The following is a 372,413-nucleotide window of genomic DNA, read 5'->3' as shown; positions in this document are numbered from 1 at the left end:
TGGCCGTTCGTCAGATCCCCACGTCCCACGGGACGTGATCATCAACGAACAAGATCCACTTTCGCAACAGGCCCTAGCCGCACCGCGCCGGGACACCACTCGTTCGGAGTACAGGTCAGCCGCCCGGACGAACCCTCCGCTACGCCACACTTACGGCCGAACGCCGTGAACCGGGCAAGGCGGCGTGGCGGAGGAGGTTGACGATGGCCATTTCCATCTCTGTGGTGCTGTTGCTGTTCATCCTTGCGGTGATCTTCGTGCGCAACGGCGGGCTGAAGATCACCCATGCGCTGGTGTGCCTGCTGCTCGGCTTCTACCTGGCCAGCACGAGCATGGCACCCACCATCAACAGCGGTCTGACGGCCACGGCGGACATCGTCAGCAGCCTCAGACCGTGACCGTGAGAGGACCGGTCAGGAAGTCGAGAACACTCCGATGCCGTTGGGGACGGGGCGCTCCTTGCCGCCGGAGGGGTGGTTGCGCACGGACACCGCCGCCGCTCCCGGTTCGCGCGCGACCAGTGTCGAGGAGCCGCCGCCGTCCAGGCTGAAGGCGTCGTCCGAGCCCAGGTCCCGCATGACGGAGGCGACCTCCGCGATGGTCAGGCCGGTGCGGTACTCGGGCGCCCCGTCCAGCGCGAGCAGCACCAGTCGGCGGCCGCCGGCCGTGATGCCGACGGCGGTGCGCACGGCCGACGTCCGGTCGTCCAGGCCCGGCAGCGGCCGGCCGTCGTCGAGCACCGGGTAGCCGCCCAGGGCGAAGCGGTACGGGATCCGGGACGCCGACGCCACCAGCCGGTGCCGTACCGCCACCCTCCCCCAGCCTCCGGCCGGGGGGACCCCCATCTCGCTTCGCTCGCCCGCGAAGAGCTTCCGCAGCCGCTGCGCGCCCTCCTCCCGGCCCACCAGGACGGTGGTGCCCGGCGCGATCGGACCGCTGCCGGGCGTGTCGGCCATCGACACGACCCGGCCGTGACGGATCGTCACCTCGTGGGTGTCGGCGCTGCACGGCGCCCCCCGGTCCACGTCCGTGCCGCATGTCGCGCGCACCCGGGACACGCCGCCCCACTTGCTGGTGAACGCCCCGATGGAGCCCTCCGGCAGCGCGTACTGGTTGAGCCCGCCCAGCGGCAGCCGCCCCTCGGGCGTGCGGATCGAGCCTTCCAGGCTCAGGCCGTCGAGCCGGGCCCGGCGGTCCACGCCCACTCCGAACACATCCTCGGTGCTGGTGCCGGGCGGCAGCGCCGGCCCGAAGCGCTGGCCGTTCGGCACCGCCCCCTTCAGCGCCCAGCCGTGCGCGACGGCCGGTCCCACGCTCGCGCCGGTCACCTCGACCCCGGGGTGCTGGGACTCGCTGATGTTGAAGAAGTCGCCGTTCACGCCCGCCACGGCACCCTGCGCGGTGGCCTGCTGCGAGATCGTGGCCCGCGCCGCCACCGCTCCCGGGTACAGCAGATCGAGCCGTACACGCGGATCGCGCAGGTCGACGGTGAGCACATGGGCGTGCGCCGTGCCCTTCGCCGCCGGGATGTCGAACTCGTCGTAGCCGACACCCGGCGCGATCGGAGTGCCCCGCTGCGCGGCGCCGGCCGGTGCCGCCCCCACCAGGGCCGCACCGGCCAGCGCGCCGAGTGCCGTGAACAGCGTGAGTGCCGCTCTTGCCGATGCGAGCCGTTTCTGACGAAGCGTCACGCTTGCCCCCTGAGGTCTCGTCAAATGTCCCAGGACTCAGGGGAAGTGCACCAGACGGCGATGACCGGCCGGGTTTCTAGGCGCCGACTACACGAGAACGGGTGAGGAAACGCACCCCCTCGGGTGCCTCCAGGGAGAACCCGCTGCCCCGGCCCTCGACCACGTCGACGATCAGCCGGGTGTGGCTCCACACCTCGTACTGACTGCGCGACATCCAGAACGTCACCGGCTCGACCACCCCCTCGACCTGAAGCTCCGCGAGCAGCACGTCCGAGTCGCCGGTACGGAACTCGCCCTCCGGGTAGCACATCGGCGCGCTGCCGTCGCAGCAGCCGCCGGACTGGTGGAACATCAGCGGGCCGTGCGTCGCGCGCAGACGGCGCAGCAGATCGGCGGCCGCGGGGGTGAGTTCGACGCGGGGGGTCTCCTCGTACAGCGGGGTCTCCTCATCCATGGGAGCAAGGGCAGCACGGGGAACGTTGCGAGAGGGTTGCACCGCCATGCGCACCCATCTGCGCGCCGTCTTCAGCGACATCGAACGCATCCGCGCCCACTCGCCCGAACTCTTCGCCGGCGGCACCTCGTCCGTGCCGGTGCGGCGCAACGCGGTGGTCCGGGAGTAGCGCGGCCCGCCCCCCCCGGGGACACGGCAAGGCCCTGAGCCGGGCCGAGGTCTCGGCGTCGGCTCAGGGCACAGAAGGCGCTGCTAGCGGCGGCCGACGGTGACGAAGCCCGCGGGCCGTGCGCCGGTGGCGTTGTCGTACACGACGTCGCCGGTGGACTTCTTCCAGATCCTGATACGGAAGGTGTCCGGGGCGTCGGTGGCGGTGACACGGAAGCCGTAGCCGCCGCTGCCGTTGACCTCGCCGACGCCCTGGTAGACCGCCCGGGAGCCGCTCACCACCAGCCAGTCGGAGCCCGTGGAGCGGAACTTCAGGCGGGCCCGCCCGAAGTCGAAGGTGGCCTTGCCGAGGGGAGCGGTGGCTGCCTTCGTGTACGAGGCGGCGAAGGAGAAGACCGCTTTGCCGCTCAGGGTGGGCTTGGCCGGGTACGCCCCGGCCGCCGAGGTGATCAGGCCCGTGCCCAGCGCGGGACCGGCGGCGCGGTCGTAGACGATCAGCTCCGGCAGGGTGGTGCGGTCCGAGGCGTCGTCGTTGTCGGTGACGGTGACGACCGGACGCCGGATGCCGGCCTTGGCGTAGCTGTGCTCGGCCCGGCATTCGCCGCCCTCGACCTTGCCCTCCGTCGGCTCGGTGCCGTCCTTCCAGTCGACCCGGCAGGTGTGGGTGTCGCCGACGTCGGCGTCCCGGAACTCGGCCGTGACGGTGGCGCGGTGGCCGGCCGGCACGGGGGCCGTCGGGCCCGTGGCGGAGGTGATCGCCGGGGTCCGGTTGACGATCGGGTCGATGCCCGTCAGGGTCGGGACGACCTTCTTGATCAGCCCGTCGGCGTCGAACTCCAGCTTGTCGACGGTCGTTTCACGGTGGGTGCCGTCACCGCCGGGGATGGCGAACCGGTGGTAGGCGATGTACCACTCGTCGGTCTTCGGGACGTGGACGACTGAGTGGTGGCCGGGTCCCTTGATACCGAGGGAGAGGTCTTTCTCCAGGATCACGCCGTGCTTGGTCCACGGGCCGGTGGGGGAGGGGCCGGTCGCGTAGGCGACGCGGTAGTTCTCGTCGCGGGTGTCGTTCTCCGACCACATGAAGTAGTAGGTGCCCTTGCGCTTGACGACGAAGGTGCCCTCGTTGTAGCCGCTCGGGGTGATGTCCTTGACCTTCGATGTGTCGATGGAGGTCATGTCGTCGTTCAGCGGGGCGACGTAGGCACGGCCGTTGCCCCAGTACAGATACGACTGGCCGTCGTCGTCGGTGAAGACCGCCGGGTCGATCATCTGGCCCGTGTGCGCGCCGCGGGCGACCAGCGGCTTGCCCAGGGGGTCCTTGAACGGGCCGGTGGGTGAGTCGGAGACCGCGACTCCGATGTTCGTGTCGGCGGAGTAGTAGAAGTAGTACTTGCCGTTCTTCTCCGTGGCCGTCGGCGCCCAGGCCCGGGCGTCGGCCCAGCTGACGTCCGGCCCGAGGTCGAGGATGACGCCGTGGTCCTTCCAGTGGACCAGGTCGGTGGAGGAGTACGCCTTGAACTGCGTGCCGCTCCAGCCCGGGAAGCCGTCCGTGGTCGGGTAGATGTAGTAGGTGTCGCCGAAGCGGACGATGTTCGGGTCGGCGTTGAGACCGGGCAGGACCGGGCTCTTCATGATGAGCGCCGCGACCGTCCAGGTGCGCTTCTCGCCGTCGGAGCCCGTGACCTCGTACGTCACCGGCTCGCTGAAGTCCTGCACGCTGCCGGAGGCGGGGCTGATCGCCGCGCCGTTGGCCAGGGTGAACTCCGGGGCGAGCGCGGTGAGATCGGTGCCCTCCTTCATCGGCAGCGTGATCCTGCCGCCGGCGTCGTCGATGAGCGCGTCGACCTTCAGCGCCGGATGCGTCGCCCCGGCGATGCCGGCGGTGTTGCCGCTCAGCTCCATGACCTCGGCGGCCGTCAGGGCCCGGTCGTAGACGCGGAAGTCGTCGACCTCGCCGCCGAAGTACGGGTCGGCCGCGTACAGGGACCTGCCGATGTAGCCGCTGTAGTCCTTGTTCGCGTCGTACAGCTCGGACGGCTTGATGGTGGTCGTCGTACGCGCCGCCGCGACGCCGTCCACGTAGAGGACCATCGCGCCGGTCGAGCCGTCGAGGGTGACGGTGACGTGCCGCCACTCGCCGGGCGTGAGCCGCGAGCCCGCCGTCAGCTTCGACTCCGCCGACCAACTGGCCTTCGTGATCGCCGAGTAGAGGCTGGAGCCGCCGTTGGACGGGGTCGCGAACAGGTACTTGTCGCTGTCCGGACCGAGCCCGAACAGCCACTGGAAGTTGGCGCCGCCCTTCCACTTGGCGTACGTCGAGACGGTGACGCTGTCGGCGTTCTTCAGCACGCCGTTCGGGATCTTCACATACGGCGAGGTCGAGTCGCCGGACATCCGGAACGAGCCGCCGTCGACCCCGGTGCCGAAGTCGGGCGTACGGACGTAGGTGCCGTGGTGGCCGTGGCCGCTGGCGTCACGGGCGATGTTGCCGCCCGTCTCGTCGAAGTCGTACCGCAGCAGCAGGTCGGCGGGGACGTCGGCGCCCTCCTGCGAGACGGTGACCTCGGCGCGGACGGGCAGCGCGGCGCCGTCGGGCAGGCTGCCGGTCACGGTGAAGGTGCCGGCCTGCGCGTACTTTGACTCCGGGACGTCCGCCCAGGAGACGGCGACGGGCCGCTTCACCCCGTCGGCGTACTCGGCGATCACGGTGGCCGGCAGGACCGGCGCCTGACCGATCCGCGTCTTCACGCTCACGTCCTCGACACTCGCCACCAACTGGTCCGGCTGGTAGGCGCGCAGCAGACGGTCGTACTCGGCCTGCGTCACCGGGAGCACCGTGCCGTGGCGGGGCTTGGCCGGCAGGTCGTAGTCGGTGGACGGGGTCCAGGTGCCGGAGGCGAGGTCGGTCGTCTCGAAGGGGATGTAGCCGCGGCCGCCGAACTCGTCGAGGAAGGTGTACCACTTGTCCTCGGTGTTCGACTTGAACACCAGCGGTCCCTCGGCCGCGTTCATCGCGCCCTTGCCGATGCCCTCGGCGACCGCGGTCCAGGACAGGTCGAGGAGGGAGTCGCTCTTCTCCTCGAAGATGAACTTGCTGTTGGGGGTGGAGGAGGTGTTGTTCCGCTCGTCCTTGGACAGGCGGAAGTACGTGCCGTCGTGCTCGATCACCGTGGAGTCGATGACGGAGTAGCCGCGGTCGATCCACACCTTGGGCTCGCTGAAGGTGTGGAAGTCGCGGGTGGTCGCGTACATCATGCGGTTGTACGTGCTGCCGGAGTGCGCCTCGTCGTCGTACAGCTTCGACGCCCAGAAGACCACGTACTCGCCGCGCTCGGCGTCGTAGAACGCCTCCGGCGCCCAGGTGTTGCCCGCGCTGTCCGGGGAGACCTTGACCAGCCGCTGGTCCGTCCAGTGGACCAGGTCGGTGGACTCCCAGACCATGATGGACTTGCTGCCGGTGCGCTGGGCGGCGTCCCAGTCGCCGTTGCCGTAGATCCTGAGGTCGGTGGCGATCTGGTAGAACTTGTCGCCCTCGGGGGAGCGGATGATGAACGGGTCGCGCAGGCCCTTCTCGCCGAGCGTGGAGGTCAGGACGGGCTTGCCGTCGTTCAACTCCCGCCACTTCAGCGGGTCGTTGCCCTTGCTGAGGGCGGCGTAGAGCTGCTCGCCGTCGGCCGTGCCCTCGCCGGTGAAGTAGCTGAACATATAGCCCTTGAGGGCCTCTTGCCTCGGCAGCTCGGGCACCTTCGCCATGAAGGCGCGGGTCGTGCTCGCCTCGCCCTTGGTGACGGTGGCGGTGAGTTCGACGGTGGTGGCGCCGGCGCCGTGCGCGGGGCGGTGGACCAGGCCGTCGGAGGTGATGACGTCCGGCTTCGCGGAGGACCAGGTGACGTCGGTGCCGTAGGAGCCGGTCGCCGGGAGGGTGAGGTTGCCGCGTACGTCGTCGAGGTTGTGGACCGTCAGCTCCTCGGCCGCCCGCTCGGTGGCCGTCTCGTCGTCGAAGGCGGGGACCACGGTGACCTCGAAGGTCCTGGTGTCGGTCACGGTGCCCTTCCTCAGGGTCGCCGTGAGCGTGGCGTGGCCGTCGGGTTCGCCGGCGGCGGGGCGGGTCACCTTGCCGGAGTCGGACACGACGGCAGGGTCGTCGCTGGCCCAACTGATCGAGGAGCCGCCTGCGGTGCCGGTCTTCGGCAGGTCGAGGTCGGCCGTGACGGCGCTGGTGTCGCCGAGGCTCAGCGCGGCCTTGTCGTCGGCGACGCCCTGTGTCGCGACAGGGAGGGCGAGTCGCTCGACCTCGGAGCCGGCGAGGGCGCGGTCGTAGACCCGGAAGTCGCGGATCCGGCCCTTGAAGAGCTTGTCGCCGGAGTAGACCGACCTGCCGATGTGGTTGGCGGTGGTGGTGCCGGAGCCGATGGCGCCCGGGGTGATGCTGACGGCGGTGTTGCGGCCGACCTCGACGCCGTCCTCGTACAGCACACCGGTGCCGCCGGTCTGGGTGTAGGTGAGGTGCTTCCAGACCGAGCGGGTCAGGTTGTGGGAGTCGGCGGGCCTGGTGGTCTGCTCGGTCGACCAGTTGCCGGTCGCGATGGACGTCCGCAGCGAGTTGCCGGTCGTGAACAGATACCCGTTGCCGTTGCCGCCGCTGGAGTTGCCGAAGCCGTAGATGAAGTACGGCGTGCTCTGGGCCGAGTCGACCATCACGTCCAACGAGACGGAGATCGAGTCCATGCCCTTCAGCACGTCGTCGGGCACCTTGACGTAGGTGTCGGAGCCGTTGAAGGCGAGCCCCTGGCCGGTGCCCGACCAGTCGGCGGTGCCGTTCACCGTCGCGTCCCGGCCGTTGCCGGAGGCGTCGGTGACGGTGCTGCCGGAGGCGGCGTCGAACTTGTACCAGAGGGCGAGGCCGTCGGTGATCTCCGCCGCTTCGGCCGGGTCGGCGGCCTGTGCGGGTAGGGCGGGTGCGGCGAGTCCCAGCACCAGCGACGCGGCGGTGAGCCCGGCGAGTCGGCCCGCCAGGCGTCTCGCGCGGGCACGGACGCGTGCGATGTACGGCATGTGGATCCCCTGCTGAGGCATGGCGGGGCCTCGGCCGCGGGCACCCTGCCGTTTCGGCTGTGTGACGTCGTGTTGCGAGAGTGTCAATCGAGGTGTGGCACAGCGTCAAGGGTTTTCGAACAATGTCCGACAGGTCGAACGCTCGGCTTCCCGGAAATCGTCATCCATGGACCAAGTAGGAGGCGTCAGCGCTCGCGCCGGTCCCGGCGGGCCTCCGTCAGTACGGGGATCAGAGGCAGCAGGGAGACCACGACGACGAGGGCGATCAGCGGCAGCAGGAACGTGTCGGCGTCGGGGACGGTGGCGCCGAGGGCGTATCCGGCCATGACCAGGCTCTGCGACCAGACCAGGCCGCCGACGATCTGCCAGACGGTGAAGGTCCGGGTGGGCACGCCCAGTGCTCCGGCCGCCGGGTGCAGGACGGTTCGCACCATCGGGATGAACCGACCGATCACCAGGGCCTTCCCATAGCCGTAGCGGGCCAGGAGCTTCTCCGCGCGCGCCGCTGCCTCGCGCACGCGCCGTCTCGACGTGCGGGCCAGCAGGGCCCGGCCGCCGTGCCGGCCGAGCAGGAAGCCGACCTGGCCCCCGGCCACGGCACCGACGGCCGCGCACAGCAGCACCTGCCACAGCACAAGCTGGGGCGCCTGGCCGGCACTGGCCGCGCACAGCACGCCCGCCGGGAAGAGCAGGGTGTCGCCGGGCAGGAAGAAGCCGAAGACGAGCAGGCCCGACTCCGCGAAGATCACCACGAGGACCCCGAGGGCGCCGAAGGCCGCCAGCACCGAGTCGCTGTCCATCGGGTTGACGGCGATCACTGCCCTCACCTCCGACCGTCCTCGCCGGTCGCGCTCACCTCCAGCATCCCGTGACCGCGGCCCCGCGCGGCACGCTCAAGCCCGCCCATGCGCCTCCTGGGAGCGCCGTGACAGCGCGTCGATGACCACGGCGGCGAACAGCACCCCGCCGGTGATCATGAACTGGACGGCGGCGGGTGTGTCCGTGATCGCCATGCCCGAGGAGATCGACTGGATGACCAGCATGCCGAGCACCGCCGACCAGGTGGAACCGCGCCCGCCGAACAGGCTGGTGCCGCCGATGACGGCCGCCGCGATGGCGTTGAGCAGCAGCACGCCCGAGCCCGAGCTCTGGCTCACGGAGGTGATCCGCGAGGCCAGGAACAGGCCGCCGATCGCGGCCATGGTGCCCGAGACGGCCAGCACCGCGGTCTGCACCCGGGTGACGTGCAGACTGGCGCGGCGGGCCGCCTCGACCGAGCCGCCGAGGGCGTAGACCTGCCGCCCGTAGTGGGTGCGGCGCAGCAGGATGTCGAGGCCGGCCACCACCACGAGGAAGATCAGCAGGGCGAGGGGCAGGCCCTGGAACCGGTTGAGCAGATAGGCGCCGGTGAACGCGATCACCGCGAGCGCTCCCGCGCGCAGCCCGATGACCTGGAGCGAGCGGTGCGGCATCCCGGCGGCCTGGCGGCGCCGCCGGTCCAGGTAGGACACGAGGAAGACGAGACCGGCGGCGAGCGCGGCAAGGCCGTAGGCGACGGCGTCGTCGGTGAAGTAGTAGCTGGTCAGCTTGGCGACGAGGCCGTTCTCGTCGAGGTTGATGGTGCCGCTGGTGCCCAGGATGTAGAGCATCAGGCCGTTCCAGGTGAGCAGCCCGGCGAGCGTGACGACGAACGCCGGCACCCGGGTTCTGGCGAAGGAATAGCCCTGCACGGTGCCCGCCGCCGTGCCGGCGAGTACGGCGATGATGAGGGCGAGCCACTCCGGTACGCCGTTGCTGACGTTCAGCACGGCGAAGATGGCCGCCGCCAGTCCGCTGATCGAGCCGACCGACAGGTCCAGCTCGCCGAGCAGCAGCACGAAGACGATGCCGACGGCGATCAGGCCGGTGCCCACGATGTCCACGCTGAGGTTGGACAGGTTGCGAGGCGAGAGGAAGTTCTCGTTGAGGGACTGGAAGGTGATCCAGACGATGGCGAGGACGAGGATCACGGGCAGCGACCCCACCTCACCGGCCCGGAGCTTGCGCCGCGCGTAGGCGACCCCGTTCTCCACGGCCCGGCCGACGCTCTGCCCGCGGGGGCCGTCGGGCTGGGCCTGCGGGGTGCTGTCCGCCATGTCGCGCGTCCCTTTCACCACGCTGCCTCCGGCTGGGCGGGTCGGCGGGGCGCGTTCTCCGTCGCCCCGGTGATGGAGTTGATGATCTGTTCCTGCGAGGCGGTGTTCACGTCGAAGAAGCCGTTGTTGCGGCCGAGCCGCAGTACGACGGCGCGGTCCGCGAGGGCCTTGACGTCGCCCATGTTGTGGCTGATCAGCAGCACGCCGAGGCCGCGGTCGCGCAGCTCGTCGACCAGGTCCAGGACCTCGGTGGTCTGCTGCAGCCCCAGTGCCGCGGTCGGTTCGTCGAGCAGCAGCACCCGTGGGTCGCCCAGCAGCGAGCGGGCGATGGCGACCGTCTGCCGCTGACCGCTGGACAGCGACACCACGGGGGCGCGCAGCTCGGGGACGCCCCGGGTCAGGCGCTCCAGCAGCTCGCGGGTGCGGCGCTCCATCTCCATCTCGTCGAGGAAGCCGAACCTGCGGATCTCGCGTCCGAGGAACAGATTGCCGACGACGTCGAGGTTTCCGCACAGCGCGAGGTCCTGGTAGACGGTGGCGATACCGAGGTCCCGGGCGTCGTTGGGGCGCCTGATGTGGACGGGCCGGCCCTCCCACCTGATGTCGCCCTTTTCCGCGGGGGCGACGCCGGAGATCACCTTGACCAGGGTGGACTTGCCGGCGCCGTTGTCGCCGAGCAGCGCCACCACCTGGCCGGCCCGGATCTCCAGCTCGATGTCGATGAGCACCTCGACGGCGCCGTAGCGCTTGCACACGCCGTTCAGGGCCAGCAAGGGGGCGGCGGACACGCGGAACCATCTCCTTCCCGTGGCCCGGCAGGGGCCGAGCCGGAGGTCAGGTCAGACCGGCCTTGGCACAGGCGGCCCCGAGGCCGGGAGTGCAGATCTGCCGGATCGTGTACACGCCGTCCTTCACCAAGGTGTCCTTGATGTTGTCGACGGTCACGGACACCGGGGTGAGCATGACGGCCGGAACCGTCTCCCCGTCGCTGGTGCGCACCTGTTGTCTCGCCACCCGGTCGAGGCTCTCGCCGCGGGCCGCGGTCACGGCCATGGCGGCGCCGGCGGACGCCTCCGGTACGAAGGGCTTGTAGACGGTCATGTACTGCTCACCGCCGACGACGCGCCGCACGGCGGCGAGCTCGGCGTCCTGTCCGGTGACCGGGGGCAGCGGCGTCACCTTGTTCGCCTTGAGAGCGGTGATGCTGCCGGCGGCGAGGCCGTCGTTGGCGGCGTAGACCCCGTCGATGTTGCCGGCGCCGAGCGCGGAGAGGGCACCGGACATGTTCAGGTTGGCGGTCTCGGCCCGCCACTGGAGCGTGTCGTACTCCTTGCCGATCTTCACCCTCCCCGTCAGCACCGACAGCGCGCCCTCCTTGAAGGACACCGCGTTGGGGTCGCTGGGATCGCCGTTCATCATGACGATCTGGGCGCCGGGCACCTTGTCGCCCATGGCCCGCAGCAGGGCCCGGCCCTGGAGCCGGCCGACCTCCTGGCCGTCGAAGGAGACGTAACCCGAGATCGGGCCCTCGGCCAGCCGGTCGTAGGCGATGACCGGCACACCGGCCGCCTCCGCCTTGCGGACCGAGGCGGCGAGCGACCGGGAGTCCACCGCCACGAGGATCAGTGCGTCGACCCCCCTGGCGATCATCGAGCTCACCTGCCGCTGTTGCATCGCCACATCGCCCTCGGCATTGCCGTACTTGATGGAGCACGCGGGGCACAGTCGCCGGATCTCCCGCTCCAGCAGCGGCCTGTCCTGGGTCTCCCAGCGGGCGGTGGTGGCGTCCGGCAGCAGCACACCGATCTGCGGCCCGCTCTCCGTGCCGGTGGCGTTCCCGCCGTCCGTCCCGCAGGCCGCGAGGCCGACGGCCGTGGAGGCCGCGATCACGGGGAGGGCCGCGTGCCGTATGGAGGCCTTCATACGAGAGATCCCTCTGGCGAGCATCGCGACACCTGGCTTCTCACATGCCGACCACGTGATCAGTGTGACACCGGGGGCGGGGTTCTGCGAGTGCAGCCGATGCGCTGCACAGGCCCGGCAAGCGGGCAGATATGTCCGTCTCATCCTTATATGCGATTCTGGTGTTCGGGCACCCGGAAGTGAGGGGAGCGGGGTGCCCGAAACTGTTTCGGCACCTCCGGCATGGACGGGAGGAAGGTTGCGGACATGCCTCATGACGGCCCTGCCCGGACCGGAGTCTCGGCGCCGGGGGCTTGCGAGGCCGGCACCGCAGACACCGGTTCACCGCCTACGGGGCCGCATGCCGCCGCGAGCGGGCGTGCCCTGACGTTCGCCGGCGCCGCGCTGACGGCGCTCTACGCGCGCGCCGTCGGGGACGACGGCTTCCAGCTCCTGGAGACGGTCGGCGACAGCCCCGAGTACCGGCTGCCGCAGCGGCTGTCCCCGTCCGGCGGCTCGGCCGCGGCACACGCCGCCCGCACCGGCCGGCCGCTGTGGCTGAACGCCGCTGCCCTCGCCTCCTATCCCGAGGGCGCGCCCACCCCGCCGCGCGCGAGGAGCGCCTCGCTCGGCGCGCTGCCCCTGGGGGCCGAGGGAACCCGGCCGGCCTGCCTCGTCGTCGTGGGAATCTCCGCGGACGGCTTCGACGCCGGGCAGCAGCGGTTCCTGGAGCGGTACGCCGACGCCGTCACCAACGTGCTGTGCGCGCAGGCGGGCCCGCCGGAGCCCGGGGCGTCCGTGCTGAGCCGGGCGCTGCGCCGGATCGGCGTCGGCTCGTTCGTCCTGGTGCCCGACACCGGCCTGATCGAGGCGGACGAGGCGCTCCTCGAACTCGTCGGGATCACACCGGACGACTTCGACGGCAAGGTGGACACCCTGCTCGCGCACGCCCTGCCCGAGGACCTGCCCGCGCTGATGTCGGTCATGGAGCCGTCCCTGCACGCGCTCGGCCGGCGGGAGCTGGAGTTCCGGGTCCGCCGCCCCACCGGCGAGGTCCGCTGGCTGAGCCTGAGCTGCCGGGTGCCCGTGAGCGCCGACGGCGAGCCGGAGCGGGTGCTGGGCGTGGTGACGGCGACCCAGGTCAGGAGCCGCAGCGCCGACGACGTCTCCAGGATCCAGTGGCTGACCGCCGCGCTCGACGACGCCGCGACCGTCGGTGACGTGGGACGGGTCGCGGTCACCGCCCTGCGCGAGCCCCTGGGCGCCGACCGGGTCGCACTCGCCGACATCCGCGACGAACGGCTCATGGTCACCCTGCTCGACCCGCCGGACCCGGACGCCTGGCCGCAGCTCTGGCGCGCCCAGTGGCGCTCGGAGTGGCCCGACGCCCCGGTCAGCGCCCTGCCCACCCTTCAGCTCGCGCTGCGGGACGGCCGGATGGATCTGTGGCCCGCGGGCACACCGCTCGAACCGGGACTCGCCGGCGTCGGACCCGGCGGGCTGGCCGTCCTGCCGCTGCCGGCCAAGGGCAGCGTCGCCGGTGTGTGCCTGGTCGGCTGGGACCAGCCGCACGAGTTCATCCCCGAGGAGCGGTCCCTGCTGACCGCCACCGCGGCCCTCGTCGGACAGGCCCTCAAACGGGCGCACGCGCATGACGCCGAGCAGGAACTGGCGACCATGCTCCAGCGCAGCCTGCTGCCCCGGCGGCTGCCCGAACTGCCCGGCGGCACGGCCGTCGCCCGCTATCTGCCCGCCCGCCGCGGGCTCCAGGTGGGCGGCGACTGGTACGACGTCATCGCCCTGTCCGAGGACCGGGTCGCGCTGGTCATCGGCGATGTGCAGGGGCACAGCGCGGCGGCCGCGACGATCATGGGCCAGATGCGTACGGCGGTCCGGGCGTACGCGGTGGAGGGCCACCCGCCCGACGTGGTCGTCTCACACGCCAACCGCCTCCTCGTCGGCATGGAGACCGACCTCTTCGCCACCTGCTGCTATGTCGAACTGGACATGGAGGAGGGCAACACCCTCCTCGTCCGGGCGGGACACCTGGCGCCGCTGCTGCGCCACCCCGACGGCCGCACCGAGGAGGTGGAGGTCGAGGGCGGGCCCCCGCTGGGCATCGTCGAGGAGGCGGACTTCCCCCTGACCGCGGTCGCGCTGACCCCCGGCACGGTGCTCGCCCTGGTCACCGACGGCCTGGTCGAGGCCGCCGACCTGCCCCTGGACGCGGGCATGGAGCGCACCCGCACCGCGCTCGCCGCGGCCGATCCGGAGGACCCGGCGCGCATGGCCGACGCGCTGCTCGGCGACATCGGCCGGCGCGAGGACGACGTGGCGCTGTTGCTGCTGCGCTACGACGGCATGAAGACCAAGCCGATCCGCGCGGGCTGGGTGGTGTGGCGGCTGCCCGACGCGGTCATGCACGCCCGCCGCTTCACCGCGCGCACCCTGCGCCGGTGGAACGTCCAGGAGGCCGCCGACGCGGTGCTCCTGGTCGTGTCCGAACTGGTCACCAACGCCCTGGTGCACACCCAGGGCTCGGTCCGCCTCGACCTGGTGCTGCGCGGCGACCGGGTCCGGGTCAGCGTCGGCGACTCTTCGCCGCGTGCGCCGGCCAAGCCGGTGATCGTGGACTGGGAGTCGACCGGCGGCCGGGGCCTGCTGCTGGTCGAGGCCGTGTCCGACGCCTTCGGCACGGTGCCGGTGGCCGGTGGCAAGCAGGTGTGGAGCGAGATCGCGGTGCCGCGCGGCGAGCCCGCCATGGCGGACGCCGGTCTCTGAAGGGAAGCGAGGGGAGCTGTGCCGAGGACCCGTACCCCGCCGGTCGTCGCGGCGCTCGTCGCGGGGCTCATGGCGTTGTCGTCGGCCGCCTGCGGCGGGGACGGCGGCGCGGACGAGGGCGGCTTCAGCGTCGGCCTGCTGCTGCCGAGCCGAGCGCTTCCCCGCTGGGAGCACTCCGACAAGCCGCTGATCGAGAAGGGCCTGAAGCGCCTGTGCTCCGACTGCACCATGGAGTACGCCAACGCGGAGAACGACGCGGCACGGCAGCGGCACCAGATCAGCACCATGATCACCAAAGGTGTCGGCGTGCTGATCCTCGACGCCGCCGACACCCGGGCGCTGCGCTCCTCGATCCAGGAGGCGCGCCGGGCGGGCGTCCCGGTGGTCGCCTACGACCGGCTCGCCGAAGGCCCGATCTCCGGGTTCGTCAGCTTCGACGGCGGGGAGGTCGGCAGGCTCCAGGGCGAGGCCCTGCTGAAGGCGATGGGCACGGGGTCGAGCGGCCGGACCGTCGTCATGATGAACGGCGATCCGACCAGCCCCAACGCGGCCTGGTTCCGCAGGGGAGCGCTGTCGGTCCTCGAGGGCAAGGTGAAGATCGCCAGGTCGTACGAGACCCTGGGCTGGACCGCGCACAACGCGCACGCCAACATGTCCGCGGCCATCGCCGCCCTCGGCCCGGACCGCATCGACGGCGTCCTGGCGGCCAACGACGCCATCGCCGCCGGCGTCATCTCCGCCTTCAAGAAGGCCGGCGTCGAGGACCCGCCCCCGGTCACCGGCCAGGACGCCGACCTGGAGGCCCTGCGGCGCATCGTCGAGGGCGAGCAGGTCATGACGGTGTACAAGCCGTTCGACAAGCAAGCCGCGGCGGCCGCCGCGATGGCCGTCGCCCTGGGCCGCGGCGAGGACGCCGAGGACGTCGCGACGACGACGATCGACAGCCCCACCACCAAGGACATCCCGTCCGTCCTGCTCACGCCGAACGCGGTGACGGCCGCCGACATCGGCAAGACCGTCGTCCGCGACGGCGTCTACACCGTCGAGCAGATCTGCACACCGAAACTCCGGCGGGCCTGCGACCGGATAGGGCTCACCGGATGAGGAAGGAACCAGGGAGGTCAGCCATGAAGACCGGAGCCTCGGAGTACGACCGCTGGCTGTACTCGCACACCCCCTCCCAGGCGGAGGGCGAACGCGACGAGCCCGCCGAGCGCACGGCCGCGGAGCAGCACCCGGACGTCCCCAGGACCGAGCCGTCCCAGGCCGAGGGAGAGCGGGTGGACGACCTCAGGAACCGGTGATCGACGGCACACGATCGACCAGGGGATCCGGCTGGACCTCCCGCGAGCGGGCACGCATAATTTGAACACGTTCAGAAATGAGGGAACCGGATATGCGTGAACCGCTCGTCGCGGCCCAGCAGGACTCACCTGCCGTCGCCTTGGGACCCACCGCTCTCGTCTTCGGCGTCATCGCCACCCTGACCTCGTTCTTCATCTCCCCGTTCGCCCTGATCGCCGGCGGCCTGGCCGTCACCTTCGGCGCGGCGGGCATGCACTACGCCCGTCAGGGCATCGGCCGTATGTGGCCCGCCGCGCTCGGCATGACACTCGGCATCGCCGGCCTGCTCGGCATCGCCGCCCTCCTCGGGGCGTTCGGCGCCTAGCCCGCCCGTCCGCCCGACGGCGCGGCCAGCGGGCCCGTTCCACGTCGCGGACGACACCCGCTACCACGCCTACTTCAGACGTGCCGAACCCGTCGTCGTGTTCGGCATCAGCGGCTCCGGCGTACCGAACCGCGCTCGCGGCGACGGTCGGACCTTCCTCGACGTCCTCTGGGAGCAGGCGTCCTTCGTGTCGTCGGGCATCTTCACGGGGGCGGTCCGCGCGCTTGCCGGGACCTGGCTGTCCGAGGGCCTGTTCACCTCCGCCGAACGGGACCGTGTCGTCGCGGCGGTCAACGCGGACCTGAGGCGCCGTTCGTAGGGCGACGGGCCCACGACGGTGTCCAGGTCTCGCCGTCGGGCGGGTCGTGGTGGACGGAGTTGGTGAGGTATTCGCGGAGGGTGGTGAGCGCCGGGTGCGGGTTGTCGGCGCGCCAGAGGATCGAGTGCGGGTAGACCGGCGCCGGGTCGCGCAGCGGGACGAGCCGCATGTCGTAGCCGGCCGGCCAGACGATGGGCGTCTGCGGGCCGAGGAAGGTCGTCAGCGTCGAGGAGGCGGCGATCGTGTCGATGAGGGCCTCGACCCCGAAGTTGGGGCCCGTCGTCTCGATGGTCAGCCCGAAGTCGGCGGCCAGCGCCTCGTAGTACGCGGTCCACTCGGTCCCCGGCACATTGCCCGGCATCCAGATCCGATGGCCGGCCAGCTCGGCGAGGGTGATTGCGGCGGCACCGGCGAACGGGTGGGCGGGGCCGGTGAACAGGTGGAGCGGCTCGTCGTGGACCGGGGTGATCTCGACGCCCTCGGGGATCACCAGTCCGGGCATGGTGACGGCGCGGAACGTGGCGTCGATGGTGCCGTCCCGGACGGCGGCGACGGCCTCCTCCGCGCCGAGCAGCGTCACGACGTCCAGGGCGATCTCCGGATGGGCGCGGTGGAAGTCGCGCAGCACACCGGCCAGTGACACCCGCCGGCCCACCACGTCGACGCGCAGCGCACGGCTGCCCGGACGCACCGAGGCGCGCGCCCGCTCCTCGGCCTGGAGCAGGGACCGGGCGTGGCCCAGGAACGCCTGCCCGTCGATGGTCAGCTCGGCGCCCCGCGGCGTGCGCGTCAGCAGCCGCACCCCGAGCTCCCGCTCCAGCGCGGCGACCCGCTTGGAGACGGCCTGCTGGGTGAGTGACAGGTCGACGGCGGCCTTCTGGAACTGCCCGGCGCCGGCGACGGCGACGAAGGTCCGTACGGCGTTGAGATCCACGCCGGTCACCCTATCCACACAACGGTTTGTTGTGAGTCGGTTTGGTGTGCCGGTTGTTTGATTCGGCGGTTCACCTGGTCTTTTGATGGGGGTATCGGCGCGGGGTGTCCCACTCTGGTCAACATCCCGTTGTATCCCCGGAGGTGACGCTCCCGTGCCGGACTCCTCCGTCCACCTGCACAACCACACCGAGTACTCGATGCTGGACGGCGCGCAGAAGCTCAGGCCGATGTTCGCCGAGGTGGCCCGGCAGGACATGCCTGCCCGCCAGTCGACCAGCTCGACCAACTCCCGCCCCTCGTACAGACGACATACGGCCATCGTGTCACCCGCCACCGACAATCCGACCGGACCCGCGGCCCCCTCACCTCAGTGGATGCAGCGCCGCCAACTCCGGTGCCCCGCGGCCCGTGACGATCGAATCCGCCAGCAGCTTGCCGCTGAGCGGCCCCAGTGCGATGCCCCACATGCCGTGCCCGCCGCACACATGGACACGGGGCGAGCGGGTCGGGCCGATCAGGGGCAGACCGTCGGCGGTGCAGGGGCGCGGGCCGGCCCATTCGTCGGCGCGGTGGGTGAGGTCGGCCGAAGGGAGCAGGTCCCGGGCGGCGTTGACGATCGCCTGGACGCGGCGGGGGTCCCTGGGCCGGTCGGGCGCGGTGAACTCCATCATCCCCGACACCCGCACCCGGTCCCCGAGCGGCGTGCAGACCACCCGCTGCTCGGCGAGGTACGTCGGCCGCGTAGGCAGGCCTTCCGCGGACACCGTGAAGCTGTAGCCACGGCCGGACTGCACCGGCGTACGCACCCCGAACGGCAGGGCCAGGCGGCCGAGCCAGGCTCCGGAGGCGAGAACGGCCGCGTCGGCCCGCACGGACGCGCCGTCCGAGGTGAGCGCGGCGACCCCGGTGCCCAAGTCCCTTACTCCGACGACCTCCAGACCGCTGACGATCTTCCCGCCCCGGTCGCGCACCGCGTCGGCCAGCGCCGCGACGAACGCCCCGGGGTTCAGATACCGCTGACCGTGCAGCCGTACGGCCGCCTCGATCCGCGCCGACAGCGCCGGCTCCAGCTCGAGCGCCTCGGCTCCGGTGAGCAGGTCGTACTCGACGTCCTGTCCCGCCGCCCGCACCGCGTCCAGCTCCGCCACGAGGGGGCCGCGCCCGGCCTCGGAGGTGAAGGCGATCAGACACGCCTCGCCCGTGCGGGTCGGCTCGGTGACCCCGCCCCGCGCCAGCTCGTCGTACGCCGACAGCGCCCGGCGGTTCAGCGCGGACAGCGCGGCCATGCCGACCTGCCACCGCCGGTGGGTGCAGTTCCGGGTGAACGCCAGCAGGAAGCGGGCCAGCCGAGGATCCGGGCGCGGTGGGACGTAGAGCGGGGAGGCGGGGGAGAGGAGCCCCCGCAACCCCACTTTCAGGGTGGCCGGTTCGGGCAGCGGCACCGTGAGGGCGGGGGACAGCCAGCCCGCGTTGCCCCACGACGCGCCGGCCGCCACGCCCCGCCGGTCGACCACGGTGACCTCGACACCCGCCTCCTGCAGGAACCAGGCCGTCGCCAGCCCCGCCATGCCGGCACCCACGATCACGACACTGCGTGGGCTCATGACCGGCCCCCCGCACCCTCGACGACGGCGACGGGCGGTCGCCGTTCCCCCACCCGCGTCGCCCGCTCGAAGGCGTGCCCCGCCCTCAGCACGGCCGCGTCCGCCCGGTGCGGCCCCACCACCTGGAGCCCGACCGGCAGCCCGCCCGGGGTGAATCCGGCCGGGACCGACAGGGCCGGGCAGCCGGTCATCGTGATCAGGTAGGCCGAGCGCATCCAGTCAAGGTAGGTCTCCGTGGCGGTGCCGTCCACAATGGCGGGGTAGGGGAGCCGGATGTCGAAGGGCGCGACCTGGCTGACCGGCAGAAGCAGGACGTCGTACGTGCCGAAGAACTCCCGGACCCGGTGGAAGAGCGCGGCCTGGAGAAGCTGGGCGCGGCCCAGGTCCGGGCCGGTGAGCTTCCGTCCCTCCTCGATGTTCCACACCACGTCCGGCGCCATGCGGTGGCGGTGCCCGTCCAGCAGCGGCCCGTAGGCCAGCTCCATCTGCCAGGCCCGCTGGACGAGGAACGCCTCGTCGGCGCCGGTGAGATCCGGGCACGCCTCCTCGACCTCACAGCCGAGCCCGGCAAACACCTCCACAGCGCCGCGCACCACATCCCTGACCTCCGCGTCGACGGGCACGCTCCCGCCGAGGTCGGGCGACCAGGCGACCCGCAGGCCTCGGATGTCGCCGTCGAGCGGCCCCGCGAACACGGAACCCTCAGTGTCGAGGGCGAGCGGGCTGCGCGGATCCGGCCCGGCGAGCACGGAGAGCGTCAGGGCGACGTCCCGCACGGTCCGCGCCATGGGGCCCTTGACCGACAGTTGTCCCCAGGGCGCTTTGTCGGGCCACGACGGCACCCGGCCGGGGGACGGCCGCAGCCCGACCACGTTGTTGAAGGACGCCGGGTTGCGCAGTGAGCCGCCGGTGTCGCTGCCGTCGGCGATCGGCTGCATCCCGCAGGCCAGCGCGGCCCCCGCGCCACCGCTGCTGCCGCCCGCGCTGCGCGAGAGGTCGTAGGGATTGCGGGTCGGGCCGAAGACGGGATTGACGGTGTGCGAACCCATGCCGAGTTCGGGCACGTTGGTCTTGCCGAGCGTGATGGCCCCGGCCCGCCTGAGGCGTTCGACGACCAGGTGGTCCCGGCCGGGGACGTGGTCGGCGAAGACGGGGGAGCCGTACGTCGTGCGGATGCCCGCGGTGTCGTGGAGGTCCTTGTGTGCCACGGGCAGCCCGTGCAGGGGCCCGACCTCGGCCCCCGAGGCGAGCCGCTCGTCCGCGTCGGCGGCCTGTGCCAGGGCCTGTTCGGCGACGAGGGTGACGATGGCGTTCACCGACGGATTGACCTGGTCGATCCGGTCGAGGTGGGCGCTGACGACCTCACGCGCGGACACCTCACGGCGCCGCAGGGCCGCGGCGAGGTCGGTCGCCGTGTTGAAGCACAGGTCGGCGGGGTTCACAGTCCTCCCAGGGTTTCCTTGAGCTGGACGACGGCGAGCACCCCGAACAGGACGAAGGAACTCGACAGCAGCACGTTCGAAACGGTCTTGTTGCGGTACGGCGCCCGCAGGCCACGCCGGTTCAGGAGCACCAGCAGCGCCCCGGACAGCAGCGGCAGGACGAGGGAGCCGACGGCCGCGTAGGTGAGGACCAGACGGACCGGCCGGCCCATGAAGGTCACCGCCACCGACGTGAGAGCGCAGTACAGCACGAACAGTCGGTACGGGCGGCTGCGCTGGCCCATGTGCCGCTCGGCGTCGGAATCCGGGACGCCTCGCAGGGTGCGCAGGGAGTCGGACAGGAGGTAGCACAGGGCGTTGAAGCCGCCGACGAGGGCACTCAGGGTCACCAGGAAGAAGGTGCCCAGGAACAGCACCCGGGCCACCGAGCCCAGGTCCGCGCCGAGCGGATCCGCCAGCGCGGCCAGCCCGTCGTTGCCGGTGATCGTCCGCCCGGTGCCGTACAGCAGACCGGTGCCGACGATCGAGGTGCACACCACGAACAGGAACGTGACGGCGTAGCTCACCGCCGAGTCGGCCCGCATGACGGGCAGCCAGCTCCGGTGCCGCCAGCGTTTCTCCCGCACCCAGTAGCTGTACGACGCCACCCCGGCGGTACCGCCCACCCCGCCGATCAGCGCCAGCACGGTGATCAGGTCGCCCTCCGGCAGCCGCGGCCGCAGCGAGGACACCAGGGTGGACGGGTCGTCGATCGTGACGACGGTGACCACCGCCAGCACCACCATGCCGACGAACTTGGCCAGCATGAAGACGCTCATCACCCGCTCGAACAGCGCGTACCGGCCCACGTACACCATCCCGGCCGACGCCAGCGCGATCACCACCGCCACCGGCCGCAGCGGCAGCACGGGGAACAGCGTCGACAGCGCCAGCGCCGCCACCGAGCTGAGCGCCGCCCCGTACAGCAACCCGATGACCAGGACGAACACCAGGAAGGCAGACGGCAGCCAGCGGGCCGCCGCACGCAGGCTCGCGATCACCGTCATGCCCGACGCCAGATACAGCCGCCCCACCGCCTCGGTGAGCGCGTACTTGAGGACGACCCCGACGAGGATCGCCCACAGCAGGGCCATGCCGTACCCGGCGGCGCCCGCCAGCGACGTCACCATGTCGCCCGCGCCCACGCTCGTGGCCGCCAGGACCAGCCCCGGGCCGAGGACGGCGAGCCGCCCGCGCCGGGTGGTGGGGGCGTGGGCGTGGACCTGGGGAGGGCTTTGGGATGTCGCGGTCACGTCGGCCACCTCCGGAGGTAGGGGAAGCGCGGTCCGGCTTCCCGGCAGCGTCGGGCAGGTTGACGGAAGGGAACAACATTCCCTGTGAAATCGACGGAATCGGCCATACGCTCAGGCCGATGGACGCACCGCACCCCGGCCCCGTGGCCGATTCGCTGGACCGGCGCATCATCAGCGCGCTGCAGATCGACGGCCGCGCCTCATGGCACCGCGTCGCCACGGCCCTCGGCGAACCGGAACGCACCGTCGTGCGCCGGGGCACCCGGCTGCTGGACTCCGGACTCGTGCGGATCGGCGCCATGGCGGTGCGGGGCCGCAGCACCGTGCTCGCCGTGCGCTGCGCACCGGGCCGGGCCCGCGTCGTCGCCACCGCACTGGCGCGCCGCCCCGACTGCGTCTTCGCCCATGTCCTGACCGGGACGTGGGACTGCGTCGCGGAGATGCAGTGCCCCCGCGACCGGCTCCCGGGCCTCGTCATGGACGAACTCCCCGGCCTGCCCGGCATCGTGCGGACGCTGACGCTCCCGGTGCTGCGGCACGTACGGACGATCCGCGAGTGGCACGCGGGCCTGCTCACCGAGGCCGAGATCACGGCGCTCGCCGACGGCACACCCGCGACCGCCGCCCCCGGATCGGCGGATCTGCTGCCCCCGGTCGACGGAGCCGGTGAACTCTCCCGCGCCGACCGCCTGTTGGTGAACGCCCTCGCCGAGGACGGGCGGTGCACCTACGACGAACTGGCCCGTGTCTGCGGCGTCTCCGAGGCCACCGCCCGTCGTCGGCTCGGCGCCCTGCGCCGCGGCGGCCGCGTCCGTATCCGTGCCGTCATCGAACCGGCGCTGCTCGGGCTGCCGGTGGAGGCGGTGCTGTGGGTGCGTGCCGTGCCCGCGGCCGTCGGCACGGTGACGGCGGCGCTCGCCGAGTCCCCGCACGTGCGATACGCCAGCTTCGTCACCGGTGAACGCCAGTTGCTGGCCCTGACCGCGTTCCCGGACGAGGCGGCGCTGCACGACTTCCTCACGCGCTCGGCGTGGCTGCGCGAGGCCGTCTCGGTGGACGTGTCCATGGTCCTCGGCTCACTGAAGCGCGGCGGGATGCTCGCGCCGAGGTTGCGGAGCTGACCCCTCCTCAGCCCCTCAATAGATCCGATGAGTTGGTGCCTCTGATGCGATTGAGGCCATTGACAGGTCCATGGAGCCTGCTAGGTTCCGCGATACACCCGATGTATCGATGATCCGTCAGGTCTGGAGGACAAGGATGACCTCACAGCCGGAGCAACGTTCGAAGGTGGCCCGCAGAGCCTTACTCGGCACCGCGCTCGGCACCGCGGCAGCCGCGGCCCTGCCCACGACCGCCCACGCGGAGGAGCCCTCGCAGGGGATGCCGCCCGCCGCGGCCGACGGCACCGGGCGCCCCTGGCGACTGCGCGACACCATGACCACCGACGGCGCCTGGGCGACGTTCCTGCGCGGACAGGACCTGCGGTGGAGCCGGCTGCCCACCCGCTGGTACGAGGGCCCCTTCCTCGGCGACGGGCTGCTCGGCAGCATGATCTACCAGGAGCCCGACGCGGGCCGGATCCGCTTCACCGTCCAGCACGGCCGAGTCCAGGACCACCGGCCCGAGTTCGGCAGCGGCTGGGGCACCTGCCGCCTCCCGGTCGGACACCTCACCCTCGACCCGGTAGGCACCATCACCGCCGTCGACTGGCGGCTGAGTCTGTGGAACGCCGAGCTCACCGGCACCGTCACCACCACCGCCGGCACACTCACCCTCGCCGCGCTCATCCACGACGAGGTCCTCGCCGTCCGCGCCCGAGCCGACGGCGACGAGCGGGTCGTGTGGACCTTCCACCCCGAGGAGGCCATCAGCCCCCGCAGGATCAGCGAGGCCCCGCCCGCCGGCTACACCGCCAACCCGCCCTGGACCACCCGGACCGCCCCTGACGGCACCGAGCAGGTCCTCCAACCCCTCACCGGCGGCGGCCGGACCGCCACCGCTTACCGCAGCACCGGCGACGACCTGCTCGTCTCCGTCGGGCACAGCTTCCCGTCCGACACCGCCGCCGAGGCCGACTCACTGCGCAACCTGCGGCGCGCGAAGTCGTACGGCAGCCTGCGGCGACGGCACACCCGCTGGTGGCACGCCTTCTACCGGAAGAGCTTCGTCTCGTTCCCCGACCAGCGGCTCCAGAGCTTCCACTGGATCCAGCTCTACAAGGTCGCCTCCGCCAGCCGCGCGGGCGGCCCCGTCATGGCCACCTCCGGGCCGTGGCTGGAGCCCACCCCGTGGCCCGCGGTCTGGTGGAACCTCAACGTGCAACTGGAGTACTGGCTCATCCACGGCTCCAACCACCTGGAACTCGACGCGCTCGCCACCACCCTGCGCCAGAACCAGGAACAGCTCATCGCCAACGTGCCCGCCGCCTACCGCGCCGACAGCTCCGGAGTCGGCCGCAGCTCCGACATGTTCGCCAACCGCGGTGTGGGGCGGCCGGGCACCGGTGCCGAGGTCGGGGACCTCACCTGGGCCCTGCACAATGCGTGGCTGTCCTACCGCCACTCCATGGACGAGTCCCTGCTGCGCGACACGATCCACCCCGTACTGCGCCGCGCGATCAACTACTACCTGCACTTCCTCACCCCGGGCAGCGACGGCAGGCTCCACCTGCCGAGCACGCTGTCGCCCGAGTACCCCGTCGTACCGCCGCAGGACACCAACTACGACCTCGCCCTGATCCGCTGGGGCTGTCGGACCCTCATCGAGTCGGCCGAACTGCTCGGCATCGACGACGAGTTGATCCCCCGCTGGCAGCAAGTACTGGCCAGGCTCACGCCGTACCCGGTCGACGGCAACGGCTTCATGATCGGCGCCGACACCCCGTACGCCCAGTCCCACCGCCACTACTCGCATCTGCTGATGGTGTACCCGCTCTACCTCGTCAACTGGGACCAGCCCGAGAGCCGGGAGCTGATCAGGAAGTCGGTCGAGCACTGGCACGCGCTCACCGGCGCCCACCGCGGTTACAGCTACACCGGGGCCGCCTCGATGTACGCGATGACCGGCGACGGCGACACCGCGATCGGCTACCTGCGGAAGTTCTTCGACCCCACCACCCGCTACCCCTGCCAGGCCAACACCCACTACACCGAGGCCGGGCCGGTCATCGAGACGCCGCTGTCCGCCTCGCAGTCCCTGCACGACATGTTCTGCCAGAGCTGGGGCGGCGTCATCCGCGTCTTCCCGGCCGTTCCCACCGCATGGGCGGACGTCACCCTGCACGACTTCCGCACCCAGGGCGCCTTCCTGGTCAGCGCCGTCCGCAAGGCGGGCACCACCCGGTTCATCCGCGTCAAGAGCCTGGCCGGCGAACCGCTCACGCTCCGCCACGGCCTCACCGGCACCCTCACCGCGCTCCTCGACGACGGCACCCCGGCCCGCACCCGCGACCTGGGCGACGGCACCCTCGCCATCGACCTGCCCAAGGGCCGCGAGGTCCTCGTCCACTCCGGCCCGCGCCCCGACCTCGTCATCGCGCCCGTCGCCGTCAGCGAACCGGGCCCGGCCTGGGGACTGCCGTAACCACCGTCCGACCGGACGCACCACAGGGAGGCTTCACATGGCGGTTCCCCTCAGGACCGCGGTCGCCGCGCTCTGCGCCGGGCTGGTGGCCACACTGCTCACGACCGGGCCCGCTCGGGCCGACCGCGGCGACGACGCCTGGACGGTGTCCGGCCCCGCGGCGCACGGACCGGCAGCGCACCTACGCCTGGACGACACGACCGGCGCCGTCAGTCTCTCGGTGACCCGAGGCGGCCGTACGGTCATCGAGCCGTCGCCCGTCGGCATCGTCACCGAACAGACCGACCTCTCCAAGGACCTGCGGTTCCTGCACCGCAAGGACCGGCAGGTCGACGAGCGTTACCGGGCGAGGTCCGGCAAGCGGCTCGACCGCCGGGTCCGCATGAACGAGACCCGGCTCTCCTTCGCCACCCCCGCGGGCGCCCGGCTCGACCTCGTCGTCCGCGCCTCCGCCGACGGCGTCGCCTACCGGTACGTCCTGCCCGGAGCGTACGGCGACGTCCTCGGCGAGACCTCCGCCTTCAACCTGCCGCCGGACGCGAGCGCCTGGCTCGGCGGCTACCGGGTCGACAACGAGGGCCAGTTCGCGCAGTACACCGCCGCCACGGCCCCCACCGGCGAGTACTCGGCGCAGGCGCTGTTCGAGACCGACGGCGGCTACACCCTGCTCGCCGAGTCCGACCTCACCGGCGACTACTCCGGCGCCCGGCTCGCCCACGACCAGGGCACCGGCACCTACCGCGTCAAGCTCGCCGACGACCGCGTCCGAGCCGGAGGACCCCTGGCCACCCCCTGGCGCGCGATGGTCACCGGCGACCTCGCCACCGTCACCCGCTCCACCTTCACCGACGACCTCGCCCCCGCCTCCAAGGTCCCCGACACCTCCTGGATCAAGCCCGGCACCGTGCTGTGGACCTGGCTCGCGGGCGGCAGAGAGGCCGGCCAGAGCCTCGCCGCACAAAAGGCCTACGTCGACTACGCCGCCGAACGGCACTGGCCGTACGAGGCGGTCGACGCGGGCTGGTACTTCAAGGCCGACGAGTGGGACACCACCGACCCCGACTGGCAGACCAATAGCTGGGTGCCCGAACTCGTCGACTACGCACGCTCCAAGGGCGTCGGCATCATCGTCTGGATCCACCAGCGCGACCTCGACACGCCCGAGGAGCGGGCCCAGTGGCTGCCCACTCTGGAGCGCTGGGGCGTCAAGGGAGTCAAGATCGACTTCATGGACTCCGAGGCGCAGCCCATGCTCCAGTGGTACGACGCCGTCCTCGCGGAGACCGCCGCCCACCACCTCCTGGTCGACTTCCACGGCTCGACCGTCCCCAAGGGCATCCAGCGCACCTGGCCCCACGTCATGACCCTGGAGGGCGTCGCGGGAGAGGAGAAGCGCACCAACACCGCCGCCCACCTGACCACCCTGCCCTTCACCCGCAACGTCATCGGCTCCATGGACTTCACCCCCGGCGCCTTCCAGCGCGTCGGCCTGCGCCCCAACTCCGACGCGGCCGAGGTCGGCCTCACCGTCGCCTACGAGTCGGGCCTGCAGATGTTCGCGGGCACCCCCGAGTCGTACGACCGACGGCCGCTCGCCCGCGCCTACTTCGACCAGGTACCGGCGGCCTGGGACGACACCGAGCTGCTCACCGGCCGACCCTGCCGGGAAGCCGTGCTCGCGCGGCGCGACGGGGACCGCTGGTTCCTGGGCGGCGTGTAAGCCGGGTCGGCACGCACGGCCGAAGTACCGCTGACCGTCGGCCCCGGGAGGTGGCTGGTCGAGACGGTCGAGGACGGCACCGACGGGCTCGTGCGGAACCGTCAGGTGCTGCGCGGCGGCGACACGTTCACCGTGGATGTCGTCACCAACGGCGGCTTCGCCGGCATCGCGTGCCGCTGGCGCCCGGGGGTCACCACGTGCCACCGCTGAACACGATCACGTTCATATACATGATCCATGCTCGCATGGGTGTGGGTGTGCGCTTGGAGGAACCGGCATGAGTGTTTCCCGGCGAACCGTGATGGCTACGGCGGCCGGTGCCGCGGCGATGGGCGCCTCCTCGGCACCGCCAAGGCCGCGGACGTGACCGCCGCCCAGCCACCGGTACCGACCCTGCGCACCTTCCGCGCGGTGGCCGACTACGCCGTCGACAGGCTCCGCGCGGTCGCACCGACCGTGACCGCCTTCCCTGTCGGCACGAAGTTCGAGAAGTGGGTCTACTCGCAGAACGGCGACTGGGTCGGCGGCTTCTGGCCGGGCACGCTGTGGATGGCGTGGCTCCACAGCGAGGACGACGCCTTCCGCACCTGGGCCCTGGCGTCCGCGGAGAAGCTGGCCCCCCGCCGGTACGACACCGGCACGCACGACCTCGGCTTCCTCTTCTACCCGTCCTGGGTCACCGCCTGGCGCCTGACGGGCGACGCCAAGTGGCGGGACGGTGCCCTTCGGGCCGCCGACTCGCTGATCCAGCGCTACAACCCGCGCGGGCGCTTCATCAGAGCCTGGGGCGCGCTGAACGAGGAGCGCAACGCCGGCCGGGTCATCATCGACACGATGATGAACCTCGACCTGCTGGCCTTCGCGAGCGGCGCGACCGGCGACGGGAAGTACCTGGACATCGCCGTGGAACACGCGAGGACCACCCAGCGGGTCTTCCCGCGCCCCGACGGCTCGACCCCGCACGTGTACGACTTCGATCCGGCCGACGGCGCCGCGATCGGCCCCAACACCGTGCAGGGGTACAGCCCCACGTCCTGCTGGTCGCGCGGACAGGCGTGGGGCCTGTACGGGTTCACCACGATGTACCGGCGCACCGGCAACCGGGAGTTCCTGGCCACCGCCCGCAGGCTCGCCGACTTCGCGGTGGGGGCGCTGACCCCGGATCACGTCCCCGTGTGGGACTACGGCGCCCCGCAGCAGCCGTACGACATCAAGGACGCGTCGGCCGGCGCGATCACGGCGTGCGGCCTGCTCGACCTGGCCGCGGCGACCGGCAGGCCGGCCTATCGCGAGGTGGCGTTGCGGCTGCTCACCGCGCTGGCCGAGACCTGCCTGACACGGAACTCCGCCCGCGCGGAGGCGATCGTGGCCCGCTGCACACGCAACCGGCCGAGCGAGGACGGGGTCGAGATCTCCCTGCCCTACGCCGACTACTACCTGCTGGAGGGCATCCTGCGGGTGCTCCGGCCGAAGGAAGTCGACCGGGCGATCGACTTGTCCACGGTCTGATCGCCAGGGGGCAGGTCGGCCCGCGATCGATCGGATCGAGCTGTTCCGCCGCCGGGCGAGCACGGGCGATCGAGGCCATCAGCGGTTCGCGGTCACGGATCTCTGCCCCCGAGGCCGCATCAACAGCAGGTCCGGGCCCCGGGCATCGAGCGTGGACCCGAGCCCGGCCTCGCGTGCCACGGCCTCGACCCGGGCGAAGAGCGTTCGCTGAAGTTCCACGTCACCAGAGCCTGCGATCCCCTCGATCGCCTCCAGCAGCAGGCCCGTGTCCCACCCCGGCAGGGGAAACCGCTCCAGCTCCCACTCCAGGTACTTGTTGTAGGGACGCGGCTGGCGGTCCAGGGCGAACAGCACCTCCAGCAGGAAACCCACGCTGTCGGCCGCGTCGAGGCGGGCGGCCAGAAGGTGGCCGTCCCGGGCGTTCTTGACGGACCGATACACAGAGTTGGCGTAGGCGTCCAGCCACCCGGCCGCCGCCCGAAACGCCTCGTCGCGGTCAAGCCGTGGCACTGGGCGGTCGCCGACATCCCCGCCACGGTCACCGAGTTGCCCGAGGGCGCCGGCGACGACACCGGCGCGGGTCTGCCCGAAGGCGCCTTCCAACTGCCCAACGACGCCCGCCTGGCCCGCTACATCGGCGCCGCCCCGCCGGCCGGGCATGGCCCGCACCGCTACTTCGTCGTGGTGCACGCCCTCGACGTCGCCTCCATAGGCGTCCCCGCCGACGCCACCCCCGCTGTCCTCGGCTTCACCATGGCCGGGCACACCCTCGGCCGTGCGGTGCTGACCGTCACGGCCGAGACACCCGCCTGACGATCGGCACGTCCCGGCTCCTCGACACCACCGAGACGTACCTGAGCGACGAGGACCGGTCGTACCCGATCGGGAAACCGGTGCAGACCGAACTCCCTGCGCCGACCGCCGAGCACGTTGTCGTGACCAAGCACTGAGTCGGTGGGGCGCCTGCCTGTTGCCGCGCCCGATACGAGCCCGGGGGGGTGGCCCTCGATCACGATCTGGTCGAGGGCCGTCCCCGGATCTTGGTGGGACGACGCAGGCGTAGGTGGAACGGCGCTCATCGGTGGGTCGGAACGGGCTGATTCGCATCGGCGACCACGACCTCGTTCTGTGCAGACGTACGACTGCTTCGAACCGCATGGTCCACGCGTAGAGCTGAACCAGCGTGGCGCCGAACCACTCTCGCGACGGCGAGGTCCACTCGACCTTGTCGTTGTTCCAAACCCGGCCGCATATACGCATTGAGCAGACGTCGCAGAACGTACGCAGCCGCACGCCGCCCCCGGTGTCGACCACCGTCGAGCTGGTGGTGACGGTGCTCAGCCGGAGCCCACCGTGAACTTGTGCCAGTGGATTCCGTCGGTGGATATCCGGTAGTGCCCGTTGCCGTAGCTGTCGGCCCACAGCCAGCCGATCGGAGTGCTGGTGACGGTCCCCGCCGCGCCGCGCGAGTCGCCGGCCGACTGGAACGTCCTGGCGTGGTCGGTGCTGCGCCATACTCCACGCTCTCCGTACACCGTGAGGCTGCCGTCGTCGGCCGCGACGACGGCGCCGAGCGAGGAGAGTGGCTCGACGCCCCTGCGGTAGGTCCACAGGCGGGTCCAGGTGTGTCCGCCGTCGGTGCTGGTGTGGAGCGCGCGAAGGCCGTTCTTCACCCCTTCGTGGTCGGGGAGCTGGCCCGTCTGCTGCGCGTACAGACCGTCCCTTCCGGCAACGACCTGGAAACCCCATCCCTCCTTCGCGGCGCCCGGCATATCGGTCAACTGCCATGTGCGGCCGCGGTCCTCGCTCCTTGCCTGTGCCGGCAGGCCGGATTCGGGGTCCGCGCCGGACACGAAAAGCGCGTTACGCGCAACGTCGCCGCTCGGGGCGAGGACGCCCTTCAGCGGCGGCTGCCGCTTCAGCACACGGTGTTCGCCGGTGTCCGGCATCACGACGAGCAGTCGGTTGCGCGCGCAGGTGTTGGCGGGGTCGGACGCGTCCAGCTCCACGCACTCGCCGACCAGGAGGGCACCCTCGGGGACGGTCGCCGTCGTGCCCTGCGGCTTTTGGGTGCCGGGCGTCCAGGTACGGCCGCCGTCACGGGTGAACCAGGTGGGGCCCGGCCGGGTCCAGTCCTCGTGCTGGTCGATGATGACGGCGCGGCCCGCCCCCAGGACATGGAGACCCGCGGTGATGCCCAAGTCGCCGATGACATCCGGCAACGGGGACTCGGTCAGGCGCCATTTCCCCGCGCCCTTGTCCAGTACGGCGACATGCTGACGGCAGCGCTTGTCGGTGCACTCGGCGAGGAGGACGAAGCCTGAGCCGTCCGGAGCGAAGCCGAGACTGTGCGACCAGCCCGGCAGGCCAGGGGCCGACGGGATGCGCAGTGGGTGGACGGCGGTTCGGCCGGGGTCCACGGAGTTGCCCGCGGACCCGCCCGCCGCTTCGGCGACGCACGCGGTCAGGAGCAGGACTGCGGCGACAGCCCCGAGCAGCGCCCTCAGTAGCTGAACTCTCATGGATCCCCCGATCTGCGGTGGCCGGCGGCCACTTGCTACATCTGGTACACCGCAGACCGGCTCCGGGTTCCACTCCTCGCCGAACTATTTGCTCAGGTGCCCGAACCGCCGTACCACCAGCGGGAAGAAGGCCGTGAGCGGCGCCGGTGGCCGAACGACCGCTGTCCTGGTGGTCCAGTGCGACGGCGCTTCGGCGCCGGGGTCCTCGCCGAGGCCGATCGTGTCGGCAGACAGCGGAATCCGGCGGTTCAGGCGCCTTCTTTCGGGCGTCTAGAAGAAGCCCAGCTTCTTCGGCGAGTAGCTCACCAGCAGATTCTTCGTCTGCTGGTAGTGCTCCAGCATCATCTTGTGCGTCTCGCGCCCGATGCCCGACCCCTTGTAGCCACCGAACGCCGCATGCGCGGGATACGCGTGGTAGCAATTCGTCCACACGCGCCCCGCCTGGATGGCGCGACCCGCGCGGTACGCGGTGTTGATGTCCCGCGTCCACACACCCGCGCCGAGGCCGTACAGCGTGTCGTTGGCGACCTTCATGGCGTCGTCGAAGTCGTCGAAGGACGTCACCGAGACGACCGGCCCGAAGATCTCCTCCTGGAAGATCCGCATGCGGTTGTCGCCCTCGAAGACGGTCGGCTGGACGTAGTACCCGCCCTTCAGCTCACCGTCGTGCTCGATACGTTCGCCACCCGTCAGGACCCGGGCGCCCTCCTGCCGGCCGATGTCGAAGTAGGAGAGGATCTTCTCCAACTGGTCGTTGGACGCCTGCGCGCCGATCATCGTGTCCGTGTCGAGCGGGTGGCCGGTGCTGATCTGCTCGGTGCGGGCGACCGCCGCATCGATGAACTCCGCGTAGTGACCCCGCTGCACCAGCGCCCGGGACGGGCATGTGCACACCTCGCCCTGGTTGAGCGCGAACATCGTGAATCCCTCGAGCGCCTTGTCCCGGAAGTCGTCGTCGGCCGACCAGACGTCGTCGAAGAAGATGTTCGGGGACTTGCCGCCCAGTTCGAGGGTGACCGGGGTGATGTTCTCCGAGGCGTACTGCATGATCAGCCGACCTGTCGTGGTCTCCCCGGTGAACGCCACTTTGGCCACCCTGGGGCTGGACGCCAGCGGCTTGCCCGCCTCCACGCCGAAGCCGTTGACGATGTTGACCACGCCGGGCGGGAGCAGATCGGCGACCAGGCTCAGCCAGTAATGGATGGACGCCGGGGTCTGCTCGGCCGGCTTGAGCACCACGGCGTTGCCCGCGGCCAGCGCCGGCGCGAGCTTCCACGTCGCCATGAGGATCGGGAAGTTCCACGGGATGATCTGCGCGACCACGCCCAGCGGCTCGTGGAAGTGGTACGCCACGGTGTCGTCGTCGACCTCGCCGAGCGAGCCCTCCTGGGACCTGATCGCCCCCGCGAAGTAGCGGAAGTGGTCGATCGCCAGCGGAATGTCCGCCGCCAGCGTCTCCCGCACCGGCTTGCCGTTCTCCCAGCTCTCGGCGACGGCCAGCTTCTCCAGGTTCGCCTCCATACGGTCGGCGATCTTCCGCAGGATGTCGGAGCGCTCGGTCACCGACATCCGCCCCCACGCCGGGGCGGCCGCGTGCGCCGCGTCCAGCGCCCGCTCCACATCCTGAGCCGTGCCCCGCGCGATCTCGGTAAACGGCTGCCCGTTCACCGGCGTCGGATTCTCGAAGTACTGCCCCTGGACCGGCGGCACGTACTCGCCGCCGATGAAGTGGTCGTAGCGCGCCTGGTAGGAGACGATCGCACCCTCGGTGCCGGGCGCCGCGTAACGGGTCATACTGCTCTGCCTCCCGAAGAAGCGCTGCCCGCCGTTGGGCAGCTCTCGACGCGAGGTTAGGGACGGCGAGGTTGCAAGTACGTTGCGCGGGGCCTGGACTGCCCTGTGCGACCGGTCGTTCGATCAGCGGGCCGGGCGGCGCTCCCGGGCGGGTGGCGCGGTGAGTTCGGACTCCAGCGCCGCCAGCCGCGACCGTACCGTCGCCGTCGGACGCACCGCGGCGAGCGCCCGCCATATGTCGAGGTCGTCCTCGCCCCACGGCGCGTGCGCCCAGTCGGCCAGCAGGTCGGGATCACGACGGGCGATCAACGCCGTACGGAGCCCGTCGGCCAGCAGACGCCTGAGCCGTACGACCGCCGGGGCCTGGGAGCCTGGCAGCAGCGGGCCCGCGTACGCCGTGGCCGCCGCCGTGACCGCACCCGTCTCCAGACGGCGCTCGACGACCGCCACGTCCGACTCGACCGGCACCGTGAGCCGGTAGGGCCGCGAGCCGAGCAGGCCGGGGCCGAGTATCCGGCGCAGACGCGCCACTTCGGCTCGCAGTGTCACGGGCGTCACCGACTCGTCCTCGTACAGCGCGCACAGCAGCTCGTCGCCGGTCAGCCCCTCCGGGTGACGGGCCAGCAGCACCAGGATCTCGCTGTGCCGGCGACTGAGCCTGACCCGGCTGCCGCCGATGAGCAACCGTGCCTCGTCGCGGCCCAGAGCGGACAGCTCGGGCGTGTCGGCGGTGAGAGTCCGAGGCTTCAGCAGCGCCAGATGGGACTCCGCGGCACGCGCGACCGCCTGCACGAACCCCAGGCTGTGCGGATGCGCGAGGCCATCACCGCCGGTGATGTCCACCGCCCCGAGCACCCGCCCGGTCCGCGGATCGTGCACCGGCGCCGCCGCACAGGTCCAGGGCTGCACCCGGCGGATGAAGTGCTCGGCCGCGAACACCTGCACCGGCCGGTCCACGGTGACCGCCGTACCCGGCGCGTTCGTCCCGACCGCGGTCTCCGCCCACCGCGCACCCGGCACGAAGTTCATCAGCCCGGCCCTGCGCCGGGTCGTCGGATGCCCCTCGACCCACAGCAGCCTGCCGTGCGCGTCGCACACCGCGAGCAGATGCTCGCCGTCCGAGGCGAACGTGCCCAGCAACTCCCGGAACAGCGGCATCACCGGCGCCAGCGGATGCTCCGCGCGATAGGCGCCGAGGTCACCGTCCGCCAGTTCCACGCTCGCCGTCCCGTCCGGACCGACACCGGCCCGCGCGGAACGCCGCCACGAGTCGGCCACCACGGAACGCACCGGCGTCGGCACCGTGCCCACCTCGGTGAACTTCTCATGCGCACGACGCAGCACCCGTACGCGCTCGGCGGGGTCGGCCCCCGGTTCCAGAGCCACCCACGGATCGGTCAACTCGGCCTCCCCGGTAGCGATGCGGCTGGGGACATAGTCACTCCGGGTACGCGCGCGGACAACCTTTTCGACGGGGCGGACCCGAGCGGTGGACACATCGGCACAGATGTACGAACCCTCAGGCGGCGTTGACCAGGCGTATGTAGCGCGTCCAGTCCCAGTGCGGGCCGGGATCGGTGTGGTCGGTGCCCGGTACCTCGTGGTGCCCGATGATGTGCGCCCGGTCCTTCGGTATGCCGTGCCTGGCGCAGATCGCCGCCGTGAGGCGGGCCGACGTCTCGTACATGACGTCGGTGAAGTAGCCGGGCCGGTCCACCCAGCCCTCGTGCTCGATGCCGATACTGCGCAGGTTGTGGTCCCAGTCCCCGGCGTGCCAGGCGATGTCTCGCTCGGGAACACACTGTGAGGTGTGTCCGTCCGCCGACCGGACGACGTAGTGCGCGGACACCTTCTTCCTGGGGTTCTCGAAGACGAACAGGGTGTTGGGGTAGGTGGTCTGTGTGACGTGGATGATCACTCGGTCGACGGGGTGGGACGCGGGGCGGTTCGCCACCGTGTAGTTGGCGGAACTCGCCGGCCGCCACTCGGCGAGTGGGTGGTCCGGGCCCGGAACGTGTGCTCCGGCCCGCCGCTCGGGCAGCAGGGCGTACGGGACGGCGGCGAGAGCCGTGCCCTGGAGGATCCGCCGTCGGCTGAGATGAGGTCTTGCGCGTTCCAAAGGGAGGATCGCCTTTCGGAGTTGAGGCCAGTTGGGGTGGGTTGAGGTCAGCGCAACGTCGCCGCCGTCTCTCGCAGCCGTGCATGCGCTCCGCGGTGCGTCTCGCGCGCCGGCAGCCACTGTTTGCGGATCTTGGCCACGCACGTGTAGTTGGTGTCGCACACATTGGCCAGCGGCGATTCGACGGCCTGGGTCGCGAACTGGTACGCGTCCAGCTCACCGAACCCGTAGTCGCGCACCAGCCACTGCACCAGGTCGAGCTGGGATATCCGGAACGCGTCCTCCAGCGGCCGCGCCGAGCCCGTCGAGATGATGTGCGTGTCCGACTCGATGCGCGGCCAGGGAGTGGCAAGGCCCTTGAGCAGCTCGACGATCACCACGGTGTTCATCGCACACTCGACGGCGACCCCGCACGTCTCTCCCTCACCTTGCCGGGCGTGCCCGTCGCCGAGGCTGAGCACTGCGCCCTCGACGTTCACCCCGAGATAGCAGGTGACGCCGGCCCGCATCTCCGGCGTGTCCATGTTCCCGCCGTGCGCGTCGGGCATCAGGGCCGAGCGCACCTCCAGATTGGCGGGAGCCACCCCGACGGTGCCGTGCATCGGGTCCATGGGCAGCTCGGCCTCGATGTCACTGTCGTGGGCCCGTAACAGCGCGGTCCGCCGGGTCCGGTCGAGCTGCCAGATCCATACGGTCTCCGGCAGCGGCGGCTGCAGTGTGGCCGTGGTGTGTGTCGAGGTGAGCGCGCCGAACAGCGGGACCGTGGTCGACGCGGCCCAGTCCCGGGCCGGTTCGATCGACACGAAGTGCACGGTGACCGTGTCACCCGGCTCGGCGCCCTCGATGTGGAAGGGCCCTGTCTGAGGGTTGAGGTAGGGGAACTCGCACACCTCGGACACCAGGTCCTTCTCCGAGCGCACCCGCCCCGCGAAGCAGTCCTCCGTGTACAGGTCGAGCACCGTACCGGGCGCGATGCGCGCCACGGGCGGCGCGCCGCCGAACGTCCAGGCGTACTCGCCGGGTTCGGGTCGCACGGTCAAGATCCGGGGGTCGCTCATAGCTGTACAGCTCCGTTCTGCGGAGGGTCGGTGGGGGAGGGCTCGTCGATGTGGACGCGGGCGGTCTCGGCTATTCGCCCGGCATGGCGCCGCATCAGCACGAGCAGCACGCAGACCCCGGCCGCCATCCACACCTCGACCAGCGATCCCGCGTACGACACGGGCGCGAGCGGCTCGGAGACGAAGTCGAAGACGGGCAGCCCCGCCAAGTACCCGAAGAGAGCGATGACGGCGGCAACCGCGGGCATCGCTTCGCGCCGCAGCGACGGGGCCGTCTGCCCCGCCGATTTCCTCGCAGTTTCCCCCGACATGTGAATCCCCCTCATGCACGCCGACGCGCCCCGCGTCGCCACGACACGACCGCTGACGCCTCGCGTGAATCACGGTACGGCGTCGGCCGGCTGGGCAGAAGGGCGCTCAGGGATTCCGTGGACAGCCGCGGGATTGTGGATAACTCGCTCACCCACACGACTGAACTCGGCCTGGAATCAGGCCCGTTCCGCCGCCACCGCCGCCGGATCGTCCAGCACCGCCCGCACCACGGAGTGCGCGGCCCCCAGCAGCGGCCCCTCGGGGCCCAGCCGGGACACTGACACCGGACAGGCGGGCCCGGCGGTGCGCTGGTCCAGCTCGGCCTCCAGCGACGGCAGCAGCCACGGCGCGAGCCCGGCCAGCGCACCCCCCAGGACCACACTCTCGGGGTCCAGCAGATTCACCGCGCCCGTCAGCGCGATCCCGAGTGCCGTTCCCGCGTCGCGCAGGGCACGCCGTACGTCCTCGTCGCCCTCGGCGGCGCGCCCGGCGAGCAGCCCGACGCGGTCCTCGCCGGGCTCCAGCCCGGCCGCGCGCAGCACCGCCTCCTCCCCGGCGTACTGCTCCAGGCACCCGCGCCCGCCGCACGGGCACTCGGGCCCGTCCGGCCGGACGGGAACGTGCCCCAACTCGCCCGCGAAACCGCGCGTTCCACGCAGCAGCCCGCCGTCCACCACGACCGCCGCACCGATGCCGATCTCCGCCGACACATGCAGGAAGTCCCGCGGAGTGCCGTCGCCGAGCCAGAGTTCGGCGAGCGCGCCGAAATCGGCCTCGTTGCCGACGGTCAGTGGGACGTCCGCGGGGAGCAGCTCGGCCAGGTCCGCGTCGCGCCAGTCGAGGTTCGGGGCGCGTACGACCGTACGGGCGTCACGCGCCACCAGGCCCGGCACCGCGATCGCGAGGCCTGCGGGCCACAGTCCCTCGCGCTCGGCCTCGGCGACGACCTGCCGCACCAGCTCGTGGAGTTCCTCGATCACCGGTCCGGGCGCCCGGCCCCGGTTCGCGCCGTGCCGCACGGCCCTGGACCGCACCTCGCCGCGCAGATCGACCGCGCAGACGGCGAGATGGTCGACCCCGACCTCCGCGCCTATCCCGGCCGGACCGTGCCCGCTGACGGCGAGCGCCGACCCGGGACGGCCCACCCGGCTGGGCCGCTGCGGACCCAGCTCCTCCAGCAGCCCCGAGCGGATCAGCTCGTCGACGAGGGTGGACACCGCAGCACGCGTCAGCCCGATACGGGAGGCGACGGCGGCACGGGAGAGCGGACCCTCGGCGCTCACGGTGTGCATCACCCGGGCGAGATTGCGGCGCCGCATGCCCTGCTGGGTGTTGGGCAGTGCGCCCCCGGCGCCGGTCGGGCGGGCCTCGTGCAGCGGTGCGGTCATGCCTGAAGTCAGTCCTCAGTGCGCCTCGGGTCCCCGCTCCAGCAGCGGGGCCGCGTCGGAGAGTACCCCGCTGATCCTGGCCAGCGTCTCCTCGTCCCGCTCCACCGCGTCGAGCACCGGTCCGCGCGTGGTGTTCCAGCGCCGGGCCACCGCGGCCGGATCCTCGCCGGTCAGCAGGCCCGCCGCCTGGGCCGCGGCGCCGAGCGCGACCAGTTCCCTGGCCTCGGGGACCTGCACCGGACGCCCCGACAGCCGTCGTACGGTCTGCTGCCAGGCCGTGCCCCGGGCGCCGCCGCCGATCAGCAGCAGCGGGGCCGAGCGGTCCGCGTCGTCGTCCAGCACGAGGTCCAGGGCGCCGAGCAGGGCGTGGACGGCGCCGTCGTAGGCGGCCTGAAGGAGCTGGCCGGCGGTCGTGTCGTGGCGCAGGCCGTGCAGGAGGCCGGAGGCGTTGGGCAGGTTCGGCGTGCGTTCGCCGTCGAGGTAGGGCAGGAGCGTGAGGCCCGTGGTGGGTTCCACGGCCTCGCGGTCGAGGCCCAGCAGGCTCGCGAGGCGGTCGACGGCGAGCGTGCAGTTCAGGGTGCAGGCCAGCGGCAGCCAGTCGCCGTGCGCGTCGGCGAACCCGGCGACCGTGCCGGTCGGGTCGGTGGGGCGCCGCCTCGACACGGCGTACACCGTGCCCGACGTGCCGAGGCTCAGCACGGGCGCGCCGGGGCGCAGGCCGAGGCCCAGCGCGGCGGCGGCGTTGTCGCCGGTGCCGGGCGCGACGAGGGTGCCCTTGGAGAACGGCAGGTCGTGGCTGTCGCGCACGGTGCCCGCGACCTCACCGGGCCGGACCACACGGGGCAGCATCGCCGGGTCGAGCCCCACGTGGGCGAGGATCTCCTCGTCGTACGACTCCGTCCCCGACGCCCACCAGCCCGTGCCGGAGGCGTCGCCGCGGTCGGTGGTGCCCTGCCCCGTGAGGCGCTCGGTCAGGTAGTCGTGGGGGAGGCGCACAGCCCTGGTGGCCCGGACGGACTCCGGTTCGTTCTCGGAGAGCCAGACCCACTTCGTGACCGTGAAGGAGGCGGCCGGAACCGAGCCCGTGCGCTCGGCCCAGAACTTCGCGCCACCCAGCTCCTCGGTCAGCCGCCGGGCCTGCGGCGCCGAGCGCACGTCGTTCCACAGCAGCGCCGGACGCACCGGCTCACCCCGGTCGTCCAGCGTGACCAGGCCGTGCTGCTGCCCGCCGATCGACACCGCGGCGGCCTCGCGCGCGGCATCGCCGCACTGGCTCAGCGCCTCGCACAACGCGTCCCACCACTGCCGGGGGTCGCTCTCACGGCCGGCCCCGGAGGACACGGTGTGCGCTGCCTGGCCGCTCGCGACGACCTGGCCGGTCGACGCGTCGACGACCAACGCCTTCGTGGACTGGGTGGACGTGTCCACGCCCACGACGAGCGGACCCTCGGCTGCTGACATCGGGCTCTCCCTTATTTGCGGCTCTGCGCGACGAGGTCATCAGGGTGACAAAGACATCGGGAACTCGGGACTTCGGGTGACAAAGACATCTTGTCTCTTCCCAGAGGTGCGAGCGCATACTAATTTGTAAATCGCCATGACGAAATAGTCGTACGCAGCAAGGAGCCGCGGCATGAGCTACCAGCCCACCCCCGATGACAGGTTCACCTTCGGCCTGTGGACCGTCGGCTGGCAGGGACGGGACCCGTTCGGAGATGCCACCCGCCGAGCCCTCGACCCGGTCGAGACGGTGCAGCGCCTGGCCGAGCTCGGCGCCCACGGCGTCACCTTCCACGACGACGACCTGATCCCCTTCGGGTCCTCCGACACCGAGCGCGAGGCGCACATCAAGCGCTTCCGCGAGGCTCTCGACGCGACCGGCATGACGGTGCCGATGGCCACCACCAACCTCTTCACGCACCCCGTCTTCAAGGACGGCGCCTTCACCGCCAACGACCGCGACGTGCGCCGCTACGCCCTGCGCAAGACCATCCGCAACATCGATCTCGCGGTCGAGCTGGGCGCCAGGACGTACGTCGCCTGGGGCGGCCGTGAGGGCGCCGAGTCCGGCGCCGCCAAGGACGTGCGTGCCGCCCTGGACCGTATGAAGGAGGCCTTCGACCTCCTCGGCGAGTACGTCACCTCCCAGGGCTACGACCTGCGCTTCGCGATCGAGCCGAAGCCGAACGAGCCGCGCGGCGACATCCTGCTGCCCACCGTCGGCCACGCGCTGGCGTTCATCGAGCGCCTGGAGCGCCCCGAGCTGTACGGCGTCAACCCCGAGGTCGGCCACGAGCAGATGGCCGGGCTCAACTTCCCGCACGGCATCGCGCAGGCGCTGTGGGCGGGCAAGCTCTTCCACATCGACCTCAACGGCCAGTCCGGCATCAAGTACGACCAGGACCTGCGCTTCGGCGCCGGCGACCTGCGCGCCGCCTTCTGGCTGGTCGACCTCCTGGAGAGCGCCGGCTACACCGGACCCCGCCACTTCGACTTCAAGCCGCCGCGGACCGAGGACCTCGACGGCGTGTGGGCGTCGGCCGCGGGCTGCATGCGCAACTACCTCATCCTCAAGGAGCGTTCGGCCGCCTTCCGCGCGGACCCGGAGGTCCAGGAGGCACTGCGCGCCTCGCGCCTGGACGAGCTGGCCCAGCCGACGGCGGCGGACGGCCTCAAGGCGCTGCTCGCGGACCGCACCGCCTTCGAGGAGTTCGACGTCGAGGCGGCCGCCGCGCGCGGGATGGCCTTCGAGCGCCTCGACCAGCTCGCGATGGACCACCTGCTGGGCGCCCGCGGCTGAGGTCACGCGCGTGAGCCGGACCGTGTGTGACCGCTGGTCGAGAGGCCGGGTCGCACACCGTCCGGCGTCTCATGATCGATTTTCGCGCGGAATGTTCCGGAATCGTGCGATCCCTGGCATGGGCCGGTATTAACTCCCCAGTTGGGGTCGCGCCCCGGCTCGTCCATGGCGAGTCTTGAGGGTATGGCCATGCCGCCCGTACCGCCTCAGCCGCCAGGATCGCCGGGACCGCCGGGTGACGCGCCGCCTCCGGGCGGTGGCTTCGGACCGCCTCCCGAGGGCTATGGTCCCCCACCCGGAAGCAGCGGCCCGCCCACGTACGGCGGCGGGCCGCCGCAAGAACCGTTCGGTGGGGGAGGCGGACCGGGGCGGCGACGGAATCCGCTGGTCATCCTGCTCGCCGTGATCGTGGCCGCCGGGGCCGTCGTGGCTGTGGTGCTCATGGCCTCGGGGAGCGATGACACACCGGAGCCGGCGCAGAGCACGAGCAGCTCGCCCAAGCCGTCCCTCAGCATCCCCACCGAGCTCCCGAGCAGGCTGCCGAGCGAACTGCCCACATCGCTGCCGTCCGGGTTCCCGACCGAGCTGCCCAGTGAGCTGCCCGGCGACCTGGAGTCGCTGCTGCCGTCACTGGCGGACCAGTTGCCGTAGAGCAGGCGTCAGATGCCGTGCGGCAGCCGCACATGGATCACCGACGTCTCGACACCGCTGTCGACCAGCCGGCCCTGGGCGTCGAACGCGTTCGCGCCGTCCGTCATCCCGAAGTCGTTGTCGTTGATCAGGGCCAGCGTGGCGTGGTCCACGCGCGCGATGCCCTCGATCTTCTCCGGAACACCGGCGACCGTGCCCAGATCGACGACGAGCCGCTTGGACAGCACCGGCACGCCCGAGGCCGCCGGATCGCCGAGCTGCTCGAGCGACGGAGACGTCGTGTCGTCGTCCCAGCGGCTGCCCAGGATGTTCGCCGACCGCTCCAGTCGCACCAGGTGGAGCCGCGCGGCCTTGTCGGTGCGCTCCTCGACCAGCAGCCGGTTCCCGCCCACGGCCACGACCGACGAGATCTTCAGCTCGGAGGTGTCGTCCTCGCCCGGGTCCACCACGTTCACCGGGTCGAAGCGATACGCGTACTCGGCGGTGACCGCCTTCCGCTTCGGCGAGAAACGCAGCAGCCGCGTGGTGCGCGACGCCTCCCCGGCATCCGCGTCGGGCAGCGACAGCGGGCTCTGCACGGCCATCACCAGGTCGCCGCCGGGCAACTGAGCCAGCCCTTCGAAACCGCGGTTGATCTTCCGGTGCAACAGGACCGAAGGCAGCGTCTCCACCACGCGGTAGTCCGTACCGGTCAGGCCGAGCCCCTCGGGCACGTAGCGCGTGAGGACCGTCCCGCGCGCGGAGACGTGCACCAGGGAGGGCCCGTACTCGTCGGCGAGCCAGAAACTCCCGTCGGCGGCCCGCACGATGCCCTCGGTGTCCAGCCCGTTCGGGTTGTACGTCAGAGGACTCCGCGCGTCATAGGTGTACGGCGCCTCGTCGCGTCCCTCCTGGTTCGACAGCCCGGTGACGGCCTTCCCGGAAGCGGTCGTGATCGGGATCGCCTCCAGCACCTTCACGGCACCGGCCGCCACCCGGACCTTGACGATCGCCGGATCGAAGCCCGGCACGGGGAACGTACGGCGCTTCTTGCCGTCCACCTTGATCTGGCCGTTGGGGCCGCGGTCGGTGACCGTCCAGAACTCTCCCTTGCGGTCCGCCGGGTAGAGGTCGCTGCCTATGCCGCCCAGGTCCACGCCCCGGTCGTCGGCGACGCTGCCGGGCAGCAGCGCGTTGCTGAAGGCGGCAAGGGGGATGTCGCCGAGGGTGGCGGTACGCACGACGTGCGCCTCGCCGGCGTGCTTGCCCCCGGAGCCGGCGGCGGGCCCGGCGGCCACGAGCGCCGCGATCACGGCGAGGGGTGCGCCCCCGGCGACGAGACGGTGGACACGGCGTCGGCCTGTGGCGTGCGGGGACATCCGGGCCTCCTGAGGACCAAGTTCGCTGACAGCGGCCAGATTTGAAGCCCGCACGGAACGTCGAACGACGCAGGGGTGAATGCCGGACGGCGGGAGCTCGGCGAGCCGATGTCGCCATCAGCCGACCCGGTTTCTCCCGCGCGCCACGTTGAGGAGCGCTGCCAGGTCCGGTTACGGCTTCTACTCCTCGGTCGCCGACCGCGCCGCGGCCAGCGCCGTCGCCGGATCCCGCGCGGGACCTCCCGCCGGCACCCAGCGGCCCCGCTTCTCGCGATACGGCCACCAGCGCCCGTCCCGCCCCAGGCGCAGTTGGCCCGGCCCGCCGACGACCGTCCACCGATTGCCCCGCGCCCGCAGCGCCGGCCGTTCCTCCTCGTCCCAGGCCGACTCCAGGGCGGCACGCGCGCGTGCGAGCGTTTCGCCCTCGACGGCCCACTCCTCGTCGTGCACGGCCAGCGCGGCGACCCCTCCGAGGCGCCAAGCGCGTACGGCCGTCTCCAGCCCTTCGCGGTCACGGCCCGAGCCGTCGGCCAGCCGCTCGGCCACGTCGGCAGGCGGGGAGCCGGCCGCGAGGCGCACCGCGTCCTGGCTCGGCGTCAACCCGGCTTCGGCGATCCGCTGTTCCGGGCGCGCCCGCAGCGCGTCCGAGAGCAGGCGGTGTGCTTCCGCGGCGGTCCGGGCAGCCAGGAACTCCAGTGCGGCGGGCTCCACGCCGGGCGCGGGTGGCGTCTCGGTGTCCAGGGACGGCGGCGCTCCCGGCTCGGCGGGCGACTCGGGCAGTGCGGGCAGCGGCGGCAGGATGTCGCCGGTCGCATAGGCCTCAGCGGCGTCCACGCCCTCGGGCTCGGCCGGTTCGGACAGTTCGGGCCGGGCGATGGCGGGTGCGGCGCTGCGGGCCTGGAGGTCGTTCAGGAGATCGCGTTCACCGCGCCCGCGCATCAGCAGCAGGACGAACGGGTCCTGGTCCAGCAGCCGGGCCATCTGGTAACAGAGCGCCGTCGTGTGCCCGCAATGGTCCCAGGCATCGCAGCCGCACTCAGGTTCCAGATCGCCCATGCCCGGCAGCAGTTCGATGCCCCTGGCGGCCGCGTCCTCCACCAGGTGCGGCGGCATCTCGCGGTCCAGCAACGCGGCGACGTGCCCGGCGCGCTCCACGGCCATGTCCAGGAAGCGGTCCCACTGGCCCTCGGTCAGCTCCTCCAGCAGCACATCGGCCCGGTGCGCCGTACGGTCGCGGCCCTGCACCACGGCGGTGATGCGCCCCGGACGCACCGACACGGCACCGACCGCTCCCGCGCGCGCGAGCCTGCGGCCGGCCTTGAGCTGCTGCGAGTCCAGCGCCGTCTCCTCCAGTGCCTTCAGCCAGGCCTGGCCCCACCACGTCTGTGCGAAGCCCCGCCCGTGCGCGGGCGGCAGCGCGGCGAACGTGCGCTCCAGGTCACCGTCAAAGCGCGTCATCGCGTTCCCCCTCGCAGTTCCACCAGATCGGCCAGCTCCGCGTCCGTCAGCTCCGTGAGTGCCGCCTCGCCCGCGCCGAGCACCGCGTCGGCGAGCTCCCGCTTGCGGCTGAGCATGTCGGCGATGCGGTCCTCGATCGTTCCCTCGGCGATCAGCCGGTGCACCTGCACGGGCCGGGTCTGGCCGATGCGGTACGCGCGGTCGGTGGCCTGCGCCTCGACGGCGGGGTTCCACCAGCGGTCGTAGTGCACGACGTGCTCCGCGCGGGTGAGGTTCAGGCCGGTGCCGGCGGCCTTCAACGACAACAGGAAGACGGGCGCCTCACCGTCCTGGAAGCGCCCCACCAGGGATTCGCGCTCGGTGACGGGTGTTGCGCCGTGCAGGAACTGCGAGGGCACGCCCCGAGCCGCCAGGTGCTCCTCGATGAGGCGCCCCATCCGCACGTACTGCGTGAAGACCAGAACGCTCGCCCCCTCGGAGAGGATGGTGTCGAGCAGTTCGTCCAGCAGTTCCAGCTTCCCCGAGCGTCCGGCGATCCTCGGCCGCTCCTCCTTGAGGAACTGCGCGGGGTGGTTGCAGATCTGCTTCAGGCCCGTCAGGAGCTTCACGATCAGACCGCGCCGCGCCATGCTGTCGGCTTCGGAGATCTCCGCCAGCGTCTCGCGGACCACGGCCTCGTACAGGCCCGTCTGTTCCGCGGTGAGGGACACGGCACGGTCGGTCTCCGTCTTCGGCGGGAGCTCCGGCGCGATCCCCGGATCGGACTTGCGCCGGCGCAGCAGGAAGGGGCGTACGAGCCGGGCGAGCCGCTCAGCGGCGGCCGGGTCCTGGCCGCCCTCGACGGCCTGGGCATAGCACGCGCGGAAGGTGCCCAGGCGGCCCAGCAGGCCGGGGGTCGTCCAGTCGAGAATGGCCCACAGTTCCGACAGGTTGTTCTCGACCGGGGTGCCGGTCAGCGCCACACGCGCGCGTGCGCCGATGGACCGCAGCTCCCGCGCGGTCGCGGAGTACGGGTTCTTCACATGCTGCGCCTCGTCCGCCACCACCATGCCCCACGGCACGTCGGCGAGCCGGCGCGCGTCCAGGCGCATCGTGCCGTACGTGGTGAGCACGAACTCGCCCTCCGCCACGGAGTCGAGGTCGCGCCGCGATCCGTGGAAGCGGCGCACGCGCGTGCCGGGCGCGAACTTCTCGATCTCGCGCTGCCAGTTGCCCATCAGGGACGTCGGACACACCACCAGCGTCGGACCTGCGGAGGAGGCGTCGGACTGCCGGTGAAGGTGCAGCGCGATCAACGTGATCGTCTTGCCGAGGCCCATGTCGTCGGCCAGACAGCAGCCCAGTCCCAGGGACGTCGTGCGAGCCAGCCAACTCAGTCCCCGCCGCTGATAGTCCCGCAATGTGGCCGCGAGGGCTGCCGGTTGACCCACCGGCTCCTGACCCTCGGGGTCCGCCAGGCGCTCACGCAGCGCCGCCAGCCAGCCCGTGGGCCGGACCTCGACCCGACGGCCGTCCACCTCGGTGGAGCCCGTCAGCGCGGCGCCGAGCGCGTCGATGGGAGTGACCTTGTGGTCCTGCTGCGCACGGGCGCGGCGCACCTCCTGAGGGTCGACGAGGACCCACTGGTCGCGCAGCCGCACCACGGGGCGGTTCGCCTCCGCCAGACGGTCCAGCTCCTCGCGCGTGAGCCGCTGGTCGCCCAGCGCGTACCACCAGTTGAAGGCGAGCAGCGCGTCCGCGGACAGGAACGACGGCGTATCCGATGCGGCCTTGCCGCGCGCGGACTCGTCGTCCGGCGGGCCGATGACCGCGCGCGCCGTCAGTTCGCGGGCCAGCTCCTTGGGCCAGTGCACGTCGACGCCGGCTCCGGCGAGGTGCCGGGCGCCCTCTCCCAGGAGGTCGGTCACCTCATCGTCGGCGAGGTCCACCGAGTCCGGTACGGCCGCCGACAGCAGCGGCGTGAGCGGAGCCCAGGCGCGCGCCGCGCGGCGCAGTGCCAGCAAGGCGTCCATCCGCGCGCGGGGGCCGAAGGCATCGGATCCCGCCCACACGTCGGCGGCATCCGCGACCAGCGTCGGATCACTCACGCTGTGCACCTGGAGCACCGCGCGGAACGTAGGCGCGGCATCGTCGTCCTGCGTCGCCTCGGCGAGGCCGCCGACCTCGAGGCGCAGGGAGAGCCGGACACCCGCGTCGTGGCCGGCGGCGACATCGGCGGCCCACGGGCGCAGGGCGGGTACGTGCTGCGGCTCCCGTGCCGCGTAGACCGGCCCGCCCGTTACGAGCGCCGCCGCGGGGGAGCGGGGAAGGGTATCGGCGACGGCGTCCAGGAAGGCCCGCAGGAGTCGCTCCGGGTCCGGCAGCCTCGGCGGTGCCATGCCGCTCAGTGGCGCGGCGTGTGCTTCGTGCGGCATCGCGGCTGCCAGGGCGCGGATGCGCTCGACGTCCTCAGGCCGCAGGGGACCGACGCGCCAGGCGTCGTGGTCGTCCGCTGAGAGGCCGGGCAACAGTAGTCCCCGGGCCACGAATTGCAGGGCCAGTACCGCGGCCGTGCCCCAGAAGACGCCCGCCCGGGGTGCCTGCGCGGAGGTACGCGCGCGCGTGAGCACGGGCAGGGCGGCCCGAACCGGCAGCAGTACGGCCGGCACGCTCACCGACTCCAGAGCGTCGTCGCCGGGCAGGACGAGGTCCAGTTCCTCGACGGACCCGGCCGCGACGGGTGGAACGGCGGCGCCGTCGGTTCGCCAGAAGGCGACCCGGCCGGTGCGCGCCGGATCACCGGGTATGAAGACGGCGCTGCAGTCGGCCAGTTCGGAGATCTCGGACGGTGTTGCCTCGGGAAGCCTCGGCACGGCGCTGCAGCACTCCTCAAATTTGACTACTCGGTTTCGAGTGGTCGAGGTTACAGCACCCGGCGCACCATCCGGCATGCTGGAGCTGTGACCTGGGTCACTCTTGGTTGGTGTGGGTATCTCCCCTGTGCGGAGCCCAGTGCGTCGGCCGATCGCCGTTCGGGCCTCGGGCGGTCCACGGGGCTCCGCGACCAGTAGGGGCCGTACCTCAGGGTCGTCTCAGGGTCGCGGTTCGGAACTGCCGGGAGCGCGGACCCGTTTTCAGGACAGAGAGCGGCAGTGGCCGCGAAGGAGGCGACGGACATGTCGAAGAACGCGAAGATCGCCGCGGGAGGTGTGGCGGCCGGTCTCATTCTGCTGATCTGGCTGCCGTGGTGGGCCGCGCTCCTGATAGTCCTGGGAGTCCCGGCCGCCGCGTACCTCACGCTCGACCCGTCACAGCGGCGCAGGCTGCGTCGTGTCACGCGCAAGGAGCTCGGCCGCTGATCATCACCCCGCCGCGGGTGCGGCAGGGGCGGACAGCGAGCAGGAGTTGAGCACATCACCGCTCGCGGGCCGGCCGACGGTGTGGTCCGCGGGCGGTCGCGTGCCCTGCTCCACCCATGAGACCAGCGCGTCGAACGCCGACCGGTAGCAGGGCAGGATCGGCCGGAGCCGGTCCGGATAGGTGTCGTACAGCCCGTCGACATGCGTGCCGCCGGCGATCGTGAAGTAGCGGTGCAGTGGACCCCGCCCCCTCGCGTCGATCATGCGCGCGTACACATCCGAGTCGGCCGCCTTCGGCAGCAGCGCGTCCAGATCACCGTGCAGCGTGATCAGCGGTTTGCCGATGCGGCCGGTCAGGGCGACGCGGGCCACGGCGTGACGGACGGACGCGGGGCGCGACGCGTAGGCGTACGTGGCATCGGACGCGCACGGCGCCAGGATCTGCTGCGGGGTGGTTCCGGCGGAGGGGCCGGGACAGCCGGGGTCGTACGCCGGGTCGAACTCGGCGCGGTAGATCTTCTGGGTCACTCCCCAGTAGGCCTGCTCGTGATACGGCCACAGAAACTCGGAGCCGCGCGCGAACCCGGCCGCGTACAGGTCCTCGTCCCGGGCGGAGCCGATCGTGCGTGCCACTGCCGTCGGCAAGGAGGTGAGGAGGTTCGGGCCGTCCGTGGTCCACAGGGCGCCTTCCCAGTCGACGCCGCCGTCGTACAGCTCGGGATGGTTCTCGAGCTGCCAGCGCGTCAGATACCCGCCGTTGGAGATGCCGGTCATGTAGGTGCGACGGGGAGCGTGGCCGTAGCGCAGGGTCGCCGCCTTGCGGGCGGCCCGCGTGAGCTGAGTGGTCCGCGCGTTCCATTCGGCGACCGCGTCACCGGGGCGCTTGCCGTCGCGGTAGAAGTCGGCGCCGCTGTTGCCCTTGTCGGTCGCCGCGTAGGCGTAGCCCAGCGCGAGCACCTGGTCGGAGATCGCCCTGTCCGTCGCGTACTGCTTGCGTGTGCCCGGGGCTCCGGTGACGACCAGTCCGCCGTTCCAGCGGTCCGGCAGCCGGATCACGAACTGCGCGTCGTGATGCCAGCCGTGTGTGGCGTTGAACCGGGAGGAGTCAGGGAAGTAGCCGTCGATCTGAATGCCGGGGACCGGGGCCGGTGACCGGGTGCCTCGTGCGGTCAGCCCGGCCTGGTCGGCCATGTCGGTGTAGGGCGTTCCGGCGAGCCCTGTCGTGGTCAGGTCCGCCAGGCAGGCGCTCCGCTGGAGGGCCGCGCCCGGTACAGGTACGTGGTCCTGGCGCGCGCAGTGCCGCTCGTCGACTGCCGTGGCCGTTGCGGGAGCAGGCCCGCCGAGGGCGGCGGCCAGCAGGGTCGCGGCGAGGAACGGAACAGCCCGGGACAGGCGCATGAGGGCCTCCTGGCAGAGGGGAGACGGGGCGTGAGCAAGTGCAACGTGAAGCTGCCTCATGGTGCTGGCCCGGATTCGCGTCAGCCATGGGCTGGGCCCACATGGAGTCGCGCCGTGAGATGGGGTCTCGGGACAGGACTGCCGGAGCCAGCCAGGAGTGTCTTCACGGTGAGCGGGGTCCCAGGGCCTTGCGGGAGGCGTGCGCCTGTGCACACCCGGCGCTGCGGCCACGCCGGGTGCCGCCCCGTCTCCTACGGGCGCGCCACGCCCACGTCTCGCCCCGCGCGCGGGCTCAGATCGGGCGTACGGCCATCTTGTCGAGCGCTTCCAGCAGGCCGGGCAGCTCCGGTCCGCGGCCCACCGGCAGGACCTCGCCGGGTTCGTCGTCCAGGAGCACGAACGCGATGTCGTCGGTCCTGGCGACGAGCGACCAGCCGGGGCCGTCCGCGCGAAGGGTCCGCGCGTCACCCGGGGCGAAGGAGGACCGGACGCGGCCGAGCGGCGGCGGGGAGTCCACGTACGCGCGTGCCTCGGCGAGGACTCGCCGGATGCCGCTGTGGCCGCCTCGGGGCTCGGCCTCCTCACCCGTCTCGGCGATCCCGGCCTTCTGGCCCTCGGTCTTGCCGCCGCCGGCGGCCCCGCTCCCGGCACCCTCCGCATCCGCGGCGGCGTCCGACGCGCCGCCCGGCCTGATGAACTTGGCGTCGTCGATCTGCTCGCGCCAGATCGCCCATTGCAGTGCGATCTCGTCGGCCCCCAGGCGCCGTTGAGCCGGGCCCCACACGCTCGTGTCCGGCGGGGCCAGCGGCGGGCCGTCCGCGGTCTCGGGGGCGGGGTCGTGCGGCGCGGGCACGTTGGGAGCGGAGACGGCGACTGCCAGGGGCCAGCCGGGCAGCGCGGCCACGACCGTACGTTCGTCGGGTGACAGGTCGTACTCCATGCCGCAGTCCCAGGACGCGATGGCGACGGCGACCAGGGAGACGTCGTCGACGACGACCGTCCATCGTGCCCCACCACCATCCTGGCCGAGCACCAGGCCGTACCCGTCCGCCAGCGGCGCGAGACCCAGCGCCGCGCAGGCCTCCGGATAGTCGTCGCCCAGCACGCTCGGGAACTGCGCCGGCGTCAGCAGCACCGCCGTGAGCACGTAGAGCGCATCGTCCGCGGCGGCGACGGCCTCCTCATCCGTCCCGGCCATCCCAGCCTCCCCATCGGTTCGTCCATCGGCGCGCACCCTAGTGCGACCGGAAGCCGCTTGTCACGACTCCCAGGCACACCCGGAGCTGCAGTTTTCCGGCCGGACGGGGCGAATCGACCGTGATTTTGCCAACCCTGTCAGGACGCCGGCAGTCCGAGGAGGGACCGGGCCACGGTCTGCGGTGATTCGTCGCGCTCCCGGGCGAGCGCGATGACGGCGCGGCACGCCAGCTCATTCACCCCGAACGACAGGGCTTCCGGGGAGACCCAGCCGGCGGCCTCGTCGATCTGCTCCTGGTCGTCCTCCGCGCAGGCTGACACATACACGGCGGCGGCCTCGAACAGATTGTGCGTGCGCCTCTTCCTTCCGGTGTCCGGCTCCCTTCCGGCGTCCGGCCGCGCGCGAAAGGCCTGCAGGAATCTCGCACACGACTTGCGCACCCTGCCCCACATGCTGATCACCATCCCCCTCTGTGGTGCTACCGGTTGATCGTTCATCTCCTGCTAATCAACGTAGAGTTGGAGCCCCGGCGGCAGAAGGGGGACGACGCGGTGAAGGGCTCTCGACGGCTTGAACGGCTCCACGCGGGCGGCCGCTCCGACGCCCCTGGGCGCCCCTGCGCCCCCCGGCAGCTCGGGGTCAGCCGCGATCATGCGGGACATCCTCGAGGGGCTGTCGGTGAGCCGTCAGGACTCCCGTACGGCGAGTGCCAGGAAGCGGTCGTCCTCGTCGACGTACGACGTCATGCGCCAGCCCGAACCGGACAGGAGTGGCCGGAGGTTGGGCTCGGCACGTAGGTCGTCGGGTGTGATCCGGCGGCCCTGGCGTGCCGCGAGTGCCGCCCTGCCGATCGGGTGGAACAGCGCCAGCGTGCCGCCGGGGCGCACCACACGGGCCAATTCCCGCAGGTTCTCGGCCGGATGGGGCAGGTGCGCGACGAGGCCGGCCGCGAACACGGCGTCCAGCGACTCCGACCGCAGCGGCAGCGCGGCCACGTCGGTGAGCAGCAACTGCCCGTCCGCGTCCCGCCCGGCCCGTACGGCGGCCTCCAGCATGGCCGGGGTCAGATCCGCCCCCAGGACCACTCCCGCGGGCCCCACGGCGGCACGCAGCGGCGGCAGGGCGCGCCCGGTGCCGCAGCCCGCGTCCAGCACCCGAGCCCCCTCCCGCAGCCCGAGCTCGGCGACCGCGGCCGCGTAGGCCGGCCCGTCGTCGGGGAACCTGCTGTCCCAGTCGGCGGCGCGGGCGGTGAAGAACTCCTGCACATGTGTGTGGTCGTCGCTCATGCTCCGCATGATCCCTCACCGGCACGGATGACACCGCTGTGCACACGTTCGAGCGTGACGTGGTCGTTCCGGTGCATCACTACGTCATATTGCTACAGCTTTCGAAATGCGCCCCCTTCGCGCGCCCCAGCCCCGGCTAGCGTCCCGGGGCCATGGGACACTTGGACCACGCCGCCCTCGGCTGGCTGACCCCCGTGCTGTCGTACGCGATGGCCTGCACCGGCGCCGCGCTCGGCCTGCGCTGCACCGTGCGCGCGCTCGCCGCCACCGGCCGCTCGCGCCGCAACTGGCTCATCACCGCCGCCTCGGCGATCGGCACCGGCATCTGGACCATGCACTTCGTGGCCATGCTGGGCTTCAGCGTCGGCGGCACCGACATCCGCTACGACGTGCCGCTCACCATCCTGAGCCTCCTCGTCGCCATGACCGTCGTGTGCGCCGGCGTCTTCGCGGTCGGATACGGCCGCGACCGGACGCGCGCGCTCCTCCTCGGCGGGCTCACCACCGGGCTCGGAGTCGCGAGCATGCACTACTTGGGCATGGCCGCCGTACGGCTCCACGGCGACATCACCTACGACCCCGCGCTCGTCGGGCTCTCCGTAGTGATCGCCGTCGTCGCGGCGACGGCGGCCCTGTGGGCTGCGCTCAACATCAAGTCGCCGGTAGCCGTCACCATCGCCTCGCTGATCATGGGCGTGGCGGTCAGCAGCATGCACTACACCGGCATGTTCGCGGTCGGCGTGCGCGTCACGCCCTCCGGCGAGGTCCTGCCCGGGGCCACGGCGATGCAGTTCATCTTCCCCCTCGCCGTCGGCCTCGGGTCCTACCTCTTCCTGACCTCCGCCTTCGTCGCGCTGTCGCCCACGACGGGGGAGCGCGAGGCGTCCGCGTCGGCTCAGCGGTCGGTCGAGAGCGTCGCCGGCTAGCCGCAGGCCGCGGGTCCGGACCGGAGAGGCCCGGCAGCACGCCCCGAACCACTTCCGAGCGAGGAGGCCATGCGCACACCCCGTAGGACCACCACAGCCGGCGCCCCGACGCCGTCATCGCCTCCGGTGCGCGGCCGCCGCGCCCACGCCGGACCACCGGCCGACGAAGGGCCGGACGAGCCCCTGGGCAGGGTGCCGGACGCTCCACCCGCGCGCGTGGAGCGCTGGCGCATACGTCCGCGCACCGTCCGCGCCAAGATCATCTGCCTGCTGATGGTGCCCGTCGTCTCACTGCTGGCCCTGTGGGGCTACGCCACGGTCACCACCGCACAGGACGTCTCCAGGCTGCGCCAGTTGCAGCACGTCGACTCGGAGATCAGGGCACCCGTCGCCGACGCCGTGACCGCCCTCCAGGCCGAACGCACGGCCGCCGTGCGCTACGCGACCGGACCTTCGGCCGGACGGAGCGACGATCTGCGCAAGCGCGCGGAGGACACGGACAAGGCCGTGGCACGGCTGCGCCTCGGTGACCGCAACACCGTCGCCGACGGCGGGGAACTCCCTGCCGGAGTGGCCGGGCGGCTCGAGGCCTTCGTCGGCGGTGCGGAGCGGCTGGGCACCGTACGGAGCGCCGTCCTCGACCGGCGCTCGGGCTGGGACGAGGCGTACGGGCAGTACACGAGGACCATCGCCACCGCCTTCTCGGTGGGCGGCGCGCTCACCGGCATCCAGGACGCCGAGCTGGGTTCCGACGCGCGCGTACTGCTCGAATTCGCCCGCGCCGGCGAGGCGTTGGCCCAGGAGGACGTGGTGCTCGACAGCGCACGCCTGACCGGACACCTCGACGGGGAGCGGCTGCGGCTGTTCACCGGCGCCGTCGACACCCGCCGTACGCTCACCGAGTCCGCCGTGGCCGACCTGCGCGGCCCGGAACGCGCGGCCTGGCGGCGCCTCGCCGACGGCGGCGACTACGCGTCCGTCACGGCCGTCGAGGACAAGGTCCTCGCCACCACACCGGGCCCAGGCGCGATCGACGCGGCACCGGAAGACGCCTGGAGCAGGGCACACGCACGCGTGCAGGGCGCGATGCGGGCCATCGAGCAGGACGCCGGGCGCGATGTCGCGGATCGCGCCGACCCGTTCGCCCGCGGTCTGCTCACCCCGGCCGGTGCCGCCGTCCTGCTCGGTCTGGTCGCCGTAGCCGCCTCGCTCGTGATCTCCGTGCGCATCGGCCGCGGACTCGTCGTCGAGCTGGTGAGCCTGCGCAACAGCGCCCTCGAGATCGCCCGGCGCAAACTGCCCGAGGCCATGCGCAAGCTGCGCGCCGGTGAGGAGATCGACATCCGGGCCGAGGCTCCGCCGGGACCGCCCGCCGAGGACGAGACCGGTCAGGTCGGCGAGGCGCTGGGCACCGTGCACCGCGCCGCCCTCCGGGCCGCGGTGGAGCGCGCCGAGCTGGCCAGCGGCATCTCCGGCGTCTTCGTCAACCTCGCCCGCCGCAGCCAGGTGCTCGTGCACCGCCAACTGAGCCTGCTGGACAGCATGGAACGGCGCTCCGACGACCCGAACGAACTGAGCGACCTCTTCCGGCTCGACCACCTCACCACCCGCATGCGACGCCACGCCGAGAGCCTGATCATCCTCTCCGGGGCGGCACCCGGGCGGGGCTGGCGGATGCCGGTCTCCCTGACCGACGTGGTCCGCGCCGCCGTCTCCGAAGTGGAGGACTACGCGCGCGTGGAGGTACGCCAGCTCCCCGAGGCCTCCGTCGTCGGCGCGGCCGTCGCCGACCTCACCCACCTTCTCGCCGAGATCGTCGAGAACGCAGCCCAGTTCTCGCCTCCCCACACGCGCGTGCGCATCACCGGAGAGCCCGTCGGCAACGGCTACGCCGTCGAGGTCGAGGACCGCGGCCTCGGCATGGGCAAGGATGTGCTGGAGCAGGCCAACCGGCGCATCGAACAGTCCGAGGCGCTCGACCTGTTCGACAGCGACCGTCTGGGCCTCTTCGTGGTCAGCAGGCTCGCGTCCCGGCACGGCATCAAGGTCCACCTGCGCACCTCGCCCTACGGCGGTACCACCGCGGTCGTCCTGCTGCCCACCGCCCTGCTGCACAGCGCCTCGGCGGAACGTTCCCCCGGCACTCAGGCGGACGCCCGGCGGCCCGCGGAACGCGACCACGCGCGCGTGCCCGCCATCGACCGGCACCAGGAGCCCGTCCAGGCGGTCGCCGACCGGCCCGCACTGGTGGCTCCGGCACCGGCCGAGACCCCGACCACGCACCAGACCCCACCCTCCGGAGTCACCACCTTGCGACTGCACCGCCCACCGGACGACTCCGCGGCCTCCGACGACCTCCCGCGCCGCGTACGGCAGGCGAGCCTCGCCCCCCAACTGCGCGAAGGGCGCCTCAAGGAAGAAGCGGGCACGACCGCCTCCCACGCCGACGGCCGGCGCACCCCCGAACTCGTCAGGGACCGCATGGCGGCCTACCGCGACGGCTGGGCGCGGGGCGGCGGCAGGCAGCCCGGCCGCGGCGCCGGCCCCGAACCCACACCGCGCGGCGACAGCAGCGAAGGAGACCCCGCATGATCCAGGATCCGAGCAGGAGAGCCGACGCGGGGGCCTCCCCGCTCGAGCGCGGCCGAGAGTGGGGGAGGTCCGGCCAACTGGACTGGCTGCTGGACGACTTGGTGCTGCGCGTGCGAGAGGTGCGGCACGCCGTGGTGCTGTCCAACGACGGACTCGCCGTGGGCGCGTCCACCGACCTGCGCCGCGAGGACGCCGAGCACCTCGCCGCGGTCGCCTCCGGCTTCCACAGCCTGGCCAAGGGCGCGGGCCGGCACTTCGGCGCCGGCGGGGTCCGCCAGACCATGGTCGAGATGGACGACGCCTTCCTGTTCGTCGCGGCCGCCGGCGACGGCTCCTGCCTCGCCGTCCTCACTGCCGTGACCGCCGACATCGGGCTGGTGGCGTACGAGATGGCACGGCTGGTCAAACGCGTCGGCGAACACCTCTACACGCCCCCGCGCGCCGCCGCGCGGCCACCCGCCGCGCGATGAGCCGGAAGGGCGGTCCGCGCACATGACCGACGACACGACCGGCGCCCCGCACGAGCCGGGCAGCCAGTGGTACGACAGCGAAGCCGGGCCCCTGGTCCGCCCGTACGCCATGACAGGAGGACGTACCAAACCCGGACCCAGCGGCGTGCACTTCGACCTGATCGCCCTCGTCACGCTGGCCACCACGGCGCGCGGCACCGACGACGACACCGCGCTCGGGCCGGAACACCGGACCCTGATCGAACTGTGCCTACCGGAGACACAGTCGGTCGCCGAACTCGCCGCGGGCGCCGACCTGCCCGTGGGAGTCGTCAGGGTGCTCCTGGGCGACCTCCTGGAACTGGGGTGTGTCACCGTCAGCCGCCCGGTACCGCCCGCGCAGCTTCCCGACGAGCGGATCCTGCGCGAGGTGATCGAGGGATTGCGAGCGCTGTAGATGAGACACCGAACAGGAACGAGGCGGTCGCATCGAGCCAAAAGCGGTCCAACCCCGCGATGGGCGGCCGCAGTTGTCATGATGCTGACCTCGCACAGCGACCTCGAACGATGCCGGTACTCCCGAGAGAAGTGATCGATGGTCTCCGAGCACTCCGACGCCCCCGACGGCGAGACGGCCGCCCTGGCGTTGAAAATTCTGGTCGCCGGCGGATTCGGCGTGGGCAAGACCACCCTGGTGGGCGCGGTCAGCGAGATCAGGCCGCTGCGCACCGAGGAAATGCTCAGCGAGGCCGGTCAGTTGGTGGACGACACCGACGGTGTGGACCAGAAGGTCACCACGACCGTCGCCATGGACTTCGGGCGCATCACCATCCGGTCCGGCCTGTCCCTGTACCTCTTCGGCACCCCCGGCCAGGACCGCTTCTGGTTCCTGTGGGACGAACTGTCACAGGGCGCCCTGGGCGCCGTCGTCCTCGCGGACACCCGGCGCCTGGAGGACTGCTTCCCCGCCGTGGACTACTTCGAGCACCGGCACATCCCGTTCGTCGTGGCCGTCAACTGCTTCGCGGGCGCCCGGGCCTACGGCGCCCACGACGTCTCACGCGCCCTCGATCTGGACCAGGGGACACCGGTCGTGCTCTGCGACGCCAGGGACCGCGACTCGGGCAAGGAGGTGCTGATCCGACTCGTCGAGTACGCCGGGCGGATGCACACCGCCCGGCTGCTCAACTCGGTCGGCTGACCCGTGCCGACCGTGCCGACCGGCTGTGCGGGCCCTTGTCAGTCGGCCACGTCCTGCTCCGCCAGCACCTTGTCGATCGTGACGCGGACGAGGAGTTCGCCCGGGACACCGTTGCGGGCCCCGAACTCCTCCGCGCGCTCCTCACCCATGTACCGCGCCCCGATACGACCGGCCCAGTGCCTCAGCTCCTGGAGATCGTCCGAGACCCGGGCGCGGCCCTGGACGACCACGAAGGCGTACGGCGGCCGGTCGTCGTCCACGCACAGCGCAACACGGCCGTCACGGACCAGGTTGCGGCCCTTCACACTCGAACTGCCGGTGTTGAACACCACCTCGTCCCCATCGAGCACGAACCAGATCGGGGTCACATGCGGACGTCCGTCGGCTCGCACGGTCGACAGCTTCGCGGTGCGCGTGCCGTGCGAGACGAACGCGCGCCATTCCTCATCGGTCATCTTCTTCGCCATGCCACCCATCCTCCTTGCCCGAGGACCGGATCGTCGGGAAGGGTTGGCGAAGAGATCCTCCGCTGCAGGGGGAGACATCTACACGGGGAGACCGGAACATGGCGCAGAACCAGGGGCTTGACTGGCTACTGGACGATCTGACGGAGCGCGTCGATCATGTGCGACACGCGCTGGTGCTGTCCAACGACGGTCTGGTGACCGGCGCGAGTACGGGGCTGCGGCGCGAGGACGCCGAGCACCTCGCCGCCGTCTCGTCCGGACTGCACAGCCTGGCCAAGGGCTCGGGACGACACTTCGGCGCGGGCAGAGTACGCCAGACGATGGTCGAGTTCGACGATGCGGTGCTGTTCGTCACCGCGGCGGGCACCGGAAGCTGTCTGTGCGTGCTCAGTGGCGCGGACGCCGACATCGGTCAGATCGCCTACGAGATGACCCTGCTCGTCAACCGGGTCGGCGAGCACCTCGACGTGGACGCCCGAAAGCCTGAACAGACACCACTCACAGACGTCTGACCTGCTGGTTCGTCGTCCCTCGCGGAGTTATCCACAGGCCTGCCACAAGATCCGGCAGACCGGCTACGGTTTTGTCACGGCGAACGCACAGAGCGTGAGCCACTGACTCCACGGGGGAGACCGACCATGTCCGGCGACATCATCACGACCACGCACCGACTCGCCTGCACACCGAGCCGCGCGGCCCGGGAACTGGGATTGAAGCGAGGGGAGTTGGACCTCGCCGTCCACCTCGGGCTCATTCGGACCGTGCCCGACGAGGGCGGTGGAGGCCGACGCGTCCCACGGTCCGAGATCGACCGGGTGAGTTCGGGCGACGGCTTCCCCGAATCGCTGCGGGAGCGGGTGAAGGTCGTGGGCACGACCGAGGGCGCGGACGTCATGGCCGTGCCCGCCGGAAGGTTCACACGGCTCGCCCGGCTGGGCCTGGTGGTGCCGGTGACCTTTTATCTGAACCGCTATCGAGCCGTGGTCTGGCTGTATCTGGCCGAGGAGTTGACGCGGTTCGCCGCCGATGAGAAGAACGCCCCACTGCTGAACGACCGCCGTATGCCCGAAGGACTGCGCGGCATGCTCGACACGGGCATGGACCTGCGGCCACGCAACTGGCGCGGACGCCACCGGGGATTCCTGCTGCGCCTGGCCGACGACCCGTGGGAGAGCGCCGGCGCGCTGGCCGCGTTTCTCGATCCCGTCCAGATCGCGGAGCTCGTCCCCGACCCGTATGAACGCTCCCACCTGAACCGCTTCCGGCCGGGCCCACCCACGTCCGGCGCACCGGGCTCGCCCTTCGCGCTCATCGCCGAGCGGATCATGACGGCGGACGACCCGGACGAGATCAGCCTGCTGCGGGCCGATCTGACGGCCGTTCTCGAGGACGCCCGCAGGATGCGGCCCGCGCCGCGACCCATGGCCCAACGGGTCCCGGCGCCGGCACATCCGGGGCTCCCCGGCTCGCCCCGGCCCGAGGAGCCGGAACGGCCGCGCGGCTGGCTGCGGCGGCTCCGGCGCGGGACTGCGCGGGCTACAGCGCCCTGAACAGTCCTTCCTGGACGACGGACACCAGCAGGCGTCCCTCCAGGTCGTAGATCCGCCCACGGGCGAGTCCCCGCCCGCCGGTCGCGATCGGCGACTCCTGGTCGTACAGGAACCACTCGTCCGCGCGGAAGGGCCGGTGGAACCACATGGCGTGGTCCAGCGACGCGATGTCGAAACTCCGTGGGCCCCACAGCGGCTCGACGGGGATGCGGACCGCGTCCAGAAGGGTCATGTCGCTGGCGTAGGTCAGCGCGCAGGTGTGCACGACCGGATCGTCGCCCAGCGGCCCGACCGCGCGCATCCACACCGCGCTGCGCGGCTCGGCGCCCTTGACGTCCTCCTCGGTCCAGCGCAGCCGGTCGACATAGCGGATGTCGAACGGCTGCCGCCGGGCCATCCGCTCCAACTGCTCCGGCAGCGTGCCCAGATGCTCCCGGATCTCGTCGGTGACCGTCGGCAGCGACTCCGGGTCCGGGACCTTGCGGGCCGGCGGCAACTGGTGCTCGAAGCTCCCCTGTTCAGGCTTGTGAAAGGAGGCGGTGAGATTGAAGATCGTGCGGCCCTGCTGCACGGCGGTGACCCGGCGGGTCGTGAACGACCTGCCGTCCCGCACCCGTTCGACCTGGTACACGATCGGCACCCCCGGCCGCCCCGGGCGCAGGAAGTACGCGTGCAGCGAGTGCACGGGCCGGTCGCCGTCCGTGGTGCGCGCGGCGGCGACCAGTGCCTGGCCCGCCACCTGGCCGCCGAAGACCCGTTGCAGCGACTCCTGCGGGCTGCGGCCACGGAATATGTTGACCTCGATCTGCTCCAGGTCGAGCAGGTCGACGAGGCTCTCGGCCGGATTGGTCGTCATGGGTGGGATTCTCCTGTGCTCACAGCTGGCCTACGTCGGTGACGCGGACCACGGCGCGGCCTTCCGCGTCGGAGGCGTCGAGGTCGATCTCCGCGCTGATGCCCCAGTCATGGTCGCCGCCCGGGTCGTCGAAGATCTGGCGGACCCGCCACAGGCGGTTCGCCGGCTCCTCCTTGATCACGAGGAGCTTCGGGCCACGGGCGTCGGGTCCGGTGCCGAGGTCGTCGTACTCGTCCCAGTACTGGTCCATCGCCTCGCCCCAGGCGTCGGCGTCCCAGCCGGCGTCGGCGTCCATCTCGCCCAGCTCCTCGACCTGGTCGAGCGCGGCGAGCTCGACGCGGCGGAACATGGCGTTGCGGACGAGGACGCGGAAGGCGCGCGCGTTGGAGGTGACCGGCTTGACCTCGTCGGCCTTCTCCTGGGCCTCCTCGGCGGTCATCTCCTCCGGGTTGGCGAGCTGCTCCCACTCGTCGAGCAGGCTGGAGTCGACCTGACGCACCATCTCGCCGAGCCATTCGATCAGGTCCTGGAGGTCCTCGGACTTGAGGTCGTCCGGGATGTTGTGGTCGAGGGCCTTGAAGGCGCTGGCGAGGTAGCGCAGCACGATGCCCTCGGTGCGGGCCAGCTCGTAGAAGGAGACCAACTCCGTGAAGGACAGCGCCCGTTCGTACATGTCGCGGATGACGGACTTCGGCGACAGCGGATGGTCACCGACCCACGGGTGGCTCTTGCGGTACGTGTTGTACGCGTGGAAGAGCAGCTCCTCCAGGGGCTTGGGGTAGGTGATGTCCTGGAGACGCTCCATGCGCTCCTCGTACTCGACACCGTCCGCCTTCATCGCGGCGACGGCCTCGCCCTTCGCCTTGTTCAACTGGGCGACGAGGATCTGCCGGGGGTCGTCCAGGGTGGACTCGACGACGGAGACCATGTCCAGGGCGTAGGAAGGGGACTCCGGGTCCAGCAGCTCGAACGCGGCCAGCGCGAAGGTGGACAGCGGCTGATTGAGCGCGAAGTCCTGCTGGAGGTCGACCGTGAGGCGAACGATCCGGCCGGTGGCGTCCGGCTCGTCGAGCTTTTCCACGATGCCGCCGTCCAGCAGCGACCGGTAGATCGCGATCGCGCGCCGGATGTGCCGCAGCTGCTGCTTGCGCGGCTCGTGGTTGTCCTCCAGCAGATGCCGCATCGCCTCGAAGGCGTTGCCGGGCCGGGCGATCACCGACAGCAGCATGGTGTGCGTCACCCGGAAACGGGACGTCAGCGGCTCCGGTTCGGAGGCGATGAGCTTCTCGAAGGTGTTCTCCGTCCAGGCGACGAAACCCTCGGGCGCCTTCTTGCGCACGACCTTGCGGCGCTTCTTCGGGTCGTCACCGGCCTTGGCGAGCGCCTTCTCGTTCTCGATGACATGCTCGGGCGCCTGGGCCACGACAAAACCCGCCGTGTCGAAGCCCGCGCGTCCGGCGCGCCCGGCGATCTGGTGGAACTCGCGGGCGCGCAGCGTGCGGACGCGGTTGCCGTCGTACTTGGTCAGGGCCGTGAACAGCACCGTGCGGATGGGGACGTTGACCCCCACGCCGAGCGTGTCCGTGCCGCAGATGACCTTCAGCAGACCCGCCTGCGCCAGCTTCTCCACAAGCCGCCGGTACTTCGGCAGCATGCCGGCGTGATGCACACCGATGCCGTGCCGCACGTAACGGGACAGGTTGCGGCCGAACTTGGTGGTGAAGCGGAAGTTGCCGATCAGCTCGGCGATCTGGTCCTTCTCCTCGCGCGAGCACATGTTGATGCTCATCAGCGCCTGCGCCCGCTCCACGGCCTGCGCCTGCGTGAAGTGCACGATGTAGACCGGCGCCTGCTTGGTCTCCAGCAGCTCGGTCAGGGTCTCGGTGAGCGGAGTGAGCTTGTACTCGTAGGACAGCGGCACGGGACGGGTGGCCGAGCGCACCACCGACGTCGGGCGGCCGGTGCGGCGGGTGAGGTCCTTCTCGAACATCGAGACGTCGCCGAGGGTGGCCGACATCAGGATGAACTGCGCCTGCGGCAGCTCCAGGATCGGGATCTGCCAGGCCCAGCCCCGGTCCGCCTCCGCGTAGAAGTGGAACTCGTCCATGACGACCTGGCCCACATCCGCGTCCTTGCCGTCGCGCAGTGCGATCGACGCCAGCACCTCCGCGGTGCAGCAGATCACCGGGGCGTCGGCGTTGACGGACGCGTCGCCGGTGAGCATGCCGACGTTCTCGGTGCCGAAGATCTTGCACAGCTCGAAGAACTTCTCCGAGACGAGTGCCTTGATCGGAGCGGTGTAGAAGGTGACCTCGTCACGGGCCAGCGCGGCGAAGTGGGCGCCGGCGGCGATCATGCTCTTGCCGGAGCCGGTGGGCGTCGACACGATCACGTTCGCGCCGGAGACCACCTCGATCAGCGCCTCCTCCTGGTGGGGGTAGAGGGTGAGCCCGCGCTCCTCGGCCCACGACTCGAAGGCTTCGTAGAGGGCGTCGGGGTCGGCGGTCGGCGGCAACTGATCGATGAGGGTCACCCACCCATCTTGCCTGTCCTCCTCCCGCATCGGGGAATCGGCTGCGGGTGCGAAGATCGCGAACGCTACGCTGTGTCGCCGACGACAAGTCAGCGATCCCGGTCAACTGGACAGCGGCACACGAGGAATGGGGCGGGCAACGGCGATGATGGGACCAGCACACTCTCTGTCGGGCGCGGCAGCCTGGCTCGGCGTCGGAGCGGCGGCCGCCGCTGCCGGGCACGGGATGCCCTGGCCGGTCCTCCTCGTCGGCGCGCTGATATGCGCCGGGGCGGCCCTCGCCCCGGACCTCGACCACAAGGCGGCCACGATCTCCCGGGCCTTCGGACCGCTGTCGCGCTGGCTGTGCGAGATCGTCGACAAGCTGTCGTACGCCGTCTACAAGGCGACGAAGAAGCAGGGCGATCCGCGTCGCTCCGGTGGGCACCGCACGCTCACGCACACCTGGCTGTGGGCGGTGCTGATCGGCGGGGGCACCTCGGTGCTGGCGATCACCGGTGGCCGTTGGGCGGTGCTGGCGATCCTCTTCGCGCACATGGTGCTGGCCATCGAGGGCCTGCTGTGGCGGGCGACCCGGGGCTCCAGCAGCGACGTCCTGGTCTGGCTGCTGGCGGCGACCAGCGCGTGGATCCTCGCGGGTGTGCTGGACAAGCCGGGCAACGGCGCGGACTGGCTGTTCACGGCGCCGGGCCAGGAGTACTTGTGGCTGGGGCTGCCGATCGTGCTGGGTGCGCTGGTGCACGACATCGGGGACGCCCTGACCGTCTCCGGGTGCCCGATCCTGTGGCCGATCCCGGTGGGCCGCAAGCGCTGGTACCCGGTGGGCCCGCCCAAGGCCATGCGGTTCCGGGCGGGGAGCTGGGTCGAGCTCAAGGTGCTGATGCCGGCGTTCATGGTGCTCGGTGGGGTGGGCTGCGCGGCGGCGCTCAACGTGATCTGAGCGGGGGCGGGACTGCAGGGCACGGCATCGGCGGCCCGCCTGCGCGACCGGAACCTGCAGCACCGCGCAGCCGCATCCCATGGATCTCCGGCGTGCTCACCCGAGTCCCCGCCGGATCAGCTTCCTTCTCCCGCTCCGCCGCCGTACCGCCGCTCGAAGGCGGCGACGCGGCCCTCCGAGTCCAGCGTTCGGGCCTTGCCGGTGTAGAAGGGATGGCTCTCCGAGGAGATCTCGACGTCCACGACCGGGTAGGTCTCGCCGTCGTCCCACTCGATGGTCTGGTCGCTGGCCGCCGTGGAGCGGGTCAGGAAGGCGTAGCCTGCGGCGCGGTCGCGGAAGACGACCGGGTGGTAGTCGGGGTGGTGCTTGTCCTGCTGCATGCGAACTCCTCGGGTGGCGGTATCGGCGTGGCCGACGGCCCGGGGCCGAATGGTGCCGCCGACAGAGTGGGGCCTGCCCTCGCGGCGGTCGTGTGGGCAGCGGCAGCGGTACGGAGACTGCTGCCGGCGTCGGTCGCACGGGGGCCACGGGTGTCAGCCGTACAGGGCGTCCTCGTCCACGATGTGCATCGCGGCCTCCTCGGCGGACGCCGCCGCGCCGTCGATGCCCACGTCCGTCGCGACGAGCGCGCTCTCCTCGTCCTCGTGGGCGCCTTCGTCGGGGGCCACGAGGCGACCGGAGCGCATGGCGCCGACCTCGTTGTCGAGGAGTTCGCCGTCGGTGCCGTCGGTGTCTCCGAGGCCGTCGCTGTCGGGCGCGGCGAGGTCCGGAAGCTCCTCGGCGAGTCGCTGGTCGAGAGTCTCGCCCTGGTGGCGCTCGGCCGCCGTGACACCGGTGTGCTCGACCGCCCAGGGGCGCTCCGGAGGGGACCAGCCCCGGTCGAGGGGGTCGTCGACGCCGTCGTTCTCCAGGGTGTCCTCCGCGTCCAGCAGCCCCGTGTCCTCACGTTGGTCGGATGCGTCGGGCTGGTAGACGTCGTCACCCCATCCGTCGGCGCTGTTCACGGGTACCTCCAGGTGGTGCGGACGGGCCCGAACCCACCGCGCTCGGCGGCGGGCCGTCGCGGCGCGGGGCACAGGCCGCACCCGGCGCGAACCGCGAGGTTCCCGGGTGCTCCCCGAACCGGTGCCGTTATCCAGCCTTCCACCCCTTTTCGTCCCGGCGCAACGCCACGGGACAAAGGCGGGCTGTCCGGGCCTCCCGAGCGGGGATCCGCGCGGTCGCATCGGCCGGGTCAACCGCGTCTACCGAGGGGATCCACGCCGTCGCATCGCCCGAGTCGACCGAGCCCACCCCGGCCTGCCGACCGCACCCGGCAGCCCGCCCCAGGCCCCTGCCATGCAGCGAGCCGCGTTCCCGGCCGCCGCGCCCCTGGTCGCCGAGCTCCACAGACCCACACTCCGGGCCTCGGCCGACCGGGCCACCCGGCCGAGGCCACCCGCGCCACCAGCACGGGTCGGCAAGGCGCCCATCCCTGGCCGAGCGCCCACACTCACCCGATGCCGACCTCCGACCCGGCACGCCGCGCCCCTCGTCCAATAGGCCGTCCACCAAGGCTCCGGTCACCCAAGGCACGCCCCCTCCCGACCAAGGCCAAGACCGCCGATTCACCGAGCCCACGCGGGCGGCCCGGCGCCAGGCTCGCCGATCCACTGATCCCGCCCGGGCGGCCCGGCGCCAGGCCGGCCGATCCGCCGAGCCCGACCAGGCCCGGGGCCGAGCCCTGCCACTCATCGAGCCGAGCCGACCCCGGATTCAATCCCTGTCACTCGCCGCGCCCAACCACCCCCACCCCCCGCATCAACAATCCCTACTCACCCATGCCAAGACCGCCACAACGCCGCGTAAGCCCCATCCGCCCTGACCAGCTCCTCATGGCTGCCCAGTTCGCTGATCCGGCCGTTCTCCACGACCGCGATGACGTCCGCGTCGTGGGCGGTGTGGAGGCGGTGGGCGATGGCCACGACGGTGCGGCCGTCGAGGACGCGGGCCAGGGAGCGTTCCAGGTGGCGCGCGGCGCGTGGGTCGAGCAGGGACGTCGCCTCGTCCAGGACCAGCGTGTGCGGATCGGCCAGCACCAGGCGGGCCAGGGCGATCTGCTGGGCCTGGGCCGGGGTGAGCGCGAAGCCGCCCGAGCCGACCTCGGTGTCGAGGCCTTCGTCGAGCGCACGGGCCCAGTCGGCCGCGTCGACCGCGCCCAGCGCCGCCCACAGCTCGGCGTCGGTCGCGTCGGTCCGGGCCAGCAGCAGGTTGTCGCGCAGGGAGCCCACGAAGACGTGGTGCTCCTGGTTGACCAGCGCCACATGGGAGCGGACCCGTTCGGCGGTCATCCGGGACAGTTCGGCGCCGCCGAGGGTGATCCGGCCGTCCCGGGGCGCGTAGATACCGGCCAGCAGCCTGCCCAGGGTCGACTTGCCGGCGCCCGAGGGGCCGACCAGGGCCAGTCGGGTGCCGGGCGCGACCTCCAGGGAGATCTTGCGCAGCACGTCCACGCCCTCCAGGTAGCCGAAGTGCACCTTGTCGGCGTGCACGTCGCGGCCGTCGGGCGCGAGCCCGGCGTCGCCGGCGTCCGGCTCGATGTCCCGGACGCCGACGAGCCGGGCCAGCGACACCTGGGCCACTTGGAGCTCGTCGTACCAGCGCAGGATCAGCCCGACCGGGTCGACCAGCATCTGCGCGATCAGCGCACCCGTCGTGAGCTGACCGACGCCGATCCAGCCCTGCAGTACGAACACACCGCCGACCATGAGGACCGAGGCGAGGATCAACACGTGGGTGACGTTGATGAACGGGAAGAGCACCGACCGCAGCCAGAGCGTGTAGCGCTCCCAGGCCGTCCACTCCTTGATCCGCCGGTCCGACAGCTCGACGCGGCGCTCGCCGAGGCGGTGCGCCTCGACGGTGTGCCCGGCGTCCACGGTCTCGGCGAGGGCGGCGGCCACGGCGGCGTACCCGGCGGCCTCCGAGCGGTAGGCGGACGGCGCCCGCTTGAAGTACCAGCGGCAGCCGATCACCAGCAGCGGCACCGCGATCAGCACGGCGGCGGCCAGTGGCGGCGCGGTGACGACGAGCCCGCCGAGCAGCAGGACCACCCACACCGCGCCGATCGCGAGCTGGGGCACCGCCTCGCGCATGGCGTTGGCCAAGCGGTCGATGTCCGTCGTGATCCGGGACAGCAGATCGCCGGTCCCGGCCCGCTCCAGCACACCGGGCGGCAGGCCGACCGAGCGGACGAGGAAGTCCTCGCGCAGATCGGCCAGCATCCGTTCGCCGAGCATCGCCCCGCGCAGCCGCACCTGCCGTACGAACACCGCCTGGACGGCGAGCGCGACGGCGAACAGTCCGACCGTGAGTTCCAGATGGAGGTCGCGTTCGGCGACGCCGTCGGACACCCGTTCCACCAGTCCGCCCAGCAGCCACGGGCCTGCCATCGAGGCCACCACCGCGACCGTGTTGACGGTGATGAGGAGCAGGAAGGCGCGGCGGTGCCGGCGGAACAGCTCGACCACGTAGGCACGCACGGTCGCGGGGGCGCCGACCGGCAGGGTGTTCGCCGTCGTCGGGGCCGCCGGGTCGTACTCCGGTGGCGCAAGGCCGATCATGCCGACTCCTCGATCTCTTCCAGTTCCTTCAGCACGTCCTCGAGGGCGGACCCCGCGCCGCGTCCGTCCTTGAGAGCGGACCCGGCGCCATGTCCGTCCTTGAGAGCAGGCCCCACGCCATGTCCGTCGGTGGGCGCAGACCCCGCGCCACGTCCGCCCTCGCCGTCGGCCCCCGCATCCGGAGCGTCGTTCCGGGCCGCCGCCGACTCCTCGTCGGTCTCGCGGGTCACCACGGCCCGGTACCGAGGCTCGGCGTGCACCAGCTCGCGGTGTACGCCCACCGCCGCGACCTCGCCCTCGTGGACGAGGACCACCCGGTCGGCGCGGTCCAGGAGCAGGGGAGACGACGTGAACACCACGGTCGTGCGTCCCGACCGCAGGTTTCGCACGCCCTCCGCGACGCGCGCCTCCGTGTGCGAGTCGACGGCCGAGGTCGGCTCGTCCAGGACGAGCACCTCGGGGTCCGTGATCAGCGACCGGGCGAGCGCGAGGCGCTGGCGCTGGCCGCCGGACAGGGACCGGCCGCGCTCGGTGATCCGGGCGTCCATCGGGTCCTCGACGCCGAGCGACCCCTGGACCAGCGCCGCCAGGACGTCCTCGCACTGCGCGGCCGCCAGCGCCTCCTCCGCGCCGACGTCGCCCGACCTGGGCACGTCGAAGAGCTCGCGCAGCGTGCCGGAGAGCAGCACCGGGTCCTTGTCCTGCACCAGCACGGCCGTGCGGGCGCGGTCGAGGGGCAGTTCGTCGAGGGGGACGCCGCCGAGGAGCACCGAGGTGCCCTCCTCCCAGGGGTGTCCGCCGAGCCGTTCGGCCAGGCGGCCCGCCGTGTCCGGGTCGCCGCACACCACCGCGGTGAGCCGGCCGGTGGGGGCGAGCAGGCCGGTGGCCGGGTCGTACAGATCCCCGGACAGACCCCCGGAAGGCAGCTCGGTCACGTCGAGCGACCCGCCCGTGTCGGTGGCCCGCTCCAGGGACAGCACGTGCGCGGCGCGCCGGGCCGAGGGCCGGGAGAAGGAGTAGGCCATGGCGATCTCTTCGAAGTGCCGCAGCGGGTAGGTGAGAATCATGATCGAGCTGTAGACGGCGACCAGTTCGCCGACGCCGACCCGGCCCTCGCGGGCCAGGTGGACGCCGTACCAGACCACCGCGATCAGCAGCAGCCCCGGCATCAGCACCTGGATCGCGGAGATCAGGGCCCACATCCGGGCGCTGCGCACGGCCGCGTGGCGGACTTCCTGGGAGGCGCCGCGGTAGCGGTCGAGGAAGAGTTCCTCGCCGCCGATGCCGCGCAGGACGCGCAGGCCGGCGACGGTGTCGGAGGCCAGCTCGGTGGCGCGGCCCGCCTTCTCGCGCTGGAAGTCGGCCCGCCGGGTCGCGCGCGGCAGCAGCGGCAGCACGGCGACCGCCAGTACCGGAAGGCCCACGGCGACGACCACACCGAGTGCCGGCTGGTAGACGACCAGCCCGACGCAGACCGCCACGACGGTGAGGGCCGCCGCGGTGAAGCGCGACCAGGCCTCGACGAACCAGCCGATCTTCTCGACGTCACCGGTGGAGACGGCCACGACCTCGCCGGCCGCGACGCGGCGGGTGAGCGCCGAGCCCAGTTGGGCGGTCTTGCGGGCCAGTACCTGCTGGACGCGGGCGGCGGCCGTGATCCAGTTGGTGACGGCGGCGCGGTGCAGGAAGGTGTCGCCGATGGCGTTTCCGGCAGAGCACAGCAGAAGCAGTCCGCCCGCGAGGGCGAGTCGGGTGCCGGAGCGGTCGACGACGGCCTGTACGGCGAAGCCGACACAGAACGGCAGCGCGGAGACGGACAGGAAGTGCACCAGGCCCCAGGCCAGGGCTTTGGCCTGGCCGCCCAGTTGGTTCCTGAAGAGCCACCACAGGAATCGGGGACCTGAGTGTGCGTCCGGCACACCCGGGTCGGGATACGGAAGATCTCGAATCTGCATGACGTCCCAGTGGCTCGTGTCAGTGGGGGGGAGGGATCGGGGGTCGGTCTACGGTCGATGCGCGCAGAGCGGGCAGCGCCCGGCGGCAGCAAACCGTGACAGGTTCGCGTCGCAGCGTGGCCGGGCGCAAACGGTTTTCCGGGGCGTCGCGCACTTCCGGCCCGCCCGGACAGCCTGCTGACCACCGGTCAGGCCCCGCCGGCGAGCACGGTGCGACCATGGAACGATGCGGAACGGTGGAGCATGGCGTGCGTTGGCCGTGACGGCGGCCGTTGGTTCCCTGCTGACGACCCTGAGCGCGTGCGGCGGCGCGCAGCGCGGAGCGGGCGACGCGGGCGTGGGTGTGGGCAAGCCCGCCCCCACCCGCTCGGCCGCCGCCCCCGTCGATCGGACCCGCATCCCGGACTTCGGCGACCGATGGCAGCGGCGCATCCCCGCCGACTCCCGCCAGGTCGTGGCGGTCTACGGCGCCGGAAAGGACTCCCCGGACTCCACCGTCGTGCTCTACACCAGGCATGGCTCCACCTGGGACCGCGTGCGCAGTTGGCCCGCGCACAACGGCAGGAAGGGCTGGACCACCGACCACCACGAGGGCGACAACCGCAGCCCCGTAGGCGTGTTCACGCTCGGCGACGCGGGCGGCGTACTGAAGAACCCCGGATCCAGGCTGCCGTACACGAGGTCGGCCGCCTTCGCCGCGCCGCGCTGGTGGGCGAAGTCGTACTGGCACGACTTCGACTACGTCATCGCCATCGACTACAACCGGATCAAGGGCACTCCGCCCAACGACCCCACCCGCCCCCAGGGCGAGCACAAGGGCGGCGGCATCTGGCTGCACATGGACCACGGCAGCGGCACGTCGGCCTGTGCGAGCGTGTCCGAATCGGCCATGGAGTACCTGCTGCGCACGCTCGATCCGGCCCGGCATCCCGTGGTGGTGATGGGTGACAGGGCCGACCTGAAAGGCTCGCACTGACGGGGGCCTCATTGCGGCGGACGCCCGACTCCCCGTAGAACACCGCCCATGAAGAGACGGATCGTCATGTCCATGTTCGCCGGGGCGACCCTCCTGGCGACCTCACTCCTCGGGGCGTCCCCCGCCCAATCAGCCGGTGCACCCGCCCAATCTGCCCGTGTGCCCGCGCAGCTGTCCGATGAGCGAGCCCGATCGGTCGATGTCCCGGCAGAGTTCGGCACCGACTGGCACGACCCCATCACCGCCGCCCCACCCGTCACCAAGCCCTCCGGCAAGTCCTGCCAGGTCACCGTCGCCAAGGCCCAGTTCCGCGACTTCACCCCGTACCGGGGCACCTACGCACCGCCCGACGGCTGCGGCGATCGCTGGAGCAAGGTCGTGCTGCGCATGGACGGCAAGGTCAAGGGCCGCCAGTACGACCGGCTCGGCTATCTGCACATCGGCGGGGTCGAGGTCTTCCGTACGTCGACTCCGGAGCCGTCCCCCGACGGCATCGAGTGGTCCGTGGAGAAGGACGTCACGCGCTACGGCGACACCCTCCGCCGCGGCCAGGACGTCGAGATGCTCATCGGCAACGTCGTCAACGACACCTACACCGGCATCATCGACGTCAAGGTCACCCTGACGTTCTACACGGGCCGCCCCGCCGCCGCCCCCGACCGCGTCCTCACCCTCCAGGACGGCACCCTCACCACCCCGCGCAACAGCGAACGCATCGTCGCCGAGGTGTACGCCACCGGCTCCGGCGGCGGCTGCGAGGAGTTCTGGTACCTGTCCGCACCCGACCCGGCGCCCTACTCCTGCAAGGCCGCCGACGGCCCCTATCGAGAGGTGCAGATCAAGGTGGACGGCCAACTGGCCGGCATCGCCGCGCCGTTCCCGCACGTGTGGACCGGCGGCTGGTCCAACCCCTTCCTCTGGTACGTCACCCCGGGGCCGCGCGCCTTCGACGTCAAGCCGATCGAATACGACCTGACGCCGTTCGCCGGCCTCCTCAACGACGGCCGCCCGCACCGCGTCGAGGTCCTGGTCGTCGGCGTTCCCGAGGGGCAGAGCGGCTGGAGCGCGCCCGTGAACGTCCTCGTCTGGCAGGACGCGAAGAGCGCGCACGTCACCGGCGAGCTCACCGAGCACCGCGTCGGCGACCTTGCCAACTCCTCGACCTACACGCCGGGTTCGCAGCACCGTGTGGACACGCAGGGCGGTCACCGGCTGACCGTCGCCGGATACGTCGACACCTCGCACGGCCGGGTGACGACCACCGTGCGCCGGTCGCTGGCGAACGACTCCGCGCACCGCTGGACCGACGGCGAGAACCTGGACGCCCTCGACGCGCGATGGACGGACGACCAGTCGGTCACCGTCGACGGACGCGGACCGGCCCGAACGACGCGCACCCAGCGGACGTACACGATGGACGGCTCCATCACGATCGGCGCGGGCGACCGGCTGCGCACGGTGCTGACCCTCGGTGACCGGGCCTCGGTCGCCACGACCGAGGGCGGGCGGCGGACCGCGTGGTCGTGGCTCGACGACACTGTCGAGGGCGATGCCGCCTGGACGTTGAACGTCCCGCGCGACCAGCGGCACGCGGTCGGCACGACGAGCGAGCGCTACCGGTGGTACGGCTCGGGCGGTTGCTACGACCGCTCTCTGACCAGCGTCCAAGGGGTGCTCACCGAGGACCGCCACCGCTGCTGAGGTGCCGTGTGTGCGATGCGTCACGCGGGGGGTGATTTACACGGATGCAACACGGAGGCCTTGTACAAGACCAACATCACCCGCAGAGTGATCGGCACGGAATGCGCTTTCCGTATCGCAGAAGTCCCCCGTCGCCCCATGGGCTTCTGTGTGCCGCCGTCCCCAAGGAGTGCCCGTGCCGCCGTCCGTACCGTCGCCGTCCCTGCCGCGACGCGTCGCACGCATGCTGCGTACCTCTCTGTTCGCGCAGGTCGCCTGCGCGATCGTGCTCGGAGTCGTCGTCGGGAAGCTGTGGCCCGACTTCGCCGCGGATCTGAAGCCGCTCGGCGACGGTTTCATCCGGCTCATCAAGACGATCATCTCGCCGCTCGTGTTCTGCGTGGTCGTCGTCGGCATCGCCAAGGCCGGTGACCTGAAGGCGTTCGGCCGGATCGGGCTGAAGGCCCTGATCTGGTTCGAGGTCGCGAGCACGCTCGCGCTGGTCATCGGGCTCCTCGCCGCCAATGTGGTGCAGCCGGGGTCCGGGATGAACGTCGACCCGTCCTCCCTCGACGCCTCCGCGGTCGACGAGAAGACGGGGGGCGGTCATCTGCCCTCGACGACCCAGTTCGTGCTGGACACCATTCCCACCTCCTTCATCGGAGCCTTCGCCGAGAACTCCCTGTTGCAGGTGCTGGTGCTGGCCTGTCTGGTGGGTGCCGCGCTGCTGCATCTCGGTCACACGAAGGTGCCGCAGGTGCTGCGCGCCATCGAGCAGGCGCAGGAGGTCATCTTCGCGATCGTCGGCTTCGTCATGCGGCTGGCGCCGCTCGCGGTGTTCGGCGCGATGGCCGTCCTGATCGGCAACTACGGCCTCGGCGTGATCGAGACGTACGGCAAGCTGATCGTCCTGTGCTACGCGGCCGCCGCGCTGTTCATCGTGCTCCTGGCGATCGCCCTGAGGGTCGTCACCGGGCTCAGCCTGTGGAAGTTCCTGCGGTACATCCGCGAGGAGATGCTGCTCGCGCTCGGCACCGCCTCCACCGAGTCGGTGCTGCCCCGGGTGATGCAGAAGCTGCGCAAGGCCGGCGCCCGTGACGACGCCGTGGGCCTGGTGCTGCCGACGGGCTACTCCTTCAACCTCGACGGCGCCTCGCTCTACCTGTCCATCGGCACGCTGTTCATCGCCCAGGCCGTGGGCGTGGATCTCAGCGTCGGTCAGCAGATCACCGTGATCCTGGTGCTGATGCTGACCAGCAAGGGCATGGCGGGCATCCCCGGCTCGGCGTTCCTCGCCCTGTCCGCGACCGCGTCCTCGCTGGGCGCCATCCCGGCCGGGGCCGTCGCCCTGCTGCTCGGCGTGGACCGCATCATGGACTCGATGCGCGTCGTCACCAACCTGCTCGGCAACTGCGTCGCCGTCTTCGCGGTCTCCCGCTGGGAGGGCGCGCTGGACAGGGACCGGGCCAAGAAGGTCCTGGACGGCGAGATCGTGGTCGACCTGGAGGAGGACGAGGAGAGCAAGGAGGGCGAGGAGCCGGGGACGCCGGAACTGGAGAAGAAGCCCGGGACGCCCGACGCCGCGGAGCCTGTCACCGCATCGGCCCGCACGGCCAAGGAGGCGGCCACCGAGGCCGGTTGACCTTCATTCGGCAACACGGGCCGCGGCCACCGCTCCAGCAACCCGGAGCGGTGGCCGCGGCCTTTCCTGTTCAGCGCCGCTCGGCGCTGTTCAGCAGCGTTCAGCACCCCCGCGCAGCGGTCCCGTCGATCAGCGTGTCCAGCAACTCGCCCAGCACCGCACGCTGATCGTCCGTCAGCGGCGCCAGGATCTCCTCGGCGGCCGAGCGCCGCGCGCCGTGCAGCTCCCGCAGGGCCTTGCGGCCGTCGTCGGTGATCTCGATCCGGATCACCCGCCGGTTCGTCGGATCGGGCACCCGCCGGACCTTCCCGCTCGCCTCCAGCCCGTCGACCAGCGTCGTCACCGCGCGCGGGACCACCTCCAGGCGCTCGGCGAGATCGGCCATCCGGGGCGGTGAGTCATAGTGCGCCAGTGTGCGCAGCAGGCGGGACTGGGCCGGGGTGATGCCCAGGCCGCACTCCTGGAGGTGACGTTTCTGGATCCGGTGCACCCGTCGGGTCAAGCGCAGCAACTGCTCGGCGAGCGGGCCGTCGGGATCGGGGGTGGTCATGCGGGAACAATATCAGGATCAGCCTCATTGTGAGTATAGGTAACAATGAGCTAAGCTCCGTCAGTCCGCATCGCCACACCTCCGTAGGAGCCCATGCATCCCGACCACGAACCCGCCTGGACGCCATCGGCCGCGCAGCAGGGACAGCCGCGGCAGGTGCGCCGCATCCTCAGACTCTTCCGTCCCTACCGCGGACGCCTGGCCGTCGTCGGACTCCTCGTCGGCGCCTCGTCGCTGGTCGGCGTCGCCACGCCGTTCCTGCTCAAGGCGATCCTCGACGTCGCGATCCCCGAGGGCCGCACCGGCCTGCTCAGCCTGCTCGCGCTCGGCATGATCCTCAGCGCCGTCCTGACCAGCGTCTTCGGCGTGCTCCAGACGCTGATCTCCACGACGGTCGGCCAGCGCGTCATGCACGACCTGCGCACTTCGGTCTACGGCCGTCTGCAGCGCATGTCGCTCGCCTTCTTCACCCGCACCCGCACCGGCGAGGTCCAGTCCCGCATCGCCAACGACATCGGCGGCATGCAGGCCACCGTCACCTCCACCGCGACCTCCCTGGTCTCCAACGCCACCAGCGTGATCGCCACTATCGTCGCGATGATCGCCCTCGACTGGCGCCTGACCGTCGTCTCCCTGGTCCTGCTGCCGGTCTTCGTCTGGATCAGTCGCCGCGTCGGCAGCGAGCGCAAGAAGATCACCACCCAGCGCCAGAAGCAGATGGCCGCGATGGCCGCCACCGTCACCGAGTCGCTCTCGGTCAGCGGCATTCTGCTCGGCCGGACGATGGGCCGTTCGGGCTCGCTCACCGACGCCTTCTCTCAGGAGTCCGAGCGGCTGGTCGACCTCGAGGTGCGGTCGAACATGGCCGGCCGCTGGCGCATGGCCGTCATCACCATCGTCATGGCCGCCATGCCCGCCTTCATCTACTGGACCGCGGGAATGGCCCTCCAACTCGGCGGCCCGCAGGTCTCCATCGGCACGATCGTCGCCTTCGTCTCGCTCCAGCAGGGCCTGTTCCGGCCGGCCGTCAGTCTGCTGTCCACCGGCGTCCAGATCCAGACCTCGCTCGCGCTGTTCCAGCGCATCTTCGAGTACCTCGACCTGCCCATCGACATCACCGAGCGCAAGGACCCCGTCCACCTCGACCGCGTCAAGGGCGAGGTCCGCTTCGAGAACGTCGAGTTCGACTACGACGGCAAGGGCGGCCCCATCCTCGACGGCATCGACCTCACCGTCCCGGCCGGCGGCAGCCTCGCGGTGGTCGGCCCGACCGGCGCCGGAAAGTCGACGCTCGGCCATCTCGTGCCGCGCCTGTACGACGTGACCGGCGGCCGGGTCACCCTCGACGGGGTCGACGTGCGCGACCTCGACTTCGACACCCTCGCCCGCGCGGTCGGCGTCGTCTCGCAGGAGACGTACCTTTTCCACGCCTCGGTCGCCGACAACCTGCGCTTCGCCAAGCCGGACGCCACCGACGAGGAACTGCACGCGGCGGCGCGGGCGGCCCAGATCCACGACCACATCGCGGCGCTGCCCGACGGCTACGACACGGTCGTCGGCGAGCGCGGACACCGCTTCTCCGGCGGTGAGAAGCAGCGCCTGGCCATCGCCCGCACCATTCTGCGCGACCCCCCGGTCCTCATCCTCGACGAGGCGACCAGCGCCCTGGACACCCGCACCGAGCACGCCGTCCAGGAGGCCATCGACGCCCTGTCGGCCAACCGCACCACCGTCACCATCGCGCACCGGCTGTCCACCATCAGGGGCGCCGACCAGATCGTGGTGCTCGACGCGGGGCGGGTCGCCGAACGGGGCACGCACGGGGAGTTGCTGGAGCGGGAGGGGCGCTATGCGGCGCTGGTGCGCCGGGATGCGCAACTGGAGCCGACGGGGTGACGATATGCCAGCTTTGTAAGCATGTGCGGGTTACCGTGCCCGCATGTACTTCAACACTCCGCCACGGAGCACGATTCGACTGACGCGCCGGGGGCGTATGGCTCTCATCGCCGCCGGCGCCGTCGTGGCCGGCACCGCCGTGGCGGTGCCGCTGCTGGTCATGGGCGAGGAGGAGGCGGCGCGGCCCACCTCGCTGGTGATCCCGGAGGGCTGGCGGGCGAGCCAGGTCTACACCGCCGTCGACAAGGCCCTCGCCCTGCCGTCCGGCACGACGAAGAAGTCCCTCGCCAAGCTCGACCTCAAGCTGCCGAACGCAGCCGACGGCAACCCGGAGGGCTACCTCTTCCCGGCGACGTACCCCCTGGAGGAGAACGGGAAGAGGGCGACGCCGGACTCCCTGCTGTCGGCCATGGTCGACACCGCCAACAAGAAGTTCAGCGGCGCCCCGATTGCCGCCGGCGCGCAACGCAACGCCATGAACGTCTATCAGGCGGTCACCATCGCCAGCATCGTCCAGGCCGAGGCCGCCACCAAGACCGACATGGGCAAGGTGGCCCGGGTGATCTTCAACCGGCTCGAACGCGGCATGCCGCTCCAGATGGACTCCACCATCAACTACGCGCTGAACCGCTCCACGCTCCGCACGACGGAGGCCGACACCCGGATCGAGAGCCCCTACAACTCGTACCAGCGCATGGGCCTGCCGCCCACGCCGATCGACAACCCCGGTGACGACGCCATGCGCGCGGCGACCAGTCCGGCCGCGGGCGACTGGCTGTACTTCGTCACGGTCAAGCCGGGCGACACCCGCTTCACCGCCGACTACGCCGAACACCAGCGCAACGTCGCCGAGTTCAACTCCCGGCAGAAGCAGAAGGCGAGCCCGAAGCAGACCAACTGAGCCGACGGGACGTCATACGGGATCCCGGCCCGCCCGTCGGCGCCTCACGCCGCCACCGGCTCCTCGGCCAGCAGCCGCCTGATGTCCCGTACGGCCGCGCGGCCGGCCCGGTTGGCGCCGATCGTGCTGGCGGAGGGGCCGTAGCCGACCAGGTGGACCCGGGGATCGGCGACCGCGCGCGTGCCGTCCACCCGGATGCCGCCGCCCGGCTCACGTAGGCGCAGCGGGGCCAGATGGTCGATCGCGGCCCGGAACCCGGTCGCCCACAGGATGACGTCCGCGGTCACCCGCCGACCGTCCTGCCACTCCACGCCGTCCGGCGTGATCCGGTCGAACATGGGCAGGCGGTCCAGGACGCCGTCCGCGAGCCCCTGCCGTACGGCGTCGTTCAGCGGCAGCCCCGTGACCGACACGACGCTCTTCGGCGGCAGCCCCTGCCGGACCCTGTCCTCGACGAGCGCGACCGCCGCGCGGCCCACGTCCTCGGTGAAGGGGCCCTCGCGGAAGACGGGCGGGCGCCGAGTGACCCAGGTCGTGGCCGCCGCGTACGGGGCGATCTCCAGCAGATGCTGCGTGCCGGAGGCTCCGCCGCCCACCACCACGACCCGCTGACCTGCGAACTCCTGTGGCCCGGGGTACTGTGCGGTGTGCAACTGCCGTCCCCGGAACGTCTCCTGGCCGCGGTAGCGCGGCCAGAACGGCCGGTCCCAGGTGCCGGTCGCGTTGATCAGCGCCCGTGTCGCCCACGTCCCCGCCGAGGTCTCGACGAGCAGCCGGCCGCCCGGGCCCTCGCGCACGGCACGCACGTCGACGGGCCGCCGGACCCGCAGGCCGAAGGTGCGTTCGTAGGTGTCGAAGTACTCGGCGATGACCTCGGACGACGGCCGCCCGGGGTCGGCGTCGGTCAGCTCCATGCCCGGCAGCGAGTGCATCCCGTGCACCTTGCCGTACGTAAGCGACGGCCACCGGAACTGCCAGGCGCCGCCCGGACCGGGGGAGTGGTCGAGGACGACGAAGTCACGGCCGGGCTCGAAACCGGTGCGCCGCAGGTGGTAGGCGCTGGAGAGACCTGCCTGGCCGGCGCCTGTGACGACTACGTCGACTTCTTCGACCGCCCCAATGTTGTTCACGCTTCTACTAACCGCGGCGAAGGCGCGGATCTTCCCGCCGCGTGAACCCCTGTGCATGGGTCAGGATGGAGGACATGTCAGACGCCTTCACCACCCGAGTTCTGAACGTCGCCTCCGGCTCCACGGAGCGGGTCGTGGACATCACCCGCGACTGCGAGGCATTCCTGCGGGAAGCGGCGGCCGGCCGCGACGGCCTGCTCAACATCTTCGTGCCGCATGCGACCGCCGGTGTCGCGATCATCGAGACGGGCGCCGGCAGCGACGACGACCTCCTGGCCGCCCTGCACACCCTGCTCCCCGCCGACGACCGCTGGCAGCACCGCCACGGCAGCCCCGGCCACGGCCGCGACCACGTCCTGCCGGCCATCGTCGCGCCCCACGCGACGCTGCCGGTGCTCGGCGGGCACCTGGAACTCGGGACGTGGCAGTCGGTGTGCCTGGTGGACACCAATAAAGACAATCCCAACCGTCAGGTGCGACTGAGCTTCCTGGGCTGAGCAGGATCATCCTGGGCGCGGACGCCATATTGCCTCACCACGCCGACGGCGAACATTTTCAGCGGCCTGCAGCCGACCACTACCGCACTCTTGCCCAGTGCTCCACCCTTCAGGCACCCCGGTTCAGGGGAGGATCGAGTCAACATAACCGCCGTCGACGCGCAGGGCCCCGCCGGTGGTCGCCGAGGCCTGGTCGGAGCTGAGGTAGACAACCATGTTGGCGATCTCCTCCGGCTCGATCAGCCGCTGGAGCAGGGACTGTGGTCGGTGCTCCCGCATGAAGACGCGCTGGGCCTTCTCCCAGGGCAGGTTGCGGTCGACGAGTTGGTAGACGAAGTCCTCCACGCCTCGCGTGTGGGTGGGGCCCGCGATGACGGAGTTCACCGTGACACCGGTGCCGGCGGCCTGTTTGGCGAAGCCCCGGCTCACGGCGAGCAGGGCGGTCTTCGACATGCCGTAGTGGATCATTTCGGCGGGGGTGACGATCGCCGAGTCGCTGGCGATGTACTGGACGCGTCCCCAGCCGCGTCCGGTCATGCCCGGCAGGAGGAGACGTGTGAGGCGCACGGCGGCCAGGACGTTCACCTCGAAGTAGCGCCGCCACTCCTCGTCGCTGATCTCCAGGGGGTCGGCGGACTCGAAGATGCCGAGGCTGTTGACGAGGATGTCCACCTGGGACAGGGCATCCACCGCCTGCCGCGCCCCCTCTTCCGTGGTCACGTCGGCGGCCACCGGCACCAGCTCGGCGCCGGGCGCTTCGCTGGTCAACCGGTCCACGGCCCGCCGCACCCGTTCGGCCGAGCGACCGTTGACGCCGACCCGGGCGCCGGCGCGGGCCAGACCCGAGGCGATCGCGGCGCCGATGCCCTGGGTGGAGCCGGTCACCAGAGCGGTGCGGCCCTTCAGATCGATCTGCATGCCGTTCCCCCAAGCCTTTCGTGCGGGGAGGGATGGAGTACCCGCGGGTGGTTCCGGGGCACCACCAGTCATACAGAAGAGGGCGCGGCGGGACACCGGTACGCGCCGGGGGACCAGGGGCGCGACCCAAGGTGCCGGAGTGCGTTGAGGGCGCACGGGAGCGGCGGCCGCTACGCATGGTTGTCGTCATATCGCTCTGGGTAATGCGAAGTTGACGACGGGACACACCCTGGGGAGGGCAGCAGGGATGACGGTGAAGGGTCTGGACACCGCATGCCGGCCCGTCGTCCGTCTCTCGGGAGCGCCGTACATACGCGTCCGCTGACGCTGTCGCCGTCCCGGCCTGCCCCTCTGGCGCCTCGGCACGTGTGCCTGCCCGCGCGGCTCGGCCGAGCCCCCGTTTCAGACGTCCCGTCCACCCATCCTGTGGAGATCCCTCATGCTGCATGCGCGAAGGCGACCCGCGTCGCCCTTACGGCCGTCACGCCGCGCCCGGCTGACGATCCCTCTCGTCATCGGCACGCTCCTGTCCACCGCCGCTCTCGCCGACGCCGCACCCTCGGCTAGAGCGGCGGCCCAACTCTGCCCCGACAAGGGGCACTCGGCGCCTTCCGACTGGGCGCTCACGTCCACCGATCCGTCGAACGACCACCACGCCTACGCCGCCAACGGCTATCTCGGGCAGAGCCTGCCGCCTGCGGGCACCGGCTACTCCGTCTCGGAGAGGGACACCGGCTGGCCGCTCAAGACGCCCCGCTACGACGGGGCGTTCGTGGCCGGCCTCTACGCGCACAACAAGCAGACCGCCGACGACCGCCACGTCATCGCGGCACTTCCCACCTGGTCCGGGCTGACCGTCACCGTCGGGCGGGAGACCTTCGGCCCGTCGACCCCCACCAACCGGATCTCGGACTACCGGCAGACCGTCTTCCTGCGCTGTGGCCTGGTACGCACGTCACTGACGTGGACCACCACCGACGGCCGGGCCACCGCCCTGGTCTACGACGTCGTCGCCGACCGCAAGTACCGTCACGTCGGCGCCGTACGGCTGTCCGTCACCCCGCGCTGGAGCGGCACCGCGAGCGTCACCGACCTCATCGACGGCCGGGGAGCGCGGCGCATCTCGGCCACCGGGGACGAGCCCGGCGGGTCCGTCGACGACCGGATCGCCGTGGCGTTCCGGACCGACGGCACCGGCGTGGACGGGGCGGTGGTGTCGACGCTGCGCCCGGACGCGGGCGTTCCGGTGCGTGGCCGGTCCCGTGGCGGCGAAGGGCTGACGGCGCACCAATCAGCGATGTTGCCGGTGCGCGACGGGCGCTCGTACGCGTTCACCAAGTTCGTCGGCGTCGATACCGGGCTGACCTCCCGCCGGCCCGCGCAGAGCGCCGCGGAGGAGTCGCGGCGGGCCGCAGATCGTGGCTGGGAGCGGCTGCTCGGACGACACGTCGCCGAGTGGGAGCAGCTGTGGAGTGGCGACATCGAGGTGAACGGCCATCCCGAGCTGCAGAGATGGCTGCGCTCCAGCCTCTACGGACTGCTGGCGAACTCCCGGGCCGGATCGCCGGACAGCATCGCCCCGGCCGGTCTGACCAGTGACGACTACGCGGGCCTGAAGTTCTGGGACGCCGAGACCTGGATGTTCCCGGGCCTGCTGGCCTTCCGGCCCGAACTCGCCCGGCCGGTCCTGGAGTACCGCTACCGCACGATGCCGGCCGCCCGGCAGAACGCCATAGCGCTGGGGCGACGCGGCCTGTTCTTCCCGTGGACGAGCGCCGACAAGGGGGACCTTGAGTCGGAGTGCCACAGCGTGGAGCCGGATCACTGCCGCACCCAGATCCACCTCCAGGCCGACATCGCCCTCGCCGCCTGGCAGTTCTACCAGCAGACCGCCGACAGTCAGTGGCTGCGCGAGCGGGGCTGGCCGCTGCTCAAGGGCATCGCCGAGTTCTGGGAGAGCCGCGTGACCCGCAACGGCGATGGCAGCTACTCCATCAAGAACGTCTCCGGGCCCGACGAGTACAGCAACTACAAGAACGACGCCGTCTACACCAACGCGGCCGCCGCCACCGCGCTGCGCCATGCCACCCGTGCCGCCGGCGTCCTCGGCGAGCGCGCACCGGACAGCTGGACGGCCATCGCCGACCGGCTGCGGATCCTGTACGACAAGGAGGCGAAGGTCTTCCGGCAGTACGACGGCTACAAGGGCGACCCGATCAAACAGGCCGACGCCGTCCTGTTGATCTACCCCCTCGAATGGCCCATGTCCGACGAGGCGGCCGCCAACACCCTCGACTACTACGCCGCCCGCTCCGACCCGGACGGCCCCGCCATGACGGACTCGGTGCACGCGGTGGACGCGGCGGCCATCGGCAAGCCCGGCTGTGTCACCGACACGTATCTGATGCGGTCCATCCGACCCTTCGTACGGGGGCCGTTCGCGCTGTTCTCCGAGGCGCGCGGGGAGCGGGCGGCCGGCGCCGGTGATCCGCACGCGGGGTTCCCCGCCGAGGACTTCCTGACCGGGAAGGGCGGCTTCGTACAGGTCTTCACCCACGGGCTCACCGGACTGCGCACCCGCTCGGGCAAGGTGCACCTGGACCCGATGCTCCCTCCGCAGCTGTCGAAGGGCGTCACGCTCAAGGGCCTGCGCGCGCACGGCAGGACGTACGAGGTGGCCATCGGCGCCGAGGAGACGCGGGTGCGGCTGATCCAGGGGGAGCCGTTCGAGCTGGAGACCCCACAGGGCACGCAGGTCGTCAGCGCCGCGGCGCCCGCGGTCCTCAAGACCCGCCGCCCCGACCTGGAGCCGACGGACAACGTGGCCCGCTGCCGGCCGGCCGAGGCAACCTCGGAGCAGCCCGGCCTGTACGCGGGCGCCGCCGTGGACGGGGACGGGATCACGTTCTGGTCGCCCAAGGCGGCCGAGGCCCACCTGACCGTCGACCTCGGGCGCACGGTGCGCGTCTCCAAGGTCTCGGTGGCGTGGTCCGACATCCGGCCGGCCTCGCACCGGCTGCTCGCCTCCGCCGACGGCGAGAACTGGCGCGAGGTGACGCCCGGCGGCACCGCCCGCTTCGTGAGGGTGGAAGTGCGGGCGGCTGATCCCGGAAACGACGGGAAGCGACCGGGAATCAAGGAATTGAGGGTCATTCAGGAGCCTTAATTCCACGGATCAATCACAAAAGGATCAGCCAGGAAGGGCTCTGCCCCCCGGTTTTCGAACCGGGGGGCACGGCCCTTTTTTATTTCCCCTCCTTCACTGACCGCGCAGGAGCATGCGACAGCGCACGGAACGCATCCCCCGGCGCACGAAATTCACGCCTCGGGGCACGCAAAACGTTGTCATCTCATCGCACGATTAACCCTTTCGAGGGAATCTCTGACTCCGCCATTTACGAAATACCCGGCCGCCCTCTCAATGGAATAGACCCCCCTTTCCCGGCAGTTGCCGATTCCTGTTCTGCAAGCGAAGCGGAAGGAAGTCCCCATGAACCGTCGGCGGATTTCAGCCATCGCCCTGGCGGCTCTCCTGCCCCTCCTCGGCAGCGCCACCCACGCGCCGGCCGTGTCGGCCGCTCCGGCGGACTGCCACCTGAACGACCAGCTCTGCCGCCTCGGCCCCAAGGAGTTCCCCACGTCGGTGAAGAAGCTGCTGGTCGGCTACGAGCGGCTGGGCGGCCTCAGCCCGAAGACGTTCCTGAAGATCTACTGGGACGGCACGGAGTACCCGGCGGAAGGCACCTGGCGCTACCCGGACCAGTCCGGCTTCCACGTCAGCGACGACCAATCCGTGGACAAGAAAAAGGTCACCCTCAAAGTGAATCGCGAACTCGACCGTTTCGGATCACTCAAGGGCACCTACCTCGCCAATCGAGGCACGCCATTCAAGGAACGCGCCCTGCCACCCACGGCACTCAACAAGGACCGGTTCCTGTACACCACCTTCCGCGTCAAAAAGGAGTTCCAGGTCTACGAAGGCAAGACCACTCCGCACTTCAACCAAATCGGCGGCGGAACACAGCAGGAACTGGACCCGAATCTCGTTCCTGGAGCTCCCAAGGACAAGAAAGATCTCCTCGGGTGGCTCATCAAGAACGACTTCCTGGTCAAGACCGGCAACACGGCCTGAGAAAAGAGGGGAAGCATCATGAGCAAGTACGACGTCGATGTTCTCATCGTCGGAAGCGGTCCGGTCGGGGCCACTTTCGCGCGGAAGCTGGTGGACGCGGGACACCATGTCCTGATGATCGACGCCGGTGCGCAACTCTCCGGGAGCTACGGAGAGCACCTCAAGAACAGCTTCCTGTACCAGAAGAACGTGGACCTGTTCGCGTCGGTCATCCGCGGCCATCTGCATCCGCTGTCCATCGCGAAGGACGACTCCCCCGTGGTCACCCTCGACCCGTCCTCCTTCTCGTACGACTCCGAGGACTGGCCGGGATTCGTCCTCAACAACCAGAACCCCGAGCAGAAGAAGCGCGACAACCTCGGCGCGTCCGCGGCCACTTACGCCGTCGGCGGCATGGCCACGCACTGGACCTGCGCCGTACCGGAGTTCCACGCCACCCTGGAGCGCACGTACAACGGCGAGGCCTACCCCATCGACGCGACCACGATGGACAAGCTCTACAAGGAGGCGGCCGGTCTCCTGCACAGGTCCGAGGCGGTCTTCGCCTCCTCGGCACGCCACCTGCTGGTCCGTGAGGTGCTGCACCGCGCGAAGTTCACCGACGTGCGGGAACTGCCGCTCGCCGTCAGCGCGCGCCCCGACCAGGCGAAGTCCGACGCCGTGCACTGGAGCGCCGCGGACACCGTGCTCGGCACGCTCGCCGACCCCCGCCACACGCCCACCCAGGGCTCCTTCCGGCTGCTGCCCGAGCACCAGTGCACCAGGCTGGAACTCACCGACGACGGCAACGGCCAGCAGCGCGTGACCGGGGTGAAGGTCCGCAACCTCCGCGACCTCAACGAGAAGGTGACGATCAACGCCGAGGTGTACGTCGTCGCCTGCAACCCGGTGCTCACCCCGCAGCTGCTGTTCGCCTCGGAGCTGCGGAGCGAGTCGCTCGGCCGCTATCTGACCGAGCAGCCGATGGCGTTCTGCCAGACCGTGCTCAAGCAGTCGATCCTCGACGACGTCGTCACCCTGCTGGAGAAGTACCCCGACGCCAAGACGCGGGTGAAGGAGTACATCGACAAGCAGAGGCAGAAGCAGCAGGAGAAGACCCCGGGCGCGGACCCCGTGCCATTCCCGAAGGGCGAGCTGGAGCCGAACCTGTGGATCCCGGCCGTGCCGGGGCAGCCCTGGCACTGCCAGATCCACCGCGACGCCTTCAGCTACGGCGAGGTGCCGCCCAACATCGACAGCCGGCTCATCGTCGACCTGCGGTGGTTCGGGATGTCCCGGCCCCGGCTCAGCAACCGCGTGACGTTCAGCCGCGACATCAAGGACACCTTCGGCATGCCCCAGCCGACGTTCCACTTCGAGCTCACCAAGGAGGAGCGGGCCGACTGCGGCAGGATGATGGACCACATGATGCGGGTCGCCGCCCAGCTCGGCGGCTTCATGCCCGGATCGGAGCCGCAGTTCCTCACCCCGGGCCTGCCGCTGCACATCGCGGGCACCACGCGGATGGGCAAGAACGAGAAGACAAGCGTCGTCGACCCCAACTCGCAGGTGTGGAAGGTCAAGAACCTCTTCCTCGGCGGCAACGGCCTGCACCCGTTCGGCAACGCCGCCAACCCCACGCTGACCAGCGTCGCCATGGCGCTGCAGGCGGTCGAGAAGATCAAGACCATCCTGCCGAGCTCTTGAAGGCGTAGGGGAGAGCCGACCATGACACCGATCAGGCTGGCCGAGACGCACCTCGGCATCACCCCGACCTGCTGGACCAACGACGACTTCCCGCTGCTGGGCGACGACATCCCCTTCGAGCAGTGCGTCAGCGAGATCAGGCTGGCGGGCTTCGAAGGGTGCAGCATCGGCCACAAGTTCCCCACCGACGCGGACGCGCTGAACGCGGCCCTCGCGCTGCGCGAACTCAGCGTCACCGAGCCGTGGGTGAGTACGTTCTTCACCGTGCCCGGTATGCGCAGGCGGACCATCGCGGCCTTCGAGGAGCGGATGGACTTCCTCGACGCGATCAAGGGCCCGGTGAAGACCCGGAGCATCGGAGTGGCCGAGTTCGGCAACTCCATCCACCTCATGCCCATCAGCCTCAGCGACTCCAAGCCCGTGTTCACCGAGGACCACTGGAAGGCGCTGACACAAGGGCTCGACGAGATCGGCAGGCTCGCCAAGGAGCGGGACTTCCAGCTGGTCTACCACCCCCACATGGGCACCGGGGTGCAGACCCAGGCCGAGGTGGACACGCTCATGCGGCGCACCAACGCCCAGTACGTCCATCTGCTGCTGGACACCGGCCACCTGTACTGGGCCGGCGGCGACCCGGTGGCGGTGATCAACGCGCATGCCGACCGCATCCGGCACGTGCACCTGAAGAACATCCGCACCGCGGTGCGCGACAGGCCCGGGTTGGCCTCGGCCAGCTTCGAGGAGTTCGTCAGGGCGGGCATCTTCACAGTCCCCGGCGACCGGACCGGAGCGGTCCCCTTCCCGGCCGTCCTGACCGCTCTGGATTCCAAGCAGTACAAGGGCTGGCTGGTCGTCGAGGCCGAGCAGGACCCGCACGGCCGGCGACCACCGCTCCACTACGCCAAGCTGGCCCGCGAGTACCTGAGGAAGGAGCTGGGGCGGTGACCGCACACGCCACGCCGAAGTTCACCGAGTCGGTCATCGACGCCGACCCCCGCGACGGCTACTTCCTCCAGGCCGTCGACATCGACGGCGACGGCCGCCCCGACCTGGTCGCCTCCGGTCTCAGCCGCGGCGAGGTCGTCTGGTACCAGAACCCGTCCTGGACGAAGCGGACCATCGTGTCCCTGACCGACCACAAGCCCGTCGCCCTGGACACCGCGGACCTCACCGGTGACGGTTTGCCGGACCTGGTCCTCAGCCACGACTACGGCAAGTGCATGTTCAACTGCGGCCCGCAGGACGGCAGGATCTCCTGGCTGCAGAACCCCGGCACGGGCAAATGGGACGCCGCGTGGACCCGCCGGCACGTGGCCGACCTGGTCGCCACCCACCGGTTACGGCTGGGCCACTTCACCACCGACCGGCGACTGCAACTGGCCGCCTTCCCGGTGGTCGGGCCGCAGGGAGGCGAAGCCGGCGTCCACTCGCCCGTGCACGTCATGCTGTACGACCTCCCCGACGACGTGCTGACCGCCGAGGCCTGGCCGGGCCAGGCCGTGGACACCTCGCACTTCACCGTGGTGCACGGTGTGGTGTCGGCCCGCTTCCCCGGCACCCCGCGACCGGACCGGGAGTCGTTCCTGCTGGCCGGCGGTGAGGGGATCAGCTGGCTGGGCCCCGGTCCCGGCGCCGCGCCGGGCAGCCCCTGGCAACACGTCACGCTCGGCACAGGCGTGCCGCCGCAGAAGTCGCCGGAACTGGGCCGCTACTTCCAGGGCAGCGGCAACCTCGCGGTCGGGCGGATCGGCGGACGGTCCTGCGCGGTGATCGTCACGCTGGAGCCGTTCCACGGGAACACCGTCGCGGCATACGTGCGGCCCAACGGCACCGCCTCACCGTTCGCCAAGCCGTGGCGGCGAAAGGTGCTGAAGACCTTTGCCCATCCCAGCGCCCAGTACGACGCCGTAGGACATCACGTGGTCGTGGCGGACTTCGACAACGACGGCGACGACGAGTTCCTGATCGGCATGCGGGGACCCGCTCCGGCGCAGGGCGTCTGGTACTACAAGCTCGACGCGCAGGGGAACACGCTCATCGAGCAGCAGGTGAGCACCGAGTCCACCGCCCGCATCGCCGTCGCGGACTTCAACGGCGACGGCAGGCTGGACTTCGCCATCACCGCCTACGACACGGTGGGCTACTACCGGACCAAGGACCCGAAGGTACGCCTCTACACCAACGCCTTCGCCTGGCCCGGCCCGGTCACACCCCCACCCGGCGGCGACGGCTGAGCGGCCCATCCGCGGCGGGGCGATCCCCCGCCGCGGATCTCGCTGGGTACATCCCGCGATACGGGTTCTGCACCCGATCTGGTCAAGTCACCGTCCGGGTAGCGCCGTTGGCGGTGGCGGTGCACACGGTGGGCATCGCTCGACGCGACTCTCTGCTTCGACGTGCTGATCAAGGTTGGCGACGCGCTTCGGTACGTCTCCCAGGATCCCGCGGAACCCGACGCCACCGTCAGGTGGCTGGTCGACACCGCCAAGGAGGCGGCCCCGGCAGGTAGGACGGGCCGCAGGGCATTGCCGTGCGCGGGCGAGCAGATGGGACTTCAACATGGCCAAGCCAGGTGGCACGCGGAGTGTTTGCGCTGGGGAGTAGGGTCGGGGTCGTCCTGACGGAGGTTGGCGGACTCCAACCGGGACAACCCCGATCGGCAGGTGCGGTTGTCGTTCCTTGCGTGACGAGGGTGCGACTGTAGGTCTGAAGTCCGGCCGAACCAAACGTGTCACCTTTCTTGCGGGCTCCTGGCCTTGTCTCTGATCGGCCGTGGGTGCGAGTCCCACCCGCCCCACCGGTGGTCATCTATGCAGGAAGGTTCTGACCTGCGGAAACGCGGTTGGACGGGTGCTTTGCGTGAGGTGGAGTCGACCAGCGCACGGTGATCGGCACGCATTCACCAAGCGGCAGATCGCGCCCCAGCTCTCCCGCAACGCGATCGCCGGGCAGGACGATCCGGCGATCCTCAAGGAGTTGTACGACGAGTTGGAGTCGGTGGAGTGGCGCCAGTACACGATTGGCAACAGTGCGACGGCGCTCGGTGTGATCCTCGCCGTGTTCGAGCGACAGGGCGAGCTCTCGGAGTCCTGGCCAACAACTCAAGGGAGGTCTAGGTTCTGTCCGGCGGATCATGGTCGGAGCCAGGGTCTGATTGCTGCGGCGGTGACGGTGCCGTGGAAGACGTAGGCCCTCTTGTCGTAACGGGTGGCGACGGCCCGGGAGTTCTTGAGCCTGTTGATGGTTCGTTCGACCTCGTTGCGGCGTTTGTAGGTCTCGTTGTCGAAGCCGGCGGGTCGGCCGCCTTTGCCGCCGCGTCTTTTGCGGTGGGCCCGCTGGTCCTTCGGTTCCGGAATGGTGTGCTTGATCTGGCGTCTTCGCAGGTAGCGGCGGTTGCGGCGGGAACTGTATGCCTTGTCTGCGCTGAGGTGATCGGGCCGGGTGCGCGGGTGTCCGCCCTGGAGGCGGGGAACACGGATGCGGCCAAGGACCTCGATCATCTGTGGAGCATCACCGAACTGGCCCGGTGTGAGCAGGACGGCCAGGGGGCGGCATCCGCCGTCACCCGCGAGGTGGATCTTGCAGGTCAGGCCGCCCCGGGACCGCCCAAGTCCCTCGGCGGGGCGGTGGTTTCGGGGCGTCGTCCTTTTTTCGGGACGCGCGGCTTGGTCTTGCGGGCACCGGCCGCGTGCTGATGAGCCCGGCAGGACGTCGAGTCCACGCCGACCATGCTCCAGTCGATCCGGCCGGCCAGATCGGCATCCGCCTGGACCGCACGCAGGATCCGGTCCCACGTGCCGTCTGCCGACCAGCGCCGGTGGCGTTCATAGACGGTCTTCCAGCTGCCGGGTGAAGATCGCGGCGTTCGCCATCAGCTCCTTCATCGCCAGCGCCGCGGGGACCCTGTACGGCTACAACTTCGGCTCCGTCAGCGCGGTCCGGTTCACCGCGCTGGCCGCACTCGGCCTCATCGGCTTCGCCTACATCGGCGGCATCACGATGGTCTCCGGAGCCGTCATCGCCGGCCTGATGTCCACCGAGGCACTCGTCCCGCACGCCCTGGACAAGTGGTTCGGCATCAAGGGGACCTGGGCCCTGCTCTTCGCCGGCGTCTCCCTGATCGTGACGCTGATCGCGAACCCGGACGGCATCGCGGGCGCCAACCACCGCCGTAAGAAGGCCAAGAGAGCCGCCCGCGCGGCGAAAGCCGCCCCGGCCATCGCCGTGAACGCCGCACCGGACACCCCCGGGCCGGAAACGGCGCCCACCCCCGAGGAGGTCGCACGATGAGTATGTTCAAGGTCCGTTCGCTGGGCGTCAGTTACTGCGGCGTCCACGCACTCAGCGACGTCACCCTGGATGTCGCCGAAGGCCAACTGGTGGGACTGATCGGCCCAACGGCGCGGGCAAGACCACCTTCGTGGACGCGGTCAGCGGACTGGTCGGCGCCCGGGGCCGGGTGGAACTGGACGGCGAGGACCTGACCGGCGTGCCACCGCATGCCCGGGCCCGCCGAGGTCTCGCCCGCACCCTCCAGAGCAGCGAACTCTTCGAGGACCTCACGGTGGCGGAGAACCTGCGCGTGACGGCGGAACACCCGAGCTGGGTCAGGGTTTTCGGCGAGACCTTCGGCCGCCGCACGCCGCCGCCCTCCGCCGTCGCCGATGCCCTCACCACCCTGGGTCTGCAGGATTTCGCCGACGCATCCCCGGCCGAGCTGTCCCAGGGACAGCGCAAACTCGTCGGCGTGGCTCGGGCCCTGGCCGCCCGCCCCCGCATCATCTGCCTCGACGAGCCCGCCGCCGGCCTGGACACCGCGGAGAGCGCCGAACTCGGCCGCCGCCTGCGTGCCGTCGCCGACGCCGGTACCGCACTGCTCCTCATCGACCACGACATGGGCCTGGTGATGGGCATCTGCGACCACCTGGTCGTCCTGGAGTTCGGCAAGGTGATCGCGGCGGCGCCCCCGAGCCGGGTCCGCGACGACCCCGCCGTCATCACCGCCTATCTCGGCGCGTCCGCCGTCCAGCCCACCGACGCACCCGTACCGGACGGCGGCACTCCTTCCTCCCTCACCACCGGCCGGCCCGTGGTGCCCAGCAGCGCACCGGAGACAACATGAGCACACCCGTCCTGGAAGTGGCCGGACTCACCGCCGGCTACGACGGAGCCCCCGTCGTCCGCGACCTCGGCATCACCGTCGGCGCAGGCGAGGTCGTCGCCCTGCTGGGAGCCAACGGCGCGGGCAAGACAACGACGCTCAAGGCCGTCTCGGGACTGCTGCGTCCCTCCGCAGGCACCATCACCTTCACCGGAAGACCCCTCGACCAGGTGCCGGCGGCGGCCCGCGCGCGACGGGGCATCGCTCACGTCCCGGAAGGCAGGGGCATCTTCTCCTCACTGACCGTGGCCGAACACCTGCGGCTGCGACACCGGGGAGAACGGCTCGACGAGGAGGCGGCGTACGCCTACTTCCCGGTCCTGACCCGCCTGCGGGACCGCAAGGCGGGTCTCCTGTCCGGCGGAGAACAGCAGATGCTCGCTCTGGGACGGGCCCTGGCCCGTCGTCCCCAGCTGCTGCTGCTCGACGAACTCAGTCTCGGCCTCGCCCCGGTCATCGTCGAGGAACTGCTGCCCGTCGTCCGGCGCTTCGCCGACGATTCCGGCTGCGGGGTGCTGCTCGTCGAGCAGCACGTCGGCCTCGCCCTGGAGGTCGCCGACCGGGGCTGCGTCCTCTCCCACGGCGAACTCACCGTGCAGGCAACGGCCCGGGAACTGAGAGCGGACCGGTCTCGGATCGCGGCCGGTTACCTGGGCGAAGGTTCCTGACCGCCTCACCGGCACGGACCAAGTCTGTCCACTCACCCTTTCCCAGGAGAATCATGTTCACTTTCGACAGTGGCCAGGACGGCGTACGCATCCACGTGCACGAGTGGCAGCCCGCCGGCCCGCCGCGCGGTGTGGTGCAGATCGCGCACGGCATGGGCGAACACGCCGGCCGATACGTCGCGCTCGCCCAGGCGCTGACGGCCCGGGGCTTCGCCGTGTACGCAGGCGACCACCGGGGACACGGGCTCAGCAGGCATGCCGCACCCGGCCATCTCGGCGAGGACGGGTGGAACCGACTCGTCGGCGATCTGGTGACACTCTCCGAGACCATCCGGGAGCGGCACCCCGGCCTGCCTCTGGTGCTGCTCGGCCACAGCCTCGGCTCCTTCGCCGCGCAGCAGTACGTACTGCACCACTCCCACCTGATCGACGCCCTGGCTCTGGCCGGCACCACCGCGGTCGACGTGATGATGGCCAACCAGGCGGCCGACAGCGGGGACCCGCTCGTCGCCCTCAACAAGGGCTTCGAACCCGCTCGGACGCTGTTCGACTGGCTCAGCCGCGACCCCGAAGCCGTCGACGCCTACCTCGCGGACCCGCTCTGCGGCTCCAGCCTCGACGCCGAGGGAATGCGACAGGTCGCCGTCGCCTCCGCAGCACTCGCGCAGCCCCAGGGCGTCCCGGCACACCTGCCTGTCTACGTCCTGGTCGGCGACCGGGACCCGCTCAACGCCGGGCTCACGCTGAGTCACCTGCTCGTCGACCGCTACCGGCAGGCCGGCCTCACCGACATCACCTACCGCATATACCCCGAAGCGCGGCACGAGCTGTTCAACGAGACCAACCGCACCGAAGTCGAGGGCGACCTGCTGGCCTGGCTGGAGCGGGTACTCGCGCGCCTCGAAAACGAGCGGGTGCTGCCGTGAGACCGGCTGACGGCGGTCAGGTGATCGGCACCAGCCGCCACTGCTGGCAGTCGTTGTTCAGCCAGGACCACTGACGGACGTCGGTGCCGTCGGCGGTGCCACAGTTGGCGACGTCGGCGACCTTGCCGCTGTTCTCGTTCACGATCCGTACGTAGTCACCTGTGGCCGTGTACACCAGGCGGAACTTCTGGCAGTTGTTGTTCAGCCAGGACCACTGCCGGAGGTCCGTGCCGTCGGCCGTGCCGCAGTTGGCGGTGTCCATGACCTTGCCGGTCGCGATGCTCACCAGCCGGTTGGTGTCGTTGCCCAGGTCCTCGATCCGCCACTTCTGGTTGGCGCCGCCGTTGCAGGTCCACTGGAGGATGTTGGTGCCGTCGGCGGTGTTGCCGCCCGCGACGTCCAGGCACTTGCCGCTGTTGCGGTTCACGAGCGTGTACGCGGTCGGGGTGGCCGCCGTCTCCCCGGAGGGGCCGGCCAGGGTGGTGCCGAGGGCCACGGGGGTACCGAGGTTGGGTGTGCCGTCGGCGTTCCAGGTGAACTTCTGGGCGCGGGTGGTGCGCTCGTTGCCGCAGCGGTCGGTGGTGGAGTCGTTGGCGTGGTAGACGATCCAGTTCTCGGTGCCGTCGGGCGAGGTGAAGAAGCCGTTGTGACCGGGGCCGTAGACGCCGGCCGCGTCATCGCGGCGGAAGACCGGTGACGGCTTCTTCGTCCAGGCGGCGGGGTTCAGTGGGTGGCCGCCGGTCAGTTCCAGTTGGCCGAGCTGGTAGTCGGGGGTGTCGCAGGCGCTCGCGGAGTAGATGAGGAAGGTGCGGCCGTCACGCTGAAGCGCCTCCGGGCCTTCGTTGATGGCTGCCTTCTGGGTCTCCCAGCTGAGGGTCGGCGTGGAGATGACACTCCAGTTCCCGCTGACGGTGTACGGGTTGGTCATCGGGGCGATGACCAGGCTGGGCGGCGTGCCGCTGTTCGTCCTTCCGCTGCCGACCATGTACGTCTGACCGTTCACCCGCAGGACGCTCGCGTCGATCAGCCAGTTGGCCGGGTAGAGGTCGGGGCCGGTGATCATGGACTTGTAGCTGTAAGGGCCCATCGGGTCCGTGCCGGCGCTCTCCAGGACGTGGGTGCGTTGGGTGCCGTTCGCCCCGCAGCACGGGGTGCCGCTCTGCCCGGCGCTGTAGTAGAGGTACCAGTGGCCGTCGGAGAAGTGGATCTCCGGGGCCCAGATGTTGGAGTTGCGGGTGGGAGTGGTGTCCGACCAGATCTGCACGCTGGGAGCGGTGGCGAGGCCGGCGAGGGTGGGCGACTTGCGCATGCCCAGGACGCCGGTGAACGTGGTGGTGACGAGGTAGTAGTTGCCGTCGTAGTACTCGAGCCAGGGGTCGGCACCCTTCACCGACTTGAGCGGGTTCGTGTACGGTCGGCCGTCCGCCGCGGACGCGGGTCCCTGTGCACAGACCAGCGCCGTGAACAGAGCCAAGACGCTGGCCAACCACGACCTGAGATGGCGAATGTGCACGGTACTTCCTTTCAGCAAGGGGATGCCGGCGCTCTCCCAGGGAGGCACCGGCATCCCGGCTTCAGGTCAGTTCGTCACGCGGAAGGTGGCGTCGCTGCGCCCTGTCGCGGTGGTGATCGGGTCGAGGCGGAGCTGGTACGCGTAGTGCCGGATATAGCGGTCCGGGTGGTTGTACGACTGGAACGACGACCAGCTCGCGTCGGCGAGCCCGGCGACCTGCCGGAACGTGGCGTCCGCGGCGAACTGGGCGGTGCCGTCGTTGCGGACCAGCTGGAAGTCGTAGTTGGAGTGGCGCAGGAAGTAGCCGGGGTAGTTCACCGACTCGAAGGAGACGGTGCCGGAGCCGGCCAGGCCGGGCCGCAGCCGGAACTGGGCGTCCGGGCCGGTGATGTTCTGGTCGATGCGCACGTCGAAGTTGGCGTGCCGCACGTACCGGTCCTGGAAGTTGAACGACTGGAGGCGCTTGGCCGGGATGTCGCTCCAGCGTGCGAGGACGCGGGACTCCTCGGCGGCCGTGAGGTTCAGGATCGAGCCGTGGCGCTTCTTGTTGACGCCCATGTTGTAGCTTCCCGACGCCGGGAGCTTGTAGCTGCCGGGGGCGGAGGGGTCGGTCGTCGTGACTGGCAGGTACCCGCGTCCGGAGGCGTACTGGTCGAGGTACAGGGTCCACTCGTTGCGGTCGCGGAACTTCATCCACATCGGACCCTCGACCTGGGCACCGGTCAGGCCGATGCCGGAGAGGTTGCCGAGGTTGGTCCACGTCCCCAGGATCGAGTTGCTGCCTTCGAGGGTGATCTGTCCGTCGCCGGAGGCCCGCACATAACGGTAGGCGCCGACGCCGGCCGGAAGCTCGACGATCTGGGTGTCGATGATTTCCTGGGTGCCGGGGCGCTCGATGTAGATCTGCGGGGTGGAGATGGTGCGGAAGTCGCCGGTGCGGGCGTAGTAGATGCGGTGCTTCGTCTTGCCGTCGACCGGCTTGTTCGTCGCCCAGTACAGGACGTAGTCGTTGGTCTCGGGGTTCCAGATCGCTTCCGGCGCCCAGGCGTTGCGCCCGTCGGGGATCGCGCCGGCGACGTTGAGCAGCCACGGCTGGGACCAGTTGACCAGGTCCGTCGACTCCCACACCACGAGGTTGCGGCTGCCGTTGTTGATGGAGCCCTCCCAGTTCTGCCCGCAGCCGATGCACAGGTCGGTCGCGATGATCCAGTACTTGTCACCGCCCGGGGAGCGGACCAGTGCGGGATCACGTACCCCCTTCGTGCCGACGGTGGAGAGCAGGACCGGCGCCCCGCCGTTGAGGTCGTTCCAGTGGAGGCCGTCCGCGCTGTGCGCGAGGTACATCTGCTGACCGGTCGACCCCTCACCGATGAAGTGCGCCATCAGATAGCCCGGGTCGGCGGCGGCCGCCCGCTGAGGTGTGGCCAGGGATTGGGAGGTGAAGAAGAGACCGACGGCGACCAATATCGCCGCGAGCCGGGTGAGCAGCCTTGACATGTGCGTGTCCTGTCTTTCTGCGGGTTTGCTGCGGCGGACGATCTGTTCCGCACCGGTAGACGCGTGAGTCGTGTTCATGACAGAGTCGCCGCGCTGCGTTCGACATGTCGGACATTGTTCGTGAATTCGGGCGAAAAATTAGAGGGGGTAAGCGCAGGTGTCAAGAGGGGTGAGACAGCAGGTCCAGCGATGCCTCCCTCTGTCCTCGGGATGGGCGTACGTACAGGAGACGCACCGGCGCATCGCGCATAACGGAAAACACGGAATGGACGAAAAACTGGGGCGGCACCCGAGAAGCGGCCCACACGCATCCTCCGGATCCGCTCCTGGCACACTGTCGCCCTCGGCACATCGGCACGGCGACGGGACGGGTGGGGCGGGGTGCGCTCGCAGGACAGGCAGGAACAGCCGGACGTCGCCGTCGTCATGGCGGCGCGGGCCGGGGACCGGCAGGCCTCGGAACAGCTGATACGGGACTGTCTGCCGTTGGTCTACAACATCGTCGGGCGGGCGCTGGACGGGCACAACGACGTCGACGACGTGGTCCAGGAGACGATGATGCGGGTCCTGGACGGGCTGCCCGGACTGGCGCAACCGGATCGGTTCCGGTCCTGGCTCGTCGCCATCACCGTGCGACAGATCCGTGACCGGTGGCGCAGAGGGCGCACCCGGCTCGACGCGGAACCCCTGGAGGAGAACGCCCAGGAAGCAGATCCGCAGGCTGACTTCGCCGACCTGGCAATCCTTCGGCTTGCGCTGTCGGGCCAGCGGCGTGAAGCGGTGGAGGCGACCCGCTGGATGGAGGACGAGGAACGCGAGGTACTCGCGCTGTGGTGGATGGAGAGCGCCGGTGAACTGACCCGCGGCGAGCTCTCGGCGGCCTGCGGCCTCACACCCCAGCATGCCGCGGTCCGAGTCCAGCGGGTCAAGGAACGGCTGGAGACGGCGCGCACCGTGGTACGAGCCGTGACGGCCTCGCCGCGCTGCCCGGACCTGGCCGCCGTGCTCACCTCGTGGAACGGACGGCCGTCCGCGCTGTGGCGCAAGCGGCTGGCACGCCATGTCCGCGACTGTCCGCAGTGCCTGTTGAACTCGTCCGACCTGATACCGGCGGAGGGGCTGCTGGCCGGCCTCGCGCTGGTGCCGGTGCCGGCCGGCTTGGTCGGCCTGGTGCTGGCCAGGGCTCTGGGGGCGGACTCGGCCGGGGCGACCATCGACGCGGGGACGCGTACGGCGAGCGGTGCGAATCGTACGGCGCGGACGATCGGCAGGCTGGCCGCCAAGCCCGCGGCGACAGCGGTCGCTGGTGCCGTCACGCTCGCGGCTGCCGGAGTGGCCTGGTACACCGCCACGGGATCGCACGAGCCGGCCCCGCGGCCCGCCGTCGCGGCCCCGCAGTCGCCCGCCGCCTCGTCCGCGCCGCCGTCCCCGAGAACATCCGCCTCACCGACACCGACACCGACACCGACATCGACGCCGACAGCAGCCCCGGCGACGACGGCTGAGGCGCGGGTTTCGGGGCGGCATGCCCTACGGTCGGTCGACAACCCCGGCGACTACGTGAGCCAGTCCGGCGGACTCGGCATCCTGGGTCCGGTCGGCGCCACCAGCTCCGCGGCCATCCGGCAGGCGGCCACCTTCACGTTCGTTCCCGGCCTGGCCGACCCCCGCTGCTACTCACTGAGGGACGCCAGGGGCAGGTATCTGCGGCACTACGCCTTCCGCATCCGGCTGGACGCCGACGACGGATCCGTCATCTTCCAGAAGGACGCCACCTTCTGCCTCCGTTCCGGTTCCACGGCCGGTTCGGCCTCCCTGGAGTCGTACAACTACCCCGGCCGCTACCTCCGCCACCGGGACAACCTCCAGCTGTGGCTCGACCCTTTCGAGAACACGGCCGCGTACCGGGCCGGCCGCTCCTTCGTCCTCGTGGCGCCCTGGACCTGACACTGAACGGCCCTGAAACTCGCGTGACGCCGGCCCGCCCCGACGAGGACGCGCCGGGTGTCCTCTCGGTCAGGTCGTAGCCCTGCTGCAGTGCGCGCAATGGGGCCGAGTGGCCGAGCCGGACGGCGTCCGCGCCACGGGCCCGTCACGTGCGCGGGCCGATGAAGTTGTCGAGGTGTCCGTTGCCCGTCCGTCTTCGTTCCGGACGAGGACTGCGCCGGCCGGTACCCGCGTGACGGCCGTCCCGGTCTCTTGCCCGCCCGGCCGGCCACCGTCTGCTTGGTGACCGGACGGCCGCAGCGGCGTCCCCGCCTTCGCCCCGGTGACCGGGCCCAGGACGATCCGCTCACCACCAGTCGCTTAGGCTGGTTTCCTTGTCGCCGGTAAGGAGGCGCAGGCTGCGGCGGCGTGTGCTCGCCGTCCGTGAGAGGGAGGCGTTCGCGTGGCAGTGGCCGGAGGCCGGTCGACGAAGCGGCTCCAGCGGGGAACCCTTTCCCAGGGGCTCATCGTGGAGACCGCGCTGCGGATCCTCGACGAGGACGGACCGGACGCGCTGACCTTCCAGCGCCTCGGCAAGGAACTGTCCTCCTCCGCGACCGCGGTCTACCGGCACTTCGCGAGCCGCGACCACATCATGGTCGCCGTCGCGGAAGAGCTCGACAGGATCTCCCTCGAGGGGTACGAGCCGCACGAGTCGTGGACCGAGTCGCTGCGGGACCTGGCGATCCGTGCCTGGAACACCGCGCTGGACCACCCGGCGGCCGCCGCGCTCTGCATGGGGAGGGTCACCCGGGGCGTTCACGAGTTGCGCGCCGTGGACGCCGTCCTGGAAGCGTTCCACCGCGGCGGCTGGCGCGTCCGGGAGGCCGTCCTGCACTACCAGGCGTTCTCGAACTTCATCCTCGCCATGGCGAGCAACAACGCCTGGCGGCTCGTCAACCAGCGGTTCGGCGCCGAGGTGAACTGGGTGCAGGAATACCAGCCGGCGGATCCTGACGCGTACCCCTACGCCGAGGCGGCGAAGGAGCACCTGCGCAGCGTCGACATGACCGAAGTCTTCCGCCGGCAGACGGACATCCTCCTCGCGGCCCTCGAGGCGGAGGCGGCGACGCTCCCGCGCGACTGACGCGCGTCAACTTCGCGGTCGCCGCCCAGCAATGCCTTCGCGGCCGAAATCGGCGGCACCGGTGGCTCGCGCGCAAAGATAGTTAACGCTATTGACTACGCCGTTCACTTGGCGGCATCCTCTCCACACCCAGTGCTCCACGGCTCGCTGCCAAGCGGCGTCCACCGAGCGCCGCGCGCACCGCCTCCACCCGAACTGCTCGCGCTCGTCCCGCCCGATCCCGTGCCCGACCTGCGCAGAGCACGATATCCCTCTCCAGGAGCACCCATGCGCCAGACCCGTACCCGCTCGGTCCCTGTGACCGCAGCCGTCGCCATGACGGCCGTACTCGCCGGCTGCACCACCACGGGATCGACGTCCGCAGACCCGAGCGGCGGCGATGCCGCCACGGCGACGAAGATCCGGACGACGATCGACGTCCCGGCCGGCTTCGATCCGGCCAAGGCGCTGTCCCTGCCGGACTACCAGCTCGCCCGGAACAGTTACGACACCCTCGTGCGCAAGGACGACGGCGGGCTCGTCGGCGGGCTCGCCACCCAGTGGAAGAGCACGCCGACCTCGGCCACGTTCACCCTGCGCAACGACGCGACCTGCGCCGACGGGACGCCGATCACGCCGACGGTCGTCAAGGGCTCCCTCGACCGCTACATCGACCCGAAGACGGCGGCGCCCGATCTCCCCACGGTCTTCGGCCCCGGCAACACGGTGAAAGTGAGCGCCGACGACGCGGCGCGGACGGTGAAGATCACGCTCGCCAGGCCGTGGGGCGACATGGTCACCGGCCTGTCGGTCGCGAGCACGGGCATCGTCTGCCCGGCGGGACTCAAGGACCTCAAGGCCCTCGCCGCCGGTAAGGCCAAGGGCTCCCAGTCCGGCCCGTACCTTCTTCAGAAGTCCCAGTCCGGCGTCTCGTACTCCTACAGGCTGCGCCCGGAGTACAAGGCATGGCCGGCCTGGCGCACGAAGATCCCCGGCAAGGTCGCCACGACGCTGGAGTACCTGGTCTCGCCCGACCCGACGGCGACCGGCAACCTCGTGACGAGCGGCCAGCTCGACATCGGCAAGATCGACGCCTCCGGCATCCCGCGTTTCGACGGCGTGGCCGGCCACAGCGTGAGCATCAGCCGGTTCTCCGACTTCTACCTGCTCTTCAACGAACGACCCGGCACGGTCTTCGCGGACGTCGCCACCCGCAAGGCGGTCGCCCAGGCCGTCGACCGCGCCGCCTTCACCAAGGTCGTCTCGAAGGACACCGGTGAGCCGTCGACGATGTTCGTGCAGAAGGGCATCCCCTGCAACGACCCCGGCACCTCCTTCCTCGTACCGACGGACAAAGCCGCGGCGGCGGACGTGCTCAAGGGCAAGAAGATCCGCCTCGTCGGCCCCCAGGTCGTCGGGCCCGCAGGCGCCGGAAACCAGTACATCCAGGAGGCGCTGCGGGCCGCGGGCGCGGAGGTCACGCTCGCCAACGTCGACGTCGGGGCCTGGGTCGGGACCGTGTTCGGCAAGCCCGACGCCTGGGACCTCACGGTCTTCGCCGACCTCAACTTCCTCGGCAGCCTTGCCAACCCGCTCTCCCACTTCGTGGGCCCGACCGTCCCCGAAGGCGGCGGCAACCTCGGCGCGGTGAAGAACCCCGTGGTGAACAAGGCCTTCGCCGAGGGCGCCGAGGCGACGACCGAAGAGGCCCGCTGCGCCGCCTACCAGAAGGCCGCCAAGGCCCTGATCTCGCAGGTTGACGCGGTGCCGCTGGTCAACGACCCGTTCATCTACGCACTGCGCAAGGGATTCAGCGCACAGATGCTCGGCGGCTCGCTCGACGACCCGATCCTGCGCATCACCGGCTGACGGACCGGCCGCCCGCACGCGGCGGAGACCCACGCGGCCGGACCCGGCCGTCCGGCACGGACAATCCCCGCGCTGTTCCGGCGCCCCGCACCGAGACCCTCGCACCTTTCCCACTGGAGTCCCCTGGTGATCGACCCATTCAGCACCGCCCAGCAGATCGCCGACCTCGTGCGCACGAAAGAGGTCAGCCCGGTGGAGGTGGCCGAGACCTACCTCGACCGCATCGAGCGGATCAACCCCGCCGTCAACGCCGTGGTCTGGCTCGACGCCGACGCCGTGCGCGCGGCGGCCGTCCGGGCCGAGCGGGCGGTGCTGCGCGGCGATCCGCTCGGCCCGCTGCACGGCGTCCCCGTGCCCATCAAGGACCTCAACTCCGTCGCGGGACAACCCAACACGATGTCCTCACTGGCGATCCGGGAGACCCCGCGGACCATCACGGACCCCGACGTCCAGCTCCTCCTCGACGCCGGCGCGATCCCCCTCGGCCGGACGAACTCGCCGGAATTCGGCGCTCTGACCGTCTCCGAGAACGCCCGGCACGGCAAGACACGCAACCCGTGGAACCCGGCGCACACCTCCGGCGGGTCGAGCGGCGGCGCGTCGGCGGCCGTCGCGGCCGGGCTCGCCCCGGTGGCACACGCCTCCGACGGCGGCGGATCGATCCGGGTCCCGGCGTCCGTCACCGGCCTCGTGGGCCTCAAACCGAGCCGGGGACGCGTGCCCGCGTTCGTCCGGGGCTGGGAACACTCGACGACCGAAGGCGCGATCACCCGCACCGTGCGCGACGCGGCCCTCATGCTCGACGTCATGGGCCGTCCCGACCGGCTCGCCTGGTACAGCGCGCCCGAACCGGCTCGCCCGTACATCGAGGAGGCCGGTGCCGATCCCGGACGGCTGCGGGTCGGCCTGCTCCTCGACGCGCCGACCGGGCTGCCGGTCGACGAGGAGTGCCGCACGGCGGCGCTGACGGCCGCGCAGGCACTGCGCGACCTGGGACACGACGTCGTCGAGGCCCGCCCGAAGATGTTCTCGTACGAGGCGATCATGGGCTTCACCTGGACGATCATCAGTGCCTCCACCTACGCCATCGAGGTCGACGATCCGGACGCGGTGGACCCCTACATCCGGCGCCGCCGGGAAACCGCCCTCGAGGTCACCGCGGGCGACTACGCCCGGACGGCGGCGCGCCTGCAGGCCGAGTCACGCGAGGTGGTCGCCCAGTGGGGCCGGGACTTCGACGTCCTCCTCACCCCGACCACGGCGGTCGTGGCGCCACCGGTCGGCCCCGTGTACGACGAGGCGAACGCCGCCCCGGACGGCCCGCGGCGCACCGAGACCCGGATGGTCTCGTTCACCGCGTTCGTCAACATCGCCGGGCTGCCCGCCATCTCGCTGCCCGTCCATACGACCGCGGACGGGCTGCCGGTCGGTGCGCAACTCGTCGGTGCCCCCTTCGACGAGGCGACGCTGCTGCGCCTGTCCGCTCAGCTCGAACCGCGGTTCCGCTGGCACGAGCGGCACCCCGACGACGCGGCGCTCACAGGGGTGGCGCTGTGAGCGCCGGGTCCGCGGTCCCGACCGGGCCGCTACCGGCCGCACCCGTCAGGCGCGCTCCCCGGCTGCGGCTGCGCGGGGGCTGGGCCGGGTTCGCCGTCCGCCGGGCGGGCGGCCTGCTGATGTCCATGCTGCTGCTCGTCCTCGTGACGTTCCTCATCGTGCCCCTGCTGCCGGGCGACCCGGCCCGCGCGATCGCCGGCACCAACTCGTCCCCGGCCACGCTCGCGGCGATACGCGAACGACTGGGCCTCGACGAGCCGCTGGCGACGCGGTTCGTCCACTACCTCGGCGACATCGCGTCCGGACGGCTCGGCACCTCGTTCCGGTTCGACACCCCGGTCGCGGACATCGTCGCGACCCGGTTGCCGTACACCGTCCAGCTCGTCATCCCGGCCGTCCTGCTCTCCCTGGTCATCGCCGTCCCGCTGGGCATGACCGTCGGCGTCCTCACCCGCGACGGACGCCGCCGCCGGCTCGGCGTCGCATTCGGCACGGTCGCCGGGCTCCTGGCGTCGGCGCCGGTCTACGTCGTCGCGACCCTCCTCATCGTCCTGTTCTCGATCAGCCTCGGGCTGCTGCCGTCCGGCGGCGCCACGACACCGAGCGCGCTCGTCCTGCCGATCGCCGCGCTCTGCATCGGCCCGGCCTTCGCCATCGCCCGGGTCGTCCGGCAGGAGACGGCGTCCGTGCTCGCCCAGGACTACATGAGGACCGCCCGCGGCCACCGCCTGGGATCCGTGCGTCTCCACCTCCGCCACGCACTGCCCAACCTCGTGACGAGCGTCCTCACCCTGACCGGTCTCGTCCTCACGTCCCTGCTCGGCGGGACGATCATCCTGGAGAACGTCTTCACCTACCCGGGGCTGGGCACCGAGGTCGTCCAGGCGATCATCTACAAGGACTACCCGGTGATCCAGGGCATCATCCTCGTCGTCGGCATGCTCGCCCTGCTCGTCAACCTCCTCGTCGACATCGTCCTCGGGATCGTCGACCCCCGCACTCTCGAGGGAGGTCGTCGTGGCCACTGACGCGACCGTGCGCCGATGGCGCCGCAACCCGTCGCTGCTGTCCGGCGCCGTGATCCTCGGACTGCTCCTCGTCGTGGCCCTCGTGGCCCCGCCGCTGCTGAGCGGCTCCGCCGAGACCCTCACCGACGACGCCCGGCTGGGGCCCGGTGCCGAGCATCTCCTCGGCACCGACGCCTTCGGCCGTGACGTCCTCGCCCGGGCCCTCGTCGCGACCCGGCTCACCCTGCTCATGGCCGCCGCCGCCACCGCCGCCTCGTTCGTCGTCGGCGTCGCGATCGGCGCGCTGGTCCACCTGGCACCCGGGTGGCTGCGCGAGACCTGTCTGCGGCTCATCGACTCGGCGGTGGCCTTCCCCTCCCTCGTCCTCGCCCTCGTCGTCGCGGCGGTGCTCGGACCGGGCACGGTGTCCGCGATCGTCGCCATCGCCGTCGCCGGCGTCCCCGGGTTCGCACGGCTGACGGCGAATCTCGCCGCGACCGTCGCGGACAAGGACTACGTGCTCACCGCGCGCCTGCTCGGCGTCCCCGGCCCGCGCATCCTGGGCCGGCACGTCCTGCCGAACATCAGCGGGCCGCTGCTGGTGCTCCTCAGTTCGAGCTTCACCCTGTCCCTGCTCGACATCAGCAGCCTGTCGTTCGTCGGCCTCGGTGTGCAGAACCCGCAGTACGACTGGGGCCGGCTGCTCAACGAGGCGCTGCCGCAGATCTTCGCCCAGCCGTCGGTCGTCCTCGCCCCGTCGATCATGCTCATCGTCACCGGTGTGGGCGCCATGCTCCTCGGAGACGGCGTGGCCTCACTCGTCGACCCGCGAACCCGCGGCACAGCGCCCGCACCGGCCGGGACGGCGGACGCGACGGGACCGGCCGCACAGGCGCCTGAGGCGCTTCAGCCGTCGGACGGTGCGGGGGCAACGGCCGGCACGGAGCAGGACGGCCTGCTGACCGTCGCCGGGCTGACCGTGCGGGCCGGTGACCGGACACTCGTCGACGGCGTGTCGTTCACCATCGGGGCCGGCCAGATCGTCGGCCTCGTCGGGGAGTCGGGCTCGGGCAAGTCCACCATCGCCATGGCGATCGCGGGCCTGCTCCCCGAGGGCGTGCGGGCGAACGCGTCGCGTCTCGCCCTCGGCGACCTCGATCTGCTCGGAACACCGCCGGAGCGACGCCTCGCGACCGAGATCGGCATCGTCTACCAGGACCCGATCGGCACGTTCAACCCGGCGCTGAGGCTCGGCACCCAGCTCACCGAGGTGGCTCGGGTGCATCTGGGGACGCCCCGGCGTCAGGCCGCGCAGGACATGGTCCGCGCCCTGGCCGACATCCACGTCACCGAGCCGGACCGGCGGCTGCGCCAGCACCCGCACGAGCTGAGCGGCGGCATGCTCCAGCGCGCCTCCATCGCCTCCGCGATGACGACCAACCCGCGGCTGCTCATCGCCGACGAACCGACGACGGCGCTCGATGTCACCGTCCAGGCGGAGGTGCTGCGGCAGTTCCGGCGCATCAACCGCGAGCACGGCACGGCCATGCTGTTCATCTCGCACGACATCGGCGTGGTCGGCGTGCTCTGTGACACCGTCCTGGTGCTCCACGGCGGCCGCGTCGTCGACCGGACGACGGGCGGCGACCTGCGTCGGGGGACGGTCACCCACCCGTACACCCGCGCGTTGCTCGCCGCGACGCCCGCCGCGGTCGAGGCCGGAGGAGACCTCAACGCCGTCCGGTGGACCGCCGACGCGCATGCGGCGCAGCCGAGCGGGGCGCCGTCGGACGACCTTTCCGACAAAGCCGCGGACCGCCCCCCGGCCGCGGAAGGGAGCCGATGATGTCCGCCACAGCCCCCGCACCGGACCCGCAGACGGCCGGGCCGCTGCTACGCGTCGAGAACCTCACCGTCGAACTCGGCCACGGTGCCGCGGCCCGCAGGGTGCTCGAGGCAGTCTCGTTCGACATCCCCCGGGGCAGCACCCTCGCACTCGTCGGAGAGTCCGGGTCGGGCAAGACGACGCTCGCGCGGACACTCGTCGGCGTCCACAGGCCGTCGAGCGGTCGGATCCTCGTGGACGGCGCCCCGCTGCGCACCTCGCGCGGACGGGCGGGAGCCGCGACGGTCCAGATGATCCCGCAGGACCCGTACTCCTCGTTCGACCCGCGGCGCACCGTCGCGCAGTCGCTCGCCGAGGCACTCGATCCGGTCCGGGCCAGGGTCAAACCGGTCCGGGCCCGGATCGCCGAACTGCTCGGCCAGGTGAGCCTCGACCCGGACGCCATGGACCGCTACCCGCACGAGTTCTCCGGCGGCCAGCGGCAGCGGCTGGCGATCGCACGGGCCCTCGCACCGCGTCCCCGGTTCGTCATCGCCGACGAGATCACCTCGGCCCTGGACCTGACGACCCAGGCCGAGATCCTCAACCTGCTCGCCGGTCTGCGCCGCCGGCTCTCGCTGACGATGCTGTTCATCTCGCACGACCTGGCCGTCGTCCGGCACGTCAGCGACACGGTCGCGGTCCTGCTGCACGGGGACCTCGTCGAACTCGGCCCGACCGGAGCCACCTTCGCCGAGCCGAACCACCCGTACACCGCTCAACTCCTCGCGTCCGTCCCGGGCGACCCGAGGTTCCGCCTCGACGACGAGCCCGTCACGACGTGAATCGACCGGATGCGGTGCGGCTCCCGGCCCGCCGACCGGCCCATGCCGGCCGTCGGGTGGTGCGGCGCTGTGGGCCTGGACCTCGCCGCCCGGGCGCCAACGCCGCCAACGCGGTGGAAGGTACGGCCACGGCCCCTGCGGCGCGGAGCGGCGCGAGCGGGCCCGGCGCAGGCGTGGGGCGGTGTTGCTGGTGTCGGTCGCAGAGAACATCACCCTGAGCACAAGGTATCCGCGGCGCGTCGGACTGATCTCCTGGCGGCGCCGCTTCGTCAACCTCTTCAGCCAAGCCCGCCTGGGGCACCTCTGCCGGCGGCCCGGCCGTCTGGCCTTCGGCGGCGCTGTCCCCGCAGGGCCGGCAGACCGTCGACGAGTTCAACCGAGCCTTCTCCGGCCGTCGGCCGGCGGATATGTGGCCCCCCTTCCACATCACTACGGCCGCCGACAGGGACGGTGCCAGGGCCTGGGACCCGTCGGGTCACCAGGGGGCGTACCGGAAGATCCGGGGCAGCGGACAGCGGCGTCGGAGAGCCCGCTGCCTCACGGCGGCGGGCCGGAGCCGGCGTGTGCGGACGCCGGCATTGTCGCCGTCCGCGGTGGCGGGGCGTACTCGGTGAGCAGGAGGGCGATGTCGTCCGCCCTGTCGGCGGACCGGCGGGCGTCCCGCAGCAGCGCGTCGGCCAGATCCTCCAGGCGGCCCCCGCCCATGCGGGCCAGTGACGCCCGGAGCCGGTCGACGTCGGAATCGATGTCCGAGTCACGCTTCTCGATCAGTCCGTCCGTGTACAGGCCCAGGATCGACCCGGGGACGAGGCGCACCTCGGACTCCGGGAAGTATGCCGCTGTGTCGATGCCGAGCAGAGGGCCGCCGGGCACATCCAGGACTTCGGCCTGCCCGTCGGGCAGGCGCAGCAAGGGCGGGGGGTGGCCGGCACGGACGATGCGCACGACCCCCGAGCGAGGATGGAGGCGGGCGTAGCAGCAGCTTGCGAGGAGCGCCGGGTCGAGGTCCATGTGGAGCCGGTTGGTGTTGGCGACGACGTCGCTCGGCCGGTGGCCGGCGGTGGCGAAGGCCCGCACCGCGCTGCGCAGCTGGCCCATGGCGGCCGCGGCGGCGACGTTGTGCCCCTCGACGTCCCCCACGATCAGCGCGACCTCGTCGCCGGTGGGGATGACGTCGTACCAGTCGCCGCCGATGTCCATCCCTCGGGTGCCCGGAAGATAGCGCCCGGTGACATCAAGGCCCGGCAGTGTGGGCAGCCGGTGCGGCAGCAGCGCGTTCTGCAGGCCGCGGGCGAGGGCGAATTCGGCGTCGTAGAGCCTGGCGCGTTCCAGGGCCTGGGCGATCAGGCCGCCCAGTGCGGTGAGGACTCCGCGCTCCTCGTCGGGAAATCGGTGGACGTCGTCGAAGCCGAGCAGGCAGACGCCGACCGGGCGGTTCGAGGCGATCAAGGGCAGGAACGCCCAGGAGTTGGACTGACTGACCATGATCCCGGGGTAGGTCTCGAGCAGCTCCTCACGGGACTCGACGAACAGCGGGGCCCCGGAGGTCAGCGCGTCCGTCACGGGCAGCCGGGCATGCAGCGGAGTGCCCTCGAACCGGGCGAGAAAGCGCTTCGAATAGCCGCGCTGATCGAGCAGGCGCAGGCGCCGCTCCTCCACCACGGCGATCGCCAGCTTCTGGCCGCCGAAAGCGGGCAGCAGCTGTTCGGCGACGGCCTCGAACACCTCGTGCGCGGTGACCGCCTCGGTGAGCGCGCTGCCCAGCGTGAGCACCCGGTAGAGGGAACCCACGCGCGGCGCCGCGGGCGGGGGCGACCAGGAGGCGGGCGGCCCCCCTTCCGAGAGGGGCGCCCCGGGCCCGGTGTCGGCCGGTACGGGCTGGCGCACGGGTGCCGCCCACCCCGTCATGCCCTGAGCGCCCGGGTGGAGGGAGAAGACCAGCCAAGTGGCCGGTGGGCGGCGGACCAGGAAGGAGACCGGTTGCTGGGAGACCAGGGCGGCCCGGTAGCGGTCCTCGTACACGGGATCGGCCAGCCAGGGCAGGACGTCCCAGGGGCGTCGGCCGAGCAGTTCGTCCTGGCGGACCCGCAGCAGATTCTCCAGGCTGCGGTTGGCGTAGGCGACGCGTCCGTCGGGCGAGAGCGCGAAGAAGCCGTCCGCGAGCCGCTCGATCGCCGCCACGGCAGCCATGCGGCTCCCGGAGTCGAGTACGGCGCCGACCAGATGGGCCGAGGCCTCCAGGTCGTCAGGGCTCTCGGGCACCCGGCCCCACAGCTCGACGGTGTTGCGGCCTCCGCGACCGTCCCGGATGCGCAGGCAGTGTGCCAGCACGTGGCGTTCCTGGACCGCGGCGCGCGCGGCGGACCGGAAGCCGGGCAGATCCGCGGGCTCGATCATGGCCGCCAGAGTGGCCGCCCGTCCGTCGAACTCGCCGGGCGGCATTCCGAGGATCGCGCACAGCTCGTCGTCGGCCGAGAGGGCTCCGGTGTCGAGATTCCAGTCGAACAGGCCCACCCGGATCACCGGAGCGGATGGCAGCGAAACCACCACCGGAGCCATCCGTTCGTCGTACTCACCGAGTGCGCCGCGGGCCCGCAGTCCGGCGAGGGTGGCGCCCAGCCGGTCGGCGGCGGAGCGCAGCTTCCGGCGCTGCGCCCTCGACAGCCCTGTCCCGTCCGGCCTGGCCGTCCACACCACGGCCATGGCGCCGAAGGTCCGATCGCCCGCCCGGACGGGCACCGATGCGGAGCCGAACGGGTAGGGCAGGGCGACCGAGAGCTGCGGGAAGCGCCGCATCGTCTCCTCCGCGCCGGCCAGATGGACCATGCGCCCGGAGCGGTACGCCTCAGCCACTGGCAGACCGCTGTTCACCGGGATCCGACGCCACCCGCTGAGCAGGGAGGGCGGCGAACCGCACGACGCGGCCACTACGAGCGAGCGGTGGTCGCCAGAGAGCAGAAACACGCTTCCGGTATGCGCTCCGGTCAGCTCCACGGCACCGACGACGGCACTGACCAGCGCGTCGTCGCGCTCGGACGCTTCGCCGACACTTGCGGCGCCGAACGGGTACAAGTCCGATGCCACACCGTTGGCCGACACGTTGCCCTCGATCGTCGGTGGGTAATTCGTTCCATTTTAGGACGGTCCATGGCTCCACGTGGAGGGGCGCCGGGCCGGGAAGGCCGTCCAGCGCCCACGGACCGAGCGGCACCGGGACAACCCCAATCGGCAGGTCCGGCTGAGCTTTCTGGGCTGAGTGGAGGGCGCGCGGCCGGGCGGGGAAACGGGCCGTCACTGCCGTACGCGCCCCCCAGCGGCCTACTGGCGCACCAACTGCGGGCGGCCCAGCGACGGCTGCGCCGGTGCGATCTGGCCGTGCACGGCGGGTGCACAGTGCCCCTGGAGGCGGGACAGTTCGCCCGCGCTGCGCTGGAGGGCCACCTCCAGGACCTCCGGCATGTTCAGGGCGCCGGTGCCGTCCGGCGGGACGAGCCAGCGCAGTGCGCCCCAGCGGCAGTGCGGGGCGGGCGCGGCGATCCACGTCCCCGCGCCGAGCAGCCGCACACCGGTGCCGATCCACACGGTCTGCGGCTCCGGGGGCAGCAGGAAGCCCACATGGCGGCGCCGGGCGTCCAGGAGACAGGGGCCCGATTCGAGCAGCGCCAGCTCCTCCAGGAGGTCGGCGACCCGCAGGCCCAGCTCCTCCGGCACGATCAGCACGTCCCAGAACCGGCCCGCCTCCAGAAGCGCGATCCCGGTGCTGCCGTTCTGCCACTCCTGCTTGCAGGCGCCGGGGTCCTCCGACGCCGCGGCCAGCCACTCCATCGACCTCGTCCACTCCGTGAGTGCCATGAAAAGCCTCCCTGTGGTGCGCTGACGCCCGGTTGATGCCTTAGTGCACCGGGTGGCAGGTGCCGCGGCCATACGGCGGGAGCCAATTCCCCGTATGGGGCGAGCGCCCGCGCTTCAAACAGGCAGGTGGCAGGGCGTGCGCCCCCGTACTGACGGAGCGCGCCGGAGCCGGTCGAGGGCGGCCGGAACGCCGGGCGCCGCCCTGCCTGTCGTGTCACCGCCCGTACGCTGTCCGTGCTCGCGCGACGCCTCGCGATCCGTCGGGGCCGTGTGGGGCGCCGGGTGGTCCGTGCGCCGTCTGTGAAGGTTTGTCGCCGTCTTAGGGTGTTTGGTGTGGTGCGCTGGTTCCAGTCGTTTCATCGACCGCCGATGGCGCGGCCCGTCACCTCCGGCGACGTACCCACGCAGGACCTCGCCGCGCTGCGAGCCGCCCTGGCCAGGATCGGCACCACGCTGACCGAGAGCGCCACCTGCGCGGAGCTGACCCGGGAGGCGGTCCGGCAGATGGGCGGCACGGCGGCGGTGCTGTGGGCCACCGGTGAGGCCGGTGCGGAGTACGAGTCCGTCAAGGGGGATCAGGCACTGCTGCCCGACGTCCGGTGGGCCATGGCCGCGGCGCGCCAGGAGAGCGCCCTGGGCGAGGCCGCCGTGCCCATCCCGTACACCTCCCCCGAGGGCGACCGAACCGCGCTCTGCGTTCCGCTGAGCACCGACGGACATCCCTACGGCGGGCTGGTCTGCGCCCGCGAACGCGCACCGTTCACCCCGGCGGAGGCCGAACTGCTCGCCCTCCTCGCCGAACGCGCCGCGTCCCACATCCGGCACGCCCGGGAGCATGAGCGCATCAGCGGGATCGTCGGCAATCTCCAGCGCGCCCTGCTCGCCGAGCCCGGCCGCCCGCACCCGAACCTGGACGTCGCCATCCGCTATCTGCCCGTCGGACAGAGCGCCCTCGTCGGCGGCGACTGGTGCGAGACCGTCCGGCTGCACTTCGGCCGGTCGCTGCTCGTCGTCGGCGACGTCATGGGGCACGGCCTCGAAGCCGCCGTGGACATGACCGCGTACCGCTCCTCGCTGCGCTACATCGCCTCCGCCGACCTGCCCCCGCACCGCGTGCTGCGCCAGCTCGACGACAGCGCCTCAGCGGAGCCGGACCGCCGCCCGGCCACCTGTCTGATCGCCCGCGTCGACCCCAACCGCGGCCAGGTGACCCTGGCCAGCGCCGGCCATCTGCCCCCGGCCGTGATCGACGGCAACGGCCGCACCTCCCTGCTGCCGGTGCCGGTCGGCCCGCCCCTGGGCACGGGCCTCGGCGGCTACGAGCCGGCCACCTACCGGCTGGACCCGACCCAGACGCTGGTGCTGTTCACCGACGGGCTCGTCGAGCACCGCGGCGAGGACATCGACCACTCCCTGGACCGGCTGGCCGCCGTCGACTTCGCGGCCTCCGCCGGCGTCGAGCAGGTCATCGACACCGTGCTGGCGCGCCTCGACGCCCGGCACGCCGAGGACGACGTCGCCGTACTCGCCGCCCGACTGCGACGGCGCGACCTGCGCGACGACGAGCACCGCTGAGCTCAGTCGTCGCTGTCGTACTGGGCTCCCGAGACATACGGGTCGTGCCGACGCGCCGTCGACTTGGACGGCTGCTCCGCCGGTGGCAGGCTCGCCTCCCGCAGCGCGTCGCACCACGGGCAGTCGACGGTCTCGTCGGCGCTGTCGCTCGGGTCCATGCAATCGGCTCCTGTCTCTGTTCGAGGCGAGCGGTCTGCGCTGCCGCCATCCGAGGGACGTGCTCACTCGACTGGGTGGTGGTGGGGGCGGCCGGCGTACCACCGGCGCACGCCATGGCGTTGCCCCGGCATGGACAGCACTGATCCGGCGCGGCGCGCCCTGGGAGGCGATGCCGCACCCGTGTCGTACGTCGTACCGGTCACCGGCATCCGGGGCCGGCCGTCGATCTACGCGGAACTGGTCGCGGAGTGGCGCGCCCAAGGGCGTGCCGTTCCGGGCCGCCGCGACACGGCCTGGGACCACGTCACGGCCGCCGACAGCCGCCCGCCCGCCATCACCTCCTGGGCGGTCGGCCCGTGCGCGGGCCTGGCCCGCACTGCCGACGCCGACGCCGACCCGGCGGGTGAGCGGCACGCCGACGAGCCCGGGCACGTACCGGCGATCCTCGTCCCCCGGGGCCTGCCCGGTCCGGTGTTCGTGTGGGAGGGGAGCGCCTGCGGCGGACGCGTCGGCGTCGCCGGCCCTCTCAAGGCCGACTGACGCGTACCGGCGCGGAACGAGCGCCACCCGCCTTGCGCAGCGCCAGCCGGACGGCGTCGGGGTCGTACAGGGCACCGGTCCCGTCGGGCGGCAGCAGCCACTCCAGGCGCCAGCCGCCCAACTGGTAGGGCGGCGGCACCGCGACCCACGACCCCCTGCCGACATGGCGGACCCCGGGCCCGGGCCACTCGGTGGCCTCAGCGGGCGCGATGAAGAAGCCGACGCGGCGTGCCCCGCAGTTCATCAGGACGGGTCCGCACGCCCGCCGTCGCGCGCGTCTGAGCAGATCCAGGGCGCCCAGGCCGAGGTACTCCGGGACGCTGAGCACATCCCACAGCCGCCCCGCCTCCAGCAGCACCGCGTCCTCGCCCCGGTCCCACCGCCGCTTGCACGACCGAGGATCAGTCGCCGCCGCCGCGAGCCACTCGACGGCCTGCTTCCCCATGGCGCGCTGCATGTCCCACCCCCAGCACTCTCAGCTCTCCCCGCCGTTCAGGGCCCCTCATGCTGGTGGATATTTCTATGCTCCGGAAGGGGTGGCGTGGCCTGGCGTTTGCACTCGATCCGTACGACCGTCGCAGTCCTGTTCGACTCCGGCGCGCCGCGTCTGCGGGTAGCTGACGAGTGAGTCGATTGGTGCACTTTACGGTTGTTCGATGCCACTCGTTCCTAGATGGGCTCTGCTCTCGTCGGGATGCGCGCCGGTCGTGCTGATCTGCGGCTGGACGATCGCGGCGCGGCTGGAGGGTCCCGCCTACGACCCCGCCACGCAGACGATCAGCGTCCTGGCAGCGTACGGCGCCGCCGGATTCTGGGTGATGAGCTCGGCGCTGGCCGCCCTGGGCATCTGCCATCTGCTCACCGCCCTGGGGCTGCGCGCGGCCGCGCTGCCTGGACGGGTGGCGCTGGGCGCCGGGGGAGTGGCGGCGTTCGTGGTGGCCCTGCTCCCGCCGCCGAGCAGCGGAGGGTCTCTGCGGCACGGTGCGGTCGCCGCCGTCGGCTTCGCGTTCCTCGCCCTGTGGCCGGTCCTGGCCGCCGATCGCCGCGGCGCCGCACCCTGGGGGCTGCGGCTCGTGCCCTCCGCCGCGGCGACCGTGCTGATGGTGGTCAGCGCCGCCTGGTTCGTGATCGAGATGCACAACGACGGTGCCGCCGGCGCCGCCGAACGCCTGGTGACCTCCATCCAGTCCCTGTGGCCGTTCGTGGTCGTCGCCTCCTGCCTGCGCCACCGGTACGACACCGGGCCCGCGCGCTGACCGGGGCGGCCCGCGAGGTCCGGGAACTCCCCGCCCCGCCGACCCGACTCCTGTAGCGGTACGCACGTCAGGAGGCCGGTGATGAAAGAACCCCAGCAGTCCGCTCGCGGGGCGGGCACGGTGCTGCGCGCGCTCGCGCCCCCGCCCGCCCTGTGCGGGTTTCTGCTGCTGCTCGCCCTGATCTTCGCGGTGTCGTACGCCGTTGGAGCCGCCGCCGGGCCCGTCGCGCCCGGCATGCACCGCTCCGGGACGAGCGGCGGCACCGACATCGAAGACATGGGAGACACGGGGGGCATGGACATGCGGCACGGGAGCGGCCACTGATGGCCACGGAACCGGCACCCGCGCTCACCACCACGACCGACCTGACCGTCGGCGGAATGACCTGCGCGGCCTGCGTACGGCGGGTGGAGAAGAAGCTCGCCAAGCTGGCGGGCGTGACCGCCACGGTCAACCTGGCCACCGGACGCGCCCGGGTCAGCCATCCGCCGGACGTGAGCCCCGAGGAACTCGTGGCGACCGTGGAACAGGCCGGATACACGGCCGCCTTGCCCGAACCGCCGAAGGCGGCCGAACCCCGGGACGAAGGGGGCGACAGGGGCGGGGAGAAGTCCGAGGCCACCCGGCGGGAGCGGGACCGGCTGCTGGTCACCGCCCTGCTCGCGGCACCGGTGCTCGTGCTGTCCATGGTGCCCGCCTGGCAGTTCCGCAACTGGCAGTGGCTGTGCTTCGCGCTGGCCGCGCCGGTCGCCGTGTGGAGCGCCTGGCCGTTCCACGTACGGGCGCTGCGCGGGCTGCGGCACTCGACGGCGACCATGGACACGCTGGTCTCGCTCGGGGTCGCGGCGTCCTTCTCCTGGTCGGCGTACGCCCTGTTCCTCGGCGGCGCGGGCGCGCCCGGGATGCGGATGCCGTTCAGCCTGCTGCCCTCCGCCTCGGACGCCGTCGCGCACGTCTACCTCGAAGCGGCCGTCGGCGTGCCGCTCTTCGTGCTGGCCGGCCGGTTCCTGGAGGCGCGGGCGCGGTCCGGCACCGGGGCGGCGCTGCGCTCCCTCGCCCGGCTGGCCGCGAAGGAAGTGTCGGTGCGACAGGGCGACGGCACCGAACTCCTCGTGCCCATCGAGGAGTTGACCGTCGGGCGGATCTTCCTTGTCCGGCCCGGCGAGCGGGTCGCCACCGACGGTGAGGTGGTGGAGGGCAACTCCGCCGTGGACCTGTCGCTGGTGACCGGGGAGAGCGAGCCGGTCGAGGTCGGGCCCGGCTCGGCGGTGGTGGGCGGCGCCGTCAACGCCGGCGGGCTGCTGCTCGTGCGGGCCACCGCCGTCGGCGCGGACACCCAACTGGCGCGGATCACCCGGCTGGTGACGGAGGCCCAGGCCGGGAAGGCGCGGGCGCAGCGGCTGGCCGACGCCGTGGCCGGGGTGTTCGTGCCCGTGGTGCTGGCGCTGGCCGTCACCGTGCTCGGGTTCTGGCTCGGGGCGGGGGCCGATCCGCAGGCGGCGATCACCGCGTGCGTGGCCGTCCTGGTCGTGGCCTGCCCCTGCGCGCTGGGCCTGGCCACCCCGACCGCGCTGATGGCCGCCACCGGACGCGGCGCCCAACTCGGCGTCCTCATCCGGGGCCCGCAGGCCCTGGAGGGGCTCCAGCACATCGACACCGTCGTCCTCGACAAGACCGGCACCCTCACCTCGGGGCACATGAGCGTCGCCCGCGTCACGGCCGTGCCCGACGGGCTCGGCACGGAGGCCGTGCTGCGGCTGGCCGGAGCCGTGGAACAGGGCTCGGAACACCCGCTGGGCCGCGCGATCGTCGCGTACGCCCGCAGGGCCCTGCCCTCGCAGGGGCCGTTGCCCGAGGTGCGCGACTTCCGGGCCGAGGCGGGCCGGGGTGTCCGCGGCCGGGTCGAGGGCCGGATGGTCGAAGTCCTCGCGCCGGACGACGAACTGCCCACGGCCCTCGCGGACGCGCTCCCGGCGGCCGAGGCGGCCGCGCACACGCCCGTCCTCGTCCGCGTCGACGGGGTGACCGAGGCGCTGATCGAACTCGGGGACGTCGTACGCCCCGGCAGCTTCCGGGCCGTGCACCGGCTGCGCCGACTCGGTGTGCACCCGGTGCTCGCCACCGGCGACCGGGAGGCACCGGCCCGGGCGGTCGCGTCCGCGCTCGGCATCGACGAGGTGCGCGCCCGCCACACCCCCGAGGACAAGGCCGGCCTCGTACGGGAGCTGAGGGGACAGGGCCTCCGGGTTGCCGTCGTCGGGGACGGCGTCAACGACGCGGCGGCGCTGGCCGGCGCCGACCTCGGCATCGCCATGGGCACAGGCACGGACGTGGCGATCGGCGCCGCCGACGTGACCCTGGTGCGCGGCGACATCGAGGCGCTCGGGGACGCCGTACGGCTCGCCCGGCGCACCCTGGGCACGATCCGCGCCAACCTGCTGTGGGCCTTCGGCTACAACGCGGTCACCGTGCCCCTCGCCATGGTCGGCCTGCTCAACCCCATGGTGGCCGCGGTGGCCATGTCGCTCAGCTCACTGCTCGTGGTGGGCAACAGCCTGCGGCTGCGGGCCTGGCAGCCGGCGCCGGCGCACAGCCGTCACCATGCCGCCCGCCCGGGCCGGGAGACCGTCGCCGCCGGAGGTGGTACCCGATGAGCCTCCGTACGGCCGAACCAGCGACCGACTCCGCGGGCGAGCGAACGGCCGGTCCCGGGGACTGGCGCCCGACCCGCCGCCGGATCACCGAGGGTCTGCTCGCGGCGCTCGCCCCGATCGCCGCGTGCGCCGTCGCCCTGGGCGGCCTGACCACCTGGGTGGGCTCGGGCAGCGCGGGCAGCCCGGCGCGGGTCGCCGTCACCGACGGGCGGGTCTTCCTGCCGTACGGCGACGTCCGGGACACCGCCGCGTTCTTCCGGATCACCAACACCGGGGGCGCCGACGACCGGCTGCTGAAGGTGACGTCGTCCGCAGTCGGTGGCGCCATGACGCTCAGCCGTCACCGCATGACGAGCGGCAGGGCGGCGTACGCGCAGACCGTGGACTCGGCCCGCGTCCCGGCCGGAGGCGGTCTCATCATGTCCCCGTTCGGGCTCGACGTGACGCTGCGGGCCGAACCGGAGTGGCAGACGGGCACGTATGTGCCGTTCACCCTGCACTTCGAGCGGGCTGGGCGGATCGAGGTGCAGGCGAAGGTGATCCGCCCCTCCCGCTGATGTGTCTTGTATCACTCTGCTGGGCTTGAGTGCGGGACGGGGGTGTGCTGCGTACCCACCCGTGACGAGTGGGCCCAGGATGCGAGGATGAGGGCCGTCATGACTGCTGGGTGGTGTGTGCGCACAATACGGGCCGCGGTGTTCGCGTCCGTCTGTGTGCTGCTCGCTGCCCTCGGCCACGTCCTGATGTCGGGTGTGACCGTCCCGTGGTGGACGCTGGCCGCCGGTGCCCTCGTCACGGGCGCCGTGGGCTGGTGCCTGGCGGGCCGGGAGCGCGGCCTCCCCCTGGTCATGTCCGTCGTGGTCGTCGCCCAGGGCGGGCTGCACGCGGCCTTCGAGTTCGCGCAGTCCTCCGCCGCGACCGGGCACGCCATGGGCTCCATGTTCATGGGCGGAGGTTCCATGGATCCGACCTCCATGGCTTCGATGGGCGCCATGGGCGGCGGGCACACGGGCATGAGCCACATGGGCGGCGGGCACACGGGCATGAGCCACATGGGCGGCGGGCACACGGGCATGAGCCACATGGGTGTGGACCACATGGGTGTGGGCCACATGGATGTGAGTCACATGGGCACGGGCCACGACATGGGCGGCACGTCATCGCTCGCCATGTTCGCCGCCCACACCCTCGCCGCGCTGCTGTGTGGCCTGTGGCTGGGCCACGGTGAGCGCGCCGCGTTCCGTATCCTGCGGGCCGTCGCCGGATGGCTGGCCGCCCCGCTGCGGCTGTCGCTCGCTCTGCCGACGCCGCCGCACCGGCCGCGACTGCGTCCGCGGCGCACCCGCTCCGACCGGGCGCCGCGGCTGCTGCCGCTCGTCCACACGATCACCTCTCGGGGGCCGCCGGCGGGGATCGCTGTCGTCTGAGACAGCCGGTTCCCCGAGGCCGCACGGACCCGGACGTCGCATCGTCGGCGCCGCCGGCGCCTCGGGCCCCGGCCGTACCTGTCGTACGGCCGCATCCCTTGCTTCTCCGGACTCGCCGGTGCGGCGTGCTCGCACATGTCACGCAGCCGGGCCCCGCGCCCGGCGGTGACGTCGTCGTGCCCGCCTTCGTGCCGGAGTCCGGACTACCGAGAAGGAACCAGGTGATCACTCCTGCCCTGCCCGCCCGCGACGAGTCGACGACCGCGTGGGCGCTGGCCGCCGGCGGCGGCGACCCGGACGCGACGGACCGTTTCGTCCGCTCGCTGCACCGTGACGTCGTCCGCTATGTGGCACATCTGTCCGCCGATCCGCAGGCCGCCGACGATCTGGCGCAGGACACGTTCCTGCGTGCGCTCGGCAGCCTGCACCGGTTCGAGGGCCGCTCCTCGGCGCGTGCGTGGCTGCTGTCCATCGCGCGCCGCGCGGTGATCGACAGTCACCGGTACGCGGCCGCCCGGCCGAAGCTGTGCGACTCCGACGACTGGGCGCTGCTCGCGGAACGCGCCCAGCCGACCGGCCTGCCCGGCTTCGACGACGGCGTCGCCCTGCTGGACCTGCTGGACACGTTGCCGGACGAGCGCCGTGAGGCGTTCGTCCTGACCCAACTGGTGGGCCTGCCCTACGCGGAGGCGGCCGAGATGAGCGACTGCCCGGTCGGCACGGTCCGCTCCCGCGTGGCCCGCGCCCGGGCGACCCTCGTCGAACTGTTGCTGGAGGCCGAGCCCGGGACGGAGGTCGCGGCCGACGCTGTGGCCGCCTGACCGGGAACCCGGTGTCGGTTCCCCCGCCGGGAACCGACACCGGGTTCGCCCCGACTACTGGACCGGGCGGCGGAGATCCGCCCGCGCGTTTCAGTGGATCAAGGGGAGTTTCGATGCGTTCTCGTGTGGGGCGGGCCACGACGGCCGCGGTGCTCGGTGGCCTTCTGGCGGCAGGATGCGGCAGCGGGAACGGCGACACGCCGAGCCCCGCCGCCGGCCAGGGGGACTCCGCGGGCTACCCGGTCACCGTCACCGACTGCTCGGGCGCCGGGACCACCTTCACCGAGGCCCCCGAGCACATCGTCACCAGCAACGCCTCCAGCCTGGAACTGCTGCTGCGGCTGGGTGCCGGGGACAAGGTGATCGGCACCGGCTTCCCGCCCGGCGAGGGCACGCTGCCAAAGGGCCTCGACGCCCAGGCGCGGCAGGTGAAGGTGCTCAGCGAGACCGTCATCCCCAAGGAGAAACTTCTCGGCTCCGGCGCCGACCTCTACATCGACACCTTCGCCGCGATGAACATGGGCGGCGGCATGGGGGACACACCGACCGAGGACGAGTTCAGCGCGGCCGGCATCAAGCACATCTTCCTGAAGTCCACGGCCTGCGCCGCCATGAGCAAGAGCCCGGTCACCGACCTGTCGGCCGTCGAGGACGACATCACCTCCCTCGGCGCGGTCACCGGCACGAGCGCGAAGGCGAAGGAACTCGTCGACGGGATGAGGAAGAAGGTGGCCGCCGTCCGCGAGGCGGTCGGCGACACACCCGAGAGCAAACGGCCGACCTACTTCTTCTTCGACTACGACGCCGGCACCAAGCAGCCGATGGCCGTCTGCAACCGGCAGATCGCCAACGCGGTGATCACTCAGGCCGGGGCGCGCAATGTCTTCGCCGACTGCGACGGCGACTTCAAGCAGGTCGGCTGGGAGGACGTGATCGCCAAGGATCCGGACTGGATCCAGCTCGGGGTGCGCGACCGGGGCAGCGAGGCCGCGAACGACAAGGCGTTCGACGAGGCGCAGAAGTGGCTGGAGTCGAACCCCGCCACCAAGGGCCTGAAGGCCGTCGAGGAGGGCCACCTCCTGCGCATCGGCTCCGAGCGGACCACCATCGCCGGCGTCACCAACGCCGACACGGTCCAGGCGATCGCGAAGCGGCTCCACCCCGGCAAGGTCGGCTGACCGTGCTCGACACCCTGGCGAGCCGTCAGGACACGGCGGATCGGCGCCGGCGCTCCCTGCCCGCCGCGCCCGTCGCCCTCGTCCTGGTGCCGGCACTGCTCGCCGCCCTCACCGCGGCCGTCTCCTGGGGCTCGACGTCCATCCCGGCCGGCGAGGTGTGGGGAGTGGTCGGGCGACGCCTGTCCGGCGAGCCGCCCCGCCCCGGCACCGACGACCTGATCGTCTGGCAACTCCGCGTCCCCCGCGCCCTGTTGGCGGCCCTCGTCGGCGCCGGGCTCGGTCTCGTCGGTACGGCGATGCAGGCACTGGTGCGCAACCCGCTGGCCGACCCCTACTTCCTGGGCATCTCCAACGGCGCCTCCCTCGGGGCGGTCGCCGCGATCGTGCTCGGCCTCGGCACCGGCGGCGCGCTGGGCCTCGGCCTGTCCGGCGCGGCCTTCGCGGGCGCCCTGGCCACCTTCGCGCTGGTATGGGCGGTGGCCCGGCGCCGCGGCGGATTCGCGCCGCTTCGGCTGGTGCTCGCCGGGGTGGCGATCGGGCAGTTCCTGTCCGGCTTCACCAGCTACCTCGTCCTCCAGGCCGGCGACGAGCAGCAGACCCACGGTGTGCTGTTCTGGCTCATGGGCAGTCTGAGCGGCGCGAGTTGGCCGCTGCTCGCCGCACCCGCGGTCGCCGTGCCCGTCACCCTGCTGTGGCTCCAGGCGCGCGCCCGCCAGCTCAACGCGCTGATCATGGGCGACGAGACGGCCGCCGGGCTCGGCGTCGACGCCACCCGTCTGCGCCGGGAACTGTTCACCCTCACCAGCCTGCTGACCGGCGTGCTCGTCGCCGTCTCCGGCGCCATCGCCTTCGTCGCGCTGATGGTGCCGCACGCCTGCCGCCTGGTCGTCGGCGGCGACCACCGCCGGCTGCTGCCCGTCTCGGCGCTGTCCGGGGCGCTGCTCCTGGTCGTGGTCGACATCGTGTGCCGTACGGCGATGGACACACAGGAGCTGCCGGTCGGCGTGGTCACCTCGCTCATCGGTGCTCCGGCCCTGCTGTATCTGCTGGACCGGCGCCTGGGGAGCGGACGTTGAGAATCGACATCGAGGACCTGCGCGTCGCCTACGACGGCCGTACGGTCGTCTCCGGCGCCCGTCTGGTCGCCGCCGAGGGCGAGATCACCGGCCTCGTCGGTCCGAACGGCAGCGGAAAGTCCACCCTCCTGCGCACCGTCTACCGGCACCTGAAGCCGACCGCCGGCCGGGTCCTGCTCTGCGGCGCCGACCTGCGCCGGCTGAGCCCCGTCCAGGCGGCCCGCCACATCGCCGCTCTCCCGCAGGAGCGGGGCGGCGACTTCGAGCTGACCGTCCGCGAGGTCGTCGCCATGGGCCGGACCCCGTACAAGCGGGCGTTCGCCGGGGAGGACGCCGCCGACCGGGACGTCGTCGCCCGCGCCCTCGCGGACGTCGGCATGGCGCACCACAGCGGGCGCCGCTTCACCGAACTGTCCGGCGGCGAACGCCAACGCGTCCTGCTCGCCCGCGCCTTCGCCCAGCAGCCGGACGTCCTGGTCCTGGACGAGCCCACCAACCACCTCGACATCCGCCACCAGGTGGAACTGCTCGCCCTGCTGCGCGAGCAGCGCCGCACGACCCTGGTGTCGCTGCACGACCTCAACGCCGCCGCCTCCGTCTGCGACCGGCTGCACGTCCTGCACGGCGGCCACGTGGTCGCCTCCGGGCCGCCCCGGGAGGTGCTGCGACCGGCCCTGCTGGCCGAGGTGTTCGGCGTACGGGCGACCGTGGTCGACCATCCGCTCACCGGCGACCCGCTGATCGCCTTCGACCACCGGACCCCGGCCAGCCTCTGACGCCCTCGCATTCCTCATATTTCCGTCGATAACCGGGGAACTCGGCGCCGGGCGCTCCCGACCTCTGAGACGAGGCCGCTGTCGGCGGCCCGCACGACGAGAGGGCGCGAGAGTGACCAACCAGGGTCCGGGCGCGGATACGGGGCGCCCCGGTCACATAGCGGCGGTCGAGGACCGTTGGATGCTCGTGGCCGTGGCGGGCGCGCTGTCGTTCGTGGCCATGCTCGACATGAACATCGTCAATGTGGCGCTGGCCGAGATCGCCGACGGCCTGCACGTCCCGCCCGCCACGGCGCAGTGGGCGGCGCTGGGCTATCAACTCCCGGTCGTCGCCCTGCTGTTGCCCGTCGGGCGGTGGCTGGACGGCGGGGGCGCGAGGCGCGCGCTGTGCGCGGCGACCGGTGGCTTCGCGCTGTGCGGGGCGCTGGCCGGGCTCGCTCCCTGGGCGGCCTGGCTGATCGCGGCCCGGATCGGGCAGGGCGCCTGCGCTGCGGTGCTGTTCGTGCTGATGCCGGTGCTGGTGATCCGCGCCGTGCGGCCCGAAGTACGCGGCCGGGCCATGAGCGTGCCCGCCACGCTCGGCCCACTGGGCGCGGTGACCGGCCCGGCGGTGGGCGGGCCGCTGCTGGACCACCTGGGCTGGCGCTGGGTCTTCCTGGTCAAGATCCCGTTCTGTCTGGCGGCCCTCGCCCTGGCCTGGAGGGCGATGCCCGGGGACGGTGCGCCGCGCGTGCCCGACCGGCGCTCCCTGGCCGACGCGCTGCTGGTGGGCGGCGGCCTGGCCATGCTGCTGCTCGCGCTGACCCTGGGCTCCGGGCGACCGCCGTGGGTTCTGCTCGCGGTCGCCGCCGTACCGCCGCTGTGGTGGTGGCTGCGCGGGCCGGGCGGTCGTGCGGTGGCCGGCGTCCTGAGGTCGGCGGGACTGGTGCGGCCGCATGGCGCGGTCCTCGCGTCGGCGGCCGGGTTCGCCGCCATGCACTACGTCGTCGCCCTGCACCTCCAGCGCGACGAGGGCGTCAGCGCCACCGCGACCGGGCTGACCGTGCTGGCCTTCCCGCTCGGCATGGGGCTGGCCGGCCCGCTCGGCGGCAGGCTCGCGGACCGGTACGGCCCACGGCCCGTCGCGGTCACCGGCGCCGCGCTCACCACGGCCGGCCTGCTCCTGCTGACCCCGCCGGCCGACGCCTGGTCCCCGCCCGACGTTGCCTGGCGGCTGGCGCTGGCCGGCGTCGGCATGGGCCTGGGCGGCGGCCCGACGCAGGCCCTGATCATGGGCGCCGCCCCGGCGGACCGGACCGCCACCGTCGGCTCCACGGTGCAGGCCGCCCGCAGCCTCGGCTTCACCCTCGGCCCCGCCCTGGCCACCGCCGCCTGGTCCGGCGCCGGCGCCCGGGCCGCGCTGACCCTCGCCGCCGGGGCCGCCGCCCTCGCCGTACCCCTGCTCGCCCTGCCCGCCCGTCGGACGCCCACCGGGTCTGATCGGACGACCGCCCCCGCGCCCCCTTGATCCACTCGCCCGTACCTCATTTCTCCCTGCCGGGCCGTCGGACGCCCACCGGGTCTGATTGGACGACCGCCCCCGCGCCCCCTTGATCCACTCGCCCGTACCTCTGCTCTCCCTGCGCGTCCGACGGCCCCCGGCCGGGACCGGACAGACCACCCACCCCGTCTCCCCCTGATCCAGGAGCACCCCATGTGCGGAATCACCGGCTGGGCGTCCTTCCACCGCGACGCCCGCACCCAGGCCCCGGTCATCGAGGCCATGACCGCCGAACTCGCCCGGCGCGGCCCCGACGCCGGGGGCGTGTGGCTCGGCGAGCGGGCCGCGATCGGCCACCGCCGCCTCGCCGTCATCGACCTCGAAGGCGGCACCCAGCCGATGACCGACCGGCCGCACGAGCCCACCGCCGTCCTCACCTACAGCGGAGAGATCTACAACCACCACGCACTGCGCGCCGAACTGCGCGGCCGCGGACACCGGTTCCGCACCCGCAGCGACACCGAGGTCGTGCTGCGCGCCTACGCCGAGTGGGGCGAAGGGCTCGCCGAGCATCTGGAGGGCATGTTCGCCTTCGCCGTCTGGGACGAGCGGGAGCGGCGGCTGCTCCTCGTCCGCGACCGGCTCGGCGTCAAACCGCTGTTCTGGGCGGCCGTGGACGGCGGCCTGGCCTTCGCCTCCGAGCCCAAGGCGCTCTTCCGGCACCCGGAGATACGGCCCCGGGTGGACGCCGACGGGCTGCGCGAGGCATACAGCCTGCTGTTCAACACCGGGCCGACGGTGTGGTCCGGCGTGCGCGAGGTCGAGCCGGGCGGGCTGCTCGTCCTGGACCGGGACGGCATCCGCGAGCACCGCTACTGGCGGCTGGAGGCAGACCGGCACGAGGACGACCGGGACGCCACCGTGGAGCGGATCCGCAGCCTGGTCGGCGGCGCCGCCCGCGGCCAGTTGGAGGCCGACGTCCCGCTGTGCGGCCTGCTGTCCGGCGGCCTCGACTCCACCGTCCTGACCGCCCTGCTCGCCGACGAACTCCGGCTGCGCGAGGGCCCGGACGCCCGCATCCGCTCTTACGCCGTCGACTACAGCGACCAGGCCGAGCACTTCACCGGCGACATCCTGCGCACCGGCCACGACACCCCGTACGCAGTCGAGGCGGGCGCGTTCATCGGCACCGACCACAGCACGGTCGTACTGGACCCACTCGCCCTGCTCGACCCCGAGCACCGCGAGGCCGTCGTCGTGGCCCGCGACTCGCCGATCGGCGTCGGCGACATGGACACCTCGCTGTATCTGCTGTTCGGACAGATACGGCGGCACTCGACCGTCGCCGTGTCCGGCGAGGCGGCGGACGAGGTCTTCGGCGGCTACCCCTGGTTCCACCACCCGGAGGCGCCGGCCGCCGGCACCTTCCCCTGGCTGCTGGTCACCGGAGACGAGGCCGCCATGCCGCTCAACCCCGAACTCGACCTGCGCATCGGCGAGTTCCGCGACGACACCTACCGCACCGCCCTCGCCGCCGTACCCCACCTCGACGGCGAGAGCCCAGCCGAGCACCGGCAGCGCGAGATGCAGCATTTGTCCCTCACCCGCTGGCTGCGCCAACTCCTGCACCGCAAGGACCGGTTGAGCATGGCCCAGGGCCTGGAGGTCCGTGTGCCGTACTGCGACCACCGGCTCGTGCAGTACGCCTTCGATGTGCCCTGGGCGCTGAAGAGCTTCGACGGCCGGGAGAAGAGCCTGCTGCGTGCCGCCGGAGCGGGCCTGGCGCCCGACTCTGTGCTGCACCGCCCCAAGAACCACTACCCGGCCACCCACCACCCCGACTACAACCGCGGCCTGCGGGACCTGGCCCGCGACGCGCTGGCCGACGACCGGGTCCGCTCCCTGGCGGACGTGTCCCGCATCAAGCCCGTCCTCGACACCCCGCCGGAGCAGTTGGAGTGGGGCCACCGGCTCCGCCTCGAGCGCGTCGTCGACCTCGCCCTGTGGCTGGACCACCACCGGCCCGAACTCGCCCTCTAGGAGCCCGCACATGACCACCCGGAAGCCCCTGCCGACCGTGGACCCCGAGCCGCTGCCCGACCCCGTGCCGCTGATGGGCTGTCCGTACAAGGCCGATCCCTATCCGCTGTACGAGCGGATGCGCGAGGCCGGCCCGGTCCACCGGGTCCTCTTCCCCAGCGGTGTCCAGGCCTGGCTGGTCACCGGATACGAGGCCGCCCACGCCGCCCTCAACGACGACCGCCTCGGCAAGAACCACGACCGGGGCAACGCGCGGTGGCGAGCCCGCGCCTCGATCATGCCCGAACCGCAGCACTCCCAGCTCCAGGCCCACCTCCTCCACCAGGACCCGCCGGTCCACACCCGTATGCGGCGCTTCGTGACGGACGCCTTCACCCCGCGCCGCGTCGAGCGACTGGAGCCGCGCTTGCAGGAGCTGGCTGACGCCCTGGTCGACACGCTCCCGGACACCGGTCCCGCCGACCTCGTCAGCGGCTTCGCCGCCCGATTTCCCTTCCAGGTCCTCGCCGAAGTCATCGGGCTGCCGGGGGAGTTGGCCGTGCGCTTCGACCGCGACTGGGGCAAGGTCGTCCAGCCGGTCGGGCCGACGGACCCGGGGCGGGCGCGATACGAGGCCCGGCTGCACGGTCTGCAGAGCTATATCGCCGAGGTCGTCGCCCACAAGCGCGAACTCGGGGGCGACGACCTGCTCGGCCGGCTCGTCTCGGCCCGTGACCGGGGCGAACTCTCCCAGGCGGAACTGGACTCGATGATCTTCCAGTTCCTCGTCGCAGGCCAGGAACCGGTCACCAACCAGATCACCACCGCCCTGATGGCGCTCTTCCGCCATCCCGGCCAACTCGCCCGGCTGCGGGGCAACCCGGACCTGCTGCCGCGCGCGGTCGAGGAACTGCTCCGCCATGACAGCGCCTTCGAACTGACCACCTGGCGCTTCTTCGACCGGGACAGCGACCTGTACGGCACCGAGGTCCCGGCCGGCGACTCCGTGATCGTCTCCCTGTGCGCGGCCAACCGCGACCCGGCCCGCTTCCCCGACCCCGACGCCCTCGACTTCGAGCGATCGCCGAATCCTCACCTGGCCTTCGGCCATGGCATCCACTTCTGCCCGGGCGCCGCTCTCGCCCGTGCCGAACTCCGGATCGCCCTCGGCACCCTGCTCGCCCGCCTGCCCGGACTCCACCTCGCCATCAGCGACGAGGACATCGAGTGGATCCCGGCCGTCCTGGGCCGCGGCACCAACCGCCTGCCGGTCGGCTACGACCGACGGCTGTGAGGCGCCGAATCCCCATGCTCGCACGCCCACTGGAGGAACGACATGCTTCTGACGACCGCACCGGGCACCCTTCCCCAGAGCACCGGCGCACAGATCCTGAACCTGCTCCTGCCGCACCACCGCACGACCGACCAGGCCCACGCCACGGCCGACGCGTTCCCCCATCAACTGCGCCGGATCGACGACTTCGTCCGCGAGGCCGCCCCCGTCGTCCTCACCCTTCCCGGCTTCCCCTGCAAGTCACCCAACCCGGCCAAGACCCTCGGCCACCTCCCCGACATGGGCGAACGTCTCTCCCTCACCTTCCTCGACACCCTGTGCGCCGAGATCGAGAAGATCCACCCGCCCGGCGCCCAGGTCGTCATCTGCTCCGACGGCCATGTCTTCGGCGATCTGATCCGCGTCCCCGACGAGCGCATCGACGCCTACGCCGACGAACTGCGCGCCCAGATCAGGGAGTCGGGCCTGCGCCGCCTGACCGTGTTCGACCTGCGCGACGTCCTCGGCGACCTCCCGCACGACCGCAAACGCGCCCACGTCCACGACCACTACGCCCCCACCCTGGACGCCCTGCGCGCCGAGGTCCGCACCGACGCGCCCACCCTCGCCCTGTACCGGGGCATCACGCGCTTCCTCGTCGAGGACACCGCCGAGTTTCCCGGCACCCGCTCCGCCCTCCAACGCGAGTGCCGCAGACGGGCGTACGGCGTCATCCAGCGCAGCCGCGCCTGGGGCCGGCTCATCGCCGATCACCACCCGCGCGCGGTACGTCTGTCGATCCACCCCCAGCCGGTGGGCGCCGCCAAGTTCGGCATCCGGCTGCTCGACGCCCCCGACGTGTGGACCACGCCATGGCACTCCGTCGCCCTGCGCGAGACCGACGGCCGCTGGACCCTGATGCCCCACGCCAGGGCGCGACGCCTGGGCCGGCTGGTCCACCGCGACGGCAGGCCGAGCCACTACGAGCGGGAGTGACGGCTCGCCCCTGCGCGGCCGCCGTTCCGCGGGGCGCCGCTTCCGGCGGGACGGGGCGTTGTCAGTGGGCCGTGTTATCCAGGTGGAGATCTGGGAGGTGACTCGATGCTGATCGAAACGACCGCGCCGCTGGCCCGCGCCACCGAGGAGGCGATCCGCACCGGCAACGTGGCGGCGCTGCAGGACCTGCTCACCGCGCATCCGGGGCTGGCCACCGCGCGCGTGGGCAACATGAAGACCACACGGACCCTGCTGCACATCGCCACCGACTGGCCCGGCCACCTGCCCGCCGGCCCTCGAACGGTGGCCGCGCTGGTCGCGGCCGGCGCGGAGGTGAACGCCCGGTTCACCGGCGCGCACCGCGAGACCCCGCTGCACTGGGCGGCGAGCTGCGACGACGTGCCCGTCCTGGACACCCTGCTCGACCTGGGCGCCGACATCGAGGCCGACGGCGCGGTGATCGGCGACGGCACGCCCCTGGCGGACGCGGTGGCCTTCGGGCAGTGGAGGTGCGCGCGGCGCCTGGTGGAGCGCGGCGCCCGCACCACCCTGTGGCAGGCCGCCGCCCTCGGCGAGGCCGACCGCGTCGCCGCCTGCTTCGCCTCCGACTCCGACCGGCCCGGAGCCGAGGACATCACCGCCGCCCTGTGGTGCGCCTGCCACGGCGGGCAGCGCGACATGGCCGACTACCTGCTGCGACGGGGCGGTGACATCAACTGGATCGGCTACGACCGGCTGACCGCGCTGGACGCCGCCCACCGCGAGGGCCACGAGACGCTGGTCGGGTGGCTGCGCGAGCAGGGGGCGAGGTCCGCCGAGGAGTTGGTCTGACACCGGCCGAGATGCGGGCGCCGGGGGAGGGGTGAAGACTGGGGAGATGGCGGGGACGCTGTGCCCTGTCGACATCGATACATGGACACGTAGACACATAGACACGTGGACACGAGGTGCGAACGGATCCGCGCACCACGCCCCGCAGCCCGCCCGGACGTCAGGCGCCGCCATCCGTCCGCGGCTCACCGTCCTCACACGGAGGGAGCCGGCCATGGGCGGCATCAACGCAGCAGCACTACAGGGCCTGCGCGAGGGGATGCGGGGACCCGTCATCACCGCGCAGGACCCGGGTTACGACGAGACCCGCGCCATCTACAACGCCATGATCGACCGGCGCCCCGCGGCCTTCGCCCAGTGCGTGGACGCCGCGGACGTACGGACCGCGATCTCCTTCGCCCGGGACAACGCAGTGGAGCTGGCGGTGCGCGGCGGCGGCCACAGCGGGCCGGGCCTGTGCCTGGTCGATGACGCGCTCGTCCTCGACCTGTCGACCATGCGCGGCGTACGCGTGGACCCGGGTGCGATGACCGCGCAGGTGTCCGGCGGCGCCCAACTGGGCGACCTGGACCACGCCACCCACACCTTCGGACTGGGCGTGCCGGCCGGCATCATGTCGACCACGGGGGTGGGCGGCCTGACCCTCGGCGGCGGCCACGGCCACCTGACCCGCAAGTACGGCCTGACCGTCGACAGCCTGCTCTCGGCGGACGTGGTCCTCGCCGATGGAACCTTCGTCACCGCCTCCGAGGACGAGCATCCCGACCTGTTCTGGGCGCTGCGCGGCGGCGGCGGGAACTTCGGCGTCGTCACGTCCTTCACCTTCCGGCTGCACCCGGCGGACACGGTCGGGGTCGCGGTGACGGTGTGGCCGGTCGACCACACGCCGGAAGTGCTGCGCTGGTACCGGGAGTTCCTGCCGGCCGCGCCGCGCGACCTCAACGGCTTCTTCGCCGTGCTCGTCATACCGCCCGGAGAGCCGTTCCCCGAGCCGATCCACGGGCAGAAGATGTGCGGCGTCGTCTGGTGCTACACCGGCGACCTGGAGGGCGACCGGCTGGAGCAGGCACTGGCCCCGGTGAACGAACCGGCGCCGTCCGCCTTCCACTTCACCACGCCCATGCCCTACCCCGGCCTGCAGGCGATGTTCGACGCGCTGATCCCGAAGGGACTGCAGTGGTACTGGCGCGGTGACTTCTTCGACACGATCTCCGACGCCGCGATCGACGTGCACCACAAATACGGCGAGAACATCCCCACCGAGCTGTCGACGATGCACCTGTATCCCGTGGACGGCGCGGCCCACCAGGTCGCTGCCGATGACACGGCCTGGGCGTACCGGGACGCCGTCTGGTCCGGGGTGGTCGCCGGGATCGACCCGGACCCGGCCAACGCCGAGACGATCCGGGAGTGGTGCGTGGGCTACTGGAGCGAGCTGCATCCGCACTCCATGGGCGGCGCCTACATCAACTTCATCGGCGAGGGAGAGAGCACCGACCGCGTCCACGGCACCTACCGCGGCCACTACGACCGGCTGGCCGCGACCAAGCACACCTACGACCCCGACAACTTCTTCCACGCCAACCAGAACATCCCGCCGGCGCCCGGCTGATGTCCGTCGTCCCCGTCGTTCACCCGGAGGCACCGCCTGGGGTAAGGTCCCCAGGGTTGTTCGGCTACTGACTGGTAGCGCGCCGGTGCGGGGAGTGTCGGAGGGCGGCAGGACGATGGAATCCCAGGTGGGCGAGGGCGGATCCGTGGGCGTCGACGGCACCCGTCTGGAGGAGATGACGCCCGAACCACTGCTGACCCGCGACTACGAGACACGCCCCTCCCTCGTGTACGAGCGGCTCAGGCAGCGGCACGGCCCCGTCGCCCCGGTCGACCTGCTGGGCGTTCCCGCCTGGCTGGTCCTCGGCTACCGCGAGGCCCTGCAGGTGCTCCAGGACGACGCGGGCTGGCCGAAGGGGCTGGAGAACTGGCGGGCCCGCACCGACGGCGAGGTCCCCGCCGACTGGCCGCTCGGACCCAGCCTGGAGGTCAACCACATCCTGATCCAGGGCGGCCCCGGATACGCCTCGCTGCGCACGGCCTGGGACGCCGCGCTCAAGCCGTTCCAGGACCCCGGCCACCCCCAGGCGAAGCGGCTGAAGGCGGCCGTCACCGCCTACGCCGACGAACTGATCACCCTGGTCGGACAGGGCGGCGGCACCGGCGTCGCCGACCTGTCCGCGCAGTTCTCCCGGCCGCTGCCGCTGATGGTGGCCAGCCACCTCCTGGGCTTTCCCGGATCACAGGGCGACGACGCCCTGATGGACATGTGGCGGGTGCTGGACGCGGGCCCGGACGCCGAGCCCGCCCTTCAGCGGCTGCTGGCGACGCTCGCGGAACTCGCGGCCGTGAAGCTGAAGGAGCCGGGCGACGACTTCCCCTCCCACCTGCTGGCCGCCCACCCCTCTCTCTCGCTCGACGAACTGGCCCGTGAGCTGTTCATGCTGCTCGGCATGACCTCCGACCACGTCGGCATCCTGATGTCCAACACCGTGGTCGAGGTCATCTCCGGCGACGGCGACGGCGTACGCGCCAGCCTCTCCGCCGGAATGATCCGGGAGACCATGAACCGCGTCGTCATGCGCAAGCCGCCGCTGGTGAACTTCGTGCCGCGGTTCGCCGCCAAGGACACCCCGCTCGGCGCCTACACGATCCGCGCCGGCGACCCGGTGTGGGTCTCCTCCGCCGCCGCGCACGCCGACCCGCTCTTCGCCGACCACGTCGCACCCGGCAGCACGATCAGCACCCGGGCCCATCTGTCCTGGGGCGCGGGCCACCGCCAGTGCCCGGCCCGCGAGCTGGCCTCCACGGTCGCGGCGGTCGGCGTGGGCCGGCTCTTCGAGCGGTTCTCCGATCTGGAACTGGCCCTGCCGGCCGACCAACTGCCCTGGCGCTCCTCGCCGTTCATGCGCGGCCTGCGCTCGCTGCCCGTGCGGTACGAACTCGCCCCGGTGACCGAGCGGCCCGCGACGCCCGGACACGCGCCGGTACCGCGGTCGGCGCCGGAGTCGGAGCCCGGCAGCCCCGAGCCGGTGCTGCCGGACCAGGCCGCCCGGCAGCGCTCGTCCCTGTGGCGCTATCTGACGGGCCTGATCCGCAGCGGTCGTTGATCCCGGGCGGTACGCACCGGGCGGCGCGGTCGGCCCCGTGATCGACTGGAGGGCCGTACGGCACCGGCGTACGGTCGAATGGTGGCGGGACCCAGCCACCGAACACCCGCCCACGGCGCACCGCCATGAGCAACCCGGAGCCGGCACCCGAAGCACGGGCCACCCCGCAGGACACGGAGCGGGGCGAGGGCCGGGGCAGCGGTATGGCGCTGCTGGTCATCGCGTCCTGTCAGTTGATGGTGGTGCTCGACATCACCATCGTGAACATCGCCCTGCCGCACATCCAGCGCTCGCTGGACTTCTCCACGACGAGCCTGTCCTGGGTGGTCAACGCCTACACGCTCACCTTCGGCGGACTGCTGCTGCTCGGCGGCAGAATGGGCGACATCCTCGGCAGACGGCGCGTGTTCATCTTCGGCGTGCTGCTCTTCGTGCTCGCCTCGCTGCTCGGCGGAATGTCCCAGAACTCCTGGCAACTCCTCGCCGCCCGCGCCCTGCAGGGCGTCGGTGGCGCCATCGCCTCCCCGACCTCCCTCGCCCTGATCAGCACGACCTTCCGTGAAGGTCCCGAACGCAACCGGGCGTTCGGGGTCTTCGCCGCGGTCTCGGCGGGCGGCGGCGCGATCGGGCTGCTGGCGGGCGGCATGCTGGTCGAGTGGCTCAACTGGCGCTGGGTGCTGTTCGTCAACGTGCCCATCGGACTGCTCATCGCGCTCGCCACCCCGCGCTGGATCCGGGAGTCCGAGCGCCACCCCGGGCACTTCGACCTGGCGGGCGCGCTGACCTCCACCGTCGGCATGGTGCTGCTGGTGTACGGGTTCATCCGGGCCGCGCAGGACGGCTGGCGGGACGCCCTCACCCTGGCCGCGTTCGGGGCGGCCGTCGTGGTCCTGCTGCTGTTCGTCCTGGTCGAGCGGCACTCCAGACAGCCGATCACACCGCTGCACATGTTCGCGGACCGCAACCGGGCGGGCACGTACGGCATGATGCTGAGCCTGGCCGCGGCGATCTTCGGCATGTTCTTCTTCCTCACCCTCTTCGTGCAGAACGTGCTGGACTTCAGCCCGCTGCAGGCCGGACTGGCCTTCCTGCCGGTGAGCGCCGTCATCGCGGTGGGCGCGGGGCTCGCCTCCCAGCTGCTGCCGAAGTACGGGCCCAAGCCGTTCATGGTGACGGGCGGGATCCTGGCCGCCGCGGGTCTGGCCTGGCTGACCCTGACCGACGTCCACTCCACCTACGCGGGCAGCATCCTCGGCCCCATCCTGGTCTTCGGCCTCGGCATGGGCATGGAGTTCGTGTCCCTGACCCTGATGGCACTGTCCAACGTGGCCACCCAGGAGACCGGAGCCGCCTCGGGACTGCTCAACGCCACCCAGCAGGTGGGCGGCTCCCTCGGGCTGTCCATCCTGGTCACGATGTTCGGCACGGCCAGCGGGAACGAGGCAGACAGACAGATCCCGGCCTTCCTGTCCCAGGCCACCCCGCTGGAGAGGCTGCGCTTCGAGCGCACGGGGCAGCTTCCGCCGCCGTATGCCGACGAGGTTCTGACCGCGGGTGTCTCCGCCGCGTTCATCATGGCGGCGATCTTCACAGTGATCGCCGCGGTGATCGCCCTGCTGGTGATCCAGGTCCGCCCCTCCGACCTGGAGCGGCTCCAGGGTGGCGGGATGCCGACACCCTGAGGGGTTCGGGCCGCGCCGTGCCCACGGTGACAGTTCTGACGCCCCATCCGATGTGTGACTCGTGGGGAAGGTGCGCACAACTGGTGCTGCTGGTGTGACGACCTTCACCCCGATGTGGCGGAAAGTGATGAATTCCTTACGCAACAAGTACGTAAGGGACGGTAATGCAGACAACGTCCGTGGAGGTTCCGAGTGCGACCGTTCACCCTCAACTACGCGTCTGAGAGAGGGCTTCCGATCGCGGTGACGCCGTATCAGTTCGACCCGGCCCGTCAGCTGAACGTGCTGCCCGACGGCCGCCCCGCCGTCAGTGACCCCGAACTCCTGCTCGCGGTCGGCACGACGACGTCGACCGCGGGGTCCGCGACCCACTTCGACGACTGACGGACCGGGCCGCGCATGACAGTGCTCATCCTCACGTCCGAAGAGGACGTGACCGCCGACATGGTGGTGGCCAGACTGCACGGGACGGGCACGCCCGTGCTGCGACTGGACCCCGCCGACCTGCCGGGCAAGGCCGTGCTGTCCGCCGACTACGCCCACGGTGACTTCGACGGCCATCTGTCGGTCAACGGACATGTGCTCAGCATGGGAGGCCTGCGCTCCATCTGGGTGCGCAGGCCGGGCGAACCGGCCGCGCACGCGGCCGAGCCCTCACCGTGGCTGACCGCCGAGACCCGGCAGGCGCTGTACGGGATGCTCCACTCCGCCGCAGCACGGTGGATGAACCATCCGCGCAACGCCGACCAGGCCCGGCTGAAGCCCTGGCAGTTGCGGGTCGCCCACCTCAGCGGCTTCGCCGTGCCACCGACGGTCTTCACCACGGCACCCCGGCTGGCCCGGGAGTTCGCCGAGGAGCACCGGGAGGTCGTGGTGAAGTCCGTCTCCGGCCCCCCGCGCGGCGACGGGCCGGCAATGGCCCTGCCCACCACGCTCATCGGCCCCGACACGGACTTCTCCGCCGTCGCGGCCGGGCCCGCGCTGCTCCAGCGGTACGTCCCCAAGCGGGCCGACATCCGCCTGACCTGCGTCGGCCCCCGCCTGTTCGCCGCGCGCAAGACCGCCGAGCCCGGACAGGTCGACGGCCGCTACGGCGACACCGAGCACGCCTGGGAGCCGGTTGCGGTCCCCGAGCGCATCGGAAAGTCGGTGCACGAGTACGTCACCCTCGCCGGACTGGCGTACGCCGCCTTCGACTTCGCCGAGGACGAGGACGGCATCTGGTGGTTCCTGGAGTGCAACCAGGGCGGCCAGTTCGGCTTCGTCGAGCTGGCGACCGGGCAGCCGATCTCGCAGGCCGTCGCCCTGTGGCTGGCACAGCGCAGGCCGGAGCGGCGCGGCGGGTGAGCCGGCCGGCCACTCCCGCCGGACTACGTTGAGGGGCGCAGGCACACCGGTCGCGGAACACGGGAGGGCACGCGATGACCACACGGCGGGCGATCGCGCCGGAAGAGCTCGACACGCTGAACCTGGCCGATCCGCGGCTGCACGCCGAGGGCGACCTGTCCGCCGTATGGCGCCATCTGAGGGAGCATCGGCCGGTCCACTGGAACCGGGCAACCGACTCGGCCCCCGGCTTCTGGGTGGTGACCCGGCACGCCGACGTCACCTCCGCGTACAGGGACAGCGCACGCTTCACCTCCGAGGGCGGCAACGTGCTTCAGACGCTGCTCGCCGGTGGCGACACCGCGGCCGGGCGGATGCTCGCCGTCACCGACGGAAAGAGACACACGGGGCTGCGCCGCGTGCTGATGTCGGCGTTCTCGCCGCGGGCGCTGGAGCCGATCGTGGCGAGCGTGCGGCGCACGGTGGACCGGCTGCTGCGGGACGCGCTGGACAAGGGCCGCTGCGACTTCGCCGCCGACGTGGCGGCCCGGATACCGCTCGGCGCCATCTGCGACCTGCTGGGCGTGCCCGACCGCGACCGGGCCCATGTGCTGAGCCTGACGTCCTCCGCGCTGGGCTCGCACGAGGCGGACGGTACGGCGGCGGACGCGTGGATCGCCAGGAACGAGATCCTGCTCTACTTCGCGGACCTCGCCCGCGACCGGCGCGACAGCGGCCACTCGGACGTCATCGCCCTGCTGGCGGGGAGCCAGGTGGGAGGGCTGCCGCTGGACGACGACGAGATCATGCTCAACTGCTACAGCCTGATCCTGGGCGGCGACGAGACGGCCCGGCTGTCCATGGTCGGCGCCGCCCTCGCCCTGCTGGACCATCCCGACCAGTGGCAGGCACTCAAGGGCGGCGACGCCGGTATCGACACCGCCGTCGAGGAGATCCTGCGCTGGACGACCCCCGCCCTGCACTCCGGACGCACCGCGACCGCCGACAGTGAGGTCGGCGGCCGGCCCGTCGGGGCAGGGGAGATCGTCACCGTGTGGAACGCCTCCGCCAACCACGACGAGCAAGTCTTCGACAGACCCGCCGAGTTGCGCCTGGACCGCACCCCGAACAAGCACGTCACCTTCGCCCACGGCCCCCACTTCTGCCTCGGCGCCCATCTGGCCCGGGCGGAGATCGGGGCCGTACTGGCCGGGCTGCGGAACCTGGTGGCGCGGATGGAACAGACGGGCCCGGCCAAGCCCGTCTACTCCAACTTCCTCAGCGGCCTCAGCGCCCTGCCGCTCGCGCTGAAGGCCGCCTGAACCGGGCGTACCCCCCTACGCGGCCAGCTCCTTGCGGATGTGGTCCAGCATGAACGCCGAGGACTCCTTGGCCCGCTCCTCCCAGGCGAAGACGCAGGACGTGGCGACGCCGTCGAAGTTCAGCTCGCGCAGCGTGCCGAAGAAGGCGTCCCAGTCGACCTCGCCCTGCCCGATGTCCAGGTGCTGGTGGATGCGGGCCGGGGTGCCGGGCGGGTTGAGGATGTAGCGCAGGCCGGACGAACCCTTGTGGTTGAAGGAGTCCGCGATGTGCACGTGCTGCAGCTTGTCACCGGCGTAGCGCATCATCGCCGCGATGTCCGCCGTCGGGTCCGCACCCGAGAGGTGGAAGGAGTGCGGGGCGCAGTAGAGGTAGTTCACCCACGGCTTGTTGATCGCGCGGACCAGGTCGACCGCGGGGGTGTTCTCCTCGCAGAAGTCGTCCGGGTGCGCCTCCAGGTTCAGAGCGATGCCTTCGCGCTCGAACACCGGGAGCAGTTCCTCCAGCGAGCGCCAGAAGGCCGCCTCGCTCTCGGCGGCGCGCTCGGGACGGCCGTTGAACTCGCTGTTCATGAGGGGACATTCGAGGTCGCAGGTGATCTCGATCATCCGCTTCCAGTAGCGGACGGCCGCCTGCCGCTCGGTCTCGTCCGGTGAGGACCACTTGTACAGCGGCAGCACGGAGGAGAGCTGGACACCGTGGGTGCGCAGGGCGTTCTTCAGCTCGGCGATCCGCTCGTCGTCGGCACGCGGGTGCAGGAAGAACGGCATGAAGTCGTCGCGGGGCGACAACTCGATGTACTCGTAGCCGAGTTCGGCGACCGTGCGCACCATCTCGTCTATGGGCAGCCCGCGGAGCATGTACGGGTCGAGGGCGATTTTCACGCGGCACCTCCGTAGAAGGCGGGACGGGGCTTGAGGTCGGTGGCGACGACGTGGCCCGACTCCAGGGCCTCGACGGTCGCCGCGGTGATGACGGTGGCGGCGTAGCCGTCCCAGGCGGAGGGCCCGGTGGGCTGGTCGCCGGCGGCGAGGGCGGCGATCCACTCGCGGAACTCGGTGTCGAAGGCGTCCCGGAAGCGGCCGGCCCAGTCGGTGAGCACCTCGGTGCTGTGCTGGGCGGCGGTGCGCACGCCGACCGCAGCCGGGTCGGGCAGGCGCACCAGGCCCTCCTCGCCGACGGCCTCGCACTGGATGTCGTAGCCGTACTGGCAGTTGACGAAGACCTCGAGGTCGATACGGACGCCCTTGGCGGTCTCGAAGAGCATGATCTGCGGGTCCTTGAGGTGCTCGAACCGCTTGCTCGTGGCGCGCGGGGTGATCACCTGGGTGGAGACGATCTCGTCGTCCAGGAGCCAGCGCAGTACGTCCACTTCGTGCACGGCCGTGTCGAGGGCGGCCATGGAGGAGGTGTACGACTCGGGCACGGTCGGGTTGCGGTGGGCGCAGTGCACGATCAGCGGCTCGCCGATCCGGCCGGAGTCGATGACCTGCTTCATCTGCCGGTAGCCGGTGTCGTAGCGGCGCATGAAGCCGACCTGGACCAGGCGGCGGCCGTGGGCCGTCTCGGCTTCGATGATCCTGAGGCAGTCCTCCGCGGTCGTCGCGAGGGGCTTCTCGCAGAAGACCGGCTTGCCGGCCGCGATGGCGTTCAGTACGTGTTCGGCGTGCGTGGGACCCCAGGAGGTCACGAGCACCGCGTCGACGTCGTCCGCCGCGATCACGGCGGCGCCGTCGGGCAGCACGCGGGCGCCGACCGGGGCCGCAGCCTCCTGGGCACGGGCGGCGTCGATGTCGGTGACCGCGGTGACACGGGCGCCGGTGACGGTGTCGGTCAGGCGCCGGATGTGCTCCTTGCCGATCCAGCCGGCGCCGATGACGCCTACTCGCACAGTCATGGGTGGTGGTCCTTTCTGCGGTCCCCGGCCGCGACGGACCCGGGGACGGGGTGTTCAGGTAAAGCGCGCCCGGAGTTCGGCTTCGAGGGACTCGAGCGAGCGGCCCTTCGTCCCGGGGACGTAGAGCTTGACGAAGGTGAGCGAGAAACTGCCCGCCACGACGAACGGGAAGACTTTGTTGGACATCCCGATGCCGGGGAGGCCTTCGCGAAGCCGAGGATCGTACGGCGCCGTCCGCGTGCGTCCGACAACCGGCCGCCGACGTCGTCGGTCATGTACGGCGGCAGGGGCCGCGACAGCGGTGTCCCTGACGTCCATGGGCCGTTTTCCTCACTGGTGCCCGGGGCTCTTGAGCGTGGGGCGCTCGGTGCCGGTCAGGCCGCAGCCCGCCAGGTGCTCACGGGTGCTGACGGCGATGGGCAGCGGCACCTCGGGGGCGCACGGGTACAGGTCCTGCTCGACGATCACGAACAGCTCCGCGTCGAGCCGGGACAGTTCCGTGACCACGTCGGCGGGCCTCGGCACGCCCGCGGGCGGCGACACGCACACCCCGCGCTTGACGGCCTCGCCGAACGACAGGTCCTCGGCGGCGACCTGGGCCAGGATCTCCGGGTCCATCTGCTTGATGTGCACGTACCCGACGCGCTCGCCGAAGCGCCGGATCAGGTCGAGGTTGTCGCCGCCGCCGTAGGCCACGTGCCCGGTGTCCAGGCAGAGGTTGGTGTACCGGGAGTCGGACTCGCCCAGCAGGCGCTCGATCTCCGGCTGGGTCTGGATGTGGCTGTCGGCGTGCGGGTGGATGACCAGGCGTACGTCGTACTCGTCCAGGAGCAGCTTGCCGAGCCGGTCGGCGGCCTTGCCGAAGCCCGCCCACTGCTCGGCGGTCAGCTCCGGGGACTCGGTGAAGGCGCCGGTCTTCTCGTCGCGGTACATGGGCGGGATGAAGACCAGGTGATGGGCGCCCGCGGCGGCGGTCAGCTCCGCGACCCGGCGGACGTGGGCGAGCATCTCGTCCCAGGCCTCGGGCCGGTGCAGTGCGCCGAAGGCGGTGCCGCCGGAGACCTGCAGACCGCGGGCGTCCAGCTCTTCCTTCAGGTGCCGCGGGTCGATGGGGAGGTAGCCGTACGGCCCGAGCTCCAGCCACCGGTATCCCGCCGCGGCGAGCTCGTCGAGGAAGCGGGTGTACGGGACCTGCTGGTCGTCCTCGGGGAACCAGACTCCCCACGAGTCGGGGGCCGAGCCCAGGCACAGGTTGCCCGCGGTGGTGCGGAGCGAGGTTGGCGCCGTTGCCATGACAAGTCCTTCGGGGGGAGGAGAGACGGTCGTCCGCGGACGTATCCACGATCTTCTGACGCGCTCTACTAGCGCGCTCTAGTGCGAGTACGATGACTCTGGTCCAAATGTCATGTCAATAGCTCGCTGCTGGGAGATTTCGAGAGCTGGTTAAGGTGAACGGCGTTGAAGGGTGGGTTCACAGGTGGATGCGTCAGGCCGACAGCGGCCCACGATGGCGGACGTCGCCGAGAAGGCCGGAGTGTCCCGAGCGCTTGTCTCGATCATCTTCCGCGATCTTCCGGGCGCCGGACGAGAGACGCGCGAGCGGGTGCTGCGCGTCGCCGACGAGATCGGCTACCGGCCGGACAACGCGGCCCGGCTGCTCGCGCGCGGCCGCAGCCGCACGCTCGGCGTGATGTTCACCGTCCACCAGACCTTCCACACGGACCTCATCGCGGGCATCTACCCGGAGGCCGAGCGGCTCGGCTACGACGTCCTGCTCTCCGCCGCGGCTCAGGGCCGCAGCGAGGAGAAGGCGGTCGAGGCGCTGCTCGGCCACCGCTGCGAGGCGGTGATCCTGCTCGGCCCCGACGCGGACCCCGGCTACCTCGACGAGCTCGGCCGCCGTACCGTCGCCGTCTCGGTCAGCCGCCGGGTGCCCCACGCGCGCGTGGACTTCGTGCACAGCGCCGAGGGCAAGGGCGCGCGGCAGGCGATGGAGCACCTCGTGGAGCTGGGCCATCGCCGGATCGTGCACATCGACGGCGGGCGCGGCCCCGGCTCGGCCGAGCGGCGGCGGGCGTACCGCGCGGCGATGCGCAGGCACGGGCTGGAGTCCGAACTGCGGGTGATCCCCGGCGCGCACACCGAGGAGTCCGGCATCGAGACGGGGCGCCTGCTGCTGGCGGAGCGCGACCAGGGGCTGGCGCTGCCCACTGCGGTGCTCGCGGGCAACGACCGCTGCGCGATGGGCCTGTTGATGACGCTGGCCCAGGCGGGCGTCGAGGTGCCGCGCGATGTGTCGGTCGTCGGCTACGACGACAGTCATCTCTCCCACCTGATGCCGATCGGCCTGACCACCGTCCGCCAGGACGCGGTCCTCATGGCCGAGCACGCGGTCCGCTTCGCCGTGGAGCGGCTGGAGGACCCGGAACGGCAGCCCCGCGAGGCGGTGCTGGACCCCAAGCTGGTCGTCCGGGGCACGAGCGGGCCGGCCCCGCAGGAGCCGGCCTGAGATCAAACAGCGGCGGTGCCGACCGTGCCCCGTCGCGGTCACGGTCGGCACCGCCTGTCCATGGACGCGGCTAGCGCGTGCCCTTCGCGGCGAACTCGGCCACCGCGTCGACGTTGTCCTTGGTGATGAAGGCGGGACCGGTCAGCACCGGAGCGGTGCCGCCGCCGCTGAAGTTGCCGTTGGTCTTGTACAGCCACAGCGAGTCGACCGCCAGGTAACCCTGCAGGTAGGGCTGCTGGTCGACGGCGAACTCGACCTTGCCGTCCTGCACGGCCGTCACCAGTTCCTTGTTGAGGTCGAACGTCGCGACCTTGGCCTTGCTGCCGGCGTCGGCCACCGACTGCACGGCGGTCAGCGCGAACGGGGCGCCCAGCGTGACCACCTGGTCGATGGAGGAGTCCTGCTGGAGCTTGGCGGTGATCGTCGACTTCACCGACGGCATGTCGGTGCCGTTGACGTACAGGATGTCCGTCTTGCCCTTGAACCCCTTCTTCAGACCGGCGCAGCGGGCCTCAAGGGCCACATGGCCCTGCTCCTGGATGACGCAGACGGCGTGCTTGGCGCCCGTCTCGTTGAGCCGCTCACCGAAGGCGTTGCCGGCGATGTTCTCGTCCTGGCCGAAGTACTCGAGCATGCCGAGTTCCTTCCAGTCGTCCAGGCCGGAGTTGAAGCCGACGACCGGGATGCCGGCCGACGTGGCCTTGGCGACCACGGCCTTCATGGCGCTGGGCTTGGCCGCGGTCAGGGCGATGCCGTCGACCTTCTGGTCGATGGCGTTCTGCACCAGGTTGGCCTGGTTGCCGGCGCTCGGGTCGCTGGAGTAGACCAGCTTGACATTGTCCTTGGCCGCGGCGGCCTCGGCGCCCTTGCGGATCAGGTCCCAGAAGGTGTCACCGGGGGCCGCGTGGGTGATCATGGCCACGGTCATCCGGGGAGTGCCGGCCTTGCCCGCCGAGGCGTCCGCCGAGCCCTCCTCGGACTCCTTTCCGCCGGAGCTGCTGGAGCATCCTGCGGCGAACAGGGTGGCGGCCAGGGCGGCGGCCGTCAGGGTGGCGGCTCGGTGGTGTCTGCGCATGTCCCATGCACCTCGCTGTGCTAGTAGGGGCGGGTTCTCAGGTGGGGGGAGGTTCACGGGTACCGCCCATTGGATATCGACTGGAGCGCTGCACTAGCGCGCTCTAGTGGCAGGTACTATGCGGCTGTCCGCAGATGATGTCAATGGCTTTGTCAGGACGTATCGACAAAGGAGATGTGGCAGGGGGTGTCACCGAGTGCGGACGGCCCGCCGGCCAGGGGCGATGCGAGACCACCCCGCCTCGAAAGAGACGGGGTGGTGACGTCCGGGCGAGTGACCGCTCAGGCGGGCCGTATCGCGCTGTGGATCGCCGACTCGCCGGCGTAGTGGATCGATTCCTCGCGGATGACCGCCCCCGGTCCCGGGGCGTGGATCATCATGTCGCTGCCGGAGTAGATCCCGACGTGGCCGACGTGGAAGAGCACCAGGTCACCGGGTTCGAGGTAGGTCAGGGCGACCCCGCGTCCGGCCGTCGCCTGCTCCTGGGCGGTGCGTGGCAGCGTGATGCCGGCGGACTTCCAGGCGGCCTGGGTGAGACCGGGGCCGTCGAACGCCTCCGGGCCGGTCGTGCCCCAGACGCAGGGCTTGCCGACCTGTGCGCGAGCGAACTCCAGGGCGCGGATGGCCCGGGTGTCCTGTGATGCCGTGGAGGTGAGGGCGGTGCTCGGGGCCGGGGCTGTGCCCGAGGGCGGTGGCTGGCTCGGGAAGGGGGCGGTGAGGGGGGCCGTGAATGGGGCCGAGGCCGTGCCCGGGGTCGACGTCTGGCTCAGGGCGGGGGCGGTGAGGGGGTCCGTCAACGGGGCCAGGGGCGGCGTCTGGCTCAGGGCGGGGGCCGTGAGGAGGTCCGTGACCGGGGCGGTGAGGGGGTCCGTGACCAGGGCCGGGGCTGGGGCGGAGGCCAGGGAGGGCGTCGGCCAGGCCGTCGCGCCGGGCGGGACCGTGGTGAGGTCGGCGGCCGACTGGGCCTGCAGCGCCTGCCACTGCTCCTCGGCCGAGGGCTGGACCTGGGCCGGTAGGGCACCCCAGGTGTCGGTGGCGGCGGGCAGGGCGCCGGCCGTCGTCAGCGGGTCGTTCTGCCGCATGGCGTACATGGACAGCAGCTCGCGGGCCCGGTCCAGCTTGCGCTGGTTCTGTTCCTTGGTCGTCCGCAGCCCGGACCGCTGCTGGGGGTCGGCCGCCGCCGGTTCGGTGGCCGGGGCGGACGAGGGGGGCCGGGCGGGGATCGCCGGCATGACCTGGGTCGCGGCCTGAGGGTCCGCCTCCGGAGCGGCCGGCAGGGCGGCGAGCGGGCCGGCGGGCAGCTCCGCCGAGGGAGCCGTTCCGGTGGCCGGCCCGGCCGTCAGCTCCAGTGGCGCGCGGCCGGAGGACTCCCGTGCCGGGTCGGCGCCGTCCAGCGCCCGCGCGGGCCTCGGCGGCGCCGCCGGGACGATCGGACCGAGATTCGCACGCGCACCGTCGAACCACTGCCGGGTGACGCGGTCGAGGGAGCGGTCGCCACGCCTGCCGTCCTCGCCCCGGGGCGGGGCGGCGGGCGCGCGTCCGGCGTCCGCCGGCCGGGCGGCGCGCCCCGGCGGTCCCGTCGACGACGCACGGGTGGCGTTGAAGGTTCCCGAGTCGGTCTCGGCCCGGTTGTAGAGAGCGGCGACGCGTCGGTTGACCTCCTCGCGGCTCGGTGACTCGTCCGCGAGTGAGGGGGTGGCGCCCGCCGTCTGACCGAGCAGGGCCACCGAGGTGAGGGCCGCCGACGCGAGTGCGGAGTTGCGCATGCCGGGCAGGCTGAGAGCCCCCGGCCGCGCGGTGCCTTCCGGCGCCATGGGCGACGTACTCCTTCCGTACTCCGCCTACCGAGTTAGCTGACGGGTTCGGGCGGTCGGTTCCGGAAGGTGTGCCCTACGGCCCCTGCCCCGAAAGGCGATTGGGCCGATTCACCCCAAGTTCGGTTGGGTCCCCGGCTCCGGTGAACCTCGATGGCGCACCGGACTCGGCGGAGGCCGCGCGTCCCGACGGGGTTCGCCGGAGGTCGTCGTGCGGCCTGATCCGTAACCTAGCCAACTTGTGCGGCTCCCGTGAAGGTTGAGGCGTTAAATGTCCGATACGTTTTTGTGACCTTTGACGCTTGGAGGGGAACGACCGCCGGATTCACTTCGTTTCGCGTCGGTTCCGCCACGCTTCGTAGTGATCCAGGATCGTCTGCTCGATCGGGCGGTAGCTGATGCCGAGTTCGCCGACGCTGCGGCTGTTGTCCACCCGGAACCGGATGCCGAGGTGTTTGCGGATGTAATCCTGCGTCAGTCCGAAGGCGGGGCCGAGGACACGTACCGGCCAGTGGGGGAGCGCGGTGCGCGGAAGGCGGAGGTCGCGCGGATGGCGGGTGCGCAGGATGCGGGACATCTCGTGGAACGACGTCATGGTTTCGGCGGCCACGATGTAGCGGCCCTTGGCGTCCGGGTTCTCGGCCGCCGCGATGTGCGCGTCGGCCACGTCGCGCACGTCCACCGTGGTGAAGCTGAAGTCCGGGGCGCCGTAGCAGAAGTAGCCCTTGAACAGCTCCTGGAGCAGGAACAGGCTGCCGGACTCGGAGGCGGGAGTGAGGGAGGGCCCCAGGATCAGGCCGGGGTTGACCGACACCATGCGCCAGCGGTCCTGGGCGGCCTCCGCCTCCCACGCCGCGCGTTCGGCGACCGTCTTCGCGTAGTGGTACGGGTTGTTCTCCACCGTGCTGGTGGTGTTGAAGTACCGCTCCGAGAGGACACCGTCGTCCATGTCCAGGACATCCGCGTAGTCGCCGAAGATGGCGCCCACGGTGGAGGTGAACACGAGCCTGTCCACCGTCGGCGTCCGCTCGATCGCCGCCAGCACATTGCGGGTGCCGAGCAGGGCCGGCTCGACCATCTCCCGGCGGCCGTCCTTGATCTTCTCCGGCATGCGGAACGGCGAGGCCACATGGAACACCGTCCGGCACCCGGCCATCGCCCCGTCGAAGGAGCCCTCGGACAGCAGGTCCGCCTCGAACAGGGACAGCCGACCGGGGTACGCCTCCTGCATCTCCCGCAGCGGCCGCACCTTCGCCGTGGCGGCCGTGTCGCGCACCGTGGCGTGGACCCGGTGGCCGCGCTCCAGGAGCCGCCTGACCAGATGACTGCCGACGAAGCCGCTGCCGCCGGTCACCAGCACGGCCGCCGAGCCGTCCGAGCCCACGCCCCTCACCCCTCACATCGTGCGGTCGGGGGTCACCCTATGACGCCGCGTCACCAGCGCGGCAGCCGCAGCTCGTACTCCGGGTGGATCCGCCGCATGTAGCCCGTGTCGTCGCGGGAGCGCACCCCCGAGTCGACGTACAGCCGGTGCAGCCGGTCGAGGGCGTCGTGGTCCAGCTCGACGCCGAGACCCGGGCCGGTGGGCACCTCGACCGCACCGTCGCGCAGTTCGAGGACGCCGGGGACGATCACGTCGTCGGCCGAGTTCCACGGGTAGTGCGTGTCGCAGGAGTGGTCGAGGTTGGGGATGGCCGCCGCCACATGGGTCATCGCGGCGAGACTGATGCCCAGGTGCGAGTTGGAGTGCATCGACAGCGCGATGCCGAACGCCTCGCAGACGGCCGCCAGTTCACGAGTGCGGCGCAGGCCGCCCCAGTAGTGGTGGTCGGTCAGCAGCACCTGGATGGCGTTCTGTTCGATCGCGGGCTTGAGGTGCTCCCAGGCGATCACGCACATGTTGGTCGCCAGTGGCAGCGGGGAGTCCTTCGCCACCTCGGCCATGCCCGCGATGCTCTTGGTGGGGTCCTCCAAGTACTCCAGTACGCCGTCCAGTTCGCGGGCGACGTACGTCGACGTCTCCACCGTCCAGGCCGTGTTGGGGTCCAGCCGCAGCGGCCGGCCGGGGAACGCCTCCGCCAGGGCCCGGATCGCCGCGATCTCCTCGTCGGGCGGGAAGACCCCGCCCTTGAGCTTGAACGAGCGGAAGCCGTACCGCTGTTGCATCAGCCGGGCCTGCTCGACGACGCCCGCCGGGTCCAGGGCCTCGCCCCAGTCGTCGCCGACGGCGGGGCGGCCGTCCAGCGCGGGGTGCTCGGCCCACTTGTAGAAGAGGTACGCCGCGAACGGCACCGCCTCGCGGACCTTGCCCCCCAGCAGATCGCTGACCGGGCGGTCGAGCAGCTTGCCCTGCGCGTCGAGGCAGGCCACTTCCACGGCGGAGGTGGTCCAGCCGCGCTCGTGACTCGAAGGCACCGTCGGCAGCAGGGCCGCGTCAATGGCCGAAGAGACCGCCGTCGCGTCGAAGACGTCCATGCCGACGACCACCTTGGCCGCGGCCTCGAGTCGTTCCAGACGGGCGACCCCGCCGGGGGACTCGCCGAGCCCCACCGTGCCGTCCTCCAGGACGAGTCGGAGGATGACGCGCAGGGCGAGGGGCTCGTGCACGCCGTTGGAGTTGAGCAGCGGCGGGTCGCGGAAGGCGATCGGGGTGACGATCAGTTCCTTGATCCGGGTGGGGTTGCTCATGCGGCGACCGCCTCCAGGCCGTGGTCGATGAGTTTCGAGAGCCGTGCGAGGTGCTCCGGCGTGGGGTCGAGCAACGGTGCCCGTACGCCCCCGACGTCCAGGCCGCGCAGCGTCACCCCGGCCTTGACGAGGGCGACCGCGTATCCGGGGACCTCGTCGCGGAGCTGGACGAGGGGGCCGTAGAACCCGTCGAGGAGCGTGTCGACCAGCGCCCGGTCGCCCTCGGCGAGCGCCCGGTGGAAGGCGAGCGCGATCTCCGGCGCGAAGGCGAACACCGCGGAGGAGTACAGCTCGACGCCGATGCCCCGGTAGGCGGGAGCGGTCATCTCGGCGGTGGGCAGCCCGTTGAAGAACTGGAAGTCCGCACCGCCCGGTACGGCGCGCACCGAGCGGACGACGCGGTGCATCTGCTCGATGTCGCCGATGCCGTCCTTGAGGCCGACGACCTTGGGGAGCGAGGCGATCTGGGCGGCCGTGGCATCGGTGAGGCGGGCGGTGGCGCGTTGGTAGAAGATCACGGGTACGTCGCTCGCGGCGGTGACCTCCTCGACGTACCGCACCAGGCCCCGCTGCGGCGCCGTCACCAGGTACGGCGGCAGCAGCAGAAGGCCGTCGGCGCCGGCCCGCGCGACCCGGGCGGCCTGGTCACGGGCGATGGGCGGCGGGCCGCCGGCCGCGGCCAGGACGGGCACGCGCCCGGCGGTCGTCTCGACGGCGACCCGCGTGGCCCGCTCGATCTCCTCGGGCGTCAGCGCGTGGAACTCACCGGTGCCGCAGGCGACGAAGACCCCGCCCGCGCCCGCGGCGACACCGGACTCGATGTGCCGAGCGAGCCGTTCCTCGTCCAGCGAGCCGTCCGCGGTGAACGGCGTGACCGGGAAGAACAGCATTCCTTGGAACTTCATTTCTCCCTCGTAACTACGGTGGGGTCAGCCCTTGGTGGCCCCGGCGGCGATGCCGGTGACCAGCGAGCGCTGGAGGAGCAGATAGACGATCAGGCTGGGGAGCAGGGCGATGACCGCACCGGCCAGTACCACCCCGGAGCCGACCTCGGGGTCGGTGCGCAGGATGGACAGGGCGACGGTGACCGTGTAGTCGGTGGGGTCCTTGGCGGCGATCAGGGGCAGCAGGTACTGGTCCCAGATCATGATGAAGCCGAGGACACCGGCCACGCCGAGCGCGGGCCTGCACAGCGGCAGGACGATCTGCCACAGCATCCTCAGCTCGCCCACGCCGTCGAGCCGGGCGGCCTCCTCGATCTCGTCGGGGATGTCCCGCATGAACTCGGTCAGCATCATCACCGAGAAGCCCCAGGCGCCCAGCGGCAGGATGACGCCCCACACCGTGCCCTTGAGGTCCAGGTGGACCACCGGGACATCGCCGAGGACCAGCGACAGCGGGATCGCGATGACCTCCTCGGGGAGCATCATCGTCAGCATGAACAGGGTCAGGACCAGCGCCTGGCCGCGGAACCGGTGCCGGGCCAGCGCATAGGCGGCGAGCGTGCACACCACGAGCTGGAGCAGCAGCCCGCCGCCCGCGATGACGAGCGAGTTGGTGAAGTAGTCCCAGATGCCGCGCTCGCCGGCCACCCTGAAGTTCAGCAGGGTGCTGTCGTGCGGCAGGAACGACAGCGAGGAGCCGCTGGCGTTGGTCGTGAACGCTCCCGACAGGATCGTCAGGAAGGGCGCCGCGAAGATGCCGAGGGCGATCAGGCACAGCAGGATCCGGAAGGCCCAGGCGAGTCCGGGACGGTCGCTCCAGCCGAGGGCGGTGTCGAAGCGGGCCGGGGTGGTGCGCTTCGGCGGGGCGCCGCGCCGGGCCGGGGAGCCCGGGGCCGCGGGCCGGACGGGGTCGATGACGGGGGCGCTCATCGCACGTCTCCCCTCTTGCGGAAGTGGTTGACCGTGACGGTGAGCAGCAGCGTCACGCAGAGCAGCACGACGGAGGCCGCCGAGGCGCCGCCGATGTCGTTGCGGGTGAAGCCCAGGGTGTAGGCGCGGGTCATCCAGACCTCGGTGGATCCGGCCGGGCCGCCGCCGGTCAGGACGTAGACCTCGGTGAACACGCGCAGTCCGCGGATCGCGGCGAGGGTCAGGACGATGCCCAGGGCGGGCCGGATCGCGGGGAGCGTCACGTACCGCAGCCGCTGCCACAGCGAGACGCCGTCCATCGCGGCGGCCTCGTACAGCGAGCGGTCCACGCCCGCCAGGCCGGCGAGGATGATCACCATGTTGTACGGGGCCCAGATCCAGATGCCCATGGCCATCGTCGAGTACAGCGCGATGCCCGGGTTGTCGAGGAACTGGACGGGGCCGAGCCCGAGCAGGTGCAGGCCGCTGTTGAGGAGGCCGTCGGAGGTCGGGTAGTACAGCAGCCGCCACAGCTCGCCGACGACCGCCGTCGCGGTCACCGCGGGCAGGAACACGGCCGTACGCATGATCTTCAGCGAGCGGGCCTGGCCCTCGAGGAGCAGCGCCAGGACGAAGCCGAGCAGGATGGCGCCGAGCGACTGGCCGATACCGAGGATCAGGGTGTGCCCGATGGCGTCCTGGAAGCGGTGGTCGGTCAGGACGCGGGTGTAGTTGTCCAGGCCGATCCACTCATCGCCCAGGAAGGGCCGTACGTCGAAGAAGCTGAGCCAGATGCCCTTGGCCATCGGCCAGAACTTGAAGACGAGGGCGAGCAGCAGCCCCGGCGCCAGGAAGAGCCAGGGGACGACGGCCTTCCTGCTGAGGACCCGGGAGGGCCTGCGCGCCGCGGGGGTGGTCACGGTAGCGGTCATTTCAACAGGTCCTGGTCCTTGAGGTCGCCGGCGAGGGTCTCGTCGAGTTCCTTGAGCTGGGAGCGGACGTCACCGCCGCAGTACGTGAAGATCGCGTTGAGCGCGTCGGCGGTGTCCTGCTTGATCGGGGCGAAGTCCGGGGCGTTCGGGAACTCCTGGGAGGCGTCCTCGTACGCCTTCTGTACGACGCTCCAGCGGGCGTCGTCGCGCACCTTCGCGGCGTCCAGCGTGGAGTTGACGGGGATGCGGACGACGGGCTGGTGACCGTCGACGCTGGTCATGGCGATCCGCTGGCCCTCGGGCGAGACCAGGAACGCGGCCAGCGCCAGCTCCTGCCTGTCCTTGCCGGTCCTGGCGCCGAGGTAGACGTTCTCGCCGTCGGCGAGCACATCACCGCCCGCCGGGCCGGCCGGGGCGGGGACGACCTCGTACTTGTCCTTGCCGAGGGTCTGGTCGAAGGTGACGATGTTGTACGGGCCTGTCATGTACATCCCGGCGTTGCCGTCCTGGAAGTTGGTCGCCGTGGAGGTGACGGCCGTGAGGGCGCCGGGCTGCGTGACACCGTTGTCGCCGCAGAAGAGGTTGTCCTTCATCCAGGTCACGGCGTTGACCGCGGCCGTCGAGGTCATGGCCGGCCGGTAGGTGCCCTTGCCGTCCGGCTCGATGATCCGGGCGCCGCCCTGCCACAGGAAGCTCGAGCCCCACCAGGCCGCGTAGCCGTTCTGGGCGCTGCCGGGCGCGACCATGCCGTAGGTGTCGGCCTTGCCGTCGCCGTCGGGGTCCCTCGTGGCGAAGGCCTTGGCGACGGACAGCATCTCCTGCCAGGTCGTGGGCGCCTTCAGGCCCAGTCTCCGGAGCCAGTCGGTGCGGATCATCAGGGTCTGGGCCTGGCGGGAGTACGGGATGCCGTAGTGCCTGCCGTCGATGCCGACCGTGGAGGCCCAGGTCTTGTCGGTGATCCGGTCGCCGCCCTCGACCGAGGCGGGGTCGATCGGCTTGAGCAGGCCCTGGCTCTGGTAGCTGCCCATGAGCGCCGTGTCGTTGATCATCACGTCCGGCAGGTCCTTGGTGGACGCGCGGCTCTGCAACTGCTGGTCGAAGTTGATGACCGGCTGGTAGTCGATCCTGATGCCGGTCTTCTTGGTGAAGGCGGCGAAGACCCGTTCGTAGGTGGCGGCGGAATCCGGATTGCTCCGGGTCCACACCTCCAGGGTGTTCGGGTCGTCGCTGCCCGCGCTGCCGGAACCCGAGCCGCATGCGGCCGTTGCGAACACGAGCGCCGTGGCGACGAGCAGGGCGGCCGGGCGGAGACTTCGGCGGTGATCCCGCATAGGCACACTCCGTGGATCCGTGCAGTTCATATACGTGAAGCGACTTCACGCATCTAAATGATCGGTCAAGCTACGGATCATTTCAGGCGTATGTCAAGACATGGCTGCCGGATTTCACCGGCCCTGCAGGGGTGAGTGTCAACAGGGCGCATTCGAACCACCCCTGCAAACCAGCCAGGAGGGTTGTGTGCGACTTGCGGAGGTCGCACGTGCGTGCGGCTGGTCGAACGGGGTGGGCAGGGGTTTCCGTGATGGATCTGTGAACCACCTGGCCGGGGCGCGCAGGCACGGTGTGCGGATGCCGGGAGGGCGCCTTCACCAAACCCCCTCCCGGGGTGGCCTGAAGGCGCCTTGCTCGGTCAACTTCGTACACACCAAGGTGGGTTGCGCACTTGAGCATCAGGAGTCACAAGCGCGTTGCTTGGCCCGGACGGCCGACAAGTCCGGGGGTACTGACGGGGGACTGATGCGGTGCGCACTGCCGCCGCGCCGACGCCCGGGGGTCATTCGTGCGCCCGTCCGGCACTCCCTCCGCCGTCTCTTGGTGTCTGCAGTCCCGGTGCCCGAGACAGGGATAAGGAGGGGGAAAGCCGATGAGCGCGGTGAGCGCCGCCAAGCCGACGTATCCCGGCGTCTACGTCGAAGAGCTTCCCAGCAGCACCCGTACGATCTCGACCCTGACCACGTCCGTGACCGCCTTTGTGGGCCACACCCGACGCGGTCCGCTCAACGAGCCGGTACGCGTCACCAGCTTCGCGGAGTTCGAGCGCCGCTTCGGCGGCCTGAGCGCACAGAGCGCCGTCGGCTACGCCGTCCACCAGTTCTTCGGCAACGGCGGCACCGTCGCGGTGATCGTCCGCGTCGCCAAGGCCGGCAGCGGCAAGGCCGCCTGCGTCACCCTCAAGTCCACCGAGGGCCACAGCGAGGGCCCGGTCCTCGAAGTGCACGCCAAGGAGCCCGGCGTCTGGGGCAACGGCCTGCGCGTCGCCGTCGACCACGACACACCGTGCCCCGACGAAACCTTCAACCTCAGGGTCTACGACGCCAAGGGCGACGCCCGCGAGAGCTTCACCGGCCTGTCCATGGACCCCTCGAACGGCCGCTACGCGCAGACCGTGATCAACGCGGGCTCCAAGCTGATCCGCGTCGAGGTCGTCGGAGAGGGCCGCCCCGACCCGTCCGGCACCGTATCCAAGCCCTTCGGTGACGAACTGCCGAACCTGGAAGTCGACCTGACCGTCAAGATCGGTGAGGTGGAGCGCGAGTTCAAGCTCTACGACCCCGACTGCGACGGCGAAGCCCCCTGCAGCGTGGCCGAGTTGGCGCTGCTCCTGGAGCGCAAGCTGCGCGCCCTGCCCGACGCGCCCGGCAAGCACGCCTTCGCCGGCGCCGAGGTCACCGCCTTCGGCCGCCGTATCCAGGTCGTCGCCGGCTCCACCGACCCCGAGGACGTCGTCCGCTTCCTCGGCGAGTGCGCCAACGACCTCGGCCTGGAGGCCTCCGTCAACCCGCCCGTCTTCCCGCTGGAAGGCGGCGAGGACGGCGAGGCACCCGGCCCGCGCGACCTCATCGGCTCCGAGGGCGACAAGAGCGGCATCCAGGCACTGCGCTCCGTCGCCGACGTCAACCTGCTGGCGCTGCCCGAGCTCGCCGCGTACGAGAAGACCGAGGACGCCCTCACCGTCGTCTCCGCCGCCCAGCGGCTGTGCGCCGAGCGCCGGATCTTCCTGCTGGTGGATGCGCCGAGCACCTGGGTCAGCGTCGACACCGCGCGCGCCGGGCTCGCCGCCTTCGACGCCGTACGCGGCAACCACGCGGGCCTGTACTTCCCGCACCTGCAGCTCACCGACCCGCTCACGGGCCGGCTGCGCTCCTTCCCGCCGTCCGGCGTCATCGCCGGCGTCATCGCCCGCACCGACTCCGAGCGCGGCGTGTGGAAGGCCCCGGCCGGCACCGAGGCACGGCTCGCCGGGGTGCACTCGCTGACCGTCAACCTGACCGACCGCGAGACCGGCCTGCTCAACCCGCTCGGCGTCAACTGCCTGCGCACCTTCCCCGTCACCGGCCCCGTTGTCTGGGGCGCGCGCACGCTGGAGGGCTCGGACGCGCTCGACAGCGAGTGGAAGTACGTCCCCGTGCGCCGCCTCGCCCTGCACGTCGAGGAGAGCCTGCAGCGCGGCCTGCAGTGGGTGGTCTTCGAGCCCAACGACGAGAACCTGTGGCAGCAGATCCGGCTCGCCGCCTCCTCGTATCTGCACACCCTCTTCCGGCAGGGCGCCTTCAAGGGGGGCACCCCGCGCGAGGCGTACTTCGTCAAGTGCGACAGCGACACGACGACCGCCGAGGACATCGAGAACGGCATCGTCAACGTCCTCGTCGGCATCGCACCGGTGCGGCCGGCCGAGTTCGTGATCGTCAAGATCCAGCAGACGTCCGGGCAGTTCGCGCTCTAGGCGCGGGGAATCGTGGAGAACTGAAGGAATCCGATGGCTGAGTTCACGGTCAACGCGCATCGCTTCGACCCCTACAAGAACTTCAAGTTCCTGGTCCTGTGGGACGGTCGCACGGTCGCCGGCATCAGCAAGATCAGTCCGCTGAAGCGGACGACGGAGGTCGTCAAGCACCGGCACGGCGGCGACCCGTCGTCGCCCCGCAAGTCGCCCGGCCGCTCCGAGTTCGAGGGCATCACCCTGGAGCGCGGCGTCACCCACGACCCCGAGTTCGACCGCTGGGCCAACAAGGTCTGGCAGGTCGGCGCGGGGCTGGGATCGGAGGTCTCGCTGGCCGACTTCCGCAAGGACATCGTCATCCAGGTCCTCAACGAGGCCGGCCAGGTCGCCGTCTCGCACAAGCTGTACCGGACCTGGCCCAGCGAGTACCAGGTCCTCGGCGAGATGGACGCCAACGCCAACGCGGTGGCCATCCAGTCGCTGAAGCTCGAGTGCGAGGGCTGGGAGCGGGACTACGAGGTGCCCGAGCCGGAGGAGCCGTCGTTCCTCAACCCCGCTTGAGCGGCCGGTAGTCGAGGGGGGACGAGATGGCGATCACCGGGGCGGCCGAACTGCTGGCCACCTGGGAGGCGGGCCTCGCCGAGGCACCGACTTCACGCGCGCTGCTGCTGCACCGCACGGCCCGCCCGGACGCAGACTCCGCGACCCTGCCGACCTTGCCGGTGGGGGAGCGCGAGGCCGACCTGTTCGCGCTGCGCCGCGCCCTGTTCGGGGAGCGTATGCAGGTGCGGCTGGGCTGCGCGGCGTGCGGGGAGGACATGGAGTTCGACCTGGACGCCGGGGAGTTCGCCCGGTCGCTGGGCGGACGGGGCGGTTCGGCCGACGGGCCGGGCGGTTCGGTGGACGGGGGTGACTCGTCCGCCGGGGCGACCGGGCCCGTCGTGCGGGTGCGGCAGGACGGCTGGGACGTGGAGTTCCGGCTGCCCGGTGTCGCCGACCTGACGGCGGCGGCCCGGGCGGCGGACCCGCGCGCCGCGCTGCTCGAGCGCTGCCTCGTGACGGCGGTGCGGGGCGGCTCGGCCGTGACCGCCGCCGACCTGTCCGCCCCGGTCCAGCGCCGGATCGCCGAGGCCGTGGAGGCCGCCGACCCGGGCGCCGACGTGACGCTCAACGTCGCCTGCCCCGAGTGCGGCACGGCCACCCGGGCCGAGTTGGACATCGCCTCCTACCTGTGGACCGAACTGGACGCCTGGGCGAGGGACCTGCTGCTCGACGTCCATCTGCTCGCCACGTCGTACGGCTGGAGCGAGCCGGAGATCCTGGCGCTCAGCCCGCTGCGGCGCCGCTACTACCTGGAGCTGTGTGCGGATGTCTGACGCCGACGGGGCGCCGGAGCCCGACTTCCTCGACCGCCTGATCGCCCGGCACGCCCCGGCCGCCGCCGGTCCGCGCCCGGACGTGGTGCGAGTACGACCCCGGCTCCCCGGACCGTTCGAACGGGTCGAGGCCGTACGCGGCACCGCACCCGAACCCGACGACGGCTCCGACCTGCTGTGGCCCGCCACCACGCCGACGGCCGTACGGCCGGTCCCGGCGCCGCGTCCGGCGCCACCCGCCGCCCGACCGCACACGGAACGCGAGCGGACGGTCGTACGCACCGAACAGGCCCCGGCCGACCCGGCACCGCAGCCCGCCCCGAGGCCCCTGCCCGAGGCACCGCTGCTGCGCCCCGTCGCGCCGATCGCGCCCGGACCCCGGGCCGTACCGGACGCCGGGCAGCGGGCGGCGGGCCGAGGGCGCTCGGAGCGGGGCGCCGCCCAGAGCGCGGCGTCCGTGCCCAACCCCCCGGGCGCGGACGCCGCTACCCCCGCCGCCGTGTCAACCCCCCTGCGGCCCAGCGCCGCCGACACGGCGGCGGCCCGGGACGCCGTACGACAGGCCGCCGCCCGGCGCCCCGCGCGGGCGCCCGAGCAGGTCGTGCAGGTGCAGATCGGACGGCTGGAGGTGACGGCCGGACCGTCGCCGTCCGACGGCAGCAGGCGGCAGACCCCTGCGACGGGCCGTGCGGGGGCGACCGTGAGCCTGGCGGAGTACCTGGCGCGAGGGCGGGAGTGACATGACGGACCGAGGAACCGAGGAACCGACTTCATGAGCAACGCACTCGCCATCGCCCATGTCACCCAGGCCCTCGCCCTGCTGCTCGCCTCCAACGTGGGCCCGGAGTTCGACGAGGCCGTCAAGGTGGAGCCGCACAAGCCGCCGACGGAGCCGCCGGACCACCCCACCCTCAACGTGTTCCTCTACCAGGTCACGCCCAACACGTCGCTGCGCAACAACGATCTGCCGACCCGGGCCGCCGACGGCACCCTGCTGAAGCGGCCGGCCGCCGCGCTGGACCTGCACTTCCTGATCAGTGCGTACGGCGACGAGACGAAACTCGTGGGACAGCGGCTGATCGGCTCCGTGGTGCGGACCCTGCACGAGATTCCGATCCTGCCGAAGGACGTCATCGAACAGGCGGGTGAACTGCCGCACCTCGCCGGCAGCGACCTCGCCGAGGCGGCGCAGCGGGTGCGGTTCACGCCGACCGTGATGGACATCGACGAGACGTCGAAGCTGTGGGGCATGCTCCACCAGACGCCGTACGCCCTGTCGGTGGTCTACCAGGCGGCCCTCGTCTTCATCGACGGCCGCGAGAGCCCGGCGCCGGCGAAGCCGGTGGAGCGGCACACGGTGCGCGTGCTGCCGTTCGGGGCGCCCGGGGCGCCGGTGCCGCCGGGCAGCGCGCCGGGTCCCGAGCCCGTTCCCGTGGAGAGCGGGACTTCGGCTTCGGGAGAAGGGCCCGCGCGGAACACGGCTGAGAAGGCACCCGCGAAGGCGCCTGAGAAGGCTCCCGCCAAGTCGGTCGCGAAGACATCTCCCGCGAAGACTTCGGCCAAGGCGCCCGCGAAGGCCGCGGCCAAGGCGCCTGCCCGTACTCGAAAAGAAGCGCGGCCCAGCAAGGCGGCGCAGGCGGCCAGGCCCGCGCGTGGCGCGAAGAAGGGCACGGCTGCCACGCCGCCCTCGGACTCGTCACCGGGCTCCTCCTCGGCGGGTGGCCCCGAGGGCGCGGAGAGCTGAGGCGGTATGGGGACGACGGGGGAAGGAGAGGACATGGGGACGCAACGGACGGGTACCGCGAACGCGCCCGGCGGCAGCCCGACGCTGACCGCGGAGATCCGGCGCGTCCTGGCCCGTGTCGACGCCCACGCGGCGCGCGCGTCCGAACCGGGCACGGCAGCGCGGCCCGAGGACGGCTCCCGCGATCGTGACGCGGCCGTGGACCACGTACCGGACCCGGCGGCCCCCGCGGCCGCGCCCCTCGACGGGCTCGTCGCCTGCTTCGGTCTCACGGCCTTCGAGCGCGACCTCGTACTCCTCACCGCCGCCTACGAGCTGGACCCCACGACCGCCGCCCGTTGCGCCGCCGCGAGCGGTGACCCGGAGCGGGCGTACCCCACCTTCTCGCTCGCCCTTGCCGCCCTCGCCGAACCGCACTGGAGCGCCCTCACCCCCGTGGCCCCGCTGCGGCGCTGGCGCATGGTGGAGCTGGACGACGCCTCACGCCTGACGCTGTCCCGGCTGCGGCTCGACGAACGCATCCTGCACTTCCTGCTCGGCTCGCCCTACCTGGACGCCCGGCTGCACGGCCAGTTGCGCCGCACCCCGGTGCCTCAGGAACTGCCGCCGTCGTACGACCTGGCCGCGAGCCGCGTCGCCGCGAGCTGGACCACCGCCGCGCGCCCGGACGCGCCGCCGCTCGTCGAGGTGGTCGGCGGCGATCTGCCCAGCCGGGCCGAGATCGCCGCCGCGGCGGCCGCGCGGTCCGGGCTCGGGCTGTACGCGATGAGCGCCGAGGACATCCCCACCGACGCGGCGGAGCGCGACCTGCTCGCCCGGCTGTGGCAGCGCGAGGCGATCCTGCTGCCCGCCGCGCTGCTCGTGGAGGTCGGCGAACTCGACCGCGACCAGCGGGCGGCCACCGACGCGTTCCTGACCGGGGCCGCCGTCCCCGTCGTCGTCTCGAGCGGCGACCCGCGGCAGTCGGACCGGCCGCACGGCGAGCGGGTGACCGTGCCGCGCCTGGACGACGAGGAGCAACTCGGCCTGTGGGAGGGCGCGTTCCGGGACGTCGCCGACCTCGGGGAGGGCGAACTGCGGTCGCTGATCGCACAGTTTCAACTGCCGCCGCACGTCGTACGCTCCGCCGCTGCCGCCGTACGCCGTGATCTGCCCGGCGAGGACGAGCTCGACGCCGCCCAGCTCGCCTGGCGGGCCGGGCTGAACGAGGCCCGGATCGGGATGGACGAACTGGGCCGCCGGATCGAGCCCGAGGCCGGCTGGGACGATCTCGTCCTGCACGAGCGGCAGACGAGCGTGCTGCGCGAGATCGTCGCGCATGTGCGGCAGCGGGCCACGGTCCACCAGGAGTGGGGGTTCGCGGCGACGCTGCGCCGCGGCCTCGGCGTCACCGCCCTGTTCGCGGGCGGCTCCGGCACGGGCAAGACCCTGGCCGCCGAGGTCATGGCCAAGGAGCTGGGCCTGGACCTGTTCATCATCGATCTGTCGCAGGTGGTCAGCAAGTACATCGGCGAGACGGAGAAGAACCTGCGCAGGGTCTTCGACGCCGCCGAACGCGGCGGCGCGCTGCTGCTCTTCGACGAGGCCGACGCGCTGTTCGGCAAGCGCAGCGAGGTCAAGGACAGCCACGACCGGTACGCCAACCTCGAGGTCAGCTACCTGCTGATGCGGATGGAGGCCTACCGGGGCCTCGCCATCCTCACCACCAACATGAAGAAGGCCCTGGACACGGCCTTCATGCGCCGTATCCGCTTCGTCGTCGACTTCCCGTTCCCCGCCGAGCACGAGCGCGCGGAGATCTGGCGGCGGGTGCTGCCGCCGCAGGCCCCGGTCAAGGACATCGATCCGCAGCTCCTCGCCCGGCTGACCGTCGCGGGCGGCTCGATCCGCAACATCGCCCTGTCCGGCGCATTCCTCGCCGCCGAGGAGAACGACCGACTGCAGATGCGGCACATGCTCGCCGCGGCCCGCACCGAATACGCCAAGCTGGAACGCCCCTTGACGCCGACGGAGGTCCGCGGATGGGTGTGAACGGGCCTCGTCGTCAGAGCGCGGCCGGCCGTCCCGAACCGCGCGAGATCCGCGTCGACATCGGCGAGCTGGTCCTGGACGGCTTCGGTCCGTCCGTGGACCCCCGGCGCGTATCGGCGTCGTTCGAGCGGGAGTTGACCCGCCTCGTACGGGAGCACGGGGTGCCGCTGGCCGCGGACGGCGCCGCCGTGTCCGTGGACGAGCTGTCGGGGCTGCCCCCGATGCCCGCCGGGCTGTCCGCGCGCCGCCTCGGCCAGGAGCTGGCCCGCGCGGTGCACGCGGGGCTCTCGGGCCATGGGGAGGTGACGCGATGACCACCTCCGCTCAGGACTCCCAGGCGGCCGAGCAGGCCGCCGCCGAGCGCCGCCGCAAGCGCAAGGAGCGCGCGGCGAAGAACCGCGCGCCCGAGCCGAAGAACATCGTCAGCGGGGCAGGGCAGCCGCTGGACGCCGGTGTGCGCCGGGAGCTGGAGGAACAGCTCGGCCACGACCTGGGCTCCGTACGACTGCACACCGACCGCGACGCGGCCGCGCTCACCGGCATGCTGGGCGCGGACGCGGTGGCGGTGGGCCAGGACATCTTCTTCGGCGAGGGCCAGTACCAGCCGGGCACCGGGCAGGGCCGCGCCCTGCTCGCGCACGAGCTGCTGCACACGATCCAACAGCCCTTCGCCAGCGGCACGTTGACGGCGGGCCGCGACCTGGGCCAGGTCAGCGCGCCGCACCAGGCGGCCGAGCGCGCCGCCGAGGACAGCGCCCAGGCCGTGGCGCGCGGCGAGCAGGCACCCGAGATCGCCCCGGAGGCCGACACCCCGGCGTGGATGCGCTACACCACCGTCAACGCCGACCGCAACCGGCTCGAGCACCTCGACCCCGCCACGCTGGTCGACCGCCTCGCCAACACGGTCGTCCGCTCGCTCCGTACCGACCCGACGGACAGCACGCAGCGCGTCCGCGCCGCCCTGGCCCCGCTCTCGGAGGAGATTCAGGAACGCGTACTGGATCGCCTGGAGCACCGGCTGCTCACCTCCGAGCACGACTTCGTGGTGGACCTGGTCACGGAGATCGACGAGGACGGCCGGGCGGAGAGCGAGGCCACCGCCCGCCAGCGCGGCCTGCTCGCTCCGGAGGTCGAGGAGGACACGGCCGAGGACGTACACGCGGAGCGGGAGAAGGAGCAGGAGGCCGCCCGGGAGGAGCAGCGGCGCAGCGAGCGGACGGGGCCCGCTCCCGGCCCGGAGAAGCAGTCCGTGGACGGGGCCGGGGCGGGGGACACCGCTCCCGCCGCGGGCAGTACGCCGGAGAACGCGGCCGGCACCGTCCCGCAGGGCGGCACTCCGGGCGCGGACGCCGGGAAGGCGGAGGACGAGAAGGAGTCCGACCCGCGGACGGGTGGGGACGCGTCCAGCCCCAAGGGGGACGGCGAGCAGCCCACTTCGCCCGCCGCGCAGTCGGAGCAGCAGGAGGCCGGGGCCGGCGGGACGGCCGGTGCGCAGGCGCAGGAGGCCGGGAAGCAGGGCGAGAAGTCCGGCGCGGAGAAGAACGGGCAGCAAGGACAGCAGCAGGGGCAGCAGAAGGACGAGGGGAAGCAGGGCGCCGGTAAGGACGGTGACCGCGCCGGGGCGAAGCAGGCCGAGGAGAAGGCCAAGCAGGACGCCGGCCAGGAGGAGGCGGCGGGCCCGCGCGCCGAGGACGAGGCCGCCGCCAAGGCCCGCGAGAACGCCGCCGCGGCCGAGGCGGCCGAGCGGGACGAGCCGGGCCGCGACGAGGGCATCCCCACGCAGGCCGGCAAGGGCGAGGGGTTCCCGGGCCGTGGCAGCACGCTGGACGGGGCCCGCGCCCAGGACCAGGAGGGCGAGGAGGAGCGGGAGGAGTCCGTCGGCCAGGGCGGCGACTCCGAGGTGGAGGTCGGCGGCGGGGAGGAGAGCGCCTGGGACATCAAACTCAGGCCGGAGGACTTCCTTCCCGAGCAGGACCTCGACGTGTCGAGCGTTCCGACCTCCGACCAGATCGACGAGTCCGCCGGGAACTCCGCCCCGCCCACCCCCACCTTCCCCGCCCCGCCGCCGACCAGGGCCGACAAGGTGCGGGCGCAGCGTGAGCAGGAGGACGAGGAGGACGCCGAGCGCGAGGCGGCGGCGGAGAAGGACGACCCGGGCACCGAGGACTCCCCGCCCGTGCCGGGCGCCGAGGAGGAGGCGGCGGAGCAGTCGCGCCGTACGGAGAGCGAGCTCGACCCCGAGGAGAAGAACGAGCCGAAGCCCGCACCGGGCATCGCCTCCAAGGACCCCAAGCTGGGCGACGACCCCAAGGCCGGCCCGGTTGCGGCCGAGGCCAACGTCCAGGAGGCCAAGGACCGTTCGAAGGAGACGGGCGGCGACACGGCCGAGCAGGCCGCCAAGGAGGAGAAGGGCACGCCCGCCGCGGGCGGCCCCGGCGACAAGTCCTCGGGCGGCGGCGAGAAGGGCTCCGCGCAGGCGCGCTCCGACACCTCGGCCACCGCGTCCCCCTCGGACCCGGCCAAGAAGGGGGCCGAGGGGGAGAAGCCGACTTCCGACGAGGGCGCCACGGGAGCGACGAAGGCCGAGGAGTCGCCCGGCCCCCAGGAGTCGAAGGGACCCAAGGAGCAGGGCGGGAGCGGCATTTCGGGTGGCTCCGCGTCCGGCGGCGGGACGACCGACTCCGAGAGTTCGGCCGACACCGGCGCGACACCGTCGTTGTCCGGGTCGACGTCCAGTCAGCCTTCGGGCGGGGACAACTCCTCACCCGACACCGCAAGTTCAAGCTCGCCTGCGGAGCCCCGCTCCTCTGCCCGTACGGAGAAGTCGAGTCCGAGGGCCCAGGAACCGCGTACGGAGAAGCCGAAGGAGCGGGCTCCACAACCGGAGAGCAGGGCGGAGACCAAGGCCGAATCCGGAGGCGGGGTCGAATCCGGCCCCCGCCCCGCTCCCGCACCAGCGCGTGGCGGGGGCGGTGGCGGTGCGGCCACGAAGGGCGGCTCCAAGGGTGGGGGCGGGGGCAAGGGCTCCGCCGCCAAGGGGAAGAAGGCGGCCAAGGCGGCGCCGGACCTCTCCGGTGTCTCCCCCGAGGAGGGCCTTTCCGCCGCGTCGAACCTCAAGCCGCACCAGGCCGTCGAGGCGATGGACAGCGTCGGCGGCGCCGTGGACAAGGACGTCGGCAAGGAACACAAGCAACTGGCGGCCAAGCCGCCCGCCATGGACCGCCCCTCCGGCGCGCCGAGGACCCTGCACGGCAAGCCCGACGCCGAGGAAGCGGCGCAGTACAACCAGGACAAGGCCAAGCGGGCCGAGGACGCCAAGGACGAGAAGGCCGAGGTCAAGGGCGAGAAGAAGCCGGAAGGCAAGATCGAAGCCGAGGAGATGGAGGAGCCGGACTTCTTCGACCAGGTCGGGATGATGGTCGGCTATGCCATCGGTGGGATCGGCGACTGGCTCGGCTTCGATGTGACGGCGGAGGACCTGGCCGCGCAGTTCGCCGGGATGCCCACCAAGGACGAGGCCATGAAGGAGGCGCAGAACGGCACCGCGCCGGGCGTCGACATGAAGGGCCAGGCCGACGACAAGGCCACGGAGCAGGGCGGCAACACCGACGACAAGAGCCAGGAGGCCGCCGAGACCGGCGCCGACGACGCCGGTCGCAGGATGGGCGAGGACCAGGTCTATCCGGACGCGCCGAAGGAACGCCTCGAGGGGAAGGTGCCGGCCGAGCAGGGCGGCAAGGCGCGCGTCGGCGGTGGCGGTGCGGGCACCGGCGCCGTACCGCCCGAGGCGGCCTCGGAAGTGGCCGAGCACGAGCGCAAGCCGCAGTTCAAGAAGGCGCTCAGCGACGGCCGCCAGGACATGGGCAAGGGCCGGGAGAAGAAGAACCAGGACACCCGCACCTCCCAGGAGAAGCACAAGCGCCAGGTCGACAAGGAAGTTCAGTCCAACACCAAGGAACAGACGGGCAAGCGCGAGGGCGTCCTGACGGACGTGGACAAGCAGCGCTCCGACTGGACCAAGGAGCAGGACGAAGAGCTGAAGAAGCTCGGCACGAAGAAGTCCGACCGCGAGAAGAAGATCCGCGACGACGTCAAGAAGGAAGAGGAGGAAACCGACAAGGACGTCGGCAAGCAGAAGGAGACCAGCGACAAGGAGGTCAAGGACAAGGGCGACAAGGCCGAGGAAGACGCGGAGAAGAAGAAACAGGAGAACGTCGACGACTCCAAGGGGTGGCTGTCCAAGACGCTCGAATGGATCAAAGAGAAGTTCATCGAGCTGCGGGACCGGGTCGTTCAGATCATCAAGGACGCCCGTGAAGCGATCGTCGAGGCGCTGAAGAACTTCAAGGAGACGGTCGAGGGCTGGATCAACGCGGCCCGCGAGGGCATCGTCGAGATGATCAAGAAGTTCATCGAGGACCTGATCGAGTTCGTCGTGTCCTTGGTGGAAGCGATCATCGAAATCGGCCGCCGCATACGCAAGTTCATCACGGACCTGATCAACGCGGCGATCGCCTTCGTCAACAAGCTCGCCACGATGCTGAAGCAGATCATGAAGGATCTGCTGGAGTCCATCGCGAAGCTTCTCAGCGACATCCTGAACGTCCTGAAGAAGATGCTCCTCGACGTCCTGAAGGCCTGCAAGGACGCCCTCAAGGCGGTCCTCGACTTCGCGACGAAGTTCATCGCCGCCTTCGGCGAGTTCATGATGATCCTGGTCGACATCCTGTCCGATCCCGGCGGCTGGCTGAGCGGCGCGAAGAACTCCGCGTACGACGGTGCGAAGAACCACCTCTTCAACGAGGTCAAGAGCGCCGTGAAGCAGTGGTTCAACGACAAGGTCAAGGAGATCACCGGCCTGACCGAAGCCGTCTGGAACAAGCTCATGAAGGGCGGCTGGACCCTAGAGAAGATCGCCAAGGAGGTGTGGGACGCGATCGTCCCCCAACTCCCCTTCATCATCGGCGAGATCGTCATCACAAAGGTCCTGGCGAAGCTGATCCCCGGCGCCGGCTGGGGCGCGGCCATCCTGGAGGCCATCCAGGCGGCGATCGGCTCACTGGGCGAGATCCTCAAGGCCATCGGCGCGGTCATCACGTGGCTGAAGTCGGTACGCCAGGGCGGCGCGGGCGTCCTGTTCGCGAAGGCGATAGCGGCGGGCATCGTGGTCCTGCTCGAAATGGCCTACGAGCTGATCCTGAGCGGCATCGGCAAGTACGTGTCGAAGGTGGGCCAGCGGTTGAAGGGCGTGGCCGCGAACCTGGGCAAGGACAAGGCCGGCGGCACGGACAAGGGCAAGGACGGCCAGGGCGGGGATGACAAGGGCGGCGACGAGGGCGCGCCGACGTCGACACCCCCCAAGCCACAGACGTCCACGACGCCACCGAGCAAGGGCACGGACCCGAAGAAGCCCTCCCAGGACAAGACCCCGAACACCCCGACCAAGCCCAAGGACCAGGCCACTCCCACCAAGCCGAAGGACCAGACTCCTCCCGCCAAGCCCAAGGACAAGGACACGCAGCCCTCGTCCCCCAAGCCCACGACGCCCAAGGGGCCCACAAACAAGAACGACAAGACCGAGGACAAGAAAAACACCCCGAGCAACAACTCGACCAAGCCGACGCCTCCCACGTCCAAGGACAAGAACGGCAACCCGAAGAACGAGGACAAGGACAACAAGAAGGACACCCAGCCAACGCCGTCGCCGAAGCCCACCACGCCCAAACCCAACAAGACGGAGGGCCCGGACAACACCAAGAAGGACAACACGAAGGAGAACGAGGACAAGGGGCAGGACCCCAACAACAAGCGCTCCGACCCCGACTCCAAAAAGGACGACTCCGACCCCGACGGCAGCGGCAAGAAGGACACTGACGGGTCCGGCACGAAAGACAAGGCCGATCCGGACCGCAAGGACGGTCCCGGGAAGAAGGACTCGGACGGGTCCGGCAAGAAGGACACAGACGGCAAGGGCAAGAGCGACGGCCCGGCACGCCCCCGCCCCGGCAAGGACGGCCCTGGCAGGCCCAAGTCCAAGGAGGAGAAGGACAAGACGAAGAAGGAAGAGGAGGATTCCAAGGACGACCGGCTGCCGGCGATCGTGGCAAGGATCCGGCCTCAATTGCGCCGGAAGATGCGTCAAGGCATACCCCGCTCGACTTACTTCGCTCTCTTGAAGTCGTATCAGCTCCGCTATCGGCTCACAGGACTCAAGCCTGTCGGCGGAGACCCCTTCACCCTCATGGCATCCCTGAAATACTCGCTCCCGGTGGTCGATGGCGACTATTCGGAGCCGCGGTCCCAGCCGCATGTCTACCTCCAACCCCCCGGTGCACCGGAAAGGGGGCTGCCGAAGCCGGAAATGCCCACGTGGACCAGCGCCAGGGCAAGCAAGATCGAGGCTCAATACCTGAGCTTCAAACGCAAACCGAAGGGGCGTGCGCCCGGCGACGCGATGCCGCCCGGTTGGGCCTACCTCACCGATCCCGCCAACAGCCATCTCTGGGGAGAGAGCGGAGCATGGGTGAGGGCCCACCTCCTCCCGGACCGACTGGGCGGATGGAACTCCGAGAACAACCTCGTGCCGGCTCGCCGTGGCGTGAACAAGGACCTGGAGAAAGGCCTGGAGGAGCCAGCTTACGACGACAGCAAGAATGATCCCATCTGGTACGAATCCAAGGTGGTCTTCGGAAACACCGGAGTCATCAGGTCGGGGCCCGACGTGCCGATCAAGCACATCCCGACCCAGATAACTTCCACATACGGCATGCATGAGAAGAAGCACGGTAAATCCGGTGACGACCGTGCTCACTGGAATCGACTGGGTTTCAAAAAATCCATCACGCTTGACATTGAGCCACCACAGCAGGACGAGGGGAAAAAGCTCTATATCAATACCTACGGGGCAACGCAGATCATGAATTGGCTCCACGTCACGGAGAATATGGCAGAACGCATCAAGAAGCGACGCGACCAACTCTCCGGAAAGAAGTTCACCGACGTGTACGACTTCGAGTCGGAGATGCGCAAGCTGCGGTGGAATCGAAATTCGCTACCCCAACTTCAACAGGCGATCAACCGCCTGAGAGCGCTGCAGCGCAGCGGCGAGGTCGACTGGACCAAGCTCCACAGAGAAATATGAGGATCCCATGCATCCCTACGAGAGTCGCTTGCTCCACGCCATCGACGAGATTCGCGAATCACCATTCTGTGACGTCATGTACGAGGAAATCGGCCCCGGCGGCACCGGGCGGAACCCTGCGGGCATCTTTGAACTCATGGCTCGAGACGGGTTTCCGCTCACCGAAAAGATCAAGGAGGCCTACTTTCCCTACCGCTTCATGTCGGTGCATTGGAATTCCACTGATCCCGAGCTGCCGCTGGTCGGCGACTTCAAGGTGATGAACATCAGCGCCAGCAGCGAGGAGGGACTCCGCAACTTGGACGACCATGCCTGGTACGAAAGTGATAAGGCGCTCCTGTCGGAACTCTCGATCCTCGACGACGCGTCCCGGGGGGGCAGCGGGCAATTGACCACGATGCGGTTCCTGCCAGGCGTATCGAGCCCGGAGATCTGGTACCTCGACAGGTTCCACACCTTCGTCAAGCTCGACATGGATTACCGCGACTACCTGGACAACCTCATCATCACGAAGGGAGTCATCGGCTGGCAGTATCTGTTCGCCGATGTCTCGCTCGGCGCCGACGAGTTCGGCAACACTCTGGATGATCTCAGGACCATGCTGCGCGTCTTCCCGGAAGAGTTCCCGAACCACGACTACGCGCCTCTGCTGGAACGCCTGGAGGCCCGCCTGTGACCCGCTACGCCGACATCCCCAAACCCATCCGCTCCGGAATAGTCCTGGTCGACCCCGAGCTCGGCACGCCCCAGCGCATCATCGTGCTCCAGTTCAATCCGGACACCTTGGAGCGGAGCCTGTCGCCGCAGACCGCCGGGAGTGGGGGAGACAGTAGCGGCGGAGGTACCGGGAGCGGCGACCGAAATGAAGCTCTGCGTCTCAAGGGGCCGGCCCAGGAGACCTGGAAGTTCACCGCCGAGATCGACGCCACCGACCAGTTCGAGATCGCCGCACCCGACGGGATCCACCCCCAGCTCGCCGTGCTCGAAATGCTCGTGCAGCCGACGTCCTCCCAACTGCGAGAAGCCAGCCGGCAGTCGCAGAAGGGGACCATCGAGATCTCTCCGATCGAGATGCCGCTCACCCTGTTCACCTGGGGGAGCAAGCGGGTCATGCCCGTGCGGCTCACCGAGCTGTCCATCAACGAGTCCGCGTTCGATGTGAATCTCAACCCGATCAGGGCGTCGCTCAGCATCGGCCTCAAGGTGCTCACCGTGAGCGATCTGCCGCTGGGGCACCCGGGTGCCGAGCTGTACTACGCGCATCTCGCGCAGAAGGAACGCCTCGCCGGCGCCGCGCGCACCGCGGGAATCGGGTCGCTGGGGCTCGGCTCCGGCGGCATCGGGGTGGGAAGGGGCTGAGGAGCGAACGCCATGGCTGAGATCGAACCGTACGAGAACGCGCTGGACGCGATACCGGGGGCCCATCCGTACCCCCGAACCAGTCGCTACCACGACGCCGAGATAGGTGTGCACCGGCTTCCGGACGGGACAGAGGTCCGGTACGCCAAGCGGCGGTTGCTGCCTCCGATCGAGGAGGCGGCGGACGACACGCAGACGCACACCGTCCGCACCGGTGAGCGCCCCGACCTGCTCGGGCAGCGCTACTTCGGCGACCCCGGCCAGTGGTGGCAGATCGCCGACGTCAACCCGGTCCTCGACCCACAGGAGCTGACCGACGAGCCGGGGCGGGAGATCGAGGTCCCGCTCGCCGGGCACTTCCCGCAGGGAGTCCGGCGTGGCTGAACTGCCCGTGGGGCGCGGCCCTGTTCACATCACCCTGCACATGGGGCCGAAGCTGGCCAAGCCCGTGCCCGCTGAGGTCGCCGAGGCGCTGCTCTCCGCCCAGATCACCGCCACCGCAGGCGAACGCAGCGGCTTCCAGCTCGCCTTCGACCTCACCAAGAACGGGCTCATCAGCCGCACCCTCCTGCCCGAGGGCTTCTTCGACCCGAAGACCCGGCTCATCGTGACCGTCACCGTCCGCGGCACCCCCGAGGTGCTCTTCGACGGACTCGTCGTACGCCAGGAGGTCGGGGCCAGCAACCAGCCGGGGCACTCCACACTCACCGTCACCGGCGAGGACCTGAGCCTGCTCATGGACCTGGAGGAGCGCACCGACCGCTACCCCAACCTCCCGCCCTCCCAGCGCGTCCTGGCCATCCTGCGCCGCTACTCCGACTACGGCATCCGGCCCGACGTCTACACCGAGAAGGTGAGCCAGCCGCCGCACCAGGACCTCCGCGTCCACTACCAGACGAGCACCGATCTGCAGTACGTCAACGACCTCGCCCGCGCGAACGGCTACACGTTCTACCTGGAGCCAGGCCCCAACCCGGGCCAGTCCTCCGCTCGCTGGGGACCCGAAGTGCGCCTCGGCATCCGTCAGCACGCCCTCAACGTCAACATGGACGCCAACTCCACCGTCGACCAGCTCACCTTCGCCTACGACGGGACGGCCCGCGAGGAGCCGCAGGCCCGTTGGCAGGACCCCGGCACCCGGCAGTCCACCCTCCTGCCCCAGCCGCCGATCAGTCCGCTGCGCCCACCGCTCGGCAAGCGCCCCACCCCGGCCCTCAAGCGCAGGACCCTCTCCGGCACCGCCAAGCACCAGCGCGAGCAGGCCGAGGCCGAACTCCTCGCGCGTGCCGCCGTGTCCGCGGACGTCGTCTCCGGGTCCGGCTCGCTCGACGTGAACCGGCACGGCTACCTCCTGCAGCCGCGGCAACTGGTCGGCGTGCGTGGCTCGGGCCGTACGTACGACGGCGACTACTACGTCAAGTCCGTCACGCACGTCCTGCGGCCGGGGTCCTTCCAGCAGAACTTCACGCTCTCGCGAGAGGGGCTCGAAGCGCGCAGCGCCCACGTCAGGCCCTGATCCACCCCGAACCGACCATCACGACCAGGAGCACCCCACCATGGCGGCACCCAGCAATCGCTACCTCGGCAAATTCCGCGGCCGAGTCGTGGACAACGACGATCCGCTGCACATCGGCCGGATCACCGTCGAGGTACCCGACGTCCTGGGGGATGAGCCGTCGACCTGGGCGCTGCCCTGTCTGCCGTTCACCGGGCCGCAGGCGGGCCAGTTCGTGGTGCCGGCGCCCGGGGCCGGTGTGTGGGTCGAGTTCGAGCAGGGCGATCCCAGCTTCCCGGTGTGGACGGGCTGCTGGTACGGGGAAGAGGGCGAGCTGCCGCCCGACGCCCGCCGCCTCGTGCAGCCCGCGTCGCAGGCCAAGCCCGTCGTGGTGCAGACACCCGAGGCGCACAAGATCGTGATGAGCGACCCGGCAGGCGCCGATCAGGGGATTCTGCTGCAGGCCCAGGGCGGGGCGTACATCCGCATCACCAAGGAAACCGTCGTGATCTCCAACGGCCTCGGCGCGGAGGTCATCCTGCGCGGAAACCAAGTGGACATCAACGAGGGTCAGTTGACCATCGCCTCCAAGCGATAGGAACGGGGGAAGGAAGAACGTGTCCGGGACATCCGGGAGTCTGCTCGACGCCGACGCCGTGATCGGCTGCCCGCACGGCGGCCGCGTCACCGCCGCCACCTCACCGTCCGGCGGCGTGAGCATCACGGGCGCCGCCGTCGCCACAGCCGCCCACAGCTACGTCGTCACCGGCTGCCCGCACACCGTCGACGGCGTGCCCTCGCCGTGCCTGACGGTCCGCTGGACCGCCGACGGCACCGGCGTCACCGTCGACGGCGCGCCGGTGCTGCTCGACACCTCCGCGGCCGAGTGCTTCTCCGCGGCCTTCGTGCCGCAGGGCCCGCCCGTCGTCCAGGCCGCGCAGCGAAAGGTCACTGTCCGATGAGCCGCCACACCAGCCGACGTCCGCGCAGCGACATCGCGTTCCCCTTCCGCGCCGACCGCCGGGGGCGCACCGCGCACGCCACCCGTGGCGAGCACGTCCACGACCTCATCGAGCAACTGCTGTTCACCAGCCCCGGCGAACGCGTGATGCGGCCCGACTTCGGCTGCGGCCTCCTCGACCTGGTCTTCGCGCCCACCAGCCCGGAACTCGTCAGCACCCTCGAACTCTCAGTCCAGGCCTCGCTCCAGCGCTGGCTCGGCGACCTCATCGACGTGGAGGCCCTCGACGTGGTCAGCGAGGACAACGTCGTCCGTGTGCATCTGTCGTACGTCGTGCGCGCCGACGGCGCCCGCCGCGACGACGTCTTCGAAGGGAGGGCCGCGGCATGACCGGCACGACCGCCACCTCCCGCCGGGCCAAGGTCCGCGCCGCGCAGCTGGGCGGTGTCGACTCCGTCGAGGTCAGCGACGACGGACTGCTGCTCACCGTCAGCTTCCTCGGCAAGGCCCCGCACGGCCTCGGCCCCGAGAACGTCCGCATCGACGGCGGCCGGCGCATCACCGGCATCACCGCCGTGGACGTCAGCGTGGAGCGCGAGGAGGACCCCGAACTCGACGACCGGCTCTACGTCACCCTCGACCGGGCCGGCGACACCTCCCGCTACCGGCTCTCCCTGGTCGAGACCGACCCGTACGGCCGCCCCGGCACCGAGCCCTACCGCGGCTTCGACCAGCGCTACCACAGCGCCACCTTCGTCTTCCGGCCCGACTGCCCGACTCCCTTCGACTGCAAGGAAGACGAGCAGGCAGCCACGGACTTCCCGGCCGCGCCCGTCATCGACTACACCGCGCGCGACTACGACACCATCCGCAAGCTGCTCCTCGACCGGCTCGCGCTCACCACGCCCGACTGGGTCGAGCGCAACCCCGCCGACCTCGGCATGACCCTCGTCGAACTGCTCGCGTACACCGGCGACCAGATCAGCTACCAGCAGGACGCGGTGGCCACCGAGGCCTACCTCGACACGGCGCGGCGCCGCGTCTCCGTACGGCGGCACGTCCGGCTCATCGACTACGCGATGCACGACGGCTGTACGGCGCGCGCCTACGTCGCCGTCGAGACCGCGGGCGACCACACGCTCGCCCCGGGCACCTACCGCTTCGCCTCCGTCGACGTGCGCACCCTCGACCCGCACGACCGCCCCGAGCCCGGCACGGTCATCGACGAGACCGACCTCGGCGACCTCGACGAGCGCGGGTCGGTGGAGGTCTTCGAGCCCGTCGTGACCGCCGACCCGCTCCAGTTGCGGGTCGCGCACAACGCGATCCGGCTGTGGACGTGGGGCGGCGAGGTCTGCACGCTGCCCAAGGGCGCCACCTCCGCCACCCTGCGCGACGCGTGGACCGACCCGGAGACCTGCCGGGACCGCCGACTCGACCTGCGCCCCGGTGACCTGCTCGTCCTGGAGGAGGTCAAGGGCCCGCGCACCGGCACCCCCGGCGACGCCGACCCCGGCCACCGGCAGGCTGTCCGCCTGACCTCCGTCACCCCGGCCGTGGACCGCATCGAGGACCAGCCGGTCCTGGAGATCACCTGGGCCGCCGAGGACGCCCTGCGCTTCCCGCTCTGCCTCACCACGCGCGGCGGGCGCGACTGCCTGCCCGTCGAGGACGTGACCCTCGCTCGCGGCAACGTCGTCCTCGTCGACCACGGCCGTACCCTGCACGGGCTGCCCGAGACGTTCACCGCCCCGCAGGTGCCCGCCGAGATCGCCCCCTGCGACCCGCCCGCCTTCGGCTGCTACGACCATGAGGAGGGCAACGCACCCGCCCGGCTCATCAACTCCCTGACGGACAAGGCGGAGTCGGGCGAGGTGCTGACATCCGACGACGTCCGCGAGCTGTTCCAGATCGTCGGCGAGGGCGCGACCGTGAGAGCCGGAATCGGTCTCGAGCGCGCCGGCCAGCGGCATGAGCGCGTCGTGCCCGGCACCGCGTACGCCCAGGCCGCCGCCCTGCGCACGCTGCTCGCCCAGTCCGTCTACCCGGGCGTCCAGCCCCGCTTCCGTCCGGTCCTGGGCCGTGCACCCGTGGTGCAGGCGGTGCCGTTCCCGGACCTCGGCACCGTCGCCGCCGGGCAGGCCGAGCGGATCGGCGCGATTCCGGGGCGGGTGCGGCAGCGGCTGGTCGAGCTGTGGCGCAGCGCCCGCGACCGGGACGGCCTCGCCGAGGAGGAGATCTCCGAACTCACGGTGATCTACGGCCTGCGGATCCTGGAGCGCATCGAGCTGCGCCGCCACCCCGTCCGCGCCCTGCGTGAACTCCTGCACCGCAGCGACGAGTTGCTCGACGCCAAGCTGCGCCGGATCGAGGTGCTGACGGCACGCGCCCGCGCGGGCACCGTGCTGGACGGGCACATCGCCTGGGAGATCGCCCAGAGCTGGGGGCCGGCGTACGCGGCCGGCCTGCACCCTGAGGAGCTGGTGCTGCGCGGCTCCGCGACCGCCGCGCTCGACCAGGACCCGCGCCGCGCCCTGCCCGCCGTACGCCTCCACAACGGGGAGGACGAGGTCTGGGCGCCGCGCCGCGACCTGCTCGACAGCGGGCCCCGCGACCGCCACTTCGTCGGCGAACTGGAGGACGACGGCCGGCTCGCCCTGCGCTTCGGCGACGGACGGCACGGCGCCCGGCCGACCCCGGGATCGCGGCTCGCCGCGCACTTCCGCCTCGGCGGCGGAACGGCCGGCAACGTCGGCGCGGAGGCCATCAACCACCTCGTCGTCCAGTCCGACTGCGAGCAGCCGCCCGCCGCCGTGGTCCGCAACCCGCTGCCCGCCGTCGGCGGCACGGAACCCGAACCCGTCGAGCAGGTACGCCAGTTGGCCCCCCTCGACCTGCGCCGCACCCGGCTGCGCGCGGTCACCGCCGAGGACTACGCGGCCCTTGCCGGCGCCCTGCCCGGCGTCCAGCGGGCGGCGGCGGACCTGCGCTGGACCGGCAGCGTCCAGGAGGCGCAGATCGCGGTCGACGCGTACGGCACCGGCGCCCCGTCCGCCGAGCTGCTGGCGTCGGTCGCGCAGGCCCTGGAGCCGTACCGGCGCATCGGGCACGACCTCGTGGTCGGTGCCGCGCGGCTGGTGCCGCTGGACATCGCGCTGACTGTGTGCGCCGCGCCCGGCCACCAGCACGGGCAGATCCTGGCCGAGCTGTACCGCGTGCTCGGCAGCGGTGTGCGGGGCTTCTTCCACCCGGACGCGCTGACCTTCGGCGAACCGGTGCGGCTCAGCCGCCTGGTCGCCGTCGCGGCGGCCGTGCCCGGCGTGGAGAGCGTCCAAGTCACCCGGCTGCAGCGGCTGTTCGAGCCGGACCGAGGAGAGAGGGAGGACGGCGTGCTGCGGCTCGGCCCGCTGGAGATCGCCACCTGCGACAACGACCCGGACCGGCCGGAGAACGGCCGGCTGGCGATATCCCTGGGAGGTGCCCGATGACCGAGCTGACCGAGGGCACGATCACCGACGACTGCGGCTGCGGCGGCGCCTGCCGCGGCAGCCACGACGAGCGCCTATCCCCGGCCCCGGTGCACAACCCGCCCGGCCGCACGGCGCTGGACTACCGCGTCGGCGAGTACGGCTCCTTCCGGGCGGCCCTGCTCGACCGGCTCGCCTCACCGGCGTACCCGGCCCTCCAGGGCCTGACCGTGCGCACCCCGGACGACCCGGCGATCGGCCTCCTCGACGCCACCGCCGTCCTCGGCGACCTGCTCACCTTCCACTCCGAGCGCATCGCCGACGAGGCCTACATCCGCACGGCCAACGAGCACCGCTCCCTGGTCCTGCTCGGCCGCCTCGTCGGCCACCGCCCGCGCCCCGGAGTCGCCGCCGCCACGCATCTGGCGTACACCCTGGAACGCGACCCGCGCGCCGAGGCGCTGCCCGTGCTCATCCCGCGCGGCGCCCGCAGCCACAGCGTGCCCGCCTCCGCCGACGAGCAGTCCCTGACCTTCGAGACCGGCCGTGACCTGACGGCGCGCTGGGACTGGAACGAGCTGAAGGTGCGCCGCCGGCGCCCCTCCCTCGTCACGCCCGAGGATCTTCAGCGTCGCTCGGAGATCTTCGTCGAGGGCACGGCGAACTCCCTCAGAACCGGCGACCAGTTGCTCTTCGTCTTCGGTGAACAGGCGGGCGGCGAGCGCAAGTTGGTGACCGTCGCGAAGACCCGCGTCGACCGGGACGACCAGATCACCGCCATCTCCCTGCCGGAGTCGGCCCCGCCGACCCTCAAGGAGCTGGTCGACGAGGTACGGCGCTGGACCGCCGCCCCCGCGGCACCAGGTGAGCCGGGCGACGAGCCGCCCACGCCCGAGGTGCCCAACCCGCGTCCGGTCAGCCGGCTGATCGAGGACTTCGAGGACCAGGTCCTGGAGCCGCTCCGGGACGACCTGGACGGCATCAACACCCCCGAGCGTCTGGCGGCCCGCCTGGCCGAACCCGTCGCGCGGCTCGGTGAGGCGCAGGTGCTGGCGGAGCCGTATCCGGAGGTGGCGGCCTGGTTCGAGCAGCTGGAGGCCGTGCTCGCCGAACTCGCCGAGCGGGCCCTGGGGCTGGCGCCCGCCCAGCCCGACGAGAGCGAGCCGGTGCGGGCCGCGACGAAGAGCGCGGTGGATCCGCGTGCCGCCGCCCTGCGGACCCTGGGCGCCGTCCTGCCGGCCCTGCGCGGAGCGAGCCCCGCCCCGCAGGGCGGCGCCGGCTCCCCGTGCCCGGGCAGCGACACCGCCCGCCTGCTCTCCGCCCTGAACCCCGGCCTCGGCACCCTCTACCCGGCGTGGCGCACGGCCGCCGCCCCCGGCACCCCGCAGTTGCTGCGCGAACTGCTCGCCCTGCGGGTCACCGCCGCCCCCTTCGGCGCCACGGCCCCGCTCAAGCCGGTCCAGGACGACCGCGGCCGGGTCATCCGCACCGCCGACTGGCCGCTCACGGGCGCCGTGCTGGCGAGCATGCGCGTCGTGTACGACACCTCGGGGCGCTCTCCGGTCCGGGCCGAGTTCCAGTACGTCGAGGGCAGCAACTCCGACCAGCGCGCCGAGAACCTGAACGGCGCCCAGCCGGTGACCTTCCCGCTCGGCACGGGCCAGGTCGAGCTGTCGGTGCGCTCCAGCCAGGACCGCGACCTGAGCTGGCTCAACCGCCGCCCCACCGACTCCCAGGAGCCCGGCGTCACGGCCCGGTTCCGCTCGGGCCTGCCCGAGCGCACCCTGTTCGTGTCCCGGCCGGACGACGAAGGCCTGGTCCACGTCGGCATCCACAACGGCACGTCCGAGCAGGTCACCCTGCGGCCGAACGCGAGCGAGCAGTTCACCCACGGCGAGTACGAGGTCACCCTCAAGTACACGGTCGGCACCACCGAGCCCAACGTCGAGGTGGTCATCGCCACCAAGCCCGAGCCCCTCAACCGCCGAGTCCTCCAGCTCGACACCGTCCACACCGGCATCACGGTCGGAAGCTGGGTCGCCATCCAGCGCCCCGCCAAGGGCGCCCAGGGCGGCATCCCCGGCGACGACAAGCTCGCGTACGTCACCACCCAGGTCGTCGCGGCGCGTACGGCGGCGTACACCAACTACGGCATCACGGGACGCGGCACCGAACTCACCCTGGCCGACCCGTGGCTGGACGAGTTCGACGTCCTGCTCTCGCACATCCGCGACACCACCGTGCACGCGGCCGGCGAACCGCTGCGCCTGGCCGACGAACCGCTCGGCGAGGACGTCCACGGCAACGAGATCGAACTCGCCGAGCTGTACGACGGGTTGCGGCCGGGACGCACCCTCATGGTGAGCGGCGAGCGCAGCGACATCCCGGGGACGGCGGGCGTCGAGGCCACCGAGGTCGTCACGATCGCCGCCGCGGACCCGGCCGTCGACCCCCAACTCCCCGGTGACCACGTCCACACCAGGCTCATCCTGACCGCCGACCTCGCCCACCGCTACCGGCGCGAGACGGTCAGGATCCTCGGCAACGTCGTCGAGGCCACCCATGGCGAGAGCCGCGAGGAGGCCATCGGCAGCGGTGACTCCGACCGCGTGAACCAGATGTTCGCGCTGTGGCAGTCCCCGCTCACCTGGCTCGCCGACGACAACCCCCTCGGCGCCACGCCGGTGCTTCAGATCCGGGTCGACGGCGTCCTGTGGCACGAGGTCGACAGCCTCGCCGGACGCGGCCCCGGCGAGCGGGTCTACATCACCGGCTCCACCGCCGACGGCCGTACGACGGTGACCTTCGGCGACGGCGTCAACGGCGCCCGGCTGCCCTCCGGCCACGAGAACATCCGCGCCCGCTACCGCTTCGGCACCGGCAAGGCCGCCAACGTCGCCGCCGACCGCATCACCCAGCCGCTCACCCGGCCGCTCGGCGTCACCCAGGTGACCAACCCGCGGCCGGCCAAGGGCGGCGCGGACGCGGACGGCCCCGGCCTGACCCGCCGTACGATCCCGCTCGCCGTCTCGGCACTGGACCGGTTGGTCTCCGAGTCCGACTACGAGGACTTCGCCCGGTCCCGAGCCGGCATCGGCCGGGCCGCCGCGCGGGAACTCTTCGACGGGCGCCGGCGCGTACTGCACGTGACGGTCGCGGGCACCGACGACGTGCCGATCGACGGCGACTCGGACACGCTGCGCGCCTTGCGGGGCGCCCTGACCGAGTACGGGGACATGAACCTCCCCGTCCGGGTGGACGTGCGCGAGCTGGTCCTGCTGCTGATCGCCGCCAAGGTGAAGGTCGCCCCCGACCACGCCTGGGAGATCGTGGAGCCGCGCCTGCGCGCGGCCCTGTACCGCCGACTCGGCTACGAGGGACGGGAGCTGGGCCGCCCCGCCCGGCTCTCGGACGTCCTGGCCGCCGCCCACACCGTGCCCGGCGTCGACTACGTGGACGTCGACGTCTTCACCGGCGTCCCCGCGTCCGCCACACCCGAGGAGCTGACCGGGATCCTCACCGACCCCGGCCCGCCGAAACCGTCGGTCCCGGCGCACCCGGCGACCTACGACGAGAAGATCCACACGGTCCGCGCCGCGAACGGCCAGACCCTGTCGGAGATCTGCGCCGAGTACGGCGTCCCGCTCGCCGAACTCCTGCGCCTGAACCCCGACATCACCGACACCCGGCGCCTGGCGAAGGGCCGTTCGGTGTACGTCTTCCGCGGTATCCGCCCGGCCCAGCTCGCGCTGCTGTCGCCCAAGGCCGCGGACACCCTGATTCTGACGGAGGTCAAGTAATGTCCCCGGACGTTGAGTTCGACACGGCGGCCCCGGTGACGACATCCAGGGAACCCGACGGCCTCGCCGCGCTGCTGCCCCGCTGGCACCTGCTGCGCGACGCCGAGGAGGGCGAGCCGCTGCGCGCGCTGCTCGCGGTGATCGCCGAGCAGCTCGACCGGGTCCGCGACGGCGTCCAGCAGGGCTACGAGGACCTGTTCGTGGAGACCGCGGCGCCCTGGGTGCTGCCGTACCTGGGCGACCTGGTCGGCTATCGCACCCTGCCCGGCTACGAGCGCGTCCTGACGACCGGCCTGCACGAGGGTGGCCGCGCCGCGCTCGCCGAGGCCGTCGCCCCGCGCCGCGAGGTGGCCGCCACCGTCGCCAACCGCCGCCGCAAGGGCACCCTCCATCTCCTGGAGGAACTCTCCGAGCAGGTCGCCGGCTGGCCCGCCCGCGCCGTCGAGCTGTCCCGGCAGGTCTCCCACACCCAGCCGGTGAAGCTGGGCGCGGGTCACCGCACCGAGCGCGGCCGGCTCGTCGACCTGCGCGACAACTCCGCCCTCGACCTCGCGGGCGGACCCTTCGGCGCTACGGCGCGGACGGTGGACGTCCGCCGGGCCGAATCCCGGCACCGGCAAGGCGGTTGGACCCCTGCCGGGGTGGCCCTCTTCGTCTGGCGGCTGAAGGCGCACTCGCTCACCCGGTCCCCGGCGTACTGCATCGACCGCGCCCGCAACCTCTACACCTTCTCGATCCTGGGCAACGACACCCCGCTGGTCACCAAGCCGTTCCCGGAGCCGTCGCCCACGCACATCGCGACCATCGACAACGTCCCGGCGTTCATCACCCGCCGCCGGCTCCACGACCGGCTCACCGACTACTACGGTCCGGGCAAGAGCCTCGTCATCCGGCGCGACGGCGAGGACCAGCCGGTACCGCCGTCCGACATCGTGGTCGCCGACCTGTCCGACTGGCGCTACCGGCCGAAGCGCGGTCAGGTGGCCGTCGACCCGGAGCTGGGCCGGATCGCGTTCGGGTCGCGGTCGGCGCCCCGGCAGGGTGTGTGGGTGGACTACCACCACGCGTTCGGCGCCGACATGGGCGGCGGCGAGTACGACCGCCCCGACCGCGAGGCGCGTCCCGAGGCCGAGGTGTACCGGGTGGGGCCCGGGCAGCCGTACCGTCAGATCATGGACGCCTACCGGGCCTGGCAGCACGACCGCCGCGCCGAGCGGACCGGCCCGTCCGGCATCATCGAGATCACGCACAGCGGCGCCTACCAGGAGCAGCTCGACTTCGACCTCGACCCCGGCGACCGCCTCGAAGTGCGGGCCGCCGAGGGCACCCGGCCGGTCATCCGCCTGCTCGACTGGTACAGCAACCGCCCCGACGCCCTCAACATCCGCGCGGTGTCCGAGGACTGCGCCCCGCACGAGCGCCCCCGCGTCGTCCTCGACGGCCTGCTGGTCGCCGGGCGCGGCATCAACGTCACCGGCGCCATGGGCGCGGTCGTCGTCCGGCACTCCACGCTCGTGCCGGGCTGGTCGCTGGAGCCCGAGTGCGACCCGCACTCGCCCGAGGAGCCCAGCATCGTCCTGGAGCGCACCACCGCGTGCCTCCAGATCGAGCACAGCATCCTCGGCACCATCGAGGTCATCGGCGACGAGGTGAGCGAGGACCCCCTCGACATCCACCTCCGCGACAGCATCCTGGACGCCACCGGCCCCGGCCGCGAGGCCCTGTCCGCGCCGGACTGCCGGCACGCCCACGCGGTGCTGCACCTGCACCGCACCACGGTCATCGGCGAGATCTTCACCCACGCCGTGGAGATCGCCGAGAACTCCGTCCTCACCGGCAGGCTGCACGTGGCCCGGCGCGGCATCGGCTGCCTCAGGTACTCGTACGTGCCGCCCGGCTCGCGCACCCCGCGCCGCCGCCGCTGCCGGCCCGACCTCGCCGGTCCCGAACAGGCCGGTCGGGTACGGCCGTTGTTCACCTCCGAGCGGTACGGCACGCCCTGGTACGGGCTGCTCGCCGACCGGTGCCCCGAGGAGATCCGGCGCGGCTCGGACGACGGGGCCGAGATGGGCGCCTTCCACGATCTGTACCGGCCGCAGCGCGAGGACGGCCTCAGGGCACGGCTCGCGGAGTACACCCCGGCGGGCACCGATGCCGGGATCTTCTTCGTCACGTGAGCGCCGCCGCCGTAAGCCCTACCCGCACTTTCCTGAACCAGGGGGACCCCCTTCATGCACGCTGACCTCTCCCGCCTCACGTTCCGCCCCGAGCGGCGCTACTCGGCGGTCATCGCCCAGCAGGGACGCGTCCAGCTCGACGCCGACATCAACGAGCAGACCGCGATCCAGCTTCACCGGGCCCGCACCCTCGCCGCCGACCTGATCGGCCGGCACGGCGGACCGCGCGATGCCGCGGGCTTCAAGATCGACTACGTGGGCGGCAAGCACGACATCGACACGCTCCACATCCACGGCGGCCGCTACTACGTCGACGGCATCCTGTGCGACGCGACCCGCCCGGCGCCCGGCGTGCCGGTCCCGGACGAGGGCGCCGAGGACGCCGCGGAGCAGGACGCCGCCGCCCCGCCCGCGTACTGGACCTACTGGGACCAGCCCGACGGCTTCCGCGACCCGGAGAAGCCAGGCGACCGGCTGCCCTCGCCGGCCACGTCGCCGTTCGTCGTCTATCTGAGCGTGTGGGAGCGCGCCGTCTCCGCCGCCGAGGACCCGGCGCTGCGCGAGGTCGCGCTCGGCGCGGCGATGCCGGACACGGCCGCCCGGGTGAAGGTCGTCTGGCAGGTGCTGCCGCTGTCGCTGGCCGCCCTGGACATCGAGGAGGCCGACCCGTCCAAGGAGGTCGTGCGGGCCGCCTTCGACAAGTGGGCGCGGCAGCAGGCCGCGCCCACCGCACGCCTCGCCGCCCGCAGCGAGCGGCCCGACCACGCCGACGAGGACCCCTGCCTGGTCAAGCCGGACGCCCGCTACCGGGGCCAGGAGAACCAGCTCTACCGCGTCGAGGTGCACGCCGGCGGCGAGGCGAAGGACGCCACCTTCAAGTGGTCCCGGGAGAACGGCTCGGTGGTGTTCCCCGTCGATGAACTGGACGGCACCTGGGTGCAGTTGGCGTCCCTCGGACACGACGACAAGCTGGACCTCGACGTCGGCGACCACGTCGAGTTCGTCGACACCGCGTACGCCTCCCGCCTCGAGCCCCTGCCCCTGCTGCGCGTCGAGGAGCTGGACCTGCCGGGCCGCCGCGTCCGCCTCAGCGCCGAGCCCGACCCGGCCGTCGGACGGCTGCCCCACCTCAACCCGTTCCTGCGCCGCTGGGACCACCACGAGGGGCCCAGGCGCAAGGGCCGTACGACCGCTCTCAAGGGCGGCGCCGTGCCCGTCACGGAGGGGGAGTGGCTGCCGCTGGAGGACGGCGTCGAGGTGTACTTCGCCAAGGGCGCCGCCTACCGCACCGGCGACCACTGGATCGTCCCCGCCCGCACCGCCACCGGCGGCGTCGAGTGGCCCACGGACGCGGCCCGGCGCCCGCTGCTCCAGGGCCCCTCCGGCATCGTCCGCGGCTTCGCCCCGCTGGCCCTGGTCAAGGGCGAGGGCGGCACGGTCGATCTGCGCCTCGCCTTCCCCCCGCTGGCCAGCAGCATCCCGGCCGCGGACGAGGCGGCGCTGGCGGCGGAGGAACAGGCGCGCCGCGAGGAGCGGTTGGCGGAGGACCCGTCGGGCGGGAGGTCGCAGACGACGGCGGAAGCGGAGGCAGCGGCGGAAGGAGACGAGTAATGGCCAAGCCCCTGAGCGCGTCCAAGATGGTGGAGATCCTTCGTGCGGAGGGCCTGACGGTCCACGAGGTCCGCAGCTGGCGCACCCACAACCGCAACAGCAAGGGCCGCTGGGGCCCGGTGAACGGCGTGATGATCCACCACACCGTCACCAAGGGCACCGAGAGCTCGGTGAACATCTGCTACAACGGCTACTCCGGCCTGCCCGGCCCGCTCTGCCACGGCGTCATCGACAAGAAGGGCCACGTCCATCTCGTCGGCAACGGCCGCGCCAACCACGCCGGCCTCGGCGACAGCGACGTCCTGCGCGCCGTGATCAACGAGTCCAAGCTGCCGCACGACAACGAGGCCGACACCGACGGCAACGCGCGCTTCTACGGCTTCGAGTGCATCAACCTCGGCGACGGCAAGGACCCCTGGCCCGAGGCGCAGAAGGAGGCCATCGAGAAGGTCTCCGCCGCGATCTGCCGCCACCACGGCTGGAGCGAGCGCTCGGTGATCGGCCACAAGGAGTGGCAGCCGGGCAAGACGGACCCGCGCGGCTTCACCATGGACGGCATGCGCAGGCGCATCGCGCAGCGGCTCAAGGGCGGCGGGGGAGGCAAGCCCCAGCCGGACCCGAAGCCCGCGCCCAAGCCGAAGCTGGAGCCCTTCCCGGGCAGCGGCTTCTTCCACATCGGCCAGAAGTCCCCGATCATCACCGCGATGGGCCGCCGCCTGGTCGCCGAGGGATGCAGCCGCTACGAGGTGGGGCCGGGGCCCGAGTGGTCGGAGGCCGACCGCCGCTCCTACGCCGCCTGGCAGCACAAGCTCGGCTTCAAGGGCAAGGACGCGGACGGCATCCCCGGCAAGGTGAGCTGGGACAAGCTGAGGGTGCCCAACGTGTGACGGCATCGGGATGCGGCGTGGCGGCCCAGGTACCCCGCAGGGGTGTCCTGGGCCGCCTTCGCGCGCCGGGAGGGGTCTTGCTCCCCTGGCGGAAACACGTCACACTGGACACCGAACGAATGGTCGGTTGGGGAACGGGATTCGATGACGACTGCACACTCCGCCGAGGCGCCCCCCGAGGAGCCGCTCCAGCGGCACTTCGACGCGACGATCGCGCGCGACCAGCGGATCGAACCGCGGGACTGGATGCCGGAGGGCTACCGCAGGACGCTGATCCGGCAGATCGCGCAGCACGCCCACTCGGAGATCATCGGGATGCAGCCCGAGGGCGAGTGGATCATGCGCGCGCCTTCGCTGCGCCGCAAGGCGATCCTCTTCGCCAAGGTGCAGGACGAGGCCGGGCACGGGCTGTACCTGTACTCGGCGGCGGAGACCCTGGGCGCCGACCGCGCGGACCTGACCGAGCGGCTGATCGAGGGCCGCCAGAAGTACTCGTCGATCTTCAACTACCCGACCATGAGCTTCGCCGACGTCGGAGTGATCGGCTGGTTCGTGGACGGCGCCGCGATCTGCAACCAGGTGCCGCTGTGCCGCAGCTCCTACGGGCCGTACGCGCGCGCGATGGTGCGGATCTGCAAGGAGGAGTCCTTCCACCAGCGGCAGGGCTACGAGCTGCTGATGACGATGATGCGGGGCACCGACGCCCAGCGCGAGATGGTCCAGGACGCGGTGAACCGCTGGTGGTGGCCGTCGCTGATGATGTTCGGCCCGCCCGACGACGCCTCGCCCAACTCGGCGCAGTCGATGGCCTGGAAGATCAAGCGGCACAGCAACGACGAGCTGCGTCAGCGCTTCGTCGACATGACCGTCCCGCAGGCCGAGAAGCTCGGCGTCACCCTGCCCGACCCCGAGCTGCGCTGGAACGCCGAGCGCGGCCACCACGACTTCGGCACCCCCGACTGGGACGAGCTGATGCGGGTCATCAAGGGCGAAGGACCGTGCAACGCCCAGCGGATGGAGCGGCGCAGGAGCGCCCACGAGGACGGCGGATGGGTGCGCGAGGCCGCCACCGCCCACGCGGCCAAGCAGGCCGCCCGTGCCGGGAAGGGAGCGGCGGCATGAGCGCCGGGAAGCAGGACTGGCCGCTGTACGAGGTGTTCGTGCGCGGCAAGCGCGGGCTCAACCACGTCCACGTGGGCTCGCTGCACGCCGCCGACGACCGGATGGCGCTCACCCACGCGCGCGACCTGTACACGCGCCGCAATGAGGGCGTCAGCATCTGGGTGGTGCGCTCCGAGCACATCGCCGCCTCCACCCGCGACGAGAAGGACCCCTTCTTCGCGCCCAGCGCCGACAAGGTCTACCGCCACCCGACCTTCTACGACATCCCCGACGACGTCCCGCACATCTGAGGGAGAGGGCATGAGTGACGACCACGTCTACCTGACCCTCGCCGAGGGACACGAGGACGACAGCCGCTGGGCCTACGGCACCGGCTTCGAGGACCCCCTGCACGGCGTCGACACCACAGTCCCCGAGGACATCGACGCCGCCGAACTGGCCGCCGTCTGCGTCGCGCTGGCCGACGACGCCCTGGTCTCGGCCCAGCGCCTCGCCGAGTGGATCACCCGCGCCCCCGAGCTGGAGGAGGAGGTGGCGCTGGCCAACATCGGCCTCGACCTCCTCGGCCAGGCCCGCCTGCTCTACTCCCGCGCCGGCCAGGCCGACGGCACCGGACGCGGCGAGGACGCCTACGCCTACTTCCGCGACGCCGGCGACTTCTGCAACGTACGCCTGGCGGAACTGCCCAACGAGGACTTCGCGTTCTCCATCGTGCGGCTGCTGGTGCTCTCGAGCTGGCGCCTCGCGCACTTCGAGAAGCTGGCCTCACACCCGGACCCCGTGCTCGCGGCGATCGCCTCCAAGGGCGTCAAGGAGCTGGCCTACCACCGGCAGTACGCGGCGGAGTGGGCGGTGCGCCTGGGCGACGGCACCGAGGAGTCGCACCGCCGGATGCGCCGTGCCCAGGAGCGAGTGGCGCCGTATCTGGGCGAGCTGTTCACGGCGTACGACGTACGGGACGACGTCGTGGCGGTGCTGAAGCAGGTCACCGCGGCGGCCGGGCTGCCCATGCCGGTGTACCGGCCGCTGCCCGGATCCGGCCGCGACGGCGAGCACACCGAGCATCTCGCCCCGCTGCTCGCCGAGTTGCAGGGCGTGGCCCGCGCCCACCCGGAGGCGGTGTGGTGATCATGCCGACCACGCTGCTCGACGCCCGGCGCGCCCGGCACATCGCCGCGGCCGTGCCGGACCCCGAGCTGCCCATGCTCACCCTGGCCGACCTGGGCGTCCTGCGCGACGTCGAGCTGACCGAGGACGGCACGGTGGTCGCGAGCCTCACGCCGACCTACTCCGGCTGCCCGGCCATGGCCGAGATGCGGGCGGACGTCGCCGCGCGGCTGCGGGACGCCGGATACCCGCGCGTGGAGATCCGCACGGTCCTCGATCCGCCGTGGACCAGCGACTGGATCACCCCGGCCGGCCGCGCCAAGCTCGCCGAGCACGGCATCGCCCCGCCCGGCCCCGCACCGCGCGGCGGTCCCGTCGCGCTGGTGCTGTCGCCCACCCGGCACGCGGTGACCTGCCCGCGCTGCGGCTCGGCGGACACCGAGGAGACCTCACACTTCGCCGCCACGTCCTGCAAGGCGCTGTGGCGCTGCCGCGCCTGCCGTGAGCCGTTCGAGTACGTCAAGGAGATCTGAATGTCAGGCCTGAGGGAAGAGCCGACGGCCCGGACCGACTTGGCTCCGGGCGGCCGGGGCGCTCCGGCCGCGGACCCGGCCACACCTGCCCGGGCTGCGGGCATGCACGCCGCCCCGGCAGCATCGGCTCCGGAGCCCGCGACCGCCCAGGTTTCCGAGGGGACGGCCGCGGAGTCGTCGGCCACCCCCGACCCGGCGGTACGCCCCCGTGCCCGCCGGCGGCCTGCTTTCCGTCCCTTGCGCGTCGCCGCCATCCAGCCCCTGTGCGTGGACGCGGTCGCCGTCGGCTTCGACATCCCGGCCGAGCTGGCCGAGGAGTTCGCCTTCGAGCCCGGCCAGTCGCTGACGCTGCGGCGCGAGATCGACGGGCGCGACGAGCGGCGGTCGTACTCGATCTGCTCACCGGTCGGCACGAGCCCGCGCATCGGCGTACGGGTCGTGCCCGGCGGCCTGTTCTCGTCCTGGCTGGTCAACGACATCCACCCCGGCGACACCGTCGAGGTGATGGCCCCCACCGGCGCCTTCACCCCCGACCTCACCACACCCGGCCACCACGTCCTGATCGCGGCCGGCTCCGGCATCACGCCCATGATGTCCATCGCCGAGTCCGTGCTGGCCGCCGACTCCCGCTCGACGGTCACCCTCTTCTACGGCAACCGCCGCACCGACACCGTGATGTTCGCCGACGAGCTCGCGGACCTGAAGGACCTCTACCCGGCGCGGTTCCAGCTCGCCCACGTGCTCTCCCGCGAACCCCGCGAGGCCGAGGTGCTCTCCGGCCGTATCGACGCCGAACGGCTCCGCACGCTGATCGACGCCCTGGTCGACGTGCACACGGCCGACCACTGGTGGCTGTGCGGACCGCACGGCATGGTCCGGGACGCGCAGGGCGTGCTGGCGGGGCTCGGGGTGCCGGACGAGCGGGTGCACCAGGAGCTGTTCTACGCCGACGACGAGCCCGTGCGCGAGGTGCACCACGAGGAGAACGGCCCGCAGGGACCCGTCAGCCAGGTCACCATCACCCTCGACGGCCGCTCCACCACCGCCACCCTGCCACGCGAGCGGACCATCCTCGACGGCGCCCAACGCACCCGCCCCGACCTGCCGTTCGCCTGCAAGGGCGGCGTCTGCGGCACCTGCCGCGCCCTGGTCACCGACGGCAAGGCCGACATGCGGCGCAACTTCGCGCTGGAGACGGCCGAGGTGGCCGCGGGATATGTGCTGACCTGCCAGTCCTACCCGGTCTCGGAGACGCTGACGGTCGACTACGACAGCTAGTCGGGTGGTGAGAGAGGTCGCTGCTCGGCGTCCCGCGGCAGGAACCCGAAGCGCCTCGGTGAGCGCCGGAAGTGCGCGAAATCGCCGGGTATCGTTCGCCGTTCGGCCGGGCATCGTTAGGTGGCGGGGTCCGAGGGTGAGAGGGGAACCATGCCGTCATCCAAGCCGTCGTCCATACGCTCGGCCGGTGCGCTGCCGCAACCCGTGCTGAGTCAGCCGGCACCGGTCGCGGTGTTCCTGGTGGTCACGATGGAGCCCGGCGGAGAGCCCGCGGTACGCGATCTGCTGGCCGGGCTCGCGGGACTCGTACGGGCCGTGGGCTTCCCCAGTCCCGACGGCGGCCTGTGCTGTGTGGCCGACGTCGGATCCGCGGCCTGGGACCGGCTGTTCGAGGGCCCGCGCCCCCAACAGCTCCACTCCTTCGAGGAGTTGGAAGGGCCCCGGCATCGCGCCGTGGCCACCCCGGGCGACCTGCTGTTCCACATCCGCGCCGCGCGCACGGATCTGTGCTTCGCCCTGTCCGCCGAGATCATGAAGCGGCTGCGCGGCGCGGTCACCGTCCAGGACGAGGTCCAGGCCTTCGCCTACTTCGACTCGCGCAACCTCCTCGGCTTCGTCGACGGCACCGAGAACCCGGTCGGCCGGGCGGCGGCCGAGGCGGCCGTCGTCGGCGACGAGGACCCCGCGTTCCGGGCGGGCAGCTATGCGATCGTCCAGAAGTACGTGCACGACGTCGACGCCTGGGAGGCCCTCGCCGTCGAGGCCCAGGAGAAGGTGATCGGCCGCTCCAAGCTGACCAACATCGAGCTCGACGTCCCCGGCTCCCACATCGACGTGAACGCCGTCACCGGCCCGGACGGGGAGGAACTGGAGATACTGCGCGGCGCCATGCCGTTCGGCAGGCCCGGCCACGGCGAGTTCGGCACGTACTTCATCGCCTACGCCCGCACGCCCGAGATACCGGAGACCATGCTCCGCAAGATGTTCCTGGGCGGCCCCGAATCCGGCCCCGACCCGATCCTGGACTACTCCCAGGCCGTCACCGGAACCCTCTTCTTCTGCCCCTCGGCGACCTTCCTGGAGGCGATCCCGGAAGAGAGCGACATGGATTGACCGGGGTCAGGAGCCCTGAGCCTCGCGCTCGGCGTTCCGCTTCTTGATCCGGGCCGCCTCCTTGCGCACCTCCGCCTGAGTGGCGCGCTCCTTGACCAGCCACTGGGGCTGCTCCTGCTTCAGGGCCTCGATCTGCTCGGTGGTCAGAGGCTCGGTGACACCGCCGCGGGCCAGCCCCGCGATGGAGACGCCGAGCTTCTGCGCCACGACCGGGCGCGGATGCGGGCCGTCGCGTCGCAGGTCGCGCAGCCACTGCGGAGGGTCGGCCTGGAGCGCGTTCAGCTCCGCGCGCGTGACGACCCCCTCCCGGAACTCGGCGGGGGTGGCTTCGAGGTACACACCCAGCTTCTTCGCCGCGGTCGCGGGCTTCATGGACTGGGTGCTTTGGTGCGACGTCATGGTCCCCAGGGTATCTACCGAGTGAACGACCGCCGACCACGGCCGGTAACCTGGCCAGGTGACAGGCTCGGCAGTACCCCCGTCCTCCCCGCAGGCAGCGCCGTCGTTCCGGCTCGCATACGTCCCCGGAGTGACCCCCTCGAAGTGGGTGCGGATCTGGAACGAGCGCTTCCCGGACGTCCCCCTCACCCTGCACTCGGTGCCCGCCGCCGAGGCGCCCGGGCTGCTGCGGGACGGCGGCGCGGACGCCGGTCTCGTACGGCTTCCGGTCGACCGTACGTTCTTCAGCGCGATCCCCCTCTACACCGAGACCACGGTGGTCGTCGCCCCGAAGGACCACGTGATCGCGGCGGTCGACGAGGTCACCGCCGAGGACCTGGCCGACGAGGTCGTCCTCCACCCCCTCGACGACGTCCTGGGCTGGGAGCGGCCACCGGGCGAGCCCGCCTTCGAGCGCCCCGCCACCACCGCGGACGCCGTCGAGCTGGTCGCGGCGGGCGTCGGCCTGCTCGTCGTACCCCAGTCGCTGGCCCGCCTCCACCACCGCAAGGACCTCACCTACCGCACGCTGGTGGACGCCCCGCAGTCGAGCATCGCCCTGTCCTGGCCGGAAGAGGCGACCACCGACCTGGTCGAGGACTTCATCGGCGTCGTCCGCGGCCGGACGGTCAACAGCACGCGCGGCCGTACGACGTCCCAGCCCCCGGCCACCACCGACCAGCCGAAGCGCAAGCGCCCCGACGCCGGGCGCGGCGCACGCCGCCAGGGAGGCGGCACCAAGGGGGCCAGGGGAGCCAAGGGCGCGCGGCGCGGAAAGCCGCGGCGCAGGTCGTAGCAGGCCTGGCGGCTCAGGGGGCGTACGTCGCCCGCTGCGCCGTGCGTACGACCGTCTGCCCGTCGGCCTGGCTGAGCAGCCCCGCGGAGACCCATGCGTTCACGGTGGACCGCACCCGTGTGACCAGCGCACCCTTGGCGGCGAAGGGCGCCCCGGCCCAGATCTCGTCCAGCAGCGTGGTGCCGTCGGACTTGGCGGGGTTGGCGACGCCTGAGTCGGTGTTGCCGAAGATCACCCTGGGTTCGGAGCGCCGGAAGTAGGCGTGGGTCGGGTCCTCGGTGCCCTCGAAGAAGGGGGCGAACTCGGTGCCGTCGAGGGTGTGGTGGAGCGGCTTGCCGCTCACCGGGGTGAGGGAGGGCAGCAGGTCACCGGAGAGGCCGGCGTTGCGGTACAGCCCCAACCGCAGGTAACTCGTCGCCGAGCTGCGGCCGACGAGATTGACCGGGCCGTAGAACAGGGTCTGCAGTGAGGGATCGTCGATCGCCTTCTCCACGCGCAGCCGGAACGGCATGGAGATGCGCACGGTGTCGCCGCCGCGCCACGTCCGTGACACGGTGAAGTAGCTGCCCGGCGTCGGAGTGCCGCTCACCGCACCGCCGTTGACCGTCACCCGGAACCCGGCGGTCGCCCACGACGGCACCCGCAGCCGCAGGGCGAAGGCCGCGCTGCCGCCGCCGATGGTGAGCGTGGTGCTCTGCTCACGCGGGAACATGGTGCTCTGCGTGACCGTCACGCCCTTCTCGGCCCAGTCCAGTCGGGACGCGCTGTACAGATTGACGTACAGCGCGCCCCCGTCGGCGGCCTTGAAGTACACCGAGTCCTGGTACTTCGTGGCGCTCTCCATGCCGGTGCCCTCGCAGCAGGTCGTGCCCTGCTTGGGCGTGTAGTCCCGCACATGACCCGGCTCCAGCCCGATGAAGTACGTGACGAGCGGCTTCTCGGCGTCCGCCTTGTCCTGCTTGGAGCCGAGGACCTGGTTGTACAGGGCCCGCTCGTAGTAGTCCATGTACCTCGGCCGCTGCTCGTGGAAGAACAGGGTCCGGCTCAGCTTCAGCATGTTGTACGCACAGCACGTCTCGGCGTCGGTGTCGCTGATGGTGCCCGCGATCACGTCGCGCGCCTTCCAGAACTCACCCGTGCTGGTGCCGCCGATGCCGTACATGCGGTGCGGCACGACCATGCCCCAGAAGTTCCGGGCCGCGTCGAGATAGCGCCGCTCGCCGGTCGCGTCGTACAGCCGCAGGTACCCGGTGAAGATCGGTATGTGCTGGTTGGCGTGCAGCCCGTCGAGGATGTCGGTGTTCGCGGCGCAGTTGTCGATGAGCCGGTCGAGGTCGAACAGCTTGGCCAGCGCGAGGTGTTCGGCCTTGCCGGTGATCTCGTGCAGATCGCAGACCGCCTCGACGATGCCGCCGAACTCGCCGCTGGAGAACAGCCCCCACATCCGCTGCAGGGTGGCCTCGGGCAGCTTCGACAGCCGCGAGTGCATCCAGTCGCACATGCCGGACGCGAGGTCGAGGGCACGGTCGTCGTCGGTGGCGAGGTAGGCGTCCAGCACGCCGCGCAGGATCTTGTGCGCGGTGTAGTACGGCGCCCAGACCTTGGTGTAGTCGCTGGCGGTCCTCGACTCCAGGTCGATGAACTGCGTCTCCGGGTACGCGGCCAGGAACCCGGGGTGGCTGGGCCCGCCCCAGGTACGGCGCAGGGTGGCGGTGAGCCCGCGTCCGGAGGCGTCGGCGAACGTCCCGCCGGAGGTCTCGTCGAAGTCGTACGACGCCAGGTCGCCGCGCCCGGCGGAGGCGTCTGCCGCCCGCCTGCCCTGCAACTCGCCGATCTCGGCGGCGCTCAGGGCGCGCGAGAAGACGTTGAACTCGTCGTAGGCGCCCGCAAAGACGGGGTCGGTCGCGAAGTTGGAGCGGCCGAGCCAGTTGTGGGCGAGGGTGCCGAGGGCGGCCGGGGTGAGGGTCATCGCCGTGTTGCGGGCCACGGCCGTGCCGTCGACGTACAGCGTGCCGGTGCCGCCCGCGATGGTGACCGCGAGATGGCTCCACCGGTCGAGGGGCAGCGCGGCGGTGCCGTCGAGGCCCTGCTCGCCGCCGGGGCCGCCGGTCGTGATGGCGAAGCGCGGCACACCGCCGGCGTTGCGGGTGGCCAGGTACATGTACCGGGTGTTGTTGTCGCCGAAGTCGAAGACCCGCGCCCAGTCCCCGGCGTGGGTGGGCCTGACCCAGGCGGACAGGGTGATCGCGGAGGCGCCGCCGAGGACGGCGGCGGGCAGATCGACGTACTGGTACGACCCGCGGACGTTCTCGGCTGCCGTACCGAACTTCCCGCCGACGCTCAGCACGGCCGGGTCCTTGCGCAGCGCCGCGCGCACCTCGGTCAGCGCCCCGACCATGGTGCGGATCCGGTCGACGAACACCTGCTCGCCGGTGCCGGCGTAGGCCTGCGACAGCATGGTCAGGAAATGCCCGGTGTAGTGCCCGCGCAGATTCCCGTTCGCCTCGCCGTCCAGCCCCTCCCATCCTCCGGGCGCCACGGCGCCACCGGTGGCCAGCCCGGCGTTGGCGCGGAAGACCTGGAGTAGCCGGTTCACGTCGTAGCCGCGGGCGTGATCGAGCATCAACTGCCGTTTGTCGGCGAAGAGTCCGGGCCGCAGCGCCACGTCGTCCAGGGCGAAGGGCCGCACGGTCCACGCGGACGGGGTGGCGGTCACGGCCTGCGCCTCCTGAACGGCGGCCGCGGCCCGACCGCTCGCGGTGTAACCGATCGCCGGTGCCGCGGCGGCGAGGGTCGCGGCCTGGAGAAGGGATCTCCTGGAGAGGGGCGGTGCCATGGGTGCTCCTCCACGTGGGGGGGTATGTTCGCTACACCGAGCATGTTCGCTATACCGAACGACGTACGAGTGATCGACCAGACGATAGGGAGGGGACGGGTGAGGGTCAATGGGTCCGGAGCGTTTTGATTCGAGTGGACCGCCACCTTGCCCGGCACAGCCAGTCGTAGGCCGCCCGCGCCGTGAACTCCCCCTGCCCGCCCCGCACGAGCAGACCGGCCGTCGCGAACTCCGGGGCGTCGGCCTGCGCGGCCACATACGGGACGGCGATGCAGCGCATCCCCGCCGCGTGCGCCGCTGCCGCGCCGGGGGCCGCGTCCTCCACGACCACACAGTCGGCGGGCGCGACGCCCAGCCGGCGGGCGGCCTCCAGGAAGACGTCGGGGGCCGGCTTGCCGTGGTCGACCTCGTCGGCCGAGACGACGGTGCGGAGGTGGGCGTCCAGGCCGGTGCCGGCCAGGATCGCCGTGATGGCCTCCCGTGAGGAGCCCGAGGCCACGGCCATCGGGACGCCCTCGGCCGCCAGCAGTTCCACGAACGCGCGCATCTCGGGGTACGCGCGCGTGGCGGTGCGGGCCAGTTCCAGGTAGCGGCGGTTCTTGGCGGCGAGCAGTTCGTCGACGGTGGCCCGAAGGCCGTACTCCCGCTTCCAGAGGGTGACCGTCTCCAGGGTGCTGATGCCGACGTAGCGCTCGTGGTCCGCCCAGGTGAAGTCGGCGACGCCGTGTTCGGCGAGGACCTGGCGCCCGGCCTCGTAGTAGTTGGGCTCACTGTCCACGAGGGTCCCGTCGAGATCGAAGATGACCGAGGTGCCGCTCAGACCGCTCATGGCCCCAGCATGTCAAAGGTCATTTCCGGGCCGCGGCCCGGCCGATCGACTCCACCAGCGGCAGCAGCCGGTGCGTGACGCGCTCGCGCAGGGCCATCTCGGTGCGGGTGCGGACCACGCCGGGCAGGCTGATCAGCTTCTGGACCACGTCCTCCAGGTGGGCGTTGTCGCGGGCCACCACGCGGGTGAGCAGATCCCCGCTGCCCGTGATCGAGAAGGCCTCCACGATCTCCGGCACGGCGGCGAGCGCGTCGCCCACGTCGTCGAGATGGCCCTGGGTGACCTCGATGTGCACGAACGCCAGCACCGGGTGGCCGAGGGCGGCGGGGGAGAGGGTCGGCCCCGTGCCGGTGATCACCCCGTCCCGCTCCAGCCTGTCCAGCCTGGCCTGGAGCGTGCCGCGTGCGACGCCGAGGATGCGGGCGTACTCGCGCACGCTGGTGCGGGGCTGCTCCAGCAGCAACCGCAGGATGCGGGTGTCGAGCTCGTCCACGGGCATGGTGTCCCGGCCTTTCTCCGCGTGTGGTCCGTTGGCTCGCCGGTGGACGCCCGAGGACCGTTATGTCTGTGCCAATGGCCCAGCGTATTCGAGGGCACTTGAGCCAGTCTCCCCGGTGATGCTGCAATGGGGCGGTCGATGGCGCTGCGGAACCCCGCGGCGCCTTTTTCATGCCGGTTCGGAGGGGCGGTAGTGGTGCTGAAGAGGGTGTTCGTGGCGCCGGACCCGGGGCGGGCGCGGCTGCGCTTCGCCGCGCGGGCCGTGCTCGGCATCGGGCTCGCGGTGGTGGTGTGCGCGCTGGCCGGGCATTCCCTGGTCGGTGCCGTCACCGGCGGGCTCGCCGCGCTGCTCGCCCTGTTCACGGTCACCGACGCCACGGTCCGTGGACAGGCGGTCACCACCGCGCTGCTGCCCCTCGTCGGCCTGCCCGTCCTCGCGGCGGCGGCCGAGCTGCACGACCATCCGGTCGCCCGCGACCTCACCTTCCTCGCCGTCGTCGGCGCCGGCGTCTACGCCCGCCGCTGGGGGCCGCGCGGGCACAGCCTCGGCGTGTTCGCGTTCATGACCTTCTTCGTGGCGCAGTTCCTCCAGGCGACCCCGCGGCAGCTTCCCGAGCTCTACGCCGCCGTACTGCTGTCCCTGCTCACCGCGGCGGCGGTGCGGTTCGGGCTCTGGTGCTACGAGCGCCGAACGCCCCCGGCCCCCGTGCCCGCGGCGCCGGGCGGCAGCGGACTGGCCCGGGTGACGACGCGCCAGGCGATCCAGGCCACCGCCGGCGCGGGCTTCGCCCTCGTCGTGGGCCAGCTCGTGTCCGGGCAGCGCTGGTACTGGGCCGTCGGCGCCACCTGGTGGATCTTCGTCAACACCACCTCGCGCGGCGAGACCCTGGTCCGCGGTTTCCGCCGGGTCCTCGGCACCGTGATCGGCATCGGCCTCGGCCTGCTCGTCGCCGTCCCGCTGGAGGGCGCGGGGGTGCCGACGGCGGTGCTCCTCGCCGTCTGCGTCTTCGGCATCTTCTACACGGCCGCCGTCTCCTACACCTGGATGATGCTCTGCGTCACGGTCCTGGCCGAACTGCTCTACGGCCTCCTGGGCGTCCTCGATCCCGCCCTGCTGGCGCTGCGGCTCGCCGAGACCGGCGTCGGGGCGATCGGCGCCGTGCTGGCCGTGCTGTTCGTCCTGCCCGTCACCACCCACGGCATCACCAACACCTGGATCCAGCGGGCCCTGCGCTGTGTCCACGCGGCCACCGCCGAGGCCGCCGCCCGGCTCGCCGGGGACGAGAGCGCGGACCCGGCCTCCCGGGTGGCCGAACTGGAGCAGATTCTCGCCCGGGTACGGCTCTCGCTCGCCCCGCTCGTGCACCCGCTGAACCCGATGCCGGCCCGCAAGCGGCGCGCCCGCCACGTCCTGGCCCTGCTCGACGACTGCGCCCGGGAGATCCGCGGCCTAGGGGGTGTTGTGAGGGTCCCGCACAGCACCCACGGCGCCCGGCACGCACCCTCGCCGCACCGGCCGAAGGCCCAAGTAGCTCCGCTACAAGGGCCTTCGTCCGGCACGCCGAGGGCACGCACCGAACACCGCGGGCACCGCACGGGACCCTCACAACACCCCCTAGCCGCCGTCGCCGCCGACCCGGAGGCCTCGCACGACGCCCGCCTGGCCGCCGCGTGCTGGCGGGTCGAGGCCGCCGTCGAAGCCCTGACCGGCGGCGCGGACATGACCGCCCCCACCGCGCAGCCTGCCGCGACGGACCCCGCGCTGGCCCATCTGCACGGCCTGGAGCGGGCGCTCGTCGAACTCGCCACGCCGCTGCGAGCCCCGTCGGGCTCACCGCTCGTCGGAGCCTGAGCGGGCCGTGCGGCACCACCCCCGGGCGGCCGAGCCGTTTTGCCGGCCGCCTGGAGGGTGGATCAGGCCATGGGCCGGGTAATCCCGCACCGGACCCACCGGCCCGCGAGCCGTGCGGGAGCGGCCCGCGGGCGAGTCCGCCGGGAGTGCCGGGGCCGAGCTGCCGCGCGCGGGCTGCCGGAGGCCCTGCTGCCGCGCGTGAGGCGAACCCCTGTCCGAACTCGCCGTCGATCAGGCGATCTTGGTCTAGACCGATGATGATCCGCTGCTACCGTCGGCCCGGACGGCACCCGACCGGAAGGGGACAGCGTTGGCAGACGTCGGCAGGCGGGGGAGAAGGGCCTACATCGGCTCGTTCACGGCGGCCGGAGGCCATGGCATCACGACGGCCGCGGTGGCGGACAACGGCGCGCTGACCGTCCTGAGCGGAGTGCGCGATGTGCCCGACCCCGCGTACCTGGCCCTGTCGCCCCGTGGCGACACGCTCTACGCGGTCAGCGAGACGGCCGAGGGCGCGGTGGCCGCCTACCGCGTGGACGCGGACAAGCCGGAGCCGGCCGGTTCGCCGGTCCCGGTGGGCGGCAGCGGACCCGCGCACCTGAGCCTGTTCGCCGGGCACGTTCTGACCGCCAACTACGGCTCCGGCAGTGTCACCGCCCTGTCCGTGCGCTCCGACGGCACCCTCTCGGACGCCCCGCCGGTCGTCCTCCAGCACACCGGCTCCGGCCCGCACACGCCGCGCCAGCAGGGCCCGCACGCCCACCAGGTGCAGCCCGACCCCAGCGGCCGCTGGGCCGTCAGCGTCGACCTCGGCACCGACTCGGTGCGGGTGTGCACACTGGCCGACGGCACGTTCGACGTGCACCGGGAGAGCGCCCTGCGCCCCGGCTCGGGCCCCCGCCACCTGGCCTTCCACCCGCACGGCCGGTACGCCTACGTCGTCAACGAACTCACCCCCACCGTCACCGTCTGTCACTGGGACGCCGACGACGGCACGCTCAAGCCCCTGGCCGAGGTCCCGGTGCTGCCGGGCGCCCCGGCCGGCGACGCCTACCCCTCGGGGATCGTCGCCTCGCCCGACGGCCGCTTCGTGTGGACCGCCACCCGCGGCGAGGACGTGCTGTCCACCTTCGCCGTCCAGGGCGAGGAACTGCGCCTGGTCGCCACCGTCACCTGCGCCGGTCACTGGCCGCGCGCGCTCACCGAGGCGGACGGTTTCCTGTACGTCGCGAACGAGCGCTCCGGCGACGTGTCCTGGTTCGCCGTGGACCCGGACCGGGGGGTCCCGCGCTACGAGGGCTCGATCGAGGTGCCCGCGGCGTCCTGCGTCGTCATCGGTCCGGCGGCCGTCGACGAGGCGTGACCACACGCCGAAGGGCCCGCACCTCCCACGGGAGCGGGCCCTTCGGCGTTACGGCTGTGCTGTGGCGTGCGCGTCAGCGGACCGGCGTGCCCTGCGCCTGCTGCGGGGCGATGCCCAGCGCCGTCGTGTACTTCGACAGGGCGAGCTTGCCGATCGCCGGGTACGGGCCGAGCGGCTCGGCGGCGGAGCAGCCCGCCTCCTGCGCGGCCTGGGCGATCAGGCTCGGGTCGATCTCCGGCCCTATCAGATACGGCGCCAGCGCGAGCTGCTGCGAGCCCGAGGACCGAAGCTGCTCGGCGACGGCCGTGATGGAGCCGTCCTGGTCCAGGGCCGCCGCCATCACCGGCACGGCCAGCCGCGCGGCGAGCAGCATGCCGGTGATCCCGGCCGCCTGCACGGCCTCCTCGCCACCGACGGAGGCCAGGATGATGCCGTCCGCGGCAGTGGCCACGGTGAACAGCCGGGCGCGGTCGGCGCGGGCCAGACCGGCCTCCGACAGGCGCACGTGCAGCGCCTCGGCGAGCAGCGGGTGCGGGCCGAGCACATCGGTCAGGTCGGCCGCGACACGGCTGTCCATCACGGCCTGGCGGATGACGCGCAGCAGCGCGCCGTCCGGGCCGGCGAGCAGCGGCACGACGACCGCGACGGGGCCCTCGGGCTCCTTGGCCTCCACACCCGCGGCGAGCGCCTGCTCATAGCGGGCGGTGCGCTCCTCGGCGGCGTGGACCAGCACCGACTGGAGCGTGGGGAACTCCGCGTCGTCACCGTCGACGTACCCGATCCGGGCGTCGAGACCGGGGAGCTCGGAGCGGGCGATGCTCACGACCTCCTCGGCGAGGCCGCGGGTCGCGGCGCTCGGCGTGCCCGGCACAGCGAGGACGAGCGCGGGCGCGCCCTCGGGAGCCGCCAGGGGCTCGGGTCGGCGGTGCCGCCCGGGCTGGCGGGGGCGCGGCATTCGTACTGGCAGGCCGGACGCGGGCCCAGTGGGGGAGCTCATGGCGCCGCATGTTACTGGTTTCCTGGGCTCCCCTGTTCGGGGAGGGTGCAGGTGAGCGGTATACGTCCGCTTTTGTCTGATTGAGTTACATGCGGTACGGAAGCATGTGACGTAGGTGGGTCAGTCCCTGTGTCCGGTCACCACACAGAGCATCGCCTCGTCGCTCGGCAGAGTCGGCGCGCCCGCCGCGAGATCCGTCGCGATGCGCACCGCCCCCTCCAGCGGATCCCCGGCGGCCGGCACCCGCTGTGCGTGCGGCAGCCGCTTCGACAACTCCTCCTCCACAGGTACGACGAGCGCGGCACCCATGTTCAACAGGCCACCGGTCAGCGCGACTTGGGGCTCTCCCGAGGCCGGGCAGACGGCGGCCGCGGAATCGGCCATGTGCCGTGCGGCGGCGCGCAGGATGTCCGCGGCCACCGGGTCGCCGTCGGCGCAGGCGGCCACCTGGGGAGCGAAGGAGGCGAGGACGGCGGGGCGGTCCGGGCGCGGATAGAGCTTGCCGGGCAGCCCGCGCACCGGCCCGAACAGTTCCTCGGCGCGGGCCAGCAGTTCGGCCGACCCGCCGGCCCGCCCGTCGTGGGCCCGCATCGCCGCCTCCAGCCCGGCCCGTCCGATCCAGGCACCGCTGCCGCAGTCGCCCAGCAGATGCCCCCAGCCGTCCGCCCGGCGCCAGCGCGTCAGGTCGGTGCCGACCGCGATCAGCCCCGTACCGGCCGCGATCACGGCACCGGGCCGGTTCCCGAGGGCGCCGGCATAGGCGGTGACGGCATCGGCGGCCAGGGCGACCCGCCGGATGCCGAACTCCCGCTCCAGCGCGGTCGGCAGCTCGGCGCGCAGACCGTCCCCGAGACTGGCGAGCCCGGCGGCCCCGACGGCGACCGCACCGAGCCCGGCGACCCCGGCCTCGGCCACCGCCTCGCGCACCATGGGCGCCAACCGCTCCATGAAGTGCCCGGCGTCGATACCCCGTTCCCCGGTGCGCACGGGCTCACGGGACTCGCGACGGCCCCGCACACCGCCGTCGACGGTGCCGACGGCGATCCGCATGCCGGAGCCGCCGGAGTCGACCGCGAGGAAGCCGGCGGCGTCGGTCACGGCAGGCGCCAGTCCACCGGTTGGCCTCCCTGGCCGATCAGGAGGTCGTTGGCGCGGCTGAACGGGCGGGAGCCGAAGAAGCCGCGGTCGGCGGACATGGGGGACGGGTGTGCCGACTCCACCGAGGGGAGGTTGCCGAGCAAGGGGCGCAGGTTGCGGGCGTCGCGGCCCCAGAGGATGGACACCAGCGGCTTGCCGCGTGCGGCGAGGGCCCGTATGGCCTGCTCGGTGACCTCCTCCCAGCCCTTGCCCCGGTGGGCTCCCGGTTTGCGCGGGGCCGTGGTGAGCGCCCTGTTGAGCAGCAGCACGCCCTGTTGGGTCCACGGCGTCAGATCCCCGTTGGACGGCTGCGGCAGCCCCAGGTCGGTGTTCAGCTCCCGGTAGATGTTGACGAGGCTGCCGGGCAGGGGGCGCACCTCGGGCGCGACCGAGAACGACAAGCCGACAGCATGGCCCGGGGTGGGGTACGGGTCCTGTCCGACGATCAGGACCCGTACCTCGTCGAAGGGTTGCTGGAAGGCCCGCAGGACGTTCGGCCCGGCCGGCAGATAGGTGCGTCCCGCGCCGATCTCCTGGCGCAGGAAGTCGCCCATCGCGGCGATCCGTTCGGCGACGGGTTCCAGGGCCTTCGCCCAGCCCGCTTCGACGATTTCATGCAAGGGTCGTGGTGCCACGGGCGTCACCCTACTGCCGCACGGGCAGCACCGATCAACCAGTGGCCAACGCCGACCGGTAAGCCGCGACGGCTCATGCGACCACCGCGGCCCGGACGCACAGCACGTCCGGCAGATGCGACGCGAGCTGCCGCCAGCTTTCGCCGTCGTCGGCCGACGCGAAGACCTCGCCGTTGCGATTGCCGAAGTACACGCCCGCCGGGTCCGCGTCGTCCGTGCACATCGCGTCGCGCAGCACCGTGCCGTAGTGGTCCTCCTGCGGCAGTCCCGCCGACAGCGGCTCCCAGCTCTTGCCCGCGTCCGCCGTGCGGAAGACGCGACAGCGGTGGCCGGCCGGGACGCGGTCGGAGTCGGCGTTGATCGGGAAGACGTACGCCGTCTCGCCGCGGTGCGGGTGCGCGGCCGCCGCGAAGCCGAAGGTGGACGGCAGGCCCTCGCCGATGTCCGTCCAGTGCGCGCCCGCGTCGTCGCTGCGGTACACGCCCCAGTGGTTCTGGAGGTACAGCCGGTCCGAGTCCGCCGCGTCCTGCGCGATCTTGTGCACGCACTGGCCGAACTCCGGGTTCGGATCCGGCAGGAACACCGCGGAGACACCGGAGTTGGACGGCGCCCAGCTCGCACCGCCGTCGGTGGTCTTGAAAACCCCCGCGGTCGAGACGGCGACCGTCACGGCCCTCGGGTCACGCTTGTCGGTGATGATGGTGTGCAGGCCCTCACCGCCGCCGCCCGGCACCCATTTCGACCGGGTCGGGTGCTCCCACAGCGGGCGGACGAGCTCGAAGGTCTCGCCGCGGTCCTGCGAGCGGTACAGCGCCGCCGGTTCGGTGCCCGCGTACACCACGTCCGGCTCCGCGGCCGCCGGGTGGAGCTGCCACACCCGCTCCAGGGAGGCCTCCGTGTCCTGCGGGAACCTGACGGCCGGCTTGGCCGGTTCGGTCCAGGTGCGGCCCAGGTCGTCGGAGTGGAACACGGACGGGCCCCAGTGCGCGCTGTCGCCGCCGGCCAGCAGCCTCGGACGCCCGCCCCGGGTGTCGACGGCGACCGAGTACACGGCCTGGGCGTTGAAGTAGGGACTCTCGTCGAACTCCCAGGTGCCACCCCGCCTCCGCCCGATGAACAGGCCCTTGCGTGTACCCACGGCGAGCAATACCTCGGTCATGCCGATCACCTCCGCGACGCCTCTGTCTCAGACACGGGCCAGTCTGCACCCCGCCACTGACAGTCACCCCTGGAAAGGGCGACGCCGCAGGTCAGGACGGCGATGACAGCCCGCCGCCCCGAAACGCCGGGCCCTTTCGCGAAGCCCGCCGACTCAGGGCCGTGACGCGTACCACCACCGGCTCCCGGCAGGTGCCGTGAGCATCCGCCCGCCCTGTGCCGTATGGGAGGGAGGTCGGTGCGGCATGTTCGTGTGCTCGTGAGGAGGAAGCCCTCGATGGCGTTCCGTGGTCCGAAGGTGTGGCTGTGGCGGTGGCGGCGCAATCCGCTCAGGCGCCGGGCCGACGTGGTGGACGCCTGGGTGCTGCTCGCCGCCTGGGTGCTCACCGTGCTCGCCGGAGTGCTCGCCGCACTGACGACGGCCCGCGCGGTGGAGCACGGCATGGCCCGGGAACGCGTCGAGTGGCGGCCCGTGGTGGCCCTGCTCGCCGAACAGGCGCCGGGCACCTCCGATGCGCGCTCGCGCACCACGACCGCCGAACAGGTGTGGGCCGAGGTCCGCTGGAGCGCGCGCGACGGCGCCACGCACACCGGCCAGGCCCGCGTCGACCCCGGCAGCGGCGTCGGCACGCCGGTCACCGTCTGGACGGACCCCCAGGGCCGCCTGGTGACCAGGCCCGCCACCCCCTCCGAGGCCCGCATCCGGGCCACCATGGTCGGCGCGCTGGCGGGCGTGTTCGCCGCGTCCGTCCCGTTCATGGCGGGCCGGGCGCTCCGCAGCCGCCTGGAGAACCGGCGTATCGACCAGTGGGGCTACGAGTGGGCGCGGTTCGGGCCGCTGTGGGGCGGACGGATGCGGGGGACCGGTTGACGAGCACCGGCAGCAAAAGCAGGACCAGCAGCACCGGCAACACGGGCAATGGCACCGGACCCTCGGCGCCCGCTCGTGCCGCGCGACGGTCTCACCCCTGACCCGGCAGTGCCCTCCCCAGAATCCCGTCCACGTCGGCCGCCTCGGGCAGCGTCCCGAAGGCGTGCCCCCAGTCGCCGCCGAGCCGGGTCGCGCAGAAGGCGTCGGCGACCGCGGCGGGGGAGTGGCGGACCAGCAGGGAGGCCTGGAGGACCAGGGCCATCTGCTCGACCAGGCGACGGGCCCCGGCCTCGGAACCGGTGGCGAGCATGCTCTTCAGCCGGGTGACCGCCGCGTCCAGCCGGGCGTCCGCGCCCCGCGCCGGCGCCAGTTCGGCGAAGAGCGCGTCGGCCGTGCCCGGCTCCCTGGTCAACGCCCGCAGCACATCAAGGGCGTTGACGTTCCCCGAGCCCTCCCAGATCGACAGCAGCGGAGCCTCGCGGTAGTGGCGGGGCATGCCCGACTCCTCGACATAGCCGTTGCCGCCCAGGCACTCCAGGGCCTCCGCGGTGAAGGCCGGACCCCGCTTGGTCACCCAGTACTTGCCGACGGCGGTGGCGATCCGGCGGAACGCCGCCTCGGTCCCGTCCGCGTCCTCTCCACGGACTGTCCGGTCGGCGGCTCCGGCCAGCCGCAGCGTGAGCGTCGTGGCCGCCTCGGACTCCAGCGCCAGGTCGGCCAGGACGTTGCGCATCAGCGGCTTCTCGATCAGCCGGGCGCCGAACGCGCTGCGGTGGCCGACATGGTGCCCCGCCTCCACGAGTGTCTTGCGCATCAGCGTCGCCGACGACATCACACAGTCCAGCCGGGTGCAGTTGACCATCTCGATGATCGTCTTGACGCCCCGCCCCTCGGGCCCGACCAGCCAGGCGACGGTCCCGTCGAACTCGGGCTCCGAGGACGCGTTGGAGCGGTTGCCCAGCTTGTCCTTCAGGCGCTGGATGCGGAAGGCGTTGCGGCTGCCGTCGGGCAGGACGCGCGGCACGAGGAAGCAGGACAGGCCGCCCGGAGCCTGGGCCAGCACCAGGAAGACGTCGCACATGGGCGCCGACGTGAACCACTTGTGCCCGCGCAGCGTGTACACGCCGGGCTCGGCGGTGGGCCACGCCGTGGTGGTGTTCGTACGGACGTCGGAGCCGCCCTGCTTCTCGGTCATCCCCATGCCCGCGAGCAGGCCCCGCTTCTCGGTCGGCACGCGCAGCCCGGGGTCGTACTCCCGGCTGGTCAGCAGGGGCTCGTACACCTTCGCGAGCCCCGGCTGGCGGCGCAGCACGGGCACGGCGGCGTACGTCATCGACGTCGGACAGCCGTGCCCCGCCTCGGTGTGCCCCCACACCAGCCCGCCCGCCGTCCGGGCGACATGAGCGCCGGGCCGCTCGTCCGCCCAGGGCGCCGCCGCGAGGCCCTCGGCGACGGCGACCCGCATCAGGTGGTGCCAGCTCGGATGGAATTCCACCTCGTCGACGCGATGGCCGTACCGGTCGTGCGTGCGCAGCTCGGGCTCATGGCGGTTGGCCTGCTCACCCCACTCCTGCGCCTCGGCGCTCCCGGCCCGCAGGCCGAGCCGCCGGATCTCCTCCTCGGCCCATCCGGCGCCCTCCCGGCGCAGCCCTTCGAGCAGCGCCGTGTCCTGCGACGCGTCGTACGGCGTCAGCGGCGGGGGCTGGTTGGTGACGTCGTGCGTGGCGTACTGCCCGGACTGCTCCTGCGCGGGTATCGAGACCATGCCACTCATGTTGCATCAGCGCTGCGATTGCAGCAATCCTGTAATGCGCTGGATCGGCACGTAAGGTACCTGGCCATGCGGAACAACGCGTCACCGACGGCCGACGAGGTGGAACTGCGCCCGCTGTCCGCCCGCTCGGTCGTCCTGAGCCTGCTGCTGGGGCTGCATCCGCCCGAGCTTCCGGTGAAGGACCTGGTGGGCGCCGTGGAGCCGTTCGGTATCGCGGGTTCCACGCTGCGGGCCGCGCTCAGCCGGATGGTGGCGGCCGGCGACCTGCGCCGCGCGGACACGGTCCACCGGCTCAGCGACCGCCTCCTGGAACGCCAGCGACGCCAGGACGACGCCGTCCACCCCGAGACCCGGCCCTGGGACGGCGACTGGGAGATGGTCGTCGTCACGGCAACGGGCCGGGGCGCCGCCGAACGCGCGGAACTGCGCACCGAACTGACCCGCCTCCGGCTCGCCGAACTCCGCGAGGGCGTCTGGCTGCGACCGGCCAACCTGCGCCGCGCCTTGCCGGACGGCCTGCGCGACGTGGCACAGTGCTACACGGCCCGACCTGACCGCCCCGCGCGCGAGCAGGCCGCGGACCTGTGGCCGCTTCAGGCCTGGGCCGACACGGGGCGCGCCCTGCTGGCGCATGTCGCCGCCGCCCGCCGCCCGTCGGACCGCTTCACCGGGTTCGCGGCCGTCGTACGGCATCTGCTCGCCGACCCGGTGCTGCCGCCTCGGCTCCTCCCCGCCGACTGGCCGGGTGAGCGGCTGCGCGCCGCGTACGCGGACTACCGGCGGGAACTGGTGGCGGACGTACGCGCGCGTGGCCGTCAGGACTGAGGCGGGCCCTCGGGAAACGGCACGGCGGCCGTACGAAGCGCCGTGCGGGGACGCTTCGGACGGCCGCCTTCACCGTGGGGGGACTATCCGCGGCGTGACGTCACCGGTAGGTGATGTCCGAGGCGGAGTACAGGCAGTTCGTGCTGTCCGGCCCCGTACCCACGGCGGTGTTGTTGTTGTACTTCTGGCAGGGGATGACCTTGCGGCCGGAGTCGTTGAGGATCGTGATGCCGCGCAGCGTCGCCACGTCGCCCCGGTTGACGTTGATGCCGACGAGGCGCGCCGTCGACCCCGTGCCGGTCACCTCGATGTTGCTGAGGTTGACCTTGCGCGTGTACTGCGTGGAGCAGTCGCCGCACGAGCGGTACAGCGTCTTGAACTCGCTGACCGCGAAGTTGGAGATGTTCACGGTGCCGGGCCCGTTGTGCTGGAAGACCTTGTCGGCCGCCTTCTTGGCGCCGCCGCCGGTGACGGTGTAGGTCGAGCCGCCGCGGAAGGTGGCGGCGTCCTCGCCGACGTCCTCCCACCACACGTTCTGCAGCGTGCAGTTGCCCTGGCAGTGGATGCCGTCGGCGCCGGGGGCGCCGATGATGACGTTCTTCAGCGTCGCGCCGGGCGCGAGCTTGAAGATCGGGTCCTGGCCCTCCTCCTGGCCGTCACCGGCCAGGTCGCCGCTGCCGTAGTAGCGGACCATGCCGCCGTCGCGCACGCCGGACACGTTGATGGTGGAGCTCACCGGCTGGCTGCTGGTGGGCCTCGGCCACGTGGCGGCGCTCGCCGGCGGGACCCCGACTGTCGTGATCATGACAGACGAGAGCCCGAGGGCGGCCAGGCCGCCGGTCAGCGCGCGCCGGCGGGCGCGGGGATTCGCTGGTGAAGTCATGTCCCGATGCCTTCTTCCGGTTGGGGGGTGGTCAGAGCTTTCCGGCGCCCGCACCGGACGTCACCGAGGCGACGACGCCGGCTGCCGGCTCCGCGGTGTAGCTGTAGGGCGGCGTGGTGAAGCTGCCGACCCGGGAGATCTCGGTCGCGGCTCCACCGAGATCGTTGCCGCGCAGATTGGCGTAGCCGTCCTCGTCGCTGCTGCGGCTCGTGGTGACGGCGAGCTTGGTGTCGCGGAAGACGTTGTTCTCCACGAGCATCTGGGCGCCCATGCGCGAGTGGCAGGCGGTGTCCGCGCCGACCACGTGGTTGTTGTAGAAGTGCCCGGTGCCGAAGCGCAGGCTGGGGATGCGCGAGTAGACGTTGCTGAACTGGTTGTGGTGGTACGTCACCTTCAGATGCCCGGTGTCCTCGCTCGCGTTGTTGTCGCTGTGGCCGACGAGCGAGCCCTTGAAGTGGTCCTTGAAGGTGTTCCAGGACACCGTCACGTGGTCCGAGCCGTGATTGATGTCCAGCAGGCCGTCGTAGTGGTCCTTGTCGTGATCACGGTCGGCGGAGAAGGAGTTGTGGTCGATCCACACCTTCGTCGACGCCTGGACCGTGATGCCGTCGGCCGGCGCCACCGGCTTGCTGATGTTCAGGTTGCGCACGACGACGTTGGAGACGTTCTTCAGCCGCAGCCCGCCGCCGGTGAACCCGGACGACGAACCCACGCCCAGCACCGTGGTGTTGGAGCCGACGTCGACCTGGCCGCTCAGCGAGATCAGGCCGTTGACCCGGACGACCTTGGCCGCACTGCCGGTCACCGCCGACTTGAAGGCGGCCAGGGTCGACACGGTGACCGCCGAGGCGCTGCCGCCGCCGGTGGTCCCGGCGCCGAACCCGATCGGCGAGGACTCGGCCGCCCCGGCGGCCTGGGGCAGGACGAGGACGGCCGCGGTGGCGAGGGCGGCTGCGGAGGCCGTCACCAGCGCGGTTCTTTGCGGGCGTGCACGTGGGGGGAGAGTTCGCATGCGGGTGCGTCCCTTCGGGAGAACCTACGCGATCATGTACGTGAATGCTGTACGTCATGCAGAACACCGCGCGGGGCAATGTGGCCATGTGGGGGCTGTTGCTGAGCGGCTCGGTCACAGTGCTGAACGGAACGTAGGGGGCAAGCGCTTTCTAGTCAACGCTTTGCGCAGAAGAATTCGGTCAGGCCTACTGGAGGCGAGGGCTCTTGGGGGCATGGCCGTGGGAGCGCTTCCATGCCGAGCGTGTCCATGCCACGATGCCTTCTCGTCGCACCGCCCGCACCACGTCCACGAGCCGCGACCAGAAGGGACAAGGACGTGCCCACCCCCCTCCGCACGACCGTGAGAAGACCGCTCCGGACGCTACTCGCCGCCCTCCTGCCACTGCTCGCGGCACTCCTCGTCGCCGCCCCCACGGCCGCCGCCCGCACCGAGGCCGCCGACGCCGTCCCCACCGCGACGCTCACCGAGGTCACCGACTTCGGCGCCAACCCCAGCAACCTGCGGATGTACGTGTACGTGCCGGAGAGTGTCACTGCCAACCCGGCGGTGCTGGTGGCTGTGCACTGGTGCACCGGCTCGGGCCCGGACATGTACCACGGCACCGAGTACGACACACTCGCCGACCAGTACGGCTTCATCGTGCTGTACCCGTCCGTCACCCGCAGCAGCAAGTGCTTCGACGTCTCCTCGCCGCAGGCCCTGAAGCGAGGCGGCGGCAGCGACCCGGTCGGCATTAAGTCCATGATCGACTGGGTCACCGACACCTACGACGCCGACACCGGCCGCATCTACGCCACCGGCATCTCCTCCGGCGCGATGATGACCAACGTCCTGCTCGGCGACTACCCCGACGTGTTCGCCGCGGGCGCCGCCTTCTCCGGCGTCCCCTTCGGCTGCTTCGCCACCACCGACGGCTCGGAGTGGAACAGCGCGTGCGCCCAGGGCACGGTCACCCGCACCGCGCAGCAGTGGGGCGACATCGCCCGCGCCGCCTACCCCGGCTACACCGGGCCCCGGCCTCGCATGCAGCTCTGGCACGGCACCGAGGACGACGTCCTGCGCCACCCCAACTTCGGCGAGATGATCAAGCAGTGGACGAACGTTCAGGGCGTCAGCCAGACCCCGGCCGCCACCGACACACCCCAGGCCAACTGGACCCGCACCCGCTACGGCGGCACCGGTGACCGCGCCCCCGTCGAGGCGATCAGCCTCCAGGGCGTCGGCCACAACCTGTACAGCTACGGCATGGCCACCCGGGTCCTCACCTTCTTCGGCCTGGGCAGCGGTGGCCCCGCGCCCCAACCGCAGCCAGGCGCCTGCAAGGTGACCGCCACGACGAACGCCTGGAGCACCGGCCTGACTGCCTCCGTGACCATCACCAACACCAGCGCGACGCCGGTCAACGGCTGGCGGCTCGGCTTCACCCTGCCCGCCGGCCAGACCATCACCAACGGCTGGGGAGCCACGTACACCCCGGCCTCCGGCGCGGTGACGGCGGCCAGTGCCTCGTACAACGCGGTGCTCGCGCCGGGTGCGAGCGTCAGCATCGGCTACCAGGCGGACCACACCGGGAACAGTGCGGCGCCCGGCGCCTTCACGCTCAATGGGACGGCCTGCACGGCCGGCTGATCGCGCCGGGCCGCGTGCAGGCGGATGACATGCCGTTTTGCGGGAACCCGGGCCGCGCAGGAGATGTCTTCGCACGACCGGCTGAGAGTGAGCGATGGTTCTCGGACTTCTCACCCCCGCCCTGACACATCCGGCGACCGCCGCGGCCGATCTGCTCATGGCCGGGCCCAGGCTGCTGGCCAAAGGAGCCGCACCCGCGGTGGGAGCCGCCGCGGGCGCGGCTGCCGGGACCGCCCGGGCGGGGGTGCGAAGCGCCGACGCCGCGGTGCGTGTCGTGCGCGTCGCCCGCAACGCACTGCCCCCCGGCGCGCACCCCTGGCGATCCGGCACCCGGGTCCACCTCGCGCTGCGGCCCGAGGAGCCGGAACGCGTACGGCGCGCGGGCGGGACGGGGCGCGCGGCACGCAAGGTCGCCGCGGCGCTGGCGGAGCGGCCCGACGTGGCCCTCGCCTACTGGGACGGCGGACTGCACCGCCTCGTGGTGACCGCCGTCGAGGAGTCCGTCAGCGACCGGGTGCTGGACAAGGCCGCGCAGCTCGCCGCCCGGCACGGTCTGGCCCGGGCGGACGACGCGGTGGAGGACATCCCCCACCCCGCCGACCCCGCCGGAGTACGGGCCGCCGCCACCACGCTCGCCGCCGACGGGATCGGCATCGCGACCGCGCTCGCCGGATACGTCCTGCGCCTGCCCGCCTCGCCCCGGTCGGTGACCGCGCTGGTGACACTGGCGCGGGAGAACCCGGCCTTCCGCGGATGGCTGCGCGCGAGGATCGGCCGCCGCCGCATGGACACCGCGCTGGCCATCGCGAACGCGGCCGCCCACGCGGCCGGCCGCACCCCGACCTCCCTGGTGCTCGACGGCACGCTGCGCAGCCTCCAGCTCGCGGATACGGTGGCGCGCGCCACGGCGTTCGACAGGGTCCATGACGAATTGTGCGCGCCCGAGCGGTGCAGCGTGGCGGGGGAGGAGTTCCCCCGCCCGCCGCTGAGCACCTCACCGGCCCAGCAGTACGCCGCACACGCCGAGACCGGCAGCCTGGTGGGCGCCGCGGCCACCCTGCTGGTCAAGCACGACGGCACCGAGGCGGCGGAGGCGGTGCTCGCCGGCTCTCCCAAGGCCGCGCGCTACGGGCCCGCCGCCTTCCACGCCGTACTGAGCTCCGCGCTGTCCCGCGCCGGCGTCCTGGTGCGGGACACCGAGCGGCTGCGGCAGCTCGAGATGGCCGACACGGTCGTACTGCACCCCAGCGCGCTGCGCACCCCCGACGCCGGCGCGGACCCGTGGGCGGAGCCGGTGCTGGACGCCGCGCGGCGGGCGGGGCTGCGGGTGGTGATGGTGGACGACCCGGCCCTGGCCGATTTCACGACCCTCGCCGACCAGGTGGTGCGCGAGGAGCGGTCGCTGAGCGACGTGGTGAACGAACTGCGCGCCGAGGACGGCGTCGTCGTCACGGTCGCCCGGCCCGGCGCCGACGACGAGGACGTGTTCGCCGGGCTGCTCGCCGGCGACGTGGCCGTCGCCCTCACCGACAAGGACGGTGCCGTCCTGTGGGGCGCGGACGTGCTGGCCCCGCACGGACTGGCCGATGTGTGGCGGCTGCTGCGGGCGGTGCCGGCCGCGCGCGGCGTCGGCCGCAGGTCGCAGACCCTGGCCCGGTCCGGCGCCGCCCTGTCCGGGCTCCTGGTCGCCATCGGCAAGTCCGGCCGGCGCCGCCGTACGCCGTGGCCCGGGCTGCGCCACACGCCGGTCGACGCCGGCGCCGCCTGGGCCCTGCTGGCCGGCACACGTGCGGCCGTCGGCGTGGCCCTGGCCCGCGCACCCCACCCCCGGCCGCGCGTGGCCTGGCACGAACTGGAGCACACCGAGGTCCGCGACCGACTGGAGCACGAACCGGGCCCCGAGCCGACCCTGTCCGAACAGCTCACCGACGGTGCGCGCAGGACGATCCGGACGATGGGCCGCCGCCGCGTGTTCACCCCGATGAGCGGGCCACTGCGCCTCGGCCGCGCCGTGCGCGACGAGCTCGACGACCCCCTCACCCCGGTGCTGGCCGTCGGCTCGGCCGCCGAGGCGATCCTCGGCTCGGTCCTGGACGCCCTGCTGGTCATCGGCGCCCTCGACCTGAACGCGCTGCTCGGCGGCGTGCAACGGATGCGGGCCGAGCGGGCGCTGTCCGGCCTGCTGGCCAAGCAGAAGCAGAAGGCGCGCGTCACCGAGGACGACGAGTCCGAGCCGCACGTGGTGGACGCCGCCAAGCTGAGGCCCGGCGACCTGATCGAGCTCCGGGTCGACGACGTCGTGCCCGCCGACGCCCGCCTGGTGTGGGAGGACGGCCTGGAAGTCGACGAGTCCGCGCTGACCGGCGAGTCCCTGCCGGCCGACAAGGCCATCGACCCGACGCCGGACGCCGCCGTGCCGGACCGCCGCTGCATGGTGTTCGAGGGGACGACCGTGGTCGCCGGGAACGCCCGGGCCGTCGTCGTGGACACCGGGAAGCGTACGGAGGCCGCCCGGGCCGTGGCCCTCGCCGCCCGCAGGCCACCGTCCGCCGGCGTCCAGGCCAGGCTGCGGGAACTCACCGACAAGGCCCTGCCGTTGACCCTGGCGGGCGGCGCCGGGGTGACCGCCCTGTCGCTGCTGCGCGGCACGCCGGTCCGCCGGGCCGTGAGCGGCGGGGTGGCGGTGGCCGTGGCCGCGGTACCGGAAGGGCTGCCGCTGGTCGCGACCGTGGCGCAACTGGCCGCCGCCCGTCGGCTCAGTCGCCGCGGCGTCCTCGTGCGGGCCCCGCGCACCCTCGAGGCGCTCGGCCGCACCGACACCATCTGCTTCGACAAGACCGGCACGCTCACCGAGAACCGGCTGCGCCTGGTGCGCGTCACCGACGCCGACGGCACCGTCCGTGAGCCGGACCAGAAAGGCGCCGCCACCACACTGCGGGTCGCGGCCCGAGCGTGCCCCCGGCTCAACGGCGGCTCGGACCGGCCCGTGCACGCCACCGACGAGGCCGTCCTGGACGCGGCCGCCCCCGACCCCGACTGGACCCAGACCGAGAGCCTGCCCTTCGAGGCCGCCCGCGGCTACGCCGCCGCCGTCGGCCGGGCCGAGGACGACACGCCCGTACTCGTCATCAAGGGCGCCCCCGAGACGGTGCTGCCCGCCTGCGCCGACCTGCCCTCCTCGGTGTCCGAGGCGGCACAGGAACTGGCCGGTGACGGCTTGCGGGTGCTGGCGGTGGCCAGGCGCCCGCTCGACCCGGCCGACAAGGCGACGGACATGCTCGAACAGCGCCTGGAGGGGCTGGAGTTCACCGGCCTGCTCGCGCTCGCCGACGTACCGCGCGCCACCTCCACGGCCCTCGTCACGGGCCTGCGCAAGGCGGGCGTACGACCCGTCATGCTGACCGGTGACCATCCGCAGACCGCGCGGGCGATCGCCGCCGACCTGGGCTGGCCCGAGGACACCGGTGTGGTCACGGGTGACGAACTGGCGTCCGCGGAACGGGAGGAGCGCGTGCGGATGCTGCGCGACGTCGAAGTCGTCGCCCGCGTCGCGCCCGAGCAGAAACTCCAGGTCGTCGAGGGGCTGCGGGACGCCGGCCGGGTCGTCGCCATGGTCGGCGACGGCGCCAACGACGCCGCGGCCATCCGCGCCGCCGACATCGGCGTCGGCATCAGCGCCCGCGGCTCGGCGGCCGCCCGCAACGCGGCCGACCTCGTCCTCACGCGCGACGACCTGACGGTCCTGATCGAGGCGATCGGCGAGGGCCGGGCCATGTGGCACAGCGTCGGCGACGCCATCGCCATCCTGATCGGCGGCAACGCGGGCGAGGTGGGCTTCGGCCTCCTCGGCACGCTCCTGTCGGGCTCGGCGCCGCTGTCGACCCGTCAGATGCTGCTGGTGAACCTGTTCACGGACCTGTTCCCGGCGATGGCGGTGGCGGTGACACCGAAGGAGCCGGAGGAGGCGCAAGCCGGGACGGACGTGGGGGCGGATACGGCGTTGGATGTGGGGACGGACGCAGGGGCGGATACGGCGTTGGATGTGGGGACGGACGCAGGGACGGATATCGCGTCGGATGTGGAGACAGACGCAGGGACGGATACGGGGACGGATGCGGAGTCGGAGCCGGGCGCAGGACCCGCTTCCGCGTCCGCGTCCGAGTCCGAGCCCGAATCCACCGAACCCCTCGGCACCTCACTCCTCGGCGCCCCCCTGATCCGCAAGATCCGGCACCGCGCCCTGACCACCACCCTGGGCGCGACGTCCGCCTGGCTGTTCGGCCGCTTCACTCCGGGTAGTGCCCGCCGCTCCACCACGATGGCGCTGTGCGCGGTGGTCGGCACCCAGCTCGCCCAGACCCTGGCCGACCGGCGGGGCAGCCCGCTGGTACGGGCCACCGCGCTCGGCTCCGCGGCCGCCCTCGCCGTGCTGGTCGAGACGCCGGGCGTCAGCCACCTCTTCGGCTGCACCCCGCTCGGCCCTCTCGCCTGGGCGGGCGTGGCCGCGTCGATCGCCATCGCGGTGGCCGGCCAGCGTGCCGTGCCGCACCTGGAACGGACGGTGCTGCGGCATCTGCCGACGGGCCCACGGTGACCGGTGACGCGTCGGCGGTCATACCGACAGGTGGCACTGGTTCGCGGTCAAGCCGACAGGTGGCACTGGTTCGCGGTCGCACCGACCGGTGACGCCGGCCCGCGGTCGCACCGGCCGGTGACACTGATCCGCGGTCACACCGACCGGTGGTACTGATCCGGCACATGCACGTCCCCGCCCAGCTCCCGGGCCGCATGCCGGGCCCACGACGGGTTGCGCAGCAACTCGCGGCCGAGCAGGACGGCGTCCGCCTCGCCGTTCGCGAGGATCTTCTCGGCCTGTTCGGCTTCGGTGATCAGCCCCACCGCGGCGACCGGCAGCGAGGTCTCGGCCTTCACTCGCGCGGCGAACGGCACCTGATAGCCCGGCCCGACGGGGATACGGGCGCCGGAGGCGTTGCCGCCGGTGGACACGTCGAGCAGGTCGATGCCATGGCTGTTGAGTTCGGCCGCGAAGCGGACCGTGTCGTCGGCCGTCCAGCCGCCCCCCTCCAGCCAGTCCGTCGCCGAGATGCGGAAGAACAGCGGCTTGTCGTCCGGCCACACCTCGCGCACGGCGTCCACGACCTGGAGGGCGAAGCGGGTGCGGTTCTCGTAGGAGCCGCCGTATTCGTCGGTGCGGCGGTTGGAGTACGGCGAGAGGAACTCGTTGATCAGATAGCCGTGGGCGCCATGGATCTCGGCGATCTCGAAGCCCGCGGCCAGCGCCCGGCGCGCGGCGTCCGCGAACCGCCCCACGATCTCCTGGATCTCGGCGACCGTCAGCTCGTGCGGCACGGGGTGCCCCTCGGCGAAGGCGATCGCGCTCGGCGCCACCGGCCGCCAGCCGTACGCGTCCGGTCCGACCGGCGCACCGCCCTTCCAGGGCCGGTCGGTCGACGCCTTGCGCCCGGCGTGGGCGAGCTGGATCGCCGGCACCGTGCCCTGCGACTGAAGGAACCGTGTGATCCGGCGGAACGCGGCGACCTGTGTGTCGTTCCAGATGCCCAGGTCCCACGGGGTGATCCGCCCCTCAGGGCTGACCGCGGTGGCCTCGACGACGATCAGTCCCGTGCCGCCGGCCGCGCGGGCCGCGTAGTGCGCGAAGTGCCAGTCGTCGGGGGCGCCCGTGTCAGGGCCTTCCGGGGCGGCCGAGTACTGGCACATCGGGGGCATCCACACCCGGTTCGGGACCGTCACATCACGCAGGGCGTAGGGCTCGAAGAGCGCGCTCACGGCGGACTCCATTCATCTCATCGCGGGGACCAGCGGTCGACTCGTACGATAGGCATCGTAGTACGGGAGGTGTCAAACTACGAGGGGTCTCGTACAATGAGGGAACCCGAGTGAAGTGGAGCCGCCGTGACCAGCCCCACTGTCAGCAGCCGAGATCTCCCGCACCCGACGCGCGAGGAGATCCGCCTGGAAGGCGTGCTGCACGCGCTGTCCGACCCGATGCGGCTGCGGATCGTGCGCGAGCTCGCCGCCGTCGGCGACGAGCTCTCCTGTTCGCACTTCGACCTGCCCGTCACCAAGTCCACCACCACGCATCACTTCCGGGTGCTGCGCGAGAGCGGTGTGATCCAGCAGATCTACCGGGGCACGGCCAAGATGAACGGCCTGCGCAAGGAGGACCTAGACGACCTCTTCCCGGGACTTCTCGACGCCCTCCTCGCCTCCGCCTCCCGTCAGGCCGTCCGCCTCGGCGGCTGAACCGGCCCTCGCGGACCGGTGGTTGAAGAGCAGGTTCAGCACGATCGCCGTGAGGCAGCCCGCGCTGATGCCGCTGTTCATCACCGTCTGGAACCAGTCCGGGAACTTCTCGTAGACCGTCGGCACGCCGACCGGCAGCATGCCCACGGCCACGGAGACGGCCACCACCGTCAGGTTGTCGTTGCCCTTGAAGTCCACCCCGGCCAGCGTCCTGAGGCCGCTCGCGGCGACCGTCCCGAACATCACCAGGCCCGCGCCGCCCAGCACCGGCGCCGGTATCGCCGCCACCACCGCGCCCAGCTTCGGCAGCAGGCCCAGCAGTACGAGGATGCCGCCCGCGGTGGCCACCACCCAGCGGCTGCGCACCCGGGTCATGCCGACCAGGCCCACGTTCTGGGCGTACGCCGTGTAGGGGAAGGTGTTGAAGACGCCGCCCAGCACCGTCGACAGTCCGTCGGCGCGCAGGCCGTCGGCGAGTGAGCGCGGCTCGACCTTGCGGTCCGTCATCTCACCGACCGCGATGAAGTCGCCGGTCGTCTCGGTCATGCACACCAGCGCCACCACCAGCATCGACACGATCGCCGAGAACTCGAAGGTGGGCGCTCCGAAGTGGAACGGCGTGCTGATCCCGAGCCAGTCGGCCTCGCCCACACCGCCGAAGTCCGTGAACCCGAACGGCACCGCGACCGCGAGCCCGACCGCGATGCCGATCAGCACGGCGACCCGGCTCAGATACGCCGGTGCGAACCGCTGCACACCGAGCACCACCGCGAGGACGAAGCCGGCCAGCGCGAGGTTCTCCGGCTCCCCGAAGTCCGCCGAACCGGCGCCGCCGGCCGCCCAGTTGCCCGCGACCGGCAGCAGGGACAGCCCGATGATCAGGATCACGGTGCCCGTGACGAGGGGCGGGAAGAAGCGCAGGAGCCTGCCGAAGACGGGGGCCAGCAGAACGATCGCCAGCCCCGCGACGATGACCGAGCCGTAGATCGCGGGCAGGCCGCCGCCCGTCGTGCCGATCAGCACCATCGGGGACACCGCGGCGAACGTACAGCCCTGCATGATGGGCAGCCGCACGCCGAAGCGCCAGAAGCCGATGCACTGGATCAGGGTCGCGATGCCGCACACCAGCAGGTCGGCGGTGATCAGATACGCCAGGTCCGCGGGCGGAAGTTTCATCGCGCCGCCGACGATCAGGGGGACGGCCACGGCGCCGGCGTACATGGCCAGCACGTGCTGGAGACCGAAGGCGGCCAGGTGGCGGACGGGGGGAACTTCGTCGACGGGATGGGGCGCTGAGGTCATGGACGGACCGTAGACTCCTTGAACAGATTGTTGATTTCGGGAGTGTTGCCCGTTCGTTTCTCCGCTGAAGGGCGTTACTGAAGGGCGCTGTCGCGCGCGGCGGTCAGGAGCGACTCCCAGTCCGGGAGCTTCACCACGCCCCGCCCCAGCGATGCCCCCAGCGCCGCCTCGGCCCGTTCGATCGACTGCCAGCCGGACCACTCGACGGGTTCGACGCCGTCCGCGCGCAGCACCGCGAGCGGGTCCCCGGGCAGTTCCTTCCCCGCGAGCACGGCGGCATCCTCCAGCAGCGACGTCACCGTCTCCTTCGCACACGGCCGATTGGTGCCAATCACACCGGTCGGGCCCCGCTTGATCCAGCCGGCCACGTACTCGCCCGGTGCCACGAGGCCGTCGCGCAGGACACGGCCGGCGAGGTGCGGCACCGTGGCGGTCTCCGGGTCGAACGGCAGGCCCTCCAGCGGTACTCCGCGATAGCCCACCGAACGCAGCACCAACTGGGCCTCGATGTCCTCCCAGCGGCCCGTGCCCGTCACCGAGCCCCGGCCGTCCGGTGCCGTCCGCTCGAAGCGCACCGCGCCCACGCGCCCCGCGTCGGCGAGGAGTTCGACCGGGCGCAGGAAGAAGCGCAGGCGGATGCGGTGGCGGGCGTCGCGCGCCGGGGACTCGGCCCAGCCGCGCAGCACCTCCACGTTGCGGCGCTGTGGCGCGGGCAGGCCGGACGGGTCGACGTAGGCTGGATCCAGCGCCAACTCCTGCGGGTCCACGCTCACTTCGGTGTCCGGCAGGGTGCCCAGCTCCCGCAGCTCCTTGGTGGTGAAGCGGGCCTGCGAGGGGCCCCGGCGGCCCACCATGCTGACCTCGGTCACCCGGCTCGCGGCGAGGGTGGTGAGCGCCGCCTGCGGCATGTCGGTGGGGCTCAGTTCGGCCGTGCCCCGGGCCAGCATCCGGGTGACGTCCACCGCGACGTTCCCGACGCCGATCACCACCGCCGACCTCGCGCCGGCTACGAACCCGTCGTCGACGGCGTCCGGATGGGCGCTGTACCAGGACACGAACTCGGTCGCCGACCAGCTCCCCGGCAGCTCCTCGCCCGGAATCCCGAGATGCCGGTCGGTGGCGGCGCCCACGCAGTACACGACCGCGTGGTACAGCTCGCGCAGCCGCGCCGTCGGCACCCCGTCCGGGCCGACCTGGACGCCGCCGAGGAACCGCACCCGCTCGTGCTCCAGGACGGTCCGCAGATTGTTCTGGAGGGACTTGATCTTCTCGTGGTCCGGCGCCACCCCGTAGCGCACCAGACCGTACGGGCACGGCAGCCGGTCCAGGACGTCGACGACCACGTCGGGGTCCTGCTGTACGAGGCTCTGGGCGGTGTAGCACCCGCTGGGCCCGGAGCCGACGACGGCGACACGAATCACGGCGGAACTCCTTGTCCAAAGATCGTCAGGAGTCGCTCTCGAGTCCAGCATCGCACCGCGGCCGCTCCGCTGACAGGGTGCAGTGCGCCGCACGGGCGCGTGTTCGTTCGTATGGAATGTGATCATGCGGTTACGTTGCGTGTGTGCTGGAAGCATCCTTTCTTAATCTTTCCGATCGCTCTGCGGCGGACGGTGCCGTGTCCGTGTGGCCCGCGTGGAAAGTGCGGGACGGCGGCGGCGCCACCATGTGGTTCGGCGTCCGGCTGGAGTTCGGCGACGGCGCCCGGGTCGACGCGGTCGCCGTGGTGTCCGAGGGGTGTGTGTCCATCGAGGACGTACGGGCCGAGCCGGCGCTCTCCCTCGACGACCTGGCGGCGCTCGCCGACTGGATCGAGGATCCGCTCTTCGAGGCGTGCGGGATCGGGGCCGTACCGGACAGCGGTGAACCGGACACCGCCGAACCCGACGGTGCCGACTCCGGGCCGAGCGGGGCCGGGGCGGGCTGGCCGGGCGGCGCCGAGGGGCAGTGGCTCGTCGCGCAGAAGTACCGGGCGGCCCAGGAGCAGGGCGTCGACCCCGTTCTCGCGGTGATGAGCGCGACGGGACACGGCCGCCGGAAGTCGCTCAGGCTGATCGGGCAGGCGCGCGACGCGGGCTTTCTGACCCGGCGCCGCGCCCGCCGCTGAGAGCGGCCCCGCCGCCGGCGGCCGTATCGGGCAGGCCCGTCAGAGCATGTCCCGCATCCGGGTGATCTCGCTCGTCTGCTGCGCGACCACCTCGTCGGCCATCTCCTCGATCTGGATGTTGTTGCCCTGCGCCTTCACCTCGGTGGCCATGGTGATCGCCCCTTCGTGATGGGTGATCATCAGCGTGAGGAACAGTTGGTCGAACGCCTTCCCCTGCGCGGCGCGCAGCTTCCGAAGCTGTGCCTCGGTCGCCATGCCGGGCATTGAGGCGTGCTCGTGTCCGTGGCTGTGTTCGGCCTTCTCGGTCTTGCCGTGGTTCTTCAGCCAGCCCTGCATGGCGGTGATCTCCGGGCCCTGTGCGGCGGTGATCCGCTCGGCGAGGGCCTTGACCTTCTTCGACTCGGCGCGGTTCGGGGCGAGTTCGGTCATCTCGAGCGCCTGGGCGTGGTGCACGATCATCATCCGCGTGTAATCGACGTCCGCGGAGTTGGGGGAGTCGTCCTCGGCGTGCCGGCGCGCCGCCTCCTCGGCGGACAGCTCGCGGTTCGGCTCTCCGGGCTTGCCCGGTGCGATCACCGAAGGCCCGCTCCGCGCGGCCGGCTCGGGGTCGGAGTCGGAGTCGCACCCCCCGAGCGCGAGTACCGCCACGGCGGCCAACGCGGCGCCGGCGAGCGGTCGTTGACGCCGGGGCGTCTTGGTTACATGTCTGTTGCCCCCTATTGATGTGTGCATGTTGAAGACGATACTCGGGCTTGCATGAACCGTTCCAGTGCGAACGGTCAAGGGAGGAAACAGTGATCCTGTTGAGCAATCCCCGAACTCGCCGCAGACGCCTGGGAGTCGTCGCAGCCGCCGGTGGGCTCCTCGCCGCGCTGCTGACCGCACAGCCGGCCGTCGCCACCCCTGACCCGGGGGACGGCCCCGCCCAGGAACAGAAGGTCTCCGAGAGCACCCGGGCCGAAGTGCGGGAGGCTCTCGCGGACGGCGAGATACCCGGTCAGAACGAGATCGTCCACTCCGACAACATCGAGCACGTGGCCAACGTCCCCAAGGAGCTGCTGCCGGGGACCAATTCGGACCTCGCCTTCCAGGGCAAGTACGCCTTCGCCGGCAACTACGACGGCTTCCGCATCTTCGACATCAGCAACCCGAAGTCACCGAAGACGGTGGCACAGGTCCTGTGCCCCGGCTCCCAGAACGACATCTCCGTCTCCGGCAACCTGCTGTTCCTGTCCACCGACTCCTCGCGCAGCGACAGCAGTTGCAACAGCACCACGCAGCCCGCGACCGAGAAGTCGTCGTGGGAGGGCATGAAGGTCTTCGACATCAGCGACAAGACCAACCCGAAGTACGTGGCCGCCGTGGAGACCGCCTGCGGTTCGCACACCCACACGCTGGTGCCCGAGCGCCGGAACGTCTACATCTACGTCTCCTCGTACTCGCCGAACGCCGCCTACCCGGACTGCCAACCGCCGCACGACGGCATCTCCGTCATCAAGGTGCCGCGGTACGCCCCCGAGAAGGCTGCGGTCGTGGGCTTCCCGGTGCTGTTCCCCGGTGAGGGCCCCGACGGCGGCGGCAACCCCGGCGCCCCCACCAACCCGGGTGTCTCCAAGACCACCGGCTGCCACGACATCACCGTCCTGCCCGGGAAGGACCTGGCCGCGGGCGCCTGCATGGGTGACGGCATCCTGTTCTCCATCGCCGACCCGGAGCGCCCGAAGGTCATCGACCAGGTCCAGGACAACATCAACTTCGCGTTCTGGCACTCCGCGACCTTCAACCAGAAGGCCGACAAGGTCATCTTCACGGACGAGCTGGGCGGCGGCAGAGGGGCCACCTGCAACGCGGAGATCGGCCCGAACCGCGGCGCCGACGGGATCTACGACATCGTCGGCAAGGGCGACAAGCGCAAGCTCGTCTTCCGCAGCTACTTCAAGATTCCCCGCCACCAGGCGGACACCGAGAACTGCGTCGCCCACAACGGCTCGCTGATCCCGGTCAGGGGCCGCGACCTCATGGTCCAGGCCTGGTACCAGGGCGGCGTCTCCGTCTGGGACTTCACCGACTCGGCCAACCCGAAGGAGATCGCCTACTTCGACCGGGGCCCGCTCACCACCGACACCATCAGATCGGCCGGTTCGTGGTCGGCGTACTACTACAACGGCTACATCTACTCCAACGAGATGGCCAGGGGCTTCGACGTCCTGAAGATCAACGACCGGCGCACCGACCCGGCCCGCTGGGTCAAGCTGCGCGAGCTCAACGTCCAGACACAGCCCGACTACTTCCGCTGACCGTCCGGGCAGCCGGGTCCCGACCCGGTCGCGAAGAACCGCGACAGATCCGTGTCGCACGTCCCGCCGGGCTCGGCCTCCGAGGCCGGCGGGACCCCCATCTCCCAGTCCAGCCGGTAACGCCGGAACAACTCGGCCCGCAGCGCCGGCAGTGGCATCGGCACCCCGGGCACCAGCGCCGCGTAGACCGCGCCCATGAGCAGGCAGCGCAGCATGGGGTAGTCGACGTCGGCGTCCGGTGAGCCGTGCCGTACGCAGGTGTCCCGCAGCAGCTCGGCCAGCCGCTGCTGCTCCGGGCACTGCATGAAGCCCTCGGCCTGGAGGATGCCCGCCATGTGCTGGCGCATCAGCACGGGCCGATCCCGGGCCAGGCCCAGGATCGCGTCGATGGCCCGGGCCATCCGCTCCGCGCCGTCCTCGGTGCGCGGCTCGCGCTCCAGCGCCTCCTGAAGCGTGCGGTGCATCAACCGGTGCACGGCGGACTGCACGAGCTGGCGCTTGCCGGGGAAGTAGTACGACACCAGTCCGCGCGCCGAGCCCGCCCGGTCCGCGATGTCGCCCAGTGTGGTGGCCTCGTAGCCGCGCTCGCCGACCACCTCAACCGCCGCCTGCAGAAGCCGTTCCCGGGAACGCCGCCGCAACTCTTCATTGACCGAGGCGCTGCGCGGGGACATGCTGTAACTCCTGCGTTGACTGGCTGCCAGCCAACTATACTCAGCGCGTCCGGCCCGGCTTCGATTCGGCCAGGCCGGGGTTGCCGTCTGCCCCGGGCGACGCGGGGGATCGTCCGGGGCGGGCCCGCCCTCCCCGATGGTCGCCGGAGGCTACTTCGCCGGTCGTGGGGCGGTGCCGTTCGCCCGCGGCCCGGCGCCGCCCACCAGATCCAGCACCGGCCGCAGCGCGTCCGGCCGCCGGTCGGCCGGCAGATGGTCCACGAAGTGCACCGCGCAGCCCAGCGCCGCCGCACCGCCGTCCGCACGCCGGTTGTCACCGACCATGACGACATCGCGCGGATCGGCGTCGAGCGCCTCGCAGGCGGCCGCGAACAGCCGCGGGTCGGGCTTCTGGATGCCGTGCTCGTACGACAGCACATAGGTGTCCACGTACGGGTCGAGACCGTGCTCCCGGAACACCGGGCGGATGTCCCAGCCGACGTTGCTGACCACGCCCACACCGACACCGCGCTCACGCAGCGCCCGAAGTACCTCGGCGGTGTCCGGGTACGGTCCCCACGCGGCCGGTGCCATGTGGCGCTCGTAGAGCACGTCGTGCAGCCGGTCGTCGGGCAACCGCACATGCCGGGAGAGGGTGGTGTACGCCGCCCGGTGCAGCTCCGCGCTCTTGTCCCGCACTCCCCACACGCTCGCGACGTCCTCGGGCAGCCAGGAGGGATCGGCCCCGCCCGGCAGCGCGCCCATCGCCTCCAACGCCTGCGCCACCTCGGCCACCTCGGCCTCGGAAAGCTCCACCTGGGCCTCGGCGAGCGCTCCGCGCAGCCAGGACTCGGTGGACTCGATACGGAAGAGAGTGCCGGAGAAATCGAACAGGACTGCGGTCATGATGCGGATCCTACGGGGCCGTGCTCCGCCGCGCGGGAAGATCCCCGCGCTGTGCGGAGCCGGGTGGCGCTCAGCCCCGTCGGCGGGCGTGCACCCCCACCGCCAGCACCACGACCAGCACACCCAGCAGCCAGCCGCCGACGACGTCCGTGGTCCAGTGGACGCCCAGCCAGATCCGGGTGAGCCCGACGCCGACCACGGAGACGACGGCCACGGAGACGGCCGTACGCCACACGGCGCGTCCGGCGCCGTGGCGGTGCAGCAGCCACAGCATCAGGCCGCAGACCACCGTGGCCGTCATGGCGTGGCCGGAGGGAAAGGCGGCGTAGTGGGCGGAGTCGACGGGGTCGGGCCAGACGGGACGGGGGCGGTCGACCAGGGCCTTCAGGGACTGCTGGATCAGCGTGGCCAGCCCGCAGGCGGCCAGCAGCCACACGGCCGTCCAGCGCGCGGCTCTCCGCCACACCAGCCAGATCGCGACCGCGACGGTCAGGATGCGCATCGTCCACGGGTCCCAGACCCAGTCCGTCAGGATCCGGAACGCATGGGTGACGCCGCGCTCGTCGACCGCCCAGCGGTGCGTGGTCTCCGCGATGTCGCCGTCGAGGGTCATCAAGGGGTGCCACCGGACCGCGACGAGGGCGAGCAGCAGCGCCGAGCACAGCGCCAGGACACCGGCCCAGCGGGAGGCGCTGCGCTCGGCCGGTGGACGGGGCGGGGACTCGACGGTCTGGGTGTGCATACTGCGATCCTCGCCGACCGATGGGGCGAGAGGCCAATGCGGGGGCTGGGATTGCGAATGCGAGGGCTGGGATTGCGACGCGCGCCACGGGAGAACCGGGTCGCGGCGGCCGGCCGTGCCGCGCCTGTGGTGGTCCGCCTCAGAGGGTCAGCAGCATCGCCAGCATCGCGATCCCCATCGACAGCCGGCAGGCCCGCGCCAGCTCCGGCCGGTCGACCCACCCGACGTCCGCGCCACCGGCCGTGCCGGGCACCAGCCGGACGCCGGACAGCAGCACGTATGCCGTGAAGTACAGGAGCAGGGCGCCCGTCAGGAGGGGGATGCCGGAACCGCCGTGCCCGAGCCGGTGGTCGGGCGAGACGGCCATCGCGATCGACATGTAGACCATGGCCAGGGCCCCCACCAGATGGTGCAGATGGTGCCCGCCCGCCCGCGCCGACCACAGGGCGTGCAGGGCGGCCGCGCCGAACACGGCGACGTAGCCGGGCCAGGCCCATGACGGCGGGGTGAACGCCGCGGCGGGCACCGCCATCGCGGCCATGCCGAAGCCCATCAGCGCCTCGCCGCCCGCGGCCCGGCGCTGTTCCTCGACGTGGCTGCGCAACCGCAGCAGGCAGTAGGAACCGGTCGCCGCACACAGCACGACCAGCAGCCAACCGGGCGAAGCCGGTCCGTGCACGCGCACCTCCCCGCTCGACGGTCTCGGTCAGTGCGTCGATGCCCCGGCCGTGCGGCGCGTACGCGAGCGCAAGGATGTACACGGGGAGCATTCGGCGGAGCACGGCAGGTCACGGCGACCGGAGAATGGTTCAAGCCCGCCCTGAGCGTGGTCGCCGCCGTCGCCCTGTTCGCCCCGCAGTCCCTCGACCGCGTCCCCACCGAACTCCCCGCGCGCCCCGGCCGGTTGTGGCACCGCCTGCGCCCAGTGACCCCGCTCGCCGTGCGCACCGCCTCGTCGGCTACGCCTCCCTCGTCCTGGGGATCGGCCGCCCCTACTGGGTCCTGGTCACGCGGCGTCCCTGTACCAGGGCAACCTCACCCCAACCTGGGGCCGCGGCGTCCAGCGCGTCGTTGGCGACCTGCTCGGCGTCCTCCTGTTCGCTGCGCTGGTTCCCCCCGATGGCACTGCTCATCACCGAGTTCGCCGGGTTCCAGGAGCCCGGACGGCTGATCGCCGGACGGGTCGTGGACATGCTGCTCGGCGCCCTCGTCGGGCTCGCCGCTTCCCTGGCCGTACCCCACCGGTCGCGGGTCGCGCGTGCCGAGTGGAGCGGACCACGTACGCTCGCCGCTACGGGGCGGCGCAGGGCACCGCACCCGGACCAGCGCACGGGCGAGACGACGGAGGGCGTACGGCCATGACGGCGACGAGCGGCGGGCCGACCGGGACGAGACATGACACGGTGGCCGGGGTGGTCCGGCAGTGGCGTACCGTCCACCCCGACCTCGACACCGCGCCGATGGAGATCATCGGCCGCATCAACCGCTGCGCCGCCCTCCTCCAGCAGGCCGAGGACGCCCCCCTGCGCCGGGCGGGCCTGAGCCGGCCCGAGTTCGACCTGCTCGGCGCGCTGCGTCGCACCGGCCATGAGCTGACCCCCAGTGAACTCGCCCGCGAGACCTTCGCCTCGGGCGCCGCCGTCACCAAGCGCCTCAAGCAGCTCACCGAGCGGGGCCTGGTCGAGCGCCGCGGCGACACCCGCGACCGCCGCGTCGCCCACCTCCGCCTCACCGACGCGGGCCGGGACCTCGTCGACGGCATCCTGCCGGAGCAACTCGCCTACGAGACGGCCGTACTGTCCGAACTCGCCCCCGAGGGGCGGGACGAACTCGCCTCCCTGCTGGGCGAGTTGCTCGGTCGGCTGGAGGGGCGGCTCGGAGCGCTGCGCACCTGAGCCGAGCCGGGCCCGTCAGCTCTCGTCGGCCGACCGGTACACGCCGAACACCGCACCCTGCGGGTCCCGCAGCACGGCGATGCGCGGCCCGTCGGGGAGGGAGGTGGGCTCCATGAGGACGCTGCCGCCCGCCTGGGCCGCGTCCGCCGCCGTGGAGTCCACGTCCGCCACGGCGAAGTACGGCAGCCAGTGCGCCGGCACCTCGTGCGGGAACTTGTCGTCCATCGCGAGCATGCCGCCGAAGTCGGCGCCGTCGACGCCCCACTGCGTGTAGTGCTCGCCGGCGTTGACGGTCCAGCCGAAGACGGTGGTGTAGAACTCCATGGCCCGCTCGGGCGCCCTGGTCAGCAGCTCCACCCAGCCCAGCGAGCCGGGCGCGTTGAGCAGCCCCGCGCCCGGGAACGACCGTGCCTGCCACAGCTGGAAGGCCGCCCCGGTGGGGTCCACGGCCACCGCGAAGCGGCCCACGTCGAACACGTCCATCGGGCCGGCCGGCACCGTGCCGCCGGCCTGTGTCACCCGCGCGGCCGCGGCGTCCGCGTCCGGCACCGCGAACGACACGTTCCACGCCACCGGCTGCCCCTCCTGGTACAGCGGCGTCAGCGCGGCCACGGGCGCGTCGCCCAGGTGTGCGATGGTGTAGCCGCCCGCCTCCTGACGCGGATCGGTCTCGGCGCGCCAGCCGAACAGCGCCTCGTAGAACCGCCTGGCCCCGGCCAGGTCACTGGTGCCCAGCTCGGTCCAGCAGGGCCCGCCGGTAACGGGCTTGTCGAGCTTCATGGCGCTCCTCCCGCGAAGGAACCCCCCAGCAAGCACGCTAAGCCCCGCCCGCGGCCCCGGCCATCCGGCGCAAACCCCCTGGTCTTCGATACGCCTAGATCCCGGGGCGGTACCGCAGCGGATGGTCCGCCGGCACCTCCACCAGCACGATCCGCGTGCCGTCCGGGTCGGCGATCCACATCTCGATCAGTCCCCAGGGCTCCTTCACCGGCGGCCGCACGATCCCGAGGCCCTTCGCCACCAGCTCCTCGTGCGCGGCGGCGACGTCCTCGACCTGCATCCAGAGCTGCACGGCCGGGGACGGCGGTGTCTCGGAACGCCCCGAGACCTCCAGGAAGCCCCCGCCGAGGAAGTAGACGGTGCCGCGCTGCGGGCCCGTTCCGAACTCGCGGTAGACGGCGAGGCCGAGCTGCTCGCCGTAGAAGTGACGGGACCGTTCGGGATCGGTGGGGCGGAGCAGGGTCCGGCCGCTCAGTACGTGCACCATGCGGTCGGAGCCTAGTGGCGCGTTACGCTCAGCGGTGCCCGAGCCGCGCCCGAGTAGGGGAGAACCGCACCATGGACGCCACCGCGACCGACTCCGCCGCCGGAATCGTCTTCCGTGACGCCACCGACGCCGACGTGGACACGCTGGTCGCGCTGATCGAGTCCGCCTACCGCGGGGACTCCAGCCGGTCGGGGTGGACCACCGAGGCGGACATCCTCGAAGGCCAGCGGACCGACCCGGAGGGCGTGCTGCAGGTCATCAAGTCGCCCGACAGCCGACTGCTCACCGTGGCGCGGGACGGGCGGGTCGTCGCCTGCTGTCAGCTCGAACACCGCGGGGGTCACGCCTACTTCGGGATGTTCGCGGTCAGCCCCGCGCTTCAGGGCGCCGGCCTCGGCAAGGTCATCCTCGCGGAGGCCGAGCGGCAGGCCCGCGAGACATGGGGCGTGAGCGAGATGCACATGACCGTGATCTCCGTACGCAACGACCTGATCGCCTGGTACGAGCGGCGCGGCTACCGCCGTACGGGACGGATGACTCCGTTCCCGTACGGCGACGAGCGCTTCGGCATTCCGCAGCGCCCCGATCTGCAGTTCGAGCTGCTGGTCAAGGCGCTGGTGTGACGTTCATGCGGTGAAGCGGCCGGTGCGTTTGATCTCCGGGTAGTCGGTGGTCGCGCCGTCCAGCTCCAGGGCCCGTACCAGCCGCAGATGGTCCTGGGTGTTCACCACCCAGCCGATGATCCTGAGGTCCGCCTTGCGGGCGTGCTCCACGACCTCCAGGGTGAGCCGGCGGATGTTGAGGCAGACCGTCGCCGCGCCCACCGCGACGGCGCGGTCCACGATGTCGGTGCCGTAGCGGCCGGCGATCAGCGCGGTGCGCACCCCGGGCACGAGGCGGGCGATCTCGGCGACGGCGTCGTCGTGGAACGAGGACACCTCGACCCGGGGCGCCAGATCCCGGGCGTTCATCACCTCGGCGAGCGCCCGTGCCGCCGCGACGTCCTTGATCTCGGCCTGGAGCGGTGACTTCACGGCGTCCAGGACCTCTTCGAAGACCGGCACGCGCTCGCCGCGGCCCGCGTCCAGGGCGCGCAGCTCGGCGAGGGTCTTGTCGGCGATCGCGCCGGTGCCGTCGGTCGTGCGGTCCACGTCGGTGTCGTGCATGACGACGAGGGCGCCGTCCTTGCTCAGGTGGAGATCGAGTTCGATGACGTCGAGGCCCGCCTGCTGGGCGGCGACGAAGGAACGGAGGGTGTTCTCGGGTTCGACACCCATGACTCCGCGGTGACCGATGGTAAGGAAGTTCAAGGTTCAACTCGCTTCCGTCGACGGCGGCTCGGCGCGCACGCGAACCGGAGCGGAGCGTTCGCGCGGCAGTGCCGCAGCCTAGTGGCCTACGCGCGTGATGAACCCCACATGTGCACAGGGTTCGCGGCGGCGGGACATGCCGTGCCTGGCTCGCGCCCCTGACGGTGGTCACCCTGGCGTGGGCGAGTCCCGCGGGGATTGACCGGAGTTGTGGGGTGGGTGATGCGTATGCCCACGGAACGCCGGTCTAATCGCCATCGAGACATCCAACAGGAAAAAGTTCGGTGACCATGAGGGTGCACGGGATAATTTCCCGAGGCTGCCCTTGCTGGGAGAAACCTCGTATGCGTACCGTGTCCCGACGCGAGGTTCTCCCGTGGAGGATGGGACATGACGGAAATTCTTGTGCAGGCGGCTTCGGAGGATCAGGTTCCTCCCATGACCAGGGTGGTCGAGCACCCGGCATGGCCGGTGCTCAAGGATGCCGTGGAGCAGATCCGGCCATGGCAGTCCAAGGACGGGTCGATCGACTTCGAGGCCGAGGGCGCGCCCGCGCGTGCGGACGCCGAGGCAGCCGTACGGCGCGTCGTGGCGGCCGTCGAGGAGCTGTCCCCGCTGCTCCCGCACGACGCCGACTACCACGCGGCCCTGGCGAAGGACCTGAACCGCTGGGCCGAGGGCGGCTTCGAGGTGCCCGACTTCCTCGACTCGCTGCTGGCCTTCCAGCCCGCCGCGAGCCGCGCGGACGGCCTGCAGCACCTGGTCGTCTTCGCGATGTACACGCAGAACGGCAACCCCGACCGCAACCTCGAAGCGGTCGTCCTGCGCATGGTCTGGCCGGACTGGCTGGCCGAGCTGGAGCGCACCCGCTACGACAACCCGCTGTTCTGCGGCATCAAGTTCGAGGACTTCACGGCCGGCTACGACACCAACTCCGCCGTCCTCTTCCCCGAGACCATCGCCGTGCGCCAGGCCCCCGAGCGCTTCAGCTGGGGCGGCATCTTCTGCGACCGCGAGGCCGCCCGCTTCCGCCGTGTCACCGACGCCGCCGTCGACATCCTCGGCCTCGAGCTGCCCGAGGACATCGCCGCGCTGGTCCACGACCAGAAGCGCTGCGAGGAGGCCTTCGTGCTGTGGGACATGGTCCACGACCGCACCCACAGCCACGGCGACCTGCCGTTCGACCCGTTCATGATCAAGCAGCGCCAGCCGTTCTGGATGTACGGCCTGGAAGAGCTGCGCTGCGACCTCACCGCCTTCAAGGAGGCCGTCAAGCTCCAGGCCGAGGGCGTCCCGCAGGCCCGTGACGTGCAGTACGCCGTGCTGTTCGACCGCATGTTCCGCTTCCCGGTCACCGGTGAGCGCGTGCGCAACTACGACGGCCTCGGCGGCCAGCTCCTCTTCGCCTACCTGCACCAGCACGACGTCGTCCGCTGGACCGACAACAAGCTGGCCATCGACTGGGAGCGCGCCCCGCAGGTCACCAACCAGCTCTGCGCCGAGATCGAGAACCTGTACCGCGACGGCATCGACCGCCCCAAGCTCGTCCACTGGTTCGCCGGCTACGAACTCGTCTCCACCTACCTCGCCCCGCACCCGGGATCCCGCTGGGCCAAGGGTCCGGACGCCCTGGACCTGACCCAGCCGCCGCGCAAACTCGTCGATGACGTGCTTCCGGACGAGTTTCCCCTGAGCATGTTCTATGAGGCCCTCTCCAAGAAGCTTCGGAACGTGATCGCCTCGACTCGCGGCATCACGGCGGAGAGCGCCGAGCGGGTCGCCGCGTGAGCGACCGCAGCACCAGCAACACTGCTCAGGAGGCGAAGAACATGGCGGGGAACGGAGCTCTCAGCGGTGCGGTGATCGCGGTGGCCGGTGCGGGGGGACCCGCCGGGCGGGCGGCCATCCTGCGGCTGGCCGAGGCGGGCGCGATCGTCGTGGCTTCCGACAACGATCCGGAGCGGCTCTCGGAGGCGGTGGACGCCGCCCGCTACGCGCACGGCGGCGCCACGGTCGTCGGCGACACGGTGGATCTGCTCGACCTGCACTCCGCCCGCGACTGGGCCGACCACATCGAGAAGGACTTCGGCCGCGTCGACGGCCTGGTCCACCTCGTCGGCGGCTGGCGCGGCAGCGAGACCTTCGTCAAGACCAGCCTCGACGACTGGGACTTCCTGGAGCTGCTGCTCATCCGCACCGTGCAGCACACCTCGCTCGCCTTCTTCGAGGCCCTCCAGCGCAGCGACCGCGGACGGTACGTACTGATCAGCGCCGCCGGCGCGACGAAGCCGACCGCGGGCAACGCCTCCTACGCCGCCGCCAAGGCCGCCGCCGAGGCGTGGACGCTGGCGCTCGCCGACGCCTTCCGCAAGGCGGGGGGCGCCGAGGGCCCGACGTCCGCGGCTGCGATCCTGGTGGTGAAGGCGTTGGTGCACGACGCGATGCGTGCCGAGCGCCCCAACGCGAAGTTCGCGGGCTTCACGGACGTCAAGGACCTGGCCGACGCCGTCGTCGACGTCTGGGACCAGCCCGCCGCCGAAGTGAACGGAAAACGCCTGTGGCTGACCGAGAAGCCGTGAACCCTCCGAAGACCGCTTTTACGCAGGCTCGGCGCCATCACGACCCGGACGTCCGCGGCTTCGCCAGCGACAACTACGCCGGCGCCCACCCGGAGGTGCTCGCCGCCCTGGCCCTGGCCAACGGCGGGCACCAGGTCGCGTACGGCGAGGACGACTACACCGAGAACCTGCAGCGGATCATCCGCAGCCACTTCGGCGCCACCGCCGAGGCGTTCCCGGTCTTCAACGGCACCGGCGCCAACGTCGTCGCGCTCCAGGCGGTCACCGACCGCTGGGGCGCGGTGATCTGCGCCGAGAGCGCGCACATCCACGTCGACGAGTGCGGGGCGCCGGAGCGGGTCGGCGGCCTGAAGCTGCTCACCGTACCCACACCCGACGGCAAGCTCACCCCCGAGCTGATCGACCGGCAGGCGTACGGCTGGGAGGACGAGCACCGGGCGATGCCCCAGGTCGTCTCGATCACCCAGAGCACCGAACTGGGCACCCTCTACACCCCGGACGAGATCCGCGCGATCTGCGACCACGCCCACGCGCACGGGATGAAGGTGCACCTGGACGGCTCCCGGATAGCCAACGCGGCCGCCTCGCTGAACGTGCCCATGCGGACGTTCACCGACGTGGCCGGCGTCGACATCCTCTCCCTCGGCGGCACCAAGAACGGCGCCCTGTTCGGCGAGGCGGTCGTCGTCCTCAACCAGGACGCCGTCAGCCACATGAAGCACCTGCGCAAGCTGTCCATGCAGCTCGCGTCCAAGATGCGCTTCGTGTCCGTGCAGTTGGAGGCGCTGCTCGCCAAGGACCTGTGGCTGCGCAACGCCCGCCACGCGAACGAGATGGCCCAGCGCCTGGCCGAGGGCGTACGCGCCGTCCACGGCGTGGAGATCCTCTACCCGGTGCAGGCCAACGGCGTCTTCGCCAAGCTCCCGCACGACGTGAGCGAGCGCCTGCAGAAGAGGTTCCGGTTCTACTTCTGGGACGAGGCGGCGGGCGTCGTGCGCTGGATGTGCGCGTTCGACACGACCGAGGACGACGTGGACGCGTTCGTGGCGGCGCTGAAGGAGGAGATGGCGCGCTAGGATCCCTCGAGTCCCGGGCGTGCATAGGTATGCGGTCACTCGAAAAGTCATTGACTCGCGAGTGATCGCGTTTCTATGCTCTACCGGTATGGAGCTGATCCAGGAAACCCCTGACCTGTCCGCCTATTTGGCCGCCGACGAGGTCATCGACCATGAGCATCCGCGCGTTCGCGCGACGGCCGCACGCCTCGTCAAGGAGGCGGATGACTCGTATGCCTATGCGCGGCTGGCGTTCGAGTTCGTGCGGGACGCCATTCCGCACTCGCAGGACTCCGGTGACCCCCGTGTCACCTGGCGTGCCTCCGACGTCCTGGAGCAGGGAACCGGCATCTGCTACGCCAAGGCCCATGCGCTGGCCGCGCTGCTGCGGGCCGAGGACATCCCGACCGCGCTGTGCTATCAGAGGTTCGACGTGGTGCACGGTCTGGTCGCCGTGCGGTTCAACGGCGCCTGGCATCGGCAGGATCCGCGAGGGAACAAGCCGGGCGTGGACGCACAGTTCTCGCTCGACGGCGAGCGGCTGGCCTTCACGCCCGACCCGGAGTCCAACGAGTTGGACTACCCGGTCCTGTATGCTGAACCGCACCCGGCCGTCCTCAGCGCCCTCAAGGCCGCCCACGACCGGCCGCACCTGTGGAAGACGCTCCCCACCGCACTTTGAGGCAGCCGATGACGCTCTCCCTGACCGTGTCCGACGAGGTGCGCGCCCTCGCGCCCGGCTTCACACACGTCGCCGTCGAGGCATACGGCCTGGTCAACGGCCCGAGCACCGACGCCAGTTCCGCGCTCCTCGACGACGCGGCCCGCCGGCTCGCCGTACGTCTGGACGGGCGTGCCCCGCACGAGGATCCGCACATGGCGGCCTGGCGCGAGGTCTACACCGGGTTCGGGTCGAAGCCGTCGCGCACCCGCAACTCGGCGGAGGCGCTCGCCAAGCGGGCTCTGTCGGAGACCGGACTGCCGCGGATCAACGTGCTCGTCGACGTCTACAACGCCGTCAGCGTCGCCCACCTCATCCCCGTCGGCGGCGAGGACATCGACCGCATCCAGGGCGGGATGCGGCTGGTGCGCGCCACCGGGGAAGAGGACTTCGTGACCGTGGCCGGGGGCGAGGAGGTCGTGGAGCACCCCGGCGCCGGTGAGGTCGTCTGGCGCGACGACGCGGGCGTGACCTGCCGCCGCTGGAACTGGCGCCAGGGGCCGCGCACCCGGCTCACCGAGGAGACCGCTTCCGGCGTCTTCCTGCTGGAGGGCATGGCCCCGATGCCGGTCGCCGAGGTCGAGGCCGCGGCGGCCGAACTGGCCGAACTGCTGCAGAAGTTCAGCCCTGGGGCACGGATCACGGTGCGTTCTGCGGCGTCCTGACGGCCGGGCGCCCGAGCGTGTCCCGGGCGCACTTGCGGAAGTCCGCCACCAGCCGGCCGCGGTCCCCGGCGCGCGTCGCCAGCACCACATGGTTCGGGTCGACGCCGTCCAGGGGGATCGTGGTCAGGTCGGGGCGGATGGTGTGCACGCGCGGGGTGGCCGGAACGATCGCGACGGCCTGACCGTCGGCGATCAGCTCGTACTTGTCCTCCATGGCCTCCACCAGCGGACCGTCCGGAGCGGGGCGCCCGTCGGGCCGCGGATCGATGCGCCAGTAGGCGTTCCAGACCGGCTGGTCCCGCACCCGCGGCATGGCCTCGTCGGCGATGTCGTCCAAGGTCACCGACTCCTTGCCGGCCAGCCGGTGGTCCAGCGGCACCATCAGCACCCGCGGCTCGTCGTGGAGGACCGTCACCTCCAGCCCGTCGGTCACCAGCGGCAGCCGCGTCACCACCGCGTCCACCCGGTGCTCGAGCAGGGCCGCACGCGCCTCGTCCCAGGGCAGGTGTACGGCGTGCACCTCGGCGTGGGGACGGCGGCGGCGCAGGGCGCGTACGGCCGGGGTGACGATGAGCGTCGTGGTGTAGCCGACCGTGAACCTGCTCGGCCGGGCCGCCGCCCGGGTGCGTGCCGTGGCCTCGGCGGCCGACCGCAGCAGCGCCCGCGCGCGGGGCAGGAAGACCTCCCCGGCCTCGGTGAGCCGGGTGCCGCGCGGGGTGCGGTCGAACAGCCGGGCGCCCAGCTCCTGCTCCAGCCGGCGGACCTGCCGGCTCAGCGACGGCTGGGCGACGCGCAGGGACTCGGCCGCGCGGCCGAAGTGGCCGTGCTCGGCGACGACCGTGAAGTAGCGCACGAGGCGCAGATCGAGGTCCGGCGGGGACTGCGGCGGCTGGGGCATCTCTCCAACGTACGCCTCATCACCGCCCGTTGGGCTGCGGTGATGCCTGAAACGTATGGCCCGCTGCGAAACGGGACTTGGACCCGCGGCGCCTTGTGCTCGCAGGGTGGAGCCACCGGCCCGGAAACGTCCGGGCCTGGTGACTTCCCTTGCTGAAGGAGTGTTCTCCTGTGCGTGTCTTCGTCACCGGCGCGACCGGATTCATCGGGTCCGCCGTCGTCCGCGACCTGCTGGAAGCGGGGCACCAGGTCCTCGGCCTCGCCCGCTCGGACCGTTCCGCCGCGGCGCTTAAGGAGGTCGGGGCGGAGGTGCACCGGGGCGACCTCGACGACCTCGACGGCCTGCGAGAGGCGGCCGGCGCGGTGGACGGCGTCGCCCATCTGGCGTTCATCCACGACTTCTCGAACTATCCGGCCGCCGCACGGGCCGACCAGCGGGCCATCGAGGCGATGGGTGAGGCGCTCGCCGGCAGCGACCGCCCCCTGGCCGTCACCGCCGGCACCATGTCTCTGGCCTCGGGTCGCCCCGCCACGGAGGAGGACGTGGTCGACCCGGGAGCGCACGCGGTGCCCCGCAAGTCGGAACAGACGGCCTTGGAGTTCACCGAGCGGGGCGTACGGGTCTCGGTGGTGCGGCTCCCGCCGTCGGTGCACGGAGAGGGTGACCACGGCTTCGTCCCGCACCTGGTGGAGATCGCCCGTGAGAAGGGCGTCTCCGCCTACCCGGGCGACGGCTCCAACCGCTGGCCCGCCGTGCACCGCTTCGATGCCGCCCGCCTCTTCCGCATGGCCCTGGAGAAGGCTCCCGCCGGCAGCAGGCTGCACGGCATCGACGACGAGGGTGTCCCGGTGCGCGACATCGCCGAGGTCATCGGGCGGCACCTGAGCCTTCCGGTGACCTCGATCCCGCGCGAGGAGGCGGCGGGCCACTTCGGCTGGCTCGGCACGTTCTTCGCGGCGGACACGCCGGCCTCCAGCGCGCTGACCCGCGAACTACTGGGCTGGCAGCCCGTGCAGCAGGGGCTCCTGGCGGACCTCGAAGCAGGCCACTACTTCAACTGACCCCGGCATGCGCTGCCGGCGTTCGACCGACGCCGGCAGGTTCCGCACTCAGCGTGCGTCGGCCTCACGGACCTGCTCCGGCGTCGGCGCCGTACCGCCGAGGTGGGCCGGCATCCACCAGGTGTCGTTCGCGTCCTTGGGGCGCACGGGGTAGGCGCGCTGGGCGGCCTCCAGGAGTTCCTGGACGCGCTCGCGGAGCTGGCGGGTGATCGCGCCCGCGTACTTGTCCTTGGAGGCCTCGAGCGCCTCGCCGACCCGGATGGTGATCGGGATGTGGCTGCGCTTGAAGTTGCGCGGGTGGCCTTTGGTCCACAGCCGCTGGGTGCCCCACACCGCCATCGGGATCAGCGGTACGCCCGCCTCCTGGGCCAGCCGGGCGGCGCCCGACTTGAAGCTCTTCAGCGTGAACGACTGCGAGATCGTGGCCTCCGGGAAGACCCCGACGATCTCGCCGGACTTCAGCGAGTCCAGCGCGTGGGCGTACGCCGCCTCACCCTGCTTGCGGTCCACCGGGATGTGCTTCATACCGCGCATCAGCGGGCCGGAGATCTTGTGCCGGAACACGGACTCCTTCGCCATGAAGCGCACCAGACGCTTCTGCGGGAGCGCCGCCAGCCCGTTGAAGACGAAGTCCAGATAGCTGATGTGGTTGCTCACCAGCACGGCGCCGCCCGAGCGCGGAATGTTCTCCGACCCCTTGCAGTCGATCTTGAGGTCCCACACCTTGAACAGTGTCTGGGCGAAACCGACGACGGGACGGTAGACAAGCTCTGCCATGGACGGGGTGGACCCTTCCTTCTCTGCCTGGGAAGGAAGCTCCCAGTGGGAAAGTTACGCAGCCGTAGGTTTACGGCTTGTCGCAGATCGTGCCCCAAGAACGGCCGAGGGCCAAGCCCAAGTGCCTGGGAACGGCGAGATCCTCGTCACGTCCACCCCTTGATCCACCTCGGATTTTGGCGGCGCCTTTACCCGGCGGCGGCCGTGAACCGCCGTGCCAGCAGGTACATCTCGCACCCCAGGCAGTAGCCGAAGACGGCGTTCAGGAACGCCGCCGCGAGCGCCGCCCCGGTCGCGGCCAGACCCAGCCAGTCCGGCCCGAGCGTGTACCCGATCAGTCCGACGCCCGCGAAGACCAGCCCCACCGCCTGGGCGAACCGCGGCGGCTGCGGCGCCTCGAACTGCGTCGGCGGCCCGATCCGCGGCCGCACGGCCCTGCGGAACAGCCAGCCGTACGGCGAACGGGCCACCCCGCCCGCCGCGCCCAGCGCGAACGCCAGCGTCTGCCAGGCCAGCAGCCAGGCGCTGCCGGTGACCAGAACGACCGCGAGCACCACGGTCGTGACGGCCGCCCCGAAGCGCGGCCCTCTCACATCGATGTCCATGAATCAAGCATTCCGCATGGGAAAGGCTTTGGGGGAGCCGGGAATCATTGCGGTCCCGTGAACGCTTGAGCAGGGTGATGACCGGACTTGTGGTGTGCGTGGCGGTGCTCGCGGCGGCGAGCGCCTACGGAGTGCTGCATCGGCGGCGGAGCGGGAGAGTAAGGGTGCGCGGGCGCGACGACGGAAAGCGGCTCGGGGCGGCCGAGTTGGGCACCGAACTCGGCGAGCGCGCCACCCTCGTGCAGTTCTCCAGCGCCTTCTGCGCGCCCTGCCGGGCCACCCGGCGGGTGCTCGGCGAGGTGGCCGGCATGGTCCCGGGCGTGACCCATGTCGAGATCGACGCCGAGGACCACCTGGACCTGGTCCGCCGGCTCGACATTCTCAAGACCCCGACCGTGCTGGTCCTCGACGCCGGCGGCAACGTGGTGCGGCGGGCCACCGGTCAGCCGCGCAAGGCGGATGTGATCGCCGCCCTGGGGGAAGCGGTCTGAGAGGGCGTGACACGAGGGTGAGTCATCTCCCACATCGCGGAACATACTTGACTGTGTGCACCAGCTATCGTCAGCCTGACCGTATGCCTGAGGAACTCCTTCTCCACGGTCGGGCCCACGTCGATCTGGCCCGCACCGCGAGCGCGTGCTGTCCGAGCTGTTGAACGGCCACGGATCCCCACGTCTCTCCTCGCAGAAGGACAACTCCATGACGGCCATCTCCGGCCTCGGCACCCCTCGGCTCGCCTCTCCCGAGCTGCTCCGCTCGGTCTTCCGGCGCCATGCCGCCGGAGTGGCCGTGATCACGGCCCGCGGTGAGACGGGCCCGGTCGGCTTCACCGCTACCTCCCTCACCTCGGTCTCCGCCGAGCCCCCGATGCTCTCCTTCGGCATCGGCACCGGTGCCTCCAGTTGGCCCGCGATAGCCGCCACGGACCACGTCGGTGTCCACATACTCGGCGAGCACCAACAGGAGCTGGCCGCCACCTTCGCCCGCAGCGGCGCCGACCGTTTCGGCCCGCCCACGGCCTGGCGCGAGGGCCCCGCAGGCGTTCCGCTGCTCGACGACGTCCCGGCCTGGATGGTGTGCCGGGTCGTGGGGCGCGTACCGGCGGGCGATCACCGCATCGTGCTGGCCGAGGTCGTCCTGGGCGACCCCACGGGTCCCGGACAGCCGCTCGTGTACCACCAGGGCAGGTTCAACGGCCTGCGTGACTGAGGTCACCGGACCTCTGTGAGCGAACCGGCGTTCCGCGGTTCTGCGAAGCCGTCGAATTCCGATTACGCTGCGTTGCAAAGGTCACAGTTCAAAGCGCTTGCTTAGCGGGGATGAACTGGGTGTACTGACGAGTAATATTTCGCTCGGGGCGCGGGTCGCCCCGGACGGGATCGGCCGCTTGGGGCGCCTATGCTGCCTGCAAGTAGGCAGCAGAGAAATGTCGACGCAGTAGGAGAGCCGGCGTGAGCTTGAGGATCGTTGTCACTGTGAAGTACGTGCCCGACGCCACTGGCGACCGGCACTTCGCCGATGACCTGACCGTCGACCGGGACGACGTGGACGGTCTGCTCTCCGAGCTCGACGAGTACGCGGTCGAGCAGGCGCTGCAGATCTCGGAGAACTCCGACGACGACGTGGAGATCACCGTGCTGACGGTGGGTCCGGAGGACGCCAAGGACGCGCTGCGCAAGGCCCTGTCCATGGGTGCGGACAAGGCGATCCACGTCGAGGACGACGACCTGCACGGCACCGACGCCTTGGGGACCTCGCTGGTGCTGGCCAAGGCCGTGGAGAAGGCCGGCTACGACCTGGTGATCTCCGGCATGGCCTCCACCGACGGCACCATGGGCGTCGTACCGGCGCTGCTGGCCGAGCGCCTGGGCGTCCCGCAGGTCACCCTGCTGTCCGAGGTCTCCGTCGAGGACGGCACGGTCAAGGGCCGCCGGGACGGTGACGCCGCCTCCGAGCAGCTCGAGGCGTCGCTGCCGGCCGTCGTGTCGGTCACCGACCAGTCGGGCGAGGCGCGTTACCCCTCCTTCAAGGGCATCATGGCCGCCAAGAAGAAGCCGGTTCAGTCCTGGGAGCTGTCCGACCTCGACATCGAGGCGGAGGAGGTCGGTCTCGAGGGTGCCTACACCGTCGTGGACGCCGCGGCCGAGCGCCCGGCCCGCACCGCCGGCACGATCGTCAAGGACGAGGGCGAGGGCGGCAAGCAGCTCGCTGAGTTCCTCGCGAGCCAGAAGTTCATCTGAGCTCGACTTCGCTGACCGCCCCTCAAGTTTCGCAAGCAGGAGAGCATTCCCATGGCTGAAGTTCTCGTCTACGTCGACCACGTGGACGGTGCCGTCCGCAAGCCCACCCTGGAGCTGCTGACCCTGGCCCGCCGCGTCGGCGAGCCGGTCGCCGTCGCCCTCGGAAACGGCGCCGCCGACACCGCCGACACCCTCGCCGAGCACGGCGCGGTCAAGGTTCTCACCCACGAGGCGTCCGAGTACGCCGACTACCTGGTCGTCCCCAAGGTCGACGCCCTGCAGGCCGCCTTCGAGGCCGTCTCCCCGGCCGCCGTCCTGGTGCCGTCCTCCGCCGAGGGCAAGGAGATCGCCGCGCGTCTGGCGCTGCGCATCGGCTCCGGCATCATCACCGACGCCGTCGACCTGGAGGCCGGCGACGAGGGCCCGGTGGCCACCCAGTCGGTGTTCGCCGCGTCCTTCACCACCAAGTCCCGCGTCAGCAAGGGCACCCCGGTCATCACGGTCAAGCCGAACAGCGCGGCCGTGGAGGCCGCCCCGGCCGCCGGTGCGGTCGAGGCGCTGTCCGTGACCTTCTCCGCGCAGGCGACCGGCACCAAGGTCACCGGCCGTACGCCGCGTGAGTCGACCGGGCGTCCGGAGCTGACCGAGGCCGCGATCGTGGTCTCCGGTGGCCGTGGCGTCAACGGCGCGGAGAACTTCGCGATCATCGAGGCGCTGGCCGACTCCCTGGGCGCGGCCGTGGGTGCCTCGCGTGCCGCGGTGGACGCGGGCTGGTACCCGCACACCAACCAGGTCGGCCAGACCGGCAAGAGCGTGTCCCCGCAGCTGTACATCGCCTCCGGTATCTCGGGCGCGATCCAGCACCGCGCCGGTATGCAGACCTCGAAGACGATCGTGGCGATCAACAAGGACGCCGAGGCCCCGATCTTCGAGCTGGTCGACTACGGCGTGGTCGGCGACCTCTTCGACGTCGTCCCGGCCCTGACCGAGGAGATCAAGACCCGCAAGGGCTGATCCCCGAGCAGGCACAGCGAGGCCCCCGCGACTGTGCAGCCGGTCACGGGGGCCTCGTGTCATCCCAGGGTCAGCAACGCCTGCACCGGCAGATGGTCGCTCGGGAACTGGCCGTCGTCGGAGAACGTGTTGATCACCGCCCGGTGCGCCGTGACACCGGGCGTGCTCAGGATCCAGTCGATGCGGTCGCCGTCCGGGGTCAGCGGCTGGTAGCCGTGGAAGGTCGCGTACAGCGCGCTGCGCTCGCGCGCGGTGTCCCAGGTGTCGACGAGACCGGCGTCGAGCAGCGAGTCGTACACCGCGTTCTTGTGGGCGGCGACATTGAAGTCGCCGGTCACCAGCACCGGCAGCGAGCGGTCGAACCCGGCGATCCGCTCGGCGATGAGCGAGGCGCTGCGCTCGCGCGCGTACTGGCTCACATGGTCGAAGTGGGTGTTGAGGGCGTAGAACTCCCGCCCGTCGTCGGACAGATCGCGGAAGCGGACCCAGGTGACCATACGGGCGAAGCGAGCCCCCCAGGTGTTGGAGCCGATCACGGCCGGGGTGCCGGAGAGCCAGAAGTGGTCGTACTCGGTCGGGCGCAGGCGCCGGGCGTCGTAGAAGATCGCCATGGATTCGTCGCGGCTGCCGTGCAGCCGGCCGGTGCCGACCCAGTCGTAGCGCGGGCCGAGGTCGGAGTCGATGTCCAGGAGCTGGGAGAAGATCCCCTCCTGGGTGCCGATGACATGCGGGGCCTCGCGGCGCAGCAGCTCGCGCATCACCGGTCTGCGCACGGCCCAGCTATGGGGCTGCGTCGTGCTCGCGAAGCGCAGGTTGAAGGACATGACCCGCAGGTGGCCACGGGGCGGACGCTCGCCTGCCGCGGCGGTGGACGTGGGCAGTGCTGTACTGGAGAGGGGCGCGGTGACCGCGGCGGCCAGCGCGGCTTTCAGGCCCAGGCGGCGCGTGACTCGGCTGTGGTTCGGCACTTCAGGCTCCTTCGGTGGGAACTGCCGGACGAGTCGTGCGAGGCGTGCGTATGCAACTGTGATACCGCGTCCTGAGATGAGCGTGAACATGGCGAGATGGGGGAGTGGCTCCCCGTGGACATGGTGTTGACCGGGCGGAAGTCCCCGGATAACTTCATTCTACGGATTGTTGATTCCGCATAGTGGAAATCAGGAGGGTGTGGAATGGGCCAGGGCCAGCAGGAGAAGGTGGCGACGAGCCTCGCGGGCGCCGTCAGCGAGGAGATCAGCGCCTCCCTCGCGCCGGTCGACGCCGAGCTGGAGCGCCGCTACCCCGGCGACCCCGGCACCCGCCAGCCCGTGCACACCGTCTACGTCCCCGGCGACGCCTTCGCCGCCGACACCATCCGGACCTGGGGCGAGAAGGCCCTCACCCTCCTCGACGAACACGCCCCGGACGCCGCCTCCTTCGCCGCCGTCCTCGGCCTGTCCGACGAACTCGCCGAGCCCGTGTACACGCGCGTGCGCGCCAAGCTGGAGCGCGAGCCCATCGAGGACCTGCGCGTCGACTTCGAGGACGGCTACGGCCCCCGCCCGGACGCCGAGGAGGACGAGACGGCCGCCCGTGCGGCACGGCTGATCGCCGAGGCGTACGAGAACGGCACGGCGGCGCCGTACATGGGCATCCGCATGAAGTGCATGGAGGCGCCCGTACGCGACCGAGGCATCCGCACCCTCGACATCTTCCTCACCGGCCTGATGGAGTCCGGCGGGCTGCCCGACGGGCTGGTGCTCACACTGCCCAAGGTGACCTACCCCGAGCAGGTCACCGCCATGGTCCGGCTACTGGAGGCCTTCGAGAAGGCGCGCGGCCTCGAGCCCGGCAGGATCGGCTTCGAGATCCAGATCGAGACCAGCCAGTCCATCCTGGGCACCGACGGCACCGCCACCGTCGCCCGCATGATCCAGGCCGCCGAGGGGCGCGCCACCGGACTGCACTACGGCACCTTCGACTACAGCGCCTGCCTCGGCGTCTCCGCCGCCTACCAGGCCAGCGACCACCCGGCCGCCGACCACGCCAAGGCGATCATGCAGGTCGCCGCCGCGGGCACCGGCGTACGCGTCTCGGACGGCTCGACGAACGTCCTGCCGGTCGGTACGACCGAGAAGGTCCACGACGCCTGGCGACTGCACTACGGCCTCACACGACGGGCGCTCTCCCGCGCCTACTACCAGGGCTGGGACATGCACCCCGGTCACATCCCGACCCGGTACGCGGCCGTGTTCGCCTTCTACCGCGAGGGCTTCGAGCAGGCGGCGGGCCGCCTCGCCCGGTACGTCAGCCGGACCGGCGGCGACGTCATGGACGAGCCCGCCACCGCCAAGGCCCTCAGCGGCTATCTGCTGCGCGGCCTGGACTGCGGCGCCCTCGACGTCGCCGAGGTCGCCCGGCTGACCGGTCTGACCCGTGCGGATCTGGAGGGATTCGCGGCGCCCCGGCGCGGCGACCTGACGGTCTCTGCCAAGTAGCGGGCCGGTCACATCCGTCTCCGCCAACTGGTGTCGTCACCCCGGCCCCGTACTCTGTACGAACGCAATGACGGGTCACAGGAACGGGGCAGCGGTGTCTTCGGGGGAGAACGGACGGGCGGACGAGGCCGGCCGGCTGCTGGCCGGGCGCTATCGCGTCGTGGCCCAGCTCGGACGCGGCGGTATGGGCGTGGTCTGGCGGGCCCTCGACGAAGTCCTCGGCCGTGAGGTCGCCGTCAAGGAACTGCGCACCTACTCGGACGCGGACGGGCCCGAACTCGCGGATCTGCGGCTGCGAATGCAGCGCGAGGCCCGCGCGGCGGCCAGGGTGCGGCATCCGGGCGTCGTGGCCGTGCACGACGTCGCCGAGGTCGACGGACGCCCGCTCATCGTCATGGAGTTGGTGGAGGGCCCGTCCCTGGAAGCCGTGTTGCGCGAGCGCGGCACCATCGGCCCGCGCGAGGCGGCCGGCATCGGCGCGAAGGTCATGGACGCGCTGGCCGCCGCCCACCGGGCCGGTGTCCTGCACCGTGACGTCAAGCCCGGCAACATCCTGCTGGAGCCCTCTGGTCGCGTCGTGCTCACCGACTTCGGCATCGCGACGATGGAGGACCCCGGCGACGGCTCGGCCACCAACCTGACCCGCACCGGCCATCTCGTCGGTTCCCTGGACTACTTGGCCCCCGAGCGTGCCCAGGGCGGCGATCCGGGCCCGTCCTCGGACGTCTGGGCGCTGGGCGCCACGCTCTACGCGGCGGTGGAGGGCTCCGCGCCCTTCCGCCGTACGTCGACCTTCTCCACGCTCACCGCGATCGTCACCGAGCCACTGCCCGAGCCCGGCAACGCCGGACCGCTCGGCCCCGTCCTCCAGCGCCTGATGGACAAGCGGCCCGAGTCCCGCCCCGAGCCCGAGGAAGCGCGCGACCTCCTCCAGGCGGTCGCGGACGCGGGTGCCAAGGACGCACCGACGACCGCACTCCGCGATCCCGCGCGCTCCGGCCCCGGGGACACCGAACGCAGCGTCCCCTCGGTGCCGCCCGCCTCCGTCCCCACGGCACCGGCGAGCCACGAGGGCCAGCCCGGCCCGGCGGCGTCCGAGGGGCAGGCGTCCCCGGGTGGCGACACTCCGGTGCAGGGTGTGTCGTCCGGGCCCGGCCTCCCGGGGGCGGCGGGTTTCGGGTCTGCGGCATGGGTGGGGCACGAGGGGCAGCCCGGTCCGGCGGCGTCCGGGGGTCAGGTGTCCCCGGGCGGCGACACTCCGGTGCAGGGCGTGCCCGCGTCCGACCTCCCTGGGGCACCGCGCTTCGGGGTCGCGCCATCGGCAGCGCAGGGGCCCGGCGCTCCGGGGCAGGGGCCGGGCGCTCCGGGGCAGGGACACGGCGCTCCGGGACAGGGACCCGTCACTCCCGGCCCAGGCACGGCGCCGGCCCAGGGGTTCGGCGCTGTCGGCCATCCCGGCCAAGCCGCCGACCCTGGCCATCCCGGCGAGGCCGCCACCCCCGGCTATCCCGGCGAGGCCGCCACCCCCGGTCATCCCGGCGAGGCCGCCACCCCCGGTCATCCCGGCCAGGCCGCCACCCCCGGCCAACCGCCCATGTCGCCGTACGGCAGCACCCAGGGCCCGGCCGGACCGCACCAGCACGGCTTCGGCACGCCCGCCCCGCCGCACGACCGGGACGCCACCGGCCCCATGGCCACCTCCTCCGGTACGCCCTCCCGGCGCAAGGGCCGCGCCCTGCTCGCCGCCGTGGCCGTCATCGTCGTCCTCGCGGCGGCCGGGGTCACCGTCGCCGTGGTGAACAACAAGGGCGACGCCAAGACCGGGGCGCAGGACGTGTCCTCCTCCACCTCGCGGGGCACGTCCGCCGCGGCGGACGGTAGTCCCGACGCCGACCGCTCCAACGAGTCCGGCCCGACCGAGAAGGACGACGAGAAGTCCCCCGACGCGACCAAGTCCCCGAGCCGCGGCGCGCAGAGCGATCCCACGGACCGGCCCACCACCTCGGCCCCGACCAAGACCTCCGGCGAGGGCGGCACCACCGGGGGCACCACGGGCGGCGGTTCCGGTGACGGCGGCACCACGGGCGGTGGCGGCACCTCCGGCGGCTCGGGCACGACGGGCGGCGGCGGAACCACGGGTGGCGGCGACAGCACACCGACCCCGTCCTGCCACTCCATCGGCGGCGGCAAGTACAACTGCCAGGTCTGGCGGACCGCCAAGTCCTACACCGCCTCCGGCACCGAGGTCGGCGTCCTCAAAGCGGGCACCAACTACTTCTACTGCCAGCAGAACCTGGGCCGCCGCGAGACCTACGGCGAGTGGACCAACGTCTGGTGGGCCAGGACCGACGACGACAGTGGCAACACCAACGTCTACGTCAGCGACGTCTACATCGAGGGCGGCGACAACGACGAGCCGGTGCCCGGACTCCCGGTCTGCTGACCTCAGGGCCGCTCGGCCCGGAGGTATCCCTCCAGCCCGGAGACGGTCACCAGCTTCTCCCGAGCGAACAGCGAAGTGCCCCGCTCGCACAGCTCCGCGTCGGCCCGCGCCCGCGCGCAGAACTCCTCGGGGGTGACACCGAACAGCTCCCTCAACCGGGCCGAGCCCACCAGGAGTTCGGTGAGCAGCGGACGCTGTCCGGGATGGGTGCGCGGCGCTCCGGCGCCGTCGCGCAGGACGCCATGGCGGTTGACGTACGCGAAGGCGCCGGGAAGCGTGGTGCCGTCCGCCAGCTCGATCCGCACCTCGGACGCCGGCAGCCAGGCACGGCCGTAGTGGCCGTCCGGCAGCGGCACCCCCTCGCTCGCGTCGATCACCTCGAGCTGCTCGTCGTCGAGCCAGGTGAGGAACAACTCCCGTGCGTGGCCCGGCGCGTGGAACGGCGACGCCGACACATAGCCCATGCGGCTCACATGCGCGGAGACGCCGACCTCCAGGCCCGTCACCCGTGTCTTGACCATCGGCAGCGGCGAGGCGACGCCGAACGCGTCCATCTTGCACCGCAGTTGGCCGGGGCAGGCGTTGGAGCCGACCGCGAGGACGGGCACGCGGTCGTCGTACACCAGGCGGTCCAGCGGCAGCAGCCGGTCGCCGTCGAGAAGCCCGGAGTCCGACGGCCAGGCGCCCGGGTAGAGCAGCGGATGATCGCGCGGCGCCTCGGCCAGGCCAAGCGCCTGAAGGCTGCGGTCGCTCATGGGCGGCTCAGTTCTCCGGCGGCAGCTCGCCCGAGCCGCGGGTGATCAGTCGCGTCGGCAGCTCGATGCGCTCGGAGGTGATCAGGGTGCCGTCGAGCTGGCGGAACAGGCGCTCGGCGGCGGTACGGCCGAGGGCCGCGGCGTCCTGGGCGACGACGGTGACGCCCGGCTGCAGCAGATCGGCGAGTTCGATGTCGTCGAAGCCGACGAGGGCGACGCGGCGGGTCTGCTCGGCGAGGACCCGGATCACGGTGACCGTCACACGGTTGTTGCCCGCGAAGATCGCGGTGACGGGGGAGGGACCGGTGAGCATCTCCTCGGCCGCCCGGCGCACCCGCTCCGGATCGGTGACGCCCAGGGACATCCAGGAGTCCGCCACCGGTATCCCCGCGTCCTCCATGGCGGCCCGGTAGCCGCGCAGCCGCTCGGCGGCCGTGTGGATGCGGGGCATGTCGCCGATGAACCCGATCCGGCGGTGGCCGTGCGCGATGAGGTGGGCGACGCCGTCGCGGGCGCCGCCGTGGTTGTCGGACAGGACGCAGTCGGCGTCGATCTTCCCGGCCGGGCGGTCGACGAAGACGGTGGCGACGCCCGCCTTGAGCTCGGGCTCCAGGTAGCGGTGGTCGTCACCGGCCGGAATGACCACCAGCCCGTCCACCCGCCGCGCGCACAGCGCCAGCGCCAGCTCCTGCTCGCGGTCCGGGTCCTCGGCGCTGGAGCCGTTGATGAGCAGGGCGCCGTGCGCCCGGGCGACCTCCTCCACCGCCCGGCTGAGCGGGCCGTAGAAAGGGTCCGCGAGATCCTCCAGGACCAGGCCGATGCTGGCCGTACGGCCCTTGCGCAGCACCCGCGCGCTGTCGTTGCGGCGGAAGCCCAACGCCTCGATGGCCTCCTGGACGCGGCGCTCCGTCTCCGGGGTGACACCGGGCTCACCGTTGACCACGCGCGAGACGGTTTTCAGACCGACTCCGGCCCGTGCCGCGACGTCCTTCATGGTCGGACGGTTGCCGTAGCGGTTGTCGGGAGCGCGGTCGGATCGGCGAATGGTCTCGGGCACGATGCGCTGTCCTGTCCTGTTGTCGTCCACGGGGATGCGTCGGTCCATGGGTTTGTATGAGGATGTGGCGTCGAGCATAGAGCCTGGACAACGTTGTCAGATCCGGGAGACACTGTCCACCGCATTCTCCGGCCTGCGCCCCCACCGCGAGACCGGCTCGCCAATACCCGTGCTCGTACGGGGAGATCCCAATGGTTGACGGGGAGAACTGACACTGATGCACACCGACCTCGTGGCTGCGCTCGACATCGGCGGCACCAAGATCGCCGGAGCGCTGGTGGACGGCCACGGCCAGATCGTCGTCCGAGCGCAGCGCTCGACGCCCGCACAGAAGGACGGCGAGACGGTGATGCGGGCCGTAGAGGAGGTGGTCGGCGAACTGACCGCATCGCCCCTGTGGGAACACGCCACGGCCCTCGGCATCGGCAGCGCGGGCCCGGTGGACGCCTCGGCGGGCACCGTGAGCCCGGTGAACGTGCCCGGCTGGCGTGACTATCCGCTGGTCCGGCGAGTCCGGGAGGCGGCCGGCGGGCTGCCCGTCGAACTGATCGGCGACGGAGTCGCCATCACGGCGGCCGAACACTGGCAGGGAGCGGCCCGGGGCCACGACAACGCACTCTGCATGGTCGTCTCCACGGGCGTCGGCGGTGGCCTGGTCCTGAACGGCCGCCTGCACCCCGGCCCCACCGGTAACGCGGGCCACATCGGCCACATCAGCGTCGACCTGGAGGGCGACGAGTGCCCGTGCGGTTCGCGCGGCTGCGTGGAGCGCATCGCAAGCGGCCCCAACATCGCCCGGCGGGCGCTCGAGAACGGCTGGCGGCCCGGCCCGGACGGCGACACCTCCGCCGCCGCGGTGGCCACCGCCGCACGCGACGGCGACCCGGTCGCCGTGGCCTCCTTCGAGCGCGCCGCCCAGGCCCTGGCCGCCGGGATCGCGGCCACCGCGACCCTGGTCGAGATCGACATCGCCGTGATCGGCGGGGGCGTGGGCAAGGCGGGCGACGTCCTCTTCACGCCGCTCCGCAAGGCGCTGACCGACTACGCCACCCTGTCCTTCGTGCAGCGCCTGAAGATCACGCCGGCCCAGATGGGAACGGACGCGGGCCTGGTCGGAGCCGCGGCCGCCGCCCTCACACGGAAGGCGGACCCGACAGCGGCAAGGGTGTGACGCCGGAACGTTCACTCGCAGGCTAGAGTCCCGCGGCGCCGCACCGGCGCAACGGCGAGCAGGGGACGTGCCGGGGGGTGTCCGCCCGCAGCGGCGGGCGTCAAAAGACGTCACCCCCCCGCCCGACGGCAACCGCCCGACCGAGGACGGACACCCCGGCGCGGCCCCGACCCCCGACGGCGAGCAGTGCGCAACGCCCGCCCCCACCGAACCCGCACAGGCCGCCGCAGGCATACCCAACCGAGCCTCCGCCCAGTCCCCGTGGTCCGAGGTGATGCCGTCGCCGCCATCAGTGACAACGAGCCGGACGACCCGCACCCCGCTCACATCCGCCGCGATCGGCCGGGCCGCCATCGCATTGCTGAGGACCCCGGTCGAAGCGGCCACGCGCCCTCCTCGGCGTCGAGCCCGACCTGCGCAGTGGCCGTCTCGCACGCGCCGCCGACGCTCGAGGCCGTCGTCCAGAGCGGGTGCGACGGGCGCCGCGGGGGGTGGCGACTCCGTGGCGCACAGCAGGCCCGCGGTGAGCGCTCCGGCCAGAAGTGGTCTGTCCCTGGAAGGTGACGTGACGCACGACACCACGACCTGCTTTTGAACACGTTCAAGAAACTGCGCTAGGCTCGTTCCCACACCCGAGGGGGAGCCGATGAAGATAGTGATTCCCGGAGGAACCGGGCAGGTGGGCACGATCCTGAACCGCGCGCTGAGCCGCGCGGGCCATGAGGTCGTCGTCCTGACCAGGCGGCCCACGCGCGACGGTGAGGTCCGGTGGGACGGTGAGTCGTGGGGCCCGTGGGCCGAGGAGATCGACGGCAGCGACGTCGTGATCAACCTGGCAGGGCGCAGCGTGAGCTGCCGTTACACCCCGGACAACCTGCGGGCCATGATGGATTCGCGGGTGCGCTCCACCGAGGTCGTGGGTGAGGCGATCGCCGGCGCAGCCCGGCCGCCCCGGGTCTGGCTGCAGATGAGCACGGCCACCCTCTACGCCCACCGCTTCGACGCCCCCAACGACGAGGCGACCGGCATCGTCGGCGGCAGCGAGCCCGATGTGCCGGGCTACTGGTCCTACAGCGTCGAGATCGCCAGGTCCTGGGAGCGGGCCCAGGAGGTGGCCGACACGCCGCACACCCGCAAGGTCGCGCTGCGCTCCGCCATGGTGATGAGCCCCGATCGCGGCGGCGTGTTCGACGTCCTGCTGGGGCTGGCGCGGCTGGGCCTCGGCGGCCCCGTGGCGGGCGGCGGACAGTACGTCTCGTGGATCCACGACCAGGACTTCGTCCGCGCGGTCGAGTTCCTGATCGGGCGGGACGATCTGCGCGGGCCGGTGAACCTGGCCGCCCCGGAACCCCTGCCCCAGCGCGCCTTCATGCGGGACCTGCGCTCCGCGTGGGGCGTCCCCGTGGGCCTGCCCGCGACGAAGTGGATGGCCGAGATCGGCGCGTTCGCGCTGCGCTCGGACACCGAACTGCTGCTGAAGAGCCGACGGGTCGTCCCCGGGCGCCTGCTCGACGAAGGCTTCGACTTCGCGTACGCCCGCTGGCCGGAGGCGGCCCGCGATCTCGTACGGCGGCGTCGGGGTCGGCGCGCACGGGGGCGGATCGGGGCGGAGGTTGCGTCCTTGTCCGGTTCGTCCGGGGGTGGGGCGTGACCCCGGGGCCGTTTCACAGTTGAACCGGCCATGAAGAAGCGCAGCATGCTCGCCATCGCCTCCCTGGCCACCGGATTCGTCGTCGCGGCGGTCACCCCGTCCCACTCGGCCGAGCCCTCCGGAAACTCCGGCACCGGGTCCCCGTCGGCCGGGCTGCCCGGCACCGGTGGTCAGATCAAGGCCGCCGGCCTGGACATGAGCGGCAAGAACAAGCTCGCCGGCCTGGGCACGACCGCTCCGACCAAGCTCGCCGGGATCAACGTGAACCAGGCGCTGGACACCTTCGGCGGGGCGATCAACCGCGAAACGGACCGGGCAGTGAACGACGCCCCGCACGGAAAGCAGGGGAAGAAGAAGGGCTGACGAGCCCGCCGAGCCGAGCACACGGCGCCGTACCCCGCAGCGGAGCGGAGGGCGGCGCCGTCGTCATGCGCCCTCTACGGGAGCTGGTTTCCGTGGCAGGGTGGAGCGGGCAAGCCACAGGGGGCCAACAGAAGAGGGGGAAACGTGATCGTTTGGATCAACGGTGCGTTCGGTGCGGGGAAGACCACCACCGCACGGGAACTGATCGAGCTGATCCCGAACAGCACGCTCTTCGACCCCGAGGTCATTGGCGGAGCACTCACCCACCTGCTCCCGCCCAAACACCTCACGGAGGTCGGCGACTTCCAGGACCTGCCGATCTGGCGACGTCTCGTGATCGACACGGCGGCCGCGCTGTACGCCGAGCTCGGCGGGACCCTCGTGGTCCCGATGACCCTGCTGCGCCAGGAGTACCGCGACGAGATCTTCGGCGGCCTCGCCGCCCGCCGCATCACCGTCCATCATCTGCTCCTCGCCCCGGCGGAAACGATCCTGCGCGAGCGAATAGCCGGGCGGGAGATCCCGCCCGACCTGCCTGACGGCGAGATGCGTGTCCGGCAGTGGGCGTACGACCACATAGAGCCGTACCGCGCCGCGCTCGCCGCCTGGCTCACCGCCGACGCCTACCCCGTCGACAACAGTGGCATGACGCCGTACGAGACCGCCGTACGGATCGCCGAGGCCGTCGGCAGCGGTGCCGTGTCCGTCTGCGACATCGTGCAGACGCCCGAGCCCACCGCCGAGACCCTGGCCGCGGGCGTGCTGCTCTTCGACGAGGAGGACCGGGTGCTGCTCGTCGACCCCACGTACAAGGCCGGCTGGGAGTTCCCCGGCGGCGTCGTCGAACCCGGCGAGGCGCCCGCGCGCGCGGGCATGCGCGAGGTCGCCGAGGAGACGGGGATACGGCTCGACGACGTGCCGAGCCTCCTGGTCGTCGACTGGGAGCGGCCCTCGCCCCCGGGCTACGGCGGACTGCGCCTCCTCTTCGACGGCGGCCGGCTCGACTCCGGCGAGGCCGAACGCCTCCTGCTGCCCGGACCCGAGCTGCGCGACTGGCGCTTCGTCACCGAGGAGGAGGCCGCGGAACTGCTGCCGCCGGTGCGCTACGAGCGGCTGCGCTGGGCGCTGCGGGCGCGGGAACGCGGGGCGGCGCTCTACCTGGAGGCGGGCGTTCCGGCGCCGTGACCCAGGACGTCGTACGGCAGCGGCGTCAGCCTGCTCTCCTCCTGGAACCTCCTGCTGAACGCGTCCATCGCAGCGGCCGTCCGCGCGTGCCGGGCGATCACCGCGGCGGCGGCCTGCGGGATGCCCTCGGGCCGGGCGCCGTCGGCGCACGCGCGGATGAAGGCGGACCGTTCCTCGCCGCGGTGGCCGTACAACTCGGTGACGAGCCAGAGGACCAGGTACAGGGAGGTGTAGCCCCGGTCGTAGTCACGGTGCCGGTCGAAGAACTCGCGCTCGGGTGGCGTGAGGCGGAAACGTGAGGAGAGGGCGAGACCGAAGTCGGAGAGGTAGAGACGGCGGCCGTCGGTGAGGATGTTCCCGAAGTGCGCGTCCATGTGCAGCAGTTCGCGCGCGTACAGAAAGGACGTGACGGCCGCCAGCCCCTGCTCCACCAGCCGGCAGGGGCCCTCCGCGTCGCCGGCCGCGAGCCGGGCGCGCAGCCAGTCGTGCAGGGTCTGCGGGACGTACTCCAGGAACAGCGCGACGCTCGCGGAAGCCGTCCGCAGGGCCTCGATCCGCCGGCGGGGCCCGGGCTCGCCGCCCCAGTACTCCACTGCCCCTTCCACATCCGCCAGTTCGGCCGGGAAGTGGTGCTCGGACTCGGGCAGGACCCGCCAGTGGTGCAGCAGCGGAAAGCCCGAGAACGCGTCCGCCAGCACCCAGTTGGTGGTCATCTCGTGCACGGCGAGTTCCCGCCAGGCGCCGAGGCCCGGGCTGGGGACGCTGCCGATGCCGTAGTGGCAGTACGGCGGCATGCCGAACAGGTTGGCCGTGGAGCGACGATTTTCCGGGTGCCGCTCGACATCGGTGAGCGGCACCCGCTTCACGAAGACCCGTCTGCCGTCCACCTCGACCAGTGTCGAACGGCCGCCGATCCCGCTGCCGAGCGGCCTGCCCGACGCCACCAGCGCCGCGAGTTCGTGGTCGGAGCACAGGGCGAGGGACGTGGCGATGTCCGTGTGGGCGGCGAGGCGCGAGGTGTGGGGCATGGTTGTCGTCCTTGGCGCCCGCGCGCTCAACTCGCCGCGTAGTTGCGCAGGAACAGTGCCTCGGCGACCGAAAGGCGCTCCAGTTCCCGCGGGGACACGCTCTCGTTCACGGCGTGGATCTGGGCCTCCGGCTCGCTCAGGCCGATGAGGAGGATCTCCGCGTGGGGGTAGAGCGCGGCGAGGGTGTTGCACAGGGGGATCGAGCCGCCCTGGCCGGCGTACTGCATCTCCTGGCCGGGGTAGGCCACCGCCATCGCGTCCGCCATCGCCTGGTACGCCGGGCTGCCGGTGTCGGCGCGGAACGGCTGGCCCTGGCCGACCTGCTCGGTGCGCACCCGGGCGCCCCACGGCGTGTGCGTCTCCAGATGGGCCTGGAGCAGCTTGGTCGCCTCGGCCGCGTCCACACCCGGCGGCACCCGCAGGCTGATCAGCGCCCGCGCGCTCGCCTGCACGGACGGGGTGGCGCCGACGACCGGCGGGCAGTCGATGCCGAGCACCGTGACGGCCGGGCGCGCCCAGATGCGGTCGGCGACCGTGCCCGAGCCGATCAGCTCGACGCCGTCGAGGACCTTGGCGTCCTTGCGGAACTGGTCGTCGTCGTACTGCAGCCCCTCCCACGACGACTCGCCGGTCAGGCCGTCCACCGTCGTCGAACCGTCCTCCGCGCGCAGCGAGTCCAGTACGCGGATCAGCGCGCCGAGCGCGTCCGGCGCGGCCCCGCCGAACTGGCCGGAGTGCAGGTTGCCCTCGAGCGTGTCGATCTGCACGCGCACCATGGTCATACCGCGCAGCGTCGAGGTCACCGTCGGCAGCCCGACACGGAAGTTGCCCGCGTCGCCGATCACGATGGTGTCGGCCTCCAGCAGGTCCGGGTGCTCCTCGGCGTACCGCTCCAGGCCGCCCGTGCCCATCTCCTCCGAGCCCTCGACGATCACCTTCACGTGGACCGGTATGCCACCGTTCGCCTTCAGCGCGCGCAGGGCGAGCAGGTGCATGATCACGCCGCCCTTGCAGTCGGCGGCGCCGCGCCCGTACCAGCGGCCGTCGCGCTCGGTCAGTTCGAAGGGCGGGGTGCTCCACGCGGCCTCGTCCAGCGGGGGCTGCACGTCGTAGTGGGCGTACAGCAGGACCGTCTTCGCGCCCTCGGGTCCGCGCAGGTGGCCGTAGACCGACTGCGTGCCGTCGGGGGTGTCCAGCAGGGCCACGTCCTCGAAGCCCTCGGCGGTGAGCGCGTCGACGACCCAGCGGGCGGCGTCCTCGCTCTCGCTCTTCGGGAACTGGTCGAAGTCCGCCACCGACTTGAAGGCCACCAGCTCGGCGAGCTCCGCCCGCGCCCTGGGCGTCAGCGAGGCGACGGTCTCGGCGACCGGATTCGACGACATGGGCACGCTCCTTGTGGGTGCGACGTTGTACGTATGAGTGGTGTGATCCTCCCACAGCAGCCTGCGACGATGCCCGCCGTAGGATGCGGGGGGACAGCAGCAGGCGGCGGCTTGATCGGGAGCAGTAGACCATCGTGAGCAGCGAGAACTCTTCGGCGGACGACGTACGGCAGGTGTGGGACGTCGTCGTGGTGGGCGCGGGACCCGCAGGGGCCTCGGCCGCGTACGCGGCGGCGGTCGCCGGACGGCGCGTGCTGGTGCTGGAGAAGGCGGAGCTGCCGCGCTACAAGACGTGCGGCGGCGGCATCATCGGCCCCTCGCGCGACTCGCTCCCGCCCGGCTTCGAGCTGCCCTTCCGGGACCGGGTGCACGCGGTGACGTTCTCCAGCAACGGCCGCTTCACCCGGACCCGCCGCTCCAAGCAGATGCTGTTTGGGCTCATCAACCGGCCTGAGTTCGACCAGCAGCTCGTCGAGCACGCGCAGAAGGCGGGCGCCGAGCTGCGCACGGGCGTCACCGTGCAGCGCGTCGAGCAGCACGGCTCGGCGGTGCCGGACCGGCGCAGCGTCGCCGTCGTCCTGCAGGGCGGCGAGACGCTGCTCGCGCGGGCCGTGGTCGGCGCGGACGGCAGCGCCAGCCGGATAGGGGCCCATGTCGGGGTGAAGCTCGACCAGGTGGACCTCGGCCTGGAGGCGGAGATCCCGGTGCCTCAGACCGTCGCCGAGGACTGGAAGGGGCGGGTCCTCATCGACTGGGGCCCGATTCCCGGCAGTTACGGCTGGGTGTTCCCCAAGGGGGACACGCTCACGGTCGGTGTGATCTCGGCGCGCGGCGAAGGGGCCGCCACCAAGCGGTACTTGGAGGAGTTCATCGGGCGGCTCGGGCTCGCCGGGTTCGAGCCGAGCATCTCCTCCGGCCATCTGACCCGCTGCCGCGCCGACGACTCGCCGCTGTCGCGCGGGCGGGTGCTGGTGTGCGGGGACGCGGCGGGGCTGCTGGAGCCCTGGACGCGCGAGGGCATCTCGTTCGCGCTGCGGTCGGGGCGGCTCGCGGGGGAGTGGGCGGTGCGGATCGCCGAGGCGCACGACGCGGTGGACACCCGGCGCCAGGCTCTGAACTACGCCTTCGCGGTGAAGGCGGGGCTCGGCGTCGAGATGAGCGTGGGCAAGCGCCTGCTGACGGTGTTCGAGCGCCGTCCCGGCCTCTTCCACGCGGCGCTGACCGGTTTCCGGCCGGCCTGGAAGGCGTTCATGGACATCACCCGCGGCTCCACCTCCCTGGCCGAGATCGTCCGCACCCACCCGATGGCCCACCGCGCGCTGACCGCGCTGGACCGCCGCCCGGCGGCCGAGGGCGGCGAGGTCACCTCTTGACGGTGATCCGGAAGACGGGGTGGTCCGGGGCCGCCGCGACGATCTCCTCGTCGGAGGACTTCGCGGTGACCCCCTGGAAGTACTGGTTGACCTCCCAGCCCCACTTCTCCAGATAGGTCCGCAGGACCGGGAGCTTCTCCTCGTCGGGAAGCTCCACCGCGGAGAACTCACGCACCTTGCGCCCGACCCGCAGTTCCCCGCCCCCGGTGGCGCGCATGTTGCGCACCCACTGGGAGTGGCCGCGCGCCGAGACCAGGTACTGCACGCCGTCATGGCTGTGCGGATTGACCGGGATGCGCTGCATCTTGCCGCTCTTGCGTCCGCGCACGGACAGCTCCTCCGTGCCCGCGATGCTGAGCCCGTGCCGGGCCAGCCAGCCGATGACGCTGTTGAGGCGGACGTTGAGCGGGCTGCCCTTGAGGTAGTACGGCGACGACATGGTGACCCCCAGAGATTGAGAGAGCGGTGCTCTCGCTTGAGAGCAGTGTGCACGACGCTGCCGACCCAAAGCAAGAGCAGTGCTCTCGATTGTGTGCACTGCTCTGACTTTCGTGGGAGACTGCCACACATGAGCAGCACGCCACTGGGCGCCCGCGCCCGCGCCAGGATGGAAGTCACCGCGGCCATCAAGGACGAGGCCCGCAGACAACTCGCCGCCGAGGGCGCCGCCAAGCTCTCGCTGCGCGCCGTGGCCCGTGAACTCGGCATGGTCTCCTCCGCGCTGTACCGCTACTTCCCCAGCCGGGACGACCTGCTGACCGCACTCATCATCGATGCCTACGACGCCGTCGGCGCGCGTGCGGAGGCCGCGCACGCCAAGGCCGCGGACGCCGGGCCGGTGCGGCGCTGGACGGCGGTGGCCCAGGCCGTACGGGAGTGGGCGCTGCGGCATCCGCACGAGTACGCGCTGATCTACGGCTCGCCCGTGCCCGGCTACACCGCCCCCGACACCACCGTCCCGCCCGCCTCCCGCGTCGGCCTCCTCCTCATCGGCATCGTCCGCGACGCCCACCACGGCAAGGGCCTCACCGAGTTGCCGCCCTTGCCCGACGAACTGGCCCCCGAGGCCGACCGAATGGCCGCCGATCTCGCCCCCGACCTCCCCCCGGCGACGGTCGCCGCCCTCGTCGCCGCCTGGGCGCAGCTCTTCGGGCTCGTCGGGTTCGAGCTGTTCGGCCAGTTCAACCGGGTCGTGGAGGACAGGGAGCCGTTCTTCCGGCACGCGGTGGTCCGGCTCGCGCACGGCGTGGGCCTGGTGGACGGCGAGCGGTAGGACCGTGCCGGCCATAGGGCACGGGCACCGGCGACGGCGGCAGTTCCGGGTCCTGGCGCAGGATCCGGGTGTGCGGGCAGCGCTGCGCGGGTCCCGGGTCCGCGCCCGGGGCGTCGGCGAGGCGCCGCCGGGCCGACTCGTACGCGGTCAGCGCGTCCGTCGGGCGGCCGGTGCGGCAGGTGCGGCACAGGGCCGGCATCAGCAGCTCGACGAGGCGATCGCGCAGGGGGGTGCGCGACCAGGCGGACGAGTTCATCGACGTACTCGAATTCATCGACGTACTCGAAGGACCGGCCGAGCCTGATCTCGCCCTCCAGCAGCGCCTCCAGCACGGTGAGCCGCTTCTCCGCCCACCGCAGACGCTCCGCCTCCAGATACGGCGCCCGCAGCCCTCGGCGAACGCGCCGCGCCACAACTCCTCGGTACGCCTGGCCAGTTCGACCACGCGCCGCACCTCTCCGGCGCCCCGTGCGGCCGGCGCCGCGTCCACCAGGCGCCGTACTGCGAGTGTTCCTGCCGGCCCGCATCAAGGAGGAGCACGAGCGCACCGGGGACACCGAGCGGGCGGTCGGCGCGGGCATCCGGCGCAGCGCGCCCCTGATCACCGCCGCGGCCGGGATCCTCGCGCTGTCCTTCCTGCCGTACGCCACCTCGGGCGTCGTCTTCCTCAAGGAACTCGGCATCGGCACGGCCCTGACGAGATCCTCGTCGACGCCACCCTCATCCGGGTCGTGCTGCTTCCGGTGACGATGCGGCTCGCCGGGCGCGCGAACTGGTGGGCGTCGCGGCGGCTGCGCGGGCTGCGGATCAGGGAGCCCGGGACGGCGGACGTACTTCGCCGGGAGTATGTGTGATCATCACGCGCGGGTGACGCCGCCCGGTGGCCGTCGCGTCTAGCGTGGCGGACATGGATGAGCAGCAGGCGCACCGCGGCGGCGGTCCGCAGATGTGGTGGCGGCACGGTCCACCGGGGTGGTACCGGTGGGCCGACGACGAGCACGCCCCCCGCTGGCCCTGGCGCTCCACCCTGCTGATCACGGCCTTCGTGATGGCCGGCTCGAACTTCGCGGCCGAGGGTCAGATGGACGACCGGGCGCCCCTCGATCCCTTCGCACGCGCCTTGCTGTTCGTGGCGGGGGCGCTGCTGCTGTGGCGCAAGCGGTATCCGGTGGCCGTCGCCTTCGGGACGTCGGTGGCCGCCACGGTCTACCTGGGCGCCGGATATCCGTACGGGCCGGTCTTCCTGGCCGTCGCGCTGGCCTGCTTCAACGCCATCGTCCTGGGACACCGCAAGGCGGCGTGGGCGGCGGTCGCGGTGCTCTGGATCGGGCACGCCCTGGTGGCGCACTGGCTGTACCGGTGGCTGCCGCCGTCCGGTGACCCGGCCGCTCCCTGGGGGCAGGAGGGTGTGATCGCCGCCTGGGTGGCGGCGATCGTGGCGGTCTCGGAGCTGGCGAAAACGCGGCGCGAGCAGTGGGCGAAGGAGGGGGCCGAGCGGGCGCTGGCGGCGCGGCGGCGGGCCGACGAGGAGCGGCTGCGGATCGCCCGCGAACTGCACGACGTCCTCGCGCACAGCATCTCCGTGATCAATGTGCAGGCGGGCGTCGGCCTGGCGCTGCTGGACACCGACCCCGAGCAGGCGCGCACGGCGCTCACCACCATCAAGGCCAAGAGCAAGGAGGCGCTCGGCGAGGTGCGCCAGGTCCTCGACACGCTGCGCACCCCCGGCGACGCGCCCCGCGCCCCGGCCCCCGGTCTCGACCGGCTGCCCGAACTGGTGGAGCAGGCCGCGAGCGCGGGCCTCACCGTCGAGGTCGAGGGCGAGCCGCCCCGCCTGCCGCCCGGCACGGACCTCGCGGCCTTCCGGATCGTCCAGGAGGCCCTCACCAATGTCGTACGCCACTCGGAGTCGCGGCACGCGCGCGTGCACCTCGATCACGGCGACGGTGCGACGCTACGGTTGCGTATCGACGACGACGGTCCGGCGACCGGCGCCGACGCGGGCGGCAGCGGCAACGGACTCGCCGGAATGCGGGAGCGGGCGGCCGCGCTGGGTGGCACGATCGAGGCGGGCCCGCGGGACGACGGCGGCTTCCGGGTGCTCGCCGTACTGCCGTTGAAGACCGCCGCCGAGGTCAAGGAGGACCGGTGATCCGCGTACTGCTCGCCGACGATCAGTCACTGGTGCGGGCCGGCTTCCGGGCGCTGCTCGGCGCGCAGCCCGACATCGAGGTGGCCGGGGAGGCCGCCGACGGCGAGGAGGCGCTGCGCAAGGTGCGCGAACTGCGGCCCGACGTCGTCCTGATGGACATCCGCATGCCGCTCCTCGACGGCCTCGCCGCGACCCGCCGGATCACCGAGGACGATTCTCTGAAGGGTGTGAAGGTGGTCATGCTCACCACCTTCGAACTCGACGAGTACGTCTTCGAGGCCATCCGCTCGGGCGCCTCCGGCTTCCTGGTCAAGGACACCGAGCCGGAGGAACTCCTGCGCGCGGTACGGGCCGTGGTCGAGGGCGACGCGCTGCTCTCCCCGGGAGTGACCCGGCGGCTGATCGCCGAGTTCGCCGCGCGCTCCAAGGAGCCGGCGGCCGCCGACGCCCTCGCCGAACTCACCGAGCGCGAGCGGGAGGTCATGGCGCTGGTCGGCATCGGCCTGTCCAACGAGGAGATCGCCCGCCGCCTGGTGGTCAGCCCGCTCACCGCGAAGACCCACGTCAGCCGCACGATGGTGAAGCTCGGCGCGCGGGACCGGGCCCAACTGGTGGTGCTGGCCTACGAGTCGGGGTTGGTGCGGCCGGGCTGGCTGGGCTGAGAGCCCTGCCGGAACCGCATCAGGACGCTGACGACCCGGGCGAAGAACACCACGACGGCGACCGTGGCGCCCACGCCGACGAGGGCGCCGCGCGTACCGTCCGACACATCGAAGACATACGCCGGCCCGGCGACCGCCCCGAACAGCACCGCCGCCGCGAACGCGGCACTGCACAGCGCGTACCCGATCTCGACGGTGATCGCGTCCCGCTGGGCCTGGTCGCGCCGTCCCCCGTGATTCTCCATCCCTCGAGTCAAACAGGGGTACGCCCGGCGGAGCAAGCCGCTCCGCCGGGCGCACATGCGAGGCGTCCTCCCTGGGGCGTGTGTCGGATGTCCCGCCTGCGCCCCGACATCCGACACACGCCCTAGTCGCGGACCGCCACGCGCTCCGCTTCCGCCTCCCTCGCGGTGGACTTGGCGACCACGACGGTCCGCCGGCTGCGCCGGGGGCGCAGGCCGGTGAGGGCGATCAGCAGGCCCGCGACCGCGATCACGGTGATCACGACCAGGGCGGGCAGGTAGCTGTCCAGGACCGCCTGCTCGGACGCGGGCTCCTCGGGCGCGTTCGCGGTCAGGACCGCCGTCACCACGGCCAGGAACAGCGCGCCGCCCACCTGGACCGAGGTGTTGAGCAGGCCCGAGACCATGCCCTGTTCGTGCTCGTCGACGCCGTTGGTGGCCTGGACGTTGAGCGAGGGGAAGGTCAGCGCGAAGCCCACGCCGGCCAGCAGCATGGTGGGCAGGATGACCACCGCGTAGACCGGGTCGAGGTCGATGCGCAGGAACAGGAGGTAGCCGAGGACCAACGAGGCGAAGCCGATCACGATCAGCCGCGCCGTGCCGAACCGGTCGATGACCGCACCGACCTTCGTCGCCGACAGCGCCACGAGCGCACCCGCCGGCAGGAACGCCAGCGCGGTGTGCAGGGCCGACCAGCCCAGAAGCTGCTGCATGTACAGCGTGACGAGGAACTGGAAGCTGATGTAGCTGCCGACGAACGTCAACGCGCCGAGCTGTGCCCGCACCTGGGCCCCGGAGCGCAGCACCCCCAGCCGGATCAGCGGGCTCGGGCTGCGTCGCTCGACGCGGACGAACGCCGTCAGCAGGGCGATCACGGCGACGAAGGACAGGATCGTGCGGGCCGAGCCCCAGCCCACCTCGGGCGCCTGGACGACGGTGAACACCAGCAGCAGCATCGACGCGGTGCCGAGGACGGCGCCGGGGATGTCGTAACCGCCGTCCGTCCGCTGGCGCTCGCTGCGCGGCAGCAGCTTCATGCCGACGGCCAGGGCGATCAACGCGATCGGCGCGGGCAGCAGCATGGTCAGGCGCCAACTGGCCTCGGTGAGCAGTCCGGAGAAGACCAGGCCCATCGAGTAGCCGGCGGCGCCGCAGGTGGTGTAGATCGACAGCGCGCGGTTGCGCACCGGGCCCTCGGCGAAGGTCGTGGTGATGATGGACAGGCCGGCGGGCGCGGTGAAGGCCGCGGCCAGGCCCTTGACGAAGCGGCTGGCGATCAGCAGCGGGCCCGAGTCGACGAGCCCGCCGAGCAGCGAGGCGAGCGCGAACACGGCCAGCGCCACCAGGAAGACCCGGCGCCGGCCCAGCAGGTCGGCGGTGCGGCCGCCGAGCAGCAGCAGGCCGCCGTAGCCCAGGATGTAGCCGCTGACGATCCATTGCAGCGTCGAGGTGGACAGGCCCAGGTCGGCGCCGATGGACGGCAGGGCGACACCGACCATCGACACGTCCAGCGCGTCCAGGAACATCGCGGCGCACAGCACCAGCAGGGTGCCCCACAGCCGGGGCGTCCAGCGGTCCGCCGTGGACGGTGCCGCGGAGGAGTTGAGCGGAGAGGTCATGCCGAGGAGACTACATGCGCATGCATGTGATGCAAGTGCATTTAATGTGGATGCAATAAAGGGTGGCCTTCTGCTACGGTGCGCCCCATGGCGGCGAAGAAGGCCGAGCAGGCCCTCGTGGACCAATGGCGGGACATGCTGGCGCTGCACGCGCGCACGCAGTGCGAACTCGACCGCGCGCTGCACCAACACGGCCTGTGCGCAAGCGACTTCGAGGTTCTGGACGTCCTGGCCGAGGGCTCGGGGCGAGGCCGCGCGGCGGGCTCGAAGCGCGGCTCGTCGTTCCGGGTGCAGGAGATCTCCGAGCGGGTGCACCTCAGCCAGAGCGCGCTGTCGCGGCTGATCGCCCGGCTGGAGAAGGACGGCCTGGTCCAGCGCCTGATGTGTCCGCAGGACCGGCGCGGCGTGGAGGTGGCCCTCACCGCCAAGGGGCGCGCGCTGCACGGCGAGGTGCTGCCCGTGCAGCGCGCGGTGCTGACGAGGATGCTGGCGAACTGACCGGCGTACGGGCCGGGTTCAGCTCCAGGTGATGGCGGAGTTCTCCCGCCACAGCGCGGCGACGGAGGCGTCGCCGGTCACCTGCGGGAAGGGCAGCCGGTTCCACAGCGACAGATACAGCCGGTCGGCCGGCCCGGCGATCTCGCAGTCGGCCTGAGCCGCGGCCGCAGCGCCTCGCTCGGTCACCGGCGGCTCCTGCGACAGCCGTACGGTCCACACGGCGTCGTCCGTGTCCGTCGCCCGCACCCGCAGCACCCGGGGTTCGGCGCTGCGCACCCGGCTCTTGGGCCGGGCGTGCATGCCGCGCAGCAACTCGTCGATGCCGTCCGTCGCGAAGCCGCGGTCGATCTCGCTCGGTGTGCCGCCGCGCGCCGACTCCGCGTCGAAGCGGTGCACGGCCGTCTCGTGCGCCTGCCTGCGCGCCCAGAACGTGAGAGGCGACGGGGCGGGCAGGAAGTGCCAGCACTGTACGTCCGCGGGGGCGCCGGCGAGCGTGTCGACGAGGTGCCGGTGGCCCTCGCGGAACCAGGCGAACAGTTCCGCCCCGTCGAGGTCGGGCAGCCCGCCGTCAGGGTGGTAGGAGGTGTGCCCCTCGGCCACGAAGGCCGCCGCCCAGCGATGCACCATCCCCGTGTGCCGCACCAGATCCCGCACCTGCCAGCCCGGGCAGGTCGGCACCTTGGCGTCGGCCCCGGCCTCCTCTGCGGCCGCGGCGAGCAGCTGGCCCGCACGCTCCAGGGCTCGAACGTATTCAGGTATCTCCATGGGGTGAGTGTGCAGCATCGAGCGCGGTCGAGGGCGAGCACCTCACCGGCCGCTCAGCGCTCCGCCGCACGCCCGACGAAGAGTCCGACCACGGCTGCCGTGGCCGCCAGCGCCGCGACACTGGTGAGGGCGATGGGCAGGGAGAACCAGTCGGCCATGAAGCCGATGGCGGGCGGTCCGAGGAGCATGCCCCCGTAGCCGAGCGTGGAGGCGGTCGCCACGCCCTCGGGGCCGGAGAGCGCACCGGCGCGTTCGACGGCGACCGGGAAGAGGTTGGCCAGGCCGAGCCCGGCGATCACGAAGCCGGCGAGCGCGGCCCACAGGGCCGGAGCGAGCGCGCCCAGCAGCATGCCGGCCGCGGCCGTCGCCCCGCCCGCCACCAAGGTGCGCGTCTGGCCCAGGCGTTCGAGCAGCCGGGTGCCGGTGAGGCGGCCGATGGTCATGGCGAGCGCGAAGCAGGAGTAACCGGCGGCGGCCACGCCCGGCGTGGTGCCGAGGTCCTGCTTCAGGTGCAGTGCGCTCCAGTCGGCCAGGGCGCCCTCCCCGTAGGCCGTGCACAGGGCGATCAGACCGAAGGTGATCACGAGCGGACGGGCGCGGGTGCCCGGTCGGCGCGGCGCGGACGTCGACTGCCGCGCGTCCTTGGGCGGTGCCGGCGGCGGGATGCGCAGCAGGACGCGGCCCGCTACGACGGTGACGAGCAGCCCGATCACGGTGAGGCCGAGCAGGTGCCGCGTGGGGGACAGGGAGCCGGCGACGAGTGCGCCCAGTCCGGCGCCGGTCATGCCGCCGAGACTGAAGGCGGCGTGGAAGCTGGGCATGATCGGGCGCCGCACGGCGTGCACCAGATCGACCGCGGCGCTGTTGAACGCGACGTTGATCCCGCCGTACGCACTGCCGAAGATCAGCAGCACGCCACCGAGGGCGAGCGCCGAGTGGGTGAGCGGCGGCAGGGCGACGCTCAGGGAGAGCAGGATGCCGCAGACCACGGTGACGGGGTGGCTGCCGTAGCGGCGGCACAGGCGGCCGGTGAGCATCATCGTGACGACGGCACCCGCGGAGACACCGAGCAGGGCCAGCCCGAGGGCGCTGGCGGAGGCGCCGGTCTGCTCCTTGACGGCGGGGATGCGCACGACCCAGCCGGCGAAGAGGAAGCCGTCCAGGGCGAAGAAGGTGGTCAGGGTGGCGCGGAGGCGGCTGAGGTCGGTGCGGGTGCCCGGCACGGCGTTGTGCGATCGGGCTTTGTTTATTTGCGGCACAAAGTCAGGCTAGGTGGGTGCGGGGGAGGGGGCAAGGGGCGGTCGGCGGGGGAGAGCGCGAAGCGTCTCGTACCCCGCGGCCGGATCACCTCCGTTGGCCGACTGTCCGGGATCCGTCCGAAGTGCGACGCTGAGACGAGAGGTATCCGCCGAGGGAACTCGGGAGGGCACGATGGGACGTGACGTGCCGGCCCTGGTGTTCACGCGGGAGGACCGCCGTCGGTACCGGGAGAAGATGCACACCTGCCTCGACGTGCTCGCCCAGATGCTGCGCGAGTCGACCTTCGAGAGCGAGCGGCCCAAGGTCGGGCTGGAGATCGAGCTCAACCTGGTGGACGGCGACGGGCTGCCGGCGATGCGCAACACCGAGGTTCTCCAGGCCATCGCCGACCCCGCCTGGTCGAGCGAGCTGGGCCGCTTCAACCTGGAGATCAACATCCCGCCGAGAGAGCTGACGACCGGCGGCCCCGGAGCCTGGGAGCAGGCCATCCGCGACGCGCTCAACCACGCCGAGGAACGCGCCTCGGCCGTGGGCGCGCACCTGATCATGATCGGGATTCTGCCCACCCTCGGGGAGTCGGACGTGGGGGAGACCGCCCTGTCCGGCGATCCGCGGTACCGGCTGCTCAACGAGCAGATCTTCGCGGCCCGGGGCGAGGACCTGCGGATCACGGTGGACGGCGTCGAGCGGCTGTCGACGTACGCCGACACCATCACCCCCGAGGCCGCCTGCACCAGCACCCAGTACCACCTCCAGGTCTCACCGAGGGACTTCGCGGACTACTGGAACGCGGCGCAGGCGATCGCCGGTGTGCAGATCGCCCTCGCGGCGAACTCGCCGTACCTCTTCGGCCGGGAGCTGTGGCGCGAGACCCGTATCCCCCTGTTCGAGCAGGCCACCGACACCCGCCCCGTGGAGATCAAGGCCCAGGGCGTACGGCCCCGGGTGTGGTTCGGCGAGCGCTGGATCACCAGCGTCTTCGATCTCTTCGAGGAGAACGTGCGGTACTACCCGGCCCTGCTCCCGCTGTGCGACGACGAGGACCCGCGGCGCACGCACGACACCGGCGGCGTCCCGCAACTGGGCGAGCTGACCCTCCACAACGGCACGATCTACCGCTGGAACCGCCCCGTCTACGCCGTCACCGGCAGCGGACCGCACCTGCGCATCGAGAACCGCGTCCTGCCCGCCGGCCCCACCGTGGCCGACACCATCGCCAACGGCGCCCTCTACTACGGCCTCACCCGCGCCCTGGTCGACGACGACCGGCCGGTCTGGACGCGGATGTCCTTCTCGGTGGCCGAGGAGAACCTCCACACCGCCGCCCGCGACGGCATCGACGCCCGCCTGTACTGGCCCGGCATGGGCGAGGTCCCGGCCACCGAACTGGTGCTGCGGCGCCTGCTGCCCCTGGCCCACCGCGGCCTGGAGCTGGCCGGCCTGGACGCGGCCTGGCGCGAGCCGCTGCTCGGCATCATCGAGCAGCGCTGTGTCAGCGCCCGCAACGGCGCCCTGTGGCAGGTGGACACGGTCCACCACCTGGAGAAGGCCGGCGCCGACCGGCGGGACGCGCTGCGGCGGATGACCAGGACCTATATGGACTACATGCATCTGAACGCGGCCGCGCACACGTGGCCCGTGGACTGACCCGAGGTCACCGGAGGGCCGCGTCCGCCCGCCACTTCCCGGCCGCTGTCAGCGGCACGGCGACAGGAGGCTGCGCCGACGTCGTCAGCTCGATACGGCGTCCCTCGGCGGCCGAGCGCAGCAGCGCGCTCATCGTCTCCAGCACGTGCAGGGCGAGTTCACCGCTCGCGCGGGGCGGGCGCCGGCCGTCGGCGGCGACGAAGTCGAGCAGGCCGAGGCCCCGGGCGCCGTCGACGTAGCCCGCCGAGACCGGGAGCGTGCGCCACTCGGCGGCGCCCAGTTCGAAGAGCCGGACCTCGCCGTCGAAGCGGTTCGGATCCGGCACGGCGAGTGTGCCCGTCTCGCCGTGCACCTCGATCGGCGCGGCGGTCGTGGCCACGCCGTCGAAGCTCGTCGTGAGCGTCGTCAGGGTCCCGTCGGCATGCTCGAGGACCCCACTGACGTGCGTGTCCACCCCGACCGGTATCCGCTCGCCCGTGCGCGGCCCGGAGCCGATGACGCGCTCGGCGCGCAGCCGCCCGGCCGCCCCGGTCACGGCCCGCACCGGACCCAGCAGATGCACCAGGGACGCCAGGTAGTACGGCCCCATGTCCAGCAGCGGGCCGCCCCCGTCCGTGTAGTAGAAGTCGGGGTGGGGATGCCAGCGTTCGTGGCCTGGCGTGACCATCACGGCCGACGCGAACTGGGGGCGCCCGATGCTCCCCGCCGCCACGGCCGCACGCGCCGTCTGGACGCCGGTGCCCAGGACCGTGTCCGGCGCACACCCCACACCGACGCCCGCCTTCGCGGCGGCCTCCAGCACGGCGTGCGCCTCGGCGAGGCCGGCGGTCAGCGGCTTCTCCCCGTAGACGTTCTTGCCGTGGCCGATGGCTCCCAGGGCGATCTCGGCGTGGGCCGCGGGGACCGTGAGGTTCAGCACCGTGTCGACGTCCGGGCTGCTCAGCAACTCCTCGACGGACAACGCCCGGACGCCCGGGAACTCGGCGGCGACCGCGGCCGACCGGGAGGCGTCGAGGTCGGCGACCGCAGTGATGCGTACGGCAGGGTGGCCCACGAGCGTGTCCAGGTACGCGCGCGAGATGACGCCGAGTCCTACGACGCCGATGCGGTGCGCGTCGCCCACAGCATGCCCCTTTCGATGATGGTGCGGACGGCGGGGTTCTCCAGCACGTCGAGGCTGTGGCCCGGCGTCGTCACCACCACCCGCCCGGCGCCCCATTCCCGGGTCCAGACCGCCGGGCAGGTGACCGGGCGGTGCCAGGGCTGCCACGGCCGGGTCGGGTGGGTGGTGGTGGCCAGTACGTCGATCAGGTCGTCGTGCAGCACCCAGTACTGCTCGGTGTGCAGCTCGAAGTCCTCGACGCCGGCGGTGATGGGGTGGTCGCGGCCCAACTCCGTGATGTTGACGGTGTGCGTCAGGTAGTTGTCCTCCTGAACCCCCTGCCGCTCGCAGGGCTCCTTGCCCGGGTGGGTGGCGAACTGCCCGCCCACCAGATGGAGATAGTCGGAGGAGGCCCGGAAGGAGTCGGCGATGCCGCCGTGCCAGCCGGTGAAGCCGGTGCCGGCCACGACCGCCGCGCTCAGTCCCGCCAACTGCTCGGCACCGATCTGCGACATCGTGACGCACTGCACGACGAGATCGGTGCCGGCCATCGCGTCGGCGTCGGCGTAGACCTCGGTGGACTCCTCGATCCTGACGGCGTATCCGTTGGCGCGCAGGAAGGGCAGGAACAACTCCGTGGCCCGGACCGGCTGATGCCCCTCCCAACCACCTCGGACCACCAGGGCTTGCTTCCGCGTCATCTCGTCCCTTCGTGGGCCGGCACAGTCACCTCACTATGTGCCGGTCGCTCGCGCGATGGAAAGAGTCGAGAGTCGACGCGAAACTTTCGCAGCCCGGCTACGTCGTCGGGCATTGCCGCATCGCCGCCCGGCCCATCAGATCCAGCCCTGTTCCCAGGCCCGGTGCGCGGCGGCATGGCGGGTAGGTGCGCCCAGCTTGGACATGGCCGAGGACAGGTAGTTGCGGACGGTGCCGGGGGCCAGATGGACCTCGGTGGCGATCTCGGCGACCGACGCGCCCGTACGGGCGGCGCGCAGGACCTCCAGTTCGCGGTCGGTGAGGGGGCAGTCGTCCTCGGTCAGCGCGGAGGCGGCGATGTCCGGGTCCACATAGCGGCGGCCGGCCGCGATGTCGCGGATGATCTCGGCCAGCCTGGTCGCCGGAGTCGTCTTGGGGACGAAGCCGCGCACCCCGGCGGCCAGGGCCCGGCGCAGTACGGCGGGCCGGGCGTGCCGCGTGACCAGGACGACCTGCGTGTTCAGCGCGGCCCGGATCTCCTCGGCCGCACGCAGCCCGTCGGTGGGCGGCATCTCCAGGTCGAGGACGGCGATGTCGGGGCGCAGCTCGCGGGCCAGCCGTACCGCGTCGGTGGAAGTGGCGGCCTCCGCGACCACGGTGAGGTCGTCCTCCAGCGCCAGCAGCGCGGCCAGGGCGCTTCTGAGCAGGTCCTCGTCGTCGGCGAGCAACAGGCGGATCATCGGGTGGCTCCGTCCGCGGGGCCGGGTGGGTCAGGCGTGGCCGGTGCCGGCACCGGCAGCGCGGCCGTGACCACGAAGCGGTCCCCGTCCCGCCGCCAGGTCAGCTCGCCGCCCGCCGCCTCCAGCCGCTCGGCGAGGCCGCGCAGTCCGGTGCCTTCCGGCGAGACATGGGCGTCCGACACGCCGTCGTTGCCGACCCGCAGCCTGGCGAAGCCGTCCGCGACCCGGTACTCGACCCCGGCGTGCTCGGCCTGGCTGTGCCGCAGGACATTCGTGGTGGCCTCCCGCATCACCAGACCGAGCAGGTGACGGCCGGCGTTGGTGAGAGCGGTGGCCACGGCGTCGGGGTCGAGCGTCATCCGCGCGTCGATGCCGGCGGCGGCCAGCACCCGGGTCGCGTTGGCGATCTCGTCGTCCAGAGTCGTACGCCGGTACCCCCGCACCACGGCCCGGGTGTCACTGAGGGCGTCCGCCGCGAGCCGCCGTATCTCCTTCAGCTCCACGGCCGCACGCGCCGGGTCCGTCTCGACCAGCCGGGCCGCCAACTCGCCCTTCAGAGCGATCACCTGGAGATGGTGGCCCTGGATGTCGTGCAGGTCGGCGGCGAACCGCAGCCGTTCCTCCCGGACCGCCAGCTCCGCCTCCAGTCGCCGCGCCTCGTCCAGCCGCCGAGCGGTGTCCCAGGCCCACAGCGGGCCCAGCGTCACCCAGGCCGTGAAGGCGACCAGCCCGGCGGGGAACAGCGCGGCGTACGCCAACTCGCCGTCCCCCTCGGCCAGGCTGACGACGCTCCCGGGCAGCAGCGCGCCGGCCACCGCGCCCACGATCAGCAGGCGCCGGCGGCGCGACGGCAGATACGTCGCGACGATCGCCACCACCACGGCCGGCGCGACCGCCCACAGCCCGTAGTTCCGCAGCGCCAGGGGAGCCGCCGCGAGCACGACTGCGGCCCCGGCCGCGGCGATCAGCCATCCCGTGGGCGGTCCGCCGGGATGCGCTTCGGCCGCCGGCAGGAGCGCCAGTCGACGGCTCAGCAGCACGACGCTCGCCCCCACCTCGACCGCCAGCGCGGCAGCGGCCGGTGCGCGGGCCCACAGCGGAACGTCGCCGTCCAGGATCCACGCGCCGACGAAGAGGGCCAGGACACACGCGATCATGCCCGGCACGGTCCACCAGGTGTAGCGGCGAAGGCTCGTCAGCCCCGCCGCCCCGTGATCCGTCGCCCCGTCCCCCACCCGGTCATTGTGGCCCACGCCGCATGACAAATGTCATGCCCGTCCGTGACAACGCCACGCGCGGGCATGGGGATTCGGCACTACTGGCGGGCCGTGCCGCGGAGCAGGGTGGAGGTGTCGTCAGCAGATACCCCACCCCGGTACCGAAAACAGAGCCCACCCGGAGGTCCCCATGTCCACCCCCGCGCCCCACCCGACGGCAGACCACCCGCACCCGGCCGCGACCCTCAAACGGCGCTGGCCCACCGCACTGGCCGTCGTGGTCATCGTCTTCAACCTGGCCGCATCCGGCTCGGAGGACCTGGCCGACGCCGTCGGCAGCCAGGGGGAGATATTGCCGTTGCTGCCGCTGATCTACCTGATGGTCAATCAGCTCGGCCGGCCCCGGTACACCTGGCCGGTGCTCGGGGCCGGGCTGGTGGCCGTGTTCGGCCTCGGGGCGCAGGACGCGGTCGCCCCGTCAACGGTCCTCGTCGCCTTCGCCGCGGTCCTGCTGGCCTGGGGCACCGTCCGCGGAACCCCGAACGGGCGGGCCACGTTCGGGGCCCAGGCCGTCGGCGCGGTCCTCTTCTGCGGGCTCGCGCTGGCCGGGCTGGCGGTGGATCCGGATCTGGGCCGCTATCTGGTGGCGGCCGGCTGGTTCTTCCACGGCGTCTGGGACTTCGTGCATCTGCGGCTCGACAAGGTCGTCTCCCGCACGTTCGCCGAGTTCTGCGGCCTCATCGACGTATTCGTCGCCGTCCAACTGCTGTTCCTGGTCTAGCCGGCGCGAGGAATGGCCGAGAGGAACGGCCGAGAGGAACGGCCGAGAGAGGCATGGCCGAGAAGCGACGGGGGCGGGGCCCGTAACCGGGTCCCGCCCCTTACGTTGCCACCAGTGGTCTCTCCCGTCCGATCCGCCAACTCCGCGCACTGGGAGCTCCCTTGGACACCGAAGACACCTCCGGCGACCCGCGTTCCGGCCCGCTCTCCCGCCGCAGATTCCTCCAGGCCACCGCCACCACCACCGTCACTGCCACGGCGCTCGCCACCGTCGGCACGCCGGTCGCGGCCGCCGCATCCGAGGCGACCACCCTCTCCTTCACCGCGGCCACGGGCGGCTCCGCGACCCTCGCCCCCTCCGGTGACCGGCTGGTCGCCGAGGTGCAGAACGTGCTCTGGTCCCTCCCGCGCAAGGGCGGCGCCGCCGTCCCGCTCACCCCGCCCGGCCTCGAACCCACCCGCCCGCAGTTCTCGCCCGACGGCAGCCGACTGGTCGTCTGCGCCTACCGCGACGGCGGCTTCCACCTCTGGACGCTGCGGCCCGACGGCTCCGGACTGCGCAGGCTCACCGACGGACCGTGGGACGACCGTGGCCCGGCCTGGTCGCCGGACGGCACCCGGATCGCCTTCGCCTCCGAGCGCGGCGGCGACACCGTGACCGGTGCCCCGTACCGCATCTGGGTCGTGGACGTGCGCACCGGCGAGCTGACCCGGCTCACCGGGCGCCCCGGCCAGGAGGGGCCCGGACAGGACGCCCGCTGGGAGGACTTCGACCCGGCGTGGTCGCCGGACGGCGAGGGGGTGCTCTTCGTGCGGGCCGGCGTCACGGCCACGGGCACCCTCCGCGCCACCACCGTGGCCCGCGTGGCCGCCGACGGCTCGGGCCCGGTCACCACCGAGCACACCGACGACTCCGGCGCCCAGCTCATGACCCCCGCCGTCTCGCCGGCCGGACGCCTGGCCTACCTGCGCACCACCGCCGCACCCGCGGCGTCCTGCACCCTCGTCGTGGACGGCAGGCCCGTCGCCGTCGGGGGCGACCTGCTGCCCGCACCGCCCCGCTGGGCGGACGCCGGGCGCCTGCTGCTCACCGTCGACGGGCACTTCCGCCTGATCGACCCGGACGCACCGGACGCCGGCGAGGAGATCCCGTTCACCGCCACCCTGCCCGTGCACCGGCCCCGCTACCGCGGCAAGGCGTACGACTTCGAGGGCGCCGGCACCCGTCCCGTACGCGCGCTGCACCTGCCCGCCCTGTCGCCGGACGGCCGCAGCGTCGCCTTCGCCGCCCTCAACGCGCTGTGGACCGCCGGGACGACCGACGGACGCGCGCCCCGCAAGGTGCTTCAAGTCCCCGCCAGCCGCTATGTGCTGGCGCCCACCTGGACACCCGACGGCACGGCGCTGGTGTACGCCGACGACCGTGCCGGACTGTTCGCCGTACGGCGCCGTGACCTCGATACGGGGGAGGAGGACGTACTGGCCGAGGGCGGCCGGGTCTTCCCCGCGCTCTCCCCCGACGGGAACCGGCTGGCCTGCCTGGACATGTCCGGCAACCTCGTCGTGCGCGACCTGCCCGACGGCGCCGAACGGATCCTCGCCGCACCGCTCGGCTCCGGCGGGCTGCCCGGCCGCCCCAGTTGGTCGCCCGACGGCCGGTACCTGGCGCTGTGCGACCGCAACCGCCTCAACCAGCGCTTCCGGGAGGGCTACAACCTCATCCGGGTCCTCGACACGACCACCGGGACCGCCACGCTGCACGCGCTCGCCCCGCACACCTCGCTCTCCGACCGCTACGACTCGGGGCCCGTCTGGTCCCCGGACGGCCGCTGGATGGCCGTGGTCGCCGAGTCGGCCCTGTGGCTGCTGCCGGTCCGCGCCGACGGCACCCCGGACGGTGAGCCACGTCGGCTGACGACCGAGCCGGCCGACCACCCCTCCTGGTCCGCCGACGCCCGCACCCTGCTCTACCTCTCCGCGGGCGCCCTGCGCCTGATCGACGTACCCAGCGGCAGGACCCGTAGCGTCCGTGTCCCGCTGGACTACCGCCGGCCGCGCCCGGCCGACACGGTGGTGCACGCGGGCCGCTTCTGGGACGGCACCGGCCCGGACGTCCGCGAGGACATCGACGTCGTCGTCCGCGACGGCCGGATCGCCGAGGTGAGCGCGCACCGCGCCGGCCGCCCGGCCGCCCACCGGGTCGACGCGAGCGACCGCACTGTGATCCCGGGCCTGTGGGACGCACACACCCACCCCTGGCAGACCACGTACGGCGGCCGGCAGACCGCGCTGCAACTCGCCTACGGCGTCACCACGGCCGTCTCGCTGGGCGGCTTCGCCTACGAGCAGGCCCGCGTCCGGGAGGCCGTCGCCGCCGGGGCGCTCGCCGGGCCCCGGTTGCTGGCCACCGGCGAACTGCTCGACGGGGCGCGCGTCGCCTACAGCATGGGCCGCGCCCACCGCACCCGCGAGGGACTGCGCCGCTCGCTGGCGCGCGGCCGGGCGCTGGACTGGGACTTCGTGAAGACGTACGTGCGCGCCCCGGGCTGGGTGATGAAGGAGGCCGCGGACTTCGGGCACAAGCGGCTCGGCGTGCGCAGCGGCAGCCATCTGTGCAGCCCGGGCGTGCAGTTGGGCCAGGACCTGACCACCCATCTGCAGGCCACCCAGCGGCTGGAGTTCGGGCACGCGACCTCCGCGACCGGCCGTTCCTACCAGGACGTCGAGGAGATCTACTCCGCCACCGACTTCCACCTCGTCGCGACCCCGTTCACCGCCCTGGCCCTCCTCGGCGCCGACCCCGGGCTCGCGGACGACCCGCGCGTCACCGCGCTCATGCCGCCGTGGGACGTCGCGCTCGTCCGCGAGCAGGCCGGGCAGCCGCCCACCGACGCCCAACTGGCCACCCTGGCAAGAGAGATGGAGGTATACCGGCGGATCCTCGCGGGCGGCGGTCTGATCGCGCTCGGCACCGACCAGCCGCTCGTCCCGGTCGGACTGCATCTGCACCTGGCCCTGCGCGCCCTGCACCGCGCCGGACTCTCACCGGCCGAGGCGCTGCGCACCGCGACGCTGCTGCCCGCGCGGGTCTTCGGCGCCGACGCCGACCTGGGCACGCTTCAGGAGGGCAAGCTGGCCGATCTCACGGTCGTGGACGGCGACCCCTTCACCGACTTCGCCACGCTGATCCGGACGACGGCCGTTCTGCGGGGCGGTGTGCCGTTCGAGCAGGGGGAGCTGGTCGACTCCTTCGACGCCGCCCCCGGGCGACGGGCGCGGGAGGAGTGGCTGGAGGTGAGCCGCCGGATGCGGCGCGAGGGATGCTGCGATCCGGGCCTGTGAGCGGGACACGGTTCGCACACACCTTGTGAAACATCTGCGCAGGAGTGTCACCCGGGCTGCACACAGGCCGTCGAAAGCCTCGTTAGCGTTGCAGGCCGTTCGATCCCCCAGGCGAACCCAGGAAGACCGTAGATGGACTACTGCTCCTCGTGCCGTCGGCATCTCAACGGGGCCCTCGTATGCCCCGGGTGCGGCGCCTACGCCCCGGACATCGCTCCCTTTGCGGCAGGGGGCGCCACCGTGTCGGCCGCGCCCGGCCCGAGGGCGGAGGCACCCGCCGTCGACACCTGGTACGACGGCTACTTCCGTGACGAGCCGGCGCCGCGGTCCACCGCGGACGAGACCGCTCCGGTCGAGGACGTCGAAGGCGCGCCCGCCGTCGCCCCGATGGGCCGGGCGGCACGCCGTCGGCAGCGGGCCCGCTGGAAGAAGAACCAGCGCCGCGCCGTGGTCGCGACCGCCGTCGCCCTGGTCGGCGGCGGCCTGACCGTCTCGGCGATGAACCAGCGGTCCGGCGACAAGGCCCAGGCGGCCACCGCGCCCGAACGACCGGACACGGGCCTGCCGGAGCAGGGGACGGAGTTCGCCCGCCCGGCGTCCACTCCGCCGGACACCCACAAGTCCCCGCGCACCACCACGCCCTCCGCGGACCCGACCCCGACCAACGCTGGGCGCGAGTCCGTCACCACGCCGCGCACCACACGGCACGTCGCCCGACCGGACGCCGCCGCCACCCCGACCCCCACCGCGCCCGAGGCCCCGCGGACCCGGCCCAACTCCCCGGACCCCGAAGGGGCGAACTCCGGCGACAGCACCGGCGGCGAGGCGGCCGCGCAGCAGACGCCGGCCCCGACGCCGAGCGACAACGCGGACTCCGGCGCGTCCCCGGCGCCGACGAGCCCGGCCCCGGAGGCGACCTCTCCGGAGCAGGAGCAGCTCTGCGTGCTCAACCTCGTCTGCCTCGGCTGACCACCCGGGGAACCGGGACCTGACCGCCCCGGCGGCACGCCACCTGAGATCACCGTCACCCTCCCGCATCGCCACACAACCTCGTGGATGCGGTCATGCTGGAAGAAGCCGGACGCCGTCCCGACGGGGTCCGGCGCCGGCAGAGCAAGGACGACGCCCTCAGGAAGGAACGTTCCCCATGGTCGAGCAGGACGATCGCTTCGATGTCGTGGTCCTCGGAGCGGGGCCCGGCGGCTATGTCGCCGCCATCCGCGCCGCCCAGTTGGGCAAGCGGGTGGCGGTCGTGGAGGAGAAGTACTGGGGCGGCGTCTGTCTGAACGTGGGCTGCATCCCCAGCAAGGCCCTGCTGCGCAACGCCGAACTGGCGCACATCTTCACCCGCGAGGCGAAGACCTTCGGCATCAAGGTGGACGGGCAGGTCTCCTTCGACTACGGCGAGGCGTTCCGCCGCAGCCGCAAGGTCGCCGACGGCCGGGTCAAGGGCGTCCACTACCTGATGAAGAAGAACAAGATCACCGAGTTCGACGGCCGCGGCACCTTCCTCGACCCGCACACCCTCCAGGTGGCCGGCTCCGACGGCGCCACCCGCACCATCGGCTTCGACCACTGCATCATCGCCACCGGCGCCACGCCCAAGCTGCTCCCCGGGACCCGGCGCAGTTCCCGCGTGGTGACCTTCGAGGAGCAGATCCTGGCCGAGGAACTGCCCGGCTCGATCATCATCGCCGGCGCCGGGGCGATCGGCGTCGAGTTCGCGTATGTGCTCCACAACTACGGCGTGAAGGTCACCATCGTCGAGTTCCTGGACCGCATGGCCCCGCTGGAGGACGCCGAGGTCTCCGCCGAACTCGCCAAGCAGTACCGCAGGCTGGGCATCGACGTGCTCACCTCCACCCGGGTCGACGCGGTCGACGAGTCCGGCGAGCGGGTGCGCGTCACGGTCACCGGCAAGGACGGCGCCCAGCAGGTGCTGGAGGCCGACAAGGTGCTCCAGGCGATCGGCTTCGCGCCGAACGTCTCCGGCTACGGCCTGGAGACCACCGGTGTGAGCGTCACCGAGCGCGGCGCGATCGACGTCGACGGCCGCTGCCGTACCTCCGTCCCGCACATCTTCGCCATCGGCGACGTGACGGCGAAGCTGATGCTCGCGCACGCCGCCGAGGCGATGGGCATCGTCGCCGCCGAGACCATCGCGGACGCCGAGACCATGGAACTCGACTACGTGATGATCCCGCGGGCCACCTACTGCCAGCCGCAGATCGCCAGCTTCGGCTGGACCGAGGCACAGGCCCGCGAGCGGGGCTTCGACGTGCAGGTGGCGAAGTTCCCCTTCACCGCCAACGGCAAGTCGCACGGCCTGGGCGACGCGACCGGCTTCGTCAAGCTGATCAGCGACGCCAAGTACGGCGAACTCCTCGGCGGCCACCTCATCGGCCCGGACGTCACCGAACTGCTGCCCGAGCTGACCCTGGCCCAGCAGTGGGACCTGACCGTCCATGAGGTGGCCCGCAACGTCCACGCCCACCCGACGCTCGGCGAGGCGGTCAAGGAGGCGGTCCACGGTCTCGCCGGCCACATGATCAACTTCTGAGGTCGGGGCGGCACCCGCCCTAGCCGTCGAGCCACCAGCGGGCCGCCGACCAGGCCAGTGCGTAACTGAGGCCGTTCACCGCCCAGTGCAGGGTCATCGGCGCGATCAGGCTGCCGGAGCGGCGGCGCAGCTCGCACAGCACGACCCCGGCGAGGGCCGTGGCCACGATCGCCATGGCCACCGTCGGGGCCACGCCGCCCGGGCCGTCGCCGAAGACGGAGGCGGCAGCGGCGTTGGAGCGGTTGATGCCCCGGGAGGGCATCAAGTGCCACAGCCCGAACAGCACCGACGACACCCCCGTCGCCCACGCCGTTCCGTGCCGACGCCGGATCATCGCCCACAACACGCCACGAAACGCCATCTCCTCGAGCAGCACGGTCCCGAACGGCACCCGCACCAGCGCTCCCCACAGCATCCGCCCCAGCGACAGCTCCGTGGCCCTGGCGTCCCGGAACGCCTCGCGCCCGGTCGGCACGGCGAGCAGCACCAGCAGCACCAGCAGAACGATCCCCACCAGCACCGGAGCCCACCGCAGTCCCCGGCGCACCGCCGCCGCGTCGAGCCCCAGGTCGGCCCGGGTGAGACCGTCCCAGCGGGCGATCAGCAGCAGGACGGCGGTCGCGATCACGCAGATGACCACGTACAGGGCGGGGCCCCGCGCGAGCCAGTTGTTCAGCAGGTTCGCGGCGGCGAGCACGGCGACAGCACAGGTGATCCGCATCCGGGTTCCAGCATCCCCCGGCGCGGGCGGTCAGCCCACAGCACAGACCCCCACCTGTGGCGCCCCACCACTACAGTGCGCATCCTCGGTGGTACCCCGACCCAGGGAGGCACGATCGACATGCCGGCCAAGAACCTCACCGCCAACCGCGCGGCCCTCGGCCATCGCCTGGCCTACGCCCTGCGCCACCCCGACCGAGTGCCCCGCCATCTGGCCCGCTCCGCCCGCGACATCTGGCTGCGCCGCCGCCACCCGGACCATGTCTCCTACTACCGGGCCGTGATGCGCTCCGACACCCGGGCCGACCCGGACGCCGCCGTCGGCAGCCACAACCGGGAGCGGTGGCTGGCGCTCGGGGCGATGCAGTTCGACTACCTCGTCGGCCACGGGCTGCGCCCCGAGCACCGGATGCTGGAGATCGGCTGCGGCAACCTGCGCGGCGGCTGGCGGTTCATCCGCCATCTGGAGCCCGGCCACTACTACGGCATCGACATCTCGCCCGACATCCTCTTCGCCGCGCAGGACACCGTCGTCGAGATGGACCTGCAGCGACGGCTGCCCACGCTGACCCCGGTGCGCGATCTGACCCTGCGGTTCCTGCCCGACGCCCACTTCGACGTCGTGCACGCGCACAGCGTCTTCTCGCACTCACCGCTGCCGGTCATCGAGGAGTGCCTGGCCAACGTCGGCCGGGTGCTGGCGCCCGACGGCTGGTTCGACTTCACCTTCGACCGCACCGAGGGCACGGAGCACCATGTGCTGCGGGAGGACTTCTACTACCGCACCGAGACCCTCCTCGCGCTCGCCGAGAAGCACGGGCTGCGGGCCCGCTTCATGGCGGACTGGGAGGAGCTCCCGCACCGGCAGTCGAAAATCCGGGTCACGCACGCGGGGTGAATCGATGCCCCGTCAGTAACTTTTTGTTTCCGGTCAGTAGGTCATCTGTCCCGGACTCTTGACTCGGCATGCGGCACTGGCCACCCTCGTGGCACGTTGTGCGAGGTCATGACAACTCGACCCCGCTCTCCCGCCGACCGAGGGACATGGGCCATGACCAGTGCCGGACGTGCGTACCGCAGACACAAGAACGTCACCGTTGTGTCGCTCCTCCTGCTCGTGCTGTCCCTCACGTTCGGACCCACACCGAGCTCCGCGGCCGGCGCCGACTGGTGGGACCCGACCGCACGGCCCGCGCCGGACTCGCAGATCAACGTCACCGGGGAGCCGTTCACCGGCACCAACGCCCAGAAGGAGGTGCGCGGCTTCGTCGACGCGCACAACCACCTGTTCTCCAACGAGGCCTTCGGCGGACGCCTCATCTGCGGCAAGCCGTTCTCCGAAGCCGGGGTCGCCGACGCGCTCAAGGACTGCCCCGAGCACTACCCCGACGGTTCGCTCGCGATCTTCGACTTCATCACCAACGGCGGCGACGGCAAGCACGACCCGGTCGGCTGGCCCACCTTCAAGGACTGGCCCGCGCACGACTCGCTCACCCACCAGCAGAACTACTACGCCTGGGTGGAGCGGGCCTGGCGCGGCGGCCAGCGGGTGCTCGTCAACGACCTCGTCACCAACGGCGTGATCTGCTCCGTGTACTTCTTCAAGGACCGCGGTTGCGACGAGATGACGTCCATCCGGCTGCAGGCCAAGCTGACGTACGACATGCAGGCCTTCATCGACAAGATGTACGGCGGCCCCGGAAAGGGCTGGTTCCGCATCGTCACCGACAGCGCGCAGGCCCGTGAGGTCATCGAGCAGGGCAAGCTGGCGGTCATCCTCGGCGTCGAGACCTCCGAGCCCTTCGGCTGCAAGCAGGTCCTCGACATCGCGCAGTGCGACAAGGCCGACATCGACAAGGGCCTGGACGAGTTGCACGCGCTGGGCGTGCGCAGCATGTTCCTGTGCCACAAGTTCGACAACGCCCTGTGCGGCGTCCGCTTCGACGAGGGCGGCCTCGGAACGGCCATCAACGTGGGCCAGTTCCTGTCGACCGGCACCTTCTGGAAGACCGAGAAGTGCACCGGCCCGCAGCACGACAACCCCATCGGCGGTGCCGCGGCGCCCGAGGCCGAGGAGGAACTCCCGGCGGGCGTGGAGGTCCCCTCGTACAGGGCGGACGCCCAGTGCAACGTGAGAGGGCTCACCGAACTCGGCGAATACGCCGTACGGGGCATGATGAAACGCAAGATGATGCTCGAGATCGACCACATGAGCGTCAAGGCCACCGGCCGGGTGCTCGACATCTTCGAGGCCGCCTCCTACCCCGGCGTGCTCTCCTCGCACAGCTGGATGGACCTGAACTGGACCGAACGGGTCTACGGCCTCGGCGGCTTCATCGCCCAGTACATGCACGGCTCCGAGGGCTTCGTCGCGGAGGCCAGGCGCACCGAGGCCCTGCGCGACAAGTACGGCGTGGGCTACGGCTACGGCACCGACATGAACGGCGTCGGCGGCTGGCCGGCCCCGCGCGGAGCGGACGCGCCGAACAAGGTGACGTACCCCTTCAAGAGCGTCGACGGCGGCTCCGTCATCGACCGGCAGACCACCGGCGAGCGCACCTGGGACCTGAACACCGACGGAGCCGCCCACTACGGCCTGGTCCCGGACTGGATCGAGGACATCCGCCGCGTCGGCGGCCAGGACACGGTGGACGACCTCTTCCGGGGCGCCGAGTCCTACCTCGACACCTGGGCGGCCTCCGAGGGCCACGAGGCCGGGGTGAACCTGGCGCGCGGCGCGACCGCGTCGGCGAGTTCCTCGGAGTGGAGCCTGTTCACGAGCTACCGGCCGAACCGGGCCGTCGACGGCGACGGCGGCACCCGCTGGGCGAGCGACTGGAGCGACGACCAGTGGTTCCAGGTCGACCTCGGCTCCACCGAGCTGGTCAGGCGGGTCACCCTCGACTGGGAGCGCGCGTACGGAAAGGCGTACCGTATCGAACTCTCCACCGACGGCGAGAACTGGCGGACCGCCTGGTCCACGGCCTCCGGCGACGGCGGCCTGGACACGGCCAGGTTCACCGGCACACCGGCCAGATACGTCCGCGTCCAGGGGCTGGAGCGCGGCACCGACTGGGGCTACTCCCTCTTCGAGGTAGGCGTCCACAGCAACTGACACCCAAGAGAGGGTCCCATGGCACGGTTGCCGTCCGCCGAGCGGCGGCGACAGCTCACCGAGGCCGCGATCAGGGCGATGGCCCGGGACGGCGTCCCCAGGACGACCACCCGGTCCATCGCCGCCGAGGCCGGCGTCTCGCTGAGCGTCTTCCACTACTGCTTCGACTCCAAGCAGGAGCTGATCGAGTCCGTCATCACCACCATCACCGAGCACTACGTGACGCTGGTGAAGGACGCCCTGCGGCCCCGGGCCACCCTCGACGAGACCGTCCGGGCCGGCTTCCAGGCGTACTGGGACCACGTCCGCGCCCACCCCGACGAGCACATGCTCACCTACGAGCTGACCCAGTACGCCCTGCGCCAGCCCGGCTTCGAACATCTGGCGCGCCGGCAGTACGAGCTGTACGCCGAGACGTACGCCGACCTCATCGACCAGCTGCGGCAGACCATGGGCCTGCGCCTGCGCGTCCCCGCCCCCGTCCTGGCCCGCTACCTGGCCGCCATGACCGACGGCCTGACCCTCAACTACCTCGTGCTCGGCGACGAGGAGGCCTGGAACGACATCCTCGACACCGTCTCCGCATACATGGCGGCACTGGTCGGCGAGGCCTGACCCGGCAGGTCACGTCCGTGCGGCGACCCGCTCCCGGTCCGGCTCCGCCGCCTCCCGCCGCAGCAGCCACCGCAGCTCCGGCTCCACCACGAAGCGCAGGGCCCGCCGGACGGGGGGCGTGCACAGCACCGTCACCACCGCCGCGGCCACCAGGGTGACGACGACCGCGCCGAGCGGCCGGTGCATCCAGGCGGGGTCGTACCAGCCCCAGTACTTGGAGCCCTGCGCGACGAACCCGTGCAGCAGATAGCCGTACAGCGTGCCCACGCCCAGCGCGGTGCACCACATCCGCCGCCCGGGCACCCAGGACAGGAAGCACGCCACCAGCACCAGCGAGCAGCCGAACAGGACCGGCGTCATCAGCACCCCGTACCACTCGGGCGCCCCCAGCTCCCCCGCGCTGTCGCGGTGGTAGAACCAGGCGCCGGTCATCCTCGGCACCGCCCAGTACGCCACCACGAACGCGCCCGCGAACACCGGCACGGCCGCGATCCGCACCGCACGGCGCCGCACCATCCGGAAGTGCTCCGGCCGCAGCGACAGACCCAGCACGAAGTACGGCAGGAACTGTAGGGCGCGCTGCAGGTCGAGGTCGTTGCCGATCGACGGTGAGAGCGTGGCCAGCATGGCCACGGCCAGCGCGAGCGGCACCGGCAGGCGCACCCGCTGCCACAGCGGGGTCGTCAGCCGCCACAGGAACAGCGCCGCCAGGAACCACGTCAGATACAGCGGGTCCAGCAGACTGATCGGCCGGTCCGGCTCCTGGTCCGTCCACCGGGTGAACAGGGTGTACGCCGTCTCGAACACGACATACGGCACGACGAGGCCGCTGACCAGGCGCTTGAGCTGTTTCGGACGGCCGTCGAAGCTGCGCGAGAAATAGCCGGAGATCACGATGAAGGCCGGCATGTGGAACGCGTACACCAGCATGTACATGGCGCTGACGGTCCGGCTGCCGTCCCGCAGCGGCTCCCAGGCGTGCCCCACGGCCACCAGGACGATCGCCGCGTACTTGGCGTTGTCGAAGAACGCGTCCCGTTGAGACATCCCACGCGCCTCACCACTTCGGAACAGCGCAAACCTCCGGGGGCGGCGCACCGGTCACCCGAATGCCCGGCGTGTCGCGACAGGGCCGACAGGGTGGGGCCGTAACCCATGTGATCGCTTCGAATGGTGCGCCCGGAGGACATGGCTGACGGTGGATCACGTCAAGGCTTGGCCCCAGTGGTGATGAAGCGTCAACCGCCCAGGTCATGACGGAAGGACTCACTATGCGCTCTGTCCGCATGCTGCTGGCCACCGCGACGGCCACGGCCGCGCTGGCGATCGCGCCCGCCGCCTATGCCGTCACCGCAGGTGACTGGGACAACGACGACAGCTCCTACAGCAAGGAAACCGACAAGCCGAAGGACCACGGCAAGCCCAAGGACCATGGAAAGTCCGAGGACCACGACCAGTCGTACAACAAGAAGCACGAGAAGGAGGGCAAGCACGACGAACCGCGTGGCGGGATGCACACGGGTGGCGGAGCGCTGGCCGCCGCCGTGACCAACGGCGACGACTGGGGCGGCCACAAGGATCCGAAGCACGACCCGGACAGCTACCGCGGCAAGGGCGGCGGACACGAGAAGTGGGGCGGCGGCCACGACGACGACTCGTGGAAGGGCGACCACGGGGACTCCTGGGGCGGTGACCACGACGAGGAGTCCTGGCGCTCCGGGCACGGCAAGCCGCACGGCGGGATGCACACGGGCGGCGGCGGCCTCGCCACACCGGGTGTGACCGCGGGCGGACTGGCCGCACTCGCGGTCGCCGGCACCGGCATCTACGCGCTGCGCCGCAAGAAGGCATCCGGAACCGTGGCCTGACCATGCCCGATGCCCCAGGGCGTGTTGTGAAGGTCCCGCACAGCACCCACGGCGCCCGGCACGCGGCTGTGACAGCAGCCGCTGCCGCGGCGGGCGCGGGCACCGCACGGGAACCTTCACCACACCCCCCAGCCGCTGTGGCCGCCGCACGTGCGCCGCGCGTCGCGGCGGCCCCGTCCGTTCCCCCGTCCGCTGTATTCGCTGCCATGCCCGAATGAGGTGGTGCCCGATGGCCGCCGGCTGTTCCCCTTCCCCCGATACCGATCCGGCCCCTTCCGACACCGCCGGTTCCGTTACCTCACGGCGGATAAGGCGGGCGGCTGTGGCGACCTTCTGGAGTGCGATCGCCGTCATGGTGCTGGCGGTCACCCTGGGCGGCGGCGAGGACCAGGCGTCCGACACGCGCCGCGCGGGGGCCGTACCGCCGGCGGTCGAACCGGCCGCCCCCTCGCCAGCCGACTCGCACGGCCCGTCGGCGGACAGGTCCCCGCCCGCCGACCGGCCGGTGGGCAAGTATCTGCGACGGTCCCGGCCGGTGCGCCTGACCATCCCCAAGATCTCGGTCGACGCGCCGTTCGTCGACCTCGCCATCGGCCGGGCCGGTCGGCTCGAACCCCCGCCGGCCGGCAACACCAACCTCGTCGGCTGGTACGCCAATGGAGCGTCCCCCGGCGAGCCGGGCACGTCGATCATCGCCGGCCATGTGGACACGGCCACCTCCGCCGCGGTCTTCGCCAACCTCAGAGAACTGCGGAAGGGGGACCGCTTCCAGGTGGCGCGGGCCGACGGGCGCAAGGCGTCCTTCCAGGTCGACAGCGTGGAGACCTTCGACAAGGACCACTTCCCGAGCGACCGCGTGTACAGCGACACCCCCCGCGCCCAGGTCCGGCTCATCACCTGCGCCGGCGCCTACGACCGCCAGATCAAGGACTACACCGCGAACCTGGTGGTCTTCGCCCACCTCGTGTGAACCGCGGCCGGCGGCTCAGCACCGCGGGAGCTGGGACTTCCAGGTGTTCGGGCCGCCGGTGTCCAGGTACCAGTCGTTGACGTACCCGTCCCCGATGCCGTTGTCGACCCGCATCCAGTAGCGGTAGCCGTGCCCGTCCGCGTCCCCGTCGCCCGTGGTCCAGCAGATCAGGCCGAGCTCGTCCCCGTTGTGGTACCGGCCGAAGACCGGCGACTTCGGGGCGCTGTAGTGCGGACCGGTGCGTACGGCCAGGTGGGACCCGGCGTCGATGCCGGTGACGTAGGCGCACTTCGCCCGGTCGCCGGAGATGCTGCAGGTGTGGATCGCGGCGCCGGCCGGGCCCGCCGAGGTCAGGACGGCGGACGCGGCGACGGTGAGTACGGCACCCGCGACGGTGAGGGCGCGCAGACGTGTCGTGGGCCTGGGCCGGTTCATGAGGGCTCCTTCTGCCTGTTCGCCGGGATCAGCGGCACTGCGGGAGCTGGGACTTCCAGGTGTTCGGGCCCCCGGTGTCGAGATACCAGTCGTTGACGTATCCCCAGGACCTGGGCGTGGAGACCTGCATCCAGTAGCGGTAGCCGTGGCCGTCGGCGTCCGGGTCGCCGGTGGTCCAGCAGGACAGCTCCAGCCACTGTCCGTTGCCGTAGCGGGCCACCGCCGACGCGCCGTAGCGCGGCGCGGTGCGCATCACCAGGGCCGAGCCCGGGTCGATGCCGATCACCCGGGCGCAGCGGGCCGGATCGCCCGGTCCGGCGCCGGGGCACGGACGCGGGGCGGCCTCGGCGGGGGAGGCGGTGAACAGCCCCGCTCCGGCGAGCAGGACGGCGGCCGCCCCCGCGACGGCCGCCGGCCCGCGCCGGGAGGTGAGCAGGCGTGATGTGGGCATCGCTCCTCCAATCGATCGTGTCGAGCGTCGATGCACCCCGACCTTGGCACCGAACGGGACGGGAGACAGCCTGTGTTGTCTCAGGGTGGCTCGGGCCCGCGCGGGCGGGGGCCGGGTCCGGTATCGCGGCACTCCGCGCTGACCTCGTGTCTTACAGTGACTGCGACCCATTCCGGCGACTGAATCTGTGAGGTACTCGCCCACCATGCCGACCGAGACGTTTGAGTTTCAGGTAGAGGCCCGTCAGCTGCTCCAGTTGATGATCCACTCGGTCTACTCGAACAAGGATGTCTTCCTGCGCGAGCTCGTCTCCAACGCCTCCGACGCGCTCGACAAGCTGCGCCTGGAGAAGCTGCGGGACGACGCGCTCGACGCCGATGTGTCCGACCTGCACATCGCGATCGACGTCGACAAGGAGGCCCGTACCCTCACGGTGCGGGACAACGGCATCGGGATGTCGTACGACGAGGTCGGCAAGCTCATCGGCACCATCGCCAACTCGGGTACGGCCACCTTCCTGAAGGAACTGCGCGAGGCGCAGGACGAGGCCGGGGCCGAGGGGCTCATCGGACAGTTCGGCGTCGGCTTCTACTCGGGCTTCATGGCGGCGGACGAGATGACGCTGGTGACCCGGCGCGCCGGTGAGACCCAGGGCACCCGCTGGACGTCGCGCGGCGAGGCCACGTACACCCTTGAGACGGTCGACGACGCGCCGCAGGGCACGTCGGTCACCCTCCACCTCAAGCCCGCCGACCCCGAGAACCAGCTCCACGACTACACCTCGCCCTGGAAGATCAGGGAGATCGTCAAGAAGTACTCGGACTTCATCACCTGGCCGATCCGGATGGTCCCGGAGGCCGCTTCCGCGAGCGACGGCGACGCCGCGCCCGAGCCCGAGACGCTGAACTCCATGAAGGCCCTGTGGGCGCGCTCGCGCGACGAGGTGTCCGACGACGAGTACCACGAGCTGTACAAGCACATCAGCCACGACTGGCGCGAGCCCCTGGAGACCATCCGGCTCCAGGCCGAGGGCACCTTCGAGTACCAGTCCCTGCTGTTCATCCCCTCGCACGCCCCGCACGACCTGTTCACACGGGAGTTCAAGCGCGGCGTCCAGCTCTATGTGAAGCGCGTCTTCATCATGGACGACTGCGAGGCGCTGCTGCCGCCCTACCTGCGCTTCGTCAAGGGCGTCGTCGACGCGGCCGACCTCTCGCTCAACGTCTCGCGCGAGATCCTCCAGCAGGACCGGCACATCCGGATGATGCAGCGCCGGCTGACCAAGAAGGTGCTGTCCACGGTCAAGGACATGATGACCAAGGACACCGACCGCTACGCCACCTTCTGGCGGGAGTTCGGCACGGTCCTCAAGGAGGGCCTGGTCACCGACTCCGAGAACAGCGAGGCCATCCTCGCCGTCGCCTCGTTCGCCACCACGCACTCCGACGACGAGCCGACCACGCTCGCGCGGTACGTGGAGCGGATGAAGGACGGCCAGGACGACATCTACTACATCACCGGCGAGTCCCGGCAGAGCATCGAGAACTCCCCGCACATGGAGGCGTTCCGCGCCAAGGGCATCGAGGTGCTGCTGCTCACCGACGCCGTCGACGAGGTGTGGGTCGACGCCGTGGGCGAGTACGAGGGCAAGAAACTGCGGTCCGTCACCAAGGGCGAGATCGACCTCGACGGAGAGAAGGATGAGAAGGCCGACGGGGAGCGGGCCGAGGAGTACGCCGGGCTGCTCGGCTGGATGGGGGAGCAGCTCGACGAGGACATCAAGGAGGTGCGGCTGTCGACGCGGCTCACCGTCTCTCCGGCCTGTGTCGTCTCCGACGCGCACGATCTGACGCCGGCCCTGGAGAACATGTACCGCGCGATGGGCCAGGAGGTGCCGCGCACCAAGCGGATCCTGGAGCTCAACCCCGAGCACCTGCTGGTGAAGGGCCTGAACCAGGCGTACAAGGAGCGCGAGGACCGCTCCGGGCTCGTCGAGTCCGCCGAACTGCTCCACACGCTGGCGGTGCTCGCCGAGGGTGGCCAGCCCAAGGACCCCGCGCGTTTCGTGAAGCTGGTGGCCGACCGGCTGGAGCGCACCCTGTAGTTCGGGTGCCGTAGGCCGTGTGGGCGTCTGCGCGGGCCATTGTCAGTGGCCCGCGCTAGCTTCCTTGGAGTCGGCTTCCGGCCCCGTTCCAGGAGGATTCATGGCCTCGCGTCTCAACCCGTACATCACCTTCGCCGGTGACGCCCGCCAGGCGTTGGAGTTCTACCAGGACGTCTTCGGCGGCACCCTGAACCTCAACACCTACGCCGAGTTCGGCCAGAGGGACACCCCGCTGGCCGACAAGATCATGCACGGCATGCTCGAAGCCCCCAACGGCTTCACCCTGATGGCCGCCGACACCCCGACGGGCGACCACCGGCCCGGCAACAACATCTCGGTGAGCCTGAGCGGCGACGACGACGCCGAACTGCGCGGCTACTGGGACAAGCTGTCCGCCGACGCCTCGGTGGCGGTGCCGCTGGAGAAGCAGATGTGGGGCGATGTCTTCGGCATGTGCACGGACCGCTTCGGCATCACCTGGATGGTCAATATCGCCGGGGAGGGGCGCTGAGCCGAACACAGCGCCCCCACCGTCGATCGCGTATCTGGTGGCGGTCAGAGCGTGGTCAGCTCATAGAAACCCCTGCCGAAGGTCGCCGCCACCAGGCGGTGGTGACCCGCGTCGTACTCGATGTCGTCGACCGGCACCTGCGGCATCCCGCGGCCCAGCCGCAGCCAGTGCCCGCCGCCCTTGACGCTGGTGAACACGCCTTGGTCGGTGCCGACGTAGAGGACGCCGCCGCGGGCGACGACCAGGTCGTTGACGGGTGCGGCCGGGAGGTTGCCCGACAGGTTCCGCCAGTGCCGGCCGCCGTCCGTGCTGCCGTACACATGGGGCAGCGGGGAGCCCGAGCGGTAGCCGGAGTGGGTGGTCCAGACGCGGTCGGGGTTCTTCGGGTCGACGACCACCCGGGTCACCCAGGGCAGCCCCTCGGCCAGCTTCGTCCAGGTCGCCCCGAGGTTCCTCGTGACCCACACGCGGCCGTCGTCCGTGCCGGCGTACACCGTGCGTCCGTCGCTCGCCGGGGCGATCGAGGTGATCGTGCCGTAGTTGGTGTAGATCGGGTCCGGGCCCGGGCCGCCGCTCAGGTCCGGGCTGATCGGTTTCCAGGTCGCGCCGCCGTCCGTGGAGCGGTTGAGCACCTCGGAGCCGTAGTAGAGGATCTTCGGGTCGCGCGGGTCGAACTCCACGGGGGTGAACCAGTTGCGCCGCTGGTACGTCGTCCTGTCCGCGAAGTACGTGAGCGTGTCACCGCCGTCGGTGGAGCGGAAGCAGTTGCCGTACTGGTAGCAGGCGAAGACGTTGTTCACGTCGGTCGGGTTGATGAGGTTCTCCTCGCCGTCGCCGCCGAGGTACTCGTTGAACTTCTCGCCGCCCCACGATCGCAGGGAGCCGTTGTCCTGGGCCCCGCCCGAGATCCGGGTGACGTCCTGGGGGCTGATCGCCGCGCTGTAGAGCTGGGTGTAGGGCTGGTGGCGGGACTTGACCCAGCCGCCGTCGCCGTTCGCGTCGGAGCGGTAGACGCCGCCGTCGTTGCCGAGGTAGACGCGTCCCGGGCGACGCGGGTCCCACACCATGGCGTGCTGGTCGACGTGCATGCTGGTGTCGTCGGCCGTCCAGGTGGCGCCGCCGTCCTTCGTGGTCATCAGGGGGACGCCGGCCACATGGACGTGCTCGCTGCTGCGGGGGTCGATCCACACCTTGCCGAACCACCAGCCGAAGCTGGACTGCGAGCCCGTCAGATCCGCGTTGGCCGGGGTGCGGGTCCAGGAGTCGCCGCCGTCGGAGGAGGCGTAGAAGCCCTCGAAGGGGCCGCTCGCCTTGTTGACGATCGCGTAGAGCTTCTCGCCCGCGACCGCGAGGCCGATCCGTCCCACGTCCGGGCCCTCGGCGGGCAGCCCGCCGCCGAGCCGCTGCCAGGTCGCGCCGTCGTCCGTGCTGCGGAAGACGCCCGAGCCGACCCCGCCGTACGTCCGCAGTCCGGGCGTTCGGCGGTGGTCCCACAGCACGGCGTACAGCCGGTCGCCGTCGACGACGATCTCGGTGGCGCCGGTGAACTCGTTGGCACCGGCGAGGATCCGCTCCCAGGTGGCGCCGCCGTCCTGCGAGCGGTAGACGCCGCGGTCCCCGCCGCCGTTGTAGAGGGAGCCGGCCGCGGCGACGTAGATGCGGCGCGGGTCGGCGGAGTCGATGGTGATGGCGCTGATCGCGCCGGAGTCGCGCAGGCCGATCGGCGTCCACGTCCGGCCGCCGTCCCGGCTGCGGTACAGGCCCGTCCCCTCGTAAGTGATGCTCCCGCCACCCGGGTTGGGCTCGCCGGTGCCCACGTACAGGGTGCCGTCCGGGGCCGTGGCCACCGCCCCCATGGCCTGCGTCCAACTGTCGGGCCACACCGAGTGGAAGGTCGCCCCGGCGTCGGTGCTGCGCCACAGACCGCCGCTCGCCGCCGCGGCGTACAGGGTGTCGGCACGCTTCGGGTCGAGGGCGAGGGAGACGATCCGTCCGCCGATGTTGGTGGGCCCGACGCTCTTCCAGCGCCCGCCGACCGTGGGCAGTTCGCGGGCCTGCGCGGCGGCGCGGTCATGCGCGTGGCGCGGCATCGACTCCCCGGGCAGGGTCTTCTGGAGGTAGCGGTACTCCGCGGGCGCGGACGGTCCACGGACCGGCCGGTACACGTCGGAGGGCCCGGGCGGCGCCGACGCCCCGGACGGCGGGGGTGGCGCGGCGGCCGCCGGTGCCGTGAGCAACGCCGCTCCGGTGACCGTGGCGAGAACCAGTGACAGCACACCTCTGCCCATGTGGACCCTTCCGTCGTCAAGGCTGTCTGCAACCGGAACGACGGTACGAGAGAAGCCAGTTGGGCAGAAGAGCGCGCATGTGAACGGAAGTGGCGGGAGTGGGGCCGAGGCTGTTGACGTACCGCCCACGTGGGTAGGTACAGGGCGTAAAGCGCCCGAAGGAAGGGAAAGGAGCTATACGGCGAATCCGCGGGGAGTGATCGGCAGTGCCCGGGAGGTCGGGCCCGAGGTGCTGAGGAGGGCCAGGCATGGGCGGGCAGCCCTTGTATCTCGAACCGCGGCTGGAGTCGCGAATACGCTCGTTGGCCAACTCGCCGGAGCTGCTGCACACACTCACCGACGCTCTCGGGTCTCCGCTGAACATCGTCGTCCCCGACCAACTCGCCGACAATCTCCAGCGGTTCCGCTCGGTGTACGGCTCCCACCACCTGTCCGGCCAGGTGTTCTTCGCCCACAAGGCCAACCGGTCCAGCGCCCTGCTGCGGCGGCTCGCCGCCACGGACGCCGGGGTGGACGTCGCCTCGCTCGGCGAGCTGCAACACGCCCTCGGCGCCGGCTTCACCCCCGACCGGATCACCGCCACCGGCCCCAAGAACCCGGAGTTCCTGTGGCTGGCGGCGCGCACCTCGGTCACCGTGAGCCTCGACACCCGGGGCGAACTGGACCAACTCGCCACACTGGTACGCAAACACGCGCTGCCCCGCACCCGGGTCCTGCTCCGGCTGTCCGGGTTCGAGACGTCCGGCGTCCGGGTGCTCAGCCGCCGCAGCCGATTCGGCACCGCCGTGGGGGAGTCGGCCCCGCTGCTGGAGACCGTCGAGCGGCACGGCGACGTGGTCGACCTGGTCGGCGTCGCGTACCACATGGACACGACGAGCCTCACCGAGAAGGCCACGGCCCTGGAAGGCTGTCTGCGGGTCCTGGAGGAGTGCCGCAGCCGGGGGCTCAGGCCCCGGGCCGTGGACATCGGCGGCGGATTCGGCGTCAACTACCTTGCCGACGGCGGCCAATGGGAGCGGTACACCACCGAACTGACCGAAGCCGTACTGGGCATCCGCCCGCCCCTGACATACGGCGGCCACGGCTACGGACTGCGCAACGAATCCGGCACCCTGCGCGGCACACTCGGCCTGTACCCGGCGTACCGTCCGATCGCGGGCGCCCGCTACCTCGACGAACTGCTCGCGCACCCGGCGGCCTCCCTCGGCGGCCGCCCCCTGGCCGCGCTGCTCCTCGAACATCTCTACGACCTGCACACCGAACCCGGCCGAGCCCTCCTCGACCAGTGCGGACTGACCCTGACGAAGGTCCTGGAGGTGCGCGACCAGGAGGCCGGCGGCCCCTTGGCCGTACGGCTGGCGGCGAAGGCCGACGACGTGGCGCTGGAGGACCACGGGGTGCTCATGGACCCGGTCGTCGTCCCGCGGGACACAGCGGGCGCGGACCGCGCCGAACCGGTCGCCGTGCACCTCTTCGGCAGCCGCTGCCTGGAGTCCGACCTGATCACCCGCCGCACGGTCTTCCTGCCCCGCCGCCCCGCCCCAGGCGATGTGCTGGCCTTCGCCAACACGGCCGGCTACTGCATGGACTTCCACGCCACCCGTGCCCAGCACCAGCCCGCCGCGCGCAAGGTCGCCGTCTGGCAGGAGGGCGACCGATGGCGCTGGTGCCTGGACGACCAGTACTGGCCGACCACACCCGTGGGGGGAGCGCAGTGAGGTACGACAGCATCACCGAGGCCATCGGCAACACACCGCTGGTGCGCATCGACCCGGCCGTGCACGGCCTGAGCCACATCGACCTGTACGCCAAGCTGGAACTGCTCAACCCCTTCGGTTCGGTGAAGGACCGGGCCGCCTGGAACATGGCCCGCCCGCATCTGGCCGCCGCGCCCGGGCAGGGCGGCCAGGTCGTCGAGCTGTCGAGCGGCAACACCGCCAAGGCCCTCGCCGTCCTCGCGGGCATGCACGGACGGACCTTCAAGAGCGTCACCAACCGGATGCGCATCCCGGAGATCAAGGACCTGCTCCTGCTGCTCGGCGCGGAGATCGAGGAACTGCCCGGCCAGAGCGAGTGCCTGGACCCGACCGACACCGACGACCCGCTCACCCAGTTCCACCGCACCCTGTCCGAGCCCGGCAGCACCTTCCTGCACACCGACCAGTACTTCAACCCGCGCAACACCGAGGCCCACTTCACCGGCACCGGACCGGAGATCGTCAAGGACCTCGACGGCCGGGCCCCGGACTGGTTCGTCGCCTGCGTGGGCACCGCGGGCTCCTCCACCGGCGTCGCCCGCGCCCTGCGCGAGCACGACCCCGCCGTAAGAGTCGTCGGCCTGGTCGCCGCCAAGTCCGATTTCATCCCCGGCATCCGCACCATCGACGAGGCGCACGAGGTGGGTCTGTTCGACCCCGGCACCTACGACACGATCGAGCCGGTGAGCGCCGACGAGGCCATCGAGGGCATGCTGACCCTCAACCGCCGCTGCGGCATCCTCGCCGGACCCACCGGAGGCGCGGCCTTCTTCGGCGCGATACGACAACTACGCGGTGTTGACGCAGAGTTGACGGAACGTCAGTCAGCGGTCTTCATCGTCTGCGACCGCGTGGAGAGCTATCTGAGCTACGTCCGCCAGCGGCGCCCCGACCTCTTCGGCCGCCCCCGCCGCCACAACTCCCCGGCCGACCTCTCGGACGCCGAGATCCGCACGGCACCGGCCCTCGGCGTCGCCGACGCCCAGGCATGGATCGCCACCGGGGAGCCGCTCGTGATCGACCTGCGCAGCCCCTACGCCTACGCCGCCCTGCACATCGACGGATCGGTCAACATCGTCGACGAGCTCTTCGAGGAACTCCTGCACGGCGGCCTGCCGTTCAGCCGCACCCGCCCGGTCCTGCTGGCCTGCCCGGTCGGCGAGAAGTCCGCCCGCTACGCCGCCCTGCTGACCCGCATGGGCCACCCCGGTGTCCGCAGCCTGACCGGCGGCATCATCGCCTGGCGCGACGCGGGCGCGCCCCTGGTCCGGGACTGACCGCATGACCGTGTCCAGGACCGACGCCCAGGTGCCCGTCCCCGTCCAGGATCTGGCGGACTGGCAGCACGCCCTGCGGGCCCAGTTCCCGATCATCACCGCCCACCCGGAACAGTCCTATCTGGACAGCGCGGCCACCGCCCAGAAGCCGCAGGCCGTGCTCGACGCCGTCCACACCTACCTCACCACCACCAACGCCAACGCCGGACGCGGCACCTACACCTGGGCCAACCGGACCACGACCCTGGTCGAGGAGGCCCGCGAGCGGGTGAAGCTGTTCCTCGCCGACCCCGCGCCGGAGCGCTCGGCCGTGCACTTCACGAGCGGTACCACCGAGGGCCTGCGCGCCGTCGCCCGCGACTGGCTGCCCGGGCTCCTCGCCGACGGCGACGAGATCGTCGTCCCGGTCGCCGACCACGAGGCCAACATCGCCCCCTGGCTGGAGACCCAGCGCCAACTGGCCCGGCAGGGCGTCGACATCCACGTGCGGCCGATGCCGTACCAGGCGGCGTCCGGCGACTACGACCACACCGCCCTCGCCGAACTGGCCGGTCCGCGCACCCGGTTCGTCGCCGCGAGCCACGTCCACCACGTGTACGGCGGCAACATGAACGTCCACCGCATCCGCCGGGCCGTCGGACCGGACGCGGTCATCTGCCTGGACGCCGCCCAGAGCGTCGGCCATCTGCCGGTGTCCGTGGCCGAACTGGACGTCGACTTCGTCGTCTTCTCCGGGCACAAGGCCATGGCCCTGCCCGGCACGGGAGCCGTCTGGGCCCGCCAGGCACGCGGACCCGAGTTCACACCGGGCGGCTGGTCGGGCACCCCCAACACGGTCGGCATCGCCTCCCTCGCCGCCGCCCTGGACTGGCTGGACGCGGCCGGCGCCGACCGGATCGAGCGATGGACGGTCGAACTCGCGGCCCGCCTCACCGAGGGCCTGCGTCACCTCGACGCCTACGAGATCCTGGGCTGCCAGTCCAGCCTGGCCGCCGACTCACCCGTCCAGCGGCGTCAGGGCATCGTCACCCTCCGCCACCGGGCCATCGACTCGGGAGACCTCGGCTTCATCCTCTTCAGCCACGGCTTCATGGTCCGCTCCGACCAGCACTGCCAGGGCAGGGCGGGGGAGAGCACCGGCTCGGTGCGGGTGAGCCTGCACGTCTACAACACCGTCGAGGAGGTCGACCGGCTGCTGGGCGTCCTCGCCTCCCTCGGATGACGTACCGCCGTTAGGGGGAATGGGAACCGTTTCCACCTGTAGGGTCTGGCGCAGAGGATGCGTACGGGTGTGGAACGGCGAGGTGGCACGACCGGATGGGCCTGAGCCTGGCGACGGCGGAGCGATGGGTGCGGCGCTGGGAGCTCCAGCAGCAGCGATACGCCGTGGACCGCGAGGAGCGGTTCACGGTGATCGCCGATGTGGTCGAACAGGCGGTGACGGACCAGGGCCGCCCCCCGGCCCGGCCGCTCGTCGTCGACCTCGGCTGCGGCCCCGGCTCACTGGCGGCCCGGCTCGCCCGGCGGCTGCCGCAGGCGGACCTCGTCGCCGTCGACATGGACCCGCTGCTGCTGGAGCTGGCCCGCACCCATCACGCGGACGCGGCCCGCTATGTCGACGCGGTGATCGGCGAGGAGGGCTGGACGCAGGCCCTGTGCCTCGATCGCCCGTTGGACGCGGCCGTGTCGACGACGGCCCTGCACTACCTGGACCCGGACACCCTGCACCGCACCTACCGGCAGCTCGCGGCACTGCTGCGGCCCGGCGGCGTCCTCGTCAACGGCGACCACTTCCCGCACGACGACATCACGCTCGCCGACCTCGCCGGACGCGTCGGCCGCCGTCACGCCGAACGCGGGCGCGCCCTGGCTCACGAGGACTGGGCCTCCTGGTGGACGGCCGTCGCCCAGGACCCCGAGCTGTCCGACCTGCTCGCCGAGCGCCGGCGCAGGCAGCCGGCCGGTGGGAGCGGCGGCGCGCCGAGCCTGTCCGTGTCCGCGCACGAACGGCTGCTGCGGCGGGCGGGGTTCAGGCACGCCGGTTCCGTCTGGCAGTACGGCGACAGCCATGTGGTCGTGGCCATCCGCTGACCGGGTCCGGTCCGCCCCCTTCGTCACCAAGCGCTGCTAAAGGATTCATCGGGCACCTTGACAGCGTGCGTACTGTTTCGCGACGTTTGAGACTCGCCCCGGAGTTCGATGTGGGGGACAGCGTGGCCAGGCGCCCCAAAGCGCCACATGGGGGAATCTGCTGGGGGGAGCGGTCGTCATGCGATCCACGAGCGCCATCACCGTTCACAGACCCGAGGAGCTGAACGAGCCGCTGCGCCGGGCGTGGCACCGGGCGATGGACGAGTCGCCCGACTACGCCAACCCTTTCCTGGCGCCGGAGTTCACCCTCGGGATCGGCAGCCACCGCACGGGGGTGCACGTCGCGGTCCTGCACGAGCAGGGGGAGCCTGTCGGCTTCCTCCCGTACGAGCGCAACGCCTGCGGCGTCGGCCGGGCCGTCGGCCTGGGCCTGTCCGACTGCCAGGCGCTGGTGCACCGGCCGGGAGTCGGCTGGGACACCCGCGAACTGCTGAGGGCCTGCGGGCTGTCCGTCTTCGAGTTCGATCACCTCGTGGCGGAACAGCAGCCGTTCACCCCGTACGTCACCGGCACGTTCGCCTCACCCGTCCTCGACCTCAAGCCCGCCGAGGGCGGCTACCCCGAGTGGCTGCGCGCCACCTACCCGGGGCTGGCCAAGACGACGCTGAAGAAGGAGCGCCGCCTGGGCCGGGACGCGGGCGAGGTGCGGTTCGTGTACGACGAGCGCGACCCGCGCGTGCTGCGCACCCTCATGCGGTGGAAGTCCGCGCAGTACCGCAGAACCGGGCGGATGGACCGGTTCTCCAGGCCCTGGATCGTCGATCTGGTGGACCACTTCTTCCAGATCCGCGAGGAGCACTTCACCGGCATCCTCTCCGTGGTGTACGCCGGTGACCGCCCCGTCGCCGCCCACTTCGGGCCGCGGTCGCGCACCGTGTTCGCGGCCTGGTTCACCGCGTACGACCCCGAGTTCGGCTACTACTCGCCCGGACTGATGATGCACCTGAGGCTGGCCTGGGCCGCGGGCCGGGACGGCGTGACGCTCATGGACATGGGGCGCGGCCAGAAGGAGTACAAGGACTGGCTCAAGACCCGTGAGCTGCGGGTGGGCGAGGGGTTCGCCGTGCGCCCGCACCCGGTGGCGACGGCCCACCGGATGTGGCGCAGACCGGTGCGCGGACTGAGAAACACCGTCCTGGCCCATCCCGGGCTGCGCCGCCCCGCCGACCGGCTGCTGAAGACCGTCGGCACCTTGCGCACCAAGGGCCCGGCCCACACACCGGGCGAGGCGGCCCGCGCCCGCTGAGCGCGTGCCCCGCCCACCTCGGACGACCCTTCGTCGGACCCTTCCACGGAAGAGGTGACCATGCCGTACGGATCGCGGCTCGCCGCGGTGATGACACGGCGCATCGGACGTGAATGCGTCTACACGCCCTCGGCCCGACTGGCCCTGTATCTGGCGCTGCGGCGCTGGTGCCAGCCCGGTGCACGGGTGCTGATGTCCCCGGTGAACGACGACGTGATCCTCTTCGTCGTCCTGGCGGCCGGACTGCGCCCGGTCATGGCCCCCGTGTCCCGGTGGGACGGCAACATCGACCCCGCCGCCGTACCGGAGTCCACCTGGCGCGCCGTGGACGCCGTGCTGACCACCAACCTGTACGGCCTGCCCGACCGGGTCGTCGAACTGCGCCGCCACTGCGACGCGCTGGGCATCCCTTTGATCGAGGACGCGGCGCACGCGATCGGCACGCACGTGGACGGGCAGCCGATCGGCACCTTCGGGACGGCCGCGGCGTTCAGCCTCTCCAAGCACGTGGCCGGGATGGCCGGCGGCTTCCTCGCCGTCGACGACACGCGCACCCGGCGCGAGCTGGAACTCCTGCGCGACGACCTCCTGGTCCCTGGCCGCCTGCGCGACGACCTGGCCACCACACTGCGCCCACTGGCCCGCTCCACCATCCGCACACTCCACCTGGTCCGCCCCGCCTGGCGCACCATGCAGCGCCTCGGCCTGCTGGAACGCGACGACTTCCGCATGGCCCTGCACGCACCCCGCCTCGCCGGCAGCGCCCGCCAGGCGCCCAGCCTCAAGGCGTACGAGCCCTGGGTCCGCGTCGACCTGCACGGCTTCCGCTCCCGCCACGGGGCCTTGGTGCGCGCCCCGCTGGAACTGCGGATGGCGCTGCTCGACGGCGACCTCGCCCGGCGCCGGGCCGGGGTGTCGCTGCTCTCCGGCACCGCCTGGGCCACCCCGGCACTGCACGACCGGGTGACACACGACGGCCCGCCCGCCCTCTTCCGCGTCCCCCTCCTGGTCCACGACCGCAACAGCCTGGCGGAACGCCTGGTCGACCACGGAGTGATCACCGGCTACATCTACGACCCGCCGCTCGACGACTACGCGGGCGCCGAGTTCGTCGAACCGTCCCTCGCCCCCGCGGCCGCCCGCTGGTTCGCCGCGCACACCCTGCCGGCCGACCCCCACCTGGCCCGCAGGATCGTGGGCGCCCTGACCAAGGAGCGGGCGACCCCGGCACACCTGCCGGCCCCGGGCCCGGCCCCCGTACCCGAACCCGAACCCGACCCGGACCCCACGCCCATGGGTCACTAGGGGAGCCCCCTTGGCTCGTCCGGTCGGGCTTCGCGTGCCTACCCTGGAGGCGTGGCTCGGTCCAACGACGAGGTCGCCGCGCTGCTCCAGGAGTACGCGGACCTGATCTCCATCACCGGAGGCGACGCGTTCCGGACGCGCACCTACGAGAAGGCCGCCCGGGCGATCGGAGGTCACCACGCCGATGTGTCCACGCTCGACGTCAAGGGCCTCAAGGAGATCCCCAACGTCGGCAAGTCGATCGCCGAGAAGGTCGTCGAGTACTTCCGCAGCGGCAAGGTGTCCGCCGTCGAGGAACTGCGCGCGAAGATCCCCGCCGGGGTCCGGCAGCTCACGGCCATCCCCACGCTCGGCCCGAAGAAGGCACTCGTCCTCTACGAGGAACTGGGCATCTCCACCACCGAGGAACTCGCCGACGCCATCCACGAGGAGCGGCTGCGCGACCTCAAGGGCTTCGGGCCGAAGACCGAGGAGAACATCCTGCACGGCATCGGCCTGCTCCAGTCCTCCGGCGACCGGGTCCTGATCGACGTCGCCCTCGGCCTCGCCGAGGACATCGTCGCCGAGATGTCGCAGGTCACCGGCTGCGAGCGGTGCTCCTACGCCGGATCGCTGCGCCGGATCCGCGAGACCATCGGCGACATCGACATCCTCGTCGCGGCGAAGCAGCCGGAGCCGGTCATGCGGGCCTTCACCGAGCTGCCGTACGTCTCCGAGGTCATCGCGCACGGCGAGAAGAAGACGTCGATCCGCACCAGCAAGGGCCTCCAGGTCGACCTGCGGGTCGTGCCGCCGGACTCCTGGGGCGCGGCGCTGCAGTACTTCACGGGGAGCAAGGCCCACAACATCCGCACCCGTGAGATCGCCGTCCACAAGAAGCTCAAGCTCTCCGAGTACGGCCTCTTCGACGCCGAGACCGGCGAGAAGATCGTCTCCGAGACCGAGGAGGAGGTGTACGCCCGCCTCGGACTGCCGTGGATCCCGCCCACCCTGCGCGAGGACCGGGGCGAGATCGAGGCCGGGCTGCGCGGCGAGCTGCCGGAGCTCATTCAGGAGAAGGACCTCCGGGGCGATCTGCACACCCACACCAACCTCACCGACGGGCTCGCTCCGCTGGAGGAGATGGTCGCCGCGGCCGCCGAGCGCGGCTACGCCTACTACGCGGTCACCGACCACGGCCCCGACATGGCCATGCAGCGCATGACCGACGAGCGGATCCTGGCCCAGCGGGAACGCGTCCGCGCGCTCGACGGGGAGTACGGCAGGCGCGGCAAGCGGGGCGGCATGCGGGTGCTGCACGGCGCCGAGCTGAACATCGACCCTGACGGCGGGGTGGACTGGCCGCCCGAGTTCCTGGCCGGCTTCGACCTGTGCGTGGCCTCGGTGCACTCGCACTTCAACCAGGGCCGCGAGGCGCTGACCCGGCGGATCGTGAAGGCCTGCGAGAACCCGCACGTCAACATCATCGGCCACCCCACCACCCGCCTCATCGGCAAGCGGCCCGGCATCGACGTCGACCTCGACGCGGTCTTCGCCGCCTGCGCGCGCACCGGCACCGCCCTGGAGATCAACTCCCATCCGGACCGGCTCGACCTGCGCGACGAGGACATCCTGCGGGCCCGGCGGCACGGCGTGCGGTTCGCCGTCGACAGCGACGCCCACGCCGTGATCCACCTCGCCAACCTGCGCTACGGCGTGGGCACCGCGCAGCGCGGCTGGCTCACCAAGGACGACGTGATCAACACCTGGCCGCTCACCCGGCTGCGGCGCTTTCTGAAGAAGGCCTAGCCTTCCGAAAGAAGGCTGGGCTTTCTGGGGACGCCTGGAGGACTGCTAGAGGAACGGCGTACCCGGGTCGACCCCGGACAGGACCCGGCCGTAGATCTCCAGGTTGGTGGCCGGGTTCACGAACGAGTGCAGACTCAGGGCGTTCAGATCGCGCACGGCCCGCTGAATGGGCACGTCCAGGTGCAGGGACGACGCCCCGGACGCGGAGCCCAGCAGGTCGACGGCCTCCTTGCACAGCCGGGCAACATGGCCGTTCTGTGCCCGGATCCTGGCCCGCTCCTCGGGCGGATGCGGCTCGCCGGACGCGGCGCGTGCCTCGATGACACCGATGAAATCGCCGGTCAGCAGCTCGGCGCAGGAGAGCTTCAGGGCCGCCTCGGCCACCTGGAGATGGGTGACGGTCGCCTCGCTCTGCCGCTCGTGGAAGGTGTAGGTGATGCCCCGGCGGTGGGTGCGCTCGGTGAACTCCGCCAGGGCCGAGCGGGCCAGGCCCAGCGCGTTGGGTGCCGTCCACACGCAGAACATCAGCAGGACGGGCATCCGGTAGAACGGGTCGTCGGCGCTCCTCTTCGAAGGGAACTCGCCCGCCAGCAGCGGGCCGATCGGCAGCGCGCGGTGCGCGGGCACGAATACGTCCCGCGCGACGACGCTGTTGCTGCCGCTGCCCGCCAGCCCCGATACGTGCCAGTCGTCGAGGATCTCCAGTTCGGCCATCGGTACCGCCGTCCACAGCACCTCGGGCGGGCCGTCCCCGGACTCGACCCGGACCGTCAGCAGGTGCCAGTCGGCGTCATGGCAGCCGGTGGCGAAGCCCGAGGTGCCGTTGACGACATAGCCGCCGTCCGCGCGGACCGCCGTCGCGTCCGGTATGAGGGTGCCGCCGACCTTCACGTCGGGGCTGGTGAAGATCTCGTCCTGCGCCTCGTCGGGGAGGAGGGCCGCGATGTAGGAGCAGCCGGCCTGGATCACCGTCTTGAACGCCGTCGAGCCGCACGCGGCGGCGATCTCGGCCACCGCGTCGACCTGGGTGCGCAGGCCGCTCTGGTAGCCGCCGTAGCGCCGGGGGACGTTCATCCGGTGGATCCCGGTGTCCGTCAGCGCCGTGGCCACCTCGGGGACCACCCTCCGCTGCTGTTCGGTGCGCGGTGCGTGCTCGCGCAGGAGCGGTCGCAGGGACCGTACGCGGGCGACCAACTCGGCATCGGTGCGGGCTACTGCCATTGCGGCGACCTCCCGATCACGACGAGTGACCACCGTGACGCGGATGCCGGGCGCTGTCAACGCCCGCTCCACAAGCCCGAGTTGAAGTGGCGGACGAGTTCGGTGATCTTCGTTCGTTTGAGCGGCGGTCGGGAAGGGGAGCGTGCGGACGTGGGCCGGGCCGAACGGGTCAGGCTTTGCCCATGTCACCGCAGAGGGGTTGTCCTGACATTACGTCCCTGCCTAGGGTCGCCCTCGAAGTGCAAGCGCTTTCTGAAGTGAAGCGGGCTGTCCGCCGGCCGTCCGAGGAGAACCGCATGTCCCCAAGCTCCGCCCGCCGCCGCGTCGCCGTGATCGGCACCGGCGCCATCGTCAGCGGCAGCCACCTTCCCGCGCTGAGACACCACGCCGACCGGGCGGAGCTGGTCGCCGCCGTCGACGTGGACGAGGGCAGGCTGGACGCCTTCCGCGAGCTCGCGGGCGAGCACGTCGCCGGGTACACCTCGACCGGCGGCATGCTGGACGCCGTACGCCCCGACCTGGTCCTGATCGGCACCCCGCCGTCCCTGCACCGGGAGCAGACCATCGCCGCGCTCAAGGCGGGCGCCTGGGTGCTGTGCGAGAAGCCGCTGTGCCTGTCGCTCGCCGAGTACGACGACATCGCGGCGGCCGAGGAGGCGTCGGGGGCCTATGCCTCGGTGGTCTTCCAGCACCGCTACGGCTCGGGCGCCGTGCACGCCCGTGAGCTGATCGCGCGCGGTGAGCTGGGCGTCCCGCTGGTCGCGCACTGCCAGACGACCTGGCACCGGGACGCCGCGTACTACGCGGTGCCGTGGCGCGGGCGCTGGGTGACCGAGGGCGGCGGGCCCACCATGGGGCACGGCATCCACCAGTTCGACCTGCTGCTGCATCTGCTCGGGCCCTGGGCGGAGATCCGGGCCATGGCCGCGCGCCTGGTCCACGACACCGAGAGCGAGGACGTCTCGACGGCCCTCGTGCGCTTCGACAACGGCGCCCTCGCCACCGTCGTCAACAGCGTGCTGTCCCCGCACGAGGTCAGCCGCATCCGCATCGACTGCGCCGACGCGACGGTCGAGCTCACCCACCTGTACGGCCACCGCAACGACGACTGGGTCTACACCCCGGCCCCGCACGTCCCCTCCGAGCGCGCCACCGCCTGGCGCACCCCCGCGACCGACCTGCCCAGCTCGCACACCGCCCAGCTCGGCGCCCTCCTCGACGCCTACGACAACGGTGTCCGGCCACCCGGCAGCGGCCCGGACGCCCGGGCCACCCTCGACTTCGCCGCCGCCCTGTACAAGTCCGCGTTCACCGGACACCCCGTGTACGCGGGCGAGATCGGGCCCGGCGACCCCTTCTATCCGGCCATGCACGGAGACCACCCCCACTGGGCCCCCAAGGAGCGCGCATGAGCATCCGCGTCACCCACGCGCACGGCGACCACATCGCGGTGACCGCGGCGAACGGCACCGAGATCCTTCGCTACGTCTACCGCCCCGACCCGGAGGCCTTCGAGTCCCGCAAGCCGTACGCCCACCCCGTGCGCACCCTCGCCGGGCACACCGTGACCGGGTACCGGCCCAGCGACCACCGCTGGCACAAGGGCCTGCAGATGACGGCGAGCCATCTGTCCGGGCAGAACTTCTGGGGCGGCAACTGCTATGTGCACGGCCAGGGTTACCTGCGCCTGCCGGAGCGGGTCGGCTCGATGCGGCACGACGGCTTCCCGGTGTTCACGGTCGAGGACGACCGGCTCACCGTCGCCGAGGAGCTGACCTGGGTGGAGAACGGCGGCTCGGAGTGGGCGCGGGAGCTGCGCGGGCTCACCGTGCACTCGGTGGACGAGACGGCCGGGGCCTGGGCGCTGGACTGGTCGATCCGGCTCACCAACACCCGTGCCGAGCCCCTGCGGTTCGGGTCCCCGACCACCGAGGGCCGGGAGCTGGCCGGTTACACCGGACTGCAGTGGCGCGGGCCGCGCGACTTCACCGGTGGGACCGCCTTCGCGCCGGAATCCGACGCGGACGCCGACAAGCTGATGGGCAGTCAGGGACCGTGGCTGGCCTTCACCACCGAGCACGACGACATCGACGGGCACTCCACCCTGGTGTTCGCGCACGCGCCCGAGAATCGGGACGCCCTTCACGAATCACACTGGTTCGTGCGGTCCGAGCCGATCCCCACGGTGGCGTTCTCCTGGGCGTTCTTCGAGGAGTTCGAGCTGCCGCCGGGCGAGTCCTTCGAGTACCGCTACCGCATCGTCGTCGCCGACGGGGCCTGGGACCGGGAGCGGGTGGCCGCCCACCTGGAGGCCATGCCATGGTGAAGCCGAACCTTCCGCACCCGCTGCCCGGCGCCGTCGGCCTGTCCCACCTCAGCGCCTACGACTGGGAGGCCGCCGACGGCGTGTGCGGCGGCAGCCCGCATCTGCACCTGGTGTGCACCGAGGCGTACGTCGTCACCGGCGGCCGGGGCGCCGTGCAGACGCTGAGCCCCGACGGCTACCGGGACATCCCGCTGGAGCCCGGCTCCGTCGCCTGGTTCACGCCCGGAACCGTGCACCGCATGGTGCAGGGCGGCGATCTGCGCATCACCGTGCTGATGCAGAACAGCGGCCTGCCGGAGGCCGGGGACGCCGTCTTCACCTTCCCGCCGGACGTGCTCGCCGACGCCGAGAGGTACGCGGCCGCCGCTGTGCTGCCGCCCGGCACCGGCCCGGAGACGGCCGCTGCCGCGCGACGCCGCAGGGACCTCGCCGTCGAGGGCTACCTCGCCCTGCGCGAGGCGCTCGAAGCCGGGGACAACGGGCCGTACCGCGAGTTCCAGCGCGCCGCCGCCCGGCTCGTGCGGGCCAAGGTGCCTAACTGGCGGGAGCTGTGGCGGGCCGGCGCCCTGGCCACGGCCGAGCGCACGGGCGCCCAGCTCGACGCGCTGGAGGCGGGGGAGCCGGCGTACCTCGCCGACGCGACCGCGTACGAGACCGCGCCCACCCGGCTCGGCGGGTTCGGGATGTGCGGCCGCCGGGACGAGTACAACCTGCCCGGGACGACGCTGCCGTACGGCGGCGAATAGCAGGTCAGGGGGGCCGAGGGGGGCCAACAGAAACACCGAGGAGAGGAGAGGTGACCTCGGCATGCCCGGACACAGGACAAAGGGGTTCTGCGCTTCGGCCGCCGCTCTCGCGCTGTGCGCGATGCTGGCGGGCTGCTCAGGATCCGGAGAGTCGGTCGGCGGCGGCAAGGTCGTGCTGCGCTACACGTGGTGGGGCAACCCCGACCGCGCGGAACGCACCGAACAGGCCGTCGCCCTGTTCGAGAAACAGCACCCGGACATCGAGGTGCAGACCTCGTTCTCCGCCTACGACGCCTACAAGCAGAAGCTCGCCACCCAGGCCGCGGGCGGTGACGCCCCCGACGTGATGCAGCTCGACTACCGGCAGATCGACCAGTACGCCTCCGGCGGCGTCCTGCTCGACCTCGGCAAGCAGAAGTCCGTACTGCGCACCGGTGAGATCGACGCGGGTCTGCTCGCCACCGGCCGACTGGACGGCACGCAGTACGCGATCCCCCAGGGCCGCGGCACCGAGACCGTCGTCTACGACGTCAAGGCCTGGAAGGCGACCGGCGTCCCGCTCCCGGGCAGGAGCTGGACCTGGAGCGAGTGGGCCGACACCATGCGCGCGCTGGCGAAGCGGACCGGCAAGCCCGGCGCCACCGACCCCGGCTGGAGCGAGGACAGCTTCGAGGTCTGGCTGCGCGGCCAGGGCAAGTCCCTCTACACCGAGGACGGCGGGCTCGGCTTCACGGCCGACGACCTGACCCGCTGGTGGACCTTCACGGACGAGCTCCGGCGCGAGGGAGCCGTCTCGCCCGCCGAGCAGACCACCCAGCTCGACGGCTCCGTCGAGAACACCCCGCTCGGCCGCGGTGAGGCCATGAGTGACACCAACTGGGACGCTCCGGCCAGCGGTTACCTCGCCCTCATACCCAGCGGTGTCGCCCTCGCGCCGATGCCCTCCGGCGAGGACGGCACCCCCGGCCAGTACTTCAAGCCGTCCATGTTCCTCGGCATCGGGGCCAGCACCGCGCACGCGGAGGCAGCCGCCCGGCTCGTCGACTTCCTCATCAACGACCCACAGGCGGCGAAGGTCCTCGGCGCCACCCGCGGCATCCCCGTCAACGACTCGATCCGCAAGGAGATCGAGCCGGAGCTCAAGGACTTCGACAAGACGATCGGCGACTACCAGACCTCCCTGGACGGCACCCTGGACGATCCGCCGCAGGCCCCGCCCTCGGGCGACAACGCCCTCCAGACCACCTTCCAGCGCGACTACGACCAGGTGTCGTACGAGCGCATGTCGCCCCGCGAGGCGGCCGAGAACTACGTCACCGAGGCGAAGGCGGAGCTGCGGTCATGACCACCACCACGATCCCCAGCCGCGCGAAGCCCGCCACCGCCACCACCCCGAAACGCCGCCCCAGGCGCGAACGCCAGGGCCCCGCCTGGGTGTTCCTCTCCCCGTGGGTGCTCGGCGCGGTCGTCCTGACCCTGCTGCCGATGGCCGTGTCGCTGTACCTGTCCTTCACCGACTACGACCTGTTCAACCCGCCGCGCTGGGTGGGCCTGCGCAACTACGTCCAGATGTTCACCGAGGACCCGCGCTACTGGCGCTCGGTGGTGACCACCCTGACGTACGTCGTCATCGCCGTACCCCTGCAACTGGCGCTCGCCCTCGTCGTCGCACTCGCCCTGAAGGGCATGAAACGCGGCAAGGGCTTCTACCGCTCCGCGTTCTACGCCCCCTCGCTGCTCGGCGCGTCCATGTCCATCGCCCTCGTCTGGCGGGCGGTCTTCAACGACGGCGGCACGGTGGACAACCTGTTCGGCACCGGCGGCTGGGTCAACCGGCCGGGCTGGGCGCTGCTCGCCGTGGCACTGCTGACGGTGTGGCAGTTCGGGGCGCCGATGGTCATCTTCCTCGCCGGTCTGCAGCAGATCCCCGGCGAGCTGTACGAGGCGGCGGCCGTCGACGGGGCCGGGAAGTGGCGGCAGTTCCTGTCCGTCACGGTGCCCATGCTGTCCCCGGTCCTGTTCTTCAACCTGGTCCTGCAGACCATCCAGGCCTTCCAGGTCTTCACGCCCGCCTTCGCGCTCAGCGCCGGCAAGGGCGGACCCGCCGACTCGACCCTCGTCTACACCCTCTACCTCTACGACCGCGGCTTCGTCGCCTCCCACATGGGCTACGCCTCCGCCATGGCCTGGGTGCTGCTGATCGTGATCGGCGCCGTCACGGCGGTGCTGTTCCGCACCTCGCGCTCCTGGGTCTTCTACGCCTCCGAGGGGGACCGATGACCACAACCGCCCTTGACCGTAAGCCGGTTCGCTGGGGGCGTCTGGCCCTGCACCTCGGCTGTCTGGCCGCCCTGCTGGTGATGCTGTACCCCCTGGCCTGGCTGCTGGCCACCTCGCTCAAGCCTGCCGACGAGGTCATCGCGAGCCTCGACCTGCTGCCGCGCCACCTGGAGTGGTCGAACTACTCCAGCGCCCTGGAGGGCGTGAACGACGTCTCGATCTGGCGGCTGCTGACCAACTCGCTGCTGATCGCGGGCGGCGCGGTCCTCGGCAACGTCTTCAGCTGCTCGCTCGCCGCCTACGCCTTCGCCCGGCTGCGCTTCCGGCTGCGCGGCCCGCTGTTCGCGTTCATGATCGCCACGATCATGCTGCCGCACCACGCGGTGCTGATCCCGCAGTACATCATCTTCAACCAGCTCGGCCTGGTGAACACCTACTGGCCGCTGATCCTGCCGAAGTTCCTGGCGACGGAGGCCTTCTTCGTGTTCCTCGTCGTGCAGTTCATGCGCGGCCTGCCGCGCGAACTGGAGGAGGCGGCCAGGATCGACGGCTGCGGGCCCTTCCGCAGCTTCTTCCTGGTCGTCCTGCCGCTCACCCGCCCGGCGTTGATCACCACGGCGATCTTCACCTTCATCTGGACGTGGAACGACTTCTTCACCCAGCTCATCTACCTCTTCGACCCGGACAAGTTCACGCTCACCCTCGCCCTGCGCTCGTTCGTGGACGCCTCCAGCACCTCGGCGTTCGGGCCGATGTTCGCGATGTCGGTGATCGCGCTGCTGCCCATCGTGCTGTTCTTCCTCGCCTTCCAGCGCTTTCTGGTGGAGGGCATGGCCAGCTCCGGACTGAAGGGGTGAGCGGGATGCCGGCACGTGAGGCGGGCGAGGTGTTCGGCCCGCGGATGACGCTCTTCGCCGACGTCCTGAGCGTCGGCCTGGCCACGACCGTGGCCTGTCTGCCCCTGCTGACCGCCCCCGCCGCGTTGTCGACGGCGTGCGCGGTGCTGCGCGGCGCACGGGAGGACCAACCGGCCACCGCCGGGCGGTACTTCGCGCTGCTACGGCGACGGCTGCGGACCGGCGATCTGGCGGCGGGCGCCCTCGCACTGGCGGGAGTGCTGCTGCTGGCCGCCGATCTGGCGCTGGCCGGGGCGGGGCTCCCGGGCGGGGCGGCCTTCGCGGTGACCGCCGCGGGGATCGGGGCGTGCGCCGCCGTGGCCGGACTGCGCGCCTGCGCCCGCCCCGAGTCGCTCACCGACTGGCGGGCGGCCCTGCGGGAGGCCGCCCGGGACTCGGTGCGGGACGTGGGCGGCAGTGGCCTGGTGCTGCTCGCGGTGGCGACCGCAGCCCTGTGCGCCTGGATGCTGCTGCCGCTGGCCTTCCTCACTCCCGGACCGTTGGCCTTGGCGCTGACCGCCGTTCATGTCCGACTGGATGTCATATCCGAGAATTAAGCACGCATTTGCACGCATGCGGTGTGAGGAGGTGGTTGGGGCGTCAATCATCTTGACATGAACCTGCGGCCCGACGGGCGGGCCGCAGCCTCATGGAGGTGTGGAAATGCGCCGCACACTCGCCACCGGTCTCGCCGCCTCGGCCATGTCCCTCGCGGCCCTCGTCGCCACCGCCCCGGCCGCGAACGCCGCCCCCGCCGACAAGCCCCAGGTCCTCGCCGGTTGGACCCAGACCAGCGCGTCCAGTTACAACGCCTGGGTCACCGCCCGCAACAACCAGTCCGCCTGGTCCGCGTACGGCTTCGACTGGTCCACGGACTACTGCTCCTCCTCGCCCGACAACCCCTTCGGCTTCCCCTTCGCCACGTCCTGCGCCCGGCACGACTTCGGGTACCGCAACTACAAGGCGCTCGGCGCGTTCGACGCCAACAAGTCGCGGCTCGACAGCGCCTTCTACGAGGACCTCAAGCGCGTGTGCGCGAACTACAGCGGCGCGACGAAGTCCGCCTGCTCCAGCACGGCATGGACGTACTACCAGGCCGTGAAGGCCTTCGGCTGACGGCTCGACGGCAGAAGGGGCGCCGCCTGGGCGGCGCCCCTCTCTTCTCCTGCCGAGCAGTCAGCTCGCGGCCCGGAACGAGCGCAGCCGCAGGGAGTTGCCCACCACGAACACCGACGAGAAGGCCATGGCCGCCCCGGCGATCATCGGGTTGAGCAGCCCCGCCGCGGCCAGCGGCAGCGCGGCCACGTTGTAGGCGAAGGCCCAGAACAGGTTCGACCGGATGGTGCCGAGCGTGCGGCGGGCGAGCCGGATCGCGTCGGCGGCGACGCGCAGATCGCCGCGCACCAGGGTGAGGTCGCCGGCCTCGATCGCCGCGTCCGTGCCGGTGCCCATCGCCAGACCCAGGTCGGCCTGGGCCAGCGCGGCCGCGTCGTTGACGCCGTCGCCGACCATGGCGACCGAACGGCCCTCGCCCTGAAGCCGCTTGACGACCTCGGCCTTGTCCTGCGGCAGCACCTCGGCGATGACGTCCTCGGACGCGATACCGACCTCGCGGGCGACGGCCTCGGCCACGGTCCGGTTGTCGCCGGTCAGCAGGATCGGGGCGAGGCCGAGGGCACGAAGCCGCCGGATCGCCTCCGGGCTGGTGTCCTTCACCGCGTCGGCGACCTCGAGCACCGCCCGTGCCTCGCCGTCCCAGGCGACCGCGATGGCGGTACGACCGGCGGCCTCCGCCTCGGACTTGGCCCGCCGCAGATCCTCGGGCAACTCCATCGCCCACTCTTCCAGCAGCCGCTCCCGGCCGACGAGCACCGCGTGGCCCTCGACGATGCCCTGCACCCCGAGGCCGGGCACGTTCGCGAAGTCCTCCGGCGTGGGCAGCGCGCCCAGCTTCTCCAGCGCCCCCTCGGCCACGGCACGGGCGATCGGGTGCTCGGAGGAGTGCTCCAGCGCGCCCGCGAGGCGCAGGACCTCGGCCTCGTCGGCGTTGTCTCCGGTGTGCACGGCCAGCAGGGTCATCCGGCCGGTCGTCACGGTGCCCGTCTTGTCCAGGACGATGGTGTCCACCTTGCGCGTGGACTCCAGCACCTCCGGGCCCTTGATCAGGATCCCGAGCTGCGCGCCCCGCCCGGTGCCCACCATCAGCGCGGTCGGCGTGGCCAGGCCCAGGGCGCACGGGCAGGCGATGATCAGTACGGCGACCCCGGCGGTGAAGGCGGCGGCAGCACCGGCGCCGTTGCCGAGCCAGAAGGCCAGGGTGCCCAGGGCGAGGGCGATCACGATCGGCACGAAGACGGCGGATATCCGGTCCGCCAGCCGCTGCGCCGCGGCCTTGCCGTTCTGCGCGTCCTCGACCAGCCTGGCCATGCGGGCGAGCTGGGTGTCGGCGCCCACGCGGGTCGCCTCGACGACGAGCCGGCCGCCCGCGTTGATCGTCGCACCGGTCACTGGGTCGCCCTGGGCCACCTCGACCGGTACGGACTCGCCGGTGAGCATCGAGGCGTCCACCGCCGACGAGCCCTCGACGACCGTCCCGTCGGTGGCGATCTTCTCGCCGGGGCGCACGACGAAGCGGTCGCCGACCTTCAACTCCGCCACGGGCACGGTCCGTTCGCGGCCGTCGCCGCCCAGCACGGTGACGTCCTTGGCGCCCAGCTCCAGCAGCGCCTTCAGCGCCGCGCCGGCCTTGCGCTTGGAGCGGGCCTCGAAGTAGCGACCGGCCAGGATGAAGGCGGTGACTCCGGCGGCCGCCTCCAGGTAGATGTTCCCCGAGCCGTCACTGCGGGCGATGGTCAGCTCGAAGGGGTGCGTCATGCCCGGCTCGCCCGCGGTGCCGAAGAACAGCGCCCACAGGGACCAGACGAACGCGGCCGACGTGCCGACCGAGATCAGCGTGTCCATGGTGGCCGCGCCGTGCCGCAGATTGGTCAGCGCCGCCTTGTGGAAGGGCCAGGCGGCATACGTCACGACGGGCGCCGCCAGCGTGAGCGACAGCCACTGCCAGTACTCGAACTGCAGGGCCGGGACCATGGCCATCGCGACGACGGGCACGGCCAGCGTCACAGCGGTGACCAGCCGCTGCCGCAGCGGCCGTAGCCCGTCGTCCTCCTCGGCGCCCCCGGGCTCCTCCCGCACCGGCGGCGCGGGCTCCTGCGCGCTGTACCCGGTCGCCTCGACGGTGGCGATCAGGTCCTGGACGGAGACGTCACCGCCGTAGCTGACCTTCGCCTTCTCGGTGGCGTAGTTGACGGTGGCGCTCACGCCGTCCATCCGGTTCAGCTTCTTCTCGATGCGCGCCGCGCACGAGGCGCAGGTCATGCCGCCGATGGCGAGCTCTACCTCGGTCGTGGGGTCGGACGCGGTGGTGGTCATCGCAGCTCCTCGTGCGGGATGCGGGCGGAGCCCGGGGGCAGGGCTCCGGCGGTTCGGGGGTGCGGGTCAGGCGGCGCGGCCGGTCAGCTCGTAGCCGGCGTCGTCGACGACCTCCGCCAGTCGGGCGTCGTCGGGCTCGGTGGCGCTGGTGACGGTGACCTGTCCGGCCGCGAGGTCGACGTCGACTCCGGTGACGCCGTCCAGCTCGCCGATGACCTTGGTCAGCGTGGCCTTGCAGTGGGCGCAGCTCATACCGGAGACGGCGTAGGTGGTGGTGGACATGGGGTTCCTCCTGTGGCGTGTGGTCGGGGGCGCCCTCTATACGGGGCGGGGGTATTCTTGCCGATGTTCATGTATACCCCTAGGGGGTAGGCGACGCAAGTCTGGATCCGGATTGACTTTATACCCCCTAGGGGTATGGTGAAGTGGCATTGAAGGCCATCCGAAGTGCCATCCGAAGGCCATTCAAAGGCCATCTGAAGTCCCCGACCCGAGGAGACCGCCATGCATGCCGGACTGAGGATCACCGCATTCGCCGCCGCCCTGGCCGCGACCTTCGGCACCGCCTACGGCGTGGGCAAGGGTGTCGACCCCGTCGTCGACGACCCCGCGCCCGCCCGGCACGAGGCCCACCCCAAGGCGTCACCGGAAGCGGAGAGGGGCGGCGGCCACGGCGGGGGCGGGGGCGGGGCGACAGCGGCCGGCGGGCTCCAGGTCTCCGAAGGCGGCTACACCCTCGATCTGAAGACCCCGAGTGTCACCGCCGGCAAGCGCTCCGAGCTGAGCTTCGTGATCCGGGACAGCGGCGGCCGCGCGGTCACCGCGTTCCAGCGCGAGCACGAGAAGGAACTGCACCTCATCGTGACCTCACGCGACCTGGTCACCTACCGCCATCTGCACCCCACCCGCGCCGCCGACGGCACCTGGAGCATCCCCGTCGAACTGCCCCGCGCGGGCGGCTACCGCGTCTTCGCCGACTTCACCCCGGCGAAGAAGGACGCCGAGAGCCTCACCCTCGGCGCGGACCTGGCGGCTTCCGGCTCCTACGCACCGCAGAAGCTGCCCGCCCCGAACGCCACCGCCGAGGTCCACGGCTACGAGGTCAGCCTCGACGGCGGTCTGCGCGCGGGCAAGGAGAGCGAGCTCAAGCTGAAGGTCGCCCGGGACGGCCGCCCGGTCACGAACCTCCAGCCCTACCTCGGCGCCTACGGCCACCTGGTGGCCCTGCGCTCCGGCGACCTCGCCTACCTCCACGTCCACCCCAACGGCCAACCCGGCGACGGCAGGACCAAGCCCGGCCCGCAGATCTCCTTCTCGGCCACCGCGCCGAGCAACGGCACCTACCGGCTGTTCCTCGACTTCAAGCACGAGGGCGAAGTGCACACCGCCGCGTTCACGGTCCGGGCCGGTGCCACGGGCGCCGGCGTCGAGGCGCCGGCGCACGATGACGGGGGCGAGGACCACGGGCACTGAGGGTCGGGGGTATGCGTCGCGTGTTCCGCCTGCGTCCCGAGGTCCTGCGCGGTAAAGGGCCGCCGATGGCAGCGCCCTCCTAGGGGGCGCGGGACTCTGTTTGATTTGCGGCTACCGCCGCGCGGGCGCGACCAGCCACAACGGGCCCGCAGCCAACCGACAACCCCGCCCCACGGCGATTGGTGCATTCCACAAAACGCTCGCCGCACCGCGGACTCGCCCCCCTCCTAGATCCGCCCCGCCCGCCGCTGCCCGCGCAGCAGCAACCCCAGATACACCCCGCCGACCACCGCCGTGACCACCCCCACCGGAAGCTGGGCCGTCTCATGGATGCGCTGTGAGGCGAAGTCCGCGACGACCACCAGCAGGGCGCCGGCGCAGGTGGCCGCCAGGAGGTTCGGGCCGGGGGCCCGGGTGAGGCGGCGGGCCAGTTGGGGGGCGATGAGGGCGACGAACGGGATCGGGCCGGCGGCCGCAGTGGCCACCGCGCAGGCCGCCGTGGCCAGCACCAGGATCACCAGCCGGGTGCGCTGGACCGGCACGCCCAGCCCGCCCGCCACATCGTCGCCCATCTCCAGGATCCGCAGCCTGCTCGCGGCCAGCGCCACCAGGGGCAGGACGACGAGCAGACCGAGCGCGGCCGGGCGGGCGTCCGCCCAACTCCGCCCGTTGAGGCTGCCGTTGAGCCACACCATGGCCTGCGCGGCCTGGGTGAAGCGGGCCTTGGCGAGGAGATAGGCGTTGACGCCCTGCAGCAGGGCGCTCACCCCGATGCCGACCAGCACCAGCCGATAGCCGTGGATGCCCTGCCGCCACGCCAGCAGATAGACGAGGATGGCGGTCGCCAGGCCGCCGCCCACCGCGCCGGCGGCGATCTGACCACCGGTGCCGCCGACCAGCAGCACCACCAGCAGGCCCCCGGTGGCGGAGCCGTAGGTGAAGCCGACGATGTCGGGGCTGCCCAGCGGATTGCGGGTCAGGCTCTGGAAGAGGGCGCCGCTCAGCCCGAGCGCCGCGCCGACCAGGATGCCGGTCAGCAGCCGGGGCAGCCGGAGGTCGTTGATCACGAAGTCGGTGCGCGGGCTGCCGTTGCCCAGCAGGGTGCGGACCACGTCCGCCGGGGAGATCGTGTACTCGCCGGTGCCGAGCGCGAGGACGCCGACTCCGGCGGTCGCGGCCAGCACGAGCACGCAGACCGTCACCGCGCGCACGTCCACCCGCAGGGAGAAACGGTGCGAGCGGCTGCGTACGACATGGGTGCGGGGCCGGGCGGCGGTACGGGGCGTCACCTGGGTGGTCATACCGACACCGTCCGGCGGTAGCGGACCAGGGCGATGAACACCGGGGCGCCGACCACCGCGGTGACCACGCCCGCGTCCAGTTCGTCGGGGCGCACGGCGACCCGGCCGAGCACGTCCGCGAACAGCAGCAGGGCCGGCGCCAGCAGCATCGACAGCGGCAGCGTCCAGCGCTGGTCGGCCCCGGCGATCAGCCGGGCGATGTGCGGCACCGCGAGACCGACGAAGACCAGCGGCCCCACGGCCGAGGTCGCCGCCCCGCACAGCAGCGTCACGGCCAGCAGGCCGGCGAAGCGCGTCCGGTCCACATGCGCGCCCAGCGCCCGGGCGCCGTCGTCGCCCAGCGCGAGCGCGTTCAGCGGACGGACCAGAGCAAGTGCCAGCACCAGGCCGACCGCGACGAACGGCGTGATCGTCCGCAGCGTCTCGCCGTTGGCCCGCGCGAGCGAGCCCACACTCCAGAACCGCAGTTGGTCCAGCGCCTGGGCGTCTAGCAGCATCAGCGTCTGGCCGACGCCGGTGAACACGGCGGCGATCACCGCACCGCCGAGGGCCAGCCGCTCCGGGGTGGCGCCGCCGCGCCCACCCGAGGCCAGCGCGTACACCAACAGCCCCGCCACCACCGCGCCCACCATGGCGAACCACACCGAGGCCCACAGGCTGGTGATGCCGAGCGCGGTGATGGACAGCACGACACCGGTGGCGGCGCCCGCGTTGATGCCGAGCAGTCCCGGATCGGCCAGCGGGTTGCGGGTGAGCGCCTGGATCAGCGCGCCGGCGACGCCGAGCGCCGCACCGGCCGCGATGCCCGCGAGCGTGCGCGGCATGCGCACGTCCCAGATCACCGAGGCCGCGGTCGAGCCGTCGTCGTGGAGCAGTGCGTCGAACACGACGGACGGCGACAGCGCGCGCGAACCGACGGCGAGACTGAGCACGACCGCGACGGCCAGCAGGAGCAGGGCGCCGGCCACGGCCAGGGCGCGGGTCGAGTTGCGGAGCCTGCGGGGTTGCCGCCGCGTCCGTACCAGTGGGGCCGCCTTGGCCTCAGTCGCCACCGATGCCCTCCGTGCGGAGGCGTTCGGCGATCAGCCGGCCGAGCGCCTTCTTGTCGATCTTGCCCACCGAGGTCCGCGGGAAGGCCTCGATGGTCTCCACCCGGTCGGGCAGCTTGTACGCGGCGACCCCCCGTTCGGTGAGGAACGCCGCCAACTCCCGCTGCCCCGGGGCCTGTCCGCGCGGCACGAGGTAGGCGCAGGTGCGCTCGCCCATCGTCTCGTCCGGCATGCCGACCACGGCCGCGTCGTGCACGCCCGGGTGGGCGAGGAGGTGGTTCTCCAGCTCCTCGGCGGAGATCTTGTCGCCGCCGCGGTTGATCTGGTCCTTGGCCCGGCCCTCGACGACCAGGTGCCCGGAGGGCAGGATCCGCACCAGGTCGCCGGTGCGGTAGTAGCCGTCGGTGGTGAAGGCGCGGGAGTTGTGCTCGGGGGCGCGGTAGTAGCCGCGCAGGGTGTAGGGGCCGCGGGTGAGCAACTCGCCGCTCTCGCCCGGCGGTACGTCCCGGTCGTCCTCGTCGACCACGCGCACCTCGTCGGCGGGGGACAGCGGGCGGCCCTGGGTGCCGGTCACCAGCTCGGGCGGATCGTCGAGCCGGGTGTAGTTGAGCAGGCCCTCGGCCATGCCGAACACCTGCTGGAGCGTGCAGCCCAGGGCCGGTTCGACCCGGGCGGCGGGCTCGGCGCCCAGCTTGGAGCCGCCGACCTGGAGCAGGTCCAGGGAGGAGAGGTCGGCCTCCTCCCACTCCACCGCGTCCAGCCACAGCAGCGCGATCGGCGGGACCACGGCGGTGGCGGTGACCTTCTCCCGCTCGATCAGCGCGAAGGCGTCCTCGGGGCTCGGCGTGGGGGAGAGCACGACGGTGCCGCCCGCCATGAGGGTGCCCAGCAGTCCGGGGCAGGCCAGGGCGAAGTTGTGCGCGGTGGGCAGCACCACCAGATAGACGGTGTCGCGGTCGAAGCCGCAGACCTCGGCGCTGGCACGGACGTTGTAGGCGTAGTCGTCGTGGGTGCGCGGGATGAGCTTCGGCTTGCCGGTCGTGCCGCCGGACAGCAGCAGTACGGCCACGTCGCCCGGGTCGGCGACGGGCAGCGGAACCGGGTCGGCGTCGATGCCGGCGAGCGGCGTGAACTCGGCGGCGTCGCCTGCCACCAGGACGTGCTCGACGCCGGGCACGGCCTTGCGCAGGGCGCGGGCGAGCGCGCGGTGGTCGAAGCCGTCGTGCAGATCCGGGATGGCGTAGGCGGTCGCGCCGGCCACCTCGGCGACATGCACGATCTCGCTCTCGCGGTGCGCGGGCAGCGTGAGCACGGGTATCGCGCCCGCCCTCAGCAGCGCGAAGAACAGCACCACGAACGCGTCCGTGTTGGGCAGTTGGACGACCACCCGGTCGCCGCCGCCGATGCCGAGCCGCCGCAGCCCCGCCGCCATCCGGTCGGCGCGCAGATCGAGTTCGGCGTACGTCCACCGGTCGCCGTCGGCGGCCACGAGCGCGGTCCGCGCCGGATCGCGCTCGGCGCTCTCCTTCAGCAGCCGGTCCAACGGCCGCCCCTCCCAGTAGCCCTCCGCGCGGTACTTCTCGGCCAACGGGTCCGGCCAGCGCACCCAACCGTCGAGCATGCTCAACTCCCGCCTGCTGTTTAGGAAAGGCTTGCCTAATGAATCCATGGGGTCAAGCCTGGGGGTGTGATCTGGACGTCACCGCTCCGTGGCGGCTAGGGTCTGTTGTGAATTAGGTTAGGTTAACCTAAGTCCAGGGAGGTAGGTCCTTGCTGCGTTATCGGAGCGCGGAGACGGAACTGCCGGGAGACCCCGTCCAGTTGGCGGCGAAACTGGCGGAGTCGGGCTTGTTCGACCAGTACGTGATCTACGAACAGAACGGCGACGTCTGGTTCGCCGGAGGAGCGCTCGGCGAGATCCGGATCGGCCGCTCCGAGATCCGCAGCCGATGGCTCGACGAGGAGAGTGTCGCCCCGCTCGGGCCGCGGCCGCTGCGCCAGGTCCACGAGGAACTCGACAAGATGGCCGTCGAGGGCTGGCACGCTTACGGCTGGATGGCCTTCGAGTTCTGCCACCTCCACGCCGGCCGCCCCGACCGTGCGGGCGACGACGATCTGCTCCATCTGCTCGTCCCGCACAGCGAAGTGCGGCTCGGTCGGTCAGGTGCGCTGATCCGCAGTGCCGACCAGGAGACGCTGGACGCGCTGACCGCGTTATGCGGCCGCGCCGACGCGCGTACCGCCGCCGTACCCCGCCCCATCGACGTGTCGGACACCAAGGGCCGTTACCCGGACATGGTCGCCCAGGCCATCGAGGAGATACGGACGTCCGACCTGCAGAAGGTCATCCTCTCCCGCTCCGTGGACGTGCCCTTCCCGGTCGACTTCGTCGCCACCTACGTCCACGGCCGCTCGCACAACACCCCCGCCCGCTCCTTCCTGTTGAACCTCGGCGGGCGCCGGGTCGCCGGATTCAGCCCCGAGACCGTCGCCGAGGTCGGTGCCGACGGCGAGGTCGTCACCCAGCCGCTGGCCGGCACCCGCGCCCGCGGCTTCGGCGACCGGGAGGACGAGCGGCTGCGCGCCGAACTCCTCGCCGACCCCAAGGAGATCTCCGAGCACGTGCTGTCCGTCAAGCTCGCCGAGGAGGAGATGGCCACCGTCTGCCGGCCGGGCACCGTCTCGGTCCGAGACCTGCTGAGCGTCCGCCGCCGCGGCAGCGTCCAGCACCTCGGCTCCAGTGTGCACGGGCTGCTGGCCGACTCCGCCACCGCCTGGGACGCCCTGCGCGCGGTGTTCCCCGCCGTCACCGCCTCCGGCATCCCCAAGGCCCCGGCCTACGACTGCATCGCCAGGCTGGAGAAGGAACCGCGCGGCATCTACAGCGGGGCCGTGCTGCGGGCCGGCAGCGACGGCGCGCTCGACGCGGCGCTCGTGCTGCGCAGCATCTTCGAGGAGGGCGGCCGCACCTGGCTGCGGGCCGGCGCCGGCATCCTCGCCGGCTCCACCCCGGCCCGGGAGCTGGAGGAGACCAGCGAGAAGCTGCGCAGCGTCGCCCCGTACGTCGTCCCGGCACGGGGTCAGGGGCGCGCGTGAAGCTGGGAGAAGTGGTCGTCGACGTAGCGCCGTTGCGCTCCAGCAGGGACTTCAGGCTGATCTTCGCCACCCAGGCGATCTCCATGGTGGGCACCCACCTCACCTCGGTGGCGGCCAGCCTGCAGATCTACACCCTCACCGGATCGTCGATCCAAGTGGGCCTGATGAGCCTGGTGCTGGGCCTGTCGCTGCTGGTCGGACTGATCACCGGCGGCCTGCTCGCCGACCGGGTCGACCGGCGCAAGGTCATGCTCGTCACCCGGGCCGTGACCGCCGTGGTGATCGCGGGTCTCGCGGTGAACGCGGCGCTGCCCGACCCGAAGGTGTGGTTCGTCTTCGTGGCGGCCGTACTGGCCGGCTTCACCGCCGGGCTGGGCGGACCGGCCCTGATGGCCGCCACGCCCGCCCTGGTGAGCCCCGGGCAACTGGCCGCCGCCGGCGCGCTGACCACCCTCACCGCCCAGCTCGGCGGCATGGTCGGGCCGTCGCTGGCCGGAGTGATCGCGGCCGGGCCCGGCATCGCCTGGTGCTTCGCGATCGACGCGGCCATCTATGTCGTCGGACTCGCCCTGCTCGCCCCGCTGCCCAAGCTCGTCCCCGAGGGGCCGGCCGAGGCGCAGCATCCGCTGAAGGCGATGGGGGAGGGGCTGCGCTTCCTGCGCGGCAACCAGGTCGTGGCCGGACTGCTGCTGATCGACGTGTGCGCGGTGGTCTTCGCGATGCCGTACGCGCTGTTCCCCGAACTCGGCACCGAGCACTTCGGCGGCGGCCCGTCCACCGTCGGACTGCTCTACACCGCCCCCGCGGTCGGCTCCTTCTTCGGCGCGCTGACCAGCGGCTGGACCGGCCGGGTGCACCACACCGGGCGGGCGCTGATCGGGGCGGTCGCGGTGTGGGGCGTGGCCATCACCTGCTTCGGCCTCAGCCCCAACCTGTGGTTCGCGCTGTTCTTCCTGGGCCTGGCCGGCCTCGGCGACACCGCCTCGGAGATCCTGCGCCGGGCCCTGCTCCAGCACTACACCCCGGACCGGCTCCAGGGCCGCGTCGGCAGCCTGTGGCTCGCCCAGGCCACCGCCGGGCCCTCCGTCGGCAACGTCGAGGCGGGCCTGGTCGCCAGGGCGCTGGGCTCGTCGAGCGGCGCCGTGGTGCTCGGGGGACTGGTCTGCCTGGCGGGCGTGGGCGCCCTGGCCCTGGCCATGCCCGGCCTGCGCAGGGCCACACTCAGCAGCCCTCCGAACACCGGCGGGGACGACGACCAGGTGGCGCCCGCCAGGACCTCACCGGCAGGTGATTGACGTGGTCTCAGCAGAACAGGCGGGGTCAGGCCGTGTGGCGCGGCAGTGGGGTCGGGCTCGTCTGTCGGGGCTGTCGGCGTTGGGTGGCCGGGTGGTGTCGCCGGGGCCTCACGGTGGGTGGTTGACGTGATCTCAGCAGGGACAGGCGGAGTCGGGCCGTGTGGCGCGGCAGCCGGGTCGGGCTCGTTCGCCAGGGCCGTCGGCGATGGACGGCCGGGCGGTGCCGCCAGGACCTCAGCGGCGGCCGACTGACACAGCCGCAGGACGACAGAGCGGAGAACCATGCCGAGTGCGCGGATCAACGGGATCCGGCTCCACTACGAGGACACCGGCGAGGGCGAGCCGGTGGTTCTGGTGATGGGCCAGGGCGCCGGCGGCCGGGCCTGGCACCTCCATCAGGTGCCGGCCCTGGTCGACGCCGGGCACCGGGTCGTCACGTTCGCCAACCGCGGCATCCCGCCGACCGACGAGTGCCCGGACGGCTTCACCATCGACGACCTGGTGGCCGACACGGCGGGCCTGGCCGAGCACCTCGACCTCGCGCCGTGCCGCTTCGTGGGCGTCTCCATGGGCGCCTACGTCGTCCAGGAGCTGATGCTCGCCCGCCCCGGACTCGTCCGCCAGGGCGTGCTGATGGCCACCCGGGGCCGCACGGACGCCCTGCGCGCAGCGATGGCCCGGGCCGAACGCGCCCTGCACGACAGCCAACTGGAGCTTCCGGCCGCCTACTCGGCCTGGATCCGTGCCGTACAGAACCTGTCCCCGGCCACCCTGGACGACGAGCGGCAGATCCGGGACTGGCTGGAGCTCTTCGAGTTCGCACCGCCGCTCGACGGGCCCGGCGTACGGGCCCAGTTGGACCTGGAGGTCCCGGAGGGCCGGCTCGCGGCCTACCGGGCGATCGACGTGCCCTGCCTCGTCGTCGGCTTCGCGGACGACGTCATCCTGCCGCCGCACCTCGGGCGCGAGGTCGCCGACGCCATCCCCGGCGCCGTCTACCAGGAGATCAAGGGCTGCGGCCACTACGGCTATCTGGAGCGGCCGGACGAACTGAACCGGGTGCTCCTGGAGTTCTTCCACGACCGTCCTTCCCCGCCCGGCCAAGTTGATTTAGGTTAGCCTCACCTAAGTATTCTTCTCAGGGGGTCATGGTGCACCGCACCTTGCTGAACGGCAAGATCCACCGAGCCACCGTCACCCAGGCAGATCTGCACTACGTGGGGTCCCTGACGATCGATCAGGACCTCATGGAGGCCGCCGACATCGTCGAGGGCGAAGCGGTCCAGATCGTCGACATCGACAACGGCGCCCGCCTCACCACCTACGCCATCACCGGCGACCGCGGCAGCGGCGTCATCGGCGTCAACGGCGCCGCCGCCCATCTCGTCCACCCCGGTCACCTGGTCATCATCATGTCCTTCGCCGCGCTCGACGAGTCCGAACGCGCCACCCACCGGCCCCGGGTCGTCCACGTCGACAAGGCCAACCGGATCGTCGCGCTCGGCGCCGACCCCGCCGAACCGGTGCCCGGCGCCGACGACCAGTTCTCCGGCACCTTCACCGACCGCGCGCCCCACCGGCCCGGCGAACAGGAGAGGAACTGAGCCATGGCCAACCCCTTCGACGACGACAGCGGTGTCTTCCACGTCCTGGTCAACGACGAGGGTCAGTACTCCCTGTGGCCGGACTTCGCCCCCGTACCCGACGGCTGGTCCACCGTGCACGGCCCCGACGGCAGGGCCGCCTGCCTCGACCACATCGAGCGGCACTGGACGGACATGCGCCCGCGCAGCCTGGCCGAGGCGATGCGCCGGGCCGAGGGCTGATGGCCGGCCGCCGGGCCGTGGAGGACGTCCTGCCCCTGTCACCCATGCAGGAGGGGATGGTCTTCCACGCCCTGTACGACACCCGGGGCCACGACGTCTACACCGGCCAGATGACTCTCCGCCTCGAAGGGCCGGTCGACGAAGCGCGCATGAGCGTGGCGGTCGCGAAGCTGCTCGCCCGCCATGCCAACCTGCGCGCCGCGTTCCGCACCCAGCGCTCCGGGCGCCCGGTCCAGGTGATCAGAAGCGCGGTGCGCACCCCCTGGCAGGTCACCGACCTCTCCCCCCTGCCGCCGCCGGAGCGCGAGGCGGCCTTCGGGCGGCTGCTGGCCGAGGACCGGGCCGAGCGGTTCGACCTGGCCCGGCCGCCCCTGGCGCGCTTCCGGCTGGTCACCTTCGACGAGCGCGACCACCGCCTGGTGATCTCCTCCCACCATCTGCTCTGGGACGGCTGGTCCGCCCCCGTCCTGGTACGGGAACTCTTCCAGCTCTATGCCACGAGCGGCGCCGACCCCGACCACACCCTGCCCCGCGTACGCCCCTACCGCGACTACCTCGCCTGGCTGGCCCGACAGGACCGCGCCGCGGCCGAGCGCTCATGGCGGGCCGCCCTGGCCGGACTCGACGAACCGTCACTCATCGCCCCCGAGGCCCGGGACTTGCCGGCCGAGGAGCCCGAGCGGCAGGCCTGGGAACTCCCCGAGCGGGACACCGAGGCGCTCACCGCCGCCGCCCGCGCCCACGGAGTGACGGTCAGTACCGTGCTCCAGGGCCTGTGGGCCGTCCTGCTGAGCCGGCTGACCGGCCGCACGGACGTCGTCCTGGGCGCCACCGTCTCCGGCCGCGACGCCGACGTCCCCGGCATCGATTCCATGGTCGGCCTCTTCATCAACACCCTGCCGGTCCGCGTACGGCTACGGCCCGCCGAGCCCCTCGCAGACCTGCTCACCCGGCTCCAGTCCGAGCAGTCCGCCCTCCTCGACCACCGCCACCTCGGCCTCGCCGACATCCAGCGCGCCACCGGGCACACCGCCCTCTTCGACACCCTGCTGGTCTTCGAGAGCTACCCCATCGACGACGAGGGCATCGCCCGCGCCCTCGCTCCCGACGGCCTGCGCATGACCGAAGTCTCGGTCCACGACGCCACCCACTACCCGCTGACCCTCACCGCCCTGCCCGGCCCCCGGCTGACCCTGACGCTGAGCCACCGACCCTCCGTGCTGGACGCCGCGGCCGTGACCCGAGCAGCCTCTCAACTCACCTTCCTCATACAGGAATTCATCGAGCACCCGGCGACCCCCGTCGCACGGCTCGGCGTCCCTCCGGCCGACGGGCCCCAAGCCCCGGACGAGAGCCCCCTCCCGCACCCCACGGTCCGCGCCCTCTTCGAGGACCAGGCGACCCGCACCCCCGACGCCCCCGCCGTCCTCCACCGCGACACCGCCCTGACCTTCGCCGAACTCGACGCCCGCGCCGACCGGTTGGCGGCCGCCCTGACCGCACGCGGCGCCGGACCGGAGTCCGTCGTCGCCGTCGCCCTGCCTCGCGCCCCCGACCTGGTCACCGCACTGCTCGCGGTACTGAAGGCGGGAGCCGCGTGCATGCCGGTCGACCCCGGCTACCCGCCCGACCGCATCGCGCTGATGCTCGACGACGCCCGACCCCACTTGGTGATCTGCGATGACGCGCAGCAACTGGGCATCCGGCCGGAGTCGGTGTGCCCGCCGGACGCGCAGGCCGCCCTACGGCAGCGGCCGCCCCTGTCGCCCGACCACCCGGCATACGTCATCTTCACGTCGGGCTCCACCGGCCGCCCCAAGGGCGTGATCGGAACCCAGCGCGCCCTGGCCAACCGCCTGCACTGGGGCCGGGAGCTGGGGTCCGCCCCCGCCGGCGTCCGCGTCTCCAAGAGCCCCCTGAGCTTCATCGACGGCCTCACCGAGCTGCTGGGCGCCCTCGTCGCGGGCGAGGCCGTGGCACTCGCCGACGACGAGGCGACCGGCGACCCCACCGCCCTCGCCGCACTGGCCGACCGCCACGGAGCCACCCTCCTCACCGCGGTCCCCAGCCTCTACACCACCCTCGTCGAATCCGCCCCGGCCGGCGCCTTCTCCACCGTCCGCACCTGGATCTCCAGCGGCGAGCCCCTCCCCGGCGAACTGGCCGACGCCATCAAGAGGCGCTGGCCGCGGGCGCGGCTCGTCAACCTCTACGGCTGCTCCGAGGCGGCCGGCGACAGCCTGATCCACGTCCACGACGGCGGCGCGGGCCCGGTACCGCTCGGACGGCCCGTCGCGAACACCCGCGTCCACGTCCTCGACCCGTTCCTGCGACCGTCCCCCGCAGGCGCGGTCGGCGAGCTGTACCTGGCCGGAGCCGGCCTGGCGCGCGGCTACCTCGGCCAACCGGGCCGTACCGCCGAACGCTTCGTCGCCGACCCCTTCGGCCCGCCCGGCAGCCGCCTCTACCGCACCGGCGACCTGGCCAGGCTCCGGGCCGACGGCACGGTGGAATTCCTCGGCAGGGCCGACGACCAGGTCAAGATCAGAGGCTTCCGGATCGAACCCGGCGAGATCGAAGCGGCGATCCGCGCGCTCCCGAACGTCGCCAAGGCCGCCGTCGTGGCCAGGGACGACGGCGGCGGCTCGACACCACGACGCCTCGTCGCCTACGCGGTGGCGACGTCCCCGGATGCCCCCCTCGAACCCCTCGCCCTGCGCCGCACCCTCGCCGAACGGCTCCCCGCCCACCTGGTCCCGGCGGCAGTGGTCGTACTCGACGACCTCCCGCTCACACCCAGCGGCAAGCTCGACCGACGCGCCCTGCCCGCCCCCGACTTCACGCAGACGGCCGCCGCGTTCGCACCACCGTGCACCGAACCGGAGAAGGCGCTGTGCGGGCTGTTCGCCGAGGTGCTCGGGCTGGAACGGGTCGGTGTCCACGACGACTTCTTCGAGCGCGGCGGCGACAGCATCGTCTCGGTCCGGCTGGCCGACCGCGCCCGCAGAGCCGGACTCGCCCTGTCCCCCCGGGACGTCTTCACCCACCGCACCCCGGCCGGCCTCGCCCGGGCCCTGCCGGACGAAACGGCTCCCGCGCCCGAGGAGTTCACCCCCTCCGGCGCCCCCCTTGTGTCCCTCAGCCAGTCGCAGCTCGACAACGTCAAGGCGAGGTGGAGGACTCGATGAGCAAGGCACCCGCGGACGACGGTTCCCTGGTCGAGGACGTTCTGCCGCTCTCCCTGCTCCAGCAGGGCCTGCTGTTCCACGCCCTGTTCGACGAGGGCGCCCAGGACGTCTACACCATGCAGTCCCTGGTGGAGATCGAGGGCCCGCTGCGTCCCGCCCTCCTGCGCACGGCGGCCGAGGAGCTCTTCGCCCGGCACGCCAACCTGCGCAGCGCCTTCCTGCACGAGGACGTCGACGAACCGGTGCAGGTGGTGCTCAAGCAGGTACCCGTGAACTGGACCGAGCGCCACGGCGACGCGGCCGACCCGATCGCCGCCGACGCCGCCGCCCGCTTCGACCTGACCGACCCACCCCTGCTCCGCCTGACGCTGGTGCGCCGCGCCGCCGACCGCTGGCTGCTGATCCTCACCAACCACCACCTCCTGCTGGACGGTTGGTCCATCCCGCTCCTCGTCCGCGAACTCCTCCAGCTCTACGCCGCCCAGCTCGCCCCCGGCACCACGGCCCCCCTGCCCGCCGTACGCCCCTACCGGGACTTCCTGGCCTGGCTGGCCTCCCGAGACCGCGAAGCCTCCGCCGACGCCTGGCGCAGCGCACTGGCGGGAGTGACACCGACAGTCCTGGCACCGACGTCCGCCGGGCTCGTCCCGGTGCCGCCGGAGCTGCACACGGTCCGCCTGACCGAGAAACTCACCACCCAGGTACAGGAGTTCGCGAGGAACCGGGGCGTCACCGTCAACACGGTCGTGCAAGGCCTGTGGGCCCTGCTGCTGGCGAGGCTGACCGGCCGGAACGACGTCGTCTTCGGCGCCACGGTGGCGGGCCGCCCCGCCGAACTCGCCGGCGTGGAGTCCATGATCGGCCTGTTCATCAACACGGTGCCGGTCCGGGTGACCGTACCGCCGGTAGAGCGGGCGGGCGCCTTCCTGCGCCGACTCCAGGACGAACAGTCCCGCCTGATGGACCACCAGCACCTGGGCCTCACCGAGATCCAGCGCCTGGCCGGAGCCGGCGACCTCTTCGACACCCTGCTGGTCTTCGAGAACTACCCGATCGACGAGGCGGCGGTCGCGCAGGCGGAGGCGTCCGCGGGCCTGCGGATCCTCGAGGTCAAGGGCTCGGGCGCCACCCACTACCCACTGACCCTGGCCGTGCTCGCCGAGCGAGAGCTGGGGGTCGTCTTCGAATTCCGCCCCGACTGTTACGACCGTACGACGGTGGAGAGCCTGGCCGCCCGCTTCGAGAGGCTCGTCCACGCGGTGCTGGCCACCCCGGACGCCCCCCTGGCCGCACTGGACGCCCTCGCCCCCGAGGAGCGGACCGCACTGCTGGCCGGCGGCGCCGGGCGACGGCTGCCGGTGCCGTACCGCACCATGCCGGAGGTGTTCGAGGCACAGGCGGCGCGGACGCCGGACGCGGTGGCGGTGGTGGGGGAGGGCCGCACTCTGACGTTCGGCCAGTTGAACACGGCGGCCAATCAACTGGCCCGACACCTGGTGGAGTTGGGTGCGGGACCGGACCGGATCGTGGCATTCGCGCTGCCGCCGACTCCGGACACGATGACCGCGATCCTGGCGATCCAGAAGGCGGGGGCGGCTTATCTGCCGCTGGATCCGGCGTGGCCGGAGGAGCGGATCGCCGGGATGTTGCTGGACGCAACCCCGGTAGCGCTCATAACAACGTCGGCTGCAACGCGGCTAAAGGGGCGCGGGGAACTGCGCGACCAGCCACACTCCACCCGCAGCCGCCACCCGGCATCACCACCCACCCCCTTCGTGTTCTTAGACACCCCCGAAACCCGTCAACGCCTCGCCCACACCGACGCCTCCAACCTCACCAGCACCCTCCTCCCAGACCACCCCGCCTACGTCATCTACACCTCCGGCTCCACCGGCCGCCCAAAGGCCGTCGTCATCCCCCACCGAGCCATCGTCAACCTCTTCACCGCCCACAACACAGCCCTGCACACACCGGCATGGACAGCAACCGGCCGTCCTTTGAGGATCGGCCACGCCTGGCCCACCGCCTTCGACGCCTCCTGGCAACCCATGCTGTGGATGTTCGCAGGCCACGAACTGCACATGGTCCCCGAGGACGTCCGCCGCGACCCCACCGCCCTACGGGACTTCCTCACCCGGCACGCCATCGAGTTCATCGAACTGTCCCCGTCCCTGCTCGGCGAACTCGTCGCCCAGGGCGGCGACTGGCAGGCCCGGCTCAAGGTGCTCGGCGTCGGCGGCGAGGCCGTACCCCCCGACCTCTGGCGCACCCTGCGCGAGACCGAAGACCTCGCCGCGCACAACCTCTACGGCCCCACCGAATGCACCGTCGACTCCGCCGACTGCGACCTCGCCCTCAGCGAGCGCCCCGCCATCGGCCGCCCCGTGGCAGGCGGCACGCTCTACATCCTCGACGGCCACCTCAACCCCGTACCCGTCGGAGTCGAGGGCGAACTGTACGTGGCCGGCGCCGGCCTGGCCCGCGGCTACCTCGGCCAACCGGCCGCCACCGCCGCCCGCTTCGTCGCCGACCCCTTCTCCGAGAGCCCCGGCGCGCGCATGTACCGCACGGGTGACATCGCCCGCTGGACCGACGACGGCCTGGTGGAGTGCCTGGGCCGGATCGACGACCAGGTCAAGATCAGGGGCTATCGGATCGAACCCGGCGAGATCGAGGCGGTGCTGCTGGAGCACGAGCTGGTCGAGCGGGCGGCGGTCGTCGTCCGCGAGGACACACCCGGCGTACGGCGTCTCGTCGCCTACGTCGTCCCGTCCGCACCGCCGGCCGAGGACACGGAGGACACGGCGGAGCTGCTGCGCCGGGCCGTGGCCGCCGTACTGCCCGACTACATGGTGCCGACGGCCTTCGTCCCGGTGGACGGCTTCCCGCTCACCCTCAACGGCAAGCTGGACACCGCCGCGCTCCCGGCACCGTCCCGCGCCGCGGGCCCGGACGCGCAGCCGCCCCGCAATCCGGTCGAGGAACGGCTCGCCGCGCTGTTCGCCGAGGTGCTGGGGCTGGACGCGGTCGGCGTGCACGACAGCTTCTTCGCGCTCGGCGGCGACAGCATCGTGTCCATGCGTCTGGTCAGCCAGGCGCGGGCGGCCGGCCTGGCGATCTCGCCCCGCGACGTCTTCGAGCGGCCCACGATCGCGGAACTCGCCGAACTCGCCGAACGCGCCGACACCACCGAGCGCCGCACGAGCGCCCCCGGCGCCGGAACCGGCGACATACCGCTCACCCCCGTCCTGGCCTGGCTCACCGAACAGAACGGCCCCTTCCGCGCCCTCAGCCAGGCCCGCTTCCTGCGCACCCCGCCCGGCATGGACCTCGACGGCCTGCACCGCACCGTCCAGTCCGTCCTGGACCGGCACGACCTGCTGCGCTCCACCTTCGCCCGGGCCGCGGACGGGTCCTGGCGCTTCCACGCCGCGCCCGTCGGCACGGCCCGCGCCGCCGACTGTGTACGCCGGATCGACGCAGGGCGCCTGGACCATGCAGCGATCGGCAGGCTGGTGCCGGAGGCGATGGACGAGCTGGTGGCCGAGCTGGACCCGGCGGCCGGAGCGATGGCGCGGTTCCTGTGGTTCGACGCCGGCAGCGGTCGCGAGGGTCGGCTCCTGGTCGTGCTGCACCACCTGGTGACCGACGCCGCGTCCTGGGGCGTGCTGGTCGCCGACCTGGCCGCCGCCTGGGAGGGCAGGCAGCTGTCACCCGTCGGCACCTCCTTCCGGGAGTGGGCCCAGGCGCTTCACGAGCTGGCGAAGGGCCGGTCGCCCGAACTCGCCTTCTGGCAGGGTGTGCTGGACCGGCCGGAACCTCCCCTCGGCGCCGGGCCCCTGGACCCCGCCCGGGACACCAGGGCCACCCTCCGCAGGCACTGGACCACGCTGGGACCGGACATCACCGCACCTCTGACCGCCGCCTCCGTCCAGGAGGTGCTGCTGACCGCGCTGGCACTCGCCGTACCGGACTGGCGTGGCGCACCCGACCGCTCCGTGCTGATCGCGCTGGAGGGCCACGGCCGGGAGGAGCACCTTGTGCCGGGTGCCGACCTGTCCAGCACTCTTGGCTGGTTCACCAGCGTCTTCCCGGTCCGGCTCGACGCCGGTACCACGGACCACGTACGCCGCGTCCGCGGACAACTGGCCGCGCTGCCCGACAAGGGGATCGGCTACGGCCTGCTCCGCCACCTCGCCCCGGACACTGCCGCGCGGCTCTCCGAACTCCCCGAGCCCCAGATCCAGTTCAACTACCTGGGCCGGATGACGATGGGTGAGCGGCGCGAGGCCGCCGCCTTCACCAGCGCACCCGAGACCGGGGCCATGGGCAGCGGCGCAGACCCCGAGATGCCCGCCCCCTACGCCCTCGTCGTCGACGCGGTGATCACCGGAAGCGAACTCTCGGTGTGCTGGCAGTGGCCGCAGCGGCTCTTCGAGGAACCGCAGATCCAACGGCTGGCCGGGCTCTGGACCAAGTCCCTGGAACGGCTCCTGAAAGGCGATGACCAGTGACGGAGACCCCCACCGCCGACCTCGCGGCCCGCAAGCGCGAACTCCTGCACCGCCGGCTGGAGAGCGCCGGTCTGGCCGACACCACGGCCGGCTCCGAGCGGATCCCGCCGCGACCGGCCGACGCGGCCCGGCTGCCGCTGTCGTACGCCCAGTCGCGGATGTGGCTGCTCCAGCAACTCGACCCGGCCAGCCCCGCCTACAACGTGTGCCTCGCCATCCGCCTGCGCGGCCCCCTGGACCCCGCCGCCCTCCGCACCGCCCTACAGGGCCTCGTCGACCGCCACGAGATTCTGCGCACCCGCTACTCGGCCGGCGCCGACGGCACCCAGGAGCAGTTCGTCGACACGGAGGCGGAGGTGGAGTTCGCCACGGTGGACCTCCGGGGGGTGCCGGAGGAGGAACAGGACCGTCGGGCGACGGAACTGGCCCGGACCGCCTCGGCCACCCCCTTCGACCTCGCGGCCGACCACCCGCTGCGCACCGTGCTGATCCGGCGAGCGGACCAGGACCACACCCTCGTCCTGACCGTCCATCACATAGCCTGGGACGGAGGGACGTTCAACGCCCTCTCCCATGACCTGACCGCCCTCTACCGCGCGGCAGCCACCGGAGAGCCCTCGCGGCTCGAACAACTGCCGCTCCAGTACGGCGACTTCGCGCACTGGCAGCGTACGACGTGGAACGACGAGCGACTGGCCGAGCACCTCGAGCACTGGCGTACCGCCCTCGTGCCCCCGCCGCGCCCCCTCGCCCTGCCCACCGACGCCGCGCGCACCGCCCGCCCCACCGCCGACGGCGACCGCCGCTTCCACACCTTCGCCCCCGGCGTCACCGACCGCCTCACCGCCTTCGCCCGGGGCGCGGGCGCGACCCCCTTCATGGTCCTGTTCGCCGGCCTGGCCGCCCTGCTGCACCGCATCACCGGAGCCACCGACGTCCCCATCGGCTCCGCCGTCATGAACCGCGACCTCCCCGGCCTCGAAAAGCTGATCGGCAACTTCGGCAACACCCTCGCCCTGCGCGTGTCTTTGGACGGCGACCCGGGCTTCGCCGAACTCGTCGAGCGAGTCCGGCAGTTGTGCACGGACGGATACGCCCACCAGGACATGCCCTTCGACAAACTGGTCGAAGAGCTGAAGCCGGAACGGCAGCCTGGGCGCTCCGTCTACTTCGACGTCATGCTCCTCTTCCTCACCCAGGGGCTCGAAGGCCCGCGGCTTCCCGGCGTGACCGCCGAATGGGAGACCGTCCACAACGACACCACCCAGTTCGACCTCTCCCTGGAGGCCTTCCTCACCGGCGGACGCCTGCGGATCGAGGCCACCTACCGCAGCGGCCTCTTCACCCCGGACACCGTCGACCGGCTGCTGAGCCACCTGGAGGCCCTCCTCGCCGCGGCCCTCGCCGACCCCGAACTCGCCGTCTCCCGGCTGCCTCTGATGACGGAGGCTGAGGAGCGCCAGGTCCTGGAGGACTGGAACGCCACCGACCGTCCCCTCCCGGCCACCCACCTCACCGACCTCACCCAGCTCCTCGCCGAGCAGGCCGCACGCACCCCCGACGCCCCCGCCCTCCTCGCCGACGACGGCTCGTCCACCCTCGATTACGCCGCCCTGCACGCCCGCGCCAACCGGCTCGCCCGGCTGCTGATCTCCCACGGAGTGGGGCCCGAACACCTGGTGGGCGTGGCCCTGGACCGTGGAACCGACCTGGTGGTGGCGCTGCTCGCGGTGCTCAAGGCGGGGGCCGCCTACGTTCCGCTGGACACCGGATATCCGGCCGAGCGGCTGGCGTTCATGGTCGAGGACGCCGCGCCTACGCTCGTACTGACCGCCCCGGACACGGCCCGGATCCTGCCGCCCGGAGTACCGCTGCTTCTGCTCGACACGGACACGACCGCCTTCGACGCCGCCGAACTCACCGACGCCGACCGTCTCCAGCCGCTGCGCCCCGAGCATCCCGCGTACGTCATCTACACGTCCGGTTCCACGGGCCGCCCCAAGGGGGCCGTCGTCCCGCACGCCGGGATCGTCAACCGGCTGCTGTGGATGCAGGAGACGTACGCACTCGGCCCCGAGGACCGTGTGCTGCAGAAGACACCGGCCAGTTTCGACGTCTCCGTCTGGGAGTTCTTCTGGCCGCTGATCACGGGGGCGGTCCTGGTGCTCGCCTGGCCCGGCGGCCACCGCGACCCCGGCTATCTCGCCGAGCTGATCCGCGAGCGGCGGGTCACGACCGCGCACTTCGTCCCCTCGATGCTGCGCGTCTTCCTCGACGACCCCGCCGCCGAGCGGGCCCGCGGCGTCCTGCGCCGACTCGTGTGCAGCGGCGAGGCACTGCCCGCCGAACTCGCCGAGCGCTGCGCCGAATCGCTGCCCGGAACCGAACTGCACAACCTCTACGGCCCCACCGAGGCCGCCGTGGACGTCACCGCCTGGCCGTGCGCCGAGGGCACGAGGTCCGCCGCCGGAACCGTGCCCATCGGCCGCCCCGTGTGGAACACCCGCACCCTGGTCCTGGACGAGTCTTTGCGCCCGGTGCCGCCCGGCGTCCCCGGCGAGCTGTACCTGGGCGGCGCCCAACTGGCCCGCGGCTACCTCCACCGCCCCGGCCTGACCGCCGCCCGCTTCGTCGCCGACCCGTACGGCCCGCCCGGCACCCGCCTCTACCGCACCGGCGACCTGGTGCGCTGGAGTGCGCAAGGGGCGCTGGAATTCCTCGGCCGCTCCGACGACCAGGTGAAGATCCGCGGCTTCCGCGTCGAGCCGGGCGAGACCGAGGCGGCCGTGGCCGCGCTGCCCGGGGTGTCCCAGGCGGCGGTGACGGTACGTCAGGACCAGGAGGACGAGCCCAGGTTGGTCGCGTACGCAGTGCCCCATCCCGGGACCTCCCTGGAATCGTTGCGGATCAGGCAGGACCTCAGGGCCACGCTCCCGGACCATCTCGTGCCCGCCGTCGTCGTCATCCTCGACGCCCTGCCCCTGACCCCCAACGGCAAGCTCGACCGCGCCGCCCTGCCCGCGCCCGACCTCTCCGGCCTCACCACCGCCACCGCACCCCGCACCGAGGCGGAGGCGAAGCTGAGCGCCCTGTTCGCCGAACTCCTCGGGCTGCCGTCGGTCGGCATCCACGACGAGTTCTTCGCCCTCGGCGGTCACTCGGTGCTGGCCACGCGCCTGGTCGCCCGCATCCAGGCCGAGCTGGGGGTCGTCGTCCCCCTGCGTGCGCTGTTCGACACACCCACCGTGGCGGAGCTGGCCCCGCTCCTCGCCACCCCGGCCGCCGAGCGACGCCCCGCGCTGCTGCCGGCCCGCCGCCCCGACCCGGTGCCGCTGTCCTCCGCGCAGGCCAGGCTGTGGTTCCTGTACCGACTGGAGGGGCCGAGCCCGACGTACAACATCCACACCGCCGTACGGCTCACGGGGCGGCTCGACGCCGACGCGCTGCACGCCGCGCTCCAGGACGTCGTGGCCCGGCACGAGGCGCTGCGCACGGTCTTCCCGGACGACGACGGCACACCCCGCCAGCACGTCCTGGCGGACGCGGCCGTGCCGTTCGAGGTCGTCCAGGCCCACGCCGGGGAACTCGACGCGCTGCTGCGCGAGGCCGCCGCTTACTCCTTTGCGCTCGACACCGAGATCCCCGTACGGGCCACGCTGTACGCCCTCGCCCCCGACGAGCACGTCCTTCTCCTCCTCGTCCACCACATCGCCACCGACGGCTGGTCGGCGGAGCCGCTGCTGCGCGATCTGGAGACGGCCTACACGGCGCGGCTGCGCGGCACCCGGCCCGACTGGGCGCCGCTCGCCGTGCAGTACGCGGACCACACGCTGTGGCAGCGACAGCTTCTCGATGACGGTGGTGTGGCGGACGCCGAACTGAGGTACTGGTCCCGGCAGTTGGACGGGCTCCCGGAAGAACTACAGTTGCCCGCCGACCGGCCGCGCCCGGCCGTCGCCGGATACCGGGCCGGTGCCGTGGACTTCGAACTCGACGCCGCGGTGCACGCGAAGCTGCGGGATCTCGCCGCGCAGGCCGGCGGCACCGTCTTCATGGCGCTCCAGGCCGCCCTCGCGGTTCTGCTCGGACGCATGGGCGCCGGGGACGACATCCCCCTCGGCACCCCGGTCGCCGGGCGGGGCGACGCGGCCCTCGACGATCTCGTCGGGCTCTTCGTCAACACCCTCGTGCTGCGCACCGACCTCTCCGGCGACCCGACGTTCCGCACCCTGCTGGCCCGGGTGCGCGAGACCGACGTGGACGCCTACGCCCACCAGGACCTGCCCTTCGAGCGGCTCGTGGACGCGCTCGCCCCGGCCCGCTCGATGGGCCGGCATCCGCTGTTCCAGGTGATGCTCGCGCATCAGCAAGCTCCGGACGCGACAAGGGACTTCGCGGGGCTGACGCTCGCCGAGCTGCGCGTCGACTTCTACACGGCGAAGACCGACCTCGCCTTCCATGTCTTCGAGCGGCCGGACGCCGGCGGCATCACCGGCTCGCTCGTCCACAGCCGCGACCTTTACGACCCCGGCACCGCCCAGGACATCGTGGAGCGGTTCGTGCGGCTGGTCGGGGAGCTGGCCCTGCGGCCCGATCTGCCGGTGGCGCTGGCCGACGTCCTCACGCCGGGTGAGCGTGACCGGATGCTGGGGGAGTGGAACGACACCGCCCACCCGATGCCCGCCACCCCTCTCACCGCGCTGGTCGAGGAGCAGGCGGCGACGACTCCCGGGCTCACGGCCGTGGAGTACGGCATCGAGGGCGGTACGCGACTGACGTACGCCGAGCTGAACGCGCGCGCCAACGCCCTGGCCCGGCGGCTGACTTCGCTCGGAGTGGGGCCCGAGCGGTGCGTCGGCATCCATCTGGAGCGCTCGGTGGAGATGGTCGTAGGGCTGCTCGCCGTGCTGAAGGCGGGCGGGGCGTTCGTGCCGCTGGAGCCGTCCTGGCCGGCGCGCCGGATCGCCGAGGTGTGCCGGAGCGCGGCGCTGACGGCGGTGCTGGGCAAGCCGGGGAACACAGCGGCGTTCGGGGACGACGCGCCGCCGTTCGTGGAGGTGAGCCTGGACGGTCCGCGGGAGCCGGACAACCCGGCCGTCCCCGTCGATCCCGAAGGCCTCGCCTACGTCATCCACACCTCCGGATCCACCGGCGTGCCCAAGGGCGCCATGATCCGCCACCGGGCCATCGCGCACCGCCTGGTGTGGCAGCGCGAACTGCTCGGCTTCGGCACCGACGACGCCGCCCTGTTCAAGGCGCCGCTGGGCTTCGACATCTCCATCAACGAGATCTTCCTGCCGCTGGTGAACGGCGGCCGGGTGGTGATCGCCGAACCCGGCGGCGAACGCGACGTCGACTACCTCCTGGACACCGTCGAGCGGCACCGGGTCACCTTCACCTACCTGGTGTCCTCGATGCTCGACCTCCTCCTCGAACTGGACGGCTTCGCCCGGCGGGCGCGCTCGCTGCGGCACGTGTGGTGCGGCGGCGAGGTGCTCACCCCGGAGCTGTTCGCCCGCTTCCGCGCCGCGAGCCCCGCGGTGATGTACCACGGGTACGGTCCGGCCGAGGCCACCATCGGCGTCAGCCACGTCGTCTACCGCACCGGCGCCATCCGCAGCGCCGTCTCCATCGGGCGGCCCAACGGCAACACCCGGCTGTACGTCCTGGACGACCGGTTGCAGCCGGTGCCGGTCGGGGTGCCGGGGGAGCTGTACGCCGGTGGCGTCTACCTCGGCCGCGGCTATGTGAACGACCCGCGGCGCACCGCCGACCACTGGGTGGCCGACCCGTTCGGCCCGCCCGGCGAACGGCTCTACCGGACCGGCGACCTGGTGCGGTGGCAGCGCGACGGGACGCTCGAGTTCCTCGGCCGGGCGGACAACCAGGTGAAGATCCGCGGCATGCGCGTGGAGCTGGAGGAGATCGAGGCGATCCTCGAACAGCATCCGGGCATCCGGCGCGGCGTCGTGGTGATCCGGGAGGACGCCCCGGGCGTCAAACAGCTCGCCGGCTACTACCTGGCCGCCGGCGCCGTCGACGACCTGCACGGCTGGCTTAGTGAGCGGCTGCCCGAACACATGGTGCCGCGCACCCTCACCGCCCTCGACGCCTTCCCGCTGCTGCCCTCCGGCAAGGTCGACCGCGGCTCGCTGCCCGCACCCGGGGCCACGACCTCCGGCGCGTCGACACGGGAACCCGCGAACGAACGCGAGCGGCGCCTTTGCGAGCTGTTCGCGTCCGTCCTCGGCCTCGGCCGCGTCGACGTCGACGACAACTTCTTCGAGCTCGGCGGCGACAGCATCGTCTCCATCCGCCTGGTGACCCTGGCCCGCAAGGCCGGTATCGCGCTCAGCCCCCGGCACGTGTTCCAGACGCCGACCCCGGCCGGCCTCGCCACCCGCGTCGAGCGCACCGACACCGGGCCGGTCGACGAGCCGGTCGGCGAGGCGGAGCTGACGCCGATCATGCACTGGACGGCGGGCCCCGACGGCTCCCACACCGGCCTCGCCCAGGCGGTGCTGCTCGTGACCCCGCCGGAACTCACCCACGACCGCGCCGTCGACGTGCTGCAGAGAGTGCTGGACCGCCACGACGTGCTGCGGGCACGGCTGACGGACAAACTGGTGGTGCCCGCCGAAGGCACGGTCCGGGCCGGCGATCTGCTGAGCGAGGTGCGGGGCGCGGCGCTCGACGAACAGCTCGCCGCGGCAGTGGCCCGGCTCGACCCGGCGGCCGGGCGCATGCTCCAGGCCGTCTGGTTCAGCGACTCGGGACGGCTGCTCCTAGTGGCCCATCACCTGGTCGTCGACGGCGTGTCCTGGCGGATCGTCATGTCCGACCTGGCGGAGGCATGGCAGTCGGGCCGCGTCATCGCGCGCGGCGGCACCTCCTTCCGCACCTGGAGCAGGCTGCTCGGCGAGGAGGCCCGGCGGCCCGGCCGGGTGGGCGAACTGGCCTGGTGGACCCGGGCGCTGGACACGGCACGTCCACTGATCGAGCGCCCGCTCGACGTCGACGCGCCCCTGCGGGAGCGGACCCTGGCCCTCCCGCCCGTGGTCACCGGGCCGCTGCTGACCGAGGTGCCCGCCGCCTACCACGCCGCCGCCCCCGACGTCCTGCTCACCGCCCTCGCCCTCGCCGCCGCGGCCTGGCGGGAGCGGCGGGGTGACCCGGCCGGCCGTTCGCTGCTGGTCGGCCTGGAGGGGCACGGGCGCGAGGAGGGTATCGCCGAGGGCGTCGATCTGTCGGCCACCGTCGGCTGGTTCACCACGTTCCACCCGGTCGGCATCGACCCCGGCCCTCTGGACCTCGACGAGGCGCTGTCCGGAGGGCCTGCCGCCGGCACCGCGCTCAAGCGGATCAAGGAGCAGTTGCGCGCCGTACCGGACCACGGGCTCGGATACGGCCTCCTGCGCCACCTCAACCCCGACACCGCACCCGCCCTGGAGAAACTGCCGCAGCCGCAGATCCTCTTCAACTACCTCGGCCGCTTCACCGCGTCCGGCTCGGCCGGCGAGCCCTGGGAGCTGGCCCCCGAGGCCCCCATGCTGCGGGTGCCGCCACCGAGCGGGCGTCCGCCGGCCTTCGGCCTGGAGATCAACGCCGTCGCCGTCGAGGAGGCGGACGGCGTCCGGCTGCACATCTCCGCGTCCTGGCCGGACACGTTCCTGACCGGGGCCGAGGCGGCGGATCTGCTCGGTGTCTGGGAGCACGCCCTGACCGGACTCGCCCGGCACGCCGCGGACTCCCCGGCGGGCGGCCTCACCCCCTCAGACCTCCCCCTGGTCGAACTGACCCAGGAGGACATCGACGACTTCGAGAACGACTTCGGGAACGACGACGCCCTCGACGACTTCTGAGCCACTACGGACGACTTCGGAGGAACCGGTGACGCAGCACCCCCCGACCGCGGACGAGCTGCTCCGTTCGGTCACCGACACATTCGGCTCGGAGGAACCGCCGAGCGAGGACGACAGCCTCATCGCCTGGGGACTGGACTCGATCACCCTGATGAAGATCGCGGGCGGCTGGCGCAAGCAGGGCGTGAGGATCAGCTTCGCCGAGCTGGCCAAGGAACCGACCCTGCGCGCCTGGCGGGAGCTGCTGGCGGCCCACGTCCCGGCCGCCGAGTCGAGCGCGGCCCCGCCTCCCCCCGCGCCCGAGCCCCGCGAGCCGTTCCCCCTCGCCGTGATGCAGCACGCGTACTGGATCGGCCGCGGCGACGAGACCACCCTCGGCTCCGTTGCCGCCCACCTCTACGTCGAGTTCGACGGGCCCGGCGTCGACCCCGACCGCCTGGATACCGCCGTACGGGCCCTCGCGGCCCGCCATGGCATGCTGCGCGCCCGCTTCACCGACGACGGCCGCCAGCAGATCCTGCCCGACCTCGCAGGCCCCGCGACCGTCCTCCACGACCTGCGCGCGCTGGACGCCGGGACCGTGGCGGCCAGGCTGGAGGACGTCCGGCACTCCTCCTCGCACGCCCGCCTGGACATCGCCGCCGGAGAGGTCTTCTCCGTGCAGCTCTCCCTGCTGCCGGACGGCGCCGGCCGGCTGCACGTCGACGTCGACATGCTCGCCGCCGACGCGCTCAGCTACCGCGTGCTGCTGTCCGACCTGGCCCGGCTCTACCAGGACCCCGGCACCGCGCTCCCCCCGATCCGCACCAGCTACCCCGAATACCTCGCCGAGCGCTCGGACGTACGGCGGCTGAGCCGCGAGCAGGCGCGGCAGTGGTGGCAGCGGCGCGTCAGCGAACTGCCCAGCGCGCCCGAACTGCCGCTCGTGCCCGAGGCGGAGCGCACCGACCCGACCCGGGTGACCCGGCGCCACCACTGGCTGCCGCCGGAGGAGAAGCGGCGGCTGACCGCCCGCGCCCATCAGCACGGGCTGACCCCGGCCATGGCGGTGGCGACCGCCTTCTCGGAGGTCCTGGCCGCCTGGAGCGGACAGCCCCGGTTCCTGCTGAACGTGCCGATGTTCGACCGCAGGGGCTCCCACCCCGACGTCGACCTGCTCGTCGGCGACTTCACCAGCTCGGTGCTGCTCGACGTGGACCTGGCCGCACCGGGCTCGTTCACCGAGCACGCGCGGCGTCTGCAGGACCGTATGCACACCGACGCGGCACACGCGGACTACTCCGGTGTGGAGGTGCTGCGCGACCTGTCCCGGCTGCGCGGCGAACAGGTCCTGGCGCCGGTGGTGTTCACCAGCGCCCTCAACCTCGGTGAACTCTTCGACACAGGCGTGCGGGAGTGCTTCGGCAAGCCCGTCTGGATCATCTCCCAGGGCCCGCAGGTGCTCCTCGACGCCCAGGTGACCGAGGTCGACGGCGGTCTGCTGGTCAACTGGGACGTCCGCGAGGACGCCTTCCCGGCCGGGATGGTCGACGCGATGTTCGCCGCCTTCCACGGCCTCGTCACCCGGCTCGGCACCGACGACACGGTCTGGGAGCGGCCGGTGCCGGCCCTGCTGCCGGCCGGGCAGTCGGCCGTCCGCGCCAAGGTCAACACCACCGACGGCCCGCGCAGCCACCGGCTGCTGCACCAGGGCTTCTTCGAGCGCGCCGCCGAGCGGCCGGACCCTCCGGCGCTGCTGTGGGGGAGCGAAGGCGCCCTGAGCTACGGGGAGTTGGCCGACCGTGCGCTGCGTACCGCGGCGGCGCTGCGGGAGCGCGGCGTGCGCCCCGGCGACACGGTCGCGGTCAGTCTTCCCAAGGGGCCCGAGCAGATCACCGCCGTGCTGGGCGTGCTGGCCGCGGGCGCCGCCTACGTGCCGATCGGCGTCGAGCAGCCACCGGCCCGCCGCGACCGCATCCGCGCCACCGCCGGCTTCCGAGTCGCCCTGACCGACGGACGCCCGGTCGAGGGCCTCGACGCCCTGCCGGTCACCGAGGCCATCGGCACCGCCCCGCTGCCGGCACCGGTGACGGTGGACGAGGAGCAGCCCGCCTATGTGCTGTTCACCTCGGGCTCCACCGGCGAGCCCAAGGGCGTCGAAGTGCCGCACCGGGCGGCCATGAACACCGTCGACGACCTCAACGACCGCTTCGGCGTGGGCACCTCGGACCGCTGTCTCGCCCTGTCCGCCCTGGACTTCGACCTCTCCGTGTACGACATCTTCGGCCTGCTGAGCGCGGGCGGCGCCGTCGTGCTCGTGGGCGACGACGACCGGCGTGAGGCGAGCGAGTGGGCCGACCTGGTGCGAACGCACCGGGTGACGGTCGTCAACTGTGTGCCCCCGCTGCTCGACATGCTCCTCCTCGCCACCGGCCCTGGTGAACTCACCGGTCTGCGTGCGGTGTTGCTGGGCGGCGACTGGGTCGGCACCGACCTTCCCGGGCGCCTCGCCGAGCGCGCGCCCGGTTGCCGGTTCACCGGTCTTGGCGGGACGACGGAGACCGCCATCCACTCCACCGTCTGCGAGGTGGCGGGGCCCGAAGTCCCGGCGCACTGGCGGGCGGTGCCCTACGGCACACCGCTGCGCAACGTCCGCTGCCGGGTCGTAGACGCCCATGGGCGGGACTGTCCGGACTGGGTGCCGGGGGAGCTGTGGATCGGCGGGGACGGGGTGGCGCTCGGCTACCGGGCCGACCCCGCGCGCACGGCCGAGAAGTTCACCGAGGCGGACGGGCTGCGCTGGTACCGCACCGGTGATCTGGCGCGGTACTGGCCAGACGGGACCCTGGAGTTCCTCGGGCGCCGGGACCACCAGGTCAAGGTGCGGGGCTTCCGGATCGAGCTGGGCGAGGTGGAGGCGGCACTCGCCGGGCACCCCGCCGTGCGGCGTGCCGTCGCCGGGCTGACCCGGGGGCAGGGCGTGCAGTTGGCGGCGGCGGTGGCCGCGGACGCCGGTACGGCCGAGGAGGAGCTGCGGGAGTGGGCGCGCGAAGCGCTGCCGCCGCACATGGTCCCGGCCCGGATCGCCGTGGCCGGGGAACTGCCGCTCACCTCCAACGGCAAGCTCGACCGGCGCGCCGTACAGGAGCTGTGGCGGGCGGCGGAGGCGGACCTGCACCGGGCACCCGGCACCGCGCTGGAGACGGTGGTGGCCGGCGTCTGGAGGGACGTCCTCGGCGTCGAACGCGTCGGCCTCGACGACGGCTTCTTCGCCCTCGGCGGCGACTCGGTGCTCGCCACGGTGATCGTCGGCCGGCTGCGCGAGGCGCTGGACACCTCGGAGGTGTCCGTACGCTCCCTCTTCGCGACCCTCACGGCCGGCGGCATGGCCAAGCGGCTGTCCGCGGAGGAGGAGACGCCGGGGCGGCTGGAACAGGTCGCCGCGATCCATCTGGAGATCGAGGGCATGTCGGCGGACGAGGTCGACTCCGCACTGCGCGAGGCATGAGAAGGAGGGGCGGGGCACCCAAGGCGCCCCGCCCCTCCTCAGGTTCCCCCTCGGGCCGGTCAGCCGAGCTTGTCGAAGCCGGGCTCCAGGTTGTTCAGCGCCCACGGGATGCCCAGCGCGGACGGGCTGCGGAGCTGGCTGATGGTCGCGACGTCGGTCACGACGTACCGGTCGTCCTTCACCGCGGACATGTTCTTCACCAGGTCACTGGACTCGAACGCCTTCTTCAGATCGGGCGTGGTGAAGGCGATGACGACCAGGTCGGCGTCGAGCTTGTCGAGCTGTTCGAAGGACAGTTCACCGGTCGGGCTGCCGTTGACCGTCTTGATGTTCTTCACCGACGGGGTCAGGCCCATGCCGACCTGGCTCATCAGCTTGGCGGCGAAGTCGTCCTCGGAGGCGATGGTGAAGATCTTCGCCGGGGTGTTGCCGATGGACAGGCTGTAGGTCTTGCCCGCCAGCTTCGGGTGCTTGTCCTTCACCGCGGCGATGCCGTCCTCGGTCTCCTTGATGACCTGCTCGCCCTGCTCCTGCTTGCCGACGGCCTTGGCGACGACCTGTACGTGCTCCTGCCAGGTCTGCCGGCCCCAGGCCGTCTCGTAGCCGACGGTCGGTGCCACCGCCGCGAGCTTCTTGTAGTCCTTGTCGAGGGTGAAGTCGGAGGTGGCGAGGATCAGATCGGGCTGGAGGGAGGCGACCTTCTCGTAGTCGACGGCGGTCAGGGAGTCGAGGAGTTCCGTCTTGTTGGTGTCGATTCTGTCCTTCAGCCAGGGGTAGACGCCGTCCTTGCTGAGGGAGTCCTTCGAGATGGCGACCGGTGTGACGCCGAGTGCGTAGAGCGCGTCGATGTCGTCCGTGCCGCCGTTGCCGATCACCACGATCCGTTCGGGTGCCTTGGCGATCTTCGTGGTGCCGAACTTGTGCTTGATCGACACCGGGAAGGCGGACGAGGAGTCCGCCTTCGCGTCGCCCGAGGCGTCGGCGGAGGGGTTGGAGTCGTCCTCGACGGAGCCGCAGGCCGCCAAGGAGGCGGCCAGGCCGACGGTGAGAAGGGTGGTGAGGAGCTTTCTCGACATGCGCGCCAGTAAAGCAAGGTAAGCCTTGCCTTAGCAACGAGTTTCGGTCAACTTCTTTGTTTCTGACAGGAGTTGATGTTGCTCGATCAGGGGTGAGCGGTGAGATAGCCGCCCATCGTGCGGAAGTAGTCGGTCGCCGCGTACTCCGTGCCGTCCTCGGTGCGAAGCCGCCGGATCACCAGTCCCGGGTGCCGGCCGCTGTGGGCGTCCGCGCCCGCCACGATGACCACACCGTCGCCCTCGCGGATGAAGACGCGGCCGGGGGTGCCGCCGTAGCGCCCCTCGGAGACGCCGGCCGAGACGATCCGGATCCGCCGGCCGCGATGGAACGTGTACGCGTTCGGGTACGGGTCCGACTGCGCCCGTACCAGGCGCTCCAGACGTTCCGCCGGCCAGGTCCAGTCGATCCGGCTGTCCTCCGGTGAGCGCTTGTGGAAGAAGCTCGCGCGGCTGCGGTCCTGTGGCTGCCAGTGCGCGGCGGCCCTGCCCGAGGCGATGAGGTCGAGCGACTCGCGCACGATGGGCGCGATGAGGTCGACCGTGCGGTGGAACAGGTCGGTTGCCGTGTCCGTGGGTCCGACCGTCACCGAGCGCTGCACCAGGATGTCCCCGGCGTCCAGTTCGGCGTTCATGCGGTGCGCGGTGACGCCGACGCGATCCTCGCCGTTGATGAGCGCCCAGATGATGGGGGAGAAGCCGGCGTAGGACGGCAGCAGCGAGTCGTGCACGTTGAGCGTGCCGTGCGGGGGCAGGTCGAACAGCTCGGGGGGCAGCCAGGTGCGCCAGTTGTTGGCGACGAGGATCTCGGGCCGGGCCTCGCGCACCGCGGCCAGGAGTTCGGGGTCGTCGGGGCGGTTGCGCAGGAGGACGGGTACGTCGTTCTTCTCGGCCAGCTCGGCGACGGAGTCGTCCCAGATCTTCTCGTAGGCGTGATCGCTCTTGGGGTGCGTGACCACGAGAACCACCTCGTGATCGGAGTCCAGCAAGGCCTGCAGTGTGCGGTGACCCCAGGTCTGGTAGCCGAACATGGCGACGCGCATGCGGTTCTCCCCTTCGGCGGGCTCCATTGCAAGGTAAGGCTAACCTTATCTAACATGTGGCTGCCTGAGGGAGGCGATGCCACGGTGAAGTCACCGCTCACGGGATCGGACACCACCTACGACGTCCTCGGAATCGGCTTCGGGCCGTCAAATCTCGCCCTGGCCATAGCGATTGACGAACACAACGCACACCTTCCGGCGGACCGTCGGACCAACGCCCTTTTCCTGGAGCGCCAGCCGGGTTTCGGCTGGCACCGGGGCATGCTCATCGACGACGCCACGATGCAGGTGTCGTTTCTCAAGGACCTGGTGACGCTGCGCGATCCGGCCAGCGACTTCAGCTTCCTGTGCTTCCTGCGCGAGCGCGGCCGGCTGATCGACTTCCTGAACCAGAAGACCCTCTTCCCACTCCGCGTCGAGTTCCACGAGTACTTCGAGTGGGCCGCCGATCGGGTGCGGCACCTCGTGGCGTACGACCACCTGGTCACCGCCGTCGAGCCGGTGCGCGACGACACGGGCACCGTGACGCACTTCGACGTGGTCTGCCGTGACCCGGAGCGCCCCGGTGGCACCATCACCCGCCGGGCCCGCGACATCAGCGTGGCCGTCGGCCTGGAACCCCATGTGCCACCCGGCGTGGAGCTCTCCGAACGGGTCTGGCACAACAGCCAGTTACTGCCGCGCGTCACCGAACTCGCCGCCACCGGCGCCCCGGTGCGCCGCGCGGTCGTCCTCGGCGCCGGGCAGAGCGCCGCCGAGACCGTCGACTATCTGCACCGCTCCTTCCCCGACGCCGAGGTCTGCGCGGTGTTCGCCAAGTACGGCTACACCCCGGCCGACGACAGCCCCTTCGCCAACCGCATCTTCGACCCGTCGGCGGTGGACGTGTACTTCGGGGCGCCCTCCGAGGTGAAACAGTCCCTGTTCGACTACCACCGCTCCACCAACTACTCCGTCGTCGACATGGAGTTGATCGAGTCCCTGTACGCCACCGCGTACCAGGAGAAGGTCACCGGCCGCGAGCGGCTGCGCTTCCTCAACGTCTCCCGCATCCGTGACGTCCGCCCGCGCGGCGACGGCGCGCTGGAGGTCGCGGTGGAGTTCCTGCCGACGGGGAAGGAACAGGTCCTCGAGACCGACGTGCTCGTGCACGCCACCGGCTACCGGCCCCGCGACCTCACCGCGCTGCTCGGCGAGGCGGCGAAGGTCTGCCTCAGGGACGACGGGGACGCGATCCGGGTCTCCCGCGACCACCGGGTGGAGACCGCGCCCGATGTCACCGCGGGGATCTATCTCCAGGGCGGCACCGAGCACACCCACGGACTCACCTCGACCCTGCTGTCGACCACCGCGATCCGCGCGGGGGAGATCCACCGCTCGCTGCTGTCCCGCCGCGCGGCGTCCGTCTGAGGCCGCTCAGACCGCCTCCGCCGCGGGCACGGCGGGACGCCCCACAGCGTGTCCGCCACCCATTCGAGCGCGAACCCATGACTGCCGGCCGACGCGTCTGCGACGGCGTCCGCGACGACGAACGGCTCCAGGTCCTGCACCCAGGCGTCGGCGGTGGTCATCAGCACCTCGACCCGCGCGAACAGCCCCGCTATCACCACCTGGTCCCGCTTGAGATCGCGCAGCCTGCCGTCCAGCCCGGTCCGGGCGAACGCGCTGGGTCTGCGGGCGGTGAGGACGGCGTCGCCGGAGCGCGGCCGGACCTGCTCGGCGAACGCCTCGCGGCGGTCACCAACCGGGCGGTGTTCGCGAGGAGTTCGGCGACCGGGGCGCCCTCCTCCGCCAGGATGCGCACGAAGCGCCTCTGTAAGTTGAGGACCACGAACGCGGACAGGCGGCCGTGGCCCCCTCATCCCAGGGCCCGGTCCAGGTTGAACGCCGCACTGATCAGGGCCAGATGCGTGAACGCCTGCGGGAAGTTGCCCTGTTGCTCGCCGGTGTGGCTGATCTCCTCGGCGTACAGGCCCAGATGGTTGGCGTACGTCAGCATCTTCTCGAAGGCGAGGCGCGCCTCGTCGACCCGGCCGGCCCGGACCATCGCCTCGACGTACCAGAAGGAGCAGATCGAGAACGTGCCCTCGTCGCCGCGCACCCCGTCGGGGCTGGCCTCCGGGTCGTAGCGGTAGACCAGCGAGTCGGACACCAGGTCCTGGGTGAGCGCGTCCAGCGTGGACAGCCACTTGGGGTCGGTCGGCGCGATGAACTTCGCCAGCGGCATCATCAGCACGGCCGCGTCCAGCACGTCGCCGTCCTCGTGCTGGACGAACGCCTCGCGCGTCTCGGACCAGCCCCGGGCCATGATCCGCCGGTAGATCGTGTCCCGGCACGCCTGCCAGCGCGGCAGATCCGCGGGCAGACCGCGCCGGTTGGCCATGCGGATGCCCCGCTCGATCGCCACCCAGCACATCAGCCGCGAGTACAGGAAGTTCTTGCGCCCGCCGCGGGTCTCCCAGATCCCCTCGTCGGGCTGGTCCCAGTGCCGGCACACCCAGTCCACCAGTGTGCAGACGTCGTCCCACTGGTCGCTGGAGATGGGCTGCGCCCACTTGTCGTAGAGGTAGATGGAGTCGATCAGCGCGCCGTAGATGTCGAGCTGGAGCTGGTCGGAGGCCGCGTTGCCGATGCGCACCGGGGCGGAGCCCTGATGTCCCTCCAGATGCGTCAGTTCGCTCTCGGTGAGGTCGGTGCGGCCGTCGATGCCGTACATGACCTGGAGCGGGGCGGAGGTGCCGTCGGGGCACGGACTGACGTACCGCGTCAGGAACTTCATGAACGCCCCGGCCTCCTCGGTGAAGCCGAGCCGCAGCATCGCGTAGACGCAGAAGGCGGCGTCGCGCACCCACACATACCGGTAGTCCCAGTTGCGCTCGCCGCCGAGCTGCTCCGGCAGGCTCGTCGTCGGCGCGGCGATGATCGCGCCGGTCGGGGCGTAGGTGAGCAGCTTGAGCGTGAGGGCGGAGCGGTGCACCATCTCGCGCCAGCGGCCCCGGTACTTGGAGCGCTGCAGCCAGCTGCGCCAGTACGCCACCGTCGTCGCGAACTGCTCCTCCGCCTCGGTCCGGGCACACCGGCGCGGCGCCACGTCCCCGCCGACCTGGTCCAGGGCGAACACCGCCGACTCGCCCTCGGAGAGCTTGAATTCGGCGCGGGTGTCCGGGCCGTCGACCTCCAGCGGCACGGTCGCGGTCAGGCCGAGCGCGAGCCCGTCGGACTCGAAGACCGCCACGTCACCGGACATACGCACGGTGTGCGGCTGCCGGCCGTAGTCGAACCGCGGCGCCACCCGGGTGCGGAAGGGCATCGAACCGCGCACGCACACCACCCGCCGGATCAGCCGATGCCGATCGGCCTCGGCCGACGCGCCGTCCACCGGCATGAAGTCCTGCACCTCGCCCACACCGTCCTCGGTGAAGAACCGGGTGATCAGGACGTTGGTGTCGGGGAAGTAGAACTGCTTGGTCCGGGCCGGCACCGACGCCGCCAGCTCGAAGCACCCGCCCCGCTGAGCGTCCAGGATCGCCGCGAAGACGCTGGGGGCGTCGAAGGACGGGCAGCAGTACCAGTCGATCGTGCCGTCGGTGCCCACCAGGGCCACGCTGCGCAGATCACCGATCAGCCCGTGCTCGGCGATCGGCACGTACCGTGACGCCCCGGGTGCGTCCGACCCCATCGGAGTTGTGCTCATCGCAGCCTCCCTGGCCCGCCATGCGCCTCGCTCCCAGCGTAGGTGGAAACGGCGGCCGGTCGAGGGGGCGCACGGGATCAGGGGCGGGGAGGCCCTTAGGGGGCGCGGGGCTCAGACCGCGATGACCCTCAGCCCCGCCTCCTCGAAGCCCCGCACCGCCTCCGGGTCCGCCGCCGCGTCCGTGACGAGGGTGTCCACCGCGTCGGCCGCGCAGATCCGGGCGAACGCGCGTCGGCCCAGCTTGCTGGAGTCCGCCGCCACGATCACCCGCTCTGCGCGCTCGCACAGCAGCCGATTGATCGCCGCCTCCGCCTCGTCGTGCGCGGCGGCGCCGTGCGTGACGTCGAAGGCGACGACGCCGAGCACCGCCACATCGATGGTGATCTGGCCCAGCACTCCGTCCGCGAGCGGCCCGATCAGCTCGTACGACTGCGGGCGCGCGACCCCGCCGGTGACCACGATCTTGAACTGGGGGCGCACGGCCAGCTCATTGGCGATGTTGAGCGCGTTCGTGACGATGGTGAGCGCGGGCGAGCCGGACGCCAGATCGCTGCGCACCGCCAGGGCGCGCGCCACCTCGGTGGTCGTCGTGCCGCCGGTCAGCCCGACCGCCTCGCCGGGCGCGATCAGCTCGGCCACCGCCTTGGCCACACGCTGCTTCTCGGAGGCGCGGCGGGCCGTCTTGTAGCGCAGCGGCAGTTCGTACGACACCCCGTGCACGACCGCGCCGCCCCGGGTGCGCACGAGCATCTGCTGCTCGGCGAGCCGGTCGAAGTCACGGCGGATCGTGGCGGCCGACACCGCCAGCTCGGCGGCCGCCTCCTCGACGTCCAGCCGGCCCCGCTCGACGAGCAGCTCCAGCAGCGCCTTCCAGCGGGCGTCGCGCGACATCCACCCTCCATTCCTCGGCCTCTCGGCGACCCTAGCGCACCCCGATCAGGCCTACTGCTTGATAATGCTCGAAAGTCGGCGATATCTTGCAAGAAAGAGCAGGCACGGAAGTGCGGGAAGCCGGAGGGCGGCGGCATGACACATGTCGAGGACGAGCTCAACAGCCAGCCCGAGTGCTGGACACGCGCAGCGGCCGAGGCGGCCGGCCTCGGCGGGTCGCTTCCGGCGCCGGGGGAGCGGGTCGCGGTCGTCGGCTGCGGGACGTCGTACTTCATGGCGCAGGCCTTCGCCGCACTGCGCGAGGACTCCGACCAGGGGGAGACCGACGCCTTCGCCGCGTCGGAGTTCCCCCACGGGCGCACCTACGACCGTGTCCTCGCCCTCACCCGCTCCGGTACGACCACCGAGGTGCTCGACCTGCTGGGGCGTCTGAAGGGACGTACGCGCACCGCGGCGGTCACCGCCGATCCCGACACGCCCGTGATCGCGGCCGCCGACGACCTCGTCGTGCTCGACTACGCGGACGAGCGGTCCGTCGTGCAGACCCGCTTCGCGACCACCGCCCTCACCCTGCTGCGCACCCACCTCGGCCTGCACGCCGACGCGGTCGTGGCCGACGCCCGCACCGCACTCGCCGCCGAACTGCCCGAAGGGCTCGTGGAGTGCGGGCAGTTCACCTTCCTCGGCCGCGGCTGGACCGTGGGCCTGGCCAACGAGGCCGGGCTGAAGATGCGCGAGGCGTCGCTGTCCTGGACCGAGGCCTATCCGGCGATGGAGTACCGGCACGGCCCGATCTCCATCTCCACCGGCTCCACCGCGACCTGGATGTTCGGCGAGGCGCCCGAGGGGCTCGCCGAACAGGTCCGCGCCACCGGCGCACTGTGGATCGAGGGCCGCCTCGACCCGCTCGCCGAGCTGGTCCGCGCCCAGCGCCTCGCGGTCGCCGTCGCCGCGGCGCGCGGCCTCGACCCGGACCGGCCGCGCCACCTGACCCGCTCGGTGATCCTCACCCCCTGACGCGTCCCTCCCACGCCGCGACGCGTCCCTCCCGCATCGCGACGCGTTCCCTCTCGCGCCGAGAAAGGACCGGCCGTGCCCCTCGTGACCACCGGCGAGCTCATCACCAGCGCCGCCGCAGCCCGTTCAGCCGTCGCCGCCTTCAACGTCATCACCCTGGAGCACGTGGAGGCCGTCATCGCCGGTGCGGAGTCGGCGGGCTCGCCCGTCGTCCTCCAAGTCAGCGAGAACGCCGTCAAGTTCCGCTACGGACGGCTCCTGCCGCTCGCCCGCGCCGCCGTCGCCGCCGCCGAACGCGCCGCCGTCCCCGTCGCGCTGCACCTCGACCACATCCAGAGCGACGACCTGCTGCGCCAGGCGCCGGACGCCGGGTTCAGCTCCGTGATGTACGACGCGGCCCGCCTGCCGTACGCCGACAACCTCGCCGCGACCAAGGCCGCCGTCGACTGGGCGCACGCCCAAGGCCTGTGGATCGAGGCCGAGTTGGGACGGCTGGGCGGCAAGAACGGCGAGCCGCCCCTGGACGCCCACGCCCCGGGCGCCCGCACCGACCCCGCCGAGGCCCACGCCTTCGTCACCGACTCCGGCGTCGACGCCCTCGCCGTCGCCATCGGCAGCTCGCACGCCATGACCACCCGCACCGCCACCCTCGACCACGACCTCCTCAAACGCCTCTCCGCCACCCTCGACGTCCCCCTCGTCCTGCACGGCTCCTCCGGCATCCCCGACGCCGAACTGACCGCGGCGGTCGCGGGCGGCATCGCGAAGGTCAATGTCGGCACGGCCCTCAACATCGCCATGACCGGCGCGATCCGCGACTTCCTCGCCGCGCATCCCGAGGCCGTCGACTCACGCAAGTACCTGAGCGTGGGGAGGGAGGCGATGGTGGACGAGGTGGCCCGCATCATCCAGGTGCTGAGGGCGACCGCCGGGGCTACCGCTTGACGGCTTTCAGCACCACGAACTTCGGGTCGCTCGCGACCGGCCGGCTGTTGCCGAACACCCGCCGCAGCTTCACGTGGTACCCGAGATGCCGGTTGCCGATCACCCACAGCTCGCCGCCCGGTCGCAGCGCGCGGCGGGCGCCCGTGAACATCCGCCAGGCCGTCGTGTCCGTCGTCGCCTGGTGGGAGTGGAACGGCGGATTGCTGAGCACGAGGTCGACACTCCCGGCCGGCACGCCCGCCATCCCGTCCCCGACCCGGAACTCGGCGTGCCCCGGCACCCCGTTCGCCCGGTACGTCGCCTCCGCCGAGGCCACCGCCTGGAACGACTCGTCCACGAACAGCACCTCGGCCGCCGGGTTCGCCAGCGCCACCGCCGTACCCACGACACCGTTGCCGCACCCCAGGTCCACCACCCGCCGCTCGCCCCTGACGTCCGGCAGATGCCCCAGGAAGAACCGCGTACCGATGTCGAGCCGGTCGGCACAGAAGACGCCGGCGTGGTTGACGACCGGGCGCCGCGAGACCGCGCCGATGCCGTCGGGGAGCGTGTAGGTGTACGGCCACGGGTTGGCGGGCCGCTCCGGTGACGGCCCGGGTGTGCAGAAGATCAGCCGGGCCTTCTTCTCCGCGAGCGAGGTGCGGGTCGGTCCGATGATCCGCTCGAACAACTGGAGCGTCGAGGTGTGGATCTCCTTCACCATGCCCGTGCCGACGACCACCGTGCCCTCGTGCACCGCGGGCGCCAGCCGCAGCAACTGGTCCTCCAGCAGCGCCAGGCTCTTCGGCACCCGCACCAGCAGGACGTCGACCCGGTCCGGCGGCGGGTCCTGCGTGGTGAGCAGCCGGACGGTGCCGGGCTCGACGCCGTGCCGGGCGAGGTTGGCCCGGGTCGCCTCCTGGGCCAGGTAGGAGTCGGTGATCTGCGTCGGCCGGTGCGCCGCCAGCGCGGTGACCAGGGCGCCCCAGCGGTCACCGACGACCACGACCGTGCCGGACAGCGGGAGCTCCCGCGCCGCCAGATGCCTGAGGAGGTACTCGTCGGAGGCGTCCCAGGCGCGCAGCCGCTCGCGCGGGTCCTCGGGGAAACGGGTGAGTGCGAGCTCGCCCCAGGGCGTCGTCATACGGTCGTTCATCGTGCGTCAAGGCTAGCCGAGCCGCAGCTCACGGCCGGTGGGGGAGGATGGGGGCATGGACTCCGAGCTGTTCCCCAGGGAGCGTACTCAGGTCGCACCCGGCGCGGTCCATGTGCCCGACTGGCTGGACACCGACCGCCAGCGCGAGCTGCTGGCGGCCTGCCGCGCGTGGGCCCGCCCACCGGCCGGCCTGCGCACGGTCCGCACCCCGGGCGGCGGCACCATGACCGCCCGGCAGGTCTGCCTGGGCCGGCACTGGCACCCGTACGCCTACGCCCGCACGGTCGTCGACGGCGACGGCAGCCCGGTGAAGCCGTTCCCCGGGTGGCTCGGCGAGCTGGGCCGCAGCGCGGTGCGGGACACCCTGGGCGAACCGGAGGAGCCGTACGACATCGCGCTGATCAACTTCTACGACGCCGACGCCCGCATGGGCATGCACCGCGACAGCGACGAGAAGTCGCACGCACCGGTCGTGTCCCTGAGCCTCGGCGACACCTGTGTCTTCCGCTTCGGCAACACCGAGACCCGGGCCCGGCCGTACACGGACGTCGAGCTGCGCAGCGGTGATCTCTTCGTCTTCGGCGGCCCGTCCCGGCTCGCCTATCACGGCGTGCCGAAGGTGCACCCGGGCACCGCGCCGCCGGAGTTGGGACTGACCGGGCGGCTGAACGTCACGCTCAGAGTGGGCGGGCTGTAGGCCGTCCCGTTCGCGGATCATGGGAGACTCGCCCTCATGAGCGGCAAGGCGGACCCCCGGCCGGCGGGGGAAGGGACCACCTCGAGGACGCGGTTGGACCGGGGGCGCGGTGCGCTCGGGCCCGCGTTGGAGCTGGTGCACACCGGACGCGCCCCCACCCGCGCCGTCCTCACCGCCGAACTCGGGGTGACCCGGGCCACGGCCGGCGCGGTCGCCGCCGAGCTGGAGGCGCTCGGGCTGATCCGGGTCGACGCCCGGCCCGGCGCGGCGGCGGGGTCGCAGGGACGGCCCTCGCACCGGCTGTCGGTCGCCGAGGACGGCCCGGTCGTGCTCGCCGCACAGGTGCACGCCGACGGGTTCCGGGCGGCGCTGGTCGGCCTCGGCGGCCGTATCGTCGCCACCGCGCCCGGCTGCGAGACCGTGGACGCGGACCCGGCGAAGGTACTCGGCTCGGTCGTCGAAGCGGGCGCCGACCTGCTGCGCGACACCGGGCGGCGCTGTGTCGGCGCCGGACTCGCCGTACCGTCCGCGGTCGCCGAGCCGGACGGCCTGGCCCTGAACCCCCTGCACCTCGCATGGCCCGTGGGCGCGCCGGTCCGCCGTATCTTCACGGAGTGCGTGCGCGCGGCCGGCATCACCGGGCCCGCCTTCGCCGCCAACGACGTCAACCTCGCCGCGCTCGCCGAGCACCGGCACGGCGCCGGACGCGGCGCCCGCGACCTGCTGTGCGTGGCCACCGGGCACCGGGGTGTCGGCGGCGCGCTGGTCCTCGACGGCCGACTGCACACCGGCAGTTCGGGCCTGGCCCTGGAGGTCGGCCACCTCACCGTCAACCCCGAGGGCAGACCCTGCCACTGCGGCAGCCGGGGCTGCCTCGACGTCGAGGCCGACCCGCTGGCCCTGCTCACCGCGGCCGGCCGCGAGCCGGGCCCGGAGGTCTCCCTGCTCCAGCAGGCCAAGGACCTGATCCGCACCCAGTGGGACGACCCGGCGGTCCGCACGGCCACCGAGGCCCTCATCGACCGCCTCGGCCTGGGCCTGGCAGGCCTGGTCAACATCCTCAACCCCGACCGCATCATCCTCGGCGGCCTGCACCGCACCCTCCTCGACGCCGATCCCGACCGCCTGCGCGCCGTCGTCGCCGACCGCAGCCTGTGGGGCCAGAGCGGCGGCGTCCCGATCCTCGCCTGCACCCTCGACCACAACAGCCTGGTCGGCGCGGCCGAGTTGGCCTGGCAGCCGGTGCTGGACGATCCGCTGGGGGCACTGGCCTAGGGGCGTCCTCCCCGCTCGACCGCGGGTCGGAACGGCGCACCCCAGCGGTAGGCTCGGAGCATGCGGATCTCCGTCTCCTCGGACATGGACGAACCAGTGGCCCGCTTCCTCGTCGCCGAGCTGCGCGAGCGCGGCCACGAGGTGGCCACCCACGGCGCGCTCAGCCCCGGCGACAACCCCCAGTGGGCGCCGTGCTCGGAGGCCGCCGCCCGCGAGGTCGCCGCCGGGACGGCGGACCAGGCGGTCGTGTGCTGCTGGACCGGCACGGGCGCGTCGATCGCCGCGAACAAGGTGCCGGGGGTACGGGCCGCCCTGTGCACCGACGCGTACACCGCGGACGGCGCCCGCCGCTGGAACGACGCGAACGTGCTCGCCCTGAGCCTGCGACTGACCTCCGAACCGCTCCTCAAGGAGATCCTCGACGCCTGGTTCACCGCGCGACCCAGCGAGGACGCCGAGGACCGGGGGAACGTGGCCCACATCGGACGGCTCGACGACAGCAGGCTTTAGCTCTCAGCGGCTGTCAGTGGCTGCCGCAGCTCCCGGTCAGCGCCAGTCGACGGCGAAGGCCCGGCCGGGGTTGTCGGTGAGGATGCGTTCCGTCAGGTTCTCGCCGAGGGTGACCGCGAGCCGTGGCCGTACCCGGCGCAGCAGGTACGGCATTCCGGAGGTCGGCGGCCCGGCGCCCCATGCCGTACGGCGTCCACTGCACGACGGCCGAGCCGCCGGCCGCGCGGAACGCCGCCAACTCGGCCCGCGCGGCGCAGGCGTCGTCGAGTTCCCGGCCGGGCAGTCGTGGGCTGCGCAGGAAGAGGTGGTCGTGCGCGTCGCAGACACCCAGCTCCTCGGGCGGTACATCCCCGAGGACCGTACGGACCGCCCTCACCACTGCCGGCCCCGCGGCAACGCGCCGCGCCCCGGCGCCGACAGGTGCAGCACCTGGTACACATCGCCTTCGACCTTGGGCGTGTCGTGTGTCCAGAGCGAGAAGTGGACGGCCTCCCACGCCTGCGTGTCGACAGCGGCGGCCGCCAGCACCGCACCGTCCCGCGCCGCCAGCCGCGCCGCCTCGCCCGCCGCGTCCGCCATGAACACCGCCAACTCCACACCCTCCGGCACCGGTTGACGCCGACGCACGGCGAGCCCGGCGGGGGAGCCCGCGGCGCTGCCCTCCTCGTACGCGAGCCCCGTCCACTGCCGCACTCGCGGCCGCCCGAAGTCGTTCACGGGCCCCTGGAAGGCGCCGCCCCACAGGAAGGCGTTCATGCCCGCCATGGTGTTCCAGAGGTAGAACGGCGCGTACTGGTTGACCGCCGAGCCGTGCACGCCGCGCTCGCGCAGCAGATACGCCTTGACGCCGAGGCCGTCCCAGTCGTCCAGCAGATGCCCGAGGCGGGCGACGCGGGAGCGGATGACGTCCATGTCGTAGTCGGCGGGCAGGGTGAACTCGTACTGCATGGCGTGCATGCCAAGTCCCTTCTCGGGCCCCCGGATCAGGAGGCGCGGGTGTCGGCCGGCGGGGCGAGGAGCGAGAGCAGCCCCCGGACCCCCGCGTCGAAGGCGGCGGGCGAACCGGACGCGCGGGCGAGGACATAGCCGCCCTGCACGGTCGCGACGATCGTCGCCGCGATCTCCTCACCGTCGAGCCCGGCCGCGAACCCGCCCTGCTCCTTGCCCTCCTCGACGATCCCGGCGAGCCGCTCCCGCAGCCAGTCGAGCGTCTCGTCCACGGGCGCCCGCAGTTCGTCGCTGGCGATCACTTCCGGGTCCATCGTCAGCCGCCCGACCGGACAACCGCGCAGCACATCGCGCTCGCGCAGCAGATACGCCTCGATGCGCTCGTACGGCGTCCCCGGCGCGTCGAGTACTCCCGCGGCGGTAGCCCGCATCTCCTCGGCGGTCCGCCGGATCGCGGCCAGCGCGAGATCCGGCTTCCCCCTGAAGTGGTGGTACATGCTGCCCTGCCCGGCGCCCGAGCGCTCCAGGATCGCCTTGGGGCTGGTGCCCACATAGCCGCGCTCCCACAGCAGCTCGCGGGCGGACTCGATCAGTCGGTCCGAGGTGCTCATACGCACACTGTACATACTAGTAGTTACAGCCGCTGCCCCTTTTTGGAGCAGTGGAACCCGCCTTGCCTACTCCCCGCGAGGTACACGCACTGCCGCTGGCCGTACGACGACCCGGACCCCCCTCCGGCGCGAGTCTCGAGGCATCACCGGACGAACCGTCCGCACCGAATCGGGAGATGACTCGAGATGCAGACCTTGGCACACTTCGCCGACGGCGGCCCCGGACCGTGGATCCTCTTCTTCCCGCTCATCTGGGCAGCCGTCGTGATCGGCGGCATCACGCTGCTGCGCCGCACGGTGTGGCGCGCACGCCGCGGCCCGGGCCGCTCGGCCCCCGACGACAACTCGCCCATCACGGTGCTCGGCCACCGCTTCGCCTCCGGCGAGATCGACGAGGACGAGTACTGGCGCCGGCTGTCCGTCCTGGACGAGCAGTTCGGCCGTGCGGGCAAGGGCGGTGCGGCATGACGTCCACGACCGTCACGACCACCACGCCGACGGCCGCCCGGGTCGTCGACGCCGTGAAGGTGTACGGCAGCGGCGACACCAGCGTGCGGGCCCTGGACGGGGTGAGCGTCGACTTCCCGGTCGGCCGCTTCACCGCGATCATGGGTCCCTCCGGCTCCGGCAAGTCCACCCTGATGCACTGCGCGGCCGGCCTCGACACGCTCACCTCGGGCAGCGCCCACATCGGCGACACCGAGCTGAGCAGCCTCGACGACCGCCGCCTGACCCTCCTTCGCCGGGACCGCGTCGGCTTCGTCTTCCAGGCCTTCAACCTGGTGCCGACGCTGACCGTCGCGGAGAACATCACCCTGCCGCTGGACCTCGCGGGCGGAAAGGGCGACCGCGGCGACGAGGAATGGATCGACGCGCTCATCGACGTCGTCGGCCTGCGCGACCGGCTCCAGCACCGCCCCTCCGAGCTCTCCGGCGGCCAGCAGCAGCGCGTCGCCGTGGCCCGCGCCTTCGCCGGCCGGCCGGACGTCGTCTTCGCCGACGAGCCGACCGGCAACCTCGACTCCCGCTCCGGCGGCGAGGTGCTCGGCCTGCTCGGCCGCACGGTGCGCCAGACGGCCCGCACGGTCGTCATGGTCACCCACGACCCGGTGGCCGCCGCCCACGCCGACGAGGTCGTCTTCCTCGCCGACGGGCGCCTGGTCGACCGTATGGATTCCCCGACCGCGGACAAGGTCCTGGACCGCATGAAAGCCTTCGAGGTGCCGTCATGAACGCATCCGTCCGCCTGAGCGTGTCCTCGCTGCGCGCCCACAAGCGACGCTTCGCCGGTACCTTTCTCGCGGTGTTCCTCGGCGTGGCCTTCCTCGCCGGGACGCTCGTCATGGGCGACACGCTGCGCGCCAGCTTCGACACCATGTTCGGCAACGCGACCAGCGGTACCGACGCCGTCGTCCGCAGCGCCGACGCGATCACCACGCCCGGCGAGAGCGAGGGCGTGCGCGAGCCGGTCGACGCGGACCTGGTGAGCACGATCGAGCAGGTCCCCGGCGTCGCGGCCGCCGCGCCCAGCATCCAGGGCGCCGGCCAGCTCGTCGGCAAGGACGGCGACCCCATCGGCGGTCAGGGCCCGCCCACCCTCGCCGGCAACTGGATCACCGACCCGAAGCTCAACGCCTACCAGCTCGCCGAGGGGCACGCCCCGCGGAAGTCCGGAGAGGTCGTCATCGACCGCGGCACCGCCGAGCGCGGCGACCTGAAGATCGGCGACACCACGACCCTGCGCACGCCCGACCCGGTCGAGGTGACCGTCGTCGGCCTCGCGACCTTCGGCGGCGAGGACGGCATGGCCCAGGTGACCTTCACCGGCATGACCCGGGCCGACGCCGAGAAGTACCTCACCGCCAGGCCCGGCGAGGCCGCGACCATCCTGGTGCGGGCCGGACCCGACGTCAGCCAGCAGGAGCTGGTCGACCGGCTGACTCCTGTGCTTCCCAAGGGAGTCGAAGCCATCACCGGTCAGGAGTCGGCCGAGGAGAACACCGACATGATCTCCAGCCAGTTCCTGTCCGTCTTCACCACCTTCCTGCTCGTGTTCTCGGGCGTGGCCCTGCTGGTGGCCACCTTCTCCATCCACAACACCTTCGCCATCGTCGTCGCCCAACGCACCCGCGAGAACGCCCTGTTGCGCGCCCTGGGAGCCTCCCGCCGCCAGGTCACCGCAGCGACCCTCGTCGAGGCGACCGCGGTGGCCGTCACCGCCTCGATCGCCGGTCTGGCGGGCGGCATCGGCATCGCGGCGGGCCTGCAGGCGCTGTTTCCGGCGATCGGATTCCCGTTCCCCGAGGGCGACTTGGTGATCAGCGCCCTGTCCATGTCCCTGCCCCTCGCGGTCGGCATCGTGGTCTGCCTCGGCTCCGCCCTGCTGCCCGCCGTACGGGCCGGCCGCACGGCACCGCTGGCCGCCCTGCGCGAGACGGCGGTCGACACCTCCGGAGCCTCCCGCTCCCGCGCCGTGACCGGCATGGGGCTCATCGCCCTCGCGATCGCCGTCACACTCACCGGCGTCCTGGTCTCCCCGTCCATCTGGCTGGCCGCGACCGGCGGCGTCCTCGCCCTGGTCGCCTTCGTGGTCCTGGGCCCGGTCGCCGCCACGACGGCGGTACGGGTCCTCGGCGGACCCCTCGACCGACTGCGCGGCGTCACCGGCGGCCTCGCCCGGCGCAACGCCCTGCGCAGCCCGAAGCGCACGGCGGCGACCGCGAGCGCCCTGATGATCGGCGTGGCCGTGGTCTCCCTGTTCACGGTGTTCGGCGCCTCCCTGAAGGCGACCATGGACCAGACCGTGTCCCGGTCCTTCGCGGGCGACGTCGCCGTCAGCACCCCGTCGTTCGGCGCCGGCGGCAGCGGACTGAGCCCACGCCTGGCCGACGCGGTCCAGCGACTGCCCGAGGTGGACACCGCCGTCGGGCTGGGCCGGGGCGTCGCGAAGGTCGACGGCGAGGGACGGGCACTGACGGTCACGGACCCGGTCGCCCTGGAACGCACCTTCGACCTCGGCACCGTCCACGGCTCCCTGCGCGACCTCGGCACCGACGGCATCGCCATCACCGAGAAGGAGGCCGACAAGCAGAACCTGACGACGGGCGACAAGGCCCGCCTCACCTTCACCGACGGCCGAACCGAGACCTTCACGGTCCGCGCGCTCTACGGCCAGTCCGAACTCGCCGGCGACTACGTCATCACCCGCGACGCCTGGGCCCCGCACCGCACCCAGGACGCCGACACCCTGATCGCCGTCGCCTTCAAGGACGGCGTGGGCACGGACGCGGGCAAGGCGGCCGTCGAGAAGGCCGCGGACCGGTACGGCAACCCCGAGGTCCAGACCCGGGACGAGTACGCGCAGTCCTCGGCGGGCGGCATCGACATGATGCTCACCTTGGTCTACGCGCTGCTCGCGCTCGCGGTGCTCATCGCGCTCCTGGGCATCGCCAACACCCTGACCCTCGCCATCCACGAACGCACCCGCGAGCTGGGCCTGCTGCGGGCCGTGGGCCAGACCCGCCCCCAACTGCGCGCGATGGTGCGCTGGGAGTCGGTCCTGGTCGCGGCCTTCGGGACCGTGGGCGGCCTCGCCCTCGGCGGATTCCTCGGCTGGGTCCTGGTCAGGGCCTCCGACGGCGCGAGCGACAGCGCGTTCGCCTTCGCGATGCCGCCGCTGCAACTGGCCGTGGTGGCCCTGGTCGGCCTGACCGCCGGAGCCCTGGCGGGACTGCGCCCGGCGCGCCGCGCGGCACGCCTGGACGTGTTGCGGGCGATCGCGACGGAGTGACACGTCCAGGGGCAGCGGTGCCCGCGCCGCCGACGGCGGGACGACGGCCCACCGGCCGCCGCCCCCTCACCGCCCGGTCAGCCGACTACGGCCGACCGGGCGGGAGCGCGTTCGGGCCTGCGCAGATCGACCCGCTGCCCGACCTCCGCGAACCGCCGCGCGGGCTTGTCCACCACCGCCCGCTGCGGCGGCCGCGCGGCCGCCGCCCGCGCCGCCGCCACCGGCGTCGGCAGCGTGAACCACACGACCTTGCCGGACTCGCCGTCCGGCCGCGCGCCCCAGCTCTCACTGACCGCGGCCACCATCGCCAGCCCGCGCCCGCAGGTGGCGAGCGTGTCGCCGTCCTTGATGTCCGCCACGACCGGCAGTCGCGGGTCGTGGTCGCGCACCGAGACCATGAGCCGGTCGAGCAGCAGCTCGATCTCCACGGTGCACGTCTTGTCCGGCTGGGCGTGCTGGTGAACGTTGGTCAGCAACTCGGTCACACCGAGGGCGGCGCGGTCTATCAACGGATCCAGATGCCAGTAACGCAACTGCGCCGATACGATTCTGCGGACCTGACCGATCCGCGACGGCAGGGCTTGGAGCTCCACCGTGCAGTGCCTGCTTGGGTAACTGATCACGGCTGCGACTCCCCGACTGAAGAGGTCCGGAAGAACACGGAGTACGGATCCAGCAGGGTGCCCCGGGAAAACGGCCGCCTGCTGTCGTGGCCGGCGGGCTGGTTCGCAGCGTTATCGCCGGTAAACCCAGAGTGACGTGAGACCAGCGTGACGCAGGGGGTGCGGTACCGCAACTCGCAGTGACTCAGCCCTTACGCCCCGCTGCCTTCCGTACGGCCTCGATGAACCGGCGTGCCGCGGGCGGACCGGGCTCTCCCGGGGCGGGGTCGTGATCGCCCAACGTCAGTGAGTAGCGCTTGCCGTTGAGGTCCGCGAGCGCCCGGTCGTCCGGGGCGAACCAGGGCTTGGACGCCCGCACGGCCTGCACCGGCGCACTGTCGATCTCGCTGCCGTAGCTGGTGAGCAGCTCCACCCGGCCGTCGCTGATCCGTATCTGCCCGGCCCGGGTCAGCGAGCGCAGCCGCTTCCCGATCCGCACGCCCGTGGCCCTGAACTCCGGCTCAGCCATGCCCCGCCCCTTAGTGCGCCTCGGTGTGCCGGTCCGTCCCGCGTGGGCCGTAGCCGGCTCTGATCGTGATCCAGTGTGCCCCCGTTCGGGATCGCTGTCCCGTCCGGTGCAGTGTGCCCGCGTACCGCGTCCAGCACCAGTACACACGTCCCACCTGGGCGCGAGCACTCGGAGCACTCGCGCGAATGCGCCCCCGGCGGCGGTCGTGGGGCCCCCGGCCCAGGGTTGCCTTTGAGGCTCTCAAAGGTGTGTTTATGCAGGTGAGAAGCGTGCGGAAGATGTCTATGCTCGAAGCGGCGGACACGCGGGTCGCCGTTGTCCGAAGAGCATGAGGAGCACGCCGTGAGCACCGTCCAGCAGACCCCGTCCGGCGTGACCCTCGACGTCGACCACAGCGACGCCTCCTACCGCGTCTGGCTGAAAGAAGCCGTCCGCAAGGTGCAGGCCGACGCCAACCGCTCGGCCGACACGCATCTGCTGCGTTTCCCGCTGCCCGAGCGGTGGGGCATCGACCTGTACCTCAAGGACGAGTCGACCCACCCGACCGGCAGCCTCAAACACCGCCTCGCCCGCTCGCTGTTCCTCTATGGCCTGTGCAACGGCTGGATCCGGCCGGGCCGCCCGGTGATCGAGGCCTCCAGTGGCTCGACGGCCGTCTCCGAGGCGTACTTCGCGAAGCTGATCGGCGTGCCCTTCATCGCGGTCATGCCCCGCACGACGAGCGCCGAGAAGTGCCGCCTCATCGAGTTCCACGGCGGACAGTGCCACTTCGTGGACGACTCGCGGAAGATGTACCAGGAGTCCGCCCGCCTGGCGGTCGAGACCGGCGGCCACTACATGGACCAGTTCACCTACGCCGAACGGGCCACGGACTGGCGCGGCAACAACAACATCGCCGAGTCCATCTTCCGCCAGCTCGGCCTGGAGCGGTTCCCGGAGCCCGCGTGGATCGTCGCCACGGCCGGCACCGGCGGCACCTCCGCGACCCTCGCGCGCTACGTCCACTACATGCAGTACGACACCCGCATCTGCGTCGCCGACCCGGAGAACTCCTGCTTCTTCGAGGGCTGGACCACCGGCGATCCGGACGTCACCTGCGACCGCGGCTCCCGCATCGAGGGCATCGGCCGTCCCCGCATGGAGCCGAGCTTCGTGCCCGGCGCCATCGACCGGATGATGAAGGTGCCGGACGCGGCCAGCGTGGCCGCCGTGCGCGCCCTGGAGCGGGCCATCGGCCGCAAGGCGGGCGGCTCGACCGGCACCGGGCTGTGGAGCGCGCTGAAGATCGTCGCCGAGATGGTGGCCGACGGGCGGCGGGGGAGCGTGGTGACACTGCTGTGCGACCCGGGGGACCGGTACCTCGACAAGTACTACTCGGACGCGTGGCTGACCGAGCAGGGCCTGGACATCGCGCCGTACACGGCGGCCATCGAGCAACTGCTTCGGACGGGCGTCTGGCCCGAGTGAGCCTCAGCGGGCAGCCGCGGCCAGCCGCCGGTCCAACGAGGTCACCGCGTCCCGGAAGGCCCGCCCGAGGCCGGCCCGTGCGAGGCCGAAGGTGAACCGGAAGGGCGCCGTCCCGTCCACGGCGAACGTCCACTGCACCCGCGTCCCCGCCCCCGCCGGGGCGAGCCGCCACTCCTCGACGATGGCCCGGGCCCCCGGCGCGTTGGTGACGTCGACGCGGTAGGCGTACACCTCCGGGCTCTTCGCCGCGAGGATCGTCTCCTCGAAGCGCGTACCGCCCCTGAGCCGGATCTCGCGCCGCGCCCCGTCGTCGAGCGGGCGGGCCAGCGTCACCGCGGCGAACCACTGCGTCCAGCCCGGCACGTCCTCGGCGAGCGCCCGGAACACCGCCTGAGGGGGAGCGGAGATCTCCCTCGCGAAGACATGCCGTACCGGCGCGACCTCGACGAAGTCGAGCCCCACCGCACGCAGCAGGTGAGCCATGGACGAAACCCCCTATGCCGACACCGCACCGGGCAGCGCCACCATAGCTGGCGCCCTGTCAGATGTCTGCACCCTCATCGGGCTCGCCGGCCACCACCAGCCGCCGCAGATGCTCGGCGATCTCCGCCCGCGCCTCGCGCTCCAGGCCGGAGTCCGTCACCAGGGTGTCGACCTGCTCCAGCGTCGAGAACGAACTCAGCCCCACCACACCCCACTTGGTGTGGTCGGCGACCACCACGACCCGGCGCGCCGACTGCACCAGGCGCCGGTTGGTCTCGGCCTCCGCGAGGTTCGGCGTGGACAGGCCGGCCTCGACCGATATGCCGTGCACCCCGAGGAACAGCACGTCGAAGTGGAGCGCCGCGATCGCCTGGTCGGCCACCGGGCCCACCAGCGAGTCGGACGGGGTGCGCACCCCACCGGTCAGCACCACCGTGGCCGCGCCCTGCCGGGGGCCCGTGGTGCGCTGCGCGGCGTGGAAGACGTCGGCCACCCGCACCGAGTTCGTGACCACGGTGAGGTCGGGCACGTCGACGAGCTGATGCGCCAGCGCGTACGTCGTCGTACCGCCCGACAGGGCGATCGCGCTGCCCGGCGCGACCAGCTCGGCAGCCGCCCGCGCGATGTCCTCCTTGGCCGTCAGCTCCAGACCCGACTTGGCCTCGAAGCCCGGCTCGTGCGTGCTGGCCTCGACCACCGGGACCGCGCCGCCGTGCACCTTCTCCAGCACGCCCTGCCGGGCGAGCGCGTCGAGATCGCGGCGCACCGTCATGTCCGACACGCCGAGCTTGCGGGTCAGCTCGTTGACGCGGACCCCGCCCCGGCGCCGGACCTCGTCCAGGATCAGGGAGCGCCGCTGCTCCGCGAGGAGGTTCTGATTCTCGCTCACGTACGCTCCGATCCTTTCGCCTCAAGCCGTCCGGCACACCCCGCGCACCGGCTCCCACAAGGACATTCTCGCGTCCCTCCGGGCCGATGGGACGTCCCATCCTCGCATGGGTGGGTACCCCTTGCGCCACTGGCCGTCCCGACGCGAGCATGCCACCTCCACATCTGACGTTCCGCTGTACTTCACACGGAACGGGGAGATTCCGTGAGGGAAGGTGTGCGGGGCCCTCCCGGTGGAGATCCTTGTGCCCGCACGGACAGAAGCCGACGGCTCGTCACGGGGGAAGTGCGAACAGTGGAACGTGCTGCGAGGGGCGGGGCGGGCCCCGCCACACAAGTGCCCGACAGCCAGGGTGCGGAGCACCCGGATGCCGGAACCGCCCTGGAACTGCTGGTCCACGGCGTCGGCGGCACCACGCCGCAGGAGATGCTCGACGATCCGCGCACCGTACGGATCACCGGCGACGACACGGCCGCGGTCTTCCGGCGCGCCGACGACGCCGACGCGGAGAGCCGGCCGGACGACTACCGGGGCAAACCGGTGCCCGAGGCGTACGTCTGGTGCAACCTCACCTCCGGCAACAGCGCACGCGCCCTGTGGCTGTTGCTGCTGCCGTTCATGGTCGTCAACCTCGCCCACTGGATGCGCCCCACCACCCGGGGCCGCGCCCGGACGGTACGCCTGTACGGCCTGCTCGTACGGCTCGCGGGGCTGACGCTGACGGTGCTGCTCGTCGCCGCCGCCTGCGAGGTCGCCCTGGACCTCGCGGCCTGGCAGTGCGCGGGCACGCGCGCGTGCGCCGAGCAGCACGGCTGGCTGGGCTTCCTGTCGCCCGCGGAGGGCGGCTGGTGGAGCCACCCGGGCCGCAGGCTCGCCCTGGCGGCCGTGGTGCCCGCCGCGCTGACCGGTCTGCTGTGGTATCTCTCCCGCCGCACCTGGAGCGCGTACGAGTCCCAGCAGCCGATGACCCGCGAGCCCGAGCCCGACGAGGAGTCCGGCGGCGTCTCCCTGGGCCGCCCCGGCTTCTGGTACGGCCGCCGGCTGGTCGCCCGGCTGCGTGCCGCGCACACCGCCGCCGGCCTGCTGACGGTCGCCGCGGCGGTCGGCTCGGCGGCGGCGCGCTTCGACCGCGGGTCCGGGGGCCCCGCGCCGCTGGATCTGCTGGGGTGGCTGCTGGACGCTGCGATCGTCGCCTGCGCGGCCGTCGTGGTCTGGGTGGTCTGCCGCCGCGGCCGCAGCGAGAACCGCCTCGACCGGGAACTCGACGAACATCTGGTACGACGCCTGCCGCTCGCCGCCCTCGTCCTGCTGGCGCTCGCCCTGGTGTACGCGGGCTGGGACCGGCCCGGCTGGCAGTCGGCCGGCCGCCTCCCGGGCGATGCCACGTTCGGCGCCATCGCCTTCTTCCAGGGCCTGCTCGTCATCGTCCTCGCCGTCGTCGCCCACGTCCTGCACCGCACGCGGCCCGACCCGCGCGCCGCGATGCGCGGCCTCGGCGGACCCGCCGTGGTGATGCTGGCCTGTGCCCTCGGCGGGGTCATGTCCGGCGGCGTCGCCCAGCGGGTCGCCGACTGGCTCGACGGCGCGGGCACCTCGATCGTCGGCCCGCCGGTCCTGCTGACCTGGCAGGCCTCCGTCATCCCACCCCTGCTGGTCCTCCTGCTGCTGCTCTGCGGCGGGTTGGCCTGGCGGGCCTGGCGGCTGCGCCGCACCGAGCTGGGCACGGTGGAGCGCGACTACGCCGGCGAGCCCCGGGACGCGGCACGCACCCGCCGCATCGCGAGCACGCGCGCGATGGCCACGCTCACCGACCGCGCCCCCCTCGTCGTCGCCACCACCGCCACGGCGACCCTGCTCCTGGGCGCCGGAGCCCTGGCCGGCGCCCTGACCACCGACGAGACACCGAGCGGGGCCTCCGACGGGACGTACGCCGTCGTGCACGGCGCCGCCCAGACCGCGCAGGCGCTGGGCTCCTGGCTGATCGGCGTCGGCTTCATACTGTTCGTCACCTGGGGCAGGCGCGCCTACAAGGACCCCTCCGCACGGCGCACCATCGGCATCCTGTGGGACGTCGGCACCTTCTGGCCGCGCGCCGCACACCCCTTCGCGCCGCCCTGCTACGCCGAGCGCGCGGTGCCCGACCTGACCTGGCGGATGGTGACCTGGACCCGCGCCGAGGAGGGCCGCCGCCTGGTCATCTCCGGGCACTCCCAGGGCAGTGTGCTCGCCGCCGCCGCGGTCTGGCAGCTCACACCGGCCGACCGCAAGCGGGTCGCGCTGCTGACCTACGGCTCCCCGCTGGAGCGCCTGTACGGCCGCTGGTTCCCCGCCCACTTCGGACCGGCCGCGCTCACCTCCCTGCACGCCGAGGTCGACTGCTGGCGCAACCTGTACCGGATCACCGATCCCATCGGCGGCCCGGTCCGGCTGCCCGGCGACTGCGGCCCCGCGGTGGACGGCGCACCCCTCAAGGACCCGCTGGCGTACGGCCGCACCCCGGAGCACCCGCTGCCCGCGCCCATCCTCGGCCACGGCGAGTACCAGGCCGACCCGGCGTTCGCGGAGGAGCGCGAGCGCCTGCTGGCACGGCTCCGGCCCGGCCTGCCCGGCCAGCGGCCGCAGGCCACGCCCGAGGGCTGATCCGGCCGGCGGTTTTATGGCCGGCGCGCAGCGGGTCAGATCAGCTCCGGCAGGTCCTCCTCGTACAGCAGCGTCAGGTCGTCCGTGCTGGGCTCCTCCAGCTGGGCGACCCGGCCCGCGTGCCGTTCCACCATCGCCTCGAAGGTCTGGCGCGCCGTACGGCCGTTGCCGAACGCCGGGCCCTTGGGGATCGCCGTGAAGTACTTCAGCAGGGCCTCGGCGACGCCCGGGCCGAGGCGGTACTCGTGCTCCTCGGCCTGCTGCTCCACGATCCGCAGCAGCTCCTCGGGGCCGTAGTCGCTGAAGGTGATGGTCCGGGAGAAGCGGGACGCCACACCGGGGTTGACCGACAGGAAGCGCTCCATCTCGGCCGTGTAGCCCGCCACGATCACCACGACCGCGTCGCGGTGGTCCTCCATCAGCTTCACCAGCGTGTCGATGGCCTCCTTGCCGAAGTCCCGGCCCGAGTCCTCCGGCGACAGCGCGTACGCCTCGTCGATGAACAGCACACCGCCGCGCGCCTTGTCGAACGCCTCCTGGGTGCGGATCGCCGTGGAGCCGATGTGCTCGCCGACCAGGTCGACGCGGGACACCTCGACCAGGTGGCCCTGCTCCAGGACGCCGAGGGAGGCCAGGATCTCGCCGTAGAGGCGGGCGACCGTCGTCTTGCCGGTGCCGGGGGAGCCGGTGAAGACCAGATGCCGCTTGACGGACGCCGCCTTCAGGCCCGCCTGCTGACGGCGCCGGCCCACCTCGATCATGTCGGTGAGGGCCCGCACCTCGCGCTTGACGCTCTCCAGGCCCACCAGCGCGTCCAGTTCACCGAGGACGGCCTTGGAGGTCCGCGTCGGCTTCTCCTCGGCCTGTGCGGCGGCGACGAGCGGCTCCTGCTCGGTGGTGCGCTGGCCGGGGATGGCGCCGAGCAGGCCGGGGGACTGATGCGCCGTCTGCACGGCCGGCTCCGGCGCCGGGGGCGGCTGCCGGAGGCCCGCGCTCTCGTCGCTGGTGCAGTCCTCCACATCGGGGCCCACCCCGGAGGCCGCGTCCGGCCCGCCGTCCGCGAACTCGTAACCCCCGCGCGCGCAGCGCTCCGTGCGGCACTTCCGCAGCGTCGTACGGCAGCCGTCGATCACATGGAAGCCATAGCCGGAGCTGCCTCGCACCCGGCAGTTCAGGAAGGTGCCGCGCCCGCCCGCCGAGACATAGAACCCGGCCTCCGCCGGGGACTCGACCGTGCAGCGCTCGATGGTGGGGTCGGCGCCCTTGGTGACGATCACGCCGGTCTGGGTGCCGTCCAGGGTGCAGTTGCTGAGCGTGCCGCCGCTGCCGTGGTCCCGGAACCAGGCACCCGTCGCCGCGTCCCGGATCCGGCAGTCGTCGAGCTGGGCGGTCGCGCCGTCGCTCACCGACACGGCCGTGTTGCGCACCTGGGACAGATCGCTGTCGACGACGTCCGCGCGGGAGCCGCGGTCGAGCACGAACAGCGCGTCCGGCACGTCGCGCACCCGGCAGGAGTCCAGCACCGCGGTGGCGCCGTCGCTCACCCACACCGCGGGATAGTCGCCCGTGCTGTCGAAGATCTCGCACTGGTTGGCGTCCACGCGGGTGCCCGGATCCCACACCGACAGCCCGTTGCGCCCGAACTGACGCACCGTCGTGCGAGTCAGGGTGAGGATCGAGCGGGAGCGCAGGTCGACCGCGTTCTCCGGGATGTCGTGGATGCGGCAGTCGGCCAGCGTCAGCACGGCGTCGGTGTCGAGGGTGACACCGTCGGCGGTGGTGCGGTGCACGTCGCAGTCGGTGAGGTGGGCGGTGGCCCGGCCGGTGACCTGGACGCCGGAGCCCCGGACCTCGTAGACCTCGCAACCGACCGCTTCCAGCGCGGAGTTCTCCCCGGTCGCCGTCAGCCCCGAGCCCGCGGCGTGGTGCACCCGGCAGCGCTCCAGCCGGGGGTGGCCGCCGCCGCGCACGGCGATACCCGCCTGGCCGGCCGCGACGACCTCGCACTCCTCGAACACCCCGCCCCCGCCGTCCAGTACGGCGATGCCGATGCCCGCGGGGTTGTCGACGGTGCAGCGCCGCACGGTCGGCCGCGCGCCGCCGCGCACCTCGATCCCGGCCGCGGACCGCGTGACGATCCGGACGTCCGTCAGCTCCGGGGCGCCCTCCTCGACCAGCAGCGCGGGCGCGGCCGCGTCCTGGCCCTCCACATGCAGGTCCTGAACCACCGCCGACGCGCGCACCGTCAGCGGCACGCCGTCCACGGGCGCGATGCGCACCGAGCCCGGGGAGCCCTCGGGGCCGCGCAGGGTCACCGCCCGCTGGACGACGAGGTTCTCCCGGTAGGTGCCGGGTGCGACGGTGAGGACGTCGCCCTCGGCCGCGGCCTCCAGGGCGGCGGCGAGCGATGCGTACTCACCCGTGCGGCGCCGCCACCGCGAGGTGCCGGTGTGCGTCACCTGGACCGTGCCCTGTGCCATGGCGTTGATGTGCCCCCACCTCGTAGTACGCGGGTTTTGCTGCCGAAGAGTTCGGCCGGTCCACCGTAGCGTGCGCGCGGGCGGTGGGTTGACCAGAGCCGGAAGGCCGTCAGCTGCCGGTGCCGGTCCGGCCCCAGTCCGGACCCGCTCTGTCCCAGGCCTGGTCCCAACGCTCGTACCGGCGACGGACCATGCGCCAGACGGCCAGCCGTCGCACGCCCTCGATCAGTCCGACCGCCAGCAGCGCCGCGCCGAACCCGGCGAGCACGGCATGCGTCGCCGCCGTCGAGGAGTCCAACGGACGGGCCACGGTACGGCCGTGCTCGTCGGTCCATATCGGGAAGCGGTCGCCCGGGTGAGGGGTTTCGAGGCCGGCCATGACCCGGTCCTGGTGCACGGTGCCGTCCGGGGCGGTCCAGTCGGCCAGCACCCGGGTGCGCATGTTCCGCCCGGTGGCCGCCTCGGGATCGACGTCCAGCGAGGAGCCGGGCACCTTGCGGACCACCGTCGCCGTCACCAGATGCCGGGACGCGCGCTGTTCGCGCACGGACTCCTGCAGGGCGCCCTGAGCGAGGCCGCCCACCAGCGCGCCCACCAAGGGCGTCACGACCAGGATCAGCAGCAGGGCCGTGAGGGCGACCCAGGCCTCGGCCAGATCGGTCGCACGGCGCAGCGGATTGTGCCGCCAGCGCCAGAGCCCGCTGATCGCCCGCATCGTCCGGCCACCCCCTTCCCGCTCCGTGATAACCCGTGGCGGAGCCGTTCACCGGCCGGCCCCGCCGAAGAGAGAGCGAAATCACCTGCCTTCGGGGCCTTTCATGAACTTCTCACGAAGAGTCCAACGCACGGGCTCCGAGCCGAGGTTCCCACCCGGGCGTCGTCGGCGGGGATCTTTCTCAGCCGAGGACCGCGACCGGGTCGCCCACCCTGATCGTGCCGGTGGACAGGGGTACCAGGTTCTGGCCGAACAGCAGTCTCCCGCCCAGGCGGCGGTGTCTTCCCAGGGTGAGCAGGGGCTCCCTGCCGCGCTCGGCCGTGGTCTGGTCGGTCGTGGTCACCACACAGCGCCCGCACTTCTTGGCGGCGCGGAAGGTGACCTCGCCGATGGAGATGCGCGACCAGTCGTCCTCGGCCCAGGCGGCGGTGCCCGACACGACCACGTTCGGCCGGAAACGGTTCATGGGCAGCGGGCCCTCGTGCGCGTGATCACCCTGTGCGATCAGGGAATTGAGGGCGTCGAGGGAGGCGGTCGTGGTGAGCAGCAAGGGGTAGCCGTCGGCGAAGCTGACCGTCTCGCCCGGCAGCGCGTACTCCGGGTCCACGGGGCGGCAGGAGCCCGGGTCGGCCATGTACACCAGGCGCGCACGCAGGCCGAGATAGGTGCTGTACCAGACGTGGGCGGCGTCGTCCTCGGCGAGAACCGCCTCGACCTTGTCCCGGAAGAGCTCCACCGGCATCGTGCCGGCCGAGCCGGGTACGGGCACGGTCAGCGGATCCATGCCGGGTGCGGTCAGCCGAACGCCGCCGCCGGGCAACGGCTCGGCGGCGGCCAGCGCCAGGCGGGGTTGCTGGCGCTGCGTCACGACCTTTCCCCCGTCGTCGATCAGCATCCAGCGTCGGTCTCCGGCCAGCCCCCAGGGCTCCACGGCGGCTTCCGAGTGCGCTGTGCCCCGGCAAGCCTTGACCGGATGTACGTGAATCGACTTCAGCTCTGCATGCCCCATGGGGCCATCGTGCCAGGCGGCGCCGACAGCCCCGGGGTGATCAGCTCAGTAGCCGCGGTACTGCTGGTTGTTGTACGGGTCCTGATAGGGAGCGGCGGCGGGGCGGGGAGCCGCGGGGCGCATGGCCTCGTAGCCCGTGCCGCCGGGAGCCACCGGGCGGGGCTGCTGCGCCTGCGGACCCGGGTAGCCGCGCGGCGCGCCCGACTGCTGCGGGATGTAGGCCGCGGGCGCCTGTTGCAGCGGGGAGGGCTGCTGCGCCGGCGGATAACCGTAGGAGGGCTGGGACGGGGCCGCCGGGAGGGCGGGCAGCGCCGACGGCAGCGCGGGCAGGTTGCTGCCCGGTGTGTCGTAGGCGGCGGGGACCCGGATCGGGGCGATCTGCGGGGTACCCCGCTCGGCCACGAGCGAGTCGTAGATCGGGGTGTCCGGGAAGGAGGCGGAGTAGTAGCCGCCGCCATAGGTGGAGCGGGGGGAGGTCATGGCACATAAGGTAAGCCCACGATGTGCTGGTTGGGGAGACCGATAAGAGGGTTGTTTTATGTGTCCGCAGTGACGCCGTATCCCCAATGCGAGCGAACTTGGCAAAAAGGGACGCCAATCGGCGTTCGGATCGTGTAAATGCCGAGTTCCGGGCCGGTTACCGGTGGTTGACCACCAGTGTTGCCCGTGGCCCTGATCGAAGTCCGGCGCGGCAGGGAATAGGTTGGCCCTGTAGAGAGAACCCACTGGGCGGCCGGGACATCCCGGGCACGGCGATCAGGCGATGGGGGCGGACATGACAATGTCGAAAGGGTCGAATACGCCGGTGCCGACGACGGCACTGCGCGTCGAATTGGGCTGGCGCTCCGGACCGGGCGTGCCCGACGTGGACGCCTCGGCGCTGCTGCTGGTCGGTGGAAAGGTCCGCTCCGACGCGGACTTCGTCTTCTACAACCAGTCCACGCACTCCTCGGGCGCCGTCCGGCACGAGGGCAAGCGGGACGCCGGCGGCCGGGTGACCGACAGCCTGCTCGTCGACCTCGCGCGCGTGGAGCCCGCCATCGAGACCGTCATCCTCGCCGCCTCCGCGGACGGCGGAACGTTCGGTCAGGTCCCGGACCTCTACATCGAGGTCAAGGACGCCGCCCAGGGCACCGCCGTCGCCCGCTTCGAGAGCACCGGCGCCACCGTCGAAACCGCTTTCGTGCTCGGTGAGTTCTACCGCCGCCAGGGCGCCTGGAAGTTCCGCGCCGTCGGCCAGGGCTACGGCAGCGGCCTGGAGGGCCTCGCCACCGACTACGGCATCACGGTCGACGAACCCCAGCAGACGCCACCCACCACGACGACACCCCCGCCTGCGGCGGCCCCGGTGACCACGCCGCCGCCCGCCATGCCGCCGGTCGCCCCGCCTCCGCCGCCCCACGCGCCGCCGGTCAGCCTGAGCAAGGTGACGCTCACCAAGGCGGCCCCCTCGGTGTCGCTGACCAAGCAGGGCGGCACCTCGGGCGCCATGCGCGTGAACCTCAACTGGGAGGTGCGCAAGCAGTTCTCCGGCTGGGCGAGCAAGCTGGGCCGCCCGGTCGCCATGCACAACGACCTCGACCTCGACCTGTGCGCCCTGTTCGAGCTGGCCGACGGCAGGAAGGGGGTCATCCAGTCCCTCGGCAACGCCTTCGGCGCCCTGCACCAGCCCCCGTACATCCACCTCGACGGCGACGACCGCACCGGTGCCTCGGCCGGCGGCGAGAACCTCACCATCAACCTCGACCACCAGCGGGCCTTCAGGCGCATCCTGGTCTTCGTGACCATCTACGAAGGGGCGCGCTCCTTCGCCGACCTCCATGCCACGGTCACCCTCACACCGCAGCACGGCGCCCCGGTCGAGTTCTCCCTCGACGAGTGCACGGTCCCCTCGACGGTGTGCGCCCTCGCCCTGATCACCAACACCGGCGACGACCTGATCGTCCAGCGCGAGGCCCGCTACCTGGTGCCCGAGCGCGGGGTCAGCCCGCAGCGCACGGTCGACCACGCCTACGGGTGGGGCATGAACTGGACGCCCGGCCGCAAGTAGTCAGCCCTCGTCGGGCAGCGCGTCCGGGCGCGTGTAGGTGCGGCCCTTCCAGGCCGCGCCGCGCCCCCTGTGGTGCTGCACCGCGGAATCGACCGTCATCAGCAGATAGAGGAACGCGGTGAACGGCAGCAGGGGAGCGAGCCACAGCGGCTGGCGGTAGTAACGGAGCATCGGTACGTACGTCCCCGTCATCACCAGCCACGCGAGACCCCCGACGACCGCCGTCGCCGTGTCCCCACCGACCAGGCCCGCGATCAGGGCCGCGGGCGGCACCAGATACACCAGCGCGAGCCCGGCGACCGTCCCGGCCAGCAGCAGCGGGCTGTGCCGCAACTGGGCGTACGCGCTGCGCGAGACCATCCGCCACAGATCGCGCAGCTTGGGATACGGGCGCACGCTGTCCACCCGCTCGGCCAGCCCCAGCCAGATGTGGCCGCCGCCGCGCTTGACGGCCCGCGCGAGCGCCACGTCGTCGATGACGGCCTGCCGGATGGCGTCCGGGACGCGGGCCCGCTCGGCGGCATCGGTACGCAGCAGCACACAGCCGCCCGCCGCGGCCGCCGTCCGCGCCCCCTTCCTGCCGATCCACCGGAAGGGATAAAGCTGTGCGAAGAAGTACACGAAGGCGGGCACGACCAGCCGTTCCCACCGGCTCTCCACCCGCAGCCGCGCCATCAGCGAGACGGCGTCGAAGCCTCCGGTGCGGGCCGCCGCGACCAGCTCGCGCAGGCTGTCGGGCGCGTGCGCGATGTCGGCGTCCGTCAGCAGGAGGTACTCGGGGTCACGCGCGCGTGCCAGGCCGATGCCGTGCCGCACCGCCCAGAGCTTGCCCGTCCAGCCGGCGGGCGGGTCGCCGGGGGAGTCCACCGTCAGCGGCAGTCCGCCGTGCTCGTGCGCCAGCTCGCGCGCGAGCTCCCCGGTGCCGTCCGCACTGCCGTCGTCGACGAGGAAGATCTCCGCGCGCCCGGGGTAGTCCTGAGCGAGCAGCGACGGAAGGCTCCGGGGGAGGACCGCGGCCTCGTCGCGCGCCGGTACGACGATGCAGACCGACGGCCACTCGTCCGGCCGCGTCCGCGGCGGAAGCCTGACATCCGTACGCCAGAAGAAGCCCTGGCACAGCAGCAGCCACAGCCAGGCGGCGAGTGATCCGGCGGCGGTCCACGCGATGGCGCTCACGCGCGAAGTCTGCCCCACCGAAGCGGCCCGCAACGGCCCATCGTCTATCGTGGCCGGGTGAAGATCGCGCTGATGGACTCCGGAATCGGCTTGCTGGCGGCCACCGCCGCGGTACGACGGCTGCGACCCGACGCGGATCTCGTGCTCTCACTCGACCCCGACGGCATGCCCTGGGGTCCCCGGACCACCGAAGACCTCACCCGGCGCGCCGTGGCCGTCGCCGACGCCGCCGCCGCGTACCGGCCCGACGCACTGATCATCGGCTGCAACACCGCGACCGTGCACGCCCTGCCCACCCTGCGCGCCCGGCTCGAACCCGGCATACCGGTCATCGGTACGGTCCCGGCCATCAAGCCGGCCGCGGCCGGCGGCGGCCCCGTCGCGATCTGGGCCACGCCCGCCACGACCGGCAGCCCCTATCAGCGCGGACTGATCAAGGACTTCGCCGACGGCGTCCCCGTCACCGAGGTGCCGTGCTTCGGACTGGCCGAAGCCGTCGAGCACGCGGACGAGACGGCGATCGAGGCCGCCGTCGCCGCGGCCGCCGCGCTGACCCCCGCCGATGTGACGACCGTCGTCCTGGGCTGCACGCACTACGAACTCGTCGCCGACCGCATCCGCACCGCCGTCCAGCGCCCCGGCCGCCCGCCCCTCGTCCTGCACGGCTCCGCCGGAGCGGTCGCCGCCCAGGCGCTGCGCCGGCTCGGCGAGCAGCCCGCCCCCGAGGCCGAGGCGAGCGGCACCCTGATCGTGCTGCTGAGCGGCCGCGAGGGCAAGCTCCCCGAGCCCGCCCTGACCTATGCCGAAGGTCGTCTCCTCCAGGCCGTCAGCCCCGCGCAGTGACCGGCGGTCACGAAACGGACGCATGTGGTCCGCGGTCGGCCCGGCCGGCGCAGTCACCCTCCGCATCGAGGTACCGGCGCAGCGAAACCTGAGTAACCTCATAGCCATGAGGGACCACCCCCACGGCAGGAACCCGCACCCCGATGTCTGGACCGGGCGGGCGACCAACCGGGTCCAGTGGCTGCTGGCACTGATCGGCGCCGCGTGCATGGCGCTCGGGATCGAGCTGGCGGTCGACTCACCGTGGACGGGCGGCGGCGCGCCGCTCGCCATGGCCGTCGTGGGCTGTATCGCGGCCGGGGTGCTGGTCCTCTTCGGCACGCTGGCCTTCGTACATGTCGCCCTCAAGGTCGACCAGGAGTACCTCGAGGTGCGCTGCGGCCATATCGGTGTGCCGCGCCGCCGTATCCCGCTGTCCGAGGTGGTGGGCGCCGACTTCGTGCCCCATGTGACCCCGCGCCACTGGGGTGGCTGGGGCTACAGGTGGCGGCCCGAGAAGGGCACCGCGGTGGTCGTACGGCGCGGCGAGGGACTGGTGCTGCGCCTGTGGGACGGCCACACGTTCACGGTCACCGTGGACGACGCGGAGGCGGCCGTGAGCGTGATCAGGGAGCGACTGCGGATGCGGGCGGCTGGACCGGCGCACTGAGGCCGAGGCCGCGAGGCCCGGCTCCTGGCTGTAGGGCTGCAGTCGTTTTCGTCGGCCGAGGTTTCCGTATGTCGGTTGGCACCATGTGGGTCCGCAACAGTGCCGTACACCGAATCATGGGGACAGTCGGTCTCCACGCGTGCGTGTTTCGTGCTCGCGCTGCGGTGACTCGACGGCGATCGGGCGTGCCGTGGCGAGCCCGGCCAGCAAACCGGCGCCGACCGACACCGCGGTGAAGCTGAGCGCGTTGCCGACCGCGGCGATCGCCGCCACGGCCGTGAGGGCCGCGCCCGCGGTGAGCGCGACCGGGGTGGGACGGGCGGTGCGCCACAGCGCGAACAGCATCCAGCAGAAGGCCGCCGCCAGCAGCAGTACGCCGACGACGCCCTGTTCCGCCGCCTGCTGGAGGGGCGCCGAGTGAGGCTTGCCGTCGGACAGCGGCGTCCCGGCCGCCGTCGTACTCAGTTCCCTGAAGCGGCCCGGGCCCACGCCCAGGGCGAGATCCTCGCGCGCCAGGCGCAGCGCGTCGCCCCACAGGTCGATCCGGTGCGCCGTCAGCGTGCCCTCCAGTTGGGCGAGCAGCCCGCCGGGCACCGCTTTCGCCGCGATCGCCCAGGTCAGGCCGGTGACGGAGGCCGCGGCCAGGGCCAGTGCCGCGATGCCGACGCCGCGCCGGCGGACGCGGCCGGCGGCGAGCGAGCAGAGCAGGACCGCGGAGCAGGTGACGAAGCCGCTGGTCGATCCCAGGACGGCGGCGGTGACCGCGATTCCGGCCGCGAGGGCCCGTAGGCCCAGGCGCAGCACGGGCGACGTGGCGGCCCAGGCGGCGCAGCAGGCGGCGCCGACGGAGAGGGTCAGTACGGCGGCGATGGTCCCGGCGTGGCCCATCGGGGTGACGATCTGCGGGCCGGGGGACAGATGCGGAGCGCTCACCGCCAGGCTCACTCCGGCCAGAGCCCCCGCACAGGGTGCGGCGACCGGCAGCAGCGCCCCGCCGATCCGGCCCGCGGCATACCCGGCGGTCACGGCGAGGATCGCCAGCAGCACACCCTCGGGGCGGCCGTCGTGCACGGCAGCCGAGATCAGCGACCACGCCGCGCAGGCGCCCAGCACCACCACGCCCGCCGCGTCAGAAACGTTTCGTCTGTCACCGCCCTCATGCGGACCTGCCACAGACGTCATCCCCGCGACACCCAACCCGCCCCCCGAAACCGGTCCCCCGACCTGTGACGGATCCTCGCCCCCCGGACCTCACCGGCCGGTACGACTGAGGCTCCGGCATACCGTAACGGCTTATGGTCGATTTGTGGACGTGTCGTGCAGGAACGATGCGTCGCTCGAGCGCCGAGGGGTGTGGAGAGGTTTGTAGAGGGCTTGGCGACGGCCCGGGGGCCTCGCCTCGCCGCGCTCCGCGCTCGCCCGGAACCGTACGTACCGCTCGGGTCCGTGCGGGACCCCGTGGAGACCGGGCCGCGCTGTCCGTGCCAAGGTCAACCGCCGTACACTCCCGGAGTGACCGTCACCGCAACCTCCGTGGACGAGTCGGACCGACTGGAGCCGCAGACAGCGCCCGTTTCGCGCGTGGCACGGCTCGTGCGCCTGGTTCCGGCCCTCGCCGCGGCGCTCTCCGGAGTGCTGCTCTACGTCAGTTTCCCGCCGCGCACCCTGTGGTGGCTGGCCCTGCCGGCCTTCGCCGTCTTCGGCTGGGTGCTGCGCGGCCGCAGTTGGAAGGCGGGCCTCGGCCTCGGCTACCTCTTCGGCCTCGGCTTCCTGCTGCCGCTGCTGGTGTGGACCGGAGTGGAGGTCGGGGCCGGCCCCTGGCTCGCGCTCGCCGCGATCGAGGCGCTCTTCGTCGCGCTGGTGGGCGCGGGCGTCGCCGCGGTGTCGAAGCTGCCGGGCTGGCCGCTGTGGGGGGCGGCGCTGTGGATCGCCGGAGAGGCGGCACGCGCGCGTGCGCCGTTCAACGGCTTCCCCTGGGGCAAGATCGCGTTCGGCCAGGCCGACGGTCTCTTCCTGCCGCTCGCCGCGGTGGGTGGCACTCCGGTGCTCGGCTTCGCGATCGTCCTGTGCGGCTTCGGGCTCTACGAGGTCGTACGCCTGGTCCTTCAGCGACGGCGCACTCAGGCGGTTCAGCGGTCCGCCGCGGCCGTGGCCCTGCTGAGCGTGGCCGTGCCCGTGGTGGGTGCCGTGGCCGCGCGGCCGCTGGTCAGCGACAAGGCCGAGGACGGTACGGCCACCGTCGCGGTCATCCAGGGCAACGTGCCGCGCGCGGGGCTGGACTTCAACGCCCAGCGACGGGCCGTACTGGACTACCACGCACGGGAGACCGAGCGCCTGGCCGCCGAGATCAAGGCCGGCAAGGTCGAGCAGCCCGACTTCGTGCTGTGGCCCGAGAACTCCTCCGACATCGACCCCTTCGCCAACGCCGACGCCCGTGCCGTCATCGACACGGCCGCCAAGGCGATCGGCGCGCCCATCTCGGTGGGCGGCGTCGTCGAACGGGACGGCAAGCTGCTCAACGAGCAGATCCTGTGGGACCCGGTCAAGGGACCCGTCGACACCTACGACAAGCGGCAGATCCAGCCGTTCGGCGAGTATCTGCCGCTGCGCTCGCTCGTCGGGGCGATCAACGAGAACTGGACCTCGATGGTCCGCAAGGACTTCAGCCGGGGCAGTGAGCCGGGCGTGTTCACCATGGACGGCGCCAAGGTCGGCCTGGTCACCTGTTACGAGGCGGCCTTCGACTGGGCGGTGCGCTCCGAGGTCACCGACGGCGCGCAGATGATCTCGGTGCCGAGCAACAACGCGACCTTCGACCGCAGCGAGATGACCTATCAGCAGCTCGCCATGTCCCGGGTCCGCGCCGTCGAGCACAGCCGGACCGTCACCGTGCCGGTCACCAGTGGTGTCAGCGCCATCATCATGCCGGACGGAAAGATCACGCAGCGGACGGGCATGTTCGTGGCCGACTCGCTGGTCCAGAAGGTGCCGCTGCGCTCCACCGAGACGCCCGCCACGCGGCTGGGTGTCTTGCCGGAGATCGCCCTGCTGGTCGTCGCCGCGGGCGGTCTCGGCTGGGCGATCGGCGCCGGGCTGCGCGCGCGGCGCGCCGGTGACGTGTAGCCGTACGCCGGTCGCACGCCCCCGGAACCCGCCGGGGGCGCCCTCACCGGCCGGTTAGGGTCGGGGCCATGGCTACTCCTGACTTCATTCGTACGATCCGGGCTTCCGCCGGTCACCAACTGCTGTGGCTCCCCGGGGTCAGCGCCGTCGTCTTCGACGACGAGGGGCGGGTCCTGCTGGGGCAGCGCGCGGACAACGGCAAGTGGACGGTGATCAGCGGCATCCCGGACCCGGGTGAGCAGCCGGCGGAGGCCGCCGTGCGGGAGGTGTACGAGGAGACGGGCGTCCGGTGCGTCACCGAGCGCGTCGTGCTGGTCAGGTCCGGCCATGAGATCACCTATCCCAACGGCGACAAGTGCCAGTTCATGGACATCACCTTCCGCTGCCGCGCCGTCGGCGGCGAGGCACGCGTGAACGACGACGAGTCCGTGCAGGTGGGATGGTTCGAGGTGGACGCGCTGCCCGAGATGGGCGAGCGTCAGCTCTTTCGGATCAAGCAAGCGCTGGCTGACGAACCCACGTGGTTCGAACCTATGGCCTCGGACTGAAGTATGTGTGGCGACCATATGTGGCCTGGTGGCGGTGGTGCCTAGGGTCGAGCCATGACCTCGCCCAGCACCCTCCCGGCTCGAGGCTCGTCCTCGCTCTCCCCGCTCGACCTCGGCGGCCGCACCGCGCTGGTCACCGGTGCCGCCGGTGGCATCGGCCGTGCCTGTGCGCTACGGCTCGCGGCCGCGGGGGCCAAGGTCAGAGCGGTCGATCGGGACGCCGCGGGCCTGGAGGAGCTCGCCGAACGGGCCCGAGGGCTCGCGGGCGCCGTCGAACCGCACATCCTCGATCTCACGGACCTGGACGCCGCCGAACTCGCCGCCGCCGGCACCGACGTCCTGGTCAACAACGCCGGGCTGCAGCTCGTGCGCCCCATCGAGGAGTTCCCGCCCGACGTCTTCCACACGGTGGTCACTGTGATGCTGGAGGCGCCGTTCCGGCTCATCCGTGGTGCCCTGCCCCATATGTACGGGCAGGGCTGGGGCCGGATCGTCAATGTGTCCTCCGTCCATGGGCTTCGCGCCTCGGCATTCAAGTCGGCCTATGTGGCCGCCAAACATGGCTTGGAGGGACTCTCCAAGACCGCCGCTCTGGAGGGCGCACCCCATGGCGTCACCTCGAACTGTGTGAACCCCGCCTATGTGCGCACCCCACTGGTCGAGAAGCAGATCGCCGACCAGGCCCGGGCGCACGGCATTCCCGAGGAGCGGGTGCTGTCCGAGGTGCTGTTGCAGGACAGCGCGGTCAAGCGCCTCATCGAACCGGAGGAGGTCGCGGAGGCCGTGGCGTATCTGTGCGGTCCGCAGGCGTCCTTCGTGACCGGTACGTCGCTGGTGCTCGACGGTGGCTGGACCGCGCACTGACCGGCCGGGGCCGGCGGTAGTCCGAGTTATCCACAGGGCTGACGGGACGACGGTGCGATGAGCAATCCTGTCGGCATGTCCCGCGATCACGTGCATTCCGACCAGCGTTCCGCCACCGCAGCCGGAGCGTCCCTGAGCAGCGCCGAGACACCGTTTCTGGAGCTGCTGGCCCGGGGCGCGTCCGCCGAGGCCTACGAGCAGCCGGCGCTGCTCGCCCGCGCCGAGGGCAGGGCCACCGAGCAGATCGTCGCCCTCGAACAGGCCAAGCTGCTCGCGCTGCGCGTGCGCTCCGAACTGGAGGGACGGCGCAGACGCGAGGCCGAGCTGTCGGCCCTGTTCGAGACGGCCCACGACCTCGCCGGCCTGCGGGACCTGGACGCCGTACTGCAGGCGATCGTGCAGCGCGCCCGCTCGCTCCTGGGCACGGAGGTCGCCTATCTGAGCCTGAACGACCCGGCCCGGGGAGACACCTACATGCGGGTCACCGAGGGCTCGGTCGCCGCCCGCTTCCAGCAACTGCGGCTCGGCATGGGGGAGGGGCTCGGCGGACTCGTCGCGCAGACCGCCCGCCCCTATGTCACGGACGACTACTTCAAGGACGACCGCTTCCAGCACACCCTCAGCATCGACGCCGGAGTGCGCGACGAAGGGCTGGTCGCCATCCTCGGGGTGCCGCTGATGCTGGGGCACCATGTCATCGGGGTCCTCTTCGCGGCGGACCGGCGCGCCCGGGTCTTCGAACGGGAGCAGATCGCGCTGCTCGGCTCCTTCGCCGCCCTCGCAGCGGCCGCCATCGACACCGCGAACCTGCTCACCGAGACCCGCTCGGCCCTCGCCGACCTGGAGCGGGCGAACGAGATCATCCGGGACCGCAGCGGGGTCATCGAACGGGCCTCCGACGTGCACGACCGGCTCGCCCAGCTCGTGCTGCACGGCGGCGGGGTGCACGACGTGGCCGCCGCCGTCTCCCAAGTCCTGGCCGGCGCGGTCGAGTTCACCGAGGTCACCGCCACTCCGGCCCAGGCCCTGGAGGCATCCCGCGCCGAAGGCCACGCGGTACGTCACGCCGACGACTGGATCGCCGCCGTGGCCGCGGGCGGCGAACTCCTCGGCGCTCTGGTGCTGCGCGGCCAACCCGGCCTGGACCCCGTCGACCAGCGCACCCTGGAGCGCGCCGCTACCGTCACCTCCCTGCTGCTCCTGGCCCGGCGCTCCGCGGCCGAGGCCGAACAGCGCGTCCGGGGCGAGCTGTTGGACGACCTCCTCGACGCCCGCGACCGAGACCCCCGGCTGCTGCGCGAGCGTGCGGCAAGGCTGGACGCCGACCTCGACGCCACCCACGTCGTCCTCGCCGCGCGCCTCGACGCCGCGGCGGCCGACGCCGACCAGGAGGCAGCCGCGCGCAGACGCCTGTGGTCCGCCGCGTCCCACCTCGCCGCGACCCGGCACGGCCTGGCCGCCGCCCGCGACGGCGGCACCGTACTGCTCCTGCCCCTCGAACCGGGAGACACGGCCACCGCTGTGGCCCGCCGCGCCGCCCGGCACCTCGGTACGGCCGTGCACGAAGCCGTCAGCGTCGGCGCCTCCGCTCCGGTCGAGGACCTGGCCGCCCGCCCGGACACCGTGACCGCCGCCTACGAGGAGAGCCGGCGCTGCCTCGACGCCCTGCGACTGCTCGGCCGCTCCGGGGACGGCGCGGCCGCCGAGGACTTCGGATTCCTGGGGCTGCTGCTGGCGGGGGACCGGGACATCGCAGGCTTCGTCGACCGCACGATCGGCCGGCTCGTCGCCTACGACGAACGCCGCGGCACCGACCTGCTGCACACCCTCGACGCGTACTTCGCCTGCGGAATGAGCCCGGCCCGCACCAAGGACGAGCTCCACGTCCATGTGAACACGGTCGCGCAGCGCCTGGAGCGCGTCGGCCGCCTCCTCGGCGCCGACTGGCAGAGCCCGGCTCGCGTCCTGGAAATCCAACTGGCCCTGCGCCTGCGCCGGTTGTCGGCACCGGCACAGCGCTGACCCCCGTACGCCTCGACGTACGGGGGTCGGATTTCAGGGCCGCCGTATGAGCCAGTGACCAGGGGGCAGGATCAGGGCCCGGGTCAGTGGTCAAACCGTGTGCGCGTCCGTCGCCCGGGTCGCCGCAGGCTCGGTATCGGCGGCCGAAGGGGCGATGTCGGCCAGGTCCCGGTGACGGGTCTCCTTGGCCGCGCCGACCGCGATCACCGTCAGGACGGCTGCGGCGATGACGTAGAGCGCGATCGGGGTGGAGCTGCCGTAGTCGGACAGCAGTGCGGTGGCGATCAGCGGTGCGGGAGCGCCCGCCGCGACCGAGGCGAACTGGGCACCGATCGAGGCACCGGAGTAGCGCATCCGGGTGGCGAACATCTCGGAGAAGAAGGCGGCCTGGGGCGCGTACATGGCGCTGTGCAACACCAGACCCACGGTCACGGCGAGGAGCAGGGTGCCGAAACCGCCGGTGTCGATGAGCCAGAAGAACGGGAACATCCACAGGCCGACGCCGATCGCGCCCACCAGATAGACAGGACGGCGACCGATCCGGTCCGACAGCGCGCCCCAGCCCGGGATGACGGCGAAGTGCACGGCGGACGCGATCAGGACGGCGTTGAGGCCGGTCTGCTTGGAGACGCCGGCGGAGGTGGTGGCGTAGACGAGGATGAAGGCCGTGATGACGTAGTAGCTGATGTTCTCCGCCATACGCGCGCCCATCGCGACCAGCACGTCACGCCAGTGGTGGCGCAGGACGGCGACGAGCGGCAGCTTCTCGGCGTCGGCCGCGGCAGCGTGTGCGGCCTTGCGCGCCTCCGCCTGTGCCAGTGCCTGCTTGAAGACAGGCGATTCATCGACAGACAGACGAATCCACAAACCAACGATCACCAGCACGCCGGAGAGCAGGAACGGGATCCGCCAGCCCCAGCTTCCGAAGGCGCTGTCCGACAGCACAGCCGTCAGCAGCGACAGCACACCCGTCGCCAGCAACTGCCCCGCGGGCGCACCGGTCTGCGGCCACGAGGCCCAGAAGCCACGCCGGCGCGCGTCCCCGTGCTCCGACACCAGCAGCACGGCCCCGCCCCACTCACCACCGAGCGCGAAGCCCTGCACCAGCCGCAGCACGGTCAGCAGCACAGGCGCCGCGGATCCGATGGGCGCGTGCGTCGGCAGCAACCCGATCGCGAAGGTCGCCCCGCCCATCAGCAGCAGGCTCAACACCAGCAGCTTCTTACGGCCGAGCCGGTCGCCGTAGTGTCCGAAGACCAAAGCGCCCAGCGGCCGTGCGGCGAATCCGACGGCATACGTCAGAAACGACAGCAGAGTGCCGACGAGAGGGTCGGAGTCCGGAAAGAACAGCTTGTTGAAGACGAGGGCGGCGGCCGACCCGTACAGGAAGAAGTCGTGCCCGTCGAGGGCACCGCGCGGCCCTTCCGCAAGGCGCTCCCGTCCGCCGACTACGTGGAGATCGAGGGCGCCCCGCACGGCCTGCTGTGGACCCACGCGGAGGAGGTCAACACCGCGCTCCTCGCGTTCCTTGGGAAGTGACGCCGGGGGGGGGGGGGGGGGGGGGGGGGGGGGGGGGGGGGGGGGGGGCGGGCGGGGGGGGCGCGGCGGGGGGGGGGGGGGGCGCCCGCGGCGCGGCGGGGGGCGGGGGGG

At 71.9% G+C, this 372,413-nt stretch carries 304 protein-coding genes, 9 pseudogenes and 1 riboswitch; of the genes and pseudogenes, 185 read left to right on the top strand and 128 right to left on the bottom strand.

The window, feature by feature from the left end; translation table 11 throughout:
• Positions 1-203: 203 nt before the first annotated feature.
• Positions 204-398 carry a hypothetical protein gene (locus ACP4J3_RS03900; RefSeq protein WP_107912016.1) on the top strand — a complete coding sequence of 65 codons (195 nt, stop codon included), beginning with the start codon at positions 204-206 and terminating at the stop codon, positions 396-398.
• A gap of 15 nt (positions 399-413) precedes the next feature.
• Here ACP4J3_RS03900 and ACP4J3_RS03895 read toward each other — a convergent pair whose 3' ends face one another.
• On the bottom strand, positions 414-1,691 hold the full coding sequence (locus tag ACP4J3_RS03895; RefSeq protein ID WP_426530362.1) for a phosphodiester glycosidase family protein: 1,278 nt from the start codon (positions 1,689-1,691) through the stop codon (positions 414-416).
• A 76-nt stretch (positions 1,692-1,767) separates the two neighbouring features.
• Positions 1,768-2,145, bottom strand: coding sequence for a DUF779 domain-containing protein (locus ACP4J3_RS03890; protein ID WP_426530360.1), 378 nt, complete (start codon positions 2,143-2,145; stop codon positions 1,768-1,770).
• Between the two features lie 46 nt (positions 2,146-2,191).
• Between ACP4J3_RS03890 and ACP4J3_RS03885 the strand changes: the two genes are divergently transcribed.
• A complete protein-coding gene (locus ACP4J3_RS03885) occupies positions 2,192-2,314 on the top strand; it encodes a hypothetical protein (RefSeq protein WP_426530358.1) in 123 nt (40 codons plus the stop codon).
• Between the two features lie 83 nt (positions 2,315-2,397).
• Here ACP4J3_RS03885 and ACP4J3_RS03880 read toward each other — a convergent pair whose 3' ends face one another.
• From ACP4J3_RS03880 to ACP4J3_RS03860, 5 genes are all read right to left on the bottom strand, one after another.
• Positions 2,398-7,371, bottom strand: coding sequence for a family 43 glycosylhydrolase (locus tag ACP4J3_RS03880; protein WP_426530356.1), 4,974 nt, complete (start codon positions 7,369-7,371; stop codon positions 2,398-2,400).
• Between the two features lie 185 nt (positions 7,372-7,556).
• Entirely contained in the window at positions 7,557-8,189 is a 633-nt protein-coding gene (locus ACP4J3_RS03875; RefSeq protein WP_426530381.1) for a DedA family protein, read from the bottom strand.
• 75 nt (positions 8,190-8,264) lie between these two features.
• Complete coding sequence (locus ACP4J3_RS03870; protein ID WP_426530354.1) at positions 8,265-9,506, bottom strand: sugar ABC transporter permease; 1,242 nt, start codon at positions 9,504-9,506, stop codon at positions 8,265-8,267.
• 14 nt (positions 9,507-9,520) lie between these two features.
• Positions 9,521-10,294: an ATP-binding cassette domain-containing protein gene (locus tag ACP4J3_RS03865; protein WP_426530352.1), complete on the bottom strand. Its 774-nt coding sequence runs from the start codon at positions 10,292-10,294 to the stop codon at positions 9,521-9,523.
• 46 nt (positions 10,295-10,340) lie between these two features.
• Positions 10,341-11,429, bottom strand: a complete 1,089-nt coding sequence (locus tag ACP4J3_RS03860; protein ID WP_426530350.1) for a substrate-binding domain-containing protein — start codon at positions 11,427-11,429, stop codon at positions 10,341-10,343.
• A gap of 246 nt (positions 11,430-11,675) precedes the next feature.
• Here ACP4J3_RS03860 and ACP4J3_RS03855 point away from each other — a divergent pair, with 246 nt between their 5' ends.
• The 5 genes from ACP4J3_RS03855 (at position 11,676) to ACP4J3_RS03835 (ending at position 16,177) form a co-directional block, all read left to right on the top strand.
• Positions 11,676-14,189, top strand: coding sequence for a SpoIIE family protein phosphatase (locus ACP4J3_RS03855; protein ID WP_426530348.1), 2,514 nt, complete (start codon positions 11,676-11,678; stop codon positions 14,187-14,189).
• 69 nt (positions 14,190-14,258) lie between these two features.
• Positions 14,259-15,293, top strand: coding sequence for a sugar ABC transporter substrate-binding protein (locus tag ACP4J3_RS03850; protein ID WP_426530379.1), 1,035 nt, complete (start codon positions 14,259-14,261; stop codon positions 15,291-15,293).
• A gap of 23 nt (positions 15,294-15,316) precedes the next feature.
• Positions 15,317-15,493: a hypothetical protein gene (locus ACP4J3_RS03845; RefSeq protein ID WP_194048553.1), complete on the top strand. Its 177-nt coding sequence runs from the start codon at positions 15,317-15,319 to the stop codon at positions 15,491-15,493.
• A 92-nt stretch (positions 15,494-15,585) separates the two neighbouring features.
• The gene (locus ACP4J3_RS03840; RefSeq protein ID WP_426530345.1) at positions 15,586-15,858 is read left to right on the top strand and encodes a hypothetical protein; all 273 of its coding nucleotides are present in this window, start codon (positions 15,586-15,588) and stop codon (positions 15,856-15,858) included.
• Between the two features lie 97 nt (positions 15,859-15,955).
• Positions 15,956-16,177: a hypothetical protein gene (locus tag ACP4J3_RS03835; protein ID WP_426530344.1), complete on the top strand. Its 222-nt coding sequence runs from the start codon at positions 15,956-15,958 to the stop codon at positions 16,175-16,177.
• Here the strand turns inward: ACP4J3_RS03835 and ACP4J3_RS03830 are convergent.
• The 4 genes from ACP4J3_RS03830 to ACP4J3_RS03815 all read right to left on the bottom strand — a co-directional run bounded on the left by ACP4J3_RS03830 (position 16,149) and on the right by ACP4J3_RS03815 (position 21,451).
• The gene (locus tag ACP4J3_RS03830) at positions 16,149-17,111 is read right to left on the bottom strand and encodes a LysR family transcriptional regulator (protein ID WP_426530342.1); all 963 of its coding nucleotides are present in this window, start codon (positions 17,109-17,111) and stop codon (positions 16,149-16,151) included. The two genes, ACP4J3_RS03835 and ACP4J3_RS03830, sit on opposite strands and share 29 nt — an antisense overlap.
• A 364-nt stretch (positions 17,112-17,475) precedes the next feature.
• Positions 17,476-18,717 carry an NAD(P)/FAD-dependent oxidoreductase gene (locus ACP4J3_RS03825; protein ID WP_426530340.1) on the bottom strand — a complete coding sequence of 414 codons (1,242 nt, stop codon included), beginning with the start codon at positions 18,715-18,717 and terminating at the stop codon, positions 17,476-17,478.
• On the bottom strand, positions 18,714-20,159 hold the full coding sequence (locus tag ACP4J3_RS03820) for an amidase (protein WP_426530338.1): 1,446 nt from the start codon (positions 20,157-20,159) through the stop codon (positions 18,714-18,716). Before ACP4J3_RS03820 ends, ACP4J3_RS03825 begins: the two co-directional genes overlap by 4 nt.
• On the bottom strand, positions 20,156-21,451 hold the full coding sequence (locus ACP4J3_RS03815; RefSeq protein WP_426530336.1) for an Nramp family divalent metal transporter: 1,296 nt from the start codon (positions 21,449-21,451) through the stop codon (positions 20,156-20,158). Before ACP4J3_RS03815 ends, ACP4J3_RS03820 begins: the two co-directional genes overlap by 4 nt.
• Before the next feature lie 119 nt (positions 21,452-21,570).
• On the opposite strand from ACP4J3_RS03815, the gene ACP4J3_RS03810 reads away from it, so the two are divergent.
• The 4 genes and pseudogenes from ACP4J3_RS03810 (at position 21,571) to ACP4J3_RS03795 (ending at position 28,262) form a co-directional block, all read left to right on the top strand.
• Positions 21,571-22,572 (top strand): Lrp/AsnC family transcriptional regulator, encoded by a 1,002-nt coding sequence (locus tag ACP4J3_RS03810; protein WP_426530334.1) that lies wholly within the window; start codon positions 21,571-21,573, stop codon positions 22,570-22,572.
• A 136-nt stretch (positions 22,573-22,708) separates the two neighbouring features.
• A complete protein-coding gene (locus ACP4J3_RS03805) occupies positions 22,709-25,033 on the top strand; it encodes a glycosyl hydrolase family 95 catalytic domain-containing protein (protein ID WP_426530332.1) in 2,325 nt (774 codons plus the stop codon).
• A 37-nt stretch (positions 25,034-25,070) separates the two neighbouring features.
• Positions 25,071-26,963 (top strand): annotated as a pseudogene (locus tag ACP4J3_RS03800) (glycoside hydrolase family 97 catalytic domain-containing protein).
• A gap of 153 nt (positions 26,964-27,116) precedes the next feature.
• Complete coding sequence (locus tag ACP4J3_RS03795; protein WP_426530330.1) at positions 27,117-28,262, top strand: glycoside hydrolase family 88 protein; 1,146 nt, start codon at positions 27,117-27,119, stop codon at positions 28,260-28,262.
• Positions 28,263-28,340: 78 nt separating this feature from the next.
• Here the strand turns inward: ACP4J3_RS03795 and ACP4J3_RS03790 are convergent.
• A pseudogene (locus ACP4J3_RS03790) lies at positions 28,341-28,766 on the bottom strand (hypothetical protein); the annotation flags it as partial.
• Here ACP4J3_RS03790 and ACP4J3_RS03785 point away from each other — a divergent pair.
• Positions 28,767-29,075 (top strand): annotated as a pseudogene (locus ACP4J3_RS03785) (YbhB/YbcL family Raf kinase inhibitor-like protein); the annotation flags it as partial.
• Between the two features lie 524 nt (positions 29,076-29,599).
• Here ACP4J3_RS03785 and ACP4J3_RS03780 read toward each other — a convergent pair.
• The 8 genes from ACP4J3_RS03780 to xylB all read right to left on the bottom strand — a co-directional run bounded on the left by ACP4J3_RS03780 (position 29,600) and on the right by xylB (position 38,916).
• Complete coding sequence (locus ACP4J3_RS03780) at positions 29,600-30,784, bottom strand: sialidase family protein (RefSeq protein WP_426530328.1); 1,185 nt, start codon at positions 30,782-30,784, stop codon at positions 29,600-29,602.
• A 270-nt stretch (positions 30,785-31,054) separates the two neighbouring features.
• A complete protein-coding gene (gene exaC / locus ACP4J3_RS03775; protein WP_426530326.1) occupies positions 31,055-32,578 on the bottom strand; it encodes an acetaldehyde dehydrogenase ExaC in 1,524 nt (507 codons plus the stop codon).
• A 123-nt stretch (positions 32,579-32,701) separates the two neighbouring features.
• A complete protein-coding gene (locus tag ACP4J3_RS03770; protein ID WP_426530324.1) occupies positions 32,702-33,979 on the bottom strand; it encodes a GAF domain-containing protein in 1,278 nt (425 codons plus the stop codon).
• Positions 33,980-34,097: 118 nt separating this feature from the next.
• Entirely contained in the window at positions 34,098-34,697 is a 600-nt protein-coding gene (locus ACP4J3_RS03765) for an N-acetylmuramoyl-L-alanine amidase (RefSeq protein WP_426530322.1), read from the bottom strand.
• Positions 34,698-34,744: 47 nt separating this feature from the next.
• Positions 34,745-35,755, bottom strand: a complete 1,011-nt coding sequence (locus ACP4J3_RS03760) for an acetamidase/formamidase family protein (protein ID WP_426530320.1) — start codon at positions 35,753-35,755, stop codon at positions 34,745-34,747.
• Entirely contained in the window at positions 35,752-36,066 is a 315-nt protein-coding gene (locus ACP4J3_RS03755) for a hypothetical protein (protein ID WP_426530318.1), read from the bottom strand. Before ACP4J3_RS03755 ends, ACP4J3_RS03760 begins: the two co-directional genes overlap by 4 nt.
• A gap of 177 nt (positions 36,067-36,243) precedes the next feature.
• Positions 36,244-37,455 (bottom strand): ROK family protein, encoded by a 1,212-nt coding sequence (locus ACP4J3_RS03750; protein ID WP_426530316.1) that lies wholly within the window; start codon positions 37,453-37,455, stop codon positions 36,244-36,246.
• A 15-nt stretch (positions 37,456-37,470) separates the two neighbouring features.
• Positions 37,471-38,916 carry a xylulokinase gene (gene xylB, locus ACP4J3_RS03745; RefSeq protein WP_426530314.1) on the bottom strand — a complete coding sequence of 482 codons (1,446 nt, stop codon included), beginning with the start codon at positions 38,914-38,916 and terminating at the stop codon, positions 37,471-37,473.
• A gap of 172 nt (positions 38,917-39,088) precedes the next feature.
• Between xylB and xylA the strand changes: the two genes are divergently transcribed.
• Together xylA and ACP4J3_RS03735 are read left to right on the top strand one after the other, a co-directional pair.
• Complete coding sequence (gene xylA, locus ACP4J3_RS03740; RefSeq protein ID WP_426530312.1) at positions 39,089-40,255, top strand: xylose isomerase; 1,167 nt, start codon at positions 39,089-39,091, stop codon at positions 40,253-40,255.
• 402 nt (positions 40,256-40,657) lie between these two features.
• Positions 40,658-40,906: a hypothetical protein gene (locus tag ACP4J3_RS03735; RefSeq protein ID WP_426530310.1), complete on the top strand. Its 249-nt coding sequence runs from the start codon at positions 40,658-40,660 to the stop codon at positions 40,904-40,906.
• 8 nt (positions 40,907-40,914) lie between these two features.
• Here ACP4J3_RS03735 and ACP4J3_RS03730 read toward each other — a convergent pair whose 3' ends face one another.
• The 3 genes from ACP4J3_RS03730 to ACP4J3_RS03720 form a co-directional block, all read right to left on the bottom strand.
• The gene (locus ACP4J3_RS03730) at positions 40,915-42,264 is read right to left on the bottom strand and encodes an esterase-like activity of phytase family protein (RefSeq protein ID WP_426530308.1); all 1,350 of its coding nucleotides are present in this window, start codon (positions 42,262-42,264) and stop codon (positions 40,915-40,917) included.
• 180 nt (positions 42,265-42,444) lie between these two features.
• Positions 42,445-43,722 carry an SWF or SNF family helicase gene (locus ACP4J3_RS03725; RefSeq protein ID WP_426530307.1) on the bottom strand — a complete coding sequence of 426 codons (1,278 nt, stop codon included), beginning with the start codon at positions 43,720-43,722 and terminating at the stop codon, positions 42,445-42,447.
• The gene (locus ACP4J3_RS03720; protein ID WP_426530305.1) at positions 43,719-46,574 is read right to left on the bottom strand and encodes a DEAD/DEAH box helicase; all 2,856 of its coding nucleotides are present in this window, start codon (positions 46,572-46,574) and stop codon (positions 43,719-43,721) included. Before ACP4J3_RS03720 ends, ACP4J3_RS03725 begins: the two co-directional genes overlap by 4 nt.
• A 303-nt stretch (positions 46,575-46,877) precedes the next feature.
• On the opposite strand from ACP4J3_RS03720, the gene ACP4J3_RS03715 reads away from it, so the two are divergent.
• The gene (locus ACP4J3_RS03715) at positions 46,878-47,060 is read left to right on the top strand and encodes a hypothetical protein (protein ID WP_086731275.1); all 183 of its coding nucleotides are present in this window, start codon (positions 46,878-46,880) and stop codon (positions 47,058-47,060) included.
• 3 nt (positions 47,061-47,063) lie between these two features.
• On the opposite strand, the gene ACP4J3_RS03710 is transcribed toward ACP4J3_RS03715, so the two are convergent.
• The 4 genes from ACP4J3_RS03710 to ACP4J3_RS03695 form a co-directional block, all read right to left on the bottom strand.
• A complete protein-coding gene (locus ACP4J3_RS03710) occupies positions 47,064-48,458 on the bottom strand; it encodes a tannase/feruloyl esterase family alpha/beta hydrolase (protein WP_426530302.1) in 1,395 nt (464 codons plus the stop codon).
• 292 nt (positions 48,459-48,750) lie between these two features.
• Positions 48,751-49,656: a hypothetical protein gene (locus ACP4J3_RS03705; RefSeq protein WP_426530300.1), complete on the bottom strand. Its 906-nt coding sequence runs from the start codon at positions 49,654-49,656 to the stop codon at positions 48,751-48,753.
• A gap of 137 nt (positions 49,657-49,793) precedes the next feature.
• The gene (locus tag ACP4J3_RS03700; RefSeq protein WP_426530377.1) at positions 49,794-50,108 is read right to left on the bottom strand and encodes a hypothetical protein; all 315 of its coding nucleotides are present in this window, start codon (positions 50,106-50,108) and stop codon (positions 49,794-49,796) included.
• A gap of 234 nt (positions 50,109-50,342) precedes the next feature.
• On the bottom strand, positions 50,343-50,942 hold the full coding sequence (locus ACP4J3_RS03695; RefSeq protein WP_426530298.1) for a class I SAM-dependent methyltransferase: 600 nt from the start codon (positions 50,940-50,942) through the stop codon (positions 50,343-50,345).
• Positions 50,943-51,094: 152 nt separating this feature from the next.
• Between ACP4J3_RS03695 and ACP4J3_RS03690 the strand changes: the two genes are divergently transcribed.
• The 5 genes from ACP4J3_RS03690 (at position 51,095) to ACP4J3_RS03670 (ending at position 56,110) form a co-directional block, all read left to right on the top strand.
• Positions 51,095-51,868: an MHYT domain-containing protein gene (locus ACP4J3_RS03690; RefSeq protein WP_426530295.1), complete on the top strand. Its 774-nt coding sequence runs from the start codon at positions 51,095-51,097 to the stop codon at positions 51,866-51,868.
• 69 nt (positions 51,869-51,937) lie between these two features.
• Positions 51,938-54,460 carry a sensor histidine kinase gene (locus ACP4J3_RS03685; protein ID WP_426530293.1) on the top strand — a complete coding sequence of 841 codons (2,523 nt, stop codon included), beginning with the start codon at positions 51,938-51,940 and terminating at the stop codon, positions 54,458-54,460.
• Positions 54,457-54,930 (top strand): roadblock/LC7 domain-containing protein, encoded by a 474-nt coding sequence (locus tag ACP4J3_RS03680; RefSeq protein WP_426530292.1) that lies wholly within the window; start codon positions 54,457-54,459, stop codon positions 54,928-54,930. Before ACP4J3_RS03685 ends, ACP4J3_RS03680 begins: the two co-directional genes overlap by 4 nt.
• Before the next feature lie 22 nt (positions 54,931-54,952).
• The gene (locus ACP4J3_RS03675) at positions 54,953-55,366 is read left to right on the top strand and encodes a DUF742 domain-containing protein (protein WP_426530290.1); all 414 of its coding nucleotides are present in this window, start codon (positions 54,953-54,955) and stop codon (positions 55,364-55,366) included.
• A 138-nt stretch (positions 55,367-55,504) separates the two neighbouring features.
• Entirely contained in the window at positions 55,505-56,110 is a 606-nt protein-coding gene (locus ACP4J3_RS03670) for a GTP-binding protein (RefSeq protein ID WP_426530288.1), read from the top strand.
• Between the two features lie 38 nt (positions 56,111-56,148).
• Here the strand turns inward: ACP4J3_RS03670 and ACP4J3_RS03665 are convergent, their stop codons facing one another.
• Positions 56,149-56,577, bottom strand: a complete 429-nt coding sequence (locus ACP4J3_RS03665; RefSeq protein WP_426530286.1) for a PPOX class F420-dependent oxidoreductase — start codon at positions 56,575-56,577, stop codon at positions 56,149-56,151.
• A gap of 98 nt (positions 56,578-56,675) precedes the next feature.
• Here ACP4J3_RS03665 and ACP4J3_RS03660 point away from each other — a divergent pair, with 98 nt between their 5' ends.
• A complete protein-coding gene (locus tag ACP4J3_RS03660) occupies positions 56,676-57,089 on the top strand; it encodes a roadblock/LC7 domain-containing protein (RefSeq protein WP_426530284.1) in 414 nt (137 codons plus the stop codon).
• A gap of 126 nt (positions 57,090-57,215) precedes the next feature.
• Positions 57,216-58,127 (top strand): DUF6397 family protein, encoded by a 912-nt coding sequence (locus ACP4J3_RS03655; RefSeq protein WP_426530282.1) that lies wholly within the window; start codon positions 57,216-57,218, stop codon positions 58,125-58,127.
• Here ACP4J3_RS03655 and ACP4J3_RS03650 read toward each other — a convergent pair.
• Together ACP4J3_RS03650 and ACP4J3_RS03645 are read right to left on the bottom strand one after the other, a co-directional pair.
• Positions 58,114-58,983 carry an acyl-CoA thioesterase gene (locus tag ACP4J3_RS03650; protein WP_426530280.1) on the bottom strand — a complete coding sequence of 290 codons (870 nt, stop codon included), beginning with the start codon at positions 58,981-58,983 and terminating at the stop codon, positions 58,114-58,116. The genes ACP4J3_RS03655 and ACP4J3_RS03650 overlap by 14 nt on opposite strands.
• Positions 58,984-59,002: 19 nt before the next feature.
• The gene (locus ACP4J3_RS03645; protein WP_426530278.1) at positions 59,003-61,516 is read right to left on the bottom strand and encodes a DEAD/DEAH box helicase; all 2,514 of its coding nucleotides are present in this window, start codon (positions 61,514-61,516) and stop codon (positions 59,003-59,005) included.
• Positions 61,517-61,661: 145 nt separating this feature from the next.
• On the opposite strand from ACP4J3_RS03645, the gene ACP4J3_RS03640 reads away from it, so the two are divergent.
• Complete coding sequence (locus ACP4J3_RS03640) at positions 61,662-62,456, top strand: metal-dependent hydrolase (protein ID WP_426530276.1); 795 nt, start codon at positions 61,662-61,664, stop codon at positions 62,454-62,456.
• Between the two features lie 116 nt (positions 62,457-62,572).
• On the opposite strand, the gene ACP4J3_RS03635 is transcribed toward ACP4J3_RS03640, so the two are convergent.
• The 4 genes from ACP4J3_RS03635 to ACP4J3_RS03620 all read right to left on the bottom strand — a co-directional run bounded on the left by ACP4J3_RS03635 (position 62,573) and on the right by ACP4J3_RS03620 (position 68,013).
• Positions 62,573-62,836: a type B 50S ribosomal protein L31 gene (locus ACP4J3_RS03635; protein WP_426530274.1), complete on the bottom strand. Its 264-nt coding sequence runs from the start codon at positions 62,834-62,836 to the stop codon at positions 62,573-62,575.
• Between the two features lie 153 nt (positions 62,837-62,989).
• Positions 62,990-63,460, bottom strand: a complete 471-nt coding sequence (locus tag ACP4J3_RS03630; protein ID WP_426530271.1) for a DUF5709 domain-containing protein — start codon at positions 63,458-63,460, stop codon at positions 62,990-62,992.
• Between the two features lie 810 nt (positions 63,461-64,270).
• Positions 64,271-66,058: an ABC transporter ATP-binding protein gene (locus ACP4J3_RS03625; protein ID WP_426530269.1), complete on the bottom strand. Its 1,788-nt coding sequence runs from the start codon at positions 66,056-66,058 to the stop codon at positions 64,271-64,273.
• Entirely contained in the window at positions 66,055-68,013 is a 1,959-nt protein-coding gene (locus ACP4J3_RS03620) for an ABC transporter transmembrane domain-containing protein (protein ID WP_426530267.1), read from the bottom strand. Before ACP4J3_RS03620 ends, ACP4J3_RS03625 begins: the two co-directional genes overlap by 4 nt.
• Positions 68,014-68,239: 226 nt before the next feature.
• On the opposite strand from ACP4J3_RS03620, the gene ACP4J3_RS03615 reads away from it, so the two are divergent.
• From ACP4J3_RS03615 to dctA, 3 genes are all read left to right on the top strand, one after another.
• Positions 68,240-68,989, top strand: a complete 750-nt coding sequence (locus tag ACP4J3_RS03615) for a hypothetical protein (RefSeq protein ID WP_426530265.1) — start codon at positions 68,240-68,242, stop codon at positions 68,987-68,989.
• Positions 68,990-69,037: 48 nt separating this feature from the next.
• On the top strand, positions 69,038-70,690 hold the full coding sequence (locus ACP4J3_RS03610; RefSeq protein ID WP_426530263.1) for a peptide-N4-asparagine amidase: 1,653 nt from the start codon (positions 69,038-69,040) through the stop codon (positions 70,688-70,690).
• A 175-nt stretch (positions 70,691-70,865) separates the two neighbouring features.
• Positions 70,866-72,311: a C4-dicarboxylate transporter DctA gene (dctA, locus tag ACP4J3_RS03605; protein WP_426530261.1), complete on the top strand. Its 1,446-nt coding sequence runs from the start codon at positions 70,866-70,868 to the stop codon at positions 72,309-72,311.
• Positions 72,312-72,411: 100 nt separating this feature from the next.
• Here the strand turns inward: dctA and ACP4J3_RS03600 are convergent, their stop codons facing one another.
• Complete coding sequence (locus tag ACP4J3_RS03600) at positions 72,412-72,861, bottom strand: MarR family winged helix-turn-helix transcriptional regulator (RefSeq protein ID WP_426530260.1); 450 nt, start codon at positions 72,859-72,861, stop codon at positions 72,412-72,414.
• A gap of 93 nt (positions 72,862-72,954) precedes the next feature.
• Here ACP4J3_RS03600 and ACP4J3_RS03595 point away from each other — a divergent pair, with 93 nt between their 5' ends.
• Both ACP4J3_RS03595 and mltG read left to right on the top strand, forming a co-directional pair.
• Positions 72,955-74,757 carry an ABC transporter ATP-binding protein gene (locus ACP4J3_RS03595; protein WP_426530258.1) on the top strand — a complete coding sequence of 601 codons (1,803 nt, stop codon included), beginning with the start codon at positions 72,955-72,957 and terminating at the stop codon, positions 74,755-74,757.
• A gap of 43 nt (positions 74,758-74,800) precedes the next feature.
• Positions 74,801-75,658, top strand: coding sequence for an endolytic transglycosylase MltG (mltG, locus tag ACP4J3_RS03590; RefSeq protein ID WP_426530256.1), 858 nt, complete (start codon positions 74,801-74,803; stop codon positions 75,656-75,658).
• Between the two features lie 44 nt (positions 75,659-75,702).
• On the opposite strand, the gene ACP4J3_RS03585 is transcribed toward mltG, so the two are convergent.
• Entirely contained in the window at positions 75,703-76,788 is a 1,086-nt protein-coding gene (locus tag ACP4J3_RS03585; protein ID WP_426530254.1) for an NAD(P)-binding domain-containing protein, read from the bottom strand.
• A gap of 74 nt (positions 76,789-76,862) precedes the next feature.
• Here ACP4J3_RS03585 and ACP4J3_RS03580 point away from each other — a divergent pair, with 74 nt between their 5' ends.
• Positions 76,863-77,285: a YjbQ family protein gene (locus ACP4J3_RS03580; protein WP_426530252.1), complete on the top strand. Its 423-nt coding sequence runs from the start codon at positions 76,863-76,865 to the stop codon at positions 77,283-77,285.
• 123 nt (positions 77,286-77,408) lie between these two features.
• Here ACP4J3_RS03580 and ACP4J3_RS03575 read toward each other — a convergent pair whose 3' ends face one another.
• Positions 77,409-78,203, bottom strand: coding sequence for an SDR family NAD(P)-dependent oxidoreductase (locus ACP4J3_RS03575; RefSeq protein WP_426530250.1), 795 nt, complete (start codon positions 78,201-78,203; stop codon positions 77,409-77,411).
• A gap of 439 nt (positions 78,204-78,642) precedes the next feature.
• Between ACP4J3_RS03575 and ACP4J3_RS03570 the strand changes: the two genes are divergently transcribed.
• From ACP4J3_RS03570 to ACP4J3_RS03550, 5 genes are all read left to right on the top strand, one after another.
• The gene (locus ACP4J3_RS03570) at positions 78,643-81,369 is read left to right on the top strand and encodes a discoidin domain-containing protein (RefSeq protein WP_426530248.1); all 2,727 of its coding nucleotides are present in this window, start codon (positions 78,643-78,645) and stop codon (positions 81,367-81,369) included.
• A gap of 324 nt (positions 81,370-81,693) precedes the next feature.
• The gene (locus tag ACP4J3_RS03565; RefSeq protein WP_426530246.1) at positions 81,694-82,335 is read left to right on the top strand and encodes a TNT domain-containing protein; all 642 of its coding nucleotides are present in this window, start codon (positions 81,694-81,696) and stop codon (positions 82,333-82,335) included.
• Positions 82,336-82,353: 18 nt separating this feature from the next.
• Entirely contained in the window at positions 82,354-84,021 is a 1,668-nt protein-coding gene (locus ACP4J3_RS03560) for a pyranose oxidase (RefSeq protein ID WP_426530244.1), read from the top strand.
• A gap of 21 nt (positions 84,022-84,042) precedes the next feature.
• Positions 84,043-84,966, top strand: coding sequence for a myo-inosose-2 dehydratase (gene iolE, locus ACP4J3_RS03555; protein ID WP_426530242.1), 924 nt, complete (start codon positions 84,043-84,045; stop codon positions 84,964-84,966).
• Positions 84,963-86,255 (top strand): FG-GAP repeat domain-containing protein, encoded by a 1,293-nt coding sequence (locus ACP4J3_RS03550; protein ID WP_426530240.1) that lies wholly within the window; start codon positions 84,963-84,965, stop codon positions 86,253-86,255. The genes iolE and ACP4J3_RS03550 overlap by 4 nt, the downstream gene beginning before the upstream one ends.
• Positions 86,256-87,152: 897 nt before the next feature.
• Here ACP4J3_RS03550 and ACP4J3_RS03545 read toward each other — a convergent pair.
• A pseudogene (locus ACP4J3_RS03545) lies at positions 87,153-87,871 on the bottom strand (IS5 family transposase); the annotation flags it as partial.
• Here ACP4J3_RS03545 and ACP4J3_RS03540 point away from each other — a divergent pair.
• From ACP4J3_RS03540 to ACP4J3_RS03525, 4 genes are all read left to right on the top strand, one after another.
• Positions 87,871-88,311 carry a hypothetical protein gene (locus tag ACP4J3_RS03540; RefSeq protein ID WP_426530238.1) on the top strand — a complete coding sequence of 147 codons (441 nt, stop codon included), beginning with the start codon at positions 87,871-87,873 and terminating at the stop codon, positions 88,309-88,311. The pseudogene ACP4J3_RS03545 and the gene ACP4J3_RS03540 overlap by 1 nt on opposite strands.
• A gap of 130 nt (positions 88,312-88,441) precedes the next feature.
• Positions 88,442-89,143, top strand: coding sequence for an ABC transporter ATP-binding protein (locus ACP4J3_RS03535; RefSeq protein WP_426530236.1), 702 nt, complete (start codon positions 88,442-88,444; stop codon positions 89,141-89,143).
• Positions 89,140-89,850, top strand: a complete 711-nt coding sequence (locus ACP4J3_RS03530) for an ABC transporter ATP-binding protein (RefSeq protein WP_426530234.1) — start codon at positions 89,140-89,142, stop codon at positions 89,848-89,850. Before ACP4J3_RS03535 ends, ACP4J3_RS03530 begins: the two co-directional genes overlap by 4 nt.
• A gap of 53 nt (positions 89,851-89,903) precedes the next feature.
• The gene (locus tag ACP4J3_RS03525) at positions 89,904-90,776 is read left to right on the top strand and encodes an alpha/beta hydrolase (protein WP_426530232.1); all 873 of its coding nucleotides are present in this window, start codon (positions 89,904-89,906) and stop codon (positions 90,774-90,776) included.
• A gap of 16 nt (positions 90,777-90,792) precedes the next feature.
• Here the strand turns inward: ACP4J3_RS03525 and ACP4J3_RS03520 are convergent, their stop codons facing one another.
• Together ACP4J3_RS03520 and ACP4J3_RS03515 are read right to left on the bottom strand one after the other, a co-directional pair.
• Complete coding sequence (locus tag ACP4J3_RS03520; protein ID WP_426530230.1) at positions 90,793-92,289, bottom strand: family 43 glycosylhydrolase; 1,497 nt, start codon at positions 92,287-92,289, stop codon at positions 90,793-90,795.
• Between the two features lie 66 nt (positions 92,290-92,355).
• Positions 92,356-93,786, bottom strand: coding sequence for a glycoside hydrolase family 43 protein (locus ACP4J3_RS03515; RefSeq protein WP_426530228.1), 1,431 nt, complete (start codon positions 93,784-93,786; stop codon positions 92,356-92,358).
• Between the two features lie 381 nt (positions 93,787-94,167).
• On the opposite strand from ACP4J3_RS03515, the gene ACP4J3_RS03510 reads away from it, so the two are divergent.
• The 7 genes from ACP4J3_RS03510 to ACP4J3_RS03480 all read left to right on the top strand — a co-directional run bounded on the left by ACP4J3_RS03510 (position 94,168) and on the right by ACP4J3_RS03480 (position 103,941).
• On the top strand, positions 94,168-95,733 hold the full coding sequence (locus ACP4J3_RS03510; RefSeq protein WP_426530226.1) for a sigma-70 family RNA polymerase sigma factor: 1,566 nt from the start codon (positions 94,168-94,170) through the stop codon (positions 95,731-95,733).
• Positions 95,734-96,175: 442 nt separating this feature from the next.
• Positions 96,176-96,859, top strand: a complete 684-nt coding sequence (locus tag ACP4J3_RS03505; RefSeq protein WP_426530224.1) for a TetR/AcrR family transcriptional regulator — start codon at positions 96,176-96,178, stop codon at positions 96,857-96,859.
• A 267-nt stretch (positions 96,860-97,126) separates the two neighbouring features.
• The gene (locus tag ACP4J3_RS03500; protein ID WP_426530222.1) at positions 97,127-98,707 is read left to right on the top strand and encodes an ABC transporter substrate-binding protein; all 1,581 of its coding nucleotides are present in this window, start codon (positions 97,127-97,129) and stop codon (positions 98,705-98,707) included.
• Between the two features lie 126 nt (positions 98,708-98,833).
• Positions 98,834-100,264, top strand: a complete 1,431-nt coding sequence (locus ACP4J3_RS03495) for an amidase (protein WP_426530220.1) — start codon at positions 98,834-98,836, stop codon at positions 100,262-100,264.
• On the top strand, positions 100,261-101,292 hold the full coding sequence (locus tag ACP4J3_RS03490) for an ABC transporter permease (RefSeq protein WP_426530218.1): 1,032 nt from the start codon (positions 100,261-100,263) through the stop codon (positions 101,290-101,292). The genes ACP4J3_RS03495 and ACP4J3_RS03490 overlap by 4 nt, the downstream gene beginning before the upstream one ends.
• Positions 101,282-103,117, top strand: a complete 1,836-nt coding sequence (locus ACP4J3_RS03485) for a dipeptide/oligopeptide/nickel ABC transporter permease/ATP-binding protein (RefSeq protein WP_426530216.1) — start codon at positions 101,282-101,284, stop codon at positions 103,115-103,117. The genes ACP4J3_RS03490 and ACP4J3_RS03485 overlap by 11 nt, the downstream gene beginning before the upstream one ends.
• Positions 103,117-103,941: an ABC transporter ATP-binding protein gene (locus tag ACP4J3_RS03480; RefSeq protein ID WP_426530214.1), complete on the top strand. Its 825-nt coding sequence runs from the start codon at positions 103,117-103,119 to the stop codon at positions 103,939-103,941. The genes ACP4J3_RS03485 and ACP4J3_RS03480 overlap by 1 nt, the downstream gene beginning before the upstream one ends.
• Positions 103,942-104,478: 537 nt before the next feature.
• On the opposite strand, the gene ACP4J3_RS03475 is transcribed toward ACP4J3_RS03480, so the two are convergent.
• Positions 104,479-107,025 carry a SpoIIE family protein phosphatase gene (locus tag ACP4J3_RS03475; RefSeq protein WP_426530212.1) on the bottom strand — a complete coding sequence of 849 codons (2,547 nt, stop codon included), beginning with the start codon at positions 107,023-107,025 and terminating at the stop codon, positions 104,479-104,481.
• Between the two features lie 234 nt (positions 107,026-107,259).
• The gene (locus ACP4J3_RS03470; RefSeq protein WP_426530210.1) at positions 107,260-107,793 is read right to left on the bottom strand and encodes a hypothetical protein; all 534 of its coding nucleotides are present in this window, start codon (positions 107,791-107,793) and stop codon (positions 107,260-107,262) included.
• Between the two features lie 369 nt (positions 107,794-108,162).
• On the opposite strand from ACP4J3_RS03470, the gene ACP4J3_RS03465 reads away from it, so the two are divergent.
• Complete coding sequence (locus ACP4J3_RS03465) at positions 108,163-109,368, top strand: PP2C family protein-serine/threonine phosphatase (RefSeq protein ID WP_426530208.1); 1,206 nt, start codon at positions 108,163-108,165, stop codon at positions 109,366-109,368.
• Between the two features lie 2 nt (positions 109,369-109,370).
• Here the strand turns inward: ACP4J3_RS03465 and ACP4J3_RS03460 are convergent, their stop codons facing one another.
• The gene (locus ACP4J3_RS03460; RefSeq protein ID WP_426530206.1) at positions 109,371-109,526 is read right to left on the bottom strand and encodes a hypothetical protein; all 156 of its coding nucleotides are present in this window, start codon (positions 109,524-109,526) and stop codon (positions 109,371-109,373) included.
• Positions 109,527-109,656: 130 nt separating this feature from the next.
• Between ACP4J3_RS03460 and ACP4J3_RS03455 the strand changes: the two genes are divergently transcribed.
• On the top strand, positions 109,657-110,067 hold the full coding sequence (locus ACP4J3_RS03455; RefSeq protein ID WP_426530204.1) for a hypothetical protein: 411 nt from the start codon (positions 109,657-109,659) through the stop codon (positions 110,065-110,067).
• Here the strand turns inward: ACP4J3_RS03455 and ACP4J3_RS03450 are convergent.
• The gene (locus tag ACP4J3_RS03450; RefSeq protein WP_426530202.1) at positions 110,054-110,512 is read right to left on the bottom strand and encodes a hypothetical protein; all 459 of its coding nucleotides are present in this window, start codon (positions 110,510-110,512) and stop codon (positions 110,054-110,056) included. The genes ACP4J3_RS03455 and ACP4J3_RS03450 overlap by 14 nt on opposite strands.
• A 211-nt stretch (positions 110,513-110,723) precedes the next feature.
• On the opposite strand from ACP4J3_RS03450, the gene ACP4J3_RS03445 reads away from it, so the two are divergent.
• From ACP4J3_RS03445 to ACP4J3_RS03350, 20 genes are all read left to right on the top strand, one after another.
• On the top strand, positions 110,724-111,323 hold the full coding sequence (locus ACP4J3_RS03445) for a DUF998 domain-containing protein (RefSeq protein ID WP_426530200.1): 600 nt from the start codon (positions 110,724-110,726) through the stop codon (positions 111,321-111,323).
• An 81-nt stretch (positions 111,324-111,404) separates the two neighbouring features.
• Positions 111,405-111,647 carry a hypothetical protein gene (locus ACP4J3_RS03440; protein WP_426530198.1) on the top strand — a complete coding sequence of 81 codons (243 nt, stop codon included), beginning with the start codon at positions 111,405-111,407 and terminating at the stop codon, positions 111,645-111,647.
• Complete coding sequence (locus ACP4J3_RS03435) at positions 111,647-113,977, top strand: heavy metal translocating P-type ATPase (protein ID WP_426530196.1); 2,331 nt, start codon at positions 111,647-111,649, stop codon at positions 113,975-113,977. Before ACP4J3_RS03440 ends, ACP4J3_RS03435 begins: the two co-directional genes overlap by 1 nt.
• Positions 113,974-114,534, top strand: coding sequence for a copper chaperone PCu(A)C (locus ACP4J3_RS03430; protein ID WP_426530194.1), 561 nt, complete (start codon positions 113,974-113,976; stop codon positions 114,532-114,534). The genes ACP4J3_RS03435 and ACP4J3_RS03430 overlap by 4 nt, the downstream gene beginning before the upstream one ends.
• 99 nt (positions 114,535-114,633) lie before the next feature.
• A complete protein-coding gene (locus ACP4J3_RS03425) occupies positions 114,634-115,404 on the top strand; it encodes a hypothetical protein (protein WP_426530192.1) in 771 nt (256 codons plus the stop codon).
• A gap of 188 nt (positions 115,405-115,592) precedes the next feature.
• Entirely contained in the window at positions 115,593-116,225 is a 633-nt protein-coding gene (locus ACP4J3_RS03420) for a sigma-70 family RNA polymerase sigma factor (protein ID WP_426530375.1), read from the top strand.
• 113 nt (positions 116,226-116,338) lie between these two features.
• Positions 116,339-117,403 (top strand): ABC transporter substrate-binding protein, encoded by a 1,065-nt coding sequence (locus ACP4J3_RS03415; RefSeq protein ID WP_426530190.1) that lies wholly within the window; start codon positions 116,339-116,341, stop codon positions 117,401-117,403.
• A gap of 2 nt (positions 117,404-117,405) precedes the next feature.
• Positions 117,406-118,479: a FecCD family ABC transporter permease gene (locus ACP4J3_RS03410; RefSeq protein ID WP_426530188.1), complete on the top strand. Its 1,074-nt coding sequence runs from the start codon at positions 117,406-117,408 to the stop codon at positions 118,477-118,479.
• Positions 118,476-119,255 carry an ABC transporter ATP-binding protein gene (locus tag ACP4J3_RS03405; RefSeq protein ID WP_426530186.1) on the top strand — a complete coding sequence of 260 codons (780 nt, stop codon included), beginning with the start codon at positions 118,476-118,478 and terminating at the stop codon, positions 119,253-119,255. The genes ACP4J3_RS03410 and ACP4J3_RS03405 overlap by 4 nt, the downstream gene beginning before the upstream one ends.
• A 181-nt stretch (positions 119,256-119,436) precedes the next feature.
• Complete coding sequence (locus ACP4J3_RS03400; protein WP_426530184.1) at positions 119,437-120,762, top strand: MFS transporter; 1,326 nt, start codon at positions 119,437-119,439, stop codon at positions 120,760-120,762.
• 186 nt (positions 120,763-120,948) lie between these two features.
• On the top strand, positions 120,949-122,775 hold the full coding sequence (asnB, locus tag ACP4J3_RS03395) for an asparagine synthase (glutamine-hydrolyzing) (RefSeq protein ID WP_426530182.1): 1,827 nt from the start codon (positions 120,949-120,951) through the stop codon (positions 122,773-122,775).
• Between the two features lie 10 nt (positions 122,776-122,785).
• Complete coding sequence (locus ACP4J3_RS03390; protein WP_426530180.1) at positions 122,786-124,048, top strand: cytochrome P450 family protein; 1,263 nt, start codon at positions 122,786-122,788, stop codon at positions 124,046-124,048.
• A gap of 42 nt (positions 124,049-124,090) precedes the next feature.
• A complete protein-coding gene (locus ACP4J3_RS03385; protein WP_426530178.1) occupies positions 124,091-125,023 on the top strand; it encodes an L-tyrosine/L-tryptophan isonitrile synthase family protein in 933 nt (310 codons plus the stop codon).
• A gap of 105 nt (positions 125,024-125,128) precedes the next feature.
• On the top strand, positions 125,129-125,854 hold the full coding sequence (locus ACP4J3_RS03380; RefSeq protein ID WP_426530176.1) for an ankyrin repeat domain-containing protein: 726 nt from the start codon (positions 125,129-125,131) through the stop codon (positions 125,852-125,854).
• A 214-nt stretch (positions 125,855-126,068) separates the two neighbouring features.
• On the top strand, positions 126,069-127,466 hold the full coding sequence (locus ACP4J3_RS03375; RefSeq protein WP_426530174.1) for an FAD-binding oxidoreductase: 1,398 nt from the start codon (positions 126,069-126,071) through the stop codon (positions 127,464-127,466).
• Positions 127,467-127,581: 115 nt separating this feature from the next.
• Positions 127,582-129,015 (top strand): cytochrome, encoded by a 1,434-nt coding sequence (locus tag ACP4J3_RS03370; RefSeq protein WP_426530172.1) that lies wholly within the window; start codon positions 127,582-127,584, stop codon positions 129,013-129,015.
• A 203-nt stretch (positions 129,016-129,218) separates the two neighbouring features.
• A complete protein-coding gene (locus ACP4J3_RS03365; RefSeq protein ID WP_426530373.1) occupies positions 129,219-130,697 on the top strand; it encodes an MFS transporter in 1,479 nt (492 codons plus the stop codon).
• 192 nt (positions 130,698-130,889) lie between these two features.
• On the top strand, positions 130,890-131,081 hold the full coding sequence (tgmA, locus tag ACP4J3_RS03360) for a putative ATP-grasp-modified RiPP (protein ID WP_426530170.1): 192 nt from the start codon (positions 130,890-130,892) through the stop codon (positions 131,079-131,081).
• 15 nt (positions 131,082-131,096) lie between these two features.
• Positions 131,097-132,044: an ATP-grasp ribosomal peptide maturase gene (gene tgmB, locus ACP4J3_RS03355; protein ID WP_426530168.1), complete on the top strand. Its 948-nt coding sequence runs from the start codon at positions 131,097-131,099 to the stop codon at positions 132,042-132,044.
• Between the two features lie 74 nt (positions 132,045-132,118).
• Entirely contained in the window at positions 132,119-133,345 is a 1,227-nt protein-coding gene (locus ACP4J3_RS03350) for a cytochrome P450 (protein WP_426530166.1), read from the top strand.
• A gap of 15 nt (positions 133,346-133,360) precedes the next feature.
• Here the strand turns inward: ACP4J3_RS03350 and ACP4J3_RS03345 are convergent, their stop codons facing one another.
• The 4 genes and pseudogenes from ACP4J3_RS03345 to ACP4J3_RS03330 form a co-directional block, all read right to left on the bottom strand.
• Positions 133,361-134,227, bottom strand: a complete 867-nt coding sequence (locus ACP4J3_RS03345) for a sugar phosphate isomerase/epimerase family protein (protein WP_426530164.1) — start codon at positions 134,225-134,227, stop codon at positions 133,361-133,363.
• Complete coding sequence (locus ACP4J3_RS03340; protein WP_426530162.1) at positions 134,224-135,240, bottom strand: Gfo/Idh/MocA family protein; 1,017 nt, start codon at positions 135,238-135,240, stop codon at positions 134,224-134,226. Before ACP4J3_RS03340 ends, ACP4J3_RS03345 begins: the two co-directional genes overlap by 4 nt.
• Before the next feature lie 54 nt (positions 135,241-135,294).
• A pseudogene (locus tag ACP4J3_RS03335) lies at positions 135,295-135,435 on the bottom strand (MFS transporter); the annotation flags it as partial.
• A 135-nt stretch (positions 135,436-135,570) separates the two neighbouring features.
• The gene (locus ACP4J3_RS03330; RefSeq protein WP_426530160.1) at positions 135,571-136,533 is read right to left on the bottom strand and encodes a TIM barrel protein; all 963 of its coding nucleotides are present in this window, start codon (positions 136,531-136,533) and stop codon (positions 135,571-135,573) included.
• A gap of 214 nt (positions 136,534-136,747) precedes the next feature.
• Between ACP4J3_RS03330 and ACP4J3_RS03325 the strand changes: the two genes are divergently transcribed.
• The gene (locus ACP4J3_RS03325; protein ID WP_426530158.1) at positions 136,748-137,749 is read left to right on the top strand and encodes a LacI family DNA-binding transcriptional regulator; all 1,002 of its coding nucleotides are present in this window, start codon (positions 136,748-136,750) and stop codon (positions 137,747-137,749) included.
• Between the two features lie 70 nt (positions 137,750-137,819).
• Here ACP4J3_RS03325 and ACP4J3_RS03320 read toward each other — a convergent pair whose 3' ends face one another.
• The 8 genes from ACP4J3_RS03320 to ACP4J3_RS03285 all read right to left on the bottom strand — a co-directional run bounded on the left by ACP4J3_RS03320 (position 137,820) and on the right by ACP4J3_RS03285 (position 147,442).
• Positions 137,820-138,824 (bottom strand): sugar ABC transporter substrate-binding protein, encoded by a 1,005-nt coding sequence (locus ACP4J3_RS03320; RefSeq protein ID WP_426530156.1) that lies wholly within the window; start codon positions 138,822-138,824, stop codon positions 137,820-137,822.
• Between the two features lie 281 nt (positions 138,825-139,105).
• A complete protein-coding gene (locus tag ACP4J3_RS03315; protein WP_426530154.1) occupies positions 139,106-140,638 on the bottom strand; it encodes an NlpC/P60 family protein in 1,533 nt (510 codons plus the stop codon).
• Positions 140,639-140,646: 8 nt separating this feature from the next.
• A riboswitch (cyclic di-AMP (ydaO/yuaA leader) is annotated at positions 140,647-140,821 on the bottom strand.
• Positions 140,822-140,963: 142 nt separating this feature from the next.
• A complete protein-coding gene (locus tag ACP4J3_RS03310) occupies positions 140,964-142,031 on the bottom strand; it encodes an NAD-dependent epimerase/dehydratase family protein (RefSeq protein WP_426530152.1) in 1,068 nt (355 codons plus the stop codon).
• A 41-nt stretch (positions 142,032-142,072) separates the two neighbouring features.
• Complete coding sequence (locus ACP4J3_RS03305) at positions 142,073-143,326, bottom strand: glucarate dehydratase family protein (RefSeq protein ID WP_426530150.1); 1,254 nt, start codon at positions 143,324-143,326, stop codon at positions 142,073-142,075.
• Positions 143,323-144,231 carry a 5-dehydro-4-deoxyglucarate dehydratase gene (locus ACP4J3_RS03300; RefSeq protein ID WP_426530148.1) on the bottom strand — a complete coding sequence of 303 codons (909 nt, stop codon included), beginning with the start codon at positions 144,229-144,231 and terminating at the stop codon, positions 143,323-143,325. The genes ACP4J3_RS03305 and ACP4J3_RS03300 overlap by 4 nt, the downstream gene beginning before the upstream one ends.
• A gap of 24 nt (positions 144,232-144,255) precedes the next feature.
• Positions 144,256-145,200, bottom strand: a complete 945-nt coding sequence (locus ACP4J3_RS03295; protein ID WP_426530146.1) for a carbohydrate ABC transporter permease — start codon at positions 145,198-145,200, stop codon at positions 144,256-144,258.
• Positions 145,197-146,111 carry a carbohydrate ABC transporter permease gene (locus ACP4J3_RS03290; protein WP_426530144.1) on the bottom strand — a complete coding sequence of 305 codons (915 nt, stop codon included), beginning with the start codon at positions 146,109-146,111 and terminating at the stop codon, positions 145,197-145,199. Before ACP4J3_RS03290 ends, ACP4J3_RS03295 begins: the two co-directional genes overlap by 4 nt.
• Positions 146,108-147,442 carry an ABC transporter substrate-binding protein gene (locus tag ACP4J3_RS03285; protein ID WP_426530142.1) on the bottom strand — a complete coding sequence of 445 codons (1,335 nt, stop codon included), beginning with the start codon at positions 147,440-147,442 and terminating at the stop codon, positions 146,108-146,110. The genes ACP4J3_RS03290 and ACP4J3_RS03285 overlap by 4 nt, the downstream gene beginning before the upstream one ends.
• Positions 147,443-148,035: 593 nt before the next feature.
• Between ACP4J3_RS03285 and ACP4J3_RS03280 the strand changes: the two genes are divergently transcribed.
• The 26 genes from ACP4J3_RS03280 (at position 148,036) to ACP4J3_RS03155 (ending at position 183,094) form a co-directional block, all read left to right on the top strand.
• Entirely contained in the window at positions 148,036-149,895 is a 1,860-nt protein-coding gene (locus ACP4J3_RS03280; protein WP_426530140.1) for a phage tail sheath family protein, read from the top strand.
• 33 nt (positions 149,896-149,928) lie between these two features.
• Positions 149,929-150,453: a phage tail protein gene (locus tag ACP4J3_RS03275; protein WP_016434446.1), complete on the top strand. Its 525-nt coding sequence runs from the start codon at positions 149,929-149,931 to the stop codon at positions 150,451-150,453.
• 26 nt (positions 150,454-150,479) lie between these two features.
• Entirely contained in the window at positions 150,480-151,268 is a 789-nt protein-coding gene (locus tag ACP4J3_RS03270; protein WP_426530138.1) for a hypothetical protein, read from the top strand.
• Entirely contained in the window at positions 151,261-152,007 is a 747-nt protein-coding gene (locus tag ACP4J3_RS03265) for a hypothetical protein (protein ID WP_426530136.1), read from the top strand. The genes ACP4J3_RS03270 and ACP4J3_RS03265 overlap by 8 nt, the downstream gene beginning before the upstream one ends.
• Before the next feature lie 33 nt (positions 152,008-152,040).
• The gene (locus tag ACP4J3_RS03260; protein WP_426530134.1) at positions 152,041-153,012 is read left to right on the top strand and encodes a Pvc16 family protein; all 972 of its coding nucleotides are present in this window, start codon (positions 152,041-152,043) and stop codon (positions 153,010-153,012) included.
• A 33-nt stretch (positions 153,013-153,045) separates the two neighbouring features.
• On the top strand, positions 153,046-155,043 hold the full coding sequence (locus ACP4J3_RS03255; protein WP_426530132.1) for an ATP-binding protein: 1,998 nt from the start codon (positions 153,046-153,048) through the stop codon (positions 155,041-155,043).
• Positions 155,034-155,357: a hypothetical protein gene (locus ACP4J3_RS03250; RefSeq protein ID WP_426530130.1), complete on the top strand. Its 324-nt coding sequence runs from the start codon at positions 155,034-155,036 to the stop codon at positions 155,355-155,357. The genes ACP4J3_RS03255 and ACP4J3_RS03250 overlap by 10 nt, the downstream gene beginning before the upstream one ends.
• A complete protein-coding gene (locus ACP4J3_RS03245; protein ID WP_426530128.1) occupies positions 155,354-162,184 on the top strand; it encodes an eCIS core domain-containing protein in 6,831 nt (2,276 codons plus the stop codon). Before ACP4J3_RS03250 ends, ACP4J3_RS03245 begins: the two co-directional genes overlap by 4 nt.
• Before the next feature lie 7 nt (positions 162,185-162,191).
• Complete coding sequence (locus ACP4J3_RS03240; protein ID WP_426530126.1) at positions 162,192-162,860, top strand: hypothetical protein; 669 nt, start codon at positions 162,192-162,194, stop codon at positions 162,858-162,860.
• Entirely contained in the window at positions 162,857-163,543 is a 687-nt protein-coding gene (locus tag ACP4J3_RS03235) for a hypothetical protein (protein WP_426530124.1), read from the top strand. Before ACP4J3_RS03240 ends, ACP4J3_RS03235 begins: the two co-directional genes overlap by 4 nt.
• A 12-nt stretch (positions 163,544-163,555) precedes the next feature.
• Positions 163,556-163,927, top strand: coding sequence for a hypothetical protein (locus tag ACP4J3_RS03230; RefSeq protein ID WP_426530122.1), 372 nt, complete (start codon positions 163,556-163,558; stop codon positions 163,925-163,927).
• The gene (locus ACP4J3_RS03225; protein ID WP_426530120.1) at positions 163,920-165,059 is read left to right on the top strand and encodes a hypothetical protein; all 1,140 of its coding nucleotides are present in this window, start codon (positions 163,920-163,922) and stop codon (positions 165,057-165,059) included. Before ACP4J3_RS03230 ends, ACP4J3_RS03225 begins: the two co-directional genes overlap by 8 nt.
• Before the next feature lie 40 nt (positions 165,060-165,099).
• A complete protein-coding gene (locus tag ACP4J3_RS03220; protein ID WP_426530118.1) occupies positions 165,100-165,636 on the top strand; it encodes a phage baseplate assembly protein V in 537 nt (178 codons plus the stop codon).
• A gap of 19 nt (positions 165,637-165,655) precedes the next feature.
• A complete protein-coding gene (locus ACP4J3_RS03215) occupies positions 165,656-166,000 on the top strand; it encodes a hypothetical protein (RefSeq protein ID WP_426530116.1) in 345 nt (114 codons plus the stop codon).
• Positions 165,997-166,389 carry a GPW/gp25 family protein gene (locus tag ACP4J3_RS03210; RefSeq protein WP_426530114.1) on the top strand — a complete coding sequence of 131 codons (393 nt, stop codon included), beginning with the start codon at positions 165,997-165,999 and terminating at the stop codon, positions 166,387-166,389. The genes ACP4J3_RS03215 and ACP4J3_RS03210 overlap by 4 nt, the downstream gene beginning before the upstream one ends.
• Complete coding sequence (locus ACP4J3_RS03205) at positions 166,386-169,487, top strand: putative baseplate assembly protein (protein WP_426530112.1); 3,102 nt, start codon at positions 166,386-166,388, stop codon at positions 169,485-169,487. Before ACP4J3_RS03210 ends, ACP4J3_RS03205 begins: the two co-directional genes overlap by 4 nt.
• The gene (locus ACP4J3_RS03200; RefSeq protein WP_426530110.1) at positions 169,484-173,266 is read left to right on the top strand and encodes a putative baseplate assembly protein; all 3,783 of its coding nucleotides are present in this window, start codon (positions 169,484-169,486) and stop codon (positions 173,264-173,266) included. Before ACP4J3_RS03205 ends, ACP4J3_RS03200 begins: the two co-directional genes overlap by 4 nt.
• Positions 173,266-175,443, top strand: coding sequence for a hypothetical protein (locus ACP4J3_RS03195; RefSeq protein ID WP_426530108.1), 2,178 nt, complete (start codon positions 173,266-173,268; stop codon positions 175,441-175,443). The genes ACP4J3_RS03200 and ACP4J3_RS03195 overlap by 1 nt, the downstream gene beginning before the upstream one ends.
• A gap of 54 nt (positions 175,444-175,497) precedes the next feature.
• Positions 175,498-177,054 (top strand): DUF6519 domain-containing protein, encoded by a 1,557-nt coding sequence (locus ACP4J3_RS03190; RefSeq protein ID WP_426530106.1) that lies wholly within the window; start codon positions 175,498-175,500, stop codon positions 177,052-177,054.
• Positions 177,054-177,941: a peptidoglycan-binding protein gene (locus ACP4J3_RS03185; RefSeq protein WP_426530104.1), complete on the top strand. Its 888-nt coding sequence runs from the start codon at positions 177,054-177,056 to the stop codon at positions 177,939-177,941. Before ACP4J3_RS03190 ends, ACP4J3_RS03185 begins: the two co-directional genes overlap by 1 nt.
• Before the next feature lie 144 nt (positions 177,942-178,085).
• Complete coding sequence (gene paaA, locus ACP4J3_RS03180) at positions 178,086-179,063, top strand: 1,2-phenylacetyl-CoA epoxidase subunit PaaA (protein ID WP_426530102.1); 978 nt, start codon at positions 178,086-178,088, stop codon at positions 179,061-179,063.
• A complete protein-coding gene (gene paaB, locus ACP4J3_RS03175; RefSeq protein ID WP_194048659.1) occupies positions 179,060-179,353 on the top strand; it encodes a 1,2-phenylacetyl-CoA epoxidase subunit PaaB in 294 nt (97 codons plus the stop codon). Before paaA ends, paaB begins: the two co-directional genes overlap by 4 nt.
• Before the next feature lie 10 nt (positions 179,354-179,363).
• Positions 179,364-180,191 (top strand): 1,2-phenylacetyl-CoA epoxidase subunit PaaC, encoded by an 828-nt coding sequence (gene paaC, locus ACP4J3_RS03170; protein WP_426530100.1) that lies wholly within the window; start codon positions 179,364-179,366, stop codon positions 180,189-180,191.
• 2 nt (positions 180,192-180,193) lie between these two features.
• Positions 180,194-180,703 carry a 1,2-phenylacetyl-CoA epoxidase subunit PaaD gene (paaD, locus tag ACP4J3_RS03165; protein ID WP_426530098.1) on the top strand — a complete coding sequence of 170 codons (510 nt, stop codon included), beginning with the start codon at positions 180,194-180,196 and terminating at the stop codon, positions 180,701-180,703.
• Complete coding sequence (gene paaE, locus ACP4J3_RS03160) at positions 180,704-181,981, top strand: 1,2-phenylacetyl-CoA epoxidase subunit PaaE (RefSeq protein ID WP_426530096.1); 1,278 nt, start codon at positions 180,704-180,706, stop codon at positions 181,979-181,981. It begins immediately after the preceding gene.
• Between the two features lie 150 nt (positions 181,982-182,131).
• Positions 182,132-183,094 carry a Dyp-type peroxidase gene (locus ACP4J3_RS03155; RefSeq protein WP_426530094.1) on the top strand — a complete coding sequence of 321 codons (963 nt, stop codon included), beginning with the start codon at positions 182,132-182,134 and terminating at the stop codon, positions 183,092-183,094.
• A 6-nt stretch (positions 183,095-183,100) separates the two neighbouring features.
• Here the strand turns inward: ACP4J3_RS03155 and ACP4J3_RS03150 are convergent, their stop codons facing one another.
• Positions 183,101-183,493: a DUF5997 family protein gene (locus tag ACP4J3_RS03150; protein ID WP_426530092.1), complete on the bottom strand. Its 393-nt coding sequence runs from the start codon at positions 183,491-183,493 to the stop codon at positions 183,101-183,103.
• A gap of 58 nt (positions 183,494-183,551) precedes the next feature.
• On the opposite strand from ACP4J3_RS03150, the gene ACP4J3_RS03145 reads away from it, so the two are divergent.
• Positions 183,552-184,328: a LysR family substrate-binding domain-containing protein gene (locus ACP4J3_RS03145; RefSeq protein WP_426530090.1), complete on the top strand. Its 777-nt coding sequence runs from the start codon at positions 183,552-183,554 to the stop codon at positions 184,326-184,328.
• Between the two features lie 13 nt (positions 184,329-184,341).
• Here ACP4J3_RS03145 and ACP4J3_RS03140 read toward each other — a convergent pair whose 3' ends face one another.
• The 3 genes from ACP4J3_RS03140 to ACP4J3_RS03130 form a co-directional block, all read right to left on the bottom strand.
• Complete coding sequence (locus ACP4J3_RS03140) at positions 184,342-187,164, bottom strand: beta-L-arabinofuranosidase domain-containing protein (protein WP_426530088.1); 2,823 nt, start codon at positions 187,162-187,164, stop codon at positions 184,342-184,344.
• A gap of 106 nt (positions 187,165-187,270) precedes the next feature.
• Positions 187,271-187,993 carry an HAD family hydrolase gene (locus tag ACP4J3_RS03135; RefSeq protein WP_426530086.1) on the bottom strand — a complete coding sequence of 241 codons (723 nt, stop codon included), beginning with the start codon at positions 187,991-187,993 and terminating at the stop codon, positions 187,271-187,273.
• Positions 187,994-188,012: 19 nt separating this feature from the next.
• Entirely contained in the window at positions 188,013-188,492 is a 480-nt protein-coding gene (locus ACP4J3_RS03130) for an Lrp/AsnC family transcriptional regulator (protein ID WP_426530084.1), read from the bottom strand.
• A gap of 195 nt (positions 188,493-188,687) precedes the next feature.
• Here ACP4J3_RS03130 and ACP4J3_RS03125 point away from each other — a divergent pair, with 195 nt between their 5' ends.
• Positions 188,688-190,343 (top strand): FUSC family protein, encoded by a 1,656-nt coding sequence (locus ACP4J3_RS03125; RefSeq protein WP_426530371.1) that lies wholly within the window; start codon positions 188,688-188,690, stop codon positions 190,341-190,343.
• 310 nt (positions 190,344-190,653) lie between these two features.
• A complete protein-coding gene (locus ACP4J3_RS03120; protein WP_426530082.1) occupies positions 190,654-191,706 on the top strand; it encodes a lactonase family protein in 1,053 nt (350 codons plus the stop codon).
• A gap of 73 nt (positions 191,707-191,779) precedes the next feature.
• On the opposite strand, the gene ACP4J3_RS03115 is transcribed toward ACP4J3_RS03120, so the two are convergent.
• The 4 genes from ACP4J3_RS03115 to ACP4J3_RS03100 all read right to left on the bottom strand — a co-directional run bounded on the left by ACP4J3_RS03115 (position 191,780) and on the right by ACP4J3_RS03100 (position 195,634).
• A complete protein-coding gene (locus ACP4J3_RS03115; RefSeq protein WP_426530080.1) occupies positions 191,780-192,703 on the bottom strand; it encodes a sirohydrochlorin chelatase in 924 nt (307 codons plus the stop codon).
• Positions 192,704-192,823: 120 nt separating this feature from the next.
• Positions 192,824-193,801 (bottom strand): N-acetylglucosamine kinase, encoded by a 978-nt coding sequence (locus ACP4J3_RS03110; protein WP_426530078.1) that lies wholly within the window; start codon positions 193,799-193,801, stop codon positions 192,824-192,826.
• Positions 193,798-194,475 (bottom strand): uracil-DNA glycosylase, encoded by a 678-nt coding sequence (locus ACP4J3_RS03105; protein WP_426530076.1) that lies wholly within the window; start codon positions 194,473-194,475, stop codon positions 193,798-193,800. The genes ACP4J3_RS03110 and ACP4J3_RS03105 overlap by 4 nt, the downstream gene beginning before the upstream one ends.
• A 73-nt stretch (positions 194,476-194,548) precedes the next feature.
• On the bottom strand, positions 194,549-195,634 hold the full coding sequence (locus ACP4J3_RS03100; RefSeq protein WP_426530074.1) for a WD40/YVTN/BNR-like repeat-containing protein: 1,086 nt from the start codon (positions 195,632-195,634) through the stop codon (positions 194,549-194,551).
• 276 nt (positions 195,635-195,910) lie between these two features.
• Between ACP4J3_RS03100 and ACP4J3_RS03095 the strand changes: the two genes are divergently transcribed.
• The gene (locus ACP4J3_RS03095; protein ID WP_426530072.1) at positions 195,911-196,504 is read left to right on the top strand and encodes an Rv1733c family protein; all 594 of its coding nucleotides are present in this window, start codon (positions 195,911-195,913) and stop codon (positions 196,502-196,504) included.
• Between the two features lie 91 nt (positions 196,505-196,595).
• On the opposite strand, the gene ACP4J3_RS03090 is transcribed toward ACP4J3_RS03095, so the two are convergent.
• Positions 196,596-198,269 (bottom strand): DNA alkylation response protein, encoded by a 1,674-nt coding sequence (locus ACP4J3_RS03090; RefSeq protein WP_426530070.1) that lies wholly within the window; start codon positions 198,267-198,269, stop codon positions 196,596-196,598.
• 75 nt (positions 198,270-198,344) lie between these two features.
• Between ACP4J3_RS03090 and ACP4J3_RS03085 the strand changes: the two genes are divergently transcribed.
• Positions 198,345-199,103, top strand: coding sequence for a PaaX family transcriptional regulator C-terminal domain-containing protein (locus ACP4J3_RS03085; protein ID WP_426530068.1), 759 nt, complete (start codon positions 198,345-198,347; stop codon positions 199,101-199,103).
• Between the two features lie 100 nt (positions 199,104-199,203).
• On the opposite strand, the gene ACP4J3_RS03080 is transcribed toward ACP4J3_RS03085, so the two are convergent.
• Entirely contained in the window at positions 199,204-199,986 is a 783-nt protein-coding gene (locus tag ACP4J3_RS03080; protein ID WP_426530066.1) for a pectate lyase, read from the bottom strand.
• 31 nt (positions 199,987-200,017) lie between these two features.
• A complete protein-coding gene (locus ACP4J3_RS03075; RefSeq protein WP_426530064.1) occupies positions 200,018-200,998 on the bottom strand; it encodes a pectate lyase family protein in 981 nt (326 codons plus the stop codon).
• Positions 200,999-201,316: 318 nt separating this feature from the next.
• Between ACP4J3_RS03075 and ACP4J3_RS03070 the strand changes: the two genes are divergently transcribed.
• The gene (locus ACP4J3_RS03070; RefSeq protein ID WP_426530062.1) at positions 201,317-202,630 is read left to right on the top strand and encodes an extracellular catalytic domain type 1 short-chain-length polyhydroxyalkanoate depolymerase; all 1,314 of its coding nucleotides are present in this window, start codon (positions 201,317-201,319) and stop codon (positions 202,628-202,630) included.
• Positions 202,631-202,724: 94 nt separating this feature from the next.
• The gene (locus ACP4J3_RS03065) at positions 202,725-207,224 is read left to right on the top strand and encodes an HAD-IC family P-type ATPase (protein WP_426530060.1); all 4,500 of its coding nucleotides are present in this window, start codon (positions 202,725-202,727) and stop codon (positions 207,222-207,224) included.
• 134 nt (positions 207,225-207,358) lie between these two features.
• Here ACP4J3_RS03065 and ACP4J3_RS03060 read toward each other — a convergent pair whose 3' ends face one another.
• Positions 207,359-208,438, bottom strand: coding sequence for an NADH:flavin oxidoreductase/NADH oxidase (locus ACP4J3_RS03060; RefSeq protein ID WP_426530058.1), 1,080 nt, complete (start codon positions 208,436-208,438; stop codon positions 207,359-207,361).
• Between the two features lie 126 nt (positions 208,439-208,564).
• On the opposite strand from ACP4J3_RS03060, the gene ACP4J3_RS03055 reads away from it, so the two are divergent.
• Positions 208,565-208,915 carry an ArsR/SmtB family transcription factor gene (locus ACP4J3_RS03055; protein ID WP_426530056.1) on the top strand — a complete coding sequence of 117 codons (351 nt, stop codon included), beginning with the start codon at positions 208,565-208,567 and terminating at the stop codon, positions 208,913-208,915.
• Here the strand turns inward: ACP4J3_RS03055 and ACP4J3_RS03050 are convergent.
• A complete protein-coding gene (locus ACP4J3_RS03050; protein ID WP_426530054.1) occupies positions 208,838-210,217 on the bottom strand; it encodes a nucleobase:cation symporter-2 family protein in 1,380 nt (459 codons plus the stop codon). The two genes, ACP4J3_RS03055 and ACP4J3_RS03050, sit on opposite strands and share 78 nt — an antisense overlap.
• A gap of 74 nt (positions 210,218-210,291) precedes the next feature.
• Positions 210,292-211,638 (bottom strand): FAD-dependent oxidoreductase, encoded by a 1,347-nt coding sequence (locus ACP4J3_RS03045; protein ID WP_426530052.1) that lies wholly within the window; start codon positions 211,636-211,638, stop codon positions 210,292-210,294.
• Between the two features lie 197 nt (positions 211,639-211,835).
• On the opposite strand from ACP4J3_RS03045, the gene ACP4J3_RS03040 reads away from it, so the two are divergent.
• Positions 211,836-212,324 (top strand): DUF6214 family protein, encoded by a 489-nt coding sequence (locus tag ACP4J3_RS03040; RefSeq protein WP_426530050.1) that lies wholly within the window; start codon positions 211,836-211,838, stop codon positions 212,322-212,324.
• A gap of 39 nt (positions 212,325-212,363) precedes the next feature.
• Here the strand turns inward: ACP4J3_RS03040 and ACP4J3_RS03035 are convergent, their stop codons facing one another.
• Entirely contained in the window at positions 212,364-213,056 is a 693-nt protein-coding gene (locus tag ACP4J3_RS03035) for a DUF305 domain-containing protein (RefSeq protein ID WP_426530048.1), read from the bottom strand.
• 62 nt (positions 213,057-213,118) lie between these two features.
• On the opposite strand from ACP4J3_RS03035, the gene ACP4J3_RS03030 reads away from it, so the two are divergent.
• Positions 213,119-214,621 carry an LVIVD repeat-containing protein gene (locus ACP4J3_RS03030; RefSeq protein WP_426530046.1) on the top strand — a complete coding sequence of 501 codons (1,503 nt, stop codon included), beginning with the start codon at positions 213,119-213,121 and terminating at the stop codon, positions 214,619-214,621.
• Here the strand turns inward: ACP4J3_RS03030 and ACP4J3_RS03025 are convergent.
• The 4 genes from ACP4J3_RS03025 to ACP4J3_RS03010 form a co-directional block, all read right to left on the bottom strand.
• Positions 214,609-215,295: a TetR/AcrR family transcriptional regulator gene (locus tag ACP4J3_RS03025; RefSeq protein WP_426530044.1), complete on the bottom strand. Its 687-nt coding sequence runs from the start codon at positions 215,293-215,295 to the stop codon at positions 214,609-214,611. The genes ACP4J3_RS03030 and ACP4J3_RS03025 overlap by 13 nt on opposite strands.
• A 150-nt stretch (positions 215,296-215,445) precedes the next feature.
• On the bottom strand, positions 215,446-216,180 hold the full coding sequence (locus ACP4J3_RS03020) for an HAD family hydrolase (RefSeq protein WP_426530042.1): 735 nt from the start codon (positions 216,178-216,180) through the stop codon (positions 215,446-215,448).
• Between the two features lie 70 nt (positions 216,181-216,250).
• Complete coding sequence (locus ACP4J3_RS03015; RefSeq protein ID WP_426530040.1) at positions 216,251-216,922, bottom strand: phosphatase PAP2 family protein; 672 nt, start codon at positions 216,920-216,922, stop codon at positions 216,251-216,253.
• A gap of 139 nt (positions 216,923-217,061) precedes the next feature.
• Complete coding sequence (locus ACP4J3_RS03010; protein WP_426530038.1) at positions 217,062-217,601, bottom strand: DUF5134 domain-containing protein; 540 nt, start codon at positions 217,599-217,601, stop codon at positions 217,062-217,064.
• Positions 217,602-217,808: 207 nt separating this feature from the next.
• On the opposite strand from ACP4J3_RS03010, the pseudogene ACP4J3_RS03005 reads away from it, so the two are divergent.
• Positions 217,809-218,284: pseudogene (locus tag ACP4J3_RS03005) on the top strand (FUSC family protein); the annotation flags it as partial.
• Positions 218,281-218,817, top strand: coding sequence for a MarR family winged helix-turn-helix transcriptional regulator (locus ACP4J3_RS03000; protein WP_426530036.1), 537 nt, complete (start codon positions 218,281-218,283; stop codon positions 218,815-218,817). The pseudogene ACP4J3_RS03005 and the gene ACP4J3_RS03000, both read left to right, overlap by 4 nt.
• Before the next feature lie 15 nt (positions 218,818-218,832).
• Here the strand turns inward: ACP4J3_RS03000 and ACP4J3_RS02995 are convergent, their stop codons facing one another.
• Together ACP4J3_RS02995 and ACP4J3_RS02990 are read right to left on the bottom strand one after the other, a co-directional pair.
• Positions 218,833-219,597: a VOC family protein gene (locus ACP4J3_RS02995; RefSeq protein WP_426530034.1), complete on the bottom strand. Its 765-nt coding sequence runs from the start codon at positions 219,595-219,597 to the stop codon at positions 218,833-218,835.
• 94 nt (positions 219,598-219,691) lie between these two features.
• Positions 219,692-220,084, bottom strand: a complete 393-nt coding sequence (locus tag ACP4J3_RS02990) for a VOC family protein (protein WP_426530032.1) — start codon at positions 220,082-220,084, stop codon at positions 219,692-219,694.
• Positions 220,085-220,155: 71 nt separating this feature from the next.
• Between ACP4J3_RS02990 and ACP4J3_RS02985 the strand changes: the two genes are divergently transcribed.
• Positions 220,156-220,707 carry a GNAT family N-acetyltransferase gene (locus ACP4J3_RS02985; protein ID WP_426530030.1) on the top strand — a complete coding sequence of 184 codons (552 nt, stop codon included), beginning with the start codon at positions 220,156-220,158 and terminating at the stop codon, positions 220,705-220,707.
• Between the two features lie 3 nt (positions 220,708-220,710).
• Here ACP4J3_RS02985 and ACP4J3_RS02980 read toward each other — a convergent pair whose 3' ends face one another.
• Positions 220,711-221,394 (bottom strand): glycerophosphodiester phosphodiesterase, encoded by a 684-nt coding sequence (locus ACP4J3_RS02980; RefSeq protein WP_426530028.1) that lies wholly within the window; start codon positions 221,392-221,394, stop codon positions 220,711-220,713.
• 390 nt (positions 221,395-221,784) lie between these two features.
• On the opposite strand from ACP4J3_RS02980, the gene ACP4J3_RS02975 reads away from it, so the two are divergent.
• The 5 genes from ACP4J3_RS02975 to ACP4J3_RS02955 all read left to right on the top strand — a co-directional run bounded on the left by ACP4J3_RS02975 (position 221,785) and on the right by ACP4J3_RS02955 (position 226,414).
• Positions 221,785-223,182, top strand: coding sequence for a DUF6421 family protein (locus tag ACP4J3_RS02975; RefSeq protein WP_426530026.1), 1,398 nt, complete (start codon positions 221,785-221,787; stop codon positions 223,180-223,182).
• Between the two features lie 41 nt (positions 223,183-223,223).
• Entirely contained in the window at positions 223,224-223,973 is a 750-nt protein-coding gene (locus tag ACP4J3_RS02970) for an SDR family NAD(P)-dependent oxidoreductase (RefSeq protein ID WP_426530369.1), read from the top strand.
• The gene (locus tag ACP4J3_RS02965; protein WP_426530024.1) at positions 223,970-225,049 is read left to right on the top strand and encodes a threonine aldolase family protein; all 1,080 of its coding nucleotides are present in this window, start codon (positions 223,970-223,972) and stop codon (positions 225,047-225,049) included. Before ACP4J3_RS02970 ends, ACP4J3_RS02965 begins: the two co-directional genes overlap by 4 nt.
• An 88-nt stretch (positions 225,050-225,137) precedes the next feature.
• Positions 225,138-225,710: a transglutaminase domain-containing protein gene (locus tag ACP4J3_RS02960; protein ID WP_426530022.1), complete on the top strand. Its 573-nt coding sequence runs from the start codon at positions 225,138-225,140 to the stop codon at positions 225,708-225,710.
• Between the two features lie 8 nt (positions 225,711-225,718).
• On the top strand, positions 225,719-226,414 hold the full coding sequence (locus ACP4J3_RS02955; protein WP_426530020.1) for a B3/B4 domain-containing protein: 696 nt from the start codon (positions 225,719-225,721) through the stop codon (positions 226,412-226,414).
• Here ACP4J3_RS02955 and ACP4J3_RS02950 read toward each other — a convergent pair.
• Complete coding sequence (locus tag ACP4J3_RS02950; RefSeq protein ID WP_426530018.1) at positions 226,389-227,312, bottom strand: LysR family transcriptional regulator; 924 nt, start codon at positions 227,310-227,312, stop codon at positions 226,389-226,391. The genes ACP4J3_RS02955 and ACP4J3_RS02950 overlap by 26 nt on opposite strands.
• Positions 227,313-227,482: 170 nt before the next feature.
• On the opposite strand from ACP4J3_RS02950, the gene ACP4J3_RS02945 reads away from it, so the two are divergent.
• Positions 227,483-228,373 carry an SDR family oxidoreductase gene (locus tag ACP4J3_RS02945; RefSeq protein WP_426530016.1) on the top strand — a complete coding sequence of 297 codons (891 nt, stop codon included), beginning with the start codon at positions 227,483-227,485 and terminating at the stop codon, positions 228,371-228,373.
• A 48-nt stretch (positions 228,374-228,421) separates the two neighbouring features.
• Here ACP4J3_RS02945 and ACP4J3_RS02940 read toward each other — a convergent pair whose 3' ends face one another.
• Positions 228,422-229,150 (bottom strand): lysophospholipid acyltransferase family protein, encoded by a 729-nt coding sequence (locus tag ACP4J3_RS02940; RefSeq protein WP_426530014.1) that lies wholly within the window; start codon positions 229,148-229,150, stop codon positions 228,422-228,424.
• Positions 229,151-229,338: 188 nt separating this feature from the next.
• Positions 229,339-229,755, bottom strand: a complete 417-nt coding sequence (locus ACP4J3_RS02935) for a DUF4395 domain-containing protein (RefSeq protein ID WP_426530012.1) — start codon at positions 229,753-229,755, stop codon at positions 229,339-229,341.
• Positions 229,756-229,832: 77 nt separating this feature from the next.
• Between ACP4J3_RS02935 and ACP4J3_RS02930 the strand changes: the two genes are divergently transcribed.
• The 4 genes from ACP4J3_RS02930 (at position 229,833) to ACP4J3_RS02915 (ending at position 233,009) form a co-directional block, all read left to right on the top strand.
• Entirely contained in the window at positions 229,833-230,246 is a 414-nt protein-coding gene (locus ACP4J3_RS02930; RefSeq protein ID WP_426530010.1) for a thioredoxin family protein, read from the top strand.
• A 208-nt stretch (positions 230,247-230,454) separates the two neighbouring features.
• Positions 230,455-230,964 carry a flavin reductase family protein gene (locus ACP4J3_RS02925; RefSeq protein ID WP_426530008.1) on the top strand — a complete coding sequence of 170 codons (510 nt, stop codon included), beginning with the start codon at positions 230,455-230,457 and terminating at the stop codon, positions 230,962-230,964.
• 242 nt (positions 230,965-231,206) lie between these two features.
• Positions 231,207-231,995, top strand: a complete 789-nt coding sequence (locus tag ACP4J3_RS02920) for an electron transfer flavoprotein subunit beta/FixA family protein (protein ID WP_426530006.1) — start codon at positions 231,207-231,209, stop codon at positions 231,993-231,995.
• 51 nt (positions 231,996-232,046) lie between these two features.
• Positions 232,047-233,009 (top strand): electron transfer flavoprotein subunit alpha/FixB family protein, encoded by a 963-nt coding sequence (locus ACP4J3_RS02915; RefSeq protein ID WP_426530004.1) that lies wholly within the window; start codon positions 232,047-232,049, stop codon positions 233,007-233,009.
• 59 nt (positions 233,010-233,068) lie between these two features.
• Here the strand turns inward: ACP4J3_RS02915 and ACP4J3_RS02910 are convergent, their stop codons facing one another.
• Positions 233,069-233,977 (bottom strand): endonuclease/exonuclease/phosphatase family protein, encoded by a 909-nt coding sequence (locus ACP4J3_RS02910; RefSeq protein ID WP_426530002.1) that lies wholly within the window; start codon positions 233,975-233,977, stop codon positions 233,069-233,071.
• Between the two features lie 204 nt (positions 233,978-234,181).
• Here ACP4J3_RS02910 and ACP4J3_RS02905 point away from each other — a divergent pair, with 204 nt between their 5' ends.
• Positions 234,182-235,486, top strand: a complete 1,305-nt coding sequence (locus ACP4J3_RS02905) for a DUF6986 family protein (protein ID WP_426530000.1) — start codon at positions 234,182-234,184, stop codon at positions 235,484-235,486.
• A gap of 94 nt (positions 235,487-235,580) precedes the next feature.
• A complete protein-coding gene (locus tag ACP4J3_RS02900; protein WP_426529998.1) occupies positions 235,581-237,929 on the top strand; it encodes a protein kinase domain-containing protein in 2,349 nt (782 codons plus the stop codon).
• 2 nt (positions 237,930-237,931) lie between these two features.
• Here ACP4J3_RS02900 and ACP4J3_RS02895 read toward each other — a convergent pair whose 3' ends face one another.
• Together ACP4J3_RS02895 and ACP4J3_RS02890 are read right to left on the bottom strand one after the other, a co-directional pair.
• Complete coding sequence (locus ACP4J3_RS02895) at positions 237,932-238,684, bottom strand: hypothetical protein (protein ID WP_426529996.1); 753 nt, start codon at positions 238,682-238,684, stop codon at positions 237,932-237,934.
• A gap of 7 nt (positions 238,685-238,691) precedes the next feature.
• Positions 238,692-239,789: a LacI family DNA-binding transcriptional regulator gene (locus tag ACP4J3_RS02890; RefSeq protein ID WP_426529994.1), complete on the bottom strand. Its 1,098-nt coding sequence runs from the start codon at positions 239,787-239,789 to the stop codon at positions 238,692-238,694.
• 169 nt (positions 239,790-239,958) lie between these two features.
• On the opposite strand from ACP4J3_RS02890, the gene ACP4J3_RS02885 reads away from it, so the two are divergent.
• Entirely contained in the window at positions 239,959-240,912 is a 954-nt protein-coding gene (locus ACP4J3_RS02885; RefSeq protein ID WP_426529992.1) for an ROK family protein, read from the top strand.
• A gap of 297 nt (positions 240,913-241,209) precedes the next feature.
• Here the strand turns inward: ACP4J3_RS02885 and ACP4J3_RS02880 are convergent.
• Positions 241,210-241,266: pseudogene (locus tag ACP4J3_RS02880) on the bottom strand (hypothetical protein); the annotation flags it as partial.
• Positions 241,267-241,558: 292 nt separating this feature from the next.
• Between ACP4J3_RS02880 and ACP4J3_RS02875 the strand changes: the two are divergent.
• From ACP4J3_RS02875 to ACP4J3_RS02865, 3 genes are all read left to right on the top strand, one after another.
• A complete protein-coding gene (locus ACP4J3_RS02875) occupies positions 241,559-242,563 on the top strand; it encodes a TIGR01777 family oxidoreductase (protein WP_426529990.1) in 1,005 nt (334 codons plus the stop codon).
• Positions 242,564-242,593: 30 nt separating this feature from the next.
• Positions 242,594-242,926, top strand: coding sequence for a hypothetical protein (locus ACP4J3_RS02870; RefSeq protein WP_426530383.1), 333 nt, complete (start codon positions 242,594-242,596; stop codon positions 242,924-242,926).
• Positions 242,927-243,070: 144 nt separating this feature from the next.
• Positions 243,071-244,111, top strand: a complete 1,041-nt coding sequence (locus tag ACP4J3_RS02865) for an NUDIX hydrolase (protein WP_426529988.1) — start codon at positions 243,071-243,073, stop codon at positions 244,109-244,111.
• Here ACP4J3_RS02865 and ACP4J3_RS02860 read toward each other — a convergent pair.
• Both ACP4J3_RS02860 and ACP4J3_RS02855 read right to left on the bottom strand, forming a co-directional pair.
• A complete protein-coding gene (locus ACP4J3_RS02860) occupies positions 244,081-245,139 on the bottom strand; it encodes a protein kinase family protein (RefSeq protein WP_426529986.1) in 1,059 nt (352 codons plus the stop codon). The genes ACP4J3_RS02865 and ACP4J3_RS02860 overlap by 31 nt on opposite strands.
• 26 nt (positions 245,140-245,165) lie before the next feature.
• Positions 245,166-246,521 (bottom strand): dipeptidase, encoded by a 1,356-nt coding sequence (locus ACP4J3_RS02855; RefSeq protein WP_426529984.1) that lies wholly within the window; start codon positions 246,519-246,521, stop codon positions 245,166-245,168.
• A gap of 134 nt (positions 246,522-246,655) precedes the next feature.
• Between ACP4J3_RS02855 and ACP4J3_RS02850 the strand changes: the two genes are divergently transcribed.
• On the top strand, positions 246,656-247,894 hold the full coding sequence (locus ACP4J3_RS02850; protein WP_426529982.1) for a geranylgeranyl reductase family protein: 1,239 nt from the start codon (positions 246,656-246,658) through the stop codon (positions 247,892-247,894).
• Here ACP4J3_RS02850 and ACP4J3_RS02845 read toward each other — a convergent pair.
• Positions 247,884-248,333, bottom strand: coding sequence for a nitroreductase family deazaflavin-dependent oxidoreductase (locus tag ACP4J3_RS02845; RefSeq protein ID WP_426529980.1), 450 nt, complete (start codon positions 248,331-248,333; stop codon positions 247,884-247,886). The two genes, ACP4J3_RS02850 and ACP4J3_RS02845, sit on opposite strands and share 11 nt — an antisense overlap.
• Before the next feature lie 129 nt (positions 248,334-248,462).
• Here ACP4J3_RS02845 and ACP4J3_RS02840 point away from each other — a divergent pair, with 129 nt between their 5' ends.
• On the top strand, positions 248,463-249,167 hold the full coding sequence (locus tag ACP4J3_RS02840; RefSeq protein WP_426529978.1) for a TetR/AcrR family transcriptional regulator: 705 nt from the start codon (positions 248,463-248,465) through the stop codon (positions 249,165-249,167).
• Here ACP4J3_RS02840 and ACP4J3_RS02835 read toward each other — a convergent pair.
• The gene (locus tag ACP4J3_RS02835) at positions 249,076-249,657 is read right to left on the bottom strand and encodes an AfsR/SARP family transcriptional regulator (RefSeq protein ID WP_426529976.1); all 582 of its coding nucleotides are present in this window, start codon (positions 249,655-249,657) and stop codon (positions 249,076-249,078) included. The two genes, ACP4J3_RS02840 and ACP4J3_RS02835, sit on opposite strands and share 92 nt — an antisense overlap.
• Before the next feature lie 17 nt (positions 249,658-249,674).
• Between ACP4J3_RS02835 and ACP4J3_RS02830 the strand changes: the two genes are divergently transcribed.
• Genes ACP4J3_RS02830 through ACP4J3_RS02815 form a run of 4 tightly spaced genes read left to right on the top strand, consistent with a single transcriptional unit; the run spans position 249,675 to position 251,981 of the window.
• Entirely contained in the window at positions 249,675-249,914 is a 240-nt protein-coding gene (locus tag ACP4J3_RS02830; protein ID WP_426529974.1) for an MMPL family transporter, read from the top strand.
• Complete coding sequence (locus ACP4J3_RS02825) at positions 249,899-250,021, top strand: hypothetical protein (RefSeq protein WP_426529972.1); 123 nt, start codon at positions 249,899-249,901, stop codon at positions 250,019-250,021. The genes ACP4J3_RS02830 and ACP4J3_RS02825 overlap by 16 nt, the downstream gene beginning before the upstream one ends.
• Before the next feature lie 53 nt (positions 250,022-250,074).
• Positions 250,075-251,319, top strand: coding sequence for a sensor histidine kinase (locus tag ACP4J3_RS02820; protein ID WP_426529970.1), 1,245 nt, complete (start codon positions 250,075-250,077; stop codon positions 251,317-251,319).
• A complete protein-coding gene (locus ACP4J3_RS02815) occupies positions 251,316-251,981 on the top strand; it encodes a response regulator (protein WP_426529968.1) in 666 nt (221 codons plus the stop codon). The genes ACP4J3_RS02820 and ACP4J3_RS02815 overlap by 4 nt, the downstream gene beginning before the upstream one ends.
• Here ACP4J3_RS02815 and ACP4J3_RS02810 read toward each other — a convergent pair.
• Both ACP4J3_RS02810 and ACP4J3_RS02805 read right to left on the bottom strand, forming a co-directional pair.
• On the bottom strand, positions 251,942-252,226 hold the full coding sequence (locus ACP4J3_RS02810) for a DUF6332 family protein (RefSeq protein WP_426529966.1): 285 nt from the start codon (positions 252,224-252,226) through the stop codon (positions 251,942-251,944). The two genes, ACP4J3_RS02815 and ACP4J3_RS02810, sit on opposite strands and share 40 nt — an antisense overlap.
• Positions 252,227-252,348: 122 nt before the next feature.
• Positions 252,349-253,842, bottom strand: a complete 1,494-nt coding sequence (locus ACP4J3_RS02805) for an MFS transporter (RefSeq protein WP_426529964.1) — start codon at positions 253,840-253,842, stop codon at positions 252,349-252,351.
• Positions 253,843-253,929: 87 nt separating this feature from the next.
• Between ACP4J3_RS02805 and ACP4J3_RS02800 the strand changes: the two genes are divergently transcribed.
• A complete protein-coding gene (locus ACP4J3_RS02800) occupies positions 253,930-254,340 on the top strand; it encodes a MarR family winged helix-turn-helix transcriptional regulator (RefSeq protein WP_426529962.1) in 411 nt (136 codons plus the stop codon).
• Between the two features lie 18 nt (positions 254,341-254,358).
• Here ACP4J3_RS02800 and ACP4J3_RS02795 read toward each other — a convergent pair whose 3' ends face one another.
• A complete protein-coding gene (locus ACP4J3_RS02795) occupies positions 254,359-255,105 on the bottom strand; it encodes a maleylpyruvate isomerase family mycothiol-dependent enzyme (RefSeq protein ID WP_426529960.1) in 747 nt (248 codons plus the stop codon).
• A gap of 53 nt (positions 255,106-255,158) precedes the next feature.
• Positions 255,159-256,328 carry an MFS transporter gene (locus ACP4J3_RS02790; RefSeq protein ID WP_426529958.1) on the bottom strand — a complete coding sequence of 390 codons (1,170 nt, stop codon included), beginning with the start codon at positions 256,326-256,328 and terminating at the stop codon, positions 255,159-255,161.
• Between the two features lie 208 nt (positions 256,329-256,536).
• Here ACP4J3_RS02790 and ACP4J3_RS02785 point away from each other — a divergent pair, with 208 nt between their 5' ends.
• Complete coding sequence (locus tag ACP4J3_RS02785) at positions 256,537-258,012, top strand: glutamate-cysteine ligase family protein (protein ID WP_426529956.1); 1,476 nt, start codon at positions 256,537-256,539, stop codon at positions 258,010-258,012.
• Between the two features lie 7 nt (positions 258,013-258,019).
• On the opposite strand, the gene ACP4J3_RS02780 is transcribed toward ACP4J3_RS02785, so the two are convergent.
• From ACP4J3_RS02780 to ACP4J3_RS02765, 4 genes are all read right to left on the bottom strand, one after another.
• Positions 258,020-259,135, bottom strand: a complete 1,116-nt coding sequence (locus ACP4J3_RS02780; RefSeq protein WP_426529954.1) for a Gfo/Idh/MocA family protein — start codon at positions 259,133-259,135, stop codon at positions 258,020-258,022.
• Positions 259,105-259,815: a ThuA domain-containing protein gene (locus ACP4J3_RS02775; protein WP_426529952.1), complete on the bottom strand. Its 711-nt coding sequence runs from the start codon at positions 259,813-259,815 to the stop codon at positions 259,105-259,107. Before ACP4J3_RS02775 ends, ACP4J3_RS02780 begins: the two co-directional genes overlap by 31 nt.
• Before the next feature lie 135 nt (positions 259,816-259,950).
• Complete coding sequence (locus ACP4J3_RS02770) at positions 259,951-260,553, bottom strand: DNA-binding response regulator (protein ID WP_426529950.1); 603 nt, start codon at positions 260,551-260,553, stop codon at positions 259,951-259,953.
• A complete protein-coding gene (locus ACP4J3_RS02765; protein WP_426529948.1) occupies positions 260,550-261,788 on the bottom strand; it encodes a sensor histidine kinase in 1,239 nt (412 codons plus the stop codon). Before ACP4J3_RS02765 ends, ACP4J3_RS02770 begins: the two co-directional genes overlap by 4 nt.
• A gap of 172 nt (positions 261,789-261,960) precedes the next feature.
• On the opposite strand from ACP4J3_RS02765, the gene ACP4J3_RS02760 reads away from it, so the two are divergent.
• From ACP4J3_RS02760 to lpdA, 4 genes are all read left to right on the top strand, one after another.
• A complete protein-coding gene (locus ACP4J3_RS02760; RefSeq protein WP_426529946.1) occupies positions 261,961-262,551 on the top strand; it encodes a hypothetical protein in 591 nt (196 codons plus the stop codon).
• A 161-nt stretch (positions 262,552-262,712) separates the two neighbouring features.
• Positions 262,713-265,892: an amidohydrolase family protein gene (locus ACP4J3_RS02755; RefSeq protein WP_426529944.1), complete on the top strand. Its 3,180-nt coding sequence runs from the start codon at positions 262,713-262,715 to the stop codon at positions 265,890-265,892.
• 132 nt (positions 265,893-266,024) lie between these two features.
• Complete coding sequence (locus ACP4J3_RS02750) at positions 266,025-266,861, top strand: SCO2400 family protein (RefSeq protein ID WP_426529942.1); 837 nt, start codon at positions 266,025-266,027, stop codon at positions 266,859-266,861.
• A 178-nt stretch (positions 266,862-267,039) separates the two neighbouring features.
• Positions 267,040-268,452 carry a dihydrolipoyl dehydrogenase gene (gene lpdA, locus ACP4J3_RS02745; protein WP_426529940.1) on the top strand — a complete coding sequence of 471 codons (1,413 nt, stop codon included), beginning with the start codon at positions 267,040-267,042 and terminating at the stop codon, positions 268,450-268,452.
• A 19-nt stretch (positions 268,453-268,471) separates the two neighbouring features.
• Here the strand turns inward: lpdA and ACP4J3_RS02740 are convergent, their stop codons facing one another.
• Positions 268,472-269,173: a CPBP family intramembrane glutamic endopeptidase gene (locus ACP4J3_RS02740; protein ID WP_426529938.1), complete on the bottom strand. Its 702-nt coding sequence runs from the start codon at positions 269,171-269,173 to the stop codon at positions 268,472-268,474.
• A gap of 120 nt (positions 269,174-269,293) precedes the next feature.
• On the opposite strand from ACP4J3_RS02740, the gene ACP4J3_RS02735 reads away from it, so the two are divergent.
• The 3 genes from ACP4J3_RS02735 to ACP4J3_RS02725 all read left to right on the top strand — a co-directional run bounded on the left by ACP4J3_RS02735 (position 269,294) and on the right by ACP4J3_RS02725 (position 272,902).
• Entirely contained in the window at positions 269,294-270,070 is a 777-nt protein-coding gene (locus ACP4J3_RS02735; RefSeq protein ID WP_426529936.1) for a class I SAM-dependent methyltransferase, read from the top strand.
• Positions 270,071-270,223: 153 nt separating this feature from the next.
• Entirely contained in the window at positions 270,224-272,287 is a 2,064-nt protein-coding gene (locus ACP4J3_RS02730; RefSeq protein WP_426529934.1) for a discoidin domain-containing protein, read from the top strand.
• 18 nt (positions 272,288-272,305) lie between these two features.
• Positions 272,306-272,902, top strand: a complete 597-nt coding sequence (locus ACP4J3_RS02725; RefSeq protein WP_426529932.1) for a TetR/AcrR family transcriptional regulator — start codon at positions 272,306-272,308, stop codon at positions 272,900-272,902.
• Between the two features lie 9 nt (positions 272,903-272,911).
• On the opposite strand, the gene ACP4J3_RS02720 is transcribed toward ACP4J3_RS02725, so the two are convergent.
• Complete coding sequence (locus tag ACP4J3_RS02720) at positions 272,912-273,949, bottom strand: acyltransferase family protein (protein ID WP_426529930.1); 1,038 nt, start codon at positions 273,947-273,949, stop codon at positions 272,912-272,914.
• A gap of 224 nt (positions 273,950-274,173) precedes the next feature.
• Here ACP4J3_RS02720 and ACP4J3_RS02715 point away from each other — a divergent pair, with 224 nt between their 5' ends.
• Together ACP4J3_RS02715 and ACP4J3_RS02710 are read left to right on the top strand one after the other, a co-directional pair.
• The gene (locus ACP4J3_RS02715; protein ID WP_426529928.1) at positions 274,174-274,770 is read left to right on the top strand and encodes a hypothetical protein; all 597 of its coding nucleotides are present in this window, start codon (positions 274,174-274,176) and stop codon (positions 274,768-274,770) included.
• A gap of 229 nt (positions 274,771-274,999) precedes the next feature.
• The gene (locus ACP4J3_RS02710) at positions 275,000-275,740 is read left to right on the top strand and encodes a class F sortase (RefSeq protein ID WP_426529926.1); all 741 of its coding nucleotides are present in this window, start codon (positions 275,000-275,002) and stop codon (positions 275,738-275,740) included.
• Positions 275,741-275,755: 15 nt separating this feature from the next.
• Here ACP4J3_RS02710 and ACP4J3_RS02705 read toward each other — a convergent pair whose 3' ends face one another.
• Positions 275,756-276,175: a hypothetical protein gene (locus tag ACP4J3_RS02705; protein WP_426529924.1), complete on the bottom strand. Its 420-nt coding sequence runs from the start codon at positions 276,173-276,175 to the stop codon at positions 275,756-275,758.
• Positions 276,176-276,203: 28 nt separating this feature from the next.
• Complete coding sequence (locus ACP4J3_RS02700) at positions 276,204-276,626, bottom strand: hypothetical protein (RefSeq protein ID WP_426529922.1); 423 nt, start codon at positions 276,624-276,626, stop codon at positions 276,204-276,206.
• 205 nt (positions 276,627-276,831) lie between these two features.
• Here ACP4J3_RS02700 and htpG point away from each other — a divergent pair, with 205 nt between their 5' ends.
• Positions 276,832-278,730 (top strand): molecular chaperone HtpG, encoded by a 1,899-nt coding sequence (gene htpG, locus ACP4J3_RS02695; protein ID WP_426529920.1) that lies wholly within the window; start codon positions 276,832-276,834, stop codon positions 278,728-278,730.
• Positions 278,731-278,830: 100 nt separating this feature from the next.
• Complete coding sequence (locus tag ACP4J3_RS02690) at positions 278,831-279,241, top strand: VOC family protein (protein WP_426529918.1); 411 nt, start codon at positions 278,831-278,833, stop codon at positions 279,239-279,241.
• Positions 279,242-279,285: 44 nt separating this feature from the next.
• On the opposite strand, the gene ACP4J3_RS02685 is transcribed toward ACP4J3_RS02690, so the two are convergent.
• Positions 279,286-281,529 carry a WD40/YVTN/BNR-like repeat-containing protein gene (locus ACP4J3_RS02685; RefSeq protein WP_426529916.1) on the bottom strand — a complete coding sequence of 748 codons (2,244 nt, stop codon included), beginning with the start codon at positions 281,527-281,529 and terminating at the stop codon, positions 279,286-279,288.
• Between the two features lie 248 nt (positions 281,530-281,777).
• On the opposite strand from ACP4J3_RS02685, the gene ACP4J3_RS02680 reads away from it, so the two are divergent.
• From ACP4J3_RS02680 to polX, 7 genes are all read left to right on the top strand, one after another.
• Positions 281,778-283,247, top strand: coding sequence for a Y4yA family PLP-dependent enzyme (locus ACP4J3_RS02680; RefSeq protein ID WP_426529914.1), 1,470 nt, complete (start codon positions 281,778-281,780; stop codon positions 283,245-283,247).
• A complete protein-coding gene (locus tag ACP4J3_RS02675; protein ID WP_426529912.1) occupies positions 283,244-284,563 on the top strand; it encodes a pyridoxal-phosphate dependent enzyme in 1,320 nt (439 codons plus the stop codon). Before ACP4J3_RS02680 ends, ACP4J3_RS02675 begins: the two co-directional genes overlap by 4 nt.
• A gap of 4 nt (positions 284,564-284,567) precedes the next feature.
• Complete coding sequence (locus tag ACP4J3_RS02670) at positions 284,568-285,785, top strand: aminotransferase class V-fold PLP-dependent enzyme (protein ID WP_426529910.1); 1,218 nt, start codon at positions 284,568-284,570, stop codon at positions 285,783-285,785.
• 95 nt (positions 285,786-285,880) lie between these two features.
• The gene (locus ACP4J3_RS02665) at positions 285,881-286,654 is read left to right on the top strand and encodes a class I SAM-dependent methyltransferase (protein ID WP_426529908.1); all 774 of its coding nucleotides are present in this window, start codon (positions 285,881-285,883) and stop codon (positions 286,652-286,654) included.
• A gap of 178 nt (positions 286,655-286,832) precedes the next feature.
• Entirely contained in the window at positions 286,833-287,960 is a 1,128-nt protein-coding gene (locus ACP4J3_RS02660) for a GNAT family N-acetyltransferase (protein ID WP_426529906.1), read from the top strand.
• A gap of 60 nt (positions 287,961-288,020) precedes the next feature.
• Positions 288,021-289,265: a DegT/DnrJ/EryC1/StrS family aminotransferase gene (locus tag ACP4J3_RS02655; protein ID WP_426529904.1), complete on the top strand. Its 1,245-nt coding sequence runs from the start codon at positions 288,021-288,023 to the stop codon at positions 289,263-289,265.
• A 51-nt stretch (positions 289,266-289,316) separates the two neighbouring features.
• Entirely contained in the window at positions 289,317-291,053 is a 1,737-nt protein-coding gene (gene polX / locus ACP4J3_RS02650; RefSeq protein WP_426529902.1) for a DNA polymerase/3'-5' exonuclease PolX, read from the top strand.
• 45 nt (positions 291,054-291,098) lie between these two features.
• Here polX and ACP4J3_RS02645 read toward each other — a convergent pair whose 3' ends face one another.
• Entirely contained in the window at positions 291,099-292,274 is a 1,176-nt protein-coding gene (locus tag ACP4J3_RS02645; RefSeq protein ID WP_426529900.1) for a flavin-dependent monooxygenase, read from the bottom strand.
• Between the two features lie 296 nt (positions 292,275-292,570).
• Between ACP4J3_RS02645 and ACP4J3_RS02640 the strand changes: the two genes are divergently transcribed.
• The 8 genes from ACP4J3_RS02640 (at position 292,571) to ACP4J3_RS02605 (ending at position 299,638) form a co-directional block, all read left to right on the top strand.
• The gene (locus tag ACP4J3_RS02640) at positions 292,571-293,686 is read left to right on the top strand and encodes a Gfo/Idh/MocA family protein (RefSeq protein WP_426529898.1); all 1,116 of its coding nucleotides are present in this window, start codon (positions 292,571-292,573) and stop codon (positions 293,684-293,686) included.
• Positions 293,683-294,600 carry a PmoA family protein gene (locus ACP4J3_RS02635; RefSeq protein ID WP_426529896.1) on the top strand — a complete coding sequence of 306 codons (918 nt, stop codon included), beginning with the start codon at positions 293,683-293,685 and terminating at the stop codon, positions 294,598-294,600. Before ACP4J3_RS02640 ends, ACP4J3_RS02635 begins: the two co-directional genes overlap by 4 nt.
• Positions 294,594-295,346: a cupin gene (locus ACP4J3_RS02630; protein WP_426529894.1), complete on the top strand. Its 753-nt coding sequence runs from the start codon at positions 294,594-294,596 to the stop codon at positions 295,344-295,346. Before ACP4J3_RS02635 ends, ACP4J3_RS02630 begins: the two co-directional genes overlap by 7 nt.
• A gap of 61 nt (positions 295,347-295,407) precedes the next feature.
• Positions 295,408-296,691, top strand: a complete 1,284-nt coding sequence (locus ACP4J3_RS02625) for an ABC transporter substrate-binding protein (protein ID WP_426529892.1) — start codon at positions 295,408-295,410, stop codon at positions 296,689-296,691.
• A complete protein-coding gene (locus ACP4J3_RS02620; protein WP_426529890.1) occupies positions 296,688-297,626 on the top strand; it encodes a carbohydrate ABC transporter permease in 939 nt (312 codons plus the stop codon). Before ACP4J3_RS02625 ends, ACP4J3_RS02620 begins: the two co-directional genes overlap by 4 nt.
• Positions 297,623-298,483, top strand: coding sequence for a carbohydrate ABC transporter permease (locus ACP4J3_RS02615; RefSeq protein ID WP_426529888.1), 861 nt, complete (start codon positions 297,623-297,625; stop codon positions 298,481-298,483). Before ACP4J3_RS02620 ends, ACP4J3_RS02615 begins: the two co-directional genes overlap by 4 nt.
• A 5-nt stretch (positions 298,484-298,488) precedes the next feature.
• Entirely contained in the window at positions 298,489-299,079 is a 591-nt protein-coding gene (locus ACP4J3_RS02610; RefSeq protein WP_426529886.1) for a hypothetical protein, read from the top strand.
• A gap of 106 nt (positions 299,080-299,185) precedes the next feature.
• Positions 299,186-299,638, top strand: coding sequence for a phospholipase (locus tag ACP4J3_RS02605; RefSeq protein WP_426529884.1), 453 nt, complete (start codon positions 299,186-299,188; stop codon positions 299,636-299,638).
• A gap of 60 nt (positions 299,639-299,698) precedes the next feature.
• Here the strand turns inward: ACP4J3_RS02605 and ACP4J3_RS02600 are convergent, their stop codons facing one another.
• Both ACP4J3_RS02600 and ACP4J3_RS02595 read right to left on the bottom strand, forming a co-directional pair.
• Positions 299,699-301,954, bottom strand: coding sequence for a heavy metal translocating P-type ATPase (locus tag ACP4J3_RS02600; RefSeq protein ID WP_426529883.1), 2,256 nt, complete (start codon positions 301,952-301,954; stop codon positions 299,699-299,701).
• A gap of 66 nt (positions 301,955-302,020) precedes the next feature.
• On the bottom strand, positions 302,021-302,236 hold the full coding sequence (locus tag ACP4J3_RS02595; RefSeq protein WP_426529882.1) for a heavy-metal-associated domain-containing protein: 216 nt from the start codon (positions 302,234-302,236) through the stop codon (positions 302,021-302,023).
• 222 nt (positions 302,237-302,458) lie between these two features.
• Between ACP4J3_RS02595 and ACP4J3_RS02590 the strand changes: the two genes are divergently transcribed.
• Entirely contained in the window at positions 302,459-303,427 is a 969-nt protein-coding gene (locus ACP4J3_RS02590; RefSeq protein ID WP_426529880.1) for a hypothetical protein, read from the top strand.
• Positions 303,428-303,654: 227 nt separating this feature from the next.
• On the opposite strand, the gene ACP4J3_RS02585 is transcribed toward ACP4J3_RS02590, so the two are convergent.
• Genes ACP4J3_RS02585 through ACP4J3_RS02575 form a run of 3 tightly spaced genes read right to left on the bottom strand, consistent with a single transcriptional unit; the run spans position 303,655 to position 307,398 of the window.
• The gene (locus ACP4J3_RS02585; RefSeq protein ID WP_426529878.1) at positions 303,655-304,728 is read right to left on the bottom strand and encodes a FecCD family ABC transporter permease; all 1,074 of its coding nucleotides are present in this window, start codon (positions 304,726-304,728) and stop codon (positions 303,655-303,657) included.
• A complete protein-coding gene (locus tag ACP4J3_RS02580; RefSeq protein WP_426529876.1) occupies positions 304,725-305,780 on the bottom strand; it encodes a FecCD family ABC transporter permease in 1,056 nt (351 codons plus the stop codon). Before ACP4J3_RS02580 ends, ACP4J3_RS02585 begins: the two co-directional genes overlap by 4 nt.
• Positions 305,770-307,398, bottom strand: a complete 1,629-nt coding sequence (locus tag ACP4J3_RS02575) for a (2,3-dihydroxybenzoyl)adenylate synthase (protein WP_426529874.1) — start codon at positions 307,396-307,398, stop codon at positions 305,770-305,772. The genes ACP4J3_RS02580 and ACP4J3_RS02575 overlap by 11 nt, the downstream gene beginning before the upstream one ends.
• Before the next feature lie 149 nt (positions 307,399-307,547).
• Here ACP4J3_RS02575 and ACP4J3_RS02570 point away from each other — a divergent pair, with 149 nt between their 5' ends.
• The 9 genes from ACP4J3_RS02570 (at position 307,548) to ACP4J3_RS02530 (ending at position 331,045) form a co-directional block, all read left to right on the top strand.
• Positions 307,548-308,873 (top strand): salicylate synthase, encoded by a 1,326-nt coding sequence (locus tag ACP4J3_RS02570; RefSeq protein WP_426529872.1) that lies wholly within the window; start codon positions 307,548-307,550, stop codon positions 308,871-308,873.
• The gene (gene entS / locus ACP4J3_RS02565) at positions 308,870-310,168 is read left to right on the top strand and encodes an enterobactin transporter EntS (RefSeq protein WP_426529870.1); all 1,299 of its coding nucleotides are present in this window, start codon (positions 308,870-308,872) and stop codon (positions 310,166-310,168) included. The genes ACP4J3_RS02570 and entS overlap by 4 nt, the downstream gene beginning before the upstream one ends.
• Before the next feature lie 282 nt (positions 310,169-310,450).
• Entirely contained in the window at positions 310,451-311,287 is an 837-nt protein-coding gene (locus ACP4J3_RS02560; RefSeq protein WP_426529868.1) for an alpha/beta fold hydrolase, read from the top strand.
• Between the two features lie 29 nt (positions 311,288-311,316).
• Entirely contained in the window at positions 311,317-311,772 is a 456-nt protein-coding gene (gene panD, locus ACP4J3_RS02555; protein WP_426529866.1) for an aspartate 1-decarboxylase, read from the top strand.
• A gap of 3 nt (positions 311,773-311,775) precedes the next feature.
• Positions 311,776-311,994, top strand: coding sequence for an MbtH family protein (locus ACP4J3_RS02550; protein WP_426529864.1), 219 nt, complete (start codon positions 311,776-311,778; stop codon positions 311,992-311,994).
• Positions 311,994-315,182 (top strand): amino acid adenylation domain-containing protein, encoded by a 3,189-nt coding sequence (locus ACP4J3_RS02545; protein WP_426529862.1) that lies wholly within the window; start codon positions 311,994-311,996, stop codon positions 315,180-315,182. Before ACP4J3_RS02550 ends, ACP4J3_RS02545 begins: the two co-directional genes overlap by 1 nt.
• Positions 315,179-319,696, top strand: coding sequence for an amino acid adenylation domain-containing protein (locus ACP4J3_RS02540; RefSeq protein WP_426529860.1), 4,518 nt, complete (start codon positions 315,179-315,181; stop codon positions 319,694-319,696). The genes ACP4J3_RS02545 and ACP4J3_RS02540 overlap by 4 nt, the downstream gene beginning before the upstream one ends.
• On the top strand, positions 319,693-327,558 hold the full coding sequence (locus tag ACP4J3_RS02535) for an amino acid adenylation domain-containing protein (protein WP_426529858.1): 7,866 nt from the start codon (positions 319,693-319,695) through the stop codon (positions 327,556-327,558). The genes ACP4J3_RS02540 and ACP4J3_RS02535 overlap by 4 nt, the downstream gene beginning before the upstream one ends.
• Positions 327,559-327,586: 28 nt before the next feature.
• A complete protein-coding gene (locus ACP4J3_RS02530; RefSeq protein WP_426529856.1) occupies positions 327,587-331,045 on the top strand; it encodes an amino acid adenylation domain-containing protein in 3,459 nt (1,152 codons plus the stop codon).
• Positions 331,046-331,104: 59 nt separating this feature from the next.
• Here the strand turns inward: ACP4J3_RS02530 and ACP4J3_RS02525 are convergent, their stop codons facing one another.
• Entirely contained in the window at positions 331,105-332,121 is a 1,017-nt protein-coding gene (locus tag ACP4J3_RS02525) for an iron-siderophore ABC transporter substrate-binding protein (RefSeq protein ID WP_426529854.1), read from the bottom strand.
• Between the two features lie 86 nt (positions 332,122-332,207).
• On the bottom strand, positions 332,208-333,161 hold the full coding sequence (locus ACP4J3_RS02520) for a methionyl-tRNA formyltransferase (protein WP_426529852.1): 954 nt from the start codon (positions 333,159-333,161) through the stop codon (positions 332,208-332,210).
• 84 nt (positions 333,162-333,245) lie between these two features.
• Between ACP4J3_RS02520 and ACP4J3_RS02515 the strand changes: the two genes are divergently transcribed.
• The gene (locus ACP4J3_RS02515) at positions 333,246-334,571 is read left to right on the top strand and encodes a lysine N(6)-hydroxylase/L-ornithine N(5)-oxygenase family protein (RefSeq protein WP_426529851.1); all 1,326 of its coding nucleotides are present in this window, start codon (positions 333,246-333,248) and stop codon (positions 334,569-334,571) included.
• A gap of 71 nt (positions 334,572-334,642) precedes the next feature.
• Here the strand turns inward: ACP4J3_RS02515 and ACP4J3_RS02510 are convergent.
• The 3 genes and pseudogenes from ACP4J3_RS02510 to ACP4J3_RS02500 form a co-directional block, all read right to left on the bottom strand.
• Positions 334,643-335,023, bottom strand: a pseudogene (locus tag ACP4J3_RS02510) (isochorismatase family protein); the annotation flags it as partial.
• The gene (locus ACP4J3_RS02505) at positions 335,020-336,855 is read right to left on the bottom strand and encodes a glycoside hydrolase family 15 protein (protein WP_426529850.1); all 1,836 of its coding nucleotides are present in this window, start codon (positions 336,853-336,855) and stop codon (positions 335,020-335,022) included. The gene ACP4J3_RS02505 and the pseudogene ACP4J3_RS02510, both read right to left, overlap by 4 nt.
• 111 nt (positions 336,856-336,966) lie before the next feature.
• The gene (locus tag ACP4J3_RS02500) at positions 336,967-337,746 is read right to left on the bottom strand and encodes a DeoR/GlpR family DNA-binding transcription regulator (RefSeq protein WP_426529849.1); all 780 of its coding nucleotides are present in this window, start codon (positions 337,744-337,746) and stop codon (positions 336,967-336,969) included.
• A gap of 135 nt (positions 337,747-337,881) precedes the next feature.
• Between ACP4J3_RS02500 and ACP4J3_RS02495 the strand changes: the two genes are divergently transcribed.
• On the top strand, positions 337,882-338,763 hold the full coding sequence (locus ACP4J3_RS02495; RefSeq protein ID WP_426529848.1) for an SIS domain-containing protein: 882 nt from the start codon (positions 337,882-337,884) through the stop codon (positions 338,761-338,763).
• 75 nt (positions 338,764-338,838) lie between these two features.
• Complete coding sequence (locus tag ACP4J3_RS02490; protein ID WP_426529847.1) at positions 338,839-339,708, top strand: class II fructose-bisphosphate aldolase; 870 nt, start codon at positions 338,839-338,841, stop codon at positions 339,706-339,708.
• On the opposite strand, the gene ACP4J3_RS02485 is transcribed toward ACP4J3_RS02490, so the two are convergent.
• Complete coding sequence (locus tag ACP4J3_RS02485; RefSeq protein WP_426530367.1) at positions 339,698-340,831, bottom strand: methyltransferase; 1,134 nt, start codon at positions 340,829-340,831, stop codon at positions 339,698-339,700. The two genes, ACP4J3_RS02490 and ACP4J3_RS02485, sit on opposite strands and share 11 nt — an antisense overlap.
• A gap of 67 nt (positions 340,832-340,898) precedes the next feature.
• Between ACP4J3_RS02485 and ACP4J3_RS02480 the strand changes: the two genes are divergently transcribed.
• From ACP4J3_RS02480 to ACP4J3_RS02470, 3 genes are read left to right on the top strand one after another with little or no spacing between them, the layout of a single operon-like run.
• Positions 340,899-341,540 carry an alpha-ketoglutarate-dependent dioxygenase AlkB family protein gene (locus tag ACP4J3_RS02480; protein ID WP_426529846.1) on the top strand — a complete coding sequence of 214 codons (642 nt, stop codon included), beginning with the start codon at positions 340,899-340,901 and terminating at the stop codon, positions 341,538-341,540.
• 36 nt (positions 341,541-341,576) lie between these two features.
• Positions 341,577-342,815, top strand: a complete 1,239-nt coding sequence (locus tag ACP4J3_RS02475; RefSeq protein WP_426529845.1) for an ROK family protein — start codon at positions 341,577-341,579, stop codon at positions 342,813-342,815.
• A gap of 60 nt (positions 342,816-342,875) precedes the next feature.
• A complete protein-coding gene (locus ACP4J3_RS02470; protein WP_426529844.1) occupies positions 342,876-343,325 on the top strand; it encodes an RpiB/LacA/LacB family sugar-phosphate isomerase in 450 nt (149 codons plus the stop codon).
• A 157-nt stretch (positions 343,326-343,482) separates the two neighbouring features.
• On the opposite strand, the pseudogene ACP4J3_RS02465 reads toward ACP4J3_RS02470, so the two are convergent.
• From ACP4J3_RS02465 to ACP4J3_RS02455, 3 genes and pseudogenes are all read right to left on the bottom strand, one after another.
• Positions 343,483-343,701: pseudogene (locus tag ACP4J3_RS02465) on the bottom strand (phosphotriesterase); the annotation flags it as partial.
• Complete coding sequence (locus tag ACP4J3_RS02460; protein ID WP_426529843.1) at positions 343,698-344,282, bottom strand: DUF4865 family protein; 585 nt, start codon at positions 344,280-344,282, stop codon at positions 343,698-343,700. The pseudogene ACP4J3_RS02465 and the gene ACP4J3_RS02460, both read right to left, overlap by 4 nt.
• A gap of 26 nt (positions 344,283-344,308) precedes the next feature.
• Positions 344,309-344,899 carry a TetR/AcrR family transcriptional regulator gene (locus ACP4J3_RS02455; RefSeq protein WP_426529842.1) on the bottom strand — a complete coding sequence of 197 codons (591 nt, stop codon included), beginning with the start codon at positions 344,897-344,899 and terminating at the stop codon, positions 344,309-344,311.
• Between the two features lie 171 nt (positions 344,900-345,070).
• Between ACP4J3_RS02455 and ACP4J3_RS02450 the strand changes: the two genes are divergently transcribed.
• The 3 genes from ACP4J3_RS02450 to ACP4J3_RS02440 are packed head-to-tail and all read left to right on the top strand — an operon-like array spanning position 345,071 to position 348,674.
• The gene (locus ACP4J3_RS02450; RefSeq protein ID WP_426529841.1) at positions 345,071-345,352 is read left to right on the top strand and encodes an SHOCT domain-containing protein; all 282 of its coding nucleotides are present in this window, start codon (positions 345,071-345,073) and stop codon (positions 345,350-345,352) included.
• A complete protein-coding gene (locus ACP4J3_RS02445; RefSeq protein WP_426529840.1) occupies positions 345,349-346,116 on the top strand; it encodes an ABC transporter ATP-binding protein in 768 nt (255 codons plus the stop codon). Before ACP4J3_RS02450 ends, ACP4J3_RS02445 begins: the two co-directional genes overlap by 4 nt.
• Complete coding sequence (locus ACP4J3_RS02440; RefSeq protein WP_426529839.1) at positions 346,113-348,674, top strand: ABC transporter permease; 2,562 nt, start codon at positions 346,113-346,115, stop codon at positions 348,672-348,674. The genes ACP4J3_RS02445 and ACP4J3_RS02440 overlap by 4 nt, the downstream gene beginning before the upstream one ends.
• A 77-nt stretch (positions 348,675-348,751) precedes the next feature.
• Here the strand turns inward: ACP4J3_RS02440 and ACP4J3_RS02435 are convergent, their stop codons facing one another.
• Both ACP4J3_RS02435 and ACP4J3_RS02430 read right to left on the bottom strand, forming a co-directional pair.
• Positions 348,752-349,297 (bottom strand): ATP-binding protein, encoded by a 546-nt coding sequence (locus ACP4J3_RS02435; protein ID WP_426529837.1) that lies wholly within the window; start codon positions 349,295-349,297, stop codon positions 348,752-348,754.
• Positions 349,298-349,481: 184 nt separating this feature from the next.
• Positions 349,482-349,805 carry a hypothetical protein gene (locus tag ACP4J3_RS02430; RefSeq protein ID WP_194048905.1) on the bottom strand — a complete coding sequence of 108 codons (324 nt, stop codon included), beginning with the start codon at positions 349,803-349,805 and terminating at the stop codon, positions 349,482-349,484.
• 342 nt (positions 349,806-350,147) lie between these two features.
• On the opposite strand from ACP4J3_RS02430, the gene ACP4J3_RS02425 reads away from it, so the two are divergent.
• Entirely contained in the window at positions 350,148-351,272 is a 1,125-nt protein-coding gene (locus tag ACP4J3_RS02425) for a PLP-dependent cysteine synthase family protein (RefSeq protein WP_426529836.1), read from the top strand.
• A gap of 3 nt (positions 351,273-351,275) precedes the next feature.
• Here the strand turns inward: ACP4J3_RS02425 and ACP4J3_RS02420 are convergent, their stop codons facing one another.
• Together ACP4J3_RS02420 and ACP4J3_RS02415 are read right to left on the bottom strand one after the other, a co-directional pair.
• Positions 351,276-351,755: an SRPBCC family protein gene (locus tag ACP4J3_RS02420; protein ID WP_426529835.1), complete on the bottom strand. Its 480-nt coding sequence runs from the start codon at positions 351,753-351,755 to the stop codon at positions 351,276-351,278.
• Between the two features lie 58 nt (positions 351,756-351,813).
• Positions 351,814-352,644: a DeoR/GlpR family DNA-binding transcription regulator gene (locus ACP4J3_RS02415; RefSeq protein ID WP_426529834.1), complete on the bottom strand. Its 831-nt coding sequence runs from the start codon at positions 352,642-352,644 to the stop codon at positions 351,814-351,816.
• A gap of 336 nt (positions 352,645-352,980) precedes the next feature.
• Between ACP4J3_RS02415 and ACP4J3_RS02410 the strand changes: the two genes are divergently transcribed.
• Positions 352,981-355,284, top strand: a complete 2,304-nt coding sequence (locus ACP4J3_RS02410; RefSeq protein ID WP_426529833.1) for a hypothetical protein — start codon at positions 352,981-352,983, stop codon at positions 355,282-355,284.
• Positions 355,285-355,319: 35 nt separating this feature from the next.
• On the opposite strand, the gene ACP4J3_RS02405 is transcribed toward ACP4J3_RS02410, so the two are convergent.
• The 4 genes from ACP4J3_RS02405 to ACP4J3_RS02390 all read right to left on the bottom strand — a co-directional run bounded on the left by ACP4J3_RS02405 (position 355,320) and on the right by ACP4J3_RS02390 (position 359,968).
• A complete protein-coding gene (locus tag ACP4J3_RS02405; protein ID WP_426529832.1) occupies positions 355,320-357,764 on the bottom strand; it encodes a right-handed parallel beta-helix repeat-containing protein in 2,445 nt (814 codons plus the stop codon).
• Positions 357,765-357,873: 109 nt separating this feature from the next.
• Positions 357,874-358,479, bottom strand: coding sequence for an Rv1733c family protein (locus ACP4J3_RS02400; RefSeq protein ID WP_426529830.1), 606 nt, complete (start codon positions 358,477-358,479; stop codon positions 357,874-357,876).
• A gap of 181 nt (positions 358,480-358,660) precedes the next feature.
• Entirely contained in the window at positions 358,661-359,488 is an 828-nt protein-coding gene (locus ACP4J3_RS02395; protein WP_426529828.1) for an MOSC domain-containing protein, read from the bottom strand.
• A 45-nt stretch (positions 359,489-359,533) separates the two neighbouring features.
• The gene (locus ACP4J3_RS02390) at positions 359,534-359,968 is read right to left on the bottom strand and encodes a DUF6643 family protein (protein ID WP_426529826.1); all 435 of its coding nucleotides are present in this window, start codon (positions 359,966-359,968) and stop codon (positions 359,534-359,536) included.
• 301 nt (positions 359,969-360,269) lie between these two features.
• On the opposite strand from ACP4J3_RS02390, the gene ACP4J3_RS02385 reads away from it, so the two are divergent.
• A complete protein-coding gene (locus ACP4J3_RS02385; RefSeq protein WP_426530365.1) occupies positions 360,270-361,538 on the top strand; it encodes a TerD family protein in 1,269 nt (422 codons plus the stop codon).
• Here ACP4J3_RS02385 and ACP4J3_RS02380 read toward each other — a convergent pair whose 3' ends face one another.
• Positions 361,539-362,714, bottom strand: a complete 1,176-nt coding sequence (locus tag ACP4J3_RS02380; protein WP_426529822.1) for a glycosyltransferase — start codon at positions 362,712-362,714, stop codon at positions 361,539-361,541.
• A gap of 57 nt (positions 362,715-362,771) precedes the next feature.
• Here ACP4J3_RS02380 and ACP4J3_RS02375 point away from each other — a divergent pair, with 57 nt between their 5' ends.
• Both ACP4J3_RS02375 and ACP4J3_RS02370 read left to right on the top strand, forming a co-directional pair.
• Positions 362,772-363,557: a glutamate racemase gene (locus ACP4J3_RS02375; protein WP_426529820.1), complete on the top strand. Its 786-nt coding sequence runs from the start codon at positions 362,772-362,774 to the stop codon at positions 363,555-363,557.
• Between the two features lie 106 nt (positions 363,558-363,663).
• Positions 363,664-364,206, top strand: a complete 543-nt coding sequence (locus ACP4J3_RS02370; RefSeq protein ID WP_426529818.1) for a hypothetical protein — start codon at positions 363,664-363,666, stop codon at positions 364,204-364,206.
• Positions 364,207-364,320: 114 nt separating this feature from the next.
• Here ACP4J3_RS02370 and ACP4J3_RS02365 read toward each other — a convergent pair whose 3' ends face one another.
• Positions 364,321-365,388 (bottom strand): O-antigen ligase family protein, encoded by a 1,068-nt coding sequence (locus ACP4J3_RS02365; protein ID WP_426529816.1) that lies wholly within the window; start codon positions 365,386-365,388, stop codon positions 364,321-364,323.
• A 330-nt stretch (positions 365,389-365,718) separates the two neighbouring features.
• On the opposite strand from ACP4J3_RS02365, the gene lnt reads away from it, so the two are divergent.
• From lnt to ACP4J3_RS02345, 4 genes are all read left to right on the top strand, one after another.
• Positions 365,719-367,329 carry an apolipoprotein N-acyltransferase gene (gene lnt, locus ACP4J3_RS02360; protein ID WP_426529814.1) on the top strand — a complete coding sequence of 537 codons (1,611 nt, stop codon included), beginning with the start codon at positions 365,719-365,721 and terminating at the stop codon, positions 367,327-367,329.
• Positions 367,330-367,397: 68 nt separating this feature from the next.
• On the top strand, positions 367,398-367,877 hold the full coding sequence (locus ACP4J3_RS02355; protein ID WP_426529812.1) for an NUDIX hydrolase: 480 nt from the start codon (positions 367,398-367,400) through the stop codon (positions 367,875-367,877).
• A gap of 54 nt (positions 367,878-367,931) precedes the next feature.
• Entirely contained in the window at positions 367,932-368,741 is an 810-nt protein-coding gene (locus tag ACP4J3_RS02350; protein WP_426529810.1) for a 3-hydroxybutyrate dehydrogenase, read from the top strand.
• A 75-nt stretch (positions 368,742-368,816) separates the two neighbouring features.
• The gene (locus tag ACP4J3_RS02345; protein WP_426529808.1) at positions 368,817-370,763 is read left to right on the top strand and encodes a helix-turn-helix domain-containing protein; all 1,947 of its coding nucleotides are present in this window, start codon (positions 368,817-368,819) and stop codon (positions 370,761-370,763) included.
• A gap of 90 nt (positions 370,764-370,853) precedes the next feature.
• On the opposite strand, the gene ACP4J3_RS02340 is transcribed toward ACP4J3_RS02345, so the two are convergent.
• Complete coding sequence (locus ACP4J3_RS02340) at positions 370,854-372,257, bottom strand: MFS transporter (protein WP_426529806.1); 1,404 nt, start codon at positions 372,255-372,257, stop codon at positions 370,854-370,856.
• Positions 372,258-372,413 lie beyond the last annotated feature (156 nt).

This window comes from Streptomyces sp. UG1, assembly GCF_049974585.1.
Classification (GTDB): Bacteria; Actinomycetota; Actinomycetes; order Streptomycetales; family Streptomycetaceae; genus Streptomyces.
This window is presented reverse-complemented; position numbering and strand designations above follow the sequence as displayed.

Bases quoted from the DNA above. Each gene is read 5' to 3' on its own strand.
- ACP4J3_RS03900 (WP_107912016.1), top strand. From the start codon at position 204: ATGGCCATTTCCATCTCTGTGGTGCTGTTGCTGTTCATCCTTGCGGTG.
- ACP4J3_RS03890 (WP_426530360.1), bottom strand. From the start codon at position 2,145: ATGGATGAGGAGACCCCGCTGTACGAGGAGACCCCCCGCGTCGAACTC.
- ACP4J3_RS03885 (WP_426530358.1), top strand. From the start codon at position 2,192: ATGCGCACCCATCTGCGCGCCGTCTTCAGCGACATCGAACGCATCCGC.
- ACP4J3_RS03880 (WP_426530356.1), bottom strand. From the start codon at position 7,371: ATGCCGTACATCGCACGCGTCCGTGCCCGCGCGAGACGCCTGGCGGGC.
- ACP4J3_RS03870 (WP_426530354.1), bottom strand. From the start codon at position 9,506: ATGGCGGACAGCACCCCGCAGGCCCAGCCCGACGGCCCCCGCGGGCAG.
- ACP4J3_RS03860 (WP_426530350.1), bottom strand. From the start codon at position 11,429: ATGAAGGCCTCCATACGGCACGCGGCCCTCCCCGTGATCGCGGCCTCC.
- ACP4J3_RS03855 (WP_426530348.1), top strand. From the start codon at position 11,676: ATGCCTCATGACGGCCCTGCCCGGACCGGAGTCTCGGCGCCGGGGGCT.
- ACP4J3_RS03850 (WP_426530379.1), top strand. From the start codon at position 14,259: ATGGCGTTGTCGTCGGCCGCCTGCGGCGGGGACGGCGGCGCGGACGAG.
- ACP4J3_RS03845 (WP_194048553.1), top strand. From the start codon at position 15,317: ATGAAGACCGGAGCCTCGGAGTACGACCGCTGGCTGTACTCGCACACC.
- ACP4J3_RS03840 (WP_426530345.1), top strand. From the start codon at position 15,586: ATGCGTGAACCGCTCGTCGCGGCCCAGCAGGACTCACCTGCCGTCGCC.
- ACP4J3_RS03825 (WP_426530340.1), bottom strand. From the start codon at position 18,717: ATGAGCCCACGCAGTGTCGTGATCGTGGGTGCCGGCATGGCGGGGCTG.
- ACP4J3_RS03810 (WP_426530334.1), top strand. From the start codon at position 21,571: ATGGACGCACCGCACCCCGGCCCCGTGGCCGATTCGCTGGACCGGCGC.
- ACP4J3_RS03805 (WP_426530332.1), top strand. From the start codon at position 22,709: ATGACCTCACAGCCGGAGCAACGTTCGAAGGTGGCCCGCAGAGCCTTA.
- ACP4J3_RS03780 (WP_426530328.1), bottom strand. From the start codon at position 30,784: ATGAGAGTTCAGCTACTGAGGGCGCTGCTCGGGGCTGTCGCCGCAGTC.
- exaC (WP_426530326.1), bottom strand. From the start codon at position 32,578: ATGACCCGTTACGCGGCGCCCGGCACCGAGGGTGCGATCGTCTCCTAC.
- ACP4J3_RS03760 (WP_426530320.1), bottom strand. From the start codon at position 35,755: ATGAGCGACCCCCGGATCTTGACCGTGCGACCCGAACCCGGCGAGTAC.
- ACP4J3_RS03755 (WP_426530318.1), bottom strand. From the start codon at position 36,066: ATGTCGGGGGAAACTGCGAGGAAATCGGCGGGGCAGACGGCCCCGTCG.
- ACP4J3_RS03750 (WP_426530316.1), bottom strand. From the start codon at position 37,455: ATGACCGCACCGCTGCACGAGGCCCGCCCGACCGGCGCCGGGGGCGCA.
- xylB (WP_426530314.1), bottom strand. From the start codon at position 38,916: ATGTCAGCAGCCGAGGGTCCGCTCGTCGTGGGCGTGGACACGTCCACC.
- xylA (WP_426530312.1), top strand. From the start codon at position 39,089: ATGAGCTACCAGCCCACCCCCGATGACAGGTTCACCTTCGGCCTGTGG.
- ACP4J3_RS03730 (WP_426530308.1), bottom strand. From the start codon at position 42,264: ATGTCCCCGCACGCCACAGGCCGACGCCGTGTCCACCGTCTCGTCGCC.
- ACP4J3_RS03725 (WP_426530307.1), bottom strand. From the start codon at position 43,722: ATGACGCGCTTTGACGGTGACCTGGAGCGCACGTTCGCCGCGCTGCCG.
- ACP4J3_RS03715 (WP_086731275.1), top strand. From the start codon at position 46,878: ATGTCGAAGAACGCGAAGATCGCCGCGGGAGGTGTGGCGGCCGGTCTC.
- ACP4J3_RS03710 (WP_426530302.1), bottom strand. From the start codon at position 48,458: ATGCGCCTGTCCCGGGCTGTTCCGTTCCTCGCCGCGACCCTGCTGGCC.
- ACP4J3_RS03705 (WP_426530300.1), bottom strand. From the start codon at position 49,656: ATGGCCGGGACGGATGAGGAGGCCGTCGCCGCCGCGGACGATGCGCTC.
- ACP4J3_RS03700 (WP_426530377.1), bottom strand. From the start codon at position 50,108: ATGTGGGGCAGGGTGCGCAAGTCGTGTGCGAGATTCCTGCAGGCCTTT.
- ACP4J3_RS03695 (WP_426530298.1), bottom strand. From the start codon at position 50,942: ATGAGCGACGACCACACACATGTGCAGGAGTTCTTCACCGCCCGCGCC.
- ACP4J3_RS03690 (WP_426530295.1), top strand. From the start codon at position 51,095: ATGGGACACTTGGACCACGCCGCCCTCGGCTGGCTGACCCCCGTGCTG.
- ACP4J3_RS03685 (WP_426530293.1), top strand. From the start codon at position 51,938: ATGCGCACACCCCGTAGGACCACCACAGCCGGCGCCCCGACGCCGTCA.
- ACP4J3_RS03680 (WP_426530292.1), top strand. From the start codon at position 54,457: ATGATCCAGGATCCGAGCAGGAGAGCCGACGCGGGGGCCTCCCCGCTC.
- ACP4J3_RS03675 (WP_426530290.1), top strand. From the start codon at position 54,953: ATGACCGACGACACGACCGGCGCCCCGCACGAGCCGGGCAGCCAGTGG.
- ACP4J3_RS03670 (WP_426530288.1), top strand. From the start codon at position 55,505: ATGGTCTCCGAGCACTCCGACGCCCCCGACGGCGAGACGGCCGCCCTG.
- ACP4J3_RS03665 (WP_426530286.1), bottom strand. From the start codon at position 56,577: ATGGCGAAGAAGATGACCGATGAGGAATGGCGCGCGTTCGTCTCGCAC.
- ACP4J3_RS03660 (WP_426530284.1), top strand. From the start codon at position 56,676: ATGGCGCAGAACCAGGGGCTTGACTGGCTACTGGACGATCTGACGGAG.
- ACP4J3_RS03655 (WP_426530282.1), top strand. From the start codon at position 57,216: ATGTCCGGCGACATCATCACGACCACGCACCGACTCGCCTGCACACCG.
- ACP4J3_RS03650 (WP_426530280.1), bottom strand. From the start codon at position 58,983: ATGACGACCAATCCGGCCGAGAGCCTCGTCGACCTGCTCGACCTGGAG.
- ACP4J3_RS03640 (WP_426530276.1), top strand. From the start codon at position 61,662: ATGATGGGACCAGCACACTCTCTGTCGGGCGCGGCAGCCTGGCTCGGC.
- ACP4J3_RS03635 (WP_426530274.1), bottom strand. From the start codon at position 62,836: ATGCAGCAGGACAAGCACCACCCCGACTACCACCCGGTCGTCTTCCGC.
- ACP4J3_RS03625 (WP_426530269.1), bottom strand. From the start codon at position 66,058: ATGATCGGCCTTGCGCCACCGGAGTACGACCCGGCGGCCCCGACGACG.
- ACP4J3_RS03620 (WP_426530267.1), bottom strand. From the start codon at position 68,013: ATGCAGATTCGAGATCTTCCGTATCCCGACCCGGGTGTGCCGGACGCA.
- ACP4J3_RS03615 (WP_426530265.1), top strand. From the start codon at position 68,240: ATGCGGAACGGTGGAGCATGGCGTGCGTTGGCCGTGACGGCGGCCGTT.
- ACP4J3_RS03610 (WP_426530263.1), top strand. From the start codon at position 69,038: ATGAAGAGACGGATCGTCATGTCCATGTTCGCCGGGGCGACCCTCCTG.
- ACP4J3_RS03600 (WP_426530260.1), bottom strand. From the start codon at position 72,861: ATGACCACCCCCGATCCCGACGGCCCGCTCGCCGAGCAGTTGCTGCGC.
- ACP4J3_RS03595 (WP_426530258.1), top strand. From the start codon at position 72,955: ATGCATCCCGACCACGAACCCGCCTGGACGCCATCGGCCGCGCAGCAG.
- mltG (WP_426530256.1), top strand. From the start codon at position 74,801: ATGTACTTCAACACTCCGCCACGGAGCACGATTCGACTGACGCGCCGG.
- ACP4J3_RS03580 (WP_426530252.1), top strand. From the start codon at position 76,863: ATGTCAGACGCCTTCACCACCCGAGTTCTGAACGTCGCCTCCGGCTCC.
- ACP4J3_RS03575 (WP_426530250.1), bottom strand. From the start codon at position 78,203: ATGCAGATCGATCTGAAGGGCCGCACCGCTCTGGTGACCGGCTCCACC.
- ACP4J3_RS03570 (WP_426530248.1), top strand. From the start codon at position 78,643: ATGCTGCATGCGCGAAGGCGACCCGCGTCGCCCTTACGGCCGTCACGC.
- ACP4J3_RS03565 (WP_426530246.1), top strand. From the start codon at position 81,694: ATGAACCGTCGGCGGATTTCAGCCATCGCCCTGGCGGCTCTCCTGCCC.
- ACP4J3_RS03560 (WP_426530244.1), top strand. From the start codon at position 82,354: ATGAGCAAGTACGACGTCGATGTTCTCATCGTCGGAAGCGGTCCGGTC.
- iolE (WP_426530242.1), top strand. From the start codon at position 84,043: ATGACACCGATCAGGCTGGCCGAGACGCACCTCGGCATCACCCCGACC.
- ACP4J3_RS03530 (WP_426530234.1), top strand. From the start codon at position 89,140: ATGAGCACACCCGTCCTGGAAGTGGCCGGACTCACCGCCGGCTACGAC.
- ACP4J3_RS03525 (WP_426530232.1), top strand. From the start codon at position 89,904: ATGTTCACTTTCGACAGTGGCCAGGACGGCGTACGCATCCACGTGCAC.
- ACP4J3_RS03515 (WP_426530228.1), bottom strand. From the start codon at position 93,786: ATGTCAAGGCTGCTCACCCGGCTCGCGGCGATATTGGTCGCCGTCGGT.
- ACP4J3_RS03500 (WP_426530222.1), top strand. From the start codon at position 97,127: ATGCGCCAGACCCGTACCCGCTCGGTCCCTGTGACCGCAGCCGTCGCC.
- ACP4J3_RS03480 (WP_426530214.1), top strand. From the start codon at position 103,117: ATGTCCGCCACAGCCCCCGCACCGGACCCGCAGACGGCCGGGCCGCTG.
- ACP4J3_RS03470 (WP_426530210.1), bottom strand. From the start codon at position 107,793: ATGGCACTCACGGAGTGGACGAGGTCGATGGAGTGGCTGGCCGCGGCG.
- ACP4J3_RS03465 (WP_426530208.1), top strand. From the start codon at position 108,163: ATGGCGCGGCCCGTCACCTCCGGCGACGTACCCACGCAGGACCTCGCC.
- ACP4J3_RS03460 (WP_426530206.1), bottom strand. From the start codon at position 109,526: ATGGACCCGAGCGACAGCGCCGACGAGACCGTCGACTGCCCGTGGTGC.
- ACP4J3_RS03455 (WP_426530204.1), top strand. From the start codon at position 109,657: ATGGACAGCACTGATCCGGCGCGGCGCGCCCTGGGAGGCGATGCCGCA.
- ACP4J3_RS03450 (WP_426530202.1), bottom strand. From the start codon at position 110,512: ATGGGGAAGCAGGCCGTCGAGTGGCTCGCGGCGGCGGCGACTGATCCT.
- ACP4J3_RS03445 (WP_426530200.1), top strand. From the start codon at position 110,724: ATGCCACTCGTTCCTAGATGGGCTCTGCTCTCGTCGGGATGCGCGCCG.
- ACP4J3_RS03440 (WP_426530198.1), top strand. From the start codon at position 111,405: ATGAAAGAACCCCAGCAGTCCGCTCGCGGGGCGGGCACGGTGCTGCGC.
- ACP4J3_RS03435 (WP_426530196.1), top strand. From the start codon at position 111,647: ATGGCCACGGAACCGGCACCCGCGCTCACCACCACGACCGACCTGACC.
- ACP4J3_RS03430 (WP_426530194.1), top strand. From the start codon at position 113,974: ATGAGCCTCCGTACGGCCGAACCAGCGACCGACTCCGCGGGCGAGCGA.
- ACP4J3_RS03425 (WP_426530192.1), top strand. From the start codon at position 114,634: ATGACTGCTGGGTGGTGTGTGCGCACAATACGGGCCGCGGTGTTCGCG.
- ACP4J3_RS03415 (WP_426530190.1), top strand. From the start codon at position 116,339: ATGCGTTCTCGTGTGGGGCGGGCCACGACGGCCGCGGTGCTCGGTGGC.
- ACP4J3_RS03400 (WP_426530184.1), top strand. From the start codon at position 119,437: ATGCTCGTGGCCGTGGCGGGCGCGCTGTCGTTCGTGGCCATGCTCGAC.
- asnB (WP_426530182.1), top strand. From the start codon at position 120,949: ATGTGCGGAATCACCGGCTGGGCGTCCTTCCACCGCGACGCCCGCACC.
- ACP4J3_RS03390 (WP_426530180.1), top strand. From the start codon at position 122,786: ATGACCACCCGGAAGCCCCTGCCGACCGTGGACCCCGAGCCGCTGCCC.
- ACP4J3_RS03385 (WP_426530178.1), top strand. From the start codon at position 124,091: ATGCTTCTGACGACCGCACCGGGCACCCTTCCCCAGAGCACCGGCGCA.
- ACP4J3_RS03380 (WP_426530176.1), top strand. From the start codon at position 125,129: ATGCTGATCGAAACGACCGCGCCGCTGGCCCGCGCCACCGAGGAGGCG.
- ACP4J3_RS03375 (WP_426530174.1), top strand. From the start codon at position 126,069: ATGGGCGGCATCAACGCAGCAGCACTACAGGGCCTGCGCGAGGGGATG.
- ACP4J3_RS03370 (WP_426530172.1), top strand. From the start codon at position 127,582: ATGGAATCCCAGGTGGGCGAGGGCGGATCCGTGGGCGTCGACGGCACC.
- ACP4J3_RS03365 (WP_426530373.1), top strand. From the start codon at position 129,219: ATGGCGCTGCTGGTCATCGCGTCCTGTCAGTTGATGGTGGTGCTCGAC.
- tgmB (WP_426530168.1), top strand. From the start codon at position 131,097: ATGACAGTGCTCATCCTCACGTCCGAAGAGGACGTGACCGCCGACATG.
- ACP4J3_RS03350 (WP_426530166.1), top strand. From the start codon at position 132,119: ATGACCACACGGCGGGCGATCGCGCCGGAAGAGCTCGACACGCTGAAC.
- ACP4J3_RS03340 (WP_426530162.1), bottom strand. From the start codon at position 135,240: ATGACTGTGCGAGTAGGCGTCATCGGCGCCGGCTGGATCGGCAAGGAG.
- ACP4J3_RS03330 (WP_426530160.1), bottom strand. From the start codon at position 136,533: ATGGCAACGGCGCCAACCTCGCTCCGCACCACCGCGGGCAACCTGTGC.
- ACP4J3_RS03325 (WP_426530158.1), top strand. From the start codon at position 136,748: ATGGCGGACGTCGCCGAGAAGGCCGGAGTGTCCCGAGCGCTTGTCTCG.
- ACP4J3_RS03320 (WP_426530156.1), bottom strand. From the start codon at position 138,824: ATGCGCAGACACCACCGAGCCGCCACCCTGACGGCCGCCGCCCTGGCC.
- ACP4J3_RS03315 (WP_426530154.1), bottom strand. From the start codon at position 140,638: ATGGCGCCGGAAGGCACCGCGCGGCCGGGGGCTCTCAGCCTGCCCGGC.
- ACP4J3_RS03305 (WP_426530150.1), bottom strand. From the start codon at position 143,326: ATGAGCAACCCCACCCGGATCAAGGAACTGATCGTCACCCCGATCGCC.
- ACP4J3_RS03300 (WP_426530148.1), bottom strand. From the start codon at position 144,231: ATGAAGTTCCAAGGAATGCTGTTCTTCCCGGTCACGCCGTTCACCGCG.
- ACP4J3_RS03295 (WP_426530146.1), bottom strand. From the start codon at position 145,200: ATGAGCGCCCCCGTCATCGACCCCGTCCGGCCCGCGGCCCCGGGCTCC.
- ACP4J3_RS03290 (WP_426530144.1), bottom strand. From the start codon at position 146,111: ATGACCGCTACCGTGACCACCCCCGCGGCGCGCAGGCCCTCCCGGGTC.
- ACP4J3_RS03285 (WP_426530142.1), bottom strand. From the start codon at position 147,442: ATGCGGGATCACCGCCGAAGTCTCCGCCCGGCCGCCCTGCTCGTCGCC.
- ACP4J3_RS03280 (WP_426530140.1), top strand. From the start codon at position 148,036: ATGAGCGCGGTGAGCGCCGCCAAGCCGACGTATCCCGGCGTCTACGTC.
- ACP4J3_RS03275 (WP_016434446.1), top strand. From the start codon at position 149,929: ATGGCTGAGTTCACGGTCAACGCGCATCGCTTCGACCCCTACAAGAAC.
- ACP4J3_RS03270 (WP_426530138.1), top strand. From the start codon at position 150,480: ATGGCGATCACCGGGGCGGCCGAACTGCTGGCCACCTGGGAGGCGGGC.
- ACP4J3_RS03265 (WP_426530136.1), top strand. From the start codon at position 151,261: ATGTCTGACGCCGACGGGGCGCCGGAGCCCGACTTCCTCGACCGCCTG.
- ACP4J3_RS03260 (WP_426530134.1), top strand. From the start codon at position 152,041: ATGAGCAACGCACTCGCCATCGCCCATGTCACCCAGGCCCTCGCCCTG.
- ACP4J3_RS03255 (WP_426530132.1), top strand. From the start codon at position 153,046: ATGGGGACGCAACGGACGGGTACCGCGAACGCGCCCGGCGGCAGCCCG.
- ACP4J3_RS03250 (WP_426530130.1), top strand. From the start codon at position 155,034: ATGGGTGTGAACGGGCCTCGTCGTCAGAGCGCGGCCGGCCGTCCCGAA.
- ACP4J3_RS03245 (WP_426530128.1), top strand. From the start codon at position 155,354: ATGACCACCTCCGCTCAGGACTCCCAGGCGGCCGAGCAGGCCGCCGCC.
- ACP4J3_RS03240 (WP_426530126.1), top strand. From the start codon at position 162,192: ATGCATCCCTACGAGAGTCGCTTGCTCCACGCCATCGACGAGATTCGC.
- ACP4J3_RS03230 (WP_426530122.1), top strand. From the start codon at position 163,556: ATGGCTGAGATCGAACCGTACGAGAACGCGCTGGACGCGATACCGGGG.
- ACP4J3_RS03220 (WP_426530118.1), top strand. From the start codon at position 165,100: ATGGCGGCACCCAGCAATCGCTACCTCGGCAAATTCCGCGGCCGAGTC.
- ACP4J3_RS03210 (WP_426530114.1), top strand. From the start codon at position 165,997: ATGAGCCGCCACACCAGCCGACGTCCGCGCAGCGACATCGCGTTCCCC.
- ACP4J3_RS03205 (WP_426530112.1), top strand. From the start codon at position 166,386: ATGACCGGCACGACCGCCACCTCCCGCCGGGCCAAGGTCCGCGCCGCG.
- ACP4J3_RS03200 (WP_426530110.1), top strand. From the start codon at position 169,484: ATGACCGAGCTGACCGAGGGCACGATCACCGACGACTGCGGCTGCGGC.
- ACP4J3_RS03195 (WP_426530108.1), top strand. From the start codon at position 173,266: ATGTCCCCGGACGTTGAGTTCGACACGGCGGCCCCGGTGACGACATCC.
- ACP4J3_RS03190 (WP_426530106.1), top strand. From the start codon at position 175,498: ATGCACGCTGACCTCTCCCGCCTCACGTTCCGCCCCGAGCGGCGCTAC.
- ACP4J3_RS03185 (WP_426530104.1), top strand. From the start codon at position 177,054: ATGGCCAAGCCCCTGAGCGCGTCCAAGATGGTGGAGATCCTTCGTGCG.
- paaA (WP_426530102.1), top strand. From the start codon at position 178,086: ATGACGACTGCACACTCCGCCGAGGCGCCCCCCGAGGAGCCGCTCCAG.
- paaB (WP_194048659.1), top strand. From the start codon at position 179,060: ATGAGCGCCGGGAAGCAGGACTGGCCGCTGTACGAGGTGTTCGTGCGC.
- paaC (WP_426530100.1), top strand. From the start codon at position 179,364: ATGAGTGACGACCACGTCTACCTGACCCTCGCCGAGGGACACGAGGAC.
- paaD (WP_426530098.1), top strand. From the start codon at position 180,194: ATGCCGACCACGCTGCTCGACGCCCGGCGCGCCCGGCACATCGCCGCG.
- paaE (WP_426530096.1), top strand. From the start codon at position 180,704: ATGTCAGGCCTGAGGGAAGAGCCGACGGCCCGGACCGACTTGGCTCCG.
- ACP4J3_RS03155 (WP_426530094.1), top strand. From the start codon at position 182,132: ATGCCGTCATCCAAGCCGTCGTCCATACGCTCGGCCGGTGCGCTGCCG.
- ACP4J3_RS03150 (WP_426530092.1), bottom strand. From the start codon at position 183,493: ATGACGTCGCACCAAAGCACCCAGTCCATGAAGCCCGCGACCGCGGCG.
- ACP4J3_RS03140 (WP_426530088.1), bottom strand. From the start codon at position 187,164: ATGGCACCGCCCCTCTCCAGGAGATCCCTTCTCCAGGCCGCGACCCTC.
- ACP4J3_RS03135 (WP_426530086.1), bottom strand. From the start codon at position 187,993: ATGAGCGGTCTGAGCGGCACCTCGGTCATCTTCGATCTCGACGGGACC.
- ACP4J3_RS03130 (WP_426530084.1), bottom strand. From the start codon at position 188,492: ATGCCCGTGGACGAGCTCGACACCCGCATCCTGCGGTTGCTGCTGGAG.
- ACP4J3_RS03115 (WP_426530080.1), bottom strand. From the start codon at position 192,703: ATGAGCTCCCCCACTGGGCCCGCGTCCGGCCTGCCAGTACGAATGCCG.
- ACP4J3_RS03100 (WP_426530074.1), bottom strand. From the start codon at position 195,634: ATGACCGAGGTATTGCTCGCCGTGGGTACACGCAAGGGCCTGTTCATC.
- ACP4J3_RS03095 (WP_426530072.1), top strand. From the start codon at position 195,911: ATGGCGTTCCGTGGTCCGAAGGTGTGGCTGTGGCGGTGGCGGCGCAAT.
- ACP4J3_RS03090 (WP_426530070.1), bottom strand. From the start codon at position 198,269: ATGGTCTCGATACCCGCGCAGGAGCAGTCCGGGCAGTACGCCACGCAC.
- ACP4J3_RS03085 (WP_426530068.1), top strand. From the start codon at position 198,345: ATGCGGAACAACGCGTCACCGACGGCCGACGAGGTGGAACTGCGCCCG.
- ACP4J3_RS03080 (WP_426530066.1), bottom strand. From the start codon at position 199,986: ATGACTTCACCAGCGAATCCCCGCGCCCGCCGGCGCGCGCTGACCGGC.
- ACP4J3_RS03075 (WP_426530064.1), bottom strand. From the start codon at position 200,998: ATGCGAACTCTCCCCCCACGTGCACGCCCGCAAAGAACCGCGCTGGTG.
- ACP4J3_RS03065 (WP_426530060.1), top strand. From the start codon at position 202,725: ATGGTTCTCGGACTTCTCACCCCCGCCCTGACACATCCGGCGACCGCC.
- ACP4J3_RS03050 (WP_426530054.1), bottom strand. From the start codon at position 210,217: ATGACCTCAGCGCCCCATCCCGTCGACGAAGTTCCCCCCGTCCGCCAC.
- ACP4J3_RS03035 (WP_426530048.1), bottom strand. From the start codon at position 213,056: ATGCACACATCAATAGGGGGCAACAGACATGTAACCAAGACGCCCCGG.
- ACP4J3_RS03025 (WP_426530044.1), bottom strand. From the start codon at position 215,295: ATGTCCCCGCGCAGCGCCTCGGTCAATGAAGAGTTGCGGCGGCGTTCC.
- ACP4J3_RS03020 (WP_426530042.1), bottom strand. From the start codon at position 216,180: ATGACCGCAGTCCTGTTCGATTTCTCCGGCACTCTCTTCCGTATCGAG.
- ACP4J3_RS03015 (WP_426530040.1), bottom strand. From the start codon at position 216,922: ATGCACACCCAGACCGTCGAGTCCCCGCCCCGTCCACCGGCCGAGCGC.
- ACP4J3_RS03000 (WP_426530036.1), top strand. From the start codon at position 218,281: ATGACGGCGACGAGCGGCGGGCCGACCGGGACGAGACATGACACGGTG.
- ACP4J3_RS02995 (WP_426530034.1), bottom strand. From the start codon at position 219,597: ATGAAGCTCGACAAGCCCGTTACCGGCGGGCCCTGCTGGACCGAGCTG.
- ACP4J3_RS02990 (WP_426530032.1), bottom strand. From the start codon at position 220,084: ATGGTGCACGTACTGAGCGGCCGGACCCTGCTCCGCCCCACCGATCCC.
- ACP4J3_RS02985 (WP_426530030.1), top strand. From the start codon at position 220,156: ATGGACGCCACCGCGACCGACTCCGCCGCCGGAATCGTCTTCCGTGAC.
- ACP4J3_RS02975 (WP_426530026.1), top strand. From the start codon at position 221,785: ATGACGGAAATTCTTGTGCAGGCGGCTTCGGAGGATCAGGTTCCTCCC.
- ACP4J3_RS02970 (WP_426530369.1), top strand. From the start codon at position 223,224: ATGGCGGGGAACGGAGCTCTCAGCGGTGCGGTGATCGCGGTGGCCGGT.
- ACP4J3_RS02960 (WP_426530022.1), top strand. From the start codon at position 225,138: ATGGAGCTGATCCAGGAAACCCCTGACCTGTCCGCCTATTTGGCCGCC.
- ACP4J3_RS02955 (WP_426530020.1), top strand. From the start codon at position 225,719: ATGACGCTCTCCCTGACCGTGTCCGACGAGGTGCGCGCCCTCGCGCCC.
- ACP4J3_RS02950 (WP_426530018.1), bottom strand. From the start codon at position 227,312: ATGCCCCAGCCGCCGCAGTCCCCGCCGGACCTCGATCTGCGCCTCGTG.
- ACP4J3_RS02940 (WP_426530014.1), bottom strand. From the start codon at position 229,150: ATGGCAGAGCTTGTCTACCGTCCCGTCGTCGGTTTCGCCCAGACACTG.
- ACP4J3_RS02935 (WP_426530012.1), bottom strand. From the start codon at position 229,755: ATGGACATCGATGTGAGAGGGCCGCGCTTCGGGGCGGCCGTCACGACC.
- ACP4J3_RS02930 (WP_426530010.1), top strand. From the start codon at position 229,833: ATGACCGGACTTGTGGTGTGCGTGGCGGTGCTCGCGGCGGCGAGCGCC.
- ACP4J3_RS02925 (WP_426530008.1), top strand. From the start codon at position 230,455: ATGACGGCCATCTCCGGCCTCGGCACCCCTCGGCTCGCCTCTCCCGAG.
- ACP4J3_RS02915 (WP_426530004.1), top strand. From the start codon at position 232,047: ATGGCTGAAGTTCTCGTCTACGTCGACCACGTGGACGGTGCCGTCCGC.
- ACP4J3_RS02905 (WP_426530000.1), top strand. From the start codon at position 234,182: ATGGGCCAGGGCCAGCAGGAGAAGGTGGCGACGAGCCTCGCGGGCGCC.
- ACP4J3_RS02895 (WP_426529996.1), bottom strand. From the start codon at position 238,684: ATGAGCGACCGCAGCCTTCAGGCGCTTGGCCTGGCCGAGGCGCCGCGC.
- ACP4J3_RS02890 (WP_426529994.1), bottom strand. From the start codon at position 239,789: ATGGACCGACGCATCCCCGTGGACGACAACAGGACAGGACAGCGCATC.
- ACP4J3_RS02885 (WP_426529992.1), top strand. From the start codon at position 239,959: ATGCACACCGACCTCGTGGCTGCGCTCGACATCGGCGGCACCAAGATC.
- ACP4J3_RS02875 (WP_426529990.1), top strand. From the start codon at position 241,559: ATGAAGATAGTGATTCCCGGAGGAACCGGGCAGGTGGGCACGATCCTG.
- ACP4J3_RS02870 (WP_426530383.1), top strand. From the start codon at position 242,594: ATGAAGAAGCGCAGCATGCTCGCCATCGCCTCCCTGGCCACCGGATTC.
- ACP4J3_RS02860 (WP_426529986.1), bottom strand. From the start codon at position 245,139: ATGCCCCACACCTCGCGCCTCGCCGCCCACACGGACATCGCCACGTCC.
- ACP4J3_RS02855 (WP_426529984.1), bottom strand. From the start codon at position 246,521: ATGTCGTCGAATCCGGTCGCCGAGACCGTCGCCTCGCTGACGCCCAGG.
- ACP4J3_RS02845 (WP_426529980.1), bottom strand. From the start codon at position 248,333: ATGTCGTCGCCGTACTACCTCAAGGGCAGCCCGCTCAACGTCCGCCTC.
- ACP4J3_RS02840 (WP_426529978.1), top strand. From the start codon at position 248,463: ATGAGCAGCACGCCACTGGGCGCCCGCGCCCGCGCCAGGATGGAAGTC.
- ACP4J3_RS02820 (WP_426529970.1), top strand. From the start codon at position 250,075: ATGGATGAGCAGCAGGCGCACCGCGGCGGCGGTCCGCAGATGTGGTGG.
- ACP4J3_RS02810 (WP_426529966.1), bottom strand. From the start codon at position 252,226: ATGGAGAATCACGGGGGACGGCGCGACCAGGCCCAGCGGGACGCGATC.
- ACP4J3_RS02805 (WP_426529964.1), bottom strand. From the start codon at position 253,842: ATGACCTCTCCGCTCAACTCCTCCGCGGCACCGTCCACGGCGGACCGC.
- ACP4J3_RS02800 (WP_426529962.1), top strand. From the start codon at position 253,930: ATGGCGGCGAAGAAGGCCGAGCAGGCCCTCGTGGACCAATGGCGGGAC.
- ACP4J3_RS02795 (WP_426529960.1), bottom strand. From the start codon at position 255,105: ATGGAGATACCTGAATACGTTCGAGCCCTGGAGCGTGCGGGCCAGCTG.
- ACP4J3_RS02785 (WP_426529956.1), top strand. From the start codon at position 256,537: ATGGGACGTGACGTGCCGGCCCTGGTGTTCACGCGGGAGGACCGCCGT.
- ACP4J3_RS02775 (WP_426529952.1), bottom strand. From the start codon at position 259,815: ATGACGCGGAAGCAAGCCCTGGTGGTCCGAGGTGGTTGGGAGGGGCAT.
- ACP4J3_RS02770 (WP_426529950.1), bottom strand. From the start codon at position 260,553: ATGATCCGCCTGTTGCTCGCCGACGACGAGGACCTGCTCAGAAGCGCC.
- ACP4J3_RS02760 (WP_426529946.1), top strand. From the start codon at position 261,961: ATGTCCACCCCCGCGCCCCACCCGACGGCAGACCACCCGCACCCGGCC.
- ACP4J3_RS02750 (WP_426529942.1), top strand. From the start codon at position 266,025: ATGGACTACTGCTCCTCGTGCCGTCGGCATCTCAACGGGGCCCTCGTA.
- lpdA (WP_426529940.1), top strand. From the start codon at position 267,040: ATGGTCGAGCAGGACGATCGCTTCGATGTCGTGGTCCTCGGAGCGGGG.
- ACP4J3_RS02740 (WP_426529938.1), bottom strand. From the start codon at position 269,173: ATGCGGATCACCTGTGCTGTCGCCGTGCTCGCCGCCGCGAACCTGCTG.
- ACP4J3_RS02735 (WP_426529936.1), top strand. From the start codon at position 269,294: ATGCCGGCCAAGAACCTCACCGCCAACCGCGCGGCCCTCGGCCATCGC.
- ACP4J3_RS02730 (WP_426529934.1), top strand. From the start codon at position 270,224: ATGACCAGTGCCGGACGTGCGTACCGCAGACACAAGAACGTCACCGTT.
- ACP4J3_RS02725 (WP_426529932.1), top strand. From the start codon at position 272,306: ATGGCACGGTTGCCGTCCGCCGAGCGGCGGCGACAGCTCACCGAGGCC.
- ACP4J3_RS02720 (WP_426529930.1), bottom strand. From the start codon at position 273,949: ATGTCTCAACGGGACGCGTTCTTCGACAACGCCAAGTACGCGGCGATC.
- ACP4J3_RS02715 (WP_426529928.1), top strand. From the start codon at position 274,174: ATGCGCTCTGTCCGCATGCTGCTGGCCACCGCGACGGCCACGGCCGCG.
- ACP4J3_RS02710 (WP_426529926.1), top strand. From the start codon at position 275,000: ATGGCCGCCGGCTGTTCCCCTTCCCCCGATACCGATCCGGCCCCTTCC.
- ACP4J3_RS02705 (WP_426529924.1), bottom strand. From the start codon at position 276,175: ATGAACCGGCCCAGGCCCACGACACGTCTGCGCGCCCTCACCGTCGCG.
- ACP4J3_RS02700 (WP_426529922.1), bottom strand. From the start codon at position 276,626: ATGCCCACATCACGCCTGCTCACCTCCCGGCGCGGGCCGGCGGCCGTC.
- htpG (WP_426529920.1), top strand. From the start codon at position 276,832: ATGCCGACCGAGACGTTTGAGTTTCAGGTAGAGGCCCGTCAGCTGCTC.
- ACP4J3_RS02690 (WP_426529918.1), top strand. From the start codon at position 278,831: ATGGCCTCGCGTCTCAACCCGTACATCACCTTCGCCGGTGACGCCCGC.
- ACP4J3_RS02685 (WP_426529916.1), bottom strand. From the start codon at position 281,529: ATGGGCAGAGGTGTGCTGTCACTGGTTCTCGCCACGGTCACCGGAGCG.
- ACP4J3_RS02680 (WP_426529914.1), top strand. From the start codon at position 281,778: ATGGGCGGGCAGCCCTTGTATCTCGAACCGCGGCTGGAGTCGCGAATA.
- ACP4J3_RS02670 (WP_426529910.1), top strand. From the start codon at position 284,568: ATGACCGTGTCCAGGACCGACGCCCAGGTGCCCGTCCCCGTCCAGGAT.
- ACP4J3_RS02665 (WP_426529908.1), top strand. From the start codon at position 285,881: ATGGGCCTGAGCCTGGCGACGGCGGAGCGATGGGTGCGGCGCTGGGAG.
- ACP4J3_RS02660 (WP_426529906.1), top strand. From the start codon at position 286,833: ATGCGATCCACGAGCGCCATCACCGTTCACAGACCCGAGGAGCTGAAC.
- ACP4J3_RS02655 (WP_426529904.1), top strand. From the start codon at position 288,021: ATGCCGTACGGATCGCGGCTCGCCGCGGTGATGACACGGCGCATCGGA.
- ACP4J3_RS02645 (WP_426529900.1), bottom strand. From the start codon at position 292,274: ATGGCAGTAGCCCGCACCGATGCCGAGTTGGTCGCCCGCGTACGGTCC.
- ACP4J3_RS02640 (WP_426529898.1), top strand. From the start codon at position 292,571: ATGTCCCCAAGCTCCGCCCGCCGCCGCGTCGCCGTGATCGGCACCGGC.
- ACP4J3_RS02635 (WP_426529896.1), top strand. From the start codon at position 293,683: ATGAGCATCCGCGTCACCCACGCGCACGGCGACCACATCGCGGTGACC.
- ACP4J3_RS02630 (WP_426529894.1), top strand. From the start codon at position 294,594: ATGGTGAAGCCGAACCTTCCGCACCCGCTGCCCGGCGCCGTCGGCCTG.
- ACP4J3_RS02625 (WP_426529892.1), top strand. From the start codon at position 295,408: ATGCCCGGACACAGGACAAAGGGGTTCTGCGCTTCGGCCGCCGCTCTC.
- ACP4J3_RS02620 (WP_426529890.1), top strand. From the start codon at position 296,688: ATGACCACCACCACGATCCCCAGCCGCGCGAAGCCCGCCACCGCCACC.
- ACP4J3_RS02615 (WP_426529888.1), top strand. From the start codon at position 297,623: ATGACCACAACCGCCCTTGACCGTAAGCCGGTTCGCTGGGGGCGTCTG.
- ACP4J3_RS02610 (WP_426529886.1), top strand. From the start codon at position 298,489: ATGCCGGCACGTGAGGCGGGCGAGGTGTTCGGCCCGCGGATGACGCTC.
- ACP4J3_RS02605 (WP_426529884.1), top strand. From the start codon at position 299,186: ATGCGCCGCACACTCGCCACCGGTCTCGCCGCCTCGGCCATGTCCCTC.
- ACP4J3_RS02600 (WP_426529883.1), bottom strand. From the start codon at position 301,954: ATGACCACCACCGCGTCCGACCCCACGACCGAGGTAGAGCTCGCCATC.
- ACP4J3_RS02595 (WP_426529882.1), bottom strand. From the start codon at position 302,236: ATGTCCACCACCACCTACGCCGTCTCCGGTATGAGCTGCGCCCACTGC.
- ACP4J3_RS02590 (WP_426529880.1), top strand. From the start codon at position 302,459: ATGCATGCCGGACTGAGGATCACCGCATTCGCCGCCGCCCTGGCCGCG.
- ACP4J3_RS02585 (WP_426529878.1), bottom strand. From the start codon at position 304,728: ATGACCACCCAGGTGACGCCCCGTACCGCCGCCCGGCCCCGCACCCAT.
- ACP4J3_RS02575 (WP_426529874.1), bottom strand. From the start codon at position 307,398: ATGCTCGACGGTTGGGTGCGCTGGCCGGACCCGTTGGCCGAGAAGTAC.
- ACP4J3_RS02560 (WP_426529868.1), top strand. From the start codon at position 310,451: ATGCCGAGTGCGCGGATCAACGGGATCCGGCTCCACTACGAGGACACC.
- panD (WP_426529866.1), top strand. From the start codon at position 311,317: ATGGTGCACCGCACCTTGCTGAACGGCAAGATCCACCGAGCCACCGTC.
- ACP4J3_RS02550 (WP_426529864.1), top strand. From the start codon at position 311,776: ATGGCCAACCCCTTCGACGACGACAGCGGTGTCTTCCACGTCCTGGTC.
- ACP4J3_RS02545 (WP_426529862.1), top strand. From the start codon at position 311,994: ATGGCCGGCCGCCGGGCCGTGGAGGACGTCCTGCCCCTGTCACCCATG.
- ACP4J3_RS02540 (WP_426529860.1), top strand. From the start codon at position 315,179: ATGAGCAAGGCACCCGCGGACGACGGTTCCCTGGTCGAGGACGTTCTG.
- ACP4J3_RS02525 (WP_426529854.1), bottom strand. From the start codon at position 332,121: ATGTCGAGAAAGCTCCTCACCACCCTTCTCACCGTCGGCCTGGCCGCC.
- ACP4J3_RS02520 (WP_426529852.1), bottom strand. From the start codon at position 333,161: ATGCGCGTCGCCATGTTCGGCTACCAGACCTGGGGTCACCGCACACTG.
- ACP4J3_RS02505 (WP_426529850.1), bottom strand. From the start codon at position 336,855: ATGAGCACAACTCCGATGGGGTCGGACGCACCCGGGGCGTCACGGTAC.
- ACP4J3_RS02500 (WP_426529849.1), bottom strand. From the start codon at position 337,746: ATGTCGCGCGACGCCCGCTGGAAGGCGCTGCTGGAGCTGCTCGTCGAG.
- ACP4J3_RS02495 (WP_426529848.1), top strand. From the start codon at position 337,882: ATGACACATGTCGAGGACGAGCTCAACAGCCAGCCCGAGTGCTGGACA.
- ACP4J3_RS02485 (WP_426530367.1), bottom strand. From the start codon at position 340,831: ATGACGACGCCCTGGGGCGAGCTCGCACTCACCCGTTTCCCCGAGGAC.
- ACP4J3_RS02480 (WP_426529846.1), top strand. From the start codon at position 340,899: ATGGACTCCGAGCTGTTCCCCAGGGAGCGTACTCAGGTCGCACCCGGC.
- ACP4J3_RS02475 (WP_426529845.1), top strand. From the start codon at position 341,577: ATGAGCGGCAAGGCGGACCCCCGGCCGGCGGGGGAAGGGACCACCTCG.
- ACP4J3_RS02470 (WP_426529844.1), top strand. From the start codon at position 342,876: ATGCGGATCTCCGTCTCCTCGGACATGGACGAACCAGTGGCCCGCTTC.
- ACP4J3_RS02460 (WP_426529843.1), bottom strand. From the start codon at position 344,282: ATGCACGCCATGCAGTACGAGTTCACCCTGCCCGCCGACTACGACATG.
- ACP4J3_RS02455 (WP_426529842.1), bottom strand. From the start codon at position 344,899: ATGTACAGTGTGCGTATGAGCACCTCGGACCGACTGATCGAGTCCGCC.
- ACP4J3_RS02450 (WP_426529841.1), top strand. From the start codon at position 345,071: ATGCAGACCTTGGCACACTTCGCCGACGGCGGCCCCGGACCGTGGATC.
- ACP4J3_RS02445 (WP_426529840.1), top strand. From the start codon at position 345,349: ATGACGTCCACGACCGTCACGACCACCACGCCGACGGCCGCCCGGGTC.
- ACP4J3_RS02440 (WP_426529839.1), top strand. From the start codon at position 346,113: ATGAACGCATCCGTCCGCCTGAGCGTGTCCTCGCTGCGCGCCCACAAG.
- ACP4J3_RS02430 (WP_194048905.1), bottom strand. From the start codon at position 349,805: ATGGCTGAGCCGGAGTTCAGGGCCACGGGCGTGCGGATCGGGAAGCGG.
- ACP4J3_RS02420 (WP_426529835.1), bottom strand. From the start codon at position 351,755: ATGGCTCACCTGCTGCGTGCGGTGGGGCTCGACTTCGTCGAGGTCGCG.
- ACP4J3_RS02405 (WP_426529832.1), bottom strand. From the start codon at position 357,764: ATGGCACAGGGCACGGTCCAGGTGACGCACACCGGCACCTCGCGGTGG.
- ACP4J3_RS02400 (WP_426529830.1), bottom strand. From the start codon at position 358,479: ATGCGGGCGATCAGCGGGCTCTGGCGCTGGCGGCACAATCCGCTGCGC.
- ACP4J3_RS02395 (WP_426529828.1), bottom strand. From the start codon at position 359,488: ATGGGGCATGCAGAGCTGAAGTCGATTCACGTACATCCGGTCAAGGCT.
- ACP4J3_RS02390 (WP_426529826.1), bottom strand. From the start codon at position 359,968: ATGACCTCCCCCCGCTCCACCTATGGCGGCGGCTACTACTCCGCCTCC.
- ACP4J3_RS02385 (WP_426530365.1), top strand. From the start codon at position 360,270: ATGTCGAAAGGGTCGAATACGCCGGTGCCGACGACGGCACTGCGCGTC.
- ACP4J3_RS02370 (WP_426529818.1), top strand. From the start codon at position 363,664: ATGAGGGACCACCCCCACGGCAGGAACCCGCACCCCGATGTCTGGACC.
- ACP4J3_RS02365 (WP_426529816.1), bottom strand. From the start codon at position 365,388: ATGACGTCTGTGGCAGGTCCGCATGAGGGCGGTGACAGACGAAACGTT.
- ACP4J3_RS02355 (WP_426529812.1), top strand. From the start codon at position 367,398: ATGGCTACTCCTGACTTCATTCGTACGATCCGGGCTTCCGCCGGTCAC.
- ACP4J3_RS02350 (WP_426529810.1), top strand. From the start codon at position 367,932: ATGACCTCGCCCAGCACCCTCCCGGCTCGAGGCTCGTCCTCGCTCTCC.
- ACP4J3_RS02345 (WP_426529808.1), top strand. From the start codon at position 368,817: ATGTCCCGCGATCACGTGCATTCCGACCAGCGTTCCGCCACCGCAGCC.